413 protein-coding genes, 2 tRNA genes and 15 pseudogenes (2 of these 430 only partly in view) are annotated in these 461373 nt (G+C 59.2%); 171 read left to right on the top strand and 259 right to left on the bottom strand.

Features of this window, described 5'->3' with window-relative positions:
- Nucleotides 1–481, top strand: partial view of an aldo/keto reductase gene (locus BKX96_RS05845; RefSeq protein WP_077183007.1) — the 3' portion only. It extends 470 nt beyond the left edge of the window; only the last 481 of its 951 coding nucleotides appear in the window; its start codon lies beyond the left edge, outside the window; it ends in the stop codon at nucleotides 479–481.
- Between the two features lie 62 nt (nucleotides 482–543).
- A complete protein-coding gene (locus BKX96_RS05840) occupies nucleotides 544–1491 on the top strand; it encodes a LysR family transcriptional regulator (protein ID WP_077183006.1) in 948 nt (315 codons plus the stop codon).
- A 36-nt stretch (nucleotides 1492–1527) separates the two neighbouring features.
- On the opposite strand, the gene BKX96_RS05835 is transcribed toward BKX96_RS05840, so the two are convergent.
- The 12 genes and pseudogenes from BKX96_RS05835 to BKX96_RS05785 form a co-directional block, all read right to left on the bottom strand.
- On the bottom strand, nucleotides 1528–1794 hold the full coding sequence (locus BKX96_RS05835; RefSeq protein ID WP_046816338.1) for a DUF2790 domain-containing protein: 267 nt from the start codon (nucleotides 1792–1794) through the stop codon (nucleotides 1528–1530).
- Nucleotides 1795–2029: 235 nt separating this feature from the next.
- Nucleotides 2030–3724: a BCCT family transporter gene (locus BKX96_RS05830; RefSeq protein WP_046816337.1), complete on the bottom strand. Its 1695-nt coding sequence runs from the start codon at nucleotides 3722–3724 to the stop codon at nucleotides 2030–2032.
- Between the two features lie 229 nt (nucleotides 3725–3953).
- A complete protein-coding gene (locus tag BKX96_RS05825; RefSeq protein ID WP_179092128.1) occupies nucleotides 3954–5201 on the bottom strand; it encodes an MFS transporter in 1248 nt (415 codons plus the stop codon).
- A 25-nt stretch (nucleotides 5202–5226) separates the two neighbouring features.
- Nucleotides 5227–5598: a EutQ-related cupin domain-containing protein gene (locus BKX96_RS05820; protein WP_077183005.1), complete on the bottom strand. Its 372-nt coding sequence runs from the start codon at nucleotides 5596–5598 to the stop codon at nucleotides 5227–5229.
- Entirely contained in the window at nucleotides 5595–6923 is a 1329-nt protein-coding gene (locus BKX96_RS05815; RefSeq protein WP_046816335.1) for an NAD(P)/FAD-dependent oxidoreductase, read from the bottom strand. The genes BKX96_RS05820 and BKX96_RS05815 overlap by 4 nt, the downstream gene beginning before the upstream one ends.
- Nucleotides 6924–6933: 10 nt before the next feature.
- Entirely contained in the window at nucleotides 6934–8178 is a 1245-nt protein-coding gene (locus tag BKX96_RS05810; protein ID WP_256721388.1) for an FAD-dependent oxidoreductase, read from the bottom strand.
- Nucleotides 8167–8331, bottom strand: a pseudogene (locus BKX96_RS33115) (rubredoxin); the annotation flags it as partial. The gene BKX96_RS05810 and the pseudogene BKX96_RS33115, both read right to left, overlap by 12 nt.
- Nucleotides 8332–8336: 5 nt before the next feature.
- Nucleotides 8337–9782 (bottom strand): aldehyde dehydrogenase family protein, encoded by a 1446-nt coding sequence (locus BKX96_RS05805; protein WP_077183003.1) that lies wholly within the window; start codon nucleotides 9780–9782, stop codon nucleotides 8337–8339.
- Nucleotides 9783–9791: 9 nt separating this feature from the next.
- Complete coding sequence (locus BKX96_RS05800; protein ID WP_178134416.1) at nucleotides 9792–10979, bottom strand: aromatic ring-hydroxylating oxygenase subunit alpha; 1188 nt, start codon at nucleotides 10977–10979, stop codon at nucleotides 9792–9794.
- A 242-nt stretch (nucleotides 10980–11221) separates the two neighbouring features.
- Nucleotides 11222–12139 carry a LysR substrate-binding domain-containing protein gene (locus BKX96_RS05795; RefSeq protein ID WP_046816332.1) on the bottom strand — a complete coding sequence of 306 codons (918 nt, stop codon included), beginning with the start codon at nucleotides 12137–12139 and terminating at the stop codon, nucleotides 11222–11224.
- Nucleotides 12140–12326: 187 nt separating this feature from the next.
- Complete coding sequence (locus tag BKX96_RS05790) at nucleotides 12327–12743, bottom strand: organic hydroperoxide resistance protein (RefSeq protein WP_046816352.1); 417 nt, start codon at nucleotides 12741–12743, stop codon at nucleotides 12327–12329.
- 720 nt (nucleotides 12744–13463) lie between these two features.
- A complete protein-coding gene (locus BKX96_RS05785; RefSeq protein WP_046816351.1) occupies nucleotides 13464–13793 on the bottom strand; it encodes a hypothetical protein in 330 nt (109 codons plus the stop codon).
- 181 nt (nucleotides 13794–13974) lie between these two features.
- On the opposite strand from BKX96_RS05785, the gene potE reads away from it, so the two are divergent.
- From potE to BKX96_RS05755, 6 genes are all read left to right on the top strand, one after another.
- Nucleotides 13975–15384 carry a putrescine-ornithine antiporter gene (gene potE / locus BKX96_RS05780; protein ID WP_046816331.1) on the top strand — a complete coding sequence of 470 codons (1410 nt, stop codon included), beginning with the start codon at nucleotides 13975–13977 and terminating at the stop codon, nucleotides 15382–15384.
- Nucleotides 15381–17666, top strand: a complete 2286-nt coding sequence (locus BKX96_RS05775; protein WP_046816330.1) for an Orn/Lys/Arg family decarboxylase — start codon at nucleotides 15381–15383, stop codon at nucleotides 17664–17666. Before potE ends, BKX96_RS05775 begins: the two co-directional genes overlap by 4 nt.
- A gap of 119 nt (nucleotides 17667–17785) precedes the next feature.
- Nucleotides 17786–18187 (top strand): hypothetical protein, encoded by a 402-nt coding sequence (locus BKX96_RS05770; protein WP_046816329.1) that lies wholly within the window; start codon nucleotides 17786–17788, stop codon nucleotides 18185–18187.
- Between the two features lie 176 nt (nucleotides 18188–18363).
- Nucleotides 18364–18642, top strand: coding sequence for a DUF3303 domain-containing protein (locus tag BKX96_RS05765; RefSeq protein ID WP_077183002.1), 279 nt, complete (start codon nucleotides 18364–18366; stop codon nucleotides 18640–18642).
- A gap of 197 nt (nucleotides 18643–18839) precedes the next feature.
- Entirely contained in the window at nucleotides 18840–20108 is a 1269-nt protein-coding gene (locus BKX96_RS05760) for an OmpP1/FadL family transporter (protein WP_077183001.1), read from the top strand.
- A 41-nt stretch (nucleotides 20109–20149) separates the two neighbouring features.
- Nucleotides 20150–20827 (top strand): DUF3313 domain-containing protein, encoded by a 678-nt coding sequence (locus BKX96_RS05755; protein WP_046816326.1) that lies wholly within the window; start codon nucleotides 20150–20152, stop codon nucleotides 20825–20827.
- 51 nt (nucleotides 20828–20878) lie between these two features.
- Here BKX96_RS05755 and ligD read toward each other — a convergent pair whose 3' ends face one another.
- Both ligD and BKX96_RS05745 read right to left on the bottom strand, forming a co-directional pair.
- A complete protein-coding gene (gene ligD / locus BKX96_RS05750) occupies nucleotides 20879–23482 on the bottom strand; it encodes a DNA ligase D (protein ID WP_077183000.1) in 2604 nt (867 codons plus the stop codon).
- 98 nt (nucleotides 23483–23580) lie between these two features.
- Nucleotides 23581–24504: a universal stress protein gene (locus BKX96_RS05745; RefSeq protein WP_077182999.1), complete on the bottom strand. Its 924-nt coding sequence runs from the start codon at nucleotides 24502–24504 to the stop codon at nucleotides 23581–23583.
- A gap of 279 nt (nucleotides 24505–24783) precedes the next feature.
- Between BKX96_RS05745 and BKX96_RS05740 the strand changes: the two genes are divergently transcribed.
- Nucleotides 24784–25209: a potassium channel family protein gene (locus BKX96_RS05740; protein WP_046816323.1), complete on the top strand. Its 426-nt coding sequence runs from the start codon at nucleotides 24784–24786 to the stop codon at nucleotides 25207–25209.
- Between the two features lie 3 nt (nucleotides 25210–25212).
- On the opposite strand, the gene BKX96_RS05735 is transcribed toward BKX96_RS05740, so the two are convergent.
- Together BKX96_RS05735 and BKX96_RS05730 are read right to left on the bottom strand one after the other, a co-directional pair.
- Nucleotides 25213–26097, bottom strand: a complete 885-nt coding sequence (locus tag BKX96_RS05735; protein WP_077182998.1) for a universal stress protein — start codon at nucleotides 26095–26097, stop codon at nucleotides 25213–25215.
- Nucleotides 26098–26109: 12 nt separating this feature from the next.
- Nucleotides 26110–27015: a universal stress protein gene (locus tag BKX96_RS05730; protein WP_046816321.1), complete on the bottom strand. Its 906-nt coding sequence runs from the start codon at nucleotides 27013–27015 to the stop codon at nucleotides 26110–26112.
- Between the two features lie 221 nt (nucleotides 27016–27236).
- Here BKX96_RS05730 and BKX96_RS05725 point away from each other — a divergent pair, with 221 nt between their 5' ends.
- Nucleotides 27237–27800 carry a GNAT family N-acetyltransferase gene (locus BKX96_RS05725; RefSeq protein WP_077183147.1) on the top strand — a complete coding sequence of 188 codons (564 nt, stop codon included), beginning with the start codon at nucleotides 27237–27239 and terminating at the stop codon, nucleotides 27798–27800.
- Nucleotides 27801–27854: 54 nt separating this feature from the next.
- Here BKX96_RS05725 and BKX96_RS05720 read toward each other — a convergent pair whose 3' ends face one another.
- Complete coding sequence (locus BKX96_RS05720) at nucleotides 27855–28778, bottom strand: universal stress protein (RefSeq protein ID WP_077182997.1); 924 nt, start codon at nucleotides 28776–28778, stop codon at nucleotides 27855–27857.
- A 110-nt stretch (nucleotides 28779–28888) separates the two neighbouring features.
- The gene (locus BKX96_RS05715; RefSeq protein ID WP_046816319.1) at nucleotides 28889–29131 is read right to left on the bottom strand and encodes a hypothetical protein; all 243 of its coding nucleotides are present in this window, start codon (nucleotides 29129–29131) and stop codon (nucleotides 28889–28891) included.
- A 269-nt stretch (nucleotides 29132–29400) separates the two neighbouring features.
- Between BKX96_RS05715 and BKX96_RS05710 the strand changes: the two genes are divergently transcribed.
- From BKX96_RS05710 to BKX96_RS05690, 5 genes are all read left to right on the top strand, one after another.
- Nucleotides 29401–30321 (top strand): universal stress protein, encoded by a 921-nt coding sequence (locus BKX96_RS05710; RefSeq protein WP_046816318.1) that lies wholly within the window; start codon nucleotides 29401–29403, stop codon nucleotides 30319–30321.
- A 78-nt stretch (nucleotides 30322–30399) separates the two neighbouring features.
- Complete coding sequence (gene pcaQ, locus BKX96_RS05705; RefSeq protein ID WP_077183146.1) at nucleotides 30400–31329, top strand: pca operon transcription factor PcaQ; 930 nt, start codon at nucleotides 30400–30402, stop codon at nucleotides 31327–31329.
- 120 nt (nucleotides 31330–31449) lie between these two features.
- On the top strand, nucleotides 31450–32169 hold the full coding sequence (gene pcaH, locus BKX96_RS05700; protein ID WP_046816317.1) for a protocatechuate 3,4-dioxygenase subunit beta: 720 nt from the start codon (nucleotides 31450–31452) through the stop codon (nucleotides 32167–32169).
- A gap of 12 nt (nucleotides 32170–32181) precedes the next feature.
- Nucleotides 32182–32784, top strand: coding sequence for a protocatechuate 3,4-dioxygenase subunit alpha (pcaG, locus tag BKX96_RS05695; protein WP_046816316.1), 603 nt, complete (start codon nucleotides 32182–32184; stop codon nucleotides 32782–32784).
- A gap of 99 nt (nucleotides 32785–32883) precedes the next feature.
- The gene (locus BKX96_RS05690) at nucleotides 32884–33327 is read left to right on the top strand and encodes a cupin domain-containing protein (protein ID WP_077182996.1); all 444 of its coding nucleotides are present in this window, start codon (nucleotides 32884–32886) and stop codon (nucleotides 33325–33327) included.
- Nucleotides 33328–33370: 43 nt separating this feature from the next.
- Here BKX96_RS05690 and BKX96_RS05685 read toward each other — a convergent pair whose 3' ends face one another.
- Nucleotides 33371–34111 carry a tellurite resistance TerB family protein gene (locus tag BKX96_RS05685; protein ID WP_077182995.1) on the bottom strand — a complete coding sequence of 247 codons (741 nt, stop codon included), beginning with the start codon at nucleotides 34109–34111 and terminating at the stop codon, nucleotides 33371–33373.
- A 249-nt stretch (nucleotides 34112–34360) separates the two neighbouring features.
- On the opposite strand from BKX96_RS05685, the gene pcsA reads away from it, so the two are divergent.
- Together pcsA and BKX96_RS05675 are read left to right on the top strand one after the other, a co-directional pair.
- Nucleotides 34361–35083, top strand: coding sequence for a phosphatidylcholine synthase (gene pcsA / locus BKX96_RS05680; protein ID WP_046816348.1), 723 nt, complete (start codon nucleotides 34361–34363; stop codon nucleotides 35081–35083).
- 4 nt (nucleotides 35084–35087) lie between these two features.
- Nucleotides 35088–35474, top strand: coding sequence for a DUF488 domain-containing protein (locus BKX96_RS05675; RefSeq protein WP_077182994.1), 387 nt, complete (start codon nucleotides 35088–35090; stop codon nucleotides 35472–35474).
- A 177-nt stretch (nucleotides 35475–35651) separates the two neighbouring features.
- Here the strand turns inward: BKX96_RS05675 and BKX96_RS05670 are convergent, their stop codons facing one another.
- Nucleotides 35652–36464 carry a class I SAM-dependent methyltransferase gene (locus BKX96_RS05670; protein WP_077182993.1) on the bottom strand — a complete coding sequence of 271 codons (813 nt, stop codon included), beginning with the start codon at nucleotides 36462–36464 and terminating at the stop codon, nucleotides 35652–35654.
- Between the two features lie 38 nt (nucleotides 36465–36502).
- Complete coding sequence (locus tag BKX96_RS05665; RefSeq protein ID WP_046816311.1) at nucleotides 36503–36772, bottom strand: DUF4242 domain-containing protein; 270 nt, start codon at nucleotides 36770–36772, stop codon at nucleotides 36503–36505.
- A 179-nt stretch (nucleotides 36773–36951) separates the two neighbouring features.
- On the opposite strand from BKX96_RS05665, the gene BKX96_RS05660 reads away from it, so the two are divergent.
- The gene (locus BKX96_RS05660) at nucleotides 36952–37938 is read left to right on the top strand and encodes an AraC family transcriptional regulator (RefSeq protein ID WP_046816310.1); all 987 of its coding nucleotides are present in this window, start codon (nucleotides 36952–36954) and stop codon (nucleotides 37936–37938) included.
- 55 nt (nucleotides 37939–37993) lie between these two features.
- Here BKX96_RS05660 and BKX96_RS05655 read toward each other — a convergent pair whose 3' ends face one another.
- From BKX96_RS05655 to BKX96_RS05645, 3 genes are all read right to left on the bottom strand, one after another.
- A complete protein-coding gene (locus tag BKX96_RS05655; protein ID WP_077182992.1) occupies nucleotides 37994–39208 on the bottom strand; it encodes a cytochrome c biogenesis protein DipZ in 1215 nt (404 codons plus the stop codon).
- A 154-nt stretch (nucleotides 39209–39362) separates the two neighbouring features.
- Nucleotides 39363–39575: a hypothetical protein gene (locus BKX96_RS05650; RefSeq protein WP_046816308.1), complete on the bottom strand. Its 213-nt coding sequence runs from the start codon at nucleotides 39573–39575 to the stop codon at nucleotides 39363–39365.
- 42 nt (nucleotides 39576–39617) lie between these two features.
- Nucleotides 39618–39881 (bottom strand): DUF2790 domain-containing protein, encoded by a 264-nt coding sequence (locus BKX96_RS05645; protein ID WP_046816307.1) that lies wholly within the window; start codon nucleotides 39879–39881, stop codon nucleotides 39618–39620.
- A gap of 305 nt (nucleotides 39882–40186) precedes the next feature.
- Between BKX96_RS05645 and BKX96_RS05640 the strand changes: the two genes are divergently transcribed.
- On the top strand, nucleotides 40187–40927 hold the full coding sequence (locus BKX96_RS05640) for a response regulator (protein WP_046816306.1): 741 nt from the start codon (nucleotides 40187–40189) through the stop codon (nucleotides 40925–40927).
- Entirely contained in the window at nucleotides 40924–42234 is a 1311-nt protein-coding gene (locus BKX96_RS05635) for an ATP-binding protein (RefSeq protein WP_077182991.1), read from the top strand. Before BKX96_RS05640 ends, BKX96_RS05635 begins: the two co-directional genes overlap by 4 nt.
- A 38-nt stretch (nucleotides 42235–42272) precedes the next feature.
- On the opposite strand, the gene BKX96_RS05630 is transcribed toward BKX96_RS05635, so the two are convergent.
- From BKX96_RS05630 to BKX96_RS05620, 3 genes are all read right to left on the bottom strand, one after another.
- A complete protein-coding gene (locus BKX96_RS05630; RefSeq protein WP_077182990.1) occupies nucleotides 42273–43031 on the bottom strand; it encodes an HvfC family RiPP maturation protein in 759 nt (252 codons plus the stop codon).
- Nucleotides 43024–43863, bottom strand: a complete 840-nt coding sequence (locus BKX96_RS05625) for an HvfB family MNIO-type RiPP peptide maturase (protein WP_077182989.1) — start codon at nucleotides 43861–43863, stop codon at nucleotides 43024–43026. Before BKX96_RS05625 ends, BKX96_RS05630 begins: the two co-directional genes overlap by 8 nt.
- Before the next feature lie 144 nt (nucleotides 43864–44007).
- Nucleotides 44008–45342 (bottom strand): acetamidase/formamidase family protein, encoded by a 1335-nt coding sequence (locus tag BKX96_RS05620; protein WP_046816302.1) that lies wholly within the window; start codon nucleotides 45340–45342, stop codon nucleotides 44008–44010.
- Between the two features lie 417 nt (nucleotides 45343–45759).
- Between BKX96_RS05620 and BKX96_RS05615 the strand changes: the two genes are divergently transcribed.
- Nucleotides 45760–46806 (top strand): class I SAM-dependent methyltransferase, encoded by a 1047-nt coding sequence (locus BKX96_RS05615; RefSeq protein WP_046816301.1) that lies wholly within the window; start codon nucleotides 45760–45762, stop codon nucleotides 46804–46806.
- Nucleotides 46807–46920: 114 nt separating this feature from the next.
- The gene (locus BKX96_RS05610; RefSeq protein ID WP_046816300.1) at nucleotides 46921–47763 is read left to right on the top strand and encodes an NAD-dependent protein deacetylase; all 843 of its coding nucleotides are present in this window, start codon (nucleotides 46921–46923) and stop codon (nucleotides 47761–47763) included.
- A 73-nt stretch (nucleotides 47764–47836) separates the two neighbouring features.
- Here BKX96_RS05610 and BKX96_RS05605 read toward each other — a convergent pair whose 3' ends face one another.
- Nucleotides 47837–48736 (bottom strand): LysR family transcriptional regulator, encoded by a 900-nt coding sequence (locus BKX96_RS05605; protein ID WP_046816299.1) that lies wholly within the window; start codon nucleotides 48734–48736, stop codon nucleotides 47837–47839.
- Between the two features lie 175 nt (nucleotides 48737–48911).
- Between BKX96_RS05605 and BKX96_RS05600 the strand changes: the two genes are divergently transcribed.
- The 6 genes from BKX96_RS05600 to BKX96_RS05575 all read left to right on the top strand — a co-directional run bounded on the left by BKX96_RS05600 (nucleotide 48912) and on the right by BKX96_RS05575 (nucleotide 54198).
- Entirely contained in the window at nucleotides 48912–49610 is a 699-nt protein-coding gene (locus tag BKX96_RS05600) for a CoA transferase subunit A (protein ID WP_046816298.1), read from the top strand.
- A 36-nt stretch (nucleotides 49611–49646) separates the two neighbouring features.
- A complete protein-coding gene (locus BKX96_RS05595) occupies nucleotides 49647–50312 on the top strand; it encodes a CoA transferase subunit B (protein ID WP_046027772.1) in 666 nt (221 codons plus the stop codon).
- A gap of 11 nt (nucleotides 50313–50323) precedes the next feature.
- Nucleotides 50324–51505 carry an acetyl-CoA C-acetyltransferase gene (locus tag BKX96_RS05590; RefSeq protein ID WP_077182988.1) on the top strand — a complete coding sequence of 394 codons (1182 nt, stop codon included), beginning with the start codon at nucleotides 50324–50326 and terminating at the stop codon, nucleotides 51503–51505.
- A gap of 251 nt (nucleotides 51506–51756) precedes the next feature.
- Entirely contained in the window at nucleotides 51757–52545 is a 789-nt protein-coding gene (locus tag BKX96_RS05585) for a hypothetical protein (RefSeq protein ID WP_077183145.1), read from the top strand.
- 82 nt (nucleotides 52546–52627) lie between these two features.
- Nucleotides 52628–53302 carry a glutathione S-transferase family protein gene (locus BKX96_RS05580; RefSeq protein WP_077182987.1) on the top strand — a complete coding sequence of 225 codons (675 nt, stop codon included), beginning with the start codon at nucleotides 52628–52630 and terminating at the stop codon, nucleotides 53300–53302.
- A 323-nt stretch (nucleotides 53303–53625) separates the two neighbouring features.
- Nucleotides 53626–54198 carry a DcrB/PsbP domain-containing protein gene (locus BKX96_RS05575; protein ID WP_077182986.1) on the top strand — a complete coding sequence of 191 codons (573 nt, stop codon included), beginning with the start codon at nucleotides 53626–53628 and terminating at the stop codon, nucleotides 54196–54198.
- Between the two features lie 3 nt (nucleotides 54199–54201).
- Here the strand turns inward: BKX96_RS05575 and BKX96_RS05570 are convergent, their stop codons facing one another.
- A complete protein-coding gene (locus BKX96_RS05570; RefSeq protein WP_077182985.1) occupies nucleotides 54202–54918 on the bottom strand; it encodes an alpha/beta hydrolase in 717 nt (238 codons plus the stop codon).
- A 223-nt stretch (nucleotides 54919–55141) separates the two neighbouring features.
- Between BKX96_RS05570 and BKX96_RS05565 the strand changes: the two are divergent.
- The 3 genes and pseudogenes from BKX96_RS05565 to BKX96_RS05550 form a co-directional block, all read left to right on the top strand.
- A pseudogene (locus tag BKX96_RS05565) lies at nucleotides 55142–55745 on the top strand (PAAR domain-containing protein); the annotation flags it as partial.
- A gap of 117 nt (nucleotides 55746–55862) precedes the next feature.
- Nucleotides 55863–56354 (top strand): DUF2515 family protein, encoded by a 492-nt coding sequence (locus tag BKX96_RS05555; protein WP_256721385.1) that lies wholly within the window; start codon nucleotides 55863–55865, stop codon nucleotides 56352–56354.
- Nucleotides 56351–56968: a hypothetical protein gene (locus BKX96_RS05550; protein WP_077182984.1), complete on the top strand. Its 618-nt coding sequence runs from the start codon at nucleotides 56351–56353 to the stop codon at nucleotides 56966–56968. Before BKX96_RS05555 ends, BKX96_RS05550 begins: the two co-directional genes overlap by 4 nt.
- Nucleotides 56969–56978: 10 nt before the next feature.
- On the opposite strand, the gene BKX96_RS05545 is transcribed toward BKX96_RS05550, so the two are convergent.
- From BKX96_RS05545 to BKX96_RS05535, 3 genes are all read right to left on the bottom strand, one after another.
- Nucleotides 56979–58091, bottom strand: a complete 1113-nt coding sequence (locus BKX96_RS05545) for a M14 family metallopeptidase (protein ID WP_077182983.1) — start codon at nucleotides 58089–58091, stop codon at nucleotides 56979–56981.
- Nucleotides 58092–58196: 105 nt separating this feature from the next.
- On the bottom strand, nucleotides 58197–58976 hold the full coding sequence (aotJ, locus tag BKX96_RS05540) for an L-arginine-binding protein AotJ (RefSeq protein WP_077182982.1): 780 nt from the start codon (nucleotides 58974–58976) through the stop codon (nucleotides 58197–58199).
- Between the two features lie 236 nt (nucleotides 58977–59212).
- Nucleotides 59213–59632 (bottom strand): rhodanese-like domain-containing protein, encoded by a 420-nt coding sequence (locus BKX96_RS05535; protein WP_046816285.1) that lies wholly within the window; start codon nucleotides 59630–59632, stop codon nucleotides 59213–59215.
- Nucleotides 59633–59733: 101 nt separating this feature from the next.
- Between BKX96_RS05535 and ftrA the strand changes: the two genes are divergently transcribed.
- Nucleotides 59734–60714: a transcriptional regulator FtrA gene (gene ftrA, locus BKX96_RS05530; protein ID WP_046816284.1), complete on the top strand. Its 981-nt coding sequence runs from the start codon at nucleotides 59734–59736 to the stop codon at nucleotides 60712–60714.
- Here ftrA and cobF read toward each other — a convergent pair.
- Nucleotides 60697–61452, bottom strand: a complete 756-nt coding sequence (gene cobF, locus BKX96_RS05525; protein ID WP_046816292.1) for a precorrin-6A synthase (deacetylating) — start codon at nucleotides 61450–61452, stop codon at nucleotides 60697–60699. The genes ftrA and cobF overlap by 18 nt on opposite strands.
- Nucleotides 61452–62024 carry a histidine phosphatase family protein gene (locus BKX96_RS05520; RefSeq protein WP_077183144.1) on the bottom strand — a complete coding sequence of 191 codons (573 nt, stop codon included), beginning with the start codon at nucleotides 62022–62024 and terminating at the stop codon, nucleotides 61452–61454. The genes cobF and BKX96_RS05520 overlap by 1 nt, the downstream gene beginning before the upstream one ends.
- 342 nt (nucleotides 62025–62366) lie before the next feature.
- Here BKX96_RS05520 and astA point away from each other — a divergent pair, with 342 nt between their 5' ends.
- From astA to BKX96_RS05505, 3 genes are all read left to right on the top strand, one after another.
- On the top strand, nucleotides 62367–63383 hold the full coding sequence (gene astA, locus BKX96_RS05515; RefSeq protein WP_046816283.1) for an arginine N-succinyltransferase: 1017 nt from the start codon (nucleotides 62367–62369) through the stop codon (nucleotides 63381–63383).
- Between the two features lie 55 nt (nucleotides 63384–63438).
- Nucleotides 63439–64470 carry an arginine N-succinyltransferase gene (gene aruG / locus BKX96_RS05510; RefSeq protein WP_046816282.1) on the top strand — a complete coding sequence of 344 codons (1032 nt, stop codon included), beginning with the start codon at nucleotides 63439–63441 and terminating at the stop codon, nucleotides 64468–64470.
- Nucleotides 64471–64619: 149 nt separating this feature from the next.
- Complete coding sequence (locus BKX96_RS05505) at nucleotides 64620–65489, top strand: oxaloacetate decarboxylase (protein WP_046816281.1); 870 nt, start codon at nucleotides 64620–64622, stop codon at nucleotides 65487–65489.
- A 98-nt stretch (nucleotides 65490–65587) separates the two neighbouring features.
- On the opposite strand, the gene BKX96_RS05500 is transcribed toward BKX96_RS05505, so the two are convergent.
- On the bottom strand, nucleotides 65588–65890 hold the full coding sequence (locus tag BKX96_RS05500) for a hypothetical protein (RefSeq protein ID WP_077182981.1): 303 nt from the start codon (nucleotides 65888–65890) through the stop codon (nucleotides 65588–65590).
- Between the two features lie 621 nt (nucleotides 65891–66511).
- Nucleotides 66512–67597: a diguanylate cyclase gene (locus BKX96_RS05495; protein WP_077182980.1), complete on the bottom strand. Its 1086-nt coding sequence runs from the start codon at nucleotides 67595–67597 to the stop codon at nucleotides 66512–66514.
- A gap of 192 nt (nucleotides 67598–67789) precedes the next feature.
- Here BKX96_RS05495 and BKX96_RS05490 point away from each other — a divergent pair, with 192 nt between their 5' ends.
- The 3 genes from BKX96_RS05490 (at nucleotide 67790) to hglS (ending at nucleotide 71711) form a co-directional block, all read left to right on the top strand.
- Nucleotides 67790–69241, top strand: a complete 1452-nt coding sequence (locus BKX96_RS05490) for a flavin-containing monooxygenase (protein WP_077182979.1) — start codon at nucleotides 67790–67792, stop codon at nucleotides 69239–69241.
- 22 nt (nucleotides 69242–69263) lie between these two features.
- Nucleotides 69264–70220 carry an alpha/beta fold hydrolase gene (locus tag BKX96_RS05485; RefSeq protein ID WP_077182978.1) on the top strand — a complete coding sequence of 319 codons (957 nt, stop codon included), beginning with the start codon at nucleotides 69264–69266 and terminating at the stop codon, nucleotides 70218–70220.
- Between the two features lie 111 nt (nucleotides 70221–70331).
- A complete protein-coding gene (hglS, locus tag BKX96_RS05480) occupies nucleotides 70332–71711 on the top strand; it encodes a 2-oxoadipate dioxygenase/decarboxylase HglS (protein WP_077182977.1) in 1380 nt (459 codons plus the stop codon).
- 118 nt (nucleotides 71712–71829) lie between these two features.
- Here hglS and BKX96_RS05475 read toward each other — a convergent pair whose 3' ends face one another.
- The 9 genes from BKX96_RS05475 to BKX96_RS05440 all read right to left on the bottom strand — a co-directional run bounded on the left by BKX96_RS05475 (nucleotide 71830) and on the right by BKX96_RS05440 (nucleotide 80561).
- Nucleotides 71830–72507: a type 1 glutamine amidotransferase domain-containing protein gene (locus BKX96_RS05475; RefSeq protein WP_077182976.1), complete on the bottom strand. Its 678-nt coding sequence runs from the start codon at nucleotides 72505–72507 to the stop codon at nucleotides 71830–71832.
- A gap of 386 nt (nucleotides 72508–72893) precedes the next feature.
- On the bottom strand, nucleotides 72894–73475 hold the full coding sequence (locus BKX96_RS05470) for a hypothetical protein (protein ID WP_046816274.1): 582 nt from the start codon (nucleotides 73473–73475) through the stop codon (nucleotides 72894–72896).
- Nucleotides 73476–73561: 86 nt separating this feature from the next.
- Nucleotides 73562–73729, bottom strand: a complete 168-nt coding sequence (locus tag BKX96_RS32800; RefSeq protein ID WP_162837827.1) for a hypothetical protein — start codon at nucleotides 73727–73729, stop codon at nucleotides 73562–73564.
- Between the two features lie 11 nt (nucleotides 73730–73740).
- Nucleotides 73741–73983 carry a hypothetical protein gene (locus tag BKX96_RS05465; RefSeq protein WP_046816273.1) on the bottom strand — a complete coding sequence of 81 codons (243 nt, stop codon included), beginning with the start codon at nucleotides 73981–73983 and terminating at the stop codon, nucleotides 73741–73743.
- 108 nt (nucleotides 73984–74091) lie between these two features.
- Nucleotides 74092–75165 carry a lipocalin-like domain-containing protein gene (locus BKX96_RS05460; RefSeq protein ID WP_077182975.1) on the bottom strand — a complete coding sequence of 358 codons (1074 nt, stop codon included), beginning with the start codon at nucleotides 75163–75165 and terminating at the stop codon, nucleotides 74092–74094.
- Nucleotides 75155–77626: an ABC transporter permease gene (locus BKX96_RS05455; protein ID WP_077182974.1), complete on the bottom strand. Its 2472-nt coding sequence runs from the start codon at nucleotides 77624–77626 to the stop codon at nucleotides 75155–75157. Before BKX96_RS05455 ends, BKX96_RS05460 begins: the two co-directional genes overlap by 11 nt.
- A gap of 1 nt (nucleotide 77627) precedes the next feature.
- Entirely contained in the window at nucleotides 77628–78296 is a 669-nt protein-coding gene (locus BKX96_RS05450) for an ABC transporter ATP-binding protein (RefSeq protein WP_077182973.1), read from the bottom strand.
- Between the two features lie 112 nt (nucleotides 78297–78408).
- Nucleotides 78409–79350, bottom strand: coding sequence for an AEC family transporter (locus tag BKX96_RS05445; protein ID WP_077182972.1), 942 nt, complete (start codon nucleotides 79348–79350; stop codon nucleotides 78409–78411).
- Between the two features lie 104 nt (nucleotides 79351–79454).
- Nucleotides 79455–80561, bottom strand: a complete 1107-nt coding sequence (locus BKX96_RS05440) for a mandelate racemase/muconate lactonizing enzyme family protein (protein ID WP_077182971.1) — start codon at nucleotides 80559–80561, stop codon at nucleotides 79455–79457.
- Nucleotides 80562–80823: 262 nt separating this feature from the next.
- Between BKX96_RS05440 and BKX96_RS05435 the strand changes: the two genes are divergently transcribed.
- Nucleotides 80824–81558: a FadR/GntR family transcriptional regulator gene (locus BKX96_RS05435; protein ID WP_046816267.1), complete on the top strand. Its 735-nt coding sequence runs from the start codon at nucleotides 80824–80826 to the stop codon at nucleotides 81556–81558.
- 164 nt (nucleotides 81559–81722) lie between these two features.
- Here the strand turns inward: BKX96_RS05435 and BKX96_RS05430 are convergent, their stop codons facing one another.
- The gene (locus tag BKX96_RS05430; RefSeq protein ID WP_080957007.1) at nucleotides 81723–82745 is read right to left on the bottom strand and encodes an LLM class oxidoreductase; all 1023 of its coding nucleotides are present in this window, start codon (nucleotides 82743–82745) and stop codon (nucleotides 81723–81725) included.
- Between the two features lie 106 nt (nucleotides 82746–82851).
- Nucleotides 82852–83760, bottom strand: a complete 909-nt coding sequence (locus tag BKX96_RS05425) for a LysR family transcriptional regulator (protein WP_077182970.1) — start codon at nucleotides 83758–83760, stop codon at nucleotides 82852–82854.
- A 509-nt stretch (nucleotides 83761–84269) separates the two neighbouring features.
- Here BKX96_RS05425 and BKX96_RS05420 point away from each other — a divergent pair.
- A complete protein-coding gene (locus BKX96_RS05420; RefSeq protein ID WP_178134532.1) occupies nucleotides 84270–85220 on the top strand; it encodes an enoyl-CoA hydratase/isomerase family protein in 951 nt (316 codons plus the stop codon).
- A gap of 245 nt (nucleotides 85221–85465) precedes the next feature.
- Here BKX96_RS05420 and BKX96_RS05415 read toward each other — a convergent pair whose 3' ends face one another.
- A complete protein-coding gene (locus tag BKX96_RS05415) occupies nucleotides 85466–86296 on the bottom strand; it encodes a type 1 glutamine amidotransferase domain-containing protein (RefSeq protein WP_077182969.1) in 831 nt (276 codons plus the stop codon).
- Between the two features lie 112 nt (nucleotides 86297–86408).
- Nucleotides 86409–87215, bottom strand: a complete 807-nt coding sequence (locus BKX96_RS05410; RefSeq protein WP_077182968.1) for a class I SAM-dependent methyltransferase — start codon at nucleotides 87213–87215, stop codon at nucleotides 86409–86411.
- Nucleotides 87216–87394: 179 nt separating this feature from the next.
- Here BKX96_RS05410 and BKX96_RS05405 point away from each other — a divergent pair, with 179 nt between their 5' ends.
- Nucleotides 87395–87775, top strand: a complete 381-nt coding sequence (locus BKX96_RS05405) for a hypothetical protein (protein WP_046816263.1) — start codon at nucleotides 87395–87397, stop codon at nucleotides 87773–87775.
- Between the two features lie 51 nt (nucleotides 87776–87826).
- Here BKX96_RS05405 and BKX96_RS05400 read toward each other — a convergent pair whose 3' ends face one another.
- The 5 genes from BKX96_RS05400 to BKX96_RS05380 all read right to left on the bottom strand — a co-directional run bounded on the left by BKX96_RS05400 (nucleotide 87827) and on the right by BKX96_RS05380 (nucleotide 96358).
- Entirely contained in the window at nucleotides 87827–89257 is a 1431-nt protein-coding gene (locus tag BKX96_RS05400) for a sigma-54-dependent transcriptional regulator (protein WP_077182967.1), read from the bottom strand.
- Nucleotides 89226–90719, bottom strand: a complete 1494-nt coding sequence (locus BKX96_RS05395; RefSeq protein WP_077182966.1) for a sensor histidine kinase — start codon at nucleotides 90717–90719, stop codon at nucleotides 89226–89228. Before BKX96_RS05395 ends, BKX96_RS05400 begins: the two co-directional genes overlap by 32 nt.
- Before the next feature lie 99 nt (nucleotides 90720–90818).
- On the bottom strand, nucleotides 90819–91898 hold the full coding sequence (locus tag BKX96_RS05390; protein WP_046816260.1) for an SCO family protein: 1080 nt from the start codon (nucleotides 91896–91898) through the stop codon (nucleotides 90819–90821).
- 17 nt (nucleotides 91899–91915) lie between these two features.
- Nucleotides 91916–94723 carry a multicopper oxidase domain-containing protein gene (locus tag BKX96_RS05385; protein ID WP_077182964.1) on the bottom strand — a complete coding sequence of 936 codons (2808 nt, stop codon included), beginning with the start codon at nucleotides 94721–94723 and terminating at the stop codon, nucleotides 91916–91918.
- Between the two features lie 186 nt (nucleotides 94724–94909).
- Nucleotides 94910–96358, bottom strand: a complete 1449-nt coding sequence (locus tag BKX96_RS05380) for a sensor histidine kinase (RefSeq protein WP_077182963.1) — start codon at nucleotides 96356–96358, stop codon at nucleotides 94910–94912.
- A gap of 290 nt (nucleotides 96359–96648) precedes the next feature.
- Here BKX96_RS05380 and BKX96_RS05375 point away from each other — a divergent pair, with 290 nt between their 5' ends.
- Genes BKX96_RS05375 through BKX96_RS05360 form a run of 4 tightly spaced genes read left to right on the top strand, consistent with a single transcriptional unit; the run spans nucleotide 96649 to nucleotide 102284 of the window.
- Nucleotides 96649–97995 carry a hypothetical protein gene (locus BKX96_RS05375; protein ID WP_046816257.1) on the top strand — a complete coding sequence of 449 codons (1347 nt, stop codon included), beginning with the start codon at nucleotides 96649–96651 and terminating at the stop codon, nucleotides 97993–97995.
- 35 nt (nucleotides 97996–98030) lie between these two features.
- The gene (locus BKX96_RS05370) at nucleotides 98031–100280 is read left to right on the top strand and encodes an Ig-like domain-containing protein (protein WP_046816256.1); all 2250 of its coding nucleotides are present in this window, start codon (nucleotides 98031–98033) and stop codon (nucleotides 100278–100280) included.
- Between the two features lie 60 nt (nucleotides 100281–100340).
- On the top strand, nucleotides 100341–100802 hold the full coding sequence (locus BKX96_RS05365) for a curlin (RefSeq protein WP_046816255.1): 462 nt from the start codon (nucleotides 100341–100343) through the stop codon (nucleotides 100800–100802).
- A 27-nt stretch (nucleotides 100803–100829) separates the two neighbouring features.
- Complete coding sequence (locus BKX96_RS05360) at nucleotides 100830–102284, top strand: curlin (RefSeq protein WP_077182962.1); 1455 nt, start codon at nucleotides 100830–100832, stop codon at nucleotides 102282–102284.
- 549 nt (nucleotides 102285–102833) lie between these two features.
- On the opposite strand, the gene BKX96_RS05355 is transcribed toward BKX96_RS05360, so the two are convergent.
- The 21 genes from BKX96_RS05355 to BKX96_RS05255 all read right to left on the bottom strand — a co-directional run bounded on the left by BKX96_RS05355 (nucleotide 102834) and on the right by BKX96_RS05255 (nucleotide 126416).
- The gene (locus BKX96_RS05355) at nucleotides 102834–103151 is read right to left on the bottom strand and encodes a DUF6124 family protein (protein WP_077182961.1); all 318 of its coding nucleotides are present in this window, start codon (nucleotides 103149–103151) and stop codon (nucleotides 102834–102836) included.
- An 848-nt stretch (nucleotides 103152–103999) separates the two neighbouring features.
- Entirely contained in the window at nucleotides 104000–104872 is an 873-nt protein-coding gene (locus BKX96_RS05350; protein WP_046815444.1) for a CsgG/HfaB family protein, read from the bottom strand.
- 30 nt (nucleotides 104873–104902) lie between these two features.
- Complete coding sequence (locus tag BKX96_RS05345; protein ID WP_046815445.1) at nucleotides 104903–105322, bottom strand: curli assembly protein CsgF; 420 nt, start codon at nucleotides 105320–105322, stop codon at nucleotides 104903–104905.
- Complete coding sequence (csgE, locus tag BKX96_RS05340) at nucleotides 105319–105708, bottom strand: curli production assembly/transport protein CsgE (protein WP_046815446.1); 390 nt, start codon at nucleotides 105706–105708, stop codon at nucleotides 105319–105321. The genes BKX96_RS05345 and csgE overlap by 4 nt, the downstream gene beginning before the upstream one ends.
- Nucleotides 105705–106244, bottom strand: coding sequence for a type II secretion system protein (locus tag BKX96_RS05335; protein ID WP_046815447.1), 540 nt, complete (start codon nucleotides 106242–106244; stop codon nucleotides 105705–105707). Before BKX96_RS05335 ends, csgE begins: the two co-directional genes overlap by 4 nt.
- Nucleotides 106219–106593, bottom strand: coding sequence for a type II secretion system protein (locus BKX96_RS05330; RefSeq protein ID WP_008054599.1), 375 nt, complete (start codon nucleotides 106591–106593; stop codon nucleotides 106219–106221). Before BKX96_RS05330 ends, BKX96_RS05335 begins: the two co-directional genes overlap by 26 nt.
- A gap of 4 nt (nucleotides 106594–106597) precedes the next feature.
- Nucleotides 106598–107071: a type II secretion system protein gene (locus BKX96_RS05325; protein ID WP_046815448.1), complete on the bottom strand. Its 474-nt coding sequence runs from the start codon at nucleotides 107069–107071 to the stop codon at nucleotides 106598–106600.
- Between the two features lie 2 nt (nucleotides 107072–107073).
- Entirely contained in the window at nucleotides 107074–108906 is a 1833-nt protein-coding gene (locus BKX96_RS05320) for a type II secretion system protein GspD (protein ID WP_046815449.1), read from the bottom strand.
- Nucleotides 108903–109421 (bottom strand): hypothetical protein, encoded by a 519-nt coding sequence (locus BKX96_RS05315; protein WP_046815450.1) that lies wholly within the window; start codon nucleotides 109419–109421, stop codon nucleotides 108903–108905. The genes BKX96_RS05320 and BKX96_RS05315 overlap by 4 nt, the downstream gene beginning before the upstream one ends.
- Complete coding sequence (locus BKX96_RS05310; protein ID WP_046815451.1) at nucleotides 109421–109969, bottom strand: GspMb/PilO family protein; 549 nt, start codon at nucleotides 109967–109969, stop codon at nucleotides 109421–109423. Before BKX96_RS05310 ends, BKX96_RS05315 begins: the two co-directional genes overlap by 1 nt.
- Nucleotides 109956–110501 carry a PilN family protein gene (locus tag BKX96_RS05305; protein ID WP_046815452.1) on the bottom strand — a complete coding sequence of 182 codons (546 nt, stop codon included), beginning with the start codon at nucleotides 110499–110501 and terminating at the stop codon, nucleotides 109956–109958. The genes BKX96_RS05310 and BKX96_RS05305 overlap by 14 nt, the downstream gene beginning before the upstream one ends.
- Nucleotide 110502: 1 nt before the next feature.
- Entirely contained in the window at nucleotides 110503–111306 is an 804-nt protein-coding gene (locus BKX96_RS05300; RefSeq protein WP_046815453.1) for a hypothetical protein, read from the bottom strand.
- Nucleotides 111287–112993 (bottom strand): GspE/PulE family protein, encoded by a 1707-nt coding sequence (locus BKX96_RS05295; RefSeq protein ID WP_046815454.1) that lies wholly within the window; start codon nucleotides 112991–112993, stop codon nucleotides 111287–111289. Before BKX96_RS05295 ends, BKX96_RS05300 begins: the two co-directional genes overlap by 20 nt.
- An 84-nt stretch (nucleotides 112994–113077) precedes the next feature.
- Nucleotides 113078–113611: a response regulator gene (locus BKX96_RS05290; RefSeq protein ID WP_077183142.1), complete on the bottom strand. Its 534-nt coding sequence runs from the start codon at nucleotides 113609–113611 to the stop codon at nucleotides 113078–113080.
- A 220-nt stretch (nucleotides 113612–113831) separates the two neighbouring features.
- On the bottom strand, nucleotides 113832–114785 hold the full coding sequence (locus BKX96_RS05285) for a peptidylprolyl isomerase (protein WP_077182960.1): 954 nt from the start codon (nucleotides 114783–114785) through the stop codon (nucleotides 113832–113834).
- 14 nt (nucleotides 114786–114799) lie between these two features.
- Complete coding sequence (locus BKX96_RS05280) at nucleotides 114800–116350, bottom strand: cytochrome c/ABC transporter substrate-binding protein (RefSeq protein ID WP_077182959.1); 1551 nt, start codon at nucleotides 116348–116350, stop codon at nucleotides 114800–114802.
- 9 nt (nucleotides 116351–116359) lie between these two features.
- Entirely contained in the window at nucleotides 116360–116992 is a 633-nt protein-coding gene (locus tag BKX96_RS05275) for an SCO family protein (RefSeq protein ID WP_077182958.1), read from the bottom strand.
- Entirely contained in the window at nucleotides 116989–117657 is a 669-nt protein-coding gene (locus tag BKX96_RS05270) for an SCO family protein (protein WP_077182957.1), read from the bottom strand. Before BKX96_RS05270 ends, BKX96_RS05275 begins: the two co-directional genes overlap by 4 nt.
- A 13-nt stretch (nucleotides 117658–117670) precedes the next feature.
- Entirely contained in the window at nucleotides 117671–119623 is a 1953-nt protein-coding gene (locus BKX96_RS05265; protein WP_077182956.1) for a YncE family protein, read from the bottom strand.
- Between the two features lie 153 nt (nucleotides 119624–119776).
- On the bottom strand, nucleotides 119777–125602 hold the full coding sequence (gene mnxG / locus BKX96_RS05260) for a manganese-oxidizing multicopper oxidase MnxG (protein ID WP_077182955.1): 5826 nt from the start codon (nucleotides 125600–125602) through the stop codon (nucleotides 119777–119779).
- A 205-nt stretch (nucleotides 125603–125807) separates the two neighbouring features.
- Nucleotides 125808–126416 (bottom strand): lytic transglycosylase domain-containing protein, encoded by a 609-nt coding sequence (locus tag BKX96_RS05255; protein WP_046815461.1) that lies wholly within the window; start codon nucleotides 126414–126416, stop codon nucleotides 125808–125810.
- 206 nt (nucleotides 126417–126622) lie between these two features.
- Here BKX96_RS05255 and gspG point away from each other — a divergent pair, with 206 nt between their 5' ends.
- The 3 genes from gspG (at nucleotide 126623) to BKX96_RS33110 (ending at nucleotide 128955) form a co-directional block, all read left to right on the top strand.
- Nucleotides 126623–127072 (top strand): type II secretion system major pseudopilin GspG, encoded by a 450-nt coding sequence (gene gspG, locus BKX96_RS05250; protein WP_046815462.1) that lies wholly within the window; start codon nucleotides 126623–126625, stop codon nucleotides 127070–127072.
- Between the two features lie 14 nt (nucleotides 127073–127086).
- Entirely contained in the window at nucleotides 127087–128274 is a 1188-nt protein-coding gene (locus BKX96_RS05245) for a type II secretion system F family protein (protein ID WP_046815561.1), read from the top strand.
- Nucleotides 128275–128424: 150 nt separating this feature from the next.
- Nucleotides 128425–128955, top strand: a complete 531-nt coding sequence (locus BKX96_RS33110; protein ID WP_256721384.1) for a hypothetical protein — start codon at nucleotides 128425–128427, stop codon at nucleotides 128953–128955.
- A 126-nt stretch (nucleotides 128956–129081) separates the two neighbouring features.
- Here the strand turns inward: BKX96_RS33110 and BKX96_RS05230 are convergent, their stop codons facing one another.
- The 5 genes from BKX96_RS05230 to BKX96_RS05210 all read right to left on the bottom strand — a co-directional run bounded on the left by BKX96_RS05230 (nucleotide 129082) and on the right by BKX96_RS05210 (nucleotide 134338).
- Nucleotides 129082–129966, bottom strand: coding sequence for a LysR family transcriptional regulator (locus tag BKX96_RS05230; RefSeq protein ID WP_077182952.1), 885 nt, complete (start codon nucleotides 129964–129966; stop codon nucleotides 129082–129084).
- A 107-nt stretch (nucleotides 129967–130073) separates the two neighbouring features.
- Nucleotides 130074–130700: an isochorismate family cysteine hydrolase YcaC gene (gene ycaC / locus BKX96_RS05225; RefSeq protein ID WP_046815465.1), complete on the bottom strand. Its 627-nt coding sequence runs from the start codon at nucleotides 130698–130700 to the stop codon at nucleotides 130074–130076.
- A gap of 35 nt (nucleotides 130701–130735) precedes the next feature.
- Nucleotides 130736–132574, bottom strand: coding sequence for an amidohydrolase (locus BKX96_RS05220; RefSeq protein ID WP_077182951.1), 1839 nt, complete (start codon nucleotides 132572–132574; stop codon nucleotides 130736–130738).
- Nucleotides 132571–133173, bottom strand: coding sequence for an antibiotic biosynthesis monooxygenase (locus tag BKX96_RS05215; RefSeq protein WP_046815467.1), 603 nt, complete (start codon nucleotides 133171–133173; stop codon nucleotides 132571–132573). Before BKX96_RS05215 ends, BKX96_RS05220 begins: the two co-directional genes overlap by 4 nt.
- A 244-nt stretch (nucleotides 133174–133417) precedes the next feature.
- A complete protein-coding gene (locus BKX96_RS05210; protein ID WP_077182950.1) occupies nucleotides 133418–134338 on the bottom strand; it encodes a LysR family transcriptional regulator in 921 nt (306 codons plus the stop codon).
- 157 nt (nucleotides 134339–134495) lie between these two features.
- Here BKX96_RS05210 and BKX96_RS05205 point away from each other — a divergent pair, with 157 nt between their 5' ends.
- Nucleotides 134496–134927: a helix-turn-helix domain-containing protein gene (locus BKX96_RS05205; protein WP_046815469.1), complete on the top strand. Its 432-nt coding sequence runs from the start codon at nucleotides 134496–134498 to the stop codon at nucleotides 134925–134927.
- 93 nt (nucleotides 134928–135020) lie between these two features.
- The gene (locus BKX96_RS05200; protein ID WP_077182949.1) at nucleotides 135021–137825 is read left to right on the top strand and encodes an ATP-binding protein; all 2805 of its coding nucleotides are present in this window, start codon (nucleotides 135021–135023) and stop codon (nucleotides 137823–137825) included.
- Here the strand turns inward: BKX96_RS05200 and BKX96_RS05195 are convergent.
- Complete coding sequence (locus BKX96_RS05195; protein WP_077182948.1) at nucleotides 137790–139274, bottom strand: ATP-binding protein; 1485 nt, start codon at nucleotides 139272–139274, stop codon at nucleotides 137790–137792. The two genes, BKX96_RS05200 and BKX96_RS05195, sit on opposite strands and share 36 nt — an antisense overlap.
- A 160-nt stretch (nucleotides 139275–139434) precedes the next feature.
- Complete coding sequence (locus BKX96_RS05190; RefSeq protein WP_077182947.1) at nucleotides 139435–140385, bottom strand: GlxA family transcriptional regulator; 951 nt, start codon at nucleotides 140383–140385, stop codon at nucleotides 139435–139437.
- Nucleotides 140386–140661: 276 nt separating this feature from the next.
- Here BKX96_RS05190 and BKX96_RS05185 point away from each other — a divergent pair, with 276 nt between their 5' ends.
- Nucleotides 140662–141384 carry a pirin family protein gene (locus tag BKX96_RS05185; protein ID WP_077182946.1) on the top strand — a complete coding sequence of 241 codons (723 nt, stop codon included), beginning with the start codon at nucleotides 140662–140664 and terminating at the stop codon, nucleotides 141382–141384.
- 64 nt (nucleotides 141385–141448) lie between these two features.
- On the opposite strand, the gene BKX96_RS05180 is transcribed toward BKX96_RS05185, so the two are convergent.
- Complete coding sequence (locus BKX96_RS05180) at nucleotides 141449–142345, bottom strand: LysR family transcriptional regulator (protein WP_077182945.1); 897 nt, start codon at nucleotides 142343–142345, stop codon at nucleotides 141449–141451.
- A gap of 113 nt (nucleotides 142346–142458) precedes the next feature.
- Between BKX96_RS05180 and BKX96_RS05175 the strand changes: the two genes are divergently transcribed.
- The 3 genes from BKX96_RS05175 to BKX96_RS05165 all read left to right on the top strand — a co-directional run bounded on the left by BKX96_RS05175 (nucleotide 142459) and on the right by BKX96_RS05165 (nucleotide 145494).
- Nucleotides 142459–143682: a YbfB/YjiJ family MFS transporter gene (locus BKX96_RS05175; RefSeq protein WP_077182944.1), complete on the top strand. Its 1224-nt coding sequence runs from the start codon at nucleotides 142459–142461 to the stop codon at nucleotides 143680–143682.
- Between the two features lie 32 nt (nucleotides 143683–143714).
- On the top strand, nucleotides 143715–144713 hold the full coding sequence (locus tag BKX96_RS05170) for an NAD(P)H-quinone oxidoreductase (protein ID WP_077182943.1): 999 nt from the start codon (nucleotides 143715–143717) through the stop codon (nucleotides 144711–144713).
- A gap of 295 nt (nucleotides 144714–145008) precedes the next feature.
- The gene (locus BKX96_RS05165; protein ID WP_077182942.1) at nucleotides 145009–145494 is read left to right on the top strand and encodes an adenosine-specific kinase; all 486 of its coding nucleotides are present in this window, start codon (nucleotides 145009–145011) and stop codon (nucleotides 145492–145494) included.
- A gap of 88 nt (nucleotides 145495–145582) precedes the next feature.
- On the opposite strand, the gene BKX96_RS05160 is transcribed toward BKX96_RS05165, so the two are convergent.
- The 4 genes from BKX96_RS05160 to BKX96_RS05145 all read right to left on the bottom strand — a co-directional run bounded on the left by BKX96_RS05160 (nucleotide 145583) and on the right by BKX96_RS05145 (nucleotide 149744).
- Nucleotides 145583–146476, bottom strand: coding sequence for a polysaccharide deacetylase family protein (locus BKX96_RS05160; protein WP_046815478.1), 894 nt, complete (start codon nucleotides 146474–146476; stop codon nucleotides 145583–145585).
- A gap of 61 nt (nucleotides 146477–146537) precedes the next feature.
- Nucleotides 146538–147446: an NAD-dependent epimerase/dehydratase family protein gene (locus BKX96_RS05155; protein WP_077182941.1), complete on the bottom strand. Its 909-nt coding sequence runs from the start codon at nucleotides 147444–147446 to the stop codon at nucleotides 146538–146540.
- Between the two features lie 96 nt (nucleotides 147447–147542).
- A complete protein-coding gene (locus tag BKX96_RS05150) occupies nucleotides 147543–148277 on the bottom strand; it encodes an SDR family NAD(P)-dependent oxidoreductase (RefSeq protein ID WP_046815480.1) in 735 nt (244 codons plus the stop codon).
- Nucleotides 148278–148316: 39 nt separating this feature from the next.
- The gene (locus BKX96_RS05145; RefSeq protein WP_046815481.1) at nucleotides 148317–149744 is read right to left on the bottom strand and encodes an APC family permease; all 1428 of its coding nucleotides are present in this window, start codon (nucleotides 149742–149744) and stop codon (nucleotides 148317–148319) included.
- A gap of 633 nt (nucleotides 149745–150377) precedes the next feature.
- Here BKX96_RS05145 and BKX96_RS05140 point away from each other — a divergent pair.
- Nucleotides 150378–151331, top strand: a complete 954-nt coding sequence (locus BKX96_RS05140; RefSeq protein WP_046815562.1) for an alpha/beta hydrolase — start codon at nucleotides 150378–150380, stop codon at nucleotides 151329–151331.
- Nucleotides 151332–151334: 3 nt separating this feature from the next.
- Here the strand turns inward: BKX96_RS05140 and BKX96_RS05135 are convergent, their stop codons facing one another.
- The 3 genes from BKX96_RS05135 to BKX96_RS05125 all read right to left on the bottom strand — a co-directional run bounded on the left by BKX96_RS05135 (nucleotide 151335) and on the right by BKX96_RS05125 (nucleotide 155073).
- Nucleotides 151335–153149: an ABC transporter ATP-binding protein gene (locus BKX96_RS05135; RefSeq protein WP_046815563.1), complete on the bottom strand. Its 1815-nt coding sequence runs from the start codon at nucleotides 153147–153149 to the stop codon at nucleotides 151335–151337.
- Nucleotides 153150–153294: 145 nt separating this feature from the next.
- Nucleotides 153295–153888 carry a DUF6338 family protein gene (locus BKX96_RS05130; RefSeq protein ID WP_077182940.1) on the bottom strand — a complete coding sequence of 198 codons (594 nt, stop codon included), beginning with the start codon at nucleotides 153886–153888 and terminating at the stop codon, nucleotides 153295–153297.
- A 177-nt stretch (nucleotides 153889–154065) separates the two neighbouring features.
- Complete coding sequence (locus tag BKX96_RS05125; RefSeq protein ID WP_046815483.1) at nucleotides 154066–155073, bottom strand: AraC family transcriptional regulator; 1008 nt, start codon at nucleotides 155071–155073, stop codon at nucleotides 154066–154068.
- Between the two features lie 165 nt (nucleotides 155074–155238).
- Here BKX96_RS05125 and BKX96_RS05120 point away from each other — a divergent pair, with 165 nt between their 5' ends.
- From BKX96_RS05120 to BKX96_RS05100, 5 genes are all read left to right on the top strand, one after another.
- A complete protein-coding gene (locus BKX96_RS05120; protein WP_046815484.1) occupies nucleotides 155239–156090 on the top strand; it encodes a 3-hydroxybutyryl-CoA dehydrogenase in 852 nt (283 codons plus the stop codon).
- Nucleotides 156077–156736: a TetR/AcrR family transcriptional regulator gene (locus BKX96_RS05115; protein ID WP_077182939.1), complete on the top strand. Its 660-nt coding sequence runs from the start codon at nucleotides 156077–156079 to the stop codon at nucleotides 156734–156736. The genes BKX96_RS05120 and BKX96_RS05115 overlap by 14 nt, the downstream gene beginning before the upstream one ends.
- Before the next feature lie 90 nt (nucleotides 156737–156826).
- On the top strand, nucleotides 156827–157240 hold the full coding sequence (locus tag BKX96_RS05110) for a VOC family protein (RefSeq protein WP_077182938.1): 414 nt from the start codon (nucleotides 156827–156829) through the stop codon (nucleotides 157238–157240).
- Nucleotides 157241–157336: 96 nt separating this feature from the next.
- Nucleotides 157337–157765: a YajG family lipoprotein gene (locus tag BKX96_RS05105; protein WP_046815487.1), complete on the top strand. Its 429-nt coding sequence runs from the start codon at nucleotides 157337–157339 to the stop codon at nucleotides 157763–157765.
- Nucleotides 157766–157973: 208 nt separating this feature from the next.
- A complete protein-coding gene (locus BKX96_RS05100) occupies nucleotides 157974–158249 on the top strand; it encodes a hypothetical protein (RefSeq protein WP_046815488.1) in 276 nt (91 codons plus the stop codon).
- A gap of 36 nt (nucleotides 158250–158285) precedes the next feature.
- Here the strand turns inward: BKX96_RS05100 and BKX96_RS05095 are convergent, their stop codons facing one another.
- Nucleotides 158286–158510 (bottom strand): hypothetical protein, encoded by a 225-nt coding sequence (locus BKX96_RS05095; RefSeq protein WP_077182937.1) that lies wholly within the window; start codon nucleotides 158508–158510, stop codon nucleotides 158286–158288.
- A 157-nt stretch (nucleotides 158511–158667) separates the two neighbouring features.
- The gene (locus tag BKX96_RS05090) at nucleotides 158668–159270 is read right to left on the bottom strand and encodes a class I SAM-dependent methyltransferase (protein WP_077182936.1); all 603 of its coding nucleotides are present in this window, start codon (nucleotides 159268–159270) and stop codon (nucleotides 158668–158670) included.
- 405 nt (nucleotides 159271–159675) lie between these two features.
- Between BKX96_RS05090 and BKX96_RS32990 the strand changes: the two genes are divergently transcribed.
- Together BKX96_RS32990 and BKX96_RS05080 are read left to right on the top strand one after the other, a co-directional pair.
- A complete protein-coding gene (locus BKX96_RS32990) occupies nucleotides 159676–167265 on the top strand; it encodes a beta strand repeat-containing protein (protein ID WP_077182935.1) in 7590 nt (2529 codons plus the stop codon).
- Between the two features lie 83 nt (nucleotides 167266–167348).
- Nucleotides 167349–169190: an O-linked N-acetylglucosamine transferase, SPINDLY family protein gene (locus BKX96_RS05080; RefSeq protein WP_077182934.1), complete on the top strand. Its 1842-nt coding sequence runs from the start codon at nucleotides 167349–167351 to the stop codon at nucleotides 169188–169190.
- 192 nt (nucleotides 169191–169382) lie between these two features.
- Here BKX96_RS05080 and BKX96_RS05075 read toward each other — a convergent pair whose 3' ends face one another.
- The 5 genes from BKX96_RS05075 to BKX96_RS05055 form a co-directional block, all read right to left on the bottom strand.
- Nucleotides 169383–170711: a TolC family outer membrane protein gene (locus BKX96_RS05075; RefSeq protein WP_077182933.1), complete on the bottom strand. Its 1329-nt coding sequence runs from the start codon at nucleotides 170709–170711 to the stop codon at nucleotides 169383–169385.
- Nucleotides 170708–172042: an HlyD family type I secretion periplasmic adaptor subunit gene (locus BKX96_RS05070; protein ID WP_077182932.1), complete on the bottom strand. Its 1335-nt coding sequence runs from the start codon at nucleotides 172040–172042 to the stop codon at nucleotides 170708–170710. The genes BKX96_RS05075 and BKX96_RS05070 overlap by 4 nt, the downstream gene beginning before the upstream one ends.
- A gap of 7 nt (nucleotides 172043–172049) precedes the next feature.
- On the bottom strand, nucleotides 172050–173771 hold the full coding sequence (locus BKX96_RS05065) for a type I secretion system permease/ATPase (RefSeq protein WP_077182931.1): 1722 nt from the start codon (nucleotides 173769–173771) through the stop codon (nucleotides 172050–172052).
- A gap of 410 nt (nucleotides 173772–174181) precedes the next feature.
- The gene (locus BKX96_RS33105) at nucleotides 174182–174670 is read right to left on the bottom strand and encodes a hypothetical protein (protein WP_077182930.1); all 489 of its coding nucleotides are present in this window, start codon (nucleotides 174668–174670) and stop codon (nucleotides 174182–174184) included.
- Between the two features lie 95 nt (nucleotides 174671–174765).
- A complete protein-coding gene (locus BKX96_RS05055; RefSeq protein WP_046815489.1) occupies nucleotides 174766–175227 on the bottom strand; it encodes an anti-virulence regulator CigR family protein in 462 nt (153 codons plus the stop codon).
- Between the two features lie 168 nt (nucleotides 175228–175395).
- Here BKX96_RS05055 and BKX96_RS05050 point away from each other — a divergent pair, with 168 nt between their 5' ends.
- Nucleotides 175396–176130, top strand: a complete 735-nt coding sequence (locus BKX96_RS05050) for a metallophosphoesterase (protein WP_046815490.1) — start codon at nucleotides 175396–175398, stop codon at nucleotides 176128–176130.
- 113 nt (nucleotides 176131–176243) lie between these two features.
- Nucleotides 176244–176552: a hypothetical protein gene (locus tag BKX96_RS05045; RefSeq protein WP_077182929.1), complete on the top strand. Its 309-nt coding sequence runs from the start codon at nucleotides 176244–176246 to the stop codon at nucleotides 176550–176552.
- Between the two features lie 44 nt (nucleotides 176553–176596).
- Here BKX96_RS05045 and BKX96_RS05040 read toward each other — a convergent pair whose 3' ends face one another.
- The 5 genes from BKX96_RS05040 to BKX96_RS05020 form a co-directional block, all read right to left on the bottom strand.
- Nucleotides 176597–178354, bottom strand: coding sequence for an acyl-CoA dehydrogenase family protein (locus BKX96_RS05040; RefSeq protein ID WP_077182928.1), 1758 nt, complete (start codon nucleotides 178352–178354; stop codon nucleotides 176597–176599).
- Nucleotides 178355–178397: 43 nt separating this feature from the next.
- Nucleotides 178398–179639: a thiolase family protein gene (locus tag BKX96_RS05035; protein ID WP_077182927.1), complete on the bottom strand. Its 1242-nt coding sequence runs from the start codon at nucleotides 179637–179639 to the stop codon at nucleotides 178398–178400.
- On the bottom strand, nucleotides 179636–181519 hold the full coding sequence (locus BKX96_RS05030) for a feruloyl-CoA synthase (RefSeq protein WP_077182926.1): 1884 nt from the start codon (nucleotides 181517–181519) through the stop codon (nucleotides 179636–179638). The genes BKX96_RS05035 and BKX96_RS05030 overlap by 4 nt, the downstream gene beginning before the upstream one ends.
- A 148-nt stretch (nucleotides 181520–181667) precedes the next feature.
- A complete protein-coding gene (locus BKX96_RS05025; protein ID WP_046815495.1) occupies nucleotides 181668–183116 on the bottom strand; it encodes an aldehyde dehydrogenase in 1449 nt (482 codons plus the stop codon).
- A gap of 120 nt (nucleotides 183117–183236) precedes the next feature.
- Nucleotides 183237–184067, bottom strand: a complete 831-nt coding sequence (locus BKX96_RS05020) for a p-hydroxycinnamoyl CoA hydratase/lyase (protein WP_046815496.1) — start codon at nucleotides 184065–184067, stop codon at nucleotides 183237–183239.
- Between the two features lie 213 nt (nucleotides 184068–184280).
- Here BKX96_RS05020 and BKX96_RS05015 point away from each other — a divergent pair, with 213 nt between their 5' ends.
- Nucleotides 184281–184769, top strand: coding sequence for a MarR family winged helix-turn-helix transcriptional regulator (locus tag BKX96_RS05015; RefSeq protein WP_077182925.1), 489 nt, complete (start codon nucleotides 184281–184283; stop codon nucleotides 184767–184769).
- 49 nt (nucleotides 184770–184818) lie between these two features.
- Here BKX96_RS05015 and BKX96_RS05010 read toward each other — a convergent pair whose 3' ends face one another.
- Entirely contained in the window at nucleotides 184819–186141 is a 1323-nt protein-coding gene (locus BKX96_RS05010) for an OprD family porin (protein ID WP_082240454.1), read from the bottom strand.
- A gap of 331 nt (nucleotides 186142–186472) precedes the next feature.
- Here BKX96_RS05010 and mhpT point away from each other — a divergent pair, with 331 nt between their 5' ends.
- Nucleotides 186473–187690: a 3-(3-hydroxy-phenyl)propionate transporter MhpT gene (gene mhpT / locus BKX96_RS05005; RefSeq protein WP_046815498.1), complete on the top strand. Its 1218-nt coding sequence runs from the start codon at nucleotides 186473–186475 to the stop codon at nucleotides 187688–187690.
- Nucleotides 187691–187744: 54 nt separating this feature from the next.
- On the opposite strand, the gene BKX96_RS32785 is transcribed toward mhpT, so the two are convergent.
- Nucleotides 187745–187912: a hypothetical protein gene (locus BKX96_RS32785; protein WP_162837825.1), complete on the bottom strand. Its 168-nt coding sequence runs from the start codon at nucleotides 187910–187912 to the stop codon at nucleotides 187745–187747.
- A gap of 283 nt (nucleotides 187913–188195) precedes the next feature.
- Between BKX96_RS32785 and cahR the strand changes: the two genes are divergently transcribed.
- Nucleotides 188196–189212, top strand: coding sequence for a transcriptional regulator CahA (gene cahR, locus BKX96_RS05000; RefSeq protein WP_046815499.1), 1017 nt, complete (start codon nucleotides 188196–188198; stop codon nucleotides 189210–189212).
- A gap of 148 nt (nucleotides 189213–189360) precedes the next feature.
- Here the strand turns inward: cahR and BKX96_RS04995 are convergent, their stop codons facing one another.
- The 3 genes from BKX96_RS04995 to BKX96_RS04985 form a co-directional block, all read right to left on the bottom strand.
- Nucleotides 189361–190701: an MFS transporter gene (locus BKX96_RS04995; protein ID WP_046815500.1), complete on the bottom strand. Its 1341-nt coding sequence runs from the start codon at nucleotides 190699–190701 to the stop codon at nucleotides 189361–189363.
- A 203-nt stretch (nucleotides 190702–190904) separates the two neighbouring features.
- Nucleotides 190905–192116 (bottom strand): creatinase, encoded by a 1212-nt coding sequence (gene creA, locus BKX96_RS04990; protein ID WP_046815501.1) that lies wholly within the window; start codon nucleotides 192114–192116, stop codon nucleotides 190905–190907.
- A 227-nt stretch (nucleotides 192117–192343) separates the two neighbouring features.
- Nucleotides 192344–193303, bottom strand: a complete 960-nt coding sequence (locus BKX96_RS04985; protein ID WP_046815502.1) for a GlxA family transcriptional regulator — start codon at nucleotides 193301–193303, stop codon at nucleotides 192344–192346.
- Between the two features lie 275 nt (nucleotides 193304–193578).
- On the opposite strand from BKX96_RS04985, the gene BKX96_RS33100 reads away from it, so the two are divergent.
- Nucleotides 193579–193782 (top strand): hypothetical protein, encoded by a 204-nt coding sequence (locus tag BKX96_RS33100; RefSeq protein WP_046815503.1) that lies wholly within the window; start codon nucleotides 193579–193581, stop codon nucleotides 193780–193782.
- Nucleotides 193783–193921: 139 nt separating this feature from the next.
- Here BKX96_RS33100 and BKX96_RS04975 read toward each other — a convergent pair whose 3' ends face one another.
- From BKX96_RS04975 to BKX96_RS04955, 5 genes are read right to left on the bottom strand one after another with little or no spacing between them, the layout of a single operon-like run.
- On the bottom strand, nucleotides 193922–195649 hold the full coding sequence (locus BKX96_RS04975) for an ABC transporter ATP-binding protein (RefSeq protein WP_077182924.1): 1728 nt from the start codon (nucleotides 195647–195649) through the stop codon (nucleotides 193922–193924).
- A gap of 58 nt (nucleotides 195650–195707) precedes the next feature.
- Nucleotides 195708–196910 carry a serine palmitoyltransferase gene (gene spt / locus BKX96_RS04970; protein WP_143512384.1) on the bottom strand — a complete coding sequence of 401 codons (1203 nt, stop codon included), beginning with the start codon at nucleotides 196908–196910 and terminating at the stop codon, nucleotides 195708–195710.
- Nucleotides 196897–197157 carry an acyl carrier protein gene (locus tag BKX96_RS04965; RefSeq protein ID WP_077182923.1) on the bottom strand — a complete coding sequence of 87 codons (261 nt, stop codon included), beginning with the start codon at nucleotides 197155–197157 and terminating at the stop codon, nucleotides 196897–196899. Before BKX96_RS04965 ends, spt begins: the two co-directional genes overlap by 14 nt.
- 36 nt (nucleotides 197158–197193) lie before the next feature.
- Nucleotides 197194–198111: an NAD-dependent epimerase/dehydratase family protein gene (locus tag BKX96_RS04960; RefSeq protein ID WP_179092124.1), complete on the bottom strand. Its 918-nt coding sequence runs from the start codon at nucleotides 198109–198111 to the stop codon at nucleotides 197194–197196.
- Nucleotides 198108–199832, bottom strand: a complete 1725-nt coding sequence (locus tag BKX96_RS04955; protein ID WP_077182922.1) for a fatty acyl-AMP ligase — start codon at nucleotides 199830–199832, stop codon at nucleotides 198108–198110. Before BKX96_RS04955 ends, BKX96_RS04960 begins: the two co-directional genes overlap by 4 nt.
- Nucleotides 199833–200249: 417 nt before the next feature.
- On the opposite strand from BKX96_RS04955, the gene BKX96_RS04950 reads away from it, so the two are divergent.
- From BKX96_RS04950 to BKX96_RS04915, 8 genes are all read left to right on the top strand, one after another.
- Entirely contained in the window at nucleotides 200250–201392 is a 1143-nt protein-coding gene (locus BKX96_RS04950) for an N-acetyltransferase (protein WP_077182921.1), read from the top strand.
- Nucleotides 201376–202206 carry a nucleotidyltransferase family protein gene (locus tag BKX96_RS04945; protein WP_046815508.1) on the top strand — a complete coding sequence of 277 codons (831 nt, stop codon included), beginning with the start codon at nucleotides 201376–201378 and terminating at the stop codon, nucleotides 202204–202206. Before BKX96_RS04950 ends, BKX96_RS04945 begins: the two co-directional genes overlap by 17 nt.
- A 72-nt stretch (nucleotides 202207–202278) precedes the next feature.
- Nucleotides 202279–203352: an LPS export ABC transporter permease LptF gene (lptF, locus tag BKX96_RS04940; RefSeq protein ID WP_046815568.1), complete on the top strand. Its 1074-nt coding sequence runs from the start codon at nucleotides 202279–202281 to the stop codon at nucleotides 203350–203352.
- Complete coding sequence (gene lptG, locus BKX96_RS04935; protein WP_077182920.1) at nucleotides 203349–204431, top strand: LPS export ABC transporter permease LptG; 1083 nt, start codon at nucleotides 203349–203351, stop codon at nucleotides 204429–204431. The genes lptF and lptG overlap by 4 nt, the downstream gene beginning before the upstream one ends.
- Nucleotides 204432–204507: 76 nt before the next feature.
- Nucleotides 204508–205692, top strand: coding sequence for a CDP-alcohol phosphatidyltransferase family protein (locus tag BKX96_RS04930; RefSeq protein WP_077182919.1), 1185 nt, complete (start codon nucleotides 204508–204510; stop codon nucleotides 205690–205692).
- Complete coding sequence (locus tag BKX96_RS04925; RefSeq protein WP_077182918.1) at nucleotides 205685–206662, top strand: diacylglycerol/lipid kinase family protein; 978 nt, start codon at nucleotides 205685–205687, stop codon at nucleotides 206660–206662. Before BKX96_RS04930 ends, BKX96_RS04925 begins: the two co-directional genes overlap by 8 nt.
- Before the next feature lie 6 nt (nucleotides 206663–206668).
- Nucleotides 206669–207634, top strand: a complete 966-nt coding sequence (locus tag BKX96_RS04920; protein ID WP_077182917.1) for a hypothetical protein — start codon at nucleotides 206669–206671, stop codon at nucleotides 207632–207634.
- A gap of 68 nt (nucleotides 207635–207702) precedes the next feature.
- Nucleotides 207703–208551 carry a metallophosphoesterase family protein gene (locus BKX96_RS04915; RefSeq protein ID WP_077182916.1) on the top strand — a complete coding sequence of 283 codons (849 nt, stop codon included), beginning with the start codon at nucleotides 207703–207705 and terminating at the stop codon, nucleotides 208549–208551.
- On the opposite strand, the gene BKX96_RS04910 is transcribed toward BKX96_RS04915, so the two are convergent.
- Nucleotides 208527–209336 carry a phosphocholine cytidylyltransferase family protein gene (locus tag BKX96_RS04910; RefSeq protein ID WP_077182915.1) on the bottom strand — a complete coding sequence of 270 codons (810 nt, stop codon included), beginning with the start codon at nucleotides 209334–209336 and terminating at the stop codon, nucleotides 208527–208529. The two genes, BKX96_RS04915 and BKX96_RS04910, sit on opposite strands and share 25 nt — an antisense overlap.
- 407 nt (nucleotides 209337–209743) lie before the next feature.
- On the opposite strand from BKX96_RS04910, the gene BKX96_RS04905 reads away from it, so the two are divergent.
- The gene (locus tag BKX96_RS04905) at nucleotides 209744–211906 is read left to right on the top strand and encodes an ELM1/GtrOC1 family putative glycosyltransferase (protein WP_256721383.1); all 2163 of its coding nucleotides are present in this window, start codon (nucleotides 209744–209746) and stop codon (nucleotides 211904–211906) included.
- Nucleotides 211907–211936: 30 nt separating this feature from the next.
- Here the strand turns inward: BKX96_RS04905 and BKX96_RS04900 are convergent, their stop codons facing one another.
- Entirely contained in the window at nucleotides 211937–212239 is a 303-nt protein-coding gene (locus tag BKX96_RS04900) for a hypothetical protein (RefSeq protein WP_316252127.1), read from the bottom strand.
- A gap of 106 nt (nucleotides 212240–212345) precedes the next feature.
- Here BKX96_RS04900 and BKX96_RS32775 point away from each other — a divergent pair, with 106 nt between their 5' ends.
- The gene (locus BKX96_RS32775; protein WP_046815515.1) at nucleotides 212346–212609 is read left to right on the top strand and encodes a hypothetical protein; all 264 of its coding nucleotides are present in this window, start codon (nucleotides 212346–212348) and stop codon (nucleotides 212607–212609) included.
- A 449-nt stretch (nucleotides 212610–213058) separates the two neighbouring features.
- Nucleotides 213059–214497: pseudogene (locus BKX96_RS04890) on the top strand (tyrosine-type recombinase/integrase).
- A gap of 97 nt (nucleotides 214498–214594) precedes the next feature.
- Here BKX96_RS04890 and ydiJ read toward each other — a convergent pair.
- From ydiJ to BKX96_RS04860, 6 genes are all read right to left on the bottom strand, one after another.
- Nucleotides 214595–217627 (bottom strand): D-2-hydroxyglutarate dehydrogenase YdiJ, encoded by a 3033-nt coding sequence (gene ydiJ, locus BKX96_RS04885; protein ID WP_077182913.1) that lies wholly within the window; start codon nucleotides 217625–217627, stop codon nucleotides 214595–214597.
- Nucleotides 217628–217730: 103 nt separating this feature from the next.
- Complete coding sequence (locus BKX96_RS04880) at nucleotides 217731–218447, bottom strand: ABC transporter ATP-binding protein (protein ID WP_077182912.1); 717 nt, start codon at nucleotides 218445–218447, stop codon at nucleotides 217731–217733.
- 2 nt (nucleotides 218448–218449) lie between these two features.
- A complete protein-coding gene (locus tag BKX96_RS04875) occupies nucleotides 218450–219223 on the bottom strand; it encodes an ABC transporter ATP-binding protein (protein WP_077182911.1) in 774 nt (257 codons plus the stop codon).
- Nucleotides 219220–220464, bottom strand: coding sequence for an ABC transporter permease subunit (locus BKX96_RS04870; protein WP_077182910.1), 1245 nt, complete (start codon nucleotides 220462–220464; stop codon nucleotides 219220–219222). The genes BKX96_RS04875 and BKX96_RS04870 overlap by 4 nt, the downstream gene beginning before the upstream one ends.
- An 11-nt stretch (nucleotides 220465–220475) precedes the next feature.
- Complete coding sequence (locus tag BKX96_RS04865; protein WP_077182909.1) at nucleotides 220476–221414, bottom strand: branched-chain amino acid ABC transporter permease; 939 nt, start codon at nucleotides 221412–221414, stop codon at nucleotides 220476–220478.
- A 145-nt stretch (nucleotides 221415–221559) separates the two neighbouring features.
- Nucleotides 221560–222708: a branched-chain amino acid ABC transporter substrate-binding protein gene (locus tag BKX96_RS04860; RefSeq protein WP_077182908.1), complete on the bottom strand. Its 1149-nt coding sequence runs from the start codon at nucleotides 222706–222708 to the stop codon at nucleotides 221560–221562.
- Between the two features lie 365 nt (nucleotides 222709–223073).
- Between BKX96_RS04860 and BKX96_RS04855 the strand changes: the two genes are divergently transcribed.
- The gene (locus BKX96_RS04855) at nucleotides 223074–223880 is read left to right on the top strand and encodes a FadR/GntR family transcriptional regulator (protein WP_256721382.1); all 807 of its coding nucleotides are present in this window, start codon (nucleotides 223074–223076) and stop codon (nucleotides 223878–223880) included.
- Nucleotides 223881–223904: 24 nt separating this feature from the next.
- Here the strand turns inward: BKX96_RS04855 and BKX96_RS04850 are convergent, their stop codons facing one another.
- The 9 genes from BKX96_RS04850 to BKX96_RS04810 all read right to left on the bottom strand — a co-directional run bounded on the left by BKX96_RS04850 (nucleotide 223905) and on the right by BKX96_RS04810 (nucleotide 235861).
- The gene (locus BKX96_RS04850; RefSeq protein WP_077182906.1) at nucleotides 223905–225356 is read right to left on the bottom strand and encodes an NAD-dependent succinate-semialdehyde dehydrogenase; all 1452 of its coding nucleotides are present in this window, start codon (nucleotides 225354–225356) and stop codon (nucleotides 223905–223907) included.
- A gap of 69 nt (nucleotides 225357–225425) precedes the next feature.
- Nucleotides 225426–227114, bottom strand: a complete 1689-nt coding sequence (locus BKX96_RS04845; RefSeq protein WP_077182905.1) for a thiamine pyrophosphate-binding protein — start codon at nucleotides 227112–227114, stop codon at nucleotides 225426–225428.
- 25 nt (nucleotides 227115–227139) lie between these two features.
- Nucleotides 227140–228336, bottom strand: a complete 1197-nt coding sequence (locus tag BKX96_RS04840; RefSeq protein ID WP_077182904.1) for an NAD(P)/FAD-dependent oxidoreductase — start codon at nucleotides 228334–228336, stop codon at nucleotides 227140–227142.
- A gap of 32 nt (nucleotides 228337–228368) precedes the next feature.
- Nucleotides 228369–229181 carry an NAD-dependent epimerase/dehydratase family protein gene (locus tag BKX96_RS04835; protein WP_077182903.1) on the bottom strand — a complete coding sequence of 271 codons (813 nt, stop codon included), beginning with the start codon at nucleotides 229179–229181 and terminating at the stop codon, nucleotides 228369–228371.
- A 35-nt stretch (nucleotides 229182–229216) separates the two neighbouring features.
- Complete coding sequence (locus BKX96_RS04830; RefSeq protein ID WP_077182902.1) at nucleotides 229217–230419, bottom strand: pyridoxal phosphate-dependent aminotransferase; 1203 nt, start codon at nucleotides 230417–230419, stop codon at nucleotides 229217–229219.
- On the bottom strand, nucleotides 230419–232086 hold the full coding sequence (locus BKX96_RS04825) for a hydantoinase B/oxoprolinase family protein (protein WP_077182901.1): 1668 nt from the start codon (nucleotides 232084–232086) through the stop codon (nucleotides 230419–230421). The genes BKX96_RS04830 and BKX96_RS04825 overlap by 1 nt, the downstream gene beginning before the upstream one ends.
- 29 nt (nucleotides 232087–232115) lie before the next feature.
- Nucleotides 232116–234191, bottom strand: coding sequence for a hydantoinase/oxoprolinase family protein (locus BKX96_RS04820; RefSeq protein ID WP_077182900.1), 2076 nt, complete (start codon nucleotides 234189–234191; stop codon nucleotides 232116–232118).
- 169 nt (nucleotides 234192–234360) lie between these two features.
- On the bottom strand, nucleotides 234361–235119 hold the full coding sequence (locus BKX96_RS04815; protein ID WP_077182899.1) for an SDR family oxidoreductase: 759 nt from the start codon (nucleotides 235117–235119) through the stop codon (nucleotides 234361–234363).
- Entirely contained in the window at nucleotides 235112–235861 is a 750-nt protein-coding gene (locus BKX96_RS04810; protein ID WP_077182898.1) for an SDR family NAD(P)-dependent oxidoreductase, read from the bottom strand. Before BKX96_RS04810 ends, BKX96_RS04815 begins: the two co-directional genes overlap by 8 nt.
- Before the next feature lie 115 nt (nucleotides 235862–235976).
- Here BKX96_RS04810 and BKX96_RS04805 point away from each other — a divergent pair, with 115 nt between their 5' ends.
- From BKX96_RS04805 to BKX96_RS04780, 6 genes are all read left to right on the top strand, one after another.
- Nucleotides 235977–236594, top strand: coding sequence for a TetR/AcrR family transcriptional regulator (locus tag BKX96_RS04805; protein ID WP_077182897.1), 618 nt, complete (start codon nucleotides 235977–235979; stop codon nucleotides 236592–236594).
- A 5-nt stretch (nucleotides 236595–236599) separates the two neighbouring features.
- Complete coding sequence (locus BKX96_RS04800; RefSeq protein WP_077182896.1) at nucleotides 236600–237823, top strand: DUF3422 domain-containing protein; 1224 nt, start codon at nucleotides 236600–236602, stop codon at nucleotides 237821–237823.
- A 452-nt stretch (nucleotides 237824–238275) separates the two neighbouring features.
- Nucleotides 238276–238539, top strand: coding sequence for a hypothetical protein (locus BKX96_RS04795; RefSeq protein WP_077182895.1), 264 nt, complete (start codon nucleotides 238276–238278; stop codon nucleotides 238537–238539).
- A gap of 265 nt (nucleotides 238540–238804) precedes the next feature.
- Nucleotides 238805–239014 (top strand): hypothetical protein, encoded by a 210-nt coding sequence (locus tag BKX96_RS04790; RefSeq protein WP_077182894.1) that lies wholly within the window; start codon nucleotides 238805–238807, stop codon nucleotides 239012–239014.
- An 85-nt stretch (nucleotides 239015–239099) separates the two neighbouring features.
- Nucleotides 239100–239423 carry a hypothetical protein gene (locus BKX96_RS04785; RefSeq protein ID WP_077182893.1) on the top strand — a complete coding sequence of 108 codons (324 nt, stop codon included), beginning with the start codon at nucleotides 239100–239102 and terminating at the stop codon, nucleotides 239421–239423.
- A gap of 106 nt (nucleotides 239424–239529) precedes the next feature.
- Entirely contained in the window at nucleotides 239530–240624 is a 1095-nt protein-coding gene (locus BKX96_RS04780; protein WP_077182892.1) for an acyltransferase family protein, read from the top strand.
- Between the two features lie 18 nt (nucleotides 240625–240642).
- Here BKX96_RS04780 and BKX96_RS04775 read toward each other — a convergent pair whose 3' ends face one another.
- The 27 genes from BKX96_RS04775 to BKX96_RS04645 all read right to left on the bottom strand — a co-directional run bounded on the left by BKX96_RS04775 (nucleotide 240643) and on the right by BKX96_RS04645 (nucleotide 264115).
- Complete coding sequence (locus BKX96_RS04775) at nucleotides 240643–241164, bottom strand: DUF2514 family protein (protein WP_077182891.1); 522 nt, start codon at nucleotides 241162–241164, stop codon at nucleotides 240643–240645.
- Entirely contained in the window at nucleotides 241161–241712 is a 552-nt protein-coding gene (locus tag BKX96_RS04770; RefSeq protein WP_077182890.1) for a glycoside hydrolase family 19 protein, read from the bottom strand. The genes BKX96_RS04775 and BKX96_RS04770 overlap by 4 nt, the downstream gene beginning before the upstream one ends.
- A 25-nt stretch (nucleotides 241713–241737) precedes the next feature.
- Nucleotides 241738–242172 (bottom strand): tail fiber assembly protein, encoded by a 435-nt coding sequence (locus BKX96_RS04765; RefSeq protein ID WP_077182889.1) that lies wholly within the window; start codon nucleotides 242170–242172, stop codon nucleotides 241738–241740.
- Nucleotides 242169–243107 carry a hypothetical protein gene (locus BKX96_RS04760; protein WP_082240453.1) on the bottom strand — a complete coding sequence of 313 codons (939 nt, stop codon included), beginning with the start codon at nucleotides 243105–243107 and terminating at the stop codon, nucleotides 242169–242171. The genes BKX96_RS04765 and BKX96_RS04760 overlap by 4 nt, the downstream gene beginning before the upstream one ends.
- A gap of 133 nt (nucleotides 243108–243240) precedes the next feature.
- Nucleotides 243241–244047, bottom strand: coding sequence for a hypothetical protein (locus tag BKX96_RS04755; RefSeq protein WP_077182888.1), 807 nt, complete (start codon nucleotides 244045–244047; stop codon nucleotides 243241–243243).
- Nucleotides 244048–244070: 23 nt separating this feature from the next.
- Nucleotides 244071–246008 carry a hypothetical protein gene (locus BKX96_RS04750; RefSeq protein ID WP_077182887.1) on the bottom strand — a complete coding sequence of 646 codons (1938 nt, stop codon included), beginning with the start codon at nucleotides 246006–246008 and terminating at the stop codon, nucleotides 244071–244073.
- A gap of 58 nt (nucleotides 246009–246066) precedes the next feature.
- Entirely contained in the window at nucleotides 246067–246732 is a 666-nt protein-coding gene (locus BKX96_RS04745) for a YmfQ family protein (protein WP_077182886.1), read from the bottom strand.
- 8 nt (nucleotides 246733–246740) lie between these two features.
- Nucleotides 246741–247799 (bottom strand): baseplate J/gp47 family protein, encoded by a 1059-nt coding sequence (locus BKX96_RS04740; protein WP_077182885.1) that lies wholly within the window; start codon nucleotides 247797–247799, stop codon nucleotides 246741–246743.
- Complete coding sequence (locus BKX96_RS04735; RefSeq protein ID WP_077182884.1) at nucleotides 247799–248266, bottom strand: phage GP46 family protein; 468 nt, start codon at nucleotides 248264–248266, stop codon at nucleotides 247799–247801. The genes BKX96_RS04740 and BKX96_RS04735 overlap by 1 nt, the downstream gene beginning before the upstream one ends.
- Nucleotides 248266–248769 carry a phage baseplate assembly protein V gene (locus tag BKX96_RS04730; protein ID WP_077182883.1) on the bottom strand — a complete coding sequence of 168 codons (504 nt, stop codon included), beginning with the start codon at nucleotides 248767–248769 and terminating at the stop codon, nucleotides 248266–248268. The genes BKX96_RS04735 and BKX96_RS04730 overlap by 1 nt, the downstream gene beginning before the upstream one ends.
- Nucleotides 248766–249881, bottom strand: a complete 1116-nt coding sequence (locus BKX96_RS04725) for a phage baseplate assembly protein (protein ID WP_077182882.1) — start codon at nucleotides 249879–249881, stop codon at nucleotides 248766–248768. The genes BKX96_RS04730 and BKX96_RS04725 overlap by 4 nt, the downstream gene beginning before the upstream one ends.
- On the bottom strand, nucleotides 249874–251151 hold the full coding sequence (locus BKX96_RS04720; protein WP_077182881.1) for a DNA circularization protein: 1278 nt from the start codon (nucleotides 251149–251151) through the stop codon (nucleotides 249874–249876). Before BKX96_RS04720 ends, BKX96_RS04725 begins: the two co-directional genes overlap by 8 nt.
- Nucleotides 251152–251163: 12 nt before the next feature.
- A complete protein-coding gene (locus BKX96_RS04715; RefSeq protein ID WP_077182880.1) occupies nucleotides 251164–252954 on the bottom strand; it encodes a phage tail tape measure protein in 1791 nt (596 codons plus the stop codon).
- Nucleotides 252955–253054: 100 nt separating this feature from the next.
- Complete coding sequence (locus BKX96_RS04710; protein WP_077182879.1) at nucleotides 253055–253357, bottom strand: hypothetical protein; 303 nt, start codon at nucleotides 253355–253357, stop codon at nucleotides 253055–253057.
- Complete coding sequence (locus BKX96_RS04705; RefSeq protein ID WP_077182878.1) at nucleotides 253358–253723, bottom strand: phage tail tube protein; 366 nt, start codon at nucleotides 253721–253723, stop codon at nucleotides 253358–253360.
- Between the two features lie 24 nt (nucleotides 253724–253747).
- Nucleotides 253748–255220, bottom strand: coding sequence for a phage tail sheath subtilisin-like domain-containing protein (locus tag BKX96_RS04700; protein ID WP_077182877.1), 1473 nt, complete (start codon nucleotides 255218–255220; stop codon nucleotides 253748–253750).
- Complete coding sequence (locus BKX96_RS04695) at nucleotides 255220–255414, bottom strand: DUF2635 domain-containing protein (RefSeq protein WP_077182876.1); 195 nt, start codon at nucleotides 255412–255414, stop codon at nucleotides 255220–255222. Before BKX96_RS04695 ends, BKX96_RS04700 begins: the two co-directional genes overlap by 1 nt.
- Nucleotides 255411–255965: a hypothetical protein gene (locus BKX96_RS04690; protein ID WP_077182875.1), complete on the bottom strand. Its 555-nt coding sequence runs from the start codon at nucleotides 255963–255965 to the stop codon at nucleotides 255411–255413. Before BKX96_RS04690 ends, BKX96_RS04695 begins: the two co-directional genes overlap by 4 nt.
- A 2-nt stretch (nucleotides 255966–255967) precedes the next feature.
- Nucleotides 255968–256315 carry a head-tail joining protein gene (locus BKX96_RS04685; RefSeq protein ID WP_077182874.1) on the bottom strand — a complete coding sequence of 116 codons (348 nt, stop codon included), beginning with the start codon at nucleotides 256313–256315 and terminating at the stop codon, nucleotides 255968–255970.
- Nucleotides 256316–256666 carry a DUF2190 family protein gene (locus tag BKX96_RS04680; RefSeq protein ID WP_077182873.1) on the bottom strand — a complete coding sequence of 117 codons (351 nt, stop codon included), beginning with the start codon at nucleotides 256664–256666 and terminating at the stop codon, nucleotides 256316–256318.
- Nucleotides 256667–256749: 83 nt separating this feature from the next.
- The gene (locus BKX96_RS04675; RefSeq protein WP_077182872.1) at nucleotides 256750–258705 is read right to left on the bottom strand and encodes a prohead protease/major capsid protein fusion protein; all 1956 of its coding nucleotides are present in this window, start codon (nucleotides 258703–258705) and stop codon (nucleotides 256750–256752) included.
- A 7-nt stretch (nucleotides 258706–258712) separates the two neighbouring features.
- Nucleotides 258713–260233 (bottom strand): phage portal protein, encoded by a 1521-nt coding sequence (locus BKX96_RS04670; RefSeq protein WP_077182871.1) that lies wholly within the window; start codon nucleotides 260231–260233, stop codon nucleotides 258713–258715.
- Nucleotides 260230–260439 (bottom strand): phage head-tail joining protein, encoded by a 210-nt coding sequence (locus BKX96_RS04665; RefSeq protein WP_077182870.1) that lies wholly within the window; start codon nucleotides 260437–260439, stop codon nucleotides 260230–260232. Before BKX96_RS04665 ends, BKX96_RS04670 begins: the two co-directional genes overlap by 4 nt.
- An 8-nt stretch (nucleotides 260440–260447) precedes the next feature.
- The gene (locus BKX96_RS04660; RefSeq protein ID WP_077182869.1) at nucleotides 260448–262385 is read right to left on the bottom strand and encodes a phage terminase large subunit family protein; all 1938 of its coding nucleotides are present in this window, start codon (nucleotides 262383–262385) and stop codon (nucleotides 260448–260450) included.
- The gene (locus BKX96_RS04655; RefSeq protein WP_077182868.1) at nucleotides 262357–262902 is read right to left on the bottom strand and encodes a terminase small subunit; all 546 of its coding nucleotides are present in this window, start codon (nucleotides 262900–262902) and stop codon (nucleotides 262357–262359) included. Before BKX96_RS04655 ends, BKX96_RS04660 begins: the two co-directional genes overlap by 29 nt.
- Nucleotides 262903–263027: 125 nt before the next feature.
- The gene (locus BKX96_RS04650) at nucleotides 263028–263768 is read right to left on the bottom strand and encodes a hypothetical protein (protein ID WP_077182867.1); all 741 of its coding nucleotides are present in this window, start codon (nucleotides 263766–263768) and stop codon (nucleotides 263028–263030) included.
- A 23-nt stretch (nucleotides 263769–263791) separates the two neighbouring features.
- Nucleotides 263792–264115 (bottom strand): phage holin, lambda family, encoded by a 324-nt coding sequence (locus tag BKX96_RS04645; protein ID WP_077182866.1) that lies wholly within the window; start codon nucleotides 264113–264115, stop codon nucleotides 263792–263794.
- A 457-nt stretch (nucleotides 264116–264572) separates the two neighbouring features.
- On the opposite strand from BKX96_RS04645, the gene BKX96_RS04640 reads away from it, so the two are divergent.
- Complete coding sequence (locus BKX96_RS04640) at nucleotides 264573–265703, top strand: HNH endonuclease (RefSeq protein WP_077182865.1); 1131 nt, start codon at nucleotides 264573–264575, stop codon at nucleotides 265701–265703.
- A 144-nt stretch (nucleotides 265704–265847) separates the two neighbouring features.
- Here BKX96_RS04640 and BKX96_RS04635 read toward each other — a convergent pair whose 3' ends face one another.
- The 11 genes from BKX96_RS04635 to BKX96_RS04580 form a co-directional block, all read right to left on the bottom strand.
- Nucleotides 265848–266237: an antiterminator Q family protein gene (locus BKX96_RS04635; RefSeq protein ID WP_179092123.1), complete on the bottom strand. Its 390-nt coding sequence runs from the start codon at nucleotides 266235–266237 to the stop codon at nucleotides 265848–265850.
- A 15-nt stretch (nucleotides 266238–266252) separates the two neighbouring features.
- The gene (locus BKX96_RS04630; RefSeq protein ID WP_077182864.1) at nucleotides 266253–266573 is read right to left on the bottom strand and encodes a hypothetical protein; all 321 of its coding nucleotides are present in this window, start codon (nucleotides 266571–266573) and stop codon (nucleotides 266253–266255) included.
- Nucleotides 266574–266589: 16 nt separating this feature from the next.
- Entirely contained in the window at nucleotides 266590–267870 is a 1281-nt protein-coding gene (locus BKX96_RS04625) for a tyrosine-type recombinase/integrase (protein ID WP_077182863.1), read from the bottom strand.
- A complete protein-coding gene (locus tag BKX96_RS04620) occupies nucleotides 267867–268139 on the bottom strand; it encodes a hypothetical protein (RefSeq protein WP_077182862.1) in 273 nt (90 codons plus the stop codon). Before BKX96_RS04620 ends, BKX96_RS04625 begins: the two co-directional genes overlap by 4 nt.
- A complete protein-coding gene (locus BKX96_RS04615; protein WP_077182861.1) occupies nucleotides 268136–268552 on the bottom strand; it encodes a VRR-NUC domain-containing protein in 417 nt (138 codons plus the stop codon). The genes BKX96_RS04620 and BKX96_RS04615 overlap by 4 nt, the downstream gene beginning before the upstream one ends.
- Nucleotides 268553–268658: 106 nt before the next feature.
- The gene (locus BKX96_RS04610; RefSeq protein WP_077182860.1) at nucleotides 268659–268961 is read right to left on the bottom strand and encodes a nuclease domain-containing protein; all 303 of its coding nucleotides are present in this window, start codon (nucleotides 268959–268961) and stop codon (nucleotides 268659–268661) included.
- On the bottom strand, nucleotides 268952–269161 hold the full coding sequence (locus BKX96_RS04605) for a hypothetical protein (protein ID WP_077182859.1): 210 nt from the start codon (nucleotides 269159–269161) through the stop codon (nucleotides 268952–268954). The genes BKX96_RS04610 and BKX96_RS04605 overlap by 10 nt, the downstream gene beginning before the upstream one ends.
- Nucleotides 269154–269837: a replication protein P gene (locus BKX96_RS04600; RefSeq protein WP_077182858.1), complete on the bottom strand. Its 684-nt coding sequence runs from the start codon at nucleotides 269835–269837 to the stop codon at nucleotides 269154–269156. Before BKX96_RS04600 ends, BKX96_RS04605 begins: the two co-directional genes overlap by 8 nt.
- Complete coding sequence (locus BKX96_RS04595; protein ID WP_077182857.1) at nucleotides 269834–270583, bottom strand: DnaT-like ssDNA-binding domain-containing protein; 750 nt, start codon at nucleotides 270581–270583, stop codon at nucleotides 269834–269836. The genes BKX96_RS04600 and BKX96_RS04595 overlap by 4 nt, the downstream gene beginning before the upstream one ends.
- Complete coding sequence (locus tag BKX96_RS04590; protein WP_082240451.1) at nucleotides 270583–271287, bottom strand: phage antirepressor KilAC domain-containing protein; 705 nt, start codon at nucleotides 271285–271287, stop codon at nucleotides 270583–270585. Before BKX96_RS04590 ends, BKX96_RS04595 begins: the two co-directional genes overlap by 1 nt.
- A 406-nt stretch (nucleotides 271288–271693) precedes the next feature.
- The gene (locus BKX96_RS04580; protein ID WP_077182855.1) at nucleotides 271694–271954 is read right to left on the bottom strand and encodes a helix-turn-helix domain-containing protein; all 261 of its coding nucleotides are present in this window, start codon (nucleotides 271952–271954) and stop codon (nucleotides 271694–271696) included.
- A gap of 112 nt (nucleotides 271955–272066) precedes the next feature.
- Between BKX96_RS04580 and BKX96_RS04575 the strand changes: the two genes are divergently transcribed.
- Nucleotides 272067–272915 (top strand): S24 family peptidase, encoded by an 849-nt coding sequence (locus BKX96_RS04575; RefSeq protein ID WP_077183134.1) that lies wholly within the window; start codon nucleotides 272067–272069, stop codon nucleotides 272913–272915.
- A 51-nt stretch (nucleotides 272916–272966) separates the two neighbouring features.
- Here BKX96_RS04575 and BKX96_RS04570 read toward each other — a convergent pair whose 3' ends face one another.
- A complete protein-coding gene (locus BKX96_RS04570; RefSeq protein WP_077182854.1) occupies nucleotides 272967–273287 on the bottom strand; it encodes a DUF1654 domain-containing protein in 321 nt (106 codons plus the stop codon).
- Between the two features lie 489 nt (nucleotides 273288–273776).
- Between BKX96_RS04570 and BKX96_RS04565 the strand changes: the two genes are divergently transcribed.
- The 7 genes from BKX96_RS04565 to BKX96_RS04530 all read left to right on the top strand — a co-directional run bounded on the left by BKX96_RS04565 (nucleotide 273777) and on the right by BKX96_RS04530 (nucleotide 277611).
- Nucleotides 273777–274169, top strand: a complete 393-nt coding sequence (locus tag BKX96_RS04565; protein WP_077182853.1) for a response regulator transcription factor — start codon at nucleotides 273777–273779, stop codon at nucleotides 274167–274169.
- A 20-nt stretch (nucleotides 274170–274189) separates the two neighbouring features.
- Nucleotides 274190–274405 (top strand): hypothetical protein, encoded by a 216-nt coding sequence (locus tag BKX96_RS04560; RefSeq protein ID WP_077182852.1) that lies wholly within the window; start codon nucleotides 274190–274192, stop codon nucleotides 274403–274405.
- Nucleotides 274406–274516: 111 nt separating this feature from the next.
- Entirely contained in the window at nucleotides 274517–275191 is a 675-nt protein-coding gene (locus BKX96_RS04555; protein ID WP_077182851.1) for a polysaccharide lyase family 7 protein, read from the top strand.
- 540 nt (nucleotides 275192–275731) lie between these two features.
- Nucleotides 275732–276022 carry a hypothetical protein gene (locus tag BKX96_RS04545; protein ID WP_256721381.1) on the top strand — a complete coding sequence of 97 codons (291 nt, stop codon included), beginning with the start codon at nucleotides 275732–275734 and terminating at the stop codon, nucleotides 276020–276022.
- The gene (locus BKX96_RS04540) at nucleotides 276019–276330 is read left to right on the top strand and encodes a hypothetical protein (RefSeq protein ID WP_077182849.1); all 312 of its coding nucleotides are present in this window, start codon (nucleotides 276019–276021) and stop codon (nucleotides 276328–276330) included. The genes BKX96_RS04545 and BKX96_RS04540 overlap by 4 nt, the downstream gene beginning before the upstream one ends.
- A gap of 91 nt (nucleotides 276331–276421) precedes the next feature.
- Nucleotides 276422–276769, top strand: coding sequence for a YfdP family phage-associated protein (locus tag BKX96_RS04535; protein ID WP_077182848.1), 348 nt, complete (start codon nucleotides 276422–276424; stop codon nucleotides 276767–276769).
- 26 nt (nucleotides 276770–276795) lie between these two features.
- The gene (locus tag BKX96_RS04530; RefSeq protein ID WP_077182847.1) at nucleotides 276796–277611 is read left to right on the top strand and encodes a YfdQ family protein; all 816 of its coding nucleotides are present in this window, start codon (nucleotides 276796–276798) and stop codon (nucleotides 277609–277611) included.
- 63 nt (nucleotides 277612–277674) lie between these two features.
- Here BKX96_RS04530 and BKX96_RS04525 read toward each other — a convergent pair whose 3' ends face one another.
- Nucleotides 277675–278259 (bottom strand): hypothetical protein, encoded by a 585-nt coding sequence (locus tag BKX96_RS04525; RefSeq protein ID WP_143512382.1) that lies wholly within the window; start codon nucleotides 278257–278259, stop codon nucleotides 277675–277677.
- 75 nt (nucleotides 278260–278334) lie between these two features.
- Here BKX96_RS04525 and BKX96_RS04520 point away from each other — a divergent pair, with 75 nt between their 5' ends.
- The gene (locus BKX96_RS04520; protein WP_077182845.1) at nucleotides 278335–279801 is read left to right on the top strand and encodes a DNA cytosine methyltransferase; all 1467 of its coding nucleotides are present in this window, start codon (nucleotides 278335–278337) and stop codon (nucleotides 279799–279801) included.
- A gap of 288 nt (nucleotides 279802–280089) precedes the next feature.
- On the opposite strand, the gene BKX96_RS04515 is transcribed toward BKX96_RS04520, so the two are convergent.
- Nucleotides 280090–281157 (bottom strand): GTP pyrophosphokinase, encoded by a 1068-nt coding sequence (locus BKX96_RS04515; protein WP_077182844.1) that lies wholly within the window; start codon nucleotides 281155–281157, stop codon nucleotides 280090–280092.
- Nucleotides 281158–281370: 213 nt separating this feature from the next.
- Between BKX96_RS04515 and BKX96_RS04510 the strand changes: the two genes are divergently transcribed.
- The 3 genes and pseudogenes from BKX96_RS04510 to BKX96_RS04500 form a co-directional block, all read left to right on the top strand.
- Complete coding sequence (locus BKX96_RS04510; RefSeq protein ID WP_077182843.1) at nucleotides 281371–281583, top strand: hypothetical protein; 213 nt, start codon at nucleotides 281371–281373, stop codon at nucleotides 281581–281583.
- A complete protein-coding gene (locus BKX96_RS04505) occupies nucleotides 281583–282695 on the top strand; it encodes a phage integrase Arm DNA-binding domain-containing protein (protein ID WP_077182842.1) in 1113 nt (370 codons plus the stop codon). Before BKX96_RS04510 ends, BKX96_RS04505 begins: the two co-directional genes overlap by 1 nt.
- A 294-nt stretch (nucleotides 282696–282989) precedes the next feature.
- Nucleotides 282990–283273, top strand: a pseudogene (locus BKX96_RS04500) (integrase arm-type DNA-binding domain-containing protein); the annotation flags it as partial.
- Between the two features lie 286 nt (nucleotides 283274–283559).
- On the opposite strand, the pseudogene BKX96_RS04495 reads toward BKX96_RS04500, so the two are convergent.
- The 8 genes and pseudogenes from BKX96_RS04495 to pyk form a co-directional block, all read right to left on the bottom strand.
- Nucleotides 283560–283739: pseudogene (locus BKX96_RS04495) on the bottom strand (Lrp/AsnC ligand binding domain-containing protein); the annotation flags it as partial.
- Nucleotides 283740–283807: 68 nt separating this feature from the next.
- Nucleotides 283808–284524, bottom strand: a complete 717-nt coding sequence (locus BKX96_RS04490; RefSeq protein ID WP_077182840.1) for a TerC family protein — start codon at nucleotides 284522–284524, stop codon at nucleotides 283808–283810.
- Nucleotides 284525–284681: 157 nt separating this feature from the next.
- The gene (gene gpmI / locus BKX96_RS04485) at nucleotides 284682–286205 is read right to left on the bottom strand and encodes a 2,3-bisphosphoglycerate-independent phosphoglycerate mutase (protein ID WP_077182839.1); all 1524 of its coding nucleotides are present in this window, start codon (nucleotides 286203–286205) and stop codon (nucleotides 284682–284684) included.
- Between the two features lie 8 nt (nucleotides 286206–286213).
- Complete coding sequence (locus tag BKX96_RS04480) at nucleotides 286214–287839, bottom strand: NADP-dependent glyceraldehyde-3-phosphate dehydrogenase (RefSeq protein ID WP_077182838.1); 1626 nt, start codon at nucleotides 287837–287839, stop codon at nucleotides 286214–286216.
- A gap of 78 nt (nucleotides 287840–287917) precedes the next feature.
- On the bottom strand, nucleotides 287918–288715 hold the full coding sequence (gene tpiA, locus BKX96_RS04475; RefSeq protein ID WP_077182837.1) for a triose-phosphate isomerase: 798 nt from the start codon (nucleotides 288713–288715) through the stop codon (nucleotides 287918–287920).
- Nucleotides 288716–288718: 3 nt separating this feature from the next.
- A complete protein-coding gene (gene eno / locus BKX96_RS04470) occupies nucleotides 288719–290020 on the bottom strand; it encodes a phosphopyruvate hydratase (protein WP_077182836.1) in 1302 nt (433 codons plus the stop codon).
- Nucleotides 290013–290183 carry a hypothetical protein gene (locus BKX96_RS32770; RefSeq protein WP_179092122.1) on the bottom strand — a complete coding sequence of 57 codons (171 nt, stop codon included), beginning with the start codon at nucleotides 290181–290183 and terminating at the stop codon, nucleotides 290013–290015. Before BKX96_RS32770 ends, eno begins: the two co-directional genes overlap by 8 nt.
- Before the next feature lie 14 nt (nucleotides 290184–290197).
- Complete coding sequence (gene pyk, locus BKX96_RS04465) at nucleotides 290198–291646, bottom strand: pyruvate kinase (RefSeq protein ID WP_077182835.1); 1449 nt, start codon at nucleotides 291644–291646, stop codon at nucleotides 290198–290200.
- A 310-nt stretch (nucleotides 291647–291956) separates the two neighbouring features.
- Here pyk and BKX96_RS33475 point away from each other — a divergent pair.
- The 5 genes and pseudogenes from BKX96_RS33475 to BKX96_RS32985 all read left to right on the top strand — a co-directional run.
- Nucleotides 291957–292724, top strand: a pseudogene (locus BKX96_RS33475) (MCP four helix bundle domain-containing protein); the annotation flags it as partial.
- Nucleotides 292722–293585, top strand: a complete 864-nt coding sequence (locus BKX96_RS33470; RefSeq protein ID WP_410454520.1) for a methyl-accepting chemotaxis protein — start codon at nucleotides 292722–292724, stop codon at nucleotides 293583–293585. The pseudogene BKX96_RS33475 and the gene BKX96_RS33470, both read left to right, overlap by 3 nt.
- 154 nt (nucleotides 293586–293739) lie before the next feature.
- A complete protein-coding gene (locus tag BKX96_RS04455) occupies nucleotides 293740–294705 on the top strand; it encodes a GntR family transcriptional regulator (RefSeq protein ID WP_077182833.1) in 966 nt (321 codons plus the stop codon).
- Nucleotides 294702–295340 carry a 3-oxo-tetronate 4-phosphate decarboxylase gene (gene otnC / locus BKX96_RS04450; RefSeq protein WP_077182832.1) on the top strand — a complete coding sequence of 213 codons (639 nt, stop codon included), beginning with the start codon at nucleotides 294702–294704 and terminating at the stop codon, nucleotides 295338–295340. Before BKX96_RS04455 ends, otnC begins: the two co-directional genes overlap by 4 nt.
- 314 nt (nucleotides 295341–295654) lie before the next feature.
- Nucleotides 295655–295848, top strand: a pseudogene (locus BKX96_RS32985) (hypothetical protein).
- A gap of 62 nt (nucleotides 295849–295910) precedes the next feature.
- Here the strand turns inward: BKX96_RS32985 and BKX96_RS04440 are convergent.
- Nucleotides 295911–296651 (bottom strand): GntR family transcriptional regulator, encoded by a 741-nt coding sequence (locus tag BKX96_RS04440; RefSeq protein ID WP_077182831.1) that lies wholly within the window; start codon nucleotides 296649–296651, stop codon nucleotides 295911–295913.
- A gap of 116 nt (nucleotides 296652–296767) precedes the next feature.
- On the opposite strand from BKX96_RS04440, the gene BKX96_RS04435 reads away from it, so the two are divergent.
- A complete protein-coding gene (locus BKX96_RS04435; protein ID WP_077182830.1) occupies nucleotides 296768–298123 on the top strand; it encodes a class-II fumarase/aspartase family protein in 1356 nt (451 codons plus the stop codon).
- A gap of 71 nt (nucleotides 298124–298194) precedes the next feature.
- Nucleotides 298195–299496, top strand: coding sequence for a C4-dicarboxylate transporter DctA (gene dctA, locus BKX96_RS04430; protein ID WP_077182829.1), 1302 nt, complete (start codon nucleotides 298195–298197; stop codon nucleotides 299494–299496).
- Nucleotides 299497–299878: 382 nt separating this feature from the next.
- On the opposite strand, the gene acnA is transcribed toward dctA, so the two are convergent.
- A complete protein-coding gene (acnA, locus tag BKX96_RS04425) occupies nucleotides 299879–302557 on the bottom strand; it encodes an aconitate hydratase AcnA (protein WP_077182828.1) in 2679 nt (892 codons plus the stop codon).
- A gap of 214 nt (nucleotides 302558–302771) precedes the next feature.
- Between acnA and BKX96_RS04420 the strand changes: the two genes are divergently transcribed.
- The gene (locus BKX96_RS04420; RefSeq protein ID WP_077182827.1) at nucleotides 302772–303512 is read left to right on the top strand and encodes an ABC transporter substrate-binding protein; all 741 of its coding nucleotides are present in this window, start codon (nucleotides 302772–302774) and stop codon (nucleotides 303510–303512) included.
- A gap of 37 nt (nucleotides 303513–303549) precedes the next feature.
- Here BKX96_RS04420 and BKX96_RS04415 read toward each other — a convergent pair whose 3' ends face one another.
- The 5 genes from BKX96_RS04415 to BKX96_RS04395 form a co-directional block, all read right to left on the bottom strand.
- Nucleotides 303550–304590, bottom strand: a complete 1041-nt coding sequence (locus BKX96_RS04415) for an AbrB family transcriptional regulator (RefSeq protein WP_082240450.1) — start codon at nucleotides 304588–304590, stop codon at nucleotides 303550–303552.
- Nucleotides 304587–305651 (bottom strand): lactonase family protein, encoded by a 1065-nt coding sequence (locus tag BKX96_RS04410; protein ID WP_077182826.1) that lies wholly within the window; start codon nucleotides 305649–305651, stop codon nucleotides 304587–304589. The genes BKX96_RS04415 and BKX96_RS04410 overlap by 4 nt, the downstream gene beginning before the upstream one ends.
- 35 nt (nucleotides 305652–305686) lie before the next feature.
- A complete protein-coding gene (locus tag BKX96_RS04405; protein WP_077182825.1) occupies nucleotides 305687–306568 on the bottom strand; it encodes a LysR family transcriptional regulator in 882 nt (293 codons plus the stop codon).
- Complete coding sequence (gene otnK / locus BKX96_RS04400; RefSeq protein ID WP_077182824.1) at nucleotides 306558–307826, bottom strand: 3-oxo-tetronate kinase; 1269 nt, start codon at nucleotides 307824–307826, stop codon at nucleotides 306558–306560. The genes BKX96_RS04405 and otnK overlap by 11 nt, the downstream gene beginning before the upstream one ends.
- Nucleotides 307827–307932: 106 nt before the next feature.
- Nucleotides 307933–309003 carry an isocitrate/isopropylmalate dehydrogenase family protein gene (locus BKX96_RS04395; protein ID WP_077182823.1) on the bottom strand — a complete coding sequence of 357 codons (1071 nt, stop codon included), beginning with the start codon at nucleotides 309001–309003 and terminating at the stop codon, nucleotides 307933–307935.
- A 260-nt stretch (nucleotides 309004–309263) separates the two neighbouring features.
- Between BKX96_RS04395 and rraA the strand changes: the two genes are divergently transcribed.
- Entirely contained in the window at nucleotides 309264–309746 is a 483-nt protein-coding gene (rraA, locus tag BKX96_RS04390) for a ribonuclease E activity regulator RraA (RefSeq protein WP_077182822.1), read from the top strand.
- Here the strand turns inward: rraA and BKX96_RS04385 are convergent.
- Entirely contained in the window at nucleotides 309739–310677 is a 939-nt protein-coding gene (locus BKX96_RS04385; protein WP_077182821.1) for a GntR family transcriptional regulator, read from the bottom strand. The two genes, rraA and BKX96_RS04385, sit on opposite strands and share 8 nt — an antisense overlap.
- Nucleotides 310678–310840: 163 nt before the next feature.
- Between BKX96_RS04385 and BKX96_RS04380 the strand changes: the two genes are divergently transcribed.
- The 5 genes and pseudogenes from BKX96_RS04380 to BKX96_RS04360 form a co-directional block, all read left to right on the top strand.
- A complete protein-coding gene (locus tag BKX96_RS04380) occupies nucleotides 310841–311500 on the top strand; it encodes an aspartate/glutamate racemase family protein (RefSeq protein ID WP_077182820.1) in 660 nt (219 codons plus the stop codon).
- A 29-nt stretch (nucleotides 311501–311529) separates the two neighbouring features.
- On the top strand, nucleotides 311530–312318 hold the full coding sequence (locus tag BKX96_RS04375) for a hydroxypyruvate isomerase family protein (RefSeq protein ID WP_077182819.1): 789 nt from the start codon (nucleotides 311530–311532) through the stop codon (nucleotides 312316–312318).
- 133 nt (nucleotides 312319–312451) lie between these two features.
- Entirely contained in the window at nucleotides 312452–313195 is a 744-nt protein-coding gene (gene phbB, locus BKX96_RS04370) for an acetoacetyl-CoA reductase (RefSeq protein ID WP_077182818.1), read from the top strand.
- Nucleotides 313196–313314: 119 nt separating this feature from the next.
- Complete coding sequence (locus BKX96_RS04365) at nucleotides 313315–314658, top strand: CitMHS family transporter (RefSeq protein WP_077182817.1); 1344 nt, start codon at nucleotides 313315–313317, stop codon at nucleotides 314656–314658.
- A 117-nt stretch (nucleotides 314659–314775) separates the two neighbouring features.
- A pseudogene (locus tag BKX96_RS04360) lies at nucleotides 314776–315083 on the top strand (DeoR family transcriptional regulator); the annotation flags it as partial.
- Nucleotides 315084–315287: 204 nt separating this feature from the next.
- On the opposite strand, the pseudogene BKX96_RS33095 reads toward BKX96_RS04360, so the two are convergent.
- The 3 genes and pseudogenes from BKX96_RS33095 to BKX96_RS04350 all read right to left on the bottom strand — a co-directional run.
- A pseudogene (locus tag BKX96_RS33095) lies at nucleotides 315288–315412 on the bottom strand (MFS transporter); the annotation flags it as partial.
- Between the two features lie 629 nt (nucleotides 315413–316041).
- Complete coding sequence (locus BKX96_RS04355) at nucleotides 316042–316863, bottom strand: MinD/ParA family protein (RefSeq protein WP_077182816.1); 822 nt, start codon at nucleotides 316861–316863, stop codon at nucleotides 316042–316044.
- A 752-nt stretch (nucleotides 316864–317615) separates the two neighbouring features.
- Nucleotides 317616–318740, bottom strand: a complete 1125-nt coding sequence (locus BKX96_RS04350) for a right-handed parallel beta-helix repeat-containing protein (RefSeq protein WP_077182815.1) — start codon at nucleotides 318738–318740, stop codon at nucleotides 317616–317618.
- Between the two features lie 88 nt (nucleotides 318741–318828).
- Here BKX96_RS04350 and BKX96_RS04345 point away from each other — a divergent pair.
- Nucleotides 318829–319293 (top strand): annotated as a pseudogene (locus tag BKX96_RS04345) (SOS response-associated peptidase family protein); the annotation flags it as partial.
- Nucleotides 319294–319642: 349 nt separating this feature from the next.
- Complete coding sequence (locus BKX96_RS04340) at nucleotides 319643–320761, top strand: glycosyltransferase family 61 protein (protein WP_077182814.1); 1119 nt, start codon at nucleotides 319643–319645, stop codon at nucleotides 320759–320761.
- Between the two features lie 198 nt (nucleotides 320762–320959).
- Here the strand turns inward: BKX96_RS04340 and BKX96_RS04335 are convergent.
- A pseudogene (locus tag BKX96_RS04335) lies at nucleotides 320960–321442 on the bottom strand (glycoside hydrolase family 19 protein); the annotation flags it as partial.
- Between the two features lie 372 nt (nucleotides 321443–321814).
- On the opposite strand from BKX96_RS04335, the gene BKX96_RS04325 reads away from it, so the two are divergent.
- The 4 genes and pseudogenes from BKX96_RS04325 to BKX96_RS04305 all read left to right on the top strand — a co-directional run bounded on the left by BKX96_RS04325 (nucleotide 321815) and on the right by BKX96_RS04305 (nucleotide 327558).
- Nucleotides 321815–323269, top strand: a complete 1455-nt coding sequence (locus tag BKX96_RS04325; RefSeq protein ID WP_077182813.1) for a tyrosine-type recombinase/integrase — start codon at nucleotides 321815–321817, stop codon at nucleotides 323267–323269.
- Nucleotides 323270–323738: 469 nt separating this feature from the next.
- A pseudogene (locus BKX96_RS04315) lies at nucleotides 323739–323918 on the top strand (transposase); the annotation flags it as partial.
- Between the two features lie 307 nt (nucleotides 323919–324225).
- Nucleotides 324226–325680, top strand: coding sequence for a tyrosine-type recombinase/integrase (locus BKX96_RS04310; protein ID WP_077182812.1), 1455 nt, complete (start codon nucleotides 324226–324228; stop codon nucleotides 325678–325680).
- 291 nt (nucleotides 325681–325971) lie between these two features.
- Nucleotides 325972–327558 carry an arylsulfatase gene (locus BKX96_RS04305; protein ID WP_077182811.1) on the top strand — a complete coding sequence of 529 codons (1587 nt, stop codon included), beginning with the start codon at nucleotides 325972–325974 and terminating at the stop codon, nucleotides 327556–327558.
- 65 nt (nucleotides 327559–327623) lie between these two features.
- Here the strand turns inward: BKX96_RS04305 and BKX96_RS04300 are convergent, their stop codons facing one another.
- The 4 genes from BKX96_RS04300 to BKX96_RS04285 form a co-directional block, all read right to left on the bottom strand.
- The gene (locus BKX96_RS04300) at nucleotides 327624–328733 is read right to left on the bottom strand and encodes a CaiB/BaiF CoA transferase family protein (RefSeq protein ID WP_077182810.1); all 1110 of its coding nucleotides are present in this window, start codon (nucleotides 328731–328733) and stop codon (nucleotides 327624–327626) included.
- A gap of 87 nt (nucleotides 328734–328820) precedes the next feature.
- Nucleotides 328821–329906: a Zn-dependent alcohol dehydrogenase gene (locus BKX96_RS04295; protein WP_077182809.1), complete on the bottom strand. Its 1086-nt coding sequence runs from the start codon at nucleotides 329904–329906 to the stop codon at nucleotides 328821–328823.
- Nucleotides 329907–329988: 82 nt separating this feature from the next.
- On the bottom strand, nucleotides 329989–331110 hold the full coding sequence (locus tag BKX96_RS04290; protein WP_077182808.1) for an acyl-CoA dehydrogenase family protein: 1122 nt from the start codon (nucleotides 331108–331110) through the stop codon (nucleotides 329989–329991).
- A complete protein-coding gene (locus tag BKX96_RS04285) occupies nucleotides 331107–332249 on the bottom strand; it encodes an acyl-CoA dehydrogenase family protein (protein ID WP_077182807.1) in 1143 nt (380 codons plus the stop codon). The genes BKX96_RS04290 and BKX96_RS04285 overlap by 4 nt, the downstream gene beginning before the upstream one ends.
- A 142-nt stretch (nucleotides 332250–332391) precedes the next feature.
- On the opposite strand from BKX96_RS04285, the gene BKX96_RS04280 reads away from it, so the two are divergent.
- Nucleotides 332392–333180, top strand: a complete 789-nt coding sequence (locus BKX96_RS04280) for an enoyl-CoA hydratase/isomerase family protein (RefSeq protein ID WP_077182806.1) — start codon at nucleotides 332392–332394, stop codon at nucleotides 333178–333180.
- 10 nt (nucleotides 333181–333190) lie between these two features.
- Nucleotides 333191–333838: a TetR/AcrR family transcriptional regulator gene (locus BKX96_RS04275; protein ID WP_077182805.1), complete on the top strand. Its 648-nt coding sequence runs from the start codon at nucleotides 333191–333193 to the stop codon at nucleotides 333836–333838.
- 60 nt (nucleotides 333839–333898) lie between these two features.
- Here BKX96_RS04275 and BKX96_RS04270 read toward each other — a convergent pair whose 3' ends face one another.
- Together BKX96_RS04270 and BKX96_RS04265 are read right to left on the bottom strand one after the other, a co-directional pair.
- Nucleotides 333899–335311, bottom strand: a complete 1413-nt coding sequence (locus BKX96_RS04270; RefSeq protein ID WP_077182804.1) for a coniferyl aldehyde dehydrogenase — start codon at nucleotides 335309–335311, stop codon at nucleotides 333899–333901.
- A gap of 78 nt (nucleotides 335312–335389) precedes the next feature.
- Nucleotides 335390–337102: a hypothetical protein gene (locus BKX96_RS04265; RefSeq protein ID WP_218639273.1), complete on the bottom strand. Its 1713-nt coding sequence runs from the start codon at nucleotides 337100–337102 to the stop codon at nucleotides 335390–335392.
- A 296-nt stretch (nucleotides 337103–337398) separates the two neighbouring features.
- Here BKX96_RS04265 and BKX96_RS04260 point away from each other — a divergent pair, with 296 nt between their 5' ends.
- The 6 genes from BKX96_RS04260 to BKX96_RS04235 all read left to right on the top strand — a co-directional run bounded on the left by BKX96_RS04260 (nucleotide 337399) and on the right by BKX96_RS04235 (nucleotide 343214).
- Entirely contained in the window at nucleotides 337399–338538 is a 1140-nt protein-coding gene (locus BKX96_RS04260; RefSeq protein WP_077182803.1) for an acyl-CoA dehydrogenase family protein, read from the top strand.
- 30 nt (nucleotides 338539–338568) lie between these two features.
- On the top strand, nucleotides 338569–339756 hold the full coding sequence (locus BKX96_RS04255) for a lipid-transfer protein (RefSeq protein ID WP_077182802.1): 1188 nt from the start codon (nucleotides 338569–338571) through the stop codon (nucleotides 339754–339756).
- Nucleotides 339757–339798: 42 nt separating this feature from the next.
- Nucleotides 339799–340236: a MaoC family dehydratase N-terminal domain-containing protein gene (locus BKX96_RS04250; protein WP_077182801.1), complete on the top strand. Its 438-nt coding sequence runs from the start codon at nucleotides 339799–339801 to the stop codon at nucleotides 340234–340236.
- A gap of 9 nt (nucleotides 340237–340245) precedes the next feature.
- Nucleotides 340246–340662 (top strand): MaoC family dehydratase, encoded by a 417-nt coding sequence (locus BKX96_RS04245; protein ID WP_077182800.1) that lies wholly within the window; start codon nucleotides 340246–340248, stop codon nucleotides 340660–340662.
- Nucleotides 340663–340694: 32 nt separating this feature from the next.
- The gene (locus BKX96_RS04240) at nucleotides 340695–341525 is read left to right on the top strand and encodes an SDR family NAD(P)-dependent oxidoreductase (protein ID WP_077182799.1); all 831 of its coding nucleotides are present in this window, start codon (nucleotides 340695–340697) and stop codon (nucleotides 341523–341525) included.
- Nucleotides 341526–341645: 120 nt separating this feature from the next.
- Complete coding sequence (locus BKX96_RS04235; RefSeq protein WP_077182798.1) at nucleotides 341646–343214, top strand: long-chain-fatty-acid--CoA ligase; 1569 nt, start codon at nucleotides 341646–341648, stop codon at nucleotides 343212–343214.
- A 35-nt stretch (nucleotides 343215–343249) separates the two neighbouring features.
- Here the strand turns inward: BKX96_RS04235 and BKX96_RS04230 are convergent, their stop codons facing one another.
- Complete coding sequence (locus tag BKX96_RS04230) at nucleotides 343250–345859, bottom strand: winged helix-turn-helix domain-containing protein (protein ID WP_218639272.1); 2610 nt, start codon at nucleotides 345857–345859, stop codon at nucleotides 343250–343252.
- A gap of 249 nt (nucleotides 345860–346108) precedes the next feature.
- Nucleotides 346109–347302, bottom strand: a complete 1194-nt coding sequence (locus BKX96_RS04225; RefSeq protein ID WP_077182796.1) for a lipid-transfer protein — start codon at nucleotides 347300–347302, stop codon at nucleotides 346109–346111.
- 252 nt (nucleotides 347303–347554) lie between these two features.
- Here BKX96_RS04225 and BKX96_RS04220 point away from each other — a divergent pair, with 252 nt between their 5' ends.
- Nucleotides 347555–350245, top strand: a complete 2691-nt coding sequence (locus BKX96_RS04220) for a winged helix-turn-helix domain-containing protein (RefSeq protein ID WP_077182795.1) — start codon at nucleotides 347555–347557, stop codon at nucleotides 350243–350245.
- Between the two features lie 165 nt (nucleotides 350246–350410).
- Here the strand turns inward: BKX96_RS04220 and BKX96_RS04215 are convergent, their stop codons facing one another.
- From BKX96_RS04215 to BKX96_RS04130, 17 genes are all read right to left on the bottom strand, one after another.
- Nucleotides 350411–351775 carry a DUF1329 domain-containing protein gene (locus BKX96_RS04215; RefSeq protein ID WP_077182794.1) on the bottom strand — a complete coding sequence of 455 codons (1365 nt, stop codon included), beginning with the start codon at nucleotides 351773–351775 and terminating at the stop codon, nucleotides 350411–350413.
- 27 nt (nucleotides 351776–351802) lie between these two features.
- Entirely contained in the window at nucleotides 351803–353614 is a 1812-nt protein-coding gene (locus BKX96_RS04210; RefSeq protein WP_077182793.1) for a DUF1302 domain-containing protein, read from the bottom strand.
- Between the two features lie 163 nt (nucleotides 353615–353777).
- Nucleotides 353778–354641, bottom strand: coding sequence for an MBL fold metallo-hydrolase (locus tag BKX96_RS04205; RefSeq protein ID WP_077182792.1), 864 nt, complete (start codon nucleotides 354639–354641; stop codon nucleotides 353778–353780).
- Between the two features lie 111 nt (nucleotides 354642–354752).
- On the bottom strand, nucleotides 354753–355895 hold the full coding sequence (locus BKX96_RS04200; protein WP_077182791.1) for an acyl-CoA dehydrogenase family protein: 1143 nt from the start codon (nucleotides 355893–355895) through the stop codon (nucleotides 354753–354755).
- Between the two features lie 14 nt (nucleotides 355896–355909).
- Nucleotides 355910–357103 carry an acyl-CoA dehydrogenase family protein gene (locus tag BKX96_RS04195; RefSeq protein WP_077182790.1) on the bottom strand — a complete coding sequence of 398 codons (1194 nt, stop codon included), beginning with the start codon at nucleotides 357101–357103 and terminating at the stop codon, nucleotides 355910–355912.
- 154 nt (nucleotides 357104–357257) lie between these two features.
- On the bottom strand, nucleotides 357258–357851 hold the full coding sequence (locus BKX96_RS04190; RefSeq protein ID WP_077182789.1) for a DUF2889 domain-containing protein: 594 nt from the start codon (nucleotides 357849–357851) through the stop codon (nucleotides 357258–357260).
- A gap of 153 nt (nucleotides 357852–358004) precedes the next feature.
- Entirely contained in the window at nucleotides 358005–358766 is a 762-nt protein-coding gene (locus BKX96_RS04185) for an SDR family oxidoreductase (RefSeq protein ID WP_077182788.1), read from the bottom strand.
- A gap of 66 nt (nucleotides 358767–358832) precedes the next feature.
- Nucleotides 358833–359963: a CaiB/BaiF CoA transferase family protein gene (locus BKX96_RS04180; RefSeq protein WP_077182787.1), complete on the bottom strand. Its 1131-nt coding sequence runs from the start codon at nucleotides 359961–359963 to the stop codon at nucleotides 358833–358835.
- Nucleotides 359964–360151: 188 nt separating this feature from the next.
- Nucleotides 360152–361228 carry an alpha/beta fold hydrolase gene (locus BKX96_RS04175; protein ID WP_077182786.1) on the bottom strand — a complete coding sequence of 359 codons (1077 nt, stop codon included), beginning with the start codon at nucleotides 361226–361228 and terminating at the stop codon, nucleotides 360152–360154.
- On the bottom strand, nucleotides 361212–361616 hold the full coding sequence (locus tag BKX96_RS04170) for a hypothetical protein (protein WP_077182785.1): 405 nt from the start codon (nucleotides 361614–361616) through the stop codon (nucleotides 361212–361214). Before BKX96_RS04170 ends, BKX96_RS04175 begins: the two co-directional genes overlap by 17 nt.
- 14 nt (nucleotides 361617–361630) lie before the next feature.
- Nucleotides 361631–362947, bottom strand: coding sequence for an alpha/beta hydrolase (locus BKX96_RS04165; protein WP_077182784.1), 1317 nt, complete (start codon nucleotides 362945–362947; stop codon nucleotides 361631–361633).
- Between the two features lie 741 nt (nucleotides 362948–363688).
- The gene (locus BKX96_RS04155) at nucleotides 363689–364546 is read right to left on the bottom strand and encodes a hypothetical protein (protein ID WP_077182782.1); all 858 of its coding nucleotides are present in this window, start codon (nucleotides 364544–364546) and stop codon (nucleotides 363689–363691) included.
- 188 nt (nucleotides 364547–364734) lie between these two features.
- Nucleotides 364735–365118, bottom strand: a complete 384-nt coding sequence (locus tag BKX96_RS04150) for a nuclear transport factor 2 family protein (protein WP_077182781.1) — start codon at nucleotides 365116–365118, stop codon at nucleotides 364735–364737.
- 72 nt (nucleotides 365119–365190) lie between these two features.
- Nucleotides 365191–366426: an MFS transporter gene (locus tag BKX96_RS04145; protein WP_077182780.1), complete on the bottom strand. Its 1236-nt coding sequence runs from the start codon at nucleotides 366424–366426 to the stop codon at nucleotides 365191–365193.
- Nucleotides 366427–366541: 115 nt separating this feature from the next.
- A complete protein-coding gene (locus BKX96_RS04140) occupies nucleotides 366542–367165 on the bottom strand; it encodes a malonic semialdehyde reductase (protein ID WP_077182779.1) in 624 nt (207 codons plus the stop codon).
- 23 nt (nucleotides 367166–367188) lie between these two features.
- Complete coding sequence (locus BKX96_RS04135; RefSeq protein ID WP_077182778.1) at nucleotides 367189–368184, bottom strand: 2,4,5-trihydroxytoluene oxygenase; 996 nt, start codon at nucleotides 368182–368184, stop codon at nucleotides 367189–367191.
- 190 nt (nucleotides 368185–368374) lie between these two features.
- On the bottom strand, nucleotides 368375–369241 hold the full coding sequence (locus tag BKX96_RS04130) for a fumarylacetoacetate hydrolase family protein (RefSeq protein WP_077182777.1): 867 nt from the start codon (nucleotides 369239–369241) through the stop codon (nucleotides 368375–368377).
- A 236-nt stretch (nucleotides 369242–369477) separates the two neighbouring features.
- Between BKX96_RS04130 and BKX96_RS04125 the strand changes: the two genes are divergently transcribed.
- The gene (locus BKX96_RS04125; protein ID WP_077182776.1) at nucleotides 369478–370098 is read left to right on the top strand and encodes a TetR/AcrR family transcriptional regulator; all 621 of its coding nucleotides are present in this window, start codon (nucleotides 369478–369480) and stop codon (nucleotides 370096–370098) included.
- On the opposite strand, the gene BKX96_RS04120 is transcribed toward BKX96_RS04125, so the two are convergent.
- Nucleotides 370095–370835, bottom strand: a complete 741-nt coding sequence (locus BKX96_RS04120; RefSeq protein ID WP_077182775.1) for a GntR family transcriptional regulator — start codon at nucleotides 370833–370835, stop codon at nucleotides 370095–370097. The genes BKX96_RS04125 and BKX96_RS04120 overlap by 4 nt on opposite strands.
- 172 nt (nucleotides 370836–371007) lie before the next feature.
- On the opposite strand from BKX96_RS04120, the gene BKX96_RS04115 reads away from it, so the two are divergent.
- The 5 genes from BKX96_RS04115 to BKX96_RS04095 all read left to right on the top strand — a co-directional run bounded on the left by BKX96_RS04115 (nucleotide 371008) and on the right by BKX96_RS04095 (nucleotide 377479).
- On the top strand, nucleotides 371008–371841 hold the full coding sequence (locus BKX96_RS04115; RefSeq protein ID WP_077182774.1) for a fumarylacetoacetate hydrolase family protein: 834 nt from the start codon (nucleotides 371008–371010) through the stop codon (nucleotides 371839–371841).
- Between the two features lie 85 nt (nucleotides 371842–371926).
- The gene (locus BKX96_RS04110) at nucleotides 371927–372865 is read left to right on the top strand and encodes a VOC family protein (RefSeq protein WP_077182773.1); all 939 of its coding nucleotides are present in this window, start codon (nucleotides 371927–371929) and stop codon (nucleotides 372863–372865) included.
- Between the two features lie 40 nt (nucleotides 372866–372905).
- The gene (locus tag BKX96_RS04105; RefSeq protein ID WP_077182772.1) at nucleotides 372906–374672 is read left to right on the top strand and encodes an FAD-dependent monooxygenase; all 1767 of its coding nucleotides are present in this window, start codon (nucleotides 372906–372908) and stop codon (nucleotides 374670–374672) included.
- 135 nt (nucleotides 374673–374807) lie between these two features.
- Entirely contained in the window at nucleotides 374808–376166 is a 1359-nt protein-coding gene (locus tag BKX96_RS04100; protein WP_077182771.1) for an outer membrane beta-barrel protein, read from the top strand.
- A gap of 68 nt (nucleotides 376167–376234) precedes the next feature.
- A complete protein-coding gene (locus BKX96_RS04095) occupies nucleotides 376235–377479 on the top strand; it encodes an MFS transporter (protein WP_077182770.1) in 1245 nt (414 codons plus the stop codon).
- A gap of 131 nt (nucleotides 377480–377610) precedes the next feature.
- Here BKX96_RS04095 and BKX96_RS04090 read toward each other — a convergent pair whose 3' ends face one another.
- The 6 genes and pseudogenes from BKX96_RS04090 to BKX96_RS04065 all read right to left on the bottom strand — a co-directional run bounded on the left by BKX96_RS04090 (nucleotide 377611) and on the right by BKX96_RS04065 (nucleotide 383456).
- Nucleotides 377611–378537, bottom strand: a complete 927-nt coding sequence (locus BKX96_RS04090; protein ID WP_077182769.1) for a SphA family protein — start codon at nucleotides 378535–378537, stop codon at nucleotides 377611–377613.
- A 23-nt stretch (nucleotides 378538–378560) separates the two neighbouring features.
- Nucleotides 378561–379982: an OprD family outer membrane porin gene (locus tag BKX96_RS04085; RefSeq protein WP_077182768.1), complete on the bottom strand. Its 1422-nt coding sequence runs from the start codon at nucleotides 379980–379982 to the stop codon at nucleotides 378561–378563.
- A 33-nt stretch (nucleotides 379983–380015) separates the two neighbouring features.
- Nucleotides 380016–380962 (bottom strand): annotated as a pseudogene (locus BKX96_RS04080) (pirin family protein).
- Nucleotides 380963–381127: 165 nt separating this feature from the next.
- On the bottom strand, nucleotides 381128–381754 hold the full coding sequence (gene ycaC / locus BKX96_RS04075; RefSeq protein ID WP_077182767.1) for an isochorismate family cysteine hydrolase YcaC: 627 nt from the start codon (nucleotides 381752–381754) through the stop codon (nucleotides 381128–381130).
- A gap of 77 nt (nucleotides 381755–381831) precedes the next feature.
- On the bottom strand, nucleotides 381832–382512 hold the full coding sequence (locus tag BKX96_RS04070) for a hydrolase (protein WP_077182766.1): 681 nt from the start codon (nucleotides 382510–382512) through the stop codon (nucleotides 381832–381834).
- A gap of 77 nt (nucleotides 382513–382589) precedes the next feature.
- On the bottom strand, nucleotides 382590–383456 hold the full coding sequence (locus tag BKX96_RS04065; protein WP_077182765.1) for a pirin family protein: 867 nt from the start codon (nucleotides 383454–383456) through the stop codon (nucleotides 382590–382592).
- Between the two features lie 110 nt (nucleotides 383457–383566).
- On the opposite strand from BKX96_RS04065, the gene BKX96_RS04060 reads away from it, so the two are divergent.
- Complete coding sequence (locus tag BKX96_RS04060; protein ID WP_077182764.1) at nucleotides 383567–384469, top strand: LysR substrate-binding domain-containing protein; 903 nt, start codon at nucleotides 383567–383569, stop codon at nucleotides 384467–384469.
- Between the two features lie 23 nt (nucleotides 384470–384492).
- On the opposite strand, the pseudogene BKX96_RS04055 reads toward BKX96_RS04060, so the two are convergent.
- Nucleotides 384493–384732: pseudogene (locus BKX96_RS04055) on the bottom strand (KUP/HAK/KT family potassium transporter); the annotation flags it as partial.
- 680 nt (nucleotides 384733–385412) lie between these two features.
- Between BKX96_RS04055 and BKX96_RS04050 the strand changes: the two are divergent.
- From BKX96_RS04050 to BKX96_RS04000, 11 genes are all read left to right on the top strand, one after another.
- On the top strand, nucleotides 385413–386867 hold the full coding sequence (locus BKX96_RS04050) for a tyrosine-type recombinase/integrase (RefSeq protein WP_077182763.1): 1455 nt from the start codon (nucleotides 385413–385415) through the stop codon (nucleotides 386865–386867).
- A 581-nt stretch (nucleotides 386868–387448) separates the two neighbouring features.
- Nucleotides 387449–388477, top strand: coding sequence for an AraC family transcriptional regulator (locus tag BKX96_RS04045; RefSeq protein WP_077182762.1), 1029 nt, complete (start codon nucleotides 387449–387451; stop codon nucleotides 388475–388477).
- 287 nt (nucleotides 388478–388764) lie between these two features.
- The gene (locus BKX96_RS04040; RefSeq protein WP_082240447.1) at nucleotides 388765–390042 is read left to right on the top strand and encodes an OmpP1/FadL family transporter; all 1278 of its coding nucleotides are present in this window, start codon (nucleotides 388765–388767) and stop codon (nucleotides 390040–390042) included.
- Nucleotides 390043–390137: 95 nt separating this feature from the next.
- The gene (locus tag BKX96_RS04035) at nucleotides 390138–391616 is read left to right on the top strand and encodes a DUF1254 domain-containing protein (RefSeq protein WP_077182761.1); all 1479 of its coding nucleotides are present in this window, start codon (nucleotides 390138–390140) and stop codon (nucleotides 391614–391616) included.
- Between the two features lie 151 nt (nucleotides 391617–391767).
- Nucleotides 391768–392445: a DUF3313 domain-containing protein gene (locus BKX96_RS04030; RefSeq protein WP_077182760.1), complete on the top strand. Its 678-nt coding sequence runs from the start codon at nucleotides 391768–391770 to the stop codon at nucleotides 392443–392445.
- 43 nt (nucleotides 392446–392488) lie between these two features.
- A complete protein-coding gene (locus BKX96_RS04025) occupies nucleotides 392489–392947 on the top strand; it encodes a glycine zipper 2TM domain-containing protein (protein ID WP_077182759.1) in 459 nt (152 codons plus the stop codon).
- Nucleotides 392948–392971: 24 nt separating this feature from the next.
- Nucleotides 392972–393784 carry a hypothetical protein gene (locus tag BKX96_RS04020; RefSeq protein WP_077182758.1) on the top strand — a complete coding sequence of 271 codons (813 nt, stop codon included), beginning with the start codon at nucleotides 392972–392974 and terminating at the stop codon, nucleotides 393782–393784.
- A gap of 74 nt (nucleotides 393785–393858) precedes the next feature.
- Nucleotides 393859–395283, top strand: a complete 1425-nt coding sequence (locus tag BKX96_RS04015) for a DUF1254 domain-containing protein (RefSeq protein WP_077182757.1) — start codon at nucleotides 393859–393861, stop codon at nucleotides 395281–395283.
- A 290-nt stretch (nucleotides 395284–395573) separates the two neighbouring features.
- The gene (locus BKX96_RS04010) at nucleotides 395574–396050 is read left to right on the top strand and encodes a 2,4'-dihydroxyacetophenone dioxygenase family protein (protein ID WP_077182756.1); all 477 of its coding nucleotides are present in this window, start codon (nucleotides 395574–395576) and stop codon (nucleotides 396048–396050) included.
- 79 nt (nucleotides 396051–396129) lie between these two features.
- Nucleotides 396130–398493: an arylsulfatase gene (locus BKX96_RS04005; protein WP_077182755.1), complete on the top strand. Its 2364-nt coding sequence runs from the start codon at nucleotides 396130–396132 to the stop codon at nucleotides 398491–398493.
- A gap of 58 nt (nucleotides 398494–398551) precedes the next feature.
- On the top strand, nucleotides 398552–399820 hold the full coding sequence (locus tag BKX96_RS04000) for an anaerobic sulfatase maturase (RefSeq protein WP_077182754.1): 1269 nt from the start codon (nucleotides 398552–398554) through the stop codon (nucleotides 399818–399820).
- A gap of 4 nt (nucleotides 399821–399824) precedes the next feature.
- Here BKX96_RS04000 and BKX96_RS03995 read toward each other — a convergent pair whose 3' ends face one another.
- The 8 genes from BKX96_RS03995 to BKX96_RS03960 form a co-directional block, all read right to left on the bottom strand.
- Nucleotides 399825–401459: a 3-(methylthio)propionyl-CoA ligase gene (locus BKX96_RS03995; protein ID WP_077182753.1), complete on the bottom strand. Its 1635-nt coding sequence runs from the start codon at nucleotides 401457–401459 to the stop codon at nucleotides 399825–399827.
- Between the two features lie 96 nt (nucleotides 401460–401555).
- Nucleotides 401556–403991, bottom strand: a complete 2436-nt coding sequence (locus BKX96_RS03990; protein WP_077182752.1) for an efflux RND transporter permease subunit — start codon at nucleotides 403989–403991, stop codon at nucleotides 401556–401558.
- A 38-nt stretch (nucleotides 403992–404029) separates the two neighbouring features.
- Nucleotides 404030–405094: a WD40/YVTN/BNR-like repeat-containing protein gene (locus BKX96_RS03985; protein ID WP_077182751.1), complete on the bottom strand. Its 1065-nt coding sequence runs from the start codon at nucleotides 405092–405094 to the stop codon at nucleotides 404030–404032.
- A gap of 76 nt (nucleotides 405095–405170) precedes the next feature.
- The gene (locus BKX96_RS03980; protein ID WP_077182750.1) at nucleotides 405171–406532 is read right to left on the bottom strand and encodes a DUF1329 domain-containing protein; all 1362 of its coding nucleotides are present in this window, start codon (nucleotides 406530–406532) and stop codon (nucleotides 405171–405173) included.
- Between the two features lie 33 nt (nucleotides 406533–406565).
- A complete protein-coding gene (locus BKX96_RS03975) occupies nucleotides 406566–408395 on the bottom strand; it encodes a DUF1302 domain-containing protein (RefSeq protein ID WP_077182749.1) in 1830 nt (609 codons plus the stop codon).
- Nucleotides 408396–408463: 68 nt separating this feature from the next.
- Nucleotides 408464–409627 (bottom strand): thiolase C-terminal domain-containing protein, encoded by a 1164-nt coding sequence (locus BKX96_RS03970; protein ID WP_077182748.1) that lies wholly within the window; start codon nucleotides 409625–409627, stop codon nucleotides 408464–408466.
- 172 nt (nucleotides 409628–409799) lie between these two features.
- A complete protein-coding gene (locus BKX96_RS03965; protein WP_223532026.1) occupies nucleotides 409800–412400 on the bottom strand; it encodes a helix-turn-helix transcriptional regulator in 2601 nt (866 codons plus the stop codon).
- A 249-nt stretch (nucleotides 412401–412649) separates the two neighbouring features.
- Nucleotides 412650–413504 carry a helix-turn-helix domain-containing protein gene (locus tag BKX96_RS03960; RefSeq protein ID WP_056723182.1) on the bottom strand — a complete coding sequence of 285 codons (855 nt, stop codon included), beginning with the start codon at nucleotides 413502–413504 and terminating at the stop codon, nucleotides 412650–412652.
- Nucleotides 413505–413665: 161 nt separating this feature from the next.
- Between BKX96_RS03960 and BKX96_RS03955 the strand changes: the two genes are divergently transcribed.
- The 7 genes from BKX96_RS03955 (at nucleotide 413666) to BKX96_RS03925 (ending at nucleotide 421448) form a co-directional block, all read left to right on the top strand.
- Entirely contained in the window at nucleotides 413666–414640 is a 975-nt protein-coding gene (locus BKX96_RS03955; RefSeq protein WP_077182746.1) for an NmrA family NAD(P)-binding protein, read from the top strand.
- A gap of 61 nt (nucleotides 414641–414701) precedes the next feature.
- Entirely contained in the window at nucleotides 414702–415982 is a 1281-nt protein-coding gene (locus BKX96_RS03950; RefSeq protein WP_223532028.1) for an acyl-CoA dehydrogenase family protein, read from the top strand.
- 40 nt (nucleotides 415983–416022) lie between these two features.
- Complete coding sequence (locus tag BKX96_RS03945; protein WP_077182744.1) at nucleotides 416023–417153, top strand: saccharopine dehydrogenase family protein; 1131 nt, start codon at nucleotides 416023–416025, stop codon at nucleotides 417151–417153.
- 21 nt (nucleotides 417154–417174) lie between these two features.
- Nucleotides 417175–418731, top strand: coding sequence for a class I adenylate-forming enzyme family protein (locus BKX96_RS03940; RefSeq protein ID WP_077182743.1), 1557 nt, complete (start codon nucleotides 417175–417177; stop codon nucleotides 418729–418731).
- 172 nt (nucleotides 418732–418903) lie between these two features.
- Entirely contained in the window at nucleotides 418904–420142 is a 1239-nt protein-coding gene (locus BKX96_RS03935; RefSeq protein ID WP_077182742.1) for a thiolase family protein, read from the top strand.
- Between the two features lie 57 nt (nucleotides 420143–420199).
- On the top strand, nucleotides 420200–420994 hold the full coding sequence (locus tag BKX96_RS03930; protein WP_082240446.1) for an SDR family NAD(P)-dependent oxidoreductase: 795 nt from the start codon (nucleotides 420200–420202) through the stop codon (nucleotides 420992–420994).
- Between the two features lie 64 nt (nucleotides 420995–421058).
- Nucleotides 421059–421448, top strand: coding sequence for a hypothetical protein (locus BKX96_RS03925; protein ID WP_077182741.1), 390 nt, complete (start codon nucleotides 421059–421061; stop codon nucleotides 421446–421448).
- Here BKX96_RS03925 and BKX96_RS03920 read toward each other — a convergent pair.
- The 10 genes and pseudogenes from BKX96_RS03920 to thrS all read right to left on the bottom strand — a co-directional run.
- Nucleotides 421449–421831 (bottom strand): annotated as a pseudogene (locus BKX96_RS03920) (IS66 family transposase); the annotation flags it as partial. It abuts the gene before it with no gap.
- 171 nt (nucleotides 421832–422002) lie between these two features.
- Nucleotides 422003–422079: transfer RNA gene (locus BKX96_RS03915), tRNA-Pro, on the bottom strand.
- An 89-nt stretch (nucleotides 422080–422168) separates the two neighbouring features.
- Nucleotides 422169–422525 (bottom strand): MerR family transcriptional regulator, encoded by a 357-nt coding sequence (locus BKX96_RS03910; protein WP_003179985.1) that lies wholly within the window; start codon nucleotides 422523–422525, stop codon nucleotides 422169–422171.
- A complete protein-coding gene (gene ihfA, locus BKX96_RS03905) occupies nucleotides 422506–422808 on the bottom strand; it encodes an integration host factor subunit alpha (RefSeq protein ID WP_002553164.1) in 303 nt (100 codons plus the stop codon). Before ihfA ends, BKX96_RS03910 begins: the two co-directional genes overlap by 20 nt.
- 3 nt (nucleotides 422809–422811) lie before the next feature.
- A complete protein-coding gene (pheT, locus tag BKX96_RS03900) occupies nucleotides 422812–425193 on the bottom strand; it encodes a phenylalanine--tRNA ligase subunit beta (protein WP_077182740.1) in 2382 nt (793 codons plus the stop codon).
- Nucleotides 425194–425219: 26 nt separating this feature from the next.
- On the bottom strand, nucleotides 425220–426236 hold the full coding sequence (pheS, locus tag BKX96_RS03895; protein WP_007905876.1) for a phenylalanine--tRNA ligase subunit alpha: 1017 nt from the start codon (nucleotides 426234–426236) through the stop codon (nucleotides 425220–425222).
- 109 nt (nucleotides 426237–426345) lie between these two features.
- Nucleotides 426346–426702 carry a 50S ribosomal protein L20 gene (rplT, locus tag BKX96_RS03890; RefSeq protein ID WP_007905879.1) on the bottom strand — a complete coding sequence of 119 codons (357 nt, stop codon included), beginning with the start codon at nucleotides 426700–426702 and terminating at the stop codon, nucleotides 426346–426348.
- A 28-nt stretch (nucleotides 426703–426730) separates the two neighbouring features.
- Nucleotides 426731–426925, bottom strand: coding sequence for a 50S ribosomal protein L35 (gene rpmI, locus BKX96_RS03885; RefSeq protein ID WP_002553160.1), 195 nt, complete (start codon nucleotides 426923–426925; stop codon nucleotides 426731–426733).
- Between the two features lie 60 nt (nucleotides 426926–426985).
- Entirely contained in the window at nucleotides 426986–427537 is a 552-nt protein-coding gene (infC, locus tag BKX96_RS03880) for a translation initiation factor IF-3 (RefSeq protein WP_172435703.1), read from the bottom strand.
- Nucleotides 427537–429459, bottom strand: coding sequence for a threonine--tRNA ligase (gene thrS, locus BKX96_RS03875; RefSeq protein ID WP_046815517.1), 1923 nt, complete (start codon nucleotides 429457–429459; stop codon nucleotides 427537–427539). The genes infC and thrS overlap by 1 nt, the downstream gene beginning before the upstream one ends.
- Before the next feature lie 373 nt (nucleotides 429460–429832).
- Here thrS and BKX96_RS03870 point away from each other — a divergent pair, with 373 nt between their 5' ends.
- Nucleotides 429833–430135 (top strand): hypothetical protein, encoded by a 303-nt coding sequence (locus tag BKX96_RS03870; RefSeq protein ID WP_046815518.1) that lies wholly within the window; start codon nucleotides 429833–429835, stop codon nucleotides 430133–430135.
- A 292-nt stretch (nucleotides 430136–430427) separates the two neighbouring features.
- A complete protein-coding gene (locus tag BKX96_RS03865; protein ID WP_003179963.1) occupies nucleotides 430428–430640 on the top strand; it encodes a cold-shock protein in 213 nt (70 codons plus the stop codon).
- Between the two features lie 70 nt (nucleotides 430641–430710).
- On the opposite strand, the gene BKX96_RS03860 is transcribed toward BKX96_RS03865, so the two are convergent.
- Nucleotides 430711–431028: an I78 family peptidase inhibitor gene (locus BKX96_RS03860; RefSeq protein ID WP_046815519.1), complete on the bottom strand. Its 318-nt coding sequence runs from the start codon at nucleotides 431026–431028 to the stop codon at nucleotides 430711–430713.
- Nucleotides 431029–431198: 170 nt separating this feature from the next.
- Nucleotides 431199–431504, bottom strand: coding sequence for a hypothetical protein (locus tag BKX96_RS03855; RefSeq protein ID WP_046815520.1), 306 nt, complete (start codon nucleotides 431502–431504; stop codon nucleotides 431199–431201).
- A 132-nt stretch (nucleotides 431505–431636) separates the two neighbouring features.
- Here BKX96_RS03855 and BKX96_RS03850 point away from each other — a divergent pair, with 132 nt between their 5' ends.
- Nucleotides 431637–431846, top strand: coding sequence for a hypothetical protein (locus tag BKX96_RS03850; RefSeq protein ID WP_077182739.1), 210 nt, complete (start codon nucleotides 431637–431639; stop codon nucleotides 431844–431846).
- A 17-nt stretch (nucleotides 431847–431863) separates the two neighbouring features.
- Here the strand turns inward: BKX96_RS03850 and BKX96_RS03845 are convergent, their stop codons facing one another.
- The 7 genes from BKX96_RS03845 to BKX96_RS03815 all read right to left on the bottom strand — a co-directional run bounded on the left by BKX96_RS03845 (nucleotide 431864) and on the right by BKX96_RS03815 (nucleotide 438788).
- Entirely contained in the window at nucleotides 431864–432880 is a 1017-nt protein-coding gene (locus tag BKX96_RS03845) for a nucleoside hydrolase (protein ID WP_077182738.1), read from the bottom strand.
- Nucleotides 432832–433236 carry a D-ribose pyranase gene (gene rbsD, locus BKX96_RS03840; protein WP_077183128.1) on the bottom strand — a complete coding sequence of 135 codons (405 nt, stop codon included), beginning with the start codon at nucleotides 433234–433236 and terminating at the stop codon, nucleotides 432832–432834. The genes BKX96_RS03845 and rbsD overlap by 49 nt, the downstream gene beginning before the upstream one ends.
- Nucleotides 433233–434150, bottom strand: a complete 918-nt coding sequence (gene rbsK, locus BKX96_RS03835; protein WP_077182737.1) for a ribokinase — start codon at nucleotides 434148–434150, stop codon at nucleotides 433233–433235. The genes rbsD and rbsK overlap by 4 nt, the downstream gene beginning before the upstream one ends.
- Nucleotides 434151–434226: 76 nt before the next feature.
- Complete coding sequence (locus BKX96_RS03830; protein ID WP_077182736.1) at nucleotides 434227–435246, bottom strand: LacI family DNA-binding transcriptional regulator; 1020 nt, start codon at nucleotides 435244–435246, stop codon at nucleotides 434227–434229.
- Nucleotides 435247–435249: 3 nt separating this feature from the next.
- On the bottom strand, nucleotides 435250–436227 hold the full coding sequence (locus BKX96_RS03825) for an ABC transporter permease (RefSeq protein ID WP_077182735.1): 978 nt from the start codon (nucleotides 436225–436227) through the stop codon (nucleotides 435250–435252).
- A complete protein-coding gene (locus BKX96_RS03820) occupies nucleotides 436224–437777 on the bottom strand; it encodes a sugar ABC transporter ATP-binding protein (RefSeq protein WP_077182734.1) in 1554 nt (517 codons plus the stop codon). The genes BKX96_RS03825 and BKX96_RS03820 overlap by 4 nt, the downstream gene beginning before the upstream one ends.
- A gap of 54 nt (nucleotides 437778–437831) precedes the next feature.
- Nucleotides 437832–438788, bottom strand: coding sequence for a sugar ABC transporter substrate-binding protein (locus BKX96_RS03815; protein WP_046815527.1), 957 nt, complete (start codon nucleotides 438786–438788; stop codon nucleotides 437832–437834).
- Between the two features lie 420 nt (nucleotides 438789–439208).
- Between BKX96_RS03815 and BKX96_RS03810 the strand changes: the two genes are divergently transcribed.
- From BKX96_RS03810 to BKX96_RS03800, 3 genes are all read left to right on the top strand, one after another.
- Complete coding sequence (locus tag BKX96_RS03810) at nucleotides 439209–440297, top strand: asparaginase (RefSeq protein ID WP_077182733.1); 1089 nt, start codon at nucleotides 439209–439211, stop codon at nucleotides 440295–440297.
- Nucleotides 440298–440458: 161 nt separating this feature from the next.
- Complete coding sequence (locus BKX96_RS03805; RefSeq protein ID WP_046815529.1) at nucleotides 440459–440749, top strand: DUF1654 domain-containing protein; 291 nt, start codon at nucleotides 440459–440461, stop codon at nucleotides 440747–440749.
- A 4-nt stretch (nucleotides 440750–440753) separates the two neighbouring features.
- On the top strand, nucleotides 440754–441443 hold the full coding sequence (locus BKX96_RS03800) for an endonuclease (protein ID WP_077182732.1): 690 nt from the start codon (nucleotides 440754–440756) through the stop codon (nucleotides 441441–441443).
- A gap of 73 nt (nucleotides 441444–441516) precedes the next feature.
- Here the strand turns inward: BKX96_RS03800 and BKX96_RS03795 are convergent, their stop codons facing one another.
- Entirely contained in the window at nucleotides 441517–441882 is a 366-nt protein-coding gene (locus BKX96_RS03795) for an SPOR domain-containing protein (protein ID WP_077182731.1), read from the bottom strand.
- Nucleotides 441883–442133: 251 nt separating this feature from the next.
- Here BKX96_RS03795 and csrA point away from each other — a divergent pair, with 251 nt between their 5' ends.
- The gene (gene csrA, locus BKX96_RS03790; RefSeq protein WP_008057174.1) at nucleotides 442134–442325 is read left to right on the top strand and encodes a carbon storage regulator CsrA; all 192 of its coding nucleotides are present in this window, start codon (nucleotides 442134–442136) and stop codon (nucleotides 442323–442325) included.
- Nucleotides 442326–442425: 100 nt separating this feature from the next.
- Here the strand turns inward: csrA and BKX96_RS03785 are convergent, their stop codons facing one another.
- Complete coding sequence (locus BKX96_RS03785; protein WP_046815532.1) at nucleotides 442426–442881, bottom strand: DUF2214 family protein; 456 nt, start codon at nucleotides 442879–442881, stop codon at nucleotides 442426–442428.
- A gap of 240 nt (nucleotides 442882–443121) precedes the next feature.
- On the opposite strand from BKX96_RS03785, the gene BKX96_RS03780 reads away from it, so the two are divergent.
- Nucleotides 443122–443874, top strand: a complete 753-nt coding sequence (locus tag BKX96_RS03780; protein WP_077182730.1) for a carbonic anhydrase — start codon at nucleotides 443122–443124, stop codon at nucleotides 443872–443874.
- Nucleotides 443875–443915: 41 nt separating this feature from the next.
- Here the strand turns inward: BKX96_RS03780 and BKX96_RS03775 are convergent, their stop codons facing one another.
- The gene (locus BKX96_RS03775) at nucleotides 443916–444110 is read right to left on the bottom strand and encodes a hypothetical protein (RefSeq protein ID WP_077182729.1); all 195 of its coding nucleotides are present in this window, start codon (nucleotides 444108–444110) and stop codon (nucleotides 443916–443918) included.
- Nucleotides 444111–444759: 649 nt separating this feature from the next.
- Here BKX96_RS03775 and BKX96_RS33695 point away from each other — a divergent pair.
- Together BKX96_RS33695 and BKX96_RS03765 are read left to right on the top strand one after the other, a co-directional pair.
- Nucleotides 444760–444945 (top strand): hypothetical protein, encoded by a 186-nt coding sequence (locus tag BKX96_RS33695; RefSeq protein ID WP_508607229.1) that lies wholly within the window; start codon nucleotides 444760–444762, stop codon nucleotides 444943–444945.
- Nucleotides 444946–445048: 103 nt separating this feature from the next.
- Entirely contained in the window at nucleotides 445049–446239 is a 1191-nt protein-coding gene (locus BKX96_RS03765) for an acyltransferase family protein (protein ID WP_077182728.1), read from the top strand.
- Nucleotides 446240–446331: 92 nt separating this feature from the next.
- On the opposite strand, the gene BKX96_RS03760 is transcribed toward BKX96_RS03765, so the two are convergent.
- Nucleotides 446332–447399, bottom strand: a complete 1068-nt coding sequence (locus tag BKX96_RS03760; RefSeq protein ID WP_077182727.1) for an acyltransferase family protein — start codon at nucleotides 447397–447399, stop codon at nucleotides 446332–446334.
- A gap of 369 nt (nucleotides 447400–447768) precedes the next feature.
- Between BKX96_RS03760 and BKX96_RS03755 the strand changes: the two genes are divergently transcribed.
- Entirely contained in the window at nucleotides 447769–448131 is a 363-nt protein-coding gene (locus BKX96_RS03755) for a tyrosine-type recombinase/integrase (RefSeq protein ID WP_256721376.1), read from the top strand.
- 130 nt (nucleotides 448132–448261) lie between these two features.
- Here BKX96_RS03755 and BKX96_RS03750 read toward each other — a convergent pair.
- A tRNA-Val gene (locus BKX96_RS03750) sits at nucleotides 448262–448338 on the bottom strand.
- A gap of 183 nt (nucleotides 448339–448521) precedes the next feature.
- Here BKX96_RS03750 and BKX96_RS03745 point away from each other — a divergent pair.
- A complete protein-coding gene (locus BKX96_RS03745; RefSeq protein WP_046815535.1) occupies nucleotides 448522–449805 on the top strand; it encodes an NAD(P)/FAD-dependent oxidoreductase in 1284 nt (427 codons plus the stop codon).
- 55 nt (nucleotides 449806–449860) lie between these two features.
- On the opposite strand, the gene BKX96_RS03740 is transcribed toward BKX96_RS03745, so the two are convergent.
- Together BKX96_RS03740 and BKX96_RS03735 are read right to left on the bottom strand one after the other, a co-directional pair.
- A complete protein-coding gene (locus BKX96_RS03740) occupies nucleotides 449861–450295 on the bottom strand; it encodes a DoxX family protein (RefSeq protein WP_046815536.1) in 435 nt (144 codons plus the stop codon).
- A gap of 103 nt (nucleotides 450296–450398) precedes the next feature.
- On the bottom strand, nucleotides 450399–451820 hold the full coding sequence (locus tag BKX96_RS03735) for an MltF family protein (protein WP_077182726.1): 1422 nt from the start codon (nucleotides 451818–451820) through the stop codon (nucleotides 450399–450401).
- A 236-nt stretch (nucleotides 451821–452056) separates the two neighbouring features.
- Here BKX96_RS03735 and BKX96_RS03730 point away from each other — a divergent pair, with 236 nt between their 5' ends.
- Nucleotides 452057–452863 (top strand): TatD family hydrolase, encoded by an 807-nt coding sequence (locus tag BKX96_RS03730; RefSeq protein ID WP_077182725.1) that lies wholly within the window; start codon nucleotides 452057–452059, stop codon nucleotides 452861–452863.
- A gap of 45 nt (nucleotides 452864–452908) precedes the next feature.
- On the opposite strand, the gene BKX96_RS03725 is transcribed toward BKX96_RS03730, so the two are convergent.
- The gene (locus BKX96_RS03725) at nucleotides 452909–454138 is read right to left on the bottom strand and encodes an acyl-CoA dehydrogenase (protein ID WP_077182724.1); all 1230 of its coding nucleotides are present in this window, start codon (nucleotides 454136–454138) and stop codon (nucleotides 452909–452911) included.
- Nucleotides 454139–454303: 165 nt separating this feature from the next.
- Between BKX96_RS03725 and BKX96_RS03720 the strand changes: the two genes are divergently transcribed.
- The 3 genes from BKX96_RS03720 (at nucleotide 454304) to BKX96_RS03710 (ending at nucleotide 456881) form a co-directional block, all read left to right on the top strand.
- Nucleotides 454304–455233, top strand: a complete 930-nt coding sequence (locus BKX96_RS03720) for a LysR family transcriptional regulator (protein WP_046815540.1) — start codon at nucleotides 454304–454306, stop codon at nucleotides 455231–455233.
- 203 nt (nucleotides 455234–455436) lie between these two features.
- Nucleotides 455437–455838, top strand: a complete 402-nt coding sequence (locus BKX96_RS03715; protein ID WP_046815541.1) for a MerR family transcriptional regulator — start codon at nucleotides 455437–455439, stop codon at nucleotides 455836–455838.
- Between the two features lie 143 nt (nucleotides 455839–455981).
- The gene (locus BKX96_RS03710) at nucleotides 455982–456881 is read left to right on the top strand and encodes a hydroxymethylglutaryl-CoA lyase (RefSeq protein ID WP_077182723.1); all 900 of its coding nucleotides are present in this window, start codon (nucleotides 455982–455984) and stop codon (nucleotides 456879–456881) included.
- Nucleotides 456882–457568: 687 nt separating this feature from the next.
- Here BKX96_RS03710 and BKX96_RS03705 read toward each other — a convergent pair.
- A complete protein-coding gene (locus tag BKX96_RS03705) occupies nucleotides 457569–459266 on the bottom strand; it encodes an AMP-binding protein (protein ID WP_077182722.1) in 1698 nt (565 codons plus the stop codon).
- Between the two features lie 274 nt (nucleotides 459267–459540).
- Here BKX96_RS03705 and BKX96_RS03700 point away from each other — a divergent pair, with 274 nt between their 5' ends.
- Both BKX96_RS03700 and BKX96_RS03695 read left to right on the top strand, forming a co-directional pair.
- Nucleotides 459541–460704 carry an isovaleryl-CoA dehydrogenase gene (locus tag BKX96_RS03700; protein ID WP_046815544.1) on the top strand — a complete coding sequence of 388 codons (1164 nt, stop codon included), beginning with the start codon at nucleotides 459541–459543 and terminating at the stop codon, nucleotides 460702–460704.
- Between the two features lie 12 nt (nucleotides 460705–460716).
- On the top strand, nucleotides 460717–461373 hold the beginning of the coding sequence (locus BKX96_RS03695) for a carboxyl transferase domain-containing protein (RefSeq protein WP_077182721.1). Its footprint extends 951 nt past the window's final position; only the first 657 of its 1608 coding nucleotides appear in the window; it begins with the start codon at nucleotides 460717–460719; its stop codon lies off the right edge, out of view.

Below are 461373 nucleotides of genomic sequence, written 5' to 3'. Positions count from 1 at the left end.
TGAGCAACTGGTGGACGAAGGTCGCTGCAAGTCCATCGGTCTGTCGGACATCACCCTGCCGGCGCTGAAAGAGATCGTCGCCGTGGCGCGAATCAAACCCGCCGTGGTGCAAGTCGAAGCCCATCCGTACCTGCCGGAATGGGAAATGCTCGACTACTGCAAGGAACACGGGATCATCGTCCTGGCCTTTGCCCCGCTGGGGCATGGCATGGAACCGAACGTACTGGACGACGAGGTGATTACCGGGATCGCCCGGCATTTGCAACGAACCCCGGCCCAAGTCTTGCTGGCCTGGGCTGTTCAACGAGGTGCAGCGTTCCTGACCACTTCGGCAACACTGAGCCATATCCGCGAAAACTTTGATATCGCGACCCTGCCCCACCGGGCCATGCTGGAAATTCGCGAAGAGATCACAACGCGAATACGCTTCAATTCGGTCGTGGAAACCGGTGTACCGGGCTTCATCCCGCGCAAGAAATAACAGGCCACCAGGGACGGTCCTGGGCCGTCCTTTTTTTTTGCTGAGCGCTTGAGGTGACAACGATGGATGTTTTCCAGAGCATGCGGTTTTTCATGGCCGTCGCCCAGAGCGGCAGCTTTACCGCGGCGGCGCAATTGCTGGACACCACCACGACCCATGTTTCCAAAGCGGTCTCCAGCCTGGAGGCCCGGCTGCAAACCCGCCTGATCAACCGCACGACCCGGCGCCTGGCGTTGACCGAGGCCGGTACGCGCTATTTGCTGCGCTGCGAGAGAATCCTGGAAGAACTGCGTGAAGCGGAAGAGGAAGCAGGCACCGCACAGGTCACCCCCATGGGCCGCCTGAAGATTCATGCGATGTCGGCCATCGGCAATCATTACGTGATCGACGCCATTGCCAAATACCGCGAGTCACACCCCTCGGTACTGTTTGACCTGGCCCTGACCAATCGACTGCCGGATCTACTGGAAGAAGGCTTCGACATGTCGATCATCCTCGCACGGGAGCTGCCCGACTCGGGCTTTGTCGCCCAGCGGCTGGGGATCACCTACAGCATTCTTTGCGCCTCGCCGACGTACCTTGAGAAACGCGGAATACCCGACACGCCGGGTGCGCTTGGCGCCCATGATTGCCTGAGAATCGTCAACACGGTGATGCCGGCCGAGCACTGGGTGTTCGAAGGCCCCGAAGGCGTGGAGACCGTCAACACACCGGTGTCACCGTTCCACGTGAACACTGCCGACGCCATGACAGTCGCCATCACCCGGGGCATGGGGATCGGCATCCAGCCGATTGCCTCCGCCGTGGCCGGCCTCAAGGCAGGAACTTTGGTGCGGGTACTGCCGCAATACCATTTTGAAGAGTTGAACCTGTTCGCCATCTACCCTTCACGAAAATTCGTCGATGCAAAAATAAAAACCTGGGTGGAGTTTCTCAAGGACTACCTGCCCGGGTTGTTGGCTGCCGATGACAAAATTGCCCGTGCATCAAAAAAAACCAGGAACCTCTGAGGATGGAGTGTCGACCCTCCACCGCCACCGCCGCACTTAACCGTTCGAGCATCCGCTGCCCAGGACCTGGTACTGCATGACATGGCGCTGACCCTGGGAATCCTCGTAGGTCATCTGCGCCGAAACCGGACCACACTCCGGCCCGACATCGGACACGGAAATGACCTTCTTGATGTCCAGGTTCGAACCGTAGGTGTAGGTCTCGATCGGAGGTTTGCTGGCCGCGGTTTTGGCCTGGCTTTCTTCGGCAAAGGCCTGGGCAGCGATGCAACTGAGTGCAAGGAAAATCGCTATTTTTTTCATCGGGTTCACCGTCTCGTCCAAGGTAGGGGTACCTTCCGTACCCGTGGACCGGGTTCAGTCGGTAGAGACGATGCTAGGGCTTTACCCCGCGGCCAAACAGCGCCTTGGCGGATAAACACTGTTAACAGAATGCGCAGGAATCGAGGGATCGAAACTTGATGGGTGGACATGAAAGCGAAACCGCCTGCTGTGTCAGCGGACGGTTTCGGCAGGTTCATGGCTGCCTCGGCGAGGCTCAGTAAGCGGTCGTTGCCGTCAGGGCTGGGCTTGCACCCAGGTTCGATGGCGCTTCACGTCCTTCCTGTCTGGAAAGCGCTTGGTCCGGCTGAGGCTCCTGCGCAGGCGTCCAGGCCGGCACACTCGGCATCTCCTTGCGCAAGCTATGGATCAGGGTATAGGACATCACCAGCAGCAACATGGCGATCGGCAAGCCGGCGGCGATACTCGCCATCTGGATGGCCTTGAGCCCTCCTGCCAGCAACAGGCCCGCGGCAATGGCACCTTCCAGAATGCACCAGAGCAACCGGATCCAGTTGGGTGGATTGGTGCTGCCCAGGGCACACAAGGTGCACAACACCTGGGTCCCGGCATCTGCCGTGGTGACAAAGTGCACACCCAGCAACACGCACACCAGTATCGAGAGAACGGCGCCAACAGTAGGGCCATCAAGTGACTGAACCAGCGTGAACATCGCCGCCGTGGTTTCTTTCTTGGTGGCAAGCAGCACCGTGCCGCCTTCGAACTTCGGTTGTTCCTGACCCACAACCTGGCTGGCAACGGATGCCTGGTAGGCCTGCCGATCCTGCTGTTCATTTTTCAGCGCCGCGCCACCGAACACCGACATCCACAGGATGGTCACCAGGGTCGGCACCACCAGCGCGCCAATCACCAGTTCACGGATGGTCCGGCCTTTGGAAATGCGCGCGATGAACAGACCGACAAAAGGCCCCCAGGTCATCCACCACGGCCAGTAGAACGCCGTCCACCAGTTTTGCCATTCGGTGTCTTTCTGCGTGTCCATCCAGAAGCTGAGGCCGACGATGTTTTGTACATAGTCGCCGGTGGATTCAAACATCAAGTTGAGGATGTAACGAGTTGGACCGATAGCCAGTACCGCCAACATCAAAATAAATGACAGGTACATGTTAAGCGTGGAGATACGCTTCATACCCTTTGACAGCCCGGCAAGTAGCGAAATGCAGGCAATGATACTGACAACCAGAATGATAGATAACTGTAAACCGATACTGACCGGAATACCGAATACCTGGTGCAGCCCGGTATTGATCTGCGCAACGCCGAGGCCAAGCGATTGGGAGACCCCAAAGGCCGTGATGACGACACCCATGATATCGACAACATGCCCGATCCAGCCGTAGATACGGTCACCAATCAGCGGGTAAAGCAGCGAACGCAGGGCCAGCGGCAAACCTTTACGGTAGGCAAAGTAGGCCAGGCTCAGGCCGATCATGGAGAAGATCGCCCAAGGATGCAGGCCCCAGTGGAACAGGGTGATGCGCATCGCCAGGGTGGCCGACTCGTCCGTCAGGCCTTTGGAAAACGGGTTGTCGGCATAATGCAGCATGGGTTCGGCCACGGACCAGAAAATCAGGCCGATGCCCATGCCCGCACTGAACAGCATGGCAATCCATGACGCGAAACTGAACTCGGGCCGATCGTGCTCGGTGCCCAGTTTGAGATTGCCGAAACGGCTGACGGAGATATACAGCAGCAAACCGAGCACGCCACTGATCAGGGCGATGTAATACCACTTAAAGTTATGCAGGATAAACACCGAAGCCATTTCAAAAGCCTTGGCTGCCTGCTCATCTTTAAATGCACAAAACAGAACAAATGAGATCACCGCCACTATCGAAGCGATTGTGACATTCGGGTTCAAGCCTTTTAACATGCCTGATTGCGCACGCATTGTTTTCCCCTTTTGTTTTTGTTTAAGGGTTTTAGAGAGTATTCCGCAAGATACTGACCCCTTGATATCGAATGACATCAGGGCGCTGTATATCTTCAGATTAATTCCGGTCTAACTCTGTTTTTGGCAGTATCGCCAAGATGATTGAAACCTGACCATCGCTCAAACCATTTTTAATCACCGACTCATGAGAAAAACGCATCAATAAATCCGGCTCGCCCTCCTCCACTTAACGCCCGTCGATGCACTCACCCAGGGGGTCAACCACCGATACCAGGTTAGAGCTGGCAATCCCGTTTGGCGTCACCGGATGATCCAGCGGCGCATCCTTTTGCAGGTGCTTGCCCGTGATTTTCGCCTGGCCTACGCACAGTGCGAGCAACGCGGCGCTGCCGGCATAGAAAAAGTAGAAGCTTGAGGTGCCGAAGAACTCCATCAGCAGACCCGCAATCAGCGGACCGATGCAGGCACCGACACCGAAGGTGATCAACAACATGCCCGACAGCGAAACGCGCAGTTGCGGCTCCATGTTGTCGTTGGCCAACGCCACGCCCAACGGGTAGAGGCAGAACTGCAGAAAGCCGATCGCCGAGCCGAACCACAGCAGAGTCACGAATGTAGGCGCTTGATTGAAGCCCAGCGGGAGGCTGATGAGCACCAGCAAGACCGCCACCGCGCGGATCAGACTTGCACGAGGCAGACGATCCGAGAGCCAGCCCAACGGCAACTGCGCCAACAGCCCGGCACCGATGGTCAACGCCATGAGCTGGCCGACCTGTGCTGTTTCCAGTCCCTGTTTGCTGGCATAGATCGCGGCCAGCCCGTAAAAGCTGCCATTGATCATGCCGGACACCAGAATGGTCACCAGGGACTGCGGAATGCGCCGCAGAAACAACCGCAGGTCGATCGAAGCCGCGGGCACCGCCGTCGGATGGGCGCTGCGAGTGAGCGCCACCGGCACCGAGCACAGCGCAAACACCATCGCCACACCCAGCAGCGCACGAATTCCCAACCCCTCGTCGAGACTCAAGGCCAACTGACCGAGCATCATGCCGACGTAGCTGGCGACCATGTACAACGCCAGCACGCTGCCGCGCTGCTCGGTCCGGGCCTGGTCGTTGAGCCAGCTTTCCAGCACCATCAGCTGGCACATCATGGCCAGCCCGACCAGCCCCCGCAGCACCAGCCAGAAAGGCAGGGACGTGCTGAACTCATGCGCCAGAACCGCTGCCGCAATCAGTCCGGCACAGGCCGCATAGGTTCGAATATGCCCGACCTGTGCGATCAGGCTGCGCCCGACCCAGCCACCCAGCACCATCCCCAGGGCATTGGCGGCCATCAACGCACCCCCTGCCGTTTCACTCGCCCCCATCGCATTGAGGCGCAGTGCCAGATAGGTCATCAGCAATGTCGATCCCAGCTGCATCAACAGGCTGGCCAGATAAAGAGCACCGAAGGTTTTTGTCAGTCTTATCACCGTGCGATCCCCCGAAATTTGCGCTTCAAGCCAAGCCGTGAATGTGCTTCCAGTTGCCGGGGTGAACCACATACCCGAACAACGCATGCCCGCCATAAATCAGTTCGGTGCCTTCGGGTATCCACAGCAACTGCCCGGGCGTGACCTCAAAAAGCTCGTCACCAACGCGCAATTCGAAACAACCTTCGATCACGAAAATCACCTCGTCGTACAGCACAGTCCAGGCCACTTGCGCACCTTCCCAGCGGGCGAAACCCACGCCGATGTTCGGCGAGACTTCGTTGCTGATGGCGCGCGCCACATACGCGGCGCCTGGCGGGCCGCCGCGGAAGGTAAAGTCCAGGTCCTGATGGTCGATGCGCAGTACCTGACGCTTGGCGTCATTCGCCTGGCTCATAGCTCACTCCGGCTGTTCCAGGCCGCCAGGCGAATGCGCGAGCGAACGCCCAGGCCGAGAAAGGGTTCCGGCGGATTGAGCGATGGCATCCCGGTCACCGCGCGAATATCGTTGAGCTGCGCCGAGTCGGCACCCACCGCGAGATCGGCCAGCATCGTTCCGGAAATGGTGCCCCAGGCAGCACCGACGCCGTTGTCGCACGCCGAGGCGTAGACACCGTTTTCCAGCTCGCCGAAAAAGTTGGTGAAGTTACGCGAGATGGCGTAGACGCCGCCCCACGTATGGCTGAAAGGCACCCCGGCCAGCTGCGGGAAGCGCGCCAGGAAAGCCTTGCGGTGCGAGTCCTGCACTTTCGAACGCATGCCATCGCTGGTGCTGCGACCGTATTTGGGCACGTGCTTGTAGGTGTTGCGAATGATCAGCCGACGGTCCTGGGTCATGCGTACCGTGGTGCCGGCGTGATCCGCCGGGGTCAGCCCCCAGTCCAGTTGGCCGCCATAGGTGGCCAGTTCCGCATCGGTCAAGGGGCGGGTCCAGCTGGCAAAGGTCATGACCGGCAACAGGCGGTTGCGCAGGTAGCCAAACTCCTGGGTGAAGATACTCGTGCCCAACAGCAGTTGCGGGGTACGGATCTGCCCTGCACTGCCGTGCAAGATCCAACCGCCACGGCCGTCGCGCTCCAGGCGCTGGATCGGTGATTCTTCCAGCAACTCGACATTGGCCGGCAAGGTCCGGGCCAGGCCTGTGACCAGCGCCGCCGGTTGCATCAGGTAGCAGCCGGGGGTGTAGATGGCGCCGCGGTAGTGCCCGGTGCCCAGCACCTTGGCCAGTTCTGCGCTATCGGCCCGGCGGAACGGTTCGCCAAGGTCGCTCATCAGTCGTTCGAAATGATCCAGGTAGGCCAGGCCGCGTTCGCCGACGGCGCCTTGGTACTTGCCGGCATGGGACCATTGGCAATCGATCCCACGGCTTTGCACCAGGCCTTGCAGTTGCGCAATCGCGGCGCGGTTGAGCGACAGCAAACGCTGTTTGTGCGCGGGGTCCGGATGCTCCAGCGCGAACTTGTGCGGCAGGTCGATCACGAAGCCCGAGTTGCGCCCCGAGGCGCCATGGGCGACCCGTTGCGCATCCACCAGGAGAATACGGGCTTGCGGATGATGCTCGGCCAGGCGGCGGGCCGCGGCCAGGCCGGCAAAGCCCGCGCCGATCACGGCATAGTCGGCGCGCTGCTCGCCGGACAGGCGCTTGCAGGCCGGTTGCGCGGGCAGCGCTGCATACCAGCCGCAACTCGCATCGTCATAAGGCAGGTTGATCAAGTTTTTCATGTGTCTGGCCTCAGGCGACCGCCTGCTGAGAGTGCTGACAGGACTGCAGCAATGCGCTGCGTTGCGTTTGCGCTTGGCGACCGAGCAGGACAAAGCCATTGAGCTGGCCCTGGGCGCCGTAGAAACCCGCGCTCAAGCCATCCTCTGTCGGCGTGCAGCGCCACTCACCCTGGCTGTCGAAGGCCGGCGCCAACAGGCATAGCGGTGCGGCCGGGGTCTTGACCGTGACGGGCATCAAGGGGTAGTCGACGGCGGTCGGATGGCCAAGCAGGGTTTTACTCAGCGCCTGGATGCCCTGGTTGATCGGTGCCAGGTAAGGCAGCAGTTGCCCGCCGATCTCGATGCAGTCACCCAGGGCGTAGATGCCCGGTACCGAGGTTTGCAGATGGGCATTCACCTGAATGCCTCGTCCAACCGCCACGCCGGCACTTTCGGCCAGGCTCAGGTCGGGGCGCAGACCGACGGCGGACAACACCAGATCGGCCTCCAGGGTGTGGCCATCGGCAAGTGTCAGGCGATAGCCTTGCCCGCTGGCATCAATGGCTTGCAGGGTGTTCTGCAAATGCCAGGTCACTCCCAGTTCACTCAGCGCATGCTGCAGCATCTGCCCGGCGTCGACGGGCAACAGGCGCTCCATCGGCCAGCGGCCCAGACCGATGACATCGACGCTGAAGCCATTGTGGGCCAGGTCATTGGCAAACTCGCAGCCAATCAGACCGTCCCCGAGGATGGCGACACGTCGAACGCCGCTCAGGCGTTCACGGAACCCCTGATAGTCCTGCAGATTGTTGACGCTGATCAGCGCTGAAGTATCGCCCTGGATCGGCAAGCGAATCGGTTGCGCACCGCTGGCGAGGACCAACTGGCCGTATTCCATGTCACCGAAGCTGGTGCGCAGGCGCCGCGCCGCACTGTCGATGCCCAGCACCTTGCAGTAAGGATAAACCCGCAGGTTCAGACGCTGCTCGATGGCCAGCGGCGTTTCGCCGGACAATGCCTCGGCGCTTTTGCCCTGGGACAACCCGATCGAAAGCGCGGGCTTGGAGTACAGGTGACCGGACTCCTGCGTCAGCACGCGGATCTCGACCTTGGGGTCGACCTTGCGCAATGCCTGGGCCAGGCCGTAACCGGCATAACCGCTGCCGATGATGACGATCGGCTGACGCGGCGACGGCGTTGCGACAGACACCGGCGGCACGCTGACCGGCACGCTGGCGACCGCTGCCGCCTGGGTGTATTCGCTGATATCGAGCATCTCGAAATCGGCCTTGCCCACGTGGCATTCGGGGCACATCCAGTCTTCGGGGACATCTTCCCAACGAGTGCCGGCGGCGATGCCGTCCTGAGGCCAGCCCAGGGCCTCGTCGTAGATCAAGCCACACACGATGCAAAGCCAGGTCTTGAACATGCTATTCACTCCCCCGCCACCCGGATGGCTACGTTTTTGGTGCGCACGTAGCTGTACAAGGCTTCCTGGCCCTTCTCCCGACCAAAGCCGGACAGACCGACACCGCCGAATGGCGTTTCAATGCCGCCGGCATACCATTCGTTGACGAACACCTGGCCGGATTTCAGGCGGCGCGTGCAGCGCATCGCGCGGCTGATGTCCTGGGTGAACACACCGGCTACCAGGCCGAACTCAGTGCCGTTGGCGATGGCAATCGCCTCTTCTTCGGTGTCGAACGGCATGATGGCCAGTACCGGCCCGAACACTTCTTCGCGGGCAATGCACATCTGTGCAGTCACGTCGCGGAACACGGTCGGGCGCATGAAATGCCCGGCCCGATCAGCGAATGCTTCACCACCGGTGACCGCCACCGCGCCGTCTTCCACTGCGCGGCGACACAAGGCTTCGATACCTGCCAGTTGCCCGGCGCTGACCACAGGCGTGAGCTCGGCGTTGTCCTGGCCCAGGCCGACGCCGAGCCCTTGGGCCATGGCGACGACGGCCTCGACCACCTCTTCATAAATCTCGCGCTGCACCAGCAGTCGCGACATTGCCGAACAGACCTGGCCGGCATTGAAGAAAATGCCCGACTGGACGCTGGCCAGCAGTTGCTCGCGGTCGGCATCGGCGAAGGCGATCGCCGCGGACTTGCCGCCCAGCTCCATCACGCTGGGAATCGCATGCTGCGCGGCATCACGCAAGATCGACTGGCCCGTCGGTACGGAACCGGTGAACACTATCTGATCGACAGCACGATGACTGACCAGATATGCGCCGACTTCGCGGCCGCGGCCGCAAATCAGGTTGACCGCGCCGTCGGGCAAGCCGGCCTTGGCAATGGCGCGGATCAGCACACACACGCCCAAGGGTGAAAGCTCGGGGGACTTGATGACCACCGCATTGCCAGCCGCCAGGGCCGGGGCCAGCGAACGGGCGCAGATCGACACCGGAAAATTCCATGGAACGATCTGAGCCGAAACGCCCATCGGGTCGTACAGGGTAAAGTCCATGTAGCCATTGCCCAGCGGGATCGACGTGCCCTCGATCTTGTCGGCCATGCCGGCGTAATACTCGAAGTAGCGCGCGGCCTCGATGAATTCGTCCCGGGCATCGCAGAGGCGCTTGCCGTTTTCCTGGCACAACACCCAGGCGCCCTCATCGGCCACGGCGCGAATTTCCTCGGCAATGCGCAGCAGCCAAGTGACCCGCTGCGCCGGACGCACCCGGGTCAACTCACCGCTGTCGGCACAGCGGCGGGCCGCCAGCAACGCCCGCTCGGCATCGGCCACGCCGGCCTGGGCGATGGTCGCGACCGGCTCGGCCGTTCCCGGGTTGTTCACCGCCAGATGCTGGTCGCTGTCGCACCATTGTCCGTCGATGTAATTGAGCCAGTGAGAGGCTATCGGATACATGGGACCTCCTCAGGCAGACGGTGTGGTGGCGAGCAGTTGACGCGCGGCCCACTGGTGGAAGAAATGCGTCGGGATGTCCATTTCCGGCGAAAATGCGCCGCCCTTGTAGCCCGGGGAATGACGGCCTTTCTGCATGCCTTCGACCGAGCTGATGTCCTCGGCGAACACCACTTTCCAGGACTCCAGGATCGCCTCACGGCAAGCGCTGAACTCATCGCTGCCCGCCGCGTCGTCACCGACATAGAACAGGCGCAAATGTTCGATGGTGCGTCCCGGCGCGACTGGCTCCAGTTGCATGGCGAAGGCATGGTCGGCCTGGATGCCGAGCAGCACGTTGGGGAAGAACGCGACATATTCGGCGTTGCGCAGGCGATCCAGCGGCCAGGCCGGGAATTTCGGCAGATGCGTGCCGGCGACGTCCGACAGGTTGTAGGCATAGCTGCCCTGGCCGGCGAAATGCTGGTCAAAGATGATGTTGTAGTGGTCTTCCAGGCGCGAGTACGAGTTCAGGCTCGGGTGCACCCACGGCAGGTGATAGGCCTCGCAGTAGTTCTCCACCGCCAGCTTCCAGTTGCAGTTGATGTCCAGCGTGGTGGCGTCATGCCCCGGACGACGGCGCAGCAGGCTCATGCCGTCCTCGCCGAGAAATTGCGCCCAGCGTGTGGTCAGGGGCGCCAGCATGTCTTCGAGCGGTTGTGCGTCGCCGGACAGGTTGATGAACACCATGTCCATCCAGATGGCACTGCGGATCGCTTTCAAGCCGTGCTTTTCACAGGCGAAGCGTTCGTCCTTGTGCTGGTCGATGCCGCCGACATGGGGAGTACCGCGCAGCCCGCCGTTGAGGTCGTAGGTCCAGGAATGGTAAGGGCAACGAATGACGCCCTGCACTTCACCGGCCTCCTCCACCAGCTTCATGCCACGGTGGCTGCAAACGTTATGGAACACCTGCACCAGGCCTTCACGGTTGCGCATCAGCAACAAAGGCAAGCCCATGAAATCGACAGGCTTGACCGAGCCGGCCTTGCCCAGGTCGCTGGCGAAACCGACACAAGCCCAGGTTTTACCCATGACCTGATCGCGCTCAAGCTCAAAGTAGCGTTGCTCGGTGTAGAACTCGTTGCCGAGGCCAGTCGCTTCGTGAATCGGATTGAGGACGGTTTCAAGCTGATGCACAGGAATTTGCTGGATGCTGCTCATTATTGTTCTCCCCTGCTGGGCACGGTATTGAAGGGTCGGCAGGCGCATTGGCCCGGGTCCGCTGGCAGCAAGTTTGGGAAAACAGGGGGTATCTCGACAAACGATATTTCCGGCGCAATTCATGACTTTTTATCATAAATACACGCATGCGAAGTCGCCGCCCGGCATTAGAAATACCGAGGGCTCGAGGCATGAGTGTTAAAGAATTTCAGTGGGTCTGAATGACAGCCATCGCAACGTCGTTAATCGTTATCCTGGGGCGCTGGAAGTTGATTCATCAGCCAGGTGCGGAAGCGTTTTACACTTTGGCGCATGCCACCACGCGCCAAGGGTTCCAGTAAACAGAACTGCGCGTCTGTGCGTAAAACGGTGTCGAGCGGTCGCACCAGGGCACCGGTCTGCAGGTGATCATCGACCAGATTCGACCAGGCCAGCGCAATACCCTGTCCGCCGATAGCCGACTGGATCAGCATCGAGTAACTGTTGATATTGATCCGGCGCTTGGGCTCGACGTTTTTCAGACCCAGGCTGCGGAACCATTCGGGCCAGCCGATCCAGTCACGCTGCAGGTCGTCGAGGAACAGCCAGGTGCAGGCTGCCAGGTCCTCAGGCTTGTTCAGGGCCGGATACTTGGCCAGGTAAGCGGGGCTGCACACCGGGAAGACCTCTTCGGAAAACAACGGCGTGACCTGCATGTCCCTGGGCGGTGTCCGGCAGTAATACAGGGCCAGGTCACAATCCAGGCGAGAGAAATCCTTGACCTGGTCGTGGGCGATGATCCGCAGATCGATCTCTTCGTTCTCCCGTTGAAACTCACTCACTTTTGGCAACAGCCACAGGGATGCCATCGCGGTACTGGTGGCGACCGTCACTTGCCCGGCACCCTGCCAATGGCGAATTTCACCCGTGGCCTGGGCAACTTGCAGCAGTGACGCACGGACCGTTTCATAATATTGGCTGGCTGCCGGGGTCAGGTGGATCGTGCGGGTGGTGCGTTCGAACAGGACCTTGCCTAAATAGTCTTCGAGCAGACGCACCTGTCGACTGATCGCCCCTTGGGTGACGTTCAATTCTTGCGCAGCCAGGGTAAAACTCAAATGCCGCGCGGCCGCTTCAAACGCGACCAGGCTATTGAGTGGCGGTAGAGGGTGGATTTTCATACAAGGCAGGTCACGTCGTTATTATGTTTTATCGCGGCAGTCTAGCCCCTGTCGCAGCGGGTGGACAGCGGCTTCGATGGCTCGTTGCCGAGAGCCTCGGACGCAGACCTGGATTGGGTAAATAGCCATTGTTGCAGGCGCTGGCGATGCTCTTCCCTGAACTGTCGCCAGGACCTTTTTTTTCAACTCAAACGAGCTTGACCGTGACGTTGATGTTGTTGCGGGTGGCTTTGGAGTACGGGCAATACTTGTGGCCGGTATCGACCAGTTTCTGCGCGGTTTCGCGGTCCAGTCCCGGCAGGCTCACATTCAGCCGCGCCTGCAGCAGGTAGCCCTCTTCATTGGTGCCCAGGTCGACTTCGGTATCGACCGCCACGTCCTTGGGCAGCGCCACTTTCAATTCCTTGGCGGCGACGCCCATCGCGCCAATGAAACAGGCTGACCAACCGGCGGCGAACAGTTGCTCCGGATTGGTGCCGCCGCCACCGGCCCCAGGGGACGACAGCTTGATATCGAGTATGCCGTCAGAGCTGCGCGATGCGCCATCGCGACCGCCGGTGGTGTGGGTTTTTGCGGTGTACAGGACTTTGTCGAGCTGGGTCATGATGATCTCCTGATTGATTTTGGGGTTCATGCAATGTCAGGTGAATCAGCGTTCAGGCTTGATGCCAGGCATTCAATATAGACGGCGTTGCCCGACCCAGCGCCCGATCCGACAAAGGCCATCTTCTGCACTGTAGGAGCTGGCTTGCCAGCGATGACGGCCCTATAGCCAACGAATCTCTCCCTGTTGCACACGATTCACTGTAGGAGCTGGCTTGCCAGCGAAGGCGGCCTCACAGCCGCCACATCTCTCGCGGCCGTACTTGATCTACTGTGGGAGCCAGCCTGCTGGCGATGGCGTCCTGACAGACGACCTATTATTTGCTAACCGAGTACATATCCATTCCTGCGGTAACGGCCACTTATGGTTTCGCTCTTACAGCGAGTCACTTGGAAGAACGGAACGCCGCCCGGCCCCAAGTAACCAAGGGCTCTTGCCCCTGGCGTTCGGTGCCTCGCTGTGGCTCGGCATACCCTCGCTCCGGTCCTGCTCCGTGGGCCCGCCGCGATGGGCCATCCATGGCCCAGCGCGGCTAACCCGGCATCCATGCCGGGTTGCCCGCTGCGCAGAACCGGAACGATGCCTCTCGATGGGGCAAGAAAATCAAAAGCCAAAACCAAAGCCAAAGCCAAAACCAAAGCCAAAGCCAAAGCGAGGCGGTCTGCCGGCCGGCCTGGTTTGTTATGCGTATGGGTATCTCTTAACGTTCACACGTTTTAGTTACTTACGCGCCAACTTGTACCTCAAACAATCATCATAAAAACTTTGCCTTACCGCCGCCGGTTTGATCCGCGTCGGGCTGTCGTAAGTTTGTTCGGTAATGCCCATTGCCATCATCCGCATCCACGGCTTGGCAAACTTGTATGACTGGATCTTTTGCCGCGCCGCATACAGGGAAACCCCGGATAACTTGAGTTCCTGGGCTCTTGCTGCCGTGCCCGCGCCCCAACTGCACATGTAAGTATCACCGGGCTTCAGTTCCCTGGCCTGGGCAGAAACTGTAAGACCCGCGACGCTGAAAGAGAACAGCACGAACCAGACATTGCGCATTTGCATCCCACCTAACCTCCTGAAAATAAAGCGATTCTGGCGACAAGCGGAGAACATGGGGGCCAGCATAATGCCTTCTATGCAATACGTTGACCTGCATCAGTACGCCAAAGTCATTTTCTTGCGACATTTCAAAACTTTGCTATAGCTAAGCTCTCTCCGCAATGAACGAGGCAACGGAATGTCAGTCGCAAAGAAAATGAGTGTGGGTCAACTGACGATGTTGACCGCGGTCAACATGTTAGGCTCAGGTATTATTCTACTACCCTCGAAACTCGCGGAAGTGGGAGGGATTTCGATACTTTCCTGGCTGATTACAGCCACCGGTTCACTGGCATTGGCCTACGCCTTTGCGCGGTGCGGGATGCTCAGCCGAAAGACCGGCGGCATGGGGGGATACGCGGAGTACACCTTCGGCAAGGCCGGTAACTACCTCACCAACTACACCTATGGTCTCTCGCTGTTGATTGCCAACGTGGCGATCAGTATTACGGCGGTCGGCTATATCCAGGAACTGTTCCACATCCAACTGGACTCACTGCAAGTGGGCCTGGCGACCATTGCGCTGTTGTGGATCACCACGTTCGCCAACTTTGGCGGTGCGCGGATCACCGGCCGGATCGGCTCGGTCACCGTGTGGGGCGTGATTGCGCCCGTGGTGCTGGTGTCCACGGTTGGTTGGTTCTGGTTCGACAGCAGCGTGTACGCCGCGGGTTGGAACCCGCACAACATGGGCTGGCTAGACGCTGCGGGGGCTTCGGTGGCGATCACCTTGTGGGCCTTCCTCGGCCTTGAATCGGCGTGCGCCAACACCGATGCGGTGGAGAACCCCGAGAAGAACGTACCGATCGCGGTACTCGGCGGCACCCTTGGCGCGGCGGTGATCTACATCGTTTCCACCAACGTCATCGCGGGCATCGTCGACAACCCGGAGCTGGCCGCCTCTACCGCACCCTTTGGCCTGGTCTTCGCCAAGATGTTCACCCCATTGGTCGGCGACATTGTGATGGCCGCGATGGTGCTGGCCTGCATCGGCTCGCTGCTGGGCTGGCAGTTCACCATCGCGCAGGTCTACAAAAGCTCGGCGGACACCGGTTACTTCCTGTCGATCTTCGCCAAGGCCAACAAGGCCGGAACGCCAATCGTCGGCATGCTGGTGCTGCTGGCCGCACAGACGGCGCTGGGTTTCCTCACCATCAGCCCGGACCTAAGCAAGCAGTTCGACACCCTGGTCAACCTCGCGGTGGTCACCAACCTGGTGCCGTACATCCTCTCCATGGCCGCGTTGATGACCATGCAGAAGGTGTCCAACGTACCGGCCGGCAAGGCATTGGCCACCAACATCATTGCCTGGGTGGCGGCCGCCTACAGCTACCTGGCGCTCTACAGTTCGGGCGAACAGGCGCTGATGCTCGGCGGCGTGGCGACCATCTTCGGCTACACCCTGTTCGGCTTCGTCAACAACCGCCTGATTCGTCTCGAAGCACTCAACAACAGCGTGCCGACACAGACCGTCAGCGCGCAGCACATCACTGGCAAACCGGTGCCGGTGAACAGCTTGAATAAAGCCACTCTGGAGGTTCACGCATGACGGAATATAAACACTCTCTCGGGATGCTCGCGCTACTGGTCAGTAGTCCGGCGGACAAGCGCACGGTATTTGGCCGCGCCCTCGATCAGTTGGTCAGTGATGTAGAGGGTCGTGGCGTCAGCGTACTGGCCTCGGAAAGCCTCAGCGATGCCGCGTCGATCCTGCGTTCGGACCCGGCGGTTCAATGCGTATTGATCAGCTGGGAAATGGACACCAGCGAAGGCCACGAAGACTGCATCAAACTGCTGGTCAAGCTGCGTGAACGCAACACTCGAGTGCCGGTGTTCCTGATCAGTGACCGCACCACCGCGTCGAGCATTCCATTGCTGGTCATGCAACACGCCGACGACTTCATCTGGTTGCCCGAAGACACCAGCCGTTTCCTCAGCGGGCGTATCCTGGCGGCCATCGAGCGCTATCGCCAGGCCGCCCTACCGCCAATGTTCGGGGCCTTGGTGAAGTTTGCCAGGTCCTATGAATATTCCTGGCACACCCCCGGCCACGCCGGTGGTACCGCGTTTCTCAAAAGCACCGCGGGCCGGGCGTTCTACGAGTTCTTCGGGGAAAACCTGCTGCGTTCCGACCTGTCGATCTCGGTCGGCGAGCTGGGCTCGCTGCTCGATCACAGCGGCCCGATCGGCCAGGGTGAGCGCTACGCCGCCAAGGTGTTCGGCGCCCATCGCACCTACTACGTCACCAACGGTTCGTCGATGTCCAACCGCGTGATCCTCATGGCCAGCGTCACGCGCAACCAGATCGCCCTGTGCGACCGCAATTGCCACAAGTCCGCCGAGCACGCGATGACCCTATCGGGGGCGCTGCCGACCTACCTGGTGCCGACGCGCAACCGCTACGGCATCATCGGCCCGATCCTCCCGCAGACCCTGAGCGCCGAAGGCGTGAAAGCGGCCATCGCCAACAACCCGATGGTCAAGGACGGCATCGACCCGACGCCGGTCCACGCGATCATCACCAACTCCACCTACGACGGCCTGACCTACAACGTCACCCGCGTCGAAGAACTGCTCGGCCAGAGCGTCGACCGCCTGCATTTCGACGAAGCCTGGTATGGCTACGCGCGTTTCAACCCGCTGTACCGCGACCGCCACGCCATGCACGGCAGCCCGGACGATCACGATGCTTCGAAGCCGACCGTGTTTGCCACCCAGTCGACCCACAAGTTGCTGGCGGCCCTGTCCCAGGCCTCGATGATTCACGTGCGCAACGGCCGCAACCCGATCGAACACGGGCGCTTCAACGAGTCGTACATGATGCACGCCTCGACTTCGCCTAACTACGCGATCATGGCCTCCTGCGACGTCAGCTCAGCGATGATGGAAGCGCCCAGCGGGCAGATCCTCACCAGCGAATCCATCGAGGAAGCCGTGGCCTTCCGCCAGGTCATCTCGCGCATGCACCACGAGATGCTGAGCAAGGACGACTGGTTCTTCACCTGCTGGCAGCCGCCGACCGTGCAGGTGGGCGATGCCACTGTGCCGTTCCACGAAGTCGATCCGCTGTTGCTGAAAACCGAGCCGAACTGCTGGGTCCTGCACCCGAACGAGGTGTGGCACGGCTTTGGCGACATCGAGGAAGGCTACTGCATGCTGGACCCGATCAAGGTCTCGGTGCTCAGCCCCGGCATGGGCGACGACGGCAACCTGCTCCCCACCGGCATCCCGGCCTGCGTGCTGACCGCGTACCTGGGGCGCCAGGGCATCGTCGTCGAGAAAACCACGGATTTCACCATCCTGTTCCTGTTTTCCATCGGCATCACCAAGGGCAAATGGGGCACGCTGGTCAACGCGCTGCTGGACTTCAAGCGCGACTATGACGACAACGTCGAGTTGGAGCTGTGCCTGCCGGACCTGCTGGCCGGCAACCAGACCCGTTACGCCGGCATGGGCCTCAAGGACCTGGCTGACGAAATCTTCGCCGCCATGAAGCAACACAAGACCACCTCGGCCATGGCCCAGGCGTTCGGCACGTTGCCGCAAGCGGTGTTCAGCCCGGTGGAGGCGTACGAGAAACTGGTGCGCAACGAGATCGAGCTGGTCACCCTGGAAGAAGCCGCCGGGCGTATCGCCGCCACCGGTATCGTGCCGTATCCACCGGGCATTCCATTGCTGATGCCGGGTGAGAACGCCGGGGCTGCCGACGGTCCGCTGCTGGCCTACCTCAAGGCGCTGGAAGCCTTCGACAAATCTTTCCCTGGCTTCACCCATGACACCCACGGGATCGAAGCCGAGGCCGGGGTTTATCGGATGCTGGTACTGAAATGAGGTAAACGGGTTTCACAGTAACCCCTGTGGGAGCGGGCTTGCTCGCTCCCACATTTGGATCTCATTCGGACCAAATGCCTATGGGCAAATTCGATCACAGCGCTCTATGATTGAACCCCATGACCCCCACCGCCCCGATCCGCCAACCCTGCCCGCCCGGCGCCTGCGACTGCGGGCGTGACCCGCTGCTGGAAACGCCCGGCGCAGACCTGCGCATCCTGTTCCTGACCCGCACGGAAGAAAAACGCCTGGTCGAACGCCTGGAAAACCTGCAAAGCCTGCAGGACCTCGAACACCTGCAACGGCGGATGTTCGAGCAGTTGGGCATCCGTGTCGACATCGTGCCCAGCTTCAACGAAGTGCGGACCATGCGCGGCATTGGCATCCAGGTCGGCGAACTGCCGGGGCTGTGCCGCAAGACCCGCGCCTCGATCCCGGCCGCAATTCGTCGCGCCATGGAAAAACGCCCGGAAATCGCCTACGACCTGCTCAACGCCAACGACCTGTTGCGCGATACCTGACACCCGAACAGGATCGACGGTCGTACGTGAAGTGCGCGGCGCTGCTATGCCTTCTCAAGGGAGCAAGCGTTTCAGGCCAGGCAGGATGACCCTGGCAAGGCAAACGTGACCGTGGTCCCGGCGCCAACCCGGTGCGCGCAGACACACAGGTGCCAATTCCTGGAAGGAGGTGGCAGATGTTATTCATCGTCAGCTGGAAAATCAGTACGGCCAATCGCAACAGTGCGATCGAACGTTTTCTCAAGACCGGTGGCGCGCCGCCGGAAGGCGTCAATATGATCGGACGCTGGCACGCCGTCGGCGGCGCGGCCGGATTTGGCATTGCCGAGGCCGATGATCCGGTACAGGTCCAGAAGTGGGTACTGCAATGGAGCGACCTCATGACCATGAAGGTCCAGGCGGCACTCACGGACGATCAGGTGGCGCCGCTGCTGGCAGCCGTTGCCGGCAGGTAATGGCATCGAGGCGGCGAGGCATCCTCGCCGCCTTGGCCCCAGGAATCTGGAACACCCGGTTTGACTCAGCCAATTACTGGATTTTTCAGGATAAATACCTACGCTCTTTCGCGAGTGATCCAAAATCCTGGTGCAGTCACCGGACTTCGTCCAGAGGACTGACGCCAGTACGTCATGGTCTTTGCGCAGGTGATCCCATGCAGGTAAAAACATCCGCCCTGCCCGCCTTCACCCTGTTAGCGCTGTGCTGCCAGCAGGCCCACGCCGGCGGCATCATGCTCTACGAAATCGGCACCGACAACGCCGGCCTGGCCAACGCCGGCGCCGCCGCGCGGGCCCAGGGCCCCTCGACGATTGCCAGCAATCCGGCGGGGATGAGCTATCTGCCTGGCACGCAAATCACCGGTGGCCTGCAGGTGCTCTACGGCAACCTGGAGTTCAATCGCGACGGTGACACCAATGTCCCGGGCAGTGGCAGCGGCAATGCCCTTGACCCGATTCCCGGCGGCAGCTTCTTCATCAGCCATGAGCTGGACGACCACTGGAGCATCGGCTTTGGCCAGTACGCCGACTTTGGCCTGGCGGTCAACTACGACAACGATTGGTCCGGGCGCTACTTCTCGCAAAACGCCAGCATCGGCGGGCTGTCCCTGGTGCCGAGCGTGGCTTACCGTTTCAACGAGCAATGGTCGGTGGGCGTTGGCGCGAAGGCCATGTACGGCATGCTGCAGGCCCAGACCGCCATCGACCGCTCCCCATTCGCCCTCACCGACCGTGGCGATGGCCAGTTTAAATACAAGGACCAGGATTGGGGCTTTGGCGCGAACGTGGGAGTGATCTACGCCCCGCAAGCCGGCACGCGCATTGGCCTGACCTACACCAGCAAGGTCGATCTGGAGTTCGAGGACGGGCTGGATATCAAGGGCAACGGCCCGATCTTGAACAGGCTGGATGGCCTGGACACCCAGCTCGATTTGACGGTGCCACAAACCATCACCCTGAGCCTGTTCCAGCAACTGGATCGGCAGTGGGCCCTGCTCGCCTCAGTCAACTGGCAGGACTGGTCGGAGTTCGGCGAGGTCGGTGTGCAGGTCGACACCACGGCAATCGATGCGCGCTCGACGACCATCGACGCCAACTACAAAGACACCTGGCAACTGGCGCTGGGCGCGCAATACCAGGCCACGCCGCAACTGCTGTGGAACGTCGGCGTGGCTTACGACAGCAGTCCCGTTTCGGACAGCGACCGAACTTTGACCGTGCCGATGGCCGAATCCTGGCGCATTGCCACGGGAGCCACCTATGCTGTGAACAAGGACACCGATGTCAACGTCAGCTGGGCCCTGGTCTACCTTGGTGATATGCCGGTTGACCAAACCAAATCCGTGTCGGGCAACCGGGTTTCCGGTCAGTTCGACACAGCCTGGATATCGGCCGTAACCGGAAACATGACCTGGCGTTTCTGATTAAAAAAAAAAATGATTTTATCCAAGGAGTAAACAGCACTATGAACCTGACCCGCAAATTGCTTGTTGGCACTGCCCTGGCCGGGCTCATGCTCGGCGGTTGTACATCGAAAGTCACCGAGAAGGAGCAGTACTCCGGCTACCTGTCCTCCTACAACAACCTGCAGGAAGTCGAAACGCCCAGCGGCGGAACGGCCATGCGTTGGGTGAGTCCGTCGTGGAACCCGAATGCCTATGACACGGTGGCCTTCACCCGGTTGGAAATGTACCCGGCGCCCAAGCCCAATGAGCGGGTCAACCAGCAGACGCTGACCGACATCCAGAACTACATGACCAACAAGGCCAAGGCCACGCTGGGGCAGAAGTACCGCGTCGTTTCCAGCCCGGCCGCCGCGCCGGCCGGCGCGAAAACCCTGGTCATGCGTGCAGCGATCACCGGGGTCAGTGCCTCGCCTGAAGGCATGCACTGGTATGAGGTGGTGCCTATCGCAGCGGTCGTGGGCGGTGTGTCCGCCGCTACCGGTATCCGGGATGAAAACACCGAACTGTATATCGAGGCCGAGTTCATCGACGCCAAGAACAATCAGTCCGTAGGCCGGGTCGTGCGCAAGGTCTTTGGCACCACGCTGGAAAATGACAAACAGAAAATCACCGCCCAGGACTTCAAGACGGCCATCGACAAACTGGGTAGCGACTTCCAGGCGTTCATCAACAAGTAATTCGCGACACCTGTAGGCGCTGCCGCAGCCTTTGGCAGCGCCTACAGGACGTCAGGCTTTTTTCATTCCCACCCGCCTACGCATCTCGGCAGTAATCGTCTGCCGGGTTTTCTTCAAGTCCGCCCAAGGCTCATCGCCTACTTCAGCCAGGCGTTCATGCACATTGTGTATGTTCCACAGGTTGCCGCCCTTGAGCGCCTCCACTTCTTCTCGAAAGATCGGCACCGACACCGGCAACCCTTCGCGGGTACGCGCAGCGTAGGCGCAGATGGTGGTCGCGCCCAATCCGTTGCGCAGGTAATCGATGAAGATCCGCCCCACCCGGTTCTTCGGCCCTGACACTGCAGAAATGCGCTCCGGCAGCATCTTGGCCATGTGGCTGACAATGGCGTGGCTGAAGTCCTTGACCTCATCCCAGCCGAGCTTGCGGGTCAGCGGCACCACCAGGTGAATGCCCTTGCCGCCGCTGGTCTTGAGGAACGCCTTGAGCCCCAGTTCATCGAGCACCGTCAGGGTCAACTGGGTGGCCTCGACCATGCGCTTCCATGGCAGCGCCGGGTCCGGGTCGAGGTCGAGGACGAAGCGGTCGGGTTTGTCGAGGTGGTCCGAAGTGGCGTTCCAGGTGTGAAGCTCGACGGTGCTCATCTGCACTGCGCCAATCAAGGCTTCGGCGTTGTTGATGACCATCATCGGCTGGCCCGTGAGTTTCTGGTCGAGGGTGGTGATGCCGGGGATCGCCAGGCGCTCGGCGTTTTTCTGGAAAAACAGTTCGCCGGCGATGCCATCTGGCGCACGCACCAAGGCCACAGGGCGGTCCTTGAGCTGCGGCAGAATCCACTCGGCGACGCTGGCGTAATACTCCGCCAGTTGCACTTTGGTCGTGCCACTGCTGGCGTCGATGACCCGATCCGGGTGGGTGATGCGCACCTTGCCCTGGCCAAGACCGATCTGAGACGGCGCAGGCTCGGCTTTCTTCTTCGCGGTGGAAGGCTTGGCGGCGGCTTTTTTCCCAAGGGCAGTTTTCATGGCAGTCGGGCGCTCCTCGGTGATGTCTTTGGCAGGTTTGTCGTCACGCAGGCCATGGAACACCGCATGGCGCACCGAACCGTCCTTGGTCATTTCGGCAAAGGCCACTTCCGCCAACAGGCTGGGTTTGAGCCAGTGCACGGACTTGAACTCGGCACCACCGGGCGGATTGACCACTGCGGGTTTCTTCGTTTGCAGGGGCTTGAGTTGTTGATGGATGCTGTTGAGGGTCGTCTCGGTAAAGCCGGTGCCGACCTTGCCCGCGTAGCGCAACTCACCGCTGTCGCGGTCATGCAGTCCCAGGAGCAGCGCACCGAAGGCACTGCGTGAACCTTTGGGGTCGGTGAAGCCGACGATGACGAATTCCTGTCGATGTTTGCACTTGAGTTTGACCCAGTCACTGCTGCGCCTTGATACATAGGGGGAACCCAGGCGCTTGCCGATCAGGCCTTCCATTTGCATCTGGCAGGCACTGTTGAGCAAGGCCTCCGGGTCTTCACCGAAGGCCTCGGAGAAGCGCAACAGAGGGTCTTTCGACGTTTTCAGCACCGTCGCCAGCGCAACCCTGCGCTCCTCGACGGGCACCTCGCGCAGGTCCACGCCATTGAGATAGGGCATGTCAAACAGGTAGTAAAGAATGTTGCCGCTGCGGCCGGCCTCAAAGGCGTTTTGCAAGGCCTGGAAGTCCGGTACGCCCTGCTCGTCGGCCACTACCATCTCGCCGTCGAGCCAGGCCGATTCCAGGCCCAGGCTGGCCAGTGCCTTGGCCTGGCCGGGCAGCTTGTGAGTCCAGTCATGGCCGTTGCGAGTGAAGAGCCGAACCTCGTCGTGGTCGATGCGCGCCATGATGCGGTAGCCGTCGAACTTGACCTCATAACTCCATTCACCGCCCGGGGCCTTTTCCACCAGCGTCGCCAGTTCCGGTTTGATCTGGTCCGGTAACTTGGCCTTGCGCGCGCCGGTCAGTGGCGCGGACTTTTCTTTGCGCGGTTCTTTATGCGTTGGCGCAGCGGGCTGCTTGATGGCCTTGGGTTTGGCCGCCTTGGACGATTTGGCAATGATGGTGCGTTCGCTGAGCACGCTGTCGGGCTCGGCGGCCACCACGTCGTAATCACTTTCCGGGCGGGCGGCACCGTCCTGATGCTTGATCAGGAACCATTGCTCCTGCTTGCCCGGCATGTGCGTGCGCACCAGATTCCATAGCCCGGCGAGCTTCTCGCCTTGCAGTTCGAACTTAAGCCGGCCCTTGGCGTAGGCCTTGGCCGGATCGTCCTGGGGAATCCAGACGCCACGGTCCCAGACGATGACATCGCCCGCACCGTAATGGCCTTCGGGGATGCTGCCTTCGAAGGTGGCGTAATCCAGCGGATGGTCTTCGACATGCACCGCCAGGCGCTTGACCTTGGGGTCCAGGGACGGCCCCTTGGGGATTGCCCAGCTCTTGAGGGTGCCGTCGAGCTCCAGCCTGAAGTCGTAATGCAGCCTGGAGGCATCGTGCTTCTGGATGCAGAAGAGCAGCGCATGTGCCTTGCCCTTTCGACCGCCTTTAACAGATTTGGAAAGGCCGGAAGGCTCGGGGCTTTTGTCGAAATCGCGCATGCCGTTGTATTTTTCGAGCGGCTTGTCCATGGCGCCTCCGCCGGGTCTATGACTGTGTCACACCGTTATTGTCATGAGACCCTGGGTGAGTGCGCGAAGGTTCAGTCGATTTGCAAAACACGGCTCGATTAATGATTGTAGAGGGGTAATGGCTTGACGATCATCAGACTGCACGGCGCCCGGTTCAATATGCTCTCGGCAGTTTCACCGATAAAGCGCTCATGCCCATGGCAATGGACCGCGCCCAGCACCACCATGTCAAAGTCATTCTGCTTGGCGAAATGGCCGATGACTTTGTGCGGGATGCCCGTCAGCGAGTGCCGGCGTGTGTCCTTGATGCAATAGCGCTCGGCAAGCGCATCGAAAGCCTCTTGCTGGGCGTCCTGAATGGCGTCCCTCAAGCTGGCATCAAGACTGCCTGTCGGCACGCTCATCGGCGCATCGCTCACTTCCGTCCAACGACTGACGTTAAGCAAGTGCAGCGCGGCGCCGCAGCTGGCCGCCAGGGTCGATGCCAGATCGAGTATCCGGTCATTCAGGCCTTGCGTCAGCTCTTCCAGGTGGGACAGATCGATCGTCGCGAGAATTTTCACCGGTTTTGGATGCCTGGCACTGGTCACCAGGTGCAGGTGGGTCGGACACTCACGCAACAGTCGCCAGTCCAGGGGTCGGTGAAAGGCACGATCAAGAGCCGGCACATAGTGGGTGTCCTTGATCACCAGGTCCGGCAGAAAGTCATTCACGTACTCAAGCACGTTGCTCAGGCTCGACTTGGCCCAGACCACCTCGGTCGTCACCTGCATCCCGACGCACCGTTGAAACCGGGCCTGCTGCTCCAGCCAATGCCGGTGCACCTGCAGATAACCTTCACGCGCCTGAGCCATCGCATCGTGGTCCAGCAAACCGGCTACGGCCAATGCCTGGACATAGTCGAACGCAACAATGTGCAATATCGCCCCCGTTGCACAAGTCACGGCATACGCTCGGTCAAACGCAGGGGTAAGGGTCATTTCGCTGGGGGCTATCAATAGAATGCGCTTGATTTTGACCATGACATACCTCGTCCAGAAACCCTGATTGCAAACCCGACATCCTGCAGGGGGCGCGCGGGTTGAAGGCTTTTGCCGCCTGGAACGCCGTAGCCCGAGTATTTGGCGTTCGGCGGTGGCGAACCTGATTTTTATCAACTAACCAGCAGCTATGGTTAACAGTTAATTAATCAATGTTGATACAGCTCAACGATCCTCCAGCGCTCAAGCGTAGAAATACACTTGCCGCAGGACCCGATGCCTGTCCAGGTCCACTGCCCCCCTTATCGCTGGAGATTTGCCATGCTGGCAGTCACGCTGATCAATACGCTGGTGGTCATCATCGTCGTAGTGATCCACTACGAATGTCTGTTACGCATGAATGACTGGCTGCCACGGCTCAAACTGTGGAGCCGCTTCAGAATCGTGGTTGGGGTATTCGGCGCCCTCCTGGCCCACGCGCTAGAGGTCTGGTGCTTCGCCCTGGTTTATTACCTGATGGTGCATTCCGGAAAATGGGGCAGCCTGACAGGCAATTTCGACGGTTCGCTGATGGACTGCGTGTACTTCTCCTTTACCACGTACACAACGATCGGCTTCGGCGATATTTCGCCTGTCGGCAACCTCAAGTACCTGACCGGTCTGCAAGCCCTGACCGGCCTGGTGCTCATCACATGGACCGCATCTTTCCTGTTCCTGGAAATGCAGAAATACTGGAAGCGCAAATAAGCACTAGACCGCCAGGACGCAGCAGGGCACCTGATACAGAATATGCTCGGTGGTGCTGCCAAGAAGCTTGTCGATGCCATGGGACTGGACCCGGCCCATCACGATCACATCCACATTTTGCTCATTGGCAAACTCACTCAATACCGTGACCGGATGTCCCTCAATGAAGTGTCGACGATCGGCAGGCACTGCGAACTGGTCGGCCAGCCTGGCGAACGACTTTTCCAGGTCGCTGTGAAGCGCTCTGGTCAGGTCAGCCAGTGGCAGGTCGCCCATGTGCGCAAGATAGGCGACCGAGATATCGCAGGCGTATAGCAAATGCAGCTCGGCATTGCACTGCATGGCAAGACTGCAAGCCTGCTTGATGATTCGTTCGTTGAGTTCGTTGTCGGCTGATTCGCTGTCCGATACTTCGACCGCTGCCACAACCTTGCGGGGTAAAACGAAGCCGCGGCCGCCCACCAGGTACACCGGGACCGAACAGTGGCGCAGCAAGTGCCAGTCCAAGGGGGTGAAGAACGCCCGCTTGAGCGCGGATTCGCGCTGAATCTCCTTGATCAACAGATCGGGCTGCATGTCCGTGACGCGATCGATGATGTCTTGCTTGATGTCCTCAGCCCAGGTCACCTCGGTGGTCACCTCGATCACCCTGCCACGCAGATTCTCGGCCTGAGTCTTGAGCCAGTCGCGATGGTCCTGCAAATAGCCTTCCCGCGCCAGTTGCCGATCGCCTTCTTCAAGCAGCGATAACCACTTGAACGAAGGAATCAGCGCGACGATATGCAAGCTCGCGCCGCTGGCCTTGGCCAGGGCTGCAGCATGATTCAGGGCGGGAGAAAGGCGCAGGACCGGGTTGATGATCAGTAACAGACGTTGATATTGACTCATGATGAACTCCAGTTACGTGAACTGCCTGACCGCCAGTATGCTCCCTGGCACTGAATACAGCGCCCGCTCCGTGTTACTGCCGATCAGTCGGTCGATGCCCATACGGTGCACAGTGCCCATCACCACCACATCGGCCAGATATTCCTCGACGAATGCACTGATCACCGGCACCGGGAGCCCCATGATGAAATGGCGTCGTTCAGGCGGTACGCCGTAACGCTCCGCCAGCGTGATGAACGCCTGGTGCAAGGATTGACGCAACTCCTCGATGAAGTCCACGCCCCAACCGCCCCCGGCCAGCGGTGCATCGCTGTTGAAGGCGGGCGATAAATCATAGGCGTACAGCAGGTGTAATGGCGCGTCGCATTGCAAGGCCAGGGCGTTGGCGGTCTGGATGATGGTGTCGTTCAAGCCGCTGATTTGCGTTGCCGGATCGAACGGGTCCACGGCCGCCACGATCCGATGCGGCAAGCTGTAGGGGGCGCGGTTGACCAGATGCACCGGGACCGGGCATTCACGCAACAAGTGGCAATCTAACGGGGTAATGAACACTCGCTTGAGCACAGGTTCCAGGTTGCTGTCCTTGATCAACAGGTCAGGCTTCAAGTCTTCGACCGTTTTCAGGATGTCCAGCAGCGGATGGGTGGTGAAGACCACCTTGACCGTCACTTCCAGGCCCAGCTCGCTGAGTCGATCGAGCTCTTCGGCCTCCCAGCGACGGTAGCGACGCAAATAGCGCTGATGCTCCGTGTCGTCGATTTTTTCCTGCCATAAATGAACCACCGGTGCCGGTTCGACAAAGGCGCGTACATCCAGTACCGCCCCGGCAGCCTTGGCCAAGGCGACGGCACGCAACTGGGCAGGAGACTGATGCAGGGTTTGGTCAGCGATCAGCAGAAAACGTTGATATTGCCCCATCACACACCTCCGGTCGGCCCCGGCTATCGAGTGCCGGCATGTTTGAAGTCTGCGCTCCATCGCCTCGCGCAGTTTGACTTACATCAAGCTCACGCGAACCAATGCCGCCAACACAGCAATCTGATCCAGATCAGGTTCAAGCGTTGGCAATGGCGTACAAAGAAATCCAACGCGGTTCTTTTGCTGCGCTCCAATTCCCATTCGCACAAGAGGAACACTCCATGCTTACCGTCAAAGACCACAATGATCGGGCTGCGGCCGCCTATGCTGCAGTCGACGGCCAATACTGGATCGAAGCGCTCAGGGATGGTCGCCACGTTTTGATCCGGCCACTGGCGCAGAAGGATCGCGACCGTGAATACGCCTTCATCAAACGACTGTCTCCCGAGTCCCGTCATATGCGTTTTCTTGCGCAGATCAACGAACCCGGCGCTGCGATGCTCGATCAGTTGATGGACACGGACAATCATCGCCGCCTGGCCTATATCGCCCTGGTCCATGACAACGGCAAACTGGTCGAGATCGGCATCAGCCGCTACGCGGCCACTGGCGAGCATGAGTGCGAATGTGCAGTCACGGTCGCCGATGAATGGACGCACCTGGGCCTGGGCAAAATACTGATGGACCACCTGATCAAGGCAGCCCGTAAAAACGGCTTTCGCCAGATGTATTCGGTGGACGCCGCAAGCAATACTCCCATGCGCGACCTGGCCAGGGCGCTGGGTTTCGAGACCCATAACGATCCGGACGACAGCCATCAGGTCATCCATCGCCTTAACCTGTAATGAAAGCGCCCCGCAATGTGCCTGCCAACGGACCATTGCGGGGCCTGAAAGCCCTCAGGATTGCAGCATCCTTCCTGGCTTGATCGCCAGCACACTGCACGGCGCCCGATGCAGGAGTTGCTCGGCCGTGGTTCCCAGTAATTTGCTCAAGCCCTTGTGCTGCACCGTGCCCATGACAATGACATCGGTACGGTGCTCGCTGACGAATTCACAGATACTCGGCACGGGCGCGCCCTCGATGAAGTGACGATGCTCTGGTGGCACGCCATGGCGTTCAGCGATGGCGGCAAATGCCTCATGCTGAGCCGATCCCAGCATTTCATAGATCCCGGTGGCCAACGGCAATGCGGCAAAGCCCATGTCCTGGACGTAAACAGACGTCCAGTCATAAACGTGCAGCAGCTCAAGGCCGGCATCACAGACGGCGGCCAGTTTCGTCGCGGCGTCGATGATCTGGTCGTTGAACACACGGTCTTGATCCTCATCGCGCAACAGATCGATGATGGCCAGAACGTTGCGTGGCCGGGCATTCAGCGGCGTCGTCACCAGGTGCACCGGCACAGGGCAATCGCGCAGCAACTGCCAATCCAGCGGGGTGAAAAAAACCCGTTTGAACGCCGGTTCTTCCTGGGCGTCCTTGATGATCAGCGTCAGCGGCATCTCATTGATGAAGTTCAGGACCTCCTCAAAAGGATGCTGTACCCACACCACCTCGCTGGTGACTTCCACGCCATGTTTGCTCATCAACTCGGCCTGGTCGGCGAGCCATTGCCGATGGGTTTGCAGATAGCCGTCCCGCGCCAGGTTGAATTGTTGCGCAGCGAACAGGCCGGCCACCGCCAGGGCTTGGGAGTAGTCGAACGCCACGATGTGCAATGGCAATTGCATCGCCAGCGCTAACGCCGCGGCACGGTCGAATGCCGGAGTGCGGGTCATGGCTGAGGGAGCGATCAAGAGTAAACGTTGAGTCTGCGACATGGAGCACCTCGGCACGCGGCCATTTCAGTTCAGTGGTAAAACCAGGGTTCGTGATTTGATTGCCATCTGCTTGACCTGCTCGACCTTGCGCCCCGCTCAGCCCCGCAGCGTTACTCCACGCGGTCGGCCCACATCCCTTTGCCATTTGTGTGGGCAGCTGGACGCGCTGGCATCTGTCTTGATTCGCCGGCCGGGCCAGGACTGCTTGGCCAGACATGAGGCGCTTCGATACGTGCCTTGAGTTGGCCAACAAAAGCCTGGGCTTCTCCCAGACTGTTGAAGTTCACTTCCAGGGCGTCCATGCACACGACCCAGCAGCGGGCTGTCGGTTTCTCCGTGATATCAATGAACATGGATACCTCCTTTGACTTCGCGAATCATCGGCCAGCGTTAGTCGACGTCTGCACAAGCCCTGAGACTGCGCCGGGGAGCCGGGGGAAAGGTTGATAATGGTCAATAATTTCCTCCACTGGACGAAGACCGGGCCACCGCGCGTCGGGCCGGCCCCTCCTTTGCCCTCGATTTGACAAAGATCAAACCCGACACCCGAAACAGCGGCAGGCTAAGTGCAAGACATCAGCCGCTGCCATCGGGGCAAGCGATCATCTGCCGGAGATTTGTCATGTCTGATCAATCACGTTTCATGCTGGTCGTCTCGCCGTTGATGGAAAACAGCCCCGCCTTCGATCGGGCCGCGGCGTTGGCCAAGGCTTCGGGCGCTGCCCTGCACATCGTGGCGTTCGATTATCTTGAAGGGCTGGCGACTGCCGGAATGGTCAACGAACAGGCGCGGGAGCAGATGCGGCTGGGTTATGTCGAGCGTCACCGCCAGTGGCTCGAAGATCAGGCCCGCCCCTTGCGCAAGATCGGTGTGCACGTCACCACGGAAGTGGTTTGGGTGGAGAGGCCCTTGCAGGAGATCCTCATTCATCTCAAGGAACAACCGATGGCCGCATTGATCAAGGCGCTGGAGCACGAATCGCTGCTGTCACGCCTGATGTTTACGCCCCTGGATATCCACTTGCTGCGAGAATGCCCGGTGCCGCTGCATTTTGTCAGCCATTTGCACAACGTCTTGCCGCGCAAGATCGTCGCCGCCGTCGACCCGTTTCATTCCGATGACCAATACGAAGGCTTCAACGACAGGATTCTGCGCGAGGCCTGTAAACTGGCGAGCACCTGTAATGCCCAACTGGACGTGATCTACGCGCATGACCTTTCAAGCATCAGCGCGGACGAGTTCGGTTTCAGTAATGGCTCGGCATTTTTCTCTTCGGGAAAAGCCAAGAGCTTGTTCGACGCGCAGGCTGATGCGTTTCGCGACCTTGCCGAGCGCAACGGTATCCCCCCGGAGCACCAGCATATGATCATGGGCAATCCGGTGAGGGTGCTCTGCGACTATGCCCGGGCCTATGACACCGATGTGATTGTCATGGGGCGCATCGGCCACCGTGGCATGGAGCGGTTGGTTGGCAGTACGGTGGAACATCTGCTGTACAAGTTACCCTGCAGCGTGTGGGTGGTTTCGCCAGAAAAAATCTGACGATGGATCAGGCGCATGGTAATGGTTGCGGCAGAATGAGGAATAATGGATGCCCAACCAAAAAGGCAGAACCGCCGATTGAACATCGATACCCGAATCAAATTCCGTCATCTGCTGTGTTTTCTCGAAGTGTCGCGCCAGGGTAGCCTGGCGCGTGCTGCCGACAAGTTGGCAATCAGCCAGCCGGCGCTATCGAAAACCCTCAAGGAGCTGGAAACCCTGTTGGAGGCCACGCTGTTTGAACGGGGTAAAAAAGGTTCGACGCTGACCGAGGCCGGCGTGGCCTTCCTGCGCTACGCAGGGCCGAGCGTGCAATCGTTGCGCGACGGGGTCAACAGTTTGCGCTCCGGGGTACATGAGCCCATCAGCGTACAACTCGGCGTGTTGTCCACCGTCGAAAGCCTGTTGGTGCCTGAAGTTGTCTGCCGTCTACACGACCGACACCCGGCATTGGTGGTCAGTGTCGTGACCGGCCCAAGCGCCTACTTGCTGTCCCGACTACGCGTCGCTGAGCTGGACCTGGTGGTTGGCAGGATGACCGATAGCCCGCTGATTCTCGGGCTGGCGTTCGAACACCTCTACAGCGAATCCATGACCCTGGTGGTCCGTAGCGGCCATCCGGTACTCGCCGATACGCAGGGGCACAAACACCTCGAGGACTATCCGCTGGTATTACCATCGGCCGGAACGACGATACGCAAATTCGCCGACAGCCTGTTTGTGCAGCACGCAATAACGCCATCGCGTCAACGCCTGGAAACCCTGTCGGTCGCCCTGAGTCGACGCTACGTACAAAGCAGCCTGGCCATCTGGGTCGCACCTTTGGACGCGGTCAGGCAGGACTTGAGGCAAGGCGAGCTGGTGGAGCTGGATCTGGGAATGCGTGAGCCTGGCGGCTCCGTGGGGCTCTGCACAAATCCTGCATTGCCGCTGACGCCAGCGGCGCAGTGGTGCGTGGAAGCGTTGCGCGAGGTTGGGCAGGAATATCGTGAGGGCAAGTATCCATAACCATCTGGATATGGATGAAGTCGTTTTTTTCAATTTTGCGAGGGGTCGTACAAGGGGAAACTGACGTCGCTGCCAACGCAGTACCTGCCTCTGTCCACCCATAACAATAGGAAAAACGACATGTCTGATGCGCACGACAGCCGCTTCGTCATTCGTGACCGTAATTGGCATCCCAAAGCCCTGACGCCTGACTACAAGACTTCGATCCTGCGCTCCCCGCGCCAGGCACTGGTGAGCATCCCCCAATCCGTATCCGAAACCAGCGGCCCGGATTTTTCCCATCTGCAGATGGGGCGGCACGATAACGATCTGCTGTTGAATTTCAATCATGGCGGCCTGCCCATCGGCGAACGCATTATCGTCGCGGGCCGGGTGTGCGATCAGTACGGCAAGCCGATTCCTCATACCCTGGTGGAGATGTGGCAGGCCAACGCCGGTGGCCGTTACCGGCATAAGAAAGACAGTTACCTGGCACCCCTTGACCCGAATTTCGGCGGCGTAGGCCGCGCGTTGACCGACCGCGATGGCAACTACAGCTTCCGCACCGTCAAACCCGGCCCCTACCCATGGCGCAACGGCCCCAACGATTGGCGACCAGCCCATATCCACGTTTCCATCAGTGGCCCGTCCATTGCCACGCGCTTGATTACCCAGCTGTATTTCGAAGGTGATCCGCTCATCCCCATGTGCCCGATCGTCAAGTCGATCGCCAATCAGGAAGCAGTGCAGAGCCTGATCGCCAGGCTTGACATGAGCATGGCCAATCCCATGGATTGCCTGGCTTATCGCTTTGATATCGTCCTGCGCGGCCAGCGCAAGACCCATTTCGAAAACTGCTGAGGAGGCCTGCGTATGCCCGTTCAACTTCTGCCTGAAACCCCGTCGCAAACAGCGGGCCCCTATGTCCATATCGGCCTGGCACTGGAAGCGGCCGGCAACGCGCCGCGTGAGCAGGAAATCTGGAATGAAATGGCCAAACCGGGCGCACCGGGTGAGCACATCTTATTGCTGGGCCACGTGTATGACGGCAACGGCCACTTGATTCGCGACGCGTTCCTGGAGTGCTGGCAGGCCAATCACGAAGGCGTCTACGACAGCGGTTTCGACCTGGAAAAACCCTTCAACTGTTTTGGCCGCACGGCGACGACCGATGTCGGTGAATGGACGGTCAAGACCGTGAAGCCTGGCGTGGTGAAAAACGCCGCGGGCGTTCCCATGGCCCCACATATCAATGTGGCCCTGTTCGCCCGGGGCATCAACATACACCTGCAGACGCGGGTGTATTTCGACGACGAATCACAGGCAAATGCGGCAGACCCCGTACTGAACCTGATCGAACAACCCCATCGCCGCGAATCGCTGATTGCCACCCGCTGCACGATTGACGGCAAGCTGGCCTACCGCTTCGATATTCATGTCCAAGGTGAATCGGAAACCGTGTTCTTCGACTTCTGACTCACAAATTGCTCAGACAGACGGCCCCGTGCAGCAGCTGTCGGCAGGCGTTCAAGCGCCTACAATCGGCGGGTGCAGCCTCACCTGCGGAGAGTCATCATGCGCACGGTTCACGTCCTGCAAGCCCCGCCGGCACCGGTCAATGTCGTTGGCGAAACGATCACTGTCCTGGCCGGCGGCGATCTGAGCAAACCCTTTGAAATGCATATCCAGGAAGGCGTGCAAGGCGGCGGTCCACCCCCGCACTTTCACCCGTGGGACGAGGCGTTCTACGTGGTGGAGGGTCAGGTCGAGGTCACCGTCGAAGGCACGTCCAACATCGTCTCGGCAGGGGGATATGTGCACATTCCTGCCGGGTCGATCCATGCCTACAGGAACCTCAGTCCCACGGCAAAGATGATCGGTGTGGTGTCCGATCCCCGGGGCGGGCAGTTTTTCACGGCGATGGATCAGTTCAAGGTACCCGAGGATCTGCCGCGGATATTCGAGGTGGCCGAGCGCTTTGGCGTGACGTTCCTGGTGCCGAAACCGCCGGACGCCTGATCGCCTCACCCTGCGGCAGCTCCTGACAAGGGTATGTGTTGCGTCAGGCGGTGCCGTGGGCCTGCTGTTCCAGGTGCACCTGCAGATCCGGCTCGATGCCCAGCGCCGCGGCCAGTTCGTCCAGATAACTGCGCTCAGCATCCTGTTGATCATCCACCAGCATCACGCTGGCCAGGTACATCTCGGCGGCCATGCCGGGATCGGTTGCCGACTGTGCCACTTCGGCAGGGTCAAGCGGTTTGGCGACTTCCTCATCAAGCCACTGCTGCAACTGCGGATCGTCGGTGTGACGGCCGATTTCGGTGCTGATCATCTGCTTCTCGGTGTCATCGATCCGGCCATCGGCCTTGGCTGCCGCTATCAATGCACGCAGGATGGCATGGCTGTGCTCCTCGACTTCCGGCCCGGCCAGCATGTCCACCGTACGCATCGCCGTTTGCGGCGCCTGCTGTTGCTGCGCGGCCTGGCTGCGTTGCCAGGCTTGATAAGCCTGGAATGCCATCATCCCCAGCGAGGCCAGCGCTGCATAGTTTGTACCACCCCCGGAGCGTGACTGTGGCGCTCCGCCCATCGGCGAACCTGCGCCCAGCAAGCCACCGAGCAAGCCGCCCAAGCCGCCCATGCTTCCCGCCCCGGCGTTGCTGGCGCCGCCGCCCAACAACCCGCCGAGCAGTCCGCCCAGATCACCCAAGCCACCTTGAGCCGACGCTCCACCGCCGCGCTGTTGCGCCATCGAGCCCTGGCCGGCCCGCAGTAATTGTTCGAGCAGATCGCTGGTGTTCATGACGCCGTCCTCATCGATGGGAGTGATCCAGTCAGACAACGATAGTCCTCGCCGGTAAATGTGCTACCACCGTCTGGCTGACGCATCGCTCATTTACCCCGGCGTATTTTTTTCTGGTGCAGCTAAGATTCATAGGCGGTGAACCTTATTCCCGGATACCCGGTCGATACCTGCAACCCTACCCGGTTTGCCGCCGCCCGCCAGATGAGGGCGATGACTGGCTTGCTGCACTTTCTGGAGAGCGCCCCCGTGATATCGACCCTACACATCGCCAGGCTCAAAGCCTGGGGTGCCCATGGTTTCACCGCCACCGGCGTGGTCACTGCCTTCCTCGCGACACTTGCCCTGCTCGATAACCAGCCGACCAGTTGCCTGCTGTGGCTGGGCGTCGCCCTGATCGTCGATGGCCTGGACGGCGCACTGGCGCGCAAGGTCAATGTACAGACGGTGCTGCCGAGTTTCGACGGTTCGATTCTCGACCTGGTGATCGACTACCTGACCTATGTGTTCATCCCGGCACTGTTCATCTATCGCTACATCCCGCTGCCGGACTACACGTTGCTGTTGACCGTGTCGCTGATTCTGGTGTCGTCGCTGTTCTGCTTCTGCAACGTCAACATGAAAAGCAAGGACAACTATTTCCAGGGCTTCCCCGCCGCGTGGAACGTAGTTGCCTTGTGTCTGTACATCATCGCGCCGTCGCCCTGGATCACCTTCCTGACAGTGATCGGCCTGGCGTTGTTGACGCTGACCCGGATGAAATTCCTGCATCCGTTCCGGGTGCGCCGCTTCATGCCGATCAACATTGCCGTCACCGCCATCTGGCTGCTGTGCAGTCTGTCGCTGGTGATCAACCACCCGCTGATCAACCCTCTGGTCATGGGGCTTTGGTTGCTGATGTCGGCATACTTCCTGGGCATCTGCTTCTGGCGTACGGCGCTGGAGTGGCTCGACGAATCGCGGCTCAAATAACGCCATGCCTATCCATATCGTACGGCTTGGCACCCCGCGTACACCCGACGAAGGGCTGCGCCTGGGCACTGTACGCCGGCCACCCCGTGGCGTGCCGAAGACCGAGTTTGCCAGCCGGGATTTCTACGACGTGTGGCAGCCGCTGCTTTCGCCCAGCCAGGAGCTGGTCCGCGAAGCCCAATCCGCTGAGGACGACAAGGCCTGGAATGCGTTCAGGCGCAAGTTCAAGGCCGAAATGAACCACCCTGCCGCCAGCCAGTTGCTCGATCTGCTGGCCGCCCTTTCTCATCACACTTCCCTGGCCCTGGGCTGTTATTGCGAGGAGGAAGTGCATTGTCATCGCTCGGTGTTGCGCGAGTTGCTTGAGGCGCGGGGGGCGCAGGTTGTCTAGTTAACCCGGCTACAGCCGGTCAACTGTAGGAGCTAACTTGGCAGCGATGAAGTCACGACAGCCGATGATCGTCTGACAGGCCTACATCGATTCCTGCGGTAACGGCCCTCTACGGTTTCGCGGCGCTTGCAGGAGCCAGGCTTGCCGGCTCCTGCGGTTTGAGTGGGTGAGTGGCTCTCACCGCCTCGTGATCACCACCTCCAGGTACTCACTGGGCACCACCATCGACTTGTCGCCCGCCCGGTTCAGGCGGTTGAGCAATTCGGTCAGGTCGTCTTCCAGGGCCTTGGCGCCTTCGGGAGGAAGTGCCGCGAAGGCCTTGTGGATCGGACCGTACCAGCTGCGGAAGGTGTCGATGAAGTGCTCGGCCGAGCGATAGCGGAAGTTGAAGGTCCGGCGAGTGACCTGCAACAGGAAGTCACGCTCGTCGAAGTGCTTGTGCAGCCAGTCTTCAGTGCCCCACTGCGACGGCGGTTGCGCGCCGGGCGGAGGTGGCATGTGCCGCCCCAGGGTCTTGAATATCTGGCCGACGAAACCTTCCGGCGTCCAGTTGGCCAGGCCGATCCGTCCACCGGGGCGACATACCCGCGCCAGCTCGGCGGCGGCCTTGGCCTGGTCGGGGGCAAACATCACGCCGAAGGTTGAAAGCACGGCGTCGAAACTGTCATCGGCGAAAGGCAACGCTTCGGCGTCGGCCACCTGGAAGGTCACGTTCAGGCGTTCGGCTCGGGCGCGATCCTCGCCACGTTCGAGCAATGCGGCGACGTAGTCGGTGGACACCACCTGGCAGCCGCGACGCGCCGCGGCCAGTGTTGCATTACCGTTGCCGGCGGCGACGTCCAGCACCCGCTCATCGCATAACAGGTCGCAGGCCTCGGCCAGTTGCTCGCCGACGATCTGCAAGGTGGTGCCGATCACGGCGTAGTCGCCACTGGCCCAGGCGGCCATTTGGCGGGTTTTCAGCGCAGCAAGATCAATGGGTGTGCTCATGGAGGCAATCTCTGGTTTGGAACAGGTCGGACGCACGCTCACTCAGCCGTGGTGGGATCGATGATGTTCATGACCTGGGAAATGCGATTGGCCGGGAAACCGCCCTGCCTGGCATGCTCCCTGATGAGTTCCTCGTTTGGCGCGATGTACACGCAATACAGTTTGTCGCCTGTGACATAACTTTGAAGCCATTGCACGTCTGGCAACTCGCGCAACACCTTGGAGGACTTTTGCGAGACGGCTTTCAAATCCCTTTCTGACAGTGCTCCGGCGCCTGGAATCTCGCGTTCAATAATGAACTTGGGCATGGCAACCTCACTTTATTCTTCTTGATGACAGGACCGGCAGTGGCCCTGTGTACGCACTATCGCTCCGGCGCCCAGCGGCGTCCTGTCCGATCGTCGGCCGACACTGCCCGATCGTCCGGAGAATTCACCTTATGCCGTGACGCGTTCACAATCAGAAACCTCCGTACGGAAAAACGCCCATGGACGCCCTGTCTCAGACCCTGCGCGTCGTCCGCCTGGTCGGCGCGATTTTCATCAACGCCAGGTTCACGGCACCCTGGTGCTACCAGTCGCCACGCGCCGACACGGCAGCCCCGTTCCTGGAGCCCGGAGCCGAGCGGGTGGTGATCTTTCACCTGATCACCGAGGGCGAATGCTACGTCGAACTGGGCGATGATCCGCCGCTGCTGCTCAACCCCGGCGACGTAGTGATCTTCCCCCAGGGACACGCCCATCGCATGAGTTCCCGACCCGGCTTGACGCCCGCCAGCGGAGCGCGGCTTGACGAGGTGCTGGCGCGGCGCCCGCGGCAGCTGAGTCATGGCGGTGGTGGCGCGGTGACGCGCCTGGTGTGTGGCTACCTGGCCTGCGACACGCGGTTGGCCGGCATGCTGCTGGCCGGACTGCCGCCCGTGGTCAGGGTCAATGTGCGCGGTTCGAACGCTGGTATCTGGCTGGAATCTTCGGTTCGCTATGCCTTGGCCGAAGCGCGCTCGCCAAGGCCTGGCGGCGAAGGCGTGCTGGCGAAACTGGCTGAGGTGCTGTTCATCGAAGTGCTGCGCCTGTACATGCACGAACACGGCAAGGGCCGTACCGGTTGGCTGGCCGGCGTCAGCGACCGGATCGTCGGCGCAGCCCTCAACGCCTTGCACAAGAAACCCTGCCACGCCTGGACGCTGGACGAACTGGCGCGCACTGCTGGCACCTCGAGATCGGTCCTGGCAGAGCGCTTTGCGCAATTGGTGGGGGTTTCGCCGATGCAGTACCTGACGCAATGGCGCATGTTGCTGGCGGCCAACCTGTTACGCAGCAGTAACAGTTCGTTGATGCGCATCGCCGAAGAGGTGGGTTACCAGACCGACACGGCATTCAGTCGAGCCTTCCGCCGTGAGTATGGCGCGCCGCCAGCGGCTTGGCGGCGCAGTCAGGGTAATCGGTCAATGGCCCACGGTGAGGTTAGCCATTGATACGCCAAAAGATCGCAGCCCGGCAGGAGCTGCCGCAGGCTGCGATCGTTTGATCTCAAGCCGCTGGCACAGCGGCTTTCGCTTCTTCCAGCAACTGCTGGATCACCTTCTCCTGAGTCTCATAACTGCCCTCGCCAAAGTGGGTATAACGCACCTGCCCCTTGGCATCGATCAGGTAGTGAGCCGGCCAGTACTGGTTGTCGAAGTTGCGCCAGATCGCGTAGTTGTTGTCGATCGCTACCGGGTAGGTGATGCCATATTCCTTCACCTTGTCCCTGACGTTGTCGATGATGCGTTCAAACCCGTACTCCGGGGTGTGCACGCCGATCACCACCAGGCCATCCTTCTCGTACTTCTTCGCCCAGTCCTTGACGTACGGCAGGGTGCGCTTGCAGTTGATGCAGTCGAAGGTCCAGAAGTCCACCAGCACCACTTTGCCTTTGAGCGATTCGTTGGTCAGCGCCGGCGAGTTGATCCACTCCACCGCACCGGTCAGTGACGGCATGGGGCCCTGGGCGTTGTCCATGGACTCGGCCTTGACCTTGCTGACGAAGTAATCGACCACCTTCGGCACGTTTTCCAGCAAGCCTTTTTCGACGCTGCTGACCCCTTCGGACGAAGTATTGGCCAGCAGCACATCGTTTGCGCCGGTGGAAATCACCGCCGCACCCGCCAACACCGCCACACCGGCACCCCGACGCAGCCAGCCGGTGACCGGGATCGACGGTTTCAGGCGATTGACCAGGCCACGACCGGCGAAGATCAGGGTGCCGAGGGACAATGCGCTACCCAGGCCGTAGGCCACCAGCAACAGGCTGGTCCCGGCGTTCGCACCTTGCAGCATGGCGCTGGTGAGAATCACCCCGAGGATCGGCCCGGCGCACGGCGCCCAGAGCAGGCCGGTAGCCACGCCGATCATCACTGAACTCAGCGGGCCGGACATTTTACGGCTGTTGGGGTCGATGCGATTACCCAGCGCAACGAATGGACGCGCCAACCAATCACCGACCCGTGCGGAGATCAGTGACAGGGCGAACAGTACCATCACGATCAAGGCCACATGGCGCCCGGTGTTGCTCGCTTCGATTACCCATTCACTGCTGACCACGGCCAGGCTGGAGATCAGGGCAAACGTCAGGACCATGCCGCCGAGGGTCAGCATGATCGACGAACGCGTGCGGTCGGCACCGGCGAACAGGAAGGGTACGACCGGGAGGATACAGGGACTGAGGACGGTCAATATGCCGCCCAGGAAAGCGATGAGTAACATGGGGATCACCTTGTAGAATTTTGGGTGGCATGGACCGCCCACTGTAGGAGCTGGCTTGCCAGCGAAAGCGCTCTGACGGTCAAGCCCGGGGTGAATGGGCTGCCGCCTTCGCTGGCAAGCCAGCTCCTACAGGGAGATTGGTGGTGGTCGGGCTTCAGGCGGTCTGGCTATCCAGCGCCTGGCCCTGGGGGGTGCGGTTGTAACCGTCCTCGGCGAGCAAGGCATCACCGCCCTGCTCGGCCACCGGCGTCAGCTGGAAGCAGGTGCTGCTGCCACAAGCACTCTGTTCTACCGCGGCGTTGGCATGGGCCGCGGCCCCGGCAACGGAGAAAGCAAAGGCAGTCAAAAAGCGGGTAATGTTGTTCATGATGTTCTTCCTGGCTTGAGTGGAATGCGCTAAGTACCGGACTCAATTGTCCGAATTACAGTTGTCAGCCAATTTGCGGTAGTCCAGGACCTGGGTCTTGCTCTGGGAATCCAGGTAGGTCAGCTGCGCATTCACCACGCCGCAGGAAGGCGAGGCATCCTGTTTCTGCGACACCACTTTCTTGATATCCAGGTGCGTGCCGTAGCTGTAGCTCACAGGCGTAACATGCGCTTCGGCGCGGGCCGACAAGGTGCAGATGTTCAGGGCGGCAAACAGGCAAGCGGCGTAGATGGCTTTGGTGTTCATGGTGGTTTCCTCAAGGTTCGACAGGTAGATCGTGTGTTGGGTAGAGGCGGTCTGGTTTGCCTCGATGGAACCTATTAGAAGCTTGCGAGGTATCCCGCATGTGTCGGGAACAGGCGCGGGTAAATCGCCAAGTATCTGGAACGGGTCGGGATACAGAGGGATACAAAACCCCGGCAATTGCCTGTTTTTGCGTCGGTGTGTATCCGCCAACAGCCCAGATACACTGCAATACAAAGGGCGAAAGGCGAGCGGGCCAAGGCTCGATAGACTGTGCGACATCCCCCCACTTGAAGAGGCAAGTCCCCATGGAGCACGTCGATCACATTCTCATCGTTGACGATGACCGCGAGATTCGAGAACTGGTGGGCAACTACCTGAAGAAAAACGGCCTGCGCACCACGGTCGTGGCCGACGGCCGGCAGATGCGCAGCTTCCTCGAATCCACGCCGGTGGACCTGATCGTGCTCGATATCATGATGCCCGGCGACGATGGCCTGATGCTCTGCCGCGAGCTGCGCACGGGCAAACACAAGGCCACCCCGGTATTGATGCTCACCGCGCGCAACGATGAAACCGACCGTATCATCGGCCTGGAAATGGGCGCCGATGACTACCTGGTCAAGCCCTTCGCCGCCCGCGAACTGCTGGCACGCATCAACGCCGTGCTGCGCCGCACACGCATGCTGCCGCCGAACCTGGTGGTGACCGAATCCAGCCGCCTGCTGGCCTTCGGTCGCTGGCGCCTGGACACCTCCGCCCGGCACCTGCTCGATGGCGACGGCACCATGGTCGCCCTCAGCGGTGCCGAGTATCGGTTGCTGCGGGTGTTCCTCGATCACCCGCAGCGGGTGCTCAATCGCGACCAGTTGCTCAACCTGACCCAGGGCCGCGACGCCGACCTGTTCGATCGCTCCATCGACCTGCTGGTCAGTCGCCTGCGCCAGCGCCTGCTGGACGATGCCCGCGAACCGGCCTACATCAAGACCGTACGCAGTGAGGGCTATGTGTTCTCCCTGCCGGTGGAAATCGTCGGTGCGCCAGCATGAACCGGTCACTGCGCTGGCCCCGCACCCTGGCGTCAAGACTGTCGCTGATATTCCTGATCGGCCTGATCCTCGCCCAGGCGTTGTCCTTCGGCGCGCAGTACTACGAGCGCTATGAAAGTGCGAAAAACACCATGCTCGGCAACCTGGAAACCGACGTTTCCACCTCCATTGCCATCCTCGACCGCTTGCCCGCCAACGAGCGAGCCAGTTGGCTGCAACAACTGGAGCGGCGCAATTATCGGTATCTGCTCAGTGAGGGTTCGTCGGGCATCCCCATGGGCATGGACATGCCCAACGCGCCCATCGCCATGACCTCGATCAAGAACTCCATCGGCAAGGACTACCCGATGACCTTCACCGATATTCCAGGGCCGGTGAAACACTTCCAGGTCCACCTGAAACTGGCCGACGGCAGTCCGTTGACCATCGACGTTCGGCCTTCGATGGTGCCGCTGTCACCCTGGCTGCCCATGGTGCTGCTCGGGCAACTGGCGCTGATGATTGCCTGCACCTGGTTGGCCGTGCGCATCGCCATACGCCCCCTCACCCGCCTCGCCGAAGCCGTGGACACCCTCGACCCCAACACCCACCCGGTGCTGCTGGACGAAAAAGGCCCGACCGAAGTGGCCCACGCCGCCAAGGCCTTCAACGCCATGCAGGTCCGCATCGCTGCCTACCTGAAAGAACGCATGCAACTGCTGGCGGCGATCTCCCATGACCTGCAAACACCGATCACCCGGATGAAACTGCGCGCCGAGTTCATGGACGACTCGGTGGAGAAAGACAAACTGTGGAACGACCTGGGCGAGATGGAACACTTGGTACGCGAAGGCGTGGCGTACGCCCGCAGTGTCCATGGCGCCACCGAAGAAAGCCGACGCACCGACCTGGATTCGTTCCTCGACAGCCTGGTGTTCGACTATCAGGACATGGGCAAGCACGTGCAACTGAGCGGCAAGAGCACCGCCGTCATCGACACCCGCCCCCACGCCTTGCGGCGAGTGCTGGTGAACCTGACGGACAACGCCCTCAAGTTTGCCGGAGCGGCGGAGTTGCTGGTAGAAAAACAAACCGATGGCAGCGTGTCGGTGAAGATCATGGACCGCGGCCCGGGGATTGCCGAAGCGGAACTGGCCCAGGTCATGCAGCCGTTCTATCGCGTGGAAAATTCGCGCAACCGCAGCACTGGCGGTACCGGGTTGGGTCTGGCGATCGCGCAACAGCTGGCATTGGCGATCGGGGGATCGTTGACGTTGAGCAACCGGGAGGGTGGTGGATTGTGTGCGCAGCTTGTGTTGCGCGGGTGATGATCGTTCCCACGCTCTGCGTGGGAACGATCAGGCGCTCAAGCAACGACCCCTACAACGCCCTCCCCCTGCATCTGCCGCAACAACCCCAGCCCGCTTTCGATAAACGCCACAGACTCGGTCATCCCCGCTTCCGCCGCCAACCCCTGCAGATGTGCACGTCCGGTCTGCCCGGGAAACGTCTCGATGCGTTGCAACAAACGAAACGCCAACGGACTCAACGCAGAAAACTTCACACTGAAATCCAGATCCCGACGCACCAGCAGCAACGTCGGCTCATCCGGTGGTGCATCAGGCTGATACTGCGGCCCGAGCAATTGCACCGGCCAGGCATACGCCAAGGGCCAGGCCAATGGCGAAACTTGCAACGGACGCTCCAGCAACCCATCGGCATCGCCGCCGGACAGCGGCTCGTCCTCGGCTTGTTGCAGGGCCATTTCCACCCATTCGTAGTGCGCCAGCTCGACCATGAACGGCGGCCAGGGTCCATCAACCAAAGCCTCAGGCCCGGATGCCAGGAACTCGACAAACTCCTCGGCGATCTCACCGAATTTCGGGGTGTGGGCGCGGTAGTCGCGCAGAAAGATCCGCACCAGCGCGCGCCAGTGCTCATCGCCGAGAATCTTCACCAGCACCGGAAAGGTGCCGCTGATCAGTGAAGACAGATTGGCGAACACCAAATCGCGGTAAACACGTGCCCGCGCCGGGTCCATTTCGGACGGGGGCGCGCAATGGTCGGGATCGCGCAGGTACAGGCCCATGCTGTTCTGTTGCTCGTGCAGCGAGCGCTTAGCCACGATTTACCTCCTTGGATTGCAATTGGCGAATGGTCTGCAATTCGGCCACCAGTTCGGAAAACGCCGGGAAGTTGAAATCCCGCTCCAGCAAGGTCGGTTGCGCGCCGAACCGGGCATAAGCCTCGGCCAATAACGTCCACACCGCCGGTTTGACCGAGGCGCCATGGGTGTCGATTTTCAAGGTATCGGACTCATCGAAATGCCCGGCGATGTGCATCGCCACCACCCGGCTCGCATCGATCCCGGCCAGAAAGGCAAGCGGATCGAACCCGTGGTTGATCGAGTTGACGTACACGTTGTTGACGTCCAGCAACAGGTCGCAATCGGCTTCGCGCAGCACGGCGTTGGTGAACGTCACTTCGTCCATGTCCTGCTGCGGGGCGGCATAGTAAGAGACGTTTTCCACCGCCAGGCGGCGGCCGAGGATGTCCTGGGCCTGGCGGATGCGCGCGGCGACGTGATGCACCGCTTCTTCGGTAAAGGGCAGCGGCAACAGGTCATACAGGTGACCGTCATCGCTGCAGTAACTCAAGTGTTCGCTGTACAGGGGCACCTGGTGGTGATCGAGGAAAACCCGAACCTCTTGCAGAAATTCGACGTCCAGCGGCGAGGGCCCGCCCAGGGACAAAGACAAGCCGTGACAGGACAACGCAAAGCGCTCGGCCAGGGTGCGCAACGCCGCGCCATGGGCGCCGCCGATGCCGATCCAGTTCTCCGGTGCGACTTCGAGAAAGTCGAAATGGCCGGCCGGGGCGGCCAGCAGGTCCTTGATCAAGCCGCGACGCAGGCCGAGCCCAGCGGTGGCCCTGGTTGATGCGATAGAGGTGTGCATGATGTCGATCCCAAGGGTGGTCAGAACGTCATCACAGTTAACCGAAGCGATGTATCGGGTCTGTGTACCGTGCTGACCGAAAACAGCACGGTGTGTATCGGCAGCGGGTCTATACACACTCTGGTACAGACCCGCAGCCCGGGATTACGCCAGGTCGTACTTCTCGCGCACCAGATGACCGATGCCCATGGCATCGAGCACCTCCATCGGGCACAGGAAGGTCACACGCACCGTGCCTGGCAGGCGACTGATATCGATGGAGCCGGTGATGGTGGCGCGATTGAGCACTTCGTCATAGGGCAGCCCGGTAACTGCAGCGGCGCGCGTCAAACCGTTCTCCACCGCCAGGTTGAGGTTCTCGCCGCTGCCGATGAAGGTAATAGGGCCGCTCTGCTCGATTTCGTGTTGCCCCCAGCGCTCGCCCAGCTGACGGACTTTCCCGCGCTGCTCGGCGTTCATCGGCCGCGCCATTGGTGGCAGGTCATCGAGGTTTTGCAGCAGGATCGGCCCTTCCAGCGTCAGGTTTTTCACCACTTGCACTACCACTTCGGTTTCCCCGGAGCAATCGGTGGCGTGGCCGGCGATCTCGCCGTTGCCCTGCTGCGCATGCATATCACCCATGTACACCCCGGCTCCCGGCACTTTCACCGGGCAGATCAGCACACAGCCTTCGCGGATCGAATTGGTGTCCATGTGGCCGTCGGTCTTGGCCGCGTGCAGCTCCTCGCGGGTCATGCCGAAACGGTGCGGGGCGTTGATCAGGTACTGGCCAAAGTCGGCACAGTTGTGCGAGTCGGGAATGTCCCGGGATGGCATCGTGCCGATGTTGCCGAGGAACGGTCGCATGTGCGCGGCGACGCCAGGGATATCGGCGCGGGCCAGGGACAGGATCGAATGTTGCGCGGCGAACTCCGGCAGCGCCGACATCTCGCTCGCATTGCCGGCCAGTTGATTGGCGACGTCTTGATTCACCGTCAGACTGACCTGATTTTGCGCGTCGAACACAATCACATAACCGTGGCTGAAGCGAAATGCGCTGACCTCGGCACCACAGTGGTTACAGCGAATCGCATCCTCGCCAATGCCTTCGACATGGCTGGCGGGATGCTCGGTGCCACACGTGGAGCAGAACTTGGCGACAAACGGATCGCCGTTGTAGCGTCCCTCGACGAAGCTCATGACCCCGGACGAAGTGGCCAGCGAAGTAACGCGCATGCTCTTGATCGTGATCGCCACGGCGTCGCCGATTTGCGCCCCGGCGATGGCCACCGGTTGCGTCACTTCATGGCCGCCCTCGAAGGCTGGCGTGATCATCGGCCCCCAGCAACCTGGCGGCGTCCCGGTGATCAGCGTGCCGCCGTCTGCCAGCGGGCCGAGCATCGGCTGGCCAGGGCCAATGATGCCGTTGGTGTAACGATCGACCCGCAGGCGATTGACCGGCGTGGCGTTGAGATGGGGTTGAGGCACAAGCGTTGTCATGGTGATCCCCTTCGAAGTCAGGAGCGAACGGAACTCACAGTTCAGCGCAGGTTTGTATCTGGTCTGTGTCCAGGGGTGGCCTTGAATCAAGGTGGACTGTATCCAGAGGCTGTCTGGATACATTGAAATACATACGCAGGCACTGCTGGCTAATCCCCTGTAGGAACTGGCTTGCCAGCGATGAGGCCGGCACATATCGCAGCTTCGCTGGCTGACACGCCGCCTTCGCGGGCAAGCCCGCTCCTACAGGGGTCCAGTGCACAGCCATAGAGCACTTTCGTCGCTCAAGCCCGCGGTACACAGCCTGCGAACTAAACTTAATCCACACGGGACCTGCTCAGTGTCCTGTTCATTCCCACGACCACCGCCCGGACAAACAAGCCTCCGGACCGTGATCCTTGCAAAGGAGCACACGTGATGGACGAGGCCAGACTCAACGATTTCATGGGCAAACTGGTGGGTGACATGGGCGGTGCGGCGATGCTGGCCAATGTCATCCTCGGTGAAGAACTCGGCCTGTACCGGGCCATGGCCGACAGCCAGTCGACCAGCCCCGAAGCGCTTGCCGACAAGACCGGCTGCAACCCCCGCCTGGTGCGCGAATGGCTCAGCGCCCACGCCGCCTCTGGCTACATGGAACATCGCGACGGGCAATTCCGCCTCCCCGAAGAGCAAGCGTTGGCGTTGGCCATCGAAGACTCTCCGGTCTATGTAGCAGGTGGCATCGGCGTGGTTGCATCGTTTTTTCATGACAAGGACAAACTGGTCAAGGCCATGCGCGGCGACGGCGCCCTGGCCTGGGGCGATCACCATCCGTGCATGTTCAGCGGCACCGAACGCTTCTTCCGGCCCGGCTACAAGGCCCACCTGATCGCCGAATGGTTGCCGGCGCTGGATGGCGTGGTGGCCAAGCTGGAGGAAGGCGCCAAAGTCGCCGACATCGGCTGTGGTCATGGCGCATCGACGGTGATCATGGCCCAGGCGTACCCGAACTCGCGGTTCGTCGGCTTCGACTACCACGCACCGTCCGTCACCGTCGCCACCCAGCGCGCCGAAGAAGGCGGCGTTTCCGGTCGCGCGCGATTCTTCCAGGGCACGGCCAAGAGCTACCCCGGCAATGACTACGACCTGATCTGCTACTTCGACTGCCTGCACGACATGGGTGACCCGGTTGGCGCGGCCAAGCACGCCTACGAGTCGTTGAAGCCGGACGGCACGGTATTGCTGGTGGAACCGTTCGCCAACGACTCGCTGGATGACAACATCACTCCCGTTGGCCGACTGTTCTACGCGGCCTCGACCTTCATCTGCACGCCCAACTCGCTGTCCCAGGAAGTCGGCCTCGGCCTCGGCGCCCAGGCGGGTGAGGCGCGGTTGCGCAAGGTGTTCAGCGAGGCCGGGTTCTCGAGTTTCCGCCGGGCCACGCAAACGCCGTTCAACCTGATTCTGGAGGCCCGTAAATAAACACTGCGCCCTTTGCAGGAGCGAGCTTGCTCGCGAGGATGTATCAGGTACATTTATGTGGCTGATACACCTTCGCGAGCACGCTCGCTCCTACAGGGTTCCGGAGTGCTGATCATGCTCGACAGCCTTATCCACGAACAACTCGATCGCCTCCAGCATTTGATCGCCGACCAGCCGTTCGCGGTGTTGACCGGCGCCGGTATCAGCACGCCGTCGGGCATCCCGGACTACCGCGATAACCAGGGCGTGCGGCGTGGACGCCAGCCGATGATGTACCAGGAGTTTCTCTCTGCACCCGAATCGCGCCGGCGCTATTGGGCGCGAGCGATGCTCGGCTGGCCACGGGTGCGCCAGGCGCAGCCGAACGTGGCCCACGATACCCTCGCCCGCTTGCAAAGCACCCGGCGGATCAGCGGCCTGATCACCCAGAACGTCGACACCTTGCACGACCAGGCCGGCAGCCATGACGTGATCGAACTCCACGGCAGCCTGCACCGCGTACTGTGCCTGGATTGCGGCAGGCGCAGTGAGCGCGATTCAATCCAGCAATTGATGGAGGCGCAAAACCCTTATCTGGCGGGCGTAGACGCGGTGCAGGCCCCGGACGGCGATACCCTGCTCGATGCAGCCTTCGAGGCACGCTTCCAGGTCCCGCATTGCCCGCATTGCGCGGGTCAGAGGATGAAACCGGACGTGGTGTTCTTTGGAGAGAACGTCGCACAGGCAACCGCGGCAAAAGCGATGGCCACGGTGGAACAGGCTGCCGGGTTACTGGTGGTTGGCTCGTCACTGATGGCGTACTCGGCGTTTCGCCTGTGCCGGGCGGTGGTAGACCAGGGCAAGCCGCTGCTGGCGATCAACCTGGGCAAGACCCGGGCGGATGACATACTGGATTTGAAGATAGAAATGTCGTGCGAAGCGCTTTTACCATTACTGGCACAACGCCTCAATGACTGAAGAACCCCCGCCTGTAGGAGCTGGCTTGCCAGCGATGGCGATCCAACTGACGCCTTCGCTGGCAAGCCAGCGCCTACAGGGTGAAGCGTTCACCCAGGTTTTCTTCTTTCAGCACATCAAACAACGCCTGCGCCGCCGCCGACAGTTCCCCTCCAGGCAACGTCAGTACGCCAAGCGCGCGTTCTACCACCGGATCACGCAAGGTGATGCAACGCGCCCCCAGTTCACGCATCTGCCCTGCGCACAATGCAGGAACCGCGCTCACGCCCAGCCCGCTGGCGACCATGCGTCCAACCGTCGCCAGTTGATGGCTTTCGAACTCCACCGGCAATTTCATGCCCCGGGCCTGCAAGTGTTCCTCCAGCATCACTCGCACCGTCGATGGCCGCTGCAACGTGATGAAGGGTTCCTTGAGCAACGTCTGCCAGTCGACTTCGTTTAGCTCGACCAACGGCGAATCGGCGGGCACCACCGCCACGAAACGATCGATATACAGCGGCGTGAATTGCAGCGACGAGCTCTGGCTCGGCTCGAACGCCACGCCCAGTTCCACCTGGCGGTCACGAACCATTTCCAGTACCTGCTCGTTGATCACATCGTTGACCGTGACGTTGACTTTCGGATAGCGCGCGCGGAATGTCTTGAGGATCGGCGGCAGCAGGTTGCCGGCAAACGACGGCATGGCCGCCAGGGTCACGCGCCCACGCTGCAGGGTGAAACGCTGACGCAGCTCATCCTCGGCATTGTCCCAGTCGGCGATCAGGCGGCGCGCCAGCGGCACCAGGGCTTCGCCCTCGGCGGTCAGCGCCACATTGCGCGTGTTGCGGGTGAACAACCGCCCGCCCAGGCTTTCTTCCAAGGCCTTGATGGTCAGGCTGAGGGCCGATTGCGACAGGTGCAGGCGCTCGCAGGCCACCGCAAAGCTCAGGCTCTGGGCCACGGCCAGGAAGGCGCGGATCTGTTTGATGGTCATGGTCGCTTTGCTCCAGTTGTAAGCGACAAGCTTCAAGCGGCAAGATTGAAGCAGTGGTTTAATGAGCTTTATCAATCAATCAAGCCAAAAAAACAACTTAACAAATGAATCCCGTGGCGCGACACTCAATACCATTCGGCTAGCCAGCCGCCCATCAAGAATAAAAGAGGTGCATATGGCAGGTTTCGACAAGCGCGTGAGTTCCTACGAGGAAGCCCTGGCCGGTCTTGAAGACGGCATGACCGTGATCGCTGGCGGCTTCGGCCTCTGCGGGATTCCGGAAAACCTGATCAACGAGATCAAGCGCAAGGGCACCCGTGACCTCACCGTGGTTTCCAACAACTGCGGCGTCGACGGTTTCGGCCTCGGTGTGCTGCTGACCGACCGTCAGATCAGCAAGGTGGTGGCCTCCTACGTCGGCGAAAACAAGCTGTTCGAAGAGCAACTGCTCAAAGGCGAGATCGAAGTCATCCTGACCCCACAAGGCACCCTGGCTGAAAAAATGCGCGCTGGCGGCGCCGGCATCCCGGCCTTTTTCACCGCCACCGGCGTGGGCACGCCTGTTGCCGAGGGCAAGGAAGTGCGCGAATTCCATGGCCGCAAGTACCTGATGGAAGAATCCATCACCGGCGACTTCGCCATCGTCAAAGGCTGGAAAGCCGACCATTTCGGTAACGTGATCTATCGCCACACCGCCCAGAACTTCAACCCGCTGGCCGCTACCGCCGGCAAGATCACCGTGGTCGAAGTCGAAGAAATCGTCGAACCCGGCGAGCTGGACCCGGCGCAGATCCACACCCCAGGCATCTACGTCGACCGGATCATCTGCGGCACGTTCGAAAAGCGCATCGAACAGCGCACCGTGCGTAAGTGATCCCCTGCCCCCGGACCGAATGAAGGAATAACGACAATGGCACTTTCCCGCGAACAAATGGCTCAACGCGTCGCCCGCGAAATGCAGGACGGCTTCTACGTGAACCTGGGCATCGGCATTCCGACCCTGGTCGCCAACTACATCCCCGAAGGCATGGAAGTCATGCTGCAGTCGGAAAACGGCCTGCTCGGCATGGGTCCGTTTCCGACTGAAGAAACCATCGACGCCGACATGATCAACGCCGGCAAACAGACCGTGACCGCCCGTACCGGCGCCTCGATCTTTTCCTCGGCCGAATCCTTCGCGATGATCCGCGGCGGCCATGTCGACCTGACCGTACTGGGCGCCTTCGAAGTCGACGTGCAGGGCAACATCGCCTCGTGGATGATTCCCGGCAAACTGGTCAAGGGCATGGGCGGCGCCATGGACCTGGTAGCCGGCGCAGACAACATCATCGTCATCATGACCCACGCCTCCAAGGACGGTGAGTCCAAGTTGCTGGACCACTGCAGCCTGCCGCTGACTGGCGCCGGTTGCATCAAGCGCGTTCTGACCGACCTCGCCTACCTGGAGATCGAAAATGGCGCATTTATCCTCAAGGAACGTGCTCCAGGCGTCAGCGTCGAGGAAATCGTCGCCAAAACCGCTGGTAAACTGATCGTGCCGGACCACGTTCCGGAAATGCAGTTCGCTGCCCAGTGAGGAATCATTCCATGCAAGAAGTCGTCATTGTTGCCGCCACACGCACCGCCATCGGCAGTTTCCAGGGCTCCCTGGCAACCGTATCCGCCGTTGACCTGGGCGCAGCGGTGATCCGTCAGCTGCTGGCGCAAACCGGCCTGGACCCGGCCGAAGTCGATGAAGTGATCATGGGCCAGGTGCTGACCGCTGGCGCCGGGCAAAACCCTGCGCGCCAGGCGTCGATCAAGGCCGGCCTGCCGTTCGCCGTGCCGGCCATGACCTTGAACAAGGTCTGCGGTTCGGGCCTCAAGGCTTTGCACCTGGGCGCCCAGGCCATCCGTTGCGGCGACGCCGAGGTGATCATCGCCGGCGGCCAGGAAAACATGAGCCTGTCCAACTACGTCATGCCGGGCGCCCGCACGGGCCTGCGCATGGGTAACGCGCAAATCGTCGACACCATGATCAGCGACGGCCTGTGGGATGCGTTCAACGATTACCACATGGGCATCACCGCCGAGAACCTGGTCGAGAAGTACAACCTGACCCGTGAGCAACAGGACGCTTTCGCCGCTGCCTCGCAGCAGAAAGCCACGGCTGCCATTGAAGCCGGGCGTTTTGTCGATGAGATCACGCCTATCCTGATCCCCCAGCGCAAGGGCGATCCACTGTCTTTCGCCACCGACGAGCAACCACGGGCCGGCACCACCGCCGAATCCCTGGGCAAGCTCAAGCCGGCCTTCAAGAAGGACGGTTCGGTGACCGCCGGTAACGCTTCGTCGCTGAACGATGGCGCCGCCGCCGTGATCCTGATGAGCGCCGAAAAAGCCAAGGCCCTGGGCCTGCCGGTCCTGGCGACAATCGCCGCCTACGCCAACGCAGGCGTGGACCCGGCGATCATGGGCATCGGCCCGGTATCGGCCACACGCCGCTGCCTGGACAAGGCCGGCTGGAACATTGACCAGCTGGACCTGATCGAAGCCAACGAAGCCTTCGCCGCGCAATCGCTGGCCGTGGCCAAGGACCTGGAATGGGACCTGGACAAGGTCAACGTCAACGGCGGCGCCATCGCCCTCGGCCACCCGATCGGTGCCTCGGGTTGCCGCGTGCTGGTAACCCTGCTGCATGAAATGATCAAGCGCGACGCCAAAAAAGGCCTCGCCACCCTGTGCATCGGGGGTGGTCAGGGCGTGGCACTGGCGCTCGAACGCGCTTAAGCCAACAGCGTTTACAGACGGCGCGGGGACCCACGAAGATCCGCCGCCGCCTGGCAAAACACCCGGTGCGACTCACGTCGCACCGGGTTCTTTTTTTTCGGTTCCGCGAATTATCGTCAGCTGAAAGGCTGCAGACTCAACCAGCTGTTCGTCCCACTGATCAGGACGCCATAGCTTTGTATACAAAACCCGCAAATCTATAGAGCAAATCTGCTAACGTTGCCGCCACATACAAGGACGGAGAAGTGCGCGTGTTGATGCTCAAACTGCTGGTCATTCCAGGCTTCCTGCTGCTTATTTCCCTGGCCGGCAAACGCTGGGGGCCAAGTGTCGCGGGTTGGTTGTCGGGGTTGCCGGTGGTGGTCGGGCCGATACTGTTTTTCCTCGCCATCGAACAGGGCCAGGCGTTCGCCGCCCAATCGGCCATGGCTGCACTGTCGGCAATGTTCGCCATGATTGCCTTCTGCGTGACCTACGCGCAGGTCGCACAACGGGCAAAATGGCCACTGGCGCTGACGATCTCGATGCTGGTCTGGGCCTTGGTCGCCGTGGTCCTGTCGTTGCTCCCGCCGTCGCTGCCACTCTCGGTGCTTGCCGCCGCCACCGCACTGCTGGCCGCGCCTTACCTGTTCCCGGCGGTGCAGCCGATCGTTTCCGGGCCGGCACCGAAGTCCGACAAACTGCTGTTGCGAATGGTCGCCGGCGCTCTGTTGACCTTGGCCGTCACTTGGCTCGCCAGCACCGTTGGCGACCGCTGGAGCGGCCTGCTCGCCGTGTTCCCGGTACTTGGCAGTGTGATGGCGGTGTTCTCCCAGCAAACCCGAGGCCCGGCGTTTACCGCCGCGTTGCTGCGGGCGACGGCCACCGGGATGTATTCATTTTCGGCCTTCTGCCTGGTCGTGACGCTGACCTTGCCGAGCCTGGGCCTGATGGGTTTCGGTATCGGCGTTGCCGTCTCGGTGGCCATGCTCGGCGTCACCCGGCGGTTGCTGGCAAAACCTGCGCCCCTGGCAACACGTTCAACCATTTCGAACGAGTAGCGCAATATCCTCGTGCGTCAATCGAACAGGTTTGCCCCACCATCAGCCTCAGTTCCAACCCACTCCGACTGAGGCCTTTACCATGAAATTCTTTTTCCATCCTTCGCCGAACCCGATGAAAGTCGCCCTGCTGCTCGAAGAACTGCAGACGCCCTATGAGTTGATCGGCGTCGACACCTTCAAGGGCGAGCAGCACTTGCCCGCCTTCCTCGCGATCAACCCGAACGCCAAGGTTCCGGCCCTGGTCGATGGCGACGCGACGGTCTTCGACTCCCAGGCCATCCTGCTGCACCTGGCGCAAAAACATCAGCGCTTCCTGCCGCACACCGCTGCCGGAAATGCCGAACTGCTGTCGTGGCTGATGTTCATCGCCACCGGCCTGTCGCCCTTCTCCGGCCAGGCCGTGCATTTCCTGCACCATGCACCGGAAGACCTGCCCTACGCGAAAAACCGTTATCTCAAGGAAGTCGAACGCCACTACCGCGTGCTCGACCAGCGCCTGGCCGACCATCAGTACCTGGCGGGTGACACCTACAGTATCGCCGACATGGCCCTCTGGGGCTGGGCCAACTATGCGCCTTACATCCTCGGCGAAAACGGCTTGGCCGCGTATCCGAACGTCAAGCGCCTGTTCGATGAAATCAGCGCCCGCCCGGCGGCCCAACGCGCCCACGGCCTGAAAGAGAAACTGGTGCTCAAGGCTGAGTTCGACGAAGAAACCCGCCGCAGCCTGTTTCCGCAGAACCAGGCTGAGTAACACGTTCCCGACGTACGTCGGGAGGTGTGACTGCGCCCGACCCTTGTGGTGACCTGCCGTCGCCACAGGGTATCGGCTACTGGTTTTTTCAGATCCTACATGCGGCAACGGAGATCAAAAAATCGAGCCTGTTTCCTACATATTTTTCAGGTTGGCCGTCGGACGAGTGACGGATCAAATCCAGATCCTGAGTGCGTTACATGCCCGGCAGGAATACCCCTGATACCGAAGCATCAACGACCGTCCGTTAGCCCATGCTGGAACATCTCGCAGCCGCCATGGGATGATCACGCCCCACCGCGCGACCATCCCTGGAGATTCCGATGTCACTGTTGAGTAAAAAAGCCGTTGTCCTGTTGCTGGCAGCGGCTGCCAGCCTGGGGGCTTTGAATGTGCAGGCGGCCAAGGCTCCTGCGAAGGAGACGGTGCAGGGCCAGAAAGTCTCGCTGCTCGATGGCAAGTTCACCTTCACCCTGCCCAAGGGTTTCGTGGCCAATCCGTTGCCCGCCAGCCCCACCGGTGCGAGCGGCACCATGTATTCGAACGAAACCACCAAGACCGTGGTGATCGCCGCGCAAAACAGCCTGCCCGAAGGGGTCAAGGTCAAGGACAACGACGGTGAGTTCCTCGACGGCACGGCGGCCGACTTCGACGCGGCGCAACACAAGGCCCTGGCGGACTACAATAAGCTCAGCGAAAAAAGCCTGACCCTGAAGAACACCGGCCTGGGCGTGCGCCAGGTCGACAGCACTGCCACCCAGGGCGGTGGCATGACCCTCAATACCACGTTGATGGCGGCTTCGGGCAACCACATGACGGTGATTCAGGTCATTTCCCGCCCCGGCGACATGGCCGCCCACGAAACCCTGATCAAGCAGATCGTCAGCGGCAAATGAGCCTCAGGGATTGCGGCGCTGCAACCAGGCGCTCAAGTCCTGCATCTCCTCGGCACTGATGCTGTGGCCGACACCCTGGTAAGCGTGGAACTCGGGCTCCAGTGAAATGCTCTGCAGCAGGCTGTTGGCCTCGGTGCCATCGCTCAAGGGAAGACGCTGGTCCGCCGTGCCATGGCCGATGAAAATCGCCAGCGACTGGCGTTTTTCATCAGGCTTCAATTCAGACTTGAGCACCGGCAGAATCCGCCCGCTCAACGCGGCAATCCCGCCCACCGCCTCGGGATGCCGAAGGGCGACTTCGTAGGACATGATCGCGCCCTGGCTGAATCCCACCAGGAACACCTTCTCCGGTTGCGTGTGATATTTCTTCGTCGCCTGTACGACGAAATCCAGCAGCAACTGGCCGCTCGACTTCAGGTCATCGGTTTCGCCGTTGTAGGCACCTTCGCCCTTCTTGCGAAACCACTGGTAACTCCACTCCTGCATCACCATCGGCGCCCGCACCGACAGGTAGTTGTACTCGCTGGGTAACTCATCCTTGATGTCGAACAGATCCTGCTCGTTACTGCCGTAGCCGTGGAGAAAAATCACCAGGGGCTGCTCGCGGGAATCGGCGTTGGCCTGCTCCAGGTACTTGAGCGGCAGGTCGCTTTGCAAGGGGGGTTGAGCGTGGACAGTGGCGGATGCCAGCAGCGTGAACAGAGCGAGAAACTTCAGCATAAACCTTCCTTCACCGTGCGCAGGATTCGGGACAGAGACTAGCACCTTCGTCGCAGCGACTCCCAGCACCGGCCCCGTTATGGAATCAGCCTACAGCAGACAAGGAAAGGTCTGATTTACGCCTGACACCCTTGCATAGAACCCTGTGCGCGGCATTTTGCCATTCCTCCATTTCCATGGAAGTGGGAGCAATTCGCGCGTCAACAGACAAGGAGTTCAAGCGATGGCTAAGGGATATTTCATTCGCAAGGGTGACAAGACCAGTTGTGGCGGCGAGGTGCTGGAGACCGATACCTGCATCATGATGTTTGGCTTCGCCCACGCTCGCGCCGGGGATCCGGTTTCCTGTGGCAAGAACGACAAAACCTATGAAATCGTCGGTGGCATCTCGTACATGAACAGCCATGGCAGGCTGTTCGCTGGCTCGCTGGCTCGCTGGACAGCCACAGCAGCTGTCCCTGCAAGGCCGGGCTCTACCCCTCGTTTACCACCGCCACCTATGAGTCCAGTCAGGGTGCTGCGCCGCAAGCCGCGAGGAGTGCCCCGCAGCAGGAAGCCGCGCCAGTTGCCCCCAACCACCGCAACCATCCAGTTTCGCTTCAGCGCGGGCACCCACACCCACGCTCAGCGAAGGGCCAGGGACAGCCTGTGAAAACCTTTGGCGCGGGTATCAGCAAAGGGTCGAAAACGTCGTGGCGCCGGGCGGCAAACTGATTGCCGACCCGAAGGCGCGCAACAAGGCAATCAATGCCGCCTACACGCAGCTGTGGCGCCTCGATTCGCGATTCCAGTGGGCAGGTCTTGCGGCTTTCGCCTCGAAACAGGTGGGTTGAACTGGTCAAGTAATCCCGGACACCGATTACGGTGTTTATGCCGCTTTTTGCTCCATAGCTATTGGCGACAGGTAGTTGTTGTAGCTGTGGAGCCTGGTGCGGTTGTAGTACATGAAGAAGCGCACCATGTCGGTTTTTGCTTCCTCGACCATGCTATGGCCGGTCGGAGAGGAAACACTAAAATTCGGAATTGACCATGATGAAATCCTCCTGGCCTTCGAGGCGATTGAGGCAGGTAACATCGCCGAGAGCGTTGAACACCTGGCCTGGCACGAGCAGCGGAATATTCTACAACCAGCGATGTACAACGACTGGCGATTCAGCTCATTGCTGTACAGCAATCATCTTTCCTACCTGAGCGGTATCCCGTCTGGCGCCGCTGAAGCCATCGAACTGACGTTGGTCAGTCAGTGCCGCCGCATCGACGACGGACGCACCATTGGTTTCAGCGACAGCCTCAGTGCCAACCTGGCCGATATCAATCAGTGCATGCCCTTCGTACTTAGAGCCGCAGAGCAGTTTGATGATCTACTACGCAGCAACCAGCGCGAGCTGATTGAGCAATCGATTCGGGATATCGCCTGGGGTGGAGGCGTGCGATGAGCCTGCTGCAACGCGTGGGCTGGCGTCGTGGTGCGTTGGCACTGGCGGTCGCGGCCCTCCTGACATTGGCAGCGATTGAGGCCCTATCAGATGAGCCGGAAATTGCCCTGTTGATTGGCGAGCCTTGGGAGGATATGCGCCGTCGCTCCAGTGCGGCCATTGATCCAGCCATCGCCGGGCACTTTTGGGGGCGCTTGCCCAAGTCGGATGCCCGTCTTCGTTTCATCGATCCTCAATATGGGTTCATAACTCCACTGGCACGCTACTTTACGGTTACGTTCAATCGTGATGAGTCAATCAACGGTGTCAACATGTCCCCACAAATCGAACCACTATTGCTCGACGACACCCTCAAGGTCGTACTGGATCTGCAGGAGCAATGGCGCAACGCTGGCTGGGTACCCATCCGGGTCAATGACTTCCCTTCGTTCGCCGACACCCCGCAATGGCGGGCCCAATTGCGCGATGCAAAAAAAGGCGGGACGGCTTACTGGCGAGCAGGTGACAAGTACCAACTGATGCTGGTGGTCAATCGCTTCAAGTACGACAAGCGCCCCACAGAGGAGCGCTACCTCATCACATTAGGCATCCACCGATCACGCGGCGTGGAATGACCCTCCCCCCTCAATCATTGATCAACTTCCCAACCCGAATCGGCTCGCGCCCGGCCACTTTCGCCTGCCAAGTGCCCGGTTGCGTATAGCGCCCGCGATCAATCGCAAACAGCACGCCACTTGTGCCCGCGCGCACGGTGGTGACCTTGTCGTTCAATGGGTCGACCACTTCGAACAGTGGATCGCCCTGCTCCACCCATTCACCGGCCTCGCGCAGGAAACTGACCACGCCGTGATGCGGCGCGAACAGGTATTGGGTGCCTTCGAACGGCATGCCCTCGCAGCACTCGCCCGGTGCCGCCGGCCAGGTGCCCTTGATGAAACCCTGTTCGGCGAGAAAGCCCAGGATCGCCTCGCAATTGGCCTGGGCCTGATCGACCCGGGTGTCGCCCATGCTGCCAAGCTCCAGCGTGGTCGCCAGGTTGGCCGGAGGAATGGCGGCTTCGGGGAAAGCCCTGGCCAGGCGTAACCAGGGTGAAGAGCAGGACTCGTCGAACGAACTGCCACCGGAATCCTCGCACAGCAACGCCACCCCGGCTTTCAGGCGCGCCGCCAGCGATTGCCATTGCGGCCAGTGTTGCGGCAAGGCGTAGAGGTGAATCGCCGCGTCGAAATCGCAATGCAGGTCGAGGCTGATGTCGGCGTCGCAGGCGTGACGCAGTAACAGGCGGTGCAGCGCTTCCAGTTGCGACGCCGGGGCCGGCAGGTCGTCGAGCACCTGGCCCATGGCCTGGCGAATCAGGGCGATGTTGGCCTCGGTATCGCTGCCCAGGCGATCACCCACCTTTTGCGCCACCGGGGCGCTCAGTTCGACGAACGAGCGGTTGAAGTTCTTGCCGCTGCCCAGTTCGAAGCGACCCATGTGGCTGCCCTGCAGGTGCTGGTCAAGACCGATGGGGTTGGCCACCGGCACCAGTTCGATCACGCCTTGCAATTGGCCCTGGCTTTCCAGTTCGGCCAGGCGCTGCTTGAGCTCCCAGGCGGTGCGCATGCCCGGCAGTTCATCGGCGTGCAGGCTGGCCTGGATGTAGACCTTGCGAGTGCCCGCGCCATAACGGAATACGCTGAGGGTGCGCTCGGTTCCCAGGTGGCTCCAGGGCAGCAAATGGTCGATGCGTTGCATGGGAAGACTCCGATTCTCCAACGGTGGGGAAATGGGTTGGGCAGGATAAATCATGGGCGAAAAAAATGGCCGCCGCGTTAACGGGGCCATTTTTTAACGGCTCGATTACTCGCCGTAGACGTCAAACTTGAAGTACTTGTCCTGCACTTGCTTGTACTTGCCGTTGGCGCGGATATCGGTAATGGCTTTGTTGAACTGCTCGGCCAGGGCGGTATCGCCCTTGCGCACGGCAATGCCTGCACCACCGCCGAAGTATTTCGGATCGTTGTACTCAGGCCCCACGAAAGCAAAACCCTTGCCGGCGTCGGTCTTCAGGAAACCGTCGTCCAGGTTGACCGAGTCGGCCAGCAGCGCATCAACGCGGCCGGACACCATGTCCAGGTTGGCTTCCTGCTGGGAACCGTAGCGCACCAGGACAATCCCTGCCGGTTGCAGCACTTCGGTGGCAAAACGATCATGGGTACTGGCGCGCAGTACACCGACTTTCTTGCCCTTGAGTTCGGTCAACGGGTCCTTGACGTCGGAACCTTCCTTCATCACGAAACGTGCCGGGGTGTGGTAGTACTTGATGGTGAAATCGACGTTTTTCTTGCGATCGTCGGTGATGGTCATGGACGACAGGATGGCGTCGATCTTCTTGACCTTCAGTGCCGGAATCAGGCCGTCGAACTCTTGCTCGACCCAGGTGCACTTGACCTGCATCTGCTCGCACAGGGCGTCGCCGATGTCCACGTCGAAGCCGGTGAGCTTGCCGTCGGGGGTTTTCATCGAGAATGGTGGGTAACCGGCTTCGATACCGATGCGAATTGGCTTGGTATCCGCGGCCACGGCGGTGAGGGACAACATCGACAGTGCCAGGGCACCGAACATCACTAGCTTCTTCATTTATAACTCCTGTGTGCGGAGACTTTTATTGGCAGCTTTCGGTCGCTAGCTTGTGGCGGTGGGACCGAAGTGGCCGGCAGTCTAGAGCGGCTTTCACAGGGTAAATTAGTATGAAGCGACAAATAGTTATGGAAAGGAGCCGGTTTGCCGGCGAAGGCCTCCTTGGGCATTGGGCTGGTCTTTCGGCCGCCTTCGCTGGCAAGCCAGCTCCTACGGTAGATCGAGTACAGGCAGGTTCAGCAGGCGCAGCCGATAGCGGCGCCCGCCGCACTCAACTCGAACCCTTCATCCAGCCATCCGGTCACACCGCCAATCATTTCCTTAACCGGGTACCCCAGCGCCGCCAGCTTCACCGCCGCCTTGTTCGCCCCATTGCAGTGGGGGCCTGCGCAATAGACCACGAACAGGCTGGTTTTCGCGTAGGCACGCAAACCTTCGGCGGTAAGAAGTCGCCCGGGAATGTTGATCGCACCCGGCACATGCCCGCGGTCGAACGCCAACGGCCCCCGCACATCCACCAGAATGAAATCGACTTCGCCGGCCTGCTGGCTGGCGTAAACGTCAGAACAGTCGGTTTCGAATGTCAGGCGGTTGCTGAAATGCATCAAGGCAATGGCCGAAGGGGCGGCGGGAATTTCGCGGACGAGGCTGGTCATGGGCAGTGCTCCGGGATGTCGGTCGGTGTGAACAGACTTTATCTGTCCGCCTTCTACGGCTAAAGTGGCGCACAAGACACTCACCGGGAACTTTCCGCCAAATGCATGCTTCTCCAGGACTGGTCGTGATCCTGGCCTACGACGGCCTGTGTACTTTCGAATTCGGCATCGCCGTGGAAATTTTTGGCCTGGCACGGCCAGAGTTCGATTTCCCTTGGTACAGCCATCGAATCGCGGCCGTCGATCAAGGGCCGATGCGCGCCATGGGCGGTATTCAGGTATTGGCCGATGGCGGCCTGGAGCTGCTGGAACAGGCACGGACCGTCATCATTCCCGGCTGGCGCGACCGTCAGGCAGCGGTACCTGAGGCGCTGCTGACTGCCCTGCGCCACGCCCATGCGCGGGGTGCGCGGTTGCTGTCGATCTGCTCGGGGGTGTTCGTGCTGGCCGCTACCGGTTTGCTCGACGGTCGCAGCGCCACCACGCATTGGCGCTACACCGCGGAACTGGCCGAACGCTATCCGAACATCCTGGTGGACCCGGACGTGCTCTACGTCGATTCCGGACAATTGATCACCTCGGCCGGAAGCGCTGCGGGCATCGACGCCTGCCTGCACCTGGTGACGCGGGATTTTGGCACCCAGGTGGCCAACTCAGTCGCGCGGCGCCTGGTGATGTCACCGCAACGCACCGGGGGCCAGGCGCAGTTCATTCCGACGCCGGTCAGCCCTGCGCCGCGCAGCGATCTTTCGCGCGTCATGCAGTGGGCACGGGAGCGATTGCACGAACCGCTGGAGGTACGCGACCTGGCCAGCAAAGCCGCCATGAGCGAGCGCACCTTCCTGCGCCGTTTCACCGAAGCCAGCGGCCAGTCGCCCAAGACCTGGTTGCAGCAAGAACGCCTGGGGCGCGCCCGGGAATTGCTGGAAAGCACCGACCAGCACACCGAGCAGATCGCCCAGCACTGTGGTTATCGTTCGGTGGAAAGCTTTCGCGTGGCGTTTCGCAACGTGGTCGGCGTGCCACCGTCGGTGTACAGGGAACGGTTTGGGCGAGCGCGTGCTTCAGGGCTTGCGCAATAGATAAGTGTCCATGATCCAGCCATTGGCCTGCCGGGCCGCCTTGCGCACCCGCTCGATCTGCTGCGCCACGTCCTCGAGTTTGCCGCTGATGAGGATTTCATCCGGGGTGCCCAGGTAGGCGCCCCAGTAGATCTGCGTCTGCTGATCGGCCACATGATGGTAGGCATCCTGGGCATCGAGCATCACCACCAGACTGTCGGCATCGCCCACCTGCCCCGCTGCCAGGCGCCGGCCGGTGGTGATCTCCACCGAGCGGCCGATTTGATTGAGGGGCACTTTGTGCTGCGCGGCCAGCGCCTGGACGCTGGTGATGCCGGGAATCACCTCGAACTCGAAAGCACAGCGGCCCGAAGCCAGGATCGCCTGCAGGATGCGTATGGTGCTGTCATACAACGCCGGGTCGCCCCACACCAGGAAACCGCCGCACTGGTCGGGCGCCAGTTCCTCGTTGATCAGGCGCTCGAAGGTTTGCTGCTTGACCAGGTTCAACGCATCGACGCTGGTCTTGTAGTCCACCTCGCCGCGCTCGCGCTCCGGGCATTGGGCCTCGACAAAGCGGTAGTGCGGATCGGTGATGTGGCGTTCGCAGAGTTCGCGGCGCAGGTCAATCAGCTTGTCCTTGTCCTGGCCCTTGTCCATGATGAAAAACACATCGACCCGGTTCAGCGCCTTCACGGCCTGCAGGGTAATGTAGTCGGGGTTGCCGGCGCCGATGCCGATGACCAATAGTTTTTTCATCATGACATCCCCTCGTTATCGCTGCCGGGCAGCCGCAGCCGCCAGCAACCATGAAACTGCAGTTCTATCATCGACAGCGGCTCGACATCGATCAGGTTGAATGCCGACCCCTTCAGTACCTGCATCAATGCGCCACGCATGACGAATGGATGGGTCACGGCAACCACATGGCCGGGCAACGTTTCCAGGGTTTTCATCCAGGCGGCGACTCGCTCGCCGAGTTGCGCCACCGACTCGCCGCCGTGGGGCGCCGAGCGCGGGTCGGCGAGCCAGGCCTGCAGTGAATCGGGCTGGTTTTTCTGTAACTCGTTGATTCGTACGCCACGCCAATCGCCAAAGTCGCAATCGCGCAGGGCCATGACAATTTCCAGGCGCTTGCCGAAAAGCTCCGCAGTCTGTCGGGTGCGCAACTCCGGACCGCACAACACGCGCGAGGCCTCCTTGAAGCGAGCGCCTCGGGAACCCCGCGCCGCTTGCCAGTCCATCTCCAGGGGTTCGTCCGCAGGAAAGCGCGCCAGTTTCTGTGCAAGGGTTCGAGCGTGGCAGATCAGGGTCAAACGGGTCGCCTGCACGAAAAAAATCACTCTATGGATAGAAAGGAAAATCGGCACCTGACCGTCAGTCATTGCCCAATTGTGCCGTAAGAAAGATCCTCAGGGGGTGAAATTTCAACGATTCAATCGCGCTCCGAGGGCGGTGCCCTACACGATTATTCAACATCCCCTTCATCTGCCGCTGACAGCCTTTTCCTGCCTGCTCGACCGGGGGAATGTCCCGTCAAAATTAACTAGACATGTAGTGCGCCTTATAGAAATACTGTTTTCAACGGATTAACGATACACCTCATCCAGCAGGAGCCGGGATGCCCTCATGCGAAGGCCGGTCACCGAGCCCTTTGATACAGGAGTGCACCCATGCTGGTCTTGCGCACCGTGCAACTAACCGACCTGCCCCAGTTGCAGCGATTGGCCCGCGAAAGCCTGGTGGGCGTCACGTCCTTACCCGATGACAGCGCACGCTTGCGCGACAGGATTCTCGACGCCTGCATGTCACTGCAACAGAACGTCGAGAGTCCCGGCCCGCAGAATTACTTTTTCGTCCTGGAAGACCAGGCAGACCGGCGCCTTTTGGGCTGCTCGGAAATCGTCGCCACGGCCGGTTTCAGCGAACCTTTCTACAGCCTGCGCAACCGCCCTTTCACCAGTGCCTCGCGCGAGCTGAACATCGAGCACGGCGTGCCTGCACTGTCGCTGTGCCATGACCTCAACGGGCACACCTTGCTACGCGGCTTCCATATCGATTCGGCGCGGGTGCGCACGCCGCACTCAGAATTGTTGTCGCGTGCGCGCCTGCTGTTCATTGCCGCCCATGCGCAACGCTTTGCCGACGCGGTGATCAGCGAAATCGTCGGCTACAGCACCGATAACGGCCACTCACCCTTCTGGGACGCTGTGGGCAAGCACTTCTTCGACCTATCCTACGTTGAGGCCGAGCGGCTCTGCGGCCTGGAAAGCCGGACGTTCCTCGCCCACCTGATGCCGCAATACCCGATCTACGTGCCGATGCTGCCCCAGGCCGCGCAAGACTGCATCGGGCGCATCCACCCCGACGGCCAGGAAGCTTTCGATATCCTTGAGCGCGAAGGATTCGAAACCAACGGTTATGTCGACCTGTTCGATGGCGGCCCGACGCTGCAGGCACGCACCGGCGACATTCGTTCCATCGCGCAGAGCCAGACCGCCCAGGTGTTGGCCGTTTCGTCCATCGATGCCCGCGGCCGCTACCTGGTCAGCAATGATTCGCTTGGGCACTTTCGCGCCATCGTCGCCGATCTCGACTACCGCGCAGGTCAACCGCTGGGGCTGGACGGCGAGATGTGCCAGGCGCTGCAGGTCACCGAAGGCAGCAGCATCCGGCTGATCGCCCTGTGAGCAGAACACGCCAGTGTCGACAACGCCCGAACGGCCGCACACAAGGCGCGCCAGCATGATTCTGCGCCCGGTCCAGGTGACCGACCTGCCCGCCTTGCTGGCGCTGGCACGCCTGGCCGGTCGCGGCCTGACACCGCTGGTCGATGAAGAGCGCCTGACCCACCGCTTGCGCTGGGTCAAAAGAACCTTTGCCGAACAGGTCGAACGCGCCGATGCCGATTACCTGTTTGTCCTTGAAGACGACGACCAGCAAGTGCTCGGCGTCAGCGCCATCAGCGCAGCGATCGGCCTGCGCGAGCCCTGGTACAACTATCGGGTCGGGCTGACGGTCAATGCTTCACCCAACCTGGGTATTTCGCGACAAATCCCGACCCTGTTCCTCAACAATGAAATGACCGGTCAATCGGAACTCTGCTCGCTGTTCCTGCGTCCCGATCAACGCCGGGGCAGTAACGGCCGCCTGCTCTCGCTGGGTCGCTTGTTGCTGGCGGCGGAGTTCCCGCACCTGTTCGGTGAGAAACTGATCGCCGAGCTGCGCGGCAGTGCCGACGAAAAAGGTTGCTCACCGTTCTGGGACAGCGTGGGCCGGCACTTTTTCAAGATGGATTTCAGTCATGCCGATCATTTGTCGGGGCTGGGCAACAAAGCGTTCATCGCCGAGCTGATGCCACGGCAACCGCTCTACGCCTGCCTGCTCACCGAACAGGCCCAGGCCGTGATCGGCAAGCCGCACCCCGATGCCGAGCCGGCACTGAGAATCCTTACGGCTGAAGGATTCTCTCATCAGGGCTACATCGACATCTTCGACGCAGGCCCGGTCATCGAAGCGCCGCTTTCGACCATTCGAACCGTGCGCGACAGTCAACATCTGTCATTGGTCATCGACACCCCGGACGACCAGGCACCGATCTGGCTGATCCACAATCGCCGCCTGGAAAACTGTCGCATCACCGCCGCCCCGGCGCGCCTGACGGGCAACAGCCTGCTGGTGGACCGTCTCACCGCCAAACGCCTGCAGCTGCAACCCGGCGACTCGGTGCGTGCGGTGCCGCTGCCCAATCGACAGTGGCATGCCGTGACCGCCTGAACGAACCCTGCCTCGCCTCAAGATCGACGCCTTTGGCCGTAAAAGCGCTAAATTCGTCATCATTCAAGACTTGCCCCCGTGATAGCCTTTCACTTCTTCGGCGTTGACACTTTTGCTCAAGCCCTTCCATTTCCATTGGTGGAACTCATATGTCCAGGCTTTCTCATCAAGATTTGCGCCGCAATTTTCGTCAACTGTTCGCGTCAAACACCTGCTATCACACCGCGTCGGTGTTCGACCCGATGTCGGCACGCATCGCCGCGGACCTGGGTTTCGAAGTGGGGATCCTCGGTGGCTCGGTCGCGTCCTTGCAAGTACTGGGTGCCCCTGACTTTGCCTTGATCACCCTCAGCGAGTTTGCCGAACAGGCCACTCGCATCGGCCGCGTCGCCCAATTGCCGGTGATCGCCGACGCCGACCACGGCTACGGCAACGCGCTCAACGTCATGCGCACCATCGTCGAACTGGAACGAGCCGGTGTGGCCGCCCTGACCATCGAAGACACCTTGCTGCCGGCCCAATTTGGCCGCAAGTCCACCGACCTGATCACGGTCGCCGAAGGAGTCGGCAAGATTCGCGCGGCACTGGAAGCCCGCTGCGACAAGGAAATGGCGATCATCGCCCGGACCCACGCAGGCATCCTGCCGGTCCAAGAGATCATCAGCCGCACCAAGCAATACCAGGCCGCCGGTGCGGACGGCATCTGCATGGTTGGGGTGAAGGATTTCGACCACCTCGAACAAATCGCCGAGCACCTGAGCGTGCCACTGATGCTGGTGACCTACGGCAATCCGTTGTTGCGTGACGACAAACGCCTGGCCGAACTGGGCGTGCGCGTCGTCATCGACGGCCACGGCGCCTACTTCGCCGCGATCAAGGCAACGTACGACAGCCTGCGCGAACAACGCCAGATATTCACCCAGGCATCGGACCTGAGCGCGACCGAACTGACGCATACCTACACCCAGCCGGAGGAATATATCCGTTGGGCGGAAGAGTTCATGCACGTTAAGGAGTAAACGCCGACGCTGAAAGATCGCAGCCTGCGGCAGCTACATCGGGACCACCCTATCCTGTAGCTGCCGCAGGCTGCGATCTTTGGCCGTTGCGTTTTCCGTCAGACCGTAGTCTTGAACCCCTCCTCCCGCTGCAACGCCCTCGCCTGAATCACATCCAGCATGGCGCAACCTTCGCGCATGAGCAGATGCACGGCACGGGTCACCCGCGTCAGATCATAATCGGAAATATCTTTGAGATTGAGGCTGGACAGGGTGTCCGCCAGGTCGCGCACTACGGTAAAACGGTGCATGGCGCAGGCCGCCATGTCGCTGAGTTCTTTGTGGGTATTGATGAAGAGCACCGGGTTAACGGCGTCGTAGGTGTCGATGGGGAGGTAACGGGGCATGACTTGGTCAAACATACGAGTAACTTCAGGTTGAGCTACCACCATTCGCGGCCAAGCGAAATGAAGGTGGCAGCCGTGTGCGGGTTGGCCGACCGGTACCTGAAAGACCGGCACACCCGAAGATGTCCCGCGCACAGCCGCCATAAACATGCAGCGCTGTTACGTTTCAGATTCCGACCGGCCAAGGTCGGTCGCGGAGTTTTCCGCGAACCCGAACTATAGGAGTCGATGCCGAAACGCGGCAACAGGGTACGTTGTAGGAAACGTCTTGGAAAGTTGTGCGCCATGTATTGATCGCTGCGACGCTCTTACGTGGGAACTCGTCGTGGGTGAGTAGCGAGTGGTTTTGAGCTGGCTCTGGCTTTTGATCTTGATTGCCGAGCCTAGGCGAGGCACCGAACACCAGGGGCAAGAGCCCATGGTTACGTGGGGCTGGCCGGCGTTCCGTTTTTCCAAGTGACTCGCCGTAAGGGCGAAACCATTGGTGGCTGTTACCGCAGGAATGGATATGTACACCGGAAAGATATTCGTCGCCTGTGAGGTCGCCTTCGCTGGCAAGCCAGCTCCTACAGCGGATCGGGTACGGCCGTGGGAAATGGATTGGCTATCAGGCCGTCTTCGCTGGCAAGCCAGCTCCTACAGTTGATCGGGTACGGCCGCGAGAGATGGGCGATGAGGCCGGTCATTGCTGCAGCAGATAACCCGATTGCGCCCCGTGGTCTTGGCCTCGTACAGCGCCTGGTCAGCGTCGTTGAGCCACAGGGTCGCATCGCTGTGGCGGGCGTTGAAGGCCGCCAGGCCGATGCTCAGGCTGACTTTCAGGGCCGGATTCTGTTCGTAGCCCAAGGTTGCGAAGCGGTCACGCAGGGCGTCCATGGCCGCGGCGGCGCTGCCCAGGGGCAGGTCGGGAAGGATCACGCAGAACTCGTCGCCACCATAACGCCCGGCCACGTCGGTGGCCCGCAGGTTCTGCTTGAGCATCTTGCTCAATTGGCGCAGCACGATGTCACCGGCCACATGGCCGTAGGTGTCATTGATGCTTTTGAAGTGGTCAATGTCGATCAGCGCGATGGCCCCGCCATGATGCTGGCGTTGGCAGCGCTGGAACTCGACTTCCAGCTGATCCTTCCAGGCGCCGTGATTGAGCAGGCCGGTCAGGCTGTCGGTACGGCTCAGGGCCAACAGCTCGCGCTTTTGCTGGCCGAGGGTATGCGCCTGGCGAAAACAGATCAAGCCCAGCGCCAGCGGGTAAAAGCACATCAGGGGCAAACAGGCGTAGAGCTGCAGTTGGGTTGTTTCAGGGATGAACAGCGGCGTGAAGATCAACCAGCCGACGCCGATCCCGAGGACCTGCGCGACCGTACCCGCCAGTAGAAAGCGCAGTCCGCCGATGGCCACGTTGTTCATTGCCATCATGGAAATGGTCGTTGCACTGGGCAGCGGATTGAATTGCATCGCGGCGACCCAGAAGCCGCCCATGAACGCGTCGATCAACAGGTTGCGGTGTTCGGCGTGATAAGCGGCCTTGGCGCGCCGCGCCCACAGGTAGGCCAGGTGCGGCCAAAGCAGGCCGTTGAACAGCATGAGCCCCCATACCCAGGGTGCCGGGTCCAGCGGGTACATCGCCACACCCACGCATATCAACCCCAACACCAGGCCGAGGACGCGCGATGTGTAGAGCCTCCTGGCCAGTGAAAGTCCTTTTCCTCCCTTCTTTCCCATTGGGACCTCTGCACCACAGAACGAAACCTGTTCACACCGGGATTGCAAGTGTGCCCGAAGTCTAACAGGGCAAGATCAAATAGCCATCACCGCCTGACGGATCGAGCTCCCGTCGCCAGCAAAATCGTTACGCCTGCAGAAACGGCTATACATGAAGGTAAGGGTTGATTCTCGATGTTGAACAGGAGGCCCATGCAGACCTTTCAAGTGCTGATCATCGGCAGCGGTTTCGGCGGCCAGTGCGCGGCGGTCAATTTGCTCAAGGCCGGCATCACCGACTTTCGCCTGCTGGAACGGCGGGATTTCTTCGGCGGCACCTGGTGCCAGAACACCTACCCGGGCGCCGCGGTCGACGTGCCCTCGCCGCTCTATTCGCTGTCGTTCGCCCCCTACCGCTGGACACAGATGTTCGCCGAACAGGCTGAACTGCACCGCTATACCCGTTACGTGGTGGAGCACTTCGGCCTGCTGGAGAAGGTGGAACTGCAGGCCAATGTCGAGCGCGTCGAGTGGGACGACGTGCAAAAACACTGGGCGGTGCACACCGCCAAGGGCACCTTTCATGCGCAATTCCTGATCAATGCCACCGGGCCCTTGAGCCAACCGGTGGTCCCGCACTTCGAAGGGCAGGAGCGTTTTGGAGGCAAAACCTTTCACACCAACAATTGGGATCATTCCTACGATTACCGGCACAAGCGTGTCGCCATCGTCGGCAGTGGCGCCAGTGCTGCCCAGGTGATTCCGGCAATCGCCCCGGACGTCGAGCACCTGCATGTATTCCAGCGCACGCCGCATTGGGTGCTGCCTCGGGCTGACCGCACCTTCGGCCGTTTCCAGCGTTGGTTGCTGGGAATCAAGCCGGCCTACAAGCTGCTGCGCTGGATGATCTACTGGCAATTTGAAACCCGGGTGATTGCCTTCAAATACTCGAAACCGGCCATCCGAATGGTGCAATACCAAGCCCTGCGCTTCCTCAAGCGCCAGGTGCCGGACGCCGAACTGCGGCGCAAACTGACACCGGACTACACCATCGGCTGTAAACGGGTGATTCTGTCGAGCACCCTTTACCCCGCGCTGGGTCGCCCTAACGTGACATTGCACAGCCGCGAACAGGGCATCGCCGCCATCGATGAAACCGGCATCGTCATGCAGGACGGCCAGCACATCGACCTGGACCTGATCGTCTGGTCCACCGGTTACGACGCCACCGACGGGGTCATTTCCTACCCCGTCAGCGGTAAAAACCGCATACGCCTCTCAGACATCTGGGTGCAGTACCCAAGGGCCTACCTCGGCACCAGTCTGCCGGCCTTTCCCAACCTGTTTATCGTCACCGGGCCGAACACCGGTATTGGCCATACTTCGGCGCTGTTCATCATCGAATCGCAGATGAACTACATCCTCGATTGCATTCGCACGTTAAAAGCATGCGGTTTGCGCAGCATCGAAGTACGCCCCGAGGCAGAACGTACCTACACTGAAATGATACATAGAGAAATGCAGCGTACGGTGTGGAAGTCCGGAGGCTGCCACAGTTGGTATCAAAGCAAGAGCGGTCATGTGATTGCCATGTTTCCAGGGTTCAGTTTCAGCTTTCACCGTTTGACCCGAACCCTGAAACCGGCTGATCACATAGTGTCCTGATCAGATAGAAGGAAGACGCCTGATGCTTTTACTGGTTGTTGCTATCGCGGTTTTCGCCGCCTGGAGCTGGTTGAGCTACCCGGCGATCGGTTACTGGCTGTATGACTTGAGCGTGGCCGTCGAGGCCAGGTTGTACAAGCTGCACAAGATCGTCGTGCCCATCGCCGAAATGACCGTCTCGACCTGGCAAGGCGGGCCGTATGAGGCGTCCAGCAATGTATTGATGCTGCACGGCTTCAGTGCCGACAAGAACCTGTGGCTGCGATTTGCCCGGCACTTTGTCGGCAATTACCGGGTGATCATTCCCGACATCGCCGGGCACGGCGAAACCGGCTTCAAGGCGGGCGGCGGCTATGACATACCATTGCAAGCCAAGCGAATGATCCAATTGCTCGATGTTTGCGGGGTCGACAAGGTCCATGTCATCGGCAACTCGATGGGTGGCTACATCGCCGCCTGGTTGGCAGCCCACTATCCGGAGCGCATTGCCTCGCTCGCCCTGTTCGACCCTGCCGGGGTGACCGAACCGGAACCCAGTGACCTGGAGCGGCATCTGGCCAAGGGGCACAACCCGTTCCTGATTCACTCCCGGGAAGAATTCAAATACTTCTATGGCATGACCATGGCCGAACCACCGTGGGTACCGCGGGTGGTGCTGGACGCTATCGCCCATCGCTATCAACAGTCGCGTGACGAACTGGAAGAAATCTTCCGCGATTTTCGCGCCAGCCCGCCCATGGAACCGAAACTGCCGGCGATCAAGGCACCAGCGCTGTTGCTGTGGGGGCGCAAGGATCGCTTGATCGATGTCAGCAGCGTGGCCATCTGGAGCAAAGGCCTGGCGGATTTGCGGGTGGAAATATGGGAAGGCATCGGGCACATGCCGATGGTTGAATCTCCTGCCGGCTCGGCGCACCTGTATCGGGAGTTTTTGGCATCGCTGCGCTCAGAGAGCCCGCAGGATCAACGACTGCACTGAACTGGCAGTCCTTTGTAGAATGAAGTCCGTCAGAAACTTCGTTTGCCGGCGTCGCTGAAGGCTGCGATCTTTTCTTCCATCCTTCACGTCCACGCGCCAGGAATGTCATTCATGAGCCACCCCAGCTTCGTCAGCCCCGACCTGATCCGCCAACGCTTCTCCAAAGCGATGTCCGACATGTACCGCGAAGAAGTGCCGCTGTACGGCGCGCTGATGGAACTGGTGGAACAGACCAATCGCCACGTGCTGGACAGCGACCCACAAGTGGCCCGACAGTTGAACAACACCGGTGAAATCGAGCGCCTGGACCTTGAGCGCCATGGTGCCATCCGGGTCGGCACCGCCGCTGAACTGGCCACCCTCGCCCGCCTGTTCGCGGTAATGGGCATGCAGCCGGTGGGATATTACGACCTGACCCCGGCCGGCGTGCCGGTGCATTCCACCGCCTTCCGTGCCGTGCATGAGGCGTCGTTGCAGGTCAGCCCGTTCCGGGTGTTCACCTCGCTGTTGCGCCTGGAACTGATCGAAGACCTGGAGCTGCGGGCCTTTGCCCAGTCGGTGCTGGACAAGCGTTCGATCTTCACCCCCGCCGCCCTCAGGCTGATCGATCGCGCCGAAACCCAAGGAGGCCTCACCGAAAAAGAGGCCGACGAGTTCGTTGAACAGTCGCTGGAAACCTTCCGCTGGCACCACAGCGCCACGGTCACCGCCGAGCAATATCAGAAACTCAGCGCCCAGCATCGCCTGATTGCCGATGTGGTGGCGTTCAAGGGACCGCACATCAATCACCTGACACCGCGCACCCTAGACATCGACATCGTGCAGGCGCAAATGCCGGCGCACGGCATCACCCCTAAAGCGGTAATCGAAGGTCCGCCGCGCCGCCAGTGCCCTATCCTGCTGCGCCAGACCAGTTTCAAGGCACTCGACGAACCGGTCGCTTTCACCGATCAAGCCGACACCCGCGGCAGCCACAGCGCCCGCTTCGGTGAAATCGAACAACGCGGCGCTGCACTGACACCCAAAGGCCGGGCGCTGTACGACCGTTTGCTCAATGCCGCACGGGACGAGCTCAAGGATTTCCCCAACGAAGCCAACGCCGCTCGCTACAACGAATTGATGGCGCAACACTTCAGTGAATTTCCCGACACCCATGAGGGCATGCGCCAACAGGAACTGGCGTTCTTTCGCTACTTCGTGACGGAAAAAGGCCAGGCGGCCGATGAACTGGACACCTTGAGCCTCGAAGAGCTGGTCAGTGGCGGGTATCTGCGAGTTGAACCGCTGGTGTACGAAGATTTCCTGCCGGTCAGCGCGGCAGGGATCTTCCAGTCAAACCTGGGGGATGGCGCGCAAACCCACTACGGCGAGCACTCCAACCAGCAGGCGTTCGAAAAGGCCCTGGGGCGCTCGACCATTGATGAACTGCAGTTGTATGCACAAACGCAGCAGCGCTCGATCGAGCAGTGTCTTGCCGCATTGGGCAATTAATTAACACCTCCCCTGCAGGAGCCGGCTTGTCGGGTCGCCGCATCGCGGCGAAAGCGTGCGCAAGACTTACGCACTGTTCGAAGACGAGTTCGCCGGCAAGCCGGCTCCTACAAAGTGATCATTTCAACTTGGCCAACAAAGCTTCAGCCGTGGCCTGTGAAGACGCCGGATTCTGCCCCGTCAGCAACAGGCCGTCGGTTCGCACGTAGCTCGCCCAGTCAGGTCCCTTGGAAAAAATCCCGCCCTTGGCCTTGAGTTCGTCCTCCACCAGGAACGGTACGACATCGGTCAGTTGCACCGCTTCTTCTTCGCTGTTGGTAAAGCCCGTGACCTGCTTGCCCTTGACCAGTGGCTGGCCGTCGGCGCCTTTGGCATGACGCAATACGCCCGGCGCATGGCAGACCGTCGCAACCGGTTTGCCGGCGTTGTAAAAGGCTTCGATGAGGGCAATCGAATGCCGGTCTTCGGCCAGGTCCCAGAGCGGACCATGCCCGCCTGGATAGAAGATCGCGTCAAAATCCTGCGCCTTCACCGTGCCCAGTACGACGGTAGAGGCCAGTGCGGACTGAGCCGAAGGGTCCTGGCGAAAGCGTTCCGTGGCTTCGGTTTGCGCATCCGGCTCGTCGCTCTTGGGGTCCAGCGGTGGCTGGCCGCCCTTGGGCGAAGCCAGGGTCAGTTGAGCGCCAGCGTCCTTGAAGGCGTAATAGGGTGCAGCGAATTCTTCCAGCCAAAAGCCGGTTTTCTTGCCGGTGTTACCCAATTGATCATGGGACGTTAGAACCATCAGGATTTTCATGTCGTCGTCACTCCATCGCGGGGCTGCAGGCAAACTGATAACAGTTAGTTACAAGTTTAAGCCCGGTGGATATTTCAGAACATAACAACTGCGCCGTTCATTCGATTGAAAGTGCAGTCATCCATCGTGTAGAAGAGTTCGCCCAGTGCAATGGCCTCGGCAATCCTTGCACTGGTAAAGAACCCTGGCACCGGGCGAACGGGATGTATTTTAATAGATGTTTACGGATATGTCCGCGCCTTAAACATGAAATTTGCTGATACATACCCTATTAGATGTCGGCTTAAATACCATTCAAAACCAACAACTTAAACTCACTGGTTCGACCAAAGTAGTTGATTGTTCCTATACAAAAGTTGTACAGGAACAATCAATTGAGAGATCACTCAACTTTTGGCTTTGGTGGTCACTTGCAGAATGTCGGTGTATGTCACGTACACGCTTTGTCCGACTTTAAGGTCCTTGAGCTTGGCTTGAACTTTCGGATCTTCGACAGTGATGGTTTTGGTTTGCCCCTGCGGGTTTTTAAAGGACACCTGGTTTGTCTTCAGGTCGATGTCGGTAATTTGCAGCTGGACTTGCACCTGACGATAAGCTTCGCCGCCAGGGACGTTCCCGGGTGCGTTGCGGGCTTCACCGACACGCTCCGAGCTGCCCGGCAAGCCTTTGTCGACATCGGTGTCGAGGTAGGCCGCGACGGAACGGGTGACCTTGATGTCGACCTGGTCGCCGGCCTTGAGGTTGCCGAGGTTTTTCGCCTTGTCGGTCAGTTGCACATGAACCTGGCGACCTTCCGGCCCTTTAAGCACCACTTGATGTTTGGCGGCATCGACCGAGACGACTTCGGTGCTGATCTGGTCAGCTTCCACGACGGCAGACAACGGAATGTCGTCTGCAACGGCATTAAGACTGGCGGCGGACAGCAAGGTGGCAAGGGCGACGGCTTTGGTCAGTGCATTGAGTTTCATAGGCAGAACATTCCCTGTGGTAAATGATGACAAACGGCGCGCAAGCGAAGCCGCAACGCCGTGTGTGGGATGAGCATAGACGCTGATCAGGGAGTGTTCGCAGTTTCTTGAGCGGTGGATTCGCCGCTGGTCGTACCTTTGCCGCTTTCCTTGCGCCGGGTCGGATCAGTGGGGCGCAGGGCGTCGTTGTCACGCTCGGTTTCTCCGGGCGGCCGAGGCTCGTCGGGGTGCTGCGTATCGGGTGTGGGTTTCATGGGCATCCTCCTCATGCTTCAGGATCATCGAGCTCCCGGGCCACGTTGATCGCCGGGGAGTCCTTGTGGGATTGTTCCGCCCTGGCCTTGAGTTCCTGCCATTGTTCGAGATCGATGGCGCCCTGCCCCAGCAGATCGTCCGCCAGACGCTGCAAATCCATGTAATAGGAGTCGGGGGACTGCTGCCAGTACGCCTCGTCTTCGAACAGGCGCTGCCATGCGTCCAGGTCGGGCGGTGTAAGGTCTTCGCGCATGGCGGGCTCCAGCAGAGGCATTCGTACGGTAGAGAGGTGGACACCCCACGGAGTTCCGGTTGATTGTCGAACCCTGTGGGAGCTGCCGCAGGCTGCGATTCTTTGGTTTTAATAACCGGTCATTTCCAGATACCCCTGCCCGCCATGGCTGCCGCTCAAACGCACCGGACCTTCCCAGTAAGGGATGCGCAGATCCATCCAGGCATTGGGGTTGAGGGCGCTGATGACGATGTCGAGGTGTTTGCCGGGGATCTGGATCGACCAGCGCACGGGCATCGAACGCCCGGCCACCTTGGCGGTATCCTGCGGGGTAAGGCGGATGTCGTCGGCGGTGAGCATTTGCGTCTGGCCCTGGGCGTCGATCCAGGTTCCCGTCAGGTAAGGTTCGCCATCCTTTTGCCGCATGCGATAAAGCATCACCTGCTCGCCGCCGGCCAGGTGCAGGGAAAACCAGTCCCAACCGCTCTGATTGGCGGTCAGGGGTTGACTGCTCCATTCCCGGTCAAGCCAGGCGGGGCCGCTGACCTGAAAACGCTGGCCGTCGATCTCCAGTGTGCCGCTGGCCTGGAAAAACGGCTGGCTGTAGTAATAGGACGCCTGGCCCTGTTCGGATTTCTGACTGAACCCCTTGTCGCCCTGCAGCACCAGCGGTCGATTCGCGGTCAGCCGCAGCTGGTAGCTAAACGCCTTGTCGCGGGCGCTGAGCTGCAGATCGGCCAAGGGATCAGCACCGGTTGCCTGAGTGCTGAAGCGCCAGTCGTCGATCCACGCGTTGAACGGCGTCAGGCTCACGCCGGCCTGTCCCACGCCGCCCCGGGCATAACGCTCGGCGGCGTGATGCACCGAGGCCGATGTTACCGCCGCGTGGCCCAGCCATATCGTCTGGCTGCCCCAGCCAGCCGTCTCGGGCGCCGCCTTCAAGGCACTGCGAAAAAGTGTCCATTGCACGCCGAACTCGCGGCCCTGATCATCCTTGAGGTTGGCGGTGACGTACCACCATTCGATGCGAAAACCATCATGAGGGCCATGATCCGCCGGGAAGCTGAACACCCGGCCGGGCACAACCTCGGCAAACGCGGCGGCTTGTTTGCCAAGGCCGGCGAACCCCTTCTCCACCGGCGCCGGCTGATCGCAACCAGCGAGCAACGCGACGGCCAGGCATAGCCCGAGCTTAATCCTCATGGGCAAAGGTCCTCAGCAGGTCCGCCGGTTGCGTGCGATACAGCGAATACAGCGGCCACGCCGACGCCAATAAAGTCGCCAACAACGCCAGCCCCATCAACTGCAGCAATTGCTGGGGAAACACCTGCAGCGGCAGGCGCCAGCCAAACGCCTGGACGTTGATCACCGCGTCCAGGCACCAGGCCAGCGCGATACCCAAGGGCAACGCCAGCACCAGGGTCAACAGCGCCAGCAGCCAGGTTTGCCCGAGGTTGAGCAGCATCAGTTGCCGGCGGGTCACGCCCAGCGCCCACAAAGGCGCCAGTTGCCCGAGACGGCTCTGACTTTGCGTCAGCAGGCTGATGAACAGCGCCACGCCGGCTACGCAAAGGGTCAGGCTATTGAGCGCGGCGGTGGCAGCGAAGGTGCGCTCGAACACTTGCGTCGACCAGCCCTTGAGCCGGGCCTGGTCGACAATGCGGCTGTCTTCCAGGGCGAAGCGTGCTTGCAGCGCCGTCACGAACGGCGTTATCAATGCCGGCTCGATGCGCAGGTTGAAGCGGTTCGGCGTCAGTTGCGGCCAGGCGCGCAGCAAGTGATCGACGTTGACCAGCAGGTGGCCCTTGGGATTGCCATAGTCGGCGTAGATGCCGACGATGCGCGGCGACCATGGACCGTTGGGCGTGGCAATCGTCAACTGATCGCCGAGCGTCACCTTCAAGCGCCGCGCCAGTTGTTCGCTCAGCATCATCGTGTCGTCCGCTGCCAGGCGATCCCAGGCCTTGTCGTCCAAGGCTTCCAGCAACGGCCAGTGCTGACGATAGGTCGGGTGATCGATCACGCCAAAGACATCCGCCGGCCAGCCTTGCAATTGAATGGAAACCTGCCAGTTGGGCAACACCGCCGTCAGCTGCGGTTGTTGCTTGAGCCAGTCGTGCATCTCCCGAGCCTGGGCCGGGTTCTGTGGATTGAGGTAGAGCTCGGCAGTCAGCCGTTGTTCCAGCCAGTGGCTGAAGGTCTGGCGAAAACCGGCGGTCATGCTGCCGGCACCGATGTTGGCCGCCAGGGCCAGCAGCAGTGCCATCAGCGCCAGGCTCAAGGCCGGCAGCTGCTGGCGGCAATCGGCGACGAACCACTGGCCGAGCACCGAAGCACTGCGGTGGGCCAGGCCATTGAGCACGGCATTGAGCACCACCGGCAGCGCCAACGCGGCGCCCAGCAATAGCGTGGCCATGAGCACAAAACCACTGGCCAGGCTGTCCCCGCGCAGCAAGGCCAGCAACGCAATGCCCAAGGCCAGCGCCGCCACCCAGCCCTGACGGCGCAACCAGCGCGCATGGGCCTGGTGCCAGGCCTGCGGATCGGCCAGGGCCAGCAACGGCAAGCGCGCTGCACGCCACACACTGTTGGCGCCGGCGAGCGCGGCGCCGAACAGGCTCAGGCCGACGCCGCTGAGCCACCACAGCGGGCTCAGGCTCAACTGCCCGGCCACTTCGGCACCGTACAACCCGCGCAGGCTGGCGGCGACATCCGGCAGCAACACGCTGGCCAACAGGTAACCGCTTGCGACCCCGGCCACGCCGCCGATCAAGGCCAAACCGCCCAGTTCGACGGCAAGACAGGCAATAAGCATCCGTGCGCTGACCCCGCAGGCACGCAGGGTCCGCAGTAAACCGCGACGCTGTTCCAGCGCCAGCCCTATCGCGGCGTGCACGATAAACAGGCCGACCACGAACGACAAAAAACCCAAGGCATCCAGGTTCAGGTGAAAGCTCTCGGTCAGGCGCGCCAGATTGTTTTCTTCGCCGCGGGTCTTGAGTTGGAGTTGTCCCTTGAACGGCTCGGGCAGTGTCGCGGAGAAATCCCCGGGCAGCAGCAGACGTGACAACTGATCCGGCAAACCGAGAATCTGCTGGGCAAAACCGATGTCCACCAGCAGCACCCCCGGCGCCATGTCCGCTTGAGCGAGCAGCGGCGGCAAGGCCCGGCCGTTCAGTGCCAGCGGCCGCTCCCCCTCCTTCAGCCCCAGTCCTTGCAAGGTCTGCGGTGCAATCCAGGTGCTGCCTGGCGCTGTGAAAAACTCGACGACCTGCTCGATGGCCAAAGCCTGCCCCGCCACCTCGGACCCGGCCGGTAGCGACACGGGCTCGATGCCCATCAGTTGCAGCCGCTGATCCTCATGGCCCTTGAGCGTCAGCCGGCCCTGCAACACCGGCGACACCGGCCACCCGGCGCGGCGCAGGTCGACAAACAGTTGCTGGGAGAAAGTCCCGCCACCGGGCGCACTCAGGCTGGCCTGGGGTTCACCGCCGATCAGCTGACTGGCCCGGGCATAGCTGTCCCGCGCCTGGCTGTTCAACGCTTGCACCCCGGTCAGCAGACTGGTGGCCAGCCACAGCCCGGTCAGCACGCTGAAAAACTGTACCGGGTGCTGTCGCCAATGACTGAGCAGCGCGCGCAGGGTTTCGCGAAAAATGCGCATCTCAGCGGGCGTCCACGGCTGCCAGTCGACCGCCGTGCAGCACCACCTTTTCGGCCATTCGCGCAGCCACACTGGGGCTGTGAGTGACCATCAGCAGGGTCGTCGGCGTGTCGTCGAGCAACTCCAGCAGCAACCTCAGCACCTCGTCGCTGGTGGCTTCATCGAGGCTGCCGGTGGGCTCGTCGGCCAGCAGCAACTTGGGTCGCGACGCCAGGGCTCGGCCCAAGGCGACCCGTTGTTGCTGGCCGCCGGAGAGTTGTTCGGGGTAGCGCCGCAGCAAATCGCCCAAGCCCAGGCGCTGCACCAGATGCGCCTGCCAGCACGGATCATGGCGGCCGGCAAGGCGCGCCTGAAACGCCAGGTTGTCCTCCACCCGCAAACTGCCGATCAGGTTGAACTGCTGGAACACCAGGCCGATCTCGCAGCGGCGCCAGCTCGCCAGCTGCCCTTCGTTCATCTGTTCCAGTCGATGCTCACCGCTGCGGATGCTGCCGCGATCGACCTTGTCCAGCCCGGCGATCAGGTGCAGCAAGGTGCTCTTGCCACTGCCCGACTCGCCCATCAGCGCCAGGCTGCTGCCGGGTTTGAGGGTCAGGTCGACACCCTGCAACACCGGCAATGGCCCTTGCGGGGTGACGTAGCTTTTGAAGACACCCTGGACTTCCAGCATGGGAGAACCCGTTCGATGAGCATGGGCCAAGGATAGCGGTCCGCAATGGTTTTTGTCCGTTGCCGATTGCGGCCCTGCGCGGGCACCGCCCTACCCTGGAAGCGATCAGCAGTCAGGCTGCGGCAAGCCCTCCATCAATCAGGTAGATCGCGAAAGAGAACGTCACGATCGACAGCACCGTACTGACCAGGATGGAGGTCGCGGCTTCACTCTGATAGGCACCGGTCTGGTTTGCGAACATCGCCGGAATAGTCGCCGACGGAAGCGCGCAAAGCAGGATCATCTGTTGAGCGTAAAGCCCATGAGTGCCCAGTACCACAGTGGCGGCGAACATCAACACCGGATGCACGAGCAGCTTGAGCCCAAGGTTGCCCCACACCTCACCCGACATTTTCAGTTTCTCGGACGACATGATCAGTCCCAGGCACAGCAGGGAGACGCCAGGCGTTGCCTTGCCGAGAAGATTGAGCGACTCCGCAGCAATCGGCGGCAGCTTGACCTGCAGCAGCGAAATCAGAATGCCAAGGGCCGGTGCCCACATCAGCGGACGGCGGACCGCTCCCGACAGGCTCGACACGAACGCCTGGGTGCCACTGCCCTTTCCATCGGCAATGGTGAGCAACATGGTTGTCAGGGGGATCATCACCAGGCTCGCGACCAGGTTCAGCACCAGTACTGAATAAATACTGCCGGCGCCGTACATCGTTGCGAGGATCGGGATGCCCATGAACGCCGCGTCCGGGTAACCGTTGACGAAGCCCTTGAGCGTTGCGACCTTGAGATTACGCGTGGTGAACCAGCCGATCGCGAGCGCTATCGTGTACATGCCCATGATGCCGATAAAGGTAGCCGCGACGAATTTGAAGTCGAAGAGCTGTTCACGGGGTGTGCTCGCCATCCCGACAAACAGCAGTGCCGGGAAGATCCAGCCGAGTACCAGCCGGCTGATCAGCAGGCTGTCCGAATGGGTAAGCCGTCCGCGCTTGCCAGCGATGTAGCCAAGCGCGATTACAAAGGCGACGGGCAAAATGGGTCCTACGATTCTGTCTAACATGTGCTCAATCCTCGTATTTATTTTTATCAAGAATGTCGTCGTGGCTGATCGAGGCCGATACGGCGGCCTCGATCAACGCGGCAATGGCCAGGCGGCCGTTGCGGTTAAGGTTTGAAGCGGTAGTCTCGAATGACGTCCTGGTCCGGCTCGATTCCGAGCCCCGGTCCTTGCGGTACGTCGATGCGGCCGTTACGCGGAATGATGGCGTCGCCATAGAGCTGCGCTTCGAGATCGAAGTAGCGCCATTCGACCAAGGACTTCGCGCCGCCGAGAGCAGCACTGCCATGCACGGCGGCCAATAGGCCCGGGCCGTCATAAAAGGCGTGGACCATCACGGTGACGCCATGGGCATTGGCCAGCGCATAGACTTTTTGCAGTTCGGTAATGCCGCCCATCTTGGCCGGGCTAGGCTGGACGAAATCGACCGCGCCGGCTTCAAGCAGATGCTGGAAGTCCATCAGCGTCGAAGCGTTCTCACCGGCTGCAACCGGGATGCCGCCGTGTTGGCGCACCCTCGCCAGACCCGCATAGTCTTCCGGCGGCCACACCGGCTCTTCGATCCAGCGCAGATTCAAAGGACGCAGCTTCTCGGTCATATCGAGCGCTTCGCGAACCGACCACGGGGCGTTGACGTCCAGGGTGATTTCCACACCGGGGCCGGCGGCTTCGCATGCAGCGCGAATGACATCTGCATTCACCTCATGCAACTTGAGATGACGGAAACCGCTGTTGACCGCACGCTGAACATTGACCCGAATCAGTTCAGAGTCGGCATAGCGGATCAAGCTTGCATAGGCCGCCAACGACGTGGCCTCGCTGCCACCCAGCAACTGGTAGATCGGTTTACCAGCCGCTTTGCCGGCGATATCCCACAACGCGATGTCAATTGCCGACAGGCCATAGATGAACGCGCCACTGCGACCGAAGACGTGAAACTTCTTCTGCAGATCCCCCTGCAGTTTTTCGCGCCGCGTCACATCACTGCCAATCAGCTCAGGCGCGAGGATCGTGTCGATCACGACTTTCACCGCGGGTATCGCGGTGAAGCCGAAGGTTTCGCCCCAGCCGACGATACCCTCGTCCGTGGTGACTTTAACCAACAGGGAATCGACCATTTGCAGGTCTTTCGGGCCCCAAACCCCACCGGCCGACGGACCACCCGTAGTGAAGGGAATCCGAAGCGGAATGGTTTCGATGCTGGCAATTTTCATAGGACTTCGCCTCAAGCAGGTTGCATGGGTGGCGCGGCGATTCTGGAATTTCGCCCGTGCCGGTTTGAGGACAACGTACATGACGTTCTGTTGTCCTTCAACTGAACAACTGCTGCTTTCCGCTAGACCTTGGTCTAAATGCCATTCAACCTATTGTTTTTATTAGCTTTTATTTTTTATGACGAAAGTGAAACGCAGTTTTAACTGTCGAGAACAAGTCTTCTGATGTAGATTAAGAAGACAAGCGAAAGGAAGAAAAAGAATGAGCGAAATGAATGTGCAACCCGTGGCGCGGCGACCTCATCTGGCTGAACACATCGCTCGTTCGTTGAGTGATGAGATTGCGTCTGGCCGATTGCGTCCCGGAGACCGCTTGCCAACGGAGCAGTTTCTCGCGCAAAACTTCGGCGTCAGCAGGAACGTCGTGCGCGAAGGGATCGCGACGCTTCGAGCGCAGGGACTGATCCAGTCACGCCAGGGCGTTGGCGTGTTCGTCTCGGCCACGACCCCATCACCGCAAGCCTCACCCCAGCGCGAGCACGCGCCGTTGCTGGACGGGGACAATACGATCCGCAACATGTTCGAAGTGCGGGCCGTACTGGAAAGCCAGGCTGCCGCGCTTGCGGCGTCGCACATGACGCCCCACAAGCTGAAAACAATCCAGGCTGCGGTCCTGCGAATGCAATATGTAGGCGAACCGACGCTGGACACTGTGAACGCAGACCTCGACTTCCATCGGGCCGTGGCCGCTGCGTCTGGCAATGACTATCTCGAGACAATGATTCGCACAGTGCTCGAGCCAATGCGGGCACTGATCACCATGAACTTTGCGCGACGAGGCCCTGTGTTCAGTAATATTCCGCATGCAGCACGCGGTGAGCACGAAGACCTGGTGCAGGCGTTGACCGACCGGAATGCGGCGGCGGCACGCCAGATCATGGGGCAGCACATCGTCAATGCAGCATCACGATTCGGCTACGAAATTGATTTCTTCTAACGTCGACTGGCAGACGGCGGTTGTCTCGTTATCCTACAAGTGAGTGTCCACTCGTGTCTGATACCTGATGCGCATGCCCATCGGCGCCAGGACGACGCGAGGGGACAGTCGCTGACCCGCCAAAAGCGATGACAGGTATCGATCATGGGAGGGTCGGCTAAACCTCAAACATGCGACGGGAATAACGGCAAGATGTGCTCAGCGAGCTCGTCAAGAATCTCGCCGTAGGGTTGACGGCTGACCTTGGGGTTGAGCGCTATATGCGAAATACCGGCAGCTTGTGCTTGCTCCAGGTAATTGCGCAGGCCGTTACGCCCCGCCCGGAAGCCTCCCTGGATGCGCTGGAATGGCTGGTCCGGGTAGTCGCTGAGGTCCAGATATCCGCCTAGGCCTAACGGTTTGAAAGCGTTTCGCCCTTCAATGTTACGCACTTTGGCGTGCCAGCTCTCGCCCAACGATGCCAGCCGCTCGGGGCTTTGCACGCCGGCCAGATAGCCATCAAGGTGTTCAGCCAACCACTCGATGCTCTGCTGCGCCTGGCCGACAGCGATAGAAGGGACGCGTCCATACGGCGCTTTCGGCACCAGGTCGAGGTTTCCGGATGAACCACCGAATCGCTCGGAGCGAAAGCGCGGAAAGTCCTGTTCAATCAGGGTGCGAAACACCGAGAAGGCATCACGGTAGCGATCACCACGGGTTTCATAATCGATACCTAGCATCGGGTAATCGCTGTATCGATCGCCCGAAGACAACCCCAACACCAGCCGCCCTTCGCTCAACTGATCCAGGGACGTCGCTTGCTTGGCCAGATACATAGGCTCGTGGGTAGGCAGCACGATACCGGTGGTTCCCAGGACGATGCTGCGTGTAGCTGCGGCGAGGAAGCCGATGTAGACCAGGGGCTCAAAGATGTGCGCCACATCGTTGTAATCCGGGTCGTAGAAAGGAATGTCACGCATCCATAGCGCGCCAAAACCAAGCGCCTCGGCGCGTTGCGCCATTTCCACGTGACCATGCATGGTCGGTGCCGCTCGGCCGGCGTGGGTTTCGAGGGGCAAAATCAGCCCAACCGTCAGCGCCTGTGGTCGGAACAGGCGTTGAAAACCAGGGTGACGCTCAAGCGAAGGATCGGCGGTCGGTAAGGCGCCAAGTTGCACTTGCAGTGAGCGTTGGGTGGCGATTGTCATAATGGCAGTCTCGGTAAGTGACGATGACTGACATCTTTATTGAATCCTGACCTCGGATAAACACCACCAACAGACCCTCACACGGTCCAGTGAGTCCCCAATATTTTCAGGTTTCCCACGGCAAACCTGATTCCCAGCGCTCAACCAACAGATCGATAAACGCGCGGACGCGCGGTGACAACTGACGCTTGCTCGCATAGACAACCCGGATGGGGTCGGGCGATGCGCGATAAGGTTTGAGCACTTCCACCAGCGTTCCGTCGCGCAAGTCATTACCGGTGATATACGTCGGCAAGTGGATCAGGCCAATACCCGTCAACGCCGCTTCGCGCATGGCTTCAGAACTGTCTATGTTCAGCCGCCCTGGTCGTTCATGGAAATAAAGGCCGGTGGGTGTCTGGTAACGCCAGACACTGGCCTGGCCACTGATGAAAGCGATGGTGTCATGCCCGACCAGATCCGCAGGCATTTGTGGAACACCGCAACGGGCCAGATATGAGGGCGAGGCACACGTTGCGAACTGCTGCCAACCCACGGTTCTGGTTAATAGTTGTGAATCGTCATTTGGCGTGCCAATGCGAATGGCTATGTCGACACCCTCTTCGACCAGATCGACAAAGCGATCGGTAAACCAAACGTCCGCACGAAGTTCAGGCCATTGCTTCAGATAAGCATCCAGAATCGGCAGGATATGGCGCTGACCAAAGGAAAGGGGCGCTGTGAGTTTAAACGTGCCGGTTGGCCGTCCACGACGCAAGGCCATGGTTGCATCCACTTCATCAAGATCCTCGAGAATTTGCTTCCAGCGCTCATAGGCGACGTAGCCCTCGTCAGTCAGGCTCAGTTTGCGCGTCGTGCGATTCAGAAGCCGAGCTCCCATCCGACCTTCAAGACGAACGATACTTTTACCTACAGCCGATCGGGTCAGACCAAGTGAGGCGGCCGCGCAGGTAAAACTTCCAACCTTTACAGCGCAGACAAACGCAGCGATGTCGCCGAATCGGTTGGCTTCCATGGGTGGCTTTACTCCAATGAAAACTTGCGTTGTAGCGGGACATGAAGCCCGAAAGAGTTTTTTTGCTGCTGCCCCGGGATGACAAATTATTACCCCTGAAAAGGATGTAGTGCCACAGAATCCCAGGCGGTATCGAATCAAGTTTCATCGCCTGCTGATTGGCCATTGGGTGGCCGATTGTGCGATCGGTGATCTCATCCGAATGGGCGCCTTGCGAGCCGATTATTCGCTGCTACGCTTGAGCATTCGGCGCTGCCGGCGTAAGGCGACATGTTTCGCCCCCCTGGACTCGGTGTTCCCGGGTCTATCGAGCCACCTGCCAACTTCAGCCGCTACTGCCGACCGTGTCGGGCCGCATTCCGGTCATGCGCACGAAACCCATGCTCATGTGTTGACCCGCGACGGAACGGAGCAACGGGCGTGATTTTTCTCGACCCGATCAATTGGCAGGCCATCTGTAGCTCAACGGGAATTCGCATGCCCTCAGGCATTTCTCTGGAGACACTCCTATGAGACTTCAGTTGCTATCGGCTGCACTGATTTTCGCCAGTCTGGCGACGACAGGCGCGGCGCTTGCTGGCGAGACTTCCCCCTCAACAACCGATAAAGCCTCACCTACCAGCGCGGTCAAACAGGAAATCAAGCTCACACGTGTCACACCTCAGTACTGGCGGGTCACCTTCCACAACCCGCCGTACAACATCTACGGTCCCGAAACCATGCCGCAGCTGAACGAGGTGGTTACTGCCATCGAATCCGATCCGAAACTGGTGGTCGTGGTGTTCGACAGTGACGTGCCGGATTTCTTCCTCACCCACTATGACTTCGTTCCCCCGCTGACTGACACCACCAGCCTTCCCAACGGCCCCACCGGATTGCCGCCGTTGCCCGACATGCTGGTGCGGTTGAGCAAAGCACCGGTGGTGTCGATCGTGTCGATTCGCGGCCGTGCCACCGGTGTCGGTAGCGAACTGGCCTTGGCCAGCGACATGCGCTTTGCCAGCCGCGAGAAAGCCATCCTCTCGCAATGGGAAATCGGTGCCGCTCTCGTGCCCGGAGGCGGTCCGATGGCGCGTCTACCACGGCTGATCGGCCGTGGGCGCGCACTGGAAGTGCTGCTCACCGGCAACGACATCAATGGCGAACTCGCCGAACGCTATGGCTACGTCAACCGCGCGCTGCCCGATGCCGAACTCGACAAGTTCGTCGACACCATGGCCCGGCGTATCGCGCGATTCGACAAGCAGTCAATTGCTGACATAAAGCGCCTGGTCAATGCTGCCAGCCTGCCACCGAACGAAGCCATCGCTGCCGAATGGGATGGTTTCATCGGCTCGGTAAAACGCCCGGCAGCGCAGGCCCGTATCAAACAACTGATGGAGCTTGGGTTGCAGACGAAAGCCGACGTGGAGAAGCGCCTGGCTCACTACACCGGCACCTTGGGTGAGGAATCGAAATGATCTTGCCCGTGAGGCTTAACGTCAGCGTGCCGGGACTAGACCAAGCGGTGAAGCCACAACGGATCGATGCCGCGCATCATGTTTGCCCACATTCACGGATGATACGGAGGGGATGTGGCGGTTCAGGTCGAGTTGGGTCAAGGCAGAACTGCGCATTGACGGTGTAGCTGCTGATCTTGCAATAAGGCTGGGTTCGCAAAGCCCCGTGAAATCGGGGCTTTACGCGTCGGCCGCGCCGCCCAGGCTTACTTCATTTTTGCCAGCATGGCCACGGCGACTGCCTTTGCCGACTGTGGATTCTGGCCGGAAATGACTTCGCGGTCTTCAATGACATTCTCGCTCCATGGCTTGGCTTCGGAGAAGTGAGCACCGGCTGCCGTCAGGCCGTCCTGCGGGAACAGTTTCATATGGCCGCCGCCGAGGAAACCTTTGGCCTGCTCCTCTTCCGCGTCGGTGAAGGCGGTGACTTTATAGCCCTTGTAAATCCAGTTGGCTGGCGCTGCCGGCTGTTTGCCCGATTCCAGCGCGGAGACAAAACCGTGCGCGTCCGGGATCGTCGACAACATGGCTATGGTGCCATGGCAGGTGAAGCCGGTGACTTTGCCTTTTTCATGGAAGTTGGTCAGCAGTTGGCCCAGTTGCTTGTCCTTCAGCAGATCCTGCATCGGGATATGGCCGCCCGGCACGAAGACGGCATCGAACTTGTCGTAGCCGACTTTCTGAACCTGCGCGAAGCTAATTGCCGGCGAGCCGCTCTTCGAGGTCAGCTTTAGCGTGTCCAGCAGCGCGAGACTTTCCTGACGGGCATTTTCATCGTTGCCCCAGAAGCTCACATCATTGGATTTCTGGTCCGCGGTGGGCGCCTTGCCGCTAGGGGTGGCAAATATGACGGTTTGACTCGCCGCGATGAAAGTCTGCACCGGTTGCATTAGTTCGTTCAGGAAGAAACCTGTTTGCATGACCTTGCCGTCTTTCAGGTCCAGTTGCGCCTGATCCGACAGTACAACCAATACCGTGCCGGCGTTGGCATAGTTAGCGGCAGCAGTTAGCAGGGCGGCAATAATGGTTTTTTTCACGCGATTCTCCAGTAGGGATGGTTTGATGGAGCCATCTTATTACTGGAGCAGAAAGCGATAGAGCCCCCGAATTGAATTTCACTTATTACACTGAGTAATCAATAGCCCCGTTTCACCGTTTCACCCCCACCCAGCTAAAACACATCGGCACCTGCGCCTCCTGCGCCTCGTAGCGGTCATAAAGCTCTTCGCGGTTGGAATGCGGGTACTCCCTGAAATGGCTGATCTGCAGCCCCGCTTCTAGGGCGCCGCTGAAGATCGCGCCCAGGGTGTGGACGAACCAGTAGGACGGCGCGGCCTGTTGCTCGACTTTGCCTTCGTAGACAATCGGTTGGTTCTGGACAAAAGGTTCGTGGCGAAAGTACGAGCTGGCCAGGCGGTAGGGATCGGGGGCTTGGGGGTCTAGCATTTCCAGGAACGGGTGGGTTTCGTAAAGCACCAGCGCGCCACCGGGCTTGAGTGTTTGCGCCGCATGGCGAAAGAATTCGCCGATGTCGGGCATCCAGTTCAACACGCCGATGGTGACCAGGGCCACATCGAATCGCCCCTGCAGTGATTGTGGCAGGTGGTGAATGTCGGCCTCGATGAACTCAGGCAAATGGGGCGAACGTGATGCCAGTTCCCGCGCCTGTTCGAGAAAGGCCACGGACTGGTCTACCCCCACTACATGGCGAGCCCCCAGGGCAAACAGCGACAGGCTTTCCCGGCCGTTGTTACAACCCAGCTGCACCACGTCCTTGCCGTCGATACCGACTGGGTTCAATACACCGATGAGGGTTTCATCCAGGCAGGAAAAGTCGGCCTGAGTCACCGCGTTCAATAGCGCCTGCCATTGCGCGGTCTCCTTGTGGTGACGGGCGGAATCATTCCAGGCATCGCGGTTGCTGGCGATGGCTTGTTGTTTTGACGGCATTTCCATTGCACGCTCCAGAATCGGGTACAGGTTTGACCGGCCCGAGTCTAGTCCATGGCTGCAAACCACCCCATCGGAGCATTGTTGCGATTGTGTAAACCGCGCCTTGCCGACGTTCGCCCACGGGAACGCTATAGTTAATGACCTTGGGGAAACGCGCATAAACCGATGCCGCAGGTGCTGCCATGAACACAACCGTACCCACGCTGTTACTTGCCCTCTGCCTGGTTGCCAGCAGCGCACAGGCGGACGACACTGCGATGCAAACCGAAGAATCGAGCAGTGAATTCAGCTACTACGGAGCGGATCAGCCCTTTGCCCATCCGGTTCCTCCGACCATGAGTACAGTGCCGCCGGGATCCTATATCCCTACATCGCCCCAGACGTTCACCCCGGTGTCGAGCCAGCACGTGTTTTCCGACTCCCGCTTGCCGACGGTGGCCGATACCACCGTGCGCGTGTTCATTCGCACCTATGACGCCGTACACGGCGTCTATGTGAACCAGGAGGTCCTCGACCCGACGTGCATGCTCGCCTGCCTCGGCAATCAGAGCCCGGCCTTGTAGACAAGGCCGCTCCAACTTGCTGCTTGCAGCTTCAGGCTCGCAACGGTTTCTCTACCACTGGCGCTTGTCCGGGCGCGCCAGGCCGAGTTTCTCGATCCGGTAACGCAGCATGTCGCGGCTCAGGCCCAGAAGCCGTGCGGACTTGGTGACGTTCCAGTCGGTCTTGTCGAGCATCTTGCGCACCATGTCGCGCTCCACTTCCGGCAGGTTCATCGACTCGCTGCCGTTATAGGACGCACGCGGTTCGCTCGGTGGCGGTTCATGGGTGAACATCGCCGGCTCGTCCACCAGGCTCAGGCACACGTTCAACTGGTGGGCGGCAATGGTGTCGTGTTGCGCCAGCAAGACAGTCTGCTCGAGCATGTTGCGCAGTTCGCGCACATTGCCAGGCCAGGTGTAGTTGAGCAGCAACTCTTCGGCCTGTTCACTGAAACGCAGGTGCGGCTTGCCGTAGCGTTTGCCATGGGTCGCCAGGAAGTGCCGGGCCAGCAGCAGGATGTCTTCACCGCGGGCGTACAGGCGCGGCACCTTGATCGAAATGATGCGCAGGCGGAAGAACAGGTCGCGGCGGAACTTGCCCTGCTGGACCATTTGCTCGAGGTTGCAATTGGTCGCGCTGATCACCCGCAAATCGACCTTGCGCTCTTTCACCGAGCCGACCCGGCGGATGGTCCGGTCTTCCAGCAGTTTCAGCAGCTTGGCCTGCAGGATCAGGTCCATTTCGCCGATTTCATCGAGAAACAACGTGCCGCCGTCAGCCGCTTCCACCAGCCCCAGGCGACGGTCCTTGGCATCGGTGAAGGCGCCCTTCTCGTGCCCGAACAGCTCCGATTCCACCAGGTTGGAAGGAATCGAGGCGCAGTTGAACTCGATGAACGGCCCTTTGCTGCGCGGGCCGTCAAAATGCAGCGCCCGCGCCACCAGTTCCTTGCCGGTGCCGGTCTCGCCTTCCACCAGCACCGGCGGCAGGTCGGTGTTGGCCATGCGCCGCTCGGCGTCGAGCAGCTGGGCGATGGTGCCCTTGAGGTAGACCATCGGGGCCGACTCGCCGATCAATGCCTGCACCCCGGATTTCTGCGCCTCGCGCTCCTGGTAGAACGACAGTGTTCGCTCCATCCGGTCGGTGGCCAGGGCCTTGTCCAGCAACAGCTTGAGCTCCGGTAGCGCCACCGGTTTGGTCACGTAGTGGAACGCACCCTCTTTCATCGCCACCACGGCGTCTTCGACGTTGCCGTAGCCGGTCATCATGATCACTTTCAGATCCGGCGCGCTGATGCGCAGCTTCTGGATCAGGTCATGGCCACTCATGCCCGGCAACGAGTTGTCGGTCAGCACCACATCCGGAACGAAGGTGCTCAACTGCGACAGTGCGTCTTCGGCCGAGTGGCAGACAGTCACTTCGAAGTCCTTGCGCTCAAGGTAAGTCTGGATATTCTCGGCGAGCAGCTCATCATCCTCGACCAGCAGTATGCTGTGCTCCATATTCCCCTCCCGTTGCCACTTTGAAATTGAGACAGACGCGGGTTCCTTCCTGTTCTTGGCTGGTCAGTTCGACCGAGCCTTCAAATCGCTCCATTATTCTTTTGACCAGGGCCAGGCCCACGCCCAACCCTCCCTGTTTGGTAGTGAAGAACGGCTTGAAGACCATTTGTTGTTGCTGCTTGGTCATGCCCTTGCCGGTGTCGTTGAGGATCATGCACACCTGATCGGGCACCGACGTTTCGATTTCGACACTCAGTACACCGCCCTTGGGCATGGCTTCCAGGGCGTTGGCGAACAGACTATTGAGAATCTGCGTGAGCAACACCTGTTGGCTGACAACCGGCGGAACCGCGCTGGGCGAGAAGCGCACCTCGACGTTCGAGCGGCGAATCTGTGGTTCGAAGGCGCTCAAGGTGTCGTCGATGACCAGCACCAGGTCGACGGCTTCGTGGTCGTCGTTGACCGGGCGCAAGGACACCAGCAACTCACGGACCCAGCGCGACATGCGATCGACCTGGCCGATGATGTCGCCGATGTTCTTCTGCGCGGACTGGCTGGCAATTTCCTGGGCCAGTTCGGCGCTGGAACGAATATTGGCCAGCGGATTGCGCAGGCTGTGGGCGACCGCCGAGGACATTTCCCCCAAGGCGACGAAGGTCTCGTTGGCGACCAGTTGTTTCTGCTGGCTCTGCAACAGCAGGGCCGCGCGCCGAACGATCCAGAACAATCCCAGGTAGATGACCGCACCGCCGAGCAGGGTAGCCAGCCAGATCGCCTTGAACCCGCGCTGGATGCGCGCTACCAGGTCCGCCGGCTCCTTGTAGATCTCGACCATGGCAATCACTTTGCTTTTGTCGGCGTTGAACATCGGAATGTAGTTCTCGACGAACAGGTACTGGGGTTCACGCAGCAGGCGCTGCTCGGGGCGTTCCTCATCGATCTCGTGGTAGCTGGTGGACACCGCTTCCTTCATTTCGAAGGACTCGTCGAGTTCTTCGTCGCCTTCGATGCGCACACCGATCAACTCGGGGTTGGTCGACCAGACAACAGTGCGGTCCAGGGCGTATACCGTGGCCAGCAGAAGGTCCGGCAGGTGTTCGATATGATCAAGGAACTCGATGCGGGCAGCGGCACGGGCGCCCGGGTTGACGTCGGGATAGGCCATGTCGGAACGCGGGTCCAGCATTTCGCCCATGGTTCGCTCCGGTGAAATCGTCGCATGGCGAATTTCCGCCGCGCCAATGGCTTGCACGAATTGCGCGGTCAGCATGGAGTCGCGCTCGATGCTCTCCTCGACCACGAAACGCGTGGAAACATAGCCCAGCCCCAATGCCACGCCGGCGATGATGAAAAAGCTCCCCAGGGAGAACCAGCGCACCAGGTTGAACGGCGGTCGCCAATCCTTGCCCTCTGCGGCCGGCGTATCCGGCGCAGGTACTTGTGGTGGTTCCGGTATCTGCATGAGATGCCCTGGTTGCTTGAAACAAGCCTTGTTTAGCCGTTCCCGATCAGTGTAGGTGGCATTGACCGGCAATGGCTGCCCGATAAAACTATTTCGCCACTATTGCACCGGCGCCGTGTCGGGCGCGGCGATGGCGTGTGCGGGTTGCGGCTCCTCGGCGCCGACGACCCGGGGCGTGAGCAACGGCTGCTGGCGCTCGGTTTCTTCCTGGAGGAACTCGATGATCGACTGCGCCGAACGCTCATCCAAGCGCAGGTTGGGCATCGGGATCTTGTCGAAGCGCTCGAACAATTCCATGGCAAGCGGGTCTTTCTCGGCCAGCATGCGATCGGGCTCGCGGATCCAGCGGCTCAGCCAGGCCGAATCGCGCTGGCGGGTCACGCCGATCAGGTCCGGACCGATGCTGCGCATGCCGATGCCCTGCCCGTCCATCGGGCCAAGGCTGTGGCACGACGCGCAACGGGTGCGGAACAGTTCTTCGCCGTTGCTCGGCGGGCGGATCTGTGGGGCATTGGCGTAGCTTTCGGCGAGGCTCGGCTGCTTCCAGTTATGCAAGGTATTGGCCAATTGGTCGGCCAGGATCCAGGGATTCTCGAAGGGCGAGGCTTTCATCCAGCGACCGGTTTGCTGGTTGCCGACGATCAGGCTCAGGTTGTGGTCCTTGCTGCGGCCGTTGTCGACGCCTTCGATGAACAACCCGAGTTTTTGCCGCAACTCGGTGACGTCGCCGAATTCGCCGGTGAGAAACTGCCAGCCCGGCCCGATCTGGAAGCGTTGCGCATAGGCCTTGAGCACCTCGGGGGTGTCGCTCAAGGGATCGATGCTGATGGAGTAGAAAAAGATGTCCTTGCCGACCCGGTCGCCGAGCAGCTTCTGCACCTGGCGCAGACGCGCGGTTTCCAATGGGCAGGAGTCGCTGCACGAGGTAAAGATGAAATTGATCACCACCACCTTGCCCTTGATCAGGTCATCGAAAAAATGCACCTGCCGACCGTCCTGGTCGGTCAGCAGGGTGTTGGGGAAATAATCGCCACCCCACGGGGTCGCGGTATCTGTGACGGGAGCGGGTGTCGACGGCACCGGGTTGGCCACCAGCAACTGGCTGGCCAGCAGGCCCGTCACCAATATCAGCACCAGATGCATGCCCAGTGCTTGCGCACGTGCGCCAGGCAACTTCATGTCGACACCCTCCCGTCTCATTGTTTGACCGTCACTTTCGGACCCAGGCCATCGCCCGTGCGGAAGGTGGGCAGCGCGGCGGAGTTGACGTAGCGCACACCGTCCCAGCTTGGCAAAGGCGTGGGCATCAACTGGAATTGCCCGGGCTTTTCTATGTCCCAACGCAGCAGCATGGAATTGTCCTCATGCTGGGTGTTGTGACAGTGCTCCATGTAGGTCCCGGCGAACTCGCGGAAGTTGATCGCCATCTCGACACTGTCCAGGCCATCCTTTTCCGAACCGATGCGGTACACGTCCTTGCGGGCCCATTTTTCCCATTCCGGTGGCGCCTTGCCGCCGCGGCTGAGGATGATCCCCTCCTCGAAGTGCACGTGCACCGGGTGGCTCCAGCCCGTGCCGCCGGCCTTGATATTCCACACCTCCAGGGTGCCGTAGCCGGCGACCCCGGCATCGGTGGGTCCGCTGGCCAACTGGGTCGACGCGTTCAGTCGCCGAGGGTCCATGTGGAAGCCGAAGCCGCCGTCGGTCTTGACTGTCCAGGGCGCTTCATCGGTGCCGTCGGAACGGCCGAAGGTGAAGGTGCGATGGCGGGCCTTGGCCAGCAGCGCCTTGTCGGCGGCGTTGTCGCGATGGATCTTCAGCGGGATCAACACCAGGCCTTCAGCCTTGCCCGGCTTGGCCGGCTCGTAGGCCGCCGGGTTCATGGCCAGGTCCTGACCGGTGTAGGGTTTGACGTTGAGTTGCAACACCTTGCCCACTGCCGGATCGCCCTTGTCCCACATCGGTCCCTTGCTGGTTTGCTTGATCACCGCCAGGTATTTCTCAGACAGCACGTCAGCCAGGGGGACGGGCTCTTTCGGCCCCTTGCCGTCGTCATGCACCAGCAGGTTGACGAAGAAAATCTTGTCCCCCGGCTTGATGCCGTTCTTGGCGAAGTTGACGATGATGTCGAAACGCTCGGCAATGCCCTGGGTCGGCAGGATGGCGTTGTGGTTCTGTTTGTCGCCGTCGGCGTCGAGGTCCATGGTGCCGTCGAACGGCACGCTGTGTTCCATGATGTTGCCGTCGTTGGCAATCATGTGGAACGGCACGCGGGCATAGGACACACCCGAACCCTTGGGCCCCTGGAACTCGCCGCTGGTGCCCTTGATTTCCCGCACCAGCGCCAGTTTGAAGTAGCGCGATACCGAGCCGTTGAGCATGCGGAAACGGTAGCTGCGAGCGCGCACATCCAGGCTCGGTTTCCACTGCCAGTTGACCAGCATCTGGTCACCGAGGAAGCCGTCGGTGTTGAACGGGTTGAACCACAGCTGGCCGTTCTGATCCCAGGCCTTGTCGGCGAACACCAGGTTCACGTCATAGTCGCGGTTACCCCAGGGCAAGGCACTGCCGCTGGGAAAACGCAGGTTGACGCCGTCGTTCACCGACTCGTTGCCGCGGTCCAGGGCGCTGTAGTAGTTCATCATCGCCGCGTTGCCCTTGTAGACGTTCTGCGCGGTGAAATCGAGCATGTGGTCGTGGAACCAGTGGGTGCTCATGGTTTCGCGCCAGTCGCCGCGAATCTTGATCGTGCCGTTCTCGCAGGTCTTGCGGCTCGGGCTCAGGTCATTGGTCCACAGGGTTTCGCCTGGCGAGCAAGGGAACGCCGCGCGTGGATCATGGGCATCGGTGTTGAGGCTGTCGTAGCCGGCCAGCTGGATCGGCCAGCGATAGTCGTAGTACTGCCCGGGGAAGAAAAACGCGTTGGCATATCCGTCGCTTTCCGCCGGCGCGTGGCCGTTGTGTTCGTGGGTGCTGATGGTGTGCAGGCCAAAGCCCATGTTCGCCGACGGATCGATCGGCAAGCCGTTGTAATGGCGCATCAGCAGCGGTTGGCCGTAGCGGACCATCAGCAGCTTGGGCGGCAGGGTGCCATCGAAGGTCCACACCGAGTTGTGGTTCTGCACCGGCATGTTGGGGTGAAAACGTGCATCGACGCCTTTGGCCGTGCCGTCCGTTGCCGCTACGCCGGCGACGTTGTGATACAGGCCACCGGGGCCGAACTCGCCCATGGCATAGCCGTGCATCTGCCGGACGTCACGCAAGCCACCGTTGATCCGCGCGCCGGTCTGCACGGTCTTGTAGGCATTTTGCGGATAGAACTCGTTCCAGCGTTGGTGGGACCAGCCCTTTCCTGGCGGACGGCCTTCGGCGGACGAGCCAATATGGCGGTTGAGGAAGTACTCGATCTGCGCCTGCCACGGGTTGCGATCCACCACGTTGGCGTACTGGCTGGGGAACGGGGTCAGCCCGGGCTGGCGCAGGAAGGCATCGAGTGCGGGTCCCGGCGGTGCACTGCGGGCCGCGCTGTTGGGGTCTTGCGCCGGTAACGGGCCAATGGCCGCCGGGGGAAACGGCAACGGCGCCGCCGGTGTGGTGGGGTCGAGTTTCTCCGGGCCGAATTCTTCGAACAGCAGCAGTTGCTGGGTGAACGGCTGGGCGCCATACAGCGGGCTCGGCTTGCCATTGGTGGGGTAGTTGAAACTGGTTTGCACCGCAGGCGGCAGAACGTTTTCCACCCGTTCGGTATCGCGTGTGCCCTTGACCCCGTCGGGCAGGTCGAAGGAATCCTCGTTGGCCTCGGGCATGGTCAGGATGGCATTCAGCGCCCCTGCCTTGTCTTCAGGTTCATCGTAATAGGCGGAAGGATCAGTCGGCTTCGGCTGTCGCTCGTCGTCTATCGGGCTGGCGCGCAAGGTCCCTGTGCTGAGTGAAATCGTCAAGGCAACGCTCAAGGGCGTCAACAGACCAAACCATCTGAAGGGGTACCGCGCTTTTGCGTCCATCACCAGCCGTCTCGAATATGGGAAGGGGGTGATGGGGTTTTTGCAAGGAGTCGGCCAAACCTGTAACTGTTTTATACAAATGTATTAACACTACACAAATCAATGGCTTATCAACATCAATGTGCCACGATCGGGAAAATCGACTGGGGAATGGCACCCGCTACCGGGGAAAGTTCACACCCATTGTCAGGGAACGCGCTTGAACGTCAGGCTGACGCGGGTGCCCTCGCCCTCGAGGCTTTCAAGGGCCACCGCTCCGCCAAAACGCTCCATGATGCGCTTGACCAGCACCAGTCCGACGCCGAGCCCGCCCTGCTTGGTGGTGAAAAACGGGCGGAACGCCATGCGTCGCTGCTCCTCGGTCATGCCTTTGCCGGTGTCACTGACCACCACGCGAACATTGTGCGCATCGATGGGCGCCATGGTGAGGGTCAGGGTACCGCCTTCGTCCATGGCCTCCAGGGCATTGGCCAGCAAACTGTTGAGGATCTGCGTCAGCTGCACCTGCTGACTGAGCACCATTGGCGTGCCTATGGGTTCGAACAGTACATTGACCCGGGCCTTGACGATCTGCTGTTCGAAAGCCGTGAGGCTGTCGTGCAGCACCGCCACCAGGTTGACCGCTTCGACGTCGTCATTGAGCGGGCGCAGGGATTGCAGCAACTCGCGCACCCACTTCGACATGCGATCGACCTGGCCGATGATGTCGTTGATGTTCTTGTGCGCCGGGCCAGTGTCGAATTCCAGCGCCAGTTCGGCACTCGAGCGAATGGTCGCCAGGGGATTGCGCAGGCTGTGGGCCACGGCCGAAGACATTTCGCCCAGGGCCACGAAGGTTTCGTTGGTGATCAGTTGCTTCTGTTGCGTCGCCAGCAGGATCGCGGCCCGCCGCACGATCCAGTACAGCCCCAGGTAGATCAGGCCGCCCCCCAGGGCCGTGGCCATCCATATCAGCACCAGGCCGCGTTCCATCCGGCTGATCAGGTCCTTGGGTTCCTTGTAGATCTCGACCATCGCCGTGACGTTCTTGCCTTCGGCATCGAACAGCGGAATGTAGTTTTCGATGAAGATGAATTCCGGCGGTGTGACGAACTTCTGTTCCATGCGGGCCTTGTCGACATCGTGATAGCTGGCCGACACGGGCATCTTCGAGACGAAGGCCTGGTCCAGGTCTTCGTCGGCGTGAATCGTGGTGCCCATCAGGGCCGGGTTGGTCGACCAGATGATCATGCGGTCGGGGGCATAGACGTTGGCCAGGATCACATCCGGCAAATGTTCGATGTGGTCGAGGAATTCACCCCGGGCATTGGCGCGAGCCAGCGGGTCGACGTCGGGAAAGTCACGGTCCTTGCGCGGGTCGAGCAGCTCGCCCATGGTCCGCACATTGGGAATCAACACATGGCGCACCTCCGCGGAGGCAATCGCCTGGATGAATTGCGAGGTCAGCAGGGCATCGCGTTGCACGCTTTCGGTAATCACGAATTTGGTCGATACCGAGCCCAGCGCCACTGCCACAGTGCCGATTACCGCCATGCTGATCAGCGAAAACCAGCGCAGCAGATTGAACGGCTCTTTGCGCGAGTTCAAGCGAACTTCGCCCTGGTTGAATATCAGTGTCTTTGCAAACATGGTCATGGACAGTGTTCCCGCAAAACCCCTATAGGTTTATAGCGCACTGCCAGCAGATTGCCCGACGCTGGGTCCTACTCCTCCCCCGATTCCCCAGTCCCCCCGCCGCCCCCATCTACCCCCAAAGCTGGGGAAAGAGGCCCGCCCGGTCATTTGCGATTCCCTGCGCGAGCGCGTCACAAACCTCTATGTACCGGGGCTCGCACCGACATTTTCTACGGTTGGCATGGGAGTTGCCGAAGACCTCCCAACTGACCCATTTCCAAGGGGCAGGTACTCTGATAGAGGGAATACTCATGCACCCTTTACTGTCCAAAACCGCGATCGCCCTGATCGTGAGTGCTCTGGCCCAAGGCGCTGCCCAGGCTGCGCTGTTTGCTGTAGATCCTGGTCCCTACCAGCCAGCCACGGGTGGCTTCGCTTCCTGGTATCAGGACAGCCATGGCCGAACCCTTGACCTGTGCTTGACAAAAGCTGTCAGTTCCAGGGTTCCCGGCGCTCCTGGCACGCCGTCCTACATGTGCCTTTTAGGCGCCGTTCCCGGTGTTTTCGACGATACACAGCCCATCGTTTTCCCTACCAATTTTCCCGATGAAGCGTTCTGGTTTACCGGCGACGGCTCCATCGTCGATGCCGCCCGGGGCATCGACCTGACCTATGTCAGCGCCGTGGAAGCCGCCTTCGCCGCCGAAGAACCGAAAGAAGGCGACCAGGTCAGTTTTGGCCGTATCCGCATCCGGGTCGACGTGCCCACCGCCGGCGTCTACACCATCACCCACCCCTACGGCGTCGACATCTTCGACGTTCCCGCCGGTGGCAGCCGCGCGATCAACATGACCCGGGACATCGGCATCGGCACGCCAAAAAACTATGACGGCGCGCTCAAGAGCGACATCGGTCCGTTCCTGCGCAGCGTCAACGGCCCCTATACCGAGACCAACCCGGTCACTGGTCAAGCCGAGCAATTCGTGGGCGATCCAAACCTGTCGGAGGCCTTCACCGGCAGCCCGTACAACACCAACTACATCCGCATCGAAGGGCCTAATGGGCTGGACTTGCGTACGACCGTGATGGCCATTTCCGGCAAGTTGTCGACGGTGGTCCGCCCCACTCCGATCATTGCCGAGCGCAGCACCTACTCACGCATAGCCGGTGAAAGCGCACCGGTGGCCCAGCAGGATGTGTTCGTCATGGCCCCACCGCCACCGGCCACTGTGACCCTGGACAGCAACAGCCCGGTGCTGAACCTGACCGAAGCCGACACGACCGGCCACTGGTACGCGCAATCCTCCACCAACCCGACGCTGCCGAGCAGCCTGACGCTGACCGCTGACAACCACCTGGCCATTCCCACCAGCACACCAACCTCCGTGTCCATGCCGCTGACCGATCTGGTGGTGATCTCACGGGCAGAGTACAGCCTGAGCAACGGCCAGATCACTGTCGTGGCTTCGACCAGCGATGAAACATCGCCACCGGTCCTCACCGTCACCACCGGCACCGGTGTCGCCATCGGCGCCCTCAGCGGCGAAGGCGCGGTGAAATCCCTGTCGACCGGCATCTCGCCGATTCCACCGGCCAAGGTTCACGTGGCGTCATCCAATGGCGGCGGCGACACCGAAGAAGTGGTCATCGTGCAATGAACGCTCTCATGCCCAGATCCGCATCAGGAGGCATCATGAACAAGTGGCCACGCTTCGCGCTCAACGCGCTAGGGCTGACGCTCTCGCTGTCCGGCAGCGCATTCGCGCAACTCAGTGCCGTCGACCCCGGCCCCTACACCTTTGCCACGGGGAAATTCCCCATGTGGTATCAAGACAGCAACCTGCTGTCGCTGGAACTGTGCCAGTCGAGGGCAACCAGCACCCGTGCACCCGGCGCTCCTGGCGCGCCAGCCTACATGTGCATCCTCAATCCCGAACCCGGGGTTTTCGACGATACCCTGCCGATGGTGTTCCCGGATAACTGGCCACCAGAGACATTCTGGTTCCTCGCCGAGACCAGCATCGCCGATGTCGGCGGCTACGGCGTGGATGCCTATGTGGCCGGGATCGAAGCGGCATTCGCCGCGGAAAATCCTGTCGACGGCGACCAGGCAAGCTTCGCGCGGATTCGTCTGCGGGTGAACGTGCCGGTCGCCGGGACCTACATCATCACCCACCCGTACGGCGTGGAAACGGTCAACGTCACCGCACCGGGCCGGCGGGCGATCAACATCACCCGCGACATTGGCATCGGCGCACCGGGCAACTTCTCCGGTGCCCTCAACGGGGAAGTCGGGCCATTCCTGCGCAGCGTCAACGGCCCGTACACCGAAGTGAACCCGGACACCGGCGCCGTTGAAACCTTCGTCGGCGACCCGAACCTCACCGAGGCCGTCACCGGCAGCCCCAACAACACCAACTTCCTGCGCATCCAGGGCCCGGCCGGGACCATCGAGACCAGTCTCTTCACCGTATCCGGCAAGGTCCTCGACAACCGTGCGCAAACCCCGGTAGAAATCGGCCGTGCCACTTACCGTCGCACCTCTTCAGGTCCGGGCACCAGCAGCACCCGGGTAGAAGTCTTTGGCAAATCAGCCAACGGTTCGAGCCTGTGCTTCCGCGAAACCGTGGCCCTGGTTCCTGGCCCCCCACAGACGCCTTGCCTGACCAACATGCTCGGCGACAACAATGGCCAGTTCTTCGGCCATCGCCTGACGGGCACCACCGTTCCTCCAGTGGTAGTCGTCACCGCGACCAACCCGAGTGGCACCACCCGGCCAACGGCGGCGTCGAGCAAAGTCTCCGACGTGGTGAAAGTCCAGACCGCGCGGTACAGCTGGAGCAACCATAGCCTGCTGATCGAGGCCACCTCGTCTGACGAAGTGGTGGTGCCGGACATGGTCGCCCAGGGCTTCGGACGCCTGACGAAATCCGGCACCCTGCAACGCCTGACCGTGGCCGATCTGATGCAGCCACCCGCCACCGTCACCATCAAATCTGCCGCTGGCGGCAGCGACACCGAGGCCGTGGTGGTAGTCGGTACGGCACCGGATACCGGTGAGAACCAGGCACCGGTTGGCGTTGCCGACAGCGGTAGCACCACCTTCGGCGTACCGATCACCCTCAACCTGCTGACCAACGACGACGACCCGGACGGCGACACCCCGCTAACCATCACGGCATTGACTCAACCGGCCGCCGAGCAGGGCACCGTGGCTTTGAACGGAACCACGGCCGTCGTCTACACCCCGCCCGCCGTAGTCAATGCACCGCTGACCACGACCTTCACCTACAAGGCGCAAGACGCCAAAGGACTGGCTGCGAACGCTGCGACGACCGTGACCATTACCGTGGCGCCTAACCAGCCTCCGGTAGCCGTCAACGACGCCATTGCGACCCTGGGTGTGTCGATCCCGATCAACGTGCTGGCCAACGACACCGATCCGGAAGGCAACGTGCCGCTCGCTATCGCCAGCTTCACCCAACCACCGGCCACTCGCGGCTCGGTGACCAGCAACGGCACCGTCCTGACCTACACCCCTCCGGCCACGGTCACCACGGCGTTCACCACGACCTTCACCTACGTTCCCCGGGACAGCTTCGGCGCCCAGGCGACCACACCGGCCACGGTGACGGTGCAAGTCTCGCCACGGCCAGCCGCGGAAACCTTCACGGTCACGGCGGCGACGGTGACGGCCCGTTCCAACAACCGCTTCAACTGGGACATCTCGGGGACTTCATCGGTGACCACCGGCAACACCATCACCGTCCAGGTGACCACGCCGACCGGGTTGGTGACCCTGGGTAGCACCACGGTGCCACTGACCGGACGCTGGAGGCTGACCGTCAGCAACTCGACCACGGTGATTCCGTCGGCGAACCCGACAGCCACCATCACCTCCTCCCAAGGCACTGTGCGCACGGTGCAGGTGATCTCGAACTGAGCCCTCGCCCCATCGGCCAGGCTGGCTGATGGGGCAAGCCTCTCACCAAAGGACAACGCCATGAAAACGCCGACCGCCGCCCTGCTCTGCCTGCTTCTGCTCTGCAGCAGTGCAGGCGTGCGCGCCGACGACTTGATGGAGAACGACGACCTGGGTCCGGGTGGCGACCTCGGCGAGCTGCCACCCCCGGTGGGCCAGCAAGCCCTGATCGACCAGAACGGCCAGGCCAACGTCGCGCTGTTGCAACAGAACGGCCAGTCGCTGCTCGGCCAGATCGTGCAGTCGGGCAGCAATCAGGAAGCCTACATCCTGCAGCAAGGCAGCGACCTGATGGCATTGATCAACCAGCAAGGTTCCGGCAACGCCGCTTCCATCACCCAAACCGGCAGCCACAACCGCGCGCAGATATCTCAAAACGGCAACAACAACGACGCCAGCATTGTCCAGGCCGGCACGGGTCAGCAAAGCGCTGTGACCCAGGCAGGAAATGGAATGAGCGTATCGGTCACCCAGTATCGCTAAAGCACTGCACCACCTGGAGGTTTCATCATGTTCAAATTGACGCCCCTCACCGCCGCCATCCTGGTCATCGTCAGTGCTCAAGCATTGGCCGACGACAGCGTGTCGACCCAAAACCAGTTCGGTGACACCAACATCGCCGACGTGAAGCAGATTTCGGCACCGTTCAGCACCGCCACCCAGAACCAGTCGGGTGCGGGCAACGATGCGGCCGCCGTGCAGGACAATGCCACCAGCACCATCGAGCAGAACCAGAGCGGCAACTACAACGCCGGCTACGCCGAGCAACTGTTCGAGAACAACAGCACCATCACCCAGAAACAGATCGGTGACACCAACACCAGCCATGCCAGCCAGTCGATCGGGGTCGGCGGCGGCCAGATCCTGCAACAACAGGAAGGCACCGGCAACTTCTCGTTCATCTACCAGGACAGCCAGGAAAACTCTTCCGGCAAAACCTACCAGTATGGCGACAGCAACGAAGCCAACATCGAACAGATCCAGCTGGGCACGGCCAACAACGCGGTGATCATCCAGTACGGCACCGCCAACTACAGCACCGCCGAACAGATCGGCCACATGAACGGCCAGATCGACATCACCCAGTCCGGCGGCACCAACTATGCCTACGGTGACCAGCGCTACGGCGACGGCGGCAACCTGACCATCAACCAGATCGGCGACGGCAACGGCAGCGAAGTCTGGCAGGACACCCAAGTCGCCAGCAAAACCACCATCGACCAGAACGGCCAGACCAACGAGACCATCGTCGACCAGAGCTTCGGCGACAACAACGTGGCCCAGGTGATCCAGGTAGGTGACCTCAACGCGATCTATGCCGACCAGTTCGAGTCCCTGGGCTCGACCGTGACCCTCAATCAACAGGGCATCGGCAACATCCACTTCACCTACCAGACCGGCACCGGCCAGGTGCTCAACGCCACTTCCGTGGGCAACGACAACAAGGTCTACGCCAGCAACTGGAAAGGGCCGGTCACGCAAATGGGCGGCCAGTTCGGCAGTAACCAGCGCGCCACCGTCAACCAGAACGGCAACGGCAACGTCGCCAACTTCACCCAGAAAAACACCGGCCACGTCATGACCACCAACCAGTCAGGCGTCGGCAACAAAACCACGGTCACCCAGGCCGATTCCTACAACGAGCTGTACTTCGACCAGAACGGCACCGACAACATCCTCATCGCCGACCAGCGCGGCACCAACAACCTGACCCAGGGCAGCAGCACCGGCACCAACAACACCACCAACGTCGACCAGGAAGGCACCGGCAACCAGGCGTTCACCACGCAGCTGTATGGCGAAGACAACATGATCACCATCAAGCAGGCGGACACCATGAACGTGGCGTATGTGACCCAGGGGGGGACTGGCAACATCACCAGCGTGAACCAGAGTGGCATGGCACAAACGGCGAACGTGCAGCAGTTTGGTACGGCTAACAGTGCGACTGTGATGCAGAAGTAAGCGCGCGGGGTGAAAGAACCGCGGCTCTTGAGGGAGGGTTGCGGTTTTTTCATGCCTGTAAACAGGCGATCACACCTTCATTTTTTGGACGACACAACCTTGTAGGAGCTGGCTTGCCAGCGAAGGCGGCCTGACAGCCGACCTATATTTTGTTGACTGCATACATATCCATTCCTGCGGTAACGGCCACTTAGGGTTTCGCTCTTACAGCGAGTCACTTGGAAGAACGGAACGCCGCCCGGCCCCAAGTAACCAAGGGCTCTTGCCCCTGGCGTTCGGTGCCTCGCTGTGGCTCGGCATACCCTTGCTCCGGTCCTGCTCCGTGGGCCCGCCGCGATGGGCCATCCTTGGCCCAGCGCGGCTAAACCGGCATCCATGCCGGTTTACCCACTGCGCAGAACCTCCACTCGACCTCTCGATGGGGCAAGAAAATCAAGATCAAAAGCCATATCAAAAGCCAAAGCAAGGCGGCCTACGCGCCGACCTGATCGTGAGCCATACGCATTTCCCCTGGAGCTGCCGTAGATCCATGTGGGAGTGAGCCTGTGCTCAGCCCTGCGGATCGAGATTATCCAGCGCGCGGTTTACCGCCAGGTCGGCGAGCATGATCACCTGCTGGATGCCCAGCAACATGCTGCGTTGTGGTCCGTCCACGAATGTCGCGAAATCGCTGGCCATGATGCTGGCGGATGCCAGGGATTCGCAGGCGTGGGCCAGCAGGTCTTCGGTGCTGATGTCTGGGGCGATGAGGAACATTGAGCTGGGGTTGTGGGGTGTGGTGGTTTTCAGGAGGGCGGGTTTTAGATGGAGGTTGGAAGGAGGATTTTCGGATTCTGATTCGGGGGGATTGGGGCTGGGCTTGGGCATGGACAATCTCCTTTGATTGTTGGACCACCATGACCTATCGCTAAACAAGTAAAGGTGGCAGCTGTACGCAGGTTAGCGATCCGGGGCAAAGGAAACCCGGGTAGACCCGGAGGTCTCCCACGCACAGCCGCCATGACACAAATTGCAGACAACAAAGGCTGCACTTAAGTCTGGGGCGCTGTAGCGCCTTTGAATGGTGCGGATCGCTAAACCCGGTCGCTGAATTGGCAGCGACACGGAAACGATAAAGACCAGGTACAAGGCGCACAAGCCGGCGGATTCTGGCGTAGGTGTAGGCAACGGCGCAAGGCAATGTAGCCTCGTATTTTTCCTACGGATGTTGCCTGGATCGAGTACAGGCGGGAGAGATTGGTCGACTGTCAGGCCGCCTTCGCTGGCAAGCCAGCTCCTACAAGGGAATGCGTTCGCTTGGGATCAGGTCGGCTCGTAGGACGCCTTGCTTTGGCTTTTGATTTTTCTTGCCCCATCGAGAGGCCGAGTGGAGGTTCTGCGCAGTGGGTAAACCGGCATGGATGCCGGTTTAGCCGCGCTGGGCCATGGATGGCCCATCGCGGCGGGCCCACGGAGCAGGACCGGAGCGAGGGTATGCCGAGCATTAGCGAGGCACCGAACGTCAGGGGCAAGAGCCCTTGGTTACTTGGGGCTTTTCCAAGTGACCCGCTGTAAGAGCGGAACCATAAGTGGCCGTTACCGCAGCAATGGATATGTACGCGGTCAACAAATAATAGGTCGGCAGTAAGGCCGCCTTCGCGAGCAAGCCCGCTCCCACAGGGGCGGCTGTCAGTCCCTCATCGCTGGCAAGCCTGCTCCAACAGGGGCGCGCCGGTTTACTCGTCCTCGCCCTCACCCTCCGGCACAATCCGGTTCTGCGTCAGGTAGCGATCCAGCGTCTCATTCTGCGCAGGCTGGGAATTGTCCCCCGCGACCTGCCACAAATGCCGCTCGATCCCCTGCGCCAGCATATGCCCCACCGCCGCCTCGATCGCCGACAACACGCACAACTGCGCCGGTTCGTTGGTGGTGTAGCCCACCTCGGCCTCGAGCAGCTTCTTGAACTCGATGAACTTGAACACCCCGGCACTGCGGGCCACGGAATAGATGGTCTTGCTGGTCATGACGTTGGACAGCACCTGGCCGCTGCGCACGTCCACCGCCCGAAGGTTCACCGTGACCTGGTCTACGCGATACTCACGGGCAATGTCGATGCCCAGGTAGCGTGCGCCTTCGCCGCCACTGCGCACGTTGGTGTCATAGGCGATGATCCCGCCTTCGAGCATCATGTTCGCCGCTTGCAGCGGTGGCAGTTCAGCCTGGATGTTCACCGGAGTATTGGGTTTCTTTTGCGAGGCGCGGATGATCTTGCGTTCAGTCAACAGGTTCTGCAGCCCTTCGCGCTCGAGCACCACGAACCAGCCGCTGGCCTGCAAGGCGTCCATCAGCATGCTCGCCGCGCCCTGGGTGACGCTGGTGGAGAACGAGCTGGCCGGGGTCGGCTTGTATTGCCCGGTCTGGTCGCGGAAGCCATAGACCACCGCCATCAAGCGACCCTTGGGTCGTGGCATGTTGATCAAGTCGTAGTAAGTCGAGGCCCTTGGGGTCAGGGTCGGGGTTTGTGAGTCCTGTTCGGCCGACATCGGCTCGCGCAGACTGCACCCTTGTAATGCCGCCAACATCAGCCCTAGCGCAATTATTTTTTTCATGTCCTTAACTCCCCATAAACCCGCATCCCCTCAAGGGGCCAGGCCATTCACCTGGATTTCCGAAACTTCGCCCGTGGCGCGGTCGGTCACGTTGATCGTCAGCGCACCGGAGTCGTCGACCACGTCGACGATAAAAGCGTCCGTAGACAGGCTCCCCGTGTTGCCGGTGGAGATGTTGTCCAGCAGTTGCCCGAGCAAGCGCGATTGCAACTGGGCACTGAAGCGCTCCAGGGCCGAGGTCCCGGCCACCGAGGTACGATCCTTCAAGTCGGGATCGTCGTAGTCGTTCTGCGCCTGGGCGTTGTTGAGCAGCCAGGTGCCGTTCAACGGGTTACCGCCGAACGATGGGTTGATGGGCGTGTAGACCAGTTCCGTGCCCTGGGCCAGGGCACAAGCGCCCAGGCCGAGCAAGCATCCACCGGCGCGCTGCAAAAACGTTTTCGCTTTCATAGTTCGTCCCTCTCAAGGTCCGTGGTGTCCTGCAACAAGGCTTCCAGCTTGCGCTGGACAATCTGCCCGCGTACCCAGTCGGCGGCAGCATAGGCCTCGTCCTTGAGCTCCACGGTGTTCGGCGGCAGGAAGCGCCGGTAAACCAGGCGTCGTTGAAATTCCACGGTCACCAGGCTGCCCCAGCGAGCCGAAGGTCGTTCGCGTACCACCAGGTTGAAATCCATCGGGCTGGTGGCACGCAGGCGTTCACTGAACGAGTAGTAAAATTCGTGGCCGATGTGCGAGATCGTGTCGTCGACGATGAAGCCGAGCATTTCGTCCTCTTCACCGGCCCAGGCCACAGAGGTGCTCAGCACCAGGATCAACGCCAGGCAGAAGCGCTTCATGGCTGCAACGCCTGGGGGGCCTGGGACTGGCCTTTGGCCGGGCCCGAGGCGCCGTCGAGGAAGGCTTTCTCGGCCACGAACTGCCAGTCCTTGTAGCTGGCCATGCCGTTGAAGTCCGACCACTGGCTGGGAAAATCCGCCTGTTTGAGCGGCTTGTCCGTGGACGGGCTGCTGATACCGGTGATGCGTCCGTCGAAGCCGCGCATCAGGAACCATTCGCCGCCGCCAATCGGGTCCGGATAGAGCTGGCGGATATGGTGCTTGGCGCTGGGAAAACGCTCGTCCTGCACCAGGTCGGCGAGTTCCTTGGGGTACTGGGCCAGGCCTGGCGAGCTGCGGTAGTAGCTGCGCAGTGCCTGGGCGTACTGGGTGCCGACCCACAACAATTGGCGTTCACGGTCGCGGCGCGAGGCGGTGGACCACAGCTCGCCGGCACTGGCCAGGCCCATGCCCATCACCATGATCAGGAACAGCACACCCAGGTAGGTGAAGCCGTCCTGCCCCGCAGGCTTACCACTCGGAATACAGGCTGCCATCACGCGCCCTCCCTGTGGCACCGCTCTTGATATCGGCGACACCGCCGGCCACGCCGTCAGGCGGTGCAACCATGACCCAGGCGTCCTTGCGTTCGGCAATCGGGTCCATCGGCGGATTGCGCAGGTAGCGCTGTTCAACCAGCTGCTCGATGGAGTCGGGGTAGCGTCCGGTGTCACCGTAGTAGTGATCCAGGGCTTCGCGCATCGCCGACAGACTCTGGCGCAAGGTGGTCTCCTTGGAGGCCTCCAGGCTGTTGAAGTAGCGCGGCAAGGCGATGGTCATCAGGGTCGCGATGATTGCCATGACCACCATCAGTTCCAGCAGGGTAAAACCCTTTTCCCGACGCATATGCTCACCACTCCCGGTAGGCGATGCCGTTGAGCCCCTTGCCCCGGGCCTTGGAGTAAACGTCAAAGACGTCCTCGCCCTCCCGCGGGTTCTGAGCCGTACTGTCGTAGGAGCGCACGCCCCAACCGCCTTCGTCGTCGCGCTTGACCGGTGCCAGCGGGTCATGGGGCACGCGCCGCAGGAAGTAGAACTTGGCACCCTTGGCGCTGCGCACATCACGCACGCCTTCCACCAGCACCTGCAGGTTCGGCGGGTAGCCGCTGCTGTTGAGCGACTTCTCGATGTAACCGGCGTCGAACGCGCGCTTGTAGGCGTCGATGGCATCGCGGATCTGGTACAGCGCGGTGCGCAGCTCCTGCTCTTTGCCCCGGCGCACCACGGTCTCGGTCAGCGGCGCGGCCATGCCGGCCAGCAGGCCGATCAACGACAGCGTCACCACGACTTCGATCAAGGTAAAACCGCGTTGCGAGGCGTTCATGATCAAGGCTTCCCGACGGTAACGGTGGTCGCGATCGGGGCGCTCATGCCATTGGCCTTGACCTCTTCGACTTCAACCTTCGAGCGATCCGGCGCCTGGATGTGCATGCTGGTTTCGGTGCCGGTGGTGAACTCCATGTCCGACGGGCTCTGGTACGGCAGGTTGCGCACGATCCGCGGGGTGATCGACAGCACCAGTTCGGATTTGCTGACGTCGTCCTTGTTGCTGCCGAACAGGCGACCCAGGCCAGGTATGTCGCCGAGGCCGGGGATCTTGTTGCCGGTGCTGCCATGGTCGTTGCGCATCAGGCCGGCGAGGATCTGGGTTTCGCCGTCATGCAGGCGCAGGGTGGTCTGCGCGTTGCGGGTATCGACCTGCACCGGAATCGTGCCCTGGCGGGTCGGCTCCAGGGGCGTGGCGTTACTCACTTCCAGGGCCACCTTGATCGCCACTTCGTTGTTCAGGTGCACGGTGGGCTGCACTTCCAGTTTCAGACCGACATCGAGGTAAGTCACGCTTTCGGTGATCACCGGTCCCTGGGTCGACGGCACCGACGTGGCGCTGATGATCGGCACGCGCTGGCCAATGTGGATGCGCGCCTGCTCGCGGTTGCTGACCCGGATGACCGGGCTGGCCAGGGTGTTGATGTCTTTGTCCTGGGCATTGATCTTGGCCTGTGGCGAGGGCGAGATGGTGATGCGGCTGGAGTTGATACCCTTGAGTTGATCGAGGATGGTCACCGCCGAACCGTCGCTGTTGACCACACCGAAGGTGTTCGGCCATTGCAGGCCAAGGTCGAGGATGCGCTGGGTGGCGACTTCCATCACCTCCACTTCCAGCACCACTTCGGGGTTGGACTGATCCTGCGATTGCAGGAGTTTTTCCGCCATGCGCACGGCGTCGCCGGTGTCGCGCATGGTCAGGGTGTTGAGGCGTTCGTCGACGAACACGTCGCGGGTCTTGAGCATGGTCTTGACCATGTTCAGCGCGGTGTTGGCATCGATACTGGTCAGGTAGAAGGTGCGCATCACCAGCTCCTGGTAATCCTTGAGCTTCTGCGGCGAATCCGGGTAGATCAGCAGGGTGTTTTCGTTCACCACCTTCTGGTGCAGCTGGTTCTGTTGCAGCAGCAGTTCCACGGCGTCTTCGATGCGCACGTCACGCACGAAGATGGTGGCTTTCATGTCCGGGCGCAGGTCCTTGTCGAAGATGAAGTTCAAGCCAGCGACCTGGGACAGCACTTCGAAGATGGTCTTGAGGTTGGCGTCGCGAAATTCCAGGGTCACCGGCTTGTCCAGGCGGGTGCGCAGCTGCGGGTAGGCCACCACGTTGCGGCTCTGCACCAGGCGGATATTGCCCTGCAGTTCCAGGGCGCCTTCGTTGTTCGGGTCCAGCTCGAGAATCTGTTTGACCTGACGCTCGGCGCCGTAGATGTCGCCGCGGCGCAGGTCGCCACGGGCCAGTTCGAGTTTTTCATCGAGGTTGCGCATGTGTTCGAGCTGGCGCATGGCGTCCTGGGCGCGACGGTTGTTCGGCTCGATGGTCAACACCCGGCCGTAGCCCATGCGGGCCGAAGCGAAATCACGCTGGGTGCGGTCCATGTCGGCCTGGGTCAGCAGTGCCGTGATCGCCCGGGCGCGGGCGCTGTTGAGGGCAATGTGCAGCTCGGTGTCGCGAGGGTTTTCCCGCAGGCCCTCCTCGATCCGGGCCAGGCCGGCTTCGTACTGCCCCTGCTCGATCAGCTCGGAGGCTTCTTCCTTGGCAACCTGTGCCGAGCTGCACGCAGCCAGCCCTGCGCAGAGACAGAGGCTCATCAGCAAACGGGACTTGTTCATTGCGCGCTCCCCACAGACAAGGTCTGGGACAAATGCAGAGGCAAATAGACCAGGCTCAATTCCAGATCGGAAATCCCCTCGATCTTCCATGTTTCGTCGATCACATCCCCTTTACGCACCACGTAGATCTTTTCGCCGTTTTGCAAGAACACCTGCAGGTCAGTGCGGTCCTCCATCCGGCCGATGAACTGGAAAGGCATCGGCGGTGCAGTGGGGACCTGCACCACGGGCGCGACGTTGACTCGTTGCTCGGTGACGCTGGCCAGGGCCGGTGCGGCCTTCCAGCTGCGCGCGGCGAACAGGTCGCCCGCCGGGCTGAGGTCCTTGATCGCCACGGGCGCAGCGGAGGCTTGCGCCGCGGGCGACGCGCCACGGTTCTTGCCTTTGGCCGGCGTGGCCACGGCGGCCACCGCAAGGTCACCGTCGTCGGCGGGCTTGAAGTAGTCGGGCAACCAGGTCAGCGCCGCGGCCACGCCGAGGAACGCCACCCAACCCATTGCGCGTTTGCTGTTCATCATGACCTCGACAGGTAAAGGGTCATGCGGATCCGCCCGTTGAGGTCGGTGTCGGCGATCTTCTTGCGCTGCAGCTCCAGGTCTTCCACCACCACCGCCGGCAACTGACCGAGCAAGGCGTGCATGAAGCGCCGCAGTTGCGGGTAGCTGCCCCGCACCGGCAACAGGATCTGATAACGGGCCAGATGGGTCTTGGGATCGATGCCCAGGGCGTACTCGCCCCGGGACAGGGTGATGCGTTCCTGGGCGGCCAGCGCATAGATCTTGTCGATGGCGACCGTGGCCTGGGGCTGGGTCGGCAGTTTGCTGCGAAAATCTTCCAGCTGACGTTGCGGCACGACCGGGGCGGCGACCGAACCTTCTTCGACCTTGGCCAGGTACTCGCTGGCTTCGCGGGTCTGCTGGCTCAGCTGCTGCAGCGCCTGCCAGTCCGGCAACAGGCCGAACAGGCCATAGCTCAGCGCCAGCACCAGCATGGCCAATCCTGCCAGGCCGGGCACGCCCAGGCTTTGCAGGTATTCGTGGACGATCAATCTAGGGATTTGCATCGCCAATCTCCCAGGTAGCCGACAAGTTGAACTGCACCGGGTGTTCCGGCACGTTGGCGACGATTTCGTGGCTGAGCAACGACACGTCGGAGAGCTCGTCGCAGGCTTCGAGGCGGCGGTGGAAGTCGAGCATGGCATCCAGGTCGCGCGCCTCGGCGCTGATCCGCACCTGGCCTTTGCGGGCATCCGGGGTCAGGGTGAGCAAGGCGACGTTTTCCCGGGGCATGGCCTCCAGGGTGGCGAACAGGCGTTCCCAGGGCCGGCGCAACTGCTGCGAGACCTTGCGCATCTCGGCCAGGTTCTGCGCCTGCTCGCGGGTCTCGGCCGGGGTCAGGCTGACTTTGCCCCCGGTGTCACCGGTGAGCACCCGTTGCGCGGTTTGCAGGTGGCCTTGTTGCTGCTCGGCCTCCCCGCTCAGGTGTTGCTGAAACACAACGCAGGTCAGCGCCAGCACCACGCCACCGGCCAGCAGGCTCCAGCCCAGTGGGGTCGAGCGGCGGCGCGGCTGAAAATCGAGCATCAGCGGGCGCATGTCAGGCCACCGTCCGGGACATGACGTACAGGCAATCGCGTACGCTTGTCCGGCCTTCTTCGAGGGTGCGCAGGTGCACACCGGGCACTTCGGGATGCGAATCGATGCGCGCCGGTGCATGCAGGTAGACGTTCAGCGGACGCTCGCTGGCGCAGGCCTGCAATTGGCATTCGCGACCGACCAGCGCGCTCAGTGCGCCGTCGCTGTCGCTGCTGCCCACCGAGCGCACCGCTGTCCAGCGACCTTCGCGGGCCAGCAGCAAGACGCTGCGCACCGGTTCGGCAACCACGAACAGGAAGTCACCGGCGTCGAAGCTTTTGTCGAAGTGATTGAACGCCGCCATCAGGTACGGCTGCACCGAGCGCAGGCGCAAGCCACGGCCGCTGACCAGGTTACGCAGGCGTTCGAGCAAATCCTGCGGCAGCGCCGTAGCGATGCGGTCGTAACCGGCGGGTTCGGCCGACAGCACCAGGTTCCAAGGTTGGTTCGCCGCGCCGTAGAGGTCTTCCAGGCACAATTGGGCAAACCCCTGCAGCTCGGCGGGGCTGCTGATCTGCTCGCTCCAGGGCACCAGGCAAAACCGGCTGAAATGGCCGGAGACCACCACGGTCAACTCGGCACCGGCACGGACATGTTCGCCCAGCAGGCGGTCGAGGGTTTCCAGGGCGACCGCCCAGGCCATGAAACCTTCATCGATGAAGCCGACGCTGCCCAGCCACAGGGTGTCGCCCCCCTGACGCTGACCGAGGCCGACACCACTGGCGCCGAGCACGGCGACATAACGCTCACGAGATAAAAGTGACACGATTGATCTCCTCGAGAGTGGTCCGGCCTTGTTGCACCAGTTCCAGCGCCGACTCGCGCAGCAAGCGCAAGCCACGTTTGCAGGCGTGGGCCTTGATTTTCGAAATGGGTTGGCGCTCGACGATCATCTGCCGCAGCTCGTCGTCCAGGTGCAGCAGCTCGGCAATCGCGCTGCGTCCGCGGTAACCGGTGCCACGGCAATGACCGCAACCCTTGCCGTGGACAAACTGGTAGTGGCCGACCTGTTGCGGGTCCAGGCCCGAGCTTTGCAGTTCTTCTTCGGTCGGTGCGTACGGCGTGCTGCAAGCGCTGCACACCAGGCGGATCAGGCGCTGGGCCAGTACCGCATTGAGCGCCGAGACCAGGCTGTAGGGGTCGATTTCCATCTGGGTGAAGCGGCCGATCACGTCGAACACGTTGTTGGCGTGAATGGTGGTGAACACCAGGTGCCCGGTGAGCGCCGATTGCACGGCGATCTGCGCGGTGTCGGGGTCGCGGATCTCACCGACCATGATCTTGTCCGGGTCGTGGCGCAGGATCGAGCGCAGGCCGCGGGCGAAGGTCAGGCCTTTCTTTTCGTTGACCGGGATTTGCAGCACGCCCGGCAGTTGATACTCCACCGGGTCTTCGATGGTGATGATCTTGTCCACGCCGTGGTTGATCTCGGTGATCATCGCGTACAGCGTGGTGGTCTTGCCGCTGCCGGTGGGGCCGGTGACCAGCACCATGCCGTAGGGTTCGGCGGCCAGGCGGCGCAGTTGGCGCAGGGTTTCCTCTTCGAAGCCCAGGGCCTGCAACTGCACGCCGCAGACCTTGTCGGCCAGATCCTGTTTGTCGAGCACCCGCAGCACCGCGTCCTCGCCGAAAATGCTCGGCATGATGGACACCCGGAAGTCGATCTGGCGGCCGCTGATGCCGATCTTGAAGCGCCCGTCCTGGGGCACGCGTTTTTCGCCGATGTCCAGTTCGGCCATGACCTTGACCCGGGAAATCACCTGTTCGGCGAACTCGTTGCCCTGGATCTTGCTGATGTTGTTGAGCACGCCATCGATGCGGTACTTGATCACCAGGCCGCTACCAGTGGTGCCCAGGTGGATATCGCTGGCGTGCATTTTCAGCGCGTCGTAGAGGGTCGAGTTGACCAGCTTGACCACCACGCTCGAGTCTTCGCTGATGCTGGTCAGGGACAGGCTTTGCAGGGTGTCGATCTCGGTGTTGCCGTCGGCCTGGGCGTTGAGCGATTCCACCGCGTGGAAGCTTTCCTCGTGGCGCGCCAGGTAGGCTTTTAGGTCGTCGGCATGCACCAGGTACAGCGGCGCGCCGTGCAGGCAGTCGTCGATCCAGGCCAGGCGCGCGGTGTCGAAGGGGTCGGCGAACACGCCGATGACGGCGTCGGCGTGACGCAGCAGGATGAATTCGCGCTTGAGGCACTGGGCCAGGGTGACCCGGTCGAATACCGGGGTGGATTGAAACAGGCTGTCGGTGTCGAGCACCGGATAGTGAAGGGTCGCGCCCAGGCACTGGATGAAGGGCATGGGGGCAAGTTCGCACAGTACCCCGAGGGCTTCGAGCATTCGCTCGCCGGTACTGCCGGCCCGGGAACGGGCCTGGGCCAATTGCTCACTGGAAAATCGAGTCGGTACAGAGTCCAGCGGTGGCACATCGACGACAAGGGATAGACGGTCCATGGCTTGCTCTCCAACACCCGGGGCTTAGAGCCCTGTCGGCGCGGCGAGCAATTGCGGCATGTACCGCAGCCTCTTGTCGCGCCATTACTCCCCGGTGAGCAATTGTTCGTCGTCTGGCGCTGTGGAGGCCGAGGTACTTCGTCGGCGATCTGCTAGCACCCAACTACCGTCGTACAACTGCAGCGGGAAACTCTCGGTCCTGCTCTGGCGTCGTTCGACAAAGCCTTCGGAACGGCTCACCGCTGCGTTGGGTTCGCGCTGCCTCCCCAGAAGATCGAGCACTGCACGGGCCAGTTCCGCCAATGGAAAGGGTTTGAACAGGATGTGGCTGACTCCCAGTTGCCGGGCCCGCTCGCAAACCTCTGCGGTGGGGTGCCCTGTGATCAGCACAAAATGACACTTCCTGTTCTGGCGGACGGCATCGAGCACCTCAAAGCCTTCCATATCGGGCAAGCGGTAATCGAACACCATCACCTCGGGTGCGAAGTCGCCAGCTTCAGCGATTCCTTGCGCACCGTCGTGAGCAATCCGGACTTCCAACCCTTGCGCCTGCAGGTAACCCTGGAGGTTTTCTGCAAGAAGTTGTTCGTCTTCAACAACCAGTACTTTGTTTAACAAGGTGGACTCCTTGAACCGCAGGTCCGAGAACCGAACCTGGCGGAGTGCGCGCCTTGATAGGGCTAACGCACACTTCATGCCAGGCTGAGCGCCGGTAATTTTATGTATTCATGTCCTTGAATTTAAACGCAATGCCTTTGCGTCCACATTCCCTACCCCCCAAAAACGGGGGAAAGCGAACGGATGTGCAGCGAAGCATTCCCCCACTGTTGGGGAAAGCTCATTGATCGTCAATTCTTTCGATGCTGTTGCTTGCGCGCAGCTGCGCCAATGCCTGCAGACGCGCCTGGACCTGTTTCTGTCGGGCAAGGTAGGCCCGAACCATTTCAAGTCCCTGCTCCTCTGTGACATCGGAAGCCTCCATTCGGTTCTCTAACAAGATCAAGTGCCAGCCAACCGCCGTGCGTACCGGCTCGCTGATTGCCCCGGGTTTGAGGGCAAAGGCCGCGGCTTCGAACTCCGGCATCATGCGACCACGGGCAAAGTAACCCAGGTCGCCGCCTGCGCTGGCCGAAGCATCTTCGGAGCCGGTTCGGGCCACGCTGGCAAAATCGGCGCCCTCACGGACACTCGTGTGCAATGTCTGCAAGCGTAGTCTCGCGGCTTCGACAGTGGAAGCATCGGCACCCTGAGGCACTTTGACCAGGATATGCCTGACCCGGATTTCCTCGGGCCGGCTCATCTCGGCGCGGTGTTCCTGATAAAACGCCCGCACCTGTTTTTCGTCGGGCTCATCGACCTGGGTCAGTACTGCGAACATCTGCTGCGCCGCCAGATCACGGCGGGTGTACTCGATATAGGCAGCCTCATCGAAACCGGCATCTTCCAGACGCCGGGCGAACACCTGCGGGCCACCCATGGCCTGGCGGGTCTGTTCGACCTGATCTTGCACCGCGGCATCGCTGATCACTACCCCGCGCTTGAGCGCTTCCTGCCAAAGCAGCTCCTTGTCGATCAACGCGTCCAGCGCCGCCTTGCGCAGTTGTTTGTAGGCGCTGGGACTGCGGATGCTGGCGACCGCACGGCCCTGATCCTCCAGGTATTCGGCGAAATAGCGCTCCAGGCGCAGCTGGGATATTTCCTCGCCATTGACCCTGGCCACGGCCGCGCCATTGCTGCAAAACGCGGCGGGCACCCACAGGGTCAACAGCACCAATACAGTCGCGAGTTTCATCTTCGGCCTCCGGATCAGGGCATGGCGGCAATGGGTTTGTAGGGGGCGACCAGGTAGAAGCGCTGGTCGGGCAGGTCTACGGTGACCACATGGGCGCCACTCAGGCCCAGGCGGCGGCCCGGCCCGAAACTGATCAGCGGGGTCAGGCCGGTATCGAAGTCGTGCAGGCCTTCCAGGGCACTGATGAGTTTCTCCCGGCTGGCATCGCGCCCCGCCTGTTTCATGCCCTCGCTGAGCAGCAGCATCGAACTGTAGGCCCCGACCTGCAGCACCGCGTGCTCGCCGCCGAGCTTCTGGCGTTCGCGCAATTGAGTCAGGGCGGTGCGCCCGGTCCTCGTCCAGTCGCTGGGCACGAACGGATACGCGAGGAACACCCGCCGGGAAAACCCGCTGGGCACCTGCATCAGGTCCCCCGCCACCTGGTTGGAGGCAGCGAACAGATAGGGCACCTGGCCCGCGGTCTGCAAACGCGCGGCCAGGCGGCTGAACCCGCCACTGCTGCCCATGTAGAACACCGAGCGCGAGCCCAGCGGCAACTCGTCCTGCGCCGTCTCGTAGGGTTGCAGGCGCACTTTTTGCCAGGCGTTGTCCTGCAGGTACTGGGCCAGTTTCTCGGCTGCCAGCCGCTGGCCCGGCTCGTTCGGGTAGGCGATCAGCGTCGGACCTTGCAGCACGCGCAGACTGGTGGCGGCGTAGTTGGCCAGGGCAATCATCTGTTCGCGCAGCCCCGGCAGCGGTTCGAAAATCTGCCGGCTGGCCTGGGCCGTGCCTTGCAACGACAGCGGCCCGATCAAGGGCACGCCGGCCTGTTCCAGGCGTGGGGCCAATTCGGCATCCAGTGCCGGCACCAGCGGTGCGACCAGGGCGAACACCTGTTCCTGTTCGATCAATTGGTCGAGCGCATGCTCGGCACTGACACGGTCGGGGCCTGGGTCAAGAATGGTCAGGCGCAACTGCCGGCCATGAATGCCCCCCGCTTCGTTGATCCGCGCCACGCTGCCCCGCAGCACCGCCGCCACGGTGGCGCCTTCCTCACCCAGCACGCCGGTGCTCGGCAGCAAGGTGCCCAGGTGCAGGCTGTCGGGGCTCAGGCCCGGATCGCGCTCGTCGGCCAGGCGCTTGAGGTACGCCGTCAGGTTGCGTTGGTCGCTCATCGACAGAACGAACCGCGGCATCGCCGAATCGAGGCGGTTGTTGCCCGGGTCACGCCCTTCCTGGACCGCACGGGCAAGAGTGCCCTCGGTATAGGCCGGGTAGGCACGGCCGTTGATCTGCTGTTGTCCGTAGGTGCTGGTCAGCCGTGACCAGCTCAGGTCGGGCGGGCGCACCCCGCCCTCCGGGCGCCCCAGGCCATCGCTGCCGTGGCAGTTGGCGCAGGGCACGCTGGTGGCCGGCAGGAGCATGCCCGCCGCCCCGATCCGGGCCATGATCGGCTCGCCGCTGGCGGACACACCCTCGCGGTACAGCCGTTTGCCGGCGCTTTCGCTGGGCGTCAGGGTTAATGCCTGGGCGCTCAGGCTGATGCCGCCGAGGATAAGCAGGCCGAGGATCAGGGCGCTTTTCATGGCCCGGACTCAACGACCGGCAACCGGCATTGCCAACAGCTGCAAGCGCTGGGCAATGGCGGCGGCCGGGGCATCGGGACGGATCTTGCTCCAGCGCTTGTTCGCCACGTCACCGACGATCAACTGGGTGGAGTGCTGCTCGGGGGACGGAATGACCTGGCCAACGCGCCCCAGGACCAGGTCCATTTGCGCTTTGTCGCCGGTAAGAAAAAGCCAGTGGGGCTCATCGACGCCCTGCTTCAAGGTATAAGCCTTGAGTACCGCCGGGGTGTCCCGCAGCGGATCACTGGTAAGGGAGATAAAGGTGATGCCGTCCGCCTTGTCGCCCAGCACTTCGCGCACTTGCTTGAGTTTCTGGGTGATCAACGGGCAGGCATCGGTGCAATGGGTGAAAATCACATTGAGCAGCACCACGCGGTCTTGCAGCGCGTCGCTGTAGAAACGCAGGGTATTGCCGTTCTGGTCCTGCAACGGCGTGTCGGTGAACCAGGTCTTGGCATCGCGGGTGCCTGCGGTCGGCTGGGCGGCGGCCACCGCCGTATCGGCGGCAGGCGCCGCTGGCGCATGTCCTTCGTGAGCCATGACCACAGTGCTTGCGAGGCAGGCGCAGACGCTCAGGGCGATCCAGTCGAGTAGTTTCATGGCTGATGCTCCATCGCGATGGCGGTGTGTTTGGCGTGGGCGTTGCGTTCACCGCTGAGCTTCTCCACCTGACGGGTCAATATGCTCGGATCGGTGAAGCCGTAGTAGCGGGTCCAGTGGCGGCTGTTGCCGTCCCCCACCAGGATCAGCGGTGCATGATTCTTGAAGTCGCCACTGAAGCTGCCCAGGCCCTTGAGGGTTTCGTTGACCGACTGCGTAGAGCCGGTCAGCCAGCTCCAGCCCGGGCCGTTCTGGAACGCGCGGGCGTAGTCGTTCAGGCGCCTGGCATCATCGCGTTGCGGGTCGATGCTGATCGACACCAGTTGCACCTCGCTGCCGACCCGTGCACCCAGCTGCTTCTGCACCTTGCCCATGATCGAGGACACCACCGGGCAGACCGTGGTGCAACTGGTATAGATGAAGCTCATGACCACGATCTTGTTGGCCACCAGGTCTTTTTCCAGGCGCACGGTCTTGCCGTTCTGGTCTACCAGCGCGACGTCGGCAAACTTGACCTGCGCGGTCTCGGAGCTGGCGCTTTTCGCCGCCTGGGTGTGGCCGGCATGTTCGTCGGCGGAGTGGGCCAGGGCCTGGCCGATAGCTAATTCCAACGAGCAGGCCAACAGGCAGATCGTCAGCAGTCCATGATGTGCGAATCGGTTCATGTCGATGTCCTCTTCAATGAACAAGGCCAGGGGTCACCCGAACGCTGGCAAAAGTCTGATCGTCGAAATTCGCCCCCAGGGACGCCGCACGCACGTGCAGGTACCAGGCACCTCTCTGGTCGAGGGTGACCGGGGCTTCGTAGATTCCATTGCCCACGTCCACTGCCGCGACGAGCCGAGGCCGTGCACTCGGCGCCAGGAAGTAGCGCACCTGCACGTCCTTGACCCCGCTGCGATGGACCTTCTGCTTGCCCTGGACGATGCGAAAACGCACGACATAGGGACTGCCCAGGGCGGCCGTGGATTTATCGAGCAGGAACTCCACCTTCGGCACGCCGGCGCCAGGTTCAAGGCTGCTGTTCGTCTCAACCACGGCGCTGAAGCAATGGATGATGTTGGGCTGATTGAGCAGGAACGCCACGTCGAAACGCCCGGCTGCCGGCAGCTTGATCCTCGAGCTGTAAACCCCCGGCTCGACTTCGCGCAGGCTGCGGTCGATGACCAGTGCCGCCCGCGCCACTTGCCCGCGATTGGGGTAGCCCGACATCGGCGCGTTCATGCCTTCGGCGTAGAAGTAGGTGGTGTTGTCCACCGGGTTGACCACGAACACCGCGTTGTCGTCCCGCGACACCGCCAGGCTCGACGCCAGCGGCAGGTCACCGGCCAGCCGTGGCGGCTGCGGTCCGGCTTCGAAGCCCTGGGTGATCGGCTTGCGGCCTTCACCGAGGGACGCCAAATTGATCATCGTGACTTTGGCCGAAGCCAGTCCGCGCACGTAGGCATAGGCCTTGGTGAACACCACCTGGTAGGGCTCGGCGGACACGTCCAGTTCATGGATCAGCGCATCGTTGGCCGCGTCGATCACCGCGACCTGATTCTCCAGGGTATTGAGCACGATGCCGAATCGGCCGTCGGCGCTGAAGCCCATGGGGCCCAGGCCCTGCTTCGTCTTGATCACCCGTCGCACCGACTGGCTTACGGCATCGACCACGGTGACCGTACCGTCCTTGCCATCGCTGACATAGGCCGCGCCGGACAACGGCGAGTACACCACCGACAGCGGGTGCGAACCGGTCTTGAGCTGCTTGGCGATGGTCAGGGTGGCAACGTCGATGATGCTCAGGGTACCGTCGTCGCGGTTGGTGACAAAGGCGAAGCGGCTGTCCTTGCTGAAGGCGATCTCGTGGTGGCCGCTGCCGGTGGCCAGGTGCTTGAGGGGTTTGAGGCTGGCGGTGTCGATCACCGTGACCCCGGAAAGCTCGGCCGAGGGGGCATTGTTACCGACCCACAGCAGGCGCTCGTCCGGTTGCAAGGCCACGCGCACCGGATTACTGCCGGCGGCCACCGAGTCGAGCAACTTGAATTGCTCACTGTCGAGCACCGCGACTTCGCCTGCGCTCGGCATCGACACGAATACCCGCTTGTTGTCCCTGGGGGTGACCCAGTCCATCGGCGGTTGCTTGATGTCGATGCGGGTCATGGTGCTGGTGATGCCACCCACCGAGACCGACGGGTCGACCACCGAGACGCTGGCATCGCGGTTCATCACCATCAGGAAGTAGCTGTTGAGATCGAGCAGCGGACGCGCGCCGATACTCGACTTGAGGAACACCCCGACCCGGGCCTTGCAGCTCTGTTCGCGGCCCTGGGCCTGGTCGGCGGCGACGGTTTCGGGGTCGATCCAGGCACCGGGGGCGATGCCCGCCAGCGGCTGGCCGGACGCCTTGTCGGTGACCTTGAAACGCACGTCGGCAAATTCACCCTCGCGCAGTACGCCGCCTGCGGTAAGCGGCCGAACCTCAAGGGCCACCGACACGCCGTCGCGTTCCAGCGTCTGGTCGCTCCAGGTGTCGGGCAGCGCGATTTCGCTGAGCAGGGTCGGAGGCGACGTGCGCCACACCCCGAGCCAGATCAGCGCGACCCCGACGATCAGCGCGACACTGGCGATTTTGATGGTCCTGTTCATGTCACTCTCCCCTTCAGATCTATCCCTGCCTCCACCACCCACCCCTGTAGGAGCTGGCTTGCCAGCGAAGGCGTCAGCACATCCAGCATTGATGTGTCTGACTCTCCGTCTTCGCTGGCAAGCCAGCTCCTACAGGGGTTGCGTTTGCCTGCCCTATGGCGCTGGCGCCGGTTGCGGTTCGTTGGTCACCCGTAACAGTCCCCACAACCCGGAGGTGTTGCCGTAGGCGCCGTAGTCGCGGAACAGGTAGTCACCCGGTATCGCATTGACACCCCCGGCGCTCGGCAGCATGAAACTGAAGTGCGCTGCCGGCAGGACGCTCTCGCGGGCGCCGATGTACATCGACATCGGGTTGTAGCCGAACTTCACCGAACCCACGCCAGGGGTGCCCATTGGGTAGCCACCGGTATCGCTCTTCTCCGACAGGAACGGGTTGTTCGACCAGACGTGACCGTCCAGCTGGAAGGTCGTGCCGCGACTGCCACCGGTAGGCATCAGGATGTGCGTGCGGAACGGCTGCCCAGGCTTGGCGTACAGCACTGGCGTCTGCGGATCACCCCCCACCAGCGCATTGCTGTAGGCCATGTGCGCGTTCACCATGTCGCCGTAGCCCGCGCCATCGGCATGGCCGAACGGTGCATCCGGGGCCAGGCCGAAGCGGAACCACATCGGTTCGGTCCTGTAGTTGATGGCCATGCTGGAGTTGTCCTGCGGATCGGTCGGCACGCCGAACCCTTCCGCGGCAATTCCTTCCACTGGCCGACCATTGGCCCAGCGAATGTTCAAGGCTTTCTGCCAGACCATCGCAAAGTCGCGGTAGCTGGTTTGCCCCGGTGCGGTGACCGTCGCATTCACTTTGCGCGTGTCGTCGACCCAGGTGGCGCCCACTGGCAGGATGCTCATCGCCCCAGCCAGGCCTTTTTGCGACTGCTTGATCACGTCCGCCGGGGTGATGTTCAAGCCACCGAACTCGATCGCCGTGGCATTGATGTTGTCGACGTTGCGCCCCAGTTGCGTGATCGGTTTGCCTTCGCGCTCCAGGTGCCCGGCGTAGTACTGGTAGGTACGGGTTGGGTAGGCACCGCTGCTGCCGACTCGCGGCGGCACGGTCTGGGTCGGGTTGGCGCCGACGTTGGTGCCGTCGGATTTGGTGATGTCGTACGCCAGCAATTGCGCGTGCAGACCCACGTGGCTCGACGGCCGCATCAGGTTGTTGCTGAAGGTGGTCGAACCGCTGCCGCTGTTGCGATCGCGCTTGACCATGCCTTGCATCACCGCGGTCTGGGTCAGGTCCGGCATCACGCTCGGCAGACGGTTTTCCAGGGTGACGTTGATGCAATCACCGGCCGCTGCGCGCAGCACCAGGGGTTCGACAGGCACGCCGGGCTTGAGCTTGCCGGTGGTAGGGTCGAGGTCGGCCTTGCGCACATACAGGATCGCGGTCGGGTCATGCAGCGGCCCGCTTTGCCCGCCGATGGTGATGGTTTCACCGTCTTCAGGGTCGGTCACGGTGACCTGCGGGATGCTCACGGTGCGCGAGTTGAAGACCAGGGTACCGCCGGCCGGATTCAGCGGCCCGCCGACATGCTGGCCGAGTCCTGCCGGATCACCGATGGTCAGGCCCAGCGGATTGCCGAGGATGTCGTTGGCTAGCGCCGCCACCACTTCATAGTTGCGCTGCGGGGTCGGCCGGGTGCCGATGCCGTTGGGGTTGGCGCCGTACCGTGGGCAAACGCCGTCGAAGGCCACGGTGTTGCGCATACCGGTTGGCTTGGCGTTGTTGGGCAGCGCGAACAGATCGCTGCGTTGCGCGGTGTAGTTGCGCATCACGCCCCAGATTCCGCTCCAGTAACCTTCGATCGACGCATCCATCGAGTACAGGTAGTCACCGGTGGTGGCCGCCGAGCTGGACAGCATCGACACTGGCGCATTGAAGCCCATCTGCTCGGAGATGCCGATCATCTGCGACGCGCGCCAGCCGGAGTTGGAGCTGTTGCCGAAACCGGAACCACTTTGCAGCCACTTCACGCCGTGCAGGGTGACGTTGTGCTCCTCTTCGTGACCGCCGGCATGCACCCGTAGCCGCACGTTGTCGCCGGTGTAGGTGCGCAGCATCGGGGTGAACGGATCGCCAGGCTCGGCGCCGCCCTTGTTGATGTGTGGCGGGAACAGCGTGGTACCGCCAGTGGGGCCGGTGGCCGCGGTGATCAGGTTCGGCGCCAGGTTCATCGCCGGGATCGCACGGTCGGTACGGCTTTGCATGGCGTACGCCAGGTCGCCGCCCAGGCCATCGGCCTGCATGCCGCGCTTGCCGTCCGGGCCGACCTTGTTCGGGTCGTACACCCGCAGGGCCAGCGGTTCGTTGCGGTAATTGACCACGAACATGCCCGGGTCATCCACCGAGATGGCTTGTGGGCATGGCCGGCTCGGGCAGCCGGGCACCATGCCGCCCTGCACTTCGATAATGCCGTCCAGCAAGGTGCTGGCGTTGTTGCGCACTGGCGGGTTGATGGCGTAGCGGAAGCTGTCGGCGGTGGCCGGGAAGCCTTGCGCATTGGGTTTGCCGTCAGGACCGGCGCCCACGTACACACCGGCTTCATAGGCGTGCTGGAAGTCGCTGTATTCGAGGAAGAACTCGCGGAAGCTGTCGTTCTTGCCGTCGCCGTCGATGTCACCGGTGGAAATCACCGCTTGCCACGAAGTCGGCCCGCCGTCCTGGCGCGCGCCACTGTACAACGGCTCGCCGGTTTCGGCGTGGAACCAGGTGGAACCGGCAGGTTCTGCCAGTACGGTGGCGTACAGGCCAATCTGTTGGTGAGTCGATGGGCCGAGGTGGTCGTGGGTAAAGATGGTGCCCAGGCCACGGTCGACGCCTTTGGCGTTGACCACCGGGTCGACGAACCAGCGCTGCATGGCCGTGCGTGCGCCGACCCAGTCGGCCCGGCCAAATTGACCGAAGTACGGATGGTTCTTGGCTTTCGGGCAGGCTGGCGTGCCGTCGCGTGGATCGCTGCCTTCGCACTGGTTGAATTCGCGGATGGCATGGATGCGCTCTTGCACCGCACCCGGGGAGAGCACACCGTCTTCGTAGTTCCAGCCGTTGGACGAGCCGTCGGCCGACACCAGGTCCCACTTGGGCAGGTGAATGTGCTGGCCGATCACATCGGTCGGCGTGCGCACCTGATAGTCGTCCATCTCATAGGTGGCCGGCACCAGGTTGGTTTGCTGGTACTGCACGCAGTCGAAGGTGTTCATGCGCATCACCAAAGGTTCTGGCGGACGCTGCTTGGTGATCACCGGCCAGGCGTCTTCCCAGAGTGCCAGGATGCGCGCTTGCGGAAAGTGGTAGCCGACCTTGTTGTACACCGCGTCGAACTGGATGTTGGCCGCCTTGTAGATGCGCGGGCGGTCGGCGGTGAAGCTCGAGGAGCCGATGAATGACATGCCGTCGGGCCGCTCGCCACTGTTGAATTCACCGGTGCCGGCGCTGCTGCTCAGGCGTTTCTGCCGGTCGTCCATGCAGGGTTCGTAGAACGGCGCACCGGCCATCGGCAGGGCGCCGTTGGTGCGGAAAGGCCGTGCGACGATCTGGTTGCCCGGCAGCAGGGCGAAGCTTGGGTGATCCTTCTTGGCGTGGAAGGCCATGGCCGCCTGCTCGACTTCGGTGCCCTCTTCCGGCAGGTAGATCGGCTTGGCGCGGGTCACTGTCTTGGAGAAATCCAGCGAGGTGGTAATGGTCTCGGCCTCGCCACCGGCAGACACGCCGTCCAGCGCATGGCGACCCAGGCCGCCGTCCCAGCCACCGGACTGCGCCGGGTCAAGGTTGGCCCACAGGGCTTTGCCCGTGGCTTTCAGGGCTTGCGCCGAGGCCGCGTCGAGCATGTCCAGCGGCGGAGTTGGTGGGCGTTGGCCGACCGAGCTTTCCATGCCGCCGATCCAGAATGGATAACCCGGGTTTTTCAGGGTGCCATCGGCGTTGCGGTTGGCTTCGCTGCGATCGACCAGGGCCAGGGAACCGATGGCCTGGGCGCCGCCGCTGCCACCATGGTGCTCACCGTCATCGTCGCCCTCTTCTTCATCATCGTCATCGTCGTTGGCGGCCACCAGGGTCTCGCCGATTTTCGGTACCACGGCGACTTTGCCTGGCATAGGCGCCATGGCTTTGCCGGGCAGCGGCACCACCGCCGGGATCGGCGTGCCGGCGACGATTTCGCCATCGGGCAAGGCCCGTGCGCCCGCCGCGGGTTTACCGCTGCGCAAGGCGTAGGGCTCGCTGTGGTAACCGTCGTTGCCTTGTTGCGACACTTCAAGCTGGGTGCCTTCTTCGAACACATCGTGCACCCGCCACATGGCCCACATGCCTTGGGCGAAGTGCGGGTAGAAGTGGCAGTGATAGATCGCATCGCCCGCGACCCGGTTGCGGTTGCCCGAACCGCCGTTGGCGATTTCATAGGTGTAGCCGGCACCCGGGCCGATGCCCTGGGCGTCTACATAATCGGAATTGTCATCGTTGGGATTGAACAGCCATTGATGCCCGTGCAGGTGGAAGATGTGCTGCTCATGGCCGTTGTGGGTGTTGCGGAACTTGACGAAGTCACCGATGTAGCTGTGGTTGACGTTGGATGGCTCGGACGGATAGAGCGCCATGGTCGCCTTGACGCCCACCTGATCGGCGGTCGGAGTCTGGCCGGGGGTGATGCCTTCGAGGCCGGCGTTGGCCGGGACGTCCACCAACATCGCCACGTCGCCGACAGTGTGTGAGCTGAGGAAAAATTCTTCGTAGGCGCAGGACAGGCAATCGTGCATCGGACCTACGCCGAGACGGTTGGCCACCACTTCGGCACCCATGCCGCCGGAACCATAGTTGATCATGAACGAATCGCGGGTCGGCTCCAGCACGTGGGCCATCACCGGGTCGGCCCAGTAGGCGGGGAACGCCTGGGTCGCGGCGGTTTCGTCCTGGAACTGCGAGGCGAAATCGCGGAACGGTTCCAGCCGATTGGGAATCGCCGGGTTGCGTTTGCCCACCGCTTCCAGCGGATAGGTCGAGGCCGGGAAGCTGCCGTCGGCGTTGCTGCCCATGACGATCGCATCGCTCTCGCTGGAAATGATTTCATTGCCGTCGACCATATTGATGATTGGCGTACCGGCCTTGCCTTCACGGATCCACGGTTCGCGTTGCGGGAAACGCGCCTGGTAATCGACGATCGGCTGACCGGCCGGGGTGCGCCCGGTGGTCGCCAGGCGCATTTCTTCTTCGGTTACGGTATTGCGGTAACTGCGACCGCCCTTGGGCAGCACCACCACCTGGCCGAACAGACCGTTGGCAACGTTGCCAGCCGCACCTTCGCCACCGAAGGTTGCGCCACGGCTGCTGGCGGCGAACACCCCTTCACGCTCGGCGTACAGGGTGTAGGAACGGCTGCCACCCGGAGCGATCAGGCTATTGGCATTGCGTCCGGTGAACGAAGCGATGTCGTCGATGCTGTTGACCGCTTGCATGCCGTTGACCTGGAAACCGACATGGCGGTCGGCGACTTGCTCGTCGACCTTGAAATTCTGGTTATTGCCAATTTCGATGCCTTCCTCTTCCTCGCCACCTTCATGGGAACCGGGGTTGGCCTGATAGGCCAGCAGGTTCTGCAGATTGATGGTCAGGCAGTCACCGGCGGCCACCCGCAGCACCAGCGGACGCGGACGCTTGTCGGGACGCAGCGAGACCTTGCCCGGCACCGCCGCACCGCCCTGGGCGAGTGAGATGTCATGGTCATCGACCACATCGCGGCGCAGGGCGAACATCATGCCGTTGACGTTCTGCGCACCGAGCCGGTTGAACATCAGCGGCTGGTCCAGCGCCACGACATTGGCCACCAGGTTGCGCTCACATCGCGCAGAGGCTTCGGCGAATTCGATGCCGAACACTGATGCGGCCAGCAGCAGCAAGGGAAGGACGGATGGAGCGTGGAATATGCCGGTCATGATCACGGGCCTCGCTGTGGGCGCTCACAGGGAATAATTCTCGACAAAACCCTTTGAGCAATCCGCATGCCATAAAAAAAATATCGTTTTTTCAAACAGTTACAGCTTCCACTTAATTCATCGGGGGATATTCCCCAGTAATTCCCCACTTTTTCGCCGGGGCCACCATGCCCCAATGTTGGGGAAATCCGCCCCGGCTGTTCGGTCACAGCGGGGCATCCGCCGCCAGCCCCTGCAAACGCCGGTACTGGCGCAGCACGTTGGGCACATAACGCTGGGTTTCGGCGAACGGCGGAATCACCCCGCCACGGCTGAGCACCGCTTGCGGGCCGGCGTTGTAGGCGGCCACGGCGAGGGCGATGTCGTTGTCGAACAGGGTCATCAGGCGCTTGAGATAGCGGGCGCCGCCCTGGATGTTGGCCTTGGGGTCATAGACGTTTTTCACCCCCATTTCCCGGGCGGTGTCGGGCATCAACTGCATCAGGCCACCCGCGCCCGCGGGCGATACGGCACTGGCGTTGTAGCTCGATTCGGTCTGGATCACCGCGTGCAACAGCGCCGCCGGCAACTGGTTGTCCGTGGCGGCCTTGGAGACCAGCTCGGCGTAAGGGCGCGCGGCGATCATTTGCGGCTGCTGATCAAGACTGACCACCGCCGCTTCGACGTCCCGCACCACCCTTTCGTAGTGGCGGCCGGGGCGATGGACGTTGGACAGGACGTAGTCGCCCTTGGCGTCCTTGGAAACGAACACATCGGCCTGGACAGCGCCGGCCAGCAGCATCATGCCAAGCAGTCCTGTAGTGAGGATTTTCATTGTTCTACCTCCCCTGACCGGCCCCGAAAAATGGGGGTAATGCCCCAATGGACGGTCGCGTATCAGCCATACGCAAGCACTGTGCCGAAAGCGCGAGTGGCCGTAATACGGGGGCTGCACGGGGATGTACGAAGCTTGGGCGGGGCTTTGCATGGCAATTGCATAAGCCATAGGCGCGACCCTTCTGCCGACTGTGTGAGGTCATCATGAAACAGCGTCTGCGTTTCGCCCCGCGTGCTTTTCCCCCTCGAGCCGAGCGCGGGTTCACATTGCTTGAACTGTTGGTGGTGCTGGTGGTGCTGGGGCTGTTGGCCGGCATCGTCGCGCCGAAGTACTTCGCCCAATTGGGCCGCTCTGAAGTGAAGGTGGCCAAGGCGCAAATAGAAGGCCTGGGCAAGGCCTTGGACCTGTACCGGCTGGAGGTTGGCCATTACCCCTCGACTGAGCAGGGATTGCAGGCTCTGGTAACCGCGCCCAGTGACGAAACCCGCTGGACCGGCCCGTACCTGCAGAAAAAACTGCCGCAAGACCCTTGGGGCCGTAACTACAACTACCGCTATCCCGGCGAAAACGGTGAGTACGACCTGCTGTCCATGGGCAAGGACGGCCAACCCGGCGGCGAAGGCGAAAACGCCGAAGTCACCAGTTGGCAATGACGGGAATGGCGACCATGCGTTTTCACCTCAAAGCGGTCGGCAAGGCCGGTGTGGTTTCAATGACTGTCGAGGCGCCGGGTGACAGCGAAGCCCGGCGCATCGCCGAAGACCAGGGCCTGCGCGTGCTCAGCCTGCACGCCGAGCGGCACTGGCGGGCGCTGCGCCCCAGGCAGCGTGAGACCTTCAACCTGGTGTTGTTCAGCCAGGAACTGACGACCCTGCTCAATGCCGGCCTGCCGTTGATCGATGCGCTGGAAAGCCTGGCGGAAAAAGAAAACGCGCCGCAAGCCCGCAAGACCTTGAGTGAACTGGTGCGCCTGCTTTACGAAGGCAAATCGTTTTCCCAGGCCTTGGGCCAACTGTCGGCAGTGTTCCCACCGCTCTACGTTGCGTTGGTCCAGTCCAGCGAGAAGACCGGCGCAGTGGGCGAAGCCCTGGGCCGATACGTCAGCTATCGCCAACGCATGGACGAGGTTCGCCAGAAGATCGTCAGCGCCTCGATCTACCCCCTGTTGTTGCTGGTGGTGGGCGGTGGCGTGGTGTTGTTCCTGATGGGCTATGTCGTGCCGCGCTTTAGTCTGGTGTTCGAAGGGCTGGGGTCGAACCTGCCGTGGCTGTCGCAGATCCTCATGAGCAGCGGCATGTTCCTGCACGCCCACCAGGGCGAGTTTTTCGGCGCCTTCGCAGCAATCGTCATCGCCCTCGCCTTCCTCCAGCGCCAGCCGGCCTTTCGTCGCGGCCTGGACCGCCTGATCGAAAAACTGCCGGCGGTGCATCAACGCATCTTCATGTACGAGTTGGCGCGGTTCTACCGTTCCCTGGGCATCCTGCTGCAAGGCGGGATTCCGCTCGTCACCGCCATGGGCATGGTGCGCAACCTGCTCACCCCGGCCTCCCGAATGCGCCTGGACCAGGCCTGCGAACGGGTGCGCGAGGGGCAATCCCTGTCGACGGCGCTGGAACTCAATCACCTGGTGACCCCGGTATCCCTGCGTCTGCTGCGCGCTGGCGAACAGTCCGGCAATCTCGGACAGATGATGGAACGCAGCGCCGACTTCTACGACGAAGAAATCAGCCGCTGGATCGAATGGTTCGTGCGCCTGTTCGAACCCTTGCTCATGACCTTCATCGGCCTGCTGATCGGGGTGATCGTGATTTTGATGTACATCCCCATATTCGAGCTGGCCTCGAGCATTCACTGACGCCTCTGGGACGGGCCTGGGCGAGAGGTTCCAGTCTTTTTCAGCGTGACAACGAATAAAGCCGGACCTTGGCGTGTTTACCCACTGAATATGGCAGCACGTTGCAATGTTCATCAACGTTCCAACTTGAATTAGAAGACGGAGAACGACATGCACATCAACAAGCTATTACTGGCAGTCGCAATTGGCGCGGTCCTGTCGGCGTCTACCGTACTGATTCCGGACAGCCTGTCCGGGGTATCAAGTGCCCAGGCGAAAGAAGGTGGAAGTGGTGGGGGCGGTGGCGGTGGCGGCCACGGTGGCGGTGGTGGCGGTGGCGGTCACGGCGGTGGTGGTGGCGGTCACGGCGGCGGCAGTGGTGGCGGCGGCGGTCACGGTGGTAGCGGCGGCGGAGGTAATGGTGGTGGCCACGGTGGTGGCGGTCACGGTGGTGGCAGCAGCGGTGGCCATGGCGGCAATAGCGCCGGCAGCGGTCATAGCGGCAGCGACCATGCTTCGGGACACGCAGGCAATACAGCCTCGAACTCCGGGCGTAGCAGCACCCACTCCGAACCGGGCGACGACCATGGGGTTCATCAGGCCGGGCATGACGACAATGGGGTTCACCGCTCCGGCGAAGTCGGCGACGATCGCGGCCTGCATGCTGCGGGCGAACCCGGCGACGACAAACGCGTCAACTGACCTGCTCGAACCCTGTGGGAGCGGGCTTGCTCGCGAAGGCGATGGCACATCCAACAGTGATGTCGCCTGACACTGCGCCTTCGCGAGCAAGCCCGCTCCCACAATTGACCGTGTGAAAGTGTCGATCTACAACACGTCCAGCCGCTCGCGCAGAAACTCGATCAGCGCCTGCACCGGTCGCGACGCCTGGCGATGTTGCGGATACACCGCCGACAGCGTCAGCGGCTCGGGACAAAACTCATCCAGCACCGTTACCAACCGACCATCCTTCAACGCCGAACCGACGATAAACGTCGGCAGGTAAGTAATCCCCATCCCGGCAATCGCCGCGTCCTTGAGCAACTCGCCATTGTTGACCCGCATCCGCCCGGTGACGTTGACCATCAGCGGCTTGCCCTGCCCTTCGAAACGCCATTGCACCTGCCGCCCGTGGCCGTACGGCAGGCAGTCATGCTGGTGCAACGCTTCGGGTTTGACTGGCGTGCCGCGCTCAGCCAGGTAAGCCGGGCTGGCGCAGTACACTCGCTGGATGGAAGCGATGCGCCGGGCAATCAGCGTCGAGTCTTCCAGCGTGCCGATGCGCAGGGCCAGGTCGTAACCTTCGCCAAGCAAATCCACCGACCGATCGCTCAGGTCCACCTCCGCCGTGACGTCAGGGTAGCGCTGTAAAAACTGCGGTAGCAGGCACCCCAGGTGCGCCAACGCAAACGACAGCGGCGCACTCACGCGAAGGGTGCCGCGCGGTTCGGTGGTCTGCCCGGCGATGCCCTGCTCCACCTGCTCGACTTCGCCCAGCAAGCGCAAGGCCGATTCGTAGTAACTCTGCCCCAGCGGGGTGACATCCAGCCGCCTTGTCGAGCGATTGAGCAGCCGCACGCCAAGTCGCGCTTCGAGCTGCATCAGGCGCCGGCTGACGAACTGCTTGGACAAGCCCAGATGATCGGCGGCGGCGGTGAAGCTGCCGGAATCCATCACCTGGCAAAAAATACGCATATCTTCGAACGGGTTCATTGTCATGCCTTGATTGACAGTCACCCGCAGTTATAGCGGCTTATGCTCGTTTCGACACCCTATTCAATGTGTAACGCAAGCCGGGCTCCTACAAGGGTGGTGCGTTATTACTTGGCGGTGAACGTGGTGTAGCTGTTGATCAGGTTGCGGTAGTTCGGAATGCGTTCGGACAGCAGGTTGGCCAGGCCTTCCATGTCGTTGCGCCAGTCGCCCTGCAGCTCGCAAGCCACGGAGAACCAGTTCAGCAGTTGAGCACCGGCGGCGGACATGCGGGCCCAGGCGGCTTGTTGCACGGTGGTGTTGAAGGTGCCGGAAGCATCAGTCACCACGAACACGTCAAAACCTTCGGCCAAGGCCGACAGGGTCGGGAACGCCACGCACACATCGGTGACCACACCGGCAATGATCAGTTGCTTGCGACCGGTGGCCTTCACGGCCTTGACGAAGTCCTCGTTGTCCCAGGCGTTGATCTGGCCGGGGCGCGCAATAAACGGTGCATCCGGGAACTGCGCCTTGAGTTCCGGCACGATTGGACCGTTCGGGCCGCTGTCGAAACTGGTGGTGAGGACGGTCGGCAGATTGAAGAACTTGGCGATGTCGCCCAGGGCCAGCACGTTGTTCTTGAACTCATTGGGCGAGAAATCCTGGACCAGCGAGATCAGGCCAGTCTGGTGGTCGACCAACAACACCACGGCATCGTCTTTGTTCAAGCGTTTGTACGGTACGTTGCTCATGAAAAACTCCTTGATGGATGGTTGTCGCTTATTGATCAGAAGGCAAAACACGAACAGCCAAAGGCACCCCAGAAACCGGCGAAGTCACTGACCGGCGCATTCGACAGCCGCGCCCGCTCATGGCTGTGGGAGTGCACGGCACAAGGCCCGCTGCACTGGTGAACCTGTGCCTGCAACGGCGAATTCGGCCGCCAGTGGCCCGGTACCTTGACCACCGGCGACCAGTCCGGCAGCACCGGCACACTGGCGGGGCCAAGTTTTTCGAAGTCGCCAGCGGCATACACCACCTTGCCGCCGACCACGGTCAGCACCGACTCGATCCACTTGATCGCTTCGTCCTCGACGCTGAAATAGTCCGCGCTCAATACCGCCACGTCCGCCAATTGCCCGACCTTGATCTGGCCTTTCTTACCCTGCTCGGAGGAGAACCAGGCGCTGCCGTGGGTGAACAGCTCCAGGGCGGTCTGGCGCGACAGGCCCTCGGCGTGCAACGCCAGGCCACCGACGGTGCGGCCGCTGACCATCCAGTACAACGAGGTCCAGGGGTTGTAGCTCGACACCCGCGTGGCATCGGTGCCGGCACCGACCGGTATACCTTCGGCTAACATGCGCTTGATGGGTGGCGTGGCTTCGGCCGCCTTGGCGCCGTAGCGCTCGACGAAATATTCGCCCTGGAACGCCATGCGATCCTGGATGGCGATGCCGCCACCCAGCGCCCTCACCCGCTCGATGTTGCGCGGGGTGATGGTTTCGGCGTGGTCGAAAAACCACGGCAGGCCATTGAACGGAATGTCGCGATCAACCTTCTCGAACACGTCGAGCATGCGGCTGATGGATTCGTCGTAGGTGGCGTGCAAGCGGAACGGCCAACGCTGCTCAACCAGATGGCGCACCACCGGTTCCAGTTCGTCTTCCATGGTTTGTGGCAGGTCCGGGCGTGGTTCGAGGAAGTCCTCGAAATCCGCCGCGGAGAACACCAGCATTTCCCCGGCGCCGTTGTGCCGCAGGTAGTCGTCGCCCTGGTGCAGGGTCACGCTGCCGGTCCAGTTCTTGAAATCGGTCAGCTCTTCCTTGGGCTTCTGGGTGAACAGGTTGTAGGCAATGCGTACGGTCAGTTGCTGGTCCCTGGCCAACTGCTCGATCACCTGGTAGTCGTCCGGGTAATTCTGGAAACCACCACCGGCGTCGATGGCGCTGGTCAGGCCGAGGCGATTGAGTTCGCGCATGAACTGGCGCGTCGAGTTGACCTGATACTCCAGCGGCAACTTCGGCCCCTTGGCCAGGGTCGCGTACAGAATCATCGCGTTGGGCCGCGCCACCAGCATGCCCGTGGGCTCGCCATTGGCATCGCGCACAATTTCCCCACCCGGCGGGTTCGGCGTGTTGCGGGTATAACCGGCGACCCGCAGCGCGGCGCGGTTGAGCAAGGCGCGGTCGTACAGGTGCAGGACGAACACCGGGGTATCGGGCGCGGCCTGGTTCAGCTCTTCGAGGGTCGGCAGGCGCTTTTCGGCGAACTGGAATTCGTTCCAGCCCCCGACCACCCGCACCCACTGCGGCGTGGGTGTGCGGTCGGCCTGATCCTTGAGCATGCGCAGCGCATCGGCCAGTGAAGGCACGCCTTCCCAGCGCAGCTCGAGGTTGTAGTTCAGGCCGCCACGGATCAGGTGCAAGTGCGAGTCGTTGAGGCCGGGGATCACGCAGCGACCCTTGAGGTCGATCACTTGCGTGCCGGAACCGCGCAAGGCCATGGCCTCGGCATCGCTGCCGACCGCGACGAAGCGGCCCTCGCTGATGGCGACCGCAGTGGCGCGTGGGTTCTCACGGTCGACGGTATGAAATTGACCATTGAACAGAATCAGATCGGCGTTCATCGCGTTTCCTTGGGCGCAGTGGAAGAAGACAGCCAGGGCGCGAACAGACGCGTCGCCATCGGCATGAACAGGTACACCACCGACAGCACGATGGTCAGGGTAATCAGGAATGTCGCAACCACGTAGTTGGACAGCACCGCGTTGAGTTGCAACAACGGGCCCCAGAGCAGCGGCACCAGCAGGGTGTGCGGCAGAATCACCAACAGCGTCACCACGGCCTGCTTCCAGCGCGGCGGTGGCGCAACCGACTCCACCTGCGGGGCGAACCAGAACTCGTTGACCGGGTTGACTTCGGTCTGGTCGCCGTCGGCCAGCATCGGCGTGGCGTCGTTGACCAGCGCCCGGCGTTGCGGCGAATCGAGCCAGCGCTGCATCGCAGAGGTGGAGCAAAACCGCAGGACGCAGGTGTACATATCCAGGCCCGCGTTCTTGCCGCGCATCACATCCACGCCCAAGTGCCCCTCCTGCTGCCCGGCGACACTGACAATGTTGCGCAGCCAGGCTTCGTAGGGCACTTCAAAACCGGCCTTGACCCGGTGTTTGATAACCAGGGTCACAACCTCCTCGAAGGGCGAGTCGAGCACGTTGGAATCAGGCATGGTGGCGGGCTCCGGCGAGACAATATTGGATTGGATAATGCCGGGGCGAGGAAGGAAAAAATTGAATGTACGTGCTGTTTTTGCGATGTACCCCGAATAGATCCCTGTAGGAGCTGGCTTGCCAGCGAAGGCGGTTTTACATTCAACAATGTGCCTGACTGACACACGGCCATCGCTGGCAAGCCAGCTCCTACAGGGGTTGGTACATCCGCAAAAAGACGGGTTGGCGGGCAAGCCGCCACGATCAAGCAGGGATCGACAGCGGCTCCGACATGAACTGGCTGATCCGCGACCGCAACCAGCGCTCCGCCGGATCATTGTCATGTACCCCACTCCATGCCATCGACAACTGCGCCGCGGCAATCTCGAATGGCGGATCCTCAGCCCGTAAGCCACACCCTTCCACCAGCGCACACGCCGCATAATCGGGCACCGTGGCAATCATCTCGGTCCCGGCGAGCAACGCACGCAATCCACTGAACTGCGGAACCCCCAGCACCACCCGGCGAGTCCGGCCAATCTTCGCCAGGTCCAGATCGATATTGCCACTCAGGTCCCCGGAAAACGACACCATCGCATGGGGACGCGCACAGTACTCATCCAGGGTCAGCGTCCCCGGACGCTTGTCACCGCGCAGCACCTTGCAGGGAATATCACGCAGTTTCTTGCGCTTGGCATTGGCCGGCAGGTCGGTGGTGTAGCTGACGCCCACGGAGATTTCCCCCGACGCCAGCAAGGCCGGCATCAGCAGGTAATTGGCCCGGCGCACGACCACGACAATGCCCGGTGCTTCCTCCTGCAACTGGCGCAGCAGCGGCGGAAACAAACCGAACTCGGCATCGTCCGACAGGCCAATGCGAAAGACGTCGCAACTGGTTGCCGGATCAAACTCCTTGGCGCGACTGACCGCGCCGGAAATGGTGTCCATCGCCGGTTGCAGTTCCTTGAGAATCGCCAGCGCCCGCGCCGTCGGCTCCATGCTTCTACCGTTGCGCAACAGCAACGGGTCGTCGAACAGATCGCGTAACCGCCCCAGGGCTGCACTCACGGCCGGCTGGCCCATGAACAGTTTTTCCGCCACGCGGGTCAGGTTCTTTTCGAACATCAGCGCTTCGAAAATAACCAGCAGGTTCATGTCGACGCGGCGCAGATCGTTACGGTTCATAGGCACGGTTCCCTTGTGTGTTGAGCCAGGCGCGAGAGGGCGATTGTGTCTGACTTTACCCAAGACTGCCCGCCCTGGACGAGGAATTAACAACGTTTAACTCGCAAGCCAGAGCCTTGGGGTTCAAGAATGAATCCTACCTACACGGACATTCGCCATGGCTTATTTACAGCAAAGCACCGCCCGCGCGACAGTCGCCCGAACCCAGGTAAAAAGCGCCAGCGGCCTCAGCGCCCAGCGCGAACGGCTGGTGAAACGCCTGATCCTCGATCGCCTCGGCGAAACCCTGCAAGTGAGCGAACTGGCCCAGGCCTGTTCGTTGTCACGCAGTCATTTCTCCCGCGCATTCAAATGCAGCACCGGCTGTTCGCCCCAGGAATGGATTCGCCAGCAACGCATCGCCCGGGCCAAGCACCTGATCCAGCACACGGACCTGAGCCTGACGCAAATCAGCCTCGAATGCGGTTTCTGCGACCAGGCGCACTTCTGCCACATGTTCACCCGCAGCGAGGGCATCAACCCGTTCGCCTGGCGTTGCCGGGTCGTACGCGCCCTTCCCACTTCACCTGCCTGCGGGCAACGCCATTGACCGCTGTAATGACGGACGCATTGCGCGCCGGCAAAAATCTGAGGAATATGCTCCAGAAGTGCGTTCCAGACGCATTCACCCAGGAGCACCCCGTTGACCCTTGCCCCCGAACAGGCTGTGCATTTCGGCCCCTACAGGATCTACCCTGGACGACGTCTGGCGATGGAATCCGACCGCCCCCTGCGCCTTGGCCGACGCGCCATGGACATCCTGTTGATCCTGCTCGAACACGCCGGGAAGGTCGTCAGCAAGCAACAGCTGTTGACTCAAGTCTGGCCCGATAGCGTGGTGGAAGAGATCAACCTGCGGGTGCACATGGCAGCCCTGCGCAAAGCCCTCGGCGACGGCCAGGCCGGTCAGCGCTACATCGTCACCGTGGCCCAGCGCGGCTACAGCTTTGTCGCGCCGTGCGCGCTGGAGCACATCGAACACCGTCCGCAACATGACGTCGTTGAATCCAGCGGCCATAACCTGCCCTTGCGCCGCGCCCGCCTGATCGGCCGCCAGGTGCTGGTCGACCGTCTGGTGGCGCAACTGCCGCGCCAGCGCTTCATCACCCTCGTCGGTCCCGGCGGCATCGGCAAGACCAGCGTCGCCCTGCGCGTTGCCGAGCAACTGATCGGCCGCTACCGCGACGGCATCCGCCTGCTGGACCTGACACCGATCAACGAACCTTCGATGATCAGCGCTCATCTGGCGACATTACTGGGATTGTCCCTGCACGACAGCGAACCGATGAACAGCCTCGCCACGTTCCTGCGCGAACGGCATATGTTGCTGGTCATCGACAACTGCGAACACCTGATCGACAGCGTCGCACTGCTCTGTGAACGCCTGCTGCGTGGCGCGCCGCAGGTGCATATCCTGGCCACCAGCCGCGAGAGCCTGCGTGCCGAGGGCGAATTCGTCCAGCGCCTGGAACCGCTGGACTGCCCCCCGCCCGTTGCCGTGCCGGACCGCGCGCAGGCCCTTGGTTTTTCCGCATTGCAGCTGTTCGTCGAGCGGGCCATGGCCAACCACGACAGCTTTGAACTGACCGATGCCGAACTGCCACTGGCCATCGATATCTGTCGCCGCCTGGACGGCATTCCACTGGCCCTCGAACTGGCCGCCGCGCAAGTCGCCAACCTTGGCCTCAGCGGCCTGCTGGCGCAGTTGCAAGAAAGTTTTCGCCTGCTCACCCACAGCAGCCAGACCAACCTGGGCCGGCACCAGACCCTGCGCACGACGCTGGACTGGAGCTTCAACCTGCTCAATGCCTGCGAACAAACCTGCCTGCGTCGACTGGGCATCTTCCGCGGTGGCTTTACGCTGGAGTCGGCAGCGGCGGTGATCGTGGGCGAACACATCGAACCGCGCGAGGTGTTTGGCTCGATCACGCAACTGGTGGCCAAGTCGCTGCTGAGCGTGGACGTCGGTGATGAAGAGGTGTTCTACCGCCTGCTCGACACCACCCGCAGCTATGCCCTGGAAAAACTCGAGCAGAGCGCTGAACTGCCCGAGACCCGCAAACGTCATGCCGAGCGATGCCTGACCCTGATGCAGCAGGCGCAGGACGACTGGGAGCATATCCCCACCGGGCTGTGGATCGAGCGTTATGCCCGCAGTCTGGAAGACATCCGCGCGGCGCTCGACTGGGGGCTGTCTGCACCGGGGCCACATGCACTGGCAATCCGCCTGACCGCGACGTCCACGCCGCTGTGGCAGGAACTGTCGCTGCTCAACGAGTACGGTGGTTATGTGCGCAAGGCCCTGGCGCTGCTCGACGCCGCGCCCGAGGTCTGCCCGCGGCTGGAAATGCAGCTGAAACTGGCGCTGGGCAGCACCTGTTACCACGCCCAGGGCGGCACTGGCGAAACCGTAGAAGCCTTCGTCAGCGCCCGGGCCTTGGCCAGGCGCTGCAACGACGTGGCCGGACAACTGCGCGCCGTCTCCGGGCACCTGGCGGTCAACCTCAGTTGCGGCCACTATCAAGCGGCCCTGGAACAGAGCGAGCAATTCGACCGCCTGGGCTTGCACGGTGACCCGATGCTGTCCCTGAGCACCCATCGCCTGCGGGTGCTGGCCCTGCACTTTGCCGGCGACCAGCAGCGGGCACGGATGAACGCCGAAGAGGTGATCCAGCGCATGGCCCACAGCGGTCATCTCAACCGCTTCACCCATGGATTTGGCGTGCAATACGACCAGAGCGTCGCCGCCCTGACCATCCTCGCCCGCATTCGCTGGATACAGGGCCAACCGGAGCAAGCCTGGCACACAGCGCGGCAGGCGCTGGACATTGCGCTGCAGATCAACCACGGCACGTCCATTTGCTACACCCTGGCACTGGCCGGCTGCCCGATCGCCCATTACAACGGCGACAGCCGAACCGCTCGCGAATGCTTGCACCTGCTGCTGGAACAGGCGCAGAAACACTCGGTGCTGCTGTTCTACACCTGGGCTCGACACTATGCCTTGGTCATCGACGGTGCCCAAGGCAATGCGTTACCTGGGCCGGCTGTGGGTTTGATCAAGGAAATCATGGTCACCCTCGACAGCAGCCTGGTCGATGACGATTTGCTGCAACGCGCCGAGACCGGTGCAGCGGGCTGGAGCACCGCGCAGATTCTGCGGGCCAGGGCCGAGGCGCTGCTGACCGCCGATTGCCCGGTGCAAGACGCTGCCGCCGAGACCTTGCTGGACAAGGCGCTCAACGTGGCAAAAACCCAGGGTGCCCTGGCGTGGGAGCTGCGCAGTGCCACCTCGCTGGCGCGGCTTTGGCAGCGCCAGGGCCGCGACCGGCAAGCCCGGGAGCTGCTGTCGCTGATCTACCAGCGGTTTACCGAAGGCCATGCCACTCCGGACCTGGTCGCCGCGCAACGCTTACTCGGCGAACTCCAGGACCATGTACCGGCTTGATGGCCGGCGCAGATGACTCACATAGCCGGCGTAGCGCATTTCGAAGGTGCGCAAGGCCCCGCTCTGTTCGAGCTTATCCAGGGCATAGCAACGGGTGGTATTGAGAAAACGGTAGCGTGTCACGCCGTGGACTTGCTCCAGCGACAGCAGCGATTTGAGCGCCAGGCTTTCCATCACGTTGCCCAGACTGGAGGGCGGCAGCGTCGCACAACTGATCACGTCCATTGCCGCATCCAGGGAGAACGCCGTTTTGAACACCGCCAGGCGCTGCAATGCGATTTGCTCCATTGGGGGCAGGCGCTCATAGCTCCAGTCCAGGGCCGCCTTCAGGGTCTGGTGCCGCGGGACTGCCGTGCGCCGGCCCTGGGTCAGCATCTGAAAACAGTTATCCAGTTGCGCTTGCAGCCCCACCAGCGCCAGCGCATCGATCTGCGCCGCTGCCAGTTCAATGGCCAAGGGCAAACCATCGAGTCGCCGACAGATTTCGCGCACGGCCTTGAGGTCCTGCTCGCGCAGGGCAAATCCCTGCTGGCGGGCTCGGGCACGGCTGACGAACAACTGCACGGCCGAATAACCCATGACCTCATCGAGACTGCGCAACGCCGACATCGGTGGCACCAGCAGCGGCGGCAATGGCAAGAGTTCTTCGCCGGCAGCCAGCAGCGGCTCACGGCTGGTGACGAGGATCGACAGGCGGGGTGCCGAAATCAACAGCTGCTCGACCAGTGCCCGGCAGCTTTCAAGCAGGTGCTCGCAGTTGTCGAGGACCAGCAACCCATGCCACTGTCCCAGCGCGTCCAGGTTCGTTCCAACGTCCAGTTCCAACGTGTGAATCAGGTAATCGACCACCTGCGCCGGGTCATCGATCATCGCCAGATCCACCCGCCACACGCCATCGCGAAAATGCTGCAACAGCAATTCGGCGGCACGCAGCGCAACGGTGGTCTTGCCAATGCCACAGGGGCCGACCAGGGTGATGCAACGGCGCTGCGGCAACTGCCGCACCAGGCTGCCAACCACAGCATCGCGACCGGTAACGGGCGTGAGTCGTGCCGGCAGGTTGTGTGGGGGTGTCGCAAAGGGGTCGATGGCCAAAGGCGCGACCTCCATCGCCTGGCGCACCGACGCGACAAAACTGTAGCCACGCTCGGGAATATTGACGATGTAGCGGTGCCCGTCCTGTCCGTCACGAAAGGCCCGACGCAGGGCCGCAATGTGCACGCGCAGGTTGATTTCCTCGACCACCGTTCTCGGCCAGACCTGGGCTATCAGCGCTTCTTTGCTGACCACCGAGCCTGCGTGCTCGACCAGCACCTGCAGGATATCCAGCGCGCGCCCGCCCAGGCGTAGAGGTTGATCACCCTCAAGGACCAGGCGTTGATTGAGGTGCAACGCGTAGGGGCCGAAGTGCAGCACGGGGTCGCTGGTTATATTTCTGAGGCTATTCATGCGTCTTCACCCGCTGGAAACCTGCTCGGCACACGAGTCCATCCAGGCTCCGTACCTTCCTTGCAATGAGTTCAGCGGTATCTTGGCAGGCCCCGATGACGGTTCAACCGCCACGGGGGGAGCGTCACGGCCATCAGGGTGCGCACAACGGACAAAGGCGCTAGCTGAACTGCTCGCGGTACTGGGTCGGGGTCAGGCCGAGCTTTTCACTGAACAGGAATCGCATGTGCCGCACGCTGCCGAAACCACTTTTGAAGGCGACGGTCTTGAGCGGCAGGTCAGCGGTCTCCAACAGGTTCCTGGCGCAGTCGATACGTGCGCTTTGCAGAAATTCCATGGGCGTCATATTCACTTCCCGGGCGAAGACCCTGGCGAAATGGCGCGCACTCATGTTGGCCAGACCGGCCATGCGTTCGATGCTGAAGGCTTCGTCCAGGTGCTCGAGCACATGGTTCTGCACCCGGGTGATCGGCGTCTCATGGGGGGCCACTGCCGCCATCAGCGGGCTGAACTGCGCCTGGCCGCCCTGGCGTTTCATGACCACCAACAACACCTTGGCCACGTCCTGGGCGACTTTCTTGCCATGGTCTTCGGCGACCACGGCCAGTGCCAGGTCAATGCCGGCGGTGACGCCCCCGGACGTGATGAGGTTGCGGTCCTGGACGTAAATCTGATCGGTCTCGACCGTCACCCCGGGGAATGCCTTGATCATCCGTTCGGTGTAATGCCAGTGGGTGGTCACGCGATAGCCGTCGAGCAAACCGGCGTGCCCCAGCACAAACGCCCCGGTGCAGATCGAACCAAAGGTCCTGGATCGACTCACGTTGTGCTTGAGCCATTGAAGCAAGCGCGGATGTTTTTCGTTGTAGGCACCGGGGCCACCGGGTACCAGCAGCAAATCATAGCCGTCACAAGCCTGCTCGACCGGCATGTCCGCCTGCACCCTCACGCCATTGGACGCGCGCAATGCGCCGGGTTCGGTGCCAAGGGTCGTCAGCACATAGTGGTCGTCGGGCTTGAGGTAACGATTGGCGATGGAAAACACCTCCATCGGCCCGGCCATGTCGAGCAGGAGAAAGTCGGGGAACAGCACCATTGCCACGGTTTTCATGGGTTCAAGATCACTGGATCAAAAAAAGGGATACATACACGGTCCCACTGCGGGAGCGGGCTTGCTCGCGAATGCAATATTACATTCAACAATGTTGGTGATAGACATACCACCTTCGCGAGCAAGCCCGCACCCACAGGATACCGCGCCTACACGCACATCATTGTCAACTTAAAAGAGACAGTATTTCAATTTTCATCTACTTATTGCATCCACTGGTAAACATTAACCTTCTCCTCACTCGGACGAATCACCGTCCCCACAGGAGATTTCATCATGCTGACTCTTCGCAAAGCATCGGATCGTGGCCTGGCCAATCACGGCTGGCTGAAGTCGTTCCATACCTTTTCCTTCGCCAGCTATCGCAACCCCAAAGAACAGGGTTTTTCCGATCTGCTGGTGATCAACGATGACCGCGTGGCCGCCGGTAAAGGCTTCGGCCAGCACCCGCACCGCGACATGGAGATTTTCTCCTACGTACTTGAAGGCGCGCTGGAACACAAGGACACCCTGGGCACCGGCTCGGTGATCCGCCCTGGCGATGTGCAGTTGATGAGCGCCGGCAGCGGTGTGGCGCACAGCGAGTTCAACCATTCGGACTCACGGCCCGTGCACTTCCTGCAAATCTGGATCGTCCCGGATGTCAGTGACGCCAAGCCCCGTTATCAGCAAGAACATTTCAGTACGCAAAAGAAACGCGGTCGCCTGCAATTGATCATCTCCCCCGACGGCGCCCAGGGTTCGCTGAAGGTGCGCCAGGACGCGCGGGTATTCGCCGGCCTGATCGATGGCAAGGAAAGTGCCACGCTGGAACTGGCCACCGATCGATATGCGTATGTGCATGTGGCTCGCGGTCGCGTCGAACTGAACGGCGTGCCACTGCAGGAAGGCGACGGTGTGCGAGTTCGCGAGGAGCAGTTGCTGACCTTGAGCAACGGCGTGGATGCCGAGGTGCTGGTGTTCGATCTGCGTGCGAACGAGTTGCCAGAATTGCCATAACCCTGTGGGAGCGAGCCTGCTCGCGAAGAACGCAAGGACAACGCGGTTTTCCAGGGCGCACGCGTTATCGTTGACGTTCATCGCGAGCAGGCTCGCTCCCACAAAACCCTTCGACAATCTCGTCAATCACCACACGGACCCTCGCCGTATGTCGAAGGTCCGCGTGGGTCACCAACCACACGTCATACGGCAACGGCCGGGTACGCTCCGGCCACAGTCGGACCAGCCCATCCCTCTCCCCCACGTACACCGGGATTTCCCCGATCCCGATTCCCGCGGCAATGGAACGCCGCACCAGCAGGCTGGAACTCAGGCTCGCGACAATCCGTCCGCGCCCCATGGGTTCACTGACCAGGGTCATGTCCTTGCAAGCCTGCAAATACGGCTGATACACCACCAGATCGTGCCCCTCGAACGCCGATCCCGGCTCGGGAACGCCGTGGGCATCGACGTAGGCTTGCGAGGCGAACAGGCCCACTGGCCACCGGGCGATGCGCCGGGCGATCAGGTCCGGGTTTTCCGGCCGGGTATTACGCACGGCGATGTCGGCTTCGCGCTTGGCCAGGCTGAGGATTTGCGTCGAGGCGTCCAGTTGCACCCGCACGTCGGGGTGACGTTGATGCAACCGCGCGACAGCCGGGATCAGGAAGTCGATGGCCAGCGAGTCGGTGGTGGTAACCCGCACGGTGCCCGTCAGCCGATCATCGAGGCCCTGGATGCGGCGCTGCAGTTCCAGCGCCGAATGCTCCATTTTCTCGATGGCGCGCATCGCTGCTTCACCCACCGCGGTCAATGCATAACCCTCGGAGGTGCGCAGGAACAGCGTTGCGCTCAAAGACTTTTCCAGCGCCGCGATTCGCCGGCCGACCGTGGCCTGGTCGACCCCCAGCACCCGCGCAGCGCCACGCAAGGTCGATTCGCGGCAGACCGCCAGGAATACCCGTGCGTCATCCCAATTCATAGGCTCCTCCTTCACGATGCATTTATGCATCACTGTAGCGTGAAATCGCTGCACTTACGCTGCAACAAAGCTGGTTATGCTGGACATCAGTGCAAACCTACAGGACATCACCCATGCCCAGTGCAGCGGATTCCCCCGGCACACCACGCAGCGCCATCTGGCTGCCCATATTCGCCGGTCTCAGTGCCAGCCTGGTCAGTATCGGCCTGGCGCGTTTCGCCTATACACCGTTGATTCCCGCGCTGATCCAGGCCCATTGGTTTTCCGCCAGCGACGTGGTGTACCTCGGCGCCGCCAACCTGGTGGGCTACCTGATCGGTGCGCTGATCGGCCACCCGTTGGCGCGGCGCTCGTCCAACAGAACCGCGCTGCGCCTGATGATGCTGGCGGTCACACTGTCGTTTTTTGCCTGTGCATTCCCATTGTCGGTGAGCTGGTTTTTCGGCTGGCGTTTGCTCTCGGGCGTCGCCGGCGGCGCGATCATGGTGCTGGTGGCCGCGACGGTGTTGCCGCACGTGCCGGCCTCGCGCAAAGGCCTGGCCAGTGGCGCGATCTTTCTCGGCATCGGGCTGGGCATTGCCGGATCGGGAACGATCGTCCCGCCGTTGTTGAGCCTGGGCCTGCAACAAACCTGGTTGGGCCTCGGCTTGCTGGCACTGCTACTGACCGCCATCAGCTGGTTTGGCTGGCCGTCAGCGGCACCACAGGCCACGACGACAGCGACGGCCGATGCCGCGTCGACCCGCACCCACCCGGGCGTTTACTTGCTGTTTGCCCAATACGCACTTATGGCGGCGGGGCTGGTGCCGGCCATGGTATTCCTGGTCGATTACGTGGCTCGCGGCCTCGGGGCCGGGCCACATGTCGGCGCGCTGATCTGGGTGATGTACGGCCTGGGCGCGATTGTCGGGCCGGTGAGCTATGGTTTTCTCGCGGATCAACTGGGGGCGAAGCCGAGTATTCGCCTGGTGCTGGTCATACAGGCGATCGCTGTGGCGCTGCTGTCGATCTCCAGTTCCTTCACGGTATTGGCCCTGCTCGCGCTGATCCTCGGTTCGTTCCCCCCGGGCATCGTGCCGCTGGCACTGGCGCGGGTTCACGAACTGGTTCCCGAGCATCATCAGCAACAGGTGGTCTGGAGCCGCGCCACCGTATCGTTTGCCACCTTCCAGGCCATTTCCGGGTTCGCTTATTCCGCCCTGTTCAATGCCAGCGGCGGCCATCATGGGTTGATGTTCGTGATTGCGGCGGGAGCGATTGTCGTGGCGTTGTTGCTGGAGTTGGCCACGCGATTATTGAATCGACCTGTGCAGCGTGTTCAGGCCAATTGCCCATGAAGATCTTTTGATTCTCCACACAGGTATATGAAATGAATTTGCCCAAAGACATGACCCTGATTGAAATCACCCGACCCGGTGGCCCTGAAGTCCTGCAACCGCGCCAGGTGCCCTTGCCCAAGGCGGGCGACGATGAAGTGCTGATCCGCGTGCACGCCGCCGGGGTCAATCGTCCCGATGTGATTCAACGCGCCGGCAAGTACCCGATGAAGCCCGGCATGAACCCGAACCCCGGGCTGGAAGTGGCCGGTGAAGTGGTCGCCGTGGGTGCAGGTGTCAGCGCTTTCATCGTCGGCGACAAGGTCTGCGCGCTGACCAATGGCGGCGGTTATGCGCAGTATTGCGCGGTCCCGGCCAGCCAGGCGCTGCCGATTCCCGAAGGCATGGACTGGGTGCAAGCGGCGGCGATCCCGGAAACTTTCTTCACGGTGTGGGCCAACCTGTTCGACATGGGCGGCGCCAGCAAAGGCCAGCGCGCGCTGATTCACGGCGGCACCAGTGGCATCGGCACCACCGCCTTGATGTTGTGCCGCGAATTCGGCGTCAAGGCATTCGCCACGGCGGGCAGCGAAGAAAAGTGCGCGGTGATCCGCCAACTGGGGGCCGAAGCGATCAACTATCGCGATCAGGACTTTGTCCAGGTCATCCAGGAAAAAACCGCCGGCAAGGGCGTCAATGTCATCCTCGACATCATGGGCGGTTCATACCTGAACCAGAATATCGCGGCATTGGGCATGGAAGGCCGACTGGTCATGCTGGGTTTTCTCGGCGGCGCCGTCGGCAAGGACGTCGACCTGCTGGCGATCATGGGCAAACGCGCGACGGTCACCGGTTCGCTGCTGCGTCCGCGCACCCGGGAAGAAAAAGCCTCGATCGCCGAACAATTGCGCGAATACGTATGGCCCGTGCTCGCGGCCGGGCGTTGCCTGCCGATGATCGACAAGGTATATGCGCTCACCGAGGCGGCGCAGGCCCATGCGCGGATGGAAGCTGGCGATCATATCGGCAAGATCGTGCTGCGCGTTGACTGAAAGCAACGCAAGACCCTGTGGGAGCGGGCTTGCTCGCGAAGGCGGTGTGTCAGTCAGCATTCGTGAGGCTGATGCGAAATGGCGCTCCACTTGACCACCCGTTTGCGTTCGACCTGACCAGTCACTTGCATTCGCTCTGACCAACCATTACATCGGATTTGACCAGCACGCGTTGTAACCATGATCGGCAGAGAACGGCCAAAAGCAGTCAGTGCACGGAGCAATGGCAAATGAGCAGCTATGCTTGATCTGTTGCCAGTCTCTGCTAGCAACATCGTGGAAGGAGGCGTTTGAGATGCAACTCATCACGCTGAAAATCGAAAAGCCGGATGATACGAATTTCATTTTGGGTCAGACGCACTTCATCAAGTCCGTCGAGGACATCCACGAAGCGTTGGTAAATGCCGTGCCAGGTATCCAGTTTGGCGTGGCCTTTTGTGAAGCCTCTGGCAAATGCCTGGTTCGATGGTCTGGCACCGATACCCTGATGATTGAACTTGCACAGAAAAATGCCAAAGCCATCGCCGCAGGCCATAGCTTCATCATTTTCCTGGGCGACGGTTTTTATCCGCTGAATGTGTTGAACACCATCAAAATGGTTCCAGAGGTGTGCCGTATTTTTTGTGCGACAGCCAATCCGACTGAAGTGGTTCTCGCCGAGACGGAACAAGGGCGAGCAATCCTGGGCGTAGTGGATGGCTTCTGTGCCAATGACATTGAAGTCGACGACGACATCTTGTGGCGCAAGAACCTGTTGCGGCAGATTGGCTACAAGCTGTGAATTGCACTCGGCCAAGACCACTCAATGAAGTGAAACAAGCCTCATTCCGGCAGAGTAGCGACCATCCATCGATGGTCGCCTCCCCCTACTACTGATGCGCTTTAACCGGTCCCTGATAATAAGGCAGCCTGTCAACCCTTGGTGTATAGGAGCCGGTGGCCACACAGCGCTGGACATGCGCGGCGATCTCATCCATCCGTGCAAACCAGACATCACCTTTGGCCATCATGTATTCGATCAACTTCGACACTTCATGCCAGCGTGACAAACGACCGGAAAGGAACGGATGCCAGACGGGAACGAAGAGCGCGCCATACTCCCAGGCAGCATCGAACTCGGCCTTGAAAACCTCGACGGCGCGTTGCGGCGACTGAATCGGCATCTGGAAATCAAGGTCGATGCTGTGCATGTACTGAGGCCAGTCATCCAGCGCCCAGCTGGATGGAAGCTCCACCAGCTCTCCCGCCCCGGTGCGCAACAGATAAGGCACATCATCCCCCATCAAAGAGGCGTCATAACTGAAGCCTCGCTCGATCAACAAGTCAGCCGAGTGCTCTGACATATTGTAGAGGGGAGCCCGCCAGCCCCGCGGTGCCTGGCCGGTGAATCGCTTGATGGTGTCGCAACCGCGATCGAGCCAATAAGCCTCTTCTTCCCGGGTCAGCTCGTTTGGATGCTCATGTATGTAGCCGTGATGGGCAATTTCGTGCCCTCCTTCGACGATCGCTTCAATGGCCTGTGGGTATTGTTCGATGCACCAGGCCGGTATGAAAAACGTTTGTTTGATCTCGAAACGTCGCCAGGTTTCCAGAATCCTCGGAATCGCCACTTTGGGTCCATAGTGCAGCATCGAAATACTGGCGACTCGTGTCGCGGAATCCTTGGGGTGCGCCACATGCAGGATGCTGTCTGCATCCATATCAAAGGTAAAGGCGACGGCGCAGCGAGCGCCGTTTGGCCAGACAATCGGATTTTCAATCATGCTTAATCACCAGTGGATACTGAACGTTATCGAATCACCAACAACAACAATCCAGCCCCTATCAATACTCGTGATCAATCAACCAGTTGGAATAATGCGTGAGTCCTTTTTCAAGTGACCATCGCGCTCGATACCCCAGCTCCCGCTCGGCTGCACTTAGATCCCATTCCCCATGGCGATCGAGATGCCAATAACCGTCGCCAACTTCGATGCGCGCATCAGGAATTATTTTCCTGATGATTTCAACGGCTTGATGCAGCGTCCAGGAGCGGTCACCGGCAATGTTAAATACACCGCCTTTCAGATCTCTGGTTTCAGTCGCCATCAGTACTGCCCGCACGACGTCTTCGACATGGATGTAGTGGAACCGATGATCTCCGCCCGAAGGCAAGGTAAAAGCTTCACCACGATGGACGGTTTTAAGTATATCCCTGAGCACTTGCGGCATCTTATTTTCCGGGCCATACACTTCCGCAATTCGCAGTGAAATCACCTCCATACCATAAAGATCATTGTAGACTCGGCCAAAGTGCTCGGTGGCAATCTTGGTTACACCATAGGGTGTCGTTGGGTAAGTAGGTGTCTGCTCATTAATCGCACCCTCGAAATGCCCATACACCGTTTCCGAAGAAAAGTTTACCAACTTTTTGATGCCCGCCAATCGCATTGCTTCAAGCAAATGGATGGTGCCATCGATATTCGCCGTTACCGTCGTAATGGGCAGGTCTATGGACAAGTCGGGATGTGACATGGCCGCTGTGTGAATGACACGATCAACGCCATATTCCTGGATGGTTCTGACAATCCTCGGTATGTCGAATAACTCTCCCTGCACAGGGGTCATGAATTCAGACTTGGCTTCGGAGTAGTCACGATTGTAACTCACCACCTTGACGCCTTGTTCGCTGAGCTTTTTCGTCAGGTATCTGCCAACATAGCCCAAACCACCGGTAATCATTACAGCGCTCATTTTGTATCCTTCTTGTTATTAGCAGAATAAGAGCCACATATTCGACGGGTAAATTCATGACTCGCTAAAGTTAAAACATCGAGACGAGACATCCAACTAGATTGCAGCACCGCCATTGGGGCTGATGATCTGGCCAACCATGTAATCACCCGCGGGCCCGGCCAGGGCTTCGACCATGGCCGCGATTTCATCCGGTTTGCCGAAGCGCCTCAATGGAAGGGTCGCGCGGGTCTCATCGTTGTATTCGATGGTGTCGTTGATCAGCATGTCTGTTTCGATCGGCCCCGGCGCCACCGAATTGACCAATACACCTTTGGGGGCCACTTCCTTGGCAACCGCTTTTGTCAGCGCGATCACCCCGCCCTTGGAAGCGCAGTACGCGGCGTAGGTGGGAAATCCAATCAGCCCCAGCTCGGAGCTGATGTTGATAATCCGCCCTTGACCGCGAGCGAGCATGCCCGGCAACACGGCCTGCATACAGGCCCAGGTACCCCCGAGATTGGTGCTGATCATCTGCTCCCACTGCGCCCAGGTCGTTTGCTCTACTGTCGCCGACACCAGTCTCCCGGCATTGTTGACGAGAATATCGACCCTTCCATAGCGACTCTGCGCCTCGAGGATGATTCCGGCCGCGGCTTCGGGATTACTGATATCCGCTTGAACGGTGAACCCGTCGCCACCGTTGTCTTCGGCAATTCGTATTACTGCGTCCAGTTGATCTTTGTTGTCGAAGTAATTGAGGACCAGATGATCGCCACTTGCAGCAAAACGCTTGGCGATTGCCAGCCCGATGCCCTTTCCAGCGCCAGTGATAACGACAACACGTTTCATAAGTTCTCCGATGATTTAAATGAACGCCGCGCGTGCAAATCAGGACGCTTTAACTTTGGAAAGTACGGGTTTCCTGGAGACACGCGATTGCCACACCAGAATCAGTGCGCCAGACAGTATCGTCAGCGCGCCGAGATACCAGGCTGTGTATTGATCCTCTGGTGAAACCGGATTTGCTCCGGCGGTATAACCGATGTATCCCAGAACCAGAATGGCCAGAGCCGCAGGGATCGACAGTGCCAACGCGATGCCGAAACGCTGACGTCGGAAAGTCATGACAATAAAGGCTGCAATAGCGGCCATGTAGGACATCACCAACGTGATAGTCACGACGTCGTAGTACCAGACAATCTTGTCCAGCGGTTTCCACCAGAGCAGAGCAATGGCGACGGCCGAGACAATAACGCTGGCAAGCCATGGCGACTTTGTTTTGTTTACAGCGCTGAGTGCCAGCGGCAGATGCCCTTCTTCACTCATTCGATAGAGCGTACGCGCAGCCGCACTCGAAGAGATTTGCAAACCGGCACATGCCGAAGTGATCACGACGAACAATGCAATCCAGGCCATGGTCGGTGGCAAGTAGACGTTGGCGACAGCGGCGATTGGCCCACCGTTGCCATCCTCGATAATTGCCGCCAGTTTCTCCACGGGCACGGCGTACTGCCAGCCGATAGCCGCGAGGGTGTAAATGACAAAGGCGCTAGTCAGAACGAGCAACATGGAGCGTTGCACGGTTCGAACGGGAATACGCGACTCTTCGATGTAGTTGATCGCCGAATCGAAGTTGGCGAGCATCCAGACACCGAACAGCACCCCTGGCCCGATTGCCGACCATCCATCCGCCCCTTGCGGCGTATACATGGACAGAACCGACAGGTCCGGAACCTGAGGGTCGATGATGCCCATCAACCCGAGCCCGGCGACGACGGCGATCTCGAAAATCAGGAAGATACTGGCGATTTTCGCTGTGGCATTGACGCCGTTGCAGGAAATGGCCAGGAAGATCAGCACCATACCCGTCCCGATCAATTTGGCGTTAAGCGCACCCGCCAGGGCTGGAAAAAGCGCCTGGATGTATTCGGTTCCGATGATTGCGCACATGGCCATCACTGCCGTGCAGGCAATAGAGTACGCCCAGCCGAGAATGGTCCCGACGCTGGTATGGAGAAATCGCGAGGTGAAGGTAAACACTCCGCCTGCCGACGGTGCCTGGCGAGTGAGGGAGATCATGCAAAAAGCCATGACCAGCATTGGAAAGAAGTACGCAATCAAAATGGCCAGCGGCGCATGGTGGCCCGATATTGAGTAAAGAATCGACATCGAAGAGGCTGCGATCCAGCCTGGCGCATTAAAACCAAGTGCTGAAAACGTCACATCCCTTGTGTTTAGAGTCCCCTTGTTTAGCGCCGTATCAAGTTCACGAACAGTTCCGTCACGGTCATAACCGATGATTTCATAGAAGTTCATTTTTCAGGCTCTGATTAATAGCTATAGAAGATGTTGTTGCGCCAAACCGTCTGAAGTGATTTGAACGCCGCTCTTATTATTCAACTAAGCAAAATGCAGATACTCACAACCCGAACAAACACCAATAGCCTATTCAGGATTGACTTATAGCTTTCTGGTTTTTATCGCCCCCCAGGAAAACCCTCCAGCCAAGAATTTTTTTTCAGCCGCCCGCAGTCACTTCGACTGCATAGCTACGCGCGTGACAAGTTGTGGCGTTTAAACCTTTGGATGTGGGTCCAGTATAGAAACAGGCAAAAAAAACCTACCATCAGAAATTTCCGATATTTGGATCTGATTTGGCGAAGTAAGTCCCGGTTAGTAACTTGTGTACTTATCGGCGAGCAGTTCCATGGGGCTTGAACATGCCGTCGGCGGATTGAAACGTTCATGGTTAATTTGTGCGTTTTCATGGTTTCTCCCTTAGCCTACCCGACGCTTCTGGCCGATAGTCGTCCTTGGCGAGCGACCGCGTCACGCACGGAGCAAGCCCGCTCCCACAAGGAGGCGTCCTAACGACCGTCGCATTTTCCCCCACTCCACCCGCGCATCTGTTAAAACGCGAGCTTCATGTCCATGCCGGTGAACCAGCCGATGCCCTCTGCCCTGCTCACTCATCTGCGCCTGCGCTGGCTGCCGCTGCTGTGCATGGCCGCGCTAGTCGTCGGCGTGCCCGTGGGTTGCGGCGCACTCCAGTACAAAGAGCGCGAACTGCTGTTTCGCATCGAACCGGGTACCGCCGGCTGGTATCGCGGCTTGCCCCGGGATGTACAGGAATTCGACATCAAGCCCGCGGACTTCAAGGCCGGGCAAAACCTGCATGCCTGGTGGTGGCCAGCCGCGAGTCGCGATGCGCCATCGATCCTCTACCTGCACGGCGTGCGCTGGAACCTGACCGGCCAGGCTTTTCGCATCGAGCAGTTGCGCGCCATGGGCTATTCGGTGCTGGCGATCGACTACCGGGGTTTTGGCCAGAGCAAAGGTGATCTGCCGTCGGAAGCCAGCGTTTATGAAGACGCCCGAGCGGCTTGGGAGCGCTTCACGGTGATGCAGCCGGACGCCAGCAAGCGCCTGATCTACGGCCACTCCCTGGGTGGCGCGGTGGCCATCGACCTGGCGGCGGACCTGGCCGCCCGGGCGAAAAAGGCAAAACACCCGGTTCCGGTGCGCGGGCTGGTGATCGAGTCGACCTTCACTTCCCTGGGCGATGCCGTGGCGCAAGTAGCCGACAACAACCTCCCGGTGAACTGGCTGCCGGTGCGCTGGCTGCTGTCGCAGAAGTTCGACTCCATCGACAAGATCGTCGCCATCGACATGCCGTTGCTGGTGGTCCATGGCCTGGCCGATCAATTCATGCCGTCGAGGTTCAGTCAGCAGTTGTTCAATGCCGCCAGTGAACCCAAGCGCCTGTTGCTGGTGCCCGGCGGCACCCACAACAACAGCATGAGCCGGGGCGGCAGCCAGTATCGCCAGGCGCTGCAAGGCCTGATGCAGGCCAAGCCGCAAATCGCCAGGCCTATGGTGTCAGCGGATGCCCAGGACTCCTGAGGATTATCGATAGCCCCGTGCCTGCAGGTCGAACAGCTGCGCATAACGCCCGCCCGCCGTGACCAGGGTGTCGTGATCGCCATGTTCAAGGATGGCGCCCTGATCCAGCACGATGATGTGATCGGCGTTGCGCACGCTGGAAAAACGGTGGGAGATCAATAGGGTCATGCGGTTCTGGGTGTGCTGGCTGAAATGCTCGAACACTGCCGCTTCCGCCGCCGGGTCGAGCGCCGAGGTCGGCTCGTCGAGGATCAGGATATCGGCATCGCGGCGCATATAGGCTCGCGACAGGGCGATTTTTTGCCACTGCCCGCCGGACAGCTCCAGCCCGCCGGCAAACCAGCGCCCCAGTTGCGTGGCGTAGCCGCGATCGAGTCGCTCGATGAACGGCGCGGCCATGCCTTCGGTGGCGGCGTGCTGCCAACGCTGCTCATCGCTGAACGCCAGCGTGTCGCCCACACCGATGTTCTCGCCAACGGAAAACTGGTAGCGAATGTAGTCCTGGAAAATCACCCCTATGCGCCGACGCAGCGCATCTTCCTCCCAGGCCTGCAGATCGCTGCCGTCGAGCAGGATGCGTCCTTGATCGGGACGGTAGAGCCGGGTCAACAGTTTGATCAGCGTGGTCTTGCCCGAACCGTTCTCCCCCACCAGCGCTAAACTGCGTCCCGGCACCAGGTGCAGGTCGATGCCCACCAGCGCGTCGCGACTGGCTCCCGGATAACGGAAGCCGACGTTCTCGAAGCGCAAGCCATCGCCAGGCACCGCACCCACCGTCAGATGGCCAGTGTCGGCGACCACGGGTTCGGCCAGGTATTCATAGAGGCTCGACAGGTAGAGGCCATCCTCATACAGGCCGCTGATGGCGCTCAGGCTGCTGCTCACCGCCGCCTGGCCCTGCTTGAACAACACCAGGTACATGGTCATCTGGCCGAGGCTGATGTTGCCGTGGACGGCATCGACCACCACCCAGGCATAGGCCAGGTAGAACGCCGCGGTGCCCAGCAGGCCGAGGACAAAGCCCCAGCCATCGCGACGCAGGGTCAGCCGCCGGTCCTCGGCATAAAGCCTGGCAAAGGTGTCGCGGTAACGCTGCAACAGCAGCGGCGCGAAACCGAACAGCTTGACCTCCTTGATGTAGCCCTCATGGGAAAGCAACGTCTCGATGTAATTCTGCTGCCGGCTCTCCGGCGCACGCCGGGTAAACAGGCGAAAGGCATCCCCGGAAAAGTGCGCCTCGGCAAAAAACACGGGTAACGCGCCGACCACCAGCAACACCAGCGCCCAGGGCGAAAAATGCACCAGCAACACGCCGAAGCTGATCAGCACGATCAGGTTCTGGATCAGCCCCAGCGACTTCATTACCAGCGCCAACGGCCGGGTCGAGGCTTCGCGCCGAACCCGCACCAGCTTGTCGTAGAACTCCGAATTCTCGAACTGCACCAGCGACAACGTCTGGGCCTTTTCCAGAATCATGGTGTTGACCTTCTGCCCCAGTTGCACCCGCAACAGCGACTGCTGCACCGACAGCGCACGCTGGGCGCCAGACAGCAAGGCCAGCACACCCGCCTCCAGCAGTACATAACGCACCACCGGCCACAAAGGCGCACTGCCCTGCTGCGCATGCAACTGCATGGCAAAGACCACGGCGTCGACAATGCGCTGCCCCAGCCATGCCGCCAAAGCCGGTAGCACACCGGCGACCAGCGTGGCCAACACCAGGCCCAGGAACAATGCGCGCGAGGTGCCCCAGACCAGGAGCAAGGCACGCCGGGACTGGTCGAGCAGCGAAGTGAAGCGAAGAAGGACCGCGGGCATGGCTACCTGTCGCGCCGACGCAGCCATTCAGACTCCTTTTTTGCCGGTGGAGGCCCAGCGGGTGGCCGAGGGCGCCCAATGGCACCAGGAGTTCCCGGTTTGTAACATGGAGGCATTTCTTGAGGCGCTTTACTTGTCATGGTCATCACTCCTTTTGCGTAAACTCGACCCATTGAACGTTTGAAGCATCGATAACGATAATTTCAGCCCCGATTTGGGACTCCTCGCCTTCGCTATCGAGCCAACTCGGGTTTTCGATTACAAACTGCCCTCTCGTGGGCGCGGAAGGCCATTCAACGGGCCAGCCATAGAGTCGCTTGTCATCGAGCAAATGCAGCACGACAAATCTGGGCCTCGACGAAAAAGCACTGTACCACTCGCCAGGATACGAAGTTTGCGTGGTGATTTTCAGCTGCCTGAGTAGCGAGTGAAGCTTGTCGCTACGGGCAACATGGCAGGAAACAAAACCCAACAAAACCGCAATCACCGCTGACCACAAGGTCTCTGACGACTTGTCCCACGAGCCGACCGAAAAAAACCGCTCCCCTGTAACCATCATCAGCGCTCCCAATCCGACCACCAGCGACTGAATCACGAAGATAAAAATCAGGGCCTGGACTATTTGTCCAAAGGTGTCTGGTCGCTTGAAAGCTGTCAGGGAATAAAAAATCCAGGCGGCTAAAAATCCTGGAATCAAATACTGGAGAAGCGGAATTACCTCCTTGACCAAATCATCCATGCCAGTTTCCAATCCATTGAAAGCTCCAATTCGGAACAAACAAATACCTCACCTCGACGGGTCATGCCATCGGTTACGAGGACACTGTAGTCGCAAGAAATTTCAATATTCAACCTGGCTTTTTTGCATGCAAACAACAGCGAAAATTCACACAAACTCTTAGTCAAAATCCCACATCTACTCCTGAAACCGCGCCCGATACCGCCCCGGACTCTCCCCCGTCCACTTCTTGAAGGCCCGGTGAAACGCACTCGGTTCCTGGAAACCCAGTTGTTCGGCGATATCGCCGATGCTGGCCTGGCTCTCGCGCAACTGTTCGAACGCTACCCCGCGTCGCACTTCGTCCTTGATTTCCTGATAGGAACAGCCTTCACGCTCCAGTTTTCGGCGAAAGGTGCTGGGGCTCAGGTGTTGTTCGAGGGCAAAGGCCTGCAGGGTCGGCCACTCGCTGTAATGGCTGTTGCGCAAGCGCTGATGGACCTGGGATGCCAGGCCGTGCTGGTTGCGGAAGCGGATCACCAACCATTGTGGCGCGGTGCGCAGGAACACTTTGAGCGATGCCAGGTCCTGGACCACCGGCAGTCGCAGGTAATGACTGGCGAACTCGATTTCGGTGCGCTCGGCGCCAAAGGTCAGGTTCGGCCCCCAGAGCAGACGGTCGTCGCTGAGTGACAGGCGTTCATGGCGGAAGTCCGCGCGGTCGATCGGGATGCGCCGCCCGCCCAGCCAGCACAGCAGGCTGATCATCAACACCAGGAAGGTCTCTTCGCCGAAACGGCTGACGTCTTCGTTAGCGCCCTGGCTTTGCAGGCTGATGATCGCCCGTTTGCCGCGCACGGTCAGGGTGCCGTGAAAATCGCGCAGGAACAGGCTGAAGTTGGCCAGGCACTGGCGCATGGCCTTGTGCAGATCGGGCTCCTGGATCAAGGCCCGGCAAATCAGGGCGAAGCTGCCCGGCGGCATGCCGTGGGAGTCGAGGCCGAAGAATTCGTCGTTGAGCTCGCGGATCTGGATCAGCCACAGCGCTGCAAACGCGCTGGCGGGCACCCGCGCCGAGGGTTGCGCAATCACCGCCGGGTCGATGCCGGCCTGCTCGAGCACCGCTCGAACACGCTGTGGATCGTCCTCCAGCCCGTGGATCATTGCCTGCACGAAGTAGGCGGCCACCGAGTCCTTTTCCCGCATGCGAACGCTTCGCTCCCCATTACCCGAAATGGCAAAAAACATCAGTGCCGTTGAACAGTTTCGGCATAGGACAACCACCCTGCCGGCTCTAGACTCGCGGCAATAGTACGCTTTCGGCCATCAAGGCGGCCAAGGTATCGCAGGGTTTATCGAAAGGACGGCAACATGAATCTGCAAAACATTGGCGTGATCGGCGCCGGCACCATGGGCAACGGCATCGCGCAGGTTTGCGCCCTGGCCGGTTTCAACGTGACCCTGGTGGACATCAGCGAGGGCGCCTTGCAAAAAGCCCTGGCCACCGTCGGCAAGAACCTTGACCGCCAGGTCGCCAAGGAAACCCTGAGCGCCGAGCAGAAAAACGCCGCTCTGGACAAGATCCGCACCAGCACCGACTACAGCAACCTGCGCGACGCGCAAATGGTGATCGAAGCCGCCACCGAGAACCTCGAGCTGAAACTGCGCTTGCTGCAACAGGTTGCCGCGCAGGTGGGTGCCGAGTGCGTGATCGCCTCCAACACTTCGTCGCTGTCGATCACCCAGCTCGCGGCCAGCGTCAGCCAGCCTGAACGCTTCATCGGCCTGCACTTCTTCAACCCGGTGCCGGTGATGGGCCTGATCGAAGTCATTCGCGGCCTGCAAACCAGCGACGCGACGCATGCACTGGCGCTGGACATGGCGACCCGCCTGGGCAAGACCGCGATCACCGCCGGCAACCGCCCGGGGTTTGTGGTCAATCGGATCCTGGTGCCGATGATCAACGAAGCGATCCTGGTGTTCCAGGAAGGCCTGGCCAGTGCCGAGGACATCGACGCCGGCATGCGCCTGGGCTGCAACCAGCCTATCGGCCCGTTGGCCCTGGCGGACCTGATCGGCCTGGATACGCTGCTGGCGATCATGCAAGCCTTCCACGAAGGCTTCAACGACAGCAAATACCGCCCGGCGCCATTGCTCAAGGAAATGGTCGCCGCCGGTTACCTGGGACGCAAGACGGGGCGCGGCTTCCATGCCTATGCCTGAGCGTTGCTCGCGTTTCGCCGAATACCGGGACAAGGTGCTGGAGCTGTTTGCCAGCAAGGGTTTCGGTCAAGTCGGCATGCGTGAGCTCGCGACGTGCCTGGGGCTTTCCCCAGGCTCGCTGTATCACCATTACCCGAGCAAACAGCACCTGCTGCTGGACTTGATCGAAGAGTTCTACGAAGAGCTGCTGGCTACGCTGGGGCGCATCAAGCAACAGGCGCCAGGAAAACGCGACCGGCTCAACAGCCTGATCCGCGCGCACCTGAACCTGCATCGCGACATGCCCTGGCATTATCGCCTGGTGGAACGCGACAGCGACTGCCTGAACGACGAGCAACAGGCACGGGTTCGACAATTGCGCGAGCAGTACGAGCGCCAATTGATGGTGATACTCGGCGCCCGTTCGCGGTTCAGCGAATCGGGGCTTCTGGCAGCTGGTCATGCCATCGCCGCCCTGCTCAACAGCGCTCCCACCTGGCTGTCCTCCCATGCGCTGGATGAAAGCGAGCACAATGAGTTGCTGGAGAACATGGTCGGCGGTGCCATCGAGCGCTTGCTGGCACCGAAGCGCCCGAGCGAGGCTATAAGCCTGGCGCGGACTATCGAGAAAATATCTAAAAATACCCAGGCTCCCGCCGCGTTTTAGCGCTTTGCTTGCCCAGTCAATGTCATCGGAATTCGCGCTGGTTCGAGGCGTCCAATTCGATGTGTACCTCCAATGACCGGGAGCACAATCATGAAAATCAATCCCTACCTGATCTTCAATGGCGACTGCAAAGCCGCGTTCACCTTTTATGCCGAAAGCCTCAAAGGCCAGATCGAAGCCATGCTGACCTTCGGCGAAACGCCTGCCGCCGAACACGTGCCCAAGGACTTGCATAACCTGATCATTCACACACGGCTGGCTGTGGGCGAACAGGCGATCATGGGTTCGGACACCACCCCTGATCGCCCCACCGAAGAAATGAGCGGCTGTTCGATTTCGTTGAATGTCGACAGCATCAAGGAAGCTGAACAGGTGTTTTCGGCGTTGTCCGAAGGCGGCAAGGTACAAATGCCACTCGAGGCCACGTTCTGGGCAGCGCGCTTTGGCATGCTGGTCGACCGCTTTGGCGTGTCGTGGATGATCAACTGCGAAAAGGATCAATGACTCACGGCGAAATCCTGGCTGCCTGGCAACTCCCGGGCCGTCTGCTACCGTCAACTTGCCAAACGTGTAGCAGCGGCCCTTCGGAGGAAACCCACCATGCAAGCCCATGACGCGTCATGGTCCACCCGTTTCAAACTGTCGCTGCTGGCCGGAGGACTCACCGCCGCCCTGCTGGCACTCAGCGGTTGCGCGACAGTCGATGCCCAGACCACCGCCTACGTCGGCGTGGAACACCCTGCCCCGACATTGCCCAGCGAAGTCGTGGTGCTGCGCACCGAGCCCCTTCGCCCGCACGTTCGTCTGGGTGAAATAGTGATCGACGCCAGTGTCGACCCGGCCCCGCCGATTACCGAGGTCGAACAAAAACTGCGGGAAGAATCCGCCAAGCTCGGCGGCGATGCCGTGGTGGTGGTGTACGACCATATCCAGGCGGTGGGTGCCTACGTCAACGGGCCGCTGTGGGCGCGCGACGTGCAGACCATCGAGGGGCGCAAACTCAAAGGGATCGTGATCAAGTACAAATGAGGCAGAATTTTCATCGAAAATGACAACGCGGGGCGCAGCATTCCCCGCGTGCCACAGAAGCATATTCTTAGCCCACAGGTGCATGTTCCCTCCTTGATCAAAGGAAATTAATGCGCTGTCGTCGCCTTGCCGTTCGTCCGCCACGGCGCACCTTCCATTGCGCCACTCTTCCAATGCAATACATCCCTTCGCACGGAAGACTCAAACGATGAACACTACCCTCGCCGCTCTCATGCTCACGGGCTTGCTCTCGGCCTCGCCGCTTTATGTGCTGGCCACCGAGAAAACCACCGAGGATGCCACCATCCCACCTTCCGCCGTTCCCGGGCTCAACCAGGGCGCTGAATCCAACGAGGAAAAGGCTGATAAAAAGGGCGAGGAAGCGTCAGGTTCGAACTCCGGCGCCGATACGCATTCGATAACAAAAGACGCGGAGTCGCAGGACGATGGTGCCAATCAGAGAGGTAGTAAGCCGGGAAGCTGATCACCCTACCCCTCTTTTGCAAAGATCCTGAATGTGTCAGTCGTCGCGGTCGTCGCGATCGCGATAACGACGGTTGTCGCGATCATCGTCACGACGATCATATCGATGGTCATACCCTCGATCATCATCGCGGTCATAGCCGCGGCGATGATCATGATCGTGATATCGACCGTACCTTTCTCCGTCTTCCCAGTGAGGTCCGCAGCCTCCCAGCAAGAGCAGGCTGGAAAGGGCCAGGGTCATCATTACTGCGCGTTTCATTTGAGCATCCTGAAGGTTCGGGTGTGAGAGGGTTTCGGCCGGTGGAAATCCCGCACGGCGTTGAAACCCTGTCTATGACCATTCAGTAACCCAATGATTCCGTTGGCAAATGCAGCTGGAGGGCGCGCGCATGGCGCGCAGCCCGGTTCAGCGCGGTTTAGCCTGGGAAATGCTCGTTCCCGATCGCCACCACGTCCTGCTCGGTGATCGGCGCAAGTGCCGCCACTGCCCACAGGTCATAAAACGGATGGGCACGCTGGATCGGCAGCACCATGTCGAAACCCGCCGCTTGAAGAGAACCTGTCAGTACCTTCTTGGTGAAACCGCAACGGTGCGCCATGAACAGGTTGCCGTTGGCCATGGCCGGGCGATGACCGTAGAGGATGTCGATGGGTGCGATTGGTCCGGCGGGTGACAGGTAGGCCTCGTCCGTCAGCTTGTCTTCGGCCACCAGGGCGCACACCGATTGCAGGTCCGGGCAGGTGATGATCACGAAGCCGCCAGGCTTGAGCACTCGCTTGAACTCCGCCAGCGCTACCGGCACCTCGTGGGGATAGAGGTGCTCGATGTTGTGGCTGGAGAACAGCGCATCCACCGAAGCGTCCTTGACCTGGGACATGTCGGTCATGGTGCCGACGATGTCCGGGTTGACACTCTCATCGATGTCAAAGCGCAGCTCTTGCCACTGCTCAGAAGCGAAGCCCTTGGTCGTGCTGTTCTTGCTCTTTGGACCACAACCTACATGGAGGAAGGTTTTCACAATCAGTTACTCGATCGAGGCCCTTGCCGGGTGGCAAAAGGGGAATGGGGGCGTGCTCCGCTGGCCGATGCCTGCCGACGGACAAAATGTCCCGCGCACACTAGGGGAAGTGCTGGGCAAGGGTCAAGGTCATGGCACCACAACAATGTGAGCTTCACAGGGCTCAGAAAAAATGACGTCAATAATTCAGTGGTAGCCATATGATATCGCTGCTTTACTATCTGAGCCTATAAAGCGGAGTCTTTTTATAACCAAAAAGCTAAAAAAGGCAAAACGCCATCAAAAAAGATTCTTAATGTTTTAACCGGATGTGTCGCTAAGGACACGTGGGCTACCAAATTTTCGCCCAAGGCTACGGCGACAACGCTGGCAGCGCAGTAAATGACCCCTAAACAGGATGCGTTCATGAGCTTTATTTCTTCGTTGACCCCAGCGCAAGTCGCTGCCTTGAGTACAACCACCATTGCTGGGCTTGCGACCCAGGATATTGCCGCCTTGACCACTGCTCAGATCGCCCAGATGACCGCTGCGCAGATCGCGGTCATTACCCTGCCGAACATTGGCGTGCTTTCGACCGCGCAAGTACCGGCGCTGACAACTGCGCAAGTTGTAGCCCTGACCACCGCGCAGGTCACCGCACTGAAAACCGCACAGATTGCCGCGCTGACCACTACGCAAGTGGCGGCCATCGAAACGGCGGATATCGCTGCAATGCCGGCCGCCTCGGTCGCCAGCCTCACCACAGCCCAGACCGCCGCGCTGACTACCGCCCAGGTTGTTGCCCTGACCACCGCCCAGGTGGCCGGGCTGAAAACCACGCAAGTCGCTGCGCTGACGGCCACCCAGGTGGCGGCCATCGAGACCGCCGATATCAGCGCCCTGACCTCCGCCCAGTTGGTAGCCTTGACCACTGGCCAGGTCGCAGCACTGACCACCGCTCAAGTGGCAGCCCTGAAACCGACCCAGATCAGTGCCCTGGAAACCGCCGACGTGGCCGCCTTGACCACCGCTCAAGTGGTGGCCTTGACCACCGCCCAGGTCGCCGCGCTGACCACTACCCAGCTCGTCGCCTTGACCACCACCCAAGTGGCGGCCATCGAAACCGCTGACATCGCCGCCCTGCCACTGACCAGCGTTGCGGCCCTTACCACCGCGCAGACCGCTGCGTTGACCACCGCCCAGATCGTGGCCCTGACTACCGCCCAGGTGGCCGCGCTGAAACCGGCCCAAGTGGCTGCACTGACCACCACCCAAGTGGCGGCCATGCAGCCTGCCGATGTCGCTGCGCTGAACACCGCTGGCGTCGCCGCCCTGACCACCGCCCAGGTCGCGGCACTGACCACTGCCCAAGTGGCGGCCCTGAAACCAACCCAGATCAGTGCCATGGAAACCGCCGACGTGGCCGCCTTGACGACGGCTCAGGTGGTGGCGTTGACCACGGCCCAAGTAGCAGCCCTGACCACCGCGCAAGTCGTTGCGCTGACCACCACGCAAGTGGCGGCCATCGAAACCGCTGACATCGCCGCCCTGCCAGTGACCAGCGTCGCGGCCCTGACCACCGCGCAGGCCGCTGCCCTGACCACCGCCCAGGTYGTGGCACTGACCACCGCCCAGGTGGCCGGGCTGAAACCGGCCCAAGTGGCTGCACTGACCACCACSCAAGTGGCGGCCCTGCAGACCGCCGATGTCGCTGCGCTGACCACCGCTGGCGTCGCCGCCCTGACCACTGCCCAGGTCGCGGCACTGACCACTGCCCAAGTGGCGGCCCTGAAACCGACCCAGATCAGTGCCATGGAAACCGCCGACGTGGCCGCCTTGACCACTGCTCAGGTGGTGGCCTTGACCACCGCCCAAGTAGCAGCCCTGACCACCGCGCAAGTGGCTGCGCTGACCACCACCCAAGTGGCGGCCATCGAAACCGCTGACATCGCTGCGTTGACCACAGCAAGCGTCGTTGCCTTGACCACCGCTCAGGTCGCGGCACTGACCACCGCGCAAGTGGCAGCCCTGAAACCGACCCAGATCAGCGCCCTGCAGACTGTCGATGTTGCAGCGCTGACGACCGCCCAGGTCGTGGCCTTGACTACCGCCCAAGTAGCAGCCCTGACCACCGCGCAAGTCGCTGCGCTGACCACCACGCAAGTGGCGGCCATCGAAACCGCTGACATCGCCGCCCTGCCAGTGACCAGCGTCGCGGCCCTGACCACCGCGCAGGCTGCTGCCCTGACCACCGCCCAGGTCGTGGCCCTGACTACCGCTCAGGTGGCCGGACTGAAACCGGCCCAAGTCGCTGCACTGACCACTACGCAAGTGGCCGCCATGCAGCCTGCCGATGTCGCCGCACTGACCACTGCAGGCGTTGTCGCCCTGACCACCGCTCAGGTCGCGGCACTGACCACGGCCCAGATCGCCGCACTGACCCCGGTTCAGATCGCAGCCATGGAAACCGCTGACGTAGCGGCCCTCACCACCGCTCAGGTGGTGGCGTTGAGCACCGCCCAGGTGGCGGCTCTGACCACCGCCCAAGTGGCTGCGCTGACCACCACCCAAGTGGCGGCCATCGAGACCGCTGACATCGCTGCGTTGACCACCGCAGGCGTCGTCGCCTTGACCACCGCTCAGGTCGCCGCCCTGACCACCGCTCAAGTGGCAGCCCTGAAACCGACCCAGATCAGCGCTCTGCAGACGGCCGATGTCGCCGCACTGACGACCGCTCAGGTCGTGGCATTGACCACGGCCCAGGTCGCGGCCCTGACCACCGCTCAAGTCGCTGCGCTGACCACCACGCAAGTGGCGGCCATCGAAACCGCTGACATCGCCGCCCTGCCAGTGACCAGCGTCGCGGCCCTGACCACCGCCCAGGCCGCTGCCCTGACCACCGCCCAGGTCGTGGCACTGACCACCGCCCAGGTGGCCGGGCTGAAACCGGCCCAAGTGGCTGCACTGACCACCACCCAAGTGGCGGCCCTGCAGACCGCCGATGTCGCTGCGCTGACCACCGCTGGCGTCGCCGCCCTGACCACTGCCCAGGTCGCGGCACTGACCACTGCCCAAGTGGCGGCCCTGAAACCGACCCAGATCAGTGCCATGGAAACCGCCGACGTGGCGGCCTTGACCACTGCTCAGGTGGTGGCCTTGACCACGGCCCAAGTAGCAGCCCTGACCACCGCGCAAGTCGCTGCGCTGACCACCACCCAAGTGGCGGCCATCGAAACCGCTGACATCGCCGCCCTGCCAGTGACCAGCGTCGCGGCGCTGACCACCGCGCAGGCCGCTGCCCTGACCACCGCCCAGGTCGTGGCCCTGACTACCGCTCAGGTGGCCGGACTGAAACCGGCCCAAGTCGCTGCACTGACTACCACGCAAGTGGCCGCCATGCAGCCTGCCGATGTCGCCGCACTGACCACCGCCAGCGTCGTCGCCCTGACCACCGCTCAGGTCGCGGCACTGACCACGGCCCAGGTCGCTGCACTGACCCCGGTTCAGATCGCAGCCATGGAAACCGCTGACGTAGCGGCGCTCACTACCGCTCAAGTGGTGGCCCTGAGCACCGCCCAGGTGGCAGCCCTGACCACCGCTCAAGTGGCTGCGCTGACCACCACCCAAGTGGCGGCCATCGAGACCGCGGACATCGCTGCGTTGACCACAGCAAGCGTCGTTGCCCTGACCACCGCTCAGGTCGCCGCCCTGACCACCGCTCAAGTGGCAGCCCTGAAACCGACCCAGATCAGCGCCCTGCAGACGGTCGATGTTGCAGCGCTGACGACCGCCCAGGTCGTGGCCTTGACCACCGCCCAGGTCGCAGCCCTGACCACCGCTCAAGTCGCTGCGCTGACCACCACGCAAGTGGCGGCCATCGAAACCGCTGACATCGCCGCCCTGCCAGTGACCAGCGTCGCGGCCCTGACCACCGCGCAGGCCGCTGCCCTGACCACCGCCCAGGTCGTGGCCCTGACTACCGCTCAGGTGGCCGGACTGAAACCGGCCCAAGTCGCTGCACTGACCACCACGCAAGTGGCCGCCATGCAGCCTGCCGATGTCGCCGCACTGACCACCGCCAGCGTTGTCGCCCTGACCACCGCTCAGGTCGCGGCACTGACCACGGCCCAGGTCGCTGCACTGACCCCGGTTCAGATCGCAGCCATGGAAACCGCTGATGTAGCGGCATTGACCACGGCTCAAGTAGTGGCCTTGACCACGGCCCAGGTCGCGGCACTCACCACCGCCCAAGTGGCTGCGCTGACCACCACCCAGGTGGCGGCCATCGAGACCGCTGATATCGCTGCGTTGACCACCGCTGGCGTCGTCGCCTTGACCACCGCTCAGGTCGCCGCCCTGACCACCGCTCAAGTGGCAGCCCTGAAACCGACCCAGATCAGCGCCCTGCAGACGGCCGATGTCGCCGCCTTGACCACTGCTCAGGTGGTGGCCTTGACCACCGCCCAAGTAGCAGCCCTGACCACCGCGCAAGTGGCTGCGCTGACCACCACGCAAGTGGCGGCCATCGAAACCGCTGACATCGCCGCCTTGCCAGTGACCAGCGTTGCGGCCCTGACCACCGCGCAGACCGCTGCGTTGACCACCGCCCAGGTCGTGGCCCTGACTACCGCTCAGGTGGCCGGGCTGAAACCGGCCCAAGTCGCTGCACTGACCACCACCCAAGTGGCGGCCATGCAGCCTGCTGATGTCGCCGCACTGACCACCGCCAGCGTCGTCGCCCTGACCACTGCTCAAGTGGCGGCACTGACCACGGCACAAGTCGCAGCGCTGACCCCGACCCAGATCGGCGCCCTGGAAACCGCTGATGTGGCGGCCCTCACTACCGCTCAAGTAGTGGCGTTGACCACGGCCCAGGTTGCAGCGCTGAAAACCACCCAGCTCGCGGCCTTGACCACCACGCAAGTGGCGGCCATCGAAGCCGCTGACATCGCCGCCCTGCCAGTGGCCAGCGTCGCAGCCCTGTCCACCGCACAGACCGCTGCCCTGACCACCGCCCAGGTTGTCGCGCTGACCACCGCCCAGGTGGCGGGCTTGAAAACTACGCAAGTGGCGGCGCTGACCACCACCCAGGTAGCGGCCATCGAGACCGCCGATATAGCCGCCCTGACCTCCACCCAATTGGTAGCCTTGACCACCGGACAGGTCGCAGCTTTGACCACGGCACAAGTGGCGGCCCTGAAGCCAACCCAGATCAGTGCCATGGAAACCGCCGACGTGGCGGCCTTGACCACTGCTCAGGTGGTGGCCTTGACCACCGCCCAGGTCGCGGCACTGACCACCGCGCAAGTGGCTGCGCTGACCACCACGCAAGTGGCGGCCATCGAAACCGCTGACATCGCCGCCCTGCCAGTGACCAGCATCGCGGCCCTGACCACGGCGCAGGCCGCTGCCCTGACCACCGCCCAGGTCGTGGCCTTGACCACCGCCCAGGTGGGTGCACTGAAGCCGGCCCAAGTGGCTGCACTGACCACCACGCAAGTGGCAGCCATGCAGCCCGCCGATGTCGCCGCACTCACTACCGCCAGCGTCGTCGCCCTGACCACCGCCCAAGTGGCGGCACTGACCACGGCCCAGGTCGCAGCACTGACCCCGGTGCAGATCGCAGCCATGGAAACCGCTGATATTGCGGCCTTGACCACGGCTCAAGTAGTGGCATTGACCACGGCCCAGGTCGCGGCCCTGGCCACCGCCCAAGTGGCTGCGCTGACCACCACGCAAGTGGCGGCCATCGAAACCGCGGACATCGCTGCGTTGACCACCGCTGGCGTCGTCGCCTTGACCACCGCTCAGGTAGCCGCCCTGACCACCGCTCAAGTAGCAGCCCTGAAACCGACCCAGATCAGTGCCCTGGAAACCGCCGACGTGGCCGCCTTGACCACCGCTCAAGTGGTGGCCTTGACCACGGCCCAGGTCGCGGCACTGACCACCGCCCAAGTGGCTGCGCTGACCACCACGCAAGTGGCGGCCATCGAAACCGCAGATATCGCGGCCTTGCCAGTAACCAGCATTGCGGCCCTGACCACCGCGCAGGCCGCTGCGTTGACCACCGCCCAGGTTGTGGCACTGACCACCGCCCAGGTGGCCGGCCTGAAACCGGCCCAAGTGGCTGCACTGACCACCACGCAAGTGGCGGCCCTGCAGACCGCCGATGTCGCCGCACTGACCACCGCCAGCGTCGTCGCCCTGACCACTGCTCAAGTGGCGGCACTGACCACGGCCCAGGTGGCGGCCCTCAAGCCGACCCAGATCAGCGCCCTGGAAACCGCCGACGTGGCCGCCTTGACCACGGCTCAAGTGGTGGCCCTGAGCACTGCGCAGGTAGCGGCACTGAAGCCGACCCAGATCGCGGCCCTGACCACCACGCAAGTGGCGGCAATGGAAACCGCCGACCTGGGCGCACTGACCAATACTCAACTGGTGGCCTTGACCACTGCCCAGGTTGCAGCCCTGACCACCGCTCAAGTGGCGGCCCTGAAACCGACCCAGATCAGCGCACTGGAAACTGTTGATGTGGCAGCACTGACCACAGCGCAAGTAGTCGCCCTGACCACCGCTCAGGTAGCGGCATTGACCACGGCACAAGCTGCGGCATTGACCACCACTCAAGTAGCGGCCATTGAAACCGCGGACATCGCTGCTCTGTCGGTGGGCAACGTTGCAAGCCTGACCACTGCGCAGACCGCTGCTCTGACCACCGCCCAGGTGGTTGCCCTGGGCACCGCCCAGGTGGCGGCGTTGAAGGTGACCCAGATCGCAGCCCTGACCACCACGCAAGTGGCGGCCATCGAAACGGCCGATATCGGCGCCCTGACCTCTGCCCAACTGGCAGCGTTCACCACTGGCCAGGTCGCGGCACTGACCACGGCGCAGATCGCGGCCCTCAAGCCGACCCAGATCAGCGCTCTGGAAACCGCTGATGTAGCAGCCTTGACCACCGCGCAGATCGTGGCGATCGAAACCACCGACATGGCGGCACTGACCACGGCGCAAGTGGCGGCCCTGACCACGGCGCAAGCTGCGGTGCTGACCACGGCGCAACTGTCGCACCTGTCGATGACCCAGGTTGATTCGTTCACCACGGCGCAACTGCAGGCGATGAGCGCCACCCAGATCGATGCACTGGCCCTGTCCACGCCACTGGTCCTGGACCTCAATGGCGATGGCGTGCAGACCACGCACCTGAGCACCGGCGTCAAGTTCGACCTCAATGCCGACGGTCACAAGGAAGCGACCGGCTGGGCCACTGGCGGTGACGGCCTGCTGACGCTCGACCTCAATGGCGATGGCCAGGTCAACGATGGATCCGAGCTGTTCGGTTCCTCGTTCCGTCTGCCGGACGGTTCGCTGGCCAAAGATGGCTTCGAAGCACTCATCAGCCTGGACAGCAACCATGATGGCGCCGTCAACGGGGCTGACCAGTTGTTCGCGTCGCTGCAAGTCTGGGTCGATGCCAACAACGATGGCGTCAGTGACAAGGGAGAGATGCACAACCTCAAGGAGCTTGGCATCACCCAGTTCAACCTGGATGTGGCCAAGACTGCCGAGCTCAACCACGGCAACCTGATCGGCCTTAACGGCAGCTATGAAACCAGCGATGGCCAGAGCCACACGATCGCCGACGTCTGGTTCCGCACCGACGCCAATGGCAATCAGTCCTTCGACCTGACCAAGCTGGATTCGACAGCAGTCGAGGCCCATTCCCTGGGGGCTATCGATCTGGCCGCCGATGGCGGCAAGGCCAGCGTAGTGACCGTCGACGCCGAAGCCGTCAGCAAGCTCGGCCAGGCCGGCCAGGTGGATGTGGACAGCGGTGCCGCGGCACCCGTGCAGATGATCATCAACGGTGACCACAACGACACGGTCAACATCACTGGCGACAGTGGCGAGTGGCAAGCGGCCGGTACCACCACGGTCGACGGCGCCAGCTACAACGTGTTCAACGATGGTGATGTGCAATTGTTGGTTGCAACCGATGTGCAGACTTGGATTCACTGATCTTCAGTGGTAAACCTTGACTGATCCGATACCGGGCTCGAAAGAGCTCGGTATTTTTTTATTGGAAGAGACCTTCGCGCAAAATGCCTAGAGAGAATCTTGAGAGCCCGAACCTCGACGTCGTGCTGGCCGCAGCTCTGCAGCTGGCCGAAGGTGTCGCGCTGGAACCGATGAAGTTGCTCGAAACCGCAGAACGGCTCAATGGCGCGCAGCGCATCAGGGATGCCGCAGCGCTCTACCAGCGCTGGCTGCAGCACTGTCATTCGTCGGTCAATTACATTATCCAGTTCAACCTGGGAGCCACCCTGACTCAATTGGGGCAGATACAGGACGCAGAGACCGCCTACCGCGCCGCCATCGCCCAGAACCCGGAATTTGCCCAGGCCTGGTTCAACCTGGGGACCTTGCTGGAGCGCCAGCAAAAACCGCAGGAAGCCCTGGCCATCTGGCAGTCGATGCTTGATGAAAACCTGGTCGACACCGCACAAAGCCGCGAGCTGTACCTGATGACCTGCAATAACCTGGGTCGTCTGCTGGAAGAAACCCGTCAGCTGCAGAAATCCGAAGCCATCCTGCGTACCAGCCTGGAAGCCGACCCGGCTCAACCCAAGGTGATCCAGCACTGGGTGCACCTGCGCCAGAAACAGTGTGTCTGGCCGGTGTATGAGCCGCCGGCGGGCCTGAGCCGGGGCGACCTGCTCAAGGCCTCCTCGCCCCTGGCCCTGCTCGCCGGCAGCGATGACCCCGGCCTGCAACTGGCCGCTGCGGTGCACTTTGTCAAAGAGCGGGTCAATGTCCGGGTCCCCGCCCTGGCTTCGCCCCAAGGCTATGGCCATCAAAAGCTGCGCATCGGGTTCCTGTCGTCGGACTTCTGCCTGCACGCGGTGTCATTGCTGACCGTGGAGCTGTTCGAGTTGATCGATCGGGAACGCTTCGAGGTGTACGGTTTTTGCTGGACCCGCGAAGACGGGTCGGCCTTGCGCGAGCGGGTCAAGCGGGCGATGGACCACTTCGTGCGCATCGACGCCATGGATGATGCGAGCGCCGCACAATGCATTCGCAACCATGAGATCGACATCCTCATCGACCTTCATGGGCTGACCTCCGGAGCGCGTCCGGACATTCCGGCCTACCGCCCGGCCGCGGTGCAAATGACTTACCTGGGTTTTCCTGGGTCGACCGGCCTGCCTGGCATCGATTTCGTGATCGCCGACCGCTACCTGATCCCCGACAGCGAGAAGGCGTACTACAGCGAGACACCGCTGTACCTGGCGCAAATCTACCAGTGCAGCGACCGCCAACGCCCCGTTGCGGCGTTGCCGACCCGCACCGAGTGCGGCTTGCCGCAGGACCGCTTCGTGTTTTGCTCGTTCAACAACAACTACAAGTTCAACGAAGAGGTATTCGACTGCTGGATGCGCATTCTGCAGCGCGCCCCCGAGAGTGTGTTGTGGCTGCTGGCCGACAACCCCTGGGCCCAGGAAAACCTCTGCGCCAGGGCCCAGGCACAGGGCGTTGACCCGGCACGCCTGCTGTTCGCCCCGCGCGTCGCACCGGCACAATACCTGGCCCGCTACAGCGCCGCGGACCTGTTCCTGGACGCGTATCCGTTCAACGCCGGCACCACGGCCAACGATGCCTTGTGGATGGGCCTGCCAGTACTGACCCGCTCGGGACGCACTTTTGCCTCACGCATGGCGGGCAGCCTGCTGACGGCGCTGGACCTGCCGGAGCTGATCACCACCACGCTGGCCGAGTACGAAGAACGTGCCGTCGAACTGGCCACCCAGGCTGATCTGTTGCCCGCCTTGCGCGCGCGCCTGCACAAGGGCCGCGAGCACTCGGTGCTTTTCGACACGCCGCGCTTCGTCAGGGATTTCGAGGACGCAATCAGCAGCGTGGCGCCCGGCAGGGCTCAGGCGTAATGTCCTTTCTCTCGCGGCATCGCAGCGATGACGGCGCAACGCTCCTACAGAGGGGTGTCGTGCCGCCATTCAGCATGCACCCCGCAACCCTGTAGGAGCTGGCTTGCCAGCGATGGCGGCCAATCAGGCGAGCATTCTCTCCTGGTTGTACGCGATCTTCTGTGGGAGCGAGGCTGGTCGCGATAGAGCCTGTCAGAACAACCCCTGAACCTTCTCCAGCTGGCTGCGGGTCATCTGTCCCGTCCTCGTATGCAGGTTGACGTAGCTTTGCAGCATCGCCAGCTTGGTATCGAGCAGGTCTCGCTTGGCGGCGAACAGGCGCTGCTGGGCGTCGAGGATGTCGACCGTCGAGCGCACGCCGGCCTCGTAGCCTTTTTCCGCGGACTTCAGGGCGGTCTGGCTCGAGCGCACGGCGGTCACCAGGGCCTTGCTCTTCTCGTAGCCCGCCACCACCCCCAGGTAGTTGAGCTCGAGATCTTCGTTCATTTGCTGGAGCTGGGCCTCGTAGCTGGACCGGGCGCTTTCGAGGGTGGCAAGGGCTTTTTCCGACGACGCAGTGACCCCGCCGCCTTGGTACAGCGGGATATCGATCACCACGCCCACGTAATAGGTCGACTGGCGCTGGGTGTAATCGTTGATGTCGCTCTGGCCGACCCGCGCCAGCCGGCCGCTGAGCGCCACGGTCGGGTAGTGCCCGGCCTTCTGCTGATCGAGGTTGGCTTCGGCCACCTTGATCGAAGCTCGGCTGATGCCCAGTGCGGACGCGGCCTGGTCAGCCTTGAACAGCCAGTAGTCCAGGTCCTGTTCAGGGGCGAGCAAGGCGGCGGCCGGTGCCTGTTCCTGCATCTGCGGGATCTCGCTGACGGTGATACCTGCGCGCCCCGCGAGCTTGCGCAGGGCCGAGCGATGCTGGGCCTGCAACTGGATCTCCAGGGCGCGGATCGAATCGAGCCGTGCTTGCGCCTCTTCAAGGTCGGTGATGGTGCCTTCACCGGCTTCGAACAGACGCTTGGATTGCTTGGCCAAAGCTTCGATCGAGGCTTTCTGCTGGGTCGTCAGCTTGAGTTCGTTTTCCACCTGGGCAAGGTCGAAATAGGCCTGCACCACGCGATCGAACAGCGCCTGGTCGGCGCCCTCGTGTTGGATTTCGCCCAGTTGCCCCCGAGCCTTCGCCTGTTCGTAGGATGCCCAGCGGCCTTTGTCGAACAGCGGCTGGATGACCGACAGGGCAACACTGTCGGAAGCGAACTGATCGTCCTGGCTGCTGGTCGAGGGCTGGTTTTCAAACTGGCCGCCATGCCCGTAGCGAGAGTTGATGGCCACCTGTGGCAGCAAGCCGCTGCGGCCGATCGCCTCCTCCTGGCGCGAGGCTTCGTAATCGTGGCCGGCGACCTTGTAGGTCGCATCGTTGATTCGCGAGGCGTCGTAAAGGGCGACCAGCGACAATGGCGGCTCGGCAGCCAGCAGCGGGCACGAGCAGAACACGGAGAGCATCAAGCCTATACGTAGAGACACGATCATTCTTCCTTGAAAGCACCGGCCATACGCTCGGTCACCGGCTGCATCAAGTAGTTGGCGAGGGTCCGCTCGCCGGTTTTGACCAGGACTTCGGCCTGCATGCCCGGCTTGATATCCAGGCCCAGCTCGCGCAGATGGATGATCGCCTCGGGGCTGACCGAGACTTCCACCGAGAAGTAAGGCGAACCGGTGTGCTCGTCGATCAACTGGTCGGCCGATACCGTGGCCACCTTGCCGACGATCACCGGGGTGTGCACCCGTTGCAATGAACCGAATCGCAAGTCGACAGGCAGCTCCGGCTTGAGCCGGTCGGCCATCATCGGCGGGAACTGCGCCTTGACGACCCAGCTGGAACCTTGCGGCACAATGTCCATCAGGCGCTGGCCCGCCGGTGCGATGCCGCCGACCGTGTGCACGGTCATGCCCATTACCTGGCCGGCGACAGGCGCGACGATGGCGGCGCTGTTGACTTCGAATTCCAGTGACTTGATCTGGTCGGTCAGGCTTGAGGTCTGTGCCACCACCTGGGTCAACTGCGACTCGGCCTCGCTGCGGAATATCTGCGCCTGTTGCAAGGCCTTGAGCTTGCTTTCATTGATCGCCTGGCGCGTACGGCCGATATCGGAAATGCTCGAAGCCAACTGGGCGCCCAACTGCGCCGCACTGCTTTCCGCTTCGAACAGCCTGTTGCGTGGCAGGTAACCTTCACGGGCCAGTTCGCGCAGGCCGTTGAGCTCTTGCTGCTGGAATTGCAGTTGTGCGGCGTGGTTGCGCTTGATCTCCTCGAACCCCTTGAGTTGTTCGTTGAGCGAGGCTATTTCGTGCTGGCTGATTTGCATGCGGCTGGCCAGCTCGGCACGGCGAGTGGCGAACAGATAGCCTTGCAGCTCCATCGCCGCGACGGCGCGAGGGTCACTGGCACGGGCGAGCAACGCCGCGGACCACTGCACGCTGGCGCGGTCCAGGCGCTCGGCCATCAGGCGATCCTCGACGGCACGGGCACCAAGCCATTGGCCCAGGGCGACATCCAGTTGCGACTTGGCCTGGACGGTATTGAACTGCACCACCACCTGGCCTTGCTGCACCCGGTCGCCTTCGCGCACCTGAATGCTCTCGATCATGCCGCCGGTACGCGACTGGACGGTCTTGCGCTCGCCGGAAACCACCACAGTGCCGCTACCCACCACGCCGCGGTCAAGCGGCGCCAGGCAGGCCCATAGCAGAAACCCGCCCAGGCCCAGGAGCAAAAACCAGACACCGATCCGGGCAATGCCCGCGGCATCCGCATCGGGCTTGTGCTCGGGGGTCGAAATGTCGCTCGAACTGGCTTGCATTGATGCCTCAGGCTTCTTCATTGCGGGTTTCGACGGCTTTTTGCGGCGTCGGTGGCAGCAGGGTCTTGAGCACCTGGTCACGCGGGCCGAACAGGGTTTGCACGCCGTCCTTGAGGAACAACAGTTTGTCGACCGCGCCGAGAATGCTCGGCCTGTGGGTGACCAGCACCACGGTGCAGCCTGCGGCCTTGAGCTTGCGCACGGCCTGTACCAGCGCCGCTTCACCGGCATCGTCGAGGTTGGAGTTGGGTTCGTCGAGCACCACCAGCGCCGGTTGGCCATACAGCGCGCGCGCCAGGCCTATGCGCTGTTTCTGGCCGCCGGACAACCCCAGTCCACCGGACCCGAGCAAGGTGTCATAACCCTTGGGGAAGTGCAGGATCATCTCGTTGATACCGGCCAGTTGCGCCGCTTCGATGACCTTGGCGGAATCCACCTCACCGAAGCGCGCGATGTTTTCGGCGATGGTGCCATCGAACAGTTCGATGTCCTGGGGCAGGTAACCCAGGTAAGGGCCGAGGGCTTCACGCGACCACTGGCTGACCTCGGCGCCGTCCAGGCGTACCGAGCCCTGTTTGGCGGTCCAGATGCCGACCATGGCACGCGCCAGGGAAGACTTGCCCGAAGCGCTGGGGCCGATGATCGCCAGGACTTCGCCCTTGGCCAGGCTGATGGTCACGCCGTTGACCGCAGGCTTGTGCATACCCGGCGGGATGATCACCAGGCGGTCGATGCCCAGCGCCCCGGTCGGCGGCGGCAGCGGCATGCGCAGCGCGGCCTTGGGGAATTCGGTGAGTAACCGGTTCAATCGCTCGTAGCTGCTCTTGGCATTACCCATTTGCTTCCACGAACCGATCAACGCTTCGGCCGGCGCCATGGCGCGCCCCAGCAGAACAGACACGGCAATCATCACTCCGGCGGAAATCTGGTTCTCGATCACCAGGATGGCGCCCAGGCCCAGGGCCAGGGATTGCCAAGTCATGCGCACAAAACGCGACAACGCGGCGATCCGCGAGCTGCGGTCGCTGGCTTCGCCCTGCTCAGTGATAACCCGTTGCTGCACGTTGTACCAACGCCGACGCAGGGGCGTGAGCATGCCCATCGCCTGAATCACTTCGGCGTTCTGCAAGGTACTGTTGACGTAGCTGGAAGACGCGACGGACAACCGGTTGGCTTCGCTCATGCTCTTGCGTGTGGTCAGTTCGTTCCAGACCGCCAGCCCGGCCAGGATCAGCGAACCGATGACGGTGAACACTCCCAGCCACGGATGGAACAGGAACGTGGCGATCACGTAGATCGGCAGCCACGGCGCATCGAAGATGGCGATCAGGGCCGGACCGGTCACGAACTGGCGGATGCTGTTCAGGTCGCTCAACACCTGCGCCGGGTTGGCGCTGTGCTCCTTGAGGCTGCGCTCAAAGGCGGCATCGAATACCCGCTCACCCAGTTGGGTGTCCAGGCCTGCGCTCATCTTGATCATGACCTGGCCGCGCACCCATTCCAGCGCACAACCGAGCGCAAAGAACCCGAGCAGAATCAGGCTCAGCATCAACAGGGTGGTTTCATTGCGGCTGGTCAGGACGCGGTCGAAGACCTGCATCATGTAGATCGAAGGGACCAGCATCAGCAGGTTGATCACACCGCTGAACAGTGCCAACACGCCGAAAAGCCGACGATACCGTAGCAGCGCTGCATCGATATCTCGCTGGGGATCTAGGAAAAATCGCATAAAGTCCGAAAATGAAAAAAACATTGGGAAAAACGACGGTTGCGGTGGTGACCGGGGTGCATCAGGCGGCGGCCGATGCTAGCACTTTGCCTCTAGCTAATGAACTGGCGGAAGGCGGTCAGCCCCCTACTTCATCGGCTTGAACGAACCGTTCTTGAGGCTATTTTAATTGTGCCGACCCGCCGCTGATGGGCGCTGGACAAAGTCGCCTGGCAAAACCCCGCGTTCGAACGACTGGCAGGTGTACCGGTCAGTTGGCGGATCTCGACGTACGGCAGGATTACCCCGGCGTAAAACGAAAAAAATCCCGGAAACAGAACGTCTCCGGGATTTTTTGTTTGCACAGGTTAGACGCAATAACTAGCGGTTCACCCTGTAATGATCAACTGATTGCGACTGGCAATTTCTGCTCAATGGGATTTCTTGGCGGTAGACGCCCCGGCATTACTCAAGCCCTTCGCGTTGTGATCTCCTGGCGTCGAGGCCGAAATGGCAGTGGCTTTAGTCAGCCCGCGCGTATCTTTGGAATGTGCAATACCTGAGGTGGTGGTGCCGTGACCCTTGTCACTATTGCGGTCACTACCGTACCGGTTGCCGCTGATGCCATGGTCGCGAACCGCCTTGCCGGCATGATCACTGCTCAATCCCTCACCGCGGCCGTTACTGCCGGAGTGACCCGTACCACTGTGACCGCCACCATGGCCGCCGCCATTGCCGCCGCCATTGCCGCCACCATGGCCACCACCATTGCCGCCGCCACCACCACCACCACCACCACCACCACCTTCTTTGGCGTAGGCGGAGTTCATGATGGACAGGTCAGCAGGGAGTAACGGGGCGGCTGCAAGCATCATGGCGAATGACATTACAGCAACGAAACTCTTGTTTTTTAAAAGCATGATTGCTTCCGTGAGGGTTGATTGCGCGTATCTTAGGACGCTCCAAATCCCTTTGAGTTCAAACCCCACGACGGACGGGATGCTTGAAGCGATGATCAATCAAAAGCCCCGTTGAGAACTTCATAGATAATGCCGGTAGCGATCGCCACCAGTATCAAGTCGGTGCCTGCCTGCTGCCATTCGTACCCATCATAGTGGGGCAGCCTGCCCATCAGCCGACCATCGAGCTTCTTGGCAATCCCGGGGGGAAGCGGTTTACCTCGGGCAAGATTCTTTTGAATGCCGGGTGGCAAAGCAGGCCCGGGGCTCCAGTAGTCCCGATACCCGTCAACGATGCCAAGAACGCTTCCTCGATTGATGCTGGGGCCATGATCCCAATCATCGCCCCCTGAATTTTTTCCTTTATGCCCCTGGTTGCCGTGCTCCTGGCTGTTTTGTGGATTGCCCTTTGCGTTTCCTTGCCCTTTCCCGTTACCGGGGTCAGCCAATGCCGTAGCCGAGCCGGAGACCAATGCAATACATGCAATAGCTGCAATCAACGAGCGGTATCTGAACATATCCGTACTCTCAGAAAGGGAACACTCCCTGCAATGTAGACGCTTTGGACCGAATTGGTTCCCTTGCACATCTCTCACTTGTCTCTCACCGGGTGGTGTACTGGGGGCGGGCAAGGCGATGCTATGCCAAAATTAAATGGAACGCCGTCGGCCGCACCGGAGTGACCCGTGATCGAATCCATCGAGGTGTCACGCATCAAGCGCTTCGCTGCAAACACAGCGGGCCGGGATTTCGCGGTGGGTGACATTCACGGCCACTTCACCCGGATACAGGCTGCGCTGGAGGGGATCGGTTTCGACCCTGCTGTCGACCGCTTGTTCAGCGTCGGTGACCTGGTTGATCGCGGACCCGAGAGCCGCGACGCTCTCGACTGGCTTGCCAAGCCATGGTTTCACGCGGTGTGCGGTAACCATGACGACTACGTGATCCACTTCGACACCTGCGACGTCGACAGCTGGATCTGCAACGGCGGCTCCTGGTTCACCGGGCTTTCGCCGTTCGAGCAGATAGCATTCGCGGTACGGTTCGCCGAGCTGCCGATCGCCATCGAGATCGATACACCTGGTGGATTGGTGGGGATTGTCCACGCCGACTGCCCGGTGCCGTCATGGGATCGGTTGCGCAGCGAACTGGAATCACCTGAGAACAACACACGGCTGCAACTCGTGCTGCACAGCTGCATGTGGTCACGCACCCGGATTCAGGACGGCGATACCGGCGGCGTCGAAGGACTTCGCGCGCTGGTCGTCGGCCATACACCGCTCAGGTTCGCTGCAGTTCTCGGCAACGTGTACCACATTGATACCGCGGGCTGGCTGGACGGTTATTTCACACTGCTGGATCTGGCGACCCTGCAGTGCATTCCGCCCATCGATCCGGGACTCGGCTTCGACTGGGACTGAGCCTTCCCGAGGGCTCTAGAGTTTGCCGTTCGTCCAAAGCCAGGCACTCGCCGTGAGCCGCTATCTCTCATGTATAAGCACGGACATCCCGCGCATAAAAACGGAGAACCAACATGGACATTGACGAGAATGCAGTGGGTAACAGGTCGCAGCAAGACGTGACGCGAACCACGGACAACGAAACCGGCCATGACCCCAGGAATGACGCGCCCGAGGTTTCATTGCCGCCGAACGACGAAGCGCCTGTCACTGAAGATATGAGACAGGCAGAGGTAAATAACCCGGTCTCGAGTGAGCATCCGGACTTTGGAAAAGGTGCCCGCCTCGATGATTCTGACGCCGCCCCGCACATGAACGAACAGGACGAACATGACAAGGAGGCTCGCGGCTTGCCTGCGAGCGACCCGGAATCAGGTGCCTGAAGCGTTCGGATCATGCCTGATGCCCGCGACGCACCCTCCTGCACTCACTTGAGAAACGGCAGCGGCGCCCTGGCCGCACGAATGGCAGCGATCCGCTGATCCGCTTCCGGCAGCAGGTAGGCGAAGAAAAAGCTCGCGGTTTGCAGCTTGCTGATGCGCAGCGGATCGCTATCGGTTAACGCCAGGGCAACACGCGCCGCCCGAGCCCAGGCAAAAGCCAGGAGGGCCACACCACACAGGCGCAGAAAATCGCCCGCCGCCCGATAGGGGTATTCAGGGTCATCGACTGCATGATCACGTAGCTCTATTTGCACGCCCTCGAACTTGTTGCAAAGCAGCGCCAGTTCGGCGCAAAAGCTGGCCCCGCCTGCGGGTTCGCAGACCTGCGCGGCTTCTTCGCGCATGACCGCCAACAATTGCCTGAAGGCGCGCCCCTCATCACCCAGCACTTTGCGCAGTAGGAGGTCATTGGCCTGAATTTCGTTACTGCCCTCATAAATCATGGCAATGCGGCTGTCGCGCATGGTCTGTTCGATGGCGAACTCGGCGACGTAGCCGTAACCACCGAATACCTGCAAGGCATTGCTGGCCAGGCGAAAACCCTGCTCGGTGAAAAAAGCCTTGATCACCGGCGTCAGCAGCTGCGCCAGTTGCAAGGCCCCTTGCCGAGTGGACGGGTCTGGGGCCTGCTCGGCCTGATCGAGTAAATGCGCTGCCCAATAGCCGACGGCGCGCATGCCCTCGGCGTAGGCCTGCAGCTCCAGCAAAACCCGGCGCATGGCCGGATGATAGTGAATCGGGTCGACAGCGTCGGCGGCAACGCCGGCGGGGCGAATGGGCGCGCGCATTTGCCTGCGCTCCAGCCCGTACGCATAGGCGTTCTGCCATGCAGCTTCGGCATGTCCCAGACCCTGGAGGCCGACATGCAGTCGCGCCGAGTTCATCATCACGAACATCGCGGCCAAACCACGATTCGCCTCGCCAATCAGCCAACCCTGGGCGCCGTCGAAGACCAGCGAACAGGTGGCACTGCCCTTGATGCCCATCTTGTGTTCGATACCATCGCAGCGCACCGCATTGGCTCGAGCGCCATCCAGCCGCTTGGGTACCAGAAACAGCGAAATACCACGACCTCCGGCGGGTGCCCCGGGCAGTCGAGCCAGCACCAGATGCAAGATGTCCTCGGTCAGGTCATGTTCGCCTCCGGAAATGAACAGCTTGCTGCCGCTCAGCCGATAACTGCCGTCGTTCTGCGGTTCGGCGCGGCAGCGCAGCAGGCCGACGTCGCTGCCTGCCTGGGGTTCGGTCAGACACATGGTAGGCAGCGCTTCGCCACTGACGATCTGCGGCAGATAACGCTCCTTGATCCACTGCGGCGCATGGGTCTTGAGGCACAGGTAAGCGCCATGGGCGATCCCCGTGTACATGGCCCAGGCGTGGTTGCTGGCGTATAGCATTTCCTGCAATGCAGCATCGAGCAATTGCGGCAATCCCTGGCCTCCGAAGGCTTCATCACAGGCCAGGGCCGGCCAGCCACCTTCGGCGAATGCCCGGTAAGCCTGGGCAAAACCGTCCGGCGTAGTGACCCGACCATTACCGAAACGGCAACCCTGGCGATCGCCACTGCTATTGAGCGGCGCCAATACATCCGAGCTGAAACGCCCGGCCTCGCCCAGCACCTGGAGGGCCAACGGCAAATCGAGGGCCTCGAACGCGGGCATCTGGCTCCACGCCTGGGGGGCCTGCAGCCAATGCTCGAAGATAAACTGCATGTCGCGCAACGGCGCCTGGTAGTGCCACATGGCCAACCTCGTGTTGTTCAAAAAGAAAAAACACCGCAACGATTCAGCCGCGAAAATCCGGGTTTTCGATCAGCACGGCCATGCCCTGCCCGCCGCCGACACAGGCGGCGGCGATACCGTAGCGCTTATGTTGCTCGCGCAATTGCCGCGCCAAGGTCAGCACCAAACGCAAGCCGGTGGCTGCCAATGGATGCCCCAGCGCGATAGAACCACCACGACGGTTCAGGCGGTCGTTATCCAGCTCCAGCGCCTGAGCCACCGCCAGCACCTGCGCGCCCTGCGCCTCGTTGACTTCGAACAGGGCGACATCGTCCTGGTCCAGCCCACTGCGTTGCAGTAACAACCGGATTGCCGGAACCGGACCGATGCCCATGAACTCCGGCGCCACCCCGACCACCGCCGTCGCCAGCAGATGCGCCAGTACCGGACGCGTACTCAGCGAAGCTCGGCCGACCAGTGCCGCCGCCGCGCCGTCCACCACCGCACAGCTATTGCCGGCGGTTTGCACCCCTTCGGCGTGAATCGCCTGCAGCCTGGCCAGCGCGGGTAAATCGGTCGGCCGGGGATGGCTATCCTGGGTGACCGGCTCACATCGACGCGGCAGGGCAATTCCCCGAGGCTGATAGCCTTGCAGTTCAAACACCGCATTATCCACCGGGACGATTTCATCGCTGAACCAGCCGCTGGTCTGTGCGTGCAGTGCCCGTTGGTGACTGTCGAGGGCATAGCTGTCTACCGCCTCGCGGCTCAGGCCGTGACGCTTGGCGAGATTTTCCGCCGTGGCGATCATGTCCAGTCCCGGCGCCGGGTCGTACAGCGCTTCCCACAGGAAATCCTTGAAGTCCACCGGCGCCCCGAGGCGAAACCCGCCCCGGTGGGTGTAAGCGGCAATCGGGTTGCGCGACATGGATTCGGCGCCCACACACAGGGCCAGTTGCGCGCCCCCTTGAAGCTGCTCGCCGGCCTGGCGCAACAGCTCGAAGCCGGTCGCGCAAATGCGCTGCACAGCCAAGGCCGGCACCTGTTGTGGCACACCGCTGTAGAGGCCGATATGGCGTGGCAGCATGTAGGCGTCGAAGCTGGCCTGGGCCATGGAGCCGGCCAGCACCGTATCCACGGCCCGCGGATCGAGCCCGGTACGGGCCAATACTTCGCGACCGACCTTGATGCCCAGGTCAATGGGCGATACCTGGGCCAGTGCGCCACCGATGTCGACCCAAGGCGTTCGCACCGCATCAAGAATCGCCACATCCGTGAATGACGAATATTGCCCCGGGCAGCTCAAGACCGTGGCCCTGCGCGCAGGATCGAGTGGTCTTCACCGCGATACATCGCCTCGACCTGGGCTGCACGCCATTGCAAGACCGCGCGCTGGTTGATCGAGCCTTTGTCGGTGATTTCACCCCGATCGATGGACGCGGGCTCGTCGAGCAACGCGATCCACTCCAGACGACTGGCATTGCCGCTGGCGTCGCGATTGAGCCGCTGCAGCCAGTTGGCGAACCACTCGCGCACCGGCGCGCTGGCAAGCACCTGGGCATCGCTGGCACTTCCCGCGAGCCCCGCCAGGCGGCGACATTCGTGCATCCGCGGGAATACCAGTGCGCCAAGGCATTCACGATCCGGCGCCGTCACTACCAGGTCCTGGACATAGGGCGAGCCTTCCAGAACCGCACGATTGCGCAGAGGGCCGACACTGACGAACACCCCGGAAGACAGCTTGAAGTCTTCGGCGATGCGCCCATCGAACATCAGCCCCAGTTGCGGGTCGTGCGGGTTGGCAAGCTTGAGTGCATCACCGGAACAGTAAAAGCCTTGCTCGTCGAACACCTCGGCGGTCTGCTGCGGTGACCGCCAGTAACCCGGCATGATATGCGGCCCACGAAAGCGCCCTTCCAGCTTGCCGTCCTTCGGTACCAGCCGAACCTCGCAACCCGGGGCCGGCAAGCCGATGTAACCGGCCATGGACAAGGGCCCGGTGGTAAAGGTACAGGATGGCGCGGCCTCGGTCATGCCCAGCCCGGCCATCATCCGAATGCGTTCGCCACAGTGTTGTTCGGCGACCCGGTCCAGGCGATCCCAGACGCTTTGCGACAACCCGGCGGCGGCGAAGAAAAACAGGCTGACGCGCTTGAAAAAGCACTCCCGGAGCTCCGCGTCCTGTTCCAGGGCCGACACCAGTTCTTCCCAGCCCTTGGGCACGGTCAGGTAGGCGGTGGGAGAGACCTCCTTGAGGTTGCGCAGGGTCTGGGCAAATCCCTGCGCTGTAGGCTTGCCGTCATCCAGGTAAAAACTGCCGCCGTTGTAAAGCACGATGCCAAGGTTGTGGCTGCCGCCGAACGTGTGGTTCCACGGCAGCCAGTCCACCAGCACCGGAGGTTCTTCACCGAACACTGGAAAAGTCTGCAACAACATCTGCTGGTTGGCGCAGAGCATGCGTTGGGTGGTGATCACCGCCTTGGGCAACCGGGTCGAGCCGGAGGTGAATAGAAACTTGGCGATGCTGTCCGGGCCGGTGGCGGCAAACGCGGCTTCAGCTTCGGCACCGCCCGGTTGCTCAAGCAGGCTGGCAAAGTTCGCATGGCGACGACCTTCGACCTGGCCCCGGACGGTAATCAGTGGCGTATCGGCCGGCAGCACGGCGTCGATGGCGCGCTGGTACGCTGGCGCGTCACTGACGAAAACCAGGCCTGGTTGCAGCAGGTCGCACACGTGGCGCAGCTTGGAAAAATCCTGGGACAGCAGCGAATAGGCCGGCGACACCGGACAGTAGGGAATGCCCGCATACATGGCACCCAGCGCGACCTGCAAATGCTCGATGTCATTACCCGAAAGCAACACCAGCGGCTTGTCTGCCGACAGACCGTAGCCCAGCAGGCATTGGGCGATTGAACGAACACTGTCGAGCATTTGTGCGTAGCTCACCCGACGCCATTCCCCGTCGTCCTGGCGGGCTGCGATGAACGTCTGCTCTGGCCGAACCTGGGCCCAATGCACCAGGCGGTCGAGCAACCGCCCGGGCATCTCGGCCAACGGTTCCAGGGAGCGCATGTGCAGTTCGCCCTGCTGCTCGGTCACCTCGACCGCCGCACAACCGATGGACACCTGGCGATAGCGCGGTGCGCCGGCCTGGACATGGGATTGCAAACTGAATTCGGAACTCAAGTGCTTGTACTCCGTCGAGGCACGCTAGAACCAAGCCATACACAGATGACTCAGCGATAGCGTGGCAGCCGTTGGCTGCAGCCTTGTTATTGTTATTTCGGCCTTGCACGCGGGCAATTGACTTGTTGGGAAGTCGATGCCCGCCTGTTCAGATCGGGTAGTGCCGCGGTCCGTTCTGCAAGGTAACCCAACGCAACTGGGTGAAATGCTCGATAGATGCCTTGCCACCGAAACTTCCGTAGCCGCTGGACTTTACCCCGCCAAAGGGCATTTGCGCCTCGTCGTGCACGGTCGGGCCGTTGATGTGGCAGATGCCCGACTCGACCCGTTGGGCCAAGGTCAGGGCACGCCCGGTATCGCGACTGAAAATCGCCGCCGACAATCCAAACTCGGAGTCGTTGGCCAGCTGCAGCAGCGCTTCATCTCCCTCGCCGCGCAGCAACACGGCCACCGGCCCGAAGGATTCCTCGCGGTACAGGCGCATGCTCGCGTTGACGCCGTCGAGCAAGGTCGGCTGCAAAATGCTGCCGTCCAGTTGCCCGCCGACCACCAGGCGCGCGCCCTTGGCCAGGGCATCATCGATCAAACCCCTGATGCGCGTGCCGGCGCTGGCGTCCACCAGCGAACCGAGCACCGATTGCGCATCCGCAGGGTCACCCGCGCGCAGGGTGGCGACCTTGGCCGCCAACTTGTCGATAAAGGCATCGGCGACCTTGGCATCGACGATCAGGCGCTCGGTGGACATGCAGATCTGCCCTTGATTGAAATAGGCGCCAAAGGCGGCCGCCTCCACCGCAGCATCCAGGTCGGCATCGTCGAGCACCAGCAACGGTGCCTTGCCGCCCAGTTCCAGCAAGGCCGGTTTGAGGTGGCGCGCGCAGAGTTCGCCGACAATGCGTCCAACATGCGTGGAGCCCGTGAAATTGACCCGTCGCACCGCCGGGTTGGCGATCAACCGCTCGACAATCGCCGCGGCATCCGCTGGCGCGTTGCTGACGACATTGACCACGCCATCACCCAGGCCAGCGTCCTGCAATACCTGACCGATCAAGCGATGCACCGCAGGGCTTAGCTCAGATGCCTTGAGCACGACAGTGTTGCCGCAGGCCAATGGCATGGCGATAGCGCGGGTGGCGAGAATCACCGGCGCGTTCCATGGCGCAATGCCCAACACGACGCCGCAGGGTTGGCGCAGGGCCATGGCGAAACTGCCTGGCACATCCGAGGGGATAACTTCGCCATTGATCTGCGTGGTCATCGACGCTGCTTCACGCAGCATATTGGCCGCCAGCCGCACGTTGAAAGCGTACCAGTTGGCCATGGCGCCGGTCTCGCCAGCCGCCTCGATGAACTCGGCACTGCGCGCCTGCAATTGCTCGGCCGCCTTGAGCAAACGGGTTCGGCGTTCATTGGGTGCCAGGGCGGCCCACTCGGGAAACGCCTTCTGCGCAGCGGCTACCGCGGCGTCGGCATCTTCCAGGGTGGCGGCGGCAACCCGCGACACCAACTCGCCGGTCACCGGGTTACGGCGTTCGAAGGTTCGACCGTCGCGGGCGGGGCACGACTGGCCGCCAATCAGCAGGGGCACGTCCAGCATGGTGATTCCTCTTTATAGTCTTTGTCGGGAATACAGTGGAACAAGGTAGGCAGCGATGTAACCGCAGCACCAGGGCACATCCGTCAGTAGCGGCATGCGCCCGGCTGCGTGCGAGGCACCTCAGCGTTTGTATGCTTGCAGGCCCGGCTTGATGCTCTTGTCGTCGAGGAATTGTTTCATGCCCTGCTCACGGCCGCCTTCGGTGTCCAGCAGGCGTGACTGATCGAGCTTGGCGTACAGGTAATCCTCGTTCTGCTCCCAGGTCAGTTCGCGGCAACGTTTGAAACCATGCTTGGCCGCACGCAGCACCACCGGGTTTTTCTCCAGCAGGTTACGCGCCAGCTCCACAGTGACTTCACGCAGTTGCGCCAGCGGTACGCTTTCATTGACCAGGCCCATCTCGGCGGCTTTCTGCCCGCCGAAGGTCTTGCCGGTCATGATGTAGTACAGCGACTGGCGATGGCCCACGGTGTCGGCCATGGCCTTGCTCACCAGGTTGCCCGGCGGGATGCCCCAGTTGATTTCCGAAAGACCGAAGGTCGCCTCGTCGGCGCAGATCGCCAGGTCGCAGGCCACCAGGGGGCTGAAGCCGCCGCCGAAGCACCAGCCATTGACCATGGCAATGGTCGGCTTGGCGTACATGCGCAACAGCTTCCACTGCCATTGCGAGGCTTCGCGGCGGATTTTTTCCTGGAGGATCTCCGGGCCAGCGTCCACTTCGCGGAAGTACTCCTTGAGATCCATGCCCGCGGTCCAGGCTTCGCCAGCGCCGGTCAGCACCAGTACACCAGCAGCCGGGTCCTGCTCGAGGGTTTCCAGGACATCGATCATCTCGCGGTTCAGGGTCGGGCTCATGGCGTTGCGTTTTTCCGGGCGGTTGAGGATGACCCACGCGATGCCTTCTTCGATTTCCACTTTGACCGTTGTCCAGCGCCCTTCGTAATTGCTCATGACGATGCTCTCTTGTTCTTGGTTTGAAGATGACTGGAAATTAAACCGGCAAATTAGTTATGTCAATTAACTATTAATAAAATTAACCAGTTTTCAACACACTGAAAGCTCCCCTGTCCGAAACGCCAACGGATATTGGCCATAGCAATCACCGGTCAACGCCGGCAAAATAGATAGCCTTGTTAACCTCCAATCCTTCAGGACTCACCTGCAATGGCCAAGCCCTCCCCCCTCGCCGAGTCGATCGAGGCACCCTCGACCAACGCCGAGATGCAGGCACCACTCGATTCGGCGTTGAACGACCTGATCGGCTACGCCATGCGCCGCGCACAACTCAAGCTGTTCCAGAACCTGATCAGTCGCCTATCTGCCCACGATCTGCGGCCCGCTCAATTCTCCGCGCTGGCGATCATCAATCAGAACCCGGGCCTGATGCAGGCCGATCTGGCCCGTGCACTGACCATCGAGCCGCCCCAAGTGGTGCCGCTGCTCAACAAACTGGAAAGCCGTGCGCTGGCAGTGCGCGTGCGTTGCAAGCCGGACAAGCGCTCTTATGGGATCTTCCTCAGCAAGACCGGCGAGACCCTGCTCAAGGAACTGAATCAGATCGCCGCGCAAAGCGACCTGGACGCCACCGCGGCCCTGGACAATCAGGAACGCGAAGAGCTGCTGCGACTGCTGAAGAAGATTTATCAGGAGTAACGCACGCCCCAAAGGGACGTGCCGGTGAGAAGCCTTCAGGGCCCTGGGGTTACCAGATTGGCAAGGTGTAGGTCACCAGGAAGCGGGTCTGGTTTTCATCGCGAAATGCCGCGCCGCTCGGGAAATCGTTGCGGTAAATCGCCTTGCGCGCCACCAGCGCGACATTCTTCAGCGGACCGCTCTGCACCACGTAGCCCAGCTCCATCTGGAACTCGCGCTCCTTGCGGTCCTCGGCGTTGAAGGCTTTGAGCTCGATATTGTCACCGCGCAAATAACGCAACCGGCCCCTCAGCCCGGGCACTCCGGACGCGACAAAGTCATAGTCGTAGATGGCCTGCCAGGTGCGCTCCCTGGCGTTGAGAAAGTCCGAAGCCATGGTCAGCTCACTCATCCCCATCAACTCTGTCCCGGAGATATAGGGAGTCGCCGAGTCGCCACTGGAATGCATGTAGCCGATGCCCAGCTTGTGTCCGCCGTAACGGTAGCTGAACAACCCCGAGACGTTGCGATTATCCACTTCACCACCCTTGGCGCTGCCATCCTCGCGACTGAAAAAACTGCGCAGATCGCTGGTCAATACCCCTGCGCCCAGCGGCAGGTCATGCAGCAACGCAAACGTGTCCTGTTGGTACAAGTCGGTCACTTCGGCGTGGTAAGCACGTAGGCTCAGCGTCTTGCTGACCTGATAATCGCCCCCCAGATAGGCCATGTGCGAGGTCGTGGCAGTGGCGTTGAATCGCCGGTTGGGCGAAGCGATGGTCATCGACTCATAGTTGGTGGAATTACGCTTGTCGATGCGATCGATATACCCGGTGTTCAGCGTCAGGCCGTCGAAGTCCCTGGAGCTGAGGGTGGTACCGCGAAAGGTTTGTGGCAGCAGTCGCGAAGGGCTGGCAAAAGCAAACGGCAGGAAGATCGACACATCCCCGGACTTCACCGTGGTCTGGGCAAAACGCAGCTTGGCGGTCGGGGCCAGGCGCGAGTACTCATCCGCCGCCCGATTGTCGCTGGCCGACACCGGCAACAACTCGGTGCCGCTGCGATCCGGCGCGGAGTCGAGCTTGACCCCCAGCAGCCCGCGAACGTCCAGCCCAAAACCCAGCGGTCCTTCGGTAAACCCCGACTCCATGTTCATGATGAAACCCTGGGCCCACTCCTGCGCGGCGGTCTTGGCCCCATCGTCCTTGTATTGGCGGTCCAGGTAGTAATTACGCAGGGTCAAGGTGCCATGGCTGTCTTCGATAAAACCTGCGGCTCGAAGCTGGGTGGGTAGAACGCTCAATCCGAGCAGCGCCAGGACCAACCCTCGGTTGATACCGGGCACACAGGTGGCTGACGCCGTCGCAACGTCGTGCGTGGGGAGATTTGGCATGTTCGATTTCCATTTTTATTGTTGTTTGTGCTGCCGGAGGAGCGCAGTGCAACCGGCTTCGCGGACAGAGAATGGAAACAGCCAATGACCCCTGTCAATGGTGAATGACCGATAATCGAACATTAATATTATTATCTATTTTTCGCCAATACACATGATCTACATCTTACTGGCTGATTTATAAGCCTTATTTGCTATTTTTCTCGATTTTAAAGGGACAGTTCATTTTTTAGTTATCTTTGTTATCTTATTCGCCAGCAGCCATCTACAGCGTACCCCGTGCGATGGGACGGCTCGACTCCACAACAAAAACAACAATGAGGTTCCACCCATGGACAGCCCATCGCGTCGTTCGACGCTGACAATCGCTTTGTGCTTTATCGTTGCGCTGATCGAGGGTTTCGATCTGCAGGCCGCCGGCACCGCTGCCGCCGGACTGCGCCAGAGTTTTGCCCTGGACCCGAAGATGATGGGCTGGGTGTTCAGCGCCGGGATCATCGGCCTGCTGCCCGGGGCGTTTTTTGGCGGCTGGGTCGCCGATCGCATCGGCCGCAAGAAAATCCTCGTCAGTGCCGTGCTGCTGTTCGGCGTGTTTTCCCTGTGCACGGCCTACGTCGAGAGCTACTCCAGCCTGTTGCTGGTGCGTTTCATGACCGGCCTGGGCCTGGGCGCCGCCCTGCCCAACCTGATCGCCTTGTGCGCCGAGGCCGTGAGCGAGCGCAACCGCGGCACCGCCATCAGCGTCATGTATTGCGGCGTTCCCCTGGGCGGCGCGCTCGCGGCGGTGGTGGCGATGTTTTCCAGCGAGCACTGGCAAACCACCTTCATCATCGGCGGTGTGGTGCCCTTGCTGGTCGTGCCGTTGATGGCCCTGCTGCTGCCTGAATCCACTGCCTTCCGCCAGCAACATTCGGCCACTGGCAGCCAGCGCCCTTCCACCGCCCAGGCGCTGTTCGGCGAAGGCCGCACACGCAACACCCTGGCCTTGTGGCTGAGCTATTTCTTCACCTTGACCGTGATGTACATGCTGCTCAACTGGCTGCCTTCGTTACTGCTGGAACAGGGCTTCAGCAAACCCCAGGCGGGCATGGTGCAGATGCTGTTCAACATCGGTGGCGCCCTCGGCTCGCTGCTCGGTGGCTTGCTGCTGGACCGCTGCAACGGTCTCAAGGTCGTGCTGTTCGTGTATGCCGGGTTGCTGACTGCACTGGCCGGAGTCGGCCTGTCGGTGGGCATGATACCGATGGCAATCGCCGGTTTTGCCGCCGGGTTGTTCGTCATGGCTGCGCAACTGGTGCTCTACGCCCTGGCGCCACCCTCCTACCCGACCGCCGTGCGCGCCACTGGTGTCGGCGCCGCCGTGGCGATCGGCCGGCTGGGCTCGGTGGCGGGGCCCTTGGCCGCTGGGCAGATCCTCGCCGCCGGTGCAGGCACCACGGGCGTGCTGCTGGCGACTTCACCCGGGCTGGTGATTGCTGCCCTGTCGATCCTGACCGTGATCGCCCGCACCGGATCGACTGCGCAAGGGCAGTTGAAGACCGCCAACTAAGCAGTTGAGGGATTTGAAGCGAGGGTTCTGCTCCGAGCCCTCGACTTCATCAGCCTAGCCCTCGTGATCAATCGAATCCAGATAGTCGAGGTCATCCTGTTCCTCGTCATCATCGTCAAGAATGCCTTGGGCATCTTCTTCGACCCAGCGTTCTTCTTCGTGGAATTCATGATCGAGCAGATGGTCGTGCTCGGGTTCAGGAATATCGATCTCTTCGCTCATTTACATTTCCTGCGTTGACTGTACTGCACATGGTTGAGGCGGCAGATAGGGTATCAGCAAGTGACCCTTGGAGGCTCGTGCTGCCCACAGCCTCCTTGCAAGACGACAAAACCGCTGCAGTCATGCATGCATGTTTGTCTTGTGATCGTCTATTGATCGGGCACTGGGTGTAAGATCCAGATACCCGTAAACAGGTGTAACAATCACAAAAAAAGAGATGACGCAGTCCCTGTCGGCAGCTTGCCATCGAGTGCGTCACTTATGCAGCTGAGGAGCGGTAAAGATGGCGAAACTCCAGGCGGCGAAGCCCGCCGCAGGACGTTCGGCGCATGAACTACATCCAGTGAAAACCGTGGGTTTCCTGGTCATCCCCAACTTCACCACCATCGGCTTCGCCTCCGCCGTGGAAACACTGCGCATGGCCAACCTGGCAGCACGCAAACCGATGTTTCGCACGGTCATCATCGCCGCCAGCCTGGACCCGGTCACGGCCAGCAATGGCATGCGCATCCTGCCTGACCACACCATCGCCGACGCACCCGAACTCGACATGCTGTTCGTGGTTGGATCAAACCCGATTGTCTCCAATCACAGCAGCCGACCACTGCTCAACTGGCTACGCAAGTTGGCGCATGATCAGGTGCCGCTGGGCGGGATTTGTACGGGCAGTCATTTGTTGGCACGCGCCGATTTGCTCAAGGGCTATCGCTGTACGATTCACTGGGAAGATATCGAGGCACTGAAGGAGCGTTTCCCGGGGATTATCATTTCCAACCAGCTGTTCGAGCTGGATCGGGATCGCTACACCTGCTCCGGTGGCGTGGCCTCCATGGACATGACGCTGCAGCTGATCGCCCGCGAACCCGGAGGCCGGGACATCGCAGCCCATGCAGCCGAGCTGCTGTTGTGCGATCGGGTACGAGGTGCAAAGGAACAACAACGTGTGCCATTGCGGCAGAAGCTGGGCACCTCGCAGCCCAAGCTCAGTCAGATGGTGGCGATCATGGAAGCCAATCTCGAGGAGCCGGTTGGCCTTGAGGAACTCGCGCGGTTGAACGAGGTGTCGGTGCGCCAGCTCGAGCGCCTGTTTCACAAGCACCTGCAGCGCACGCCGAGCCAGTACTACCTGGAATTGCGCCTCTCGCGGGCGCGGCAATTACTGTTGCGCAGCGAATCGCAGGTACGTGATATCGCCCTCGCCTGCGGCTTCGTTTCCCCGGCGCACTTTTCCAAGTGCTACAGCCGCTTCTTCGGCGTATCGCCCATTGGTGAGCGTAAGCAAGTAGCGGCGGTGCATTGATTCGAGATTGATGTTGGCCGGACTTGCCTCTTCGCGGGCAAGCCCGCTCCCACAGGAATCTCTAGTGGATACACAATCTGTGTTCCCCGAAAATCTCTGTGGGAGCGGGCTTGCCCGCGATGGCGCCCTGAAAGACAACCCTGGCCTGTCAGTCCTGCAACGCCTTGTGCGCAGTTTCCCGACTCGCCAACATGGCAATCAAGGCGACCGCCGCTGCCGCCAGCAGATACCAGGCCGGGGCCATTTTGTTGCCGGTCAGTTGGATCAGCCAGGTAGCGATAAACGGCGCGGTGCCGCCGAATACCGCGTTGGCGATATTGAAGCTGAAGGCAAAACCACTGAAGCGTACGCGGGTGGGGAATATCTCGGCGAGGAAGCACGGCAAGGTGCCGTCGTTCATAGCCAGAATTGTGCCGAAGGCAATCTGGATCATGAGAATCACGATCAGCGGCTGATTCTCCAGCATCCCGAACAGCGGAAATGTCAGCAGCAAGAAGAGTACCGAAGCGGTCAGCAACATGGTTTTGCGTCCGAACCGATCCGACAGCTTGCCCATCAGGAAAATGAGGCCGATATAGGTCGCCAGCGACACCGTCGACGCCAGGAACGAATCACTCTCGCTCATGCCCATTTCGGTGGACAGGTAGGTCGGCATGTAGCTGAGCAACAGGTAAAACGCCACGGCATTCAGGCAGGTCACGCCGATCCCGATCATCACGCTGCGTCGGTGCACTGTCAGCAACTCACGCACTGGCGCGTGGGTCGCGCACTCCTTCGCTTCGAGGCGTTTTTCCATCTCCAGGAACTTGGGTGTGTCTTGCAGACTCATGCGGATGTAGCGTCCCACCAGCCCAAATGGCGCTGCGAGGAGAAAGGGTAACCGCCAGCCCCAGTCATGCAGATCCTCGACACTCATCCACGCATGCAGGCCGGCGACAAAGACCGCACCGAATAACAAGCCCGCCGCCGTACTCGCCGGGACAATGCTGGTGTACAAACCGCGCTTGCCCTCGGGAGCATACTCGGCGAGAAAGGCCGACGCCCCGGCGTACTCACCTGAAGCAGAGAAGCCCTGGCACAAGCGAATCAGTAACAGCAAGGCCGGCGCCCACAGGCCAATATGGTTGTATGTCGGCAGGATGCCGATACAAAAGGTCGAGACTGACATGATCAGAATCGACCAGGACAGCGCACTGCGCCGCCCGTATTTGTCACCGAAGTGACCCCAGACCAGCCCGCCAATCGGGCGAACGATAAACGACAGCGCGAATACGGCGAAAGTCGCCAGTAGCGCGGAAGTCTTGTCGGTTTGCGGAAAAAACGTCAGGGCGATGACGGTGGCCAGGTAGCCGTAGGCCGCATAGTCGAACCATTCGACAAAGTTGCCCATGAAGCTGGCACTGGCTGCGCGTCGCAGGGCCTTGCGCTCGGCCGTTTGTTCAAGTTTCTGCGCCATGGTCAGCGTCAGGCTTGCGTCTTGGGTGCTCATTGGGCACCTCCGGAGTTAGAGGTGCGGTTATCGAGGTAAAGAGTCGGGACGTAGAACATGACAAAACCCTCTATTGTTTTACTTGGCAGGGTTAAGGTTCATTAATGCTGCGCGTTTTTTTGCGCGCATGCGTTTTTTTTTGCTGATACTCAACCACTCATCAAAAAGAAACGCCGCACAGGTTCACTGTGCGGCGTTGCGGCTTACTTCCTGATGATGTTGTGTTGCGGACCATACGGGAATTTCGTGATGTTTTCCCCGCCGTGCTCGTTGACGATCAGGATGTCGTGCTCACGATAACCGCCGGCACCTGGAAGGCCTTCAGGCAGCATGATCATCGGTTCGATGGACACAACCATCCCGGGTTCCAGCACGGTGTCGATGTCTTCGCGCAGCTCCAACCCGGCTTCGCGTCCGTAGTAATGGCTGAGCGTACCGAAGGAATGGCCGTAGCCGAAGGTGCGGTATTGCAGCAGATCGTGTTCCAGGAAAATCTCGTTCAATTGCAGCGCGATATCGCAGCAGCGCATGCCTGGCTTGATCAGCTTCAGACCGGCCTCGTGCACTTTGACGTTCACTTCCCATAAGCGCAGATGCTCATCGGAGCAGTGGTCCAGGAACAAGGTACGTTCCAGTGCGGTGTAGTAACCGGCAATCATCGGGAAGCAGTTAAGGCTGAGGATGTCGCCCTTGTTGACCCTGCGCGACGTGACCGGGTTATGAGCACCGTCGGTATTGATGCCCGACTGGAACCAGGTCCAGGTGTCCATCAGTTCGGAATCTGGAAAGGTGCGTGCAATTTCGCGCACCATCGCCTGGGTGGCATGCAGGGCTACTTCGTATTCTGGAACCTGATCACGCAAGGCTTCGACGATGGCCGCACCACCGATGTCCGCTATACGCGCACCATGGCGGATGATGGCGTGTTCTTCAGCAGACTTGATCATGCGCATACGCATGCACGGTGCGGCGATATCCACCAGCTCGGCCTGCGGATAGCAGCTGGCGAGTTTGTCGCGATTGAGCAGGTTCAGATGGTCGAATTCGATGCCGATGCGCCCGGCTTTGGGCAAGGCCTTTTGGATCGCGACGAAGTAATTGTCGCGCTGCCAGTCGGTGTAGACGATGTTTTCAGTCCCAACGGTACGGCGCCACGGCTGACCGCCATCAATGTTCGCGCTGATGGTCACGGCGCTGTCCTGGGTCACGACCAGCGCGTATTGACGCCCGAAGGAGCAGTAAAGGAAATCGCTGTAGTAGTTGATGTTGTGATAGGACGTGAAGACTGCCGCGTCGATATTGTTCTGCGCCATATAAGCCCGCAATTTGGCCTGGCGGTTGGCATATTCGCTAGCCGAGAACGTCGGTTTCACTTTTTCGCCGTTCTTGATCTGGATGGTTTTTGGCATTTGCATGTCATTTATCCTTGTCATTGTTTGAGCAACAGAAGGCGCCAATCTGGCGGGCCGCTGAAGATCATTCGAACAGATGCAAGGTGAGGTTTTTTGCGCGAATCCGACCTGTAGTTGGCCATACCCGCTGTTTGCCCCTGTGCTCTGCCAAGCCTCCCGGCAGAAACAAAAATGCCCCCGAAAGCGCAGTGACAGCCGCTTGGCGAGGGCATTGGCAAAGGATGACGCAGTCAGTGCGTGAGCGAGCTGACGCCGATATGATCGCGCGGGTGTGCTCCGAAGTATTGGCGATAGCAACGGTAGAAGTGTTGTACCGAGACAAAACCACACTCCCCGGCGACATCGGACAAGGCATGTTCACCGGACCGCAACAACTGGCGTGCCTGTTGCAGCCGCAAGTCCAGGTAGTGTCGGGCCGGCGAACAACCCAGGCTGCGCTTGAATAGCCGTTCGAGATGGCGTTGGGAAATGCCCATGGCGTGGGCCAGTTCGTCGATCCCCAGTGTCCGGCACAAGTGCTCGTTCATCAATGCCAGTGTTGCTTGAAGTTTTTCCGGGGCGTCATGCAGGGGAAGTAGCGGTCGGGCCTGGCGTACTGCATGTTTTTCCATCCGCAGTACCAGGCCACGACCATGGGTGCGGGCGAGAAGCTCGTGCATCAACCCTTGAGCGGCCTGCGGGCCGACGCAGGTCAGGCGTTGGCGATCGACACAGAACGGTGCTGCTACCGGCGTCAATTCGCGCAAGGTGGCCAAGGTCATTGACGGGGTGGGCTCCGGCAAACTGCAGCGGAAACCCTTCAACGCGCCGATCTGAGCCAGCAGCCAACCGGCCTTACCCAACGCCCCCAGGCTGATCGGTTGCCTTGCCCAGTGGTCCAGTTGCTGGAGCAAGCCTGGATGTTCAGTCTCAAGATGCAGGTCATCGCCACCGCAAAGGATCAATACATCGAACATGTGTGCCTGATCCAGCCGTACAGTGGCGGTTGCGATGCCGTTGCTGGCATTCAGTGGCTGTCCGTCCTGGCTTAGCATTTGCCATTGGCAAACATTGCACTGCGCCAATTGATTGGCCTGGCGCAATGGCTCCAGCGCATTGGCAAGGGCATATAAATCGAAGGCATTCATCAGCCAGAAACCAATACGCAGCACCGGTGGTTGCGGCCGGCCAGACCCGGTCAGTTGCAGCATGTTCCACTCCCCCTTTGGTGAAGGTCACTCAGTGCTCGATGGCGCTGAGGCATTCACCCGATTGTCGTGTTCCGGTTGCACCTGCGAGTGTCAAATATCGACCCCAAAGTGCTCGTCACTACCAATGGAGAGCTGTATGTGTTGTGTCGTGTTCTAATGGAGCCTGGGCTGAAGCCGTTGTTGGTATCCGTTTTGACAACTTACCCTTCTGAAATGAGCGCCGAAAAATGCCGGATCCCCGGTGTCGCCGCTCGACCACTTGAGCAATTTTTACAATGTCAAAGAAGCGGCAGACAGACACACCTGCAGCAACCGCTGCAGACATTGAACGATCCATCCAGGCCCTGAACAAAATGGCCGAACGCCTGTGGGGCGATGGCCGGGAAGCCGAGGCGAAAGCCCTCCTCGATGCCTTGGACGCATTGAACCGGGCGCTTGACCGGATCAGGATTGGAGAGAGCCGCCGGGTTCTTCATTGAGGGGCACCGCACAAGTCAGTGCAGACCGTCACGCCTTCGTCACACTCGCCATGCACACTGCTGTCAGCCAAAAGGAATTGGCTACGTGATTGGAAAGCCCGGCCCAGTGCCGGGCTTTTTCATTGGCGGTTTACACACTTCAGGCTTTCGCCTCGTCAGTCCGGGTGCCATCAGGATCGACGGCATTGTGGATGGCCAACACCTTGCCATCGCGCACCTCGAGAATCTGGTCTGCAATGCGGATCATGGCAGGGCGATGGGACACCGCGATGACGGTGATGCCAGGGGTCAGATTCTTCAGTACCTGGCAAATATCGGCCTCCGACTCCGGATCGAGCGCGCTGGTGGCTTCGTCCAGGATCAGAAGCCTGGGACGATGGGCCAGTGCGCGCGCGATGACGATACGCTGTCTTTGACCTCCGGAAAGTTTCGCACCGCGCTCGCCTACGATCGATTGCAGCCCACCCGGACACTCCTGTACGAACTGCCATGCACCGACTTGACGGAGCGCGCGCTCGGCGTCCGCGGCAGTCAAGGCCCTGTCGCCCAAGGTGACGTTCGCCAGGATGCTGTCGTGCAGCAACAAGGTTTCCTGGGTGACGTAGCCGATCATGCGGCGCCACGCCCTTCTGTCCAGATCATGCAAGTCGCAGTCGTCTACCCTGATGCGTCCTGACTGTGGCGCGAGCAGCGAACAGATCAGGTCGAGCACGGTGGTCTTGCCTGCACCGGAAGGGCCGATCATGGTGGTGAATGAACCGACCGCAAAGCTCATCGACACGTCGTCGAGAACCTGCCGCCCCCCATAACCAAAGTGGATATTTTCAAAACCGATATGCCGCTTCAAGGCAGGCGCGCAGTTCCCCCCGACGGGCTCGGCATCGGCGATAGCGTTGTCGATCGACTCGTTGATGGCCCAGTAGGCACTCTCTTGCGCGACCATCCGGTGATAACGCTGCTGCGCCTTGTGCAGCAGCCCCAACATGCGCACCACCACGAAGATAAGCACCATCACTGAAGACAGTGGCAGTCCGCCGATGACCAGCCCTGCGTAGAGACCTGCCGCGGCAAGAACCGCGAGCATGGGCTCCTGCAAGGCCCTCAGCGTTTCGCGACTCATCACTTCGCGTTCCAGTGCTGCATTGAGCTCACCGGCATGATGACGCAATAGAGAGTCGGCGATGTCATCCCGGGCCATGGCTTTGAGCGGTTTTACTGAAGCCAGCGTGTCTGTCAGGTAGACCAGCAGTTCGCGCATCAGTCGGGTCTGGCTTTTCCCCACGCGTCGGGAGGTCTTCACCAGCCCGCGCACGGCCACCAACAGGACAAAACCGATCAGCAGCGCCAGGATCGCCGCCTGCCAGGAAACAAAAAGCGCAATGATTGCGTAGGCCGCGGCCTGAATAGCCAGCGCCAGCATATTGGCCGCGTGCTCGTAGGCGGTGGACGCGCGGAAAGCCTCGGTTGCCACGGCATTGGCCAATGCTCCGGCCGGTTGCCGTAGATAATATTCCCAGCGGCTGCCCAGCGACGCCTTGATAAGGTCAATACGCAGGTCGGTGGCCACATGCGCCACCGTGTAGCCGACCTGTCGATTGCCCAGCAGGATCAGCAGGTTGCTCAGCGTCATGCCCACGACAATGATCACCAGCATGTTCGGGATCGAAGGTTGCAGGCCTATCGTGTCCATTATCCCGAAGACCTGGACCGCCAACTTTGAATGGGGCTGGTCTTCAAGTACGGCCGATATCAGCGGAAGCATCGTGCTCAGGCTGACGCTTTCAACCACCCCTGCCAACAGCAGGCTCAGCAGCATCAGGACGGTGCGGGCCGGATAGGAGCGGCCAAAGGCAAAAATAATCCGCATGAGTGTCGTTCACTATGTCGTAGGTAAAGATTAGCTCACCGACAGCTCGCGACACTCATCAAGCGCCCACTGTGACGAGTCCCATCGGGCCACGCAAAGAAGCGAAGGCCTCGATGATCTGGTCTATTTGCTCAGGTGTATGGGCCGCACTGACGCTGCAACGCACCAGGGTGACGGCGCCGGGTGTCGCGGGAGGTAGGACCAGATTGACATAGACGCCCTTCTCTATCAGCGCCCGCCAGACGGCCAGGCCCTCGTGTGGCGACTTCAGCATGACGGCAATCACTGGACTGGCTTGCGGCCCCAATTGGTAGCCTGACTCAGCCAACCCCTGATAAAGCCGCCGCGCGTTCGACCACAGCTGACGCCGCAGTTGCGGGCGTTCCTTGATGGCCATCAGCGCCGACCTCACCGAGGCAATCGCCGAGGGTGCGGGGGACGCGGTGAAAATGTAAGGTCTGCTGGCATAACGAAGCAGATCCATTTGCGCGTCGTGACAGGCGGCGAATCCGCCGACGGCGCCCAGGCTCTTGCTGAACGTGCCCAACAGGATGTCCACCTCCGAATCCACACCCAACTCCTCCGCCAGCCCTCGCCCATTGGCCCCCAGCACGCCAAAGGAATGCGCCTCGTCAACCAGCAGGTAGCCTCCAAGGCGGCGCTTGACCTCGACTATTTCCCTGAGCGGAGCCTGGTCACCGAGCATGCTGTAGATGCCTTCCACCAGGATAATCGCTTCCCGGGCGCGGTCGCCGAGCCGGACCATGCGCCGTTCCAGATCAGCGACATCGTTATGGCGAAAACGGATGATCTGCGCCCCACCCAGCTTGCAAGCGTCGTAGATGCTCGCGTGGCAGTCGGCGTCAAGCAGCACCACCTCGCGCGCGCTCGCCAGCGTGCCGATGACGCCCAGATTGGCGACGTACCCTGTCGAGAACACGATGACCGAGCGCCGCCCGAGAAAATCAACCAGTTCATCCTCCAGCGCGCTGTGCCCGGCGTAACTGCCGTTGGCCATGCGAGAGCCGGTGGTGCCGGTGCCTTCAAGCTCCAGTGAACGCTGCGCCGCCTTGATGCCATCGGGGTCGAACGTCAGCCCCAGATAATTATTGGTGCCGGCCAGGATGACCCTTTGGCCCTGGATACTGCCCTCGGTGGGGGAATACATCTCGTCGATGCGAATTCCAAAAGGATGCAGTTGTGAATCACAGAGACTGGCGCGCTCGGCTGCCAGCTTGCCGAATTTGTCAAACAGTCCCATCGGCATGCTCCATCAGGTTGAGAATGGCGTGAGCCAACTGAGCAGGCGTGCTCACATCCATCAAGATATTGATATGGATCGAGATGTCGAATTCGTCTTCCAGCTCCATCAGCATGTCCATCACCTTTATCGACTCCATCCCCAGGTCCTGGGCCAGGTCGGTATTGGGGTTGATTGGCGTTCCTGGAGGTGCGAATCGCCCGATGAGCATCATCACCCTGTCGAGTATCGCTTGTTGTGTGATCATCGTGGGTTTCCTTGAGTTCAGTGGCTCTTTGCCCGCTCAAAACAGGTGATTGCGCAACGCTTGCCGTAAAAGAATCCGGGGCTCCCAGCCCAATGTCGCGCTGATGTGGGCATTGCTGCAAGTCCAGTCAGGGTGCATCAGCTCATTGACTTTACCGGGCGTGAGCATAGGTGCCTGCCGGGTAAGACGAGACAGCATCAGGTTCGCTCGTGCGATCCCCTTGACTACCGCGGCAGGCACTGCCGCCTGGCGTACCGGGGCATTGCGGATGTCGGAGGCGATGCTGGCCAGGCTTGCCCAGTCGTACCCCTGCGCCTGGCCGTCGCATAACTCAAAGGTCTGCGATTGCCCCACGGGTGCATCCAGCCATTGCATGACGGCACCGACCAGATCCTCCACATGGAGAAAGCTGAACTGTGAATCGTTTCGACCAAGGGTCACCAGCCAGCCGCGCAGTAGCCACTCGAACACCGGACGCAATTCCCGGTCGCCCGGTCCATACACGGCGGTCGGCCGGAAAACGCACACGGGTATCGCCCCGGCCGCGGCCCTGACCTGCCGTTCGCCTTCGAATTTGGAAGCGGCGTACCAGGACAACGTCGGATGCCTGGCCGCCAGGGACGAGATGAGCAGGAAACGCTTGCAACTGCCGCTCAGCCGCGCCGCCTCCATCAAGCGCTTGCTGCCCAGCACATTGACCGCATCGAAGTCCCGGGCATCGCTGCCCCTGACCTTGCCTGCGCAGTGAATGACGGTGTCCGCCCCACTGGTGAGTTCGACGAGGGCCTGTTCATCTTCCAGTGTTCCCCTGATCCACTGTGTTCCATCCTCTGCCGTTCCGCTCCTGGAGCGAGCCAGGGCACGCACCTTCACGCCACGGGCGACGAGTCGTTCGCGTAGGACACTGCCGATGAAGCCCGTCGCACCCGTCAGTGAAACAATGCCGGCGCTCACGTCTCCTCCAGCGCTGGATAAGGAAGATCGGTGTTCACCTGGGCCATGAATCGTTCAAGGGCTTCGGCACGGGAAGGCTTTCCCGAGGAAGTTCGAGGCAGCGAGTGGGGTGGTACGAGGTGCACCTCGGCAACGAGACCGAATTCACTGATGATCTTTGCGGCCAGGGTACGCACCAGATGTTCGCGACTTTGCGGCTCACGGATGCGGCATTGAATCTGCACCACGACCTTTGGCTCATCATCGCCGGGTACGACAAATACGATGGCATCGCCGGGCCTCAGTTCAGGCGCGGACTCCACCAGGTATTCAATATCCTGCGGCCAGATGTTGCGACCGCGGACGATGAGCAAATCCTTGTGCCGGCCAGTGATGTGCAGTTCGCCCCGGGACAGGTAGCCCAGATCACCGGTGTTCAGCCAGTCGTCTCGTAACGCGGCCCCGGTGCTCTGCGGGTCATTGAAATAACCTGACATCACACTGGGTCCCTGCACGAATATCTGCCCGACCTCACGCTCGGCGACCACCCGCCCCGCCGCATCGCGGATTTCCACGCGATGGCCGGGCAAAGGCGCGCCACAATTGGTAAAGCCACAGCTTCCCGGATCATCGGCGGCGCACACTTGCGCCTTGAACTGATACTCCAGAACGTGGCGAGAGACATGATCCACCAACACCCCGCGGCGGGCGAAGCTGACGGCAAGCGTGCTTTCCGCCAGACCGTAGCAAGGCGTGAATGCGGCCGGATCGAAGCCGGTGTCGTAAAAACAATCCGCGAAACGGCTTAACACCGATGCCCGGATGGGTTCTGCCCCGATCCCCGCGACACGCCAGCAGGAGAGATCCAGCGCAGCTTTTTCCGAGTCACGGACTCGCCGCGCACAAAGGTCATAGCCAAACGGCGGAGCGACCGAAATGGCTACCCGATTCTGGCTGATCAGCTTGAGCCATTGCCCAGGCCGAGTGGCGAAATCCTGGGTGTGCAGGTAGTCGACCGTCAGTTGCGCGGCCATGGGTGCCAGGACGAAACCCACCAGCCCCATGTCATGATAAAAGGGCAACCACGAGGCGCACCGGTCCCCCGGGCGAACGCCAACACCGTCCACGACGATGCCCCTGACATTGGCCATCACCGCACGCTGGGTAATGATCACGCCACGAGGAAAGCGGGTACTGCCAGAGGTGTATTGCAAGTAGGCGATGTCCTCCGGCAAGACCGTGGGAAGCGCCTGCACCGCGGGCAATTCGGCCAAATCCGTCACAGTTCCGACGAACACCTGCCGGGTCTCCCCCAGTGCTTCGCGGATATAGGGAAGCCATTCCTGCGCCCCTAGAACGGCCGCCGGTACGCAGTTGATGAACAGCCCTTGCAACTTGTCGACGTAAGAACGATGGCTTCCCAGGCTGGAAGGAACCAGTAGAGGAACGGCGATCAAGCCGGCGTATTGGCAGGCGAAAAAGGCCTCGATAAAGCTTGGGTGCGTATCGGCAATAAGCGCGACCCGGTCGCCTTTCTTCAACTTGAGCCCAAGTAGTCGATGAGCAATCGCGACGGCATTAGTTCTGAGCGACGCGTATTCAACCGCCGAACTCAAGTGGCAATGCCTGTCGTAGAAGTTCATGCCGGCCTGACCGGTAGCGGCATAATCGAGTGCTTCCACTAACGTGGAAAAGTCGGCTAGACGTTGGGGGAGTGCCTGATTTGCAAGGGTCGCAGACATAATAAGACACCCATCCATTTAGCCCATGTAAGGATAAGTCAAATAGCGGGTTGATCACCGGCGCCGGTAAAACACGTGACGTTTTACTGCCCTCGAATCCGTTTTCATGGGGTCTGGGCCCCAAGGATAAGCGGTTCGGCCTTTTCAATCATTTACAACGCCTCACGCAATACTAATCGGCATCTGCGTGATCGCAAATTTTTTCCCGAGTGAGCGACGACCGGCGGAATCGAGGGTAGCAAAGCTCACGTTACAGAATGCGCTAATGGTCGCAAAGTGCACGGATTACTAGCGTTCACTAAAGCAGTGGCGCCAATTTCCCCGGCATTCGTGCCCTGTGGCATTACTTCAGCTACGCTCTCCCAGGTACCGAAAAAGAGATGCTAGTTCAACTGCTACGGACTTTTGTGGCCAACGATGATCGATAAGAAGTTACCCATCATTACGCGACCCGTCCTCTCACGCTTGGATCTCAAGACATTCATCAGTTTCCCCGGCACCCTGTATCGCAACGATCCTTGCTGGATCGAGCCGATCCATTACGAGCGCCATGAACTCCTTTCCGAAAAGAATCCGGCGTCCCCTCATCTGACATGGCAGGCGTGGCTGGCCTGGTCGGGAACGGAAGTCGTGGGGCGAATCACCGCTCAGATCGACAGCCTTCACCGGCAATTGCACGGCCATGATTCGGGTCACTTTGGAATGCTCGAAGCCGTGGACGACCCTGCCGTATTCGACAGCCTGTTCGCGGCGGCAGAGGCCTGGCTGCGAGACCGTGGCGCTGCATGCATCACAGGCCCCTTCAACCTGACCATCAACCAGGAAAGCGGACTGTTGGTAGAGGGGTTCGATCGTCCCCCGTCCGCCATGATGGGGCACGGACAGCGTTTTTATGATCAAAGGCTCGCCGCCCTGGGCTACCGGCAAGCCAAGGATCTGCTCGCCTACTGGATGCGCACCGACCAATTGCACTTCCCACCGGCCTTGTCGGCGATGATGGCGCGCGAGCGAAAACGCGTTGTGATCAGGCCCTTGGACACCCGTCAGTTCCGCCGGGACATGGGAATTCTGCGAGACATATTCAATGACGCCTGGAGCCGCAATTGGGGCTTCGTACCCTTCACCGAATCCGAATTCTTCGAGCTCGGCAGCCAACTGCGACTGTTGGTCCCCAAAGACCTGCTGTACATCGCCGAAGTCGACGGCAACCCCTGCGCGTTTATCGTGGCCATGCCTAACATCAACGAGGCGATCGCCTCCCTCAAGGGGCGCTTGCTGCCCTTTGGCTGGCTGCGACTGCTGTGGCGGCTGTATGTCAAGGGCACGCGCACTGCACGCGTGCCCTTGATGGGCGTCAAGCAGGCCTACCAGTTCAGCCGATTGGGACCCACACTCGCCTTGCTTCTGATCGAAGCGCTCAAGCCGCCCTTCGTCAAGCGCGGCATAGAAGCCCTGGAAATGTCCTGGATCCTCGAATCGAATGCGGTCATGCGCAAGATTCTCGACCAGATCGGTGCCACCCCCTACAAACGCTACCGGGTTTATGAAAAGCGAATTTGAGCCGAGACAGTTCACCGCGTTGGTCCTGGCTGCTGACAGGAGCCCGGCCGATCCCGTTGCCGCCATGGCCGGGACAGGCTGCAAGGCGCTGGTGCCGGTGGCAGGGGTACCCATGGTCCGTCGGGTCATCGAGGCGCTGGAGGCCAGTGACCGGATCGACCGAATCGTACTGGTAGGCCCTGCGCGACATTTACTGGCGCAAGATGCCTCGATGACGCAACTGCTCGATACCGCCAGAATCAGTTGGCTGGAACCCGCCAGCTCCCCCAGTACCAGCGCGGCGCAGGCGCTGGCGCGTCAACCGGCAGACCGGCCAGTGTTGGTGACCACGGCGGATCATGCGCTGCTCTGCCGGGAAATGGTCGACTATTTTCTTCAGCAAGCGGCTGCAGGCGGCCATGACTTTGTGGTGGCGGTGACACCGCTGGACACCGTGCTGGCCCGTTTTCCAGGAACCCGCCGCACCAGCATTCGGCTTCGCGGCGGCCCGTATTGCGGCAGCAACCTGTTCGCCTTCATGACCGAGGATGCTCGACGCCTCGCCAGCTACTGGCAACGGGTCGAACAAGATCGCAAGCACCCCCGGCGAGTCATCGCCGGCGCCCTGGGCCTTGGGGGCGTACTGCGCTACCTGTTGGGACGGTTAACCCTGGAACAGGCGCTGCAACAGCTTTCCGCCAGGTTGGGGGTGAGTCTCGGCGCGGTGATCATGCCCTTCGCGGAGGCCGCTATCGATGTCGATTCGCCGCTGGATTATCAAATGGTGGAGAGGTTTCATGCCCAGAGAAATCAATCGATACCGAGCGATACCTGATGGTTCTGGACGGCAGCAATGCCCGATCGCGGGCGCCCGGCGCAGGCACGGCGAAAGCTCAGGACCCGGGACATGTTCCTGATCGAACGCTACGTGATCGCCGAGATCCGCCGGCCGATGATGGTGATGGTCAGCATCCTGGTATTCATTTTTGCCAGCTATTCCGCAGAACGCTATCTCTCTGACGCCGTCGAGGGAACGCTCGCGGTGCAGTCAGTGCTGCAGATGGTGTTCTACAAGGTACTGATTGCCCTCGAAATGTTGGTGCCGGTGGCGTTATATGCCTCGGTGACCCTGGCGGTTGGACGCCTGTGCCATGACTCCGAAATCATTGCGATAGCGGCCTCGGGTGCAAGCCCGCTGCGCATCTATCGGGCTGTCCTGCTGCTGGCCATTCCGATCTCGCTGGCGGTGGCAGTGCTTTCGCTCTACGGGCGCCCCTGGGCTTATACGCAGGCCTATGTACTGGAGCAGCAATCGCGAACAGACCTGGATGTCAATCATCTGCAAGCGCAACGGTTCAACCTCAACAACGAAAACGGCAGGATGATCCTGGCAGAACGGATAGACCGCAATGATGGCCGACTCCTCGACGTGCTGATCTATGATCCGGGGGATTCCAGGTCCCGGGTGTTTCGCGCCGGGCAAGCCCGCATCCTCGATCCAGACCCAGAGGACCCGATCGTGGAGCTGACGCAAGGCCATTCCTATTTGCTCAAGCACAGTACTTCACGGGACATTTCGGAAGAGTTCGAGCAGATGCGGCTGCACTTGCTACCCATCGAACGGGCCGCCGAGGGTAAGCGCAAGGCGGCTTCCAACGAAATGCTGAAGGCCTCCAGCGCGCCCCTGGACAAGGCCGAATTGCAATGGCGCCAGACACGGGGTGTCAGCGCGACGGTACTTGCACTGCTCGCCATCCCGTTGAGCCGCACCCGGCCCAGGCAGGGACGATTCGCTACCCTGCTGCCCGTGACCGCCGTCTTCGCCCTGATCTACTACGCAGCGGACATCTGCAAGACGATGGTGGGCAACAACACCCTGCCTTTGTTTCCGGGCTTGTGGACAGTACCGCTGCTGATGAGCCTGGCCCTGCTGATTTTCCTGGTGCGCGATCTGGCAAACTTTCGGTTCGGTTACCGATGAAAATCCTCGACCGTTACATCGCCCGTCATGTGTTCTTCGGTTTCGCGGCGGCCGCAGCGCTGCTGCTACCGCTGTTCTCCACCCTCGACCTGGTGGGTGAACTGGACGACGTGACGCCTGGCGGATACCGCTTGAGCCAGGCCATCGAAGTCGTATTCATGACACTGCCACGCCGTGTTGTCGAGCTTGGTCCCTTTATCGCCCTGCTGGGTGGCATTGCCGCACTGGGTCAATTGTCAGCCACCCGGGAACTGACGGTCATGCGCGCCACCGGGCTGTCGATTGCCCGGATCGGGTTCACCGCGACATTGGCCGGGCTCGCGCTGGCGCTGGCCTGGGCGGCGCTGGATGAATGGGTGGCCTCTCCCCTGCAGCAAAACGGCCTGGAACTGCGCAACGAAGCCATGGCTGCCGGCGCGCAGGCCAGCAACGATCAGGGCAGCGTATGGGCTCGAGAGGAAGATCAGATCGTTCGTATCGGCAATCTTGCGCACAAACGATTGCCGGTCAATATTGAAATATTCAGGTTCGACAAGGACCGTTCACTGGTTTCCTACATCTTTGCAGAGACGGCGGACATACAGGACGCAGGCCAGTGGCGCTTGAACAATGTCAAGGTAAAACAGTGGGACCAGGGCGTTGAAACGACGCAACAGCTCGATCATATGCCTTGGCACTCGATTTTTGGCGGCGCACGCTTGGGCGACATCACGCTGCCGACCGAAAGCCTGTCTGCTCGCCAGCTCTATCGTTACATCGCGTACCTCAAGGGCTCGGGCCAGCCCTCGGCACAATACGAAATGGCCATGTGGCAAAAGCTCGGGCGACCGATCCTGACCCTGGCGATGATCCTGTTCGCCATCCCGTTCGCCTTTGCCCAGCCGCGCTCGCCCAACCTGGGTGCGCGGTTGGCTTTGGGTGCGCTCGTCGGGTTAATGGTCTATGTAAGTAATCAGATCATCGTAAACCTTGGACTACTGCTAAAGATAAACACCCTGATCACCACGTTGGGGCCGGCACTGGTCTTGCTCGCAGTGGCTATTGTGATGGTGGCATACCTGGACCGGGGCAATCGTTGAAACCGGTCATGCTATTCAATGGACAGGGCGTTGCCGCCCGCTCCTTCGATCAACGTGATTCGGTGCAGGCGCAAAAATGAAGACTCCCGTATACCTGATCTGTAGTAGCCCGGTGCGGCTGTGGGGCCTGACTTCCAGGGAGCGATTGGGCCGTATGCTGGCAAAGCTGCCCAACGCCCATCTGTGCAACGCGGACGATCCGTTGCCTGCCCAAGGCGAGGTCGTCCTGCTGCGCGAAGATTACCTTTACGATGACCGCGTGCTCCGCGGGCTGATGGCAACGCCTGAGGTCGCGCTACAGGATCCCCGGACCGGCACCATCGTCGCCGCCCATGCCAGTGTCGACCGGCTTGCACACTTGCCCAGCCTGGACAGTGACGCCGTAGCGGGACTGCGCAAAGTGGTTCCCGGCACCGTGGCCACCGCGATGCAGACGCAACTGCGCAAATTCGATCCTCCGTGGGTCGCGCCAATCACCGACGCCAATCAGGCGCATCTTGAGAAGTCCCTGTTCAACGGTTCCTACAAAGGCGTCACCGACTTCATCACCCGGGCGGTCTGGCCTGTCCCGGCGCGCTGGGCCACCGTCTGGTGCGTGCGGCTGGGGCTCAGTCCCAATCAGGTCACGGCAGCCAGCTATGTCCTGGCCATCCTGGCAGGCATTCTGTTCTGGCATGGGCATTTCGGCGCGGGCCTGGTGGCCGGCTGGCTGATGACGTTTCTGGATACGGTGGATGGCAAGCTGGCACGCGTGACCGTGACGTCCACGCGCTTCGGGAATATTTTCGACCATGGCCTGGATCTGATTCACCCGCCGCTTTGGTATATCGCCTGGGGAATGGGGTATGAGGCGACGTGGGACTCGGATATACCCCTCGACCCTGTGCTCTGGGCCATTTGCCTGGGCTATGTCGCCGGTCGGCTGTGCGAGCTTGCGTTCAAGTTCGCCGCGCCTTTTTCGCTGTTTCTCTGGCGCCCCTTCGACTCACTCAACAGACTGGTCACCGCGCGGCGTAATCCCAACTTGCTCATCCTGACCTGCTTGTGGGCGCTGGACGCCCATGACACGGGGTTGATCTGGGTGGCCGTCTGGACCTGCTTCTCGACGCTGGTCCTGGGGGTTCGCTCGGTGTCCGCCATTGTCTTGAAATACCGAGGGCACCCGCCACAGCCCTGGCTCAGCCGAATCGACATGAACGCCGAACACGACCGTTTGATCGTGCGCATGTTCGCGCCCCGCTCGGGCCTCAACGATGCATGACGCCTGCCCGCGGCCACAGAAAGTCGGGATCGTGCTCAACCCTTGCAGCGGAACCATTCGGCGCGCCTTGCCCAGGTTCCGCCTGCTCGCGCGCAACGTTCCCGGCGCGGCGGTGCTCGAAGCGACCGCCGCCCAGGAGATCGCCGACGCCGTGAGCCACTTCCAGCTCAGGGAAAGTGACCTGCTGGTGATCCTCGGTGGCGACGGAACCCTGCAAGCCGCCCTCTCCCTTCTGCTGAGCCGCGAGCCCACAAGCCTGCCGACGATTCTGGTGGTTCCGGGGGGTACCACTAACATGAGCGCGATCGATCTGGGCGCGCGCCTGAGCGTCGAAAAGGCCTTGGTGAGCTTATCCGCCTGGCTTGCCGGCAATGCAGCCACGCCAACAGTCGTATCGCGCGCGGCGCTTCGGGTGGATGACCCGCTGGACCACGGGCCGCGATTCGGGATGTTCTTCGGCATTGGCGCGGTTGTGAACGGCGTGCGTTACTACCATCGGGAGCTGCGGCCCAAGCGCGTACCCGGAGCGTTGGGACCGTCGCTGGCCTTCGGCCGAATGCTGCTTTCAGCGCTGCACACCTTGCCACACGATCTGTTCAGGGCATTGCCTGCTCGCCTTGGCACCCATCGCGGTGCCTGGGAAGGCGATTGGCTGGTGGTGTTTGCCACGACCCTGAACAGGCTCCTGGCTGGGATCAGGCCTTATTGGGGCACCGAACAGGCGCCCATTCATCTAACCGCAATCGCGCATCGGCCCAAGCGACTGGCCCTCATCCTGCCGTTCCTGCTCTGGGGGCGGGCCAACTCGCTGATCAAGGAGCAGGATGGTTACTTCAGTCACAACTTCACCCGGATGGACCTCGATGGTGCTGACGAGTACGTGCTGGACGGTGAAATTTTTCCAGCACAGGGCACGATCACGCTAGCCGCCACCGACCCGATCCGCTTCATGACCTTCCAGGACACTTGAGATCCGATGCGCGCCTCTGATTCCATGCCGCCCCCCGCAGACCTGCTTGAACAAATCAGGGCGCAATGCACGCAGCCAATGCCCGGCGAGCTGGACGGGATTGTCCAGGCATTGCACACACGCCTGGGCGATGCGCTGGTAGCGCTGCTGGTTTATGGTTCGTGCCTGCGTAACGGCGATCTCACCGACGGCATGATCGACTTTTATGCGCTGGTCGATAACTATGCTCACGCGCATCACACGCGCTTGCAGCAGCTCGCCAACGCATGGCTTCCGCCGACCGTGATCCTCGTCAGGGCTGCCGCGCCCGATGGCCAGATACTCCATGCCAAATGCGCCATCCTCACGCTGCAGGACTTCGAAGCGGGCACCGGTTCATGGTTTCAAAGCTACCTCTGGGCCCGTTTCGCCCAGCCGTGCCGACTCGTTTATTACAAGGACGTGGAGACACACAAGCGTATCCATTTCGCACTGGCTCAAGCCGTGATGACGCTGATGAGTCGCTGCATCGCCAGTCTACCGGATCGATTCGACAGCTTTTCTCTATGGGAAAGCGCGCTGTCGCACAGCTATGCAGCCGAGCTGCGTCCCGAGTCAGCCGATCGCCCCGGGCAACTCGTCAGGCATGACAAGGCTTATTATTCACGCATCACCCGAGCCGCCGCGCCTGCGGTGAAGCACATGGCAGCCTGTGCGGGCGAAGAGGACTGTTATCGCAACCTTTGCCCGGCTGCCATGCGCCGAGGTAACGAGCGACTGTGGAGAGTCAGGCGAGTGCAGGGAAGAACGTTGAACGTAGCGCGGCTGGTCAAATCCTTTTTCACCTTCGAAAACGGCGTCGACTATCTCGTCTGGAAGCTGGAACGCCACCTGGGTGAGCCCATCGTGGTGACCCATCGATTGCGCCGATTCCCGTTGGTCTTTGCATGGCCATTGCTCTGGCGCCTGTTGAAAAGCCGCCGGCTACGCTGATGACGTTGCTCCTCGCCAACGCGGACAACAGCGGCAACCCATGAATAGAGGCAGGATTTCCAGCAACGATGACCAGACTTCTGCATATTTCCGATACGCATTTCGGCACAGAACAGCTCCCCGTCATGCAAGCCTTCGAAATGCACGTCAAGGCCCATGGCGCCGACCTGGTGGTTTTTTCAGGGGACATCACGCAACGCGCCAGACGCGGGCAGTTTGCCTCGGCGCAGGCATTCATCAAGCGCATCAAGGACTACGGAGTACCGCAAGTCCTGTCGATACCCGGCAACCACGATATCCCCCTGTACAACCTGCTCGCGCGCCTGTTTTCACCCTACGGGAATTACCACCGGTATATCGACGGCAATCTCGCACCCATTTTCGAGAATGACGATGCATTGATCATCGGCTTGAATACAACCCACCCTGCCCGCCGCAAAGACGGCAAGGTCACTGCCCGACAAGTCGAGGAAGTGGCTGAGCGGCTGCAGCGGTGCGATCCGCAAAAACTGCGCATCGTCGTCGCTCATCAACCGTTCGGCTCGATCGTTGCCTCCGACCGGCGCAATCTGCAGAGGGGTGCAAGGGCTGCACTGGAGTGCTGGGCCTCGTCAGGGCTCGACCTGGTGATGGGAGGGCATATTCATCTTCCCTATGTGCAGGCACTCAGCAAGCAATATGCCGGACTGGCCAGGGAAATCTGGGGGGTTCAGGCGGGAACGACCCTGTCGTCACGTATTCGCGGCAATGCCCCCAATTCGTTCAATCGAATCTATCTGGACAAACGAATAAGGCAAGTCACCATCGAGCGCTGGGAGTATTGCTTCTCCCGTGCCGCCTTTGAGCGCAGCGCCGAATTTCATTGTGACTGTCCGCTGCCCTCGTCCCTTCGTCAGGCCCCTGGTTTATCGCCCTGAGCAAGGTGCAGTTCCGTGCCAGGCTTACGGTCTGCCCAAGGCCTGACCAGTGCGTGCGCTGCCCGGAGGTCGGCAGGATAATCCAACTCCACCCAGCCCAACCCTTCGATTGACTGTGCGAAAACCTGTCCGGTAGTCCCTGCAAGGTAATCGATGATGCTCAAGTACCACATTTGCAAGGCTTCAGGGCGGCGCATGCTGTCTTCCAGCGCACGTCGAAACAGCGGCCCTCCGCCTGCCTGGAAATGCATCATGCCAATAGACTCCCCGTCGACATAATCGAGCGGAATCAGTTTACTGATGGCGCTGATCCGGTCACCGATGAGTTGGACTTTCATATCATCGCTGTCGTAAGCCGATTTCCTGTCGACCGCGAGGGTAATTGTCCTGGGAGGCGCATCAAGCAGTCGCTCCAGGACTGGCTGGTCAAATAGCGTATCGCCATTGAGCAGGATGAAATCGTCATGCATGATCTGGCGAGCCATCCAGCAACTGGCCAGGTTATCGGCAACCTCAAAGAACGGGTTGTAAATCGTGGAAATGACGCCTGGCCCGTAACGGTCGTTCAATACCCGTTCCACCTGCTCTGCCCCATAGCCGATCACCACGGTGATCCGGCTTATCCCGGCAGCCATCAGGGCATCGATCTGCCATTCTATGACTCGCTGCCCACCGACCTCGATCAGGCACTTGGGGGAGTTCGTCGTATAGGGAAGAAGCCGTCGTCCTTGTCCGGCGCTTAATAGAATTGCAGTTGTACGGGTGCGTTGTTCGAATAGACCCATTTTTCCCGGGCTCCTATTTAAGGATTTGAACTAGCAGGACCCTGCGATCATTTAAAGACTTGGTGGGTAGACTAGAACAATCTATTCGCTCGGTTGAAACTTTGGACCCCCGCCCATCGCCTCGATTCAAAAAATACCGTACGCAAAACTTATCCTCGACTTCTCGTATTTCGCTCTATGCTGTGGAGATTAATTTTCCGAGGAAAACGCTCATGCGCTTGGAGGGTTCAGCACAGTCATCCCCAAGCCTCGATAGCTGCGACCCCGTCGCCTCAGGGGACATCGGCGAACACGTCGCGATTCCCCACATCGAGCCGATCGTCCTGGCAGCCCGAGCCGGAGCCTCGCACGCTCCCCCCGTGCGCATATTCCTGGGTACCGAACCTGCTCAATACCGAGCCGAGCGCATGTTTGTCTTTGCGCTGGAGCAAGTGCGAAACCCGGACCGGCGTTATGAGATTTACCGGATGACGGGCCTGCCCGGATTCGCCCAGGCGGGCTGGCGTACCGGCTTCACCAATTATCGCTTCGCTATCCCGGACCTGGCGGGGCGCCACGGTCGCGCGCTGTATAACGACGTCGATCAGCTTTATACCGCCGACCCGGCCCCTCTGTTCGACCAACCGATGGGCGAGCACGGCTACCTGGCGCTTGCCCCCAGGGAAACGGCCGTCATGCTCATCGACTGCGAGCGCATGCACGACTGCTGGAACATGAAAGCCGCCACCACGACCAGCAAAAAAAAGCTGCACGCGCTGGCAGCCGACATACCGGGCTGCTTCGGGACACTGGATGCCATCTGGCACGCCCGGGATCTGGAATACAAACACGGCGAATCCCGATTGCTGCATTACACAACGCTGCATCTACAACCCTGGAGACCCCTTCCCGCCCAATACAGCTATCAGATCCATCCCTTCGCGGAAATTTTCCTCAGCCTGGAGGAGGCGGCAGACGCGAGCGGGTATGAGCTCTACACGGCAGCACAGCCCAGTCCTCGGTTCGTCCACTCCCGCCGGGAAGTCGCCTCGCAACCGGCGCTGATCCCGCAAGATGTCCAGCTGCTCAGTCGTAAGCTGCAGTGTGCGAAGCTCGGGCTGATCGGGCCATGGCAACAAACGCAGGCACTGGGCCCGGTGGTCAGGCAGTTCGATATCGACCAATTGCGCCAAAGCGATTTACCCCCTCAGGATTTCATCGCAGCCCAGGGCCTTGAAAAGCTGCCTGCGGAAGACCTGCCCTGGGTCATCGATCGCCTGTTCAGCCTGGCCACTCGCTTGCTTTACATTCAGGCCAGGCTCAGTGGCGATGGTTCGATGACCAGCGCTGTCAGCGGCTGGCGCCGACTCCTGCGACGCATTGCGCGGCGCTATCCGGATCGTTGCTGGCAGCTCGACTGCGAGGATGAAAAAGGTCGTACGCAGCGCTTCGTCGCCGACTATGCGTTGCGGCTCAAGACCGCCGATAGCCCCAAGGTCTGGGTGCTGCTGAGCAATCACGCAGGCGACAACGCACAGCTGATTGCCATGGCCGACGCGCTGGGCTGGCCCTACGAATGCAAACGCATAACCGTTCCCCCCCGCCCTTATCTGCTCGACGCCCTGCTGGGCACCCGGTTGCCCAGACGGCCAGTACCGGGCCTGAGCGCGCCCTGGCCAGACCTGGTCTTGAGTGCGGGACGGCGTTGCGCCCAGGTGGCCCAATGGATCAAGCATCGCTCCAAGGGTACGACGCAACTGGCCCATGTGGGACGAGCCCAGGTCCCGTTGTGGCGCTTCGACCTGGTCCTGTCGACTCCGCAATACGGGCTTGCCCTGGCGGACAACGTCGTGGACCTCCCTGCCCCGTACATGAACCCGCGCACGCTGGATCAGGCGCAACTGGAGCTATGGCGACAGCGCTTCACTTCCCTGCCTCGCCCCTGGATCGCCGTCCTCGTGGGAGCGAGTGCCTCGCCCTATTGCATGGACGCGGATGCAGAGATTCGCCTCGGCCGTGAAGCCAATGCTACGGTCAAGGCCCTGGGCGGCTCGATTCTGCTTTCGACCAGCCCGCGCTCATCTGCAACAACCACCGATGCGTTGCTGTCTGGCATTGACGTTCCCTGCTGGTCGTATCGATTCGGTGAGACGCAAGACAACCCTTATCCTGCATTTCTCGCGCTGGCGGATGGCTTTATCGTCACCGGCGACAGCCTTTCAATGCTGACAGAGGCTTGCATGACCGGGCGTCCGGTTGCGGTGTTTCCATTGCCCATCAAACGCAATGGCAAAGCCCGACTTCGCCACGCCCTGGAACAACGACTGGGCGTTATCGACCGGACAACGGGCGTACGTGGCACGCCCAAGCAACAGGAGGGCTTCAGCCGATTCTATTTCAAACTGGTGTCGGGCGGCTTGATAAGACGAGAACGACAATTCGAGCAGGCGCACATCGCACTGGGCGTGATGCCCTTGTCAGAAGGGCTGATGCAGCCACCCAGCCTTTCTCCACAATTGCTGGCAAGCGCCCGCGAACGAGCCATTAACGCCATTCGCGATTTGATCATCGGCGAAAAACCGTCAGGCTGAACAATAGCGGCGCTACTGTGAATGAAAAGCTCAGATAGCGGGCGGGGAATTATCGCCAACGATTGCGAGCGGGGCATTCATGAAGGCATCCCAGCACTGATAGGCGTCGTGCTGCCGCTTGGTAGCAATTTCCCATTCAGGTCCCGAAACACACCGGGATGACACAAGCATCATCATTCCCATGGTGGAGGCATCAAGTTCTAACAAGAGTTCGTGTGATTTCATCCTGAAGTCGTCGATAGATGCCATGTCTTTACCCTGGGCGGAGCACACCGCCATCGAGAAACAGTTGTCACTCGGGTGGTTGAGTGTGGCGTGAGGAAGATAGTTCATACCCATTCGACCGTAGCGGATACAGCGATGAGGGTGGTCTGCCGGCGGGGCCGTCAAGTCGACGCTCAACCCCGCTCTACTTGCCCTGGCTCATATACAAGGCGCCATGACTTCAGGCGACCTTCAATGGCTCGACACGTACTCGCCCATCGGCCATGTGCTGAAGATACTCTCGCCACTTTTGGAAGGCTTGCTGCTGCCTGGTGGTAGCCGCCAGCCACTCTGCGCCACCAATGAGCCCGATCGGGATGGCCATCATCTGCTCGATTGCAAGATCAAGTTCATTTGCGAGCTCACGCCCATTCGGCAAATCGAGGATTGGTGGTCGCATGAAAAACCTGTCGTTTTTATGGGCTACTTCATCGACTGATCAATTTGCTGATCGTGCGCGAGCCCTGACGAACGGTAAATCCCAGCGCTATTTCCTAGACAAAAAAGCCAGATAAGACGGGCAAATCTTGCAGCTCATGTGAGTGGGGCGTGAACAATAACGACCCGCGTGGCCACGAGGAAGTCTTGCGCCAGTTTTGCGCGGGTTTTGCGAGGGTTTTGCGCAGACACAAAAAAGCCGATCTAGCTGATCGGCTCAAGTGTCTGATTTTACTCAGGAATAATGGTCGGGACGGAGTGATTCGAACACTCGACCCCTAGCACCCCATCTCCTTTTTCATACTTCTTGAAAGCTTCCAAAATTTTGCTCTGGATTTTTCTAAGCGAGTATTTACTTCAGTTCCAGCGGTGTTCTGCTCTACGAGAATCCAGTAACGCCCACCAAGAGCCGACGTTTTTGTGGGGGTAAAAGTAGGGGGAACCCATTTTATGGCCAAAATCACCATCAAAGAACTCGAATCACTGACCGCCAACGATGCCGGCCGAATCCTCAGGGAGGATGGCAATCTGGCCGGTCGAATCTCCGTGCGTAAGGACGGTGTGTCGGTCAGCTTTTTCTATCGTTATCGCTGGGCGAGCAGAACAAAGAGTACGCCTGCGGATCCTGGCCGCGCAAATCCCTGACGGACATCCGCAAGGCCCGCAACCAGGCCCGCGCGCTCATCGATGAGCAGATCAATCCCAACGAACAGAAGAAAACCGCCAAGGCACAGGCATACGCCGCGGCTAACGTAGAGGCCGAACAAATAAAAACGACGAAGGTGCAAACGCTGACCGTCCAGGATCTGGCCAAGGCTTGGCTGGTGGATGGCGTCGCGCGCAAAGACGGCAATGCCGAGTTACAGCGTCGTTTTAATAAGGACCTATTCCCGGCGCTTGGCAAGACAGCGGTGAGCAGTGTGTCCGAACACAATATTCGGGCGCTGATCCGCACCGTCGTCAACCGCGGCGCTCACCGACAAGCCATCAGCTTCTTCGCCGACCTTACCCAGATGTTCAGCTGGGCCAGAAAACGTCAGCCCTGGCGGGCCTTATTGATCGAGGGCGATCCGACGGAACTGGTCGACATCTCCCCATTGATCCCTGCCGACTACGAAGCGGAAAGAAGCCGCATCCTTTCCCCGGCGGAGCTGTTAGAACTGCACAACCGCTTCCAGCAAATGACCGCCGATTACGACGCCCTCCCCGCCGGGCAAAAGTACGAAGGCATTCGGCCATTGAAAAAAGAAACTCAACTCGCGCTCTGGATCAGCCTGGGCACGCTGTGCCGAATTGGCGAGTTGCTCCAGGCCGAATGGAAAAATGTCGATTTGGACCGACAGACGTGGTTCCTCCCCAGCGAAAACGTCAAAGGCACCCGGGGCAAAAAACAAGACCACCATGTCTTCCTCTCACCCTTCGCCCTGCATTTCTTTCAGGAACTCAGGACCCTCACAGGAGATTCCCAGTGGTGTTTTCCGAACAAACAGGATGATCAGCATGTGGATGTGAAGGTGGTGAGCAAACAGGTCGGTGATCGCCACGCCCGGTTCAAAAACCGCAAGGCCCTGTCCAGGTGGCGTCATGACGATACCCTGGTGCTTGCCGACGGCCAGCACGGCAACTGGACACCGCATGACCTGCGCCGTACCGGCGCAACCATGATGCAAGCCTTAGGCGTTAGCCTGGACGTCATCGATCGCTGCCAAAACCATGTGCTGGCCGGCTCGCGGGTGAGGCGCCACTACCTGCATCACGACTATGCCGAAGAGAAAAAACACGCCTGGCATCTGCTGGGCGATCGACTCAGTGCCGTGTTGTCCTCAACCTACGAGCATCTACCAACCGAGTCGATGATGTCTTTTCCCGCGTACACCGCCACTGAATAAATTCCACACCCATGAAACAGACTCATTGTTTCGCACATTGCCGAGCGCTTGTGCCGGATCGATCCCGAGCCGTTGTAACCAGCAGAAATCCTCCAACTTAAATATTCCGATACAGCTCCAGCAAAACCTCCAACGGGTGCCTCAAGGCTCTGTCAGAAAGGCGCTTAACTTGGCTACGACACGAGTAGCCGGTAGCAAGCGGCTCACCTGGCATCTCCTCAGCAAGCTTTCGCTTCCATGACTGGTCGAAAATAACCCGCGATGTCTCCTGATTACGTGATTCATGACCATAGGTACCGGACATGCCACAGCATCCCGTCGCTTCAACAATAAGCTCCAGGTTCATACGCCGGAAGACTTCAATCCACTGCTTGCTGCTCGCAGGCACATTGGTCTTCTCTGTACAGTGAGCCAGTAATCGAAATGTTCCAGGCACCTTGCTAATAGGAGCTTCCGTTATACAAGCCAGCAGCCACTCCTGAGGCAACTCGACCATGGGAGCCTTCATCAGCCCCGGCACTTTTGAATACTCCTGGCGATATACCAATGTCATCGCAGGATCCAGGCCAACCAGACGCACACCCGAGTCACTCAAGGCCTGGAGTTGACCGGCATTACGTATAGCCGCTTTGTTGAATGCCGAAAGAAACCCCTGCACATGAAGCGGCTTGCCATTGGGGCTGTACGGCGCCAAAAAGACCTGGTACCCCATGCGTGTCGCGAGCTCGATAAACGAGGCCAACAGAGGTGTTTCGAAATACCGGGTAAACGCGTCCTGTACAATCACCACGCTTCGACTGAGTTCAGTTGGGCTTAAAGCTACCAATCGTGCTGGCGTTGCTGGCTGTACATTCCAACGTTTCGCAACAGTGTTGAAGTCAAATCGACTGATCAGCGGACTATCCACCATGCCAACGTGTATGGCGAGCCAACGCTTCACAAGCGATGCACTCATCAGCGCGTTGTAAAAGGCAGGAGTTCTGGCGAAGTAAGGAATGCTGTACTCAAGCGACCCAATCAGATAGTCACGCAAAGGACGCAGATATCGCCCGTGATAAAGCTCCAGAAACCGTGAGCGAAACTCGGGAACATTGACCTTGATCGGACACTGGCCCGCGCAGGATTTACAGGCGAGGCAGCCAGCCATGGCGTCATATACTTCATGGGAGAAGTCGAGGTTCCCTTCTCGCTGAGCCCGGCTGTTGCGCCAACGCTGGGGCAAGCCTCTGAGAAAATGTGGCCGCCGTAGAGACGCTGAAATTACGTCGACACCTTCATTGCCTTGCAGGCGCAGCCATTCACGAATCAGTGACGCACGACCTTTCGGTGAGTCCTGTCGCCGTCGGGTGGCCTTCCAGGATGGACACATGGCATCGTTCGGATCGTAGTTGTAGCAAGCGCCATTGCCATTGCAATGCACTGCAGACTCATAGCTGTTCCAGACGCGCTCGTCTATTTGTCGATCCAGGTCGCCTCGCATGACGGCCTCATCGATCTTGAGCAACGTCTCGGGACTGTTCAGCGGCGTGGCGATTTTTCCGGGATTGAATTGATTGTGGGGATCGAAGGCCGACTTTACCGCCTGCAAGGAAGGATAAAGCTCACCAAAAAATGCCGGAGCGTATTCGGAGCGAATGCCTTTTCCGTGTTCTCCCCAAAGCAAGCCGCCAAAACGCTGGGTCAGCGCTGCCACGCCATCGGAAATCGGACGAACCAATGCAGCCTGTCGAGGATCCTTCATATCCAACGCGGGGCGCACATGCAGCACACCGGCGTCGACATGGCCAAACATTCCATACTGCAAGCCATAACCATCGAGCAGCGCGCGAAACTCGGCGATGTAGTCCGCAAGATTCTCGGGCGGTACCGCCGTATCTTCTACAAAAGGCTGAGGCCGAATCTCGCCCTGTACATTACCCAACAATCCGACCGAACGTTTACGCATGGCATAGACTTGCTTAACGGCCTCTTCACCCTGAGCCAGGGTAAACCCCAGACGTTCCACAGTTTTATCTGCACGTAAATGCTCAATGAATGCAGCTACCCGGCCCTCGACTTCCGATATGTCATCACCACAGAACTCCACCAGGTTGATACCCAGTGTCTGCCGATCAGGATCTTGTGGAAAATACTCGGCAACGCTGTGCCAGACGATGTCCTGCATGGCCAGCATCAACACTTTGGAGTCGACAGTCTCGATCGACAGTGGCTTGTGCTCGATCAACGAGCGCGCATCCCGCAGCGCATCCATGAAACTGGCGTAGCGAACATTCACCAGCACCGAGTATTCGGGAATGGGCAACACATTCAGAACGGCCTCGACCACAAAGCCCAGTGAACCTTCGGCGCCACACAACACGCTGTTGAGGTTAAAACGCCCATCATCATCTCTAATATGCGCCAGGTCATAGCCTGTAAGGCAGCGGTTGAGTTTAGGGAACCGGGCTTCTATCAGATCTGCTTTGTCGGCATGAATCCCCCGTACGACCCGGTGAACCTGGCCAACCCGATCGCCGCGAGCGCATTCTCGCTCCAGTTCATCCTCGCTCAAGGGGCGAGAATGAAGAGTTTCACCACCAAGCAGAATGCTGTGCAACTCAAGCACATGATCCCGGGTCTTGCCGTAGGTGCAGCTGCCTTGCCCACTGGCATCAGTGTTGACCATCCCGCCAATCGTTGCCCGGTTGGAAGTTGAAAGTTCCGGGGCGAAAAACAGCCCGTAAGGCTTGAGCGCCGCATTGAGCTGGTCTTTTACAACGCCCGCCTGGACCCGGACACGCCTGTTTTGCGGGTTGATTTCCAGGATCTTGTTCATGTGTCGCGAAAGATCTACCACGATCCCGTCGGTCAGTGACTGCCCGTTGGTGCCCGTCCCTCCTCCCCTTGCCGTGAGCTTTATCCCTCGGTGAGTAGCCGCAGACATAAGCCGCGCCACGCAAGCCACATCGTCTTGATCCAAAGGAAAAATAACGGCTTGGGGCAAGCGCTGGTAAATCGAGTTGTCCGTCGCCAGTACGGTGCGACTGGCGTAATCCGTGCCCACCTCGCCCTTGAATCCATTGGTTTTCAAAGCCGCAAGAAATTCACTGTAGTCAGCTGTGGTCAGGCTCGGCGGGAGCAGGGCAATCATTGGAGAGGACTCACGAAGACGGGGCATAAGCCAACCACCCCAGCACAAGGGCTGCCTGCGCTGAAGTGGATGACATCCGATGGCTTTTCGGCATGTGTACGAATTACTCGCCGAGGTAGGCTTTCTGTACTTGTTCGTTGTGCAGCAGTTCGTCCGCTTGCCCTTCGAGGGCAATGCGACCACCGTCGATCACGTACGCGCGCTGACAGGTCTGGAGGGCAAGTTTCGCGTTCTGCTCCACCAGCAACAGAGTGACCCCCCCCTTCACAACTTCACGAATAGTCTCGAAGATTTTTTGCACGATGATCGGCGCGAGCCCCATGGAAGGCTCATCGAGAAGCAGCAGTTTGGGTTTGCCCATCAACGCCCTGGATATCGCCAGCATCTGTTGCTCTCCGCCGGACATGGTGCCCGCCAGTTGGAATGCCCGTTCCTTGAGCCTGGGAAATATGCTGAACATGCGTTCGATATCGGCTTCGATGGCTGTCTTGCCATCGGTTCGAGAAAAAGCGCCCATTTCAAGATTTTCATAGACCGTCAGCTTGGGGAAAATGCCCCGCCCTTCTGGTACAAGCGCCAAGCCTTCGCGTATCAAATCGAAGCTTTTGATCTTCGAGTGGGCTTTGCCATCGAACGTAATTTTTCCTGCCGTCGGTGTCAGCAGTCCGGCAAGAGTCTTGAGCGTCGTGGTTTTACCAGCACCGTTGGCACCGATCAGGGCAACCATCTCACCCTCGCCCACATGGAAGTCCAGCCCCTTGATGGCCTGGATAGCACCATAAGAAACCTTGAGATCGTTTACCTGAAGGATATTTTTCATGCTCAAGCCACCGTCTCAGTGCCCAGATAAGCCTCGATCACCCGAGGGTCTTTTTGTACCTGCGCAGGCAGGCCGTCAGCGATTTTCTTGCCAAACTCCAGCACCGTGACGTGATCGCACAGGCCCATGACCAGCTTCACGTCATGCTCGATCAGCAGCACCGTCTTGCCATCGCCCTTCATCTTGCACATCAACTGCCGCAAGCCTTCGGTTTCCGAAGCGTTCATGCCGGCTGCCGGCTCATCGAGGGCGACCAGTAGCGGTTCGGTGGCCAGGGCCCGGGCAATCTCCAGGCGACGCTGATCACCGTAGGACAGGTTTTTTGCCAGCTCGCCGGCAAATCGCCCAATGCCGACATAGTCAAGCCAGTAGCGCGCCGCTTCATGGATCTCGCGCTCCTCCTGAACACAGCGACGGGTACGTAAAATAGCGCCGAACACTCCGCTTTTTGTCCGCACATGACGACCGATCATGACGTTCTCCAACGCCGTCATGTTGTGAAACAGACGAATGTTCTGGAAGGTGCGGGAGATGCCAGCCTCCACCACTTTATGGGGCTTGCTGATGCGCAGCGGCTTGCCGTTGAAATCCACTTTGCCTTCCTCGGCGCGGTAGAGGCCAGTCAATACGTTGAACAGCGTCGTCTTACCCGCACCGTTCGGGCCGAGCAGGCCGCGGATTTCACCGCGTTTGATACTCAAATCGATGCCATGCAGCGCTTGTAGCCCACCAAAAAACTTGCTGACTTTACGCAGTTCCAGCAGTACGTCGCTCATACCTTATTCACCTCTTTGAGCCTGAACTCGGCTGTCGCGGATTCCAGATGTTCTACATTGCTCTCCAGCGCAGGGGCCGGGACCAGTGCCTCGCTTTCGTCTTCATGCAACTCGGCACGGCGACGGCTCGATGGCCACAGCCCCTCGGGGCGGAAGCGCATGACGAGGATCAAGGCAAGACCGAATACCAACATCCGCAACGTTGAAGCATCGAGGATATTGCGTAGCACTTCGCGACTGATGAAGGTCACGTTATCCATAATGAACGGCTGCACCCAGTTGACTAGGTCGCGGAATACCTCGGGCATGATTGACAGAATCAACGCGCCCAGCACCACGCCGCGGATCGACCCCATTCCCCCCAGCACCACCATCGCCAGGACCATGATCGATTCCATCAGCGTGAAGGACTCGGGACTGACAAAACCCTGATAGGCGGAAAAGAGCGCACCGGAAACCCCACCGAAGGTCGCACCCATGGCAAAGGCCAGCAGTTTCAAGTTGCGTTTGTTCAGGCCCATGGCCTCGGCTGCTACTTCGTCCTCGCGCAACGCCATCCAGGCACGACCGATGCGCGACACCTCCAGGCGCTTGGACAGGATGATCGAAAGGACCACCACTGCCAGGAAGAACAGGTAGTAGCTGATGACCGGCGAAACCTGCAGACCGAACAGGCTCCACTTGGACTGCAACGACAAGATGGCCTCAGGTGCGTGGCCACTGGCGTAACTCCAGGCGCCAGCATCGATGTGCAAGGGTGCAATGCCGGAAATCCCCTGCGGACCGTTGGTGATGTTCACCGGTTGGTCGAGGTTGTTCATGAAGATCCGGATGATTTCACCAAAGCCAAGCGTGACGATAGCCAGGTAGTCACCGCGCAACTTGAGCACCGGTGCGCCGATTAATACCCCGCATATCGCGGCAATGACGGCGGCCAGCGGGATGATGATCCACAGCGGCCAGTTCAGGACCCCCTCCGCCAACCCCGCCATGTTCAGGTGCGGGGAGGAAAGCAGCGCATACAAATAGGCACCAATGGCGTAGAAGCCTATGTAGCCCATGTCCAGCAGACCGGCGTAGCCAATCACGATGTTCAGCCCCAGCGCCAAAAGCACATAGAGCATAGCGAAGCCGAGGATGCGTACCCAGGTTGGTCCGAGGAACGGAATGGCGTCGACCACGAAAGGCAACGCAATGAAGGCAAGTAGGAGCAGCGCGTATTGAGCGTAATGGTTCTTCATGGCAGAGCCTCCTATGCGCGGTCAGCCTGGCGCTCGCCCATCAGGCCGTTAGGCCGGAAGAGCAAGACCATGATGAGTACCATGAAGGCGAAGATGTCCTGGTAATTCGCGCCGAGGAATCCACCCGTCAGGTGGCCGGTGTAACCTGCGGCGAGTGACTCTATCAGCCCCAGCAAGATACCCCCCGCCATCGCGCCGAAGAGGTTGCCTATGCCGCCCAGTACCGCCGCCGAAAAGGCCTTGAGACCCAGCAGCAAACCCATGTAGGCATCGGCCTGGCCATAGTTGACCGCGCGCATGACACCGGCTATGGCACCCAACGATGCGCCGATAACGAAGGTGGCTGAAATCACCCGATTGATGTTGATACCCATCAAACCTGCGACTTCCTGGTTCTGCGCCGTGGCCCGCATGGCCTTGCCGAGACGGGTCTTGTCCACCAGCACCCATAGGGCAAACATGATGACGACCGAGATGATCATGATGCTCATCTGGATGTTGGTAATGGTGGCGCCGAACACTTCGACAGGCCGGGTTTCCACGACCTCGGGAAAGGTCTTGTACCCTCGCCCCCAGATCATCATCGCCAGGTTCTGTAGAAAAATGGAAATGCCGATCGCCAGGATAAGGGGTGTCAGGCGCGGGGCCTTGCGCAACGGTCGGTAGGCGAATTTCTCCATACCTTGTGCCATCAGCATGCAGACGACAGCCGCAATCATGATTGCAAACATAAGCGTCAGTACGCCTGGTGCAAATCCAAACCCTGCCAGCATGGTCAGCACCGAAATCGTCACCATCGCACCGACCATGACGATCTCGCCATGGGCGAAGTTGATCAGGCCAATGATGCCGTAAACCATGGTGTAGCCCAGCGCCACAAGGGCGTAGATACTGCCGAGCACCAGACCATTGAGGATCTGCTGCAACAAGATACTAAGATTGGCGTCCACTTGGTGAATCCTCAAAGCTGCGTTGTATTCACCGGCGATCTCTTACGAGAGCACGCGATGAAACTCATGGCAGATCAGAAAAAAGTCTTCTTGTTGTTGTCGCGGGCCGTGGCGGCCCGCTTATCGTTCTGGGTGTTGCAAAGACTTACTCGCGTTCGACAGCCAGGGTTTTCCATTTGCCATCTTCAAACTGGAAAATTGTTGCCGCTGCGTTTTTCAGGTTGCCGGACTCGTCAAATGCGATGGTCCCGGTGACACCGTCATAGCTGGAGCTTTTCAGCACAGGCAGGTAAACGGCAGGGTCATCCGATTGCGCCTTGACCATTGCATTGATCGCAGCCCAAGTGGCGTCGTAGGCAGCCGGCGATGACTGCACCACACCCATGCCATATTTATCCTTGAGTTTTTGCTCGAAAGCGGCGCCCTTTGGCATTTCCTGCAGAGGCGTGCCGTAGTTCCAGGCGTAAGCACCTTCAGCCGCACTGCCGGCCATTTTCTTGAACTCGTCATTCGGCAGGTTGCCGATGTTCATGAACTTGGCCTTGATGCCCAGGTTTTTCATCTGCTTGGCCATCGGTGCGGCCTGATAATCCAGGGCGGCAAAGAACACCGCGTCCACTTGCTGCGCTTTTGCCGTGGTCAAAATGGCATTGAAATCGGTGGCTTTGTCATTGGTGTATTCACGCACCACGACATTGCCGCCAGCGGCCTTGACCGCCTTGTTCACTTCATCCGCCAACCCTTGGCCATACGCGGTGCGGTCATCAAAGATCGCAATGCGTTTGGCGCCGAGTTTGTTGACCAGGTAGTTACCGGCATAACGACCCAAGGTCGCATCGTCATTGACCACGCGGAAAACCGACTTGATGCCTTGCTTGGTCAACGCCGGGTTGGTGGCAGATGGCGAGATTTGCGGGATACCCGCATCGCCGTAGATTTTTGAAGCAGGAATACTGGTACCGGAGTTGTAGTGACCGATCACCACGGCCACCTTGGCATCGACCAGGCGTTGGGCGACTGCAGTGCCGGTGCGCGGGTCAGCCACATCGTCCTCGGAAACCAGCTTGAATTCTGCCACCTTGTCGCCAATTTTCAGCTTTTGCTGGTTAGCCTCTTCGATGGCGATGCTGACGCCATGCTCGACATCCAGCCCCTGGTGGCCGGACGGCCCGGTCAGTGGGCCAGCGAAGCCGATCCGGACCTGCTCGGTGTCCGCCGCGGTGGCGATCCCGACACTCAGTGCTGAAGCCATGGCCGCAGCGAGTGCTGTGAAGATCAGGTTGTGTTTACGCATATACCCCTCCCAGAAATCATCGGACAAACGAATTGCGCACGTTGGCGTGCAAGTCTTCTTTTCCACGCCCGGAGCCCTGTCACGGCAACCAGACCTTCTTCGGGACAATCTCACTGCATTGTGCAGTCACCAGCGGCGACCGCACTTGTAAGATAACAGTCAGCAGGCAACTGTCAATTGGTATATGCTAGGCGTCAGCGAAAATGAGAAAGAAGAATTTCAGGAGGGCAAAAAAATGCACACATCCGACGCACGCCCATCGCTGAGATGGGACGATCGCACCATGTGAGGTCAGTTGTTTGATAACATATAGGAAGCGGTCAACTGGCCGGATCATCGGCCTTTTGATGAAATAAACAGAGACTTTGCATTTATTTGACGAGGTCCATTCAACTGTTCAACCATTCATCTTCCGTGATGAGCAACCATGTTCAGGAGCTACAAAAATGGACGCGACAACTGGTACGCGCAGGGAAAATCTTGCAGAGACGGTTATCCGTGAACTGTCCAATCGCATTGATATAGGCACTTACGGCCCTGGTGAGAAACTGCCATCCGAACAGGCGTTGTGCAAAGAATTCAACGTCAGCCGGCCGGTCATCCGCGAGGCAGTCGCTTCGCTGCGCTTGGGCGGTCGCCTGATTGCACGTCAAGGCGTGGGTGTGTTTGTTGTCGAGCAGGACGTGAAGCGCATCGGCTATGCGCTCAGCACTGCTGTAGATGATGTACGCGCCGCAGCACAAATACTGGAGCTGCGCCTGGGCATTGAAACCGAATCCGTGGCGCGCGCCGCCGAACGCCGCAGCCCGACCAGCATGGCCGATATTACCCAGGCTTTTGATCGCTTCAATGCATTGGATGGCACTGATCTGGAAGAAGAGGCCAAGGCCGATTTCGAGTTTCACCTGGCCATCGCCCGGGCAACCAACAATCCTCATTTCACCCAGCTTCTAGAGGCGTTGGGGCCGGACATCATTTTTGACCTGCACCTCAAACATGGGCAATCCACAGGCAAAAGCCGTCAGGCACACATCAAGAAAATCGGCCGTGAACACGGCGCGATTCTTTCGGCGATCACCATGGGCGATATCAACGGCGCCCGCAACGCACTGCGCAAGCACCTGGAAGAAAGCCTGTCGCGCTATCAACGCCTGGTACAGAGCGGAGAGTGATCTCCGCCCTGCCGTTCCATTCCGTCAGCCAAGCCCAAGGCACAGGTACTTGATCTCGACGTAATCCTCGATGCCGTAGCGTGATCCTTCACGGCCGAGCCCCGAAGACTTGACCCCGCCAAAGGGTGCAACCTCGGTTGCCAGCACGCCCACATTAACACCGACCATGCCGTATTCCAGAGCCTCTGACACCCGCCAAACCCGCCCAAGATCACGGGCATAGAGGTAACAGGCCAGGCCGAACTCCGTGGCGTTGGCCAGGGCAACTACTTCGTTTTCGCTGCTGAAGCGGAATAACGGCGCCACCGGCCCGAAGATTTCCTCCTGGGCCACACGCATATCAGCCGTCACGTCGGCCAGCAAAGTCGGTTCATAGAAAGCACCACCCAAGGCGTGAGGCTTGCCGCCCGCCACGACTCGCGCCCCGGCTTCCCGGGCTGCGACCACCAATGCCTCGACACCCGCCAGCGCCTTGGCGTCGATCATCGGGCCGACTTCGACGCCCGCTTGAGTGCCCTCGCCCACCACCAGGCTTTTGATCCGCGCGGCGAATTTCTCGACGAAGCGATCGTAGATGCCATCCTGGATAAAGAAGCGGTTGGCGCACACACAGGTCTGCCCGGCGTTACGGAATTTGGCGATCAGCGCACCCTCGACCGCAGCGTCGAGATCGGCGTCGTCAAACACGATGAAAGGCGCGTTGCCACCCAGTTCCATGGTGACTTTCTTGACGGTGGCGGCGCACTGCTCCAGCAGCTTGATGCCGATCGGCGTGGATCCGGTGAACGACAGTTTGCGTACGATCGGGCTGGACGTGAGCTCGCCGCCAATCGCGGCGGAGTCACCGGTGATCACACTCAATACGCCTCGGGGAATACCCGCTCGCTCTGCCAGTACACACAGTGCCAGCGCGCTGAAAGGCGTTTGTGACGCAGGTTTAAGCACCAGCGTGCAACCCGCCGCCAACGCCGGCGCCGCCTTGCGAGTGATCATCGCCGCCGGGAAGTTCCACGGCGTAATCGCAGCACAGACACCGATGGGTTCCTTGGTCACGATCAGGCGTCGATCGGCATGGGGCGACGGGATAACATCGCCATATATGCGCTTACCCTCCTCCGCGTACCACTCGACATAAGCGGCAGCGAAGGCGATTTCTCCGCGCGCCTCGGCCAGGGGCTTGCCTTGTTCAGCGGTCATGATCTGCGCCAGATCCTGCTGGTGATTCATGATTTCGCGAAACCAGGCTTGCAGGCGCGACGCACGTTCCTTGGCGGTGAGCGCCCTCCAGGCGGGCAGCGCAGCTTGTGCAGCGTCAACCGCACGGCGGGTTTCACTATCGCCCATACGCGGTACACGCCCTATCACCTCACCGGTAGCCGGGTTGGTGACGTCGATGGTTTGGGCATTGTCAGCCGCCACCCATTGACCATCGATGTAGCAAAATTCACGCAGCAGTTCAGGATCGGCAAGTCTCATGATGAGGTGCTCGTATAAATTGAAGGCAAAAAAAAGGCGGGACGATCAATCCGTCCCGCCCGAGGTCAATCAGCGCGAAGCGAGGGCTTTTTCGCGTATCTGGCTCAAGGTCATTCGCGGCGTCAACGCTTCCGGATCGACCTGGATCTCGATCAGGGCCGGCTTGTGCGAATCGACACACCGCTCGAACGCATCGGCGAACTGTTCGGTTGCCACGACCGTCTCGGCATGGAAGCCATAGGAACGGGCCAACATGGCGAAATCCGGGTTGTGCAGTTCGGTTCCGGAAACACGACCCGGATAGCTGCGCTCCTGGTGCATGCGAATGGTGCCGTACATGCCGTTATTGACCACGATTACCACCAGACGAGCGTCGTAGTTTGCGGCCGTCGCCAGCTCCTGACCGTTCATGAGGAAGCAACCGTCACCGGCAAATGCCACAACCATGCGCTCAGGTGCAGTGATCTTGGCCGCCACCGCCGCTGGAACTCCGTAACCCATCGAGCCATTGGTTGGCCCTAGTAGCGTACGGAAGGTGCGGTGTTGATAGCCGCGGTGCACCCAGCCGGTGTAGTTGCCCGCCCCGCAGGTAATGATACTGTCGTGAGGCAAGCGATCATTCAGCCAGGCGATGACTTCGCTCATCTGCACCGGTCCCGGTGAGGCCGGGCAATCGAAGTTAGCGCGATAGCCGCGGTTGAGTTGCGCTGTCCAGTCCGCTAACCCTTGCGGATTGACGACTGGCAAAGCCGCCACCTGCGCTGCGAAGGTTTTCATTCCGGCATTGATCGCCAGGGTGGGTTGATAAACCCGACCCAGCTCTTCAATCCCCGGGTGCACGTGAACCAGCTTTTGCTTCGGCACCGGGATATTGACCAGCGAATAGCCACCTGTAGTCATCTCACCCAGACGCGCGCCGATCACCAATAACAGATCCGAGTTTTTTACCGCCTCGACCAACTCGGGCCCCGCCGCCAGACCGAGGTCACCGGCGTAATTAGGCAGCGTATTGTTGAACAGGTCCTGACAGCGGAACGACGCCGCCACCGGCAGGTTCTGTTTCTCAATGAATTCGCGGATGTCACTCACCGCTTCCGCGCTCCAACCACCACCACCGAGTACCACCAGCGGACGCTGTGCCTGGCCGATCAGGCTTTGCAGTTGCTCAAGCGCAGCCGGTGAAGCCGCCGGCTCGATGGACTGTGCCGGGCCGGCATCGGCTACATCCACCAGGTCTGTCAGCATGTCTTCCGGCAGCGCCACGACGACCGGACCAGGTCGACCGTTAGTGGCGCGATGAAAGGCCTGGCTCAGCAGCTCCGGCAAGCGCGCGGCGTCATCAACTTCAACAACCCACTTGGCCATTTGACCAAACATGCGGCGATAGTCGATCTCCTGGAAAGCCTCACGCTCGACCTGATCCCGAGCCACCTGGCCGATGAACAGGATCATTGGCGTGGAGTCCTGGAACGCAGTGTGCACGCCCACAGAAGCATTGGTGGCGCCAGGGCCACGGGTCACGAAACAGATACCCGGCTTGCCCATCAGCTTGCCGTAGGCCTCGGCCATGTAAGCCGCACCGCCCTCCTGTCGGCAGACGATCAGCTCGATATCGTCCTTGGCATCGTGCAGTGCATCGAGCACCGCCAGATAACTTTCGCCCGGCACACAGAAAGCGCGCTCGACGCCGTTGATGCGCAAGGCATCGACCAACACCTGTCCACCGGTGCGGGTCGCTTTGGAATTGTTGTTAGTCATCAGTGTTCTCCATCAGGCCGCACGGTCAGATGACCGAGTCTTCCAAAAAGGGGCGGTTTTCAACCACACGCTCGTAAGACAGCGCACTCAGGTCCAGGCTGCGGTATTGGCCGTAGGTGATCAGCTCACTCAGGCCCCGACCGATGGCGGGCGCTTGCTGCAGCCCATGACCGCTGAAACCGTTGCAGAAGAAGAAGTTGCGAACTTCGCTGTGCGGGCCGACGATTGCGTTGTGATCCAGCACGCAGAAGTCATAGTGACCAGCCCAGGAGTTGACCACCTTGATCGCTTCGAATGCCGGAACCCGTTCGGCGAGAATCGGCCAGACCTCCTCCTCGAATTCGTCGTGCAATACATCGAAGTCGTCGAAGTCCACTTCCGGGTCCGACTTTGGATAGGTGCCACCCAGATACAGGTGACCTTCCGGGCGGAAAAACACGCCGGTCGGGTCGATGGTCAAGGGCACGACACCCTCCAGAGGCGTATGGCAGTCGAACACGAACAGAGAGCGCCGACGTGGCTCGACCGGTATTTGCAGACCGGCCATTCGGGCAACTTTCGGCCCACGGGTACCAGCAGTGTTGATCAGATAATCACAGTCAATGCGTTCGCCGCTGGCCAACGTCACGCCCGTGACCAGATCGCCCTTGCGCAGCACCTCGACCACTTCGTTCTCGATGTACTCCACGCCCATCGAGCGCGCTTTCTTGCGAAAGCCGTTCATGATCCCGTAGTTGTCGAACCAACCCTCGTCCTTCTCGCCGTAAGTACCCCCGGCCAGGCTGTCCGGGTTGACCCAAGGGAAGCGCCGGATCAGCGCTTCGGTATCCATCAGCGTGACATCGGCACCGTTATCCAGCTGGGTCTGGTGCAAGCGCTTGAGTACTTCGAAGCCCTTCTGATCGGCGAGGAACAGATAGCCGTTTTCCTTGAACGCGAGGTCAGGCTTGTCACCGTTGACCTCCATCAGTTGCGGAAAATCACGGATGAACTGCGCACCAAACCGGGAAATCTGGATGTTGATCGGGTTGGAAAACTGCACGCGAATCGAGCTGCTCGAAAGCGCTGTCGCCGACTGGGCGTAAGTCCAGTCGCGCTCGATGACCAACACCGACCCGGTGAAGTCCGGGTTGTTGGCGAGGAAATACGCCGTGGCGCTGCCGTTCACCGCTCCGCCCACGATGACCACGTCGTAATGCTGCTTTGTTGCTGTCGAAGCCATGGCTCGGACCTCTTGAATTCGATGGGTAGACGTTACTTCGGATCTTCGAAATGACCGGCACCGGCGAAGTTGCCACCGTGGTAGCGGGCGGCGGGCTCATTGGGGTCCAGCGGTGGGAATTTCGCTTCGATTTTTTCCCGGTAATCATCGGCGCTGTCCTTCGGCACGTAGCCGATCGACGAGGCCGTGCGGTTGTCCCACAGCGATTCACGGTTGGCCGACATGCCATAGACGATCATGTGCGCAACACGCGGCGCGGTCAGCGAGCGCTCCACCAATTGGGCAAAGTCAGCGAACGACAACCAGGTCGCCAGCATGCGGCGATCCAGCGGCTCTTCGAATGAGGAACCGATGCGCAGGTTCACCGACTCGACGCCGAACTTGTCCCAGTAATAGCGACCCAGATCCTCGGCAAAGCATTTGCTCACGCCGTACAGGCTGTCGGGACGATGCGCTACGGTGGAATCGATAGTTTGGGTACGATCGTAGAAGCCGATGGCATGATTGGAGCTGGTGTAAACCACTCGCTTCACACCATGCTGACGCGCGGCTTCGTAGATGTTGTAGGTACCAACGATATTGCCGTTGAGGATCGCGGCAAAGGTATTTTCCAGCGGTACACCACCGGCATGGATGATCGCATCGACGCCTTCGGCCAGCGGCAGTACATCGGCAAGATTGCCAAGATCACAGCGCACCAGTTGCTCGTGCGGCGCCGCCGTGCCCATGTCAGCGATATCGGTCAGGCGCAGCTCATCGGCGAAATCTCGCAGGTGCTCGCGCAAGACCTTGCCCAGGCGGCCGGCAGCACCGGTGATCAACAGTCGTTTGAAAGGCTTGCTCATCAGATCAATCTCGAATTAGTCAGTGACTGCAACGCTTAAACCAACAGGGCCAGCGCATCGCGCATCTGCACGATGGCCTGCTCAAGCTGTTGCCGGGACGTTGCGAAAGACAGGCGAATATAGGGCTCAAGGCCAAATGCGGAACCCGGCACCGTGGCGACCTTGCCGACCCGCAGCAGATAGTTGGAGAGGTCGGTATCGGTCTCGATCACCTGTCCGTCCGGCGTGCGTTTGCCAATGAACGCCGAGCATTTCGGGAAGGCATAGAACGCCCCTTCCGGCATCTGCAATTCCAGCCCTTCGATAGCCGCCAAGCCTTCGACGACCATGGCACCGCGTGCCTGATACTCGCGGTTGGCATCGCGCACGAAATCCTGCGGGCCACTCAAGGCCGCGGCGGCGGCCAGTTGCGAGATCGCCGAGGGGCAAGTGGTGGTCTGCGACTGGGTCTTGTTCATCGCCACGATCAGCTCTTTCGGGCCAGCGGCATATCCCAGGCGATAGCCCGTCATGGCGTAAGCCTTGGACACGCCATTGATCAGCAGCGTGCGCTCGCGCAGTTCGGGGCACGCGGTCACGAACGGCACGAAAGGCTTGTCGCCAAGAATGATGTGTTCGTAGATCTCATCGGAGATCACCAGGATCCGTGGGTGCTTCTGCAAAACCGCGCCCAGCGCGGCAAACTCTTCCCGACTGTAAATCGCGCCACAGGGATTGTTCGGCGAGTTGAGCATCAACCAGCGCGTCTTCGGTGTAATGGCCGCTTCCAGCCGGGCAGCATCCAGCTTGAAGCCATACTCGGAGCCGCAGGGAATGACTTTGGGCACACCACCGTTGAGCAGCACCATGTCGGTGTAGGACACCCAATACGGCGCCGGCGTGATGACCTCGTCGCCCGGCTCCAGAGTCGCCAGGAAGGCATTGAACAGCAGCTGCTTGGCACCGTTGGCTACGCAGATTTCGTCGAGGCCGTAGTTCAGGTCGTTCTCACGACTGAACTTGTCGACGATGGCCTGGCGCAACGCCTCGTATCCGTTGGGCGCCGTGTAGTGGTTGTTGCCCGCAAGCATGGCCTGGTAGGCCGCCTCGATGACGTGGGCCGGGGTATTGAAGTCCGGCTCGCCCAGGCTGAGATTGATCACCGGCTCGCCTTGAGCGAGCATTTTCTTGGCCAGGACCGACACCGCCATACTTGGCGAACTCTTGACTGTCCTGACCCGCGAACTTTGAAATTCCATCACTTGCTCCCCTGCCCGGCTTCATAGCCATAATCGTCACGCGCCTGTTCGGCACTGATGTAGCCGAAGCGCAGGTCGCGCTCGACTTCCTCACGCGGGCGCTGACGCGGATCGCCATAACCACCACCGCCTGGCAGGCTCAGAATCAGACGGCGCTCCGAAGGCACGAACTGCTGCCCCTTGCCGCGCAACAGTGTGCCGTCGTCCAGACCGACGTAACCCTTGGCGCCCTCCTTGCCGCCCTCAAGGCCGCGTGCCGGATAGAGGATGCGGTCAAACATGGCGCTGAAGCGGAACGAATAACCCTCGGCAGCCGATACTTCGATCTCCTGCCCCAGACCACCGCGCAGCTGGCCGGCACCACCGGAACCGTTACGAAGTTCCTTGCGCCAGACAATGACCGGCCCGGCGTGCTCGGTGGCCTCGACCGGCATGGTGTGCACGCCACTCGGGAATGCTGTGGCACTCAAGCCGTCCTTGGCGGCGCGTGCGCCCATGCCGCCGCTGTTGAACATCAGCATCTCGGCATTGCGCCCTTCTGGATTGCTTTCCAGAGGGCGAACGCTCAAGTGCAGGTTCCACAGAGCACTGGCGCCCTCGGCCGGAACTTGGCCGTGCAGGCATTTGTGCAGCGCACCGAGCACCAGGTCAGGTACGAAGTGCCCGAGCACGTGACGTACCGAGACTGGCGCCGGGTGTTTGGCATTGAGAATGCAGCCCTCGGGTGCCACCACATCGAACGGCGCCAAGGACGCGGAGTTGTTCGGGATCTCAGGCGCGACAATGCACTTGAGGCCGTAGCAGGCATACGCCTTGGCATAGCCCAGCGGCACGTTGATACCGAACTGGCTCATCCCGGAGGTGCCGTTGAAATCGGTGAGGATGCCGTCCGGCCCGACCGTCAGTGTTACCGACAGGGTCACTGGAACGTCGTAGCCATCCAGGGTCATGCTGTTCTGGTAAGTGCCGTGCGGAAGCGACTTGAAGCACTCCAGCGTCGCGCGGCGACTGTGCTCCAGAATGAAACCGCCGATGTGCTCCAGGTCTTCCAGGCGGAACTCTTCGAGCATGCTCAGCAGGCGCTTGTGACCCGTCTCGTTGCAGGCCGACAGCGCGTAGAAGTCACCGACCACCCGATCGTTCTCGCGCACGTTGTTGCGCAGGATGTTGATCAGGTCGCGGTTGACCTTGCCACGCTCGAACAGCTTCATGATCGGGATGAACAGGCCTTCTTCGTAGACCTCACGGGCGTCCGGGCCGAAACCGCGACCGCCAATGTCCACCACGTGGGCGGTACTGGCGAAATAGCCGATCAGTTTGCCCTTGTAGAAAGAGGGCGAAACGATGGTGATGTCGTGCAGGTGACCGGTGCCCTTCCAAGGGTCGTTGGTCACGTAGACATCGCCTTCGAAGATGTTGTCCAGGCCGATTTCATTGATGAAATGCGCCACCGCCTCGGCCATGGTGTTGACGTGCCCCGGCGTACCGGTGACCGCCTGGGCAAGCATGTTGCCAGCGCGGTCGAAGACTCCGGCAGACAGGTCGCCGGCTTCACGCACACTGGTGGAGAACGCGGTACGGATCAGGGTCAGGGCCTGTTCTTCAACCACCGAAATCAGGCGATTCCACATCACCTGCATTTGAATATCGATCAAGGTATCGCTCATGGGAAAATCGCCTTCTATGCAAGTGAGGCTTAGCGCCGGACAACCAGCAGGCAGCCGTCAGGCTGAACGGTGGCGGTAAAGGAGGACGACACGAAGGTCGATGTTTCGCGCTCGGCGATGATGGCCGGACCATCGATGCGGGCACCCGGTTGCAGCTCCTCGCGCTGGAAGATGCCGGCGTCGACGAAACCACCGCTGACCACGTCGAAGACCTCACGGCGCGACACTTCGTGGGCGCGGTGCGAAGCGCTGATCTGCTCGACCGGTTGCACCGGCAGCAGTGGCGAACTGGCTTTGACCGACCAGCTGACGATCTCGACATCCGGCCCCTCGATCGGACGCCCGAAGAACTGGGTGTAGGCCGCTTCGAACAGCGCCTTGAATTGCGCGGTGTCGCTGTTGCTGAAGGGCTTGAATGGCAGAGCCACCGGAATTTCCCAACCCTGGCCGACATAGCGCATGAACGCGGTGCACTCCAGTTCTGGCTCGCCTTCAGGCATGCCCTGGCGCAGGAAGCCGATGGACTCGGCCTTCATGTCATCGATCAAGGCATTGACCTGTGGCGCGTCGAACTCCGACAGGCGCACAAAGGCACTGCGTACTGCCTCGTAGCCGAATGGCGCGCGCAGGAACCCGATCGCCGAACCGACACCTGCACCCGCTGGCACCAGGAAGCGCGACACGCCCATTTTTTCGCACAGCCGCGCGGCGTGCAGTGGGCCACCGCCACCAAAGGTGATCATGGTGTACTCGGCGATGTCCTTGCCGCTTTCTACCGCATGCACACGGCCGGCGTTGGCCATGTTTTCATCGACCACTTCACAGACACCATAGGCAGCAGTGACCGCCTCCATGCTCAGCGGCGCACCGATGACGCGGGCGGTAGCTGAAGCAGCGTTGTCGAGGGACAGGCGCATGGCACCGCCAGCGAAATTGTCAGGGTCGAGACGACCCAGCAACAGGTTGGCATCGGTGATGGTCGGTTCCAGCCCACCGCGACCGTAGCAGGCAGGCCCCGGTTCGGAGCCGGCACTGTGCGGCCCTACCCGAATCTGACGCATGCTGTCGATGCTGGCGATTGAGCCGCCACCGGCTCCGATTTCGACCATCTCCACCACTGGGATCGAGATCGGCATGCCACTGCCCTTCTTGAAGCGGTAGGTACGCGCCACTTCAAAGGTCTTGGCGGTTTTCGGCACCTGGTTTTCGATCAGGCAGATTTTTGCCGTGGTACCGCCCATGTCGAACGAAACCACCGAATCCAGCGAATACTTGCGCGCGATGTCAGCAGCGAAAATTGCACCACCGGCCGGGCCGGACTCGACCAGGCGTACGGGAAATTCCGCGGCGCTCTGTACCGAGATGATCCCGCCACCGGAGTGGATCATGAACACCGGACAATTGGCGCCGGACTCTTTGAGCGTCACCACCAGGCGATCGAGATAGGACTTGATCAGCGGCTTCACATAGGCGTTGGCACACACGGTATTGAAGCGTTCGAACTCGCGCATCTGCGGCGAAACTTCGCTGGAGATCGAGACCGACACCTTCGGCAGGCGGCGCTGCAAAGCGTCGCGCAGCAGACGTTCGTGGGCGCCATTGACGTAGCTGTGAATCAGGCCAACCGCGATGCTTTCGTAATTACCCTCGGCCACCCGCTCAACCAGTGCATCGATATCAGCCTGCTCTGGGGCGATCAACACATCACCGTGTACATCCAGACGCTCGCGCAGGGTGTAGCGGTGCTCGCGCTCGATCAGCGGCGGCGGCAAGGTGATGTTGATGTCGTACTGTTCGAAGCGGTTTTCGGTGCGCATTTCCAGCGTGTCACGAAAACCTTCGGTGGTGATGAATGCAGTCCTGGCCCCGCGTCGCTCGATCAATGCGTTGGTGGCCAGGGTGGTGCCGTGGATCAGTTGATCAATGTCGGACAGCTTCAGGCCGGCGGCCTCGATGACACTTTTCACACCGGTGAGAATGGCGCGCTCTGGCAGCTCATAGTCGGTAAGAATTTTGGTTGAATGCAATACCCCGCCTACGTCCAGCGCGATATCGGTAAAGGTCCCACCTATGTCCACGCCGACCCGGCATGAAGTAGCAGTCATCGTCGTATCCCCTGAAATTCCCGGTTTCATGACAAGAGGCAATCAAGCCCGCTTGAAATGTAAGTTATATGTTGTCTTACAGGTAGTCAAGCATTGTCACACGGCATTCTGCTTCTCCAGACACTCGTAAAAGCGTCGACCGGGATCAACAAAATCCCGGCCCTTATCATCAACCCTTCGTCTTGACCATGCGTGCCCCGCCCACCGCTTGCGCGGTCGGGAACACCTCCAGACGCGACACATCCACTTGTTGTGGCAAGCTCAATGCTGCCAGCAGCAACGTCGCAATATCTTCCGGCATAATCGACTCATAACCTTCGTACAATTCAGCGCCTGCGGCCTGCATACCCATGGCGTTTTTGTACAGTTGAGTCTGGACCCGTCCGGGGGCAATTTCCGTCACCCGCACTCCGCTGCCGAGCAAGTCGCAGCGCAAGGCATCGCAGAACAAACTGATCCCCGCCTTGGACGCGCCATACACTGCCGCTCCAGGATGCGCCGCCCTGCCGGCGCTGGAACCAATAAAGAACAGATGGCCAAAGCCACGCTCGATCATTCCCGGCAATGCCTTGCGTGTCAGATGCAAAGGCGCCTTGAGATTGATATCGAACATGTTGTCGATTTCAGCCGGATCCATCTCCTGGAAAGACGAGCGCGTCGAGAGCACCCCGGCATTGTTGACCAGCACATCCACCGGGTAACGCACGAGGATTTCGCTGAACGCCTCAATCTGACGCACATCGGCTTCCACGACCGTCACGCCCGGCTCGGCGCGCAACTCGTCCAGCGCCTCGGGACTACGCCCGACCGCAATCACCTGCAATCCGGCATCACGCAATGCCAATACCACGGCCTTGCCGATACCGCTGGTGGCGCCCGTTACCAGCGCCCGACGATAGATCGCCGGTACCGACACTTTATCAGGCATAGATGTATCCCCCGCTGACGATCACATTTTCACCGGTGGCGTAGCTGTTACGGCTGCTGCCCATCATGACGATCCACTCGGCAATCTCGGCAGGCTCGGCGGCGCGCCCCAACGGGTTCGCTGCAGCCAGCTCACCAAGAAAGCCCAACTGCTTGGCGCGTTCGGTGGCAAAGCCCGCCGGCGCTACGGAATTGACCAGAATCTGGTCCTTGGCGCAGGCGTGGGCAAAGGATTTGGTCAGGCTGACCACGGCGGCCTTGGTCGCGGCGTAGTGGGCGTTCTGCGGATGGGCCTTGAAGGCATCAACCGAGGTAACGTTGACGATACGACCGGTCACGGCGGGCTCCGCCACATAGGCCTGCATGTGTTTCACCGCAGCCACCATCATGTGGTAGGTGCCTTTGATGTTGACCGCATTTTCCAGGTCCCATTCTTCGTCGGTGATCTCGAAAATATCTTTGCGCGGATAGATCGCGGCGCTGTTGACCAGGCAATCCACGCGCCCCAGCGCATCGACGATCTGCTGGAAAGCACCATGGGCGGACTCCTGGCGTGAGATGTCACCCACCGCCGTGGCAACCTCGCAACCATCGGCACGCAAAATCTCCGCAGCCGCTGCCATCAACTGCTCATTTCTATCGATGATGCCGATTTTTCCTGCTCCGCGCTTACGCATCAGCTTGGCCGTTTCCAACCCCAGACCCGAAGCGCCACCGACGATTACGACCGTTTGCCCATCCATAAAACACCTCCGCGATTAGTCTTTACGTAAGATGCCTGTTGTCTTACATTTGGTCAAACCGAATTTGTCCGACAATGGTCGGCAAATAACCAGATGAAGCACACAGGACAGCACAATGCTTGCGGCCACCATCTCCTCGAAACCTGTACCCAACAGTGCCCGCGACCGCCTACTGGATGTGGCGCTGGAACTCTTTGCGACTCGTGGCTACCAGGCCATCGGCCTGCGCGACCTGGCAGGACAGCTGGGGCTGCATGCCGGCTCGCTGTACAACCATATCGAGAACAAACAGTGCCTGTTGTTCGAGCTGATCGAAGGCGCGGTATCTGACCTGCTGGCCGATACCAAGCGCCGAATGCGCGGCGCCCGGACTCATCGCGACCGTCTTCAGCGCTTTGTGCATGCATTTGTGGTTTTCAACCTGGCCGAGAAGCACCGGCTGTTATTGGTAACCCGTGAGTTCGTCAATCTGACCGATGAACAACAACAGGAAATCAACCAGCTCAAGAGCAGTTACGCCGCTTTGTTGAAAGCCATCATTTCCGCGGAGTGCGGCGAAACCGGCTGCATCAGTGACCGTACAGGCCTGATCACCGAGGCCGTTATCGGCATGCTCTACGGACAGTCCCTCTGGCAAAGCATTGAAGTCCCGGAGCAAAAACTCACCGATGCCCTCACCCACTTTGTTCTGGGCATCATCACCTGCGGCAAAGACTCAGCGCTCAAGGCATAGGCACCATGCACCCGCTACGACATGCGCTTCACAATGAACTGCACGCCCGCCCTTCCCTGTACTTCAGCGAGCCGGCCCATGTTTTTCACCTGGCCATCATAGGTAGTGAATGCGATCGCCAGTCACTGCTCAACAGTCTCTATACCGAGCCGGTTGATGATGACCTACCCCAAGGCATCATCAGGCTTGATGGGCACTGGCTGAAATGGGAGCGACATGCCGAATTCTTTACCCTCACTTATGTAGTCACCGCTTCCACGGATAGCCCGCAATGGATTTCATTGCCTGATGCCTTGGCCGCGAAAATCAGCCCTTTCACCCAGTTGCTGATCAACCGCGTGCAAATTGTGGTGCGTAACCAGAGCGCCTTTGCCGGAGATCACGCGCAATACGGGTTCAAGGACCCGTGCGGATCCTCCATTGGTGGTGGCGATGCGTCGGTATGGAGCGACTTCCGGTTAAGCGAATGCGGCGAGAACCGGTTTCTGTTTGTCAACCATCACCTCAATGCCTACCGACAGGGGCGAATGATTCGCCGACTACTCGAGATTGAAACCTATCGCATGATGGCCTCGCTATCGCTTCCAGCCGCAAAGCAATTGAGTTCGCAACTCAATGCTTTCGATAGAACGCTAGCCGACCTGTCGGAGCGAAATGCTGCTCCAGGTGCGAGCAATGCAAAAGCACTGCTGACAGAAATTGCAGCGTTGTCGGCAAAAGTCGTCAGCCTCTCGGCCAAGTACCGTCACCGCTTCAGCGCCACGCAAGCCTACGCGCAACTTGTTTTCGAACGGCTGGCAGAACTGCGCGAGGACCGCGCAGGTGACTGCCAACGCCTGGGTATCTTCATCGAACGGCGCTTCAAGCCGACGGTAAGATACTGCGCCGTGACGGAACAACGACTCGACGTTTTGGCCAAGAGCGTGGCCAATCTGGGCGACCTTCTGCAGGCGCGCGTTCAGGTGGAAATGGAAGAGCAGAATGCCGAAATCTTGAAAAGCCTGAATATTCGAGCTGATGCACAGATCAAGATTCAGCGAGCAGTGGAAGGACTTTCGATCATCGCCATCACCTACTACGTGTTGAACCTTTTGATAATGCTCTTCTCGGGAATGCATTTACTGGGCATGGACCTGTCTCCCAGATCAGCAGTGATCGGAATGGCCCCCATTGCAGCTTTCATCCTCATGCAAATACTTATACGGATAAGAGTGGCAAAACAGCATTGAACAACCTGAACGAATTTTTCCGATCGATGATGCCGGCAATATGCGGCAGGAATGAGCAAGTTACGACCTTGGGATCCGCTGAGAATTCCACCCAGAGCCAGTGGTTTTGTAGGAGTAAAAACGACTAAAAATAAAAAAGGGTCGCGAGATAAAATCTCGCAACCCCTTGAATTATATGGTCGGGACGGAGTGATTCGAACACTCGACCCCTAGCACCCCATGCTGGGGACTGTACCCACCTAAGCACTTGTTTTACAAGGATAACAGGGCTTTCCAATGGTGGCAAAACATCCGCTTTTTTGTGCTTATGCAAACGGAAACACGCGGCCTCCAGAGGAGGTTTTGCGCAGCCTGTCACGGTGTGATGCCAAAAAGCTATTGCAAATCCCGGTGCGTTAATATCAACCTTGGCAGGGCGCGGAATCCTCTGAACGCCTCAACAAGGAGAGAACATGTCTGTAATCACGAAAGGTGATTTGGCCTACAAATACACATGGAAGGCCGATGAAGGGGACAACCCTAATTACACGGGGAAGCTCGACCGTGACAAAGTCGATCGGGACGAAGGCTATGAGGTGCTGTACTTTCTGAACAGCATCTGCAAATCCAAAGAACAAGCTCTCCACGCTGAGAAATTGATCAAGACCAAGCTGCCTGGAACCGTGCAGAATAGGGACGCCGTTCTTAAGTGGCTGATAGATAACTGGCAAAAATAGCGTCAGCTCGCTGGGGGTCGTGAGCTTTTGAGCGGCCCCTCAGCACCGCCAGAATTACACCGCGATTCTAAAGGGGTAAGGCAAAGTAACAATAGTCAATGAATCCGGGCACTTGCCTACTCTGGCATACCCGGATTTGACCTGCTTTACACGGTCATTGGTACAAAAATTGGTACAAGCTTCACTCCCTTCTCAGGCGTCCTGTCTACCGCTCGTCGCTTTTTTCAAGAGGCTGCTACGCTGAAATTTTCACGGAGATTTCGCGATGCCAAATTCTGACCTACTCCCTTCCCTGCTCTTCAAAATCAACGAAAACCAGCTCGCCCTGGAAGCCGCCATCATGGAACTGTCCAATTGGGTCGAACAACACGGCGCGGCCGACGTTGCCGATAACGTCCGCGGCGCCCTGGACACCATCGACAAGAATGAGGAGTTCATCAAAATGACGCTCGCGGTGATGATGACTCCGGAGTGATCGGCTTGGCATTCCGTCGCCAGCATTCGCCATCACGTCGCAACTCAATTACTGTATATCCAAACAGTATGTGTAAGGCGCGACCGTGGATCCCTACGAAATCGAAGACACCAGCGAATGGCTCGGCAGCCCGACCAGGCTCGAAACCGTCAAGCATTACGCAAGCATGCTCGAGGAAGACGTCCAGGATCTAAAACGTCAGCTGCAGGCGGCAAAGGAAAATATTTCCACCTTGGTGGAAATGAACGACCAGCTGTCGACCGAACTCCAAAAGAAGCGGACGTGGATGGCAAACCTGGAAGCAGAGACCACCGAGCAACTTGCCCAGATCCGGACCCTGACATTGGTCCTGGATCAAAAAGAACGGATCATTCGCCAGTTGCAAGCGGGCAAACAGGCACAGCCTTGAAGGAAACGTGGCGATCGTCAGGATCCCTTCGTCCATCCGAATCCGCGACCGAACAAGCGGCAAATGGTAATCTTGGCGCCGATCTTCTCCCATGTCGGAAATGTACATGACGACCGAAAGAATTGTTTTTGCCAACATCCTTCGAGGTGTTGGCGCGATAGCCGTGCTGGTATCCCACTACATTGGGATTTTCTGGGTAATGCATCCTGGAATTTCCGACCTAATGAAAGTGCCTAAGCTAGAGAACTTTCCTAGCTTAGAATTTCCACTATCGGTACTTTCTGATTACTGCATTGTTTTTGGACAGTTCGGAGTAGGCGTATTTTTTATCGTAAGTGGACTTGTGATTCCGTTTTCATTGAGGAGTGACACCAAGCTTGGCTTTTTATATCGGCGCGCCATCCGCATTTATCCAGTTTACATAGCTGGATTTTGCATTGTAATGCTTTCCCTATATGGCCTTTCATATTACACAGACAGGCCCTTCATGTTTTCCATCGGGGATATGCTCGCGCACTTTGGCGTGATTACGCGTGCTCCTTTGGGAGTAGATAGAATTGACGGAATCAGTTGGACTCTGGAAGTTGAAATTTACTTCTACTTGGTAATGTGCGTATTTGGAGCAAAAGTTTTAGAGTTCGACATAAAAAAATACATTGCGACAGCATTGGCTATAGCGGCCGCATCGACCTTAACATTTAAGACCCAAGGCTACCTTATGGGTGTTCAGGTTGCAGCGGGGTTATTGCTTCTGCTAGGGACAGCCTATTACTCGCTATTAAACAAAAAAATAGCCATAAAGGAATTCTGGGGCCTACAGACTACTGTATTTGCATTAATTCTAGCTCTTTGGTTGGGAGTGGCCGAACCCGCAACCTATATAATACAGTGGATAATCGGCTATATTCTTGCGATGGTCGTATTTTACATCTGCTTCCTGTTTCGAAATAGCATCAAAGAAAACAAGGTACTCTCTCACTTTTCCGACATCAGCTATCCACTTTATGTAGTTCACGCATTGTTTGGGTACGCAATTATGTACGTGCTAGTAGATCACGGATTCGGCACATATGCCTCGATAGCGACAGCTACAGTTTGCGCGTACTTGGCATCACTTCTAATACATGTCTTTATTGAGAAGCCTTCAATGACGTGGATTAAACGGAGCCGGATCAGTAGCAGGGTTGCCCAAAGCGCGTAGGCCGATGCGGTGAAGGGATTAAGGCGCCGCCCTCAACCCGTCATACGCCTCTTCGCAGATCAATCCTCGAGAGCGGGCTTGGTCAGCAGCTGCAGCCAGGTCGCCCGCTCGCTGGTCAGCGCGCTTGAGCACGTCGGCAAGCACAGTGGCGTAGCGGGCAGCTGTCTTGCTTGCGGAGGCAGCGCAGGAATGGCCGCTGGCTTCACTGGCTGCGAGTCGACGGGTAAGGTCGTCGACTGTCCCGCGCAGCCCGTGAGAAGAAGCGCGATCGGCAGCAGCATCAGCTGTAACTTGGTCAATGATCTGTTGGCCATCTTGAACCGCCTTATCGATTGAGTGTTGGTAGGCCTGTTCTTTTGTGCGCTCGGTAGCTTCGTTTCGCGCATTGGCGACTGCGTCACGGGTGTCGCGGGCATTCCACTCGCCCTGCCACTTTGCCTCCGTAACCGTTACGCCGCGGTGATAGGCCCCGAACAGCGCGCCGACTACCAACGCCAGCGCAGTAATGTAAGGAAGGATCCGCAGCCAGATAGTGGTCATGCCAGCACCTTCAGCGCGGTGTTGTAGAAGGTACGGCGCTCGGCTAAGCCGTTTAAGCCGCCATTTATGCGCCGGGTGATCGCGCTGAACTCACCAGCATCAGCCAGGGCATTAAGGTTCCGCGAACTCCAGAACCACGCCGCCGACTTCGCAGCCCACTCGGCCTGCTCCAGCAGTTCAGGGGTGCGCAGCAAGCGAGCGTCGCCGAACAGCGCCTTGCTGCACGCCAGGTAGTTGTCGTACCCGGTGATCTGGATGAGGCCGCGCCCGCGGTATTTCTGGCCGTCACCGTCAGCTTCCGGCGTATTCCCCAGGCGCTTAGCCAGCGTGCCGGTATCGTACTTGCTCAGGTACTGGTCGCCGCCCAACTCCTTCACGTACCGGAACTGACCGGACTCATGACCAACCTGGGCGATGAACGCCGCCATGCGTAAGCGGGTGTTGATCTCGAACCGCTCCATGGCGAGATTCAGCGCAGACGCAAAAACGCCGGCTTGTTGGCCGGCGTTTGGGAGTACCTGCAGTAATTTTTGAGCCGTGATCAGCATTCTTTCCTCCAGTATTCTTCCGAACTTAGTTTGGTACGAATTCCGAGTTAGCTAGGTCAATCCCGTCAGCTGGCTGAAGTGGCCACTCAACAAGCGCAGGCCAACCTTCATGGCTCGTAACGCGACCGAGCAAAACACCATATGTTTTCCACATTTTCAATTGCAATGATCGGGTGACAAGTTCTGCCTCTTCGGCGGGCGTAGCAATCTCCAGCTCAATTGCATCGTTCAATGTGCCGACCCGATCGCCCAGGGCAAGTTTTTGAGCCATAGATAATTGCGTTCGGCTCTGAAGGGCAACCAACTGGTCAGCGAGCAGATCGCGTGGTGGATTTAAGAATGCTTTATATCGCGGATCATCCTCCTCAACTTCGACAATCCCTGGCCAATATTCGGGATCCTGAGGAGCCGAAAACATCGCGACAACCTTGTCATTGCTATCCAGTTGAACATAAATCATATTTTATACCCCGTTACATACACAGTCCACGAATGAGCAGCGCCAGATGTATTCGTGACCATGCTGATAGTCTGCGGCACAGTCAATACGACGTTTGCATAGTTCACAGTAACGCCGCCGCCAGCAGAACCAGAAACACAAGAGATGTTTTGCTGCCCTACCAACGTAGAATCAGCAACAATGGTCATTGTTATGCTGGCAGCCGAGCTGATTGCAAGCTGCATCTCACCAAAAACTTCTTTCGCGTTCGGCGGAACACAAGAAGCAAGGGAGATTGGCGCCAATGATACGTTAGAATTACCAGTAGATGCTGTATTCAGAACTGTATAAACCGTTCTATCTTTTACAACACAGGTTTTGAACTGAAGGCTCCCATTAGTCGGGACAACTGCCAACAATGCGGACGCGGTATAACCCGCTGGGTATGGCGCGGCCCCATATACCGGCGGCATTATTGCCAAGGTAGCATTGGTCGCCAGAATATTGCTCGCGCCAGTGGCAGGGTTATAGATCGCATAGAGCGCAACATACCCATTAGCCGGCGCTGTGCCAGCGTCCATCCCGCCCGGGCCAGTCGTGGCCAGGTTGATGGTCTTGCTGTAAGACGACAGGCGATAGGCCTGCCCGCCCAGACTGGCGCCAACGACGACTTGATCCGCAGTGATGGTCGCACTCGCAGATGCAGTGGGAACGGTCATTTTCAGATTCGTGGCGGTTCCTACGGCGCCAGTGGACACTGTCCGGATGGCTCTCAAAAGCTGATCCTGGACGCCCTTTACGGGAACGACACCGCCTGAGGATAGGACAGTGAGCAGCTCCTCCTGAATGTCATTCATCCAGGCGGCCGTAACCACTGTCGCCGGCACGCCCGCAGCCGGGTTACCTTCGGTGAACAGTCCATCTACCGTGGCGCCTGGGCCGTCGATCCGATGCATGTGAATACCCCGTGGGTTTGAAAGCGCCTGAGGCAGGTTTGCCCAGGGCTGAGAAATTGAATGCGCCCCCGAAAACACAAACTTCGGGCACAAAAAAACCGCTCAAGGCGGCTGCGTGCTGATTTCGTTACATTCAGGCGATCGCGTAATAAGTCTTCAGTGCCGCGACCAGCTCTGCCAACTGGGTCTTACCTAGGTCAGTCTTCAGTAACGAGTCGCTGAAGGTGTAAAGGTCACCCAACTTCGAGTTCCGAATGCTCGAAGCATCGATGTGGTAGCCGACCTCGACATACGAGCCTGCCGCCGGCGCATAGTTGGCCGGCATAGTCGCGGCGGTGAAGCTGGATGCCTGGTTAATAGAAACAGACATGACGCGGGTGGCGTTGTTGTAGTCAACAACCACGATCGCCCAGCCCGCCGACGGTGATGTGGGGAATGCCCAAGTACCGGTGGTCCCTGTATTGCTACCCATCTTGCCTGGGAACACAGAGGAAGCGGCACCATAGGCCCTCAACAGCCCACTGATATACACGTCAGACGGGTCGAACCCAGACAGAAAGTTAATTGGGTAAGTCCCGGCCGCGTCCGTGGCGTTCAGGTTTACCGCCGTGACGAACGTGAACGAACTGGTCAGGCTACCAGCTGGGAGCGCAAGGCCGGCAGATCCGCTTCCATTGATGCCCAGACCCAAGCGTCCAGCAATCTCTGCCACTGCCAAGTTAACCGCCGCGCTACCTTTCGGGACTAGTGAGACGCCCGTCACTCGGCAGCGACCCACTACCCCGCCGCCAGACGCTGCGGAGAGCGATCGCGCGCCGAGCGCATGCTTGAGGGTAGCGATCTTCGCTGCAATGGTGTCCGGGGTGTTCATGTTGACGCGAGGAGCCCCGGCACCGGCAGCAGCCGTTACGCCGGGGAGAACAATCATCTGTCCTGCCATGTTCATTTCCTTAATTGGTTGGATTACGCGGCTTGTACGTTGATACGCTGGTGGCAAGCCCAGTTGTATACAGGCTGCCCGTAGGCATCGAGATCAGGACTGCTATCTCGCAAGCAAGCGCGAGGACCGGTAACCGGGCCGCCAGCACCGCCCACGGTCCCGATGTCAGCAATGCCAATAAATGGATTGGCGCCAGACGGCACCGCACTCAGCGTGACCTCAACAGTGTTGTTGCCCAAGAGCCGAACGCCTTGGATGGTCGCAACGCCCGAATCGTCGACATAGCGAATGCCGAGGTTGCCAGGGTCCGATACGCCTACAGTGTCAATGACGAGCGGGCCGGACGGGGTATGGAAACGAAGCGTCACCACGGTGCCAGATCTTGAGGCGGACACCACATGAGTTGGCTTCCAGGATGCTCCAGCGATGATTGCCTGGGCGGCACGAGCATGCATGGCGCCGAGACGCATCGAGTTCTCTGCTGTCAGGTGAATACCATCGGTATTGGTCTGCAACCAGTACTTCGGCCCGGCGCAATAGAAGCGGCTTGGGTAAGTAAGCGCCGCCTGCAGCTGCTCAAGCGGTACGAAACTGGTCGGTGTGCTGTACATCGTCCAGTTACTGATCTGATCGAGCAGCAGAGGCACCGTCTGTGACTGTCCGCCGATACTGCGAATGTCCGTATCGTAATCGGCCTGCAACTGGAGAAGCGCTGCCAGGTAGACGCCAGCGGCTCGGTTTGCGTCGTTCTCGCCCTGGACCCAGTCAACAAATGGGACTCGGTAATTCAGTCCAAGGCGAGTTGCCTCGGCCTTGGCGTTGGTCACCGCGGTGATCGAGTTGGTATATGGCAACGTGCCCTTGCCCAGCGCGGCAATCGCATACCCGCTACGTCCGTGGCAACTGGTTAACAGTCCGGCGTTGCTCGGTATGCCGCGATATCGATTCAGCTGCGCAGACAGCTGGACTGCCGGTAGTTCAGTGGTTTTGGTCACCAGGGGCTTAAACGGCGCCACCATCTCCGCCGTGAGCGTGTCGTCCTGGTTAGTCAGGCGAACCCCATCCTGAAGGGTCAGCAGGCGATTGGCTGCAGGCGGCTGCAGTGTCGTGGCCGTGGCAGTTGCACCCATCGACAGCGACTGGCCTGAACTGACGATATGCAAGAGGGTGGTGACAAACGTAGCCACGCTACCCGCCAGCGGCACATCAACGCTCACCGAAGAAATGGGGCCGTTGCGACGGATATAACTGAGACGATCACCGGACACTTGCGGAGAAAAATTGTCACCGCTGGAGGTGACTTGGTACGGCACTCCGTCGACAAGTACCCAGATATCCTGTCCGCCGATAGGCCCATCCGCAAAAGCACTGACCGCGCCAGTACTCAGGCCATAGATGACAACCTCACCGGACCATTTTATGCCAAGCAGCACCACGCCATTGGTATCAGTAATGGCCCACACATACTCGCCCAGTAGGTCAAGCCCGGGTAGCCTGTCTAAGACAGCATGCACAGCGCCGTTTTTCTTGATCGCGAGAATGGCTTTGAAGTACTGATCGAGGATCGCCCATGGATAATCCTCATCCAAGGATTGAGGGTAGGCCAAACCATACGCAGTTTCAGCCAGCTCGCTGGCCCTTTGGGTGGCTGTCGCGTTTGGGTAGCGATCCCTTTCCACTGCCGCACCGGCAACGTTTTCATAAATAATGACGTACTCATCCGATTCGGATGACAGGACGCTAAATAGCGCACCTGAAACGGTCCCGACCAGCCCTAAGGCTACGGTCGTATAAGGCATTGCGCCGCCCAATTGCGTTGCAAAATCGGCCATCACCTTGGCATTAGTTGGGCGCTGAACCCCGCCGCCAACATCGACAGTTTTTATTTTGTCAGACAGCAGCAGTTCGTTGGCTCTGTCAATCGTTAAGGACAGCCGAGCAAGATCCGATGTGACACTCATAATTTCTCCGGACGAAAAAAAGCCCACTCGGCGGTGGGCATTCGGAATTGGAAAGTTTTTAACCTGCTTCGGTCCAGGACTCGGTATGCCAGTGCCCCAGGACATCTATCAACTCGCCATCAAGAAGCGGGTCGTAATGTCCGTAAGCGAAGATCGGTATGGTATGTGCTGGCTTGAACTGCGTAATTTTGCATTCGAGCGTGTCATTGCCCCACGCCTTCAACGGCTCGCCGACGGCAGACTGGCCGACACGGAAATCAACAGGACTGACTTCCGGCGCCTGGATGTACCAGGCGAATGCCCAAAGCCCGTTTGTCAGCGCTTCTCCAGCAACCGAAGAGCCGACACGGAATGGCCTGAACTCATCTATCGCTACTGAATAGCCCAGTGACTGAGCCAAGTCAGTGAAGTACTGAACCGATTGACCGCCAGTGCTTTCAAGCTTGCTGAGCAGCGCGTTGCGGCGACCTTGCATGGTCTCTTCGAGCGAGCCTGAGCACTTATCCGGCAGACCCGCAACCCGCTCCCAGTCGCCGAGCAGCTCGTTGGTCGTGGTTGGGTTTGCCTCGAGCGGTAATGCCGACCCACGGCCATCCACCCGGGCCAACTCCAGAGACATCCCATCAAGCAGGTCATGAAGCGATGTGCCTGGGTCGCGCGGGAATGCTTGCCCGGGCGGGAGCAGCGCTTTCAGCTGCTCCCTGTATTCGGCAGCTGTTGGCATTTAGCCTCCTACAGGCTGGAGAAGGTTAATGTTCCGAGGGTCGCCATGTGCCCGGTTGCTCGCGTGACGTCGGCTGTTGGCGCAACAATTGCGTTATCCGCCTCACCAGCAGCCAGCGAGACCGCCTCGCGCAAGCGACTTATAAGAATTGTTCCGCCTGGCTTCGAGTCCCGAACGATCAGGTCCGCCAGTTCGGCGCGCACGGCTGCCTGGGTGGCCACAGTGTTTGGCGAAAGCTTGATCGACATATTGAGAGGCTCGTCAATCGGCGCCGCGACGAAAACCTCCGCTGTCACAGGTCTACGTGCATCAATGTAAGCCTGCACCTCGGCAACTTTTGCCGGCGTGGGGATAATGTCGTCATCATCGTCGCAGACGAACAACACCGTCACCGTGCCTGGCCCCAATTGCAGGGGGTAGACCCAAGCCCTGGTCACGCCGGAAACCTCCAGCGCCCATAGTTCGTAGTCCGAAGCTGAACCGCCGTGCGGTGGCTTCTGAATTCGTGCAAGTAGCCTGGCCAGCAGTCGCGGATCCGACTCGACATCCGCACCACCTTCAAACTCGGTGGAAGTGGTCGCTGTGGATTGGACGCCTGCGATAGGCATCAACAGGAACACCGGCTGGCCGGAACCAAAGTTGCCCGACTCCCCGGAGTCAACCGCCTGAGCCGGAACAATCAAGGGGCCGCCTGAAAAAACAGCGTCACCCAGTATCTTGTACTGGACCCCGTCCTGGCGCTGCACAATCGTCCCATCAAGGATCGTCGAGCCAGCTGCTCCCGAAAAAGCGACCTCACCGACAGCAAAGGCCGCAGTCTTGCGTGGCACTTTCCATATGGCCGCCCAGCGATCCAGGTACTCCGCCTCGGCCGTGTCGATGATTGATTGCCTGGCCGCCCACTCCAAGTACCCGTAAAGCATGTGAACCGCACCAGCAGACGACTGGCCAAGGATGCCGAGCAGAGAGCGGCGCAGCGTCGCGCTGCCGACGCCAGTCACCCGGCTGCTGATGTCGGTGATTATCCGGTCGATCAGCTCGGTCAATGTTGGTCGAGCAAATGGCATCAGTTAGCCCTCTTCGCGGCTTGCGCCGCCCATTCATAATTGAAGCGATAGCGCACCGGTGACCCGGACGGCCGATAGATGTCGACGAGGATCAGCATCCACCCCTGGGCAACAAACTCGGCAGTCACCTCGATCCGGGTGGCAACCAGGTCCTCAAGCATCCAGGCCAACGCATCCCGGCAGTACTGCTGGGCTCGACCAAGGATTGCAGGAAGCTGTTTTTCTCGGGCGAGAAGCCACAAGAGCGACCCGGTTTGATCTGACGGCACGGCGCTACTGATGTCGCCCCAGTAACCACGCAGGTCGTTCTGCGGAAGCTCCACCGGGATCTGCTCAGCAACTGCCCTGCGATCGGTGAACAGGCTGATGATCACGGCGGTCTCAAGCCCGTCGTCGCGCGCCAGGTCGAAGCCCGCCAGCACAAGATCGCCGCCGTTCTCGGTCATTACCATTGCTGCATCGGTCATCAGGCAGGCTCCTCTGTATTCGCGCCGCCGACGAGGACCCCGCCGTGCACGTGGGTACTGCCAATGTTTTTGCCGTTGTGTTTGAGGCTTGCACCGTTGATCTCAAAGTCATCGATGTTGAATTCACCAGCGGGCGCGTCTATTTGAATTTTCTGTACTGCTGTGACCTTCACCATGTCGCGCAGCAGCTCCACCTTGTTACCGAGATCGTCATAGATGGCGACCTCACCAGGCTGCAGAGCAATCCGGTACCGACGGTCGTCGATCACCAGGACAATGCCCTGATCCCGGCTACCGGCGAGAAAGGCCACGGCCGCGTCCCCTCCTTTCGGGTGGCTGGTGAAGCCGTAGTTCTGCATGTGCTCTACGTCGTCGCGCAACTCACCCTTGAGCAGTTCGACCTGCACCCGCTGCCGTGGGCCGCTATCGTCCACACCGCGAACCACTCCGCGGCCGAACATCATCATTATTCGATTGCCCAGTTCCCGGAGCGCATCACTCATTTCGGTGGCTCCTCTTCGCCAATGGCTTCCGCCCATATATTGCGTTTGGCAACTTTCCCTTTCGTGGCCGCCTTCCCGTCGGGAGGTTCTGGTGCAAAGGTTTGCGGACTGACGATGTCCAGCTTCGTCGTGGTCCCGCCTTCACCACGTTCGTACGTGACTTGCCGAATGATCATTTCACCATCCATGCGAAGCCAGGACGATCGCACGTTGACCAAAAGCCCTGGCTCCCACAGTGGCCCGCCCGGCCGTTGGCGCCAGCCTTGTACGGTGATGCTGGCCCCCGCCGACTTTCCAATGCGGCTGTTGGCCTCCCAGGTCGCGCGCTCCTTGAGCCCGCCAGCGGTCCCGCCAGTTTCGGCAACCAACAGCATCGGCCGATAGCGTTTGATCCCGCTGTCTGTAACAGCACCCTCGATGTGCGCTTCCGTCTCGCCATCGCTGTCAAGGCTGTAACCGGCTTGCCCCTTGACCAGGTAGTTGCTGAATCGCTGGCTGTGGTCGATCGTGCCGCTGGCACTCTTGATGTTTTCGCCCTGAACCAATGCCACTTGCGCGCGGCGAGCACCCGCTCTCGTGATCAGTAACCCACCTGCACCATTGGGCATCAGCAACACGCGGCGCTGCCGGGCATATCGCTCAATCGCTTTGAATGCGGTCTCGCCTTGCTGCAGCTTGCACACCGCAAACGGTGCTCCCACATCAACGTCAGCCACGACCGTTACGCCGAACGGCTTGGCCAGAGCCTGGGCAAACCTGAGCAGGTCAATATTTTTCCACTCATCTGGTGAGTGAACTGCACTGCAATCGATCAGGTCCTCGACCTTATCGCGGCCCTGCACATTGATGCTGTGATCATCGGCACTGAATGAAGGTCGGAAGATGTCGATGTATCCGATAACCATCGGCACACCACCGAGACGAACCTCGCACGCATCGCCCGGCAAGATCGGCCAGGGCTCGACCTGAGCGGGGAGGCTGTTACCGCCCTCCCACCGCTCGGTAAGCGTGACAGTAAAAGCGGTCGCTGCCGCATCCATAGCGCGAGTGACGCCAATCGATTCCCAGCCTGCGTAGTTCACGCCATTCACCAGCAGCTCAAGATCATCCATCTGCCAATACCTCGAGCTGTTTTCCGCCAATCAGGAAGCCTGGGTGACGCGGACTGTTGCGTTTGGCAATTTCATCGGCACGCCCGGCATCGCCATACAACTGATATGCAACCAGAAGCGACGGCAATGTCGCCGATGGGACGTATTGGACAAGACGCGGGAGGTCCTGCTCCTGGCTTGGAACAGCCTGAACCACACTGGTTCGAAGATCAGAAATCACCATGTAAACCGAATCGCTCGCGGTCGTTTCGCTCTCTGCATCCAGGCGATCAACCAGCGCTTCCCGGACAACGATGGCTTCCTGATAGCTGTCGTATACGGTTGGTGTTGTCGATACGAGCGCGCTTCCACCGACCGCCCCTGTATATCCCGAAGAGCTGAAACTGGTTGAAATCACGGGAGTCTGCGTCACCACGGCGGCCTTCGCGGCCTCCGCAATCGCGACTTGGCGCACCAACGAATTCAACGCCAAGAAATTCGAAGCCTGTTGCTTTCGACTCGCAGTCGCAGTGCTGCTGGAATAGCTAGATGGCGATCGATCAAACAAGCTGGTCAACACGCCGAAGGCATTCCCACCAAAGGCCGAGCGAATCGACCCGATAACGCTGACTATTCGACTGACCATCTGCGCGGGTTGCTGCACCAGGCTGTAAGCGTCGGCAGCAATCCCCCGGGCCTGCAGGTAAAAGTCCGACGCGGCTTGAAGGTCCCCCGTCAGGTTGAATCCTGGTGAGCTCAAAAACTCGCCGAGTTCCGCGAGGTTGCTCGCCGCAGCTTCAGCAACAAATGCAGGGAACCCCTTGGTCAGGAAGTTGGAAATAAAGCTTCCCTCTGCTGCTTCGGTGACCGCATTCCCCTTTGCACTGATTGCATTGATGGAGTCGAGTTTTGCCGAAGGATAGGAAGCCTCGCCCGCCTCGATGAAGGTCAGCGTCACCATGCACATGCCGCCGGCGCTGGTGCTTTCGTTAAGGCCAAGGCCCCGACAAACCACAGTCAGCTCCCCGCGGTACGGGTGAACCAGAACTCCCGGGCCTGTTTGCTCACAGGCCTTGATCAGCTCATCGCGCTGGGTTTGATACTCCTCGCCGATCACATACCCAGATACTGAGAATTCCCGCGCCTTGCGGCCGAGATCCTCGGTGTAGGGGACATCGCGTTGTGCGTGTTCGTGCACCGCCTGGCGACGACCATGACTGCTTTCAGCGGACTCCACATAAAAGGAAACGCCGCGAAAGCTCGCGGCGCGGTAGTTGTCTCTCCAGCCCATGAGGAGCTCCGGTTATGTCGGCGAAGCCATAGAGAAGCCAAGGTTCGTGTCGAACTGCGCACCTGGGCTCCCTTCGGTTTTCACCTTGGTACCTTGGGGAATGTTGCTGAAGTCGACGCTTACCAGGACTTTTTGAGGATCTACGGGTGCGGCCCGTGCTGCCTCGCCACCAATTCGCGCGGCACGCCGACCGATATCGCTGGCAGCAGATGCGAGCGGCGGAACATCGAGTTCAAATGGAGGCGGGTTGCGTGGAGGCCTGCTCGGACTCTCTTGTTCGGACTCAGGCAGCATGCGCGACGATCCAGAGTCACCGCCATCGGTAGAGGCCTGGGTCGGGTCCGCAGCCGTATCCGAAGCCGAGAGCTCGATGCCGAGCATTTTCGCCGCCCAATCCGGAAGCGCTGCCTTCATGGAGCTGACGGCCTCCTTCATCTTTGTGCTCAAAATCGCACCCAGATCCCAGCCCGTCAGGTACTTCACCAGACCATTGAAAGCATCCAGCATCAGCGTGACCGGGTTGAATTCAAGCCAGGTTTTCACCAGGCCGTTCACAATACCGTCCGTGAAGGCGACCTTGACGGCGTCCCACTTGTCTGTGAACCAGGTACCGATCTCGTCCCAACTGTCGTAGATGATGTAGACCGCTGCAGCAATCGCGGCGATGGCCGCCAGGAACCAGCCCACTGGCGTCGTTGCGATGGCAACGCCCACCCCCTTGAAGGCCAAAGCGAGATTGAAAAGGCTCACTACAAGACCCGTGCCGATGTACGCTCCCACCGCGGCGAGCACGACATTGGCACCGCCGAATGTGTCGGACAACCAGCCAACGGCCTGTATGACGGGTTGAATCCCGTCGTATAAGTCCCCCAGAAATCCGGTTACCTTCTCTATGTTGCCGGGAAGGTTTTTGGCAAAGCTCGTTGCAAAGGCTTCAATCTGAGGCCGGAACTTGACGATGGTCTCGGTCAGCAAGGTCGACATTCTGCTCAGCTCTGGAACCAGAGCCGCACCGATAATGTTGCCTACGCCTCCCAGGGCAGATTTGAGCGTATCCAGGATGTCGCCAAAGGCCTCGCCGTCACGCACAGCATCATCAGAAATAACGACGCCCAAGCGCCTGGCTTCATCCGCCATTTCTTGAATGCCGGCCTTGCCCCCCTTGAGCAGCGGCAGGAGTTCCGTCGCGCTCTTGCCGAAGATCTTTACTGCGGCCTGGGCCTGGAGCGACGGGTTCTTAATTTTCGAGATGCGATCGACGAACGTGTCGAACAGCGCATCCGTGCTTTTCAGCTTGCCGCCCGCGTCCCGAATATTGATCCCCAGGCCAGCGAACATTTCCTTGAGCTCTTTCGAACCCTTGGTTGCGGCGCCAACGTTGAGGTTCATCTTTTGCAGCGCACCTGCCAGAACTTCGGATGAAGATCCGGTGAGCTTGGCGGCAAAGCCCAGTTCCTGAAACCGCTCACGACTGATGCCGGTACGCTCGGCAGTGTCTCCAATCGCACCTGTCGCATCGGCGTATCCATTGATAAAGACGCCGATCGCCGCACTGGTTATCCCCAATGCGGCCCCCAACCCCAGCAACTTGTCGCGACTTTCACCGACCGCACTGCCGACGCCGCCAATGGCACCGCCAACGTTCTTGAGACTTTGCGTGAAGATCGGCAGCCCAGCACGATCAAATGCTTTGCCGATACCCGCGCTGGCCGACTGAACTTTGCTCATGATGCCGCGCAGTGGAGCAGTTACACGGTCAATGGCCTTGATGATGACGTTTAGGTTGTATCCTTTTTCTGCCATGACACCCACTCCTCTGCCCGCTCAAGCCACCAATTCAAATCCTCGAAGTCCATGTCCATGACTTCGGACGGCTGAACACCCATAACCTTGGTAACAACCGTTATGCCGGCTTCCCATCCGTCAGGTGCTGTAACAAAAAATCACGGGCTTCCTGGATCAGCACCCCCTGATCCTCTTCACCCATCTCATCAATGAATGCAGGTGCACGGCCGATGAGCTTGGCGCTGAGGTCGATGAGCGTGGAGAAGTCCAGGTCCAGCGATCCGTTGCCTTTGCCATCCGACGCCACACGCAATGAATAGCCGCGAAGGAACTTCAGCTTTCGGGTGATGGTTACTTCGGCAACCAAATCACTGCCGAATTGAACCGGCTCCTTGAGCGGTACCACTTTTTCCTTTGCCATTTACTTGATCTCCTCGGCCGACATGCCTTCGAATCGAACAGGGACATTCCCCTCACCGGTGTTGCCAGTGCCCTCGGCCGCGTTCCATGCCTCGCGCAACACGATGACTTTGCTGTTCGCCAGTTCCAGGGTGATGGTGGAATCCTTGATGCCCATCAGCGCCTCAAGGCTCATCTCTTGCCGGTCGGTGACCTCACCTTCGATGAACGGGATCTGCGGGACTTCCTTGTAGCCGTGGACACGATCGGAGCCGACAACGCCTTCCTTCTTCGGCAAACCGAGGTTGTAGGTGAAGTCGCCCTTGGCGAAATACATATCGCCGTCGATCTTCAAGCTGATGATGCCGCCAACGCGTTTGCCAGCCATTTGATGGTTCTCCTAAAGCCCGCCTTACAGGCGGAACTGAATTTTATTGGCGACGATGCGCAGCTGGTTAACCAGGTCCGGCGGCAGCAGCATGTCGAGCCTGTTTGGGTCGCTGGCATTGCGCTCGGCGATCAGGTTGGCCTTGAAGTCGTCGATGTTCTCAACCAACCCCAGCTCCTCCCACTCGCGGAACTTGGCAATGGCTTCCGCCTTCATCACGTTCGGGGTGACGACCGCTTGGCCGATGCCGTACCGGGTGCCGTTGTCGGCCAGCTTGTGACGCGGGTACTTGCGCAAGATGTAGTCGCGCCAGTCGTGGCGAATGAACATCAGGTTGAACAGCGTTTCGCTGTCCAGATAGCTGATGTCGGACGCCCCAGCGGTGTTGGTTTTGTAAGTTGTAATCAGCCGCTCGACCAGCATGGTGCCGTCATTGGCGACCTTGCTGGTGGCGATGCCGTCGAACAGCAGCAAGTTGCGCTCTTCGTTGGTGAAGCGATCGGCAGCCGCCGGCGGCAAACACCAGGCATAAGCCAGATTCTGGATCGGGCGAGCCGGATCAATCGCCGCGTAATAGGCTGCGATGGCCATCGTTTCAGCAGCTTTCTCGTAAGCTGGCATCGGCTCATCGTTGGCCATGATGATGGTCAGGTGTTGGCTATTGTGGCTGTCGCCGATTGCGCCGAGCGTCCCTTGCGTGCCACGGGCGGCGGCGAACGCGTGCGCTTCGATCTCGCGATTCCAGGCGAATCGACTGGCCATCTCGGTTTTGATGCTGGCCAGGCTCGCGGAATCGGAGTACGGCACAGCCCAGGTGTGCAGCCACTCATCACCAAGCGTGGCAAGTGCAGGACCCAGAACAGGGTTGCCAGCACCATTGGTAAACGCAGTAAAAGAGACGCCCACTCCAGCGGGCAGTGTCTGCCCCGCGTAATAATTCACCCGGGCATCCAGGCTGTTGCCCGCCTCGCCTTTGTGGCGGCTGGTCAGCGTGACAGTACCCGTTACGGCGCCAGCGGTGACCGGCATATCAGCTGCGGCATTGATTGCGGCAGCTGCGGCAGCGCCGATGGCGGTTGGGGTATCAGCGCTGATCACACTCACCGAGACACGGCGGCCAGCGATCATCAGTTCGACAGTGCCGGAAGCTGTGGCAGGGCCTGTGAAGACAATGGTTCCGGTCGCGGCAACGCCAGCGGCGTTGTCGATCAGTGGCATGACCAGCAGCTCGGTGTAGGTGTCGATGGCCATGGCCGCCCGCACCATGCCGGCGAGCATTGACCCTGCGCCGAACTGGGCATCAGCTTGCGCAGGGCTGGTGATGCGAATCAGGGTGTTGGCCGCGGCGAGGCCGGCAACCAGCTTCTGGCCAATCAGCAGTCGGCGATAGGTGACCGACTGCGGACCGCGAACGGCCTGACTATTATCGATCTCGCTGTAGACGCCAGGTTTGCGCAGCGATCCAGGCCCGGGAATGGTGTCGAATCCGATAGCCATTATTTCTCACCTTTGGGGATTGGGGCCTGGACTTCAGGCTGTATAGTTTCAAACACGACATCACCAGCTGCTTCCTTGCGGATCCAGTAGCTGTCGACTTCCAGCGGCTTGCCCTCGGCGGGCAGTGCCTCGTAGGTGCCGGGGATCCGCACCAGGCGCCCCTCGACGGGTTTAACCAGCACTCGGGTGGTCATGGGTTCAGGTCCTCAATGATCGTTTTGGCACGATCCGCCGGATTGGGTTGCGCGTTGTCCAGGCTGTACTCGGTCGTGACCGTGTTCAGGTCGGGCAAGCTCTGGTTGAAAAGGTCATCGGGGTGGCGGTCGAAGTACTCGGCCTCGAAGATGAGCCGGCAGGCGCCGGTCAGTTGCTCCGACTGATCGAGCAACACCATGCGGGAACGCTGTAGTTGCAGATCGTTCGCCGTGCCGCCTAGGGTGTCATCCATGAGCAGCAGCCTTTCGGCCTGCCTGGCCAAGGCGTCCAACGTGTCGTCCAGCGAGTCGTTGCCCTCGGCGTGGATCTCCACCACCAATTCCACCCGGCGGCGGTACTCCCGGGGCGCCTGATTAAAGATCTCGCTGGACTCGTCCATCGTGTAGACGATGATTGCGGGCAGTTCGCTCTGCCATCCGTTGGAGATCAGCGGCCTGACGCGGCTGGCATAAACGCTGGCACCTGCGTTGGTGGCACCCAGCAGCACGGCAACAGCCTGCTTGCGGATCAGTTCGCGCGGGTGGGCCATGGCTATGCTTTCCGTAGGATGATCGTCACGCCGGCCACACCATCGGGCTGTACGTCACTGATCACATACAACTCGCCGCGGGCGCGGACGCGATCGCGGCTTGTTGGCTTGTTCGGCAGGTCGATTAGACGGACGCCGAGAATTGGGTTTTGGCTCGATACCGGCGCGCCTGTCTCGGGATCGACGGACACGTGAGCGGTATCGAACACGGCTTGGGCCAGAGGCACGCCAGGCGCAACGCCATCGGTCAGCCAGTACACGGCGCCATCAGGATCGATGGTCGCCGACGGCTCACTGAAGGTACGGATCGAAACGCCGAGCATGCGCTGGGCCATTGAGGCCCAGCCCATTTACACAGGCGCCGGAGCAGAGACGCCGTTGAGTCGGCAGGCACCGGTCGCGCTCGGATTGGCCGCCACGTCGGTGGCTACGCCCACCAGCACCAGGCCGGTAGCGGACACGTTAGTCAGCGCGCGGGTGGTAGTGTTCATGAACAGCAGGTCACCAACTGCCCAAGCTTGAGCACTGGTTTTGTTCAGGCCGAACACACCGCCGAGCTTAAGCACCACCGGTGCACCAGCCACTTCAGTGGTGGCCGCGACTCCGATAATCGAACCGACTTTGTAGAGCTCGCCCGAGAGGGTGCCGCCCGCCGGTGCTGGAACGGTCAGGCAGTCGCCGTTCTGGATGAAAGTCTTCATGCAAGGTCCCCTTCAGAGACTGGAACTGGAAAATAAGAAGGGCGCCACGTGGCGCCCTTTGGGGTTCATGTCGAACTGGAGAGTTACGCGCCCGGGTTTTTGTACGCCCCGCGCCAATCGATCCAGGCAGCACCGAAGACCAGACGCGCCTTGATTTCCATGCCGTCGACTTCAAAGCCTTCGCGGGTCTCGGTGAACACGCCAGGCTCACCTTCGAGGTAGGCGTATTCGAACGTATCAATGAGGCCGGCCTCGGTGAACAGGTACCACTGGTTGCCAGTGATTCGGCCGTCGACGATCACAATCAGCGACGTGTTGCGACCGTCGTTGATGTCAGAATTTTTCGCAGGAACATACTGAGAACTGGTGAACTGGAAGGCTTCCAGTTCTTTATCAGGACCAACGACCAGGTAGCGTGGCTCTACGTTGAGGAACGCACCAGCTTTGGATTTTTGCTTGCGCATTGCAGCGCGCGCTGCACCCAGAGTAGTGGTATTGATCGCTCCACCACTGCCAGCCAAGTTGCCGTGAGCAGCGACAAAGATGGCATTGCCATCGGTGAAGTTCGGGTTGCTGAGGATCAAATTCCAAACCAGGTTAGATTCGGTCTCAGCTGCGGCCAGGCCATACGCTCGAGGAATACGGGTGAGCGCGCCCAGGTCGTCGTTGATGACCGATTCCCAAGTGATGGGAATGATCTTGCCGAACTTGGTGACGCGGATTGGAGCGCCTTCTTCCTCGAGCTTGCCGTAGTTGTACTCGCCATGCTCTTTGACTTCTTCCAGCGCGGCAATATCCCCCAGGGCAGCCCGGGTGGTGGTACGGAAATCCTGAACGGTGGTCGGTTGCCCCAACGGCCGCCAAGTCTGCGGAGCCTGGGCGTATGCATCGCGAAGGGTCCGGGTGACGCCACCACCGAGCAGGATTGGGAAATCACTGGTGGTTTGCATGCCGGCCGCGCGCATGGCAGTACGGTCACAGCCGAGCGCCGCTCGCGCCACTTCTTGGGGGAGCATGCCGCGAGCATTGCCGCCGACAGTCTCCACGCATTCACGGGCCAGATCGAGTAAGCGCATGCCGCGGAACTCGCGGGCCCCCTCAATCAGCGCGATGGTCGGGTTGCAACGGTTGAGCAATGCGTTCTGCATTGCTTCGCGCTTGGCTGTCAACACGGTCTGGTCCAAACCACCAACAATGGTTGGCTGGCTGTTGCGCGATTCGGTCTGGCTACCGGCTTGGCGCTCGGCGACTTTGTCGATCAAAGCAGCACTCGCATCAGCAATCGAGACGCCACGGGCGACCAGGTCTTCAGCGACGTCATCACTCAGACCAACCTTCTTCGCCATTTGGCGAATGGTAAGACTGCGTTTGCGCTCAGCCTCTTCCGCCTGCCGGCGGATCAGATCCTCGGCCGCGCGCTTTTCTTCTTCAGTCATCGGGTTTTCCTCGGTGGTGTTGGCCACGGCGGCCGGTTGGTCGAGAGGCTGTTGTACCTCGCGAACTTCAAAAATGGTGTTGAAACGTTGGCCCTTATAATTTGCGGCGGTTTCGGCACTTCGGATCTTGGCGCCATCGTCAAAACCGATTGGGACCAAGGACAACTCCAGCGGCTCCCAGTCGACGGCGCGATAAGTCGGCAGCTTGTCGTCCTCCTCTTCCACTACTTCGTAGCGGTGCACCGCATAACCGACACTTATGTTCCGCAGGATCCCGTCCTGCACGTCCCGGAAGATGCCCTCGACATCCTCGCGCTGGCTAAAGCGAACCAACGCCCGGCCCTCTTCACCTTCGAGCCAGGCCTTTTCCACAACACCAATGACATCGGAGAGTTCGTATGAACTGTGGGCATTCAGGAAAGGGGCACCGTTGTTCAGCCGGTCGAGACGTAGCGCCTTGGAGCTGACCTCGAGCTCCTCCATATAGCTGCCGATGTCCCAGGACCAGCGCCGGCCTTTCGAGCCGGTGGTCCAGGTGAGTTCGACGGTGCGCTGTTCGACGTCAACCGAGCCTTCGCGCACAGCGGCGCGCAGGCTGAGCATTGGCGTTTCATGCGTCTTGTTGGTCGTCGCCTGATTCGGAGTTGGCATCGTCTGGTTTCTCTTCGGTTGGTGGCGGCTGGCTTGGTGAGCCAGCGGCCGCGACGCGGCGCGGGTCGCAATCTAGGACCAGGCCGTACTCGTCGATCATTTCGTTGGCTTTCTTGATTTGCTCTGCGTGGCGCTTCGGGTCCGTGATGCCGAGTTCGCGTAAAGCATCGGGCCAGGTAGTCAGCCCGTTCCGCACCCGCGTGATGACGTTCTCGGTTTCAGACTTTGGGTCGACCATGTCGCGGCGCGGGGGGACCCAGTAAGCCTTGACGTCGTCGGTCACACCGCCCGGCAACAGGACTTGGGCCTCCATGAACCAGCGCCAGACCTGGTCGCACAGCTGAGGGATCAGCATTCGCCACTGCCAGACGTCTACTCGGCGGGCAAAGTTGAGCCAGCCCATGCGACCGCTGGAGAAGTTCACTCCTTTGAGGTCTCCGGTCAGCAACTCGTAAGGGACACCAAGGCCGACCGCGATCGCATGGAGCGCTTGCCAGGAGTACGTTGTGTATCCATTGAAAGTGGGAGGCGTGCCGAAGCTCACCGCCTCCCCCATCGAAAGTTCCTGAACAATCCCAGGCTCCATTCGATCAATCAGCGCAGGCCCCTTCTTCACGCCTGTATGTGTTTCAGGGTCTTTGGTGACGAATGCTGCAAAGCATGCCGCGATCTTTGCCTGCTCCATGACCGCATCTTCCATCTCGTCGAAGCTACTCATGCGCTGGATGACCGGGGCCAGCCAGGTGTATCCCCTGGCTTGTCCGGGGCGCTTGCGCAAAAACACATGAATGACGTCTTCCGCCGGCACTCGCGTGGACTGCAGGGAGCCCCATGCAGCGTTGGAGCCTGGGTGTCTATCGAACAACCAATACGCCACCCGGCGCCCAAGGGCATCGAACTCAACGCCCTGAATGACCTCATTCAGGCCAATGGTCGCAGCCTTGTTTTCATCGAGAAAGTCAGCCTCAAGAACTTGAAGCTGAACCGGGACGGGAAGACCGTCCGAACTGAATCGACGCCGGCGACGGATCAAGCACTCGCCACTTTCAGCGACAGCTTCCATTACCATGTGCTGCAGACCGTAGAAATCCTCCAGCCCGTCAGCATCGCAACTGGTGGTTTCGGCCCATGACTTCCACAAGTCCATCAACCGCAGACCGTCACGGTCGCGCTTGGCCAGTGGCAGCGGCACGATGCCGGCGCCCACGGCGTTATCCGCGATGCCGGTGATAGCTCGCTCAGCGAACGGATTGTTACGGCGCTGGTCGCGTGCTCGGTTGCGAAGCTTCGCAAGAGCCGGTGCATTTTCTGCGTTCGCATCGGCGCCGGTGGCGCGCCATCTATCATTTCTGCGTCCACCGGCTGCACCCTCGAACCGACGCTTGATCAAGTCCATCGTCATTTCGGTTCGCAGCTTTTTCAGCCGCGCATCCGAGCGCTTCGCGGCGTACCCAGGGAACAAGCTGTCGAGCATGCTCATGGGTAAAATCCTTTCGAGAACGATGTGAAACGGCGGCCGCCGTCAGTGTTTGTGTTCAGGCCAAGCTCGTTGGCCATCAGTTTTAGAATCCGGATCATCTCGTCGAGCGACCGGTAGGTGACACTTTTGTCGGCGTAGCGGACAGACAGCGCGCCCTCGGCGATGGCCGCCTGCAAGGCCTGGTACTGCTCGATTGTGAAAGCCATAAGTCTCGCTACCAGAAGGTTGATTTCTTGCGCGGCCGTTCTTCAGCGTCCGGTTCATTGCCGCCAGTGACAGCAGCAACCAGCAGATCGAGATCAAGCCCGAAACGCTGCTGGCAGATGCGCAGCGCGGCGAGCGCATACACGAAGCAGTCGAGCGCCTCGTTTCGGCGGCCCCCGCTGTCCCAGCGCATCACGCGCTTGCCCTTAGAGATGGCTGCTTTTTTCTTTTCTGAGGTGAGTTGCTTCACTTCCGATTCGTCGCAGATCGCGTCGTTGGCCGGGAGGTGAACCACCCCGGGCTGAGACACACCCGCCTGAGAGGCAGCCGTATCGACGGGGAGCCCCATCCGGCTGTAGAGCAGCTCTTTGGCGTTGTCGGTTCCGACCTCGGTAAGGTAGACCTTGTGAACCTTGTTCTTTGTGCGCGGGAAATTCGCGATCGGCTTGCCATAGATGGTCGCACCACGGATTGGTACCACCCAGTGCACGCCATGCTTGCGGCTTTCGGCGTAGACCTCATCGGCGTAGTGGCCGCCGGCGTCCCACGTCCAGCGCTCAACCTTCATCACGGTGCCGTCCACGCGAGTGAACTGCCGGTGCAGCTCAAGCCCCACCTTGCGGCGAAGCTCCTCGCTGGCAGGGTCGCCCATCAGAATGAAGCGATGAACCAACCACGCTTCCTCGCCTGGACCGAACGCCCAGACGCGGCCCTCGAAACGGTCGTCTTGAGTATCGATACCGCCTACGAGCACCAGGCCGAGGGCCGGTACCTGCGGATAAACTTCGCGGCGACCGTAAAGGACTTCGTGATCGAGCTTTTCGCCCTGGTCGTCGTCCCACGTTTCGCCGCGCGTTGTGTTGATGAAGGTGATCAGCTTCGAGACGTCGCCTTTGATCTTCAGCCACTCTTCGGCCAGGCTGAGCCAGGTGCTCCAAGTGCTGTAGATCGCCCAGATGCTGAAGCTGACCGAGCGCGGTGTGCGAATGATTTCATCGTCAGCGCCAAACCAGTCCATGCCGTCGCGGGTCCAGATACCGGTATGCTCGCAGATCCAGCGGCCAGACTTAGAAGCCTCGACCATTTCGTTGTGCCAGATGATGCAAGCCGCGTGTTCGCACACGTACCAAGCTTTCTCGGCCTCACCGAGTGCATTCTTTTCCCACTTCAGGCCGAACTCACAATCCTTGCCGCCCCACTTGAGCGTCTGCTCTTGCCGGCAGTGCGGGCAGTTAATGTGAAATTTGAGTAGGTACGGTGACTCTTCGACGGCCTTGGTGATCTGGCAGGAGCCGACGCGCTTCGGCGTTGAACCTCGGATCGACTTCGGGTAGATCGCACCGTTGAGTCGCTTGTCGCCCAAGGTGATCGGCGCGCCTTCGCCTTCGACGCTTTCGTCAAAGTTCGAGAGCTCGTCGTAGATCACCTCGTCAGCGGATTTCTCACGATAGTTTCGGGAAGCTTTGCCTCCGCGAATCCAGAGGGTTCGCCGGTTCGCGAATATCTTCTGGTCCAGGGTGTTGTCGCTGTGCTTGCGGCCGAACCACGGAGCCAGGTCGCCCAGCACAGGAACGTCGCGGATCATGCCGTTGACGTGGCTTTTGCTGATGTCCTCGGCGTCCGGGTCGGTCGGGCTCCACATCATGACGTTGCGGCGCTTGTGCTGGATCTTGTAGCCGATGTTCGCCATCAACAGCTTGGTGTAACCGATCCGAGCAGACTTGATGAAGTTGACGACATTGATCAGGTCGTTGCCCATGCTGTTCAGGATCGCAACCTGAAACGGCTCGGTCGTCCACTTGCCCTCGTTGTAGGAGGACTCGGCGGACATGTAGAAATTTGCATCCGCCCATTCGACGGCGGTTTGCGGTGGTTCTTTGTAGAGCGCCTGGAGTCCTAGCTTGATCGACTTGCGCAGATCATTCAGCCATGGACTCAACGTACTCATCTAATAATTCCGGAAGTTGCTCACCAAAGCTGGCAGCAATATTTCGAGCAAGCGAGATCTCCCGCTCCACCGACTCGATGATCCGAGGGTCAACCTCTGGGTGACGTCGAGTGACGGTCTTGCCGACGGTGTCCAGTTTCGAGCCGATCTGAGCGGCAATTTTGGCGAGGGCAAATGTGGCAAATGGGACGGGCACCAGCTGCTTGTCCAAGACCAGGTTCTTCTTCTCTTGGGCAATCCGCTGGGCGGCGGTGAGACCACGGCGCTCCTCGAGCAGCTTGTACTCGATCATCGGATCGACGCCTTCGGTTCCCTCGCCTGCTGGTTGTTGTTTCCGTTGCGAGTGCTCAACACGGTTTTCGACCACGTTCTGCACGGTGTAGAACGCCTCTCGACCGATGCGTGCGACAGGCGCAACTCCCCATTTGTCAAAGGCTTGCGGGGAAATCCCCAGGCTCGACGCCATCTCGGATTTGTTCAACCACCCGCGCTGTTTGGTTGTTTCGTTTTTGGCCATGATTAAACAACAACCAACCTCTGAAAAAAGGTCATACATATTTGATGGGCGGGGCCCGAATTACCCGCAATGGGCCGGGGGGCCGGGAAGGACCCAAAGGGGGGTGCCCCTACCCCTGCCGACCATCAACGGGCTGTCGACAGGGCCTGGTCCATCGCGCTGGCGAACTCTCGCTCCCGGTTCGTCTTCACGATGTTGTCCGCGATCTTGTAGAACGGAATGATCACCCGGTAGCCAGGCTCGCTGTCACTGAAGATGAACACAGGTCGAACGGCATCACCGAAGGCTGTCTTCTTACTCTCCCAGATACCCTCAGTGCCATCGACATAACCGGCGAAGTACTTCTCGGCGTTACCCTTACGCTTACTGCGCTTGCTGCCGGTGGCGTTGGCCTGCACACCACTGACCGTCTCGGCTGCGCCCAGGCCTGACAGGATCTTGGTGATCACGCCGCGTGGTACGTTGCCGAATTCGTTCAGTGCCGATGGTGCCGGAATAGCGTATTGGCTTGGCTTCATCAGGCCTTTCGCGATCAACGCTTTCTCGAAACGCTTATGTGGCCGGCGACCACCCTTCATTGGCTGTTGCAGATAAGTGTCGGCCGGGACGCCCGATGTCCACGCATCCTTAAAGAAAGCCCGTGCTTCGGGATTACCCTTCTTGGCCCGCTTCACATACAGGCTGTTCATCGTGGTGGCGGTTGGCCGGTCGAGGCGCTGCCTCATTACAGAGAGCTCGCCCTTCTTCACCAGCAGAGCCAGACGTGTAGCCATAAGCGCGAAGGCGAACGGCAACTGCTGGGCACCCAACATGCGCAGAGCCTTCGACAGCTCTTCCACATTGGTACTGGCGTCGATCCTGACCACGTTTCACCTCATCACCAACGAGATCAACCTTCTACTCTGCGTGCCGCTGCACGCTCGTAGTATCCACGCACCTTTTCCACACCAAGAAAACCAACCGCCCCGCCAACGAAGGTAGCCATGCTTTGCGGCAACCCCATCCATTCAAGCAATGGCACCAATGAGAGCGTAACCAGTCCGCACAACGCGCCTTCAAGGTACATCTGGCGACGTGTTCCGCCGCCGTACATAACCCGCAAAACGGCGATGCCAACGGACAAGCCAGCAGCGAAGAGTTGCGGCTGGTGCATCACCAACCAGGCAAGCAGAGCGGCCCACAGGCCAGGATCCTTTTCAGGCATGTTCGGCATCTCGATTCCTCCCTTTTCTGGGAGTGCAATAGATTCGGCCCCAGCGGCACTCCCAGCTCGGAGCAATGGGTGTGGTGGAGCCGAAAACGAAAAAGCCCCGGCAAATGCCGAGGCTCTGTGAACTGTAGAAAGCAAAAAGCCCGAAACCACAGCCGGGCTTTGAAACGCGTCACGCTGCGGTCACAGCAATTCACGCTGATATGAAAACAGGTTTATTCCGCGCGGAAAAGCCCGAAATTGTACCTTTATGAATTACCTCAAGCGGCTGAAATTTCCGCCCCTTCCCCTTTCGATTGCCAGAAAGAAAAAAGAAAATCGGTCTGTAGGGAACAGTTGCTGGACTCCAGAATGGCATTTTGCTAGCTTCCGTGACAACACTATGCGAAATCAAATTAGCAGACATAGACATTAATCGGCGGCCCCATAAACTTACGGGGCTTGTCCATGCAGGTATTACATGAGTACGAGCAAAAACAAAACAATCAAAGACGCATTAATCAAACGCGATGGACTTCGGTGCGCGATCAGCGGCGAAGCAGTGGAACATCCAGACAACCTCGTAATAGAGCACATTACTCCAATAAGCGAGGGCGGAGATAACTCACTAGACAACCTCATCTTAATTAAACCAGAGCTAAATAGTCGCTTTTCCAACAGCGAAGCCAAAAGAGCAAAATATTTATCAGATGAAATTATAAAGAGACAGGAGGAATTAGCTCAAAGAGAACGCGAAAGCTTTGAGCGAGAACAAACTTACAGGGCACAAATTGAACGACAAAAGCAAGAACTTGAAATCTTCCGCGAACAAATGCAGCGCGAGCATTTTGAACGACAAAATTCACTTGAGCGCGAAATAGAAGAGCATCGCCAAAGAACTGCGGCACAGCAGCATATGCTGTCCATGAGAGAGCGCGAGACAGTTGCGTTACAAGAACAACTGAATAATGCCATTAAAGAAAAAGAGAGTAAGATCGCACTTGCCCTAGAAGAACTTGAACGTGAAAAAGAGAAATATCGCGAGGAAAGTCGTAACAAAATTGAAAGCCGTTCTAGTGCATACGTAAATGAAGCTCTGTCATCTTTAGATTCATCGGCAAAAACTTACCATTCCAAGGGAAGAAATTGGTCTATTGCTGGCTCCTTGGCTCTGATTTTAGGTGTTGGGACAGGGTTATATTTTGGTGTATTGGGCCTTACCCCAATTCAAGGGCAGACTGAAATACCATGGTCTCAAGTGACTTTTTTTGCGTTCAAAGGAGTTATCGTAATTGGATTGTTCATAGCTCTAGCAAAGTACTGCTTTACCTACAGTCAGTCTTTTACGCATGAAGCAATTAAAAACAGCGAGCGGAAGCACGCAATAAATTTTGGAAAATTTTATCTCGAAACATATGGCGCCGAAGCGGAGTGGTCTCAAATAAAAGAAGCATTCGAGCACTGGAATATAAACTCAAGCTCGGCCTTTTCCGGTAATGACGCGGATAAATTTGATCCAAAAATATTTGACAAGGCTGTCCAAATTGCCGAAGCCGTTCAGAAATTAGGAAAAGAAAAATCAGATGACAAAAAAGAACCTCCTAAGCCATAACAAACAATACATTTAAAGCACCACGGCCTCAGGATTTTTCCGGACAAAGTAGCTGCCGGCCCGACCCGACAGCTACGTATTAAATATATTTCAACCCAAAACAATTCAACTTATGAAATACTTGTAGAAAACCACAATAATTCTTCAAGCGACCTGCCGCATCGAACTTAATGCACCGTCAACCCAGGCGGAACCGGCGCGTACCAACTCACGTGTTTTACCTTCACTAATACCATAATGCTTCCCAACTCTAGCCATTGGCCACTTAGCCCCGAAATACAACCAAACGATATCGCCTATCTGTTGATCGCGACGAGTGAGCCTAGCCACAGCCTCATCAATGGCGAGAGCCCAATCATCGGTAATGCAGTAACTAATACTTGCAGAAACCTGAGGCGTTGCCTGACGCATAATCCCTAATGCTGGTGAAACGTACCCTGGAACCCCCATACCGTCCATACGCCACCATCCCCACTGCTCCAGCAAGTATTCAGTGTCCCCTAATGGTCGTGTAGCCGGCTTGCGAATCATCATGACTGTCCCCTTCCTTTAATCCCCAGTGAAATTCGAACCGCCGGCACCGCGGCGGTTGTTTTGTGTGTACTGAGCTACGGGACCAGTCGGGACTCCGCGCTCCAATAATTCGATCTGCTGCTGGGCCTGCTGCAACTTCAAGCTCAAGTGCGTAACCAGGAACTCCAACGACAAGGCGTAGCCCGTGCCTGCCTCAACCCACCCGGAGGCGTTGCACTGGACGCAGAACAGATCGTGGAAAACGCCCTTGATGAACGCCTTGCCGCAGCAGGTCTGGCACACGGCCAACTCAAGCTGCTGAGCCTTGAAGGCGGGCCCGTGAGTCCTTTTTTCCATTTTTAAACCTCGCCTTTTATGGATTCTTGATTTGGCTAGAAGCCGCGCCATTAAAGGCCTCGACGGCATTCTGCGAATTTCCGTTTCTAGTCATGGTCGAGCGGTGAATCAGGTAGAAGCCCTTCCCGTCTAACCATTCGTGCCACTTGTTCAGGGCTTCGCGCTTGAGATGTTCGGCGGACGTGTGGATGTAGGTCTGCACGTTGCGGGTCATCGTATGGTTCACCAGCATCTCGCCAATCAGGAAGTCGACACCGAGGTCTGTCCAGCCGGTACGGGCCACCTTGCGCAGGTCGTGGCTGGTCCATTCGCCCTTGCCCAACCGGGTGAACACGGCACACGCCTGGCTGTCGCTGATCGGCCCACGGTTCCGCGCTTGGAACAGGTAGGCGCCTTTGTAGCCTTTGGCCGACTGCCAATCCCGGTACCGCTCGAGCAGCGCGCAGACCTGGTGGGTGATCGGCAACCGATGCTCGCAACGGGTCTTGGTGTTCTCGGCCGGGATGAACCACTCGCCCTGCTCACCCAGGGTCAGGTGTGCCCACCGGGCCATGCGAGTTTCCCCGACCCGGGTGCCATGGCAGAGCATCATCAGAGCCAGCATGCAGTCTTGCGGGTGCTGATCGAAGCCGCCGGCCAGTTGTTCGATGACTTCCTCCAGCTGCACGGCGCGCAAGCGGGACGGCTTCGGCAAGATGCGGGCCTTCGTGAAATCGGTGAACTTGAACCCGGCGATGGGATTCTTGGCGATCAGGCGCAACTTCTCGGCCTGGCGGAAAGCGACCACCAGCACGCCCCACATCAGACGGACATAGGACAACGACATTTCGGCTTGCATCGGCCACATCACCTGCTTGTCCAGGGATGACCGGTCGATTTCGTCCACCAGCAGATCACTAAGGCGTGGCTTGAGGTGGCAGGTGATGATCGAGGTGTTGGTGGCCCGGCGCTTGGCCGACAGGCTCCGCTCAGTCGATTGGCGGACCATGAACCAGTCCAGCAACTGGCCAACCGTTTGCAGCGTGCCGGCGGCAGCCGAAGCTTTCGGGTCAGCAGCCAGGCGCTCACGGATCTTCGGCAGCGCACTGATCAGGCCTTTCACCGGCAACTCCGGGAAGCCGGCGATCTTCTCCCACTTTTTGCCGACCACCAGGTGCCACGACCCGCGTTGGCGATTTTGGTGAAAACGGAAATACACGCCCGGGTACCGCGCGTCGCGCATGTCTCGTACGTGGAGGTTATCGGCCTGCCGGCGGATCTCGGCATCCGAAAAGGTGGTCAGCATCGTTTCGCTCATGCGGACACCTCTCGCGACTTCTGCTGTTCTGGGGCGAAGTCACCGCGCAGTGGCATCAGGTGCTTAGGACGAAAGAACCCCGAGCCATCCACGTCATCGCGATAGATCACCCAGCCGTCGAATTTCGGAGTGAACAATCGGCCATCTGGTTCTTGAGCGGTCTGACCCTTGCGCAGGAAAACATCGAGCTTTACCGTGGTCATCGCGGCGAATCCAAAGCCAGAGGTGAGTGTCAGAGCCAGATCGCCCGAATTGAATTGATGACTCATGCAGCCACCACTGTCGGTGCCATGCGAAGGTAGGCGCGGATCTGTTCCATCGCATCGAAATGCCCACGGCAGACCACAGCGAGGTAACCCTGGTCGTTCAGTTTGCGAATGCGTTCGTGCTGGCTGGCCGAGATCGCGGCGTCATACGGCGGCGTGGCCTTGAACTCGATGTACAGGCCGAAATATCCGCCGCGAGCCATTGGTAGCTTCAAGTCCGGGATGCCTGCCTTGACGCCCTGGGCCTTCAACTTCGCGGCAACGGCTTTCACCCGGTGCCCTCCGTTCGGGACGTGATAGATCAGGTCGGCAACCACGGGCACCCGCGCCCACAGCTCCGCCATCAGCGCGGCCTGCTCGAGGCCTTCATGGTCGATGCGTTTTGCGCGTACAGGCTTCAAGGTGAAGGACTTCATCGACGGTCACCCCGCGCCCGGCGCTGCCGGCGATCAATAACACCGCACGCCTCGCGGAGCACCCAGCAGGCAAGGATCATCAGGACGAGCAAAGTCATTGGGTCAATCATGCAGCCCCCTTCACAGTGAGTATTCCGGCCCGAATCAAGGCCTCATGTGTTTCGGCGATCGCGCGCGGCATGTCCTGCCAATCAACATCGCCGACCCCGCGGCCGTCGATGACGTCGTGGCAGGCGCTGCACGCATACACCGCGACGGTGTCGAAGCCCTTCATACCCACGCCCTTTTGCCCGCACGGTAAATGCGCAAGAACAGTCGTGGCTGGGTTGAAGTTGCAGGTGCCCGGCAGGCGGACGGCGCATTCCTGGCCGTTGGCCGAGGCGCGGAGTTTCTTGGAGGTCACGCGCATACCCGCTCTCCCGTAGTGATATCGATGACTTCGCAGGTGGATGGCCACATCGACTGGCCGAACCGCAGAGCTGCTGCCGAGTCCGCAAACAACGCCACTGCGCGGTCCGGCTGGTAGCCAAGGTCCCACTTGTAGCCGCAGCTGTGCACGGCAAAGCGGTACTCGGCTGGTTTGGTCGGAGCGAGATAAGGGTTAGGCACGGGTACCTCCCAGCGTGGCGCGCAGCTGTGCAAGTGCGCCCAGGCCAACTTCGGGCGTCGCCTTTACCACGGTTCGCGCTGGCAGCGCTTTGGGCATTGGCTGGAGCGGAAGGCCAGCCAGCAGACGGCGAATGGTGATGGTGTAGTTGCGCTCGAACAGCTTCAGGCTGAGCGACGTGTCCAGTTTGTTCAGGCTTTCGAAACCGCATTCCTTGGCCGTGTGCCACACCGCGTCATGCGACCATTTACCCTGCCCGGCCATGCCCGGGTGAGCGTTACGGCATGCTTCCCGGTGTGCGGCGGCAAGCGGGGGCAGACCGAGCATTTCAGGGGTCGGCTTGCACCACTCGATGAACTGTCCAGGGCTCGGGATGAAATCACCGGGCTGCTTGCGCACCTGGGCCATGCCGAAATCGATTTGGCCCTGGGTGCAGATGCCTTCCTCCAGAAAAGCCTGAAACCATTGGCGCTTCGAAGCCTGATAGGTTTCCTTGTCCGGCCATGCCTGGCGCCACGCCGAGCGGATCGAACGCAGCTCTTTGAACAGTTCGTTGATGGCCGTGACCAGGGTGCTGTTGGTTTCAGTGGCTACTGGCGAAGCGTCTTCGGCAGCGATGAACTCACCAGACTGGGCTTTGGTCCACAGGCCTTGGGCAATCACAGAGACGGCTTTCATGACTTCACCCCGTTCTGCCATTCAGTGTCGTCATCGTCAAAGTCAGAAGCCGGGGCCTGCCTAGGCTTGAGCGTGGTCACATTCGAAGCTGCTGACCGCGCCTTGTCGTTGTTCACCCACTTGACCAGCATGCTCACCCACTCGGCCTGGGTGTTGACCTGGTGCTGAGGTTCGTAGTGACCAGTGAATGCGACGCGGACTTGCTCAGTGAACAGGTCAAGGGATAGGCCGCGATGCAAGGCGTAAGTTTTCAGCAGTTTTGCATCCGGCGCCCAGTCGAGGGTCATTTCGCTGGGCATGCGAGGATCGACCGACTCCTGCGCAGAGAGAGGTTCTTTATTCTTCTCTACATCTTCTTTAGGTAACGCACCGCTAACGTTCGCAGCGTTACTTTTACCGTTACTCGCTTTGTGATTCGCAACGCGTTTTGCCGTGAGAAGCCTGTTTTTAGCGGTCTTCCCGTTGTGCCGCTCGAAATGCGGAAGACTGATCACACCCTCGGCCTCGATCATCCAGGCGACCGATTTCATGTGTTCGCAGAAACCGATAACGCCGACGAGACGATCAAGTAACTTTTTGCTAACGCTCGGAGCGTTACCACTTTCGGTTTGTTGGTCGAACCATCCCCACACACGCATCAGCTTGCCGACGACCGCGTCAGGATCGATATCGGCCAAGTCCGCAATCTGGCAAACCTCAGGCTTGTCCAGGGTGGTGAGTTCGAATTTGATCCAGTCGCCGGCCATTACGCGGCCTCCTGCAGAAGTTCAGCGAGGCGGGTTAGGCCTTTCGGGGTGACCATAGGGTCGAAGGCAGCCCGCTCGATTCCGGTTTCAGGATCCGGCTTGAGGGCTGTGACTTTGTGGGTCATGTGACCCGAGGTGATGCGCGGCTGATAGGCAACCCAGCGCTTGCACGCGCGTCGCCGGAAGATCCAGCGGTGCTGTTCCAGCCAGGCGAACAGGCGCGTAGGAGCCATACCAAGCTGCTTGGCTGCGTCAGTGATGCAGATCGCGCCACCAGCTGCAGCGAGCCTGTTGATAGCGGCGACCTTTGGGGCTTGAACTGAAATCAGGCGCTGAAGCTCGCCGTTCTTGTCTGCGAGATCTGCGGCAAGTCGGAGGGCTTCGGGGAGAGTTTGCGGAACCGTGACAACCTGTCGTGACACGTTTTCGAGTTCGCCCAAACGTGTCACGACACGATGACGAAGCGGGATGCTGTAGCCGGTCAACAGGGTTTCAGTCAGGACGCGGTCAAGCTGGAATTCGGCGGTGTAACCGCGTGAATCATTAACCACTTGGAGATGGCGCAGATCTGCGCCATCTCCGGCCAGCGCCTTGCGCATCACGCGAATGTCACGGATGACGTCCTTATGCTGCTTGCCAGTGAGATTGGCGATCTCACGGCTCGACATGGTGACTGTATTGCTTGGAGCGACGATCGTGTTCATAATGGCCCCTCAGTGTTTTGCGTTTTGAAAGAGCCGGGTTGCAGCCCGGCTTTTTTGTGCCTGCGATTCAGGCGATTACTTTTCCGCAGACGCGACCAATCCCGCCGACTGAGCTACTGCCCTCAGCGTTCAATGTCCCCATGCGTCCTGTTGTGTTGCCGTCCATTTCCGTTCTCCTAATGGTCTTCCTGGTAGGTCTTTTCTACTGGATGAATCAACAGCTATTCAGGTGCACTACCTCGAATCCCCGCCAAATTCGATACTGTCGCCAATGGGCCTTCAGGCTATTTCTCTACGTTCCGAAGGTCTTCCCGAATCCCTTCAAGGTCTTCCTTGAGTAAATCGAGGTGGTGCTGCATGGCTTCCAATCGCTCCAGCGTGTTTTCGGTGGTAGGCACAGCCCCCGCTATGCCGCAGACTTTTTTGGGTGGGCTTCGGCAACGCGAAGCACCTTGTGGGCGAGCTCAATAAGGTCAGGCCGCAAACCAGCGATAGTGATCTCGCCGTCAGAGGCGTCTTGAAGACGCTCGGCAAGTTCGGCAGATGCTTTCCGATGACCGCCAGCAAGCTGCCAGAGATGTCCGACGGTGGTCTTCGCTGCTTCGGCTACCAGCTGACGTCGGTCGGCTGTTGCGCTGGCGAGCCAATCTCGCAAGTGGTCATTCATAGGGGTTCTCCTAATACGTAGGAGAAATTTAGCTTAGGGCTAATATCAGAGCAAGGAATATTTAGCTGTGAGCACATTTAGCATTGAGCTAAAGAATGGCATTCTTGCTCGCATGGATATCTACGCGATTCGCAAACGCCAATTGATCAATTTGATCGGCGATCAAAAAAAAGGCGCCTGTGCCGAGCGCTGGGGGATGGCGCCTGCGCACTTGAGCCAAATCCTTTCGGAAAAGACCGCCAAGAATTTGGGCGATGACGTAGCTCGCCGGATTGAGGTGGTTGAGAAGCTGCCCAGGGGGTGGTTTGACTCTCTACCGACCGACGATGAGTCGGTTGGTCCTGGTCCGAAAGAGATCATCACAGCGCAGGCCGCAGAATCAAATTCATCGGCCGCAGACCAAGTAAAACGAATGCTTGGAAAAGTGAAGGGGCTTTCGATTGAGGCACGGGATCGAATTGTCGCCGCTGCCGAAGAACCTGACGATGGGCTGCCCCATCAACTCTCGGTGAGCATCGCAAGCCTACGCCCGACCAATGACGAGATCGTCATCCCTCAGTACGACATTCGAGCTGCCATGGGCCATGGCCAGGTTCCACCGGACTATACGGAGGTTGTTCGAAATCTGGTGGTGCGCGAGGAAATCCTGCGCGAAAAAGGCATCACATATACGTCCAAGACATCTCTGGGGATGATCAATGGATGGGGCCAGAGCATGGAAGGCACCATTAATGACAAGGATTTGGTCATTGTCGATAAAGGAGTGCGGGATTTCATCGGAGAAGGAATCTACGTTTTGACCTGGCATAACGAGCTTTATATCAAGCGGATCATGCGCCTCGACGAAGAACATTACCGGCTTATCTCTGACAACCCGCACTATGAAAACCAGACAGCCCGGATCGATGACGTAACCATTCACGCGAAGGTGTTGCTGATCTGGAACGCCAGAAAAGCCTGACCGATCTCTACAAGTCAAAGCCCGCTTCTTCAGCGGGCTTTTTTGTGCTCGTCAGAAAGGCGCTGGCTCTTCCACCGCATCGAATTCTTCATGAGCTTCTACGCGCGGATCTTCATCCGCCGGAGCTTCCCACCGCAGCGTAACCGACTCGTCCTCATCGTTGAATGTCATCTCAATACCGTCAACATCGGTGAGCGCATCCATCACCTCATCCCATTCCCTATCCCCATCGGTGTCGAGCCGATGGATCGTCGCCCACTTCCGTTCCTGCGCTATTGGGTGGTTGATCATGTTTGAGACTCTGAGAGTCAGGCGCTCCACTCCAGACATCGGCTTCGACTCTTGCGGTTTTTTCTTCTGCGGGCTTGCCATCAGCTACTCCTTGATTACTGTATGCATGTACAGCCTTCAGAATATTAGCTTGATGCTAATCCCCGCGTAAAGACCGATGGTGAATTCCCGCCTGCAACTCCTCCAACACTGAATTTTTCACCCAAAGCTAAATTATTTAGCTTCCAGCTATTGACTGATCTTTAGCCCATGGCTAAATTTACCTCAACGCCACCGAACAGGGCGCCAGAGCAGAAACAGCTCGCCGCTCTTTAACAGTCAGCGCAAAAAAACAACAGACCGCATTGCCTCTACCGGCGACCGGCGAGCAGACAGGCCCGAAAGCCTGCCCACGACAGGAACAACCTGGACGGTTGCTCGATGGCGAAACGCCAGAACCGTGTAAGCCCAGTAGGCATGAAAGACCCGGCAAGCAATGCGCCCCGCCCCTCCGGCGGCAGTAGGACGGAAAGTTTCACTGATGCACCTGGTTGCCCGGGTGCATTGGGAAAACAACCGGGAGTCACGACGATGGAAACAGAAATCGTAAATGGCGCGTGGAAGGGTCACCTCGGTCGTGGCCTGGCGCCGCGAGAACTTCAGTTTCTGCTGTGGGTAGCCCTTGGGCTGACCGCAAAGGAAATCGCTCGGGAGGCTGGCATCTCGCCGGCCACCGTGGCGAAACGGCTTACCAACGCAATGTTCAAGCTCGGCGTCACGCGCCGTGCAGCAATGGTGGCCGAGGCGATGCGCCGCCAGATCATCTCTCCGATGTGCTTCGTCCTGGCCACGCTCATGACCATGAACGCCGTCAGCAACATCCAGTCAGTCGAGCCAGCCCGCCGCGATCGTCGGCCGCCATCGGTTCGAATCGCCCAGATACGCATAACCCGCCGCGCGGAAACGCTGGAGCGCGCCGCCTAATCCATTCACAAGGAAAAATCATGATCGAGCTCGGACAGAAAGCCGAAGACAAGGTCACTGAGTTTTACGGAACCATTGTCGCACGGGCCACGTATCTCACCGGTTGCGACCGTTACTTGCTTCAACCGCCAAGCCCCAAAGGCGCCAATGTGGTGCTGGAGCCCGAATGGTTCGATGAAGAACGGATTCAGATCCTCAATGACCGCCTTCCTTCGTCAATTCGACGCCATCGCTGATTGGACAGCATCACTTCTGCCCATTCACTGAGTGGGCAGCGGGATGTAGGCCTACATCAAGCGAAGGCTCAACAGAGCACAGGTGACATCAAATGAAATAAGGAGTCGACAATGACTGTGGATATCAGCAATTTCATCATCGCCACCCCGCTTCCAATTTCCGACACGAACCCTATCTCCCTTGACTTGATCGGCTGGCGAGCGTTGATCGAATGCGCAAGCGTCATTTCGATGCTTCCCGACGGATCGCTGCAAATGACCGCGCCCACCCTTGGCGCCTCTAGTAAAAGCGTCCACCGAACTCGTTGTGAATGGAAAGAGCCAGGCTATTGGCTGTTTGCCAGTGCCGCAGACCATTGGTGCCGTCAAGAAATGCGGCTGACGAAGGTCAATTCGTTGCAAAAGGTCGTGATCGGCCAAATTCATGTGCAGGGTTCAGAACGCCCACCGGTAAAGGTGTTTTGGAACAAAGGCAAAATCACCATGGGGTTCCGGTCGAGCTACCTGCAAGACGATCCCGTGAATTCGACGGTGCTGGAGAACGTACCGCTCGGTGCGCTTTTCAAAATCAACATTCACGCCAACGCCAGCGGTGCCGTTTCTGTATCGGCGAGCTGTAACGGCGTCAAGTCCACTTCCGCAATCATGCGCCTCGATAGCACCTGGGACACGAAAACTCTCGCCTTCCACGGCGGCGTGTACAACCAGATCGATTACTCCGACACCACCGATCCCGAGGACGCTTCGATCTGCGTAATCAGCGATCTGTCCATCACTCACGGGTAAGACCAACCAGCGCCACGTCAGCCTGACGTTAACTGCCCGAGCACCTGGTACTCCTTGGCGCTTCGATCACTCTCCGATGCGGACGATTCTGCACCGCGCAAAGCGGCCCCCTGCATCCGGCGGGACCGGAAACAAATTGCACCTAACCGGAATAGTTTTTCCATCTCAAGCACGGAGGGTTTGCACCGATGCAGCATTGACCGCTTCACCTGCGTGGCGCAGTAAGCCTGAAGGCTGCGCCCTTCACCCTGGCAGGCAGCGGACATCTGGGCCGACGGTGTCACCGCGCACCGGCCGAGCATTCGGTAGGCCACCCCAAGCTCAAGATCACCGCTGATGATTCAAACCCAGGCTGTCGCCAGTAGCGGGCCTGGGAGGCGCTCACGTAGGGAGGTCTTCGTGACGCAAACAAAAGCCCGGTTCCGATCGGGCTTTTTTACGCCTGCCTTTATCCGTCAGCACTCTCCCCTTCGCCCAACGGCAACCAGCAGGAGGCCCGAGTGCTGACGAATACACGCAATCCACTCCGAGGGATCAGCCATGCAAATGCACCCAATGATGCAAGCGCGCGTCGACTGCAATATCGCCTTGCAGATTCGCGCCACGGCAGCCACTGCCGACTTTTACGCGATGATCGGCAAGGAAGCACCTGTGAACCCAGTGCGCTTCCAGGTCATCAGTAAGGGCGAGAACGCCTACCACGTAGTTGAGCGCTCGACAGGCAAGGTTAAGGGTTTCCGTTTCACCTGGAAGGCGGCGATCAACCTGGCCCAAGTGCTCGAAGCGCGGGCCAACGGTGCTGCGGTGAACATTGCGGGGTGGGGGAAATGATAGGCGTACCAATGCCAAACCCGCGGGACTCTCTCATCTCTAACCTGAATCAGCAGCTGGACCACTTCTTTGGCGCCGGTAAGCAAGTGCAAGAAATCGCCCCGGGTGTCAGCGGCGAGCGTGAACTTACCTTTGGCACCGCGCGCGGCAACAAGCTGCGCGCTGACCGCGACAAGCTGGCCCCGGCACTGAAGAAGCTGGCCGAAGGCGGCGCCACCCTCTACCAGGCCGCGACCGAAATCGGCATCGACCATAAACGCGCCAAGCTCATTGCCCGTGAGAACAACTTTACGTACGCCGACAAATGAGGCGCATCAACAACCAGGTGCGCCAGCGCCTTCGTCAGTCGCAATTCCACCTTCCACCCAGCGGCCTGTCGGCCATTCCGGAGAAACAGCCATGCCAACCCCAACCGATACCGCCGAGTTCCTTGAAGAGCTCAACGGCGGCGCTTTCGCCAGCCAAATCGGCCACGCTCTGTCCGAAGTAGCCTCCGGGGTTGTTGACCACGGCAAGGCCGGCAAGCTGGTGATCACCCTGGACTTCAGCCAGATCGGCGAATCCAGCCAGGTGAAGATCAAGCACAAGCTCGATTACAAAGTGCCGACCAAGCGCGGTACCCGCAGCGAGAACACCAGCCTGGACACGCCGATGCATGTCGGCTCCGGCGGCAAGATCACTCTCTTCGCGGAGAAGCACGTTCAGCTCTTCAGCCGTGAACAAGCCCCTATCACTCCCCGCACCTAACCGCCCGACCATCAAGGAAACGAAAAATGTCTTTAACCAAAGAAGCGATCCAGCTCATCACCGACACCGCGCTCGAAGCGAGTGGAAAAGCGCTGTCCACCCAAACCCCTACCATCGTGCTGCCCGAAGGTTGTCAGGTGGTCACTCTGGAAAAGTGGCAGGCCGGCCGCAGCCGTTTCCGTGGCATCTACTCCACCCATTCGCTGGCTGACTTCAGTACCTACGTTGCCGATCGGTCTGTGGAGAATGCCAAGGGCTTCATCGACCAGGACGAAATGACCTGCACGCTGCTGTTCAACTTGGGTACCGACGCGTTGCCCGGCCACGCCGATGACCGTGCAGTACTTCGACTGAAAGCGTCGGCCGGCTACAAGGCAGCACAGGCAATCGGTGGGCGCGCGATGACGCAGAAAGAGCTGAGTGACTGGATTGAGGACTGGAATCAGTTCCTGTCAGCCACCGATGAAACCGGGCAATCGATGACCATCGCCAAGGCCATTGCCGCGGTGCGGACCATCACCATCAAAGCTGCCTCCGAGTCGGACCACACCGTCGGTGAGACCAGCGCCAGCCGCAGTACGCTCGACCAGATCGAAGCACGCAGCAAAGAAGTCCTGCCGGCGGCCCTGATCTTTTCGACCATCCCTTTCGAAGGCCTGAGCCAGCGCAATATCACGTTACGCGTATCGGTCATCACCAGCGGTTCACAGCCGGTGCTGAAACTGCGCTGGGTTGGCGAAGAGGTGCAGCGCGAAGAGATCGCTCAGGAGTTCAAGTCGGTACTCGATGAGAAGGTTGGATCGGGCGCCAAGCTGACCCTGGGCACGTTTGACCCGAAGTAATTACAGAAGGCGCCACGGCTTCAGCTTCAGTCGTGGCGCTGGAATTTCACCGCAATGCAACCGCTAGCGCCGATCGTGTTGCTGCCACTCTGGCCAGAGTTTGTACACTTGCTCCCACATAGGAAACTCAAGCTGCACGTAGATTCTCGACCAAACGTCTAAGGCGGCGGTGTAAACATCGGTATCCAAATGTTCAACATTACCGTCAACTATTTTGACCCGATAACCGCGTAAGTCGCCCTCTTCAAATCGCACCACATGCGTCGTTACTTCCGGCCGATTATGCGCAAGCGAGACATGCTTCACCGCTGTCCCTATCTGACGACAAAGCGAGACAGCGGGTGACAGCCCTTGGATAGCCTTGGAGAAGTCTCCTATGGCTTTGAATTTCGGAGCTTTCAGGTAATTAGCCAGCTCTTCCCTCATTTTTTCGTCACTGAACTGCCAGATCCAGTCATGCATATGCCAAGCAGTTATAGCGCAGTTCATTGACTTATAAATTCGGCTTGCCGGATTTGTATCGCAGCACGTCAAAGCTTCTGCAATCTCCCAACTGAGCTTTGATAGCCAAGCAACTGGATGCCCGGATTGCATCATTTTCGATAGATCAATTTTCCCATGTGATTGCGTTTTCACTTCGTTTTTCATGCATGGACCTTAGGCTTCAATTTCTCTCACCAATACCCCACTTCAACGAATCACGCCAGCCGGCGAGGATCCTCCATGGAAATTACTTACGGCTCGGTCTGCTCGGGCATCGAGGCCGCGACCATGGCCTGGCACCCACTGGGCATGCGCGCAACCTGGTTCGCCGAGATTGAGGCCTTCCCCAGCGCTGTACTGGCCCTCCACTACCCGGACACTCCGAACCTCGGTGACATGACCAAGCTCGGGGCCCAAGTGCTGGCCGGCAAGATTTCGGCGCCTGACGTGCTGGTCGGCGGCACACCCTGCCAGGCCTTCAGTGTCGCCGGCATGCGCGAAGGCCTTGCTGATCCGCGCGGTGCCCTCACCATCAAATATGTGGAGCTTGCAGATGCAACTGACTATGTTCGCGCCAGCCAACGAAAGCCTCCCTGCATTATCGTCTGGGAAAACGTCCCCGGCGTCCTCAGCGACAAAGGGAACGCCTTCGGATGCTTTCTTGGCGCACTTGCTGGGGAAGACTGCGAACTGCAGCCTTCAGGGAAAAAATGGCCGGACGCTGGTTGTGTGTATGGACCCAAAAGAACAATCGCGTGGCGGGTCCTGGACGCCCAATATTTCGGCCTGGCCCAACGACGCCGTCGTGTGTTCGTTGTCGCAAGTGCTCGAGACGGATTCGATCCCACCGAGGTACTTTTTGAGCGAGAAGGCGTGCGCCGGGATATTGCGCCGCGCCGAGGCGAGGGGCAAGACGTTACCGGAACAGCTCCTTTCGGCCCTGCGCTCCAGTGCGGATGCGGACATGTCTTCGGCGAAGAGCTCGGACCGTACGGCTGCGTGAACTGCGAGGGTGATGAAGGCCCGGCGGTGAGCATGTTCGGCGGGATACCGGCGTTCGGCGGTCACGGCCTGGGCGGCTCAATCGAGAGATCAGCAACCCTCACGGCGAAGGACAGCCGCCTGGACATTGAGAGCGAGACGTTCTTCGTCGCACCAACACTTGCCGGCGGCGCACGCAAGTCAGGTGGGTGCAGCTACGACGATGTGCCCTGCGTTGCGGCGACACTGGACGCGAGTTACGGAAGGTTGCAGGGCTGCTCTGGCCAGGACGCCAACCACGGTCACAGCCACTTAGTGGTGCATGGTACGCAAGACCCTGATATCAACATTAATCTAGCCCACCCGCTCGGCCGCAATAGCGGACAAGAGAATGCCTTGATGGCGTTCACGCAGAATAGCCGTAGCGAGGTTCGCCATATTAGTGGAGACGGCCAGATCGTTGGCGCGCGCGCTGCCGAAGCTGGTGCACAACAACAGAACTACCTGGCCAGCACCTCGATCGTCCGGCGCCTACTCCCCCGAGAGTGTGAGCGCCTCCAGGGTATGCCGGACGACTACACGCTGATCCCGTGGCGCGGCAAGCCCGCCAATGAATGCCCGGACGGCCCGCGCTACAAGGCGATCGGGAACAGTAAGGCCGTGCCGTGCGTTCGCTGGATCGGAAGGCGAATCCTCAAGCAGATCACACCCAGCCCGTACGGATGATTGCGTCGATCAATCGAACCACGGCAGCGAACAGGTTCATCAGGTCAGTTAGTTTTTTCATACGGCAGCGCCTCGGCAAGTAGTGAGCCATTTCACGATGCGCTGACGATAGTGCTCGATCGTCTGCCGCTTTGACCTTCCGTTCCTCTTGGTTTTGTTCCCGCCCCACCCTCCACCGCCCGGGCATGCCCCGGCATAGGACGCCCCATGCCTGGAGTAAAAATTCAGACATTAATTACACATCTGAGAAAAGCCACCCTAGGGCAACTATCCGCAAGACATTGAAATTTATGAGAACTTCATTAAATACTGTACAAACTCATAATTATCCATCAGACCCATAGTCTCCGCATACTTACTAATCAGACCCTCATTCTGGCTTTTACCTGCAACAACCTGGAACAGATAAAATATACTTATTCCTGCACCAAGAGAAAAATCAGAATCAAAATCTGAGTCTTCTTCAGCTCTAATATCACGAGCTCTTCGCAACACACCAGCTCGATTGACTTGCAACATCGACTCCAACTGATCCAAAGTACCAACACCAAACAACTTGAAAACTTCGAACTCTTGAGGAAGAAAGTTTGGAGCCACAATATTAGTTTTTAGTATGTCAGCAATCTCTTGATCCAAAGCTACAACAAGCTGATTGGAAACCGCAAAACTATCCAGTGAAGTCTTGTCTATCGCGATTGTCTCAAGTTCTTTGCCAACGGCATTCTTGACACTTTCAGCATAAATATCAACTTTATTACGGATATCCATGAACTCTTCATCTGCCAGCTCCAGCAATCCCGACAGCCTAGAAAATTTTCGCTTCACCTCATTAGGAACTTCATCACTCGCCTTGTATCCTATATCGTGCTCAATCTCAGCCCACGCATGTTGGAGAATTGAGCGGACTTGAATCTCAACTTTAACACCCTTAAACTTAAAGTACTCAGAAAGATTCAACCTATCATCACTGAGCGCAACTACGTAGTGCAGGGATGTATAACCAAACCTATCCGGCTCCTGAGCCAGCCTCTTATCTATCGAGTTCGCATAATCCACTTCAAACTCATGCTCAATAATCTTTGCCACCCGATCTACATCGCTTGCAAAGTGAGTAATCACACGTACGCCCGCCAAATCTGTTACTGACTTCAAGTCAGCATATTCAGAACCCTTATCAAATTTCTTCTGGGCCTTGACCTCAAGACTTCCGGGCGTTTTACACCGCGAAGAAACTGAATGCACCACCACACACTCAGCCTCAAGAAACCCCTCCACCAACTCTTTGATTTTTTCGGAGAAAGAAACATATGTACCGCGAACAAACTCAAACTCCAGCCTAAGCTCTTTTCCTTGCATAACAATATATCCAGTTCCATTTTCATTAAGCTTCGCATATTACCTAATGAACGTAAATCCATACGATTGCGAAAGAGGAACAAAAAAACCTCTAGATATTCCTGAATTAATAGCTGCGACTCCCTCCCATCGCCTCGATCTGATTTCAGAAATCCAGACCTCAATAGCCATCTATTTCCAACCTCTGTCACTGCGCGCGGCAAGGAGCATCCCATGAAAAAAGAAATGATTAAGATCAGCGAGTTTCAGCGCAGGCGCTGGGGCGAGAACGGCACCCCGCATTGCCCTCAGGCGATCCGCAACCACATCCGCAACGGCCAGGTACCGGGCGAGCAGATCGGCAAACTTTGGTACGTTGACTGGACCGCGTTCAGCAAGTCGGAAGGTAACGACCTGGTCGCAATGGTATTGAAAGGAGTAGCATGATGGTCCCTCGGCCGCGCAATACTGCGAACAAGAACCTCCCGCAGAACCTGTACTTTGATGCGCGGCGCTCGACCTATCGCTACCGTCGGCCTACCGACGGAAAGTGGTTCCAGTTCGGGACCGACCGCATTAAAGCGATCGACGCCGCGAAGCAGTTGAACCTGGAGTTTATGCGCGGCGCTGATTTGGTCGGCGCTGTGCTAAACAACGCCTCAGAAACGTTCGCAGGCTTCCTCGACATCTACGAGCGCGATGTCCTGCCACCCCGCGAGCTGGCCAAGGGCACCCTGGGCTTGTACGCCGTCCACTTCCGGCGCTTTCGGAAACACTTCGAAGGCAAGGCCGTGGACCAGATCACGATCCGCATGATTGCGGAGATGCTAGACACCCTCACCCCGCGCACGGCCAACCAGTGCCGGGCGCTGCTGGTCGACATTTTCAACCATGCCGCAGCCAAAGGACTGTGCCCGGATAACCCGGCCGCCAGCACCATCAATCGCATCGAGAAGAAGCAGCGCAAGCGCCACACCGTGGAGGGCATAAAAGCCATCAGGGACAAAGCGCCGGCCTGGCTGCAGAACGCGATCGACCTCGCCCTCATCACCGCCCAGCGCCGCACCGACATTCTCGATATGCGCTTTGACGGCGTTCGGGAGGGGTTTCTTTACCTGGTGCAGAAGAAGACGGCGAAGGCCAGTGACGCGGCGTGGATCCGCTTTCGAGTGACGCCTGAGTTGCAAGCGGTAATCAGCCGCTGCCGTGATGACACCGCATCACCTTACCTGGTGCACCGGAAGCCTGATCGCCTGAAACAGAAACAAGCGCAGACCAAGGACCACTGGACGAAGGTTGAGGAACGGTATTTGACGCGAGCGTTCAAGGAAGCAAGGGAGGCGGCGAACTGCTACGCGGGTTGGAAGGAAGAAGAGATGCCGGGCTTCCACGAAGTAAGAGCGCTGTCGCTGCACCTGTACAAGAAAGCTGGAAAGGACGGGCAGAAAATTGCAGGCCATGCGAGCGAGGGCATGACCAAAAACTACCAGCGCGACCACGAGGAAGTCATCTGGTCTGAGGCAATTCCGGACCTGAATATCAGCGAAATCACTGGGTAGTTTTGCGCCAGTTTTGCGCGGGTTTTGCGCAGGCACAAAAAAGCCGATCCATCTGATCGGCTTAAGCGCCTGATTTTACTCAGGAAATATGGTCGGGACGGAGTGATTCGAACACTCGACCCCTAGCACCCCATCTCCTTTTTCATACTTCTTGAAAGCTTTCAAAATTTTACTGTGGATTTTTCCAAGCTGGTATTTACTTGAGCTCCAGCGGCGTTCTGCTCTACGAGAGTCCAGCAACGTCCATCAAGAGCCGACGTTTTTGTGGGGGTAAAAGTAGGGGGAAGCCATTTTATGGCCAAAATCACCGTCAACGAACTCGAATCGCTGACCGTTAATGATGCCGGCCGGATACTCAGGGAGGATGGCAATCTCGCCGGTCGAATTTCAGCCCGTAAGGACGGTGTGTCGGTCAGCTTTTTCTCGCTTTCGGTGGGGCGAGTAGAACAAAGAGTACGCCTGCGGCGTCTTGGCCGCGCAAATCCCTGGCGGACATCCGCAAGGCACGTAACCAGACCCGAGCACTTATTGATGAACAGATGAATCCCAACGGTTCGCGGCGCCTTAGAAGCAATCAGTAGGAACGAAGAGTTTATCAATATGATACTCGCAGTGCTGATGGCGCCGGAGTGACTTCGTCTTCGAGTCAGAAGGTGCATGTGACTTAATTCCTCCGCCGGTAAAAGTATCCAAACAATCCCGTTGGGTGATTTCCTCAAAATTACTGCCGTAATTCAACCGTTGACGGCAAGCTCAGGCTGCTTTCACAGAATTTAGTTGTGTTGCGTCGATCGGTTGAATCCACAGCCAAAAACGGACCTTCGGCAGATCAAGCTCGTAGGTTTTCTACTCCCGCATTTCACACTACAGCGGCAGAGGTCGATCCTGCACGACACGCTTCATAACAAGCGTTGAGGTCAATCGTTGAACATTGGGCAATGTCGAAAGGCTCTCATCGTAGAGCTGTTGAAAGGCCGGTAGATCCTGGGTGCGTGAATGTCTCAAGCTGATGCTCTCAGAAGGAGATCCCACCAACGGTGCTGCCAATCCATGAATTGATGGCTTGGAAATGACTCACTGAAGTGAGGCGTCCTTGCTCCGTTGTCACGATTTTATGCGGCCTTTAGCGTTCTGAACCGAATATTCAATGCCTCCACCGCCAGCGAAAAAGCCATGGCAAAGTAGACATACCCCTTAGGCACATGTTGCCCCATGGCGTCCGCGATGAGCACAACTCCCACGACAATCAAGAATGCCAGGGCAAGCATTTTCAAACTTGGATGCTTGTCGATAAACGCACTGATAGCTCCGGCAGCCAGCATCATGATAAGCACAGCGACGACAATGGCGGCTATCATCACCGGTACATGAGAGACCATACCCACAGCAGTGATGACCGAATCGAGGGAAAACACGATATCGATGATCGCGATCTGAATAATCGTGCTCAGAAAGCCTGCGCCCTTCTTACCAAACGCTGACTCGCCCTCCTCGCCTTCTTCCAGCTCCTGAAAGATTTCGCTGCTGCTTTTCCACAATAGAAACAATCCACCGAAGAATAGAATCAAATCACGCCCTGAGATCCCTTGATCGAAGACATGAAAGAGATCAGCCGTCAGGCGCATGATCCAGGTGATGGACAACAGCAAAAGAATGCGGGTGACCATGGCCAACGCCAGGCCAAAGAAACGTGTTTTCGGCTGCATGGCCTTGGGCATTCGGCTGACCAAAATTGAAATCATGATGATGTTGTCGATACCCAGGACGATTTCCAACACCGTCAGGGTAAAAAACGCGATCCAGATTTCCGGATTGAGAAACCATTCCATAACGTCAAAACTCTCGATTGCTCAGAAAAAAAGGCACTGCCAAAGTGGCAATGCCCGCATGCTCAGAAGAGCGAGTCGTGATAAGCCGCATCGCCTCGACGGGGGCGACCAAGCCAATCGTCGGTGCGGCGATGCACTGATGGCACCTGTAATCCAATCAGACGGTAAGAAGTGACTTGCCATCCATCTCTGACGGAATCGGCAAATTCAGCATCCGCAACAAGGTTGGCGCGATATCGCACAGCCGGCCGCTCCTCAGCCCTTTACGATCGTTTTGCTCACTGACCAGAATCAGCGGAACCGGATTCAAGGTGTGGGCCGTGTGTGCCTGACCAGACTCGACGTCGAGCATTTGTTCGACGTTGCCATGGTCGGCCGTAATCAAGCATTCGCCACCTGCGGCGAGCGTCGCCTCAACCACCCGGCGCAGACAGTCATCAAGCACTTCTACGGCCTTTACAGCAGCGTCAAAAGACCCGGTGTGACCCACCATGTCACCATTGGCATAGTTGCAAACGATCAGATCGAATGTGCCGCCGGCGATGGCGTTGACCAGTTTGTCCGTCAACAGGGGGGCGCTCATCTCAGGCTGAAGATCGTAGGAAGCAACGTCAGGTGACGGAATCAGGATTCGCTCCTCCCCCTCAAAAGGCTGCTCTCTACCACCGTTGAAAAAGAACGTCACGTGGGCGTACTTCTCGGTTTCGGCAATGCGCAATTGCGTCTTCCCAAGTCTGGCCAAGTGTTCCCCCAAGCTGTTGTGAATGGCTTTGGGAGGGAATGCATACAGGCAACTCAGCTCTTCGGAATACTGCGTCAATGTGAGCAAGCGATCCTTGGCCACCACAAACGGCCGCTCGAACGCCGTGAAATCCGGTTGGATCAACGCCTGGGTCAACTCTCGCGCCCGATCGGGGCGAAAGTTCATGAAGATCATGGCGTCATCCGCACCGACACTGACGGACTGTCCAATCGTGGTTGGCTTGACGAATTCATCCGACTCCCCACGTTCGTAAGCGGCAGACAAAGCTACGGTCGCCGTTTCAGCCTGATGTTCGGCTTCGCCGCCGACAATCAGTCGGTAGGCCGATTCCACGCGAGCCCAGCGGTTGTCGCGATCCATTGCATAGTAGCGACCGACCAGCGAAACAATGCGCCCGGCGCCCAGTCTCGCAAACGCGTTTTCCAAAGCTTCAAGCGATGCTAAAGCGCTCTTGGGCGGCGTGTCTCGGCCATCGAGAAAGCCATGCACATATACTTTCTCGACACCCTGCTCAACCAGGGAACCACAAGCCGCGATAATCTGATCGATATGACTATGCACGCCGCCGGGAGAAAGGAGGCCCATCACGTGCACTGCACCATCGCGACTCTTTACCCCTTGGAGCAACGACTGTAGTGCCGGATTTTGTGAGAACTCTCCGTCCGCGAGTGCTTTATCAATTCGGGTCAGGCTCTGGTACACCACCCGCCCCGCGCCGAGGTTCATGTGGCCAACCTCGGAGTTCCCCATCTGACCTTCTGGCAGTCCAACAGCAAGACCTGAAGTTTCGATCTCGCTGTGGGAGAAACGCTTGAGCAGCGCATCAAACGTCGGCTTTTTCGCTGCGGCGAATGCATTCGATTCAGTAGCCTGCCTAATACCGACACCATCAAGAATAATCAAAGAGCGCGTAGTCATCGTGCCCCCTAGAAGATGTAGTCAGTGGTCAAGAAGCTCGACTCGCGATTGCGAATGATGTCGCTGACCAGTTCCTTGTTGCTTTCCTGGAACTTGGTGGCGACGAGCGTGCGAATGGAGAACACGCGCAAGGCGTCATGAACGGATAGCGTCCCTTCGGCAGAGTTTTTGCGACCGTTGAATGGAAAGCTGTCTGGGCCGCGCTGGCATTGCGCGTTGATGTTAATACGCCCCACCTGATTGGCAAAGGCATCGACCAAACGACCCACTTGCGCGGAATCCTTGCCGAAGATACTGAGCTGCTGGCCGAAATCGGAATCGAGGACGTATTCGATGACTGTTTCCAGATCGCGGTAAACCACCACTGGTACCACCGGGCCGAACTGCTCCTCGTGGTACACGCGCATGTCAGATGTCACTGGGTACAACAAGGCTGGATAGAAGAATGTTTCGCAGACTTGACCGCCACCAGCATTGACGACTTTGGCGCCTTTGCTGGCAGCATCGGCCACAAGACCGGTGAGGAAAGCAGTCTTACCGGGCTCTGGCAGTGGCGTTAAAGCAACCCCTGCCTCCCAAGGCATGCCCGGTTTCAGCTGGGCAAGCTTCGACTGAAATTTATCGAGGAAGGCATCAACGACGTTTTCATGCACAAAAAGAATTTTCAGCGCCGTGCATCGTTGGCCATTGAAAGACAGTGAACCGGTAACGGCCTCTGAAACGGCGTTATCCAAATCGACATCAGGCAGGACGATGCCTGGGTTTTTCGCATCCAGGCCAAGTGCTGCACGCAGGCGGTGCGGCTTCGGGTGAAGCTTTTTTAGATCACTGGCAGCCTTGTTGGTACCGATGAACGCGAAGACATCGATCTTGCCGCTGGCCATCAAAGCGCTGACAGTTTCTCGGCCACTGCCGTAGATGATGTTGATGACCCCTGCCGGAAAGCTGTCACGGAACGCTTCGAGCAGAGGCCGGATCAGCAAAACACCGAACTTGGCGGGTTTGAACACCACGGTATTGCCCATGATCAAAGCCGGGATCAACGTAGTGAACGTCTCGTTCAGGGGATAGTTGTAAGGCCCCATGCACAGAGTCACACCCAAGGGAACGCGGCGAATCTGCCCCAAGGTGTCTTGCTCAAGCTCGAAACGGCTTGAACGACGATCCAGTTCCTTCAGGGCATTGATGGTGTCGACGATGTAATCACAAGTGCGATCGAATTCTTTCTCCGAGTCCTTCAGATTCTTGCCGATCTCCCACATCAACAACTTCACCACGGCTTCGCGCTGTTCGAGCATACGCTTGAGGAAAGCCTCCACGTGACGGATACGCTCGACCACACGCATCGTGGGCCAGGCGCCTTGACCACGATCATAGGCCTGCACCGCAGAATCCAATGCGGTCATCGCAGTCTGCGCATCAAGAAGCGGTGTACTGCCCAAAATGACTGACTCGTATCCCGACTCTTTCTTCAGGCACACAGGGCTACGGACCGGAGCTATTGGACCGTCCCACAACCGCAACTCACCATTGACGAGATAGTCGCGCTGTTCGATGGCCGGTCCTGGACGGAAAGCGGCGGGGATTTCGTCAGCGCTCGGAAACAGTGCTTCAAGTCGATTGTTCAAAGTCATTTTTATACCTCGGTGCCTGCACCAGGCGCTGCCCGTAAACAGTGAATGGATACGCAGCGCCTACATATTGAAAAGAATTCAGATCGCGATAGATTCGGTCGTTGGGTTAGCCTCAGCTGCCCTGCAAATGGTCGCGAAAGAAATCGCATCCAGAGAAGCTCCGCCGATCAAGCCGCCGTCGATATCGGGTTGATTGAACAGTTGCTTGGCGTTGTCGGCCTTGACACTTCCACCGTACAAAATCCGGCAATCAGCGGCGGCTGCGCAGTCTTCGTCAGCCAACCACTGGCGGATGTGTCGATGCACTGCTTGCGCTTGCTCTGGCGTCGCCGTTTCACCGGTACCAATCGCCCAGACAGGCTCGTAGGCAATGACGCCTTTAACCAGATCCTGAATGCCAACAGCCTTCAGTACCGCGCTCAACTGTGTGGTGACGATCGCTTCAGTTTCGCCGCCCTGACGTTGCGCCAGGGTTTCGCCTACACACAAAACCGGAATGAGCCCAGCGCGAAGCGCAGCAGCAAATTTCTCTGCCACCAGGTCATCATTCTCTGAGTAAAGTGCCCGGCGTTCCGAATGTCCGACCAACACGAAGCGGCAGCCGATGTCGTGGAGCATCGAAGCGCTGACTTCACCGGTATGAGCGCCTGATAGCTGGGAGCTAAGATTCTGAGCACCCAGCGAAACGGCTGAATCATCAAGTAGATCAGCTACGGTCGTCAGGTAAGGAAACGGCGGGCAAATTGCAATTTCAACACCTTCAAAGCGTGAAATCACCGGAAGTACGCTACGCAGCAATAACGCATTGGCAGCGCTACTACCGTTCATTTTCCAATTGCCAATCACCAATTTTTGTTTATTCGAAGCGGTCTGCATGATTCAGGCCTTCCTGTTCAGAAGCGCGGCCGTGTTGTAAGGCGCTCGCTCCTGCAAGGCCTCTTCAATACGCAACAAACGGTTGTATTTACCCACACGATCCGAGCGGCTCAGAGATCCTGTTTTGATCTGTCCCGCGCAAGTGGCGACGGCGAGGTCAGCAATTGTGGTGTCCTCCGTCTCACCCGAACGATGGGAAATGACTGCGGTATAACCGGCATCCTGCGCCATGCGGATGGCGTCCAGCGTTTCGCTGAGTGTTCCGATCTGGTTGAACTTGATCAGGATCGAGTTACCGATCCCTTTCTGAATTCCCTCTCGCAGTATTTTGGTGTTGGTCACGAAGAGGTCGTCACCCACCAATTGCACGTGACCAAGCTTTTTAGTCAGGCCTGCCCAGCCGCCCCAATCGCTTTCGTCCATCCCATCTTCAATAGAAATGATCGGGTATTTGTCGCAGAGCATCGCCAAGTAATCGGCGAAACCTGCCGAGTTGAACGCCTGATCTTCACCTGCGAGTACATATTGCCCACCCTCGTAAAATTCCGAGGCCGCACAATCGAGCGCCAGGGTAATGTCTTTGCCCAGCTCGTAACCCGCTCGGCTCACCGCCTCCTTGATAACTACCAGCGCCTCTTCGTTGGAGGCCAGTGAAGGAGCGAAACCACCCTCATCCCCCACGGCAGTGCTCAGGCCACGTTCCGACAAAACTTTCTTCAAGGAATGGAACACCTCGGCGCCCATGCGAAGCCCTTCGCGGAACGACGATGCTCCGACGGGCTGAATCATGAACTCCTGGATGTCGATGTTGTTATCGGCGTGCTCACCACCGTTGATGATGTTCATCATCGGAACCGGCATGCTGAATTTTCCCGGCGAGCCGTATAGCGCAGCCAAGTGTTCGTACAAGGGAATGTTCTGAACCTTGGCAGCCGCCTTGGCTGTCGCCAGCGAAACGGCAAGAATCGCGTTAGCGCCCAGAATGCTCTTACTCTCGGTGCCATCCAGGGCGATCATGACATTGTCGATTTCGCGCTGATTCAATGCATCCAGTCCGATCAAGCATTCGCGGATCGGGTTGTTTACATTCTCGACCGCCCGCATGACGCCTTTGCCCATGTAGCGCGATGCGTTGTCTCGCAACTCAAGTGCTTCACGTGAACCAGTCGAGGCACCGGAGGGAACGCTGGCGGTAGCAGTAACTCCATTCGCGAGAGTTACCACAGCTTCAACAGTCGGGTTTCCTCGCGAGTCCAGGATTTCCCGAGCACTAACTTGTTGAATTTGGCTGTTCTTGTTAAGCATGTTTTTCCCCCTTCGGATGGTTCGGAGCTAACGTGTCATCGCTCTGCGACTTCAGTAATTCCTGCTGCTCCGCGTACTGCTCACGAAAATCGAAATCTCTTGGCCACGATTCACTTTCAAGGTGAAGTGTCGCAACCTGGTCTGCTGAATTAATCTCACTCATCAGTGCTTCCTCACTCAGCGAATGGCTTCGCCGACACACACGACTCGAAGGGAGTTAGTGCCGCCTTGGGCGTTGGCGTAGTCGCCTTTGGTAATCAGAACGTGATCACCAGACTTCACGACGCCACGTTGGGTCAGTTCCGCAACCGCCTTCTCGTTCACCAACTCTGGGGCGAAATCATCGCTGTCGAATGGAATGGTGGTGACACCTCGAAAAAGCGTGACCCGATTCTGAGTAGCCAGGTTGCGAGAGAATGCAAAAATTGGGAGGTGTGAGCGTATGCGCGACATCAAACGAGGTGTATCGCCGCTTTCCGTCATGCAGATAATGGCTTTGACGCCATGTAGATGATTCGCTGCATACATGGCCGACATGGCGATGGATTCATCGATCTTGTGGAATACCTGATCGACACGATGCTTGGAGCGATGGGACTGAGGGTGCTTTTCGGCGCCGATGATAATCCGGTGCATGGCCTCAACCGTCTCGATCGGATAGGCACCCGCTGCGGTTTCAGCTGAAAGCATCACCGCATCGGTGCCATCGAGCACCGCATTGGCGACGTCGAACACTTCAGCGCGAGTCGGCATCGATTGAGTGATCATCGACTCCATCATCTGCGTCGCAGTGATTACCACGCGATTCAGTGTACGAGCACGGTCGATAATCAGCTTTTGCACGGCAACCAATTCTGCGTCGCCAATCTCAACACCGAGGTCGCCACGAGCGACCATTACACCTTCCGATGCCTCAATGATCGCATCCAGAATACGTTGGTCATTGACGGTTTCTGCGCGCTCAATCTTGGCGATCAGACCTGCCTGCCCTCCGGCTTCATGCAGCAGGCGACGAGCCAGCTCCATATCAGAAGCATCTCGCGGGAACGACACAGCCAAATAATCCACCTGCATTTCTGCGGCAGTCTTGATATCGGCGAAGTCCTTTTCAGTCAGCGCCGATGCAGACAACCCTCCGCCTTTGCGGTTGATCCCTTTGTTGTTCGAAAGCGGCCCGCTGACCAGAACTTCGCAGATCAGTTGCGTGACCTCGACCTTCAAGACCTTAAGCTCAATTCGTCCATCATCGAGCAGCAGTATGTCGTCTGGACGGCTATCAGTAATCAGCGCTTCGTAGTCAATACCGACTCGCTGCTTGTCCCCCGCATTCTTGTCCAGAGAAGCGTCGAGAACGAACTGCTGACCCTTATCGAGGATCACTTTTCCATCTGCAAAACGCGCAATTCGAATTTTCGGCCCTTGCAAATCCGCCAGTACCGCCACGAAGCGACCATGCTTGGCAGCCAACTCACGGACCAATCTGGTACGAGCAATGTGATCCTCAGCCTTGCCGTGGGAAAAATTCAAACGCACGACATCGACGCCCGCTTTCACCAATCCCTCGATGGCTTCGAATGATTCTGTTGCTGGCCCTAATGTGGCCACGATCTTGGTTCTGCGCTGCATGACAGATGCTTCCTCGAACAGGGTTTTGTTATTGAATGCAAAGGAAATCTGGATTCTGCTTATGGCTATTAGCGTGCGAATAACCAATCTGCGCAAAGCAATCTGATTGGCCACCTAACAACCACGGCTCGATTAAATCCTTTAAACCTCAGCGTTTCTGCCTTGTGCATTGATCATTGAGGTGAGCCGACTCGAAAAATCGTCCAAAAAATATTGGCACATTGACACACTAAAATGCAATGCTATTTTAGTCAGCACAAATACACGCATCCGGCCAAGACCCGGATCGCACTACTCTGCCGAAGGGATAATGCTCATGCTGCCAAGACACCTCTCAATCGCCAGTCGAATGGTTCTCGGGTTCTTCATCATTGCCGCGCTGAGCGTTGCTTTAGGGGTATTCGCGTTGCGGCAGATTGACGAGGTTCAGGATCAATCGATCCAAATCAAGGACAACTGGCTCCAGCGAGTCCGTGCGTTGGGTGCAGCTAATGCCGCGCTGAATCGCTATCGGATGGGATCGATGCAGCACATTCTTTCGGTCAGCGAAAAAGACATGCAGTCCTACGAGGACAAAACTGCCGGGCGGTTGCAGCAAGTCCGGCAGCAAATGCAAACCTATGCTCAGTTGCTGCTCAGCGATGAAGACAAGGACCGTTTAAGCGCATTCAATGCCAGCCTGGAGGTGTATGCGAAAAATCACCTCGAATTACTCAAGCTATCTCGGCAAGGCGACAAGCCTGGTGCAAGGGCGTTTTTGATGACCATCAGAGACTCTTACGACCAGATGACCAAAAACTTTGATGACCTGATTGATCGCTCGAACCAAGGGGCAGAAGCCGCGGGTAATCAATCAATCGATGCCTATCAACGTGCTGTCAGAGGAGTGGTGCTGGTCATCATTTTGGTTGGTATCGGCACAATCCTGGTGGCGTGGTTACTGACCCGCAGCATCACTGCACCGCTGGATGAAGCCGTAAGAGCGGCGAGAACAATTGCCGAAGGTGATTTGAGTAAGCCCATCCAACCGACCGGTAATGATGAAGCCACTCGCCTGCTCGAATCCCTGGCGACGATGCAGAACAACCTGATCAAAACCCTGAGTCAAATCTCTGGTTCGTCGAAGCAACTGACCTCCGCTACCGCTCAACTAAATACGGTTACAGAGGCGTCAGGCCATGACATTCACCAGCAACATGCGGAGATCGAACAGGCAGCCACGGCTGTCAATGAGATGACAGCTGCCATTGAGGAGGTGGCGCGCAATGCTCTGTCTACTTCAGAGTTATCGCTGGCTTCCCGGGACATTGCTCTTCGTGGTCAACAGCGCATGGTGGAAACCCTCGGTGCAATCGAAACACTCACCCGAGACGTGCAACTCAGTTCAAAACAAGTGGAAGGTCTGGCGGATCAAGCACAAGGCATCGGCAAGGTTCTGGACGTGATTCGCACGATAGCTGAGCAAACCAATTTGTTGGCTTTGAATGCGGCCATTGAAGCTGCGCGGGCGGGTGATGCGGGGCGAGGCTTTGCTGTGGTCGCCGATGAAGTCCGCGCGCTAGCTCACCGTACCGCGCAGTCCACACGAGAAATTGAAGACATGATCAGCGGGATTCAGAACGGCACGGATACTGCCGTGTCGACCATGCTCAGCAGCAGTGAAAACACCCGCCTCACACTCTCCCTAGCCCAGTCCACCCAAAGCGCATTGGCAGAAATCGTGGCCGCCAACGACGACATCAATCAAAGAAACTTGATGATCACCACGGCGACTGAGGAACAAGCCCATGTGGCACGCTCGGTCGACCAGAACCTGCTCAACATCCGAGACCTATCTATTCAATCAGCGACAGGCTCGCAGCAAACTACCAGTGCGTCTCAATCTCTTGGTTTGCTGGCCATTGAGCTGAATTCGATGGTTCAACACTTCAAGATGTAGCAATATCGACAATGCAATTTTTTGCATAATGGCACGTTAAAAAGTAGTCACGCGCGACAAAATCTGATCGAATTGAGGTATGCCTCAATTGATCTCATATTCCGGTTCAACTGGTTTGTATTGCCGCCACCCCATTTCGTAAGTGATCACAGATATGGCCTCAAGCGCCCTCGTTCAACGAATCGCTGCCGAGATCCGGCAGAAAATCCAGACCGGTGAGCTATCACTGGGCGCTCACTTGAGCGCACAAAAAGTCGCCGACGAATTCAATGTCTCTCGCTCTCCGGCGCGCGAAGCATTGGTATTGCTCTCGGAACAAACTGTGCTTGAGCAGTTGCCCAATCGCGGGTTCTTCGTACTGGAATCAGCGCAGGATCCTTCGCAGATTCAAGACGAGGTACTTCCTCTTGAAGAGCCGGATGAATACTACCGACTCTCGGAAGACTGGTTGAACAACGCAATCCCGAGCGAAGTGACGGAGCAGTTTCTGCGCACTCGCTATGACCTGACCAAAGCCCAGGTCATCGACATCCTGAATCGCGCCGCCAAAGTCGGGTGGGCTGAACCGAAACCGGGTTACGGCTGGCGTTTTCTCGATGTGGCGAAGACACCGGAAACCCTCGAACAAATCTACAAGGTGCGCTCGCTGATCGAGCCCGCGGCACTGCTGGAGCCGACTTACCTGCACGACTTGGCCAAGCTCCAACGTCTTAAAAAAGAGCAGCAGGACATGCTCAATGGAGGCATCGATAACCTGCCGGCAGATGTCCTTCTAAAAAATGGTATTCGCTTCCACGAAGAGTTCATCAAGCTCTCTGGCAACCCGCTTTATCACATGATTCTGGTCCAGATGAACAACATGCGCCGGCTCATCGAGTACCGCTCGATGATCGACCGCAAGCGTCTCTACAAACAATGCGCCGAACACATTCGGATGATCGAGTTGGTGGAACAGGGCAATAACCTGGAAGCCGCGCATTTGATGAAGCAGCACTTGAGCGGCTCTTTTGCTCACAAATCGCCGATCCTGAAACTGCGATCAGAATCTGCCGAATCCACCCCTTCACTTTCTGGCCTCAGCACTGGCCTCGCATCACTTTTCCAGGAGAGCACAAGTTGAGCACCGAAGAACAACTACGCGAAGAAATTTGCATCGTCGGGAAAAGCCTCTATGAACGCGGTTACACCGTGGGCAGCGCAGGCAACATTAGCGCACGCCTGGAAGATGGCTGGTTGATCACCCCCACCGACGCCTGCTTGGGAAGATTGAAGCCAGAAGAGATCGCAAAAGTCAGCAAGGACGGCACTTGGGTCTCGGGCAGCAAACCGTCGAAGACCCTGGAATTACATCGCCAGGTGTACGACCGCAACCCTGAAGTCAATGGCGTGGTTCACACTCATTCGACCTCGCTCGTAGCTTTAACGCTCGCCGGGGTCTGGGCCAAGGACGACATCCTTCCACCATTGACCCCTTACCAAATCATGAAGGTTGGCCATATCCCATTGATCGCTTACCAGCGTCCCGGCTCTCCCGACGTGGCAGCGCAAGTGGCGCAATTGGCGAACAACGTACGAGGCGTCATGCTTGAGCGCTTGGGTCCTGTTGTTTGGGAAAGCTCTGTCTCGAAAGCGAGCTTTGCGCTGGAAGAACTTGAGGAAACGGCCAAGCTCTGGATGATGAGCAATCCTAAGCCTGCGCCGCTGGGCGAAGACGCTATTGAAGATCTACGACAGGTCTTCTCGGTTAAGTGGTAACCCTGCTGAGGGCCAAGACCAGGCGTTCGATTGAGCCACCAATAGCTAGTCGTTCGCCTTGCTACTCATAATCCCCAATCAGCTCGCCACTGAAGCAGCTAGAGAGGTGAACTCGTTCAAGTCCGATTCAACCACTTACATCGTTGTCACAACTTCCCTTCGCTTCCTCCAAGCAGAGGAGTAATAGGCATCTCAACACTAGTTTTGGGGCGTTTTTCCGTCTATTCGAGGTGATCGGCTGTGGATTCAACGTGTTGATAGAACACCCTGCTACCCTTTCCTCTCCACGGAGGAACACAACGCCAAACTCAGACCTGCTGCCTTCCCTGCTGTACAAGATCAACGAAAATCAGCTCGCCTTAGAAGCCGCTATATGGAGCTTACAAACTGGGTAGAGAAACGCGGCGCCTCAGAAATTGCAGAAAACGTTCATGGCGCTCTCGCTGCGATAGACCGTAACGAAGAATTCATCAAAATGACACTAGCAGTGATGATGACGCCGGAATGACTGCTATCGCCTGCGTGTTCAAACATTCGGGACATGCAGCAAACGGCCAATAGCAGTCACTCCTAAGAGGTCAGATTCTTTTCTCTGCGCATCTGAGTGACCAACGTAAACCTGTCTTGAGGGTGGGTGGTTTCCGACACCACCATAACAGCCCCCTCCTCATCACGGTACTGGCGAAGAATGTTCAGCCCCGGTGAACCGGCCTCTGCGTTGAGGCTTTTGGAAATCTCGGGCGACAGCAGTACCGCACGGACTTGCTGATCCACCACATCGATGTGTCGACCAAAGTGCTGCTCAATCAAAGCAGCAATCAACTCGTCAGGATGCTGCTCGGCCAGCTCGATAACATCTGAATAAATGTCCTGGGCATAAACGTCAGTCCAGCAGAGCGGCGCTCGCAGGTTCTCTTGATCAACACGGATGCTGGAAACGCAAAAGTAATGCTCGCCGGGCTCCAACCCCAATCGCTTGGCCAGCGCGATGTCAGCAACGAAGTGCTGCACGTTCTGAATGCTGCGCACTTGAGTTTCGGCCAGATGAACCAGATCGGATACCGAGGCCAGCGACTGCGAATAGCCGCCCTTGGGTGTGGCGGACTCGACTCGCGTGCCCACCCGTTTGCGCCGTGATACCAGCCCCTGATTCTGCAACTGAGTGATGGCGGCACGTACCGTATGTCGGCTCACGTCATACAACTCGCACAGCTCGAATTCTGTTGGCAGCAACGACCCGACCGGGAATCGTCCGCTGGAAATCCCCTCCATCAAGTCCTTTGCAACGACCGCATAGCGCGTCTGGTTCATACCTTTCATCAGTCCCGAGCGTTTACCGAGTTGACAGTGTATCAGTGAGCACGTAAGAATTATGTACGGACATATTGAATATGTCCGATCAATAACAAACATATCAGGATTACCTCATGTCCAGCACTGTCTTCGACTCCGCCCTCTTTCGCGACATGTTCGGCACCGCCGAGATGCGTGGTGTGTTTTCCGACAAAGCCCTGATCGAACGCTATATCGAAGTGGAAGTGGCGCTGGCCCGCGCCGAAGCCCGCTGTGGCGTAATCCCGAGCGAGGCTGCCGAACAAATCGCCGAACTCGCTACCTATGCCTCTCTCGATCTGGCGCTGATGCAGCACGAAACCGAAATCGTCGGTTACCCGATCCTGCCGCTGGTTGAACAGCTGTCGAAAATTTGTGGCGAAGCCGGACGCTACGTTCACTGGGGGGCTACTACTCAGGACATCATGGACACTGCTGTTGTGCTGCAAGTCCGCGCTGCGCTGGCTCTGGTCGAGCGCGATATCCAGGCGGTACGTGGCTTGCTCGCCGATTTGGCCAAGCGCTATCGCGACACCCCTATGGCGGGTCGTACTCACCTGCAACATGCCCTGCCAATCACCTTTGGCTACAAATGTGCGGTGTGGCTGAGCATGTTCGACCGTCACGCCGAGCGCCTGGTGGAATTGCGCCCTCGAGTCGAGATCGGTCAGTTCGCCGGCGCGGCAGGCACCTTGGCGTCATTAGGCGACAAAGGCCTGGAAGTCCAGGAGGCCCTGATGGCTGAATTGGGCCTGGGCGTGCCACAAGCGACTTGGCACGTTGCTCGGGACGGCCTGGCTGAAACCCTGAATTTCCTCGGCCTGGTCACTGGCTCCCTCGGCAAAGTCGCCCTGGATGTGATGATGATGATGACCAGCGAGCTGGGCGAAGTGTACGAACCCTTCGTCAAAGGTCGTGGCGCAAGCAGCACCATGCCGCAGAAGCGCAACCCGATTTCCTGCGAATTGATGTACGCCGCTGCCAAAGGCGTCCGCCAGCACGCCGGTCTGATGCTCGATGCAATGATTCAGGACTTCGAGCGTTCTACCGGCCCTTGGCAGGCCGAATGGATCGCCATTCCTGAAGCCTTCGCCTTGAGCGCCGCCTCTCTTGGCCAAGCGAAATTCATGCTCGCCGGTTTGGAAGTCCGCACTGAGCGCATGCGCAAAAACCTCGACATGACGCAAGGCCTGATCGTGGCTGAGGCAGTGATGATGGGCCTGGCCCCAGCGCTAGGTCGCCAGGTGGCACATGACGTGGTGTATGCCGCCTGCCGCATGGCGAACGATGAAGGCACCAGTCTGCTCGATGCCTTGCTTGCTCAGGGCGAAGCCACCGCGCAACTGGACATCGAGGAACTCAAGCGCCTGACCGACCCATCTAACTATTTGGGTCTTGCCCCCCAAATGGTGGATATCGCCCTGGCTCGTGAAGGCAGCGTCAAACGCTGATTGTTCCGGGGCTCGCACGATCGAGCCCCTTCTGCCTACCGCTCGCATATAACAACAACGAGACCGCAGACATGACCACTATTAACAAAAAGCCGTTCTACAAAGACCTCACGTTCCAAGTGATCGCTGCCATGGTGCTGGGTATTGCCTTTGGCTTCCTGGCTCCAGAACTGGCTGCCAAGTTCAAGATTCTCGGCGATATCTTCCTTAAGCTGATCAAGACTGCCGTAGCTCCTCTGGTGTTTTTCACGGTTGTTCACGGCATCGCCTCGGCAGGCGATATCAAGCGGGTTGGCAAGGTCGGCTTACGTGCGCTGATTTACTTTGAAATCGTTTCCACCATTGCCCTGGCCATCGGCCTGCTATGGGGCAATCTGCTGAACATCGGCTCGGGCATGCACGACGCTCATCCGAGCAATGCTACGGCGGCAGCTGCCAGCGCGGCGGTCGCGAAGGGCCACGCCCCGGCCTCGACGATGGATTTCATCTACGGGATTTTCCCGGACAACTTCGTCGGCGCCTTCGCTGGCGGACAGTTGTTGCAAGTGCTGGTGATCTCGGTACTGTTCGGTTTCGCCCTGCTGGCCCTCAAGCCCGAGCGTCGCAGTGTGATCGAGGATGGTTTGAGCCGAGTCTCCGAATGCTTCTTCGAGTTCATCAACCTGATTATGAAGTTCGCACCGCTTGGCGCCTTTGGTTCGGTGGCCTACGCCGTCGGCAGCAATGGCAGCGCGGTGCTGATGTCGCTGGCAAACCTGGTGCTGATGTTCTACGTCTGCGTCGCGTTCTTCATATTTGTGGTGCTGGGTGCGGTGTGCCGTATTTCAGGCTTCAGCCTGTGGCGATTCCTCAAGTACATCAAGGATGAGATTTTCATCGTGCTCGGTACCGCTTCCTCGGAAAGCGCCCTGCCACGTCTGCTGCAAAAACTGGAGAAATTCGGTTGTTCCAAGCAGAGCGTCGGTCTGGTCTTGCCTACCGGTTATGCTTTTAATCTCGATGGCACCTCCATCTACATGTCACTCTGTGTACTGTTCATCGCCAATGCCTACGGCGTGCCGATGAGCTGGGAGCAGCAGCTGGGTACCATAGCCATCATGTTGGTGACGTCCAAGGGTGCAGCAGCGGTTTCCGGCGGGAGTTTCGTCGTGTTCGCCGCCACGGTGACGGCTATCGGTGTATTGCCAGTGGAAGGCCTCGCCCTACTGTTTGGCGTATACCGTTTCATGTCCATGGCCATCGCCACCTGCAACACAATCGGCAATAGCGTAGCGACGGTGGTGGTCTCGAAATGGTCGGGGGAATTTACCGAACAGACTGCCAAGGCCGAATACAACCGAGTGTTCGGGCGTAATCCAGAGGCAGCGCTTTAACCCATCAATGGCCTGTTGATGGGAAGTAAAGACTCCTTGAAATGACTAAATCTCTCTATCTGTAAAGGGCCCTTAAAAGGCCCTTTTTTACTCTAGAAAATTTCCGCAGGCACTGAAGACTTTCATGAGCAAAGTGTTCGCTAGGGGCCGCTTGTAGTGCTTCGCGACGGGCCACTTTCGCGGTCAAATACGCTGTCTTGCGGATTATTGAAAGACCAATGGAACACTAGTTTACGCAGGGGTAGTTGCTAGCAGCCCTGGCTACATTCCGCGTAGTGGGTATCGGTGTCTGAGCCGCTGCGCGGAACTGGCCATTGGTATTTTGCTGTCGCTCACTCTGAAACAGGTAGCAACTGATCTACATTCCCCCTCTCGGTAGAGCCTATGCTTGCGCGACAACCTTGCGCACGACATAGGGCAAGATCCCCCCCTCCTTTAAGTACAGATTTTCCTGTTGCGAATCCAGTTGTAGAATCAATGACACTGACGTCTGGGTTCCCTCAGCACAAGTGATCGTCAAACTTACCGCGTTTGCCCCCACCTGCAATTGCTCAAGTCCGCTGAAGTCCAACGATTCATTGCCCGTCAGTTGCAGGCTTTGGGAGTCGACCCCAGTTGCAAAGGTAATGGGCAAGATGCCCATGCCTATCAGGTTGCTTCGGTGTATGCGCTCAAAACTTTGCGCAATGACGGCTTTGACACCCAGGGTCGCTTGCGCCTTGGCTGCCCAGTCACGACTGGAGCCCGCCCCGTAGTTGAAACCGGCGAAAATCACCAGCGGGATATCCTCGGCGACATAGCTCAGTGCCGCATCGTAAACCCGCTGAATTGAGCCGTCGTAAGCCCTGGCAAAGCCACCCTCTGCTGGCTGTTGATCCAGCAGCTGATTTTTCACCGCCCGATTGACGAACGCGCCGCGCATCATCACTTCGTGGTTGCTGCGCCGGGTCGAGTATTGATTGAGATCGTTCGGGTTTTCGCCGCGCTCGGTCAACCACTCGCCGGCCTGGCTTTGAAGTGGAATCGCACTGGCGGGTGAGATGTGATCGGTGGTGACGTTGTCACCCAGCACCATTAACACCCGCGCGTCTTGAATCGACAACTCAGAGGAGGCCTGGGGTTTGACGTTTTGCAGATAAATGGGGCGACGCAGATAAGTCGAATTCGGCGCCCAAGGAAACTGCACACTGCCACTGGCCGACAGTGCTTGCCAGTGATGACTGCCGTCCCACAGGATGGCGTTGCGTTTGCGGAACAGGTCCGGGCGAACGGTCTGGCTGACGAGTGCCTGAATCTGCTCTTCGCTGGGCATTAGTTCATGCAGATACACATCGTTGCCCGCCGAGTCCTGACCCAACGGCTCAGTCTGGATGTCCATGTTGATGGTGCCGGCCAACGCGTAGGCGACGACCAGCGCCGGCGAGGCCAGGTAGCCGACCTGAACACGAGGATTGACCCGCCCTTCGAAGTTGCGATTGCCCGACAGCACGACCACGGTTTTCAGGCCCTGATCCGAAAAGCGCTCCATGTGTTCTTCGAGGCTGCCAGAGTTACCAATGCAGGTCATGCAACCAAACCCGGCCAGGTCGAAACCCAAGGCCGAGAAGTCGCTCAGCAGATCGGCTTTTTCCAGGTAGTCCGCGACTACGCGCGATCCGGGCGACAGGGATGTCTTGACCCAAGGTTTGCTGCGCAAACCGCGACGCTGAGCGTTGCGGGCCAGCAATCCGGCCTGGATCATCTGGCTCGGGTTCGCGGTGTTGGTGCAACTGGTGATCGCCGCAAGGGAAATGGCGCCGTGGGTCAGCGGCTGGCCAAACGAAGGCTCGAAGTACTCGGTCTCAGTGTCCGAGGAGCGAGCAATCACGCCCTCCCGCTCACCCAGAATATCCTGGCGAAAGGACGGTGCGGCGTCCGCCAGTTTGCGCCACTGATGTGGCTGATGAGGCCCGGCGACACTCGGTTCGATGGCCGCCAGGTCCAGCTCGATCAAGTTATCGAAATGCGGCTCGGGCAACGAGTCGTGGCGCCATAGGCCTTGCGCTTCGAGGTACGCTTCAATGCGCGCAATAGTGTCCTCACTCCTCCCGGTCAGATGCATATATTCCATCGTGCTGTCGTCGAACGGGAAGAACACCACGGTGGCGCCATACTCGGGAGCCATGTTCGACAACGTACCGCGCGCTGCCCAACTGAGTTTCGACAAACCAGGCCCGCAAAACTCGACGAACTTGCCCACCACGCCCTTCGCACGCAGCATCTGGGTGATGCGCAAGGCCAGATCAGTAGCCGTCACGCCGGGCCGCAGTTCGTTGCTCAAGCGTATGCCGACAACCTCAGGAAAGCTGATCGGCACCGGCTCGCCCAGCATGGCAGCCTGCCCTTCCAGCCCGCCCACGCCCCAGCCCAGCACGCCGATGGCGTTGATCATGGGCGTGTGGCTGTCGGTCGCGACGATATCGTCAGGATGCAGCAGCGGCTGGCCGTCGGCAGTCTGGCTTTCCCAGACAACAGTCGCCAGTGACTCCATGTTGACCTGGTGAATGATCCCGGTACCGGGTGGAACCACCTTGAAATTGGTCAGACTCTTTTGTGCCCACTTGATGAATTCATAGCGCTCGGAGTTGCGGCGGTAATCGATGTCCAGGTTCTTCTCGACTGCGTCCGCCTCGGCGTAACGCTCGACAATTACCGAGTGGTCAATGACCAGCACCGCCGGAATCATCGGATTCATGGTTTCCGGTGCACCGCCCATTTCCGCCACCATATCGCGCATGCCGGCAAAATCAGCCAGCGCCGGCAGGCACGTCGTGTCGTGGAACATCAACCGGTTGGGATAAAAAGGCACTTCGCAGGCCGGCGCGCCTTCGCGTATGCACTCAATTAAATTGTCCAGAGACGCCGGTGAACAACGCGCCACATTCTCCAGAAGAATGCGGATCGAATAGGGCAAGCTGAAGAGCTCGTTCGGGGTCAGAATCTTGTGCAGATCCACGTAGATGTAACGGCTATCGCCCACTTGCAGGTGGCTTTGATGACGTGCGTCGATGGCTGAAATCATGGGCTTATCATTCACCGGTTGAGTGCATGAGCAAACGACTCTGTACGGTCGTTCAGTTGGACCCAGCGTAACCAAACGCCGACCCGAGTAAAATTGAGCGTTGAGCAAGCCATCGTTCGTCCACGGAGAACGCAGCCTTGATGAGCCTGAAATTGTCAGGAACTACGCGCTTCCCTACTCTCAGGGCCTACAACAATTTCTCTGGAGAACACCCATGCTCGCCCCTACTGCAGACGTCCTTAAGGATCTCGCACCGAACGGCGTGCTCAGAGCCGCCATCAATTTTGGCAATCCGGTTCTGGCACAACGCAATGCCGACACAGGACAACCTCAAGGCGTGTCCGTCAGCCTTGCCTTGGCACTCGGCAAGCAACTGGGCGTCTCCGTGGAGTTCATCACTTATGATGCCGCCGGCAAGGTGTTCGAAGCCTTGGCGGACAAGCAATGGAATATCGCGTTCCTCGCCATCGAACCTGTGCGCGAGGCCCAGGTCGCCTTTAGCGAACCATACGTGATCATCGAAGGCACTTATCTGGTCAAGAACAGCTCCCCGTTCTTCAAGATGGAAGATTTGGATCAGCCCGGCGTACGGATCGCCGTTGGCAGAGGTGCTGCTTACGACTTGTACCTGAGCCGAACCCAACAGCACGCGACCCTCGTCCGTGCGCCGACATCCGCTGGCGCGGTCGATCTGTTTCTCGATGAAAACCTGGAGGCTGCTGCGGGGGTGCGCCAGCCACTGCTCAAGGTTGCCGAAGCCAATAGAGAACTGCGTGTGCTGGACGGTTACTTCACGTCGATTCGCCAAGCGATGGGCGTTCCTGTGCAATGTGTCGCGGGTGCGGCTTACGTCAGGGCGTTCCTGGAAGAACAGAAAGCCAACGGCTTCGTCCTCAAGGCACTCGTCGACAGCGGTCAGAGCGACGTCACCGTCGCCCCCTTGCAGGACCATTAACACATCGCATATGGCAGGTTGAAACGCACTTGCCCGCTCAGCGGCGAAGGCGTTTCAACCAGACTTTGTGCACCGGTTCGGCACAGAGCATCACCACCACCAGACGCATGATTTGCATCGCCGTGACAACGCCGACACCCAGGTTCAGGGCTTCGGCCGTCAGGTACATCTCCGTACTGCTTCCCGGCATCATGCCCAACGCCAGGGTCAACACCGGAAAGCCCAGCAAATAGCCTATTCCAAGCGCCAGTACCAGGGTGCAGAAGATCATGATCAGGTTGAATAGCGAGACCTTGAGCAAGAACTTCGGCGAAGCCCTGAAAAACTGTCGATCAAAATACCCGCCGAGCGCGCATCCGATCATGAGCTGGCCGTAATGACTGAGCTCCACAGGCAGCGCAGTTTGCAAATTGAAGCTGGCCGTGAACAACGCGCACAGGGCCATCGGCCCGAACATCCAGGGGTTCGGTAGCTTGTAGCGCTTCCAGATCATTGCCGTCAACGCCCCACCGATCAGCAACGGTAGCAGCCAATACCAATCACTGGGCAAACGTGCATGGACCACTGCCGGAGAGATTTTCGCGGTAAAAAACATCGCGGTCGGGACACAGAGAACAATCAACACCAAGCGTACGCTGTGAGCCGCGGCGATCTGGCTGACGTCAGCCTTGTGCCTGATGCCTGACTGGATCATTTCTGAAAAGTTGGCGGGCATGAAGGCGAAGAACGCGGTCGTCAGGTCCATTCCTCGACGGCGCATGAACTCGACGCCGAGCAGTGCCAGGAACAGGGTCAGAAACGCCGCGAACAGCATCATCGCGAAATGCCCGAGGATCTGCTCGAGCACCACTGGCGTAAAGTGCAAGCCGATGGACGTTGCGATCATCCACTGCCCGGTCAGGCGGCCATTGGGAATCTCCCCCACCCGCCAGCCCAGACAACGCACCAGGATCACCGCCAACATTGATCCAATGATCCAGGGCAAAGGCCAGTTCAGGTAGCTGGCAAGCAGAGCCCCGGCAATTCCCACCAACGGTGTTGCCCACCACAATTCCATTGAGGTGAAAAACGCTTTCATGCCCTCGATCCACCGAAGATCATGCATACCGGACTTCCCGTCTCGACAACTTCACCCGTCGGGGTCAAGGCTCCAGTCGCCGGATCAACACAGAAAACCACGATCGTATCGCTGTCCTCATTGGCGACGAACATGGCTTTTCCGTCGGGTGACAACGCAAAAAATCGTGGTGTCCGGCCTTCCGTTGGCGTCGCCGATTCAAACGTCAGCCAACCCGATTGCGGGTCGATTCTGAAGACCGTGATGGTGTCGCTGCCTCTGTTCGAGGCGTACAGGAATCGCCCCGCTCCATCGACTTCGATCTCTGCCGCCGTGCTGTCGCCGGTAAAAGAATCAGGTAGCGCAGAGATCACCTGCTGTGGCTGAAGCTCGCCGCTTTCGTTGTTGAAGCAGTAGGTGCCGACGGTGGAGTCCAGCTCATTGACCGAGTAGACCACCGACAGCCCGGGATGAAACGCCACATGCCGAGGCCCCGCCCCTTTGCGAGTGGCCACAAACGGGCAAGCAGCCGGCAGCAGCTTGCCCAGTTGCGAATCGAATCGATAGATGAAGATTCGGTCCAACCCTTTGTCCGGCACCACCACATTTTTTCCACTGGGATCAAATGGATTGAAATGAGGTTTCGGGCCTTTTTGCTCAAGCCGATGGGGTCCGATCGGCCCTTCGGTCAGCACCTGCTCACAGAGTTCGCCCAGCTCACCCGAGGCGAGGATCGGCAGAACAACGACTGAACCACTGTAATGATTGCTCACAACCAGAAAACCACCATCCGGTGAAATCGCCAGGTGCGCGGGATTGTGGCCTTGGGTGCTTTGGCTATTGAGATAGCTCAGCGTGCCATCGGAGTTGATTCTGAACGCACTTGCTTGATCCGTATCGCCATGGACGCAATACAGAAAATCCTGTTGCTTGCTGATGGCCAGAAAAGACGGGTTTACCAAGCCATCGACCAACTGCACATGAGTCAGGCATCCCGTTTGCGGGTCGACGCTGTAGACGTTAATCCCGTTACCCCGAGCATTTCTTTCACGAGTGGTACGACAGCCAACGTAAATAAACATGAGCTCATCTCAAAGGGTGAATTGAACGGCGCCTGTCACGCGGTCAAGTGCGCGACGAACGCGCGGGCAGTCGGTGGCAAGGATTCGAATCGACGAGCAACGATCTGCAACTGACGCTTGGCCCAAGGCTCGGCCAGCGTCACAGCCTGTAATTGAAAAGGACGCAGATAAGGGCGCAGTACATCGCGAGGCAAAATGCAGATACCCAGATTGGTCGAGACCATCCGGCACATGCACTCAAAACTGGAAACGCGAACCCGCTGCCTGACCGTCTGCCCTAACAATGCAGCTTGCTCAGTCAGTAGCAGGTGCACAGAACTTTCTACGTGAGGACCGATGAATTCATAGTGCAACGCCTGATCGAACGTGGCGTGCGCGTGCCCCGCCAGTGGATGGTGCTCGGGAACCGCGATTACCAATTCGTCCACGCGATAGGCCAGTGCTTCCAGCCCCAGGGATGGCGTCTGTTCGGCAATGATGCCGACGTCCGCACGACCGTCCGAGACTGCTCGGACGATCGCGGCACCGACGCGCTCCTCGACGTCGAATTTGATGTCGGGATAGGTTTCCAGGAACGTGCCGATGTCCAGGCTCAGCTGTTGTGCCAGCGCGGAGGTAATGGCGTGCAAGCGAACGTGACCTTTGATGCCCGCACCGTACTCACTTAGCTCCTGATCCATTTTTTGGAGTGTTTCATTGAGCTGCAAAGCATAGTGACGAAGCGACTGTCCAGCAGGAGTGAGCTCCATTCCTCGTGGGTAGCGAATGAACAACGCAGAGCCCACTTTTTCTTCAAGCTCGCTGATCCGTTTACTCACCGCGGACGTCGCCAGGTGGCAGAGTTGCGAAGCCTTTGTCAGGTTGCGCTGCTCTGCCACTGCCATGAAGATTTCGAGACTCAACAGATCATGGCGCATTGGCCAATGCCTTCTCAAAGAAGTCTACTGTTCCGAAATTGCCGGACTTCAGCGCCAGGGCTACCGGGTCGTCCCGCATGCCGAGCGTCCATGGGACGCCGGGATCAATCGTCGCTCCGATTCTCAGCGCCTTGATCTTCAGTGCCTTGACCACAGCACCCGACGTTTCGCCACCTGCCACCACGAGCTTGCGCACGCCCATCTCATATAGGCCAACAGCCACGGCGGACAGCGCGTCTTCAACGATCTGCCCAGCGGCTTCAGCACCGAGCTTCTGCTGGGCAAGCTTGACCGTCTCTGGCTGCGCACTGCCGTAAATCAGAATCGGTCCTTGCTGAATCAAGTCTTTCGCCCAGGCGAGTGCTTGGGCTACCTGATCATGACCATTCGCCAGGAGCAGTGGATCAAGGGAGAAACTCGGACGGCTCTTTTGCCAGTGCTCGACCTGGCCGTTGGTCGCCACTGAACAACTGCCGGAAACTACCGCGCCCAACCCTTCAATGGCGGGTAGCACCGAAGCTGTCTCGGATTTACCGAGTAAACCTGCACGGCGGAAGTTTTCAGGTAGACCCAGCGCAACGCCGGACCCGCCGGTAACGAGCTTATGGTCTGCAACGGCCCCGCCGATCGCATACAGATCCTCGTCGTCGATCGCGTCGACGATGGCGTATCCCTGGCCCTGCGCCTCAAGGTTACTCAAGGCCGTCGAAATGGCTTGCGCGCCTTTGCTGACGACCGAACGTGCAACGAGCCCAACCGGCTTAAGCGTCTGTTGCTGCAACACCCGAACCAGATTGGAGTCGGTCATGGGCGTCAACGGATGATTGCGCATCCCGGATTCGCTTAACAACTGATCGCCAACGAACAGATGACCGTTAAATATGGTGCGTTTGTTTTCCGGAAATGCAGGGCAAGCCACGGCGAATGACACACCCAGTGCATCGGCGAGGGCATCCGCCACCGGGCCGATGTTCCCGCGAGACGTGGAATCAAACGTCGAGCAGTATTTGAAAAAAAACTGTTGGCAATCCGCACCACGCAACCACTCCAACGCTTCGAGCGACTGAGTAACGGCCTCTTCGGGACTGATGGTGCGGCTTTTCAGGGCAATGACGACAGCATCGATATCGTCCGGCAACGGCCCTTCAGGTACGCCAATCACTTGCAGGGTGCGCATTCCGCCACGCACTAAAGTGCTGGCCAGATCCGTACCGCCGGTGAAGTCGTCAGCGATGCAACCGAGTAGTAATTGACTCACTGCTCTCTCCTCTAGCCCTCTCCTTGGATGACCTCAAGGAAGAACAGGCATTTCTTGTTATTAATCCCGCAAGCGGGCGGCATGACTGGCATGCCGCCCGAGTCGATCAGCCCAGGAGCACCTTGGCGACGGCTTCACCGAAAGCTTTGGTACCGCTGGAACCGCCCAGATCCGGAGTGCGCTGCTTAGGATCTTTCAGAACCGCATCGACAGCCTTGTCCATTTCCAGGCCGGCGTTGATCAATGCTTCATTGTTATGGTGCTCGCCCATCCACTGCAGGAGCATGCCAACGGAGAGGATCATTGAGACCGGGTTGGCCTTGTCCTGACCGGCGATATCCGGTGCGGAGCCATGCTGTGCCTGGGCGCAGCAATGAACATCGCTGGCCATAGTCGACCCGGCGAGACCCAGGCTGCCCGAAAGTTCGCTGGCGAGGTCACTGATAATGTCGCCGTAGAAGTTCGTGGCTACCAGTACGTCGAAGCGTTCAGGGCTGCGCACCAGGTGAGCCGTCGACGCATCGACGAGCAAATCGTCCAAAGCGACTTCAGGGAAGTCCTTCGCTACATTGCGAACGCATTCCAGGAACAGGCCATCGGTCATGTGGAAGCTGTTGGCTTTGTGAATGGCGGTGACCTTCTTGCCACGTTTCATAGCCAGCTCGAACGCGCGACGAGCAATTCGCTCGCTGCAATGACGTGTGATTTTACGCGTGGATAAAGCCATATCAGGGGTTGGCATTACTTCACCCCAACCACGACTCATATTGCGGTCCGGATAAAAACCTTCAGTCGCTTCACGCATGATCACCAGGTCCATCGTCTTGCCTTCCTTCATGTTCGAAGTCAGGAATGGACGAGTGCGGGCAGGACGCACGTTGGCATAGAGATCCAGGCCGATACGAAAGCCCGCGGAAACGTTACGACCGCCCTTTTCAGGGACTGGATAGTCGGCGTGCGATTGGGTGCCGAGAATGATGCCGTCGTAGCCTTTGGCCTTTTCCAACACTTCATCACGCAAGGTGGTGCCATATTTGTCCAGGCTCGTAAAACCGACATCGTCGTAATCGAAGCTCAAGCCCAGATCGAATTTTGTGTTGGCTGCGTTCAGCACCGACATCGAAGACTCAACGATTTCTGGACCAATACCATCACCAGGAAGAACCAAAATACGCATCGCAAACCCCTTACTTATTGTTTGAGCTGAATTTTTCGAAGCCGGTGTGTCAAAAACCAGCTCCGCTTATGTATATCGTAAATACAAAGTACAATACTGGCGAGGCGAAGTTCTTAACCATTTGCTCCCGCTCGTCCTGAGATTTTTCCGGAGCAGTGCCGTTCTCGCCTTCGACAGATTGCATTTTATTGCATGAATATTCACTTTGTGCAATCTTTTCGCTCAACGGTCATCCACCAATCGAAGCAGAAGAATCCTCCATGACAGTTAAAACATCCGATCTGTGCGATCAGTACCCAGACTCAATTCGCGTTCTGACCCCAATGTTTCAGGACTTTGGCGGCAAGAATGACTTCCAGGGACGTGCCTTCACCCTGAAATGCTTTGAGGACAATTCCAGGATCAAGGAAATAAGCAGTTTGCCAGGCCAAGGTAGAGTGCTGGTGGTAGACGGCGGGGGTAGTGATCGCTTTGCGTTGTTCGGTGATGTGATTGCTGAGGACCTGCTGAAGAACGGCTGGGCCGGCGTGTTGATCTACGGATACATCCGCGACAAAGCCGCTCTGCGCGAGATGCCGATCGCGATCAAGGCACTGGGCACTTCACCGCGCAAGACCGTCAAGCGTAACGAGGGACAAATCGGAATAACGCTGGAGTTCGCCGGACACTCCATCGCTGACGGCGACCAGTTGTTCGGCGACGATGACGGCGTGGTGGTGCTGAACGAACCGCGCCTTAACTGACCACAGAGACCTCAAGGCTGCGCTGGTACTCCAGCTCATCCTTGGCCTCTTTGTCGGTTTTTTGCCGCCCGACGACATCTAGGTGGTTGCGCAGGAACTCCGCGGCAGCCTCTCGCTGTCCACTTTCTATGAGATCCAGAAGTTGGATGTGTTCTTTACATTGGTTGATCAGCCGAGGCCGATCCACGTTGGCCTTGTAGGCCATGAAGCGACGCAACTGGTTCTGCCGGCGGATAGCTTCCAGAAAAAAAGCGTTGCCCGAACAGCGGACCACCAGCTCATGAAGCTGCGCACCGATCTGGAACAGCTGCGATCGCGACAAGGTGAAAATGTCGCCATCCAGCAATTGCTGCTGGACTTCCCGGGCTTTGGCAAACGCGGCCTTATCCACCTCGTAGCCAGGCTCCAGTACGGCAGCCGGCTCGATCGCCATGCGAAAACGGTAGCTCTGAATATGCGCCTTGGAGTCGTGCAAAAAACTGTTGATCTCCCACCCCTGCCCCGGCTTGCGCTCAATCATTGCCTCATTTGCCAACCGGGTCAGAACCTTCATGAGCTGCCCTCTGGGCACCTCATATCGGCGCATCAGTTCAGCTTCAAAAAAAGTCGTGGGGATGTCGCCGCGCAAGACGTCGTCAACTACACGCAGATAGAAGTCTTCAAACGGGTCGACATCCAGGGGGAGTTTGCGGCTGTCGATGCCTCGCGCGTCAGCCGTCAGGAAATAGCCCCGATTCGGCTCCTTGGTGGCCAGGCCCAACTCGGCCAGCAATGCGAAACCACGTCGTATAGGCGAACGCGAAACCCCCAACTCCTTGGCGAAAGATTCTTCGCGCAGCGGATCACCGGCACGCATCGATCTGGCTCGCGCCATATCGATGATCTTCGGAGCCAACTGCTCCGCAAGGTCTTTTTTGATCTTGGGCTTCATTTTGGATGGTTCGCCCGCCAAGGGTTGTTCGAGATTCAATTGATGAAACCAGTATTCGAGGTGTGAAAGAAAAAATACCACACCTGATGACCAGCCACACTCCGCTGCACTACAGGTGACACAGAGTCCGCCCAATCAATCCATTACAACTCGGGGAAACATCATGACCGCACCACGCATTTATTTGATCCATGCAACGCCGGTAGCCATTGCACCCATCACTGAAGCGTTCACACGGCTCTGGCCCGAAGCCAGGCTGGCCAATCTGCTGGAAGACTCGCTTTCCAGTGACCTGGCGCAAGCCGGTGAACTCACGCCGGCATTGAATGAGCGCTTTTTGAAACTCGCTACCTATGCCGCAGAGTCGGGTGCTGATGCGATCTTGTTCACCTGCTCGGCATTCGGCGACGCCATTGATCGGTGCAAACGCGCCCTGAGCATCCCGGTGCTGAAACCGAACGAAGCCATGATAGAGGAAGTCATCCAACGGACTCGAAAAATTTCCATCCTCGCGACCTTCGAGCCTGCCATCGCATCGATGACTGAAGAGTTTCAGAGCTATGCCCGGCAGCAAGGTGTCGAGATCGAACTCAACACCTTTGTCTGCCCTGGGGCATTCGACGAGCTGCGCAAGGGAAACACTGATCGTCACGACGCTTTGATTGTCGATAGCGCTCGAACGCCAACGAACAGCGAACTGCTGTGTTTCGCGCAATTTTCCATGACCAGCGCAGCGCAACAGGCGAGCCAAGTGAGCGGCCTGCCAGTATTGACCACACCTGACAGCGCTGTGTTGAAACTGCGTAGCCTTCTGCAAGCCTGATGCAGTTTCAAAGATTGAAGGAGTAAGACATGACAAGGTTGAATGCACACATTGGTTTCCAGTTTACGGAGTTACCCTTCCTGAAGCGGTTTTCAGCAGCCGCAAAAGCAGGGTTTGAAGCGGTCGAGTTCCCCTCGCCCTATGAATATGAAGCGACGCAGATAGCGCAGCTTCTGCATGAGCACCAGCTCGCAATGGTGCAATTTGCCGCGCCATCCGGGTCCACAAAAGGCAATACCGGTATTTGCAGCTCGAAGCAGGTCTTCCTCTCGGAACTGACCCTGGCCGTTGAATACGCAAAGGTGCTCGACTGCAAAATGGTTCACCTGATGTCAGGTGTGTCGCAGGCTGAGCTTGGGGTGATTGCCAATAGCAGCGTTTACCGTCGCAATCTGAAGTACGCGGCTGAGTTCTTGTCTGGAGAAGGCATTGAGCCTTTGATTGAAGTCATCAGCTCAAATGAGGTCCCAGGCTACCTGATGAGCTGCTTCGACTTTGCAGAGGAGATGTTGGAGGCCATACCAAACCTTGGTCTGATCCTGGACACCTATCACACCGAACTACTCGGTGAGGATTGCCTTCGAACGCTCAATCGATGGTGGTCGCGGGTGAAGCATATCCAGGTGGCCGACTTCCCAGGTCGCAATGAACCAGGTACAGGCGATATTGATTTCCCGAAGCTGCTCTCGATGCTGGAAGACCGTGCATATCAGGGCTGGGTGGGCTGCGAATATCGCCCTCGCTCCAACACGACTGACGGTCTCGATGACTTATGGCGGACCATGAAACCTAATCCCCATGAAAATGACCGTTGGTAAGAAATCGTTTCCTTCTGGAGAAATTGTACTGCGTTACCTTGCAAAACAATTACGAGTGGAGTTTATTAGGGTCCAGTAGCCCTTGAAGGTTGCACGAAATGCTCCCCACAAAAAACACAAAAGGAGTTAACGCATGACCAAGAAGATCGCCTTTGTCACAGCTGGCATGGGAAACCTGGGAACTGCCGTTTGCCAGCGACTCGCTCGAGATGGATTTAGCGTTGTCGCAGGCTGCGGCCCAAATTCCCCACTGAAAGACACTTGGCTAGCCCAGCAAAAAGAGCTCGGCTTTAACTTCATTGCCTCCGAAGGAAGCGTCGCTGATTGGGACTCTTGCCACCAAGCGTTTGAGCTGATCAAGAAAAATGTCGGACCAGTCGATGTCCTGATCAACAACGCCGGCACCGCTCGCAACGTTGTCTTTCAGGAAATGCAGCCCTATGACTGGACAACCGTCATCGACACAAACCTCAATTCACTGTTCAACGTGACCAAACAGGTTATCGATGGCATGACCGAAAGAGGCTGGGGACGTGTCATCAACATCTCTTCAGTCAATGCCCAGCTGGGCCAGGTGGGTCAGGTCAACTACTCCACCGCCAAGTCGGCAATCCGGGGTTTCACCCGCGCTTTGGCACGAGAAGTAGGCTCCCGCGGCGTCACGGTCAATACCGTATCTCCTGGTTACATTGCCACTCCAAAGCTCAAATCCGTCACTACCGCCGACGTCATGGACCGCATCATCCAGGACATTCCGACCCGGCGACTTGGAACACCCGAAGAAATTGCCGCCGTGTGTGCCTGGCTCGCCTCCGATGAGGCCGGGTATGCGAATGGTGCTGACTTCTCGCTCAATGGCGGCCTTCACATGAGCTGATACTCGTGTGAGACTCAGCGGCAACCCGCTGGATCAAACCAAAAATGCAGCGGGAACCTTGATGCGCTTTTTGCGCAGATCCCATAAAAATAATTGTACTTTACGTCAAGGTGATACAAATGCTCTCATTACTCGGCTACGGCATGATCGTGACCTTCATGGCACTGATCATGACCAAGCGGTTGTCGCCGCTGGTAGCGATGACAACAGTTCCGATCGTATTCGCTCTCCTGGCCGGATTTGGCCCGGATATGGGCGATATGATGATCGAAGGTTTGCGCAAGGTGGCGCCAACCGCGGTCATGGTGATGTTCGCGATCCTCTACTTCGGCGTGATGTTCGATACCGGCCTGTTCGATCCGATCATTCGCAAGTTCATCAAACTGATCAACGGCGACCCGATGAAGGCGGTGGTTTTTGCCGCGCTGCTGGCAGGCCTGGTATCGCTCGATGGCGACGGCTCGACGACCTACATGATTACCGTCACCGCGATGCTGCCGCTGTTCAAGCGCCTGCGACTCGAACCACTATCCCTTACCTGCGTGGTGATTCTTGCGGCGAGTGTGACCAATCTACTGCCATGGGGCGGTCCACTGGCTCGCGCCGCTGCGTCCTTGCAAGTCGATACTTCCGAGCTGTTTGTCCCGCTTATTCCGGTCATGGTGGTGGGTTTCCTGGGCGTTCTGGCACTGGCTTACTTCATCGGCATTCGTGAGCGTCAACGCTTGGGTGCACTTTCCCTTCCCCAGTCGCTGGGCGCTGCCGCCACCGTGTTTGACGATGAAGCTGACGACGAAGGTCTGCCATCAATGTCAGACGAAAATGCCGAGCTGCGTCGTCCAAAAATGTTCTGGTTGAACGCCGCTCTGACGATCGGCCTGATGACTGGCCTGGTGACAGAGGTGTTGCCACTTTCCATTTTGTTCATGGTCGCGTTCTCCATCGCTTTGGTGATCAACTACCCGCATATAAACGATCAGCGTCGCCGTATTTCCTCACACGCTCCAACGGCTTTGAACCAGATTGCGATCTTTCTGGCAGCCGGCATCCTGGCAGGAATTCTGTCCGGAACGGGCATGGTCAATGCGATGTCAGCGAGCTTCCTGGCTATGCTGCCAGCTACCTGGGGCCCCTACATGGCGCCGATCACTGCGTTGGCGAGTATTCCGGGCACCTTCTTCATGTCCAATGACGCCTTCTACTATGGTGTTCTGCCCGTGCTTGCCAAAGCTGCTGCAGCTTATGGCATCTCCGCAGCCGAAATCGGACGGGCTTCACTGGTGGGTCAACCGGTCCACCTGCTCAGCCCTCTCGTGGCTTCGACCTACCTGCTCTGTGGCTTGGCAGGAGTGGAGTTCAGCGACCATCAGAAATACACCATGAAATGGGCGTTCGCGCTGAGCTTCCTTATTTTGCTTGCTTGCTTGCTGCTGGGACTGTTCCCTCTGGCAGCTGCTGTCTAAGGGATAAAAGAGAAGACGTGCAGGCGTCACCGCTGCGAAACAATGAAAAGTCCCGGAAACAGAAATGTTTTCGGGATTTTTTGTGGTCGCTCAATCAGAGATCACTTTGGAGCCCCAATGCCTAGCCAAAATGACATCGCCGCCGAAAGCGGTGCACCGATGATTCCTGAACAGCGCCGTGAATTGATGCTGCGGCAGTTGCGCAAGCATCAGGTGCTGAGCGCGTTCATCAATTGATGGAAATGTTCGACTGTTCGCACATGACTATTCGCCGCGACATCGCGTTGCTGGAGCACGAAGGTCGTGCTTACTCGGTAACGGGTGGGGTGCGGATCGCCAGTCAGCTCCATAGTGAGCACAGCCATCAGCTCAGGGCGATGGTCGAGTTGCCACAGAAGCAGGCCATGGCCAACAAGGATGGCCGTGCACGCATCAAAGTGCCAACAAGGGCCTGAACATCATCGCTGCTCAAGTCACGCTGCCAATGCCCAAAGTTGTGCCGGTAGACAAGCAGAGCTTAATCAGTTCGCTGACTTTCATCGACGAGCCGCATCGCGAGTAAAGCTCTCCGTCAAAGGTACGCGGCCCGCAGTTCGTCATCTAGACCGCACTAAAGAATCGAACAGCAGGAGCAGGCCGCCAACGGTAGACCCCAAAGCGAGGGCCAACTGAATCACGGCCACCATCAGGCCACCGCCGTCCCGGGTAGCGCTTGCACAATCCAACTCCACCAGCCGATGGGTGCTGCAATAGCACCGATGGAGTGCCGGAATTGGCCAGTCAGGGGGCCCCTCTTTAGCTGATGGCGGGATGACAGAGCCGTAATGTGCCTTTGGTCGTTACTGAATTCTCATCCCATCATCCAATGGCCGCTAGGTAGGCCGGAGCAATCCGCCTGCCAAAAGCCTCTAGGACAAAATCCGATATTGGTAACACATCCGAAAAATCCACCCAGAGCCAGTCGTTTTGTAGGGGTAAAAACGCCTAAAAATAAAAAAGGGTCGCGAGATAAAATCTCGCAACCCCTTGAATTATATGGTCGGGACGGAGTGATTCGAACACTCGACCCCTAGCACCCCATGCTTGAAAATGGGCCTAATGCCCAGCATTTACTGGCTCTCCCTCTGGCGCTCGCTGCAAACGGTGCCTCACAGAGCCAAGTAGAAAATAGCGAATCCCCGAAAAAGTCCCCATCCCTTTTTGCGGCGTAATCGGGCGCAGTTGTTGACCTGACTGCCTGGCAAAACACACGCTTTTTTATACTTATGCAAACGGAAACACGCGGCAGCCAGAGGAGGTTTTGCCCAAGACGACCCAGCAAAAGCGCCTCCTGGCTTAAACGGACACCACAATCGCTTCCCTCATATGGCCAGGTGAGCGATGTCACCTCCTCGAATTATGGACGAGTCGATCAACGAAGAACTCTATATGCCCTCTGGGGGAGGCCGGCAACGGCCAAGCGTCGACCTTCAAAGCGATTTCCTGAAATGCTAGAGCGCACTTGGAGCGCGGAAAGTGTTCGTAGATTGCTCGCTGCTTCCGCACTGCCCTACGCACACTTTCATCATACGGAACCGCTCCTACATACCGTAGATTGACGTTGAGGAAGCGATCGGTGACTTTGGCCAATTTAGCAAACAGCGCGCGACCTTCCTTTGGGCTCTGCTCCATATTGACCAGCACCCGGAAACGGTCCATTCCGTAATCACGATTAAGTAGTTTGATCAGTGCGTAGGCATCAGTGATCGAGGTCGGTTCGTCGCAGATCACCAGCAAGACTTCGTAGGCCGCCCGGACGAGACTGATCACCGACGATCCGATGCCCGTAGCTGTGTCAATCACCAGCACATCGAGACTGTCACCTATTTCACTAAAGGCCTGGATCAGGCCTGCGTGTTGAGCCGGAGACAAATGCTCCATGCTCTGGATGCCTGAAGCCGCGGGGACGATTCGTATCCCACCCGGGCCGCTCAACAGTACATCGGAAAGCTCACAGCGACCTTCGATCAAATCGCCGAGTGTGTACTGCGGAGAAAGCCCCAACAGGACATCGATATTCGCCAGGCCAAAATCGCCATCAAGCAACACGACCCGCCGGCCTAATTTCGATAGCGCCAATGAAAGATTCACAGCCACAGTCGTTTTGCCGACGCCGCCCTTTCCGCCGGTCACGGCGATGACTTGCACAGAACGCACACTATCCATGTTACTGATTCCCTTCCATGTGCAACGCGTGCGAGTAGTCGCAAGCTCTTCCTAGACACGCGATGGTAGCTGAAAAGTGCAGACACATAGCACTGGCTGCATCACTGGATCACCAGAAATGCTGTAACGCACTACATGCCAGTGACGCGAACCAGAACTGCGACTGCTACGCTTACCTCTTCACGGAGGATTCGCTACACCCAGTTCAGACCTGCTCCCTTCCCTACTTTCCAAACTCAACAAAAAAACCAGCTCGCCCTCGAGGCTGCCATCAAGGAGCTCACGCTTTGGGTTGAGCAGCGCGGCGCTGCCGAAGTCGCCGACAACGTGCGTGGCGCCCTGGTCGCAATCGACCGCAATGAGTAGTTCATCAAAATGACGCTCGCGGTGATGATGACCCCGGAGTGACTTCTCGGCGGCAAAGCCTTGGATGCCGCATAGGGATCGCCAAAAGCCTTTGTAATCAAGGCCTCGTGCTAAAACTCAGCCACGAAAACCAGCCGCTTTTGAGACTCTTTAGTCACTGGTCCAAACGGTTGCGTTTTGGGGAAGAATTTCCCGCGGTCAATCCCACCTCCGGCGTCCTGCCGATCGCAATGCCTCCTCCTACAGTTCCTCACGCTGGGCTGATCCGCCACTGAAAATCCGTGACGAACTCAGTGGCAGTGCGTTGGCTGGTTTCTTCGATAAAGCCTTAGAACTGCGATTCCAATTTTGAAGCCAGATGTCAAGTCAATCTTTTGCCCAGCCAGCTATATTTCACACTTTTCAAAGCTATTGTTGGTGATTATATTCCCTGTTGTGGGGATGCCGGTTAGGCGTGATTTCATAGATGTCGGCTCGACAATCCACCTACCATTACTATCGGATCGATTATTTGTGATTGTGTTATTGTCACCCTCCACTTTCATATAGGCTTTGTTTCGGCAGAATTTATTTCCGGTGATGGTATTATTGTCGGCAAAATCTTGGTAGTACTTGCCTTCGACATCCAGCGGCTTGTCTCCGCAATCTTTTCTCTGAAGATTTGAACTTTGTCGCGACGCAATCCAAATGCCTACTTTTTCGCCATCAAACAAGTTATTTTTTATTGTATTTTCATTGCTGTGCTGCCATCGAATAACAGACATTCCTTTGCTGAAATTTTCACCGCAGTTCTTGTATAAAAATACACCACCCCCAAAATTCCCGATGAACTTATTGTTTTCCACCAGATTTTTGGCGGAGGAATCAATAGCCAGCCCTACCCTTTGGCCACTATTGGGGCCGTCGAGTTCACCGTTGTTTTTTATTGTATTGTTAAGTATGCGATTCCCCCTCGAGCTTTGGTCAAGGTATATGCCTTCCGCTTTAGATTTTTCGATTCTTGAATTTTTCAGGATTGAATTGGACACGTAACTGTGAAAATAAACACCGCCACCATCATTGGACAAAACATTTAAATTGTCCAGCGTTACGTTAGTCGGCGTTTCATTGTAGTTTTTTTCGTGATCGTTAGATCTTTTGTAGTTAGGGATCTCTGACGTCACCAAGACACCTGTCTGGGAAAAATTCTTTACCGTGCAGTTTTTAACGCTGACATTTCTCAGAGAGCGCCCTTCACTACTGATAAGAATTCCTATTTTTTCTGAGTGTTCCCCATCCAGCGTTGCGCCTTTGCAGTCGATATGCGTATTAGAGTCATTGACAGTTATGCCTTGCAGATAAGTGCAGTTCGAGTGTAACTCTATAGTACCACTTAACCTTCCGGAGTTTGGTAACTGACAGTCTTCAACCTCTTGCGCGCTCGCTGGCTGGTACCATACGGCAAACATCAACGACAAGGGAGCCATAAGAAATATTGAATCTTTAATTTTTAATTTTTTCTGGGCTAGCACAGTACTCACTTCCATAAATATTTGATTAAGCGACGGAGTGTAGTAGTGGACTACAAATCATGACGAAAATTCAGGAAACCAACCGCTCGAGGGGTATAAAGCCGACCCGACAACCCAGCTCGCCATCTTTCACCAGGAACATGAAACCGGTACGAGACGTGGTGCGGAGGGAATGACGCCCGCATTGGACCAAGGACCGCGCATCACTGAACAATGCCAGGTAGAGAAGTCCGCCCACGGACCATTCTTTCCATCCTATTGGGCGTTATGTCCGCACCGGGCCATCATAGCGGTCAATAATTGGTTTGAATGGGTAGACGAAGGCGGAGAGAAGAATCAGCCGTATCTAATCTACCGTCGAGACTTGCCAATCCTATGTGCCGCGATCGGCCAGTATTCGAATGCCGAGCATAAGCCGAGTGAGCATGACGGCTTCGTCATCATCACCGCCGACAGCGCCGGCAGTATGGTCGATATCCACGACCGCCGGCCAGTGACGCTATCGCCTGACCTTGCCCGCGAATGGCTGGACCACGCCAAAGGACCGCGCTGAACAAATGGTGATGCACCAGGCGAGCCCACCGAGGCGTTCGAGTGGTTCAAGGTTAACCGTGCGATAGGCAACGTTCGCAATCAGGGGCCTGATCTGATCAGGCCAGCAAAGGAGAGCGGCTTGCTCTAAATCGCGCCAGTGATCTCAACCGCTCCTCAGTCGTGGAATCGAAGATGACATTGAGCTGATCAAATGTCGCTTCACTCAAGCTCGGACCGATTCCAAGCCAAGCGCAACCATGGCAGCTGAAAATCTTGCCTTTATTTCTAGGAATTGTCAGATTAGTGGTTTTCTGCCATTGGAAGGCACGAATGGCAGGTACCACAGCATGGAATGAGCAGGCAACCCAATGATATTGACTGGACGCAATGTAAGTCTGAAGCAAGCAGCAGAAAGTTCTGGCGGAGTTTGGCACCCGGTAGATCTTCCTCATGATAGCTACGACTGGATAAAGCGGGAGCCCCTTAAAGTACAGTTTGGCGTTGCTGAGCTGAAAAACGTCATCGTCAATCATGCCTGGCAGATGTTTCTTCCGGATCACGACCTTTGCGTACTTGACGAAGGATATGTCAACGCCCTGAAGTGGTTTCCGATGCCGCACACCATGGAAGGCGACCGGTTTACTGCCGATGTCGACAAGCCGCTTACTGAGGTCTCAGCGCCCACGATCCTAGTCGGCGGACAAAACAATCATTGGCACATGATGATGAACTGGCTACCCCGGATCATGCTATTTGAGAAAGTGTTCGGAACCGCATCGCGCTTTTGTCTCACTATGCATCAACGGCCTCACCCATCACAGATTGAGTTTTTGCGCCTGCTCAAGATCAACACAGATAAAAGCATCATCTACAACGAGCCAGATTATGGGCTTTCCAAGGGGCTGCTTTTTTTTAAGAAGCTGTACGTCCCAACGTTTTTTTCAAACCATACGCTCAATAAAAGCGTGATCGACTGGTGGCGTACAGAAGTTTCAGCGAAGATTAATAAATCGGGTAGCCCGCTGTATAACGGCGGCATATATGCCAGCCGACAGAACGAGATGCGAATTCGCCGACGGATCAGCAACAGCCCAAAACTGGAAAAGTTTCTTTCCACAAGGGGTATCGTTCCTATTTACTGTGACGACATGTCGCTGCAGGGGCAAGTGCGAGCATTCAGTGAGGCGCCTGTTATTGTTGGTCCCCACGGTGCGCAACTAGCCAACCTGGCCTTCGCCAAGCCAGGAACTAAAGTCATACTGTTTGAGTACAAAGATATAAGCGAGTACGAGGCTTTGGCCGAAATGGCTGGCCTGGAATGCCACAAAATCATCACCCCGCAAATAGACGGCTTAAGTGAGGGCGGTCAAAAGGCTTCTGAGCCGCGGCTGCGAGACTTCATGGTGGATGTTCCTGCGGTCGAGAAGCTCCTGCCCTCGAGTACGAGACTCTGGCCGAAATGGCCGTCCTGGAGTGCCACAAAATAATTACCCCGCAAACAGACGACTTAAGCGAGGTCGGTCAAAAAATCTTTCTGAACCGCGGTTGCGAGACATAATAAATGTTCTTGCTTTCGAGAAGATCCTGCCATCGATTTGATGAACCCCAGTATATATTGCCAAATAACACCACACAGGCGCCTTCGGGCGCCTCATCTACGGCGCACTGCCGACTGTAAATCACAACTATGTAAGAATCATCAGCGCACGCTGATAGATCGTCAGCCGATCGGCTGCGCCATTTTGGCCGCCATTGATCCGCTGAGTGATCGCTTCGAGCTTCCCGGCGTCCGCCAGTTCATTCAGCTCATTGCTCGACCAGTACAAGGCCGCCGACAGCGCGGCATACTCGGGCTGCTCCAGCAATTCAGGCTTGCTCAGCAAGTCCAGATCCAGGGCTGAGCCGCATGCCTGATAGTTGACCCAGCCGGTAACCTGGATCAGTCCTCTACCCCGGTACCTCCAACCGTCGCCAGTCGCGGCAGGCCCGTTGCCCAGGCGCGAGGCGTAGACAATATTCGCGATCTGCTCGGGTTTTCGGGCGACAGCGGTAGCCGTCACCAGGTTGAACCGCTTCAGCCAAGTCCGGACCAGACCCTCGGCGCTGTAATTCAGGTTTTCGACCAGGGTGCGCAACTGGCCGGACTCATGCCCGACCTGCGCCAGGAATGTCGGCGCTGATTGAAGCTGCGAACATGGTATCAGCAACCGATTCGCGTGGACCGGTCCTGACAATCTTGAAGAGGAAGCAGGCGTGAAAAATCGGGAAGTCACGCAAAAGTCACGCACATGAAAAAGCCCAACTCGCGAAAGCTGGGCTAAGACATTGAAAAATATGGTCGGGACGGAGTGATTCGAACACTCGACCCCTAGCACCCCATCTCCTTTTTCATACTTCTTGAAAGCTTCCAAAATTTTACTCTGGATTTTTCTAAGCTAGTATTTACTTGAGCTCCAGCGGTGTTCTGCTCTAGGAGAGTCCAGGAACGTCCATCAAGAGCCGACGTTTTTGTGGGGGTAAAAGTAGGGGGAGACCATTTTATGGCCAAAATTACCATCAAAGAACTCAAGTCGCTGACTCCCAACGATGCCGGCCGAATCCTCCGGGAGGATGGCAATCTGGCCGGTCGAATCTCAGTCCGCAAGGACGGTGTGTCGGTCAGCTTTTTCTATCGTTACCGGTGGGGCGACCAGAACAAAGAGTACGCCTGCGGAACCTGGCCGCGCAAATCCCTGACAGACATCCGCAAGGCGCGTAATCAGGCCAGAGCGCTCATTGACGAGCAGATCAATCCCAACGAGCAAAAGAAAACCGCCAAGGCACAAGTATACGCCGCTGCTAACGTAGAGGCTGAACTAGTAAAAACGACGACGGTGAAAACGCTGACCGTCCAGGATCTAGCCAAGGCGTGGCTGTTGGATGGCGTGGCGCGCAAAGATGGCAATGCTGAATTGCAGCGCCGCTTTAACAAAGACCTTTTGCCAGCACTCGGCAAGACCGCAGTGAGCAGCGTCTCCGAACACGATGTTCGGGCGCTGATCCGCACCGTGATCAATCGCGGCGCTCACCGGCAAGCCATCAGCTTCTTCGCCGACCTCACCCAGATGTTCAGCTGGGCTAGAAAGCGCCAACCTTGGCGGGCGTTACTGGTTGAGGGTGATCCGACTGAACTGGTCGACATCTCCCCATTGATCCCTGCCGACTACGAAGCTGAAAGAAGCCGCATCCTTTCCCCGACTGAGCTGTTGGAATTGCACAACCGCTTCCAGCAAATGACCGCCGATTACGACGCCCTCCCCGCGGGCCAAAAATACGACGGTATTCGGCCGCTAAAGAAGGAAACGCAGCTCGCGCTCTGGATTAGCCTGGGCACGCTGTGCCGGATTGGTGAATTGCTCCAGGCGGAATGGAAAAATATCGATCTGGACCGGCAGACCTGGTTTCTCCCCAGCGAAAACGTCAAAGGCACTCGGGGCAAGAAACAGGACCACCACGTCTTCCTCTCCCCCTTCGCCCTGCATTTCTTTCAGGAGCTCAAGATACTGACGGGAGACTCCCAGTGGTGCTTTCCGAACAAGCAGGACGACGGGCATGTGGACGTAAAGGTGGTGAGTAAACAGGTCGGCGATCGCCAGGCCCGGTTCAAAAACCGCAAGGCCCTCTCACGACGGCGTCACGACGATACCCTGGTCCTGGCCGACGGCCAAAACGGCGACTGGACGCCGCATGACCTGCGCCGCACGGGCGCGACCATGATGCAGGCCTTGGGGGTCAGCCTAGACGTCATCGACCGCTGCCAAAACCATGTACTGGCCGGTTCGCGGGTGAGACGACACTACCTGCATCACGACTATGCCGAAGAGAAGAAACGTGCCTGGAATCTGTTGGGCGATCGTCTCAGTGAAGTCTTGTCCGCAACCTACGAGCACACACCGACCGAGTCGATGTTGTCGTTTCCTGCATATACCGCGAATAGTTATTTACCGCCGTCTTAAGTTGGCGTCTTTAGTGTTGCGTCGTCATCAGCGATTGACGACCCCGTGAGAAGTGGAACCGTTGTCCAACTCACTGTGCCAGTGCAGAGCGTGCCATCGGCAGCCCGGCTCCACCGAAAATATTCTCTAGCCGGTACAGCGCCAAAAGGTCGGCGAACTTCGCCGCCGTTACGTGAAGCAACAATCCTCCGGTCGGGCTGTTTTTGTCGATGTTCTGCGCAGGGAACTAGTGTTTGTATCAGTGTTTCGCGGCACGCCCAGTCCCTCCTGCCACAGCCCAGGCATCAAGTACGTGACCGCTCCCTCCGGTACGGGCGTTACCTGCGAAACCGGCAGACGGACGCGCGAACTGTCCTTGTCAGCTACATCCGGCATTTACGTACGATCAAGCGGCTGGATTCACGCTCTGATTGTTCACGCCGACGCTGAATTGACCCACGTGCCGAGGCAAGACTGCCCCATCTCCAAACCGGATTTCAAGACTATCGCCAACTTCTGAAGAGACAACAGCAATGCCACCCGAGGCGTCTGTCGCCAGTTCGTTGTGCTGTGTCAGCAGTTGGGACTGTTCGGAGAAAATCTAGTCGCTATCGATGGTAGCAAGTTCAAGGCGGTCAACAATCGCGACCGCAATTTCCCCAGCGCAAAATACAGTTAGTATTCCACCAAGAGCCAGAGCTTTTGTAGGGGTAAAAATGTCATAAAATAAAAAGGGGTCGCGAGATAAAATCTCGCAACCCCTTGAATTATATGGTCGGGACGGAGTGATTCGAACACTCTACCCCTAGCACCCCATCTCCTTTTTCATACTTCTTGAAAGCTTCCAAAATTTTACTCTGGATTTTTCTAAGCTAGTATTTACTTGAGCTCCAGCGGTGTTCTGCTCTACGAGAGTCCAGTAACGTCCATCAAGAGCCGACGTTTTTGTGGGGGGAAAAGTAGGGGGAACTCATTTTATGGCCAAAATCACCATCAAAGAACTCGAGTCGCTGACCGCCGATGATGCCGGCCGGATCCTCAGGGAGGACGGCAATCTCGCCGGTCGAATCTCAATCCGTAAGGACGGCGTGTCGGTCAGCTTTTTCTATCGCTATCGGTGGGGCGACCAGAATAAAGAGTACGCCTGCGGAACCTGGCCGCGCAAATCCCTGACGGACATCCGCAAGGCCCGCAACCAGGCCCGGGCGCTCATTGATGAGCAGATCAATCCCAACGAACACAAGAAAACCGCAAAGGCACAGGCGCATGCCGCAACGAACGCAGAGGCCGAGCAGGTAAAAACGGCGAAGGTGCAAACGCTGACCGTCCAGGATCTGGCCAAAGCCTGGCTGTTGGACGGCGTGGCGCGCAAAGATGGCAATGCCGAGTTGCAACGGCGCTTTAGTAAGGACCTTTACCCGGCACTCGGCAAGACCGCGGTGAGCAGCGTCTCCGAACACGATGTTCGGGCGCTGATCCGGGCCGTGATCAACCGCGGCGCTCACCGGCAAGCCATCAGTTTCTTCGCCGACCTCACTCAGATGTTCAGCTGGGCCAGAAAGCGTCATCCCTGGCGTGCCTTATTGATCGAGGGCGATCCGACGGAACTGGTCGACATCTCCCCGCTGATCCCTGCCGACTACGAGGCAGAAAGAAGCCGCATCCTTTCCCCGGCGGAGCTATTGGAATTGCACAACCGCTTCCAGCAAATGACCGCCGATTACAACGCCCTCCCCGCCGGGCAAAAATACGACGGCATTCGGCCGTTAAAAAAGGAAACGCAACTCGCGCTCTGGATTAGCCTGGGCACGCTGTGCCGGATCGGCGAGTTGCTGCAGGCCGAATGGAAAAATGTCGATCTGGACCAGCAGACCTGGTTCCTCCCCAGCGAAAACGTCAAAGGCACCCGCGGCAAGAAACAGGACCACCATGTTTTCCTCTCGCCCTTTGCCCTGCATTTCTTTCAGGAACTCAAGACCCTCACGGGAGACTCCCAGTGGTGCTTTCCGAACAAACAGGATGATCAGCATGTGGATGTGAAAGTGGTGAGCAAACAGGTCGGTGATCGCCAGGCCCGGTTCAAAAACCGCAAGGCCCTCTCCAGACGGCGTCATGACGATACGCTGGTCCTTTCCGACGGCCAGAACGGCGACTGGACGCCGCATGACCTGCGCCGTACGGGAGCGACCATGATGCAGGCCTTGGGGATCAGCCTGGACGTCATCGACCGCTGCCAAAACCATGTACTGGCCGGCTCCCGGGTGAGGCGACACTATCTGCATCACGATTATGCCGAAGAGAAGAAACGCGCCTGGAATCTGTTGGGCGATCGACTCAGTGCCGTGCTGTCCTCAACCTATGAGCACCCACCGAACGAGTCGATGATGTCTTTTCCAGCCTATAACTCGACTGGATCCCTTCCGCCGTCATAGGTCAGATACTTGACGACACAATCCACTCAGCGACGGTCGCAACTAGACCGTCGCTATCCAGCCAAAAGCAGCTATTCGGATGTTTGCACGAGTTAACCCACTTGAAGCGGCATGCCCAAAGAAAGCAGCAAGCCAACCATCGCTAAAAAAAGCTAAAAATCTCAATTGGTCTACCGTGAAAAAGGTACCTGCATGCACCTGTCTGGTCGCATTGACGCTAGTGCCCTTGAGTTAGTGCAACCACAAAAGGTTGGTGGTTAACCTCGACTCAAGCTTAAGGGAGCAGTCAATATGACTCGCAAACACAAATGGCTACCGAAGTTTGCCCTTGTGGCGATTTCGGTGATAGCAATTTCGGCTACGGCTGGCGCCGCTGAAAAACCCAACATCCTGGTGATCTTTGGCGATGACATCGGCCAGACCAACATCAGCGCCTACTCCATGGGCGTGGTCGGGTACAAGACGCCGAACATCGACCGGATTGCCCATGAAGGCATGCTGTTCACCGATTACTACGCGGAGAACAGCTGCACCGCTGGACGTTCTTCGTTCATTACCGGGCAGACGCCGCTGCGTACGGGCCTTTCCAAAGTGGGTATGCCAGGTGCGCCTGTGGGTCTGCAAAAACGTGACATCACCATTGCCCAAGCCCTTAAGTCCCAAGGTTATGCCACTGGCCAATTCGGCAAGAACCACCTCGGTGACCGTGACGAATACTTGCCCACCGCCCACGGGTTCGACGAGTTCTTCGGCAACCTGTACCACCTTAACGCCGAAGAAGAGCCAGAGCGCCCCTATTGGCCAAAAGACGATCCTGATTTCCTCAAGAGCTACGCGCCGCGCGGCGTGATCCATAGCTTCGCCGACGGCAAGACTGAAGACACTGGTGCCCTCACCGCCAAGCGCATGGAGACTATCGACGACGAAACCACCGCCGCGGCGCAAGCGTTCATCGAGAAACAGGCCAAGGCTGACAAACCGTTCTTTGTCTGGATGAACACCACCCGCATGCACGCATTCACCCATGTGCGCGATTCGATGAGAGGCCAAAGCGGAATGCCGGGCAACGAGTACGCTGATGGCATGGTTGAGCATGACAACGATGTTGGAAAGCTGCTGAAAACCCTCGACGACCTGAAAATCTCCGACAACACCGTCGTGGTCTACACCACCGACAACGGCCCGAATCAGTTTTCATGGCCAGACGCGGCGACGACGCCGTTTCGCAACGAGAAGGACTCCAACTGGGAAGGCGCATTTCGGGTGCCTGCGATGATCCGCTGGCCGGGCAAGATCAAGGCCGGTGAGATGTCTAATGACATGTTCTCGGGCATGGACTGGTTTCCAACCTTGTTGGCGGCCGCTGGCGACGCAGACATCAAGGACAAGTTGCTCAAGGGCTGGGCTCCGACTGCCGGTGGCACCAGCTTCAAGGTGCACCTCGACGGTTATAATCAGCTACCGTACCTGACCGGCCAGCAACCGACCGGCGCACGGCACGAGTTCTACTATTTCAACGATGACGGGGTGCTGGTGTCCATGCGCTTCGACAACTGGAAAGTGGTGTTCTGTGAACAACAACAGCCTGGCGGTTTCCGGGTCTGGAGCGAGCCCTTCGTCTGCCTGCGGGTACCGAAGATCCTCAACCTGCGTATGGACCCCTACGAGCGTGCGGATCTGGTGTCCGACCAGTATTACGATTGGTCGAGCAAGAACATTTATCTCGCTGCGGTAGCGGTGAGCAAAGCCGCGAAGTTTCTGCAAACCTTCATCGACTACCCGCCAAGTCAAAAACCGGCCAGCTTCAGCATTGACCAGATTCGTGCTGCTGTGGACGCGAAAGTTGCGGAAAAAATGAAGGATCAAACTGCACAGTAAGTGCGCTCGAACGCCGCTCGCTTTACAAGCGAGCGGCGCCTACTCAATACCCTGTTAACGATGCTTCATGACCATAGACACTCGCTATTGATGTTAAGCGCCGCCATGACCTGTTCCGTATGTTCACCACGGGTCGGTGTCGTCCCCGGCATTACCACTTGGCCATCGAAACGCGGTGCCGGGTGAGCCTGCAACATGCCGTCACGCTCGAAATACACGCCTCGATCAACCATGTGTGGATGCTTGGAAGACTCATGCGGGCTGAGTACCGGAGCGAAACACACGTCCGTACCTTCAAATAGCTCGCACCAATGCTCGCGAGTACGGCTAATGAAGATTTCCTTGAACGCCGCGCGCATTTCATCCCAGCGCCCCATATCCCATTGCTTGGCGAAGCGAGGGTCGTTGACCAGGTCCAGTTTTTCCAGCAGTAGCGCATAGAACTGTGGCTCCATCGCCCCAAGGGAAATGTAGTGGTCATCGGCGCAACGGTAAGTAGCGTAGAAATGGGAGCCATCATGCATGCTCTTCCCTCGCTGCTCCTGGATACCACCACGGGAAGCCATCGACATCAGCAACTGCATCATGTGCGCCGATCCGTCGACGATCGCGGCATCCACCACCGTGCCTTTCCCTGTAGTTCGTGCATTGAGGATTCCGGCCAGTAGCCCCACCGCGAGATAGAGTGCCCCACCACCGATGTCGCCGATTAGCGTGATGGGGGAAGACGGCGCTTCGCCCTCTGTGCCGCAGTAGTACATCGCCCCAGACAGCGAGATGTAGTTGTTGTCGTGGCCGGCTGCATGTGCCATCGGGCCACTTTGGCCCCAGCCCGTCATACGCCCGTAAACCAGCTTCGGGTTACTTGCCAGCAGCACCTCTGGTCCCAATCCGAGACGCTCCATCACGCCAGGTCGCATGCCTTCGATCAATGCGTCCGCGCTTTCGATCAGTTTCAGTACGGTCTCGCGCCCTTCGGGTGTTTTCAGATCGGCTATCACGGAACGCTTGCCACGATTCATCGCGTTTTTCGCAGCGTTCTTCTTGCCCGTAACAGAGGTAGCTTCACCCCGCTCAACGGCTATGACCTGTGCTCCCAGGTCTGCCAGATGCATGGCGCAAAACGGCCCCGGACCGATGCCGCAGATTTCTACAATCTTGATGTCGCTCAGCATGAGTTCTCTCTTGACTCGTCCAGTTGTGCACTGCCGGTCGGGACCAGGATTACCCGGCCCGGCCCGGCCCGCTCCCTCACCCGACACTCACTGGTCGAAGACAATCACCGAACGCGCCAGCTCGCCGCGACGCATCTCGTCGAAGGCGATATTGATGTCTTCGAGTTTGATGCGCTGCGAAATCATCTCGTCGAGTTTGAGCCGACCCTGCATATAGAAGTCGGTCAGGCTCGGCAGATCGACCGGAAAACGGTTCGAACCCATAATTGACCCTTGAATGCGGCGGGCCTGCAGAAGCTGGAAAGGATCGAGCTCAAGCTTGGTGCCCGGTTTCATCATGCCGATGATCGTCGCGCAGCCTCCACGTTTGAGCATGCCGAATGCCTGCTCGGCCGTCTGCTTGAGGCCGATACACTCGAATGAGTGATCGACGCCGCCTCTGGTCAGCTCGATGACCTGTTGAACCGTATCGCCATTCTTCGCATTGATGACATCGGTGGCGCCAAACTGCCGGGCCAGTTCCAGCTTCGAATCGAGCATGTCGATGGCAATGATGCGGCCGGCACCGGCCAGTACCGCACCGTTGATTGCAGCCAGGCCGATGCCGCCACAACCCAGAACAACCACGGTCTCGCCGGGGCGCACTTTGGCGGTGTTGAATACCGCACCGGTCCCCGTGGTGACGGCGCAACCGAGCAGCGCGGCGCGATCCAGCGGCATGTCACGGCGAATGGCAACCAGTGCATGTTCGTGAACCAGCATCTGCTCGGCATAGGCGGACAGGTTGGCAAATTGCGGCATGGGTTTTTGCACGTACGTCAGCCGTGGTTCGTCACCCTTGCTGCGGCGGGTTTCCGGCGATATGCACAGCGACAAGTGACCAGTGACGCAATGGGCGCAATGGCCGCAGTAGACCGACAGGCACGTGACCACATGATCCCCTGGTTTGACGGTGCGGACGTCCGAGCCCACCTGTTCGACGATACCGGCTGCCTCGTGGCCGAGCACCACGGGGGCCGGATGCGGATACATCCCGTCCACAACATGCAGATCCGAATGGCAGACACCCACAGCGACAGTGCGCACCAGCACTTCACGCGGACCCGGTTTGCTGATCCCGACTTCCTCGATGGTCAGAGGGGAACCCGGCGTATGGAATACGGCAGCTTTCATGATTTACCTCGAAAAAATTATTGTTTTATTTGCGTGAGCGGTCAGGCCGTTCACGCGGTGACTGAACAAACACAGCAGCGCTTCACAAACTTCGATCGGTCAGCCCTGCCCAGAACCCTTCGGACCCCGCGGCAATGGCCGCTTGCCCCAGCACCTTGGCCCAAAGCGCATCACTACCGAACTCGTCACGCCAGGACCAAAGGCGACGCGTAGCAAAATGCAAGGTGTGTTCATGGGTAAAACCGATAGCGCCGTGCACCTGATGCGCCATGGACGCGGCCAGCGTCGCTGCTTCGCCAGCACACACCTTGGCCACGGCGATATCGAATGCCAGGGTGCCGTGGTTTCCGGCGGTCCCGAGGAATAGCTCGCTCGCGCTGCGCAAGGCTACTTGCACAGCCATCCGCGCTGCGCCTGTAGCCCCGGCCATTTGGGCCAGGTATTGCTGCAGTACTTGTTGCTTGCCAATCGGCTTGCCAAATTGCACGCGTTCATTGGCGTACAGCACCGCCTTGTCGACCGCTGCTTCAAGCGCGCCAACCAGCGTGCAAGCGCGCAACAATGCACCTAGATGCCATACCGGCTCGTGCAGACCGGCCAGTTGCAGTTGACCGGTGGCCTGAGTGTTGGCGTTGGCGAAAACAAGGGCATCGCGCTCTTCATCGGCAAAATTGCTACCGGCAGCCAGGGTGATGGTTGCCTGGCGCAAGTCGACCAGCGCCAGGTGTTGGCCATCAGCAACCACAGCCCACCGACAACTGCGCGCCCATGGCACGTTGACGACTCGGCCGTCGAGGCGCGCCCCTTCTTTATCCAGTTGCAGATCGCCCAAACGGCCGGCCTGAATCAGGGTGATCGGCCCTTCCGGCACTTCCATACCGGCGTGAGCCAACAGCGCTGCCGCAAGCATGGTTTCCGCCAGTGGAAGTGGCGCCTGCCAGTAGCCAATGGCGCGCAGAACCGGGCTGGCATCGAGCCAGTTGGCACCACTTCCGCCGGCGCCTTCCGGTACTAGCGCACCGGGCAGGCCGTTGTCGACGACCATCTGCCATAACGCGTCTGCGCGGTGGCCGGCATCAAAGCGTTCGAGCAATTCACGGGTGACCTGTTTGGCAAACAGACGCTCGACGCTGTCGGCGATCATGGTTTGCATTTCTGAAGGGACGCCGTCGTCCACACCCTGGTGATCAATTGTTGTATTCATCGCAGTCCAAGACCTCCGGCGATAATGCCGCGCAGAATTTCACGAGTACCGCCACGCAACGAGAAGGACGGCGCACTCTGAGTCAGGAAGCGCATCACCTGGTCGAGGTCGGAACCGGGCTCACGCTGATCGCCGAACAGATCGTGAGCTACGTCCGGAATAGCCTGTTCGAGCAAGGCACCCTGGTCCTTGACCACGGTCGCCTGGATAGCCGGATTCTCCCCACGGGCGAGCATGCCGGCGACGCCCAGCGACATCTGCCGCAGCGCGGCGTAGCGTGCCGCCAAGCGACCGAGGCTTACGGCATGCCGACTGTCTTGCGGGTCGGCCTCGTCGAGCATGGCCAGATACAGTTGGGTGCTACTCAGGTAGCGCTCCGGACCACTGCGCTCCAACGCCAGTTCCGCAGTGACCTGCAGCCAGCCATTGCCCAACTCGCCAATGACGAAATCATCGGGAACGAAGACGTTTTCCAGAAACACTTCATTGAAATCATGCTCGCCGAGCATGTTGTAGATCGGGCGCACGGTCACGCCGGGGGCCTTGAGGTCGATGAGCAGTTGCGACAAGCCTGCGCGGCGATTGCCCTCCTCCTTCGGCCCGGTGCGCAGCAGCGTGATCATGTAGTGGGCCAGATGAGCGCCCGAGGTCCAGACCTTGCTGCCGTTGACGATCCAGCCGCCTTCAGTTTTTTGCGCACGGGTGCGCACAGCCGCCAGGTCGGAACCAACGTCGGGCTCACTCATGCCGATCGCCAAAAGCGTTTCACCGCGGGTTATGCCCGGGACGATCTGCGGAGCAAGGACTTCCGGAGAAAACTTGATCAGCAACGGACCGCTCTGGCGTTCACCGACCCAGTGCGCGCCCACCGGCGCGCCAGCCGCTAGCAGTTCTTCCAGAACCACGTAACGCTCCAGCGCACTGCGCTCGTGGCCGCCGTAACGCTTGGGCCAGGTCATGCCCAGCCAGCCGCGCTCGCCCAGCTTGCGGGTGAATTCCGGTACAAGACCGACGAGCCCTTTGGCACGATCGGCAGGCGAATAGTGTTTGAGCTCCTCAGCGAGAAAAGTACGGACTTCTGCACGCAGCGCCTGCGTCTTGGCGTCCAGCCTACAAGGCCTGATATCGAGTGCCTGCATGGTTTCTGCTCTTTGAATTTTAGGGACAGGCGACCAAAGTCGCTTGTTGGCTGACCAACAAGCGAATAAGCTAACAGCATTCTTGTAAAGGGATCAAGCGCCATCGATCCAGTCTGTTTTCCCGTCCCATTCGGAGCATCTGATGACTACCCTCGCCTCCTTCACTCCCGGCCGTGGCTTGACCCTTGAACTGCAAGGACACATCGCCACGCTCGAATTCAGCCGTCCGCCGCTGAACTTTTTCGATCAGGAACTGATCATGGATCTGCTCGCCGCACTGGAGTATCTGGACCAGTTGCCGACCTGTCGCGTCGTTATCGTGCAAGCCGAAGGAAAGACGTTTTGCGCAGGTGCTGACTTCAGTGGGTTGGCGCAGACCGGTGAAAAAATTCTTCCTCGTCAGCTGTACAAACACGCCGTGGGCCTGTTCCGCACAGCCAAGCCATTGATCGTCGTGGTAGAGGGTGCCGCCATCGGTGGAGGCCTGGGCCTGGCACTGGTTGGCGACTACCGCGTCACTAGCGAGAAGGCCCGTTTTTCTGCCAATTTCAATCGCCTTGGCATGCACCAGGGCTTCGGCATTTCTGTTACGCTGCCGCGCGTCGTTGGCCTCCAGATGGCGTCTATGTTGATCGCCACCGGCCGTCGTATCGATGGTGCAGAAGCCGTCCGTATCGGCCTTGCGGATGTGCTTGCGGCGCCTGGCGAAGAACGTCAGGCTGCTCGCGACCTGGCTGAAGAAATCGCCCTGAGTGCACCCCTTGCCGTCATGTCTAGCCGCCAGACACTACGTGCCGGCCTCGCCGATTCAGTGGATGCAATCATCGACCGCGAGGCCACCGAGCAAGAGTGGCAGGTCCTCACCAGCGATTTTGCCGAGGGCAACAAGGCGATGCGCGAGCGTCGCGTTCCTGAATTCACCGGTAATTGATCATTCGCCTATGGACACTCCCGACCAAAGCACCCCCAACACCACCCGTCGATCCAAGGTGGAAATGCGCGCCCAGGCAGAACACTGCATGTTGGAGGCGGCACGCCAGATCGTCGCGCGCAAAGGCTGGATTGGCATCACCTTGGCCGAGGTCGGTCTGCAAGCCGGCTACAGTCGCGGCCTGGCAGCACATCACTTCGGCACCAAGGCTGGCCTGCTACGTGCTTTGGCCGGGTTCGTAAATACCAGGTTCATGGATGTCGTCGAAGACAAGGCGCCCCGACGCGAACCGGGACTGGACACCTTGCTCGGCTACATCGATGCATACTTCCTGCGCGACGACGCCGAATGGACCAACGCCCGCGCTTTACTCGCCTTGATGGCAGAGGGCGTGACGGTTGAGTCGGAATCCGCAGCGATACTGGCCGAGTACAACCATTCCGTACGACTGACCCTGGCCAAACAGGTGGAAATCGGCATCGCCAACGGCGAGATCCCTGCCGATACCGATCCGCTGACAGCCGCTACGCTGCTGATTGGAACGATGCGCGGCATGATGCTTCAGCTGCTGCTCGATCCTTCGACAGCCGATCCGGCGCTGCTGCACAAGCAACTGCGTCGACTCATCAAGACCTTGCTGACCTCACCCTGCGATTAATTCGCGGCAATAAAAAAAACTCCCACCGGTTCACACCGGTGGGCGCCATATCCTCCAGCACTATCGCTTGATCATCGCATCCACCATCTGCCGCACCTGCTCGGTGAAGGGTGGCCGGGTGATGTCCGGACCGTCTGCGGCTCGCAGGACCGGCTTCGGATGGCTGAAGGTGACAAAGCCCTGGTGCCCCAGATAACTGCCCATCCCGCTGTTGCCAACCCCGCCGAAAGGCAGACTGTCGACACTGGCGTGCAGGGCCACGTTGTTGATCGTCACTCCACCCGAAACGGTGCGATCAAGGACAAAACTTTCCTCGGCCGCATCGCTGCCGAAGTAGTACAGCCCCAGCGGACGCGGATGAGCGTTGATGTAGGCAACCACATCGCGCATGTCCTTATATGGCTTGATCGGCAACAGCGGCCCGAAGATCTCGTCCTGCATGATCTTCAGCTCATCACCCGGATCGCACAGCAAGGTCGGGATCATCTTGTGATGTGGCTGATCGGCGAAATCCTCCTGCGCCGGATTCAACTCGATCAACTCGACGCCAGCCGCACGGGCCTCCTCCAGGTAGCCCAGCAGGCGCTCGTAGTGGCGGGTGTTGATGACCGAGGTGTAATCCGGATTGTCCTTGAGGCTCGGATAACATTTGGCGACCGCCGCCTTGGCATGTTCGATGAATTCCTCCATCGACTCTTCGGGAACAAACACATGATCCGGCGCAAGGCAGACCTGGCCGGCATTCAATAGCTTTCCGGCCATGATCTTGCTCGCAGCGGACTTCATATCGGCGGAACGCGACACGATGGAGGGTGACTTTCCACCCAGCTCCAGAGTAACCGGCACCAGGTTCTCGGCAGCGGCGCGCATCACATGCTTGCCAACGCTGCTCGCTCCAGTGAACAGCAGATGGTCGAACGGCAGGCTGCAGAACGCCTGACCGACCTGCGCGTCGCCGGTGACGATGGCGATCTCATCCTCGGCGAAGGTGGCGCTGAACATCCGTTGCATCAACTCGGCACACTTGGGGTTCAATTCCGAGACTTTGACCATCGCCCGGTTACCGGCGGACAGCGCACTGGCCAACCCCTGGATGACCATGCCCACCGGGAAATTCCAGGCAGTAACAATACCCACCACGCCCAGCGGCTGATACTGAATCCAGGCCTCGCCACGGTCGGCGGCACGCTGCTCGGGTTGCATCCACTCAGCAATCCTGGCCCTGGTTTTCTTCAACGACGAGAGCGGGCCCAACAAGTCGATGATACGCGTCAGGTCGTGGCTACGATGACCGAAGTCTGCCGCCGTCGCCTCAACGATTTCCTGCTTGTACTCAACCAGCATGCCGATCAGGCGATCGAACAATTCACAGCGTTGCTCTGCGGTCCAGATATCATTCGACAGATAAGCCGTGCGCTGCATGGTGAGGGTTTCACGCATGCGCACCACTTCGGGTAGTTCGATCTTGCTCATTGGAGGATTTACCTTCTCATTGTGGGTTGTTACGACCCTGCAAGTCGGCGCGAGACACTGATCCCGCGCCGCTGTCGGTTAATCGAGTTTTTTCATCTTGGTGGTGTCCAGACGGACCAGGCCGAAGGCCATGCCGTACTGAATCGCGCCGGATTCGTTGACCTTGATCGCCGAGTACATGCCATTGAAACGCGGATCGCTGCCGGTATGGATCTTCAACACGGTGTCGCCGCTGTCGAGGTCCATGCCGATGTGATAGCGGTCGTTCCAGTCGCGGGTGAAGTAACCATCAATGATCGCCATCCGGCCGCCACCACTGATCATCGGCACCGTAGAGATCGACGACACGTCGTTGCGCATCCACAGCTGTTTCCACCCATTACTGCCCTGGTCCCACTTCAACATCGCCACACCTTTCGGCCCCGGACGCGTAGCACCGTTGAGCATGCTCACGTAGTAGTTGTCGCGCGCCAGGTAAGGGGCATCCTTGCTGATGATGTTGTTGACCACGAAGGCGTAGTCGCCGTAGGTCGACACCGATTGCTCGGACTGCACGGTCTCCACGTCGGCGCCCATATCCACTTGCTGCTGGTCAGCGATGCGTGCCGAGAGCGTGCCGGGCTTCTGCTTCCAGCCGGCCGGCAACTGGTCGCGCCAGAACGCCACCAGACGCATTTTCTGCGCACCGTCGGTGATCACCACGAGTTTGTCTTCGTCCGGCCCGAAGCCCATCAACGTCGGTGTCGAGCCTGTGCCGTCAGCGACTTTCAAGGCAGAGATACGAATGCCACGGTCATAGGCCGCTTTCCAGGCGCCGCTGGCCTCGTCGCTGTGAATCTTGCCCTTGGCATCCACCACCAGGCGATACATGTTCTGGTTCGAGGCCACATAGACCGCGCCGCCGCCCGCCTCATCGCCATTGGCAAAACCATTGAGGAACAATTCGTCCGCGCCATCGACGGCATAGGTATCGACGATTTCGAGGGTTTTCGGGTCGAGGGTGATGACTTTGCCGCCAACGGTGTTGAGGACCAGAAAGCCGTTGAAAGTCATGCCCATGCCAAAGTTGAAGTCGACCGGGAAATCAGTGCCGCGCTTGACCTTTTCGTTGTCGTACAGCGATTCCGACAGCAAACGCACCAACGGTGTTCCCATGCCCGAGTCCGGTTTTTTCGGATCGAGTTGATCGACGCGGAAAATCTGCCGGCCACCGGCACCGATGAAGGCATCTTCGCGGGTCAACATCGAATACAGGGCGCCGCCACGCAACTGATCGTTGATGCTGCTGATCATTCGATTCGGCTGCCCGCGCATATAGTCGAGCAAACCCTGCTCGTCCTTGTTGTCGAGCAACCGCTGGACATCCTGAGTCTGTTTCAGGCGTTGAGCGTCGCTGACCTTCTGAAACTCAGGCAACTTCAGCGGCATTTCCGTGCGTGCCACTTCAACCAGCTTGCCGTCGACCTTGTTGTACTTGCGCAAGCCCAGGCCGGACCACCACCACGTGACCATGGTGTCACCGACCTTGTCGACGAAATGCGGCATGCCGCCCGCATCGCTGGGCAGGTACGTCACCGACTCAGGTGTCAGTTCGTAGGAACCACGCGGCACCGCAATCTCAGTGCTGTCGGTCTGCGCACTGTTCCAATGCGCCTGATTGCTGAAGGTCTGGGCCAGATAAGGGTTCATCGGCGGGGCAGACTGGGCCGCCGCCATGACGGACAAACCTGCCAGTGCCAGGCCCGCGCCCAACCGTGCGAAGCGAAGCTTTGTGATTGTTATGCTTCTCATTATGCAACTCCTTGAAGGAATGAACTCGGTGCCAAGGCGCTAAACGCGCTGGAGCAACACCTGCGACGCAGAGCCTACGAAGCCCCAGTCACTCACTCCCCCCCCCACGATGAGTAGGTCACCGCCGATGGCTTGTCGGTAAAACGCTACCGTGAGTTCCCGGAACTTTCTTCCCCCCCCACCGTGGGGAGGGATACCGCGACAGCCACCCCGGCAGCATTCCTCCAGTCCCTCGGACACATGGCTCACCCCCCAGGAGTCGCCTGCCGATCCTTTTACAGACACTGGAGTCCGTAATGCACATTCAACGATCCATCTTTCGCGAAGATCATGAAATGTTCCGCGAAACCGCGCGCCGCTTCTTCGAGCGCGAATGCGTGCCCCGCCAGGCCGAATGGGACGAGGCCGGCAAGGTCGACCGCCAGACTTGGCTCAAGGCCGGCCGCGAAGGTTTGTTGTGCTCCATGGTTCCTGCGGTGTATGGCGGTGGCGGCGGAGACTTCGGCCACGCGACAGTCATCAACGAAGAAATGCACCGCGCCGGCGTGTCCGGCGTCAGTTTCGGCCTGCACTCGGACATCATTGCGATGTACATCGTGCGTTTCGGTACCGAAGAGCAAAAACATCGCTGGCTGCCGAACATCTGCAGTGGCGAAACCATCCTCGCCCTCGGCATGACCGAGCCAGGCAGCGGCAGCGATCTGAAAGCTGCGCGAACCACCGCGGTCCGCGATGGCGACGAATACGTCATCAATGGCAGCAAGACATTTATCAGCAGTGGCCTCAATTGCGACATGGTTCTGGTGGCCTGCAAAACCGACCCGACGGCAGGTTCCAAAGGCATCAGCCTGATCATGGTTGAAACCAGCCGCGAAGGTTTTCGGCGTGGCCGCAAGCTCGACAAGGTCGGCCAGCGTGCCTCTGATACCGCGGAGATGTTTTTCGACGATGTGCGCGTGCCCGTTGGCAACCTGCTGGGTGAAGAAGGCAAAGGCTTCGCCTACATGATGCAGGAGCTGCCACAGGAGCGACTGGGCATCGCCATCTACGCCGCCATTCGCCTGGAACGTCTGCTGGAGCAGACCATCGAGTACGTCAAGGACCGCAAGGCCTTCGGTGGGACGGTGTGGGATTTCCAGAACACCAAATTCAAGCTGGCCGATGCCAAGGCTGCCTCGGTCGCAGTGCGCACCATGGTCGATTACTACATCAGCGAACACATGCGTCGCAAGCTGACCGTGGAAGAGGCCGCCATCGCCAAACTGTTCGCCACCGAGACCCTGTGGAAACACCTGGACGACATGGTCCAGTTGCACGGTGGTTACGGCTACATGCTCGAGTATCCGGTGGCCCGCGCCTTTGTCGATCTGCGCGTTTCCCGCGTCTTCGGCGGAACCAACGAAGTCCAGCGCGAATTGATCGCCCGCAAACTTTAACCCCCCTTCTCCTCTACCGAGAGCAAAGACATGAGCGACAAAGTTATCGTTGCCGGCGTCGGCATGATTCCGTTCAGCAAGCCGGGCGCCAGTCCGACCTACACCGAAATGGGTGCGGAGGCATTGCGCCTTGCACTGAAGGACGCGGGGATTAGCTACGACAAAATCCAGATGGCCTTCACCGGCTACGTGTTCGGCGACTCCACCAGTGGCCAGACCGCCCTTTACGAGGTAGGCCTGACCGGCATTCCGGTGGTCAACGTCAACAACAACTGCTCCACCGGTTCTACTGCCCTGTATCTGGCCCGCGCCGCCGTGGCCAGCGGTCAGGTCGAGTGCGCCCTGGCGTTGGGCTTCGAGCAGATGCAGGCCGGCGCGCTGAGATCGCATTGGGATGACCGTCCCCGCCCTCGCGCACGCTTCCTGCACGTACTCGAATCGCTGACCGCCGATGCCGCGGACATCCCTCAGGCCTTGCGGGGTTTCGGCGGCGCCGGTCGAGAGCACATGCAACGCTACGGCACCTCGATGGAGGCCTTCGCCGCGATCCGCGCCAAGGCCAGCCGCCACGCCGCCAATAATCCCTTGGCGCTGTTCAAGAACGTGGTGACCACCGAAGAGGTGATGAACGACAAAGTCATCTGGCCCGGCGTCATGACCCGCCTGATGGCGTGCCCGCCGACTTGCGGTGGCGCTGCTGCGATTGTTTGCAGCGAAGCCTTCGCCAAAAAACACGGCCTGCGCACTGACGTGGCGATCCTCGCCCAGTCGATGACCACGGACTCGGTTGTGTCTTTCGATCCACCGTCGATGATCAGCTTCGCCGGTTTTCACATGGCTCAGGCGGCTGCCAACCAGGTCTACGAACAAGCCGGTATCGGCCCTGAGGATATCCGCGTGGTCGAGCTGCACGACTGCTTCGCCCACAACGAACTGCTGACCTATGAAGCCCTGGGTTTATGCCCGGTCGGCGAGGCCGAACGTTTCATCCTCGATGGCGACAACACCTACGGCGGCCAAGTCGTGACCAACCCCTCCGGCGGTCTGCTTTCCAAGGGCCACCCGCTGGGCGCGACCGGCCTTGCCCAATGCTATGAGCTGACCCATCAGCTGCGCGGCACCGCCGACAAGCGCCAGGTGGACGGTGTGCAAATCGCCATGCAACACAACCTGGGTCTGGGCGGCGCCTGTGTCGTCACGCTGTTTGGTAAAAACTGATCGCCCTGTTCAGGCGCGTTTTCACATAGGAGCCAAGTGAACATGGCAGACAAAAATCTGATCGGGCACAAAATTGGCGCGTACAGCGTCGACGTTGAAAAGGGTCGCCTGCGCTTCTTCGCCAAGGCCATCGGCGAAACCGATCCGGTCTATACCGACGAAGCCGCCGCGAAGGCCGCCGGGCATAAATCCTTGCCGGTCCCGCCCACTTTCCTCAAGTGCCTGGAAAGCGAAGGCCGCGATGTGGTGGAGCTGCTCAAACTGGTCGGCTTCGATCTTGGTCGGGTTCTTCACGCTGAGCAGTCCTTCGTCTATCACTCGATGGCCTACGCGGGAGACGTGCTGACGTTCCACGGCTTCATCTCCGACCTCTACGAAAAGAAAGGTGGCGCCCTGCAATTCGTGGTCATGGAGGCACGCGTGACCAATCAGGATGGCGAGCACATCGCCGATATCCGCTCCTCTCTTGTGCAGCGCTAAGGAGTCGTCATGAGCGTTCGATTTTCCGATATCCAGGTCGGTGACGAGATCCCGCTGCTCAAGCTGCAGCCGGTCAACCGCACCACTCTCGCCTTGTACTGCGGCGCTTCGGGTGATCACAACCCGATCCACGTCGACCTCGACTTCGCCCGCAAGTCGGGGATGGACGATGTGTTCGCCCACGGCATGTTGTCCGCGGCGTACTTCGGTCGCCTGCTGACCACCTGGGTGCCGCAAAGCCAGGTGCGCAGCCTGTCGGTTCGTTTCACTGGCATCACTCAGATCGGCCACATACCGAACTGTACCGGCAAGGTCGTCGAGAAGTTCATCGATGCCGGCGAACAGCGCGTGCGCCTGGCGCTTCGCTGCGCCAATCAGTACGGCGAAGAGAAGCTGGCCGGCGAAGCCGTTGTCGCCCTCGCCTGATGTTTCACCCACACAGCCCAAGGAACAATCCAATGAAAAAGCTTGAAGGCAAAGTCGCCCTGGTCACCGGCTCCGGTCGTGGTATCGGTCGTAGCGTTGCTCTGCAACTAGCGGCCTATGGCGCCAAAGTCGTGGTCAACGATCTGGACTCGGCACCGGCCGAAGAAGTCGTGGCTGAAATTCGCCAGGCCGGTGGTGAAGCCGTTGCCTGCGTCGGCAGCGTGACCGCCGCCGATTTCGCCGAGCGCTTCGTACAGACTGCCGTGCAGAGCTACGGTGGCATCGACATCATCATCAACAACGCCGGGTACACCTGGGACAACGTCATTCAGAAAATGACCGACGAACAGTGGTACGCGATCATCGACTGCCACCTGACCGCACCGTTCCGCATTCTGCGTGCAGCCCAGCCGATCATCAGCGCCCAGGCTAAGAAAGACGCCGCGGAAGGTCGCGAAGTGTTGCGCAAGATCGTCAACATTTCCTCCGTGGCCGCTGGCGGTAACGCCGGTCAATCCAACTACTCCGCCGCCAAGGCCGGCATCATCGGCATGACCAAGACCCTGGCCAAGGAGTGGGGCCGCCTGAAGGTCAATGTCAACGCCGTGGCCTTCGGTTTCATCGATACCCGACTGACCCAGGCGCTGGCTGGCGACGAGAGCAAGACCATCAACATTGAAGGTCGTGAAATCAAGGTCGGCGTTCAACAGGAACGTATCGATACCGCCAGCTCTGCGATTCCCCTTGGTCGCCCTGGCACGGCCGAAGAAGCCGCCGGTTCGGTGGTGATGCTGTGCCTGCCGGAAGCCAACTACGTTACCGGTCAGGCTCTGGTCTGCGGCGGCGGCTACGGCACCCTGTAAGGCGCCGTTCGTCTCTGGGGGCACTCTTCCCTCCCATAGCGGGAAGAATGCCCGGACAATGAGATCACGGCCTGGCACTTCGCAAGTGGACTCCCTACAAAAACAATATTGGAGGTTTTGATGTACATGACCCAAGGGCTGCAGCGCCATCGGCAGCAGCGCCCCAATGCCACGGCAATTCGTTATCAGGGCCGCAGTGTGACTTTCGCCCAGTTGGGCGATCGCGTTGCGCGGCTGGCTGGCGCGCTCAAGCGCCTGGGCGTGGCCAGTGGCGAGCGTGTAGCGATGCTCTCGCTCAACTCCCAGCGCTACATCGAGTACTACCAGGCAGTACCGTGGGCCGATGCCGTGCTCAATCCGGTCAACATCCGCTGGAGCGCGGCCGAGATCGTCTACTCCCTGGATGACTCGCAGACCTGCGTGCTGATCGTCGATGACGCCTTCCAGAAACTGGGGACCCAGGTGGCTGTCGAGGCCAAGAGCATCCGCTTGGTGATTTATGCCGGTGACGGCGAAACGCCCGAGGGCATGCTCAATTACGAAACCCTGATCGCCGAGAGCGAACCGGTTGAAGACGCGCACCGTTGTGGCGATTCCCTTCTCGGAATCTTCTACACCGGCGGCACCACCGGTTTCCCCAAGGGCGTGATGCTTAGCCATAACAACATCGGCATCTCCGCCCTCGCCAACCAGGATCGCGTGGGCTATGGCGCACAGACGCGCTACCTGCATGCCATGCCAATGTTCCATCTGGCCGACCTGGCTGCGATGGTCGTGCTGTTCCTCAGCGGTGGCATGCATATCGTGCTGCCCGCCTTCAAAGCGCAAGAGGTCATCGAACAGATCAGCCGGGAGCAAGCCACCGACACCTTTCTAGCGCCCACCATGCTGCAGATGATCCTCGACTGGCACCAGGCAAACCCAACCCATGCGGCACTGGACCTGAGCTCGCTTCGGGAAATCACCTACGGCGCCTCGCCGATTACTCCTGTCCTGCTCGCGCGTGCCCGTCAGACCTTCCCTGCAGCCCAATTCGCGCAAGGCTATGGCATGACTGAAATGGCCCCCGGCATCACCATGCTGGGGGCCGAGTACCATTGCGAGAAACATCAGCGCAGCGGCAAGATGTACTCAGCCGGGCTGCCCATCAGCTGCGTGGAAATCCGCATTGCCGATGCCGAGGATCGCGAAGTGCCCCGTGGCACAGTCGGCGAAATCCTGGTGCGTGGCCCCAACGTCATGCTCGGTTACTGGAACAAACCGGAGGCCACCGCCGAGGCGCTTCGCGGCGGCTGGATGCATACCGGTGACGGCGGCTACATGGACGACGATGGCTTCATCTACATCTGCGATCGTCTCAAGGACATGATCGTCAGCGGTGGCGAGAACATCTTCACTGCCGAAGTCGAGAACGCCCTTGTCCGCCATCCGGCCGTTGCCCAAGCTGCTGTGATTGGTATTCCCTGCAACAAATGGGGGGAAACAGTGCATGCCGTGATCATCCTCAAACCTGGTGCCAGCGTTACTGAAGACGAAATGGTCGCCCATTGTCGGGAATTGATTGCCGGCTACAAAGTGCCCCGCAGTATCGAGTTTCGCACTTCATTGCCGATGTCCAGCGTCGGCAAGGTACTGAAAAACGAACTGCGCAAACCGTTCTGGGAAAACCGTCTGAGCAACGTAAACTGACGTTCGATGCCTGTAGGAGCGTCGAACGGCTGCTCCTACAAGGTATTCAGGTCGCGCCATTTGGCAATCGCTTCTTCCCTGCCTGTGGCGTCGAGCTTGGCGAACAGATTCTTGATGTGCCATTTAACCGTTTCAGGTGACACACCAAGGGTGCGGGCAATTTTCTTGTTAGTCATGGCTTGTGCCATCAACTGCACGACCTCGGTCTCCCGCTCACTCAAGTTCGCAACCGATGAATTCACTGTGCGCCCGGTTTTTTCTGCCGGCCTGCCCGCTGCGATCAGGCGCTGGGCATAAAACGCAAGCACCGGATCAAGCGCATTGGCTTGCAGTAAATCGTTCAGCATTCGAGGCAGTTGTGGCGCAACATCGAGCAGACTGCGTACCAGGCCCAGGCGATGTCCCAGACGCAAGACTTCAATCAATTGTTCGAGCGCTTGCTCGTCACATCCTCGCCCCTTTTCAGCGATGGACAGTTGAAGCCGCGCGATGGCCACCCACTGCCAATGCGTGGCCGTTTCACACTCATTGATCAGCAATGCGATTTGCTCGATCGCCACACTGAATTCGCGCTGATACAAACTCAATTCGATCGCCGCCCGCAGGGCCAAAAGCCGGATGATCAATGGCGTACCGCGATGGATGCCGGCCTGCTTGTCGGCAAGTTCCTGCAGCTCGCTCAAAAGGGCTTCGGCCTGCGAAGTATGGAGTTTTTCGAGACACCAACGCATACGCACGTACAGTGTCCAGGCGAGCAGACGGCCCAGGTCATAGCGCTGTGCGTAGTCTTTCAAGCGATCCAGATAGAGCACCGCCTGGGTTTGCTCGCCCTTGAGCCAACAAGCGCGGCTCAGCGACAGAAGACTGTGCAAGACGATGTTGGGCATGGAAATCCGCTCAAGGATGTCGAGGCGAGGCTCAAGCAAATGGCAGACATCGGCCAGATTGTGTTGTTCGTACAACAGGCTGGCGAGAAAAGCGGCAGCCGCATGGCCAGCGACCGCGGCACTGCTGCCGTGCGATTTTGCGGCTTCCAGGGTGTTGCGAAAGATATTCTCCGCTTCACTGATGCGCCCCTCATGCACCAGGCTCATGCCGTAGATGCATCGACCAACGAGGGTCCGGCGCGGCGAGGTATTCGGGCGATCGCTGTGCTGGATGATTGCACGCACTCGCTCGTGATCACCGCTGAACAAATACAACCAGGCAAGAATGGAGGCGCGACCGGTCAATATCAGATCGTCGGCATCGTCAGGTATCGCTTCCAGTTCCGGAGCGAAGCACCATGCGGCCTCGGTCAGGTCACGCTGCATGGCCAGCGTGCCACGCGTTACCAGCAGGCCTTGACGCTGTTGAACATTCAGTCGGTGCTGTTGCGCCTCCAGCTGGTCAAGTATCTCTTGCCCTTCTGCGAAGTTATGCGCATGCAGTTGTAACTGCGCCATCACCAATTGCAGGCTATAGCGCTCGCGCATCTGTTCCATGGGCAGCCTGCGCAGCAGGTTGGGCAATTGACTGAGGGAACCACGCGCCATCAATTCGTGCGCACAGGCTTCGACAATCTCGGCCGCAATCTGAAAATCACCGGCCAGTACGGCGTGGCGCACCGCCTCGTCGATATGCCCCTGTTCGAGCAGCCAGTCGCGCGCCACTGCATGGAGTTTTTTTTGTTCCTCCTCGGGCTGACGGCTCAGATGCTCGCGCAATACCTCGCGCAACAACGGGTGGAGGCGGTACCAGGTTTCCCTGTCGTGGCTCTTGATCTGGGTGATGAACAGGTTATCGCTGTCGAGGCGGGTCAATTGGCTCATCATCCCGGCAATCGCGTGCGGCTTGCCAACAAGCCTGGCGCACAAGGGGGCGGTGAAGCGATTGCAGATCGAAGAACGCGTCAGCAACTGCCGGTCTTCGAGTGGCAAGTGGATCAACACCTCCTGCTCGAAGTACTGCGCAAAGGCCCCGGCGCCTCGCACCTGCATACGATTGACGCTGCTGCCGTGCCTGGATTTCAAGTCGATAGCGAACAATTGCAGGCCAGCCACCCAACCGTCGGTCAAGTCATGCAAGGCCTCGGCATCGTGAGTGCTGATCTCGCCAAATTGTCGCAAGTATCGTTCTGACTCTTCGACACTGAAACGCAAGTCCCGCAAGTCATACTCGCTCAGCTGCCCCTGGGTGCGCAGACGCGCAAGCGGAAGCGTTGCAGGTAACGCGCTGCGCGTGCCTAGCACCAGGTGAAGGTTCGGCGGTGCATAGTCAAGCAGCCAACCCAGCACCTTGAAGTTATCTGTATCATTGAGGTGATGCACATCATCGATCATCACCACCAGCTCAGAGCCGTGTCGAGCCACAGACTGAAGCAGGACGATGACCCAGTGTTCGAGCGCCAACTCGCCACCACCTTCCCCGAGCAACAAAGCAGCTTCTCGTGCAAGCGCGCCGTCGACCTCGGCAACGCTGGCCAACAAGCAGTTAGCCAGTCGCGCCGGCTCATTATCCTCGCCAGTCAGTGACAGCCAGGCGACGTCGAAATCTATCGCTATCAATTCCCGGCGCCAGGCCAGCAAAGTGCTGGTCTTGCCGCTTCCGGCAGGCCCCTGGATAGCGATACAGCGCTGCCGGCGCGCCTCCATCAGGCGGCTCATCAGTGTCGCTCGGGGCATGAGCTGGCGTGCACCGCGAGGTGGAATGACCTTGGTGTCAGGGATGAGTTGAGGCACTCGATCGACTGACAGGTGGCGCTTGGGATCTTGGGGTGGCATAGCCATCGACTGAATTCCGGAGACGATCTTCTTCAAGTGCAGACCGACAGTTTAATACAGGAAGTACGCCATGCTGATTCACTGCGTTCGGTGCAAAAAACGCGTGCGCCTTACGTGCGCACGCGAACGACATCAAGCGCGGCCGTAGAGCGTGACGACGCAGGCACCGCCCAGGCCGAGGTTGTGTTGCAGAGCGAGATTCACGCCTTCGACCTGGCGCTTGTCAGCGGTTCCGCGCAGCTGGTGCGTCAGTTCATAGCATTGAGCCAGACCTGTGGCCCCCAGCGGGTGGCCCTTGGAGAGCAGCCCACCGGATGGGTTGGTCACCACACGCCCGCCGTAGGTGTTATCGCCATCGAGCACGAATTTTTCGGCGCCGCCTACCGGGCACAGCCCCAAGGCTTCGTAGGTCAGCAGCTCATTCTGGGCAAAGCAGTCATGCATTTCGGCCACCAGGATATCCCGCGGCCCGACACCCGCCTTCTCGTACACCTCGTGAGCGGCACGCTGGGTCATGTCGAAACCGACCGTCTGGATCATCGATGCCGGTTCGAAGGAAACCCCACGATCAGTGGTCATCGATTGCGCCATGATCATCACGTCAGTGCGCAGACCATGTTTTTTGGCGAACGCTTCGCTACAGATGATCGCCGCGGCTGCGCCACAGGTAGGCGGGCAAGCCATCAGGCGCGTCATCACACCCGGCCAGAGCACTTGATCGTTCATCACATCTTCGGTGGTGACGATTTTACGGAACAGCGCGAGCGGGTTGTTGGCGGCATGACGGCTGGCCTTGGCGCGAATCGCGGCAAAGGTGCTCATCTCGGTGCCATAACGCTGCATGTGTTCACGCCCCGCACCACCAAACTGTCGCAGCGTCATCGGAACGCCGATCGCGCCGGCGTCAGCGGTCAGTTCGTCCGAGACCTCCAGGTGCTTGCCCATGCAGGCCGGACGATCGGTAAACACCGCCCCCAGGGCGCCGGGTTGCATTTGCTCGAAGCCCAGGGCCAAGGCGCATTCCACCGCCCCGCTTTCCACGGCCTGGCGAGCCAGGTACAGGGCAGTGGAACCCGTGGAGCAGTTGTTGTTGACGTTCACTACCGGTACGCCGCTCATGCCCACTTCGTAGAGTGCCGATTGGCCGCAGGTGGAATCGCCATAGACATATCCGACATAAGCCTGTTGAACCAGGTGATAGTCCAGTCCTGCGTCTTTCAATGCCTGGCGAGTGGCTTCAGCGCCCATTTCGATATACGACCCACTGGCCCCAGGCTTCAGGAACGGGATCATGCCAACCCCGGCAACGTACGGTTTGTGCGACATCACATTCTCCATAAAAAATTCAGCCCACTGCGGCTTCTCGCTTTGCTCGATATCCCGAGCAATCCAGGCTGTCATCGTTACGAAATCATCTGCAGGCTGTACCCGCGTCCTGCGGGGGGGATTGGGGTGGCCCCCCCTGTCTTCGCCCGATTGCGCTTGCCCCTGCAAGTAATTTAGTCATTGCACAAAAGTGCTGTAATCGGCCTAAAATCTTTCAAAAGCCTTTGAAATCCGCAGCCGACTGGATTAGCCATGCTTCCGAGTTCCCCGCCAATTACCACCCGTTTCTCGCCGCCACGCATCAGCAGTCACGCCGTGCTGCGGGAGACGCTGCTGGCACGCTTGCAAGCGGCTCGGGATTGCCGCCTGACCCTGATCAATGGCAGCGCGGGGTTCGGGAAGACCACCCTGATGGCGCAGTGGCGTCAAAGCCTGATCAAAGAAGGCAACAGTGTTGTATGGCTGTCACTCGCCCAGGAGGATGGCGTCCTGGAGTCGTTCTGCGCCAACCTCATCTGCACCCTCCAGAATGCCGGTGTCCCCCTTGAGGACGACCTCTTGCTGTTGATCGAGCGCGAGTCACTGGACGGCCTGCTCGCGCTGGCGTCGGTGATGATCAACACCTTGGCGCGGGTCAGCAGTGCGCTGTACTTGATGCTCGATGACTTCCATTTCGCCACCGATCCACGCATTTCCCGCCTGATTCAACTGATAGTGGATGGTGCCCCGGCGCAGCTTCACATTGTGCTGGCTTCACGGGTGAATCCCAATTTGAAGCTCGGCCGACTACGAGCGATGGCCGAGCTCTGTGAGATCAACGCCACCGAGCTTGGTTTTGATTTCAACGAGTCCCTGGCCTTTCTCAAGGCCTATCTGGACGAAGGCATCGATATGGAATTGGCGCACGCCATCCACGACAACACGGATGGCTGGCCCATTGGTCTGCAATTGATGTCCATCTCGCTCAAGGCCAACCCGCGCAAGGAAGCGAAGATCCATCGACTGCTTCCTGGCAACAGCGATTTGCGGGACTACCTGGCCGAAGACGTGGTGAACGGGTTACCCACGGAGGTCATCGGATTTCTCGAGAAAATCTCGATCCTGCGCCGCTTCAATGCGCAGGTAGCCGAGCATGTCAGCCAGGCACCGCAAGCCGCCGAACTGATTGCCAGCATCGAGACCCGCAACCTGTTCATCCTGCCTGTCGACATGGAGAGCCAGGAGCAGTGGTACCGGTTGCATCCGCTATTCGCCGAATACCTGCAACAACGCTTGACCGCGTCGGATGCAGACTTGCCCCGACTGCACCTGCTCGCGGCGCATTGGTTCGAACACGCCGAGATGGTGAGCGAAGCGACCCGTCATGCGGTACTCAGTGAAGACCTTGAGGAACTGGTCTGGCTGCTGGAGCGCAAACAGCCGACCTACCACAGCCTGAGTCACTTGGGTCAATTCATGCGCTGGCTCGATTGTGTGCCTCTGGAACAATTGACACAGCACCCCAAGGTGCTGCTTCAAGGTGCCTGGGGCTGCTTGTTGACGATGCTGACCAGTAAGGCGGAAACCTGGATCGAGGTGCTCGAAAAAAGCCCGGCGACCAAGGCCAACTGGAAGCCACAAATCGATCTGGCCAGGGCAGCGATAGCTTTGCAACATGATGACCTGGCACGTTGCAGCCAGCTCGTTCAGGGCTTGCCAGAGCGCAGCTTCGCACATCCGTTCAATGAGCGGATGCGTGTCTGTCTGTACATCAACTGTCTGGTCTACCTCGGTCATCAGCAACAAGCCTGGGAGTACCTCAATAGCCCCGAATGCGAAACGCTGCGCACCAGCCATGATGAGTTGGCGCTGATGATCGTCGCCACCATTGCCCATGGGGTATTACTCAATGGAAACGTCATGGAGGCCTCACGGCATCTCATTGATGTTCTACTCCTGGCCGAGCGCAATCACGGTCGTCGTTCAGTCAGCGCATGCACTTGTGCGGTGGCGGTCGCCGAAGCGCACTACGAGATGGATCGCATTGACGATGTACGCGAAGCCTTGAGCAATCGTCTTGATCTTTTGCGATTTGCTCCGCCATCGGTGACCATCTCTGCGATGATCAGTGTCGCTCGCATGAACTACTTGCAGGAGTCCACGGCCAGTGCGTTGACTTACCTGGCCAACATGGCGATGGAGTTTCGTGCTCGAGGATTCGATCGCGCGCTGGCCCATAACCTGACCGAGCAAATACGCTTCCTGCTTGGCAGCGGCGATTGGCGACAGTGCGAAAGTCAGAGAGCCGGCCTCGACGCGCTGACCCATCGCCACTCGGACGACACGCCGCTTGCTCAGGAAATCAGTGCCCTCGCGGCCCTTTCGCGCGTGCGCATCTGCCTGGCCAGGCAAGAGCCGGAGCGTGCCCTCCTGGCCCTGGACATCGTCGAGCAGTTCGCCAGTCGCTACTGTCGAGGTAAATGGCGAATCCAGTCGGGCTTGTTGCGTGCCGTTGCGCTGAATGATCTTGGACGCCCGGCAGAAACCACCGTGCTGTTGCGTGAAGTCGTCGGTGAAAGCTATCGGCTGGGCCTGGTGCGCACACTGCTGGATGAAGGCCCTTCCCTGCTGACCCTGCTGGCCAATCTGGATTGCCGTGACGATCCGGTCCTGGACAGCTACCGCAATCGGTTGGCAGCCGTCCGGTTGAATTGCGCCAGCACTGGCCCTGCATCGTCACGTGCAATGAAAGATTCGGCGGCGGGGGAATCCTCGCTGTTTACCAAGCGGGAGCTGGAAATCATCAGTTTGCTGGAGCAGTCGATGCCCAACAAACGCATTGCCCAGACCCTGAATCTCAGTCAGGAAACCATCAAGTGGAACTTCAAGAACATCTACACCAAGCTGGGTGTGTCGTCTCGCTATGAGGCACTGACTGCGTTGAGACAGCGAGGTGAACAATAAGGCCGTTTGAAGAATGATGGACTTTGTAGGAGCGAGCCTGCTCGCGATGGACTCAAGAGCGCTGCGCTGAAGCAGACAGCACGAGTTATCGTTAACGACCATCGCGAGCACGCTCGCTCCTACAGGAAACCCTCCTGCGGGAGCGAGGGTTTGCAACGTCCGGAATCAGCGAATGCCTGCATTGCGCAAGGCCGCTGGAGTGAATTCAGCCAGGTTCGGCTTGACCCCGTACTCGATGCCTTCCTTGAATTCGTTGCCCAGCGCAAAGGCCAGGTAGCGACCGGCGATTAGGTCATACAGCACTTGGCCGGCGTAGGTCCCGACGCCTTGTTCATAGTCGTTCATGGCCATGCCTTCGGCGACACGCCACAACTGCCCACGGCCGTCGTAATGGTCGACTTCGGCCAGTTGCCAGGTATCTTCGTCAAAATACATATGACGTTTGGCATAGATGTGACGCTCACCCGGCTTCAGGGTGCCCTCCACTTCCCACACGCGGTGTAGCTCGTAGCGGGTCAGGTCCTGATTGATGTGTCCGGGCTTGAGAATGTCGGCGTATTTTAGCGAGGGCGAAGCCAGGCGGTAGTTGTTGTACGGAATGTACATCTCCTTCTTGCCGATCAATTTCCAGTCGTAGCGATCAGGAGCACCATTGAACAGGTCGCCGTTGTCCGAAGTGCGCATGCCGTCCGACGCGGTACCTGGCCCATCATAGGCAATCTGCGGTGCACGTCGCACACGACGCTGACCGGCGTTGTAGACCCAGGCCAGACGCGGTTCCTTGACCTGATCGATGGTTTCATGCAGTAGCACGACGTTACCGGCCAGGCGTGCCGGGGCCGTCACGCGTTGCTTGTAGTAGGCAAAGATGTTTGCGGTGCTCTCCTTGTCGTCACCGGTCATGTATTGCGGGAACGCCATTTCATCTTCGAACTCGACGACGGTGAACGATCCATCAACCTGCGGCGTGGCCTGGACCATCTGGCGTCGCTGGTTTAAACCACGATAGCGAGTCAGGTGGTTCCAGAGTACTTCGACGCCGTTCTTGGGAATCGGGAAAGCGAAGCTGCGAGAATCGCTGAAGTTGCTCAAGCCATTGCCACCATCAACCGGCTGAGTGTTTAACGCACTTTTTTTCGCCGCATCGTAGATTTCCTTCGGCGAAGCAGCGGTGCGGTGTGACTTGTAGACCGGAATCTTGTACGTATTGGGATAGCGTTTGAACATAGCCAACTGGCCGGCGGTAAGCTTGTCCTTATACTGTTCGGCGTTGGCAGGCGTGATGGTAAAGAGTGGCTTTTCAGCGCTGAACGGATCACCCAGGAACCGATGACTGACCGGTGCCGCGCCAGGCCTCAGGCCGCCTGTCCAGGCCGGAATGCTGCCATCGGCGTTACCTTCTTTCTGCGCGCCGAGCGGAGTCAGCGTCGTACCCAGTTTTGCTGCCTCTTCCTGAGAGACCGCGGCCATTACCTGGCCGGCCAGCAGGGTCAGTGCCAGCGCGCCTACATGCATCATTGTTGTTTTCATGCTTGGTTTCTCTCGTCTTTCTTCTGTTTAGAAGTTCACGCCAACGCTAAGCGCCACGAAGTCACGGTCACCGTTGGTATTGAAATGACCACCAAAGAAATCGGTGTAACTGAGGCTCGCCGTGTAGGTGTTTTTGAAGTCGGCATCGAGTCCGAGGCTGACGGCCTTGAGCCCTTCCTCGAAGTTCGGGCCGTTGCCATCCACGTCATGCGACCAGGCCAGGTTGGGTGCCAGGTTGATGCCGGCAAACACGTTCGGGTAATCCAGACGAGCGCGGGCGCGGTAACCCCAAGAGCTGGTGGTGTAAAAGCCCTTGTCGTTGCATTCCTGTTGCGGGTTATTTGTCGTGTTCAGGCACGCAGCGTTGGCTGCTCCAGGCTGAACGCCAACCCCGAATATCCCGCTGCGACCGAAGCGCAGGTCGGTGCCATCAGCCTCGCCCAGGCCATTGATGCGGTTGTAGCCCACCTCACCCACCAGGGTCAGACGGCTAGCCCCCATGACCTGCTCGAAAAACTGCGTGGCCGACAGTTGCGTTTGCAGCACCGGCATGCGCTTGTAACCATTGATCTCACCACCCAGGGCTGTGGTCGCATAACCAACGCGATTCAACAGCGCGGTGGGGTTACCCGTCGTTGCACCTGCCAGGTCGGTGTTGTTGAGCTGCAGGGGCATGTTTGGCCGGTAACTGATTTCGCCACCCAGCGAGGTGCCGTTAACGTTGGTCTGGAAGCTCAGGCCATACAGGCGAATGTCTTCGGGATAGTCGACGAAATAGCGCGAAGCGCGCAGCGCCGGGATCGGGTTGGCGGCATTGAACGCCACGGTCGAACGCAGCGTGCTCAGGTAAGGGCCGCGGCTGTGATAGTTCATTACGTAGGCACCAAATTCGGTGTCGTTAAGCTCCGGCACGAACCAGCGCAGGGCCAGGCCATACTGGCCGCCGTCACGGGCCTCGTTGTCTTTTACCCGCGGGGTGTAGGCATTGTCGGTGTTGTTGTTGAAACCGGGGGGGTTGGCCGTGTTGTTGGCCAGCCCCGGAGCGAGGTCAAGCCCTGCGCCGACCTGACGATCGTTGCACCCTTTGGCCAGCGGGTCGGCACCGAAGAAGGTGCCGCAATTGTCAACGACCGTGCTTTCCCATTCCAGTTGATAGAAGGCTTCCGCACTGAAATTCTCGGTGATGTTCTGAGACATGTAGAACATGTTGACCGGAATCAGACCTTCCTTGACCTCGGCACCGGGACGACGCAATGCGGCCACATCGATCGGGTTGATCGAGTTGATGCTGTTACCGATGAAGGTGCTCTCGCCCCAGCTCACCACCTGCTTGCCCAAGCGCACGTTGCCCGGCAGCTCGCCGATGTTGTAGCTGTGATAGACAAAGGCATCGAGGAATTCGGCACCCGAAGCCTTGGCCATGTCATTGCGACCACTGTCGTCGATGTCATAAAACGGCCGGTGTTCGTCCTTCAGTTCAAAGTCGTACCAGTACTTGCCACGAACGAAGATGCCGCTGTCGCCATACTTCAATTCCAGGTCATGGATACCCTTGAATATCTTCGAGAAGGTTTCGCCCTTCTTGAAGTTCAAGCGATTGTCGTCAGACAGCCGGGACGACGAATTGCCGCGCGCACCTTGCGAGTTAAAAGGGGAAATGAAATCAGGATCCCCCCCGCGCAGCGCCCAACTGGCGCCCATCGAAAGTGAAGTATCGAACTGTCCCTTGATTTCCCCGATTTCGAAGTTGACGGCATTGGCTTGGGTGCTCATGCCGATGGCAACAGCAGCCGCCAGCAGTTGGGGGCGAAAGCCACCCTGCATTATTGTTTTTGTCATGCGGCACTCCGATTGTGCGAAATGTTTTCTTGTAGTTTTTGTGATTAGAACGATTCGATCCTAAGAGCCGGACCGGTCATCTCGCCCACCCGCTGGAGGGGGAATTAGGGGGGGATGGAAAATTAAGCGATGAGGGGGGGCGTGCGAACGAAGCTGAAGGCCTTTAGCCTTCGAACCGGTTCAAACTGCGGTAGTGATCAAAGGGGATATAGCGGGATCGGCGATCACGCATGACCTTGACCATCGCCACCTCCGGGTCGCGAGCAAAGAACAGGCGCCCACCCTGAGCGACCAGATGGTCGAGCAGATGCTCCTTCTCGTCGATCACACGCTCAGCGTTGCGATCCCGGCCACTGGTCACCTCAAGATCAAGCCAATGCGTCCCGGGAATCAGGTCACCGCAGAAAACCACCGGACCTCCTGGCAGCTGAATTTCCGGCAACAGCTGACCCGGCGTAAATCCATCGTTTATGTGAAAACACCAGTCATCGCCGAGTGATTCACATCGAGTGGTATCGACCAGGGTCAAACGCCCGCTGCTCTCCAGCCCATGCACCAAAGGGGCGACGAACATTTCCCGATCCCGCGGATGCGGGCGGCGTGCGCGGTGCCAATGTTGCTCGCCACACACATACCGAGCTCGCGGGAACAACAGGCGCGGCATATCGCCCTCCCTGACCCGTTCACTCATGTCCTTGGAGAGGTGCGCATGCACGTGAGTCAATACCACCACATCGATGTCGGCTTCTTTCAACCCGCGCCGCGCCAGGCTTTCCAGCAAACCCGGTGACTGCGGTTGGCAACCGCAGGTGCGTGCAAGCGGCGCCAGAAGATTTTCGGCTCCGGCCATGACCAGGATGTTTTTGCCCAGCTCTTGCACCAACAGCACCCGCGCAGAAATCTCTACCGTATTGTCGGGAGCGGGCTTCATCCAGTCGGCCCAGAGCACGCGCGGCGTATGTCCGAACAACATGCCGCCATCAAGTCTGCAACCCATGCCCGTCAGTGTGGAAATGCTACGGCTCAATTTCTTCCCCTTTTGGTGATACACGGTTCAGCCGTAACGGCTGCTTTTCCCGAAAAAAAGGGCCCGAAGGCCCTGATAGGGGAAAATCAATACGGACATTGCCGTCGTTTCTCAGTCGACCTGCAGCAACCGGCTGTAGGCCTTGAGGTGGTGATCATCGTTGCCGAACTGATGGCTGAGCATCAGCAAGTGCTTGGCGTGATGGGACAGCACATATTCCCAGGTCAAGCCGATGCCACCGTGCATCTGAATACCCTGTTCGGCGATAAAACGAGCGGCGCGCACGATCAAGACCTTGGCGGCCGCCAGCGTTCGGCTGCGCTCGTCACTGTCTGGTGCATCGGCTGCACACGCGGCAAGGATGGCCATGGAGGTGGCTAGGTCCAGTTCGATGCGCATGTCCACCATGCGGTGTTGAAGCGCCTGGAACTTGCCGATCACCTGGCCGAACTGCTGGCGGGTCTTGAGATAATCGAGGGTCAGGTCGCACACCGCTTCCATGCTGCCCACCGCTTCGGCGCACTGCGCGGCCAGCGCGCGACCTTGCTGATAGCTCAGCGCGGCCAAGGCCTGGCCGGGCTCACCGAGCACACTGGCGGCACTGACGAAAACGTCGTCCAGGTACAGCTCGCACGCATTGCGGCCATCCATGGTCGGGTAGGCGCGGCGGCTGACGCCCGGCGCACGCGGATCGAGCAGGAACAGGCTGATACCGGTTTCGTCACGATCGTTACCGGCTGTTCGCGCAGATACGACAATCAACCCGGCGCTATGCCCTGCGACCACCACCGATTTACGCCCGTTGAGACGCCAGCCTCCATCCTCGGCTTCGGCGCGGGTGCGCACATCGTGCAACTGGTAATGGCTGGTCGGCTCATCGACGGCCACTGCCAATTGCAATTGCCCGCTGGCAACCGCCGGCAGCAATTCGTTGCGTTGCTCGTCAGTGCCTGACTGGGTCAGCAGACCACCGGCGAAGATGACCGACTGAAGGTAGGGTTCCAGACACAGCCCACGCCCCAGTTCGGTCATGATCAGCAGCGTCTCCACGCCGCTGCCATCAAAGCCACCCAAGTCCTCGGCGAATGGCACGGCGGTCAAGCCCAACTCCCCCAACTGCCGCCAGAAGGCGAGGCTGTAGCCCAGTTCGCTCTTGGCGAATTGTTCGCGCGCTTCGAACGCGTAGTTATCACGCACCAGGCGAACGGCGGTGTCCTGCAGCATTTGCTGCTCTTCGGATAGTTTGAAGTCCATGATCGCTATTCCCCTTACAGCTCTAGAATCATCTTGGCGATGATGTTCTTCTGGATTTCGTTGGAACCGCCGTAGACCGAAGTCTTGCGCATATCCAGATATTGGCTGGCAGGCGTGGTGCTGTAGTCGCGGTACAGGTCTGCCTGCTTGCCATAGCCCAGCTCCTCTTCCACGAAGGGCATGGCATAGGGGCCCAGGACCTTGCTCATCAGGTACGTGATGGCCTGGCGAATTTCACTGCCCTTGATCTTCAGGAACGAGCTTTCAGTGCCCGGCACCCCGTCGTCTCGGGCAGCGGCAACAATTCGCAGGTTGCTCATTTCGATAGCCATCAGTTGGATTTCCAGCTCGACGATCTGCATGCGCAATTGGATGTCATCGATCAATGGCAGGCCGTCGCGCTGTTCCTGGCTGGCGATGCGCTTGAGCCGCGCCAGCATCTGCTTGGCCTGGCCGATGCCGGCAATGCTGGTGCGCTCGTGGGTGAGCAAGTACTTGGCGCAGGTCCAGCCCTTGTTCTCCTCGCCGACCAGGTTTTCCACCGGCACGCGTACGTTGTCGAAGAACACTTCGTTGACTTCATGCTCACCATCGAGGGTGATGATCGGGCGCACGGTGATGCCCGGGGACTTCATGTCGATCAACAGGAAACTGATGCCCCGCTGCTGTTGGGCCTCAGGGTCCGTGCGCACCAGGCAAAAGATCCAGTCTGCATAATGGGCCAGGGTGGTCCAGGTCTTCTGGCCATTGACCACGTAGTGGTCGCCATCACGTACGGCGCGGGTCTTGACAGCGGCCAGGTCAGAACCGGCGCCCGGCTCGGAATAGCCCTGGCACCACCAGTCCTCGGTGCTGAGAATTCGTGGCAAGAAGCGCGCCTTTTGTTCAGGTGTTCCGAACTTGATGATCACCGGGGCGACCATGTTGACGCCAAAAGGCACGACCCAAGGGGCGCCGAACGCAGAACATTCCTCATCGAAAATGTGTTTCTCCACCGCGCCCCAACCCGTACCGCCATACTCCACAGGCCAACTGGCGGCCAACCATCCCCGCTCATTGAGCAGGCGCATCCAGGTGACCTGGTCTTCTTTGTTGAAACGCTTGCCGTGGCGGCCACGCGCGGCGATATCGGCCGGCAATCTGTCACGTAAAAATGCCCGCACTTCCTCTCGGAAAGCCAATTCGGCAGGGGTGAATTGAATGTCCACTGATCTACTCCTCACATTCGGCTGAAAGTGGGAAAGAACAGCTCGGCTAACCCACTGGCAGCCACGGTAGAAGAATGATCGGTGTGACCTCCCCCCCCACGGAAGGGGGGCTTGGCTGTCGCGTGCACGGGATCGACAAATCCGGTCGAGTTGTTCATTCACTCTCGACATTCTTTCCGGTCTGCACTTGCGGGCGCCATTCGGTAAGACGGCGCGCGGGTTCCCCGCCCGGTTGAAAGGCGTGGCAGGAGCCGATCATCCTTTGCTCAGGCATTTTGAAGCCAGGATCGCGGGCAGCACGCTCGAGCAACTCCCTCTGCAGAACTGGCGCGACGATCTGAACCGCGGTGGTCGCCATGGGGCCAAGCAATTCAGTCAGGTGCGTGCAGCCCTGTATGCCGCCCACCCGCTCAGTCACTTGCTTCTTCAACCCGGGACCGATCTGAATGCCCTTCAGTTTCGCATAGGCCGCGGATATCTCTGCGCAGAGCGGAGTGGGTGTCACTTCGGAGCGCGCTTCGATGTGCTGGATTTCCAGTTGCGAATTTACCGTCATGATCATGACCATCTGATGCAGCACACCGCCGGCCGGAATGATTCCGTAGGAAAGCTGTGTCTCGATTCCCTTGGTGTCCAGCAACCGGGCTTCAATGTCGAACAAACCATCGCTGCGAAGATAGCCGGTACAGGTAACATTGCGGGTATGCAGCAATTGCCGTGTCGGCGCGTTCAAGTGATCCTGACTCATTGCACAGCCTCGTAAGAGCATGAAGAAAGCGGCGACCGCTCATGGCCGCTCGCAAACACTGGATGCCAGACGGCACCCAGCCGCCGCAGACCAGAACCTGGCCAGGCAAGTAATCCGTTTACGCAATTTTTTCGGCGCTTTTTCCCCGTCGGCTCAGATTGCCGTAAGGCCGCCATCTACTGCCAATGCTTGGCCGGTGGTGAAGCCGGCGCCATCACTGCACAGATACAACACGGCGGCAGCGATTTCCTCTACCTTGCCGAAGCGGCCAACTGGATGCACGGCAGCGGCGAACTCGCCTTTTTTGGGATCGGACTCATAAGCACGACGGAACATATCGGTGTCGATCACACCTGGGCATACCGCGTTGACACGGATTTTTTTCTTCGCGAACTCGATCGCCGCCGCCTTGGTCAGGCCGACCACCGCGTGCTTGGAGCCCGTGTAGATGCTCATCAACGGCGCGGCGCCCAGACCGGCCACCGATGCGGTATTAACGATCGCTCCGCCTCCCTGGGCTAGCAGTAGCGGAGTCTGATGCTTCATGCACAACCACACGCCTTTCACGTTGACGCCCATAATGGCGTCGAACTCGGCTTCGCTGCCTTCGGTCAGCTTCTTGCCATTCTCGATCTCGATGCCTGCATTGTTGAACGCGTAATCCAAGCGACCGTAGGTAGCGACCACTTGCTCCATCATTGCTTTGACTTCGTTTTCCTTGGAGACATTACAACGAATGAACGTCGCCTCACCGCCCGCCGCACGAATCAAACCCACAGTGCCTTCACCGCCCTGAACATCAAGGTCGGCCACTACAACGTTGAGCCCTTCGGCGGCGAAAGCCTGCGCGGTAGCGCGGCCAATACCGGCAGCGGCACCAGTAACCAGAGCCACCTGGCCAGAAAAAGTGCTCATTTCATGAATCCTCTATTGGGGGAGAACTTAAGACGACAGTTTTGTATCGCGTGATTGGCAGCCCTTTCAAACAATCGCGCCGACGTTGCGCAGTTCGTCGATCTGCTCGTTGCTCAAGCCGAGTTGTTCAAGAATTTCGAGGGTGTTTTCGCCGTTCTTTACGACCCTTCCCGCCTCCACTGGTGTACGACTCAAGCGGGGAGCGGGCGCCGGGTGCAGTACGCCGGCGGTTTCCATGAACAGGCCACGCGCGCGGTTGTGCGGGTGGGTAAAGGCTTCGCTGAAATCCAGCACTGGGGCAAAGCAGACATCCGTACCTTCCAGCAGTTGGCTCCAGGCATCGCGGGTTCGAGTCAGGAACAGCGTCTCGAGCTTCTGGCGAAGCACCGGCCAGTCCTGCTTCTGCCATTGCTGCTTGAAATCCGCATCGTCGATACCACACAGCTCCAGCAACAATTGATAGAACTGCGGTTCGATGCTGCCAATAGACACGAACTTTCCGTCGGCGCAGGTGTAGCAACCATAAAAAGGCGCGCCGCCATCGAGCATGTTGTGCTGACGCTGGTCGTCCCACTGCCCCTGATGGCGCCAGTCGTAATACATGCTGCCAAGCAATGTCGCGCCGTCGCAGATGGCGGCGTCCACGATCTGCCCCAGGCCGGATTTCTGCGCCTCGAACAGCCCGGCCAGAATGCCTGTGAGCAAAAACATCGCCCCGCCCCCCATGTCGCCCACCAGATGCAGCGGCGGAGTCGGTGGCCGGTCGGCATGGCCCATGGCGTTGAGTACGCCAGACAGCGCAATGTAATTGAGGTCATGCCCTGCCGCATGTGCCAGTGGCCCCGTCTGGCCCCAACCGGTCATGCGCCCGTAGATCAACCTCGGATTACGTTCAAGGCAGACCTCCGGCCCCAGGCCAAGGCGCTCCATCACGCCGGGACGGAAGCCTTCGATCAGCACGTCGGCGCCGTCGATCAGTTGCAACAACACTTCAGTGGAGCCGGGTTTACGCGGATCAATCGCAATGCTGCGGCGTCCGCGCCCGAGCAGGCTGCCATCGGCATTGAGAAAGCCGGCCGTATGACGGTCGACGCGAATGACTTCCGCGCCCATGTCCGCCAGCATCATGGCGGCGAACGGCGCAGGGCCGATCGCATTCATTTCAACTACTTTCACACCTGCCAAAGGTCCGGGCATCTCAGGGTTCTCTTTTGTTATAGGGAGGCTGTTCGCTGCGACCCAAGACACTAGGCGCACGGCACCACAACCGCCCCACTCCCTGAAGGGGGGAATTACCCCCCCTACCCGCCCACGCGCTCCACAATCTGGCCAGCTGCAGGCATCCGCCTCACAATTTCACGCGTGCGCTGCCCTTGCCTTGGGTTTCATACTGAACGCTCGCCCAACCATTGCTCGAGCCTGGGCCACATCCGCTTCACCGCGGCCGGCCCCGCCACCAGGCTGACATGACCGCCCGGCAGCATCAGTTCTTCCTTGTCACGCGAACCCACGCGAGCCACCAGGGGCTGCGCGCAGTCCGGCGGCACCAGGGAGTCGTATTGCGCGATGACGTGCAGCAGCGAGACTTCGATATTTTTCAGATCAACCTCCTGGCCACCGATGCGCATGCCGCCTTCGTACAGTGAGTTTCTTTGCCCCAGCTCCAGATGAAGCTGCCGGAAGTACTCGCCGGGAAGCGGCAAGGTCTCGTCATTGAAACGCGCCATCATGCGGTAGCCCCTGACGTAGTCGTCGTTCCACATGTTGTCCCAAAGGCGAGCCTGGCCGGCAATTCGGCCTGCGGGGCGATGCAGCTCAATCGCCTTGATGATGGTCTCTGGCGGAACAAGGCCGGTCGCATCGATCAAGCGCTCGATGTTGATGTGCCGTTGTTTGGCCAAGGGCATCTTCGTCCAGTCGATGGGCGTGGTGAAACAGACCAGGTTTTTCAGCGGGCCACCGGGATGCAGTGCGGCGTAAAGCGTCGCTAGGACACCGCCCATGCAATAGCCGATCAGCGTGACGTCTTCCACGCCCGTGTCTTTTTGTACTCGGCGGATGCAATCGGGAATGAAGTCGAGCACATAGTGTTCGAGCTTCAGGTGAGACTCTTCCCGGCTCGGCGCAATCCAGTCCATGACATAGACGTCGTACCCCCGCGCGAGCAGAAACTCGATCAGGCTCTGTCCCTTTGTCAGGTCGAAGATGGCAGCCTTGCTGGTCGTCGCCATGACGAACAACAGCGGCACGCGGTAAATCTCGTCCGCTGTGGCGTGATAGTGGTAGAGGCACAAGGTGCCGCGACGGTGCAGCAGGGTCTTGGGCGACAGGCCTACGGCCGGCGGCGGCGTGCCGAGATACTCGAGACCCTTGAGACCCCGCTTGACCATCATGCTGAGCTCGGAGCGCAGCCTGTTAGCCAACGGCAAGTCGCAGACCTTGTTGTCATTTGGCCGAGGCATCTTCGTTCCCCTCCTTTCTTTCTCTTTTGGAGGCCGCTTTGCGGGATGCCGGTAATGGTTCGGCTCGTGGACGTCGCGTGCGTGGCGGGCGAGGAGCAATTTGCGTGCTGGCGGCAGCTGGAAGCAATTGGTTGAGCTTGTCCTCGACCCGCCGCAGTGAGGCGGCAAGGGCATCGACTTCGCCGCGGCTGGGAACGTCCAGATGCTTGTACAGACGCTCGAGCGATGTCTGCGACAGGTGCTGCAAGCCGAGCGAGACCCGCGCATATTGGTCGATTACGAGGCCCACTTCCTTTGAGTCCAAATGACGTGCGGCCAAGGCATTGACGCCGTTTTCGAACCGGGTGATAGCTTCACGATACAGTTTGAACGGATCAGGTAATGCCATGACGTATTCCTCGATCAAGGATTCACAGTGCAGTTTTTTTCTGTTGGCCAGGTTTGCCGCGCGGCCATTCGATCAAGACCGGAAATGGCTTTGCGCCGCAACATGGCGGTGGGCAAGAACCAGGGTTTGATCAACAGGCCGCAGACTTTGCTCGCCTTTGGCGACAGCAGGCGTAACAAGACGATGCCCCACCGTTCGGTCACGACCCAGGTGGTCAGCGTAGAGATCGCCAGTTCATCGGCAGTGCAACGCAGACGCGAGTGCTTGCGTGGCAGTCTGTCGGCGATTTCAATTGTCCGGTCCGCAGCCGGTTGCCGCGCGAATGCACCCTTCAGTGCATCGCCGATGCGCTGCAGCGCATCGCGGCTGGCACCGTTGACCGAATCGAAATTGAGGAACCCATGGAACTGGCCCCTGTAGTGCAACAGTTCCACCGGCACATCATCGGCGCGCAAGCGCGCGGCATAGTCCAGGCCATCGTCGCGGATCGGGTCGAAACCGGCACTGACGATAACGGCCGGCGCCAGGTCGTGCATATCGGGGTTGCGGCGTGGCGAATACCAAGGGTCGAGCAAGTCCAGTGTGTCGAGCGAAGGGGCCAGGGTTCGCTCGATCCATTGCACCGCATGATCGGTCAGAAGCGTACGCCCGTAAGCGTTCTCCACATAGGAAGGGAATCTATCCACCAACTCGGTCGCCGGGTAAACCAGCACTTGCAGACTCAGTACCGGGCCGCCTCGACGCAGACTTTCCTGGGCGACAGCCGCACAGAGATTGCCCCCTGCAGAATCGCCGCCGATCGCCAGGCGAGTCGTATCGATCCCTAGTTGCTCGCCATTTTTAGCCACCCACTCAAGCGCGGCGAGCGCATCAGCACGCCCCGCAGACAAATCGTGTTCCGGCGCGAGACGATAGCGCACGGCGATCACTATACAGTTGGCCGCCAGAGCAATGCTGCGGCAGATCCCATCGGCTGTATCCAGATCGCCAATGATGAAACCACCGCCGAAAAACCACATGAATGCGGGCTGCGATTGTGTGGCGTTGTCAGGTTTGAAGATGCGCAAAGCGATTGCGCCGCCCGGCCCGTCGATCATTTGTTCAGTCACTGATCTCACCGGCGGATTGCGCCCCAGAGCAAGCGCCGCCAATCGCCAGCCCTGGCGCAGCCTGGGCAACGAGTAATCCTCCGCGGGACGCAGACTGCTGGAGATGTTAGCCAGGCGCAAGAACGCACGGGCCTCGCGATCCGGTTGCTGCGCACGCAGTACGCGAGGCATGCCGATACCCGGACGCTCAGGGGGCGCTTGTAGGTTTTGATTGTTTTTCATTGCCACTCCGTTCGCAAAAAATCCGTATACCGCGCATCAGCAATAGCTTACTGAGCGCTAGGGTTGCGGTGGCTACCCTCAATGGGGGGGTGGGCCTTCGACAAGGCCGTTAGAGACCAAAATCTACATCAGGACCGTTTGCAATCGGCCCAGAGTGTGTAAAAACGCCTTCGCGAACCCTTGCTATGATTTCTGAGGATTTCATCGCAGGGATCGCCCATGAAGCGCTATATCCAAGGTGAACATCGAGGCCAAGGCAACTTACTTCCCGAGAGCCTCGACGACTACATCTTTGCAGACCGATTCTTCAAATAGGTCAATGGGCTGCGCCTCTCTAGCAAGAAGTGTTTCATGCTGCGGTTGGAGATCATCCCGACGTAGGCAGATGGGGATTGTTCCTGAGCGTCAGCTTTGGGCCCAGACAGTGTGAAAATGCTGGCACCGTGCCCGAACACTGCCGCTCCTGCGACGAAAAGGAGCGAGATTTCGACGGCTGTCGTTGCCAGGCCTTCTTGCTCACCAGCAATGCAGACCCGTTGGGTACGCCCCCCACATCACTGGGCAATCTTGGGTCGTCATAGAGGCCGAACAGGCCTCCCGCGCCATCGACGAACTAACAATAAAAAACGCCCCACCAGGGCGCCTAAATCCGCTTCCCCACCATGGGAGCAAAAAAGGAAGCGGTTGCTACCTGGTCAGCGAACGCGTTGAACAGGGTTCGCCAGCACTATGCTTATCGGTTCAGAAGTGCCATTCAAGATGCACTGTCGGCGCGTAGGTGTCGGTACCTGGTTTATGGATCGCTCCATATTTGTGTTTCCAGTACTCGTAACCCGGCCCGATCAGCAGTTTGTTCTTGCTGCCGAAGGTGATTTGCCCCACATCGACCATCAACGAAGCCCGAACCAGGCTTTCCTCGGCGGTGTCCTGTTTAAAGTAATCCTTGCCCTTTTGCGTCTTGTAGCTGGCGAAGCCCTGGAATTTAAGCGGCACGCTGCCCATCTGAAATGGGAAACCCCACACCATGTGCAGTACGTAGTAAGGATCGAATTGAATGTTCTCGGTCTGGCAAGCGTTCAACCCACAATGGTTCCATTCCATGGCGTAAAGCAGGCTGACATCCAGGTAGCCGGGCACATCGAACTTGAGTGTCGGGCCCACCACCAGCATGCGCTTACGGGTGGCGAACTCAGTGTTCTTGTAGTTGAGTTCGACCCCACTGCTCAGCGCCGCTTCCTTGACCGGTCCGAACGCCATTGATCGGTCAAAGACCTTGCTCAGAAACAGTTGATGGCGATAGACCAGATAGGCTTCTGTCGCGCCGGAGTGACTGTCCTTCTTCGGGTCATTACTGTCGGACTTCAGGATGTCCAAATTGAAGAAGTTGGAGCCTGTGTCATTGCCGCTGACATGGCCCAGTTGGTAAATTTCCTTCTGGACCTTGCCCCGCACGCTGGGTTCGGTGAAGTCGGTACCATAGCGAAACCCGACAAAGGTATCGCTCCATTCCCTGGCGTTTGCGCTGGTCGTGGCCAGGCTCATTGCGCCAGCAGCCAGTAGTGCCTTGAGATACGTTTTTTGTAGTTGTTGTACGTACATGGTCAAGATTCCAATGAGTTCGGCCGTGGATTGACCGCATGAAAAGTGCTTCCAGGGTTATGGGTTTCAGGCATGAGCGTGCCCTGCCCGCTTAGCCATAACGCCCGGGATCAAACGATCGAATACACTGTCAGTGACTGAAAACTGTGGGGCGCAGACGGTGAAACAGCTGCGCGTTCAAACCAACGTCAAGCTTTGGAATATCGAGTGGACTGCCAGGCCATCATTTGCCAGCCAGCGTCCCCTTCTCTCCAGACGCTGATATAGCGCGAGTTCAACAACATGGGTTCACCGCGAATGATCACATCCATGTCGATCAACCCGGTGATCACGGCGCAGGCCCCCACCCTACGAATGTGCTCTTGCCGGCTTTCGAAACTTCGGTAAATCCAGATCCCTGCGCGCATCCCCTGGAGATACCCTTTCTTGCTATCGCTCTTGCCATCGGAGTGGCTGTAGGTGAGATCGTCGGTATAGATGCCTTCCAGAAAGTCCATGTCCAGGTCGATCATTGCCTGACGACGGCGCGCTTCAAGTGCTTCGATGTGTTGCTTTACCTGTGGTTCTAACATACATAAAACTCCGTGCTTGGCAGTTGATCGCGCGTACGCACAAAAGCGGAACAACCGGATGAGGAAGCTCGACTACGAATGACTGGTTTCCAGTGGCGCACCCTGTGCTGGATTTGCCTGGGGGATTTGCGCATGAGGCATGAAGAACATGGTGATCGTGCCAAGGGCAAAGAAGCCTGCGCAGACCAGCAGCCCCAATGCCAGGCTGTAACTGGTGGCAATACCACTCAGCAGTAAGGGCGCAAATGCCGCCAGGCCGCGGCCGAAGTTGAAGCAGAAGCCGGCACCAATCGTGCGAACCCGTGTGGGGTAAAGGGCGCTGAAGTAGGACGCGAACAGGCTGGCAAAGGCATAGAAGAAGGCATAGACCGGCCCCAGCCAGAACAGGATGGCGTTCTGTGTGGTCAGCGCATAAATCGACAGCATGACGGCACTGCCCAGCAGCGAAAGCAACGTAGCGTTTCTTTTGCCGATGTGGTCGGCAATGAAGCCGAACGCATTGATCCCGATGAAAGCGCCGATGTTCATGATCGCCATGAAGGTGGCCATCATGCCGATGTTCAGGCCCCGCTCCTGCACCAGGTAAGTCGGCAACCAGGTGCTCGCGCCCCAGAAGCCGATGACTGCGCAACTGGCTGCCAGGGTACCCAACAGGGTAAGCCGCAGCAGTTCAGGGGAAAAGATTTCGCTGACCGAGACGCGCCTATGCAGTTTGGGGTTGGCAAGGTTCCTGGCTTGCTGCTCTTGCCATTCCCGGGATTCAGGCACAAAGAAAAAGAGGTACGCCACAGGGATCAGCGTCGAGATACCCGCCACCATAAACAGCGTCTTCCAGTCCGGCAGGTAGCTTGCCGCAACCATTGCCGCGATGGCGGCACCGATCGGGAAAGAACTCAGCACAAAACCGGTCGCTCTTGCACGCTGGTGCGCAGGCCAGGTCTCCGTCACATAGGCCGAGACAATTCCCCAGACACCCCCCAGCCCTAATCCGGAAAGGAAGCGAAGCAGCAGGAGCAATGCCCAGCTGTGAGTCATTGCAACCAGAGTGGTCAGTACACCAAACACAATCAGCGACAGGAGCAGTGCCTTGCGTCGACCAAAGTTATCCGAGTACCAGCCGGTGGTGATGCTGCTGAAACCAATACCCAGCAGTGTCGCTGAAGCGAGCATACCGGCCTCGTTGAAGCTCAGGCCGAGATCCTGACGGATCACCGGCAGCGCGATGGTCAGCAGGATGATTTCCATGGCGTCGAACAGATACGCCAGGAAACCACCGACAAGCACATGCCATTTCGAAATGGATTTCATCGTGGTTTTCCTTGTTTTTGTTGTTGTTTTGCCAGTCCGATTGATCGGGCGCGATGAGCCGCAGCGCGAATCAATCAGGCTGGAGGATTTGCTTGTTTGCAGGGTGAGTGGAGAGTTACAGCAGCGTGCAGGCCTCCTCGAAACCCAGGCGAGGGCTTCGCGAAAACAGCTTGGCGGGATCGCCATAACCGAGGTTGCAGAGGAAGTTCGACTTGACCTGCATGCCCGGGAAGCTGGCTGCCTGGCCGTTATCGGTGGCGAAGAATGTCCTGTCGACCTGGTCATGATCGAAGCCGGACATCGGCCCGCAGTCCAGCCCCAGAGCGCGCGCAGCGAGGATGAAGTAGCCGCCTTGCATCGAACTGTTGCGTAGCGCCGTGGACTCGATCAATTCCGGCTGCCCGGCGAACCAGTCGCGCACGCCGGGGTTGTGAGGAAACAGCTTGGGCAATTGCTCGTGGAAGCGTGTGTCATAACCGATGATGGCGGTCACCGGCGCACTCAACGTCTTTTCAACATTGCCGGCGCTCAGTGCCGGCAGCAAGCGTTGCCGGGACTCGGCGCTGCGCAAAAATACGATACGTGCCGGGCAACCGTTGGCGCTGGTCGGCCCCCAGCGCACCAGGTCGTAGAGTGCTTTGAGCGTGTCATCGCTCACGGGTTGATCGAGCCAGCCGTTCTGGCTTCGGGCCTGCCGAAACAGCAGGTCAAGTCCCTGTTCTGTCATTGCTTTGCTCATGGCATCTGTCCTGTCGGTATTGATCAACTGCGCCGCTGGCGGGATGCCGCAGTACGGGGAGCGGTGTCCTGCGTTTGGCATTTACCGCCCAGGAAATACTCCACCGACATGGGCGGCCCCCACTGATAGAGACTGTCGTCGCAGGCTTGGGTGAAGCCCGAAGGTGAGTCCTGATTGAACAAGTCGCCGTCGGTGAAATGCTCGATGAGGTTGCCGGACGGGTCACTCCAGTAATCGAAGATCTGGCTGCCTAACACATGCCGGCCAACCCCCCAAAATGGCGACCAGCCTTGCTGGGTCATCCAGGCATGTCCCAGGCATTGCGCGTCGAAGTCTTGAACCTCGTAGGACACGTGATGGACAAAGTCCTTTTCCGCCTGGAACAGTGCAATGGTGTGATGGTCGGTCCATGCACTCCCACGATTCAATCGCAGGAAGGCCGCTGCCGGGCAGTCTCGATTGGGTTCTTCAACCACCAGATCGGAGGGCAGCATGCCAAGCACCTGCTTGTACCAGTCCAGGTGCGCGACCATGTCCTGCACGCCGATTGCCGCATGGCCGAGACGCAACACTTGCGCGGCGCCTTTATTGGGTCGTTGCACATCACCGAATCGCTGTTTCTCTTGCGCCGAATTGAGGGTCAACGCCGCGCGCAGGGTTAACGAACCCACCGGTTCAATGCCGTGGACCAACTCGATGCGGCGGCCGGACGGGTCGTGCAGCACGACGCATTGCCCACCTCCGGGACCATCCAGTGCGTGGATGGCGGATGCACCAGGCAGCTGTGTTGCCTGATGCAGGTCGTCGAGACGCTCGACGGCGAACGCAATGGCGCCAAAGCTGCTGTGTTCGGATTTCTCGGCGATATACACATAGGGCAGCGAACAAGCGCCACGCAGGTAAAGCCGTCGTTCGGTTCGGTGCATGACGACCAGACCGAAATCAGTCAGGAAGCGTTCAATCACCGCGAGATCGGGATGACGGTAGACGACGTGGTTGATGTCTTTTATCTGCAACACGATAGTTCCTCGACGGCCGATAACAGAGTGCTGTCTCTAAAAACGGGCCGTCAGCAAAAATCAAGGCAGCCGGGTCCGTGAACTGCAAAGCAATTCGCAAGAAAGGTGGCCACCATGAATCGGAGAATCAGCGGTCGACCCAGTCGGGGCGGTTACTCCGCTATCTCGAAAGTAAGGCTGACGCCTGGCTTCAGGCCGGTGATTGTTCGTCGGCGATCAGATTGCTCAGCGTGCCGAGCCCTTCGATCTCTACAGTGCACAGATCGCCAGGTTTCATGAACAGTGGCGGACGACGCGCCCAGCCGATCCCCGCCGGCGTACCGGTGATAATGACGTCACCGGGCTCCAGGGTGACCGCTTCACTGAGAATGGAAATCAGGTCGACGACGCTGAAGACCATGTCGGCGGTGTTGCCCTGCTGCACGATTGCCCCATTGAGGCGCGTGACCAGATTCAGGCCGCTTGCCCCTGGCGGCAGTTCGTCGGCACTGACGAAGGTCGGCCCAAACGCGCCGGTGGCATCGAAGTTCTTGCCAATCGTCCATTGCGGCGATTTGAACTGGTAATCACGGATTGAGGCTTCGTTGAAGATCGCATAACCCGCAACATGTTCCAGAGCACGATCCTTGGTGATGTGTCGGCCACCGGTACCGATGACGACCGCCAGTTCACCTTCGAAATCCAGTTGCTCGGAGATACGTGGACGAATGATGGGTTCGCCATGGCCAACCAGGCTCGAGGCGAAGCGAGGAAAAAACGTTGGGTAGGAAGGCTGCTCGTACGGGCTTTCCCTGGTGTGATCGGCATAATTCAGGCCGACACAGACAATCTTGCCCGGACGTTCGAGAGGTGGCAGGTAACGTATGTTCGAGGGATCAAGCAAACGCGCATCTTTCAAGCGCTCGTGGGCGGCTTGCAATGCGCCCTCGCCTGCCGCGAGCAGGTCATGTAGCGCGCCCGGGTAGCCGGCTTCGCTTTCGTTCAGGCCGCGCAGAATGCCCTCTTGCTCGATACCCAGGCCTTTGGAAGTGCCTTCTACGAATTGTACAAAACGCATGATCTGTACCTCTATTGTTCTTATGTATTTTCGTAATGGTACGGTACGTTACCGTACCCTTGTGACGAAAGGTGCACCCAAACGAAAGACGGGTCAAGAGTGCTGACCGCCTTTTTTATAAATTTTTTTGCCTGACTCATGCGCACGATGGATGCCTGCGCGGCTGGAACGCATACCTGGAGCGGCGTAGGCTATGGCGAACTTCGCAGCGTACTTTTCAGGAATACCCGAGCCACATGGAATCACCGACCCCCAAACAGGCAGCAAAGCGTCAAGGCATTCTTAAAATAGCGACCGACATGTTCCTCACGGAGGGGTACTCCGGGGTCAGTGTCGACGGGCTTATTGCGAAAACCGGCGGATCGAAGCGCACGATCTATAGCTACTTTGGCGGCAAGGAGGGCTTGTTTTCGGCGATTATCGAGCAGCTCTGTGCGGAGAACGTCAGCCCTCTCACCCACATGGATCTCAAGCAACAGCCCTTGCAGGAAGCCCTGTCGAGCATTGCGAAGATCTTCCTGGATGTTGTGCTATCGCCTCGCACCATCGCCCTGCACCGCCTGATTGTTGCCGAAGCGCTACGTGCTCCGGAGGCGGCGCAGTCATTCTTTGACGCAGCACCGGCGACGGCTTACAACTGCCTGGCCGAGTACTTCAAATGGGCTGAGGAAGCCGGGCTGATTACACCAGGCAACGCCCATACCCGCGCGAAGATTTTCCTCGATGCGCTGACAGGCGACCTGCAATTGCGTTGCTTGCTCGGGCTTGGCAAGTGCCCTTCGAAAGCGGAAAGGGAGCACCTGATCACAGAGACCATCTCCATTTTCATCAAAGGGTTGTTGCCGCTGGCGCGCTAGGAAATCTTCCGGGTTTTCACTGCCGAACCCGCGCTGCCCTGAAGCAACTCATGGCTCAGGACCCGCTGAGTGGTTTCTTCATAGTGTGCAGAAAGAATCTCACAGGCCGCCTTGATGTCCTTGCTCAAAGCCGCGTCAAGCAGGCTCTTGTGCTCTCCCCTGACGTCGCGTGAATCACTGTCGGCGTAATGCATGGAGAGCAGACGATAGCGCGCCGTCTGGTCGCGCAGCGTTGCGGCAAAACGCAGCAGCCAGGATGAGCCGCAGCTGGACAATAGCGCTTTGTGAAAGGCGTCGTGGGCGACTTCCCACTCAGGTTTAAGCAGACGCTCCACCCCCTCGATGACAGGCAAACGATCCAGGCGATGGTGCGCGGCGATCACCCTGCTCTCCCACTCCACATCACCCTGACTGATCGACAAGGCCAGCGCCCTGCACTCGATATGCAGTCGCGTGTCCGTGATGTCACGGATCTCCTGCGCGGAGATGCGGCCAACACTGAAACCTTTCTGGTCCTCGGCATCGACGAATCCCGTCGCCGCCAATCTCGACAGCGCCTCGCGCAACGGAATCACCCCGGCGTCATAGAAGTCCGCCAGCTCCTTGAGCCGCAATCGGCTGCCGGGCATCAGCCGCCCATTGATGATGTCCTGGCGAACACGCACCTCCAGCTGCGACGCCATGGTGCGCTTCTCGGGAGCCTCGCTTCTATCGGGCCATTGTTCGGGTTGGTTCATGGAAAAACATCATCCTGCGACGGTCGTGACCAAATCATACACAGGGCTGTGATTAATAGAAAATAACAAGAAAATATATTTTATGGTTGACGGTATATTTTTATGGCGTTAGCTTTTTATCCAACAAGCCACTGCCTTCTGGCGGCTCTCACCACAACAAGAGGTTCCCCGCATGCGATACGTATATTTCAATCATCAAGGCCGCGCCGTGCTTGGCGTTCGCACTGCCGATGGCGTCAAAGTGCTGGGTGAGGAGACGCTGGAATCACTGCTAGAACGTGGCGTGGATCTGGTCACCTATGGTGCGAACGCCCAAGGCCCGAGTGTCGAAATCGGTGAACAGGACTACCTGCCGTTGATGCGCAAACCGGGAAAAATAATCTGTGTCGGCCTGAATTACGCCGATCACACCAAGGAGTCGCCCTACGCTCAGCCGGACTACCCGACACTGTTCCCGCGCTTCAACAGCAGCCTGACGGCCCACAACAAACCGCTGATCCGTCCAAAAATATCCGACACCCTGGACTACGAAGGCGAAATGGCCGTGATCCTGAAAAGCGGTGGTCGCCACATTCCAAAAGACCAGGCGCTTGAGCACGTCGCTGGCTATGCCCTGTTCAATGAAGGTTCGGTACGCGACTACCAGTTCAAGTCGCCGCAATGGACCGTAGGCAAAAATTTCGACGATACCGGCGCGTTCGGGCCGGATCTGGTCACTGCCGATGAATTGCCCGCCGGTGGCAAGGGCTTGCTGCTGGAAACCCGAGTCAACGGAAAAATCGTTCAGTCCGCCAACACCCAGGACATGCTCTTCGATGTAGCGACTGTCATCTCCACCCTCAGTGAAGCGGTCACGCTGCAAGCCGGCGACGTGATTGTCAGCGGCACCCCGGCCGGTGTCGGTTTCGGCATGAACCCCAAGGTCTACCTCAAGCCTGGTGACGTGGTCGAGGTGTCGATCGAAGGTATCGGCAAGCTGGTCAATCCGGTGATCGACGAAGCGTAGTGGTTAACACAGCCCATGCCGACCCGCATGGCTCGACAACAAGAAAGCGGCCCGATGCAGGCCGCGACAGTTGGAGGAATACGTAATGACCTTGTTAGACAAGGCATTGGACGGTTCGCCCCGCCCGTTGGGGGTCCACTCGCTGGACCACTACGCCCTGGATGTACCCTGCCTGGAAACCGCCCGGGATTTCTACACATGCTTTGGCCTGGATGTCCGCGAGGAAGCCGGTACGCTGGTGCTGCGAACCTTCGGAGATCCGCACCCCTGGGCTTACCTGCACAAAGGCCCTGCTAAAAAGCTGCGACACATCGCCTTCGGTGCCTATGCAGCCGATCTGAAGACCTTGCAGGAACAAGTGACGTCAGAGGGCTGCGAGGTATCGCCGCTCGCCGACGAAGGATTCCGTTTCGTCGCCCCGGATGGCACCCGGGTCGAGGTGCGGCGTGCTGCCAAGGTCACGCCCGATTGCAAACCTGCCGTCAGTTTTGAAAGCTGCGCCGGCGGCGAGCGCGGTTCACCCTATCGCCGTCATGCACCGCAAGTCCGGCCACGACGTTTGTCGCACATCATGCTGTTCACCCCGGACGTGGCGCGGACCATCGGGTTCTATGAACGGGCACTGGGTATTCGCCTGTCGGACCGCTCGGAACACATCGTCGCCTTTATGCACACGGTACACGGCGCCGACCATCACACCGTTGCCTTCGTGCAGTCACAAGGCACCGGCTTCCACCACTGCAGCTGGGACGTCGCGTCCGTCAACGAGGTGGGCCTGGGCGCCATGCGCATGGCCGATCAGGGCTGGAAGCAAGGATGGGGCTTTGGCAGACACGTGCTGGGTTCCAACTATTTCTACTACGTCCGTGACCCATGGGGCAGCTACAGCGAGTACTCCTGCGACATCGACTTTGTCCCGGCGGGTATCGACTGGCAAGCCGGCAACCATCCGCCCGAGGATTCGCTGTACCTCTGGGGACCCGATGTGCCCGACGAATTCGTCGTCAACTACGAAGCTCAATGAACCGGTCCGTTACACAAGAAAAAGATTGCGGAGCAAAGACATGAACCAGCAACACTCTACTGAAATCCTTGAAGTACCCGTATTGATCGTTGGCGGAGGGCCTGCCGGTCTCGCCGCCTCGCTGCTGCTGTCGCGCTATGGCATCAAAAGCCTGTTGATCAACAAATATCGCTGGACCGCCAACAGCCCACGGGCGCACATCACCAACCAGCGCACCGTCGAGGTGTTCCGCGATGCCGGTGTTGAAGCCTCGGTCGTCGCCGCCGCCACGCCGCATGAGTTGATGGCCAACAATGTCTGGGCCACCAGTTTTGCGGGCCAGGAACTGGGTCGCCTGCTGACCTGGGGCAACGCCATCGAGCGCAAGTCCGACTATGAGACGGCCAGCCCCTCGGCGATGTGCAACATCCCCCAGCACGTGCTTGAGCCGATCATTGCCAACGAAGCGTTGCGAGCGGGTAGCGAGATGCGCTTCAACAGCGAACTGCTCGACTTTACCCAGGATGCAGACGGCGTCACCGCGCGCATTCTCGATCGCACCGTGGGCCACGAATATCAGGTTCGCGCCCAGTACATGATCGGCGCGGACGGGGCGCGCAGTCGTGTGATGGAACTGCTCGGAATCCCCATGGAAGGTGAAATGGGCCTGGGTTGCGCGGTCAATGTCTGGCTGCGCGCCGACCTGCGCCGCTACTGTGAGAGCCGCCCCGGCGTGCTGTACTGGATGGTCCAGCCGGGCAACGACTACTGGGTGGGCAGCGGCACCTTCATCTGTGTAAAACCATGGACCGAATGGGTGATGCTCTATATGTACGACCCCGCCCAGGGCGAGCCGGACCTGAGCGAAGCGGCCATCATCGAGCGCGCTCGACGGGTGATCGGCGACGCTGAAATCCCTGTCGAAATCCTCTCCACCAGCAAGTGGCAGATCAACCATGTTGTCGCCAACCGGTACTCCCAGGGGCGGGTGTTCTGCGCCGGCGATGCCGTGCACCGCCACCCGCCGGCCAATGGCCTGGGCACAAACACCTCGGTGCAGGACGTGTACAACCTGGCCTGGAAGCTCGCCATGGTGATCAATGGCCAAGCCGGTCCCGGCTTGCTGGACAGTTACAACACCGAGCGCCAGCCAGTCGGTCGGCAGGTCGTTGACCGAGCGATGGGCAGCGTGCGCAACATGCTGCCGATTGCCAACGCCCTCGGCTTCAAGCCGGGACAGAGCGAAGAAGAAGGCTGGGCCAGCCTGGGTGAGCTGTACGCCGAAAGCGAAGTCGGTCGCGAGCGCCGCGCCGAGCTGAACCAGGCCATCGCCCTGCAGAACTATCAGTTCAACTGCCATGGCGTGGAACTGGGTCAGCGCTATCGCAGCTCAGCGGTCATCGATGATGGCAGCGAACAACCGGCCTATACACGAGACCGCGAATTGTATTACCACGCCACCACCTGGCCCGGCGCGCGCTTGCCCCACGCCTGGCTGCATGATGCCCAGGGCCGGCGGGTGTCGACGCTGGATATCTGCGGCAAGGGCCGTCTGACCCTGCTCACCGGTCATGGCGGCGGGGTCTGGAGCCAGGCCGCCGAGGCCGCGGCCCGTGAGCTGGGCATCGAGTTGCAAGCCAGGCGTATCGGTATCGGCCTGGACTACGCCGACAGCTATGGCGACTGGGCTCGCTTACGCGAGATTGAAGAGGACGGCTGCCTGTTGGTGCGTCCCGACAACCACATTGGTTGGCGTGCACAGAGCGCCAGGCATGCCAATGTGTCGGTCCTGCTCGACGTACTGAAGAGCCTGCTCGACCGCCGCTAGTCCTTTACACCCTCTGAACGCATGAACGTTCGCGCGGGTCGGCAACGGCCCGCCACGGGCATCGTTTGCCCGTGAAACAAGCATGCGCGACGGCTTTCGCGTCACCCGCAATAACAACAATAAAAGAGGCTGGTCATGTTGAACATCGGCAAAAAAATGCTCGGTGCGGGTTTGCTCGCCCTCGCATCACTGCATGTGCAGGCGCAAGAACAGGAAAAGGGTGAAGGCTCGCTGGTACGCAGCCTTTTCGGCCCAAGCCTGGAGCAGGATTATGGAATCAAGGTCTCAGGGCTGCTCGACATCGGTTACGTGCGCAACAACCGTTCTACCAGCGATGAGCGCGACGACGGCCTGAGCAACCTGCCGCTGACCGGATACTCGGACGAGGGCCTGGAGCTGGCCTCGGTGCATTTGTTTATCGACAAGCCACTGGTTGCCAACGTTATCCCACGCGTCACTCCCCTGCCGGGGCCAAGTCCTCAGGAGTTCTCCTTCGGTTTCAGCATGGAAACCCTCTACGGGCGCAACGGGCAATTCGCCCGCACGTTCGGCTGGGATATGCACTGGGATGCCAATTCGCCGGGCGACGACGACCCCGACTCAGCCAAACGCCACAAGCAGAAGTTTGTCGCCACCCCCAACCTGTTCGCATCGATGTACATGCCCTACGGTCCTGGCGTCAGTCTGATAGCCGGCATCTTCGGCCCAGCCATCGGCTACGAGATTCCCCCGAACATTCGTGAGGCACGCAACCCGTTCGCCAGCAAGACCTACGCCTTCGTCACCGAGCCCAGCACCGTGTCCGGCGTCCTCGCCAGCACCCGTCTTTTCAGTGGCGATAGCGGTCTGCTCGGTGCCGAGCTGGGAGTTGTACAAGGTTGGAACAACCTGCGCGACAACAATCACGGCAAGTCGCTGATGGGCGCCCTGCGTTGGCGCACCGCCGATATGGGCACTTGGGTCGACTACGAGTTCATGGTTGGCGACGAGGAGAACCACAACGTCGATGACGTACAGGCGCCCACCGCGCGGCTGATTTCACCCCACGGTCAGCTTCGCCAACAGCACTCGCTTAATGGTTGGCATGCCTTTGATAAGCAATGGTCGATGGGCGCCGAGTTGGTCTACGGCCGACAGTCCGGCGATGGCAAAGCCGATACCGTGGACATCGTCACCGGACCGGGCTTCGACGGTGCTTCCTGGTGGGGCGTCAACAGCGTGTTGACCTATCAATCGCGCCCTGATTTGGCGTTCTCGCTGCGCGGTGAACACTTTCGCGACCATGACGGATTTGTGCTGTTCCCCACCAGCACTGCGCGGGGCGACTTCAATGCCTTGACCGTCGGCCTGCGCTGGGACGTCAGCAAAAACCTCAGCCTGCGCCCCGAGTTGCGATACGACTGGTTCGAGCCGCTTGATCACGATCGCATCTACGGCAACGGCCGCGACCGTACGCAAATGACCGGGCTGGTCGAGGCACTGGTCTATTTCTAACCCTTCCATTGGGCGCCGGCGGCTGTCGGCGTCATGTCCACCCATGCCCGCAAGGGCGGAGAACTGCCATGAATAACAAGAAATGGGACTCAGCTTACGAATGGAAGGCCGTCGCGCTGCTCGCGCTGGGTTTCGGTCTGGTCGGCCTGGATCGCTTCATCATTCTGCCGCTGTTCCCGGTGATGATGCGTGACCTCAATCTCAATTATCAGGACCTCGGCAACATCTCTGCAGTGTTGGCGCTCGCCTGGGGTATTTCCTCGATGTTCATGGGGCGGCTCTCCGACCGGATCGGTCGGCGCAAGGTGATCATCCCTTCAGTGATCATGTTCTCGTTGTTGGCCGGTTTGTCCGGGCTGGCCACCGGTGTCGGTGCGCTGCTGCTGATCCGTGCCGTCATGGGCGTGGCCGAGGGTGCCTTCACGCCAACCTCTATCGCCGCCACCGCCGAAGCTTCGCACCCCAAGCGACTGGGCATGAACATCGGCATCCAGCAGTCATTTTTCCCCTTGCTCGGTCTCGGCCTGGCACCGATCGTCGCCACCCAACTGTTGCTGATCGTGCCGTCCTGGCGCTGGGTATTCGTGCTGGTGTCGGTGCCCGGATTTCTGATCGCCTGGTTGCTTTACCGCGTACTGCGCGAACCTCGCGAAACTGCGCAGACTGTGCAACCTGAAAATGTGCCTGGAACGCGTTGGACGACGGTGCTGTGCCAACGCAATGTACTCCTCAACATCGCCTGCATGTTCTGCATGCTGACCTGCCTGTTCGTCAGCTCGGTGATGCTGCCGAACTATCTGACGGACTATCTGCATATGGGCATGCAGCAGATGGGTTTCGTCATGTCGGCCATCGGTTTCGGCGGTTTCTTCGGCATGGTGTTGATGCCTGCCCTCTCCGACCGCTTGGGGCGAAAACCCGTCGCGCTGCTTTCTTGCCTTGCCACCGGCCTGGCACTTTGGCTGATGATTCAAACGGGGGCCGAGCCAGTGAAACTGTTCCTGCTGCTGTTCGCGACCACCTTCTTCAACTTCAGCATGATCTGCATGACCGTCGGCCCGCTCACCAGCGAGTCAGTCCCGCCGGCGCTGGTCTCTACGGCCACAGGCCTGGTCGTTGGTATTGGGGAGGTGTTCGGTGGCGGCGTTGCGCCGGCGCTGGCTGGCTACATTGCCCAGCACCACGGTATTGAAAACACCCTCTATCTGGCCCTGAGTGGCGCGGTGCTGGGCCTGGTTGTTGCGATGTTCCTGCGCGAAACGGCGCCGCACCGCGTCATGTCGAAAACCAAAGTCAACGTGGAAGCGGCCTAACCAGGTCAGGTTTTCACGAGCCATGCACCGCAAGCGCATGCCATCGCCCGGAGCCACGAACACCGGGCGATGTTTTTTATCTCAAACCCTCATGGCAACAACGGCAGCGGCCACAAGCTGCTGCCTCCTCGTTAAAAGGCATGAAGATACCTGAGCGTTAACTGAGTCCCTTCAGAGCGATTTTCAGCACCGCTTTCAAAATACAGGTTGGCAAACAGTGTCTGCTTGCCTTGCCGATACATCACTCCCGGCCCTATGCCCACGACTTGTTCCCGGGAGTCTTTCTGCCTATGTCCGTCGATCCGGTCATCGCTGATCTGCTTGAGTTGGTAGCCGGCCACCCCTACCCGCCAGGTATCGGAAACGGCATAGGAAACCGCCAGATTGCTGTGGATCGCCTCGCCCGGCTGGATGCTGTCTGCCTTCAGTACGGAAGCCGGATCGTTGTTGCGACTTGACCATGCATAGTGGAAACGACCGCTCACTTCCAGGCGATCAGTCAGCTCCCAAGTGAACACGTAGTGGGGGTTGAAGACCCAGACATTGCTGCCGGTGTTGATGTCCGAGTCGGCGCTATAGGAACCCGTCGGCAACGAAAAAACAAAATTCAGCCGCTGCCAGTAAGGCCTGCCGAGCACCGAACGCGGTGCCCACTGCAACACCAGCGGGCTGATAACCATGTCGCCTTGCCGTGTACGACTGCCGTCAGGCCCGTGGTCGATATCCATGTCCAGATGCACGAATGGCAGTAGCACTTCCGCACCATAGTTAGCCCCCAGAACGGTGTTGGAACTGATGTAGGCAAAATGCGGAAGCACGGTCGTGCTGCGGACTTTTTGCGATCCCGGTATGGAGTGGCCTTGAGCATCATTCGCCGAGTTGCTGCGATAGATTTGCGTGGGCAATTCGAAGAGCATCCCCGGGCCGGACACACCGTCCATGAAGCTCGCATTGCCTAATGCTAAAGGCGGTAAACTGACGCTATCGGCCTCGCTCGGTGAACAAACAAAAAACGAGCTGATGCCGATTGCCTTGATTAAGCCAACCTGTTGTCGCATGTCATGCCTTCTTACGCTACTTGCTAAAAAATACTGAACGGGTAGTCCACGATCACGCGGTACTCATCGGCGTTCGAATTGCCCCGGGTGTTACCCGGCGCCGTATAGCCATCCCCCGTGCGATGCGCGGCCCAACGCAGGGTCACGTTCAACCCCTTGGCCTTGCCGTCGGGCACCGCATAACGCAGGGCCACATCCCGTTCCCAATGGTGTGCATCTTTTCCGGAAGCGTTGTAGATGTAGCCGTACCCTTGACTGGCAGGATCCACCCGGGTCAGGTCGGCTTCGCCGCGTGTATAGGACGTGCTTAGCTGCACGTTTGGAGCATCCACGAACGCCAGGCTGGTCTGGTATTGAAGCTTCCAGGACTTCTCTCCCGGGGCGTTGAAGTCGGCGTACTGCTGAGAGTTGCTCAGGTAGAGAAACGACCGGTCATCCTGTGCGACGTAGTCGAAGGGCGTGTTGCCGTCGACTTTTTGCAGGCCCAGCGTCAGGCTCTGGCCAGCGCCAGAGAGCGTCAGACCACCACTATAGGTGTCGTTGTCGATCCGTCCGAGCTGACTCTGACCCTGATCCCGGGTTGTGAAATAGTGCAGATACGGCGTTAACGTCAACGCCTGGGTGAGCTTCAGCGGCCAACTTGCTCCCACGTAGTACTGGTTCCAGATATCGCTCAATTGTCCGCCGTAGACCGTCAGGGTGATAGCGCCTGGCACACTGTAAATACCGCCCAGCCACTCCATATTGGGGCTTTCACGATCGGCAGGCACACCCGCCTTGTTACTGGCACCATAGCTGGTGACCAAATAGCTTTGACCACTCTGATTACGCAAACGTGTGGAATCGACCCAGCCAGCATCGAGGGTCAGGTTCGGTAGGCTGTAGTTTTTTAACGCCACGCCGCGAAAGGTCTGGGGAAACACCCGACTGACCCCGCCAGCAATCACCGGGTTCTCCAGGTATTGATCGCCGGCCTGAACGAGGCTGTCAAAGCCTCTGAACTTCAATGCGGCTCCCGCTGCGGAGAATTCCGACTCCGGTTCTTTTTTTGAGTTCAGTGGGAGTAGTCCGGCACCGCCGCGGCCCCCTCCGCCATCCAGCTTTAGCCCATAAAACCCATGGATATCAATACCGACGCCGATCGGAGAATCGGTATACCCGGAACGAAAAGACAGGTAGGCACCTTGTACCCACTCACGTTGGTCGAGCCCTGCAGGAGTGTCATGGTTATCACGACTGAAGTAGTAGTTACGTAACAATCCATTGAGCGACGAACCACTGATAAAACCGTCTGGCACTGCCATTTCGGCCTTTTGTCGATCATTGATTCCGCTGCTGAGATTATCCCGTTGGCCCAGCGAGTTGTCCGCGAGGGTGTTCCCCGTCGCCAGCGACACCCCAAGCGAAATAGAGACCCACTGCAGTCGTTTCAACGTATTGGCCATCACCGGGACTCCCGCTCATTGTTGACCTGAGCGTCACACGCCTTGCCACGGCAACCGCGGGGCGACCAGACGCTCTCCGTCAAAACCCTCAACGTCACCGAAACGCTCCAGGTCCCGGCTGTTCCAGGCCTCAAGGGCCTCGGCGATGTCCTCCTTGCTGTGGCCGACGAAGTTCCACCACAGCTGTATTTCCTCGGCAAATGGTTCCCCCCCCAGCAGCAAGGCGCGTGAGCCCTGGGTGGATGACAACTCAATGTCGCTGAGGCCGCGTCCCAGATAGGCCAGTTCATTACGGGCAAACGTCTGGCCGTTGATGGTGAACGTACCTTCCAGCGGCAGGATGCCGTATTCGAATTGCGGTTCCACGGCCAATCGAAGCGAGGCTGCCCCCTGACTCGCCAAGTCCACGCCCACCAACGGTGAAAAAATTCGGCAGGGGGCGGTGCGGCCGCCGAACCTCCCGGCCAGCAAGGTGATCCTTACCCCGCCTTCATCCCAGACTGGCAAGTCCGCATAGTGGTCGAATGCCGGCGCGCAGTTCTCGTCACCCTGCGGTAAGGCAATCCATAACTGCGCGGCGTGCAGATGGTGCTCGTCAGGCAGCGACTCTTCTGTGTGGGTGATACCCCGTCCGGCCGTCATCAGGTTGACCTGGCCCGGGCGAATGATCTGGACGTTGCCCAGACTGTCGCGGTGCAGCACCTTACCCTTGATCATCCAGGTGAAGGTCTGCAAGCCAGCATGCGGATGGGGGCCGACGCGCAGGCCGGCTTTTTTTCAAACACCGCAGGGCCGGCGTGATCGAGAAAACACCAGGCGCCGATCATTCGTCGTTGGCGCGAGGGCATCAATCGGTTGACGATAATCCCGCCACCCACTTCGGCAGAGCGCGCAGTGATTCGTTTAATCGCTTTAACACCCTCTTCCATCGGACAATCCAAGGAAGAGGACAACTGACATTGGGGCTCTTGATTGCTCATCGTTATCTCTCTTGCCGCGAGGCTCCGTGTCTGATGATCCAGACAAAAAAAGCCTCAAGTAGACCGCACAAAACAAACCCTGATTGAAACAGGCCCCAACAGGTCAGGGCCTGTTCAACACACCGTTGAAAGGCCACTGATGCTGTCGTGGTCCCTGGCTCGAACTTACTTGTCGGAAGTCAGTTGGGTGTAGCTGGTGATCAGGTTGCGGTAGTCCGGAATGTGGTTGGAGAACAGCGTTCCCAGCCCTTCGATGTCATTGCGCCAGTCGCGGTGCAGCTCACAGGCCAGCCCGAACCAGGTCATCAACTGTGCGCCGGCCGTCGACATGCGGTTCCACGCCGAATCACGGGTCAGGGCATTGAAGGTACCGGACGCGTCGGTCACCACAAACACATCAAAGCCCGCCTCGATTGCCGACAGTGCCGGGAACGCCACGCAGACTTCGGTCACCACCCCGGCGATGATCAGTTGTTTCTTGCCGGTAGCCTTGATGGCTTTGACAAAGTCCTCGTTGTCCCAGGCGTTGATTTGCCCTGGGCGCGCAATGTAAGGAGCATCCGGGAACAGAGCCTTCAACTCCGGCACCAGTGGGCCGTTCGGGCCCGTTTCAAAGCTGGTCGTCAGAATGGTCGGCAGTTTGAAGTACTTGGCCAGATCGGCCAGCGCCAGCACGTTGTTCTTGAACTTGTCCGGATCGATGTCGCGTACCAACGACAACAGACCGGTCTGATGGTCGACCAGCAATACGGCCGCTTGATCTTTATCGAGACGTTTGTAGGCAGTGGACATTTTCATTCTCCAGGTAATCAACGGAAGCCCCGATGGCCTCCACTGATGAGGGCGCACTCCCCTCATGTTGGATTCAGTTATTTGCGTTGGGAGTCCAATACTTCGTGGTTGCTCACGACAGCCTGAGCCTTCATGTAACTTTCGATCAGCAACTGGTAGGCCGGGAAAATTTTGGTGTAGACCTCAGCCCATTGCTGCGCATCGTCACGGTTCCAGGATTTTTGCAGCTCAGACGCGACAGCACCGGTATCCATCGGGACTACACCCGCCTGAACCACTCGCGCGAGCGTAATTTCCTGAGCCATCTTGGTGTAGGTGCCTGAGGCATCCACCACGGCAAAGACCTGATAGCCGTCATACACGGCGCTGATGGCCGGGAACGCCATGCACACGCTAGTGATGGTGCCGGCAATGATGAGTTGCTTCTTGCCCGTGGCCTTCACGGCAGCGACGAATTCCGGGTTGTCCCAAGCATTGATCTCACCCTTGCGCGCCACGTACTGGGCGTGTGGGGCGTTCTCATGAATCTCGGGAATCAGCGGCCCATTCGGACCTTGCGGCACGGAGGCCGTGGTGATGACCGGAATCTTGGCCAGCGTCGCCATCTTGGCCAACGCCGCTGCGCGCAGGCGTAGCTCGGGCATCGGCATATCGCCCACTGTCTGGAACAGACCACTTTGGTGGTCGATCAGCAGCATGGCGACATTGGATGGGTCGATCACAGGTCTCTGGTTGTTGAAATTAGCCGGGCTACTCATGACGTTCTCCTTTGAGAAAAGACGGCTTAGCCGCCGACAGACTTCGCAATGTCAACCAATGACACTCCGAAAATGGATCATGGGGTAATCTGTCCAAAGTGGCCGCTGTTGAAGTCCGTGATGGCCTGGACTATTTCTGCCTGGGTATTCATGACAAACGCGCCTTGGCCAACGATGGGCTCATCAATGGGCTCTGCGCAGAGCAGGACCAGCTTCGAATCGCTACAGGCCTCCAGCAATAGCTTGACGCCAGCAGGATCAAGCAGCGCTACCTGTGCATCCCGCAAAACTGCATTGCCATTCAGCCCAATGCCCCCAGTGAGCAGGACGACTGCACAGGTGAAGCCAGCCCTTAACTGCAGGGAAATGCTCTTGCCTGCGTTCAGACGTATCTCCCATATATCCATGGGTGTGAACGTCTGTGCAGGGCCTTTGCGCCCGGCGTACTCACCGGCAATCACGCGCACTTGACCTGCATCGTCAGGAAGGCTGACTCGCACCATGTCGCGATTCAAAATCGTCTGATATCGAGGCCCGGACATTTTGTTTTTCGCGGGCAGATTCACCCACAGTTGCACCATCTCCAGTGTTCCACCCGTGCGACTGAAATCCGCCGAGTGGAGCGCCTCATGAAGCATCCCGCGCGCCGCTGTCATCCACTGAACATCTCCAGGGCCAATCTTGCCGCCCGCACCTGTGGAATCCTGATACTCCAGCTCGCCCTGGTACATCATCGTCACCGTTTCGAACCCGCGCTGCGGATGCTGGCCTGTCCCTCGCCTATGCCGCGAGGCCGGAAAATCCGTGGGATCTGCATAGTCGAGCATTAAAAACGGGCTAATGTGGCGCCCCAATGTGCAGTACGTAAACAATGACCGCACAGCAAAGCCATCGCCTACCCAGTGCCGCTTGGGGCTGCCATAGATACCCAGAAGTTTCTTCATGGAGCATCGCTCGTGACGAAGCCAGGCACTTACCTTAGTCGCCGAACTTGGATGTCGGTAGTCAGCGGATTAGACTTCACAGTCTCGAAAATGGAACAGTGAAACCTCCTGTGATTGATCTCAACGAACTCTTTATTTACGCGAAAGTGGTCGAACACGGCGGTTTCGCCCCTGCTGGTCGCGCGCTGGACATGCCCAAGTCAACGCTGAGTCGGCGGGTCAATCAGTTGGAAAGTCGGTTGGGCATGCGGCTGATCCAGCGCTCAACACGGCAGTTTCAGGTCACTGACATTGGCCAGGCCTACTACCGACATTGCGTCGCGATGATGGCCGAGGCGGAATCGGCAGAGGATGTGATTGAGCAGAACCGCTCGGAACCGCGAGGTGTGATCCGCTTGAGTTGCACCACGCCATTGCTGAACTTCTGGCTCGCCCCGATGCTGGGTCAGTTCATGGCACAGTGCCCGTCGGTCGAGTTGTACGTGAAAAGTTATAATCGTCGAGTCGACGTCATCAGCGAAGGCTACGACCTGGCCTTGAGTCTGTGTTTTCCACCGTTGGAAGACAGCGAACTAGTAATGAAAGTGCTGGCGAAAAGTCCGCAGGTACTGGTTGCGAGTCCGGCCCTTGTTCAGCTTGTTCCTGATCTCGCGTTGCCGGCGGACCTCATCGATCTGCCCAGTGTGGCCTGGGGCACGGTTCAGTCGCACTACCACTGGCAACTAAACGGGCCAACGGGTGAAACAGCTCAGGTCAGTCATTTTCCGCGCCTAGTCAGCGACGATATAGCCGTGCTCAAAAGTGCAGTGCTCGAAGGCGTTGGCATGGCAGTGTTGCCGCTGACAACGATCAGTCAGGAATTGGCTGATGGCCGTTTAATCAAATTGATCGAACAGTGGCAACCCGTTGAGGGCGTCATCACGGCAGTGTTCCCCTCCCGCCGAGGGTTGCTTCCCTCGGTACGGGCACTGATTGATTTCCTTGCGAAATCGTTCGAGGGTCATCCTGCTTAACGATTGTTATGAGGGAAAAAGCAAAAGACCAGCCGCTTGATCGAGACAACCCAGATCAACGACCAAAAGAACAACGACAGAATGCCCAGCACGCCATCATGATTGGCCTGAACACCGTAGTGACCGGCAAACACTTCCTTAAGCGTGTTCAGGGGGCTGGTGCCAATATCTCCGTACACCGCCCCAACAGCAGCGACGAGCAGTCCTACTGCTGAAGTTTTGCGATGGGGTTCTTCAATTGCATGGGTCGCTGTTTCGCTCATTTTCTACGACTCGAAGATTGAGGGCCGAAAACGCATTCCGTGAGATTTCACGGCCGTTGTGGACTTCACTGAAACTGCCATCAGATTCAAATGAGTAATAATGACAGCAGTCCTTGCACAGCCAAGTAATTACTCTTTCTGAAGGGCCTGCGACCGCCCCGCACTACCTTCTGCTCCCCCTAAAAGCAGCATTGATCAGCCCAAGGAAATCTTGAAGATAAACCAAGGAAAGTGAGCGTTGCGAGGCATAAAATCACTGTCAACTTTACGGGCCAGTATCGTTGCGAGTAACAAAAATCACCGTAAAAATACTTAACATTTTTGAGGCGTTGCTCATTAGGAAACCGCCGAGTAAGGCATCAATTCACACGAACGCAGTGAGGATTCCACCGAGAGCCAGTCGTTTTATAGGGGTAAAAACGATCAAAAATGAAAAGGGGTCGCAAGATAAAATCTCGCAACCCCTTGAATTATATGGTCGGGACGGAGTGATTCGAACACTCGACCCCTAGCACCCCATCTCCTTTTTCATACTTCTTGAAAGCTTCCAAAATTTTACTCTGGATTTTTCTAAGCTAGTATTTACTTGAGCTCCAGCGGTGTTCTGCTCTACGAGAGTCCAGTAACGTCCATCAAGAGCCGACGTTTTTGTGGGGGTAAAAGTAGGGGGAACCTATTTTATGGCTAAAATCACCATCAAAGAACTCGAGTCGCTGACCGCTGAAGATGCCGGCCGAATCCTCAGGGAGGATGGCAATCTGGCCGGTCGAATCTCAGTCCGCAAGGACGGCGTGACAGTCAGCTTTTTCTATCGGTATCGGTGGGGTGACCAGAACAAAGAGTACTCCTGCGGCTCCTGGCCGCGCAAATCCCTGACGGACATCCGCAAGGCTCGCAACCAGGCCCGAGCGCTCATCGATGAGCAAATCAATCCCAACGAGCAGAAGAAAACCGCCAAGGCGCAGGCATACGCCGCGGCTAAGGTAGAGGCCGAACAAGTAAAAACGGCGAGGGTGAAAACGCTGACCGTCCAAGATCTGGCCAAGGCCTGGCTGTTGGATGGCGTGGCGCGCAAAGATGGCAATGCCGAACTACAACGCCGTTTTAACAAAGACCTTTTTCCGGCACTTGGCAAGACCGCGGTGAGCAGCGTCTCCGAACACGATGTTCGGGCGCTGATCCGCACCGTGCTCAACCGCGGCGCTCACCGGCAAGCCATCAGTTTCTTCGCCGACCTAACTCAGATGTTCAGCTGGGCCAGAAAGCGTCAGCCCTGGCGGGCCTTATTGATCGAGGGCGATCCGACCGAACTGGTCGACATCTCCCCCTTGATCCCCGCCGGCTACGAGGCAGAAAGAAGCCGCATCCTTTTGCCGGCTGAGCTGTTGGAACTGCACAACCGCTTCCAGCAAATGACCGCCGATTACAACGCCCTCCCCGCTGGTCAAAAGTACGAAGGTATTCGTCCATTAAAGAAGGAGACTCAACTTGCGCTCTGGATCAGCCTGGGCACCTTGTGCCGGATTGGTGAGTTACTGCAGGCCGAATGGAAAAATGTCGACCTGGACCGGCAGACCTGGTTCCTCCCCAGTGAAAACGTCAAAGGCACCCGGGGCAAAAAACAGGATCACCATGTTTTCCTCTCCCCCTTCGCCTTGCATTTCTTTCAGGACTTGAAAACCCTTACTGGACATAGCCAATGGTGCTTTCCCAACAAGCAGGATGATGGGCATGTGGACGTGAAGGTGGTGAGCAAACAGGTGGGTGACCGCCAAGCCCGGTTCAAAAACCGCAAGGCCCTCTCCAGACGGCGTCACGACGACACCCTGGTCCTTGCCCACGGCCAAAACGGCGACTGGACGCCGCATGACCTACGCCGCACCGGTGCGACCATGATGCAGGCCTTGGGGGTCAGCCTGGACGTCATCGACCGCTGCCAAAACCATGTGTTGGCCGGCTCCCGGGTAAGGCGCCACTACCTGCATCACGATTATGCCGAAGAGAAGAAGCGCGCTTGGGACCTGTTGGGCGATCGACTCAGTGCCGTGCTGTCCTCCACCTACGAGCATCCGCCAGCCGAGTCGATGCTGTCTTTTCCTGCGAATACCGCGACTGGCTCTTTACCGCCTTCTTAAGCCGGCGTCTTTAGTGTTGAGTCCTCATCGTTGCGCAAACATCGCCGAGCACGTTCTTCAGCTTGATTTCGGCTTAATGACCGGCAGAAATCGGCCAATAGCAGTCTTCGCAGATAAACGACATCGGACACATCTGCGTTCCCAAAGCGCCGGCAAGCGACAACCCTTGAGGGCGGACAGTCGCCTTGCTAAAACAGAAAAAGAGGGCCCACTCCCTCTGTTGGCTCCACTTCATTTTTTGTTTCTTACCAAGTACTCGAAACGAAACCATCAGAAGAATGCCCTCTAACCAAGCTTCGTCGATATATGGAAGCGGCTATTATGGTGGAGCAGAGTCTCTATGGACTATTTGAAAAAAAGCGCATCCGTGCTAAAACCAATGTATTCAATATTATGTATTTTTGGATTCAATTAATGCGCACGACTCGTGTATTCGATGATTCGGTCCAAGGACTGGCAGCGCAGAACGGCCGCGAGGTGCCAGGCGCCGGCTCTTGGGCGCTACGCTCTTTTGCTCGTCATGTGTCAGATGTTCGCCAGCGTGGCCAATGCCCCAGTTTCAGGAATGATAGCGAGCTTATATGCCCTCCAAAAAATCATCTTTAAGAATGGGCGGGCCTGGAGAAATTAGTACAAGTCCATTCCGTAGGTTCCCGGAAGTAGTTGACGCGATAGGGGGCTCCTCGCGAGGCGTTTTCAAAGACGCTGGTATCAGCCTTGAGCAATTTGCATATGAAGACAACCATCTCGCCTACATGGACGTTGCTCGTCTGTTCAACACGGCGTTCGAACACACTCAGTGCCCCCATATTGGCCTGTTGATCGGTGAGCGCTTTTCGCTGGAAAATTTGGGTCCGGTGGGTCAGCTTATGCGTCTTGCGACTACACCAGGCGATGCATTGAACGATCTGGTCGGGCATGCCAATCTCTATGATCGTGGTGCGACCCCACTCCTTCTTCCCTTGGCGGGTCAACACAGTTTGTTGGGATATGTTATTTATCGCCACGACCTGCCCAATCAATCATTACTAGTTGACACTGCCGTCATGGTTGGCCTGCAAATGTTGCGGACATTGTTAGGCGCTAACTGGACCCCCGTTCGTGTGCAGTTTTCATATCGCAAGCCATCCGATATCAACCCGTACGTCAGAAAATTTCGCTGTAACATTCAGTTCAATGCAAGCATCTCCGGGCTTGTAATAAACAATCAGCAACTCCGGCAAATTCAATGTACGGCGAATCCACGCTTACACCATCTACTTAAACTGGCTATTTCGATCGCCACGTCACATTTGACGATGTCAGAAAAAATAAAGAGCCAGGCATACGCTCTATTATTGCAAGGCCAGGCAAACTCCAAGCACATCGCCAGTCAATTCTCATTGCATGAAAGAACGCTGCGACGCCGGCTGGATGCGGAAGGTTCTCACCTGAAAGAACTAATCACCGATTCCAGAAGCAACTTCGCGCGGCAGCTCTTGAAAGATACCGATCTGCCGATATCCACAATCTCTCAAACCCTTCAATACCAGGATCCAAACGCCTTCTCCCGTGCATTCAAAACGTGGACAAATACGTCACCACAGCATTGGAGAGACGGGCTGGGGTAACTTCCATCGAGGGTTGATTCAACAATTCCCATACCCCCGCGATACCGCACGCACTGTCCGAAAATGCAAGGTGCCTTTCTGATGATTGTCGTAAAGTGAACGCAACAACAGGCTGGTCGCAAAGCTGCTCTTCGGTTTTTTGAACGGTTCTTGAGGCCGGCGATTAGTTGCACCTGCGGTTGGAGTTCCGCGCAGACACTCAAGAAAGCCGCACGAGTAAAAGACGGCGCCTCGGCCTTGGGGCGATCTAAGCGATATCGATTGAGTGATCTGAAGAGAAGGATCTCATGCCATTGAATAAAAGCGTGTTGTCGATTGCTGTTCTTGGTGCGCTGACACTCTTGACCAGTGGCCGAAGTGTTGCCGGTGGCCTAATGTTGTACGAAACCGCCACCGACAACGTCGGACTGGCCAATGCCGGTGCAGCGGCCCGGGCACAAGGCCCTTCGACCATTGCCAGCAACCCCGCCGGCTTGAGCTACCTCAGCGGAACACAGATCTCCGCTGGCGCTCAGGTTCTTTTTGGTGACTTATCGTTCGATCGGGACAGTGAAACCAATACGCCGGGCACTGGCAGCGGTAACGCGCTCGATCCCATACCGGGTGGCAGTTTCTTCATCAGCCATCAACTGGATGATCGGTGGTCCGTCGGTTTCGGCTCCTATGGCGATTTCGGTCTGGCTGTAAACTACGACAATGACTGGTCCGGCCGTTATTTCGTACAGAACGCGAGCATTGCGGGACTGTCACTGGTACCCAGTGTCGCCTATCGCTTCAACGATCAATGGTCCGTCGGCGTCGGACTCAAAGCCATGTACGGGATGCTGAAGAGCGAAGCCGCCATCGATCAGGCGCCGCTCGGACTGACACAACGGGGTGACGGCCAATACAAATACCGGGACAGCACCTGGGGTTACGGCGCCAACGCAGGCGTGATTTATGCCCCAAAGCCCGGTACCCGGATTGGCCTGGCTTACACCAGTCAGGTTGACCTCGACTTCGAGGATCGCCTGGATGTGAAGAGCAGTGCTCCGTTAGTGAGTCGCCTCAACAACCTCAACACCAAAATCGACCTGAAAGTACCGCAAACGGCGACCCTCAGCCTGTACCAGCAACTGGATACGCAATGGGCCGTTCTGGCCTCGGTCAATTGGCAGGACTGGTCGAAATTCGGTGACATCGGCATTGACGTAGACACGTCCAGAACCGGTTCCCGGGCCGCTTCAATCGATGCGCATTACAAAGACACGTATCAATTGGCGCTTGGCGCTCAATACCAGATGAACCAGGACTGGGTCTGGGATTTCGGTGTCGCCTATGACACGTCCGCAGTGTCCGACGGTAATCGTACGCTCACCGTGCCCATGGGCGCCGCCTGGCGCTTCGCCACAGGCTTTACTTATTCACTGAATAAAGAGACAGACGTGAATTTCAGTTGGGTCACGGTGTGGATGGGGGACATGTCCGTCGATCAGCAAAAAACGTTGTCAGGTAATCGTGTCTCAGGCGAGTTCGACAACGCCTGGATTCAAGCCCTGACTGGCAACATGACTTGGCGCTACTGAGAAAAATCCAAGAGCGTTTCAGGTGTCATGCCTAGTATCTAACCGTGGGCATGAACGCTCACGACACCGGCTTGTACAAAACTAACGAGGTGAAAATGAACAGGAAGTCTCACAGTGGCTGGACATTGGCTGCGGCGGTCGTCGTAGGTTCAACGCTTTTCACCGGGTGCACGAGCAAGCTCGATCCGATCACACAGGCCGACAAGGCCGATGTGACCAAGGGCGTTCCCGCGCCGAGCCTGGAGCAAACCAAGGCGATCGCCGAGGAAGGCTTTATCTACGGCTTGCCGCTGGTCATGAACTACGCCGTAATGAACGAATTCGCGGTGGACTCCAAGTCCAGCCAGTTCAAGGCCCCCTTCAACCAACTGCACCACGATCATAAGGTCGCGACCCCCGCTGACACGGCCATCATTACCCCCAACAGCGACACGCCGTACTCCTTTCTCTGGACCGACCTGCGCGCCGAGCCGTTGGTGATCACCGTGCCGGCCGTCTCCAAAAAACGCTACTACTCGGTGCAACTGATCGACGGCAATACCTATAACTACGGCTACATCGGCAGTCGGGCCACGGCCAGCGCACCCGGGAGCTATTTGATTGCAGGCCCCGACTGGAAGGGTGCGACACCTCCAGGCATCGACAAGGTGTTCAGCTCCACGACCCCTTTCGCACTGACGCTGATCCGCACTCAGCTGTTCAATCCGGCCGACATGCCGAAGGTCGAGAAGGTGCAGGCGGGTTACAAGGTCCAGCCGCTGTCCGCTTTCCTCCATCAACCCGCGCCGCCCGCTGTGCCGAAGATTGATTTCGTTCCGGCCACGACGGGGGGCATCAAGGCCAACTTCTTCGAGTACCTGTCAGCCGCGTTGGAGTATGTGCCGCCATCGGCAGACGACAAGGAGATCCGGTCCAAGCTGGCCAGCATCGGCGTAGGCCCCGGCCGGAGCTTCGAATTCAAGGATCTCTCGCTCGAGCACAAGGCCGTGGTCCTGCTCGGAATGAAAGCCGGCGACGAAAAGGTCGACAAGTTCCTCTCGAGCGGAATGAAGAATATCAACGGCTGGAGCGTCGGCGCGTTCTTCGGCGACCAGGCGTTCTACAAAGGCGACTGGCTGATGCGTGCTGGCGCCGCGAAGGCTGGTTTGTACGGCAATGACGCCGCCGAGGCGATGTATCCCATTACGCGTACCGATGGCAACGGCCAGACGTTGGATACCGGCAAGCACAACTACACGCTGACCTTCCCCGCCGGCAAACTGCCGCCCGTCAATGCCTTCTGGTCGGTGACCATGTACGACGGCAAGAGCCAACTGCTGATCAAGAATCCGATCAACCGCTACCTGATCAATTCGCCGATGCTGTCGGCCATGAAAAAGAACGCGGACGGTTCACTGACGCTGTATATCCAAAAGGATTCGCCGGGCAAGAACAAGGAGTCCAACTGGTTGCCCGCGCCTGACGACACGGCCTATCTGGTAATGCGCCTCTATTGGCCGAAGGCCACGCCGCCTTCAATTCTTCCCGCAGGCAGCGGCAGCTGGCAGCCGCCGGCAGTGGTGGCATTGAAGTAACGCGACGCTTGCGACTGCTTGCAGTTGGCAAGCAGTCGTTCGATTGCTCAGGCTGAGATCCAGTGGGGCCTATTCCGAAGGGGCTAAGGCCACAGAATCTGACCTTGAATAAAAGACATTCAGGAACATATCCCTCAAGGAGTACCGTTATATGAACTTCTCGCACAAATGGATAACGAGTGCCGCACTGAGCAGCTTGTTATTGACCGGCTGCGTATCGAAAGTCACTGAAGCCGAGCAATACTCGGGCTATCTGTCCAACTACAACAACTTGCAGGAAGTCAAAACGGCAAGCGGCGGTACAACAATGCGTTGGGTCAGTCCGTCGTGGAACCCGAATGCCTATGACACGGTGGTGTTCAACAATCTGGAGCTTTATCCCGCGCCCAAGCCCGATGAGCGGGTCAACCAGCAAACGCTGACCGACATCCAGAACTACATGACCAGTAAGGTTAAAGGCACCCTGGGTCAGAAATACCGTGTGGTTTCCAATACCAGCGCCGCGCCGGTGGGTTCCAACACCCTGCTGATGCGTGCGGCGATCACCGGGGTGAATGCCGAAAACGAAGGGATGAAATGGTACGAAGTGGTGCCGATCGCCGCCGTGGTCGGAGCAACACAGGCCGCCACCGGCCACCGTGATCAGGACAGCACTTTGTTCATCGAGGCCGAGATTATCGATGCGAGAACCAACCAGACGGTAGCCAAGGTAGTACGCAAAGTGTTTGGTACAACGCTGGAAAACGAAAGTCAGAAGATCACCGCCCAGGACTTCAAAGCGGCGATCGACAAGTTGAATGTCGATCTCTGGGCGTTCATTCGCAGTTAAGCCTTGATTGAACTGCCAAATACCAATAACGAGGTGAACCGTAATGAAAATAATCCTGTCCTGGCTGTCAGTCACGTTGATGACGGTGCTGATAAGTGCCTGTTCCGCCGTCGGGTCAACCGATGGTGGCGCTGGTGAAATCGAGATTCGCTCAGGGAAGATCGAGCAGATATCGCTGACGCAGATGCAGACCAACCACGACAGTGGTGTCGGCGCCGTACTCGGTGGCCTTGGCGGTCTGGCGCTTGGCAGCTTGATCGGGGGAGGCACCGGCCGTGACGTCGCCATGGTTGCCGGCGCGCTCGCCGGTGCTGCTGGCGGTAACTACGCCGAGAAGAAAAAGTATGACCAACCGGTCGAGGCGCAACAGATCATCGTGCGGGTCAGCAGTGGCGTGCTCGTATCGGTAACCCAACCGATCAATCCGTCCCTGGCTAAAGGCTCGAAGGTGTATATCCAAGGCTCAGGCAATGATGCCCGCGTTATGCCGCAAGGCAGTTAAGGCTGACTGTAAACGGAATTCGACATGACCAAGTACATTGAACGACTCTTACTATCACCTTTGTTTTTAGGTATTTCCGTTTCCAGCCAGGCTGACGATCAGGCGGAACTGGCTAAGCAGTCATTAAATCCAGTCGCGGCACTGTACAGCTTGCCCATTCAATACAACTGGAATCAGAAAATGGGTCCCTCCGGTAATGGAATCCAGAGCGTAACCAATATCCAGCCGGTATTACCCTTCACACTTAATGAAGATTGGAATCTGATTTCTCGCACGATCCTCCCGATCATTGATCAGCACGGGTTGGCACCGAGGGGTATCGCCGATAAAAGCGGAGTGGGCGACACCTCGCAAAGCTTCTTTTTCTCGCCCAAAAAGCCCACCGAGGACGGCTGGATCTGGGGCGCAGGCCCCGCGTTGTTGTTACCGACCGGCAGTGATGAGCTTCTGAGTAGCGAACAATGGGGAATTGGACCGACAGCGGTGGCATTGAAGCAAGCCAACGGTTGGACGACCGGTATTCTGGCGAACCATATCTGGTCACTGGACAACGACCCGGCCGATGACAAGGAGAAGGTCAACCAGACGTATCTACAACCCTTCCTGGTTTATACGACAACGTCGTACACCAGTTTTGGAATTAATACCGAATCCACTTACGACTGGGAAGCCAGGGAGTGGAATGTGCCGATCAACTTGTTCGTGACGCAATTGTTCAAAGTCGGCAAGCAGCCCATGAGCCTTCAGGTGGGACCGCGATACTGGGCGGACAGTCCTGAAGAGGGTGCACACGGCTGGGGCTTTCGAGTGGCGTACACCCTCCTTTTTCCTAAGTGAAACTAGAATATCACCGGACCTGCAGTTAACTGGCCGACTCACTCATCCAGTACGAAAAATGGAGTTTCAAGTTCATGATAACCACACTCCCGAGAACATTTGGCTGTGCGCTGGCATTGCTCGCGTCCTTTGGACTTACGCACGCCCAAGCAGCGGACATCACTGCCGCCGAAACGAAAGCCATCGCCGAAGAAGGCTATATCTACGGTCTGCCCATCGTGATGAACTACGCGATCATGTACGACTATGCCGTGGACAAAAACTCCGGCCAGTACAAGGCGCCGTTCAACCACATTCACAGCATGCACAATGTTTTTACTTACAAGGACACGGCCATCGTCTCGCCGAACAGCGACACACCGTATTCCTTGATGTTCATGGACCTGCGGAGCGAGCCGATGGTGCTCTCGGTACCGGCGGTAGAGAAACCGCGGTACTACTCGGTGCAGCTCATCGATAACAGCACCAACAACTTCGGTTACATCGGCAGCCGTACCACCGGCAACGCAGCCGGCGATTACATGCTGGTCGGCCCAGACTGGAAGGGCGTGACCCCGACAGGCATCAAGAAGGTTTTTCGTTCCAGCACACAACTGCCCTTCGTGATCTTTCGCACTCAGCTCTACAACCCGGCGGACATGCCAAACGTCGAGAAGATCCAGTCCGGTTATGCGGCCCGGCCGCTATCGGCTTATCTCAAGCAGCCTGCGCCGCCTGCCGCGCCGGCGCTCGACTTACCGAAGATCGACAAGGACCTGGTGAAGACCGACTTCTTCAAATATCTGGGCGTTGTAATGCAGCTTGCCCCTGCTACACCGGAAGAAACGGCGATCCGCGCGAAGCTGGCCCACCTGGGCATTGGCGCCGGCAAGGATTTCAACTTCCAGGAGCTCTCCGCCGAGCAAAAGGCCGCAGTGGTTGAGGGCATGCAGGCTGGGCATGCGAAGGTCCAGAATGCAGTCAATCATCTCGGCACGCAGGTCAATGGTTGGAACATCGTGAGTTCCGGCGGTGACGCGGCGTTCTACAAGGATGATTGGCTAAAGCGTGCCGCCATCGCGCAAGCGGGCATCTACGCCAACGACGCCGAAGAGGCCACGTATCCGATGGCCAAGATCCTGTCCGACGGTACGCCGCTTGACGGCAGCAAACACAACTACACCATCACCTTTCCCGCTGGACAGCTTCCGCCGGTCAATGCTTTCTGGTCGGTGACAATGTACGACGGCAAGTCGCAACTGCTGATTAAAAACCCGATCAATCGCTACCTCATCAACTCGCCGATGCTACCCGACATGAAGAAGAATGCAGACGGCTCGCTGACACTCTACATCCAGAAGGACTCGCCCGGCGCGGACAAGGAAAGCAACTGGCTGCCCGCACCGAATGATCTGATCTACATGGTGATGCGCCTGTATTGGCCAAAGACCGAAACCCCTTCCGTCCTGCCTCCTGGCAAAGGCACGTGGAGTCCGCCCGCGATCGTTAAAATCAATTGAGCGCCTAACGACCAGTTGCAGCGGACGGCGCTGGCATGCCGCCGCTAAACCGGAGCGTCAGGGTTTCGCAGAGGCCCTGACGTCCGATTTGATCACCCAAAGGCCGACGGTGGCCGCAAACCGTAGATATTGTTGTTTTGGCGTTATTTGCGCGGCACTCCGAATGCCGCGATTCAACGCCATTGGATGGATACCCCTCCTCAAGAGGGGGGCGGTGTGAGCACGGTTTGTTCACGATGCTCTTAATACACCGCGCAGTTCCTTCCACCGTCCAATAGAGAACAACAAGCATGTTTTATGAAAACATCGACACCTCCTCCATCAACGACGAGGACCTGCCGTGGGTTCCGTTCGCACCTTACAGTGATGAAATCTTCATCAAATACATCAAATGCGACCCGGTTCGCGGGGAAACCATCACCCTGCTCAAGGCCCCGGCCGGGTCTTCTCTGCCCAAGCACTATCACTCCGGCACGGTCATCGTTTACACCGTCAAGGGTGGCTGGAAATACCTGGAGCACGACTGGATCTCGACACAGGGCGGCGTGGTGTTCGAAACCGCAGGTTCCAGCCATACGCCGATCGTGCTGACTGAATATGGTGATGAACTGATCACCTTGAACATCACCCAGGGCGACCTGCTGTATTACGACGACAACAACAACGTCGTGGCCATCGAGAACTGGAAATCCAGCGTGGATCGTTACCTGGCGTTCTGCAAAGCCAATGATATCGAGCCCAAAGACATCACCAGCTTTGCGGTCTGACCTGCTCTCCAATCTCTCGGCCGTCCGGTGTTCGACCGGGCGGCTGCGCCGTCGCAATGAATAAAAAACGGAGACACCCATGTCCCAGAAGCTGCAACCCGCCGGACGTTTCACCCTGAAACTCTGCGCACTGTTGGCCAGCTCGGTCGCATCCGCACAAGACTCGCTGCCTTTCCCGCCGACGCCTTCGGCCAGTGACGCCAAACCGACGCTGCAAGAATCGAAGCACCAGAAACGTCAGCAGCAATCCCGCCTTCCTGCCGAGGCCCCCAATATTCTGGTGATCATGCTCGATGACGCCGGCTTCGCGCAGTCCGACACCGTCGGCGGCGCAGTCCATACGCCGACCCTGAGTCGAGTCGCCGACAGCGGTGTGCGCTACAACGCTTTTCATACCGCTGCCATCAGCTCCGCAACTCGCGCCGCTTTGCTTACCGGACGCAACCATCACCGAGTTGGCAACGGCGTCATCGCAGAGCTGGCCACCGATTGGGAAGGCTACACCGGCAAGATCCCCAAAAGCTCGGTGACCATGGCCGAGGTGCTCAAGCAATATGGCTACAGCACCGCCGCGTTTGGCAAATGGCATAACACCCCCCCCCTGGACACCACGGCGGCCGGTCCTTTCGATACATGGCCGACGGCCTACGGTTTTGAACATTTCTACGGTTTCCTGGCCGGCGAAACCTCTCAGTACGAACCGCGTCTGTACCGCGACACAACGCCAATCGAACCGGCGCGAGATCCGAAATATCACCTCAGCGAAGATCTCGCCAATCAGGCCGTAAACTGGCTGCAAGACCATCAGACCTACGCGCCGGAAAAACCATTTTTCATGTATTGGACACCGGGTGCCGTACATGGCCCGCACCAGGTGAATGCGCAATGGGCCGATAAATACAAAGGCAAGTTCGACGGTGGCTGGGATGCCTATCGTGAGCAGACGTTCGCTCGCCAGAAAGCGCTGGGCTTTATCCCCCAGGACGCCGTCCTCACCCCACGCCCGGCGGAACTCCCAGCCTGGGATAGCTTGTCTTCCGAACAGAAACAGTATCAGGCTCGGTTGATGGAGGTGTATGCCGGCTTCCTGGAACATGCCGACACGCAGGCTGGCAAGATCCTCGACGAACTGGAGCGTGAAGGTAAGCGCGACAACACGCTGATCTTTTATGTCTTCAGCGACAACGGCGCTTCTTCCGAGGGGATGGAGGGCACGATTAATGAGTTGCTGGCCCAAAACGGGATTCCAGTTCCCAAAGAGCAGCAGCTGAAAGTCCTCGACGAGATGTATGGCGGCTTGTCCGCGCTCGGCGGTCCCAAACTTGAAAGCATGTACAACGCTGCGTGGGCCTGGGCAGGATCAGGGCCATTCGTTGGCACTAAACTGGTCGCTGGTTACTTCGGCGGTACGCGCACGCCGCTGGCCGTTTCCTGGCCGAAACAGATCAAGGCCGACGCCAGAGTTCGCGGACAATTTCACCATGTCAACGACATTGCCCCAACGGTCTACGACGTGCTGTCGATCATGCCACCCAAAGAGGTCAACGGTATCGCTCAGGACCCCATGGATGGCATCAGCCTGCGCTATACCTTCAATGACGCTCAGGTGAAGTCGAAAAAACCGGCGCAATACTTCGAAGTCCTGGGCAGTCGCGGCATCTACAAGGATGGCTGGATGGCCTCGGTTTTTGGCCCGCGCAAACCCTGGGTGCAAGGTTTTGCGCAGTTCATGGGCTGGAATCCGGCGAATGATCAATGGTCGCTCTACAACCTGCAAAACGACTACTCCCAGGCCAACGATGTAGCCGCGATCAATCCGCAAAAACTTGCGGAGCTGAAGGCGGAGTTTGACGTGCAGGCCAAGGCAAACCATGTCTATCCGATTGGTGCCGGTCTCTACCCCTTCCTCGATCCGACCGCACGAATCTCCAGCAGCCAACGCGAATGGCATTTCAGCGATCGCGTCCAGCGCTTTCCGGAATTTGCGGCCCCGAACCTGCGCAATCAGAACAGCAAAGTTTTCGTCGACGCCGAGGTTCCAGCTAACGCCACCGGCGTGTTGTATGCCTTGGGCGGAATCGGTGGCGGGGTCAGCCTGTACATGGATGACGGTTTCCTGAACTACGAGTACAACGCGCTGGCTATCTCTCGAGTCAAACTGCGTTCGACCGAACGAGTACCCGCAGGCAAAGTCAGTATCGAAGTGCTGACGACCCTGTCGTCAGCCAAGCCCGGAGCGCCGGCCAGTCTGAGCCTGCGACTTGACGGGCAGGAAGTCGCCAAAGGGGTGACGTCGTTTACTCCGGCACTGACGTTCACCGCCAGCGAAACCTTCGACGTGGCTCAAGACCTCGGCTCCCCCGTCACCCTGGACTATTTCGAGCGTGCGCCCTTCGCATTCAACGGCAAGGTCAAGGATGTACACGTGACATATTTGCCTTGACCCACAATGCCGCCCGGACAACCGGGCGGCAAACAGATGACTCCCGGACCCTGCCCCCATGCCTACCCACGAATCCCCGCCCCAGGGCTTGCATCTCATGGCCAAACCCGTCGGGCCGATCTGCAACCTCGATTGCAGCTACTGTTTCTACCTCGAAAAAGAACAGCTTTACCCGCCTCGGGAACGCTTCAGCATGACCGACGAGGTGCTGCGTCTGTATGTGCAGCGCTACATCGAGGCCCAGCCCACGCCTGAGGTCGAATTTACCTGGCAAGGCGGCGAACCGACGTTGCTGGGGCTGGATTTTTTCCAGCGCGCGGTCCTGTATCAACGCCAGTTCGCGGGGAACAAAGTCATTCGCAACACGTTGCAGACCAATGGCACGTTACTCAATGACGACTGGTGCGCGTTCCTCGCCCGTGAACGCTTCATGGTGGGGATCAGCCTCGATGGCCCGCGATTCGTTCACGACCTCTATCGCCCCGACAAGCGTGGACGCTCCAGTTTCGATGACGTGATGCACGGTCTCGAACTGCTCAAGCGGCATGGCGTCGACTTCAATGTGTTGGTGACCGTGGCGCGCGATGTCGCCAGATTCCCCTTGGAAATCTATCGATTCCTCAAGTCAGAGGGCGTTCGTCATATTCAGTTCAATCCCGTGGTGGAACGCGTGCCAAGCGCCTTACAGGTCAGTCTGGGTCTGCATTTCGCTATCCCGCCGGAATTGCGCTTGCACGTGGTGCCGGAGCCGGCGATGGTGACGGAGCAAACGGTTGCCCCCGAGGCCTATGGCGATTTTCTCATCACGATTTTTGACGAGTGGGTGCGCCAGGACGTCGGGGAGGTTCATGTCATGAACTTCGAGTGGGCACTGGCTTCATGGTGTCAGCTACCGGCCTCGGTGTGCCTGTTCAGCCCGCGCTGCGGCAAAGCGGCGATCGTGGAGCACGACGGCAACGTCTACTCCTGCGATCACTACATGTATCCCGAGTATTTGCTGGGCAACTTGAAGACCGATGATCCGGCCCTGCTACTCGCCTCTGCTGCGCAACAAGCCTTTGGCGCCGCCAAGGAAGAGACACTGCCGACGTATTGCCAGCAGTGCGATTACCGCTTCGCCTGCCATGGCGAATGCCCGAAAAACCGCTTCATGAACGCGCCCAACGGCGAGCCGGGTCTGAACTATCTGTGTCCGAGCTACAAGAAATACTTTCGTCACCTGACGCCCTACATGAACGCCATGGCCCAACTGGTCAGCCACAACCAACCCGTGGCGTTGATCATGCAGGCCTTCGCCGGCCCGCTGATCGTGCCCTTGGATAAATAGCCTTTCAGCTATGAAATCTGAAGTCGCGAAACTGTTCGCGAAGCTGCATCTTTTGCAATTTGCCGGTGGCGGTATGCGGCAGCGCTTCGACGAAGGCCACATCGTCCGGCAGCCACCACTTCGCCACGCGGCTTTGCAGCACCGTCAGCAGATCGTCTTTGCTCGCGGTTCTACCAGGTTTGAGCACCACCACCAACAACGGCCGTTCCTGCCATTTGGGATGAGGGATGCCGATCACCGCCGCTTCGGCGACGGCCGGGTGACTGACGGCAGCGTTTTCCAGATCAATCGAGGAAATCCACTCGCCACCCGACTTGATAACGTCCTTGGCGCGGTCGGTGATCTGCATGTAGCCGTCAGTGTCGATCGTTGCGATGTCACCGGTATCGAGCCAGCCCTCGCTATCAAGAATCTGCCCTCCCTCGCCGCCGTAATACTGGCTGGCGATCCATGGTCCCTTGACCAGTAGAAGACCGCTTGCCTTGCCGTCTCGCGGTAGTTCAGCGCCTTGCTCATCGACAATCTTCATCGACACCCCAAACAACGCCCGCCCTTGTTTGGCCTGCAAGTCGAGCACTGCTTCCAGCGAAGCATCACGGTGTTTGGGCAGCGGATTGCAGATGGTGCCCAGCGGGGACATCTCGGTCATCCCCCAGGCATGCAACACACGCGCATTGAAACGGGTTTCAAACGTCTCGACCTGGCTGCACGGCGCGGCGGCTCCGCCGATCACCACCCGGTTCAGGCACAGCTCTGTCGCCGGTTGCAGAGCCTGAGTCTCGACATGTTGTTGCAGCATCATCCACACCGTCGGAACACCCAGCGCCAGGGTCACCTGTTCATCTCGCATCAGCGTGTAGAGGCTCTCGCCGTCAAGTGCGGCGCCCGGCAACACCAATTTTGCCCCACACATTGCGGCGGCATACGGCATTCCCCAGGCATTGACGTGGAACATCGGCACAACCAACAACGCTGAATCCGCCGCCGATAGACCGAAGCCCTCCGAGGTACACAGCGCCAGCGAATGCAGGATCGAAGAACGGTGCGAATACAGCACACCCTTTGGATTGCCAGTGGTACCCGAGGTGTAGCACATTGACGATGCCGTGCGCTCATCGAACTCAGGCCAGATGAAGTCGTTGCTGTGCCCGGCGATCAGGTCTTCGTAGCACATCAAGCCAGGCACATTGATTGCCGGCATTTGCTCCCGCTCACACAGAGCGATGAACGCTTTGACTGTCTTCAGGCGCGGCGCGATCTGCTCGACCAACTCAGCGAACGACAGGTCGAAAAGCAGGTACTGGTCCTCGGCGTGGTTGGCGATGAATTCGATCTGCTCGGCGAACAGCCGCGGGTTGATCGTATGCAGTACCGCGCCCATGCCCGACACACCGAAATACAATTCCATGTGCCGGTAACCGTTCCAGGCCAGGGTTCCGATTCGATCGCCGGATTGCACGCCCAACGCAACCAGTGCATTGGCCACTTGTTTAGCGCGTTCGCCGATGTCGGCGTAAGTGCAGTGATGCACCGTTCCATCTGCCGTACGTGAGGCAATTTCGGTGTGCGAATGCGCCTTCAGCGCATGTTCCAGAACGGAAGAAATCAACAGCGGTTGATCTTGCATCAAGCCCAGCATGGTTTTGTGTTCCTTTTATTCTTGTTTGATGTCGATGTTTCAGAAACGGCAGAGACTCACAGGTGGCGGAGCGGATAAATCATGCAAGCAATCATTTCAAGGAGCGCGACGGAGCAGGAAATGCGACAGCGCCGGGATCAGCACCAAGGCGCCGACCATGTTCCAGATGAACATGAACGTCAGCAGGATGCCCATGTCGGCCTGGAACTTGATCGGCGACCAGGCCCAGGTGATGACGCCCGCCGCCAGGGTGATGCCAACCAGCGCCACCACTTTGCCAGTGAACGCCACCGAGTTTTTGTAGGCTTCGGTCAACGACAGACCGGCACGCTGCTGAGCCAATTGAACGCTGAGCAGGTACAGCGCGTAATCAACACCGATGCCGACACCCAAGGCAATCACCGGCAAGGTCGCGACCTTCACGCCCATGCCCAGCCAGACCATCAACGCCTCGCAGAGAATCGACGTCAGCATCAACGGCACGACCGCCACCACTACCGCTCGCCAGCTGCGGAAGGTGATGAAGCACAGCACGATCACCGCGCCATACACGTAAAACAACATGGTGCGATTGGCGTCGCGCACGACGATATTGGTCGCCGCTTCGATCCCGGCGCTACCGGCGGCGAGCATGAACTGCCGATCGTCGTTGCTGTGCTCACGGGCGAACTGATCGGCCACTTTCACCACGTGATCGAGGGTTTCGGCCTTGTGGTCGGAGAGATAAGCGATCACCGGCATCATTGAACAATCACTGTCGAACAGTTCCGGGTTGTTCACCGAGGCCTGTTGCGCGCCGTAGTTCAACACGTTCTGGTTGCGCGCGACGGTCAGCATTTTCGGGTTGCCCTCATAGGAACCCGCCGTGATCTGGCGCACAGCGTTGACCAGTGACACGGTCGTCTGCACGCCCGGTTGCTGTTGCAGCAGCCAGCCGAGACGATCGGCTTCCACCAGGGTTTCGTACTTCAGGCAACCTTCGCTGGCGGTTTTGACCATGACCGCAAACTGGTCGCTGGACAGCGAATAGTTGGCAGTGATGTAGGCGTTGTCGCGGTTGTAACGTGAGTCGGCGCGCAGCTCGGGGGCGCCCGGATCGAGATCACCAATTTTCAAATGCGTGCTGACCATGAAGCCACCTACCGCCAGCAACCCGGCCACCACCACCGCCACTGTTGCCCAACGACGCTCGGTAAAGCGGTCAAGCAGGCTCCACACATTGCCCAGCCCTTTCCCTTTCAGCTCCTGACTTTCCTGACGCAAGCTGCGCGCCGCCGCCTTGGGACTGACACCCCAATAAGACAGGAGCACTGGCAGCAACACCAGGTTGGTAAAGATCAAGACCGCCACACCAATGCTCGCGGTGACGGCCAGGTCCTGGATCACCGGAATGTCGATCAGCATCAGCACCGCAAAACCCACGGCATCGGCCAGCAATGCGGTCAGTCCGGCCAGGAACAGACGACGGAAGGTGTAACGCGCGGCGATCAACTGATGGGTGCCGCGTCCGACGTCCTGCATGATCCCGTTCATTTTTTGCGCACCGTGGGACACGCCGATGGCGAACACCAGAAACGGCACCAGAATCGAAAACGGGTCGAGTACATAACCGAACAAGGTGATCAGGCCCAGTTGCCACACCACCGCAACCACCGAGCACAGAATCACCAGCGCGGTGCTGCGCACGCAACGGGTAAAGCCAAAGATGATGGCAGTAGCGATCAGCGCTGCGGCACCGAAGTACATCATGATCAGCATCAGGCCATCGATCAGATCGCCCACCAGTTTGGCGAAACCGATCACGCGGATCTTGATCGGGCCTTTGCCCTCTTCACCGGCGAGGTGTACCGCGCTACTGCCGGCAAACTCAAACTTGTTGCGTAGCTGCTCTTCAAGCATCCGCGAAAAATGGTGATAGTCGATTGCTGCGCCCGTGACCGGATCCTTCTCCAGCAGCGGCACCACAATCATGCTCGATTTGAAATTATTGCCGACAAGACTGCCGATGATGCCGGAACGGGCGATGTTCAAGCGCAGTTGCTCGACCCCACTGGCCGAGCCGTCGTAGGAGTCCGGCATGACCGGGCCACCACGGAAGCCCTCCTCCGTGACCTCGGTCCAGCGCACGGCAGGCGTCCACAATGACTTTATCCAGGCCCGGTCCACGCCCGGGGTCAGGAACAAGGTGTCATTAACCTGCTTGAGCACCTCCAGGTATTTCGGGTCGTAGATGTCGCCGTCGGTGTTTTCCACCACCACCCGAACCGTATTGCCCAGCCCGCGCAACGCCTGACGATTCTCAAGGTAGTTTTTGATGTACGGCTGACTCTGCGGAATCATCTTTTCGAAGCTGGCATTGAGCATCAGCCCAGTGGCCGCGACATAGCTCAGCAATACCGTCACGATCAGGCAGGTCAGCACCACCAGCAGGCGGTTGTTGAAAATCAGGCGTTCAAGGACATTGCCGGAGCGTGCATCGAAGCCCTTCAGCTCTCGGATCACCGGCATCGTATCGAGGTTATAGTTACCCATGAAGTGGCTCGTCTCTTTTTATTATGTGGGATGTGGGCTCATTCGAAGGGCAACTGGCGCAAGCCCCGTGCGCCCGCGACCACCACGACGTCTGATGCGATGGCCTGCGCCGCAGCGGCGGGCTCCAGGCGGTCTTGTGGCTTTAGCGTGAAACTGGCGCCGTCGTCGGTGCTGACAAGCACATGCCCGGCCTGGCTGACCAGGATGATTCGGCCGTCGGCGGTGATCGTGCTCGCGGTGATGCTTGAGGACAGCCCCAGTTCAACCTTGTCCCAGTTCACGCCGTGATCGACACTGCGATAAACATTGCCTCGCAGGCCATAGACGAGCACCGAGCCCGGCTTGCCGGTTATGCCGAAATAGCTGCCGCTGTAGGGCGTCGGGATGTTGATGAAGCGTTGCGTTGCCGAGTCCAGTTTCAACACCAGGCCTTGCTCACCGACAATGAACAGGTCATCGCCGATTGCTCGTATCCCGTAGAGATTCAGTGCTCCCGGATTGTCGGTGCGATCCATCAACGGAACCCAGCTCCGGCCGCCGTCTTCAGTGCGGAAAATCAGATTGAACGCGCCGACGATATATCCGGTTTTATCATTGGCGAACCAAACGTCCAGAAAAGGTTTGTCAGCCCCTTCATCGACCATTCGTTGAGCCTCGACCAATAACGCATCGTTGGGCTGTTGCCCTTCTTGCCTCTGAAAATGTTCGAGCATGATCTGCCCCACCTGACGGCCATCGAGCTGACGCTTCCAGGTTTCACCACTGTTGTCGCTGTGCAACACAATGCCGTCGTGCCCGACCGCCCACCCCTGCGTCGGGCTCGGAAAATGCACGGCCACCAGATCGGAACTCACCGGCACTTCTGCCTGGTGCCAGCGGACGCCGTTGTCATCGGAATAAAAAATATGGCCGCGTTGGCCCACGGCGACCAGGCGCTGACCTGCACGGGTCAGCCCGGTGAACACCCCGCCAATCGCCTTGTCACTCTGAATCGCGGGGCTCGACAGCACGTCGACAAAGTCAGCGGCGACGACGGATCTGGTGAATGGGGCAGCCAACGCCAAAATTAGCGCAGTGAGCGCAATCCATCTAAATGTATTCATGAGGTCTACTCGGCAAAAAAGCCGCCGAACAGTGCGATACACACTGTCGGCGACAAGAAAACACCTGCGTTACGGCTCAGCGAATACCCGTGCCGGCCAATGACTCAGGTGCCCATTGCGCTTTCGAAAGCGGGTCGATGTACTTGACGCCGCCGTACGGCCCGTAGATGCCGGTGATGTTGTAGCTGCCAGAGACCAGGTCATAAATCATGTGGTTATCGGAATTCGGCGCCTGCACGTCATAGCTGTATGCCATGTGTGCAAAGGACCCGCGGTACAGCTTGCCGCTGGCGTCATATTCATCCGAAGCCAGGGCGATCCAGCTGTCTTCGTCGAGGTAGAAGGTGCGCTTGCTGTAGATGTGGCGTTTGCCCGGTTTCAGCGTGGCTTCGACCACCCACACGCGGTGCAACTCCCAGCGCATCAGGTCTGGATTGACGTGATGCGGCGTGGTGATATCCGCAGCGACCTTGTGGTAGTTCAACTTGTACGTGTTGTAAGGAATGATCATTTCCTTCTTGCCGACGAGTTTGAAGTCGTAACGGTCCATTGCGCCGTTGAATACCCAGGCATCGTCATAGGTCGAAGCACCGGCCGAGCCAGGGTTTGGCGTGTCGTAGGCGATATCCGGTGCGAGTTTCACGCGGCGCTGACCTGGCAGGTATTGCCAGCCACGACGCTCCATTTTCAGAGGGTTGACGGCATCCTGCACCAGGATGGCTTCGCCCGCGCGACGGGCCGGGGCCTGGTAGTAGAGTTTGGTCTTGAAGAACAGATCCGTTTCTTTCGCCGGGTCCATACGCTTGGGATCGTACAGCGGGTATTCCAGATAGGCATTGCCGGACGTGGCCAGAATTGCCCTCCCGGAACTGTCGACGTTCCAGGAGTCATATTTCAAATTGGTGGCATACCCCTGATAACGCAGCAAGTGGTTCCACATGGCCTCATAACCATCTTTCGGGATCGGGAACGGAACGCCCGGCAACGCGTTCTCCAGTGCTACCCCGCCTTCGAGTGTTTTAGTGCCGACGGCGTTTTTTGCGGTGTTATCCAGCAACCGTTGAGGCAGCGCAACGCTGCGATGAGTCGGAAACACATCGACCCGGAACGTCGGGTAACGCTTGAGCAGTTCTTGCGTGGTTGCGGTCAGTTTGTCGGTGTATTGACTGACGTTTTTGCCATCGACGACAACGCGTGGCTTGTCGGCCTCATAAGGGTCCGGACGGAACGAACTACCCGGTTGAAAACTGGCCGGCGCCGTGGTGAGACCGCCGGTGTAGGGCGGAATGGTGTTGTCGGCATTACCGATCTTTTCAGCGCCGACGCCTGTCAGGCTGTTGCCGAGTCTGGCTGCTTCATCGGGGGACACGGCTGCGTGTGCCGCACCCGCGATGGCAACGGTCAAGGCAGTGAACAAAAGCGTATTGACGAACTTCATGGAGTGACTCCTGCTATCAAGCAAAGACTTCGATCAAATGGTCGTTTTGAAGGTAAAAGTGACCATGCCCCGATCCTTGAGCTGAGGCTGAGTACCGCCGAAAGCAGTGGTCTGCCCCGGTACGCAGTTGTATTGGCCGTTGGCCCCTGGTGCGGCACCCTCGCCCTGTGCACCTGCACCACCGGCTGAGCCGCAGGTGTCGAACGGACCAAAGTTGTCCACGTACTTCAGGTCAAACCGGTACTGGTTGTGCACGTCCATGCCAACGCCCACCGAGTAACTGCCGGAGTCCTTGTTACCCCCGAGCTGAACCGACGAGTTGCCCGCAAGGCCGACGCTGTAGTTGGCCGGCAGGTACATATCGATGCCGGGAAACACCTGATACCAGGTCGGGTTGAAGTTGACGCCCAGGACATAGTTGTCCCTGGTGACCTTGTCGACACCGCGATACCAGTCTTCGCCTTTGAACAGCTGCTTGCTCTCGGTGACATCCAGCCAGCGGCTGTAGGCGAGTTCAACCAGCAAGGTCGAACTGTCCCAGACCGGTGTCGCACCGAAAGTGGTCAAGCCGTTGAGCACCGCGTGCACGGTGTTGCCTCGGGCCACGCCGTTATCACCATCAAAGCTACTGATGAAGCCAGGCAAACCGGCAGCACCGGCTACCGGATTGACCGTTGCCGGCACGCTGGCCAGCGGCATGTTGTGGCGATAGTTCAGGTCGAGACCGACGCTGACACCTTCGATGCTTTTCGACAGGCTGATGCCGTAGATATCGATGTCGTCGACATAGAACTGGTTGTAGCTGCCGGCATTGCCGGAGATCAGTTGCGCAGGGCCGACCGCCGTTGGCTGCAACACCAGGTTGGGCAGAATGTCGGAGGTTTTGCGGTAGTAGAAACCCAGCGTACCCTGCAGCCATTCCGGGCTCCACTTGGCCATCAGGCCAAAGTCACCCTGGTTGTCCGGGGTAAACGTATGCCCGTTGGACAGCCGTAAAAACTGGTTGGCACCCAGTGGGCCAGGTGTGCCGAACAACGGGTTTCGGCCGCCGATCAACGACAGGTTGTGCCCGCCATTTTGAATGCCGTCGTTGAACCCCAGATAAGTACCCGACTCCGGCAACCGCGCGGCGTCCCAGTCCAGGAAGTACTGCGCGGCGAGGGTCAGTTCCGGATTGACCGTGAGGCTGGTGGACAACTGATTACGCGGAATGAACAATTCTTTGGCTTCTGTTCCCGGGACCGCCAGCGACTTGGAAATATCCAGGCCGGACTGGCCATAACTGTTGCCATGGGCAAAGGCGAGGATGCTTTCGCCCCAGTAAACGGTGTGCTTGCCGAGCTTGCCGCTGAGCAGTGATTCATCGCCGACTTCAGTGCTGCCAAACACGAAGGCATCAAGGATTTCCGAAGAAGGACCGTTGTAATACCGATCGGCGTAACCGCTTTGATGACGAGAGTCCGGCTTACCGTTGTTGAGCTGATTGGTCGAGGCGTTATCGCTGCCAATATCGTCGTAGGCGTGGTCGTACCAGGTGTTGGCGCTGACACGGAAACCGACTTTTTCTTTGTAAACCACGTCCAGTTCGGTCAGCACATCCAGTCGTTGAGAAACGGGACTGCCGGAGGAGAAGTTGCGATCCCCGTCATTGTTGTTCCACGAATTGGCCAACTTGCTGTTGGGGGCTTCCACGCGCTGGGCGTAGTTGAACTTCAGCGTGTTGTCGAAGCGAACCGCAAAGTCTTCATTCCCCGTGTTGATCTCCACAGCCCCTACGGGCGCGATGCCCAGGCCGGTGAGAATGGCGGAGGCCAACAACCCTTTGCGAAGGTTTGCATGGCAGATCTTATTATTTTTGTTCATCTAGCTTGCCACCTGCTCTATGGTTTACGAAAAGTCATGGGTTGAATCACGGCGTAGTGAGCCTCCTCTCAGGTGCGCTGCAAAAGGGTGACCGACACCGACCGGCCCAGGGCGGTGCTATGTTGTAAAGCCGTGCGGGCACCAGCAATTTGCCTGCCGTCGGCCACGCCGCGCAGTTGCCAGACCAACTCGACCAGTTGCGCCAACCCGGTGGCACCCGGGGCGTGACCACGTCCCAGCAAGCCACCCGATGGGCACACCGCATTCATCTGTCCTTTCAGGCGGTGTCCTTGCTGCACGAATCGATCGATCTCGTCCTCCCGGCAAAAGCCCAGCGCGGCGCTATTGACCATGAAGTCGCCGACGCTTTGGTCGTGCAGTTCAACCACGTCGATGTCTTCCGCACCGAGGCCAGCCTGCTGATAGGCCAACTGCGCGACTCGCCGGGTGGTCGCCTGTCCGAGCACATCCAGCACGCAACCCGCTTCCTGCTCTGAAGCGCTGTCACTGCCCCTGACACAGGCCAACACAGTGACGTCCGCCCGAGCGCCGAAACGCAGGGCGAAGGCCGGGGTACAGAGCAGGATGGCCGCCGCACCGCAGGCGGGCGGGCACAGATAAGGCGGGAGCCAGCCGTCGCGATCCGGCACTCGGTTCAACACGGCGTAGGGATTGCGTCCGGCCTGGGCCCGTGCCTGCTCAAGCACTTGATCGAAGCTGCTTTGAGCAATGCCCATGCGTGTCAATAACCAACTGGTTTGGGCCGCGAACAGCAGCGCCGGTTGTTGTCGACGCTCGATAAAGCCGATGGGGTTCTCATCCTGCCTGAGCGTTGCCGACTCATCGCGAGCGAGATCTTTCAAACCGAAAAACTCACGATTGGAGATGTGTGCCGGCATGCACTCGACACCCACCAACAGGACACATTCAGCCTGGCCGCACAGCAGGCTATTGCGGGCCAGATGGAAAGCACTACTGGCCGACGCACAGCCATCGCCGAGGCTGAAAATCGGCACGCCCGAGTAGCCAATCTGCGACAACATTTGCTCGGCGATACCAGCTTCTGCGTGTACGCAGGAAGTAAACACCTGGTCGACCAGGTCATAGTCGATCCGCGCATCGGCCAGCGCTGCACGAATGGCTTGCCCCGCCAATGCCGCATGACTGTCAGAGCCACCCAGCGGTAGAAACGGCACCATTGCTGCACCGGCGATCAGCACTTTTACAGACATAGACCTGCTCCCACTCACCGATACGTTGGTGCTTTTGTGGGGTCAGACTATTGCGAACTCGAAAAGCGTACCCCCCCATTGACTGGGGGGGCGGCTGGAAATCGATTTTTTTTGGGGGGCGGGGGGGATTGAAGGATGATCCGAACGGATCACCTCGGGTGGTGAGTTCGCATTAGCTCGCTGTCTCGAGAATTCCCAGCATATATGCACGCGCGACTACATGCTGTCTGGTGCCGGCCTGGAATTTTCCAAACAGGTTTTTCAGGTGCCACTTCACGGTTTCCTCGCCGACATTCAGCGCCAGGGCGATTTGCTTGTTGGACAGGTTGCGAGCCAATAGCTGCAACACCTCACGTTCCTTGGGCGTCAAGAGACGACTCGCGGACACGCTCAATGGGGTGGATTCCGGTCGCGCAACAGATGCGGGCGTAGAGGGCGTCGCAAGCAACGGGACCGTTTCACCCTGGAGCGTCCGCTCCCATTTGATCAGGTCCGGATGGGTGTCCTGCACCACACGCAACATACCGTTTTCTTGCGCGAGGCTGACAGCCTCCAGCAAATAGTCAGTACCGCCCTGTCCGGTCGCCCGAAGTGCCAGTGCCCTGAGCAGCTTGATCTGCACGATATCTCGCCCACGACGCAGGTATTCGGCTGTTTCGCCAACCCTGCCCAGCACCGCCAGCATCGCCTCCCAGTCACGTTGGGCCAGTAAGGCATAAGCGTTGGCTACCCCGGCCAGCAAGTCCAGCTCCGGCCCCAGCAACCCTGCTCGCTCACGGGCAATAACCGGCGTGAAACTGTCCAGCCGGCGCCATAATGCGTGGCAGGTATCGCTGCGTCCCTGCAAGGCATGCAGGCGTATTTGCTCTCCCAGGGAGGCAATGCAGAATCGTGGAATATTTCGCTCTTCTCCAAGGGCGAATAACGCCTCGAGCAGATCCTGCCCGCGATGCCCCTGCCCCTGGAGTGAGGCCAGTCGAGAGGCGGCGAGGAAACCCTGCACAATCGCATCGGGAGAGGCCAATCGCTCAACGATATCCAGCCTGTTCGCCAGCACCGTAGCGGTCTCCTGGACTTCCCCCTGTTCCAGCAACACCGTCGCCAGAGCGCTCGCTAACATGACCGCCACCGGACTGCGCCGACCGATGTCCCGTTCGGCATGCAACAGGCTGTCGTGCAACGCAGTACGCGCCGACACCATTCGACCCTCGTATAAATAAGCAAGACCGACCACCCACTCGCCATACCCGCGTATGGCATCAAGGCCAGTACTACCCGCGTAACGCGGTGCTCGCTGAAGGATTCGTCGGGCTTTCTCCGGTTGCCCCTGCAACAGCGTCAGCCGGGCGATCAGATTCGCGACCAAGGCTTGCACCGTGATTGAGAATGAGGGCAATCGATCGACCCAAGGCATGATGAGTTGATGCGATTGATCCGGACGGTCCGCAAAGAAGGCGGCGGCGGCGGCGATGGCGGCCGCTTCACAACGTGTCGCCTCGTCGGCGGACGGATGCTGTTCAATTGCCGCAATCAATTGCGCCGCTTCTGCCTGACGCGCTCCCATTGCCAATGTCCAGGCCGCCGCCAGGCAGATGCGCGGATGCGACAACACGTCAGCGGGGCCAAGCTCCTCGACCCACTCCAGCACCCGGCTGAATTGCCCCTGCAACGCGACTTCGTACAGGCATTTGCCGATCAACGTATAGGCCGGTTGGGGCATGCCGGCCAACAGATATTGCCGGGCGGCCTGCTCCAGGAAACCGTGGTGTTCCAGCCACACAGCGCCGCGCCGGTGATAACCCTGACGCTCCTCCAACGGCAAGTCGGCAAAACGGCCGAGCAGAAATTCCCGCGCCAATGGATGGATGCGCACCCAGTCACTGTCGATACTTTCAACAAAAATCGGTGTCGAGGCACACAATTCCTTCAGCAATTCACCCGAGCGAGCGTTGCCCGTCAGCGCCTCGCATAACAAGGGCTGGACCATTTCCAACACTGCAATGCCGGTCAGAAAGCGAACCTGCTCCTCCCGAAGATGTGCGAGCAAACTGTCGACGAAATAACGCTGGATATCACCCAGGCAAGTCGACAACTCTTCGACTGCCGCACTTCGATTCGAGCTCTTCTCCAACGCCGAAATCGCTAATTGCAGGCCGAGCGGCCAGCCTTCGGTTATCTCGTGCAGCCGTACGCAGAGGTCGGCATCAACCCTTGCGCCGAAACGGTCATTGAGGATGGCGACCGCCTCTTCCACATTCAGCCGTAAAGCCGCTGTCATGATCGTCGTGAAAAGCCCGCTTGCCGCGAGGTCCGCCACCTGCAGATTCAACCGTGTGCGAGAGGCCATGATGATGCGCAAATTGGCCGGTGCGTTGTGCAACAGGTACGTCAGGGAGTAACGGATCGTCAACTCGGGAAGGGCATCCACTTCATCCAGAATCAATACGGTTTCGCTACCCAGATCGGCCACTTCCGCCAACCACTGCGTCAGCCCTTCCTGTTCGTCACGCCCCAGTCCCGCAATAGGCTCGAATGCGCGGGCAAACGACGGCCGACCGCTGCCAATTGCCATCGCAGCTCCCAGCCCTTGGACAAAACGAGCACCATCATCCTGTGCATCCAGCGTCATCCAGGCCACCACGGCGCCGTGAGACAAACACTCACGGCGCCATTGGGTCAGCAGAAAGGTTTTGCCGAAGCCTGCCGGCGCTTGAACGGCGATCACCACTTTGTCTGTCAGTTCCTGGGTCTGGATACCCAGGCGGTTTCGCATCCGTGCTGACTTCTGACTGCGCGGCGGTGTCGTTTTGAGGATCAGTTGGGGCTCTATGCAATCCATTTCTTTCAGACCCTGGTGGTTAAGAGACGCCTACCCAAGGAGCGTCTGAAGGTCGCTGGATACAGTTCCAAACGGTCGAACACTACCATGGAATGGTCAGGAGGTTTGAACCCCGGTGCAATCCAACGCAAGCCGCTTGTGTTCTTTCGGTGTCGTGACCTGCTCGCCACGCCAAAGAATCCGCTACCTTCCAGCCAGGGCTCTGTATTCAGCCGGTGTACTGGCGTGTGCAACCTTGAACGCTGCAGTCAGGTGGCTCTGAGAGCTGAAGCCACACTCCAGCGCCACATGCAAAATAGGGAGATCGGTCTGCATGAGCAGATCACGCGCATGTTCCAGTCGTACATTCATTACATAGCGATGGGGCGGCATACCCATGGCGCGCTGAAACAGCCGTCGAAAATGAGCCGGGCTGACACCCGCCTGGCCAGCCAGCGTGCTGATCGACAGTTCCTGCCCCAGATGCTCGCGAATGAAGACCAGTACCGTATGCAGGCGCGCCAGATGAATATGCGGCGGATAAATACCTCTGCTCGCGTCAACTCGTAGCGCACGATACACCTGCTCAAGCATGACCATGGCCAATCTTGCCATGAACCCCTGATCAGCCCCTTTCCCAAGACTTAGCTCATCCATCAATTGCCGGGCCGCCGCGCTCACCAATCCATCACTGACGGGCAATGGTGCCTGCGCGCCAGCGCATAGCTCACGCAATTGTCGAAACACGCCATCCGTGCGCTCGGGCAGATAAAAAACCGCGAAATCAATGCTGCCGGAATAGTGCCATTGAGTGGCACAACCTGCAGGCAGCAGCATTGACAAGCGGGGCATCGAGGTTGAGCGCAACTCGCCCCCTGCCCCCTCATCCGCCCGCGAGCCACCGAACTGGGTCAAGAGGGCCATGAAGTCAACCGGCGGGACGGATAGGTCAGTCGTATGCAGGAAGTAGCGCTCCGCATACAAGGGGATTTCACTGCACACCAGGCCGCCCAGCAAGGGCAATCCCAGTGTTTCATGGACCTGTTGTTGCGGATTCATGGGCATCTCGGGATGAGCATATTTTGACAAATATGACCGCTTTTCAGGTGAGTTGTCGATGTCGGGAAGAACAATAATCGGCCAAATATTGCGTCACTCGCCTCAATGCGAGGCAGGCACAACCGCTCCCCCGCATGACTGATCACAGCCAGGAGAACAGCATGAGCAAGAAGACCGTCACTGTATTCGGCGCCACCGGGACTGCCGGTGTCGCCTGCGTCAATGAGTTCATTCGCCAGGGCCTGGTCAATATCAATGTGCTCGCGCGCCGCTCCGGCCAGATGGAACGCTCATCGTCGGGCATCAGCAAGAGCGAGGCGCAAAAACAGCAGCAGTACGCCGAATGGGCGCGTCAGGGCGTGACCATCAAGGAGGTCGACGTCACCATTGCCGAAACGCTGGTCCCGGCGCTGCGCGGCACCGACTACCTGGTGTCCTGCGTGCCGCTCTACGCCACCGAATCGCAGATGCCGCTGATTTTTGCCGCCAAGGAAGCCGGGGTCGAACGCTTCGTGCCATCCGAGTACGGCGCGATCTATGAATTCGAACAGTTCTGGCAGACCGACACCACGCACCGCTTGATGGCCCGGCAGAAAGCGTTCATCCGGCGCATGATCGAACTGGCCGGCATGGACTACACCATCATTCCGGCCGGTGCCTGGATCGAGTACTACATGCTCGAGCCGGTGATGGTGATGGGTGATCCCGACGCCAGGCTGGCCTGGTCGACCGGCGCGGATGTCGGCCGCATCATTCCACATGTGCTGGCCCACCCGGCCTCGCGCAATGCGATCTGCCCAGTCGCGGCCACGGCCTGGTGTTCGTGGAACGAGCTGCTGGCCGCGCGCGAACAGGCCGTGGGTCGCCCGATCGAGCGTAACGAGTTGACGCCCGAGCAGTGGCGCGCAGCCTACGCGGCTTCCCGTCCCGGCGCCATCCAGACCCTGCTGGCGATCGGCGTCGCCATGGTCGATACCCCAGCAGGCATGTCGCTGTGCGGCCACTGGAACAAGACCTTCCTCCCCGAATTCAAGGGGACGCCGCTGCAAGAACTATTCGTCGACACCGTAGAGCCTTTCGTCGAGGCCACGCGCGCCACGCTGATCGCCGCCGGCGAACTGCCGGCCGACGCCTGACGCGTCTCGACACCTAGCGTGCAGGCCATAAGAAAAACCGAGTGATATGACGAGGCCCATGATGAAACTAAGCAACCGGATCAACCTGCCTGACATTTCAATAACCGGCTTTGAAACACCCCTGAACGAGGTCGAGCGCGGCATCCAGGACAGCGTGCATCGCTTTGCCAAGGATTTCATGCGGCCTCTTGGTCAGGAACTCGACAAGATGACCGCAGAGCAGGCGGTCGCCCCCGGCTCGCCGTACTACAGCCTGTTCAGCGAAGCCGCCAAGCTGGGCCTGAGCTCCGATCTGCTGGCCGAACTGCCGCCGGAAACGGCTGTACGCGTCGAGTCTATGATCGGCGAGGAAATGGGCTGGGGCGATGCCGGTCTGGCGGTTTCCCTGGGCGTCAGCACCTTCCCGAACGAGATGGCCAAAGCCGTAGGGAACCAGGAGCTGATCGATCTGAGTGCCGGGAAAATCGGCTGCTGGATGATTACCCATCCCGACAAGGGCACTGATGTCAGCGCCTTCGACTTGCAGCGCGACTGGGTGCCAGGGCAGTTGGGCAACAAGGGCAATCTCTTCGCCAAGGTTGGCGAGCACGAGATCGTCATTAACGGCCAGTGCTCGGCCTGGGTGTCCAACGGCGCGGTGGCCCAGGTGGCCTTGGCCTACATGACCGCCGACTATGGCAACGGCTTCTACGATGCCAATGGCTTGCCCTATGGCATCTCTGTAATCGTGCCCCTGGACTTGCCCGGTGTCAGCAAGGGCAAGCCACTGGAGAAGATCGGCCAACGCGCGTTGCCGCAGGGCGAGGTGTATTTCGACAACGTGCGGATTCCCAAGCGCTTCGCCGTGGCCCTGCAGGACGAGTACTACGGCAACGTCGTTTCGACCTGGTCGTTCGCTGGCACCCACATGGCGCAATGGTTCACCGGCGTGGCACGTTCCGCCTTCGAACTGGCCCTGGCTTACTGCCATGAGCGCAAGCAGGGTGGCCAATTGCTGATCAACCACCAGCTTACCCGCTACCGCATCGGCGACATGATGCGTCGTGTCGAGCTTTGCCGGGCTGTCGCCCGCCGCTCCCTGGCCTATGCGCGCCTGTCCCCGCAGGGGCACCCCTGTGCCACGGCTTCCAGCAAGGTCACCGTGACCGAAGAGGCCATGCGCGTAGTCAGCGATGCCTTGCAACTGTTCGGCGGCAACGGCCTGACCCGCGAGTACCCCATGGAGAAGTTGTTCCGCGATGCCCGCGCCGCGCTGATCGAAGACGGCGAGAACATGATGCTCACCACCCGCCTTGGGTTCCTTGTCCAGGAGCTCTACGAAGACGGCTGGCCCCAGTACTGATCCCAAACCCGACTAACAATAAACTTTGGAGACAATAGAAATGGCTAAGTATCCCGTAGTTGTCTATGGCGCCAGTGGCTACACCGGCATGCTGACCATGGACTGGCTGATCGACCAGAACATCCCCTTCACCGCTGTGGCGCGCGATGCCAAGCGCGCGCAGGAAATGATGGCGCAACGTGTGGTACGCCTGGAGTCCGCGACCTATGAAATCATCGAGGCCGAGCACAACGTCGAGTCGCTGAGCGCCGCCTTCAAGGGAGCCAAAGTGGTCTGCAACACCGTTGGCCCCTTCGTCAACTTCGGTCTGACCACCGTCGAGGCCGCGCTCAAGTCCGGCTGCCACCACATAGATACCACCGGCGAGCAAAGCTACGTCCGTCAGGTTCGCGAGCAATTTGGCGAGCTCTATCGCCAGGCTGGCCTGCTGGTTTCGCCATCGCTGTCCTACATGTTCAGCTTCTCCGAGATCGCCGCCGAACTGGCGCTGGAAACCCCCGGCATCGACGTGCTGGAAACCGCCGCCCTGTGCCGCGGCCCGCGTGATGTCGCCGGGGTCAGCCTGGGCTCGGCGGCCTCGATTTTCGAATTGTTCCACCGGGAGCAGTTCTACCTGTGGGAGAACAAGCTGGTACAGCACCCAGCCACCGCGTCGTTCAACATTGTCGACCCCAACTTCATGCAGCCGGTTTTCTGCCTGCCTTGGGGGGGAACCTCGCTGCCAATTTACTTCGAGCATGATCCTCGCGTGCGCGCCTGCACCTCCGCGGTCGGTTTCTACGACAACAATGTGATGCCGATGGTGCATGGCCTGAGCCAGAAGTGGGAAGCGGAATACAAGCACCTGTCCAAGGAGCAGCAGGACGCGGTGGTGAAGAGCCTGGTAGAGGCCACCACGCCGAGCATGCCGCCCCGCGAACGCACCACCTTGCAACGCAGCGTCGACATCGCTATCGGCCGCGGTCACCTGGCCGCCGTGCGCGCTACCGTGCATGGCGTCACACCCTATATTTCCACCGGTGCCCTACAGGCCGCAGCCGCGATCAGGCTGCTCGACAACGACACCAACAAGGTCGGCTTCGCTTCCGGTTCCAAGGCTTTTGGACACCGCTATCTGCTCGGCTTCCTGGAAGAACGCGGCCTGGCCCGTGCCACCGTTACCAAACTCTGATTACCGGCACAGGAACCACTTATGGCCATCATCGACTTTTACGATCGCGGCTGGGGCATCAACCCTGCCGGGGTCGCCTACATCCAGGGCGAGCGCTCTTACACCTTCAACGAAATCGGCGAGCTCTCGTGTCGCATAGCCAACAAGCTGCTCGCACTGGGCTTGCCGAAGGAAACCAAGGGTGCCGTCTGGTCAGGTAACGACGTCACCGCCTGGGCCTGCACACTGGGTCTATGGCGCGCCAACATGACCTGGATTCCAGTCAACGCGCGCAACTCCAGCGAAGAGAATCACTACATCCTCGACGCATTCGACTGCGAGGTGATGTTCTACCAGAACGATTTCGCGCAAATCATCGCCGAGCTGCGGCCCGGGTTGCCGAAGATCAAACACTGGATCTGCATCGATGCCGACGCTGTCGATGCACCTTCGTTGGAGCTATGGAGCGCCGGTCAGCCGGCAAGCCGTCCCGAAGTCGCCCATGACATGGACGACGTGGTGGCGGTCTCACCCACTGGTGGCACAACGGGCACGCCAAAGGGTGTGATGAACACCCACCGCAGCGTGCAGACGTTCATCGCCCACTTCATGCTGACCTGTGCTTATCGCAATGGTGAAAAGCCGGTGAATATGGCCGCCGCACCGATGACCCACACTGCCGGCCTGTTGTCCGTACCCTGCACGGCGCAAGGTGGCACGGTAGTGGTCATTACCAAACCCGATCCAGCATTGATGTTGAACGCCATTGCACAGCACAGGGTCAGCGAGCTCTTTCTGCCGCCAACGGTGATCTACAGGCTGTTGGAAATTCCCGGTATCGAGAAGCTGGACTTCTCCTCGGTGAAGTACCTGATGTACGGCGCGGCTCCCATGTCGGTAGACAAGCTGAAGAAAGCTATCGAGATTTTCGGCCCGGTCATGACCGGCGGCTATGGTCAGACCGAAGCACCAGCCAGCATCGCCAACTTTCGTCCTGACGAGCATCTGGTGGGTGACCAATTCGCCGACGACGAACGCCTGTCCTCGGTCGGCCGCCCTAACCCGCTGGTCCGCGTCGAAGTGATGAGCGACACCCACCAGATCCTGCCGCGCGGTGAAACCGGTGAAATATGCGTGCGCGGCGACCTGATCATGAAGGGTTACTACAAGCAGCCGGAGAAAACCGCCGAGACCATCGTCGACGGTTGGCTGCATACCGGTGACATCGGCCATATCGATGCCGAAGGCTATCTGCACCTCACCGATCGCAAGAAAGACATGATTATTTCCGGCGGCTTCAACGTCTATCCCAGCCAGGTCGAGCAAGTGCTGTGGGGACATCCGGCCGTTCAGGACTGCGCCGTGATCGGCGTGCCCGATGAGAAATGGGGTGAGGCCGTCAAGGCCGTCGTCGAGCTAAACCCAGGCCAGGAAACCACCGAGCAGGAGCTTATCGAGCTGTGCAAAGCCAGGCTGGGCAGCGTGATGGCACCGAAGTCTATCGACTTCACTACCAGCCTGCCACGTAGTCCGGTGGGCAAGGTGCTGAAGAAAGATCTGCGCCAGCCTTATTGGGAAAAATCAGCTCGGAAGATCTGACGGGAAAAAATCGAGGTCGATCTCAACCTCGGTCTGCACGTGGCCGAGATACGCCTGACTGAACCTGGTAACGACCAGCAACTTCAGTAAGCCGCTGCCCAGGCGCACCCAACGTCAACCACGCCGTGGGGTGCGAACTGGACACGGACCCACTGAATATAAGGAATTTTCAATGAGCAATATCTATATCGCCGGCATCGCCATGACCGTCTTCGGTCGCCACATCGAACGCAGCCTCGACGACTTGGCACGTGAGGCTTTCCAGGGCGCATTGAAGGACGCCCACTGCACTGCCGCCGATCTCGATATCGCGTTTTATGCCGGCATGACCAATGGCCCATTGCAAGGTCAGCTCTCGATCCCAGGTCAGGTCGTGTTCAGCAAGATCGGTATTGAAGGCATTCCTATCTATAACATCGAGAATGCCTGCGCTTCGGGTAGCTCAGCCTTCAATTTGGCCGTGCAAAGTCTCAAGGCCGGTACAGCCAGTATCGCGCTGGCGTTGGGTGCGGAAAAGATGAACATCCCGGATAAACTGAAGGCCCTCTCGCTGTTCGAGGCTGGTTGGGACGTATCTCGCGCCGAAGAGAATTATCAGACGCTAATAAAAATGGGCGAAGGTGTGGTGCCGCCCGCCGGGTCGGAATCGGACAAGCCTTACAGTAAGTTCATGGCCATCTATGCCGCATTATGCCGCCAGCATATGAAAACCTATGGCACCACGCAGCGGCAGATCGCAGCCGTCTCGGCAAAAAACCACACTCACTCGGTCCACAACCCCTACTCGCAATTTCGCACAGCCTTCGGTATCGACGAAATCCTTGCCGCCCCTCCGATCACCTACCCGCTCACCCTGCCAATGTGCGCGCCGCTGTCGGACGGCGCAGCAGCAGCCATCCTGTGCACCGAGGAAGGACTCGCACGCATCGGTGCCGACAGAAGCCGCTGCATCAAGATAGCGGCCAGCGTCATCCGTAGCTTCAGCCATCGCCGGCTCGATCAGCCGGAACTGAGCGTCGGTCACCTGGCAGCTAACCTGGCCTATGAACAGGCGGGCCTCGGGCCGCAAGACATGCATGTCGCCGAAGTCCATGACGCCTCGGCGATGGGCGAAATCATTCAGGTCGAAAACCTGGGCCTGGTCCCGTTCGGTCAGGGCGGACCTGCGGCTGAACGTGGCGAATTCACGCTGGGCGGGCGCATCCCGGTCAATACCTCAGGTGGCCTGGAATCCAAAGGCCATCCACTCGGCGCTACCGGGATCGGACAACTCTACGAACTTGTGACCCAACTGCGCGGAGAGGCTGGCGCACGCCAGGTATATGGCGCACGCCATGCAATCCAGGAGAACGGCGGCGGTTTGCAGGGTATTGAGGAGGCAGCCGTCGCGATCCACATTCTCAGCAAATAGTTCTTGTCAGAAAAATTTGTAGTGGCCAAACCAATCAAAACAAGAAGGATAAAAAACATGTTCCAAAACAAAGTAGTTGTCATCACCGGCGCAGGATCAGGCATTGGTCGGGAGTTGGCTATCCAGATGGTGGAAGCTGGCGCGCATGTCGCCCTGTCGGACATCAACCAGGTTGGTCTCGACAAAACCATGAAGCTATTGCCTGACGCCAGCAAAGCGAAAGGTTACCTCCTGGACGTATCGTCCTGGGACGCCTTCCAGGCCCATGCCGACGAGGTAAAGCGAGATTTTGGCACGGCGCACTTCGTCATCAATAACGCAGGTGCCGCAGTCATCGGGACAGTTGCCAACACCTCAATCGATGAGTACGAGTGGCAACTCGGTATCAACCTGTGGGGCGTACTGTACGGTACCAAAGCGTTCCTGCCGATGATGCAGGCCCAGCGGGAAGGCTGCATCGTCAACATTTCCAGCGTATTTGGCCTGGTAGGTTTCCCGATGCAAAGCGCTTACAACATGTCGAAGTTCGCCGTACGTGGTCTGACCGAAGCACTATGGTCGGAACTTGAGGGCAGCGGCGTGCGCGCCGTGTGTGTGCACCCTGGCGGAATCAAAACCAATATTGAAAAGGCCGGACGACGCTGTAAAGCTGCCGGTAGTACAGAAGAAAAGTTCAAAGCGCTTGCCGACAAAATGCTACTGACGCCAGCGGCAGATTGTGCCGGCGACATCATCAAGGGGCTGCGCAAAGGAACCAAACGCATCATTACAGGGAACAAGTCGAGCACCTTGTTCTGGATAAGCAGGCTGTTCCCCAATAGCTATCCGGCATTACTCAAGCTGCTTGGCTGAGACCTAAAAGTTACAAGATGTCTCTGCATGGTGCGAGGCGTCAACACCTCTCAGGAATAACTCCATGACCGACAGTTATACACGCAAGCTGTTTATTTCTGCCGCCTGCTTCAACGTATTCGCAGGTCTTCCATTACTCGTAGCCCTACACCCCGTAGCTGCACTGTTGGGGCTGCAAATTACCCCTACCTCAACCCTCTTCATTCAACTCACCACGTGCCTGGTTATCATATTCGGCTGGGCCTATTGGATGATCGCTCGCGATCCGCTGCAGTATCGTCCCTATATCCTGCTCGGGATAATCCTGAAAGTACTGTTTGTTGTGGTGGTTTATGGTCACTGGCTGGCGGGCAGCATCCCCTGGCCATTGCCAGTAGCGGCATCGGGTGACATCGTCTATGCATTACTGTTCTGGCGTTATTACGTATGCGTCCGGCCATCACGCCTTGCTTAACTAAACCGGGTGCCAGTTATGCGGCAGTAACTGATCGATTTCACTCGCCCGCTGCGATGGTAGGTGTGTGAGAACATCCTTCAGAGGCATACGGATCATAACCATTCAGCCGCGCAAACTGGATCATATTTATGATCAGGGCCGCGCGTTTACCGCTGCAAAACGAACTGCGAAGAGCCAGTTTTATGTCCAAGAACCCAAGGGCGGATCTGGTTCTTGGCCCAATTGTTGTCAATTGGGCCGGCCCCGCCATTGAGGTAGTGTGACAGCGCTGCCCACCGTTTCAGGCTGTAATTGAGCGCCTTATTGATGGCCGTGCCTCCGGGCGTCAGATGACGCTGGGCGATCATCCATGCATGCAGCATATCCATCGCCGGTACGGCTAAATAGCGTAAATTTTCTCCAGCCTTGTTCATGAGACGACTGCCAGATAAGGCATCAATTCACGCGAACGCAGTGAGGACTCCACTGAAAGCCAGTCGTTTTGTAGGGGTAAAAACGCCGTAAAATAAAAAGGGGTCGCGAGATAAAATCTCGCAACCCCTTGAATTATATGGTCGGGACGGAGTGATTCGAACACTCGACCCCTAGCACCCCATGCTAGTGCGCTACCGGACTGCGCTACGCCCCGACTAGGCGTGTTACTTGTTCCTCATCTCGAGGAACGCTCAAGAATATATCGCAAGCTTTTGAAAACTGGAAGTATTTAAAAGCAGAAATTTATTTCTTGAGGACAACCAGGACGTCTTCGAGCTCGGCAATCATCTGCCGGATCATCTGTTTGTACTGGGTGGTGTCATCTTTGGCTTCATCGCCGGACAGGCGCAGGCGTGCGCCGCCGATGGTGAAACCCTGATCGTATAGCAGCGCCCGGATCTGCCGGATCATCAGCACGTCCTGGCGCTGATAATACCGGCGGTTTCCGCGGCGTTTGACGGGGTTGAGCTGAGGAAACTCCTGCTCCCAGTAGCGCAGCACGTGTGGTTTTACCGCACACAGCTCGCTGACTTCACCAATGGTGAAGTAGCGTTTGCCCGGGATAACCGGTAACTCGTCGTTATGACTTGGTTCCAGCATATGCCTCAACTCGGGCCTTCAACTTCTGCCCTGGACGAAAGGTGACCACACGGCGAGCCGTGATCGGGATTTCTTCCCCCGTTTTCGGGTTGCGGCCAGGCCGCTGGCGTTTGTCCCGAAGGTCGAAATTGCCGAAACCGGACAATTTGACCTGCTCGTTGTCTTCAAGAGCGTGCCTGATTTCCTCGAAAAACAGTTCGACCAATTCCTTGGCTTCCCGCTTGTTCAGGCCCAGCTCTTCATACAGACGTTCCGCCATCTCAGCTTTCGTCAAAGCCCCCATACGTCACTTCCTTAACGTGGCGTCCAACCTTTGTTCGAGCGAGGTGAGGATGTTTTGCGTCGTGGAATTCACCTCATCGTCATTAAGAGTGCGCGATGGATGCTGCCAGGTCAAGCCAACTGCAAGGCTTTTTCTATCAGGATCAATGCCTTTACCCTGATACACGTCAAATAGCCTGAGGTCTGTCAGCCATTCGCCTGCATTTTCACGGATTACGTCCAGTACTGCCGCGGCGGCAACATCTTTGTGTGCAATCAATGCAAGGTCACGACGCACTTCAGGAAAGCGCGACAACTCGTGGAATTTAGGCATTTTACCCGAGGCCACTTCCGCCAGGACCAGTTCGAAAACGAAGACTGGACGGTCCAGACCCAGGGTTTTCGACAGTTCCGGGTGGATGGCGCCGACGAAACCGACCAGACGACCTTCACGCTCGATGCGCGCGGTCTGACCCGGGTGCAACGCAGGGTGTTTGCCCGGCACGAAACTAAAGGCATCCAGCGCCCCGGCAAAGCCCAGCACCGCTTCCACGTCAGCCTTGACGTCGAAGAAGTCGACCGTGTCGCGACCTTGTGCCCAGCCTTCCGGCAGACGGCTGCCGCACACGACACCGGCCAGCATCGGCTCTTGTTTCAGGCCTTCCAGCTGGCCGACGAAACGCAGGCCGCTTTCGAACAGGCGGACGCGATCCTGCTGACGGTTCAGGTTGTGCTGAAGCGCCTTGACCAGGCCTGGCCACAGGGACGAACGCATGGCAGCCATGTCGTTCGAAATCGGGTTAGCCAGCAACAGCGGCTCGACACCTGGATTGAACAGCTCGAACTGTTTTGGATCGATGAAACTGTAGGTGATCGCTTCCTGGTAACCACGGGCGACCAGCAGTCGACGCAGTTCAGGCAGTTCGCTACGGGCTTCAGCCTTGGCTTGCGGCGCGAGGCGCGCTTGCGGGTAACGAACCGGCAGGCGGTTGTAGCCATACAGGCGAGCCAGTTCTTCGATCAGGTCGACTTCCAGGCTGATATCGAAGCGATGGCTTGGCACTTCCACGCGCCACTGCCCTGCCCCATCGGCAGAAACGGTCAGGCCCAAAGCGTTGAGCAGGCGCTCAACTTCGGCCGAATCCATTTCCATGCCCAGCATCTGGGTGATGCGCTGGGCACGCAGGGTGACCGGGGCAATCTTCGGCAGGTGTTGTTCGCTGACGGTCTCGATGACCGGGCCGGCTTCACCACCGGTGATTTCCAGCAGCAGGCCTGTGGCGCGCTCCATGGCTTCACGGGCCAGTTGCCAGTCCACGCCACGCTCGTAGCGGTGTGAGGCATCGGTGTGCAGGCCATAGGAACGGGCTTTGCCAGCGACAGCGATCTGATCGAAGAACGCGCTTTCGAGGAAGATGTCGCGGGTGGTCGCGGTGTTGACACCGCTGTGTTCGCCACCCATGACGCCGGCGATTGCCAGGGCGCGGGTGTGGTCGGCGATCACCAGCGTATCGCTACGCAAGCTGACTTCCTGACCGTCGAGCAGTACCAGCTTTTCGCCTTCTTCGGCCATGCGCACACGGATGCCACCATTGATTTCGGCGAGATCGAAGGCATGCAGCGGTTGACCCAGTTCCAGCATCACGTAGTTGGTGATGTCGACGGCCGCGTCGATGCTGCGCACGTCGCCACGACGTAGACGCTCAACCATCCACAGCGGCGTTGGCTTGGTCAGGTCGACGTTGCGAATCACACGGCCCAGGTAACGCGGGCAGGCCGCCGGCGCCAGGACTTCGATCGAACGCACTTCGTCGTGCACCGCAGGTACGGCAGGCACCACCGGACGGGTGACTTCAGCGGCGTACAGCGCACCGACTTCACGGGCCAGGCCGGCCAGGGACAGGCAGTCACCACGGTTCGGGGTCAGGTCGACCTCGATGCTGGCATCGTCCAGTTTCAGGTATTCACGAATGTCCTGACCGACCGGCGCATCGGCCGGCAATTCCATCAGGCCGTCGTTGCCTTCGCCCACTTGCAGCTCGGCTTGCGAGCACAGCATGCCGTTGGACTCGACGCCCCGCAGCTTGGCTTTCTTGATCTTGAAGTCGCCCGGCAGCTCGGCACCGATGGTGGCGAACGGGATCTTCAGGCCGGGGCGCACGTTTGGCGCACCGCAAACCACCTGGAAAGTCTCCGAGCCATTGCTGACCTGGCAAACGCGCAGCTTGTCGGCGTCCGGGTGCTGTTCGGTGCTCAGCACCTCGCCCACGATGACGCCACTGAATTCACCGGCGGCCGGCGTAACGCTATCGACCTCAAGACCGGCCATCGACAGACGGGCAACCAGCTCGTCGCGACTTACCTGCGGGCTTACCCAGCCACGCAGCCATTGTTCACTGAATTTCATCCTGCTCTCCTAAGAATTCGTTACGACTAGCGAAATTGCGCGAGGAACCGCAAGTCGTTGTCGAAGAACAGACGCAAGTCGTTCACGCCGTAACGCAGCATGGCCAGACGCTCGACGCCCATGCCGAAGGCGAAGCCCGAAAACTCTTCCGGATCGATCCCGGACATGCGCAGCACGTTCGGGTGAACCATGCCGCAGCCCATCACCTCCAGCCAGCCAGTTTGCTTGCAGACGCGGCAGCCTTTACCGCTGCACATCACGCATTCCATGTCGACTTCGGCCGATGGCTCGGTGAACGGGAAGTAGGAAGGACGGAAACGCACGGCCAGTTCCTTTTCGAAGAACACCCGCAGGAATTCTTCGATGGTGCCCTTGAGGTCGGCGAAATTGATGTCGCGATCGACCAGCAGGCCTTCGACCTGGTGGAACATCGGCGAGTGGGTGATATCCGAGTCGCTACGGTACACACGGCCCGGGCAGACGATGCGGATCGGCGGCTGTTTCGACTCCATGGTGCGGACCTGTACCGGCGAGGTATGGGTGCGCAGCAACATGTTGGCGTTGAAATAGAAGGTGTCATGCATCGACCGGGCCGGGTGATGGCCTGGGATGTTGAGCGCTTCGAAGTTGTGGTAGTCGTCTTCGACCTCAGGGCCTTCGGCAATGCCGTAGCCAATGTGGGTGAAGAACTGTTCGATTCGTTCCAGAGTGCGAGTAACCGGATGCAGACCACCCGAGGTCTGGCCACGGCCAGGCAGGGTCACGTCAATGGACTCGGCAGACAGTTTGGCGGCCAGGTCGGCCTCTTCAAACAGTGCCTTGCGGGCATTGAGAACCTCTGTGACACGCTCCTTGGCAACGTTGATCAGGGCGCCGACTTGCGGACGCTCTTCTGCCGGCAAATTCCCCAGGGTCTTCATCACCTGAGTCAATTCGCCCTTCTTGCCAAGGTAGTGAACCCGGATTTGCTCCAGGGCATTGATATCTTCAGCGCTTTGCACAGCCTCTAGTGCTTGAGAGACGAGCGCATCCAGGTTTTCCATGTACAGACTCCAGATACAAAATAGGGGAAGAGCTTGAAGGCTCTTCCCCTATTTATGACGTTTAACACCTGGCCCCACAGAGGTGAGGCCGGGTGACTGTCGGGGGTACTTAAGCCAAGGTGGCTTTAGCTTTCTCGACAATCGCAGCAAACGCCGCTTTTTCGTTCACTGCCAGATCAGCCAGAACCTTACGGTCGATCTCGATGGACGCTTTTTTCAGACCGGCGATGAAACGGCTGTAGGACAGACCGTTGATACGAGCACCAGCGTTGATACGAGCGATCCACAGAGCGCGGAACTGACGTTTTTTCTGACGACGGTCACGGTAGGCGTATTGGCCTGCCTTGATTACCGCTTGCTTGGCAACACGGAATACGCGCGAGCGAGCGCCGTAGTAGCCTTTAGCAAGTTTCAGAATTTTTTTGTGACGTTTACGGGCAATGACGCCACGCTTTACACGAGCCATGAGTTACTTCCTCTATTCTTGACTAAAATTAACGAAGGCGCAGCATGCGCTCGACTTTTGCCACGTCAGACGGATGCAGCAAGCTGCTACCGCGCAGTTGACGCTTACGCTTGGTCGACATTTTGGTCAGGATGTGGCTCTTGAAAGCGTGCTTGTGCTTGATACCGTTAGCAGTTTTCAGAAACCGCTTAGCAGCACCACTTTTGGTCTTCATTTTTGGCATGTTCGGATACTCCGCATTCAGTTGATAAACATAATCAGAAGGCCTGCCGTGCCCTGTTGATTACTTCTTCTTTTTCGGGGCGATGACCATGATCAGCTGGCGTCCTTCCATCTTAGGATGCTGTTCGACCGAACCGTACTCGAGCAAGTCACCTTCAACTCGCTTGAGGAGTTCCATCCCCAGCTCCTGGTGGGCCATCTCACGGCCGCGGAATCGCAAGGATACCTTGGCCCTGTCCCCGTCACTCAGGAAACGTACCAGGTTGCGCAGTTTTACCTGGTAATCCCCTTCCTCCGTCCCTGGACGAAACTTGATTTCTTTAACCTGAATCTGCTTCTGGTTTTTCTTGGCCGCAGCAATCTGCTTCTTCTTCTCGAAGATCGATTTGCCGTAGTCCATCAGTTTGCAAACAGGTGGTACTGCATCGGCGGAAATCTCCACCAGATCCAGCTTGGCCTCTTCAGCCTTAAGAAGCGCGTCTTCAATTGACACAATCCCGAGCTGTTCACCTTCAGCCCCAATTAACCGAACCTCGCGTGCCGAGATATTCTCGTTGATCGGGGCTTTCGGTGCAGTTCGTTTATCTTGTCTCATTTCACGCTTAATAATAATTACTCCGAATCTTGGCGACCACGCCGGGAAACCGCTTGCGCGAGGAACTCAGCGAACTGGGCGACGGGCATCGAGCCCAGGTCAGCACCTTCACGAGTACGCACAGCGACAGTCTGCATCTCGACTTCCCGATCTCCGATAACCAAGAGATAAGGAACCTTGAGCAAGGTATGCTCGCGGATTTTAAAGCCGATCTTTTCATTTCTCAAGTCAGACTTGGCACGAAACCCGCTTTCGTTGAGAGTTTTTTCCACTTCGGCGGCAAAATCCGCCTGCTTGTCAGTGATATTCATGATCACTGCCTGGGTCGGAGCCAGCCACGCAGGGAATGCACCCTCGTAGTGCTCGATCAGGATTCCGACGAAACGTTCGAAGGAGCCCAGGATCGCCCGGTGCAACATCACCGGATGCTTGCGGCTGTTGTCTTCGGAGACGAATTCGGCACCCAGACGGACAGGCAGGTTAAAATCGAGCTGCAGGGTACCACACTGCCAGACACGGCCAAGGCAATCTTTCAGCGAGAATTCAATCTTCGGACCGTAGAACGCCCCCTCACCCGGCTGCAGATCGTACGGCAGGCCAGCACTATCAAGGGCTGCAGCCAATGCGGCTTCAGCGCGATCCCACAACTCGTCGGAACCCACGCGTTTTTCCGGACGAGTGGACAGCTTCATCTCGACATCTTTAAAGCCGAAATCGGCGTAGACGTCCATGGTCAGCTTGATGAATGCCGCGGATTCGGCCTGCATCTGCTCTTCGGTGCAGAAGATGTGGGCGTCGTCCTGAGTGAACGCACGCACGCGCATGATGCCGTGCAGCGCACCCGACGGCTCGTTACGGTGGCAGGCACCGAACTCGGCCAAACGCATCGGCAGCTCGCGGTAGCTTTTCAGGCCCTGGTTGAACACCTGCACGTGGCAAGGGCAGTTCATTGGCTTGATGGCGTAGTCGCGGTTTTCCGACTGGGTGGTAAACATGTTGTCGGCGTAGTTGGCCCAGTGCCCGGATTTCTCCCACAGGCTGCGGTCAACGACTTGCGGCGTCTTGATCTCAAGGTAACCGTTGTCGCGCTGAACCTTGCGCATGTACTGCTCGAGCACCTGGTACAGGGTCCAGCCGTTCGGGTGCCAGAACACCATGCCCGGCGATTCTTCCTGGGTATGGAACAGGCCCAGGCGCTTGCCGATCTTGCGGTGATCGCGCTTTTCGGCTTCTTCGATGCGCTGGATATAAGCCGCCAGCTGCTTCTTGTCAGCCCAAGCGGTGCCGTAGACGCGCTGCAACTGCTCGTTCTTGGCATCGCCACGCCAGTAGGCGCCGGACAACTTGGTCAGCTTGAAGGATTTCAGGAAGCGGGTGTTCGGCACGTGCGGACCGCGGCACATGTCGACGTATTCTTCGTGATAGTACAGGCCCATGGCCTGTTCGTTCGGCATGTCCTCGACCAGGCGCAGCTTGTAGTCTTCGCCGCGAGCCTTGAACACTTCGATCACTTCGGCGCGCGGAGTGACTTTCTTGATCACGTCGTAATCTTTTTCGATCAGCTGCTGCATGCGCTGCTCGATGGCGGCCAGGTCGTCCGGGGTGAAGGGACGTTCGAAGGCGATGTCGTAGTAGAAGCCTTCGTCAATGACCGGCCCGATGACCATCTTGGCCGTCGGGTACAGCTGCTTGACCGCATGACCGACCAGGTGGGCGCAAGAGTGGCGAATGATCTCCAGCCCCTCTTCATCCTTTGGCGTAATGATTTGCAGCGTGGCGTCGCTGCTGATGGTGTCGCTGGCGTCGACCAGCTTGCCATCGACCTTGCCCGCTACGGTGGCCTTGGCCAGGCCGGCACCGATGGATGCGGCGACCTCGGCTACGGAAACCGGGTGATCGAATGAACGTTGACTGCCGTCGGGAAGAGTAATAGTTGGCATGGCGCCTCCTCTCCTAGTGGTGACCCCTACCAAAGGTCACGTGGGTTGGGATGAGCCAGTACAAGATCCGATCCAGGCCATTCAATGACGAACGCCTGCCTTACAGCGGCAGGAGCCTTGCGGCCAACCGGAAAATCGAACCAGAGTGACTGGGATTCAAATCAGGGTTAATCGGGCATCTGCCGCGGCCGGGACTGAAGGTCGACCGGCGCCTGCGAACGCCCGAGCCAGGCATGCTAGCACAGATGAACGGTCGTGGCGGTGAAGAGGTTTTCTGGCGGGGCAAATCCGCTGTTTTATGCCAGAGTGCTGAACTTGAACCGCGCTTTACCCCTCAGATAACAAGACATTGACCCACAAGGAGCATCCCAGCATGCGTCTGAATCGTTTGTTCGCCGTCATCGCCCCCGTCGTTCTAATGCTGCCCCTGGCAGCCCATGCAGAATGGCCCAAGGGCGAACGGGAGAAATACATGGCGCAGTGCGTGCCTGCGGCCGCGGAGAAGATCGGCACGCCAGCGGCGAAATCCCACTGCGCCTGTGGCGCCGATGCGATCAAGTCGTACCCGGCCAGCGATATCCAGGCCTTGATGAACAACACTGCCAGTGATGAATTGAAGAAAGCGGCCCTGGGCAAGATTGCAGCCTGCAAGGCCACCAGCAAAGAGGCTAAATGACCCCTCACCCGTGCTTTCAGGCCATGATTTGCCGGTAAAAAGCCGCTCAATCTGGCCCTTTCGTACATTTTATTCAGGTTTTACAGCTTTTTTTATAGCGTTTACTTTGCGCTGAAAGCCTTTAAATACGGGGCTTTCAGCCACATCAGCCAACAAAGAATGTGCGACTGTAGGGCAAACAACCGCTGTGGGGGGCTCCCAAAGCGAACATTTCGACTATGATACTCGGGTGTGCCCAGTTGGCCTGAGCAGCACAGTACTACTGAAAATATATGTTTCTTGGAGATACACCATGTCTAATCGCCAAACCGGCACCGTTAAATGGTTCAACGATGAAAAAGGCTTCGGCTTCATCACTCCTCAAGGTGGCGGTGACGACCTGTTCGTACACTTCAAAGCTATCGAAAGCGACGGTTTCAAAAGCCTGAAAGAAGGCCAGACTGTTTCCTTCGTGGCTGAGAAAGGCCAAAAGGGTATGCAAGCTGCTCAAGTTCGCCCAGAGTAATTTCCAGGCGCACTAAAAAAACCCCGTCCATGTGACGGGGTTTTTTATGGGCGATTCAAAAGCCTGACGATCAGCCGCAGTTGACGCGGGTGACCACCCGATTGGCATCGGTGTTGAGGTTCAGGCGATCGGAGCGGTACTCCAGCGTGACCATGTCGTTAGGCTGCAGGAACCGTGCGTTCTGTGCGCCTGCACGGGTGCGCGCCTGCTCCAGCAGTTGCGGCGATGCCTGTTTGCCGATGGCGAATTCGGCCGCCTTGGCCTCGCAACGACTATGACCTGACTCCGTGGTAGTGGCTGGGTCAGTCGGCTCGGTGGTGGCCGTGCTGCAACCAGCCAGCATGGCAGCAGCCAGCACAGTACCCAATGACGCGAGCTTCCAAGGCATGACGCCTCCTTATTTATTTCGATGATTTAGCTGAATTCTTGCGACCGCCAATCTGGCGTTTGGTTTCACGGGGAGCCCGGCACCCTGCCCTTCACAACGGACAAACGGCAAGTTTGCCTGAGCTGCGCCCTGCCCTTCATCTTTCAATCGTGACTGGATATGAACAGCCTTCAGTACACGTCGATGTAGTCAAACGCCGGTTTTGGCCAGTTCTGCTTCAACGCGTTGTAGATCTGCATGACCCAGACTTCGTCACTCGCCGCCACCCGCCCGACATAACCGGAGCCTTTGGCCCAGGTTTCCAGGCGAAACAGCAGGCCGTCGATATCGCTGCCACCCACGACCCCCGATGAAATATAGGCGATACCGCCCTTGGTCACCCGCAGTTGGGTGTGTTCATCGTCGCTGGCGGCTGCCAACATTTGCCGTACCGCTTCAAGGGTCAAGCCGTCAGGCGTGTTCAAATCGATCTGCACAGCGCAGTCCTTGTAATGCCGTTTAAGACCAAGTGTCGCATAGCCCTGCGCCCATGCCTAAGTCGCAGTGCCAAAAGCGCCATAAAATGATTAACTCGACACTCACAATTACCCTGACTCCCGAGCCCAACCATGCACACCGTCAGTATCGAAGCCGACATCAGGATCAAGTGGCCAGAGGGCCACATCTCTTACAGCCCTGGCAGCCCGGAAGAGCTGGCCATCATCGGCATAGACCTGTTGGTCAAGGACTTGGGCACCGAAGCGGCACGGACCTTCATCGACCAGATCTTCGAAAAACACTCGAACAACCACGGCGCCGGGCATTCGCAGCGCGAGTAACCCCCAAGGCTCAAGACTTATTTCAGACGCGCCAGGCGCTCGGTCAATAGATCGAAGAAGCCCTGGGCGTCTGCGCTTTCCACCCAGAAAGCGTTTTTCGGCGCCTGGAGGCTGTCATACCAGTCGACGATGGTCTGGCCGAACGTTGGGCCTTCGCGGCTGTCGACCACCAGGTTGACCGAGCGGCCACTGAACAAATCCGGCTTGAGCAAATAGGCGATGACCGTGGCGTCATGCACCGGGCCACCAGGGATGCCATACCGCGCCATATCGCCGCCGATGCACTCCTTCAGGATATCGCCCACCAGCTTGCCGGCCTTGTTGTTCAACGCCGCAATGCGCTCCAGGCGCGCATCACTGGTGAGGATCTTGTGGGTCACGTCCAGCGGCAGGTAGACCAGCTTCACGCCACTCTTGAGCACCACCTCGGCAGCGTGCGGATCGGCGAACAGGTTGAATTCCGCCACCGGCGTAATGTTGCCGCCGTTGAAGTGCGCACCGCCCATGATCACCACTTCCTTGATACCCCGAACGATGGCCGGCTCGCGCATCAGCGCCAGGGCCAGGTTGGTCTGCGGGCCCAGCATGGCGATGGTCATGCTGTGGGGCCTGGCGGCCAACAAGGTGTCGATCAGGAAATCGATGGCACTGCCCTCGGCCAGGCCTTGCTTGGGCTCATACACCGCGACGCCCGGCAAACCTTCCTCGCCATGGACGTGCTCGGCATAGATCGGCGTGCGCATCAGCGGCTTCGGCGCTCCGGCGTACACCGGCACCTCTTCGCACCCGGCCCACTCAAGGGCAAGCCGTGCATTGCGCGAGGTTTTGTCCAGGCGCACGTTGCCGGCGACGGTGGTCAATGCACGGACGCTCAATGCTTGCGGCGATGCCAGGGCAAACAGCAAGGCAATCACGTCGTCGGCACCGGGATCGGTGTCGATGATCAGGTCGATTGGTTGTGGCGACTGGGCGCCGGTGGTGTTGATCAAAACGTCACTCCGGCAACCAGTATGATATTGCAGTAAGGCTGGCACTCGCCGGTGCGCACGATCGCCCGCGCCTGTCGACTGAGGACCTTGAACTGCTCATGACTGAGCAGTTCGCGCCGCCCCAGCGCACCTTCGGCATCCAGCGCGTTCAGGGCCGCCAGTGCCGGTGGTTGCCTGACGAGGATCTCCTGTGCCAGCACATGGCTTTCGACCTGCATCTCACTGAGCACGACTTTCAAGGTGCTGACGAAATCCGGTATGCCCTGGGTCAGGGCCAGATCGATCAGTTCGACACCGGGCGGCACCGGCAGTCCCGCATCGCCGATCACCACCGTGTCGCCATGCCCCAGGGAGGCAATCAGCCGCGACAGCGCGACATTGAGCAAAGGGGTCTTTTTCATGGTGCTTCAAACGCCTGCACATCAGCCAAGGTGGGAATCGAGGGTTGCGCGCCAGCCCGGGTGACCGACAACGCGGCGGCGAGCTGCCCGAAACGGATCGCCTGGGCTTCGCTCTGGCCGGCTACGAGCGCTGCGGCGAAGCCGCCAACAAAGGTATCGCCCGCCGCTGTGGTGTCGAGCGCCTTCACGCTCGGCGCCGGAAAATGTTCGAAACCTTTGCCATCGGCAAACAACGAGCCCTGGGCGCCAAGGGTGATGATGACCTTGCCGGCGCCCATCTCGATCAGGCGAGTGGCCGCGATCTGCGCCGATGGCAAAGAGTCCACTGGTAAACCGCTGAGCGCCGCCGCTTCGCTTTCGTTGGGGATCAGGTAGTCGATGGACGCATACCAATCCGCCGGCAACGGTTGACTGGCCGGCGCAGGGTTGAGGATCACGATCTTGCCCAGCTCACGGGCACGCTTGAGCGCATGGCCGACCGTGGCATCGGGCATCTCCAGCTGACAGATGATCACGTCCGCCTCCTGCAGCACCGCGTCAAAACAGCCGAGCACCGCTGGCGTCAGTGCGCCGTTGGCCCCGGCGACAATCACGATGGCGTTCTGGCTGTTGTCGTCGACCACGATCAACGCCACGCCACTGGTACCGTCCACGACACTGACAGCCCGGCAATCGATGCCTTCGTCCAGCAACGCCTGGCGTAACACCTGGCCATAGGCATCGCTGCCCACGCAGCCGACCATCGACACCTGAGCACCGAGGCGCGCAGCCGCCACCGCCTGGTTCGCCCCCTTGCCGCCACACACCGTCGAAAACGACTGGCCGATCAGTGTTTCTCCACCACGGGGCAAGCGTGGCGCCCGGGTCACCAGGTCCATGTTCAAGCTGCCGACTACCACTACTTTTGCTGACATTGCGTTGCTACTCATCAAGACGGTTTCAGCGCTGCTTTGGATTCAGCGGTGCCTTTGGTTTAACGGTGCTTTTGGTTTAGCGGAATTGGGCAAACACCCCGACCAATGGCGCGGTCGATTCGCGCATGACGATGCTGGGGGTGACGATCCGTTGTTCGGTCGCCAGTGAGGGCGTGGCGATCCGGCGCAGCAACACCCCGGCCGCCATTTCGCCCAACTGCAGGATCGATTGCCCCACGGTGGTCAATGCCGGATAGACATAACGACTGATCTGGATGTCGTCGAAGCCGATCACCGAAAGGTCCGTGGGCACGCGGATATTGCGTTCGGCGGCGGCACGCAGTACGCCGATGCCGATCATGTCGTTGGCGGCGAAAATCGCGCTGGGCGGATTCTGCTCCAGCAGCGTCGCGGCGGCGCTGTAACCGCCGGTGCTGGTGAAATCGCTTTCGAGCATGCGCTCGGGTGCAACACTGATGCCGGCCTCTGCAAGGGCCCGGCAAAACCCGGCCAGGCGCATCTGCGCCACGCTGGTGATGGCCGGGCCGCTGATGGTGGCGATATCCCGATGGCCCAACTCCAGCAAATGCCTTGTCGCCAGGTAGGCGCCGTACTCGTGGTCGATGCGCACCAGGTCCGCATCGACGCCGTCAAGCCCGCGGTCGACGATCACCATCGGCGTGCGCACGTTCGCCAGGCCCTGGGCCAGCCCGATATCGCCACCGGCCGAGGCGACGATCAGCCCGTCGATGCGTTTCTCCAGCAATACCCGCAGGTAGCTGCGCTGCTTGTCCGGGTTGTCATCCGAATTGCACAGGATCACGCAGTAACCATTGCGCTCACAGTAATCCTCGATACCCCGCGCCAACTCGGCGAAGTACGGGTTGAGGCTGTTGGGCACCAGCAGGCCGATGGTTGCCGTGGTCTTGGCCTTGAGAGACCGGGCCACGGCACTCGGCACGTAGTCGAGGGTCTTGATCGCCGCCTCGACCTTGACCCGTACTTCTTCACTGACCGGACGGGTCTTGTTCACCACGTGGGAAACCGTGGTGTAGGAAATACCCGCCAGTGCTGCTACATCCTTGATCGTTGCCATGACTCAGGTCCGCCGGCTTGCGCGCTGACTGCGATAAGTATCCAGCACCACCGCCACCACGATCACAGCGCCAGTGATGATGCGTTTGGTCGGCTCGGTGGCGCCGATCTGCGCCAGACCGGCCGCCAATACGGAAATGATCAGGACGCCGAAGAAGGTGCTGATGACCGAACCGCGCCCACCCATCAGACTCGTGCCGCCGATCACCACGGCAGCGATCACTTGCAGCTCCAGTCCGGAGCCGGCATTGGGGTCCGCCGCTTCCAGGCGCGAAATCTGGAACAACGCGGCGATACCGGCCAGCAGCCCCATCAGGCTGAACACCAGGATCTTGTAGGGTTTCGGATTGATCCCCGCCAGGCGCACCGCTTCCTCGTTGGTGCCGATGCCGATCAGGTAACGGCCGAACACGGTACGGGTCAACACGGCCTGGGCGATGAAAATGATCAGCAAGGCAATGATGAACGACGGCGAAATGCCGAAGGCGATCGGGTTGGACAGCCAGGCAAAGGCATCACCGATGTAGGCCGTGCGCGAGCCGGTCATCTGGTAGGCCAGGCCACGAGCCATTTCCAGCACCCCCAGGGACACGATGAACGACGGAATCCGCCAGGCCACGGTGATCGAACCGGTGACGGTCCCCGCCAGCGCGGCAGCCGCCATGCCGAGCAATGCCGCGGGCAGTACGCTCCAGCCCCAGCCGAGAATCGCCACGCTGACCGTCGACGCGGCGAGCGCCAGCACCGAACCCACTGACAGATCGATGCCGCCGATGATCAGCACGAAGGTCATGCCGACCGCCAGGACCATCAAGTCCGGAATCTGGTTGGCCAAGGTGCTGAAGGTGTTATAGGAAAGGAAATGGCTGCTCAGGGTCGAGAACAGCACGATCATGGCCAGCAAGGCACCGGCCAGCCCCAGGTAAGTGCCCAGCCCGTAGAAATTGCCGCTGCGTTGGCCGGCCGAAGTTGCGGTTTTCATTGAAGATCCCTAGGCGCCGCTTCGTTAAGCAGCGCATCACGTTTCTGGTAGCCGGCGAACGCGGCGGCAAGCAAATCATCCTGGGTCCAGCTGTCGCGCTCGAAGGTGTCGATCAGACGCCCCGCCGAGAGCACGCCGATGCGGTCGCAGATCAACATCAATTCGCGCAGGTCGCTGGACACCACCACCAACGCCTTGCCCTGGCGCGTCAGTTCGCCGAGCAGCGCGTAGATGTCGAACTTGGCGCCGACATCGATGCCCCGGGTCGGCTCGTCGAACAGCAGCACCGAGCAATCACGCTCCAGCCAGCGACCGATCACCACTTTCTGCTGGTTGCCACCGGACAGCTCGGACACCAACTGCGCCGGCCCGGAACTGCGGATGCGCATGGCGTCGATCTGACGCTGGGCCAGCGCCGCCTCATCGCCTGTGTTGACCAGGCCGCCGCTGGAAATACCGGGCATGTTGCCCAGCGCAATGTTCGCGCTGATCGATTGCGTGAGCAGCAGGCCCTCGCCCTTGCGGTCCTCGGTGATCAGGGCGATGCCATACCCGACTGCGTCCACCGGAGAGCGGATATTCACCACCTGCGCCGGTGAACCCAGGGCCACCGTGCCGCTGTCCGCGGTGTCCGCGCCGTAGATCAACCGCAGCAACTCGGTGCGCCCTGCCCCGATCAATCCAGAAATGCCGAAGATCTCCCCGGCCCGCACTTCGAAGGACACATCCCGCACCTTGTCGGCGCGGGTCAGCCCCTTGACCGTCAATGCCGCAGCGCCAATGTCGCGCGGCCCCATGTCGAGGTGCTCGCCCAGCTCGCGCCCGACCATCAGCGTGACCAGTTGCTCACTGTTGTAGTTGGCCATCGGCTCGACGCACACCAGATTGCCGTCACGCAGGACCGCAATGCGCTGGGCCACCCGAGCCAGTTCTTCGAGGCGGTGGGAGATGTAGATGATCGACACGCCACGGGCCTGCAGCCGCGTGATCTGCTCGAACAGCATTTCGACTTCACGGTTGGTCAGCATCGCGGTCGGCTCATCGAGGATCAGCACATGGCAATCACCGATGAGGTTGCGTGCGATCTCGACCATCTGCTGATGACCGATGCCCAGTTCGCCCACCAGCATGTCCGGGTCGATCGCGTCGAGCCCGACCTGAGCCATGGCCTCGATCGCAGCCCGGCGCAGTTGTTTGCGGTTGATCCAGCCAGCGGTGCTGGGCAGCTTGTGCAGGAACAGGTTTTCCGCCACCGACAGGGTCGGCAACAGGTTGAGCTCCTGCATGACCATGCGGATGCCCAGGTCTTCGGCCTGGGTGCGGCTTCCCGGTCGGTAATCCTGCCCCTGAAACTGCATCTGCCCGGTGGTCGGCGTGACCAGTCCGCCGATGATCTTCGACAGGGTGCTTTTGCCCGCGCCGTTCTCGCCGGTCAGTGCCAGCACCTCGCCGCGCATGAGCGTGAGGTCGATGCCGGCCAGGACCGGCTGGGCGTAAGTCTTGCCAATGCCGCTGACCGACAGGACAGCGTGCGTCGCGCTAACAGACATAAAACTCTCCATGCGCTCGCCGGGAAGGGCGAGCGTCATTGTGTCGCCGCAAAATTACTGTGTAACCAGCTCTACCGGAGTTTCGATCACGCCGTTGGTGCCGCTGTCGACTGTCTCGCCCTTGATGATCTTCAACGCGGTCTCGATGCCGAATACCGCCTGCTTGGCGGCAAACTGATCGGCGGTGGCCAGGACACGGCCATCCTTGAGCATCGGCTTGATGGCATTGATGTTGTCGTAACCGACCACCTGGACCTGGCCGGCCTTGCCCGCGGCACGCACGGCCGACACCACGCCTACGGCCATGCTGTCGTTGCCGGCCAGCAAGGCCTTGATGTTCGGGTACTCGCTGAGCATCGAGGAGGCAACCTGGTTGCCCTTGTTGATTTCCCAGTCGCCCGATTGCACGGACACGACCTTGATCTGCGCCGCCTCCATCGCATCCTTGAAACCTGCGGTGCGGGCCTGGGCATTGGTGGTGGTGGACACCCCTTCGATGATGCCGACCTCATCTCCGGCCTTGAGTTTCTTGGCCAGATATTCACCCACCAGCCGCGCGCCCTTGCGGTTGTCGGGCCCCACGAACGGCACGCTGATGTTCTTGCTCTTGACCACGGCCGGGTCCAGCTGATTGTCGATGTTGATCACGGTGATGCCGGCGTCGACGGCTTTCTTGATCACCGGCACCATGGCCTTGGAATCAGCCGGCGCAATCACCAGCGCATCGACTTTGGAAACGATCATCTGCTCGACGATGCGGATCTGGTTGGCAGTGTCCGTTTCGTCCTTGATGCCGTTGGAGATGAGCTCGAACTCGGCAGAGTGTTCTTTCTGGTAGGCCTTGGCACCGTCTTCCATGGTCAGGAAGAATTCGTTGGCCAGGGACTTCATTACCAGCGCGACTTTAGGTTTTTCGGGCGTCTGGGCGAACGCCGAAGAAACAGGCAGCGCGGCGGTTGCGCCAGCCAGTAGTGCGACAGCAAGAAGACGTCCAGCGAATGGCAGCTTCATGAATTCACTCCGATCTTATGATTATTGTGAGCAACGTCGAGGCGGCATCTAGAGGTGTCGCAAACGTTTGCGAATCTGGACTATGCGAATACAGCCCGAATTTGTCAACGACCGTAGTACCTCGAGACATCGACCTGCCACCCGCTTTCTTTAACGCCGATGTTTAACTTGCGCTCGTAATACTTTCGGAAAGCCGAATGAACAATGACTGAATAGTCGGAAAGCCGGACAAAAAAGCTGGGGAACCATTCAACCTGTCGTTTAAATAGCTAAACAAATCAGGGTGTTAAACGATTTTTTATGATTCCAGTTGTAACTGGTACGCGTCGTGCTTTTATCCAGCACCCCAACGGTTCAGATCCGTTTGGGGCGCATCTAGATGAACCTGCATCGGCACCGTCACCCCTAGAGAGAAAAATAATGACATCTGCTTTGAAAAACCTTCTTCCGGGCACCTTGGCCCTCCTGCTGCTCCTGCCTGCCGCCCTCCAGGCAAAAGAAGCCGAAACCCAACAGAAGCTGGCGAACGTCGTGGTCCTGGCCACCGGCGGCACCATCGCCGGTGCTGGCGCCAGCGCCGCCAACAGCGCCACCTATCAGGCGGCGAAAGTCGGCATTGAACAATTGATCGCTGCGGTTCCGCAGCTCAGCGAGCTGGCCAATGTTCGCGGCGAACAAGTCATGCAGATCGCCTCCGAAAGCATCACCAACGACAACCTGCTGCAACTGGGCCGTCGCGTCGCCGAACTGGCGGACAGCAAGGACGTTGATGGCATCGTGATCACCCACGGCACTGACACTTTGGAAGAAACCGCTTATTTCCTCAATCTGGTGGAGAAAACCGACAAGCCGATCATTGTCGTGGGCTCCATGCGCCCGGGCACCGCAATGTCCGCCGACGGCATGTTGAACCTGTACAACGCCGTCGCCGTGGCCAGCAGCAAGGATGCGCGCGGCAAAGGCGTGCTGGTGACCATGAACGATGAAATCCAGTCGGGTCGCGATGTCAGCAAGATGATCAACATCAAGACCGAGGCGTTCAAAAGCGCCTGGGGCCCGCTCGGGATGGTGGTCGAAGGAAAATCCTACTGGTTCCGCCTGCCGGCCAAGCGCCACACCATGGACTCGGAATTCGACATCAAGACCATCCAGAGCCTGCCTGACGTCGAAATCGCCTACTCCTACGGTAACGTTAGCGACACCGCCTACAAGGCACTGGCGCAGTCGGGTGCCAAAGCCATCATCCATGCCGGTACCGGCAATGGCTCGGTCTCTTCCCGGGTCGTTCCTTCGTTGCAGGCCCTGCGCAAGGACGGGGTGCAGATCATCCGCTCTTCCCACGTCAATGCCGGTGGTTTTGTCCTGCGTAACGCCGAACAGCCTGACGACAAATACGATTGGGTGGTGGCGCATGACCTGAACCCGCAGAAAGCCCGCATCCTGGCGATGGTCGCTCTGACCAAGACCAATGACAGCAAAGAGCTGCAACGGATGTTCTGGGAATATTGATTCGCCCCTCGCCCGACCGACTCCGGTCGGGCACCGCACGGGCCACTCGCCATCCGGTGACTGGCTCGCCGCACTTGCCTGACAAAAATACTCTCGACCCCCTACACCAATCGGTAAAACCACTGTCAGAGGATTCTCTTGAATTTTAAGCAGTTGCGAAAATGCCTACAGTTAAATACTGTATGCACGTACAGCTTAATAAGGATAATCCTGTGGACACTACCTCTTCCTCACCAGACACCTATGTACGCATGGGCCTGCGCGTTCAGAAAATCATCAACGGTCCTACCGCTCAAAAAGCGAGGGCCGCTTTGATCTTCCGCCTTCCAGACGAGCCCGTGGACGAATGGGAACGCCTGCTCGAAGAAATTGACGAGAACGACAACGTCACCCTCGCCTATCGCGACGACGGTGGTGTGCAGATTTTCTGGGTAGTGCCGAAGGAAGATTGAGTCAATGAGTGCCCGTTGTTTTGCTTTGCTGTTCCTGTTATTCGCCACCGCTGCCCAGGCTGATGCGCCACGCACTTTCAGCGAAGCCAAGAAAGTCGCCTGGAAGCTGTACGCGCCGCAATCCACCGAGTTTTATTGCGGTTGCAAATACACCGGTAACAAGGTGAACCTCGCCGCGTGCGGTTATGTGCCGCGCAAAAACGCCAAGCGCGCCGCGCGCATCGAGTGGGAGCACATTGTCCCGGCGTGGCAGATCGGCCATCAGCGTCAGTGCTGGCAGGAGGGTGGGCGAAAAAACTGTACGCGATACGACCCGACCTACCAGAAGGCCGAGGCCGACTTGCACAACCTGGTGCCCAGCATCGGAGAGGTCAATGGGGACCGCAGCAATTTCAGCTTCGGCTGGCTGCCGGAGCAATCGAGTCAATACGGCTCGTGCCTGACCCAGATCGACTTCAAGGCGAAAAAAGTCATGCCCCGCCCTTCCATCCGCGGCATGATCGCCCGAACCTACTTCTACATGAGCAAGCAATATGGCTTGCGACTGTCGAAACAAGACCAGCAGCTGTACCAGGCCTGGGACAAGACCTACCCGGTACAAGCCTGGGAGCGCCAACGCAACCAGAGCGTGGCGTGCGTCATGGGGCGCGGCAACGAGTTTGTCGGCCCGGTCGACATGAAAGCTTGCGGTTAAACGCCAACTGAACAAACAAAGGCCCGGGGCTGAACACCCCGGGCCTTTGATTTTCAGCCACCCGCTTGAGTCTTTACTGAGCCAACGGGCGCTCCAGCACCAGTACTTCAATGTTCTGCTTCTTGGCCTTGATCAGCGCGGCGTTTACCTGCGCCTGCTTGGCCTCGGCTTCTTCCTTGGTGCTGTAAGGCCCCATGAGGATCCGGGTCTTGCCATTTTCCCTGATCACATTGGACATGAAGCTGTGCTCGATCAGCCAGCCGCTCAGATCGCTGACGGCCTGGGGTGTTTCACCCCGCACTTCGAGATCCCACTGTGGGCCCGATACCTGTGCCGACGTTGCCGCCGCTGCAGGCTGCGGCTTTTGCGTTTCCTCGCGCCTGCCCTCACCGCATCCCGCCAGCGCCAATACCGCGATAACCAAGACCATTTTGCGCACAGCGTTTCCCTCTGAATGCTTAAAGCGGGGGATCTTAGCATTCATGAATACTTCGCGAGTGCCGCAAAATGGGCTCAAAACAACGAGAATCATGCTGGCGGCCTCTGTATAGTTACGCCTTGGGAATTAATGCTGCATCTGCGCGTCAGAAAGAGGCACCCAAACCGTGAGACTTCGCACTAATCTATACATAACACCGACCTCTGCACTGTCCGAATCAGGTGCCCCACAAAGCAATCAAGGAGAAGACCATGCTGATACTCACCCGCAAAGTCGGTGAAAGCATAAACATTGGTGATGACATTACGATCACCATTCTGGGCGTAAGCGGCCAGCAAGTCCGGATTGGCATCAACGCCCCCAAAGACGTCGCAGTGCATCGCGAAGAGATTTACCAGCGCATTCAGGCCGGCCTGACCGCCCCGGAAAAGCCACAGACCTGAATCCTGCCGTAGTCAGTAGCCAGCCCGTTCGCCCCGCAACGACGGCTGGCTAAAGATTCAAGGGCAACATCGCCTGCGCTTTCCCCGCCCCCCCCTTCGATCAGCCGAATACGATACCGCGCGCCATGCCAGTGGCCGCCACCATCATCAACAACACCAGCAATGCCTCGATATGACTGATTCGCGCAAACAGCGTGGCACGCCAGGTATCGATAGCCGCACCACGCGACCGTGCAACCCGCCATTTTATCAACGTCACCATCGGCGCAATTTCCAGTAGCAGGATGAGCACGAACAACGTCATCTTCAGATGGAACAATGGCTGGTGCAGGTAGTAATCCGTGCCTTTTTCAAAACCGCCAAAGGCCCGCATGCCGCCGGTAACCAGCAGGACAACGGCTGAAATCCCCCATATGTTGTCTGCCACCAATACACTGCGAGCCTCTCCCGTGCCGATCGCCAGGCGCCGAAAGGCCGTGCCACGCGTCAGGACAGCCCAGAATCCAAGGGCAAACGCCAAAAGATGAACCGCTGCAAGCAACCAGTGAGTCAGCATCGGGAAACTCCTGTAGGGACGAAGTCAAATCAGCCTGTCAGTAGTAGCCCATGAACCCAGGGTTTGCACCTGCCAGGCGATCGGTTTCTCCCCGCGGCACGCTCGGCTGCCCAGCTCTGGAGGCCGCGTAAAATATAATGTGACAGACCCACTAGACTCCAACCCCCCAGTGCCGAGGCCCCTCGTGGCACTATCCCGATAGCAGTCATTCCCACCGATTTGACCTGAGTACACAACATCATGTGTGAATCTTGTGATTCAACCTCCGCCCCAACAATCAATGAGCGGCGTCGTTTTCTGCGCCTGGCCGGTCTAGGCGCAGGTGCCCTGCTATTGGGCAGCACCCTGCCGAGCCGAATCATCGAGGCAGCCGAGAAAACCGCCGCGCCGCCAAAACCGAAAAACGTCATCAGCCCGGACGAGGCACTGAAACGACTGATGGAGGGTAACCAACGTTATGTCAGCGGCAATTCGCAAACCCACGACTTCAAGGATGAACGAGAGGCGCTGGTTTCCGGCCAGAACCCGTTTGTGGCAGTGCTGAGCTGCTCTGACTCGCGCATCGCCCCGGAATACGCGTTCGATACCGCCCGGGGCGACCTTTTCGCCGTACGCCTGGCCGGCAACTTCGTCACGGACGAAGGCCTGGCAAGCCTTGAATACGGCGTTGCCGTGCTCGGCGCCCCGCTCATCCTGGTATTGGGCCATGAGCGCTGTGGCGCCATCGAGGCCGGCGTGAAAGCCGTCAAGGATCACAGGGTATTCCCCGGGAAGATCCCGAAACTGACCGATGCCCTCAAATCCACTGTCGAACAGGTCAGCAGTCAGCCGGGCGACCTGGTCGAAAACGCGACCGTGCAAAACATCAAGAACTCGATCGAACGCCTCAAGCAAGCCACGCCCTTGTTGACTGACGCGCTCGACAAGGGTCAGTTGAAAATAGTGGGTGGCATTTATCGCCTGGCCACCGGCAAGGTTGAGCTGGTTGCCTGAGTCGCCGATGTGAAGAGCCCAGCGCGAAGGCTGGGCTCTGGTTATTTCCGGCTGTCCATCATCTTGTCCGCGAGCGCCTTGGCCCGTTCGATCAACAGGTTCTGCCGGTCTTCATGGGTGGCCCCGCCGACGACGGGGGCCGTCAGATTGCTTTCGGCAATCAACGCGGCGCAAAAATATTGATCCCACACAGCCTTGTGCTCGGATGCCTGCCGGTTCACTTGATCGGAGGTCATAAAAGGACTCCTTCAGATGAGGTAACACTGCTTATCTTACGCCTGAGGCCCCTGTCGGGCCCGTAGCGTTACAGGATCCAGCGCAGCAGCACATGACTGGCAATCCAGGGAGACGCCTCGACCACCGTCCATTGAAGCAAAAGGCAAATGGACAGGTAAGCCGCAAAGAACTTGATCATTGTCCGCCTCCTCATCAATTCACTCCTGCCGCAATGCACTTGAAACGCCCGGTTGCCTGTCCTGATTTGATGCGGTTGGCTACTTACAGTTCAACGCGGGATGTATTGATTTTCATTCGAGCTGCGATATCAAGAAATGTTATCTAAAAGGCCTGCCACATCGACGCCTGGAATTGGCCCGCTAAATAGGTCAGGAATGCGGTGGGGTTGAAACACACCTACTGATGACGGGCCGTCGGAACCAGATCAACTCGCGCCTGCGCATGGCCGCGCTCAGGTCGGGCATGACTCGGGACAGTTCCGCTATGTGCGCTAACTCGGCGAAGACCAGTACCTGAGCAAGTACGATATTGGCCGCCTGGCCAACTCGTGAACGGGCTAAAGAGCAGGTCTACCAACAGGCAATCATCGCGCTTCTGCGCACGGCTTGCGCGGAGCAGCGGATAACCTTGCCCGTCGCTTCGCAGCCAGTGAAGCCAGCGGTGCTTCCTGCACTGCCACTGCAAGCACAGCAGCTGCCCGCGCCGCAATGGTGCTTGCCGACGTGCTCAAGAGCGCTGACCAGCGAGCGGGTGATCTGGCTGCAGCTGTTGAAGAAGCCAAAGCCAGGGGGATTAACCTGTGAGAAGGCGTATGAATCAATAGGGGTACACTGAGTCCGGCAAGGTAGGAGGAGATTAGGAGTAGGCCTTAATAGCTTAAGCACGATAATATGCCCCTGCTACCAACGATCTTTGAATTTTTAAGTTGAGGAATCAAGTGGAAATAATAAGCATAAGTGCTGCTGTCGTTTCTCTTCTTGTTGCACTGTTGGTGGCGCGATTATTATCAAATAGCTTGGTGACGCCTTCTGATCACGGCCGCTTTTTAACGATAGATGGTTTGCGTGGTTATCTTGCATTTTTTGTTTTTATGACTCACTCGTGCATTTGGTACTACTATCTGCACACAGGTGCCTGGACTATCCCGCCTTTACAATTGTTCGTCCACTTTGGACAGGGTGGTGTTGCGCTTTTTTTCATGATCACCGGGTTTCTATTTTTTTCAAAGTTACTGGACGGTAGAGATCGAAAGATCGACTGGTTAAGGCTATACGTATCCCGACTTCTCAGATTGACGCCGCTTTATTTTTTTTCAGTGGGATTAATCTTCTTGATAGTATGGGTAATGACAAGGGGTCGCCCGATAGAGCCGCCATCAAAAGTATTTTTAGATGTTATGACATGGTTGGGTTTTGCGATTTTCGGAGAGCCGGCACTGAATGGCCTAGAGGTAACCCATCTGATAAATGCGGGCGTTACTTGGTCATTGGCCTATGAGTGGTTCTTCTATATGGCGCTACCCCTCATCGCCTTGGTAGTAGGACTAAGGCCGCCAATTTCATACCTGGTCGTAAGCACTTTATTGCTTGTGGCGATAGCCATGTACTACCCAAACGATAGTTATTATTGGCTTTTTGGTAGCGGCATGTTGGCAGCGCTTCTAGCTCGATTTGAGCAATTTAGAAAATTTGCGACTTCCAAGTGGGCAACGTTTTTGGTGGTGGCATTGGTCGTTTATACCGTTATTCATTACTCGGCTCTTTACAGCAGTACAAAGGCTAAAGTTTTTATGACGATCGCCTTTTGCCTTGTCGCAGGCGGCAATAGCATTTTTGGAGTTCTTAAATACAGAGTTTCTCGAGCACTGGGGGAGATGGCATATAGCATGTATCTGATGCACGGAATTTTGTTATTTGTTGCCTTTCATTTTTTGATTGGTTTGCCCGCTGCTAAAGAACTTTCTCCTGTTCAGTACTGGGCCGTAATCGTAATGTTGACGCCTGTATTAATAGTCGTTTGCGGCATGACGTTCAGGTTTATTGAAAAACCAGCAATGAGACGTGTAGGTCCATTAACTGAGTGGCTAAGAGTGAAAAAGTTAAATCTGCTTGCGGGTGAGAAAATCTAGCAGTCGTAATGGTGCATACCGCTTGTACACGCAAGAATGAGCAGGAATATTAGCGGCCCATTCTTGACTCGGTATCATGCGTAGAAATGAATCTACTGCTTCACGCTTAAAGCTAAGGCTGCATGTTCGCGCCTAATGGATTTTGAGCGCGCCCAAGCTTTCAGAATAGGTTCTTCCATATACCGCCAAGAAACCTCGGCCAAAGGTATGGCTACGATAATTCCAACGACGAGCATTTGTTTCGAATCGAACCCGTTGGAGTACATGAGTGCGGCAATTGGGTAGTGATACAGGTACAGTCCGTACGATATTTTTCCGAAGTACCGCATCGGGCTATTGTCGAAAATATTGTTATAGATCGAGTCGTAGTTGATGGTGAAAAACAAAATGGCGATCATCGTCATGACTGAAACCACCGTCTTTGGTGGCAGCATGGTATATGGCTGAGCCACATTAAAAACGAAGGCTACCATTACCAGAATGGCTGGACAAAAAATCAAAAGTCCGGCGAAACGGTTTTTGAAAAGTCCGACAATAAACTTGTTGTCTTTTATAAGCGGGATGAGAGAGCCCAGAAGAATTCCGTCAAACTGCAAAAACCTGTCTCCAGCCAAACGTAAAATCCATATTGTGACAATGCCCGCGCAGATTGATACTACCATCAGTGGTTTTGACTTAAGGCCGCACTTAGTAAGAGTAAGTAAAATGAGCGGCCATGCTAGGTAAAATTGCCACTCCACCGCAAGGGTCCACGTATGCTGAAGGAAAGGGATCGGGTGTAGGTCTTGGGCCATGTAGATATTGGCCATGAATATCATGCCCAGCATGGTCGTGATATCGGCTGTTTCATTAGCCGGATAGCTATATTTCCCAAAGCAGTAATAGATTGCTAAATACAGTGCGCATACAGCCAGAAACGCTGGGATCAATCGTACAACACGATTAAGGTAGAATTTTACAATATTTATGGTCCTCGTTCTTTCGATCTCATTGAATATCTGAGATGAGATTAGAAAACCGCTCATTGTGAAGAATATATCGACACCTATATCTCCACTTACCGGGATGCCAAGCGTGTGATAAACAAAAACTACTAAAACAGCAAACCCCCGCAACCCATCTATTGGTGTTATTCGGGATTTTTGGGTGGCATCACTCATTGTTTACAAGACCGTCTATTTTTTATGGAATATTATCAAAACCGCCTAGCGCAATTTCGGCGAGATGATGCCACCTTATAGATGCATTGAGAAGCAAAAGGGCGCGTTTGTGGTCAGACTTATGCAGGACGGTCGGTTTTAGACTGCCTGCTCGATTGATGTGCACCATTCGCTGGTGGCTTCGATTTCGTAGAGGTCCACAGACGCCGACCTGGCTGAAGCGTGCCATCCGATTGGCGTTGCTGAGCCTTCAGCGGCGAGAGGATATCGTGATGTGGCGGAAATCGGCCGTGGACCTTGAGCAGATCACAATCAGGGCGTCGCCGGGAAAGACGCAGAACTGGGAAGCCCGTCCACCTGGAGATCGTCATGGGTCAGGCGCTGCGGGAGGTGGTGCAGGAGTGCATGAGGTCACCGGTTGCCTGCCCGTACCTCATCCACTACTCCCCGAAAGCACGCAAACGTACCCAGTTGGACCCCAAGCTACACTGGAACGCAGTTACAGCGGATTACCTGACCAAGTCATTTACCCAGGCTCGGAACGATTCACACGCCTACGACGACATACCGGCTGGGGAGCACCCCACTTTCCATGAGATCCGCGCGCTGGGTGCCTGGCTATATAAGCAACAGGGTTTCGAGCAGGAATACATACAGGGATTGATGGGGCATGCCGACGCGAAGATGACCGAGCACTACCAGGTGGGGCACGGTGATGAAGCGGTGGTGTAAATGAAGGTGAAAGCCGACCTGAAGGTGTAACGCGGTGGTCGTTTGCCCAAAATATTTCCAAAGCAGAAAGCAAAAAGGGGTCACCGTTTCCGGTGACCCCTCTAGACCGCCCAGCAGAGCGGATTTTGTTTGGTAGGCGCGATTGGACTCGAACCAACGACCCCCACCATGTCAAGGTGGTGCTCTAACCAACTGAGCTACGTGCCTGCTGTGAGGCGGCATTCTACGGAATTCCGGGAGGGTGTCAACACCTTTTTTCGAGCTAACCCTATGAATATGCAAAATATTTAAATTTTCTGCGGCGGGGATGATTTTTCGGTGGCTGGCGGCGGTTTTCCAACTCGGGTAGGATCAGCGCACTCGTTAAATTTATTAAACAGAGGCTGCAGGATGTCGCACACCCCATACCCAGAATCCTATTACGCCGCATCGGCCAATGCGGTGCCGCCCCGCCCGTCGTTGCAGGGTGAGGTCGAGACTGACGTCTGCGTGATCGGCGCCGGTTATACCGGATTGTCGTCGGCCCTGTTCCTGCTGGAGCACGGCTTTCGGGTAACGGTACTGGAAGCGGCCCGGGTGGGTTTCGGTGCGTCGGGGCGCAATGGTGGGCAGATCGTCAACAGCTACAGCCGTGATATCGATGTGATCGAGCGCAGTGTCGGTCCACGCCAGGCCCAGCTGTTGGGGCAGATGGCGTTCGAGGGTGGGAGGATCATTCGTGATCGTGTGGCCAGGTACAACATTCAATGCGACTTGAAGGACGGCGGCGTGTTTGCCGCCATCACGGCCAAACAGATGGATCACCTGGAATCGCAGAAGCGTTTGTGGGAACGATTCGGGCACACGCAGCTGGAGTTGATGGATCAGCGCCGCATCCGCGACGTCGTGGCTTGCGATCAATATGTCGGGGGGATGCTCGACATGAGTGGCGGGCATATCCATCCGCTTAATCTGGCGCTGGGCGAAGCGGCGGCCGTGGAGTCGTTGGGTGGCATCATCCATGAACAGTCGCCGGCAGTGCGCATCGAGCGCGGCGCCAGCCCGGTCGTCCACACGCCTCAGGGCAAGGTCAGGGCCAAGTTCATCATCGTGGCGGGCAACGCCTATCTGGGCAATCTGGTTCCGGAACTGGCGGCCAAATCGATGCCCTGCGGCACGCAGGTCATTACCACGGAGCCCTTGGGCGATGAATTGGCGAAAAGCCTGCTGCCCCAGGATTACTGCGTCGAAGACTGCAACTACCTGCTCGACTACTATCGCCTGAGCGGCGACAAGCGCCTTATTTTCGGCGGCGGCGTGGTCTATGGCGCACGGGACCCGGCAAATATCGAAGCGATCATTCGACCGAAGATGCTCAAGGCGTTCCCGCAGCTCAAGGATGTGAAAATCGACTACGCCTGGACCGGAAATTTCCTGCTGACCCTGTCGCGCCTTCCCCAGGTCGGGCGACTGGGCGACAACATCTATTATTCCCAGGGCTGCAGTGGCCACGGCGTCACCTATACCCACCTGGCGGGCAAGGTGCTGGCCGAGGCCTTGCGCGGCCAGGCTGAGCGTTTCGACGCCTTTGCCGACCTGCCCCACTACCCGTTCCCGGGTGGTCAGCTGTTGCGCACACCCTTTGCCGCGCTGGGAGCCTGGTACTACGGATTACGCGACCGGCTCGGGTTCTGAGGCGCTAAACAAAAAATGCCCGTGATACGGGCATTTTTTTCTGCTTGATAAACCGTCAGCCGGCGATGGCGCGGTCCGCCGACAGCTTGCCGGCGCCTTCGATCAGCACCGCGATGCTGCCGCCCAGCAGCGCCAAAGCGAACTCATAACCGTTGTTGGCCATGAACAGTCCATTGCTGATATGCACGGTAAAGATCGCCACCAGTGAAAGGAAGGTCAGGCCCAGTGCCGCCGGACGGACCAGCAAGCCGATGATCAGCGCCAGGCCGGCAAAGAACTCGGTACCGCCCGCCAGCGTCGCCATCAGGTAGCCCGGTGCCAGGCCGATGCTTTCCATGTACTGAGCAGTACCCGCCAGGCCATAACCACCGAATGCGCCGAAGAGTTTCTGCGAACCGTGGGCAGCGAAGATGATGCCGACGAAAATCCGCAAAACGGTCAGGCCGTAGCCAGCGCGGGTAAACAGTACCTTGTTGATCAATGTGCTCATGCTGTGACATCCCTTGAGAGTGTGTGTTGGATGGCCGCTATATTAATCAGTAAATATCATGTTAAAAGCGCAATTAATCCGCCATAACGATCAGTTTATTCGATCATTTACGCAAGGCAACTTTTTGCCCCTGGGGCTCCAACGACTCCCGCTCCCGATCGAACGCCAGGTAATACTTGTTCACGCTATTAACATAGCTGACAGGTCCCATTCCCACCTGCTCCATAGCGATGCGCTCAACCTGGAAAAACCACTGATTGGGGTTCAACCCCCGTCGCCGGGCCTCCGCGCGCATCCCCTGCACCCGCTCCGGCCCGATATTGTAGGCCGCCAGCACAAAGGCCATGCGCTCGCGCTCATTGAGCTTGGGGCTGGCGAAGAACTTGCGGCGAATCATCGCCAGGTACTTGGCACCGGCCTGCACATTGGCATCCAGCTCCTGAATGTTGTTCACGCCCACCCGCTGCGCCGCTGACGGTGTGATCTGCATCAGCCCGGTCGGCGCCCCGCCACTGCGCGCCGCGGGTTGCAGGCCGGATTCCTTGAACGCCAACGCCGCCAGGTTAAGCCAGTCCATGTCCTGGGCGCTTGCATGTTTTTGCAGCACGGGCCGCAGCTTTTCCAGGCGCTGGCGATCAGCCTTGGCCAGGGGATAATGGACCTGGTACAGGCGTCGATAGATGCGCAGAAACGCCACATCCTGGTCCGACGGCTTTTTATAGCCCGCCAGGAAACGATCGATGCTGGCCCGCAGCATCGACGCGTCGCGGCGCACGAACCAGAACTCTTCGCCCGGCTCGCTGATCAGCACCTGGCGATCGATGCGCAATTTCGGCAGGATCTTGCCCCAGCGTTCGGCAATCGGCTGTTCGACGATGGTCAGATGAAAGATCCCACCCTGGACCATCTCCAGCACGTCCTCGACCGCCAGGCTCGGGTCGACCCACTCGACCTTGACCGGCGGCAGTTTATGCAGCGCCAGCTTCTGGTTGATCTGGCTGACGGCGTCCCCGGCCGCACTGCCGTTGGGCAGCGCCAGGGTCTTGCCTGACAGCTGTTCGAGACGGGTGTAGCGACGTTCGCCCTTGATGCCCACCAGCACCAGCGGGATGTCACTGGCAACCGGTTCACTGCTGCTGACGGCGAAGCCTGGCTGCAGGTCGAGCAGCTCTCCGGGTGCTACCAGGTCGCCCTCCCCGCGCTGCAACGCACCGAGCAATTGATCCTTGGCCTTGGGAATGATCTTGAGGGTGATTTCCTGGCCGTCCCGGGCGTGGCCATTGAGGTATTGCTCGAAGGCGCGCAAGCGGTGGTATTCAACGCCGATGGCCTGGCCCTGGACTTCGCCGGAGCTGTTGCGGCTCTGGTTGACCAGCACCCGCAACACACGACTGCTGCGGATGTCCGTCAGGTCACGGACTTTGGACGCCGGCACGGCTTGCAGCGGCCCGGGCAGACGCGCGACCGCCGACACCGGCAGCAGCAGCGAGCAACACAGCAGTAGCAAAACCGAGGGACGAATCATCCACTCTCCGCAAAGAATTCAGGTCGACCACATGAATGAATTCATGCAATCAAGCGACAGAAACTGAGCGTCTGAAGACGCTGGCAATGCGCGAAAGACTGGCACAATGATGGCATCGCCACCACCCAGGCTTGCTCGCGGCATTAAGAGACCGCCATAACTCGTTGTAGTTCTTGGCTTTTCTGATAATTCTAGAGCTCTGGTATGCTTTGCGGCCCTGGGCCCGAGGTAGCACCATGCAACTCATCGATATCGGCGTCAACCTGACCAACCCCAGTTTTGCCGACAAGCATCAGGCAGTACTGGACCGCGCCTATGCCGCCGGTGTCTGCCAACTGGTGCTCACAGGCACCGATGTCGACGGCAGCGAACAGGCGCTGGAGCTGTGCCGGCAGTTGGATGAAACAGGGCAACGGCTGTTCGCCACCGCCGGTGTTCATCCCCACGCGGCCAGCGACTGGAGTGCCGACAGCGCGAGTCGCCTGCGCAGTCTGCTGAAAGAGTCGAACGTCGTGGCGGTCGGTGAATGCGGCCTGGATTTCAATCGCGATTTTTCACCGCGCCCACAGCAAGAGAAAGTCCTCGAAGAACACCTGGCGCTGGCGGTGGAACTGCAAATGCCGGTGTTCCTGCACGAGCGCGATGCCAGCCAGCGCCTGCTGGAAATCCTGCGCGACTACCGCGATCAATTGCCCGCCGCTGTGGTGCACTGCTTCACCGGCGAACAGAAAGCGTTGTTCAGTTACCTGGATATGGACCTGCACATCGGCATCACCGGCTGGATCTGCGATGAGCGCCGGGGCACGCATTTGCACCCCTTGGTCAAGGAGATCCCGCGCGGGCGGTTGATGCTGGAGAGCGATGCGCCGTACCTGTTACCGCGCAGCCTTCGCCCCAAACCGAAAAACGGTCGCAACGAGCCGGCGTATCTGACGCAAGTGTTACGTGAGGTGGCTTTGCACCGCGGCGAAAGCCAGGAAGACCTGGCCGCCCACAGTACCGCTTGCGCGCGAGCGTTCTACGGGCTGCCCAACGTGGATTGAATGCGTTGAGTGAGCGCGGACCCGGATTGGGCCCGCGCTGCCGTCTTAGTGACTGCTGCGCAACATCTTTTTAGGCACGTACTTGCCGATCTCGAACTTGCCGATGGCCGCCCGGTGCACTTCATCCGGACCGTCTGCCAGGCGCAGGGTGCGCTGCATGGCATACATATAGGCCAGCGGGAAATCGTTGGACACCCCTGCCCCGCCATGGATCTGGATCGCCCGGTCGATCACGCGCAAGGCCACGTTCGGCGCCACCACCTTGATCTGCGCGATTTCACTCTTCGCCACTTTGTTGCCGACGGTGTCCATCATGTACGCCGCCTTGAGTGTCAGCAGGCGGGCCATGTCGATTTCCATCCGCGAATCGGCGATCTTGTCGATGTTGCCCCCCAGGCGCGCCAGGGGTTTGCCGAACGCGGTGCGGTTCACCGAGCGCTTGCACATCAGCTCCAGCGCACGCTCGGCCATGCCGATCGAACGCATGCAGTGGTGAATCCGCCCAGGGCCAAGACGACCTTGCGCGATCTCGAAGCCGCGTCCTTCACCCAACAGGACGTTTTCGTACGGCACCCGAACATTTTCAAACAGCACCTCGGCGTGACCGTGGGGGGCATCGTCATAGCCGAACACGGGTAACGGACGCAGGATCTTCACGCCGGGGGTGTCCACCGGCACCAGGATCATCGAGTGCTGCGCATGGCGCGGTGCGTCGGGATCGCTCAGGCCCATGAAGATCAGGATCTTGCAACGCGGATCGCAAGCGCCGGAAGTCCACCACTTCTTGCCATTGATCACCCACTCGTCACCATCGCGCACGGCACGGGCGGCCATGTTGGTGGCGTCGGACGATGCAACGTCCGGTTCGGTCATGGCGAACGCCGAGCGAATCTCGCCCCGCAACAAAGGCTCGAGCCAGCGTTGTTTCTGTTCTTCGTTGGCGTAGCGCACCAGTACTTCCATGTTGCCAGTGTCCGGTGCCGAGCAGTTGAACGGCTCCGGTCCCAACAACGAACGCCCCATGATTTCCGCCAGTGGCGCGTATTCGAGATTGGTCAGGCCTGCCCCGAGCTCGGACTCAGGCAGAAACAAATTCCACAGGCCTTGCGCCTTGGCCTTGAGCTTGAGTTCTTCCATGATCGCGGTCGGCTGCCAGCGATCGCCTTCGGCGACTTGGCGCTCGAATACCGCTTCGGCGGGATAGACGTAGGTGTCCATGAACGCGGTCACGCGCTCACGCAGTTCTTGCACCTTGGGCGAATAAGCGAAATCCATGGCCAGCTCTACCTTTTCATCGGGGTTTTCGAGGAGTTGTTCAGTGATGAAATCGATGCTAGAACAGCTACGAAAATTTACCTAGCCTATTCTCGGCGTGTATTAACATTCATCACCGATATATGATCGACTGATCGAGCCCACCTAAAACAAGAGTGCAGCGCAATGAATCTGAGCAAGGTCGACCTCAACCTTTTCATCGTCTTCGACGCGATCTACACAGAGGCCAACCTGACCCGCGCCGGGCAGATTGTCGGGATTACCCAACCTGCGGTGTCCAACGCGCTGGCCCGATTGCGCGAGACGTTCAACGACCCGCTGTTCGTGCGTACCGCCCAGGGCATGGTGCCCACGCCGATGGCGCAGAACATCATCGGGCCGGTGCGCAACGCCCTCTCCCTGCTGCGCATCTCCGTCCAGGAAAGCCGCATCTTCAACCCGCAGCAGGCGAACAAGACCTACCGCATCAGCATGACCGACCTCACCGAAGCGGTGATCCTGCCGCCGCTGTTCCAGCGCCTGCGTCGTCTTGCGCCGACCGTGATCATCGAAAGCTTTTTGTCCAAGCGCCGCGAGACCACCAAGGAACTGGCCGCCGGCCGACTCGACTTCGCCGTGGATGCGCCACTCAACACCGACCCGCAGGTGCGCCACGTCAAGCTGATGGAAGACCGTTATGTGTGTGCCATGCGCAAGGGGCATCCGTTGGCGGGCAAGGAAAAACTCACCCTGGATGATTACCTGGGCCTGACCCACATCCACATTTCCAGCCGTCGCAGCGGCCTGGGTTATGTCGACCTGGCCCTGGGAAAAATGGGTATCCAGCGCAAGATTGCCCTGCGCTCCCAGCATTACCTGATGGCCTCGCAGGTGCTGCAGCAGACCGACATGGTCATGACCGTGCCGGAACGCTTCGCTCGACGTAACGACCTGCACGCCTTTTATCTGCCGGTCAACGATGTGCCGCCGGTGGAAACCCATCTTTACTGGCACGAAAGCACTGACCAGGACCCGGCGAATCGCTGGATGCGCGAGCAGATGATCGAGTTGTGCCAGCAGGTGACGGCGCAGGAGAAGAAGCTGGACAAGGTGTAGGGCGTTACTGCGCATTATCGTTCTTCGCGAGCAAGCCCGGTCCCACTCGATCTTTGCTGGACACAGTATTTGTGTTCGACGCAAATCAAAGGTGGGAGCGGGCTTGCTCGCGAAGAGGTTCGCAAGCACTCTGAAACTCACGACCCTTGACGTAAACGTCAACCTGCCATTAGCTTAGCGCATGACCTTTTGCGAGCGCGCCGATGAGCAGCCAGACCTACAGCATTTCCGACCTCGCCCGCGAGCTCGACATCACCACCCGGGCCATTCGTTTCTATGAAGAACAAGGCCTGCTCAGCCCCGAGCGGCGTGGTCAGGAACGCATCTACTCACCCCGCGACAAGGTCAGCCTGAAGCTGATCCTGCGGGGCAAGCGCATCGGCTTTTCCCTGGCCGAATGCCGCGAGCTGATCGAGCTCTACGATCCATCCAGCGGTAACACCAAGCAACTTCACAGCATGCTGGCAAAAATCAGCGAACGCCGGGAACAGCTGGAACAGCAGTTGCTGGACATCGAACAGATGAAACTGGAGCTCGATACCGCTGAAGAGCGCTGCGTGCTAGCGCTGGAGCAAACGCTCAAGAGTCAGGAATCCATTCAGTAGGCCTACACAATCCACTGTGGGAGCGGGCTTGCTCGCGAATGCGGTTTTACATCGATACGTATGTCGACTGTCCCACCGCGTTCGCGAGCAAGCCCGCTCCCACACTTTGATCTCCGTTCACCCATTACTACAGGTGGATCCTCATGTCTCTTCCATCCCACGTACGCCTGGTAGAAGTCGGCCCCCGCGATGGTCTGCAAAACGAAGCCCAACCAATCAGCGTCGCCGACAAAGTACAACTGGTCGATGCCCTGACGGCCGCGGGCCTCGGCTATATAGAAGTCGGCAGCTTCGTTTCGCCCAAGTGGGTGCCGCAGATGGCTGGCTCTGCCGATGTCTTCGCGCAGATCCAGCGCAAGCCTGGCGTCACCTACGGCGCCCTCGCCCCCAACCTGCGAGGTTTTGAAGATGCCCTCGCCTGCGGGGTCAAGGAAGTCGCGGTGTTCGCCGCGGCGTCGGAAGCGTTTTCCCAACGCAACATCAACTGCTCGATCAGCGAAAGCCTGGAGCGGTTCGTCCCTATCATGGAGGCCGCCAAACAGCATGGTGTCAGCGTGCGTGGTTACGTGTCCTGCGTGCTGGGCTGCCCCTATGAAGGTCACGTCGCGCCGGAACAGGTAGCGCGGGTGGCTCGCGAGCTCTACGCCATGGGCTGCTACGAGGTTTCGCTGGGCGACACCATCGGTACCGGCACCGCGGGTGCCACGCGCAAGATGTTTGAAGTTGTATCGGCCGATGTCCCGCGGGACAAACTGGCCGGACACTTCCACGACACCTACGGCCAGGCCATGGCCAACATCTACGCCAGCCTGCTGGAAGGCATCTCGGTGTTCGACAGCTCCATCGCCGGTCTCGGTGGTTGCCCTTATGCCAAGGGTGCCAGCGGTAACGTCGCCACCGAGGACGTGGTTTACCTGCTCAATGGCCTTGGGATTGAAACCGGGATCGACCTGGATGCGCTGATCCTGGCCGGTCAGCAGATATGTACCGTGCTGGGACGTCCAACCGGCTCCCGCGTAGCGAAGGCCCGTAGCGCACATTGAGTGTGCGCATGTGTCCGGGTGTTACCGCAACATCCGGAATGTGGGGCGAAAGCGAGTAACACGGAAACAAAATGTCTGGTTCTGCCATGCTGGAAAAATCCAGAAAATCTCAACCACTTGATTTTAAAGGAGTTTTTAAAGTTGGCACGGCTCCTGCTATATCTATCGCACAACAAGAATAAAAAAATTGCGACAACCCCAATAAAAACAAGACGTAACGACTCTGACATAACAAAAACAACACGGCAGAGACGCAGCTAACAGATTTTTTTGGAGAGGATGTGCTTTTCAGGGTGCTTTTCGGAGTTACCCGCAACCGGGCAGAGAACAATAAAACTACCTTCAGGTAGCTCCCGAACTGGTTGGATCGCTCAGCGAAAAAGTAGATCAGCGCTCAAAAAAATACGTTTGCTCTTGATCCCGGATGGGGATCGACAAAAACAGCGGTAAAGGGTCAACGGTCACCAAAAACAACAACAGACCGCCCCTCAATAATAAAAAAAGAGCACGCGCAACGAAAATTAAAGGGGAGCCTCGGCTCCCCTTTGTGCTGTCTGGCGTTTGTGTTTCCAGCACCTCCCCCCCTGTGGGACCGGGCTTGCTCGCGAAGGCGGTGAGTCAGTCAATGCATGTATCGACCGATACGCCGCCTTCGCGAGCAAGCCCGCTCCCATAAGTGGATTGCGGTCAGCCTTGCTTGCTACGCAGTTCCTCGACGCTGATCTCGCGCATGCGGAATTTCTGGATCTTGCCCGTCACCGTCATTGGAAACTCTTCCACGAACTTGAAGTAACGCGGCGTCTTGAAGTGCGCGATGCGCTCCTTGCACCAGGCTTGCAGCTCCTGCTCAGTGGCACTGTGGCCGGGGTGGAACTTGATCCAGGCAACGATCTCTTCGCCATAACGCGAGCAAGGAATGCCGATCACCTGCACGTCGGCCACCGCTGGGTGAGTGAAGAAGAACTCTTCCAGTTCGCGCGGATAAATGTTCTCGCCGCCACGGATGATCATGTCCTTGTTACGCCCGGCAATGCACACGTATCCCTCGTCATTCATGCTCGCCAGGTCACCGGTGTGCATCCAGCCGGCCTGGTCGATGGCTTCGGCCGTGCCTTGCGGGTTGTTCCAGTAACCGAGCATCACGCTGTAACCGCGCGTACACAGCTCACCGATGGTGCCACGGGGCACCAGGTTGCCCGCTTCGTCGATGATTTTGCTTTCCAGCTGTGGCTGGGTACGTCCGACCGTGGTCACGCGCAACTCCAAGTCGTCCGACGGACCGGTCTGCAACGACACCGGGCTGGTTTCAGTCATGCCGTAGGCGATCTGCACTTCGCTCATGTGCATTTCGCTGATGACCCGGCGCATGACCTCGATCGGACAGGTGGCACCGGCCATGATCCCGGTGCGCAGGCTCGACAAGTCGAAATCGGCGCGCTGGGGTTGATCGAGCATGGCGATGAACATGGTCGGCACGCCATACAACGCGGTGGCCTGTTCTTCGGCGACGGTGCTGAGGGTCAACAGCGGATCGAACGCGTCGTTGGGATAGATCATGGTGCTGCCGTGGGTGATGCAGCCGAGGTTACCCATGACCATGCCGAAGCAATGGTACAACGGCACCGGGATCACCAGCCGGTCGACGTTGCTCAGGCCCAGGCTTTCGCCGACCATGTAGCCATTGTTGAGAATGTTGTAGTGACTGAGGGTAGCGCCCTTGGGGAAACCTGTCGTGCCGGAGGTGTACTGGATGTTCACCGCCTGATCGAAGTTCAGGCTGGCTTGACGTTCGTGCAACTGCTCAACCGATATGCTGCCCGCCAGATCGGTCAGTTGCGACCACGGCAGGAAACCGACGGGAGGCTGTGCATCCAGGCTGATCACCCCACGCAAATCCGGCAGGCGCTCGCTGTGCAATTTGCCGATGGATTGCTCCGCCAGTTCCGGCACCAGGCCCTGCAGCATGGCGTGATAGTCGGAGGTCTTGAACGCCCCGGCGCTGACCAGCCATTGACAGCCGGACTGCTTCAATACGTATTCGAGTTCGGAACTGCGGTAGGCCGGGTTGATGTTGACCAGGATCACGCCGATTTTCGCCGTGGCAATCTGCGTGATGCACCACTGGGCGCAGTTTGGAGCCCAGATGCCCAGCCGGTCACCGGCCTGCAGACCCAGCGCCAGCAGCGCCCTGGCATGCAAGTCTGCCGCATCCGCCAGTTGCCGCCAGGTGTAGCGCAGCTGTTGATGGCGCACCACCAGCGCCTCTCCGTCCGGGTATTGCGCGACTGTGTTGTCGAACGCCTGGCCGATGGTCATCGCCAGCAAGGCTTTGTCCTGGGAACCACGGGTGTAACTGCGTTGCGGGCTTGCACTGGGTTGATCCATGACGACCCCTATTGTCTTTATTAATGGGCTACGAATGGTCCCTGCAGGAGCTGGCTTGCCAGCGAAGAGGCCAGCACGCTCTACACTGATGTCGACAGATCCGACGCCTTCGCGGGCAAGCCCGCTCCTACAGGTTTCAATGCCCCTACTCTCGCTCAAGTTGACGTTAACGTAAAGGGCGATTGACAGCCTTTCGTCACAGGTTTACGTTAACGTAAAGGTGAGAGCTGAATCACTGCCCTCCCCACCCTACAAAAATGCCAAAAGGTGACCCATGAGCTACCCATCCCTGAACTTTGCCCTCGGTGAAACCATCGACATGCTGCGCGATCAGGTCCAGTCCTTCGTCGCCAAAGAGATCGCCCCGCGCGCCGCTCAGATCGACATCGACAACCTGTTCCCCGCCGACCTGTGGCGCAAATTCGGCGACATGGGCCTGCTGGGCATCACCGTGCCGGAAGAGTACGGCGGTGCCGGCCTGGGTTACCTGGCGCACGTGGTCGCCATGGAAGAAATCAGCCGCGGCTCGGCCTCGGTCGCATTGTCCTACGGTGCTCACTCCAATCTCTGCGTCAACCAGATCAACCGCAACGGCAACCACGAACAGAAATCCAAGTACCTGCCCAAGCTGATCAGCGGCGAACACATCGGCGCCCTGGCCATGAGTGAACCGAACGCCGGTTCCGACGTGGTCTCGATGAAGCTGCGCGCCGACAAACGTGGCGACAAGTACGTGCTCAACGGCAGCAAGACCTGGATCACCAACGGTCCGGACGCCAACACCTACGTGATCTACGCCAAGACTGACCTGGAAAAAGGCCCACACGGCATCACTGCCTTCATCGTCGAACGTGACTGGAAAGGCTTCAGCCGCAGCAACAAGTTCGACAAGCTCGGCATGCGCGGTTCGAACACCTGCGAATTGTTCTTCGATGACGTCGAAGTGCCGCAGGAAAACATCCTCGGCGTGCTCAACGGCGGCGTGAAGGTACTGATGAGTGGCCTCGACTACGAGCGCGTCGTGCTGTCCGGCGGCCCGACCGGGATCATGCAGGCCTGCATGGACCTGATCGTGCCGTACATCCACGACCGCAAGCAGTTCGGCCAGAGCATCGGCGAATTCCAGCTGATCCAGGGCAAGGTCGCCGACATGTACACCCAGCTCAACGCCAGCCGCGCCTATCTCTATGCGGTGGCCCAGGCCTGCGAGCGCGGCGAGACCACCCGCAAGGACGCTGCCGGCGTGATCCTCTACAGCGCCGAGCGCGCCACGCAAATGGCCCTCGACGCGATCCAGATTCTCGGCGGCAACGGCTACATCAACGAATTCCCGGCTGGTCGTCTGTTGCGTGACGCCAAGCTGTACGAAATCGGCGCCGGTACCAGTGAGATCCGTCGCATGCTGATCGGGCGCGAACTGTTCAACGAAACCCGCTAAACGGAGCTGTCCATGGCTATCCTGCATACCCAGCTCAACCCCCGTTCGGCGGAGTTCGCGGCCAACAGCGCGGCGATGCTCAAACAGGTCGACGCCCTGCACACTCTGCTGGCCCAAGTGGCGCAAGGTGGCGGCCCGAAAGCGCAAGAACGCCACACCTCCCGCGGCAAACTGCTGCCCCGCGAGCGCATCAACCGTCTGCTCGACCCGGGTTCGCCGTTTCTGGAAATCAGCCAGCTGGCGGCCTACGAGGTGTACGGCGAAGACGTGCCTGCCGCCGGCGTGATTGCCGGGATCGGCCGGGTAGAAGGCGTCGAATGCATGATCGTCGCCAACGATGCCACGGTAAAAGGCGGCTCGTACTACCCGCTCACGGTGAAAAAGCACCTGCGCGCCCAGACGATTGCCCAGCAAAACCGCTTGCCGTGCATCTACCTGGTGGACTCGGGCGGCGCCAACCTGCCGCGCCAGGACGAAGTGTTTCCAGACCGCGAGCACTTCGGCCGGATCTTCTTCAACCAGGCCAACATGAGCGCAATGGGCATTGCGCAGATTGCCGTGGTCATGGGCTCGTGCACCGCGGGCGGCGCCTACGTACCGGCCATGGCCGACGAGGCGATCATGGTGCGCGAGCAGGCGACGATCTTCCTCGCCGGCCCACCGCTGGTG

The organism is Pseudomonas putida (assembly GCF_001976065.1).
Lineage (GTDB): Bacteria > Pseudomonadota > Gammaproteobacteria > Pseudomonadales > Pseudomonadaceae > Aquipseudomonas > Aquipseudomonas serbica.
The sequence above is the reverse complement of the archived record's forward strand: the minus strand, read 5'-3'. Positions and strand labels throughout refer to the sequence as shown.

Coding starts and splice junctions, on each gene's coding strand:
- BKX96_RS04490 (WP_077182840.1), bottom strand. CDS start 284,524: ATGGAATGGTTTCTCAATCCGGAAATCTGGATCGCGTTTTTTACCCTG.
- BKX96_RS04545 (WP_256721381.1), top strand. CDS start 275,732: ATGCAAATGCACCCAATGATGCAAGCGCGCGTCGACTGCAATATCGCC.
- BKX96_RS04800 (WP_077182896.1), top strand. CDS start 236,600: ATGCACCCGCTACGACATGCGCTTCACAATGAACTGCACGCCCGCCCT.
- BKX96_RS05385 (WP_077182964.1), bottom strand. CDS start 94,723: ATGGACGCAAAAGCGCGGTACCCCTTCAGATGGTTTGGTCTGTTGACG.
- BKX96_RS04690 (WP_077182875.1), bottom strand. CDS start 255,965: ATGGCCCACCCGCGCGAACTGATCCGCAAGCAGGCTGTTGCCGTGCTG.
- BKX96_RS04985 (WP_046815502.1), bottom strand. CDS start 193,303: ATGCTGCAACTGACCGGGTCTGGCCGGCCGCAACCACCGGTGCTGCGT.
- BKX96_RS03725 (WP_077182724.1), bottom strand. CDS start 454,138: ATGGATTTCGCTTATTCGCCCAAGGTGCAAGAACTGCGTGAGCGCGTG.
- BKX96_RS05180 (WP_077182945.1), bottom strand. CDS start 142,345: ATGAATTGGGATGACGCACGGGTATTCCTGGCGGTCTGCCGCGAATCG.
- BKX96_RS04555 (WP_077182851.1), top strand. CDS start 274,517: ATGACTGTGGATATCAGCAATTTCATCATCGCCACCCCGCTTCCAATT.
- BKX96_RS03935 (WP_077182742.1), top strand. CDS start 418,904: ATGAGCAATATCTATATCGCCGGCATCGCCATGACCGTCTTCGGTCGC.
- thrS (WP_046815517.1), bottom strand. CDS start 429,459: ATGCCAACTATTACTCTTCCCGACGGCAGTCAACGTTCATTCGATCAC.
- BKX96_RS04920 (WP_077182917.1), top strand. CDS start 206,669: ATGCGCGCCTCTGATTCCATGCCGCCCCCCGCAGACCTGCTTGAACAA.
- BKX96_RS04685 (WP_077182874.1), bottom strand. CDS start 256,315: ATGGGCTGGGCCTCAATGGCCCAGCGCATGCTCGGCGTTTCGATCCGT.
- BKX96_RS04410 (WP_077182826.1), bottom strand. CDS start 305,651: ATGTTTATTTACGTTGGCTGTCGTACCACTCGTGAAAGAAATGCTCGG.
- BKX96_RS05785 (WP_046816351.1), bottom strand. CDS start 13,793: ATGCGCAATGTCTGGTTCGTGCTGTTCTCTTTCAGCGTCGCGGGTCTT.
- BKX96_RS04115 (WP_077182774.1), top strand. CDS start 371,008: ATGCGATACGTATATTTCAATCATCAAGGCCGCGCCGTGCTTGGCGTT.
- BKX96_RS05445 (WP_077182972.1), bottom strand. CDS start 79,350: ATGTTAGACAGAATCGTAGGACCCATTTTGCCCGTCGCCTTTGTAATC.
- aruG (WP_046816282.1), top strand. CDS start 63,439: ATGATTCTGCGCCCGGTCCAGGTGACCGACCTGCCCGCCTTGCTGGCG.
- BKX96_RS04035 (WP_077182761.1), top strand. CDS start 390,138: ATGAACAGGAAGTCTCACAGTGGCTGGACATTGGCTGCGGCGGTCGTC.
- BKX96_RS04480 (WP_077182838.1), bottom strand. CDS start 287,839: ATGACTTTGAACAATCGACTTGAAGCACTGTTTCCGAGCGCTGACGAA.
- BKX96_RS03730 (WP_077182725.1), top strand. CDS start 452,057: ATGCAACTCATCGATATCGGCGTCAACCTGACCAACCCCAGTTTTGCC.
- BKX96_RS05255 (WP_046815461.1), bottom strand. CDS start 126,416: ATGAAAATCCTCACTACAGGACTGCTTGGCATGATGCTGCTGGCCGGC.
- BKX96_RS05165 (WP_077182942.1), top strand. CDS start 145,009: ATGCAACTCATCACGCTGAAAATCGAAAAGCCGGATGATACGAATTTC.
- rpmI (WP_002553160.1), bottom strand. CDS start 426,925: ATGCCAAAAATGAAGACCAAAAGTGGTGCTGCTAAGCGGTTTCTGAAA.
- BKX96_RS05440 (WP_077182971.1), bottom strand. CDS start 80,561: ATGAAAATTGCCAGCATCGAAACCATTCCGCTTCGGATTCCCTTCACT.
- BKX96_RS05505 (WP_046816281.1), top strand. CDS start 64,620: ATGTCCAGGCTTTCTCATCAAGATTTGCGCCGCAATTTTCGTCAACTG.
- BKX96_RS03945 (WP_077182744.1), top strand. CDS start 416,023: ATGGCTAAGTATCCCGTAGTTGTCTATGGCGCCAGTGGCTACACCGGC.
- BKX96_RS33110 (WP_256721384.1), top strand. CDS start 128,425: ATGCACATCAACAAGCTATTACTGGCAGTCGCAATTGGCGCGGTCCTG.
- BKX96_RS04265 (WP_218639273.1), bottom strand. CDS start 337,102: ATGAGAAGCATAACAATCACAAAGCTTCGCTTCGCACGGTTGGGCGCG.
- BKX96_RS04925 (WP_077182918.1), top strand. CDS start 205,685: ATGCATGACGCCTGCCCGCGGCCACAGAAAGTCGGGATCGTGCTCAAC.
- BKX96_RS04255 (WP_077182802.1), top strand. CDS start 338,569: ATGAGCGACAAAGTTATCGTTGCCGGCGTCGGCATGATTCCGTTCAGC.
- BKX96_RS05495 (WP_077182980.1), bottom strand. CDS start 67,597: ATGGGAAAGAAGGGAGGAAAAGGACTTTCACTGGCCAGGAGGCTCTAC.
- BKX96_RS03960 (WP_056723182.1), bottom strand. CDS start 413,504: ATGAATCCGCAACAACAGGTCCATGAAACACTGGGATTGCCCTTGCTG.
- BKX96_RS04235 (WP_077182798.1), top strand. CDS start 341,646: ATGTACATGACCCAAGGGCTGCAGCGCCATCGGCAGCAGCGCCCCAAT.
- BKX96_RS04705 (WP_077182878.1), bottom strand. CDS start 253,723: ATGGCTGGCAAACGCGTTGGCGGCATCATCAGCTTGAAGATCGACGGC.
- BKX96_RS05380 (WP_077182963.1), bottom strand. CDS start 96,358: ATGACCATGTTTGCAAAGACACTGATATTCAACCAGGGCGAAGTTCGC.
- eno (WP_077182836.1), bottom strand. CDS start 290,020: ATGCTTAACAAGAACAGCCAAATTCAACAAGTTAGTGCTCGGGAAATC.
- BKX96_RS05130 (WP_077182940.1), bottom strand. CDS start 153,888: ATGGATGATTTGGTCAAGGAGGTAATTCCGCTTCTCCAGTATTTGATT.
- BKX96_RS05345 (WP_046815445.1), bottom strand. CDS start 105,322: ATGAAAGCGAAAACGTTTTTGCAGCGCGCCGGTGGATGCTTGCTCGGC.
- BKX96_RS05160 (WP_046815478.1), bottom strand. CDS start 146,476: ATGATTGAAAATCCGATTGTCTGGCCAAACGGCGCTCGCTGCGCCGTC.
- BKX96_RS05280 (WP_077182959.1), bottom strand. CDS start 116,350: ATGAAAAGCGCCCTGATCCTCGGCCTGCTTATCCTCGGCGGCATCAGC.
- BKX96_RS04355 (WP_077182816.1), bottom strand. CDS start 316,863: ATGGATAGTGTGCGTTCTGTGCAAGTCATCGCCGTGACCGGCGGAAAG.
- BKX96_RS04590 (WP_082240451.1), bottom strand. CDS start 271,287: ATGAACACGATCGTCGCTCCAAGCAATACAGTCACCATGTCGAGCCGT.
- BKX96_RS04200 (WP_077182791.1), bottom strand. CDS start 355,895: ATGGACTTCAAACTATCCGAAGAGCAGCAAATGCTGCAGGACACCGCC.
- BKX96_RS04520 (WP_077182845.1), top strand. CDS start 278,335: ATGGAAATTACTTACGGCTCGGTCTGCTCGGGCATCGAGGCCGCGACC.
- BKX96_RS04575 (WP_077183134.1), top strand. CDS start 272,067: ATGGATATCTACGCGATTCGCAAACGCCAATTGATCAATTTGATCGGC.
- BKX96_RS04810 (WP_077182898.1), bottom strand. CDS start 235,861: ATGGATGGGCAAACGGTCGTAATCGTCGGTGGCGCTTCGGGTCTGGGG.
- BKX96_RS04770 (WP_077182890.1), bottom strand. CDS start 241,712: ATGCTGATCACGGCTCAAAAATTACTGCAGGTACTCCCAAACGCCGGC.
- BKX96_RS04290 (WP_077182808.1), bottom strand. CDS start 331,110: ATGAATACAACAATTGATCACCAGGGTGTGGACGACGGCGTCCCTTCA.
- BKX96_RS05150 (WP_046815480.1), bottom strand. CDS start 148,277: ATGAAACGTGTTGTCGTTATCACTGGCGCTGGAAAGGGCATCGGGCTG.
- BKX96_RS03980 (WP_077182750.1), bottom strand. CDS start 406,532: ATGAAGTTCGTCAATACGCTTTTGTTCACTGCCTTGACCGTTGCCATC.
- BKX96_RS04745 (WP_077182886.1), bottom strand. CDS start 246,732: ATGCCAACAGCTGCCGAATACAGGGAGCAGCTGAAAGCGCTGCTCCCG.
- BKX96_RS03865 (WP_003179963.1), top strand. CDS start 430,428: ATGTCTAATCGCCAAACCGGCACCGTTAAATGGTTCAACGATGAAAAA.
- BKX96_RS04380 (WP_077182820.1), top strand. CDS start 310,841: ATGACCGCACCACGCATTTATTTGATCCATGCAACGCCGGTAGCCATT.
- BKX96_RS04340 (WP_077182814.1), top strand. CDS start 319,643: ATGATATTGACTGGACGCAATGTAAGTCTGAAGCAAGCAGCAGAAAGT.
- BKX96_RS04680 (WP_077182873.1), bottom strand. CDS start 256,666: ATGAAGACTTTCATCCAGAACGGCGACTGCCTGACCGTTCCAGCACCG.
- BKX96_RS05545 (WP_077182983.1), bottom strand. CDS start 58,091: ATGCAACGCATCGACCATTTGCTGCCCTGGAGCCACCTGGGAACCGAG.
- BKX96_RS05270 (WP_077182957.1), bottom strand. CDS start 117,657: ATGAACCGATTCGCACATCATGGACTGCTGACGATCTGCCTGTTGGCC.
- creA (WP_046815501.1), bottom strand. CDS start 192,116: ATGCAAATGCCAAAAACCATCCAGATCAAGAACGGCGAAAAAGTGAAA.
- BKX96_RS04415 (WP_082240450.1), bottom strand. CDS start 304,590: ATGAAAGCGTTTTTCACCTCAATGGAATTGTGGTGGGCAACACCGTTG.
- BKX96_RS04595 (WP_077182857.1), bottom strand. CDS start 270,583: ATGGCCGGCGACTGGATCAAATTCGAACTCACCACCCTGGACAAGCCT.
- BKX96_RS05390 (WP_046816260.1), bottom strand. CDS start 91,898: ATGAAGTTGCCTGGCGCACGTGCGCAAGCACTGGGCATGCATCTGGTG.
- BKX96_RS05145 (WP_046815481.1), bottom strand. CDS start 149,744: ATGAACTTCTATGAAATCATCGGTTATGACCGTGACGGAACTGTTCGT.
- BKX96_RS03800 (WP_077182732.1), top strand. CDS start 440,754: ATGAGTGCCCGTTGTTTTGCTTTGCTGTTCCTGTTATTCGCCACCGCT.
- BKX96_RS05475 (WP_077182976.1), bottom strand. CDS start 72,507: ATGAAAATCCTGATGGTTCTAACGTCCCATGATCAATTGGGTAACACC.
- BKX96_RS03995 (WP_077182753.1), bottom strand. CDS start 401,459: ATGCTGGGCTTGATGCAAGATCAACCGCTGTTGATTTCTTCCGTTCTG.
- BKX96_RS04665 (WP_077182870.1), bottom strand. CDS start 260,439: ATGGCTTTCACAATCGAGCAGTACCAGGCCTTGCAGGCGGCCATCGCC.
- BKX96_RS03710 (WP_077182723.1), top strand. CDS start 455,982: ATGTCTCTTCCATCCCACGTACGCCTGGTAGAAGTCGGCCCCCGCGAT.
- BKX96_RS04025 (WP_077182759.1), top strand. CDS start 392,489: ATGAAAATAATCCTGTCCTGGCTGTCAGTCACGTTGATGACGGTGCTG.
- BKX96_RS05710 (WP_046816318.1), top strand. CDS start 29,401: ATGTCTGATCAATCACGTTTCATGCTGGTCGTCTCGCCGTTGATGGAA.
- BKX96_RS04570 (WP_077182854.1), bottom strand. CDS start 273,287: ATGGCAAGCCCGCAGAAGAAAAAACCGCAAGAGTCGAAGCCGATGTCT.
- BKX96_RS05605 (WP_046816299.1), bottom strand. CDS start 48,736: ATGACCATCAAACAGATCCGCGCCTTCCTGGCCGTGGCCCAGAGCCTG.
- BKX96_RS03975 (WP_077182749.1), bottom strand. CDS start 408,395: ATGAACAAAAATAATAAGATCTGCCATGCAAACCTTCGCAAAGGGTTG.
- BKX96_RS05720 (WP_077182997.1), bottom strand. CDS start 28,778: ATGTCGCAGACTCAACGTTTACTCTTGATCGCTCCCTCAGCCATGACC.
- BKX96_RS04760 (WP_082240453.1), bottom strand. CDS start 243,107: ATGCATCGGATCGACGGCCCAGGCGCCACGGTAGATGGACTGTTCACC.
- BKX96_RS32785 (WP_162837825.1), bottom strand. CDS start 187,912: ATGAGCGAAGAGATCGATATTCCTGAACCCGAGCACGACCATCTGCTC.
- BKX96_RS04660 (WP_077182869.1), bottom strand. CDS start 262,385: ATGAGTACGTTGAGTCCATGGCTGAATGATCTGCGCAAGTCGATCAAG.
- BKX96_RS04015 (WP_077182757.1), top strand. CDS start 393,859: ATGATAACCACACTCCCGAGAACATTTGGCTGTGCGCTGGCATTGCTC.
- BKX96_RS32775 (WP_046815515.1), top strand. CDS start 212,346: ATGACTTCAGGCGACCTTCAATGGCTCGACACGTACTCGCCCATCGGC.
- BKX96_RS05325 (WP_046815448.1), bottom strand. CDS start 107,071: ATGAACGCCTCGCAACGCGGTTTTACCTTGATCGAAGTCGTGGTGACG.
- BKX96_RS04765 (WP_077182889.1), bottom strand. CDS start 242,172: ATGATTTATGTTCAACTGGATAGCAATGACAAGGTTGTCGCGATGTTT.
- BKX96_RS03740 (WP_046815536.1), bottom strand. CDS start 450,295: ATGAGCACATTGATCAACAAGGTACTGTTTACCCGCGCTGGCTACGGC.
- BKX96_RS05625 (WP_077182989.1), bottom strand. CDS start 43,863: ATGCACACCTCTATCGCATCAACCAGGGCCACCGCTGGGCTCGGCCTG.
- phbB (WP_077182818.1), top strand. CDS start 312,452: ATGACCAAGAAGATCGCCTTTGTCACAGCTGGCATGGGAAACCTGGGA.
- BKX96_RS04825 (WP_077182901.1), bottom strand. CDS start 232,086: ATGAGCGATACCTTGATCGATATTCAAATGCAGGTGATGTGGAATCGC.
- BKX96_RS05315 (WP_046815450.1), bottom strand. CDS start 109,421: ATGAACAGCAAACGCGCAATGGGTTGGGTGGCGTTCCTCGGCGTGGCC.
- BKX96_RS04950 (WP_077182921.1), top strand. CDS start 200,250: ATGATCGATAAGAAGTTACCCATCATTACGCGACCCGTCCTCTCACGC.
- BKX96_RS05665 (WP_046816311.1), bottom strand. CDS start 36,772: ATGCCCAAGTTCATTATTGAACGCGAGATTCCAGGCGCCGGAGCACTG.
- BKX96_RS05770 (WP_046816329.1), top strand. CDS start 17,786: ATGACCCCCACCGCCCCGATCCGCCAACCCTGCCCGCCCGGCGCCTGC.
- spt (WP_143512384.1), bottom strand. CDS start 196,910: ATGGGACTGTTTGACAAATTCGGCAAGCTGGCAGCCGAGCGCGCCAGT.
- BKX96_RS05065 (WP_077182931.1), bottom strand. CDS start 173,771: ATGCGATTTTTCCTAGATCCCCAGCGAGATATCGATGCAGCGCTGCTA.
- BKX96_RS04270 (WP_077182804.1), bottom strand. CDS start 335,311: ATGAGCAAGATCGAACTACCCGAAGTGGTGCGCATGCGTGAAACCCTC.
- BKX96_RS05805 (WP_077183003.1), bottom strand. CDS start 9,782: ATGTATCCGATAGCCTCTCACTGGCTCAATTACATCGACGGACAATGG.
- BKX96_RS05355 (WP_077182961.1), bottom strand. CDS start 103,151: ATGCCCAAGCCCAGCCCCAATCCCCCCGAATCAGAATCCGAAAATCCT.
- acnA (WP_077182828.1), bottom strand. CDS start 302,557: ATGATTTCAGCCATCGACGCACGTCATCAAAGCCACCTGCAAGTGGGC.
- BKX96_RS04120 (WP_077182775.1), bottom strand. CDS start 370,835: ATGAACCAACCCGAACAATGGCCCGATAGAAGCGAGGCTCCCGAGAAG.
- BKX96_RS04715 (WP_077182880.1), bottom strand. CDS start 252,954: ATGGCAGAAAAAGGATACAACCTAAACGTCATCATCAAGGCCATTGAC.
- BKX96_RS04530 (WP_077182847.1), top strand. CDS start 276,796: ATGTCTTTAACCAAAGAAGCGATCCAGCTCATCACCGACACCGCGCTC.
- BKX96_RS33470 (WP_410454520.1), top strand. CDS start 292,722: ATGCAGAACAACCTGATCAAAACCCTGAGTCAAATCTCTGGTTCGTCG.
- BKX96_RS04365 (WP_077182817.1), top strand. CDS start 313,315: ATGCTCTCATTACTCGGCTACGGCATGATCGTGACCTTCATGGCACTG.
- BKX96_RS04050 (WP_077182763.1), top strand. CDS start 385,413: ATGGCTAAAATCACCATCAAAGAACTCGAGTCGCTGACCGCTGAAGAT.
- BKX96_RS05580 (WP_077182987.1), top strand. CDS start 52,628: ATGAAATTCTTTTTCCATCCTTCGCCGAACCCGATGAAAGTCGCCCTG.
- ydiJ (WP_077182913.1), bottom strand. CDS start 217,627: ATGATTGCCCTGCTCCCGCCGAGCCTGACCACAGCTGACTACAGTGAA.
- BKX96_RS03955 (WP_077182746.1), top strand. CDS start 413,666: ATGAGCAAGAAGACCGTCACTGTATTCGGCGCCACCGGGACTGCCGGT.
- BKX96_RS04790 (WP_077182894.1), top strand. CDS start 238,805: ATGCCAAATTCTGACCTACTCCCTTCCCTGCTCTTCAAAATCAACGAA.
- BKX96_RS05550 (WP_077182984.1), top strand. CDS start 56,351: ATGAGCCTGCTGCAACGCGTGGGCTGGCGTCGTGGTGCGTTGGCACTG.
- BKX96_RS04735 (WP_077182884.1), bottom strand. CDS start 248,266: ATGACCGATGCAGCAATGGTAATGACCGAGAACGGCGGCGATCTTGTG.
- BKX96_RS05640 (WP_046816306.1), top strand. CDS start 40,187: ATGGAGCACGTCGATCACATTCTCATCGTTGACGATGACCGCGAGATT.
- BKX96_RS05535 (WP_046816285.1), bottom strand. CDS start 59,632: ATGACCAGCCTCGTCCGCGAAATTCCCGCCGCCCCTTCGGCCATTGCC.
- cobF (WP_046816292.1), bottom strand. CDS start 61,452: ATGAAAAAACTATTGGTCATCGGCATCGGCGCCGGCAACCCCGACTAC.
- BKX96_RS05730 (WP_046816321.1), bottom strand. CDS start 27,015: ATGGGGCAATATCAACGTTTTCTGCTGATCGCTGACCAAACCCTGCAT.
- BKX96_RS03870 (WP_046815518.1), top strand. CDS start 429,833: ATGCGTCTGAATCGTTTGTTCGCCGTCATCGCCCCCGTCGTTCTAATG.
- BKX96_RS03860 (WP_046815519.1), bottom strand. CDS start 431,028: ATGCCTTGGAAGCTCGCGTCATTGGGTACTGTGCTGGCTGCTGCCATG.
- ihfA (WP_002553164.1), bottom strand. CDS start 422,808: ATGGGGGCTTTGACGAAAGCTGAGATGGCGGAACGTCTGTATGAAGAG.
- BKX96_RS05765 (WP_077183002.1), top strand. CDS start 18,364: ATGTTATTCATCGTCAGCTGGAAAATCAGTACGGCCAATCGCAACAGT.
- BKX96_RS03700 (WP_046815544.1), top strand. CDS start 459,541: ATGAGCTACCCATCCCTGAACTTTGCCCTCGGTGAAACCATCGACATG.
- BKX96_RS04150 (WP_077182781.1), bottom strand. CDS start 365,118: ATGTTAGAACCACAGGTAAAGCAACACATCGAAGCACTTGAAGCGCGC.
- BKX96_RS05195 (WP_077182948.1), bottom strand. CDS start 139,274: ATGAATAGCCTCAGAAATATAACCAGCGACCCCGTGCTGCACTTCGGC.
- BKX96_RS04515 (WP_077182844.1), bottom strand. CDS start 281,157: ATGCAAGGAAAAGAGCTTAGGCTGGAGTTTGAGTTTGTTCGCGGTACA.
- BKX96_RS05490 (WP_077182979.1), top strand. CDS start 67,790: ATGCAGACCTTTCAAGTGCTGATCATCGGCAGCGGTTTCGGCGGCCAG.
- BKX96_RS04880 (WP_077182912.1), bottom strand. CDS start 218,447: ATGAAAAATATCCTTCAGGTAAACGATCTCAAGGTTTCTTATGGTGCT.
- BKX96_RS05070 (WP_077182932.1), bottom strand. CDS start 172,042: ATGCAAGCCAGTTCGAGCGACATTTCGACCCCCGAGCACAAGCCCGAT.
- BKX96_RS04900 (WP_316252127.1), bottom strand. CDS start 212,239: ATGAACTATCTTCCTCACGCCACACTCAACCACCCGAGTGACAACTGT.
- BKX96_RS04240 (WP_077182799.1), top strand. CDS start 340,695: ATGAAAAAGCTTGAAGGCAAAGTCGCCCTGGTCACCGGCTCCGGTCGT.
- BKX96_RS05190 (WP_077182947.1), bottom strand. CDS start 140,385: ATGAAAACCGTGGCAATGGTGCTGTTCCCCGACTTTCTCCTGCTCGAC.
- cahR (WP_046815499.1), top strand. CDS start 188,196: ATGGCGAAACTCCAGGCGGCGAAGCCCGCCGCAGGACGTTCGGCGCAT.
- BKX96_RS05265 (WP_077182956.1), bottom strand. CDS start 119,623: ATGAACAGGACCATCAAAATCGCCAGTGTCGCGCTGATCGTCGGGGTC.
- BKX96_RS05830 (WP_046816337.1), bottom strand. CDS start 3,724: ATGCGTGCGCAATCAGGCATGTTAAAAGGCTTGAACCCGAATGTCACA.
- BKX96_RS04955 (WP_077182922.1), bottom strand. CDS start 199,832: ATGTCTGCGACCCTTGCAAATCAGGCACTCCCCCAACGTCTAGCCGAC.
- BKX96_RS05395 (WP_077182966.1), bottom strand. CDS start 90,719: ATGCAGATACCGGAACCACCACAAGTACCTGCGCCGGATACGCCGGCC.
- BKX96_RS04030 (WP_077182760.1), top strand. CDS start 391,768: ATGAACTTCTCGCACAAATGGATAACGAGTGCCGCACTGAGCAGCTTG.
- rbsD (WP_077183128.1), bottom strand. CDS start 433,236: ATGAAAAAGACCCCTTTGCTCAATGTCGCGCTGTCGCGGCTGATTGCC.
- BKX96_RS05725 (WP_077183147.1), top strand. CDS start 27,237: ATGCTTACCGTCAAAGACCACAATGATCGGGCTGCGGCCGCCTATGCT.
- BKX96_RS05745 (WP_077182999.1), bottom strand. CDS start 24,504: ATGGTCAAAATCAAGCGCATTCTATTGATAGCCCCCAGCGAAATGACC.
- rbsK (WP_077182737.1), bottom strand. CDS start 434,150: ATGTCAGCAAAAGTAGTGGTAGTCGGCAGCTTGAACATGGACCTGGTG.
- BKX96_RS05155 (WP_077182941.1), bottom strand. CDS start 147,446: ATGAGCGCTGTAATGATTACCGGTGGTTTGGGCTATGTTGGCAGATAC.
- BKX96_RS05400 (WP_077182967.1), bottom strand. CDS start 89,257: ATGGAGCACAGCATACTGCTGGTCGAGGATGATGAGCTGCTCGCCGAG.
- BKX96_RS05820 (WP_077183005.1), bottom strand. CDS start 5,598: ATGAGCCAGGCGAATGACGCCAAGCGTCAGGTACTGCGCATCGACCAT.
- BKX96_RS05350 (WP_046815444.1), bottom strand. CDS start 104,872: ATGAAAAAAATAATTGCGCTAGGGCTGATGTTGGCGGCATTACAAGGG.
- BKX96_RS04535 (WP_077182848.1), top strand. CDS start 276,422: ATGCCAACCCCAACCGATACCGCCGAGTTCCTTGAAGAGCTCAACGGC.
- BKX96_RS03930 (WP_082240446.1), top strand. CDS start 420,200: ATGTTCCAAAACAAAGTAGTTGTCATCACCGGCGCAGGATCAGGCATT.
- BKX96_RS04090 (WP_077182769.1), bottom strand. CDS start 378,537: ATGCGACAACAGGTTGGCTTAATCAAGGCAATCGGCATCAGCTCGTTT.
- BKX96_RS04730 (WP_077182883.1), bottom strand. CDS start 248,769: ATGAGTGATGCGCTCCGGGAACTGGGCAATCGAATAATGATGATGTTC.
- BKX96_RS05465 (WP_046816273.1), bottom strand. CDS start 73,983: ATGCGCGAAGACCTTACACCGCCCGACCTGGACGCATGGCAGCGCCTG.
- BKX96_RS04835 (WP_077182903.1), bottom strand. CDS start 229,181: ATGAGCAAGCCTTTCAAACGACTGTTGATCACCGGTGCTGCCGGCCGC.
- BKX96_RS04630 (WP_077182864.1), bottom strand. CDS start 266,573: ATGGAAAAAAGGACTCACGGGCCCGCCTTCAAGGCTCAGCAGCTTGAG.
- BKX96_RS03820 (WP_077182734.1), bottom strand. CDS start 437,777: ATGTCTGTTAGCGCGACGCACGCTGTCCTGTCGGTCAGCGGCATTGGC.
- tpiA (WP_077182837.1), bottom strand. CDS start 288,715: ATGCAGACCGCTTCGAATAAACAAAAATTGGTGATTGGCAATTGGAAA.
- BKX96_RS03755 (WP_256721376.1), top strand. CDS start 447,769: ATGGGTCAGGCGCTGCGGGAGGTGGTGCAGGAGTGCATGAGGTCACCG.
- BKX96_RS04010 (WP_077182756.1), top strand. CDS start 395,574: ATGTTTTATGAAAACATCGACACCTCCTCCATCAACGACGAGGACCTG.
- BKX96_RS05095 (WP_077182937.1), bottom strand. CDS start 158,510: ATGAAACGCGCAGTAATGATGACCCTGGCCCTTTCCAGCCTGCTCTTG.
- BKX96_RS03950 (WP_223532028.1), top strand. CDS start 414,702: ATGAAACTAAGCAACCGGATCAACCTGCCTGACATTTCAATAACCGGC.
- lptF (WP_046815568.1), top strand. CDS start 202,279: ATGTTCCTGATCGAACGCTACGTGATCGCCGAGATCCGCCGGCCGATG.
- BKX96_RS05100 (WP_046815488.1), top strand. CDS start 157,974: ATGAACACTACCCTCGCCGCTCTCATGCTCACGGGCTTGCTCTCGGCC.
- BKX96_RS04220 (WP_077182795.1), top strand. CDS start 347,555: ATGCTTCCGAGTTCCCCGCCAATTACCACCCGTTTCTCGCCGCCACGC.
- BKX96_RS04775 (WP_077182891.1), bottom strand. CDS start 241,164: ATGACCACTATCTGGCTGCGGATCCTTCCTTACATTACTGCGCTGGCG.
- BKX96_RS04130 (WP_077182777.1), bottom strand. CDS start 369,241: ATGCGTTTTGTACAATTCGTAGAAGGCACTTCCAAAGGCCTGGGTATC.
- BKX96_RS05365 (WP_046816255.1), top strand. CDS start 100,341: ATGAAAACGCCGACCGCCGCCCTGCTCTGCCTGCTTCTGCTCTGCAGC.
- BKX96_RS05435 (WP_046816267.1), top strand. CDS start 80,824: ATGAGCGAAATGAATGTGCAACCCGTGGCGCGGCGACCTCATCTGGCT.
- BKX96_RS03715 (WP_046815541.1), top strand. CDS start 455,437: ATGAGCAGCCAGACCTACAGCATTTCCGACCTCGCCCGCGAGCTCGAC.
- BKX96_RS03785 (WP_046815532.1), bottom strand. CDS start 442,881: ATGCTGACTCACTGGTTGCTTGCAGCGGTTCATCTTTTGGCGTTTGCC.
- BKX96_RS05185 (WP_077182946.1), top strand. CDS start 140,662: ATGCTGACTCTTCGCAAAGCATCGGATCGTGGCCTGGCCAATCACGGC.
- dctA (WP_077182829.1), top strand. CDS start 298,195: ATGACCACTATTAACAAAAAGCCGTTCTACAAAGACCTCACGTTCCAA.
- BKX96_RS04750 (WP_077182887.1), bottom strand. CDS start 246,008: ATGAGTGTCACATCGGATCTTGCTCGGCTGTCCTTAACGATTGACAGA.
- BKX96_RS04740 (WP_077182885.1), bottom strand. CDS start 247,799: ATGCCATTTGCTCGACCAACATTGACCGAGCTGATCGACCGGATAATC.
- BKX96_RS05570 (WP_077182985.1), bottom strand. CDS start 54,918: ATGCTGAAGTTTCTCGCTCTGTTCACGCTGCTGGCATCCGCCACTGTC.
- BKX96_RS04385 (WP_077182821.1), bottom strand. CDS start 310,677: ATGAAGCCCAAGATCAAAAAAGACCTTGCGGAGCAGTTGGCTCCGAAG.
- BKX96_RS05055 (WP_046815489.1), bottom strand. CDS start 175,227: ATGTTCAGATACCGCTCGTTGATTGCAGCTATTGCATGTATTGCATTG.
- BKX96_RS04125 (WP_077182776.1), top strand. CDS start 369,478: ATGGAATCACCGACCCCCAAACAGGCAGCAAAGCGTCAAGGCATTCTT.
- BKX96_RS05040 (WP_077182928.1), bottom strand. CDS start 178,354: ATGTGGCACTACCAGGCGCCGTTGCGCGACATGCAGTTTATCTTCGAG.
- BKX96_RS04675 (WP_077182872.1), bottom strand. CDS start 258,705: ATGCTCAGCCTGCGCGCCGCTGTGCGCGAAGGCTCGGTTGACGTCGAA.
- BKX96_RS04525 (WP_143512382.1), bottom strand. CDS start 278,259: ATGAAAAACGAAGTGAAAACGCAATCACATGGGAAAATTGATCTATCG.
- hglS (WP_077182977.1), top strand. CDS start 70,332: ATGAGCCACCCCAGCTTCGTCAGCCCCGACCTGATCCGCCAACGCTTC.
- BKX96_RS03940 (WP_077182743.1), top strand. CDS start 417,175: ATGGCCATCATCGACTTTTACGATCGCGGCTGGGGCATCAACCCTGCC.
- BKX96_RS03990 (WP_077182752.1), bottom strand. CDS start 403,991: ATGGGTAACTATAACCTCGATACGATGCCGGTGATCCGAGAGCTGAAG.
- BKX96_RS04610 (WP_077182860.1), bottom strand. CDS start 268,961: ATGCGCGTGACCTCCAAGAAACTCCGCGCCTCGGCCAACGGCCAGGAA.
- BKX96_RS05835 (WP_046816338.1), bottom strand. CDS start 1,794: ATGAAAAAAATAGCGATTTTCCTTGCACTCAGTTGCATCGCTGCCCAG.
- BKX96_RS04910 (WP_077182915.1), bottom strand. CDS start 209,336: ATGGGTCTATTCGAACAACGCACCCGTACAACTGCAATTCTATTAAGC.
- mhpT (WP_046815498.1), top strand. CDS start 186,473: ATGGACAGCCCATCGCGTCGTTCGACGCTGACAATCGCTTTGTGCTTT.
- BKX96_RS05660 (WP_046816310.1), top strand. CDS start 36,952: ATGGACGCCCTGTCTCAGACCCTGCGCGTCGTCCGCCTGGTCGGCGCG.
- BKX96_RS04295 (WP_077182809.1), bottom strand. CDS start 329,906: ATGAAAGCTGCCGTATTCCATACGCCGGGTTCCCCTCTGACCATCGAG.
- BKX96_RS04065 (WP_077182765.1), bottom strand. CDS start 383,456: ATGAAGAAACTTCTGGGTATCTATGGCAGCCCCAAGCGGCACTGGGTA.
- pyk (WP_077182835.1), bottom strand. CDS start 291,646: ATGCAGCGCAGAACCAAGATCGTGGCCACATTAGGGCCAGCAACAGAA.
- BKX96_RS04565 (WP_077182853.1), top strand. CDS start 273,777: ATGGAAACAGAAATCGTAAATGGCGCGTGGAAGGGTCACCTCGGTCGT.
- BKX96_RS05425 (WP_077182970.1), bottom strand. CDS start 83,760: ATGGAAGCCAACCGATTCGGCGACATCGCTGCGTTTGTCTGCGCTGTA.
- BKX96_RS05555 (WP_256721385.1), top strand. CDS start 55,863: ATGAAGAAGCGCACCATGTCGGTTTTTGCTTCCTCGACCATGCTATGG.
- BKX96_RS04190 (WP_077182789.1), bottom strand. CDS start 357,851: ATGAGTCAGGATCACTTGAACGCGCCGACACGGCAATTGCTGCATACC.
- BKX96_RS05120 (WP_046815484.1), top strand. CDS start 155,239: ATGAATCTGCAAAACATTGGCGTGATCGGCGCCGGCACCATGGGCAAC.
- BKX96_RS05025 (WP_046815495.1), bottom strand. CDS start 183,116: ATGCTGGACGTGCCCCTGCTGATTGGCGGCCAGTCGTGCCCCGCCCGC.
- BKX96_RS05685 (WP_077182995.1), bottom strand. CDS start 34,111: ATGAACACCAGCGATCTGCTCGAACAATTACTGCGGGCCGGCCAGGGC.
- BKX96_RS04695 (WP_077182876.1), bottom strand. CDS start 255,414: ATGACCACCCGAGTGCTGGTTAAACCCGTCGAGGGGCGCCTGGTGCGG.
- BKX96_RS03925 (WP_077182741.1), top strand. CDS start 421,059: ATGACCGACAGTTATACACGCAAGCTGTTTATTTCTGCCGCCTGCTTC.
- ycaC (WP_046815465.1), bottom strand. CDS start 130,700: ATGAGCAACGTACCGTACAAACGCTTGAACAAAGACGATGCCGTGGTG.
- pheT (WP_077182740.1), bottom strand. CDS start 425,193: ATGAAATTCAGTGAACAATGGCTGCGTGGCTGGGTAAGCCCGCAGGTA.
- BKX96_RS04175 (WP_077182786.1), bottom strand. CDS start 361,228: ATGCCTCGGCCAAATGACAACAAGGTCTGCGACTTGCCGTTGGCTAAC.
- BKX96_RS05655 (WP_077182992.1), bottom strand. CDS start 39,208: ATGTTACTCATCGCTTTCCTGGGCGGCATATTGACCGTCCTCAGTCCC.
- BKX96_RS04100 (WP_077182771.1), top strand. CDS start 374,808: ATGTTGAACATCGGCAAAAAAATGCTCGGTGCGGGTTTGCTCGCCCTC.
- BKX96_RS05170 (WP_077182943.1), top strand. CDS start 143,715: ATGAATTTGCCCAAAGACATGACCCTGATTGAAATCACCCGACCCGGT.
- BKX96_RS03745 (WP_046815535.1), top strand. CDS start 448,522: ATGTCGCACACCCCATACCCAGAATCCTATTACGCCGCATCGGCCAAT.
- BKX96_RS05175 (WP_077182944.1), top strand. CDS start 142,459: ATGCCCAGTGCAGCGGATTCCCCCGGCACACCACGCAGCGCCATCTGG.
- rplT (WP_007905879.1), bottom strand. CDS start 426,702: ATGGCTCGTGTAAAGCGTGGCGTCATTGCCCGTAAACGTCACAAAAAA.
- BKX96_RS03965 (WP_223532026.1), bottom strand. CDS start 412,400: ATGCGAAACCGCCTGGGTATCCAGACCCAGGAACTGACAGACAAAGTG.
- BKX96_RS04210 (WP_077182793.1), bottom strand. CDS start 353,614: ATGACAAAAACAATAATGCAGGGTGGCTTTCGCCCCCAACTGCTGGCG.
- BKX96_RS04260 (WP_077182803.1), top strand. CDS start 337,399: ATGCACATTCAACGATCCATCTTTCGCGAAGATCATGAAATGTTCCGC.
- BKX96_RS04945 (WP_046815508.1), top strand. CDS start 201,376: ATGAAAAGCGAATTTGAGCCGAGACAGTTCACCGCGTTGGTCCTGGCT.
- BKX96_RS05800 (WP_178134416.1), bottom strand. CDS start 10,979: ATGAGCAGCATCCAGCAAATTCCTGTGCATCAGCTTGAAACCGTCCTC.
- BKX96_RS05635 (WP_077182991.1), top strand. CDS start 40,924: ATGAACCGGTCACTGCGCTGGCCCCGCACCCTGGCGTCAAGACTGTCG.
- BKX96_RS05215 (WP_046815467.1), bottom strand. CDS start 133,173: ATGCCTGATTCCAACGTGCTCGACTCGCCCTTCGAGGAGGTTGTGACC.
- BKX96_RS04930 (WP_077182919.1), top strand. CDS start 204,508: ATGAAGACTCCCGTATACCTGATCTGTAGTAGCCCGGTGCGGCTGTGG.
- BKX96_RS04870 (WP_077182910.1), bottom strand. CDS start 220,464: ATGAAGAACCATTACGCTCAATACGCGCTGCTCCTACTTGCCTTCATT.
- BKX96_RS05330 (WP_008054599.1), bottom strand. CDS start 106,593: ATGCGTCGGGAAAAGGGTTTTACCCTGCTGGAACTGATGGTGGTCATG.
- BKX96_RS03775 (WP_077182729.1), bottom strand. CDS start 444,110: ATGACCTCCGATCAAGTGAACCGGCAGGCATCCGAGCACAAGGCTGTG.
- csgE (WP_046815446.1), bottom strand. CDS start 105,708: ATGAAGCGCTTCTGCCTGGCGTTGATCCTGGTGCTGAGCACCTCTGTG.
- BKX96_RS05080 (WP_077182934.1), top strand. CDS start 167,349: ATGCCTAGAGAGAATCTTGAGAGCCCGAACCTCGACGTCGTGCTGGCC.
- BKX96_RS05675 (WP_077182994.1), top strand. CDS start 35,088: ATGCCTATCCATATCGTACGGCTTGGCACCCCGCGTACACCCGACGAA.
- BKX96_RS05735 (WP_077182998.1), bottom strand. CDS start 26,097: ATGAGTCAATATCAACGTCTGTTACTGATCATCAACCCGGTCCTGCGC.
- BKX96_RS05620 (WP_046816302.1), bottom strand. CDS start 45,342: ATGACAACGCTTGTGCCTCAACCCCATCTCAACGCCACGCCGGTCAAT.
- BKX96_RS05125 (WP_046815483.1), bottom strand. CDS start 155,073: ATGCGGGAAAAGGACTCGGTGGCCGCCTACTTCGTGCAGGCAATGATC.
- BKX96_RS04710 (WP_077182879.1), bottom strand. CDS start 253,357: ATGGCAAAGGAAAAAGTGGTACCGCTCAAGGAGCCGGTTCAATTCGGC.
- BKX96_RS05015 (WP_077182925.1), top strand. CDS start 184,281: ATGGCCAAGCCCTCCCCCCTCGCCGAGTCGATCGAGGCACCCTCGACC.
- BKX96_RS05115 (WP_077182939.1), top strand. CDS start 156,077: ATGCCTATGCCTGAGCGTTGCTCGCGTTTCGCCGAATACCGGGACAAG.
- BKX96_RS05295 (WP_046815454.1), bottom strand. CDS start 112,993: ATGGACCGTCTATCCCTTGTCGTCGATGTGCCACCGCTGGACTCTGTA.
- BKX96_RS33105 (WP_077182930.1), bottom strand. CDS start 174,670: ATGCTTTTAAAAAACAAGAGTTTCGTTGCTGTAATGTCATTCGCCATG.
- BKX96_RS04140 (WP_077182779.1), bottom strand. CDS start 367,165: ATGAGCAAAGCAATGACAGAACAGGGACTTGACCTGCTGTTTCGGCAG.
- BKX96_RS04110 (WP_077182773.1), top strand. CDS start 371,927: ATGACCTTGTTAGACAAGGCATTGGACGGTTCGCCCCGCCCGTTGGGG.
- BKX96_RS03810 (WP_077182733.1), top strand. CDS start 439,209: ATGACATCTGCTTTGAAAAACCTTCTTCCGGGCACCTTGGCCCTCCTG.
- BKX96_RS04040 (WP_082240447.1), top strand. CDS start 388,765: ATGCCATTGAATAAAAGCGTGTTGTCGATTGCTGTTCTTGGTGCGCTG.
- BKX96_RS03910 (WP_003179985.1), bottom strand. CDS start 422,525: ATGCTGGAACCAAGTCATAACGACGAGTTACCGGTTATCCCGGGCAAA.
- BKX96_RS04655 (WP_077182868.1), bottom strand. CDS start 262,902: ATGGCCAAAAACGAAACAACCAAACAGCGCGGGTGGTTGAACAAATCC.
- ycaC (WP_077182767.1), bottom strand. CDS start 381,754: ATGTCCACTGCCTACAAACGTCTCGATAAAGATCAAGCGGCCGTATTG.
- BKX96_RS32800 (WP_162837827.1), bottom strand. CDS start 73,729: ATGAAACCCACACCCGATACGCAGCACCCCGACGAGCCTCGGCCGCCC.
- BKX96_RS03720 (WP_046815540.1), top strand. CDS start 454,304: ATGAATCTGAGCAAGGTCGACCTCAACCTTTTCATCGTCTTCGACGCG.
- BKX96_RS04375 (WP_077182819.1), top strand. CDS start 311,530: ATGACAAGGTTGAATGCACACATTGGTTTCCAGTTTACGGAGTTACCC.
- BKX96_RS04405 (WP_077182825.1), bottom strand. CDS start 306,568: ATGCGCCATGATCTGTTGAGTCTCGAAATCTTCATGGCAGTGGCAGAG.
- BKX96_RS04915 (WP_077182916.1), top strand. CDS start 207,703: ATGACCAGACTTCTGCATATTTCCGATACGCATTTCGGCACAGAACAG.
- BKX96_RS05575 (WP_077182986.1), top strand. CDS start 53,626: ATGTCACTGTTGAGTAAAAAAGCCGTTGTCCTGTTGCTGGCAGCGGCT.
- BKX96_RS05470 (WP_046816274.1), bottom strand. CDS start 73,475: ATGAAACTCAATGCACTGACCAAAGCCGTCGCCCTTGCCACCTTGCTG.
- BKX96_RS04540 (WP_077182849.1), top strand. CDS start 276,019: ATGATAGGCGTACCAATGCCAAACCCGCGGGACTCTCTCATCTCTAAC.
- BKX96_RS03825 (WP_077182735.1), bottom strand. CDS start 436,227: ATGAAAACCGCAACTTCGGCCGGCCAACGCAGCGGCAATTTCTACGGG.
- BKX96_RS04310 (WP_077182812.1), top strand. CDS start 324,226: ATGGCCAAAATCACCATCAAAGAACTCGAGTCGCTGACCGCCGATGAT.
- BKX96_RS04635 (WP_179092123.1), bottom strand. CDS start 266,237: ATGATGATTCGCAAGCCGGCTACACGACCATTAGGGGACACTGAATAC.
- BKX96_RS04805 (WP_077182897.1), top strand. CDS start 235,977: ATGCTTGCGGCCACCATCTCCTCGAAACCTGTACCCAACAGTGCCCGC.
- csrA (WP_008057174.1), top strand. CDS start 442,134: ATGCTGATACTCACCCGCAAAGTCGGTGAAAGCATAAACATTGGTGAT.
- BKX96_RS03985 (WP_077182751.1), bottom strand. CDS start 405,094: ATGAATACATTTAGATGGATTGCGCTCACTGCGCTAATTTTGGCGTTG.
- BKX96_RS05275 (WP_077182958.1), bottom strand. CDS start 116,992: ATGAAACTACTCGACTGGATCGCCCTGAGCGTCTGCGCCTGCCTCGCA.
- pcaG (WP_046816316.1), top strand. CDS start 32,182: ATGCCCGTTCAACTTCTGCCTGAAACCCCGTCGCAAACAGCGGGCCCC.
- BKX96_RS04755 (WP_077182888.1), bottom strand. CDS start 244,047: ATGGCAGGACAGATGATTGTTCTCCCCGGCGTAACGGCTGCTGCCGGT.
- BKX96_RS04440 (WP_077182831.1), bottom strand. CDS start 296,651: ATGAACCAGACGCGCTATGCGGTCGTTGCAAAGGACTTGATGGAGGGG.
- BKX96_RS04615 (WP_077182861.1), bottom strand. CDS start 268,552: ATGAAGTCCTTCACCTTGAAGCCTGTACGCGCAAAACGCATCGACCAT.
- BKX96_RS04850 (WP_077182906.1), bottom strand. CDS start 225,356: ATGAGACTTGCCGATCCTGAACTGCTGCGTGAATTTTGCTACATCGAT.
- BKX96_RS04070 (WP_077182766.1), bottom strand. CDS start 382,512: ATGAGTAGCCCGGCTAATTTCAACAACCAGAGACCTGTGATCGACCCA.
- BKX96_RS05010 (WP_082240454.1), bottom strand. CDS start 186,141: ATGCCAAATCTCCCCACGCACGACGTTGCGACGGCGTCAGCCACCTGT.
- BKX96_RS04170 (WP_077182785.1), bottom strand. CDS start 361,616: ATGGCATTACCTGATCCGTTCAAACTGTATCGTGAAGCTATCACCCGG.
- BKX96_RS04145 (WP_077182780.1), bottom strand. CDS start 366,426: ATGAAATCCATTTCGAAATGGCATGTGCTTGTCGGTGGTTTCCTGGCG.
- BKX96_RS05305 (WP_046815452.1), bottom strand. CDS start 110,501: ATGCGCCCGCTGATGCTCGATTTTCAGCCGCGCCGCCGCTCGACCCCA.
- BKX96_RS04720 (WP_077182881.1), bottom strand. CDS start 251,151: ATGGGCTGGAGAGACAACTACCGCGCCGCGAGCTTTCGCGGCGTTTCC.
- BKX96_RS05110 (WP_077182938.1), top strand. CDS start 156,827: ATGAAAATCAATCCCTACCTGATCTTCAATGGCGACTGCAAAGCCGCG.
- BKX96_RS04830 (WP_077182902.1), bottom strand. CDS start 230,419: ATGGAATTTCAAAGTTCGCGGGTCAGGACAGTCAAGAGTTCGCCAAGT.
- BKX96_RS04085 (WP_077182768.1), bottom strand. CDS start 379,982: ATGGCCAATACGTTGAAACGACTGCAGTGGGTCTCTATTTCGCTTGGG.
- BKX96_RS05220 (WP_077182951.1), bottom strand. CDS start 132,574: ATGAACGCCGATCTGATTCTGTTCAATGGTCAATTTCATACCGTCGAC.
- BKX96_RS04230 (WP_218639272.1), bottom strand. CDS start 345,859: ATGAGCCGCCTGATGGAGGCGCGCCGGCAGCGCTGTATCGCTATCCAG.
- BKX96_RS05715 (WP_046816319.1), bottom strand. CDS start 29,131: ATGTTCATTGATATCACGGAGAAACCGACAGCCCGCTGCTGGGTCGTG.
- BKX96_RS05375 (WP_046816257.1), top strand. CDS start 96,649: ATGCACCCTTTACTGTCCAAAACCGCGATCGCCCTGATCGTGAGTGCT.
- BKX96_RS04225 (WP_077182796.1), bottom strand. CDS start 347,302: ATGTCGCACAAACCGTACGTTGCCGGGGTTGGCATGATCCCGTTCCTG.
- BKX96_RS04020 (WP_077182758.1), top strand. CDS start 392,972: ATGACCAAGTACATTGAACGACTCTTACTATCACCTTTGTTTTTAGGT.
- BKX96_RS04645 (WP_077182866.1), bottom strand. CDS start 264,115: ATGCCGAACATGCCTGAAAAGGATCCTGGCCTGTGGGCCGCTCTGCTT.
- BKX96_RS04455 (WP_077182833.1), top strand. CDS start 293,740: ATGGCCTCAAGCGCCCTCGTTCAACGAATCGCTGCCGAGATCCGGCAG.
- BKX96_RS05410 (WP_077182968.1), bottom strand. CDS start 87,215: ATGGAAATGCCGTCAAAACAACAAGCCATCGCCAGCAACCGCGATGCC.
- BKX96_RS04840 (WP_077182904.1), bottom strand. CDS start 228,336: ATGGCTTCGACAGCAACAAAGCAGCATTACGACGTGGTCATCGTGGGC.
- BKX96_RS03760 (WP_077182727.1), bottom strand. CDS start 447,399: ATGAGTGATGCCACCCAAAAATCCCGAATAACACCAATAGATGGGTTG.
- BKX96_RS04975 (WP_077182924.1), bottom strand. CDS start 195,649: ATGCGGATTATTTTTGCCTTTGGCCGCTCCTATCCGGCCCGCACCGTC.
- BKX96_RS05285 (WP_077182960.1), bottom strand. CDS start 114,785: ATGAAACTCGCGACTGTATTGGTGCTGTTGACCCTGTGGGTGCCCGCC.
- BKX96_RS04640 (WP_077182865.1), top strand. CDS start 264,573: ATGAGTACGAGCAAAAACAAAACAATCAAAGACGCATTAATCAAACGC.
- BKX96_RS05795 (WP_046816332.1), bottom strand. CDS start 12,139: ATGAAAATCCACCCTCTACCGCCACTCAATAGCCTGGTCGCGTTTGAA.
- BKX96_RS04820 (WP_077182900.1), bottom strand. CDS start 234,191: ATGACTGCTACTTCATGCCGGGTCGGCGTGGACATAGGTGGGACCTTT.
- mnxG (WP_077182955.1), bottom strand. CDS start 125,602: ATGACCGGCATATTCCACGCTCCATCCGTCCTTCCCTTGCTGCTGCTG.
- BKX96_RS04045 (WP_077182762.1), top strand. CDS start 387,449: ATGCCCTCCAAAAAATCATCTTTAAGAATGGGCGGGCCTGGAGAAATT.
- BKX96_RS05500 (WP_077182981.1), bottom strand. CDS start 65,890: ATGTTTGACCAAGTCATGCCCCGTTACCTCCCCATCGACACCTACGAC.
- BKX96_RS04275 (WP_077182805.1), top strand. CDS start 333,191: ATGGACACTCCCGACCAAAGCACCCCCAACACCACCCGTCGATCCAAG.
- BKX96_RS04965 (WP_077182923.1), bottom strand. CDS start 197,157: ATGATCACACAACAAGCGATACTCGACAGGGTGATGATGCTCATCGGG.
- BKX96_RS05815 (WP_046816335.1), bottom strand. CDS start 6,923: ATGAAAAACTTGATCAACCTGCCTTATGACGATGCGAGTTGCGGCTGG.
- BKX96_RS04280 (WP_077182806.1), top strand. CDS start 332,392: ATGACTACCCTCGCCTCCTTCACTCCCGGCCGTGGCTTGACCCTTGAA.
- BKX96_RS05740 (WP_046816323.1), top strand. CDS start 24,784: ATGCTGGCAGTCACGCTGATCAATACGCTGGTGGTCATCATCGTCGTA.
- BKX96_RS04165 (WP_077182784.1), bottom strand. CDS start 362,947: ATGAAAAACAATCAAAACCTACAAGCGCCCCCTGAGCGTCCGGGTATC.
- BKX96_RS05650 (WP_046816308.1), bottom strand. CDS start 39,575: ATGAACAACATTACCCGCTTTTTGACTGCCTTTGCTTTCTCCGTTGCC.
- BKX96_RS03780 (WP_077182730.1), top strand. CDS start 443,122: ATGTGTGAATCTTGTGATTCAACCTCCGCCCCAACAATCAATGAGCGG.
- BKX96_RS04875 (WP_077182911.1), bottom strand. CDS start 219,223: ATGAGCGACGTACTGCTGGAACTGCGTAAAGTCAGCAAGTTTTTTGGT.
- gspG (WP_046815462.1), top strand. CDS start 126,623: ATGAAACAGCGTCTGCGTTTCGCCCCGCGTGCTTTTCCCCCTCGAGCC.
- BKX96_RS04815 (WP_077182899.1), bottom strand. CDS start 235,119: ATGCCTGATAAAGTGTCGGTACCGGCGATCTATCGTCGGGCGCTGGTA.
- BKX96_RS05790 (WP_046816352.1), bottom strand. CDS start 12,743: ATGACCCAGCTCGACAAAGTCCTGTACACCGCAAAAACCCACACCACC.
- BKX96_RS04700 (WP_077182877.1), bottom strand. CDS start 255,220: ATGGCTATCGGATTCGACACCATTCCCGGGCCTGGATCGCTGCGCAAA.
- BKX96_RS05245 (WP_046815561.1), top strand. CDS start 127,087: ATGCGTTTTCACCTCAAAGCGGTCGGCAAGGCCGGTGTGGTTTCAATG.
- BKX96_RS05335 (WP_046815447.1), bottom strand. CDS start 106,244: ATGGCAGCCTGTATTCCGAGTGGTAAGCCTGCGGGGCAGGACGGCTTC.
- BKX96_RS05485 (WP_077182978.1), top strand. CDS start 69,264: ATGCTTTTACTGGTTGTTGCTATCGCGGTTTTCGCCGCCTGGAGCTGG.
- BKX96_RS05450 (WP_077182973.1), bottom strand. CDS start 78,296: ATGCTGGAAGTCCAGGGTGTCTTCAAAAGCTACGTCACCCCGCAAGGG.
- BKX96_RS04420 (WP_077182827.1), top strand. CDS start 302,772: ATGCTCGCCCCTACTGCAGACGTCCTTAAGGATCTCGCACCGAACGGC.
- BKX96_RS33100 (WP_046815503.1), top strand. CDS start 193,579: ATGTCAAAGAAGCGGCAGACAGACACACCTGCAGCAACCGCTGCAGAC.
- BKX96_RS04620 (WP_077182862.1), bottom strand. CDS start 268,139: ATGAGTCATCAATTCAATTCGGGCGATCTGGCTCTGACACTCACCTCT.
- BKX96_RS05045 (WP_077182929.1), top strand. CDS start 176,244: ATGGACATTGACGAGAATGCAGTGGGTAACAGGTCGCAGCAAGACGTG.
- BKX96_RS04510 (WP_077182843.1), top strand. CDS start 281,371: ATGAAAAAAGAAATGATTAAGATCAGCGAGTTTCAGCGCAGGCGCTGG.
- BKX96_RS04600 (WP_077182858.1), bottom strand. CDS start 269,837: ATGAAAGCCGTCTCTGTGATTGCCCAAGGCCTGTGGACCAAAGCCCAG.
- BKX96_RS05455 (WP_077182974.1), bottom strand. CDS start 77,626: ATGCGCATTTTTCGCGAAACCCTGCGCGCGCTGCTCAGTCATTGGCGA.
- BKX96_RS04005 (WP_077182755.1), top strand. CDS start 396,130: ATGTCCCAGAAGCTGCAACCCGCCGGACGTTTCACCCTGAAACTCTGC.
- BKX96_RS05590 (WP_077182988.1), top strand. CDS start 50,324: ATGCAAGAAGTCGTCATTGTTGCCGCCACACGCACCGCCATCGGCAGT.
- BKX96_RS04670 (WP_077182871.1), bottom strand. CDS start 260,233: ATGAGCATGCTCGACAGCTTGTTCCCTGGGTACGCCGCGAAGCGCTCG.
- gpmI (WP_077182839.1), bottom strand. CDS start 286,205: ATGACTACGCGCTCTTTGATTATTCTTGATGGTGTCGGTATTAGGCAG.
- BKX96_RS04795 (WP_077182895.1), top strand. CDS start 238,276: ATGTCTGTAATCACGAAAGGTGATTTGGCCTACAAATACACATGGAAG.
- BKX96_RS04780 (WP_077182892.1), top strand. CDS start 239,530: ATGACGACCGAAAGAATTGTTTTTGCCAACATCCTTCGAGGTGTTGGC.
- BKX96_RS04185 (WP_077182788.1), bottom strand. CDS start 358,766: ATGAGCACTTTTTCTGGCCAGGTGGCTCTGGTTACTGGTGCCGCTGCC.
- astA (WP_046816283.1), top strand. CDS start 62,367: ATGCTGGTCTTGCGCACCGTGCAACTAACCGACCTGCCCCAGTTGCAG.
- BKX96_RS05105 (WP_046815487.1), top strand. CDS start 157,337: ATGCAAGCCCATGACGCGTCATGGTCCACCCGTTTCAAACTGTCGCTG.
- BKX96_RS04105 (WP_077182772.1), top strand. CDS start 372,906: ATGAACCAGCAACACTCTACTGAAATCCTTGAAGTACCCGTATTGATC.
- rraA (WP_077182822.1), top strand. CDS start 309,264: ATGACAGTTAAAACATCCGATCTGTGCGATCAGTACCCAGACTCAATT.
- BKX96_RS05405 (WP_046816263.1), top strand. CDS start 87,395: ATGAACACAACCGTACCCACGCTGTTACTTGCCCTCTGCCTGGTTGCC.
- BKX96_RS05135 (WP_046815563.1), bottom strand. CDS start 153,149: ATGCCCGCGGTCCTTCTTCGCTTCACTTCGCTGCTCGACCAGTCCCGG.
- BKX96_RS05760 (WP_077183001.1), top strand. CDS start 18,840: ATGCAGGTAAAAACATCCGCCCTGCCCGCCTTCACCCTGTTAGCGCTG.
- BKX96_RS04245 (WP_077182800.1), top strand. CDS start 340,246: ATGAGCGTTCGATTTTCCGATATCCAGGTCGGTGACGAGATCCCGCTG.
- BKX96_RS03830 (WP_077182736.1), bottom strand. CDS start 435,246: ATGGCAACGATCAAGGATGTAGCAGCACTGGCGGGTATTTCCTACACC.
- BKX96_RS05205 (WP_046815469.1), top strand. CDS start 134,496: ATGGCTTATTTACAGCAAAGCACCGCCCGCGCGACAGTCGCCCGAACC.
- BKX96_RS04000 (WP_077182754.1), top strand. CDS start 398,552: ATGCCTACCCACGAATCCCCGCCCCAGGGCTTGCATCTCATGGCCAAA.
- BKX96_RS05310 (WP_046815451.1), bottom strand. CDS start 109,969: ATGCAAATCCCTAGATTGATCGTCCACGAATACCTGCAAAGCCTGGGC.
- BKX96_RS03970 (WP_077182748.1), bottom strand. CDS start 409,627: ATGTCTGTAAAAGTGCTGATCGCCGGTGCAGCAATGGTGCCGTTTCTA.
- BKX96_RS05615 (WP_046816301.1), top strand. CDS start 45,760: ATGGACGAGGCCAGACTCAACGATTTCATGGGCAAACTGGTGGGTGAC.
- aotJ (WP_077182982.1), bottom strand. CDS start 58,976: ATGAAGAAGCTAGTGATGTTCGGTGCCCTGGCACTGTCGATGTTGTCC.
- BKX96_RS04995 (WP_046815500.1), bottom strand. CDS start 190,701: ATGAGCACCCAAGACGCAAGCCTGACGCTGACCATGGCGCAGAAACTT.
- BKX96_RS04580 (WP_077182855.1), bottom strand. CDS start 271,954: ATGAATGACCACTTGCGAGATTGGCTCGCCAGCGCAACAGCCGACCGA.
- BKX96_RS03735 (WP_077182726.1), bottom strand. CDS start 451,820: ATGATTCGTCCCTCGGTTTTGCTACTGCTGTGTTGCTCGCTGCTGCTG.
- BKX96_RS05600 (WP_046816298.1), top strand. CDS start 48,912: ATGGCAGGTTTCGACAAGCGCGTGAGTTCCTACGAGGAAGCCCTGGCC.
- BKX96_RS04300 (WP_077182810.1), bottom strand. CDS start 328,733: ATGCTGAGCGACATCAAGATTGTAGAAATCTGCGGCATCGGTCCGGGG.
- BKX96_RS04180 (WP_077182787.1), bottom strand. CDS start 359,963: ATGCCCGGACCTTTGGCAGGTGTGAAAGTAGTTGAAATGAATGCGATC.
- BKX96_RS04725 (WP_077182882.1), bottom strand. CDS start 249,881: ATGGATGATCTTGAGCTGCTGGTGAATGGCGTGAACTACGCAGGCTGG.
- BKX96_RS04325 (WP_077182813.1), top strand. CDS start 321,815: ATGGCCAAAATTACCATCAAAGAACTCAAGTCGCTGACTCCCAACGAT.
- BKX96_RS03705 (WP_077182722.1), bottom strand. CDS start 459,266: ATGGATCAACCCAGTGCAAGCCCGCAACGCAGTTACACCCGTGGTTCC.
- pheS (WP_007905876.1), bottom strand. CDS start 426,236: ATGGAAAACCTGGATGCGCTCGTCTCTCAAGCACTAGAGGCTGTGCAA.
- BKX96_RS05075 (WP_077182933.1), bottom strand. CDS start 170,711: ATGATCGTGTCTCTACGTATAGGCTTGATGCTCTCCGTGTTCTGCTCG.
- BKX96_RS05370 (WP_046816256.1), top strand. CDS start 98,031: ATGAACAAGTGGCCACGCTTCGCGCTCAACGCGCTAGGGCTGACGCTC.
- BKX96_RS03815 (WP_046815527.1), bottom strand. CDS start 438,788: ATGAAGCTGCCATTCGCTGGACGTCTTCTTGCTGTCGCACTACTGGCT.
- pcaH (WP_046816317.1), top strand. CDS start 31,450: ATGTCTGATGCGCACGACAGCCGCTTCGTCATTCGTGACCGTAATTGG.
- BKX96_RS05595 (WP_046027772.1), top strand. CDS start 49,647: ATGGCACTTTCCCGCGAACAAATGGCTCAACGCGTCGCCCGCGAAATG.
- BKX96_RS05230 (WP_077182952.1), bottom strand. CDS start 129,966: ATGAACCCGTTCGAAGATATGCGTATTTTTTGCCAGGTGATGGATTCC.
- BKX96_RS04905 (WP_256721383.1), top strand. CDS start 209,744: ATGTTTGTCTTTGCGCTGGAGCAAGTGCGAAACCCGGACCGGCGTTAT.
- BKX96_RS32770 (WP_179092122.1), bottom strand. CDS start 290,183: ATGAGTGAGATTAATTCAGCAGACCAGGTTGCGACACTTCACCTTGAA.
- potE (WP_046816331.1), top strand. CDS start 13,975: ATGTCAGTCGCAAAGAAAATGAGTGTGGGTCAACTGACGATGTTGACC.
- BKX96_RS04435 (WP_077182830.1), top strand. CDS start 296,768: ATGTCCAGCACTGTCTTCGACTCCGCCCTCTTTCGCGACATGTTCGGC.
- BKX96_RS04250 (WP_077182801.1), top strand. CDS start 339,799: ATGGCAGACAAAAATCTGATCGGGCACAAAATTGGCGCGTACAGCGTC.
- BKX96_RS05670 (WP_077182993.1), bottom strand. CDS start 36,464: ATGAGCACACCCATTGATCTTGCTGCGCTGAAAACCCGCCAAATGGCC.
- BKX96_RS05645 (WP_046816307.1), bottom strand. CDS start 39,881: ATGAACACCAAAGCCATCTACGCCGCTTGCCTGTTTGCCGCCCTGAAC.
- BKX96_RS04395 (WP_077182823.1), bottom strand. CDS start 309,003: ATGCGTATTTTGGTTCTTCCTGGTGATGGTATTGGTCCAGAAATCGTT.
- BKX96_RS04095 (WP_077182770.1), top strand. CDS start 376,235: ATGAATAACAAGAAATGGGACTCAGCTTACGAATGGAAGGCCGTCGCG.
- BKX96_RS04845 (WP_077182905.1), bottom strand. CDS start 227,114: ATGACTAACAACAATTCCAAAGCGACCCGCACCGGTGGACAGGTGTTG.
- BKX96_RS05810 (WP_256721388.1), bottom strand. CDS start 8,178: ATGCTCGATATCAGCGAATACACCCAGGCGGCAGCGGTCGCCAGCGTG.
- BKX96_RS03805 (WP_046815529.1), top strand. CDS start 440,459: ATGCCTACAGTTAAATACTGTATGCACGTACAGCTTAATAAGGATAAT.
- BKX96_RS05610 (WP_046816300.1), top strand. CDS start 46,921: ATGCTCGACAGCCTTATCCACGAACAACTCGATCGCCTCCAGCATTTG.
- BKX96_RS04285 (WP_077182807.1), bottom strand. CDS start 332,249: ATGCAGGCACTCGATATCAGGCCTTGTAGGCTGGACGCCAAGACGCAG.
- BKX96_RS05755 (WP_046816326.1), top strand. CDS start 20,150: ATGAACCTGACCCGCAAATTGCTTGTTGGCACTGCCCTGGCCGGGCTC.
- BKX96_RS04860 (WP_077182908.1), bottom strand. CDS start 222,708: ATGCGTAAACACAACCTGATCTTCACAGCACTCGCTGCGGCCATGGCT.
- BKX96_RS04625 (WP_077182863.1), bottom strand. CDS start 267,870: ATGAGCGAAACGATGCTGACCACCTTTTCGGATGCCGAGATCCGCCGG.
- BKX96_RS05320 (WP_046815449.1), bottom strand. CDS start 108,906: ATGAACAAGTCCCGTTTGCTGATGAGCCTCTGTCTCTGCGCAGGGCTG.
- BKX96_RS03850 (WP_077182739.1), top strand. CDS start 431,637: ATGCACACCGTCAGTATCGAAGCCGACATCAGGATCAAGTGGCCAGAG.
- BKX96_RS05420 (WP_178134532.1), top strand. CDS start 84,270: ATGAGACTTCAGTTGCTATCGGCTGCACTGATTTTCGCCAGTCTGGCG.
- BKX96_RS04505 (WP_077182842.1), top strand. CDS start 281,583: ATGGTCCCTCGGCCGCGCAATACTGCGAACAAGAACCTCCCGCAGAAC.
- BKX96_RS05690 (WP_077182996.1), top strand. CDS start 32,884: ATGCGCACGGTTCACGTCCTGCAAGCCCCGCCGGCACCGGTCAATGTC.
- BKX96_RS04560 (WP_077182852.1), top strand. CDS start 274,190: ATGATCGAGCTCGGACAGAAAGCCGAAGACAAGGTCACTGAGTTTTAC.
- BKX96_RS05840 (WP_077183006.1), top strand. CDS start 544: ATGGATGTTTTCCAGAGCATGCGGTTTTTCATGGCCGTCGCCCAGAGC.
- BKX96_RS04215 (WP_077182794.1), bottom strand. CDS start 351,775: ATGAAAACAACAATGATGCATGTAGGCGCGCTGGCACTGACCCTGCTG.
- BKX96_RS05140 (WP_046815562.1), top strand. CDS start 150,378: ATGCCCTCTGCCCTGCTCACTCATCTGCGCCTGCGCTGGCTGCCGCTG.
- ftrA (WP_046816284.1), top strand. CDS start 59,734: ATGCATGCTTCTCCAGGACTGGTCGTGATCCTGGCCTACGACGGCCTG.
- BKX96_RS05210 (WP_077182950.1), bottom strand. CDS start 134,338: ATGAACCGTAACGATCTGCGCCGCGTCGACATGAACCTGCTGGTTATT.
- BKX96_RS05360 (WP_077182962.1), top strand. CDS start 100,830: ATGTTCAAATTGACGCCCCTCACCGCCGCCATCCTGGTCATCGTCAGT.
- BKX96_RS04305 (WP_077182811.1), top strand. CDS start 325,972: ATGACTCGCAAACACAAATGGCTACCGAAGTTTGCCCTTGTGGCGATT.
- ligD (WP_077183000.1), bottom strand. CDS start 23,482: ATGGACAAGCCGCTCGAAAAATACAACGGCATGCGCGATTTCGACAAA.
- BKX96_RS05775 (WP_046816330.1), top strand. CDS start 15,381: ATGACGGAATATAAACACTCTCTCGGGATGCTCGCGCTACTGGTCAGT.
- BKX96_RS04155 (WP_077182782.1), bottom strand. CDS start 364,546: ATGTACGTACAACAACTACAAAAAACGTATCTCAAGGCACTACTGGCT.
- BKX96_RS05460 (WP_077182975.1), bottom strand. CDS start 75,165: ATGAGGATTAAGCTCGGGCTATGCCTGGCCGTCGCGTTGCTCGCTGGT.
- lptG (WP_077182920.1), top strand. CDS start 203,349: ATGAAAATCCTCGACCGTTACATCGCCCGTCATGTGTTCTTCGGTTTC.
- BKX96_RS05020 (WP_046815496.1), bottom strand. CDS start 184,067: ATGAGCAATTACGAAGGGCGCTGGACAACGGTCAAAGTGGAAATCGAA.
- BKX96_RS05430 (WP_080957007.1), bottom strand. CDS start 82,745: ATGACAATCGCCACCCAACGCTCACTGCAAGTGCAACTTGGCGCCTTA.